The organism is Kribbella sp. NBC_00889, from assembly GCF_045207705.1.
Lineage (GTDB): Bacteria > Actinomycetota > Actinomycetes > Propionibacteriales > Kribbellaceae > Kribbella.
This window is the reverse complement of sequence record NZ_CP108783.1, coordinates 224,995-680,013: the sequence shown is the minus strand read 5'-3', so window position 1 is coordinate 680,013 and position 455,019 is coordinate 224,995. Positions and strand designations below refer to the sequence as shown.

The following is a 455,019-nucleotide window of genomic DNA, read 5'->3' as shown; positions in this document are numbered from 1 at the left end:
CGGAGTGGCCGACTCCCCCGGTCTTCAACGCTCGCGGCGTCCTGCACGTGCTGCTGAGCCAGCTCGCGATCGGTGTGAAGGGCTTCCCGATCCCCGGCGACGACGAGTTGTTCGGCCGCCCGATCGAGGCCCGCGCGGACATGCTGCTGATGCTGACCGAAGCGGTCCAGTCCTCCCAGCCCTACATCTACCGCCCGGCGGCCAACCCGCGGTCCTAGCCCGGCTTGGGTACAGCGACAGTCGCGACCACCGCGCGGTGGTCGGTCCCATCGATCTCGTACGTCGCGAAGCGGCCGGGCTGGATCGACCGGGTCACCACGACGTGGTCGATCTGCGTCCGGGCCACGGCCGGTTGGTCCGCCGGCCAGGTGCCCTGCAGGCCGCTGCCCACCGACGGCCCGACGCTCCGGCAGTTCGTGCCCAGGGCGTGCCGGAAGTCGGCGTGGTCGAGAGTCGCGTTGAAGTCGCCGGCCACGACGGTCGGCGGATCCTGTGTGCACCAACGCCGCAGTACGAGCAGGTCCTGTTTCCAGGTCGGCATCGAGTCCGGCAGCGGCGGGAAGCCGTGGTACGCGATCAGCCTGACGTCGCCCAGGTTCCCGCCGGTCACGATCACGTGCCCGAACGCCGTACCGAGTTCCGTCGCGAACCGCACCGCGCCGAGGTTCGCGGAGACCAGAACGCTGGTGGCGCTCTCCACCGCCTTCGACGGCTGCTGCGTGTATCCCTTGTACTGCAGGTCTTGCAGCTGCGCGCGGATCTCCTCGCGTACGTCGACCTGTGCCTCGGGCAACGACACCAGGTCGGGCCGGCGCTGCCGGATCAGCTCGGCCACCTCCCCCGCGTTGGCGCCCCCACCGAGCACGTTCGCGACCATGATGGTGAGCTCCCGCGTGCCCGCCGCCGGCGGATCCGCAGCGGACAGCCGGCGCGGCACCGTCAGCGCCCCGCCGGTCAACGCCAGCGCCACCACGAGTACGGCGGCTATGCGCCATCCCCGCCGTACCAGCATCAGCAGACCGAGCAGCAGGACCACGACCAGGCCCTGGGGACGGAACGCGACCAGCTGGGCGAACGGCGTGACCTCATCGAGGCCGAACAGTTCCGGATACAGCGGAACGGCAACCACCACGAGAAAGAGCACGGACAGCACGACCCGCCGTACCAACCATGCCTTTTCGTTATCCATGGACCACGCTGAAACTCTAGTCGGTGGTGCAGACGAGCGGTAGCGTGCTCCGTTGCGCCTGCCGTGTGTCCCGAGGAGGTTTGCTGTGTCCAGATTGTCCGCGGTCAGACCCGCGTACTGGATCTCCGGCGTTCTGCTGGCGGTCGCGGTCGTCGTACCGCTCCTGGTCTCCACCTACGCCAAGGATGAGCCCCGGCTGTGGGGCTTCCCGTTCTTCTACTGGTACCAGCTGATGTGGGTCTTCATCTCGGCGATCCTGGTCAGCATCTGCTTCCAGCTGGTGAGTCGGGAGGAACGCCGGCGGCGGGCCGCCCAAGGGCTCAAGAACCCGGACCAGCACGATGCGGACGAGGAGGCGGACCGATGAACAACGTCGACTGGGTGCAGTTGATCATCGTCATCGTGATCTTCGGCGCCGTCACCGTGATGGGCTTCATGGCAGCCCGCTGGCGCAGCGCCGGTCACATGGACAACCTCGACGAATGGGGACTGGGCGGCCGTGGCTTCGGCACGTTCATCACCTGGTTCCTCCTCGGCGGCGACCTCTACACCGCGTACACCTTCGTCGCCGTCCCGGCTGCGATGTTCGCGACCGGTGCGATCAGCGGCTTCTTCGCGGTGCCGTACACGATCGTGGTCTACCCGATCATCTTCATCTTCATGTCCCGGCTGTGGTCGGTGTCGCATCGCAACGGCTACGTGACCCCGGCCGACTTCGTCGGCGGCCGGTACGGCAGCAAGGCGCTGTCGCTGGCGGTGGCGGTCACCGGCATCCTGGCGACCATGCCGTACATCGCCTTGCAGCTGGTCGGTATGCAGGCCGTGTTCGAGACGATGGGCCTCGGCGGCGACAACACGCTGGCCAAGGACCTGCCGCTGCTGATCGCGTTCGCGGTGCTGGCGGCGTACACCTACTCGTCCGGTCTGCGGGCGCCGGCGATGATCGCGTTCGTCAAGGACGGACTGATCTACCTGGTGATCGGCGTCGCGATCATCTACCTGCCGCACGAGCTCGGCGGCTGGCACTCGATCTTCGGTGCCGCCGAGGACAAGCTGACCGCGACCAGCCCGGCGACGGGCAAGCCGGTGGGTGCGTTCATCCCGGGTGAGTCCGGGTTCTCGGCGTACTGGACGCTCGCGCTGGGTTCGGCCATGGCGCTGTTCATGTACCCGCACTCGGTGACCGCGGTGCTGTCGACGAAGAACCGCAACATCGTCCGGCGGAACGCGGCGATCCTGCCGGCGTACTCGCTGCTGCTCGGTCTGCTCGCCCTGCTCGGCTTCATGGCGATCAAGGCGAACGTCGACGTCAAGGGTCTGGACGGCCTGGCCAACCCGCAGCTGGCGATCCCGCGGCTGTTCGACCAGGAGTTCCCGTCCTGGTTCGCCGGCATCGCGTTCGCGGCGATCGCGGTCGGGGCACTGGTGCCGGCGGCGATCATGTCGATCGCGGCCGCGAACCTCTTCACCCGCAACATCTACCGCGACTTCATCAAGCCGGCCGCCACTCCGGCGCAGGAGGCCAAGGTCTCCAAGCTGGCGTCGCTGCTGGTGAAGCTGGGTGCGCTGGTGTTCGTGCTCGGGATGGACAAGACGATCGCGCTGAACCTGCAGCTCCTCGGCGGTATCTGGATCCTGCAGACGTTCCCGGCGATCGTGATCGGCCTGTTCACCAAGTGGTTCCACCGCTGGGCGCTGCTCACCGGCTGGGCGGTCGCGATGGTGTTCGGCACCCTCGAGGCCTACAACGTGGTGAACCCGGCGACCAAGAAGCACTTCGGTGGTTCGCTGGCCAACATCCCGTTCACCGACAAGCAGGCCTACATCGCGCTGACCGCGTTCGTGCTCAACCTGGTCATCGTGGTCGTCCTGACGCTCGTCCTGCGGGCGCTCAAGGTGCCGGAGGGCAACGACACCACGCACCCGACGGACTACGTCGCGGACCGCGGCGACCCGGGCGTGAAGGACCTGCCCGAGCTCCTGGACGAGGGCGGCGCGTCGTCGGCCAAGTCCTAGCGCGGACCACTCGACGGCGGTCTCATCGGCTCCGGCCGATGGGGCCGCCGTCACCATATGCCTCCATGTCGACACGCTGCGAGGTCAGCTTGCCCGGATTCGGGCCGCCGGGACGGCAGAATCGCGAGGGTGTTGCTGGTCCTCCTCGTCATGGTGCTCGGTGCTCTCGCGGCGCTCGCGACCGGCGGACGGTTCGGACGACTGGCGGACAACTCCCTGGCCGGCGTGCACTGGCTGGCCGCGGCCGCGATCGGCCAACTCCTCGGTTCGCTCTTCGGAGGTACGGCGTACCCGGTCGGGCTGATCGGGTCCGCGGTGTGCATCGCCGTGTTCCTGCGGCTCAACCTGAAGCATCCCGGCGTCGGCCTGCTGGCGTTGGGTTTCTTCGCGAACGCGGTGGTCGTCGCCCTGAACGGCGCGATGCCGGTGTCGCCGGCCGCCTTGGCCCGGGCGGGGATCGGCACCTCCGTGGTGACCGATGCACGCCACGAACTGTCCGATGCGGCGACCAGGTTGCCTTGGCTGGGCGACGTCGTACCCGTGGCCCTTCCGGGCCTGGGACAAGCTGTCAGCGCCGGAGACGTGCTGATCGCGGCCGGTGCCGGCTTGCTCCTGTACGCCGGAATGGGCGGATCCGGCCGGATTCCCACGGACGGTGCACCGATGTGGGACGACCTCGAGCCGTCTCCCGTCCATCCGGCCCTTCAGGTGCTGCGGACGCGCCTAGAAGCGGAAGCCCCGGCCGATGACGCGCCTGAGTGACTCGACCACGACCGGGTCGTACTCCGCCCCGATCCCGAGCCCGATCGACTCCATCGCCTTGGCCGGCGACTGTCCATTGCCCTCGCCCACCAGTTGTTCGTAGGCCAGGGAAACATTCACGATGCCGCTCTCCAACGGGATGTCGGCATTGCTCGCGCGACCGTGCCGGTACGGGTCGTTCGAGTGCCGGACGATCTCGGCGACGTGGTCCAGTACCCCGGACCGCTCGATCACCGAGGCTCCGATCTCTGCCGCCCGCTGGCGCTCCTCCCGCGTCCGCAGCAGGCTCGCGCCGCCCGGGCTGGGGTCTGCCAGCGCCAACTGCCCTACGCCCGACAACAGAGCGGCGTACTCCAAGGCCTCCATCCGCGCCGGGGTCAGACCCAGGTCGTTGCCGATGGCCACTGCCAGGGTCGCGGTCCGCGCGTTCTGCCCCGGACTGCTGAAGCCTGCGATCTCAGTACTGCGGGCCATCGACCGCACCGTGGTCCGGTACGTCCGCTGCGCCGACGCGAACCGCCGGAACGCGAACTGGGTCAGCAGCAACGGCACCACGACCAGCGGCACCGCCCACAGACCGATCAACGACGTACCCGCGGCGAGCAGCATGCCGCTGATCCCCATCGCCAGACCGATCCGTCCCATCACCGCGAGCTCGTCGCGAAGCGCCGCGGGGAACGGCCGGTTGTACCGCTCGGTGTCCTGCCCGGCTCCGACCAGAGCATCGGTGAGACCGGCCGAAAGCACCGCCAGCAGCATGGCACCGGTCAGCGGTACGGCGTGGGTCCACGACCCGTTCCAGTACAGGCTGTCCGGCGTGACGAGCTCGAAGGTGACCGCGGCGAACGCGACCGAGAGGACTCGGCGGCTGGAGACGACCAGATCCCACGGCAGGCCGGCGATCGCCCGCGGGAAGATCCCGGCCAGCGTCGCGAGGCCTGTGACTGCGACGATCTGCGCAACCTCTGGCGGGACCTCGACGGCCGGTCCGCGCAGCATCACGTAGGCCAGCGAGGCGCTGGTGGCGATCGGTGCCCGGTTCCGGCTGGTGTCCACGCGGAACTGCACCATCTCGCCGACCGCGATCAGCAGACCGAAGACGATGACGAACGGCCAGCCGGTCACGCCCTGCCTGGCCGTGATGATCAACGCGACCAGGCCGACCGCACCACCCGCGACGGACAGCACCACGCCGCTGCCCAGGCGCCGCGCTTCGAAAGCGTCGAACTCCTTGGCCTGGGTCATGCCGGTCCAGCCGCCGAGCCCGACGCACCGCCACCGGTGCCGAGACTCAGATCGTCGTGGTCGATGCTGACCTGCACGCTCTGGTCCGGAGCCGGCTGGTCCGCGGCCGCGGCGCTCCAGCCCTGGGTCTGGATCACCTGGACGAACGCGTCGACCAACTCGGGGTCGAAGTGGGTGGTCTTGTCCTGGACGAGGATCGCCAGAGTCTCGTCGACGCTGCGGGCGGGGCGGTAGGACCTGGTCGAGGTGAGGCAGTCGAACGCGTCGACGATGCCGATGATCCGTGCGAAGAACGGGATGTGCGTGCCGCTGAGGCCGGCTGGATAACCGGTCCCGTCGTACTTCTCGTGATGGTGCAGGACTGCCGACTTGACCTCTTCGAGGAACGGGATGTTGCCGATCAGCTCGACCCCGCGGGCCGGGTGCAGCCGGATCGCGTCCATCTCCGCGTCGTCCAGCTTGCCCGGTTTGCGGATGATGCTGGTCGGTACGCCGACCTTGCCGACGTCGTGCAGCAGTCCGGCGTGCTCGAGCGCGTTCTGGCGGTCGTCGGGCAACCCCAGCTGGCGCCCGAGCATGCCGACCCCGGCGCTGACCCGCTCGGAGTGTCCGCGGGTGTACAGGTCCTTGGTCTCGATGACCTGGATGAACGCTCGCATCGTCGCCGCCTGGGCAGCACGTTCGGCCTGGTACTGCGACAGCGCCCAGCGGACAACGAGTAATGGTCCGACTACCAGCAGGCACGAGGCGATGCCGAGACCACCGATCCAGGTCACCGCCAGCAGGACGCCGAGAGCGCTGTACCCGAGCATCGGCAGGAAGGTCGGCCCGATCACCGACTTGAGGAAGTCGACCACCCGCACCTGCCCCTCGAGCCAGAGGATCAGGCTGAGCAGCAGTGCGTTGGCCAACTGATGGCCGATCGTGCCGGCCATCGCCGCGACGACGGTCGTCGGGATGTGGTCGAGGGCCTCGGAGCCGACAGGGCCACCTAGCAGGGCATAGGCGGCACCACCCCCGGCGGCCGCGAGAACGCGGTACGACGGATTGAAGATGCGCTTGACCAAAGGCGACGGCTGCCGGAGCTGTGCGACGTACCCGAACACAGACACGGCGACCGCGGTCCATGGTCCAGCGATCACGAAGACGGCTACCAACGCCACGGAATCGAGGGCAGCCGGATGGTTGGGCAGGACCTTGAACCGCAAGGCCCCGCCAAGGAGCATGAGGAGTGCAAGTGCCAGAGTGGTGAGACTGAAGGTGATCTGAGTAAGAGACACGACGAGCACCGCCAGAGCGGACACGGCAACCACGGCCACCGCTGCTCGTAGCAGTGAAGCTCTCACTGGGGCGCCACCTCTAGTCTTCCACTACGACATAGTTCACCAGTCCCAGCTGTCGGTCGCCATGATAGTCACCTCCGACCAGCGGCGTAGTCTTGAATCCCGGCTGTTGCGGGGCTTCAGGGGGGCTAGACAGCGCATCGCTGACTCTTCCTTTAATTCTTGCTCAACCGACGTGCGCCGAAACACTGTAAGGCAGTGCGTGACTCGCCGCACCGTGCCACCGACCGCAGCGTGATATGAGAGACTGTGACTCTTTGCAGTTGTTTCAAGGAGGCTTAGGAATGGGCAAGACCGGACGCAAGCGCCGTGCACGCAAGAAAAAGGGCGCGAACCACGGCAAGCGCCCCAACGCCTGACTCAGGCGGCTACAGACAGCGAGGACCCCGGCCAAAACCGGGGTCTTTGCAATTTGGTCACAGCTCGGATCAGACCAGCTTTAACCGAGGTCTGTATTCGGAGCGTCCCCGGTCGCATACTGAATGCTACCGTCAAACGACTGTTGGGTTTTGCGATCACGTCGGGTCGGCGGATCCTCCTGGAGTTGGCTCCGGATGTTCGGCACCGACGGTGCCGGGTGGGCTGCGTCGAGTGAGGGGCGAATGAGGGGACGACTGAGGAGGTGGGTGGTCTGACCGCCGGGAGCCTGAGCGATCTGCTCCGCGGATTCCGGACCAGGGCCGGGCTGACCCAGGCCGCTCTCGCCACCAAGGCCGGGTTGAGCGAGCAGGCGATCAGCGTGCTCGAGCGCGGCACCCGGCAGCGACCCCGGATCGGAACCGTCCAGGCACTGACCGTGGCCCTGGACCTGACCGCCGGCGAAGCCGAGGAGTTCCTGGCCGTTGCCCGCGGCAAGGGCCGTACGGTGCGGGGGCCGACCGCGGCGCCGGTAGCGCCGGCACCGGCTGTGACCGACGCGTTACCGGTGCCATGGCAACTACCTCCGGCCGTGCCGGACTTCACCGGTCGTGCTGCTCAGATCGAAGCAGTCCAGGCCGCTTTGCGGGATCCCGCCAGGATCCGCACCGGCGCGGTCGGGCTGGTCGCGGTGACCGGCATGGGAGGTATCGGCAAGACCGCACTTGCGGTTCAGGCAGCGCACAAGTTGACCAGCAGCTATCCCGACGGCCATCTCTACCTCAACCTCCGCGGATACGGCCCGGGCCGGCCGATGACGACCGAGGATGCGCTTCGCCAGTTGCTGCGGTCCATCGGTCTCGACCTTCAGCTGATCCCTGACGACGTGGACGAAGCGGCCGCGCTGTTGCGCTCGCAGTTGGCGGGTCGCCGCGTGCTCGTGCTGATCGACAACGCGACCGACGTACGTCATGTCACGCCGCTGCTGCCGGCGAGTCCGGGATCGGCGGCGATCATCACCAGCCGCGGATCGATGGCCGCATTGCCCGGGGCGCGGCAGATCCGGCTCGATGCGTTGTCGGAGACCGAGTCGATCGAGCTGCTGTCCGGGGTCATCGGCCAGTCGCGGGTCGCGGCCGAACCGGACGCGGTCGAGCGGCTCGCGTCGTTCAGCGGCCGTTTGCCACTGGCCGTCAGGCTGATCGGCGGTCGGCTCGCGGCGCGGCCGAGCTGGCCGATCCAGCATCTCGTCGACCTTCTCCGGGATGCGGAGCGCCGGCTCGACAACCTCGGTTCCGACGAGACCGGCGTACGCGCGAGCATCGCCAGCTCGGTGGAGTTCCTCAGCACCAGCGACCGGGCGCTCGACCGCGAGGCCGCGCAGGCCCTTCCCCTGCTCAGCGTTCCGGACGGGTCGGATCTCCTCACCATCGTCGCCGCCCACCTGCTCGGCGTCCCGCTCCGCCGGGCCGACGCGATCCTGGAACGCCTCGTCGACCTCAACCTGCTCGAGTCCGTGGCCCCCGACCGCTACCGCCTGCACGACCTCATCCGGGCCTACGCCCGCGAACTGGCCGACGAATCCCTCACCTCGGCCGATCGCGACGCCGGTCTGGACCGCGTTCTTCGCTTCTACATCGCGGCGGCTTGGGCCTGCCAGCGGCTGACGCATCCGAAGAGTCCCAGGTTGTCGCTGGCCGTGGTCCAGGCCGAGCCACTTCCGGCGTTCACGGACATGGGCTCGGCGCTTCGGTGGTTCGACGACGAGCAGCGCAACCTGCTGGACAGAGTCGCTCAGGCGGCCGGTACGTCGATCGCCGGGACCGCCGTGTTCCCCGAGCTCGCGCTCGCGATGTTCGGCTACCTCGAGCCGCGCCGGCGCTGGGTGGAGATGCGCGAGCTCGGCCGGGGCGTGGTCGAGCTCGCCGAGCAGCTGAAGCTGCGGCTGACGGCCGCGTGGCTGCAGCACGACAGGGCGATCCCCGAGGTCGAGAACGGCGCCCTGGAAGCCGCCGTTCCGCATCTGTTCACAGCACTGGAGATGTTCCGGCAGGAGGCCGACATTCTCGGGCAGGCGCGGTGCTGTTCCTCGCTGACGTATGTGCTCGGCCATCTGGGCCGCATCGACGAGGCGCTGGAATTCGGCAATCAGTCGCTGCGCCTCAGCCAGGAAATCGGCGACGTCACGCTGGAAGGCGTCGCCTACACCGCGGTCGGCGGACTCTACGACCGCCTCGGCGACTACGAACGGGCCGACCAGGCGTTCGCGCAGGGCGTCGCCCTGGCACAGAAGTACGGCGACCAGCGCTCGGTGTTCAAGCGCTACGTCAACGCGGGGTTCTCCCATGTGCTCGTCGGCCGGTACGGCGACGCGGTCGACGCCGTGCAGCGCGCCGTCCTGCTGGCCGAACAAGCCCACGACGACGTGGGTCTCAACGAGAGCCATCACACGCTCGCCCTGGCGTTCGCCGGTCAAGGGCGGTTCGACACGGGTGAGTACCATGCCCACGAGGCTCTGCGGTTCTCCCGGCGGACCGAGAACCGGCTGCGGGAGGGCCGCATTCTTCTGGAACTGGCCAAAATCAATGCCGCGGCCGGTGACCGTTCCGCCGCGACGGCAAATGCCACCGCTGCGGCCGGCGCACTCGCGGGGCTTTCGCCTATTCACGAAACGCAGGCCGAGGAGCTGCTGGCTCACTTGGCGCGCGACGAGCCCTACACCTACGCACTCACAAATCACTCGATCTGATCGCCGGCCCCGCGGAAACCGGGCGAACAGCGATTCAGTCGGTGGTGGTGATGATGGTGGTTTCCACCTGGATTTGGGTCAGCCGGAGAAGGATTTTCTGGCGAAGGGCATCCGGGGCGTGGTCGGAGCCGCAGGAACGGTGCACGAGTTTCTTCACGCAGCGTTCCAGGTCGTATTCGTCCAGGCACGGGGCGCACTCTTCGAGGTGCTGCCGGATCTCGTCGGTGCTGGCGTCCTCGAGCTCGTTGTCGATGAACACGTACACCCGCTGCAGGATCTCGCTGCAGTCGACGTCGTGGTGCTCGCCGCAGCTCACGACTCCTCCTTCTCCGCGGTCGCGTCGGCGCTGTCGTCCGACGTGGGGATCAGGCCACGATCCCGAGCGTAGTCGCCGAGCAGCTCACGCAACTGGCGCCGGCCACGGTGCAGCCGGGACATCACGGTCCCGACCGGCGTACCCATGATGTCGGCGATCTCCTTGTAGGCAAAGCCCTCGACATCGGCCAGGTACACGGCCAGGCGGAAGTCCTCCGGGATGGACTGCAGCGCTTCCTTGACGTCCGAGTCGGGCAGATGCTCCAGAGCGACGGCCTCGGCCGACTTCAGTCCACCGGGAGTGTGGGACTCGGCGGCGGTGAGCTGCCAGTCCTCGATCTCCTCGGTCGGCGACTGCGTGGGCTGACGCTGTCGCTTGCGGTATCCGTTGATGAACGTGTTCGTCAGGATCCGGTACAGCCACGCCTTCAGGTTGGTGCCCGGCGTGAACTGGTGGAACGAGCTGTAGGCCTTCGCGAAGGTGTCCTGCACCAGGTCCTCGGCGTCGGACGGATTACGGGTCATCCGCATCGCCGCGGCGTACATCTGGTCCAGGAAGGGCAGCGCTTCGCGCTCGAACCGCGCGGTGCGCTGCTCGGGTGTCTCGGTGGTGGTGGGAGTCGGCATCGTGATCGAGAATACCGGGGTCTGCCCAGCGTCCCGCGCCGGAGCCACACTCGTCGCCATCATGTACGTCACAACACCCCCCGCCGCAGCGTCATTCCCGCCTGAGCGGGCGCGGCGGAGCGTTCAACCGCTGACCATCATCCGGACACTTCGCGGCTGACCCATTCGAACACAGCTTCGACCAGCAGGTCGAACGCCTCCTGCTGGCTCAGCTCGGCCCGCTTCGGCACCTTGAACGAGTGCTCCGCGTCCGGTACGACGGCCATCTCGGTCAGCGGCGGGAACTCCTCCGGCGACCCGAACGGGTCCCGCTCCCCCTGCACGACCAGCGTCGGCAGCCCGGCGCCCTGCAGCTCGTCGACGCGGGAGCTGCCCGGCTTGCCCGGCGGATGCAACGGAAACGCCAGCGCCAGTACGCCGGACGCACCCAGGCTGCTCGCGGTCCGGCAGGCCACCCGGGCCCCGGCGCTGCGGCCACCGATCACCAGCGGGGTGCGGACCCGGAGCTGGCCGATGATCGCGATCCATGCCTCGTCCAGGATCTTCGGCGCCGGCGCGAGCTTCTTCCCGGCCCGGCGCCAGGGCTGCTCGATCAGGAACACGTTGATGTCCTGCTTCGGCAGCCGGGCGGCCAGTGCGGCCAGGTCGCCGGACTCGATCCCCGCCCCGGCGCCGTGACCTAGGGCCAGCGTCGCCACCGGCCGCCGGGCCCGGTGCGCCACGATCCGGGCCTCACCGTGCGGCGTCCCCACAATCCGTTCGTCGGTCACGCGCCCATCCTGTCATCAGAAGGCGACGGATCGGCGCTGCTCGGGCGGTGGGTCAGAAGACAGCTGCTCCGAGGACGGGAAGGGAAGATGGTGGGTGGGTCAGAAGAGAGTGGTCTCCTCGGGCGCCGGTGGCTTGTCGATCGGGTCGGCGCCGTCGGGCGGCAGCGGGTCGACCAGGTGCGGTCCGTTGTTCTTCACCGAGCTGACCGCCTTGGACACGGCGTACGCCTCCAGCCGGCCGGGCGCGGCCGGGACCAGGAGGTCGAGCAGGTCGTCGGGATCCGACGACAGCGGGTCGAGCCAGGCGTCGTACCGCTCGCGCTCGACCAGGAGCGGCATCCGGTCGTGGATGCGGCCGAGGTCGTCGGTGGCCGAGGTGGTCAGGACCGTGCAGGTCCACAGCCAGGCCTCGTCGGAGTCCGCGTCCTGGACCGACTTGTCCCGCCAGATCTCGTACAGCCCGGCCATCGCCAGCACGCCGCCGTCGGCCGGGTGGATGAAATACGGCTGCTTGACCGGCTTGCCGTTCACCTTCTCCTCGGCCGTGTACCACTCGTAGTACCCGTCCGCGGGCAGAATGCAGCGCCGGGTGGCGAACGCCTTCTTGAAGGCCGGCTTCTCCGCCACCGTCTCCATCCGGGCATTGATCAGCCGGTTGCCGATCGAGGTGTCCTTGGCCCAGGACGGCACCAGTCCCCACTTGACCGTGGTCAGCTTGCGGACCGTGTCCTCGGGCTGCTCGCGGTTCTTCCGCTCGACCACGGCGATCACCTGGTCGGTCGGCGCGACGTTGTAGTTGTCTGCGAGCTCCTGCACGGACTCGCGCACGTTCCCGGCCTCGATCTCGAACTCGACGACGAGGTCCGACGGGTCCCGGCTGGACGCGTATCTTCCGCACATGGCACCAGCCTAGACAGGGCCACCGACAACGACCACGGGACGAGCGACGACGGATCGCTCACCCCGTGATGAGCGATCCGCCGCCGGTCTCATGCGTCCGGGCACCCCCCTGTTGGCGTCCGGACGCAGGTCCCTAGGGTCTGGCCAGTTCGTCGAGCACCCGGCCGGACATCTCGTCGCTGCTCGGTAGTCCTTCGATCCAGATCCGGGCCAGCTGGGGTACGTCGGTGTCCAGCCGCCACTGGGTGATCAGGGCTCGTACCGTCGCGACCTGCTCCGGCAGGTTCGGCTCGCGGCCGACGAGCGCCGCCGCACGGTGTGAGCCGACGCGGCCCAGTACGTCACCGCCGCAGAAGACGATCCGCAGGCACTCCGCCACGTCGACCAGCCGGAGTTCGCGGTCGAACGGCGTGGTGCCCGGGGGATTGAGCGGCTCGACAACCACCAGTGCGTGGGTCTGCGGTACGGAAGTTCCACGGAGTTCCGCCTCTCGGTAGAGCTCGCCGAGCCGGGACCGCAGGTGCGCCAGGCTGGACAGCCCGGTCAGCGGGTCCTCGCAGGACAGCGAGTGGAGGTAGACGAGGGAGGCCTCGGCCCAGCTGGAACTGAGTGCGCGTACCGCGGCGAAAGCCGGCTCGCCCCCGGCGATCGAGCGGTACAGCGCACTCAGCCCATCAAGTGCCTCGAGCAACGAGACTCCGTCGGACGCCAGTTGGCGGCCGACCTCGTCGCTCGCAGGCACGACATCGGCACCGTCCCGTAGCGCCTCGGCGATCGCGAGGTAGGCGCTGTGGTCGGTGCTGCTTTCGGGACAGCTCATCGCGTCGGGGCCAGCTGTGCCGTGCGGCTCCCTCCGCCCGCACGGTTGATCGGTTGGAGACGACGCTTCCGGCCGGTTCCGTGCGGGCGACCCCGCCAGGTTCAGGGACTTGGCCGGACGCAGGTCGAACCGTCTGCGGAGATCCGCGAACAGCGACATGGCCCTCCTCGAAAACAGCCCCGTCAGTCTCCCGACCGGGCGGCCGGAAGCGTCGTTCCGGAGGTGAGACAGCGGGCCGCGAAGTTCATGACGCGGATTCGGAGAACTTTTTTCGCGTAACTTCCGCGTGGGCGTCCTCGTCAGGAAAGGTGCGCCGGGAAGATGCGCACAGCCCGTCCCACGTGGGAGCCTTGTCCTCGGCAACTATGTGACAGACGGTGACGCCGTCGTACGGACAGTCGTGACCACAGACCACGGGGGAGACCGATGGAGACGCCGGAAGGACCGAGCGACGCCGAACTGATCACTCGCGTCCGCAACGGCGACCTCGAGGCGTACGGCGAGTTGTTCGGCCGGCACCACCACGCGGCCGAGCGGATGGCCCGCCAACTGGTCCCGGCCAACGATGCCGACGACCTGGCCAGCGACGCGTTCGCCAAGGTGCTCGACGCGCTCCGCTCCGGCGGCGGCCCGGACATCTCGTTCCGCGCCTACCTGCTGACGACGGTACGGCGGGTGCACGTCGACCGGATCCGGTCCGGCCGCAAGGTGCAGGCCACCGACGACATCGCGGCGTACGAGCGGGAGCCGGAGACCTTCGACGACCCGACCGTGACCGGCTTCGAGAGCGGCGCGGCGGCCAAGGCGTTCGCGAGTCTGCCCGAGCGGTGGCAGGCCGTGCTCTGGCACACCGAGGTCGAGGGTGAGAAGCCGGCCGCGATCGCTCCCCTGCTCGGCCTGACCGCGAACGGCGTGTCCGCGCTCGCCTACCGGGCCCGCGAGGGGCTGCGCCAGGCCTACCTGCAGCAGCACCTGGCCGACGTCGCCGGGGATCGCTGCCGCTGGACCACCGAGCGTCTGGGTGCGTACGTCCGCGGCGGCCTGACCAAGCGGGAGAACCGTAACGTCCGCGAGCACCTGGACGACTGCGCGAAGTGCACCGCGGTCTACCTCGAACTGGTCGAGGTCAACAGCGCGCTGCCGGCGCTGCTCGCCCCGGCCCTGCTGGGCACCGCGGGTCTCGGCTACCTGGCCGCCGCGTCCGGCGCCAAGGTCGGCTTCGTCGGCTTCCTGGCCACGGGCTGGAAGAAGGCCACCGAGAACAGCACGCGTACGGCGGTCGGCGCCGGAGCGGTCGTGGTCGTCGCGGTCGCGGCCGTGCTCGCGGCGATGGCGCTGACCGGCAACGACACTCCCCCGGCGGCGATCAGCAATCCGCCGAGCCAGCAACCCACCCAGCCACCGGGGACAGCTCCGACGGTGCCACCGGCCACGCCGCCGACGGTCAAGCCACCGACCGTGGAGCCGACGACGGCTCCGACCACCGCACCCCCGACGACCGCGCCGACGTCACCGGAGCCGACGCCCGGCGTCACTCCGACTCCGCCAGGGACCACACCGACTCCACCGTTGCCGACGACACCGATCCTGGACGAGGGCCTGCTGACCATCAGTGCGCCGCGCGGCGGTAGCAGCCCCACGACGCGGGCCGGTGGGGTGCAAAGCCAGGCCTCCGAGCAGTGGATCATCACCATCACGGCCCCGGCGCAGAACGCCGACCCGATCGTTGTCGGCCTGAAGTACGGCTCCGCACTCCACTGGCCGCTCAGCGGGGACCCTCGCGGCTGGACGTGTGACGAGGCCGCCGGCACGTGTACGGCGGACAACTCCTCCGCGCCGCAGCCACTGCCGGTCTCGTTCGCGACGCCGACCGGCGGCTCGGCGGCCGACCGGACCTTCACCGTCTCGGCCAAGACCGGCCGCCTGTACGACGACGACTCGGCCACGCTGACCGCACCGCCGCGGACCGACGAGAACCTGCTGAAGATCGTCGCAGGCAAGGCGGACCCGGACGTCCACCACCGCATCCTGACCGTTGCCCCGGGCACGGACCGGACCAGCGTGACGCTGAAGCTGAGCTACGGCTCGGCGCTGGAGTGGCCGATCACCGGCAACCCCGCGGGCTGGAAGTGCTCGGCCTCGACGAAGACCTGTACGTCGCTCACCCCCGCGAAGCCGGCTCCACTCCCCGCGAACTTCGACGTACCCGAGGACGGCCCGGCGGCGGCGCGGACGTTCACGGTGGCGGCGACGGCCGGGCTGGTGAGCGACACGGACTCCGACGTACTGCCGGGGATCCAGCCGGACGAGTCGCTGCTGCAGATCGTCACGCCGACACCTACCACCGACCCGAACCCGTTCCTCTACAACCGGTTCCTGCAGCTCAGCGGGGCCACGAACCGGCGGGTGACGCTGGACATCACCTGGGGCCGCAGCCTGCAGTTCGTGCCCGCGCTCAACGTCGGGTGGACCTGCTCGCGGTCGTCCGACGTGAACAGCATGACCTGCTGGACCGACAACTACCGCAAGCCGTTCAACTCCCAGTGGGCCGCATGGCTGCCCGGCACCGGCTCGAGCAACACGATCACCGTGCACGCCCAGGCCGGCGGCCGCGAGGACACCGACTCCGTCAAGATCCCACCCTCCACCACCCACCGCTGACCCTCCCCACCCCGACCTCCTCCGCCCACCCCGCCTCCCGTGCCGGTCTGATGGGTTGACCCATCAGACCGTGGGTTGGCCAAGCGCATGCGACTGGCCAACCCACACGCGGATGGGTCAGCCCACCAGACGGGGGCCGGGCGGGCCGGGGGGCCGGGGCGGCCCGGGGGGCCGGGGCGGCCCGGGGGGCCGGGGGGCCGGGCGGCCGGGGGCCGGGGGCGGGAGCCAGTCGGGGCGGTCGCTTCCTAGCTCGCGTTCCCATGGGTTGACCCATCAGACCGGGGGTTGGCCAACCGCGTGCGACTGGCCAACCCGCACGCGGATGGGTCAGCCCACCAGACGGGGGCCGGGGGCGGTTGGTGGTGGGGGCGGTCGGGGTCGGGTGGGGTGGAGGGGCGGGGGTGGGCGGGGTGGGTGGGAAGTCGGTTGGTGGTGGGGGGTGGGGGTCGGTACGCTGGTTGGGTTCGCGCTGACGGAACCGAGTAGCGCCGTACGCCACGTTCGAGAGAGTCGCCGGTAGCTGTGAAGGCGATGCGTGGAGCGGTGGCGAAGACACTCCCGAGCGGATGCACGGCAAGAGGCCGGACCCGGGCACGTGCCCGATCCGGTGAAGGTGTGGTGGCACCGCGAGATTCCCCTTCGCCCACACCTCCGGGGTACGAGAAACGACCTGGAGGTGAAACAGCGATGCGCATTCTCAGCCATGAGATCCCCTCAGCAGTAGGCCAGTCCGTCACGGTGGCCGGCTGGGTACACCGAAGACGACGGCTCGCCGCCGTCAGTTTCCTGATCCTGCGCGACCGATCCGGCCTGAGCCAGATCGTCGTGAAGGCACCGGAAACCCAAGCACAGCTGGACGAACTCGGTGAGGAGACCGTCGTCCAGGTGACCGGTACGGTCGCCGCCAACCCGCAGGCACCCGGCGGTGCGGAGATCGTCGACCCGGTGATCGAGGCGCTGACCGAGCCGGCCGCGACGCCGCCGATCGAGCTCTGGCGACCCACGATCGGCGCGGGGTTGCCCGTCGTACTGGACAACGCGCCGGTCGCGCTGCGGCACCCGGCGGTGCGGGCCGGCTGGGAGATCGCGGCCGCGGCGCTGCACGGGTTCCGCCGGACCATGGACGGTCTGGAGTTCACCGAGATCCAGACGCCGAAGATCGTCGGTACGGCGACCGAGTCCGGGGCCAACGTGTTCGCGCTGGACTACTTCGGTGGCCCGGCGTACCTGGCGCAGTCGCCGCAGTTCTACAAGCAAACGATGGTCGGGGTGTTCGAGCGGGTCTTCGAGGTCGGACCGGTGTTCCGGGCCGAGCCGCACGACACGGTCCGGCACTTGGCCGAGTACGTGTCGCTGGACGCGGAGTTCGGGTTCATCGAGGGCCATCGCGATGTGCTCGCCGTACTGCGCTCGGCCGTCGCCGGGATGTTGGCCGCAGTGGGCGAACGGGCGACGCCGGCGCTCGAGCGGCTCGGAGTTGCCTTGCCGGAGATCCCGGTCGAGGTGCCGGTGGTGCACTTCAGCGAGGCGCTGAAGATCGCCGGCGCGGACCCGGACGAGCCGGACCTGGCACCGAAGGACGAGCGGGCGATCGGCGAGTGGGCGTTGCGCGAGCACGGCAGCGAGTTCGTCGCGGTCGAGGGCTACCCGATGGTGAAGCGGCCGTTCTACACCCATCCGCAGCCGTCGGACCCGCGCTGGTCCAACTCGTTCGACCTGCTCTTCAAGGGCGTCGAGCTGGTCACCGGTGGCCAGCGTCTGCATCGCTACAGCGACTACGCCGCCGCCCTCGAGGCGCGTGGTGAGTCGCCGGACGACCCGGCGTACAGCTCGTTCCTGCAGGCGTTCAAGCACGGGATGCCACCGCACGGCGGCTTCGCGATCGGTCTCGAGCGCTTCGTCGCACGGCTGACCGGGGCGGAGAACGTCCGCGAGGTGACGCTGTTCCCGCGCGACCTGCACCGGCTAACGCCGTAGTGGACACCACCGCGTCAGTTGTCGCCGAGCTGAACGTTGCCCTAGGCACTAGTTACCAGCTCGTTCGGCAACTGACCGGTGGTCTCCAATCCAGCGCGTACGAGCTCACCGACGGCGACACCACGGTCGTCCTGAAGTGGACGGCCGACCCGGGCTGGGCGCCGCGAGTCCGGCGGGCGGCCGAACTGGTCGGCCGGGCACGAACGGTCGGCTACCCGACCCCGGCCTGGCTGGCTGTGGGCGAGACCGTGGCCGGATCGCCGTACCAGCTGCAGGAGTTCGTCACCGGTGAGCCGCTCCGCGACGCATCGGTGCTGGACGAGCGGCTGGCCCGGCAACTGATCGAGATCTGCGAACTGCAGCGCGAACTCGTCCCCGAGGACGGTGTGAGCTGGTCGGGGTGGTCGAGCGGCGTCGTCTTCGAGGACTGGGACGGCGTGTGGGGCCGGGTGCGTGCGTACGGCGGTGAGGTCGCCGAGCTGCTCGACCGCTACGCCGAGTTGTGCCGGCCGCACCGTGGCGAGGTCCTGCCCGACAACGATCTCGTGCACGGGGATCTCAACGTCGGCAACTTGATTGTCGACAATGGGAGGATCGCCGGGATTGTCGATATCGAGGCGGCGGGCGGTGGGTCGCGGGCGTATGACCTGGTCTCGCTGGCGACGTCGGCGGCACGCGATGGTGCGCAGGCCGGAGTCGACGAACTGTTCCTGGAAGCGGCATTGAAGGCCGGTGGGCGGGCGGCGGTCGCGGTGTGCGCGGCGGCGGCGTACGCGACGATCGCCGAGTTCGTCCACGAACGCTCGAAGTTCTCGCAGGATCTGGTCCGGGAGGGCGCGCAGCGAGTGTTCGAACTGCTGGATGCATGATGTGCGCATGCTGAGTGAGGTGGAGCGACGGGTGCTGGCCGCGGTCGACGACCCGCGGGTGATCGAGGGTCTGCGTGACCTGGTGCGCATCCCGAGTGTCGACGGTACTCCGGCCGAAGGCGACGTCCAGGCGTGGTGTGCGGAGCGGTTGGCGGCGCTCGGTCTTATTGTCGACAACTGGCCGATCGACCTGCCGACAATCACCGCCGATCCGGAGTTTCCCGGCATGGAGGTCGCGCGGGACGAGGCGTGGGGTTGTGTGGGGGTGCTCGGTGGAGACGGGGCGCCGGGACTGATTCTCAACGGGCATGTGGATGTGGTGCCGCCGGGCGAGCTCGGGTTGTGGCCGGACGGCGATCCGTTCTCGGCATGGGTCGAGGACGGGGTGATGTGGGGTCGCGGTACCTGTGACATGAAGGGTGGCGTGGCCGCGATTCTCGGCGCGGTCGCGGCCATCGTTGCCTCGGGCATCGAGCTGCGCAAGCCGCTCGCGGTGCACACCGTGATCGGTGAGGAGGACGGCGGCGCGGGCGCGTTCGCGACCCTGAAGCGCGGCCACACCGGCGAGGCGTGCCTGATCGCCGAACCGACCGCGAGCTGTGTCATCCCGGCCAACGCCGGGTCGCTCACCTTCCGGCTGGAGGTCCCCGGGCTCGCGACGCACGGCTCGACCCGGACCCGCGGGGTGAGCGCGGTCGAGAAGTTCGTGGTGATCCAGTCGGCGCTGCAGGCGCTGGAGGCCGAGCGAAACCGCGATCCGCATCCGTTGCTGGCGCATCTCGAGCTGGCGAACCCGGTGTCGGTCGGTCGGGTCGAGGCGGGCGACTGGGCCAGCACCGTCCCAGATCTACTCGTCGCCGAGGGTCGGTACGGCGTACGCCTCGGCGAATCGGTGGCCGCGGCGCGGCATGCCTTCGAGGCGGCGATCGCCGAAGCGTGCGCGAAGGATGACTGGCTGCGTGAGCATCCTGTCGCGGTGAGCTGGCCGGGAGGTGAGTTCGCCTCGGGGTTGCTGACCGAGGGAGATCCCCTGCTGGCGGACACGGTGCAGGCAGCCACTGACGCGGGTGGCATGACTCCTGAGGTGAAGGGAGCGCCGTACGGCTCGGATCTCCGGCTGTACGCGGCGGCGGGGATCCCGACACTCCAGTACGGTCCCGGCGACGTGCGGTACGCCCACGCCACCGACGAGCACGTGCGTCTGTCCGAGGTCCTCCACGCGGCCCGCGCCTACGCCCTGCTAGCCGTCCGCCGCTGCGGCTGAGTGGTACAAATCCACCATGGGGCCGTTGCGTGGGCGTTCCGCGGAGCTCGGGCGGCTGCTGGACGCGCTGCGCGCAGCCGCTGAGGGGCAGTCCTCGCTGGCTGTCGTCACCGGCGAGCCCGGGATCGGCAAGTCGGCGTTGCTGGCCGCCACAGTCGAGCAGGCCGAGCGGCATGGCTTCCTGGTCGCCGGCGCATCCGCACAACAGACCGACAACATCAGCCCGCTGTCCTCACTCGCACCCGCACTCCGCGCCGGCAAGGAGCCGCTGGTCGACACAGCGCAGTTCATGGAGCTGGCCACCCTCAACACCCAGCCGCTCTGGCTCGCCGAGCGCTTGGCCGACCTCATCGGTCACCGGTTGGACGGCACGCCGGCTGTCATCGTGCTGGACGATGCGCAGTGGTCCGACCCGCTGACCGCCTTCGTACTCCGCGTGGTCGCGGCCCGGCTGGCCGACTCCCAGCTGCTCTGGCTCGTGGCCACTCGCCCGTCCCCCGGTGGCGTGACCGACCAGCTGACCGACGCCGTCCGCGGCCAGGTACCGATCCATGCCATCGCCCTCGCACCGCTCGCCGCGGAGGCCATCCAGGACATCGCCGCCGATCTCCTGAACGGTCCGGTCGACCCGTCCCTGGCGATCCAGCTGGCCGGTGTCCAGGGCATCCCGTTCCTCGCCGAACAGCTGATCGCCGGGCTGTACCTCGGCACCGCCTCGGACACGACCGGTCCGCTCCCGACCGGTCTGGTCGAAGGCGTACGGCGCCGTACCAGCGGACTGTCGGAGCTCACTAGGACGCTGGTGCGGACGGCCGCGGTGTTCGGCAGCGAGTTCCGGCTCGAGGACGTCGCCGTACTCATGGCCGAGCCGGTGGCCAGACTGGCCGATCCGCTCGAGGAGGCGATCCAGTCCGGGCTGCTCACGGATGCCGGCTCGGTACTGCGCTTCCGCCACGAGCTACTGCGGTCGGCTGCGCTGGCCGACGTACCTCCCTCGGCTCAGAGAGCCCTGCACGGGGCCATAGCCAGTCAGCTCATGTCGGCCGGTCGAGGAGCGGCCGCTGCGGCTCCGCACGTCCTCGCAGTCGCGCAGCCCGGTGATGCCCCGGCGATCGCGACTCTGCGCGAGGCGGCCCGCGGCCTGCTGGCGACCATGTCGACTACGGCCGCCGAGGTCATCCAGGAGGCGTTCGACCTCACCTTGGTCGACGACCCGCTGCGCGCCGAGGTTGGTGAAGAGGTCGTGAGCATCATCCTCGCGGCCCGGCAGTACGAGCGCGCCAAGGCCTTCGCGGACGACCTCCTCAGCGGCACCGTGCTCTACCGGGGTCCGATCACCCCCAGGCTCCAAGCCACCGTCCGCCTGCACCTGGCGCCGTACCAATGGCCGACCAACCGCCTGGACGTCCGCGACCTCACCGGCTCGGGCGCGGAGCCTCCGCTCGCCGAGCGCCTCGCGGCCTTCCGCGTGCTGGCCGGTGCAGAAGCGCCTGGCACGCCGGAAGACCCGGTTGCTCAGGGAGTGCTGTTGGTGGCCGCGGCGGAGGAGGATCGGGCGGCCGGGCGGTATGCGAGTGCCCTTGAGTACTACGTGCAGGCTCGGCGAGTGCCCGCTGGGCTGGGGAGCTTGCCGGATGCGTTGGTCGAGGTCGGCGAGCTGTACTGCCGGGCTGAGGTTGACGAGTTGCCGGGTGGGTTGGAGCGGGTGCGGGAGCTGCTGAGCGGCGGCGACTCGTGGGTGGCGCCGCAGTTGGCTGTGCTGCAGGCGCGGCTCGAGTACGCGTCCGGCAACTTGGCCGAGGCGGAGCAGGCTGCCAACACCGGACTGCGGTGGATGAGCCAGTTGCACGACAGCACGTTGGCTCCGGTGGCGCATCAGGTGCTCGCGCTGATCGCTCTGCAGCGCGGCAAGCTCACCCACGCACGGGAGCTCGCGGGGCACGACCCGACGATCAACGCCTTGCTCGCGGTCGCGGATGGCGATACCAAGGCGGCCGCCCGGTTGCGCGACGTACCGCCGGAGTTCCCCGAGCGGACCGATGTACTCGTCGAGGCGGGCGCCGAGGACCGGCTGGCAGAACAGGCGGCCGCTACCCCGTCGACAGCGCACCGCGGGGCGCTCGAACTGGTGGCTGCGGGCGACGACTTGGAGCGGCTGGCGGCGGCGACCGAGATGCTGCGTACGGCGCACCGGCCGTTGCTGCTGGCAAAGGCCGAGGAGCTGTACGGCGGCGCCGTACTGGAGTCCGGCGACCGCTCGACCGGCATCGCCACCCTCGAACACGCCCTCGACACCCTGACCACACTCGGCGCCACCGCTCCGGCCGGTCGGATCCAGGCGGTGCTCCAGGCAGCCGGAGTACGACGCCGCCGGTGGTCCGCCGTACCGCCGCGGGCTCAGGAGGGTTGGGACGCGCTCACCCCGATGGAGCGCCGGGTCGCGCTCCTGGTCGCCGAGGGTCATACCAACCGGTCCGCGGCCGAGGAGCTGGTCGTCTCCGCAAGTACCGTCGGCACTCATCTGCGGTCCGCGTTCGGCAAGCTCGGGGTCAACTCGCGCGTCCAGCTGACCCGTCTGGTGCTGGAGCGATTCACTCCTCCCCCGAACGCATGAGTTTTGGGTGCACCGCAGTCGTCCACGGCTGAGTTCACCGCTGGCAAGTTCCGCTGTTCGGTCGATCCGGCCGAGCGGGCCTGCGCGGTTTCCTTCTACTACCAAGCCAAACCTGAAGGAGATCGAGAGCAATGACCGACAAGACCCCCACCGTCGTCCTGGTGCACGGCGCGTTCGCGGAGAACTCCAGCTGGGCCGGTGTGATCGCCGAACTCACGAGTCGCGGCATCAATGCCGTGGCGGTCAGCAACGAACTGCGCGGTCCCGCGCTGGACGGGAGCCGTGTCGCCGCCCAGGTCCGCGAGATCGACGGGCCCGTCGTCCTGGTCGGGCACTCGTACGGCGGAGCGGTGATCACAGCCGCTGCGAACGAGGCCGACAACGTGACCGGCCTGGTGTACGTGGCCGCGTTCCTCCCGGACGAGGGCGAGAGCCTGCAGGACCTGCTCGGCAGCTTCCCCGCCAACGACTTCCCGGCCGGACTGGTGCCGCACACCCTGCCGACCGCCGAGGGCGGCGAGGAGACCTACCTGAGCATCGCGCTGGACAAGTTCCCGGCGCTGTTCGCCGCCGATGTCGAGGACGCGGACGTCCTGGCCCGGACCCAGAAGGCGATCGCCGCATCGGCGTTCGACGAGAAGGCCGGCTCGGCGAGCTGGAAGCGGCTACCGGCGCACGTCCTGGTCGCGACCGGCGACGAAGCGATCCCGCCGGAGGGTGAGCGCATCATGGCCGCCCGCGCCAAGGCCACCACCATCGAGGTCGACGGCTCGCACGCCGTGGCCGTCTCGCAGCCGAAGGCTGTCGCCGACTTCATCGCGACCGCGGTCGAGGCAGGTGCGGCCCGATGAAGCTCCGTCGCTTGGGTGCACTCCTCGCCACCGCCGCAGTACTGCTGACCGGCGCGACCACCGCCACCGCTCAGACCGAGCACAAGCCGAAGCCGACCATCGTTCTCCTGCACGGCGCGTTCGCCGACGGGGCTAGCTGGTCGGAGGTGACCGGCAAGCTACAGCGCGACGGGTACACCGTGGTCGTCCCCGCCGTGCCGCTCCGGGGGATAGCCGCCGACACGTCGTACCTGAGCGGCGTCCTCGCCGCGGTCCCGGGTCCGAAGGTCCTCGTCGGTCACTCGTACGGCGGCGCGCTGGTCAGCGAGCTCGCCGGGACCAGTGGGGTCAAGTCGCTCGTGTATGTGGCCGCGTTCATCCCGCAAGCCGGTGAGACGATCGGCGCGCTGAACGCGAAGTACCCGGGCAGCGAGCTCGGACCGGACACCACGAATGCGATCAGCTACTCCGGTGGCGTCGACCTCGTGGTGAAGCCGGAGGCGTTCCACCGGGTGTTCTCGGCCGACCTGCCCGCTCGGCAGGCCGCCGTACTCGGGGCCTCCCAGCGTCCGATCAACGCCGCCGCGTTCGACGAGCCGGTCGCGACAACGGCTCCGGCCGGTCTGCCGAAGTACGCCGTGATCCCGACCGGAGATCACGCCATCGCGCCGGCGGCCGAACTGTTCATGGCCGAGCGCGCCCACGCCAAGACGGTTGAGATCCCAGACGCGTCCCACCTGGTCGCCCTGTCCCACTCGTCAGCCGTCACTCAGGTGATCGAGCAAGCCGCGCGGTGACGTCGCGCGGCCCGCACACCACTGTGGCGTGCGGGCCGCGTCGGGTCCGTCGTCAATCGCGATCAGAGACTGCGGGCGACGATGTCGCCGACGGTGGTGGTCGCGCGGATCGTGAGCGGGGCGGTGTCGCCTTCGGCGTTCTTCAGCGCGTTGCTGATCCTGCCGGTGGTAGTACCGGCGTCCAGGGAGGCCGAGACTCCGGCAGCGGCGCCGACCTCCACCTCGCCGACGTCGGTGCGCAGTACGACCGCACCGCTCACGGCCTCGGCGATCCGGATGTCACCCTGGCTGGTGCGAATCTCCGCGGGCCCGTTGAGGCGGCCGACGGAGACGTCACCGGCGACAGTGGTGAGGCGGGCGCTCGCGACGTCCTCCAGGTCGATCGAGCCGTGCGCGCTCTTGACCGCGACGTCGCCGAACCGTCCGACGGCTCGGAGTTCGGCACTGGCCGCGTTCACCTCGACCTGGGAACCCGCAGGCAGGTGGACGGTCACCGCGACGGAGCCGGAAGGGCCGAAGTACTGGTTCTTGGCCGAGACCTCGATCCGCAGAACGCCGTCGCCGTACTCGACCTTGGCCTCCTCCGCCGCCTTGACGTCGCGGCCCTTCGAGGGGTTCGCCGGCAGGATCTCGACGGCGGTGTCGGCCCGGTCGGCGGCGATGAACTGAATGCGTCCCGCGGGGATGTCGAGGACTGCGGAGATCGGCTCGGGGGTGTTGTAAGTCGGCATGGTCGTACCTTCCTGATTCGCTGGTGACGAGTTGTTGATGAGACCAGCCTCGAAGACCGCGCTGACACTGGACGGCCACCGTGCTGACATGACGGACGAGCCGCTGTCAGCAGCCGAGCCGGTCGACGGTCACAGCAGGCGATCGAGGGCAGCTACACCGGCTGGGCCCCAGTGTGGTTTGCCGCCTGGCAGGCCCTTGTCGCCGTTGATTCCCATCGCGATCAGGAACATCGCCCGGACCACGGCCCAGCCGCGAGCCCGGCGTACCGTTGCCTGGTCCGGCTGGTAGCGCTCGAAGAACCGGGCCGCGGCCCCGGCCGGGAGCAGGATCCAGACGGCTGCGAGATCGTTCGCCGGATCGCCGGCGCAGATCTCACCGAAGTCCAGGACGCCGGCAAGGGTGCCATCGGCAACGACCACGTTGGCCGGGTGCAGATCGCCGTGCAGCCACACCGGCGGTCCGTCCCACTCCGGCGCCGCGATCGCGTCCTCCCACACCGCACGGATCTCGTCGCCGCGGCCGGCGTACGCTCGGACCTCGTCGGAGTCCATCAGTCCCGCCGGCAGACCGGTTCGGTCAGTGGCCGGCGCCTCGGCCGGCGCATCGGTGTGCAGCGCCTGCAGGAAGTCGACCAGTACGTCGGCCGCCTTCGGATCCGTGATCGGTGCATGGTCCGCGGGTTCTCCGTGGACCCAGGTGGTGATCAGCCAGGTGCGGGAGAAGCGGTCGGACGGCTCGCCGAGGCGGACCGGGACGGGGACGGGAAGCGGAAGACGGGCGGCGAGGCCGGGCATCCAGCGGTGCTCCTTCAGCAGCAGCTCCGGCGCCCCCTCGGTCCGTGGCATCCGGACCGCCAGGTCGTCCCCCAGCCGCCACATCTGGTTGCCCCAGCCGCCGACCACCTCCCGGAGCTCCAGTTCGGCCAGATCTGGATGCTGATCCTGCAGCAGGGCACGCACCAGTTGTTCGTCCATGCAGCGTCGGACGCATCACACTCGGGTCTGGTTGGGAATAGACCGCCGATCACGGTGAGTTGCTCGGAGTATGCGTATCGATGTGTGGTCCGACGTCATCTGCCCGTGGTGCTACATCGGGAAGCGGCGGTTGGAGCAGGCCCTGGAGTCCAGCGGCGAGAAGGCCGAGATCGTCTGGCACAGCTTCCAGCTCGACCCGTCCGCGACGAGCGACGATCCACGCGACCTGCCGACCCGGCTGGGTGAGAAGTACGGTCGCGACCGCGCGTGGGGTGTGCAGGCCAATGCCCAGGTGACCGAGATCGCCGCCGAGCTCGGCCTCGAGTACAACCTCGACCGGGCCAAGTCCGCGAACACCGTCGACGCGCACCGCGTACTTCACCTGGCCCGCGACCTGATGGCCGCAGGCGAGGTGCCCGCCGATACGCAGGACCGCCTCAAGGAGCGGCTGCTCAAGGCGTACTTCACCGACGGGCTCCCGGTCGGCGACCACGCGACGCTCACGCAGCTCGCCGAGGAGGTCGGCCTCCCGTCCGATCGGGTCCGCGAGGTGCTCGCGAGTACGACGTACGCCCAGGACGTCGCCGACGACCAGGCCCAGGCGCTGGCGTACGGCGCGAACGGGGTGCCGTTCTTCGTGATCGACGAGAAGTACGGCGTCAGCGGCGCGCAGCCGGTCCAGGTGTTCCAGGAGGCGCTGCGCCGGGCGAACGCGGACCGCAAGCCGGTGACGCTGATCACCGCCCCGGGCGCCGGCACCGACGACGCCGCCTGTGGTCCGGATGGTTGCCCGATCTGAGGCTGAACCGCGCAGGCTTGGGTACCGGACGGCGTACAGGACGTGGTGTATGAAGGAGGCATGACTGTCGTGCGTGCACTGGCCAGGCCACTGCTCTCGATGATCTTCGTCGCGCAGGGTGTGAACTCGATCCGGAACCCGGAGCCGCTGGTGCCCAAGGCCCAGCCGGTGACGGACCGCTTGGTGCCGATGGTGAAGAACGTCGCACCGGCGCAGATCGCTGACCGCATCCCCGAGACCACGGTGAACCTGGTTCGGCTGAACGGCGCCGTCCAGGTGCTCGGCGGTCTCGCGCTGGCCAGCGGCAAGGGCCGGCGGACGGGCGCCGCGGTGCTGGCCGCCACGCTCATCCCCGTGACGGTCGCCGGGCACCCGTTCTGGCAGGTGAAGGACAAGGAGGCCCGGGGTGTGCAGCGGATCCAGTTCATGAAGAACCTGGGTCTGTTCGGCGGTCTGCTGCTCGCCGCGGTCGACACCGAGGGCAAGCCGGGCGTCGCCTGGCGGGCCACCCACGGCGCGCGGGCGGCGAAGCGGGAGACCAAACGCGGCGCGAAGGCCGCGAAGCGGGAGACGAAGCAGTTGGCCCGTGAGGCCAAGCATGCCGCCAAACTGGCGAAGGCAGAACTGAACCTCGGCTGACCTCCCGGAAGGCTGGAAGGCCGTATCACCGCGATGCCCTAGGCTCAGGGCAGGAGTTCCGAGCCGAGGGAGTGGGATGAGCACGCAGCAGGGCTGGCCGGCACCGAAGGCCCAGGGACCGGTCAGTGGCCGGGTCACGGTGCCCGGATCGAAGTCGATCAGCAACCGTGCCCTCATCCTGGCCGCGCTCGCCGACGGCCCGTCGCATCTCACCGGTCTGCTCGCCGCACGCGACACCGCGCTGATGCGCGCCGCGCTCGTCTCACTCGGTGTCGGCATCGCGGACAACGGCTCCGCCGTGACAGTGACTCCGGGCTCACTCAAGGGCCCGGCGTCCGTCGACTGCGGTCTCGCCGGCACCGTGATGCGCTTTGTGCCGCCGGTCGCCGCACTGGCCGACGGCGTGGTCGAGTTCGACGGCGACCCGTACGCGCGCGAGCGCCCGATGGGCGTCATCCTCGACGCCCTGCGCGCGCTCGGCGTCCGGATCGACGACCAGGGCACCGGCAGGATGCCGTACTCCGTGTCCGGCGCGGGCTCGGTCCGTGGCGGGAAGGTGACGCTGGACGCGTCCGGGTCGAGTCAGTTCGTTTCGGCCCTGCTGCTCGCCGGAGCCCGGTACGACGAGGGCGTCGACATCCGCCACGACGGGAAGCCGGTGCCGTCCCAGCCGCACCTGGACATGTCGGTGGCGATGCTGCGCGAGCGCGGCGTCCAGGTCGACGACAGCGAACCGAACCGCTGGGTCGTTGCCCCCGGCCCCATTCGGGCGATGGACACCACGATCGAGCCGGACCTGTCCAACGCCGCGCCGTTCCTGGCCGCGGCGGTCCTCACCGCCGGCGAGGTCACCGTGACCGGCTGGCCGGAGCGGACCACGCAACCCGGCGGTCAACTCGGCGACATCTTCACGCGCTTCGGCGCGGAGGTGACTCGGACCGACGACGGACTGACGATCCGCGGCACCGGCCGGGTGCAGGGCGTCGACCTCGACCTGAGTGAGGTCGGTGAGCTGAGCCCGGTCATCGCGGCGGTGGCTGCGTTTGCGGAAGGACCGTCGTACCTTCGGGGAATCGCGCATCTGCGCAACCACGAGACGGACCGGCTGGCGGCGCTCGAGCACGAGTTCAACGCGCTCGGTGGGGACGTGACGCAGACGGCCGACGGGCTGGAGATCCGGCCGCAGCGCTTGCACGGTGGGCTTTTCGGGACCTACAACGACCACCGGATGGCCCACGCCGCCGCCGTGGTCGGCCTGCTTGTGGACGGGCTGGAGATCGAGAACATCGGGACCACGGCGAAGACCCTGCCCGAGTTCCCCGACATGTGGTCGGGGCTCACGAGCTGATGTCGCGGTACGACGAGGAGGCCCGGTACGACCGGCCGAAGCGCCGGACCCGGCCGCGGACCAAGGACCGCCCCTCGTACGACGACGCCGTCACCGGCATCGTGATCACGCGCGACCGCGGCCGCTACACCTGCTGGGTCGACGACCGGCAGGTGACCGCGATGAAGGCGCGGCAGCTCGGCCGCACGGGCGTGATCGTCGGCGACCGGGTCAGGCTCGCCGGAGACGCGAGCGGTGACGAGGGCTCGCTGGCCCGGATCGTCGAGGTTCTCCCGCGGACGACGCTGCTGCGCCGGTCGGCCGATGACGACGACCCGGTGGAGCGGCCGCTGGTGGCGAACGCGGACCAGCTCGTCATCGTCGTCGCCGTCGCGAACCCGGAGCCGCGGACCGGCCTGATCGACCGCTTCCTGGTCGCGGCGTACGACGCGGGTATGCGGCCGTTGCTGTGCCTGACGAAGACCGACCTGGCCGACCCGGATCCGCTGCTGTCGATCTACCGTCCGCTGGGGGTCGAGTCGGTGGCCACGCAGCAAGGCGGCGATCTGTCCGGCCTCCAGGAGCAGCTCCAGGACCGGATCAGTGTCCTGGTCGGCCACTCCGGTGTCGGCAAGTCGACGCTGGTCAACGGGCTGATTCCCGGTGCCGACCGCGCGATCGGCGTCGTCAACGAGGTGACCGGCCGCGGGCGCCATACCTCGACGAACACGCTGGTCCTCCGGCTGCCTGACGGCGGCTGGCTGATCGATACGCCCGGTATCCGTTCCTTCGGGCTGGCCCACGTCGACCCGGACAAAGTGATCGATGCCTTCCCCGACCTGGCCGAGGTCACCGAGTCCTGTCCCCGAGGTTGCACCCACACCGAGTCCGCTCCCGACTGCGGCCTCGACGAAGCTGTCGCCGAAGGCCGCCTCGACCCCGACCGAGTAGCGTCCTTCCGCCGCCTCCTGGCCAGCCGCGAAGGCCGCACCCAGGCAGTACCGGAGCAGGACCTTACTTAGGCGGAAGCTGACCCGTCCAGACGGCCTTGGCGCCGGCGTCGCCGGTGCGGATGGTCTGGTAGATGACGAGTACGCCGATGACGACAACTGCCGCGCTGGTGATCAGCTCCAGCGGTCGGCTCTTGGTTGCCTTGGCACCCTTTCCGCTGGCCAGCGACGACGGCCCGCTCAGCACCAGCACAGCGATCACAGCGATCACCGCGAAGGCCAGGCAGAACCAGAACAGCAGATTTCCGCGCTGCTCGTGCAGTTTGACTGGCTGCTGCAGCGACGGGACCGCGGCGACGAACGCCTCCCCGCTCTTCTTCGCCACGAACGCGCAGACCAGCGCCCCGAGCCCCAGCACCAACGCCGGCCAGCGCAGGAACCACCGCCACCGCGGCACGAGCGCGAAGACGATCAGGGTCAGGGCTGCGATCGGTAGCGCCACCACGGCCAGATGGATCACGAGCACGTGTAGCGGCAGGTCCCCGAAGCGCTCGAACATTGACGCCTCCTGGCAGTCATAGAACGTGGTCCGACTCTAGTAGCCCGCACGGGCTACTTACTGCACGTTCAATCACCCGATTGGGTTCAATTCGCGTCGCAACCGATCCGCAACGTTTGCGGACAGCCCGCCCGCTGAGCGGGGGAACGGGCTAGCCTTCCGGCATGCCCTCGCACACGGATGACCTGCGGCTCGCCCACATCCTGGCCGACGACGCGGACTCGACCACGATGGACCGCTACAAGGCGCTCGACCTACACGTGGCCACCAAGCCGGATCTGTCTCCGGTGAGCGAGTCCGACAGCAGGGTCGAGGACGTGATGCGCAAGACGCTGGCCCGGGCCCGGCCGCGGGACGCGTTCGTGGGCGAGGAGGAAGGCACCACCGGCTGGGGCGTACGGCGCTGGGTCGTCGACCCGATCGACGGCACCAAGAACTACATCCGTGGCGTCCCGGTCTGGGCGACGCTGATCAGCCTGATGATCGAGGACCAGGTGGTCGTCGGAGTGGTGTCGGCCCCGGCGTTGGGCAAGCGCTGGTGGGCGTCGTACGGCGATGGCGCCTGGACCGGCCGCGCGCTGATGTCCGCGCACCCGTGCCGGGTCAGCGACGTGAGCCGGATCGAGGACGCGTCGCTGTCGTACGCCTCGCTCAAGGGCTGGGAGAAGCTCGGCAAGAAGAACCAGTGGGCCGAGCTGATGGAGTCCTGCTGGCGCACCCGCGCGTACGGCGACTTCTGGTCGTACATGCTGGTCGCCGAAGGTGCGGTCGACATCGCCGCCGAGCCCGAGCTCAACCTGTACGACATGGCCGCACTGGCGATCATCGTCGACGAGGCCGGCGGCACGTTCACCTCGGTCGACGGCACCCCTGGCCCGAACGGCGCCAACGCCGTCGCCACCAACGGCCGCCTGCACGACGAGGTCCTCAAGCGCCTCGAGTGATGCGCCGTTGCAGGAACTCCGCCTCCACGGCGTTGCTGGTGAACGCCAGCGCCTCCTCGTACGCCGCTCGCGCCTCCTCCCCCCGCCCGGTCCGCCATAACAGCTCCGCCCGCGTGGAGGCGAGATACGGGTACGTCGACAGCGCCGGATCGTCGGTCAACTCCACCAACGCCGCCTCGGGACCGGCGACATAGCTCAGCGCGACCACTCGGTTCAGCGCCACGACCGGAGACGGCCAGCGCGCCAGCAACACGTCGTACAACCCGAGGATCTCCGCCCAGTCGGTGTCCTCCCAGCGCTCGGCCTCGGCATGGACGGCAGCGATCGCCGCCATCAGCCCGAACCGGCCGACCGACCGGCTCAACGCCTCCCGCACCAGCGCCAGCCCCTCATCGATCAGCTCCCGGTCCCACAGCGAGCGATCCTGGTCCTCCATCAGCACCAACCGCCCGCCGTCGTCGACCCGCGCGGCCTGCCTGGCCTCCGTCAGCACAAGCAGCGCGAGCAGACCCGCCGCCTCCCCGCTGTCCGGCAGCAGCAACCGCATCATCCGAGCGAGATCAATCCCCCGCCGCGCGAGGTCCGGCCGCGTCAGCCCTTCCCCGTCCGCCGCCGTGTGGCCGGCCGTGTAGACGAGATGGACGACGTCCAGCACCGCGTCGATGCGCTCCGGCAGGTCCGGCCGCCGCGGGATGCGGTATGGGATTCCCGACCGCGAGATCTTGTGCTTGGCCCGGGTGATCCGGGCCTGCATCGTGGCTTCCTTCACCAGGAACGCCCTCGCGATCTCCGCCGACGACAACCCGCACACCAGCCGCAGCGTCAACGCGATCTGCGCCTCCTGAGCCAGCGCCGGGTGGCAGCAGGTGAACACGAGCCGCAACCGATCGTCCGGGAACACCCCGTTGGAGTCCTCGACCGGATCCGGCATCAGCAGCGGGAGCTTCCGCTGCGCGACGTCGGCCCGCCGCCGCAACTCGAGCGCGCGCCGCGTTGCGACGGTCGTCAGCCACGCCCCCGGCCGCCGCGGCACGCCCTGCTCGCGCCAATGCACCAACGCCTTGGCGTATGCGTCCTGCACGCAGTCCTCGGCCAGATCCAGATCGGCCGCGACGCGTGCGGTGGCAGCGAGGACGAAGGCCCACTCGCTCGAGTGGGCCTCCGCCACCGCCGCGGAGACCGAGTCAGCCACCGTTGATGATCGGGCGTACCTCGACGCCACCCATCGGGGACGGAACCTGCTTGGCGATCGCGAGCGCCTCGTCCAGGTCGGCCGCCTCGATGATGTAGTAGCCGCCCATCACCTCCTTGGTCTCCGCGAACGTCCCGTCGGTGACGACGTACCCACCGCTGCCGTCAGACCGGATCGACGTCGCCGTAGTGCTTCCGTCCAACTGCCCGCTGCCGCGCAGCGCCGGACCGTTGGCCTCCGCGAAGGCCTGGTGGTTCTTGTGGTTCTGCTCCGTCACCGACGGCTCCGCCGCGTCCCACTTGGCCTCGTCGTCGTAGATCATCACCAGGTACTTGCCCACTGATGTCACCTCTCTCATGGTCTGTCGGTTCCAGCATTCACCACTTCGATGCGCGACCCCGGCGCGGATCGACACCACCGGCGGAGAATTTCCGGACCACGTAGGGTGGCGGCATGCCCTTGACCTACCCCATCGCGGAGCAGACGCTGGACAACGGCTTACGCGTCGTCGTCAGCTCGGACCGCGCCGTCCCGATCGTCGCGGTGAACCTCTGGTACGACGTCGGATCGCGCCACGAGCCGACAGGGCTGACCGGGTTCGCGCACCTGTTCGAGCACCTGATGTTCCAGGGATCGCGCAACGTCGCCTCCGGTCAGCACTTCAGCCTGCTGGAGAACGCCGGCGCCAGTCTGAACGCGAGCACGTTCTTCGACCGGACGAACTACTTCGAGTCACTGCCGAGCGGCGGTCTGGACCTCGCGCTGTGGCTCGAGGCGGACCGGATGGGCTACCTGCTCGACGCGGTCAACCAGGAGAACCTGGACAACCAGCGCGACGTGGTCAAGGAGGAGAAGCGGCAGAGCTACGACAACCGCCCGTACGGCGACTCGTACGAGCGGCTGGTCCGGCTCCTTTTCCCGGCGGACCACCCGTACGCGCACATGACGATCGGCTCGATGGCCGACCTGGACGCGGCGTCGGTGGAGGACGTGCACGCGTTCTTCCGCAAGTACTACGGCCCGAACAACGCGGTCCTGACCATCGTCGGCGACGTCTCGGTGGAGGACGCCTTCGACGCCGCCAAGCGGTACTTCGGTCACCTGCCGGCGATCCCGCAGCCGCCGGCCGCCCCGGACGGCACGATCGGACCGCTCACCGAGGTCCACCGCGACGACGTGGTCTCCGACGTACCGTCCGACCTGATCACGATGATGTTCCGGCTGCCGATGGACGGGACGCCGGAGCTGGACGCGGCCGGGCTCGCGCTCGACGTCCTCGCCGCCGGGCAGAGCGGCCGGCTGAACCGGCGGCTCGTCCGCGACGAGCAGATCGCGCAGTCGGTCTCGGGCGGTGCGCTGCCGCTGATCGGCGGGGTGTCGTTCGGCACGCTGACCGGCATCGCCTCCGACGGCGTGGACCTGCAGAAGGTCGAGGACGCGCTGCTCGAGGAGGTCGAGAAGCTCGCCGAGAACGGCGTCACCGAGGACGAACTGGCGACCGTGCAGGCACAGGCGGAGCGGGACTGGCTGGAGCAGTTGTCCACCTGCGCCGGGCGGGCCGACGAGATCTCCCACCACGCGCTGCTGTTCGGCGATCCGAACCGGATCAACACCCGGATCGACCAGGTCCGTGCAGTGACCGTGGAGCAGGTGCAGGCGGCCGCGGCGCAATGGATCCGCGCCGCCGGACGTGTGCAGGTCGCCTACCGCCGGTCGGAGAACGCAGGAGAGCAGGCATGAACCAGGTTCTGACCACCCCACCGGCCGTCGGTGCGCCGCGCCCGTGGACATTCCCCGAGGCCACCACGACGACGACCAGCACCGGCTCGCCGGTCCACGTCTTCGATCGCCCCGGCCAGTACGTCGCCACGGTCCGCGTGACGATCGCGATGCCGCTGATCGCCGAACCGCGGGAGCTCGAGGGCGTCGCCACGATCATGTCCCGCACCCTCGACGAGGGCACCGAACTGCATTCGGCCAACGAGTTCGCGGCGGCCCTGGAGCGGCACGGAGCGGCGTACGGCGTCGATGTCAGCTCGGACGCCTTGCACGTGGAGATCTCGGTCCCGGTGTCGCACCTGGCGCCGGCGGTGCAACTGCTCGCGGAGGCGGTCACCCGGCCCGCGTTCAACCAGGCCGACGTCGGCCGGCACGTGACGATCCGGCTCGGCGAGATCAACCAGGAGCGCGCGAACGCCGCCTACCGGGCCCGCGAGGCCTTCTCGGGCTACCTGTTCGACCCGTCGACGCGGCGGTCCCGGCCGACGGCGGGCACCCCGGACACGATCCGCCCGCTGACCAACACGCAGGTCGCCGACTTCTACCGGCGCAACATCGGCCCCGAGCGCGCGCAGATGCTGTTCGCGGGAGACGCCACCGGCGTCGACGTGGCCGGCATCATCGACGAGGCCTTCGGTGGCTGGACGTCGACCGCCAGTACCGCGCTGGACACGCCGGAGCCGCTGTACCTCGTGGGCAACCGGGTCGTGCTGGTCGACCGGCCTGGATCGGTCCAGAGTCAGCTGCTGATCGGCTGCGCCGGACCGGACCGTCGCGACCCCGCGTGGGGTGCGGCCGCGGTCGCGAACCACGTCGTCGGCGGCACGATCACGTCCCGGGTGGACACCGTGCTGCGCGAGGAGAAGGGCTACACCTACGGCACGCGGACCAGCTTCGCGGCGCCGCGCAAGGGTGGGACCTTCAGCCTCGGTGGCGCCGTCCGCACCGAGGTGACCGGTGCCGCGATCGGTGACGCGCTGCGGATCCTGCGGCAGGCCCGCGACGGGCTGACCGAGCAGGAGGTCCAGGAGGCGAAGGACAGCCTGATCCGGACCGCCCCGCTGCGGTACGAGCAGGCCGATTCCGTCGCGCAGCAGGTCGGCAGCAACATCGCGAACGGCGTACCGATCGACTTCGCCGACACCTACCTGACCCAGATCGCGGCCACCACCGCGGCTGAGGCCACCGAGGCCTACCGGCGGTATGTGGGAACCGACGGGCTACTGGTCGTCGTCGTAGGGGAAGCCAAGGAGGTTCGTCCCCAGCTCACCGGGCTGGACCTGGGTGAACTGATCGACGTGAGCTGAGGACGGCCGTTGCTCCTCTGCTTGGCGCCTGGCCCTGAGTAGAGGAGCACGATGATGTCGTTCGCCGAACGTCCCACCGACGCGACGGACCGCACGCACACCTTCTGGCCGGCGTACCCGGTCCAGCCTGGCTTCCCGGACCGGCCGGCGTACGGCATCCTGCAGGACCACTCGCAGGCCACCGTCTCGCTGGTCCTCGGCGCGATCGCGCTCTGCACCGGCTTCGTGTTCCTCTCGCCGGTGGCCTGGTGGCTCGGCAACCAGGCCCTTGCCGAGATCGACGCCTCCCCTGGCGTCTACAACAACCGCGGCATGGCCCAGGCCGGCCAGATCTGCGGCATCATCGGCACCGCCCTCCTGGCCCTGGTCATCCTCTTCTTCGCGGCCATGCTCCTCATGCTCTTCGCGACCTGATCACTGCGGCACGACCAGGCACGTGACCGTCCGGTCGTCCTGTCGCCAAGCGTCCTCGCTCGGCCGGAGGACGTAGACGCGTGACGGCCGGTTGACCTGCTCCTTCGAGGCGACCCACCGATTCCAGCACCCCTGCTCCGCAGGTTTCCGCATCACCTCGTCGCCGAGCCACGGACCGTCCGGCACCGCGAACCGGGCGAACACCCTGCCGCCGTTGGGCTGATCGCACGGCTTGACCACCACGTCCCTGACCTCCCCCTGCGGCAGGTCCCCGACACAGTCACCGACCTCGAGGTTGCTCCCCGGCCCAACCGGCTCTCGCGCCGTGTGCGCCGCTGAGTCCGGATCGATCCGGTCCAGGAAATGATTGAGGATCCTCAGGTCGACAGAGATCCAGACGGCAGCGATCACGAACCCGGTGATCGCGATCCGCGCGCCCTGCTCGCCTCTCTTCTTCGCCTGGTCCATCGCCTTGATCCCGAGCGGGATGCTGACCGGGACAAGTCCGAGCACGGCCAGGACGAGCGACAGCACCGCCTTCCTGTTGGTCGGCCTGAGCCCCGCCGAGACCAGCGGCATGTTCGGGAACGGCGGTGGCGGGCCGGGTTCCGGTTCCGGGTTCCCGGCCGGCGGCCGGGCACTGTATTCCGGGAACTTCGGCTCTCGCGGATGATTCATGTCTCCCCCAGAAGTGTGTGTTTTTCCTACCTCGGTGTGAGCAGGCAGGTGACACCGCGGTCACCGAGCCGCCAGCTGTCCACGGTCGGCCCGAGGATGAAGATGTCCGACGGATCGGTCGCCTGCTTGTTCGACGCAGACCAACGCTCCCAGCAGCCGTCGTCCATCTTCTCGTCCACGGTCTCGCGTCCCGGCCAGCTGCCAGGCGGGAAGGTGAACACGGCGAACACCCTGCCGCCGTTCGGCTGCTCGCAGGGCGTCACGGTGACCTGCTTGACGGACCCTTCCTCCAGGTTCGCCACGCAGTCGCCGACCTTCAGGTCCTGCGGTCGCGTGGTCGTGGCCGCCGTCACCTGCCCTGACGCCACATCCCGATCCGGCGACTCGCCGTTGGTTTCGGCCCACACCACAATGCCCACGATCCACAGCCCGGACACCGCCAAGGCGGTGAACGCCTTTCCCTTGCCGGTCTGATTGCGGTCCGCGATCCGGACCAGCGCGGCGATCGCCATCGGGATGCTGAGCAGGACAGCGCCGAGGCATCCGAGGACCAGCGCCACCATCGCCAACGCGCTGCTTCCACCCGGTGGCAGGCCTTCGATCGGCCGCATGTTCGGGAGCGGCCCGTCGCCACCGCGCTTGCGTCGCGCGCCGCGCCGCGGTCCCCCTTCGCGCCGCTGGTCTCGGTCGGCGGGCGGGCGGCGTACTCGGGGAACTTCGGGTCTCGCGGATAACTCATGTCTCCCCCCAGGAGCGTGTTGTTGCTACTTCGGCGTGAGTAGGCAGGTGGTGCCGCGGTCTCCCAGGCTCCAGCCGTTCTCGGTCGGGTGCAGGTAGAAGATGCTGGAATCCGCGGAAGCCTGCTGCTTTGACGCCTTCCAGCGGTCGGTGCAGCCCTTCTCGGCCGACGTCTGGACCGCTGTCAGTCCCGGCCAGTCCCCCGCCGGCAGGTCGAAGACAGCGAACACCTTGCCGCCGTTCGGCTGATCGCACGGGACGACCTTGATGTTCGCGACCTCGCCCTCGTTGATCTCGCTCACGCAGTCGCCGACCCGGAGCTTGTCCGGCCGGGTGTTCTGCGTCGTGGTGACCTGTCCGGAGGCGTCCCGATCCGGTTCACCGTCACCGAACACGGCGATCGCGACCACGATGCCGACCAGCCAGAGACCGGAGACCGCCAGCCCGGCGATGGCCAGACCTTTGCCCTTCTGGCCCTTCTTCGGGATCTGGGTCAGCGCGACGATGCCGAGAATGATGCTGATCAGGATGCCGCCGAGCACCCCGAAGATCAGCGACAGGATCGCCGGCACGCTCGTCTTCTGCGGCTGCCCCGGGTACGGCCCGGGACCGGGCATTCCGGGGTACGGCGCCTGCCCGCCGTACTGCGGTCCGGGGTATTGCTGCCCCGGGTACGGCTGGCCCTGGTACTGCTGCCCCTGGTACTGCTGGCCCTGGTACGGCGGTTGTCCCGGGTACCCGGGTTGCCCGGGACCTGCTTGGCCCGGCCCCGGCTGCCCGGGCCGCTGCGGTGCGCCGTACGGGTTCTGCTGCGGTGATCCGCCGTACGGAGGTTGTTGCGGTGTGCCGCCGTACGGGGGCTGCCCGGAAGACGGCGTACCGGAGTCACCGTCCGTGGGATGTGTCGGATCCATGCACGGACTGTAGTCCCCCGCCAGGGGCTTCCGGGTCGATCAGCTGGAGATGTAGTTGGACAGCTGCTCCCGCTCGAACTCGAGCTCGCCGATCCGGGACTTCACCACGTCACCGATGCTGACCAGTCCGGACAGGGCCCCGTCGACCACGACCGGCACGTGCCGGATCCGGTGCTCGGTCATCAGCCGCATCAGGTTGTCGATCAGTTCGTCCGGCGTACAGGTGCGGACCTCGGCGGTCATGATCGCGCTGACCCGGACGTCGCCCGCCTCCGGGGTGCCGTTCCACAGCCGGACGATGTCGCGCTCGGAGACGATGCCGGCCACCGACGACCCGTCCGGGCTGACCACGACCGCGCCGATGTTGTGTTCGGCCAGCAGTGCGAGCAGTTCGGTGACAGTGGCTTCTGGGGAGATGGTGACGACCTGGTTGCCCTTGCCGCGCAGTACGTCGTTGATCTTCACGGAGCCTCCTGCAGATCGAAGGACCAATACACCAAGGTAGCGAAATCCACCCCAATCCGGCAGCCCTCGCCTGTCACCCCCCGTGACAACGATGGACAACCAGTCACAGGATTTCGTGGGGCATCGGACGGACTCAAACGTGCAAGGTTGGCCGGTAGACGAGCTCTTGGGTGTGACCGTCCAGCGTCCGGTGCTCGAGTAGCTCGAGGTCGAAGTCGGACGCCCCCTGGAAGATCGGGTCCGCTCCGGTCTGACCGGCGATCACCGGGAAGATCGTCACCTGCACGCGGTCGACGAGACCGGCGGCCATCAAGGCCCGGTTCAGCGACAGGCTGCCGTGCGAGCGCAGCGGTACGTCGGACTCCTCCTTGAGCCGGGCAACGATGTCGAGGGCGTCGCCGTTCGCGACCGTCGCGTCCGGCCAGTCGAGCGGTCCTCGGAGCGTGCTCGACACCACCGTTGCCGGGAGGTGCCTCATCCGGGTGACCCAGGCGTCACGTACTTCGGACTCCTCGGTGCTCGAGGCCAGCATCTCCGCGAAGGCCCGATACGTGGTGGCCCCGAACACCATCCGCTGTCCCCCGCCGTACGAGGCGAACCGGTGCTCGAGCAACTCCGGGCCTTGCTTGCCCCAGTAACCACCCCAGTCGCCACTGTGGGCGCCAAAGCCGTCAAGGCTGGCAAAGACGTCGAAGGTGTAAGTCGCGCTCATGATGCTCTCCTCGAGTACGGTGGGCGCCCCTGATAGGCAGCCGCTCACCCCTCCCACGAACACCCCGGCCCCCATCCGACATCACCTTCCGAGTTTCTCCATCCAGCTGACGAAGCGTGACCGGCGGTCGCACGTAAGGTTGGGGGGTGAGCTTCATCGTGCCGGGCCAGGGGAAGAGGAACGAAGAGGTAGCGCGCTCCGAGGCCGGTGCTCCGCCTTTTACTCCTGGGGCGACGGACTTGCCGGCGTTCGAGGAGCCGCCGGAGGTTGCGGTTGCCGGGTGGCCGGAGGAGCTGCAGCAGGTGGTGCAGGACGACTTCCGGCGTACGAGCGCACTCGCCAGCTACCGCTGGAAGACCGCGGACACCGCGCTGCAGGACGTCGTACGCGGGTTGGACGACCTGCTCGACCTCGTCGCCGAACGGGTCCAGGCCGGAGAGCCGAAGCGGTCCCGGCGTCAGACCAAGAAGTCCACTCAGGGGACGGCCGCGGCCGCGTTGCTGGCAGAGCTGCCGTTCGCGGACGTGGCGGATCTGCTCGGCATCCCGGCCGACGAGATCGACGACATCCTCGCGCTCGCCACCCGCCGGTCGCGCGCGGATCGCCGTACGGCGCTGCGAGCCATCAAACAGCTCCGCGCGCAGCTGCAGCACATCGAGATCACCAAGGACCACTCGCGCCTCAGCCGGCTGTTCAGCTTCATCGTCAGACTCTTCCTGGTGCTCGGCACCGCGGTCGGGTCGCAGTCGGTCTCCGAGTTGGTCGCGGGCGACTCGCAACTGGACGCGATGATTCAGACCGGGGTCGGCGCGCTGGTCGCGTTCGCGCTCGAACGCTCAACGGCGGCGCTCCGCGACGCGTGGCACGAACGCGAGCCCGCCACGGTCGCAGCCGAAGCCCACAAGGGTGTACTCAAGGCGCTCGCGGACGCGGCCCCCGCCGACGACAACGAGCGCACAGTCTGGGCCTTCCGGATCCTCGTGTGTTCGGCCCGCGCCTGGGTCGCGTGCTTCCAACTGGAATGGACCTTCACCGAGAAACTCGAGTACTGGCAGGTGCTCGACGAAATCCCGGAAGCGATCCGCACCGACTCCGCTGACACCCTCCGGACCCTCCACCAACGCCTGGCGGCACTCACACCGCCTAAGCCCTGATCGCAAGGTCTTCTTCGTAGGCGGTCTGGAGGTCTTCGTCCCAAGGCTCGGACTCGGCGGCGAGCGAATCGAGGACGGTCTCGGGGCGGGTTGCGCCCGAGATCACCGACAGGACGGGAGACGATGCGAGGAGGGCGCGCAGTTGCAGGCGCTGCCGGGAGACGCCGCGTGCGGCTGCCATCGCCGCCAGACGTGGCGCCTTCGACGAGGAGCGCAGCGGCGAGTAGGCGAAGAACGGGACCTGGCCGGCCTCGCACCACGCGAGAACCTCGGCTGACTCGCGTCCCATCGCACTGTGCAGATTCTGTACGGCGTCAACTCGAGCGATCGCGGTCGCGCGTTCGAGATCGGCCACGGTGACGTTCGACAAACCGATCCGGACCAGCTTGCCTTCGTCGCGAAGAGCCGCCAGGGCCGAGATGCCCTCTTCGACAGGTTGTTCGGCGAGGTCGACCCGGTGCAAGTAGTACAGCTCGAGACGCTCGCCTCCGAACACCCGCAGACTCGTCTCCACGTCCGCCCGGATCCGGCCGGCGCTGATGTCCGCGTCCCACGTGGTCGCGCCCGTCCGCGAATGGCCGCCCTTCGTCCCGACGATCACGCCCGTACCACGAGCCGCTTCCGCCGCAAGCTCCTCGCCGTACAACGGCGCATCGACCTGGGCATACGCCCGCGCAGTGTCGAGAATCGCCGTACCCGCAGCGATTCCGGCCCGGATCATCGCCAGATCAGCAGCCCGATCCCGAGACACCATCGACAGCCCAGCAACCCCAAGCCCAACCCGCCCAACAAGCTCCACCACCACGCCTCCAACCAACCACGTCCTCTGCCGAGAGCGACACTACGACGGATCGGCTACAGGTTGGTCTGGGCCTCGAGCTCGTCCGGGTAGCGGCCACCCTCGATCTCGATCTGCGCCGACGCCTCGGTGAGTTGAGCCACCTCGTCGGTGGACAGTGTGACGTCGGCTGCGGCGATGTTCTCCTCCATCCGGTGCAGCTTGGTCGTGCCGGGAATCGGGACGATCCACGGCTCCTGGGCGAGCAGCCACGCGAGCGCGATCTGCGCCGGCGTGACCTCCTTCGCGGTCGCGAAGGATTGCACCAGCTCGACCATGGCGATGTTGTGCTGCAGGGCGTCGGCGCCGAAGCGCGGAATGCGTGCCCGCAGGTCGTTGTCCTTGTCGAAACTGCTCGACGTACTGAGAGTTCCGGTGAGGAATCCCTTGCCGAGTGGGCTGTAAGGGACGAACCCGATGCCGAGTTCTTCGCAGGTGGCCAGGACCTCCTGCTCAGGACGTCGCCACCACAGTGAGTACTCGCTCTGGATCGCTGTCACCGGCTGTACGGCGTGGGCGCGACGGATCGTGCCGGCCGCTGCCTCGGACATCCCGTAGCGCTTGACCTTGCCGGCCTCGACCAGCTCCTTCACCGCCCCGGCGAACTCCTCGATCGCAACGTCCGGGTTGACCCGATGCTGGTAGTAGAGGTCGATCGCGTCGACTCCGAGCCGCCGCAGCGAGCCCTCGACGACGCCGGCGAGTTGGTCGGGGCGCAGCATCCGGCCTCGCGGCTTGCGTTCCACCGGATCGATCTCGGATGCGAACTTCGTCGCGATGGTCACGCGGTCCAGGTACGGCGCGAGCGCCTCGCCGACAAGCTCTTCGTTCGCGTGCGGGCCGTAGATCTCCGCGGTGTCGAAGAAGGTGACACCGCGATCCACGGCGGCGTGCAGCAGCCTGATCATCTCCGGCCGGTCGGGTCGACCGCCGTAGCCTCCGGTCATCGTCATACAACCGAGCCCAACGGCCGAGACCGTCAGGCCGCCACTGCCAAGGGTGCGTTCGTGCATGGTCTGTTCTCCTGATTCGCTGGTGGCTGCCCGGGACCTTCGCCGTACGGCGTCCAGTCAACGCGGATCGATCGATGCGCGGGAGGTCGGGCTGAACCGGGTTCTGACAGAACCCCCCTCGCCGGCAACCGGGTTCGTACGCTGGAAGGCATGGGTACCGAGAACCGGAAGCAGGTGCGCGACTTCCTCGTCAGCCGGCGGGGAAAGGTCACCCCGGAGCAGGCTGGGCTGCAGCACTACGGGGGTAATCGGCGCGTACCGGGCCTGCGCCGCGAGGAAGTCGCGATGCTGGCCGGACTCAGCGTCGACTACTACGCGCGGATCGAGAAGGGCAACATCTCCGGCGTCTCCGAGACCGTACTGCACGGCATCTCCGACGCTCTTCAGCTCGACGAGGCCGAGCGCACGTACCTGTTCGATCTCGCCCGCACCGCGAATTCCAGCAGCCGAACTCCTCGCCGGGAACCCGCACGGCGAGTCCGGCCCGCCGTTCAGCGGATCCTCGACGGAATGGCGGCCACACCCGCGCTCGTCCGCAACGGCCGCCTCGACATCCTCGCCGCCAACGCGCTCGGCCGGGCTCTGTTCGCACCGATCTTCGACAGCGCTGTCAGCGCTCCCGGCCGAGCACCGAACTTCGCCCGATTCGGCTTCCTCGACCCCAACGCCCGCGATTTCTACCCCGACTGGGCTCTGTCGGCCAACACCAACGTCGCCATCCTGCGCACCGAGGCCGGCCGCGATCCGTACAACCAGGACCTCACCGAGTTGATCGGCGAACTCAGCACCCGCAGCGACGACTTCCGCACCCGCTGGGCCGACCAGAACGTCCGCCTGCACCGCACCGGTACCAAGAGCTTCCGCCACCCCATCGTCGGCGAACTCACCCTGGACTTCGAAGCCCTGGAACTGTCCGCCGACGCCGGCCTCACCCTCACCGTCTACACCCCCGAACCAGCCTCACCATCTGCCGACGCCCTCAACCTCCTCGGCAGCTGGATTTCGAGTGCTACTGCAAGAGAGCAACCGACTTCCGGTACTGCGTGAAGCCTTCGATCGTTACCGGTCGATCAGTGGGAGGGCTGGGAAGGTGTGGTGCTGCCACAGGAGGCGGGAGGCTTCCTCTGGGTAGGTGGTGACGGTGGAGTGGGAGTCGAGGAGTTGGACGAGGCGTTGGTCGTCGTACGTCGGCCAGCCGGGGTCGCCGTTGGTGGCGAAGGACGTCCAGGCGGTGCGGATCCGTGCGGACAGCGCCTCCGCCTCCGCGGAAGGGGGATCGCCGATCAGTAAGGCGGGCTGGCCGCTGCTCAGGTTGCCGAAGACGAGGGGTACGTCGAGGCCGTGGCAGGCACCGAGTCCGCCGCCCAAGCCCGGGGCGGGCCAGGTCAGCTCGTAGAAGTGAGTGCGTCCGCCCGAGTTGGCGTGCGCCTGGGCGAGGTGGAGCGTCGGCATGCGGAACAGCCAGTCGGAGTTGACCAATTCATAGAGCTCCTCCGGGCCGGCGGCCGGGAACGCCTCGCGGTAGCTGCGGGCGCCGTCCGGGGCGAGGGTCCGCAACGCAGTCTCGGCCTGCTCCTCGGTCACCTGGCCCAGCACGCCCTCGATCAGGCTGAACAGCCGGTGCTCGTCACGGACATGCCCGATCAGTAGATCGACGTCCCGGCAGGCACCGTTGGCCAAAGCCTCCCACGGCGTCGCCGGGAGTACGTCGCCGTCGACCACGGGAGCGTACGGGATCCGCCGGTAGGTGATCGGGCCCCAACGGTCCTTCCACTCATCCATCTTCGCGAACACGGCGTCGCCCGCGGCGGACAACAGAGCCGGCTCCACGGCGGACAGATCGGCCATCGTTGGCCGCACCCCCAATTCGGCAGCGCAGGCGGCGGCGATGTCGGCGGCAAGCTCCGGCGAGAAGAACGTCCCCGGCACGCTTTGTGCGACGGCCCGACGGAACAGCCCGGCCGCCCGCGGCATGGCCAGTAGCGCGGCGACCGATCCGCCACCCGCCGACTGGCCGAAGACCGTCACCCGATCCGGGTCACCGCCGAAGCCCCGGATGTTGTCGCGCACCCACTCCAGCGCGGCGACCTGGTCGAGCAGACCCCGGTTGGCAGGGGCGCCGTCGATCTGCACGAACCCTTCCACGCCCAGCCGATAGTTGAGCGTCACCACGACCACACCGCCAGCAGCCAGCCGACCACCATCGAACTCCGGAAGACTGGATGTGCCGACCGCGTAGCCACCGCCCGGAATCCACACCAGCACAGGCAAACCGGCCCCCGGCGCAGGATCCGACGACCACACGTTCACCGAAAGCCAGTCGTCGCCCGCACCCTCCTCCGTGCGCGCACCCGTCGCAAGCACGCCGGCCTGCGGAGGCGGCGGCCCGTACGAATCCGCCGCCCGCACCCCCGTCCAACCACCCACAGCCCGCGGCGCCGCAAACCGCAGCTCACCGACCGGCGGCTCGGCATACGGCACACCCCGAAAGACCGCCACCCCCGCCGCCCACCCCCCACGCAACACCCCAGCCCCCGTACGAACCTCAGGCTCCGCGCTGACGGTCATGGCCGTCTCCCTCCACGAATCGGGCGAGAACAACCAACGCCCCGACCCGCGGATAATCCCACCGAGTCGCCCCACCAGCCAGCCATTTACAGCCGCAGGCAGCCGGAGGGCAGCCGCCGGGAGCGGTGTCCTTCGCGAGCGGTGTCCTTAGCCCTTGATGGCGCCGCCGAGGGCGAAGGCGCCGCCTAGTTTCTTGCTGAGGAGGAGGTAGAGGAGGAGGACGGGCATGGTGTAGATCAGGGAGTACGCCGCCAGCTGCCCGTAGTTCGGCTCGCCGTACTGCCCGAAGAACGTGAAGATGCTGACCGAGGCAGGCAAGCGTTCGGGCGACAGCAACAACATGAACGGGACGAAGAAGTTCCCCCACATGCCGATGAAGGTGAAGATCAGCACCACGGCGATCCCGGGCCACATCAGCGGCAGCACGATCCGTGCCAGCGCCTGCATGTTGCCGGCACCGTCCACCCAGGCCGCTTCCTCGAGCGAGATCGGTACGCCGTCCATGAACGTCTTGGTCAGCCAGATCGCAAACGGCAGCGAGGCGGTCGCCATGAACATGATCGTGCCGCCGAGCGTGTCCACCAGGTTCAGCTGCACGAACAGGCCGTAGACCGGCACCATGACGGCGGTGATCGGCAGCCCGGTGCAGAACAGGACGGTCAGCAGGAACGGCCGGTTGAACTTCGACTTGAAGCGGGACAGCGGGTACGCCGCCAGGACCGCACAGATCATCGTCAGCAGGGCCGCACCACCGCACAGCACGATGCCGTTGAGCACCGGCCGGTACGTCGTGTCGGTGTTCAGCACCGCCTTGAAGTTGCCGAGCGTCGGATGCGTCGGGAACTCGACCCGCAGACCCGCGGTCCGGTTGATCGACGCGAACAGCACCCACAGCAACGGCAGCACGAACAGCACGCCGATCGCCAGCAACACCAGGTTGCCGGCCACCTTGCTGATCCGGTCGCGGGCTATCACGCTGCCTCCGAGTTGAGTCCACGCAGGTAGATCAGCGAGAAGACCGCGCCGATCGCCAGCATCACCAGGGCGATCGCCGTGCCGTAGCCGATCTGGGAGAAGCTGAACGCCTGCTCGTACATGTACAGCGGCAACGTCTGGCTCTTCGTGCCAGGGCCGCCGCGGGTCATCGCGTAGATCAGGCCGAAGACGCTCAGCGTCTGCAGCGTGATCAGCATCAGGTTGGTCATGACCGCCCGGCTGATCATCGGCAGCGTGACGAACAGCAGCCGCCGCCAGCCGGAGGCGCCGTCCATCTCGGCCGACTCCTCGATCTCCTTGGGTACTTCGCTCAACGCGGCGGAGTACACGAGCATCGAGAACGCCGTACCGCGCCAGATGTTGGCCAGCGACACCGCGATGATCGGTGCCGCGTACAACCAGTCCTGGCCGGGCAGGCCGACCGCGTGCAGCATCACGTTCAGCGTGCCCTCGTCGTTGAAGAACGCGCTGAGCAGGTACGCCGCCACCACCTCGGGCAGCACCCACGCACCGATGACCGCGGTCCCGACGAAGTTCCGGACCACCTTCGTGGACCGGCGCATCAGCAGCGACAGGCCGAGCCCGAGAGTGTTCTGGCCGATGATCGCGGAGATCAGCGTGAACACCAGGGTCAGCCAGATCGCGTTGGTGAACGCGCCGCTGCCGAAGGCCTTACGGAAGTTGTCCAGGCCAACGAACTTCACGTTCGCCGCACCTGTGCCGGTCAACGCCATGTTGGTGAACGCGGCGTACAGGCAGTAGATGATCGGGCCGGCCAGGAAGACCAGCATCAACCCGATCGCCGGGCTCAACGGCAACATCCGGAACAGCTTCGCGGCCTTCGGCCGCCCGCTCTTCCCGGCGGACTTGCCGGGAGGAGCGGATGCGGCCGAAGTGGGAGCGACAGTCGTCGTCACGTGGGAGATTCCTTCGCCGGGCCGGGGTTACTGGCCCTGAGTGGTCTTGTCCTTGCCGACGATGCCTTCGACCGCTTCGTCGTACGTCTTCGCGGCATCATCCGGCGAGGACTGGCCGGTCATCACCGCCTCCATCGCGGTGATGATCTCGTTGGAGACCTTCGGGTACTCGGCGTACGCCGGCCGGTACACGGTGACGGAGACCAGGTCGGTGAAGAACTGGGTGCTCTTCGAGGAGCTCTTGTAGCCGGCGTCGCTGGCGACGTCCTTGCGGACCGCGATCTGCGCGCCGTCGGTGGCGTACTTGGCCGCGTTCTTCTGGGTCTGCAGGGTCTTGATGAGGTTCCAGGCCGCGTCGGGGTTCTTCGACTTGGCCGGGATCGCCCAGGTCCAGCCACCGGAGAGGCTGACCTTGCCCTTGCCGCTGCCGTCCTGGGTCGGCATCGCGGTCTGGCCCATTACGTCGGTCCACTGCGGCCACGGCTTCGCACCGGTCTTCTGCCAGTTGCCGTAGATCCAGGAGCCGTCCAGCGCGATCGCGAGCTTGCCGCCCGGCAGCAGTTCGGTGCCGACCTTGCTGCCCATGTTCGGGTCGAGCGCCTGCTTCGGCGACGGGCCGAGGCCCTCGGAGTAGACGGTCTTGACGAAGTTCAGCGCATCCTTGAAGCCCTGGCTGCCGACGACCCACTTCTGCTGGTCGTTGTTGTACAGCGTGTCCTTGGTGCCGTACAGCAGCATCTCGAAGCCCTGCATGGCCGAGGCTTCACCCATCGGCTTGCCGGAGTACACGTTCATCGGGATGACGCCGGGGACCTTCTGCTTGATGGTCCGAGCGGCGGACAGTACGTCGTCCCACGACTTCGGCTGCCAGTCGGCGGGGAGCCCGGCCTTCGCGAAGAGCTGTTTGTTGTACCACAGTGCGCGAGTGTCGGTGCCGTCCGGGATGCCGTACGTCTTGCCGTCCAGCGCCTTCGCCGCGCCCTTGGCGGTCTCCTCGAACTGGCCCCACTGGTCCCAGTTCTTGATGTAGTCGTCGAGCGGCCGCAGGTAGCCCGCGGTGATGTCGGAGTTGATCAGGAACGTGTCTTCGTACACCACGTCCGGGGCGGTGTTCGGCGACCGCATCATCAGCTGGAGCTTGGTGTAGTAGTCGTTCTCACTGGCGACGATCGGCAGGATCTCGACCTTCGACCCGGGGTTGGCCGCCTCGTACTCGGCCTTCACACCGGTCAGGAAGTTCTTCATCACGACGCCCGGGCCCCACTGCTGGTAGGCGATCTTGATGTTCGCCGGGCCGGCGCTCTGCGAGCTGCCCGCCTCCGGCTGCTTGGTCGTCGAACCCTGGCTGCAGGCCGAGACCGCCAGCAAAAGCAACGCGCTCACGGCGGCCGCTGCCTTGAAACGTTTCCTTGTCATCACGTCCACCTTCGGGCAATCGTTGTCATCCCGGTACCCCGACCGAAATCCAGCGGTCAATGTCGCGACGGTAGGAGGCCCGGGGCCGGGAAGTCAATGCTTGACAGACAACGTTGTCGCCGCCGGTACGCCTCGACGCGGCCACCGGAGCGTAACAATCCGATCACCGCGCCGGGACTTTGTTCAGACAGTAACGGGCTTCGCGTCGTGGCGGGCGTGTACGACGCGCTGCGACCTCATCGCGCCGAGTGAACAGAACAGCAGCCCGGCGACCAGCCAGCACCCGAGGACGAGCAGCGGACGCCCGACTCCCGCGCCGTCGAAGAAGCTTACCGAACGTAGCGCCGTACCCGCGGCGCCTGGCGGCAACAGCTGGCCCAGAGCACCCCAACCGCTCGGCAGCATTTCTGGTGCACTCGTCAGACCTGACAGCGGGTTGCCGAGCAACATCATCACTGCGGCTCCGAGCGCGAGCCCCGCCGTACCGAGCAGCCACTCCAGACCGAGCAGCGTCAGGCTCACGGCCGCGATCGACAACGCGATCACGCCGGAGTTGGCCAGGTAGCTGCCCGCGAACGAGCCGAGCCAGTACTGCAGTACGGCGGCCAGCGCAAGACCGCCCGTGATCGAGAACACGATGGCACCGACCATGCGCCGCCGACCCGACCGCACCAACTGGGTCAGCGCGCCGGCCGCGATGATCCCACCGAGCACGAGCGGCAATGCACCCGCGGCCAGACCGGCACCCCGCGGATCGTCTTTCGGCAGTGGTACGACGTCGGTGAGCTTTGGCGGATTGTCCGGCGACAACCGGCTCGACAGCTGTGTGAGGATCTGCGCGACCGCGGGAGCGCCGGCCGACGCGGTCAGCAGCTCGGGCTGCTGCGGGTCGAGCACGATCGCGCCGTACACGTCCCGATCCTGGATCTTCTGCACCGCGGTGGCCCGATCCGGTACGGCGGTGACCTCGAAACCACCGGGCATCGCCTGCTCGAGACCGCTCTCGACCTGGGCGACGGCCGGCGCGGGACCGGCCACGGCGAGCGGGACGTTGCGCGGTTCGGACCGTGCGGCCGGCCAGGCGAACGCGATCAGCAGGACAGTGAGCAGTGCGGTCAGCATGAGTACGACCGCGACCACAGGCGGCCGACGGCGGTCGCCCTGCACCTCAGCGGACATGAGGAGGACTCCTTCGTTAAAACCGAATGATCGTTCTTTATTGATTCGAGCCTGGAACATCGAAGGGCAACTTGTCAAGAACGGACATTCGTTTTATGTTCGCGCTATGCCGAAGGTCACGGAGGAACACCGCGTGGCGCGCCGGGCGCAGATCGTCGCCGCGGCCCGTACCTGCGTGGTCGAGCAGGGTTTCCACAAGACGACGATGGCCGACGTGATCCGTGCGTCCGGCCTGTCCGCCGGCGCGGTCTACGGCTACTTCAAGAGCAAGGAGGAGATCGTCGCGGCCATCGCCGAGGAAGCCCTCGGCACCGTCGACGAACTTTTCGAGAAGATCCTCACGACCGAGCAACCACTGACGCCGCTGGCCGCACTGGAGGCGGCGCTCAACCACGCGGTCTCCATCGCCGAACGGCCCGGCGGCGACGTCACCAGGGTCGCGGTCCAGGCGTGGGCCGAGGCGCTGCACAACCCCGCCATCCTGGACATCGCCGGCGGGAAGTACCTGCTGCTCCGGGAGCACTTCGAGGACGTCGTACGCCGGGCCCAGGCCGACGGCACCGTCGACCCGGACACCGACCCCAAGTACATCGCCCAGGTCATGTTCGGCATGCTGCCGGGCTTCGTGCTCCAGCGCCTGCTCATCGGCGACGTCACCCCGGACACCTACACCGCCGGACTGAAGGCCCTGTTCCGCCCCTGACGGGGGTGGACTTTCACCCACCCTGAGCGGCGGTCCAGCACCCTGGGGGGACCGGTCCCGGCTCCGTAGCGTCAACGGCATGACGAAGACGACGCGACGGATGAGGCGCGCGCAGGAAGCGGCCGCCACGAGCGACCACTCGGTGCTCCTGCAGGACGTACGACGGGTCTACGGTCGCGGCGGCAACGCGGTCACCGCCCTCAACGGCATCTCCATCGGTTTCGCCCGCGGCACTTTCACCGCGGTGATGGGACCGTCCGGCTCCGGCAAGAGCACGTTCCTGCACTGCGCCGCCGGTCTCGACCGGCCGACGTCGGGCAGCGTGCTGATCGACGGCCAGCCGTTGGCCGACCTGAACGAGCGCAAGCTCACCGAGCTGCGCCGCGACCGGATCGGCTTCGTGTTCCAGTCGTTCAACCTGCTGCCCGCGCTGACGGTCTGGCAGAACGTCTGCCTGCCGCTGGAACTGGACGGCCGCCGCCCGAACCGCGCCGCGGTCCGTCAGGTCCTCGACCGCGTCGGCCTCGGTGATCGCCACAAGCACCGCCCCGGCGAGCTGTCCGGCGGTCAGCAGCAGCGCGTCGCGATCGCGCGCGCACTGGTCGCCCGGCCGGCGGTGATCTTCGCCGACGAGCCGACCGGCGCCCTGGACACCCAGACCGCTGCCGACGTCCTTCAGTTGCTGCGTGAGCCGGTCCGCACGCAGGGCCAGACGGTGGTGATGGTCACCCACGACCCGGTCGCCGCCTCGTACGCCGACCAGGTCGTGTTCCTGGCCGACGGCGTACTGGCCGGCAGTCTGTTCGCGCCGACGGCCGAGGCCGTGGCGGACCGGATGACCCACCTCGGCGCGCGGTCCAACCTGCAGGTCGTGGCCCGATGATGCGCCTGGCCGTCCGCACTCTGCGATTCCGCAAGGGCGGCTTCATCGCCACTTTCGTGGCGGTCGTGTTCGGTACCGCGATCGTGATGGCCTGCGGCGGTCTGATGGAGACCGGGATCCGCTCCAACGTCTCCCCCGAACGCCTCGCCGCCGCCCCTATCGTTGTCACCGGCAAGCAGTCGCACCTGCGGCCGGGCGCCGAGGACGCGACAGCGCTGCCCGAGCGTGTCGGCGTTCCGACCGACCTTGCTTCCAGGATTCGTTCTGTCGAAGGGGTTTCGGACGCGATCGGCGACCTGACCTTCCCCGCTTCGGTCCTCGGCTCCAGTGGTCTCACGGTTGCTGAAGGCCACAACTGGTCGTCCGCCACACTGGCGCCGTACAAACTGACCTCCGGTCGTGCGCCGACCGCTGGTCAGGTCGTCAGCACGACAGCGGGCACGAAGGTCGGTGACCGGGTCACCTATGTCATCGACGGCAATCCTGAGACTTTCACGGTCAGCGGCATCGCGCAGGGCCCTGCCGGGCATGCGTTCTTCTCCGACCATGAGGCCCGCCAGCTGGCCGGCAATCCCGCGCGGTTCGCGGACGTCGGCGTACTGCTTGATCCTGGCACCGATGTCGACAAGGTGAAGGACCGGATCAAGGCGATCGACGGTGGCATCACCGTCAGCACCGGCATCGACCGTGGTCTGGCCGAGCACCCTGGCACCGAGGCGCAGCGTGTCGCGCTGATCTCCATCGCCGGCTCCTTCGGCGGCATCGCGGCGATGACGATGATGTTCGTGGTCGCGTCCACGCTGGCGCTGTCGGCACAGCACCGCGAGCGCGAGTTCGCCCTGCTGCGCGGTATCGGTACGACGCCCGGCCAGGTTCGCCGGATGATCCTTGGCGAGTCCATGCTGGTGTCGATCCCGGCGGTCTTGGTCGGCGTGGTGCCTGGCGTCTTCCTGGGCCGGTTCCTGTTCGAGGAGTTGGGCTCGCACGGCGTCGCGTCGCCGGTGGTCGAGTTCTCCCAGGGCATGATCCCGTTCGCGGCCGGCGCGGGCGCCGCTGTTCTCGCGGCCATCGGTGCGGCCCTGATCACGGCCCGCAAGTCGGCGAAGATCAAGCCGGTCGAGGCGCTGGTCGAGGCGTCGTTGCAACGGAAGTGGTTCGGCTGGATCCGTCTGCTCTTCGGCCTGCTGGCCCTCGGCGGTGGACTGGCGCTGCTCATCGTCACCGCAACCGTGATGACAGGTCCGCTCGCCGGTGCCACCGCCGGCCCGTCCGTACTCTGCTGGGCAATCGGCGTCGCTCTGCTCGGCCCGTTCTGGACCAAGGCTGTGCTTGCGATCTGGCGGTGGCCCGTGCAACTGCTGACCCGGGTGAACGGGCGGCTGGCGATCCGCAACGTCACAGCACGATCGGTCGCGATGTCGGCCGCGGTCATGCCGGTGATGCTTGCCGTCGGCATCTCGACCGCCAACCTCTATATGCAGACCACTCAGATGGATGCGGCGTCCGAGGCCTTCACCCGTGATCTGAAAGCCGACACCGTGCTGGTCTCCGAGGCCGGTATGTCGCCCGCGCTGGTCGACCAGGTCCGTGCGGTTCCCGGTGTGGCGAGTGCCTCGGCGTTCGTCCGCAGTACCGGCGTGATCGACGAGCCTCGCAACGCTCCGTTCGACGAGGACGGCGCGCCTCTGCTCGGCGTGGATGCCCAAGGCAAGGACGGTACGGCTCCGGTGCAGGTGACCAGTGGATCGCTTGCCGGCCTGACCGGATCGACCGTGGCGCTGCCCGACTACGTCGCGGGGAAGATGGACCGTGGAGTCGGTTCGGACATCACCATGACGCTCGGCGACGGGACCTCGGTGAAGCTGCGGGTGGTCGCCACATTCGCGGCCGAGCGCGGCTACGAGAGCATCATCCTGCCGGCCACGCTGGTCGCCGCGCACACCACCGACGGTCTGACCAAGCAGATCCTGGTTCGCTCCGCACCAGGTGCCGACGTACGGCCGGCGCTCGCGAAGGTAGCTGCCACGCATCCCGGCGTACAGGTCGCCGATCGGGACACTCTGGTCGCCGCGAACGCCGAGGACCTGCAGACACAGGCGTGGGTCAACTACATGCTGGTCGGCATGCTGATCGCCTACACCGCGGTCTCGGTCGTCAACACGCTGGTCTCCACCACGTTGCGGCGCCGCCGCGAGTTCGCTCTGCAGCGGCTCACCGGTTCGACCCGCATGCAGGTCCTGCGCATGCTCACCACCGAGAGCACGCTGGTCACCCTGGCCGGCATCACTCTCGGCACCCTGGTCGCCCTGGCCTGCCTGCTCCCGTTCTCGGCCGCCGTCTCCACCAGCGCCATCCCCACCGGACCGCTGTGGATCTTCCTGGTGATCGTCGGCGCCGCCGCCGTACTCACCTTTGGCTCAACGCTGCTCCCGGCCACCGCCGCCCTCCGCCACTCCCCCACCCAACCCACCCACGCCGACTGATCGAGCCAGACAGGTCAGCAGGAGAGGAATCGGATCGCCCGGCAGTCGCCACAGACCGTCGTCGCCCAGCGCCATCCGCGGATGGCGCTGGCGCAGGTCCACCGGCAGTTCGTCCAACCGCTCGATCCGCAACCCAGCACCGGCGAGCGCCGTCACCAGCCCACCCACCGTCCACGGCCAGGTGCTCTGCACGTGCGCCGGAAGCTCTTGCCCGGTATAGCTCGCCGCCACTTCCCGATCGGCCGCCCCGGTCCGGAAGTACGACGTACTGATCCGCAACTCGCCGTCGACGAGACTCTGCATCGGATGGAACTCGGCGACGAACAACACGCCGCCGGGACGCAGCAGCCGCGCCACCACCCGAGCCCACTCGGCGAGATCCGGCAGCCAGATCAACACCCCGGTACGTCGCCACCACCACGTCGTACGACTCGGCCTCGAGTATGCCGGCCACGTCGTACACATCACGTCCAGGGTCGGCCACCGGGGCCGCGCACAGGATCTGGGAACCACGGACACGACATGACCTGTACGCAGTCACCAGAAGGTGTTCACGGTCGCGCCCGCCGACCGCAGCTAGTGGGCAGGTGTGGGCTCTGCGATTGGTTGGAGGGCGATCGTGGTGGCCTGGATGATGCCGGCGTTGTCGCGGATCCAGCCCGACAGCACCACCTGGAGATCCTCGAGATCGCGCTCCTCCAGGATCACGCCAGGTACCGGCACACTCGCCGCCAACTCGGCCAGCACCGGCCGCAAGTGCTGATCCGCCAGCAACTTGTGGCTGGGCGCAGCGGACACCGTGACCGGCACCACCACCGCGCCCGCCAGCGCCTGTGGCCGCAACACATCCAGGAAGCTCTTCAGCAGTCCGGTGTAACTGCCCTTGTAGACCGGGGTCGCGATCACGATCACGGACGCCGAAGACACGAGGTCGATCGCGCTCTCCAACGCAGCCCGCTGCTGCTCGCCGGCGTTCTCCCCCTGGAAGATCGCCGGCGCGAACGTCACCAGGTCGACCAGTTCGTCGATCCGGTACGGCGTACCGAGCTCGGAGGCGAGCAACTCCGCAACCGACGCCGCGGCCGCGGCCGTCCGCGAGCCCGGTCTCGGGTTGCCGACCACGGTGACGACTGACTGCGGCCAGACCGGTGGATCCGGAACGACCTGCGGTTCGAACGCGACTGAAGGCATCTGATCCAGCTCCTGAACTCGGTGGTGATGGATCGAGCCTAATCAAAGTCGAGCGCTCTACTCGACTTTCTCAGATACCGAACGCCGGCCGCGGAGCTTCACCACCACGAACCAGACCACCGCCGCGACCGCAGCAGCGATCACGACCCACTGGAAGACACCCACCGACGACTCCACGACCTGCCACCGCTCACCGAGTTGGTAGCCGGCGACGATCAGCAACGAGTTCCAGATCAGGCTTCCCAGTGCGGTCAGCACCAGGAACAACGACACCGGCATCCGCTCCACGCCGGCCGGCACCGAGATCAGGCTGCGCACCACCGGCACCAATCGACCGATCAGCACCGCCTGCGGCCCGTGCCGGGTGAACCAGGTCTCGGCCTTGTCCACGTCCTCGAGCTTCACCAGCGGCAACTTCCGCGCCACCGCTCTGGTGCGATCACGGCCGAGCCCCGCACCCACTCCGTACAGAGCAAGTGCGCCAACGATCGAGCCGAGCGTGGTGAACACGATCGCGCTCACCAGCCCGAGATCGCCGCGGCTGGCCGCGAACCCCGCCAGCGGCAGGATGACCTCACTCGGCAACGGTGGAAAGAGATTCTCCAGCGCCACCGCAAGTCCGGCACCTGGTGCACCGAGCCGCTCCATCATGTCGATGGCCCAGCCGGCCACTCCTCCGGTCGGCTCCTGCGTCGCCTGCAGCGCGGTCATCATCACCTGATTCGTCGTGAACATGCGGACGACGGTAGGTGCGCGAACACCTCCCCACACTGGGGCCAACCACCGTCCCGGGCCGGGTTTTCCACCGTACCGACCGGGGGAAAACCCCACCCCGCTCAGCCGAATCGCGGCCCGAGGAACAGCCCGCCGCTGGCGTCCACGGTCTGCCCGGTGATCCAGCGAGCATCGTCGGAGGCGAGGAACGCGACCACCTCGGCGACGTCCTCGCCGCGACCGAGCCGGCCGAGCGACGTGTTCTGAGTGACGAAGTCGACGAGCCCCGGCGTCTCGAAGAACGCGCCGTTCGCCTCGGTCCGGGTCGCGCCCGGCGACACCGCGTTGACAGTGATGTTCCGGGGACCGAGCGCATGCGCGAGCGTCATGGTCATCGTCTCCACCGCACCCTTCGTCATCGCGAACGACGTCTGGATCGGGTTCGCGAAGCGAGTGGCACTCGACGAGAGCGAGATGATCCGGCCACCATCACGCAGTACCGGAAGCAGCCGCTGGATCAGGAAGTACGGCGCTCTGACGTTGACAGCGAAGAGCGCATCGAACCCAGCCTCGGTGTCGGTCTCGATCGGACCGGCCGGAGGCGCCGCCGCGTTGTTGACCAGCACATCCAGGGACCGGCCGGCCAGGCCGTCCGAGAGCTGCCCGAACACCTCGTCGGCATCACCGGGGACGCCGAGCTCAGCCCCGATCAGAAAGCCACGACCCCCGATCCGTTCAAGCGTTTCCTCGGCGCCCGCCTTGTCGCGGTGATAGTGCACCGCCACCTCGGTACCCACCGCAGCCAGCCGCTCCGCGATCGCACGACCGATCCCGCGCGAGGCGCCGGTCACCAACGCCACCCTCTGGTTCATGTTAGAAACTATCATGTTGTTAGTATCTACCACATGAGTCTGAGGGACCGCCAGCGAGCCGAGACCAGGCACCGGATCCAGCGGCAGGCGATCAGGTTGTTCGTCGACCGCGGGTACGACGCGACCACGGTGAACGACGTCGCCGCCGCGGCCGGCGTCTCCGCGATGACGGTCTACCGGCATTTCCCCACCAAGGAAGACCTCGTCCTGTACGACGACTTCGACCAACTGGCCGCGGCGACGATCAGCGAACTTCCCGCGACCGGCTCACTGGCGGACCGGATCGGCCGCACGGTGCTGGCGACGTTCGACCTGGCCGACACGCACGATCGGGAGATCCTGCTCGACCGGCTCCGGCTGATGATCTCGACACCAGCCCTCCAGGCCCGCCACCTGGACAGCCAGTACCGCCTCCAGGAGGCCTTCGTCACCGGGATCGGCGCCGGCGCTGACGACCCCACCGCGGAGTTCCAGACCCGCGCGGCCGCCGGAGCCGTCCTCGGCGTCGCCTACACCGCCCTGCTCCGCTGGGCGGCCGAGGACGGCGAGAGCAGCCTGCCCGAACTCTTCCGCGAGGCCTTCACCAGCACCTTCGGGCAATCGCTCTGAGCGGACGTATATTCCTCATATGGCAACTACCTTCGAGGTGCTGGCGGAGCCGCGGCGGCGGGAGATCCTCGACCTGTTGCGGACCGGAGAGCGACCGGTCGGGGAACTCGTGGAGCAACTGGAGCTGAGCCAACCCGCGGTGTCGAAGCATCTGAAAGTCCTGCGCGACGCCGGGCTGGTGGAGGTCCGCCAGGACGCGCAACGCCGCTGGTACCGCCTCCGCCCCGCGCCGCTCGCCGAGATCGACGCCTGGCTCGAGCCGTACCGCGACCTGTGGCACCACCGCCTCGACGCCCTCGAAGCCCACCTCGACCGGATGGACTGAGTCAGGTCAGCTCGGGGACGCGCAGGTGGGCGATCACAAGCTCGAACTCACCGGTGTCGAGGACCTGTGCGCCGGCGTCCTTGCTGGTGGCGGCGCGCATCGAGGCGGCGGCCTCGCCGTTGGCGTCCATCGCCTCCCGGCTGTCATAGGTCACCGACGAGACGGCCCGGCCGGACGCGCGGTCGACCAGCAGGCTGGCGCTGCAGAATCCGGCCAGGTCCTCGAGCCGCGGCAGTGAGGCCAAGCGGTAGACGTCGATCGCCCGCTCCAGCGTCGCCGGGTCGACCTTCACCCATGTCGCCCGGATGCACGCACCGGCGACCGAGCGGTGATCCCGATGCAGTACGGCGATCTCCCACTCCTGAACCTGCGGACTGCCACCGAGTGTCCGCGCGAGCCGCTCCCGGACCGGCCGTAACTCTTCGTCGGTCGCACGCATCGCCTGCTCCGACCGCCAAGCGGTGGTGGTGATGCACTGACCGGACTCCCGGTCCGCCATCATCGACAGGCCGATGCAGCCCTCCATCTCCATGAGAGTGGGCATCACGTCGTCGCGCACCTGTGCGACACCTGCGTCGATCGACATCAGCATCGCGTTGATCGTGGTGGAACGCGCGTACATGCTCCACCCCCTTACCGTCAGGGCGGCACCCCCGGGCAGTGCCACCGGTCTGATCCCACAGTCCTCCGCCTGCACCACCAGCACAAGGGAGGGATGGTTGACTGGCCCGATGGGAATCCCCGGCACCTCCGACGCCGAGCTCGGCCAGGCGCGCGCCACCCGCTGGTGGGTCCGCGGACGACGGATCGGATCGATCGAGCGGGCCGCGAAGTTCGTCGACGACGTCGGTTTCGCGCTGCTCTTCCCTGCGCCGCGCACCGTCGTACCCTCCTTGTGGGAGGCGGTCGCCGGGGAGGACGAGGAGCCTTTCGGCAGCGGCATGGGCACGAACGAGCAACGCGTCTGGACCTGGAAGGACGAACTCCCCCGGCGCGGCCTCGCCTGGTACGGCGCCTACCTCGGCAGCCGCGGGTCCTTCCTGTCGCCGGAGCTGCTGAGGGCGCTCTACCCAGCGCCGGGCGACCCCAGCGACCACCTGTTCCTGGAACTGTCGCCGACGGCACATGAGATCGCCGACGCGATCGCGGCCGAGCCGTTGCCGAGTGCCACCCTGCGGGCCCTGATCGGCAACAAGAGCCGCTATCAACGGGCGATCACCGAGCTGCAGCGCAATCTGCTGGTGACCACCGCAGGTGTTCACGAGACCGGATCCGGCTGGCCGGCGGCGCTGATCGCGCTCACCTGTCATCAGTTCGACGTCGGTGGCGCCACCGATCACACGCTCGCCACCGGACGATTCCTCGACACCATGGTCGCCACCACACCAGGCGAGCTCGCCCGCGCCTTCCGGTGGCCGGTGGCGCAGGCGCGAGCCCGCCTGGAGGAGCAGGTCGACGCCGACCGGGCGACCTTCGACGGCGTCCGCTACGTGGCCGGTTAGCGGACCTCGGCCAGGTCGAAGACGTTGCCCTCGGGGTCGGCGAGCGTGATCCAGTGGGCGCCGTACTCGTCGTGTTCGTCGTGACGCTTCGCGCCGAGTGCGATCAGGCGGTCGACCTCGGCGGACCAGTCGGCAGTGGCCAGGTCGAGGTGCAGCCGGTTCTTGCCGACGCGCGGCTCGGGGACCTGGAGGAACATCAGCGTCGGGCCGTCCGCGGCTTTGTTCACGGTGGCGAAGAACTCGTTGCCACCGGCATCGACCTCCGACGACAGCACGCCGGCCCAGAAGGTGGCGAGCGCGGTGGCGTCGGAGCTGTCGAAGACGACGTTCTCGAGAGCGATGGACATGGATCAGCCTTTCGTGACAGGGGATGTGGGGATCTGGCGGATCGGCCAGCAGATCTCGGTGCGGTAGCTCGCCGGGTCGGGGCCGTCCCCCGGGCCGACGGCGTACAACTCACGGATCGGGCCCGGCGCGACCTCGCAGTGCTCCGCGACATGGCTGCCGAGCGCTCCGTAGCTGAGGTCGAAGTCGGTGAGCGGCCCGCTGTGGACGGCGATCGCGAAGAACCCGCCGGGAAGGTCGACCAGTTCGACACCTTCGGCCGGCGCCTGGTCCGGCGCAACCGGCAGGAACGCGACCACCTGACCAGAATCCTCGGTGAAGAACTCATCGCTGTACGTCGCTCCGGACGTCGCGAGGATGCCGTCGCGGGCGGCGATCGCGCCGAGCCGCCCGAACGCGAACTCGCACCACTCCCCGATCCCCTCCCGCTCGACGTGACCGGAGACGCCGTACGCGCGGAACGCGGGGATGAACCGATACTCGACGGCGAGCTCGGCCGGCTCGAGGGTCAGCATCTCGCGTAGCGACGTGACCACGTCACGGGTGTGGGCGAGCTCCCGCTCCATCCGGTCCAGGTGCGCGCGGAGCGTCTCCTCCCGGGTGCCACCGCCGGCCGCGTCGACGACCGCCCGGACCTCCGGCAGCGGCATCCGCAGCTCGCGCAGTCGCCGGATCAGCTGGGCGACCTCGACCTGAGTCGTCTCGTACCGCCGGTAGCCGGACGACGGGTCGACCGACGCCGGCGCGAGCAGGCCGATCTCGTGGTAGTGATGCAGGGTCTTCACACTCAGATGGGTCAAGCGGGAGAACTCGCCGACCGTCACCGTTGCCGTCATGAACCCACCATCCACCCTCCGGTAACCGGAGAGTCAAACCGAAGCCGGCGCCGCCCGGGAACAAGGCGACGCCGGCTCAGGGTTGGTGCGGATCAGCCGCGGTAGCGACCGATCACCTTGGTGTAGTCCCAGGCCTGCTGCGGTACGCCGGAGCAGGTGTCCGCGCCACCGCCGTTGCACGGCCGGTCGCGGTTGACCGACCAGAACGTGAACCGGGCCAGGTGGTGCTCGCTCGCGTACGACAGCATCGACTCGAAGTCGGACAGGTTGACCCGCTCACCGGCAACATCGGTGATCCCGTTCATCGACGAGATGCCGATCTTCCGGTACGCCGCGTCGTCGCTCAGGCCGTACGCCGACTTGACCTGGTTCTTCAGCCCGTCAGCCGCTTGCCGGGTCAACGTGCCCATGTTGCTCGAGCCACCGCCGAAGTCGAACGGCATGATCACCCAGCCGTCGAGGTTCAGCCCGGAGGCCGCACCACGCCGGATCAGGTCCTGACCGTTGCCGTCCGGCCCGGAGGTCGTCGTACCGAAGGTCAGGTACGTCGCGATGCCGGGGTTGTTCTGCTCGACGATCTTCAGCGCGTCGATCACCTTCTGCCGCACCGCGGCGCCGGCGATCTCCTGGTCCTCGATGTCGATGTCGATCGCCTTCAGCGACAGCGCGTTGATCACCTTCTGGTACGCGCCCGCCAGCTCACTCGCCGACCCACAGCTCTGCCCGAGCTTGTTGCCGGACCAGCCACCGATCGACACGACAGCATCGCCACCGTTGGACCGGATCGCGGTGAGCGCCTGCTGGTCGACTCCGCCCGTCAGCGGCCGGTTCCCGTCCCACTGAGGGTTGCAGTAGCCGTTGGACAGGATGAACGCCATCGTGAACCACTTGACGCCGGTCGCGTTCATCACGGTCGCCGGGCTGGGCGGACTGCCCCAGCCCTGGTAGAGGTACGGCGCTGCCGCCATCGGAGCACCATCCGCCGGTGGCGGACCATCGTCTGCCGCCGGGACGTTCCATTTCTGGTTCGCCGCACCGGTGCACGTCCACAGCTGCAGCGGAGTGCCGTTGGCAGAGTTGTTGCCCGTGACATCGAGGCACTTGTTCGCCTGCGGGTTCACCAGGTCCCGGCCAGACGTGTACGACCACTGCTGGGCGGCACTGCCGTTGCAGGTCCACAGCTGCACCTTGGCACCGTTGACAACCGACCCACCGCTGACATCCAGACACTTACCCAGTGCCGTCAGCGTCCCGTTCGAGTTCCGGCTCCAGCTCTGCGCGCTGGTCCCGTTGCAGTCGTAGAGCTGGACCTGAGTGCCGTCCGCGCTGCTCGCCGCAGCGATGTCCGCGCACTTGCCGGCCAGGCCGGTGATCGTCCCGGTCGCCGCCTGTGCAGGCGCGGCCGACATCAGTAGACCGGCACCCAGCACTAGACTCGCGGCGACCGCCGCCAGCCGGCGCATCAGACGTTCCACTTCTGATTTGCGGCGCCGGTGCAGCTCCACAGCTGCAGCGGTGTGGCGTTCGCCGAATTGTTGCCAGTGACATCAAGACACTTGTTCGCCTGGGGATTCACCAGATCTCTCCCGCTTGTGTAGGTCCATTGCTGGGCGGCACTTCCGTTGCACGAATAGAGCTGAACCTTCGCTCCGTTGGCGACCGAGCCGGCGTTCACGTCGAGGCACTTGCCGAGGGCACGGATCGTCCCGTCACCCGGGCGCTCCCACTGCTGCGCCGCCGATCCGTTGCAGTCGTAGAGCTGCACCGCCGTACCGTCCGCCGAGTTGGCACCGGCGACGTCGATGCACTTGCCGGCCAGGCCGGTGATCGCGGAACCGGTGCCGCCACCGCCACCCTGTGTGCCGGACCAGGTGAAGGTCGCGGAGGTCTTGGTCGGCAGCGTGTAGACGAAGGACTGGCTGCCCCAGTTCACCCGCACCGACTGCGAGCTACCGGTGGTGTTGAACGCGATCAGCGCCTTCGAGCCGTCCGGGTTCTTCCACGCCACGTTCTTCACCGAGTTGTTGGCACTCGAGTCGATCCGCAGCGCACCCGGCTTCACGAACTTGGTCAGGTGACCCATCGTGTAGTACTCGACGGTCTTGGTGACCTGACCGCGCTGGCTGTCGTTGCGGTGCACGGTGACGAGGCCGGTGCAGACGTTGCACCCGGCACCGACGTACGGAAGCATGTTCTCGTCCTGCGCGAGGCTCCACTTCACCCACGACTTGTCCCAGTTGCGGGTGTAGTCGATCAGGTTGTTCATGTCCTCGACCTGCTGGTTCGGGATCCAGGTTCCGCCGGAGTGCTCGGTCATGTACGCGTTCACGGTCGGGTACTGGTTGTGGATCTGCGTCTGCAGGTTCACGTCACCGCCGTACCCATGCCAGGCGATGCCACCGAACAGCGGGTCGTTGCGCAGGCCGGCGTCGGCCAGCGGGACCGAACCGAGGTCGTTGTAGTTGCCCCAGTTGTAGTCCAGGACCAACACTTTCGTGGTGATCCCGGCCGCCCGGAACGCCGGGAACAGGTGGTTCTTGGTGAAGTTCAGCAGACCGGCTCCGTTCCAGTTCATCGACGCGTAGCCGGTGTCGTCGGTGCCGCAGCAGGTCGGCTCGTTCTGCACCGAGACGTAGTCGATGTGGTTGCCCTGGGCCTCGTTCTGCTGGATGTACTTGACGAAGTACTGCGCGTACAGCGGGTAGTACTCGGCCTTCAGCCAGCCGCGGTTGGTGAACTTGTTGTTGTCCTTCATCCAGGCCGGCGCGCTCCACGGCGCACCCTTCACCTTCAGCGCCGGGTTCAGCTGCTTGGCCTGCTTGGTCAGCGGTACGACGTCCGCGAGGTCGTGCTGGATGCTGAAGTCGTTGAGATCGCAGCAGGTGTCGTCGTACGAATAGTTGAAGCGGGCCAGGTCCGAGGCGCCCATCGGGTTGCGGGTGAAGGCCAGGCCGATCCCGTTGACCGGGTCGAACAGGTCCTTCATCACCTGGTCACGGGTGGCCGCGCTGATCGTGTTGCTGCTGTTCAGCAGCCAGGCGGCGCTGTCGGTGAACGACGCACCACCACCTTCGAACGACTGGTACGTCGTGTTCTCGTTGACCGTGATCGTCTGGTTGGCCGAGCCGCCGGCCGGGCCGAAGTTCACCGGTGTCTGCTGCTGCAGACCGCGGGTGACGTTGCGGCCGGCCGAGTCATTCGTGGTGGTCAGCCAGATGTTGACCTGCTCACCGGCGGCCTGGGCGGGTGGGGCGGTGCCGAATCCGAGTCCGGTCGCGGCCACGTACACCACGGCCACGGCCAGTGGCAGCAGGCGAAGGGCGCGACGAGGTTTCCCGTTCGCGGGCATGGGGCGGTTCTCCCTTGTTCAGAAGGGTTCTGGAGACATCGGGGAGTTGTCGGCGTCTGCCCGCGCCGCAACAGGTGGTCACCACGAGGTAACCATCGGTGCATGCCGGTGTCAACGGGATGCCGGGACTTTTTTCAGGTCTTTTATTTAGTCCCGGCCTTGACGTGAGAGCGTTCCCACACCAAGCTGCGGCCATCTCTTCTCCGACCGCCCCCGCGAGAAATGAGGCGTCCATGAAGCGTTCCCGCATGGCTGCGTTCGTCGCGATCGGTGCCGCTCTGGTCGGCACCACACTGCTCCAAGCACCTGCCGAGGCCCGTCCGCAGGCCGCCGCCGCGCCCACGGCGACGATCTGGGAGGACAACTTCGACGGCCCGGCCGGCCAGGCCCCCGATCCCGGCAAGTGGCGCTACGACATCGGTGGCTCCGGCTGGGGCAACGACGAACGGCAGTACTACACCAACAGCACGCGGAACTCCGCGCTCGACGGCCAGGGCAACCTGGTGATCACGGCCCGCCAGGAGAACGGCGGCTTCCAGTGTCACTACGGCCCGTGCCAGTACACGTCGGCCCGGTTGCTCACCGCCCAGACCTTCACCCAGACGTACGGCCGCTTCGAGGCCAGGATCAAGATCCCTGGCACACAAGGGGTTTGGCCCGCGTTCTGGATGCTGGGTGGCGGCAACTGGCCGAACGACGGTGAGATCGACATCATGGAGAACATCGGCCGCGAGCCGAACATCGTGCACGGCACGATCCACGGCCCGGGCTACTCCGGTGCCGACGGCATCGGCGCGGCGTACAACTCTCCGGACGGACAGCCGTTCCGCAACGGGTTCCACACCTACCGGGTCGACTGGGAGCCGAACTCGATCACCTGGTACGTCGACGGCGTCCAGTACCAACGCCGTACACCGGCCGACCTGAACGGTAAGACCTGGGTCTACAACCACCCGTTCTTCATGATCATGAACGTCGCGGTCGGCGGCTACTGGCCGGGCTACCCCGACGGTTCGACCGTGATGCCGCAGACGATGACGGTCGACTACGTCCGCGTCTCCGACGTCGGCAGCAGCTCCGGCGGTTCGCGGATCACCGGCCTGGCCGGCAAGTGCCTGGACGTCGCCGCCGCCAACTCCGCCGACGGTACGCCGGTTCAGCTCTACGACTGCAACGGGACCGGGGCGCAGCAGTGGACCCGTCCCGGCGACGGCACGATCCGCGCCCTGGGCAAGTGCCTCGACGTCAACGCCGGATCGGTTGCCGACGGCGCCAGAGTCCAGCTCTGGACCTGCAACGGCTCCGGCGCCCAGCAATGGACGTACTCCGCTGCGCACGACCTGGTGAACCCGCAGGCCAACAAGTGCCTCGATGTCACCGGCAACAACTCGGCCAACGCCACCCCGGTCCAGACCTGGACCTGCACCGGCGCCGCCAACCAGAAGTGGACGGTCTAGCGACGCGGAGGTATGACGCCCCCGTCGCGGAGTAACCGCAGTACGGGAAGGGTCGCGGCGCCGAGAGCTACGGCGTCGCGGCCCAACTCGCACAGGACGATCGAGACCTGCGAGTACGGCTGTTGCAACGCGTGCCGGCCGACCTCCTCCCGCAGTTGCGGCAGATAGCGCTCCCCCAGCAGCAATCCGGCCCAGCCCCCGAGGACGATGCGCTCGGGGTTGACCAGGTTGACCAGGTTGGCGAACCCAGCGGCGAGGTAGCCGATGGTGTCCGTCACGACCGTTGCCGCGGCCTCCGAAGTACTCACGGCATCGAGGAGGCCGACGAAGGCCGCTTCCTCGTCGCCGGACAGGCCCCGCCCGCCGAGCTCACGGTAGCGGCCGAGCACGCCCTCCGCGCCGACGTACGCCTCCAGGCATCCGTCCGCACCACAGCGGCACCTGCGACCGCCGTACGCGATCGTCATGTGGCCCCATTCGCCCGCGCTGCTGCGCGTTCCGCGGTAGCTCGAACCGTCCGCGACCAGGGCCGCACCGACGCCGGATCCGACCAGCGCCACCACGGCGTCCGTCGCGCCCCGGCCGGCCCCGAACCACATCTCCGCCTGGCCGAGCGTGTTCGCGCCGTTGTCCACCTGGATCGGAATATCGGTGCCCTCGGCAAGCATCTGGCCAAGCGGTACGGCGTCCCACCCGAGCGTCTGCGCATGGACGACGGCGTCACCCTCGACGATCCCGGCCGCCGCGACACCGAGACCGAGCACCTGCTCCGGCCGGACACCGGCCTCGGCAAGCACCGCACCGAGGCCCGCCAGCACGTGTTTCACGACCATCGCCGGTGTCGGCGAGTGGATCGGGTGGTCGGCGCGGGCGAGTACCCGCATCGCGAGGTCGAACAGCTCGACCCGTACGCGGGTCTCGCCGACCTCGGCGCCGACGACGTACCGGAACGTCGGTGACACCCGCAGCAGGACGCGTGGCCGACCGCCTTCGGACTCGACCGAGCCGGCCTCCTCGACGACGCCTTCGGCGATCAGTTCGGAGACCAGGTTGCTGACACTGGCCGCGCTCAACGACGTTCGGGTACTCAGCTCCTGACGGCTGAGCGGGCCGTCGCGGAAGATGCCGGTGAGGATCACCGACCGGTTGGACCGGCGCATGTCGCGCACAGTGGTCCGCCGAACGTCCATGCCCTGCCCCTACGTGGTCCGGCCCCAGGCAGGCCGCTCGCCCCGAGTCCATCACGTCGTACGGCGGCCCGGAAGAGGTACCTTCCTCCAAGTTGTGAATTAAGCCGCGATTCGTTACCACCCTGTGATTGACGACCCCTCGTCGTCTCCGCTTCACTCTACGGAACCGCTTCCGAAACCGGTTCCGACACCGGTCCCGGACTGGACCCCGACCGCCCGAGGGGAGTCAGCATGTCGATCACCATCGCCGATGTCGCGGCGCGTGCCGGTGTCAGCAAGACCACCGTGTCGCGCGTGCTCAACGGCAAGGGCGAGCTCGATCTGCGGACCGCGGAGCGGGTCCGCCAGGTGATCGCCGAGCTCGGCTACGTGCCGAGCGCCCGCGCGGTCGGCCTGGCCCGCGGCCGGACCCGGATCGTCGGCATGCTGGTCCCGTCGCTCACCTGGCCCTGGATGGGCGAGGTGCTGCAGGGCGCCGTCGACGTGGTCGAGAGCGAGGGCTACGGACTGCTGCTGTTCACCTTCAACCGGGGTGAGGAGTCGATGCACCAGTTCGCCTCGCAGGTCTCGGCCCAGTCGTTCGACGGCCTGCTGGTGATCGAGCCCGAAGGCACCCTCACCTACATCGAGCAGTTGCACGCGCGCGGCCTCCCGGTGATCCTGATCGACGACCGTGCCAAGCGCCCACAGTTCCCGTCCGTCGCCACCACCAACTACGCCGGCGGTGAGTGCGCCGCGCAGCACCTGCTGGAGCTCGGCCGCCACCGGCCGCTGGTGATCACCGGTGTCGAGCGGTTCGGCTGCACCCACGAACGCCTGGACGGTTTCCGCGACACCTACGCCGAAGCCGGTATCGAGCTCGATCCGGGACTCGTGTTCGAAGGCGATTTCACCCACGAGAGCGGACGCCGCGGCATCCAGCACGCGTTCGACCAGCGCCTCGAGTTCGACGCCGTCTTCGCCCACAACGACCTGTCCGCCGGCGGCGCCATCCAGGCCGTCCGCGAGACCGGGCGGAACGTGCCGAACGACGTGTCGGTGATCGGCTTCGACGACATCCCGTACGCCGAACACACCGAACCGCCGTTGACCACGGTGCATCAGCCGATGCGCCAGATGGGCCAGGCGGCCGCCCGGATGCTGATGGGCTACTTCGGCGGCACCCCGCTGCCGGACGAACCCCAAGTGCTGCCGACGACGCTGATCGTCCGCAGTTCAACCGCCCCGAAGAGGGCATCTGGGGACCCGATGCCCTCAACCGCCCAGAGGACCAGCCCCGCCCCGAAAGCCCGGTCCCACTAGAAGCTCCGGTGGCGGGGCAGCTGCCCCTGTCCCGCCGCCGGCGTACTCCCCACACATCGAACGACAGGGCGTGAGCTCTTCCCATGAGAGCGCTTTCACGCCACCATGCACTGGCCCACCGGCTCAGGGTGGGCCATCCGCCAACAGATGCACAGGAGGAACCGATGCGAGCACGACGCACTGTCGCGCTGGCCCTGTCGGGCTTGCTCGCGGCAGCCGTACTGGCTGCCTGTAGTAACGGGGACGGGAAGACCAACAGCAGCGCTTCCGGCAGTACCGCCACCGTCCTGAATGTCGGTATGCCGAACGGCCCGCAGACCGAGAACCACAACCCGTTCCTCGGCTCCTCCTCGGGCGCCTCGCTGGGCTACCGCTGGATGATCTTCGAGCCGCTGGTGATGATCAACGGCATCAAGCCGACCGAGGCGGGCAAACCCTGGCTGGCCACCGAGTGGAAGTTCGACGCGAACTACACCAAGTTGTCGCTGACCGTCCGCGACGGCGTGAAGTGGTCCGACGGCCAGCCGATGACCGCCGAGGACGTCGCGTACTCCTTCCAGATCCGCAAGGACAACGAGGCCCTGAACCCGGAGGCGATCCCGTACGGGACCATCACCACCTCCGGCAACAAGGTCGACCTGACCTTCACCCGGTCCCAGTTCGTCAACCAGAACAAGATCCTGACCGCTTTCGTGGTCCCGAAGCACCAGTGGTCCACGCTCAAGGACCCGACCCAGGACACGCTGAAGAGCCCCATCGGCACCGGCCCGTACACGGTCAAGTCGTTCACCCCGCAGACCACGACGCTGGTGCTGCGTGACTCGTACTGGCAGGACCTGCCGAAGGTCAAGGAGTTGCGGTACACGTCGTACAACGACAACAACGCGCAGACCACCGCGCTGGCCAACGGCGCGTCGGAGTGGAGCTTCGTCTTCGTCCCGAACGTGAAGGCCGTCTACCAGGCCAAGGACGAGAAGAACCACAAGCTCTGGTTCCCGGCGAACCTCGGCATCCACGGCCTGTGGATCAACACCACCCGCAAGCCCTTCGACAACCCGGCGCTGCGGCGGGCGATGGACAAGGTGATCAACCGCGACGACATCTTCCTGCAGGGCGAGGCCGGCTACTTCTACCCGAAGGTCGAGTCCGTCACCGGCATCCCGACGCCGGCCGGTGAGTCGTTCATCGCCCCCGACTTCAAGGACAAGAAGCACTCGGTCGATGTCGAGGCCGCGAAGAAGGAGCTGACCGACGCCGGCTTCAAGCTCGAGGGCGACGTCCTCAAGGACCCGACCGGCAAGCCGGTGACGATCACGCTGACCGACCCGGCCGGCTGGTCGGACTACATCACCGACCTGGAGATCATCAAGGACAACCTGTCCACGATCGGGATCAAGGCAACCGTCGACAAGGCCAACCAGGACGCCTGGTTCAAGAACATCGACGAGGGCAACTTCGACGCCGCGATGCACTGGACCAACGGCGGCGCGACGCCGTACGACATCTACCAGAACATCATGGACGGCAAGATCCTGAAGCCGGTCGGCAAGGGCGGCGTCAGCGGCAACTACGGGCGGTTCAACAGCCCGGAGGCGACCACGGCGCTGGACCAGTACGCCAACGCGACCGACGACGCCACCAGGACCACCGCGCTGAACACGCTGCAGAAGATCATGGTCGAGCAGATGCCGGTGATCCCCACCTCTGCCTCGAACGTCGGCGGTCTCTACAGCACGAAGAACTGGGTCGGCTGGCCCGACGAGCAGAACCAGTACGGGCCGGCGCAGCCGACCCAGCAGAACGCTCTGCAGATCGTCCTGAACCTGAAGCCCGCCGGCGCCCAGTGAGGCGCGGCCCGCGGCGCCAGGCCTGACCGCCTGGCGCCGCGGTGCCATGAACCGAGGAGTCCCGATTCCATGACGGTGACCGACACCGAGGTGGTCCTCGAGGCCGAGGGCCTCACCAAGCACTTCCCGGTACGGCGGCGGATCCGCGACCTGCTCACCCGGGATCGCCAGGCAGTCCATGCCGTGGACGACATCAGGCTCACGTTGCGCCGGGGACGGGTCACCGCACTCGTCGGCGAGTCCGGCTCGGGCAAGTCGACCGTTGCCCGGCTGCTCGCCCAGCTGTACGGCCGTACGTCGGGTGACATCCGGCTGCACGGCGAGTCCGTCACGGTGAAGGGCGGCCGCAAGTTCCGCGCGTACTGCCGCCAGGTCCAGATGATCTTCCAGGACCCGTTCGCCTCGCTGAATCCGACGCACACCGTGCGGTACCACCTGACCCGCGCGCTGCGGATCCACGGCCGGGCCGGCACCACCGCGACCGAGCTCGAGGAGAACCTGCGCGACCTGCTGCTCCGGGTCCAGCTCACTCCCCCGGAGCGCTACCTGGACAAGTTTCCGCACGAGCTGTCCGGCGGTCAGCGCCAGCGCGTCTCGATCGCCCGTGCCCTCGGTGCCGACCCGGAGGCGCTGCTCGCGGACGAGCCGGTGTCGATGCTCGACGTGTCGATCCGGCTCGGCGTACTGAATCTCCTGCGTGACCTGAAGGAACGGCTCAACCTCGCCATCCTCTACATCACCCACGACATCGCCTCGGCCCGGTACTTCGCCGACGAGACCCTGGTGATGTACGCCGGACGCATGGTCGAGGGCGGCGACTCCGAAACCGTCACCCAGAACCCGGCCCACCCGTACACGCGGCTGCTGATCGAGAGCGCGCCGGACCCTGATCGCCTCGACCGCGTCGGCGATCCGCGCGCCCCGGAGGACCAGGGCAGCGGTGAGCCGCCGAGCCTGATCGCACCACCCAGCGGCTGCCGGTTCCACCCGCGCTGCGTGCACGCGATGCCGAAGTGCTCGACCGATCTTCCGCCCCGCTTCGAACTGCCTGCCAACGACGGGCATTGGGCGGCGTGCTGGCTCTATGAGGAGGGGGTCGCGAAGTGAAGTACCTGCTGCAGCGGATCGCCTTCTACCTGTTCACCGCGTGGGCCGCGCTCACCATCAACTTCTTCATCCCCCGGCTGATCCCGGGCGATCCGGTCACCTCGCTGATCAACAAGTACCAGGGCCAGCTGAGCACGGACGCGATCCAGTCGCTGTACGTGCTGTTCGGCCTGGACAAGAACGCCAGTCTGTGGAGTCAGTACGTCGACTACTGGGGCCAGATCTTCCACGGCGACCTCGGGTTGTCGTTCACCTTCTTCCCGACGCCGGTCTCGGAGATCCTGCGGCAGAGCCTGCCGTGGACGATCGCGCTGGTCGGCATCACGACGTTCGCCAGCTTCATGATCGGTACGTCGCTCGGCGTACTGGCCGGCTGGCGACGCGGTTCGTGGCTGGACGGACTGTTGCCAGTGACAACGTTCCTGTCGTCGATCCCGTACTTCTGGCTCGGCCTGCTGGCCATCACCCTGCTGGCCGGACCGGACAGTATCTTCCCGTCGTCGGGCGGTTACGAACCCGGCCTGGTGCCGTCCTGGAACAGCGAGTTCATCGGCAGCGCGATCCAGCACAGCCTGCTGCCGGCCCTCACCATCCTGATCTCGTCGGTCAGCGGCTGGATCCTCAGCATGCGCAACATGATGGTCACGGTCGCGTCCGAGGACTACATCACCGTCGCGCATGCCAAGGGCCTGACCGAGCGCCGGGTGATGGTCAGCTACGCGGCCCGCAACGCCCTGCTGCCGAACGTGTCCGGCTTCGCGCTGGCGCTCGGCTTCATCGTCGGTGGCACGCTGCTGGTCGAGATCGTCTTCTCCTACCCAGGCATCGGCTACAACCTGTTCCAGGCCGTCGGTTCCAAGGACTATCCGCTGATGCAAGGCGTGTTCCTGGTGATCACGCTGTCGGTGCTGGTCGCGAACCTGATGGCCGACATCGCCTACCTGCTCCTCGACCCGCGTACCCGGAAGGAAGGCTGACCCGTGTCCGCACCAGCCACCACCATCACCGCGGTCACGCCCGGGGGCCCGGAGGTCGCGGCCACGCCGGCCAAGCGCCGCCGGCTGCGGTTCGTCGCCAATCCGAAGGCCGCGACCGGTCTGATCGTGCTCGGGTTCTTCTGCCTGATCGCGATCATCGGACCGTGGATCGCGCCGTACGATCCGTCCGCCCGCAGCAGTGACCTGATCCAGGCGCCGTCCGGCAAGCACTGGTTCGGTACGACGCATCTCGGGCAGGACATCTTCAGCCAGGTCCTGGTCGGCACCCGCGGCGTGATGTTCGTCGGCCTGCTGGCCGGCATCGTCGCGACCGCGCTGTCGATCCTGATCGGCGTCAGCGCCGGCTTCCTCGGCGGCGCCGCGGACGAGAGCCTGTCCGCGCTGTCGAACGTGTTCCTGGTCATCCCCGCACTGCCGCTGATCATCATCGTCGCCTCGACCATCCCCGCCGCGGGCGACCTGATGGTTGCCCTGGTCATCGGTTTGACGTCGTGGGCCTGGGGCGCCCGGGTACTGCGGGCGCAGACCCTGTCGCTGCGTCGGCGCGACTACGTCGAGGCGGCCCGGGCGACCGGTGAGAGCACCTGGCGGATCATCACCGCCGAGATCATGCCGAACCTGACCGCGATCATCGCCTCCGGCTTCGTCGGCACGGTGATCTTCGCGGTGATGTCGGAGATCACCCTCGCGTTCATCGGCATCTCGACGATCTCCGAGTGGAACTGGGGCACCATCCTGTTCTGGGCGCAGAGCCAACAGGCGTTGGCCCAGGGCGCGTGGTGGTGGTTCGTCCCCGCGGGTCTGGCGATCGCCATCCTCGGTACGGCGCTGTCGCTGATCAACTTCGGCATCGACGAGTTCGTCAGTCCGCGCTTGCGCAGCAGCGGCCACACCAAGGTGAAGACCAAGGACGGTCACTCGGTCAGGATGCGGGTCGGCTTCACGCCGGTCCTGGGTGCCAAGGACGCCCCCGCGACTCCCGTCGTACGGCGTAAGGAGGAGGCCGCATGAAAGAGCCGGTGCTGGAGATCAAGAACTTCCACGTCGACTACGGCCTCGGCGACGAGGCGGTCCAGGCGGTTCGCGACGTCACGCTGACGTTGCACCGCGGCGAAGTACTCGGACTGGCCGGCGAGAGCGGGAGCGGCAAGTCGACCCTCGCGTACGGCGTGACGCGGCTGCTGCCACCACCCGGCGTGATCAGCGGCGGCTCGGTCGTCTACCACCCGCCGAACGGCGATGCGTACGACGTGATGGCGCTGACCGACCCGGAGTTGCGGGCCTTCCGCTGGGCCGAGACGTCGATCGTGTTCCAGGGCGCGATGAACTCGCTCAACCCGGTGCACAAGGTCTCGATCCAGATGCTCGACGTGATCAGGGCGCACGAGCCCGGCTTATCGCCGTCCGCGCGGACCAGCCGGGCACACGAGATGCTGAAGCTGGTCGGCATCTCCGCCGACCGGATGGACGCGTACCCGCACCAACTGTCCGGCGGTATGCGGCAGCGGGTGATGATCGGGATGGCGCTCGTGCTCGAACCGCAGATCGTCATCATGGACGAGCCGACCACCGCTCTCGACGTGGTGATGCAGCGGCAGATCCTGGCCCAGTTGGTCGAACTGCGCGAGCGGCTCGGGTTCTCGGTGCTGTTCATCACCCACGACCTGTCGCTGCTGGTCGAGTTCTCGGACCGGATCGCGATCATGTACGGCGGCCGGATCGTCGAGGAGGCCCGCTCCGCCGACCTGTACACCGACTCCCTGCACCCGTACAGCGAGGGACTGCTGAAGTCGTTCCCGGCGCTGCGCGGCCCGCGCCGGGAACTCGCCGGGATCCCGGGCTCACCACCCGACCTGCGCGGGATGCCGTCGGGTTGTTCGTTCCATCCGCGCTGTCCGCACGCGTTCGACCGTTGCTCGGTGGAGATCCCGATCCTCGGTGTCCCGTCGTCGCGCAACGATCCCAGCCGTTCCGTTGCCTGCTGGCTCCCCGGCCGCGTGCCGGTCGCCTGATCTCTCCGACATCCGAAAGGCCACTATGAGCACAACTTCTGTCTCGGGGGACGCCGGCCTGATCGCGGGACTTCCGGCCGGCTTCCGGTGGGGTGTCGCGACGTCGGCGTACCAGATCGAGGGTGCGGTGAACGTCGACGGCCGGACCCCGTCGATCTGGGACACGTACTGCCGGGTGCCCGGTGCCATCGACAACGACGACACCGGTGACATCGCCTGCGACCACTACCACCGGATGCCGGCGGACGTTGCCCTGATCAAGGATCTCGGTCTGGACACCTACCGGTTCTCGGTGGCGTGGCCGCGGGTCCAGCCGCGCGGCAAGGGCCCGGTGAACCGGGCCGGGCTCGCGTTCTACGACCGGCTCGTCGACGAGCTGCTGACGCAGGGCATCGATCCGTGGGTGACCTTGTACCACTGGGATCTCCCGCAGGAGCTCGAAGACGCGGGCGGCTGGCCGGTGCGCGACACGGCGTACCGGTTCGCCGACTACGCGATGCTGGTGTTCGAGGCCTTGAGCGACCGGGTGAACACGTGGACCACGCTCAACGAGCCGTGGTGTTCGGCGATGCTGGGCTACGCGTACGGCGCACATGCTCCGGGGCGGCGTGAATACCCGGCCGCATTGGCTGCTGTGCATCATTTGCTGCTCGCGCATGGTCTCGCAACGGGCCGGATGCGTGAGGCGTCACCACGCAAGCTCGACATCGGCATCACGCTGAACGTTGCTACGGCGTACCCGGCCTCGGACGCCCAGCCGGACGTCGACGCGGCCCGGCGGGCGGACGGAATGGGCCGGCGGATCTACCTCGATCCTCTGGTGCACGGTCACTACCCGGCGGACGTGGTGGCTGACCTGGCTGCTGAGGGTGTCGAGCTGCCGGTCGAGGATGGTGACCTCGAGATCATCGCGGCGCCGATCGACGTGCTGGGGGTGAACTACTACTTCAGCCAGAAGTTCACCGGGTACGCCGAGGACGGCAGCACGGTCGACTCCAGCCGCCTGCCGGTCAGCCGGACGCTTCCGTTGAACAAACCGCGCACGGCGATGGACTGGGAGATCGTGCCCGAGGGCTTCACTGATCTGCTGGTCGGCATCAGCCGCGACTACCCGGGTATGCCGATGGTCGTCACCGAGAACGGCTCCGCCTTCGACGACGTACCCGACTCCACCGGCTTCGTCGCCGATGCGGACCGGACGGCGTACTTCACGTCCCACCTGGCCGCCGTTGCTGCCGCGATCAACCAGGGCGCCGACATCCGCGGCTACCTGGCCTGGTCCCTGATGGACAACTTCGAATGGGCCTACGGTTACGCCAAACGCTTCGGCATCGTCCGGGTCGACTACGAGACCCAGTCCCGCATCCCCAAAGCCAGCGCCCTCTACCTGAAGGACCTCGCGGAGCGGCACCGCTCCCGCTGACGCGCGCCCCGCCGCGACCCGGGCAATTGTGGAGGATTCGTGACGATCGGATCCTCCACCTGGTCTCCAAGTTCCGGCGGCGTACCTCGCGCAGAGTCGTCTCATCGGAGATGGGGGCGCGAGATGTACGACGTTGTGGTGGTTGGGGCTCGATGTGCGGGGGCGGCGACTGCTCGGTTGGTGGCGGGGATGGGGCACGACGTCCTCATGGTCGACAAAACCCGGCTGCCGAGTGACACGTTGTCGACGCACGGACTCATTCGCGGCGGCGTTGTCCAGCTCGCCCGGTGGGGGCTTCTCGATCGCGTTCTGGCCGGCGGCGCGCCGGCGATCACACACGTTCTGTTCGGCATCGACGGGGAGCCGAAGGTACGGCGGATCAAGGAGCGCGCCGGCGTCGACGTCCTGGTCGCGCCACGTCGCCGGATCCTCGACGGCCTGCTGGTCGACGCAGCGATGGAAGCGGGTGCAGAGCTCCGGACCGAGGTGACCGCGACCGGCCTGCTGCGATCGGACGACGGCCGGGTCGCCGGCATCGTCGGTCGGTCCGCGGACGGCGACCGCGTCGAGCTGCCGGCCCGCATGGTCGTCGGCGCGGACGGCCGTGGCTCTCGGATGGCCGGGTACTTCGGCGCCGAGACCTACGAGCAGTCCAGTTCGCCGTGCGCGGTCTTCTACACCTACGTGACCGGGCTCAGATCGGACACGTACGAGTTCCACATCGCGCCGGACACGTTCGCCGGCGTGTTCCCGACGCATGACGGCGCGGCATGTGTCTGGTTGATCCGGCCGACTCCGCTGCTCGAACCGATCCGTACGGCGGGCTCCACACGGACCGCCGCGTTCGTCCAGCAGCTCGAACTGCTGGTGCCCGACCTCGGCCACCGAGTCCGCGCCGGACGTGTCACCGCACGGCTGCGTGGAATCGCGAATCTCCCGAACTACCTTCGCCAGTCCCACGGCCCGGGGTGGGCGCTCGTCGGCGACGCCGGGTACCACCGGGATCCGATCACCGGGCACGGCATCACCGATGCGTTCCGTGACGCGGAGCTGCTGGCGACCGCGATCGACCGCAGCCTCGACGACCCCACGCTCGAACGGGCCGCGATGACGTCGTACCAGCGGACGCGGGACGCCATGCTGCGTGAGGTGTTCGACCTGACCCGCGCCCTGACCGCCTTCCCACCACCGGACCGCTTCGTCGAGCTGCAACTCCAACTCAGTGAGGCGCTCGAACGCGAGGCCGACGAGCTCGCCTCGTTTCCCGGATCCACAGCGCATCTGGCCGCTTGAAAGGAACAGCATCATGACCGCAGCCACGACCGACAGCCGCCGCAACGGTGTCGACACCGCCACGTTGTTCGCGACGCTCGACGCCGTCAAGGCACAGCCCGAGATCGCCCGCTTCCAGTTCCGCGCCACCAATCGGTGGATCAGCGGCACGCACAACCGCGGCACGATCAACGCGTTCTACGGCGCCGGGCAGGAGAACACCCGGCCCGCGGACTTCACGTTCGACGCGGACCACCCGCCGGTGCTGGTCGGCAACGACAACGGCCCCACACCGGCCGAGCACCTGCTGCACGCACTGGCCGCCTGCCTCACGTCCGGCCTGGCGAACATCGCCGCGGCCCGCGGCATCGACCTCGAGGAGGTCACCTCGACGGTCGAGGGCGACATCAACCTGCTCGGCATCCTCGGACTCGACCCCGAGGTACGCAACGGCTACGAGGCGATCCGCGTCGTCTTCCACGTCAAGGGCGACGCCGAGGCCGAGAAGCTGCGGGCACTGGTCGAGCAGTCGAAGAACCGCTCGGCGGTGTACGACGTGATCACGCACGGAGTCCCGGTGTCGATCGACGTCGCCACTGCCTAGTGTCCTGAATCGGAAGGACACTAGTTGCATCGGGCCGCGCGGTAGATCCCGTCCTCGACCGGCTCGGTCGCGATACCCGAACCAGCGAGCAGATCACGCACCCCGGGAGTCAGCCACACCGACCCCGGAGGTGCCTGGTCGGCGAGTTCGATGGCGACCTGTACGCCGTACGCGTCGAGCTCGGTCTCGTCCCGCGGTACCTCGGCGATCGCGACACCGAGCTTGCCGCCGTCATGCAGGTTGGCCAGTCCGGCACGCACCGCGGTGGCGGGACCGTCGAACAGCACCACCGCCCGGCCGCCCGGACCCGCGCACCGACGGCCGCCCGCGCCCGCCAGGCTCGCGGCCAGATCATCGGCACCCGATCCGGCCGGCGCGATCACCGCCGCCAACGCCGGCGCGTGCCCCGCCGGATCCGGGAGCTCCCGCAGGAACCGCTCGATCGGGTCGAGGATCTGGTCGGGGTTCCCGGAGACGAAGTGGTCGGCGCCGTCGAGCAGTTCCAGCCGCGCGGCGGGAATGCGCTCGGCGATGTACCGCGAGCCGCCGACATCGACGAGCGCGTCGCCGACTCGATGGAGCACCAGCGTCGGTACCCGTACCGCAGGCAACGCGTCTCGCACGTCCACGAGCGAGTTCATGTCCAGCAGCGCCCGCACGGTGGACGGTGTCGCGGACGCTCGCATGCGCTCTGCCCACCACCGCTGCATCGGTACGTCGGCCGACGGGCACCGCAACCGCATGTCCGCCTCCCAGTCCCACCTGTTCACCAACTGATCGGTGTAGAGGCTCCACTCTTCCTTGGTCTGCGCCCATGGATAGCCCGTTGCCGAGATCCGCTTGGCGTAGGCGCCGTACAGGACCAGGCCCACGACCCGCTCCGGGTGAGTGGCAGCGCCCAGAATCGCCATCGGCCCGCCTTCGGAGTACCCCATCAGCACAGCTCGCTCCGAGCCGACCGCATCCATCACGGCGAGGACGTCGTGCATCCGCGTCTCGACGTCCGGCAGACCTGACGGCCGGTCCGACATCCCGGTGCCACGCTTGTCGAACCGGATCAGCCGGCCGAACGACCCCAGCCGATGCAGGAAGTGGGCGTGCCGGGGATCGCCCCAGTCCTGCTCGAGGTGCGAGACGAACCCGGAGATCAGCACGATGTCGAGGTCTCCGCCGCCGGTCACCTGATACGCGATGTGGAGACCATCGCTGACGGTGTAGCGGACCGGCTCGATCGGCCGCGGCTCGGTCCGGGTCTCGGCCGGCGCGACGAAACGGTAGCCCCGGCCGTGCAGGGTCCGGATCATCCGCTGACTGTGACCGTCGTCGCCGAGCGCGCGCCGTACCTGCTTGATCCGGCTGGTCACGGCCGCCTCGGTGACGAAGCGGCCGCCCCAGACCCTGTCCATCAACTCCTCTTTCGCAACCACCCGGTCACGGTGCGAGACGAGATAGGAGAGAACATCGAACGCTTGCGGCTCCAGTGGCACCGGCACTCCGGCCCGGCGAATCTCGAACAACGCCGGGTCGAACTCCAGATCCCCATCGAACGTGAGCACCACATACCGACTATGGCACCGGAAACCGCACGCGTCGTCGGGCGGGCTAGTTCTTCTGGGTCATTCGTGTCAGTGGCGCCGGAGTCAAAGTCTTGTGGGCCTTGAGGTAGGCGGCGAAGGTTTCGTGGTCGGTGTTGTTGCGGACCGGGTCGGTGTAGCTCTTGAACGCTGCGTACCCGTCGGCGCCGATCACGGTGTAGGCGAGTGCCGCCACCCGGTAGGTCTTGGCCGGGTCGAGTGCGGCGCCGTCGATCTTCACGTCGGCGGGATCGACACGGTCACCGACCGGCCGGCTCGCGTCGAACGAGTAGATGACGTTGCCCGACACCGCGAGCGGCGCGAACTTCACCGTGCCGTCGGTCTGCGTCTGCCACTGCTGCTCGAGTACGGCGTCCAACTGCGCACCGGTGAGGCTCACGGTCAGGACCGGGTTGCCGTACCCGTACGCGTCCCACGACTCACCGAGCATCACCCGGCCGTCGGCATCGCCCGGCTTGTTGCTGTTGGCAACCAGGAGATCGGCGCGCAACGCCGTACTGCCGATGGCGGGCTTAGCGGCGATCATGCCGAGGTCGGCACGGCCGTTCTGCCGGGCGGTCCACAGGTGGACGTCGGCGGCCAGATCGGCCAGGGTGCTCTCGCCGGCGGAGTTCGCGGTGCGGGTGAAGTCGCCGGTGATGGTCGCGACCGGTTCGGCGTACTTGCGATCACCGGCGGCGGCCCAGTAGTCGACGATCTTCTGGATCTTCGGGTCGGGCGTGACGTCGCGGGTGACGGCGTGGTTGGCCGACGTAGTCTTGTCGCGGAGTACCTCACCGGTGCGGCCGTCCAGCTGGAGGTTGATCTCGTTGATCAGCCGGCCGTGGTTCGCGGCCTCGACGACCGGGCGCGGGTTGCCGTCCGGGTCCGGGATGCTGCAGTTGAACGCGGCGTGCCAGTGACCGGTGACGATCGCGTCGATCTGCGGCGTCACCGTGCGCGCGAGTTCGACCGCCGGACCGGTCGGATTCACGCAGTCGTCGTACGTCGCGGACGCGTCGGTACCGCCGTCGTGCATGTTGAGCACGATCGCCTTCACGCCCTGGCGGGTCAGCTCGGCGGCCGCACGGTTCGCCGACTCGACCGGGTCGAGTGCGGTCAGATCCGGCTGGTACGACGTGGAGCCGACAGGAGTGTCGGGGACCGTCATCCCGATGAAGCCGATCGGGTAGCTGCGGCCGTGGTCACGCACCCAGCGGATCGTGTACGGCGCGACGATCGTGCGGCCCTTGGCGTCGACGATGTTGGCCGACTGGAACTCGAAGTCCGCGCCGTGGAACCGGCGGCCGGTGGAGTCGGTGAAGCAACTGTCGACACCGACCTTGCCGAAGCACGTGCCCTTGGTCATGTGGTCGACCAGGAAGCTCTTCGAGATGTCGAGTTCGTGGTTGCCGACGCTGGAGAACTCGACGCCGAGCGCGTTCAGCACCTCGATCGTCGGCTCGTCCGCGTGCGCGTCCACCTCGAACGGCCAGCCGGAGAAGTTGTCCCCGTCGGCGAAGAAGATCGAGTTCGGGTGGCCGGCCTGGATGCTGTTCAGATGCGTGGCCAGGTACGCCGCTCCGCCGACGACCTGGGTCGTCCCGCCGGGGCCGGCGATGGTCCCGCCGTCGGCCGGCGACGGAGGCCGCAGGTAGCCGTGGAAATCGGTGACCGAGACCAGTTGCACCGGTACCGATGTGGTAACGGCCTGGGCGGCCGGCGGGGCGAGGCCGGCGGTCAGCAGGACCGCGAGTCCGGCGGCGAGGGCGCGTGGGCGGCGTACTCTGCGCACAATTGTCTCCTCAAATGTCGAAACGAGCACTTCCCGACAGAAGGAGACTGCCTCACCATGAACGGAATGTCACCATCAAACGGCGAGTCTCCGAACCCCGAAGGAATCCACCCGCCCGCCCGACACCCCCTGCCCGCCACCCACAAGATCTGATCCAATACCAAGGTGGTGGCCGGTGGTCCCGCGAAGCCTCCGGCCACCACCCTGCCTGTCCATAGCGCATCGAGTCGTGGATTTGCGCAGTCATCTGGACGATTCCCGAGCAACGATCCACGACTCGATGGACGAGCCTCAGCAGATTGCGGTGGGAGCGGCCCAGTCGGCGCGGTCGTTGTAGCCGCCGTCTCCGGCGTCGCCGACGAAGAGGTCGAGGACGCGGACTCCGGTGAGGTCGACGTCGACCGGCTTCGGGTGGTCCCGGTCCACCACTCCGCTGTCGTACAGCACCTTGCCGTCGCCGATGATCTGGAAGGTCGCGGTGCCGCCTTCCGGCCCGACGTTGCGGACCGCGTCGTCGATGCCGACCGTCGCAGTCAGGTGGGAGCACGCCTTGCCCAGGTAGTAGCGAACCGTCGAAGGCGAAGCCACACCAAGGCCGGTCGGGTACGTCGTACCGACCAGGCTGATCGGGGATCCGCCACCGACGCTCTCGTCGACGGTCGGCGACATCCAGCCGCTGGTCGCGCTGATCCACTCGTGATGCGAGAGCGGCACGGTGCCCGTTGGCGGAGCCGGAGCCACCACCACCGGCGACACAGTCGACTGCCGCTGTACGCCGTACCCGATCGTGTCGTACGACGTCGACGCGGTGAGGCTCGCGGATCCGGGGGCGGCGCCGACGGGCAGTTTCACGGTGAAGCGGTACGTCGCCTGCTGTCCACCGGCAAGGAGGTCCGGAGCCTTGGTCAACGACTTGACGGTCCACCCGGTGCCACCGGCAACCGTCACGGCCGGCTTGAGCACCGGGAGCAGACCGTCGTTGCGGACGGCAACCTGCACCGTCAGTTCGTCGCCACCGGCAACAACCGGAGCGACTCCGTCGGGCTGCACGTCGGTGCCGACGTTCGTCACCTGCGGAAAACCGGCAGTCACATGCGGGATCCCCGGTACGCCAAGAGCCGGCTCGACCCGGAAGAGCGCCGTACCGTGCGCCGGAACCGCCGCGCTGATCGTGCCTGCGCTCTCGGTGACCTTGTTGGTCCACGCGTTCTTCAGGGTGAACCGCGCACCCTGCAGACCGACCGCCGAAGCCGTCGTCGTGATCGTCTTCGCACTGTCGCCGCGGTTGAGCAGCACCACGGCACGGCTGCCGTCAGCGAGTCGCTTGACCCATGTCTCCGTCGTTCCTGCGGCACCGACCCGGACGGCCTGAACCGCCGCCCGGTCCTGGTTGATCGCGAGTACGTCGGGATCGGTCAGCATCGAGATCGTCGTCGCGCTCAGCTTGCGGATGTCGCTGCCGACCACGAGCGGCGCCGCGGCCACGGCCCACAACGTGAGCTGGGAGCGGAACTCCTCATCCGTCATGCCGAGCTCGGGCGCGAGGTAGTCGGGGTCGCTGAACGCACCCGGCTTGACCACCTCAGGGTGCCGCGCGTTCGCGTCGTAGTTGCGCAGTACGTCCTTGAACTTGATGTCGCCCTGGAAGCCGACGTCGGTGTACGTCCGCCACGACTGGGCGATCCCTGGTGCGTACGACCAGGAGAAGATCGACTGCTGCGACTCGGGATAGTTGCCCCAGTCCGGTGAGGTGACCGGGTTGCAGAGGTTGAAGATCATCGGCCGGTGGCTGGCGTTGTTGCGCAACGCCTGGGCGAACTCGGTGAAGACCGTCTTCGGGTCCAGGTCCGCCGCAATGCCGCACAGGTAGTCGACCTTGACCGCGTCGAAGCCCCATGCGGCGAACTGATCCGCGTCGCGCTGGTAGTAGCCGCCGCTACCGAGCCCACACCTGCCTGGAATGTAAGGTCCGGCGTCGGTGTAGATGCCGGCCTTCAGGCCCTTGCTGTGGATGTAGTCGACGAGCGGCTTCAGTCCGTTCGGGAACTTGGCCGGGTTCGGGACCAGGTCGCCGGCGTCGCTGCGCGACTGATCGGCCTGCCAGCCACCGTCCAGCCAGACGATGTCGTAGCCGGCCTTGGCCAGCCCACGACTCACCAGCGAGTCGGCGACCGACTTGATCGTGTCCTCGGTGAAGTCACCGCCGAGTCCGTAGTAGGTGTTCCAGCCCATGTATGGCGTCGGGCTGAGCACCGGCGCCGCGGCCTGGGCTGTGGCCTGAGCCGCCACAGCCTGGGTTGTCGTGGTGATCGCGAACGCTCCGGCCACCAGGGCCGCAGCGATCACCCCACCAAGCAGTCGCTTCATCTGTTGTCCTTTGCTGCCGTTGAGCGGAACGGTCAGTCGAGGGCTTCGACGACCAGGCAGTTCGAGTCGGTCGGGCCGTCCCACCGGACGCCGACCTGCAGCAGATAGCTGCCCGGGTGGACCTCGTCGCCCACCCGGTAGTTCTTCGTGGGATCCAGGCCGGCGAGCGGCACTCGCCGCGGCCGGGTCGGCAAGGTGCCTCGCACGCTGCCGTCGCCGGTCTCCCACAGAAACACAACGGACCGGGTGGCGCCGACGTACTGCACGCCGACGGACAGTCCGTAGACCTTGCTGTCGGCAACCAGCTCGCGGATGCCCTTGTATTGCTCGATGTACTGCGCCGCGGTGGCCAGTTGCTCGCCGTTCCATCGCGACAGGTCGGCGCCGATCCCGAGTACGCCGGCCATGGCGACACGGAACCGGAAGTCGAGGGATCGTTCGCGTCCGTCATGGGTGCCGACGGCATCGGTCACCCACGAGCTCATCAGGTGCGGCGCGAAACCGGTGCGGAAGCCTTGCTGGATCCTGAGCCGATCCAGCGGGGCCGTGTTGTCACTCGGCCAGAGCGTGTCGACGCGCGCGGCCATCCCGAGGTCGACGCGGGCGCCGCCGCCCGCGCATCCCTCGACGTACACCTCGGGGTGTTCGACGCGAAGGCGGTCGAGGATCGCATAGAGGTTGGTGACGACGCGACCGTCGAGGTCTCGCCGCTGGTCGCCGGAGTCGAGCCGGGGGCGGTTGGCGTCCCACTTCAGATACTTGATCTGGTACGTCGACAGCAGGCGGTCGAGCGTGGTCCAGATGAAGTCGGCGACGTCGTCGCGACTCAGATCGAGGAGGAGCTGGTTGCGGATCAGGACCGGGTCGCGGCCGGGAGTGCGGAGGATCCATTCGGGGTGTTTCGCCGCGAGCTCGGACTTCGGGCTGACCGATTCGGGTTCGACCCACAGACCGAAGTCGAGGCCGATGTCGTTCAGGCCGGCGATGAATCCGTCGAGGCCGTTCGGGAACTTGGCCGGGTCGACCTCCCAGTCGCCGAGGCCGCCGGTGTCGTCGGAACGTCCGACGAACCAGCCGTCGTCGACCACGAACGTCTCGACGCCGATGCTCTTGGCGCGTCGGGCGAGCTCGAGCTGGTGGTCGGCGCGGATGTCGAACTCGGTCGCGAACCAGGAGTTGTACAGCACCTTCGGCGTGCGCTTCCTCGACAGCGACCGCTCGTACGCATGGAAAACGCGAGCGAGTCCGTCGGCACCTTCCGCACTACACGCCCCGACGGCCTTCGGCGAAACCCACGTCTCCCCCGGCCTCAGTGTGATCCCGAGGCTCGATGACACTCGTCCGGCCTGGATCCGCAGCTGCCCGGTGGTGTCTACGTCGGCGCTCATCTCCCACGACCCACTCCACGCGAGCTGGACGCCGTACGCCGTACCTCCGTCCTCGACGGACAGGAACGGTGAGTAGGAGTGCCCGGTGATCCCCTGCGCACTGCCGATCGTGAACCGGCCGCGCTCGAGCGTGACCTCGGCCTGCTGGAACTCGCTGTTCCACTCACCCCACAAGTACTTCACCGTCGCGCCGCCGGTCGTAGGCACGGTGAAACCCGCCGAATCGTGCCGATGCAACCGCAGCTCGTCGTTGCCGTCGTTGTGCACGGCAACCCACCGCTCCACCGCGTCCGCGACCACTTTGTAGTGCAGCACCACGCGCACCGCTCGCAGCTCATCGCGGAACGTGAGCTCCAACTGCTCCCCCGCCGCGGGGTGGAGGGGGTCGCCAGTCGTTGCACCCGAGAAGACCAGGCGGAGTTCGTCGGAACCGTCCGGGCCGGAGATCACCAGATCCACCGGGGATGCGTAGCGCACACCTCGGACGGCGTACTCCAGAGGTTCTATGTCGGCTCGTGGAAGGAAGTGCTCGGTGCCTACCGGGGCTACGACCGACGGGCCTTCGGTGACCGCGTGGGGGCCCCAGGCAATCAACTGGGCCCACTGGTTGTGGTCGGGGACGCCGACGACGTACGACGTGGTTGCGCCGCGCAACGTCCACGTCTTCACTTGACGGCTCCGATGGCGAGCCCGCCGACGAAGTGCTTCTGGAACCGGAGGAAGACCGCGACCGTGGGAACCGCGGCGATCACGGTGCCGGCGGCGATCACGTTCCAGGACGAGACGAACAAGCCTTGGAGCCCGAGCAACGCCGGAGTGACCGGCATCTTCTCGCCGGACCGGATGACGGTGATCGACCACAACAGGTCGTTGAAGATCCAGGTGAACGACAGAGCGCCAAGTGCAGCCAGCGCGGGCCGGGTCAGTGGCAGGATCACGCTCGAGTAGATCTTGCCCGGCCCGGCACCGTCGATCGTCGCCGCCTCCTGGATCTCCCGCGGCAGATCCCGCATGAACCCGTGCAGCACGAACGTGTAGAACCCGAGCCCGAACCCGACATGAACGGCGATCAGCGCGATCAGCGTGTCGTAGTACCCGATCAGTTCGACGAACCGCGAGATCGGGATCAGCAGGATCTGCGGCGGCAGCAGGTTGCCCATCAACATGAGCAACAGGATCGTCCGCCGGAACGGGATGTTGTACCGCGCCAGCCCGTACGCCGCGATCGACGCCAGCCCAAGACTCAGGAGCACCGCCGGAATCGTCACCAGCAGGCTGTTGATCAAGGCCCGGAACTCGTCCGCGTCCTCCCACGCCGACTTGTACGTCGAAAACGTGAACGAATGCGGCAACGACCCCAGCCCGTTCGCCGCTACATCGTCGAAGCTGCGGAACGAGATCACAATCACCCAGAGAATCGGCGCAACCCACAGAATGGAAACAAGCCCCATCGCCACGTGGTAGCCCGACGTCTTCAGGCGGTTCATGCTTCCTCCCGGAAGGCACGGATCAGGTAGCCGAGGATCACGGCCAGGGCGAGCAGGAAGATCACCACGGCCAGCGCGGAGGCATAGCCGAGTTGGGTGGACTGGAAGGCGGTCGAGTACATGTAGGTGCTGAGCAGCTCGGACGAGTGGTACGGGCCGCCCTTCGTCATCGACCAGACGATGTCGAACGATCTCAGCGAGTCGATCACGATGACCGACAGCACGACCGAGTTCACACCCTTGAGCTGTGGGATCGTCACGAATCGGGTCCGCTGCCAGGCCGAGGCACCGTCCACCTTCGCCGCCTCGTACAGCGCGGGGTCGACGGCCTTCAGGCCGGCCAGGTACAGCACCATCACGTACCCGATCTGCCGCCACAGTGCTGGGACGATCACGGCGTACAGGGCGGTGTCCGGGTCAGCCAGCCACGGCCGGACGAAGTTGCCCAGGCCAACAGTCCGGAAGACGGTGTCGACCAAGCCATCGGGTTGGTAGAAGACCCGCCAGATCAGTGCGGTGACGACCAGTGAGAAGACCACCGGGGTGAACAGCGCGGCCCGGTAGATGCCGACGCCACGGCGTTCGCGCTGCAGCAGCAACGCCATCCCGAAGCCACCGATCACGCTGAGCCCACCGAACAGCACCAGCCAGATCGCAGTGTTCTTCAGCGCGGTTCGGAAGATCGGGTCCGACACCATGTCGCCGAAGTTGCCGAACCCGACGAACGACGGCGCCGACAACCCGTCCCAGTTCGTCAGCGCCAACCAGAACCCTTGCAGCGCGGGCCAGAACACCCACACCGCCTCGATCGCGAACGGCACCAGCACGAACGCGAGGATCAACGGCGACACCCGGCGCGGGCCAGAGCGCTTGGTACGGCGGGACGCGCCCCCGCCGGCCCGTGGTGCGGACCGGCCGGGAGCCGTCTCTGCCAGGGTGGAAGTCACGCTTTGAAGACCTTCTCGGCGGCGGTCTGCCAGGTCTTGAGGATCTGGTCGATCTGGTCCGGCTTGTCCAGGAACTTGGTCAGGGCGGCGTCGGCCGTCGGCTGGAGTGCGTCACTGGAGTCGCGGTTGAAGAACTGGGTCAGCTCCGCCGCGCCCTCGATCATCGCCTTGCCCTTCTTCACCAGCGGCGTGTCCGCGGACTTGCCGTCCGGGTTCGCGGGGATCGCCGTACCGGACGAGCTCTGCACGTAGATCTCCTGCGCCTCCGCGGTCGCGAGCCAGGTCATGAGCTTCTTCACGCCCTCGGGATCCTTCGCCTTCTTCGAGGCGAAGTACCCGTCCGTCGGCGCCTCTTCGGCCACCGGTACGGCGGGATCGATGATCGGGAACTGGAAGAAGTCGATGTCGTCCAGCGCGTCCTTCGGCGCGGAGTCCGCGAAGAAGGTGCCGATCAGGAACATCCCGGTCTTGCCGGCCAGCAGTGCCGACGTCGCCTCCTGGAACGGGAAGGACTTGCCCTTGGGATCGAAGTACGGCAGGACCTCGCGCCACTTGGTGAAGACCGCCTTCACCTTCGGGTCGGTGAAGTCGCCCTGGCCGGCCAGCAACCGGCGGTGGAACGGCGCGCCGTTGATCCGGATGTTCAGGTAGTCGAACCAGGCCGACGCGACCCACGGGGTGTCGCCGAGGCCGATGCCGATCGGCGGGATGCCCTTGCTCTGGATCGTCTTGCAGACCGCGATGAACTCGGCCCAGTTCGTCGGCGGCGTGACGCCCCACTTGGCGAAGTTCGACTTGCGGTAGAACATGCCCCACCAGTAGTAGCTGGTCGGCACGAAGATCTTCTGCCCGGCGCTGCTGGTGGACAGCGTCTGCATCGACTTCGGGTAGTTCGTCATGCTGTCCCACACGCTCGACACGTCGAGCAGCAGGTCCTTCTTCGCGTACGAGTCCGCGACCGACCCGGCGTACCAGGTGTAGACGTCCGGCGGGTTGGCCGAGGTCAGGTACGTCGGCAACTGGGTCCGGAAGATCTCCGCCGCGACCGTGTTCAGCTTGACCTGGGACCCACCAGTCTTGTTGGCTGCACCCATTTTGTTGTAGGTGGCAACGAGCTTCTCCATCGCGGCCTTGGCCTGCTCGCTGGAGAGGTTCGACTGCAGCGAAAGCTCACCAGTGGCCGCGCTGCCGCTGCCCGGACTGTTCGTCGAGGTCGCGCACCCGGGCACCAGGGCAGCTGCCCCGAGCAGTCCGAGTCCCTTGAGGAAAGTCCGTCGATCTGCTGCCAGACCCGTCATACCCAAACTCCTGAGATCTGCTCGACCAGCGTGCCAGTCGAGTGAGTGGTGTGTTGCGGACGATCTTGCGGCGGACGGTCGCAGGTGTCAATATTAATTCGTAAATTACGAGCAAATCGCTTGACCTGGCATCGCCGTCACGGTCAACTGGTGCCTCGTTCATCGTTGGAAAGCTCTGCCCGGCGTGCTTGGGTGGAGCTGGGCTGTGGAGGAGGCGCACGTGCGGCTGGGTGGGCGGGTGATCGTGGTGACCGGTGCCGCGTCCGGGATCGGTGCGGCCTGCGTGGAACGCTTCCTCGCCGAAGGCGCGTCCGTGGTCCAGGTCGACGTACAACCGTGCAAAGAGGTGCCCGGCCAGGCGATCGCCGTGATCGGTGATGTCTCGTCGCCGGACACGTGGGCCGAGGCCCGGTCCCGCGGCCGCGACGAGCTCGGTCCGATCGACGGCCTCGTCAGCAACGCCGTCTTCGTCGACGTGAAGCCCGCCCACGAACTGTCGCCGCCGTCCTGGCAACGGCAACTCGATGTGAACCTGACAGCAGCGTTCCTCGGCTTCCGAACCTTGTACGACGACCTCGCGGCCGGCCGCGGATCCGTCGTACTGATGTCTTCGGTGCACGCACTCGCCGGCCTCCCCGGCCATCCCGCGTACGCGGCGACGAAGGGTGCCCTGGTCGCACTCGGACGGCAGCTCGCGGTCGAGTACGGCGGTTCGATCCGGGTGAACACCGTGCTTCCGGGCCCGGTCGAGACAGCGATGTGGGACCGTGTCGACGCCGAGAGCCGCGAACGCAGCGCGAAGGCGACGGCGGTCGGCCGGCTCGGGCAACCGGACGAAGTAGCTCAGGCAGTCGCGTTCCTGCTGTCGTCGGAGGCGTCGTACGTGACTGCCACCACGCTGGTGGTCGACGGCGGCTGGTCCGCGGTGAAGGACTCGGCGTGAGGGAGAACGGTGTGACGGGGATTCAGCGCGGCGTGACGCGGGGACTGCACGGCCAGATCGTCGAGGTGATGGCGCAGCGCATCCTGTCCGGGCAGATCCCGGAGGGCTCGACCATCAACGTGCCGGACCTACAGGCCGACCTCGGTGTCAGCCTGACCGCGGTCCGCGAAGCGCTGAAGGTGCTGACCGCCAAGGGTCTCGTCGACGCGCGGCAGAAGCGCGGCACGTTCGTCCGGCCGCGGTCGGACTGGAACCTGCTCGACGCGGACATGATCCGCTGGCACTTCGACGACGACGTACGGCCCGAACTGCTCGAAGAACTGCACGAGGTTCGCGGCATCGTGGAACCGGCCGCCGCCCGGCTGGCCGCGCTGCGGGCCGACGACTCACACCTGATCGCCCTGGACGCCGCGCTCGAGGAGATGGCGTCGGCCACCGACGACCTCGCGGCGGCGATCGCCGACCTCGCGTTCCACCGGGCGCTGCTGGCGGCTACGGGGAACGAACTGCTGACCAAGATGGAAGTGATCATGGAGACCGGCCTGGCTGACCGCGACCGGTTGGTGCACAAGGTGAAACCGTCCGACGATCCATTGCCGAGCCACCGCCGCGTGGTCGACGCCGTCCGTGCGCACGACCCGGTCGCCGCCGAGCAGGCGATGCGCGAACTGCTGGCGAAGGCGGCCGAGGACCTCACCGAGGTCCGCGGATCCTCCCCGCGTGGGTCGAAGCCGCGTGGGCGGCGCGCGTGAAGATCGAGAGGATCGAGACGTTCCTGGTCCCCCCGCGCTGGCTGTTCTGCCGGATCGAGACGAGCGACGGCGTGGTCGGCTGGGGCGAACCCGTGGTCGAGGGACGCGCCGAGGTCGTCCGGACCGCGATCGAGACACTGTCGGAGTACCTGATCGGCCAGGACCCGCTGCAGATCGAGCGGCATTGGCAGGTGCTGACCAAGGGCGGCTTCTACCGCGGCGGTCCGGTGCTGAGCAGCGCGGTTGCCGGCATCGACCACGCCCTGTGGGACATCGCCGGCAAGGTGTACGGCGCTCCGGTCGCATCGCTGCTCGGTGGACGGGTGCGCGATCGGGTCCGGGTGTACGCCTGGGTCGGTGGCGATGAGCCGTCCGCGATCGCCGATCAGATCGGCGAGCAGGTCGCGGCCGGCATGACCGCGGTGAAGATGAACGGCAGTGGACAGATCCAGCCGTCGCCGTCGGTTGCCGAGATCAACGGCATTGTCACTCGACTGACCGCTGCCCGGGAGGCCCTGGGCGACTCGCGCGATGTCGCGATCGACCTGCACGGCCGGGTCGGGGTGGCCGGGGCCCGGCGGATCCTGCACGCGGTCGAGGGACTGCAGCCGATGTTCGTCGAGGAGCCGGTGCTGCCGGAGCACATGGTGCATCTGGCGGAGGTCGTCGGCAGCTCGACGGTCCCGGTGGCGTTGGGCGAGCGGCTGTATCACCGGTCCGAATTCGTCGCGCCGTTGAACGCTGGGATCGCGGTCGTGCAGCCGGACGTCTCCCACGCGGGTGGGATCTCCGAACTGCGCCGGATCGCGGTGCTGGCCGACGCGCATGGCGCCCTGTTGGCGCCGCATTGTCCGCTCGGGCCGATCTCGCTTGCGGCGAGTCTGCAGGTGTCGTTCGCGACTCCGAACTTCCTGATCCAGGAGCAGAGCCGGGGCATCCATTACAACGTTGCTAGCGACCTCACCTCGTACGTCACGGACCCGACTCCGTTCACGTGGGTCAACGGTCATGCGGAGTGGAATCCCTTGCCTGGCTTGGGAATCACGGTCGACGAAGCCGCCGTCCGCGCCGCTGACCAGACTGGTCACGCCTGGCGTAACCCCGTCTGGACCCACCCAGACGGCTCCTTCGCCGAATGGTGAGCGAGCACACCGACTCCGTCGGTGCGGTGTCGGTCGACGGCGCCGACGGCGGCCGTTGGACGTCGCTCCGGCTCGCCGGGCGCGAGTGGCTCTGGTCCGGCCCCGGCCTCCTGACCGGTCCCCGGACAGGACACCAGGCCTTCACCGACGCCGGCGGGCTGGACGAGTGCTTCCCCACCGTCCGTGGAAACCCTGACCACGGCGGCCTGTGGAACCAGCCCTGGGAAACCTCCGTCACCTACGCCGGCACCATCCTGACTCGAACGTTCACGGGTGACGCGGAGACTGTTGCCGTCGGCTACAGGTTGCAAGCCCCACCTGGCTTCCGCTTCATCTGGGCGGCTCACGCCCTTCTCGACTGCGCTGTCGGCGCCACCATCTCAGCGCCGCCCGGCTCCGACTGTCGCCTGTACCCGGAAGCAGCCGGGCTGCTGCCAACCCCTTGGCCGGCCAACGCGCCGTGGATCACCGCAACCTGGCCGCGGCCAGGCGGGATCGACCTCGGCACCTACGGACCATCCGACTCAACGGCTGTCGGGGCCATCCTTGTCGACTGTCCGACCGTGAGCATCAGGGACCGGGGCGCCGAGCTCACCTGGACATTGAGTTGCCCGGGGCAACCGGTCTCGACCGCGTTGTGGCGCAACCTGGGCGGCTTCCCGGACGAAGCGCCGTACCGGAGTCTGGGGGTGGAGCCGATGCTGGGTCGCGTCTTCGACCTGGGCGAGGCTGGACCGGACGACGCTGCCGTCGTCCCCGCGAGCGGTGCGCTGGCCTGGCGGTTGACCGCCTCCGCCAGGCCGGTCTGATGTCACCCGAGCGGCAGATCGAGTACGGCGTTCGGAACCGTGGTGCTGTTGGTTGTGCGGATGCTGTTGAGCTCGGTCGTGGTGAGGGCTCGCTTGTAGATACGAACCTCGTCCAGCGAGCCGTCGAAGTGATGCGCGCCGTCGAGCCGCTGGCCGACGTACATCTTGAACGGCCGACCCGGACTGACCGACCCGGTGGGCGCAGCGACGGACGCGACCTGGGTTCCATCGACCCAGATGGACAGCGTGCCGGCCTTGCGTTGCAGGGCGACGTGGTGCCACGTGTTGTCGTTGTAGGACTTGGTCGTCGCGACCGACGCGGTCCGGCCGCCGGTGGTGATCAAACCACGGATCCGGTTGTCCCCCGGCTCGGCGCGCAACCAGAACTGGGAGAACTCGTTGATCCCGTAGCCCCAGAAGATCGCCTGGTTCGCCGTACTGGCGCCGTACCTGATCCACGCCATCGCGGTGAAGTCGCCGGCGCCGACCGCGAGCGATTCGGCGAACGGGAGCTGGATGGCGTCGTCGACGCCGTCGAGGTCACGGGCCTGGCCGAACTTGCCGGCGACCGAGATGGTGCCGCCGCGCAGGTAGCTGTTGTTGCCGAGACCCGAGACGTCCGGGGTGGTCGTGCCGAGCGGCGCGTCCGGGTTACCGATGTCGTTCTCGGTGAAGCGTGCGAAGCGGATCTGATCACGCGCGTCGACCGTACCGCCCTCGTACAGCAGGCCGATCTCGCCGGTGTCGAGGATCGCCAGGTCGGAGTACCCGGACCAGTCGCTGGTGATCCTGGTGCCGTCGGCAACGGACTGCCAGGTCTTCCCTTCGTCGAAGCTGGACCGGATCGTCATGTACCGGCGGCGCTCCGGATCAGCCGGTGCGGCGAACAGGATCCGGTTGTACTTGTCACCGCGATCGACCGCCCGCAACCGTTGCAGCGAGCCCTGCACGGTCGGCGTGGTCAGCCCGGTGATCGTCGCGTACGGCGCCGCGTAGGTCTGGCCACCGTCGTTGCTCACCGCGAACATTCGGCTGGCTCCCGCACTGCCGGCATTGTTCCGGGCACCGGCATAGATGCCGCCGTCGACCTTCTCGACGACGCTGATCTCCTGCGGCGTCGCGTCGGAGCGCAGGTCGGTCGCGCCCTTGTGCCAGGTGTCGCCGTGGTCGTCGCTGTAGACCAACTGGCCAGCGTTCTTGCCGGCTCCGTTGTCGTAGTTCGTACCGGCAACCAGACGTCCGGCGTGCGCACCGCGGGTCAACTGGATCCCGTGCACCGGCCCGGTGGCGTACCAGCCCCAGGCCGGATCGTCGATTTGATCACCGATATTTCTGGCCTTGCTCCACGTCCTCCCGTCGTCGTCACTGAACTGCACGTACGGCGTCCGCGGGCGCGTCGTCGTACCGGGGTCCATCGTGGTGAGCAGGACGATGCGGCCGGTCTCGTAGTCGACGATCGGCGCCGGGTTGCCCCGGGTGGCGACCGCGTTCGGGTCGGAGTCGGTGCCGGCCAGTACGGTCTGGGCCGCCGACCAGGTGCGGCCGTCGTCCTCGGACCGGCGCAGGACCAGGTCGATCTCCTGGGAGTCGGCACAGTAGGTCCGGCGGGCCTCGGCGAACGCGAGCAGTGTGCCCGCCTTGGTCTTCACGATCGCGGGGATGCGGTAGCAGCCGTAGCCGGCGTCGCCTTTGTCGAAGAGCACGGTCTGGGTGATGGCCGCCTGCGCGGGCGCGGCGGGTACGGTCAACCCGGCGGCGGCGAAGCCGATCGCCGCGGCGGAACTGATCAGGGCTCGGAGTCTGGGCATGGGCGGATGCCTCCACATGAGCTGAAACAGGACGTTGCTTGTCACTTCACGATGCGGTGTTCCGAGGATATAGGACGTCCTATGTCCAGAGCGATCCCCTAGCGTGGACTTTCGAGGAGGACTCATGGATCTGCTGACCGAACTCCGGCACCGCAAGGTGCTGGCCATCATCCGCGCCGACGGGCCGGATCGCGCCCTGGACTGCGTCCGCACGCTGGTCGACGCCGGGATCACCGCTCTGGAGGTCTCCCTGACCACCCCGGGCGGCGTCGACGCGATCGCGAAGGCGCGCTCGGAGTACGACCCGAACATCCTCATCGGGGCCGGCACCGTTGTCACGGCCGCTCAGGCCGACGAGGTCGCAGCCGCCGGGGCGGGCTTCGTCGTCACCCCCGCGATCACCCGCGGCGCTCATCGGAGCGTGGACCTCGGTCTGCCCCTCCTGTGCGGAGCTCTCACCCCGACCGAGGTTGTCGCCGCGCTGGATCTCGGCGCCACCGCGGTCAAGATCTTCCCCGCCAAGGTCTACGGGCCTTCGTACTTCCGCGAGCTCCGAGCACCGTTGCCCGAGGCTCCACTCCTCGCCGTCGGCGGGGTCGATGCGCAGACCGCACCGGAGTACCTGGCTGCCGGCGCGCTTGCTGTCGGTGTCGGCTCGCCGCTGCTGGGGGACGCGGGCACCGGCGGATCCCTCTCCGCTCTCGCCGACCGCGCCGCCGGGTTCCGCGCCACCCTCGGCGTTTGACCTTCCGCACCGCCCTCGACGTCTGAACCACTTCGGAGTTGTGAGATGACCGACCTCCTGACGATCGGCGAGACCATGGTCTCGTTGCGGACCGCTCGCCCGATGCGGCTGGGTGGCGACGCGCACCTGTCGATTGCCGGCTCGGAAAGCAATGTGGCGATCGGAGTGTCCCGGCTCGGGCACCAGGCTGCCTGGGTAGGTGCTGTGGGCAACGATGAACCAGGGCGGCTGATCTTGCGCACGCTCCGGGCCGAAGGTGTCGACACGCGTCGGGTGCGATTCTCGCACGAGTCGTTCACCGGGTTCATCGCCTTCGATCAGCCGTCGCACGACATCACCCGGGTCAGCTACCACCGTCGCGGCTCGGCTGGTTCGACGGTCACTGCCGACGAGTGCATCGCCGCTCTCGAGGCGACCCGACCGCGCCTGCTCCACGTCACCGGCATCACCCCGGCGCTGTCCGCGACCACTCGCGCCGCGACGCTGGCCGTCGTACGGAACGCATTCGCCGCAGGCGTGCAGGTCTCACTCGACGTCAACTACCGCGCGCGGCTCTGGTCCCGCTCGGACGCGGCGACCGCACTCCGCGAGCTTCTCCCCCATGTCCACACTGTCTTCTCCTCGGACGACGAACTCGACATCCTGACCGATGCACCCGATGCGGTCGCCGACCTCCTCGGTTCGAGCAGCGTCGACCAGGTGATCGTGACGGCCGGCGGCAAGGGCGCCTGGGCTCACACCGCCTCCGGCACCATCCACCGCCCAGCACTCCCGGTCACCGTCGTCGACAGCATCGGCGCCGGCGACGCCTTCGTCTCCGGCTACCTCTCCGCCACCCTCGACGACCTCTCCCCCGACTCTCGCCTCGACCGAGCCACCACCTCCGGCGCCTTCTGCGTCACCGCCACCGGCGACTGGGAGTCCCTCCCCACCCGCCCCGACCTGACCCTCCTCACCCATACCCAAGGCACCGCGCTCCGCTGACCAAGAGCCGGCGCCGTACCGACGAACGGGTAGTGGTCGGGTTCAGCACCGGTGGCTGCACCGTGGGACTGGGTTTCTGAGGCACCTCTACCCGTTCGTCGGTACGGAGAGCTGTGGGCAACGCGGCGGGTGTGGGACGCTCGAAGTGGTGGGAGGGGGAGCTGTGGACGACGCGGCCGAGAGGTATGGGACGAACAGTGAGTTGTACGCCGACACGTCGTTGACCGAAGGCGCCGACTACGGTCGACGGTACCGGCGGCACGAGTGGTTCGACGACGACCTGGCCGGGCGGGTCGAGGTCCAGCGGACGACGATCCTGGCGCCGCATGGTGGAGGGATCGAGGCCGGTACGTCGGAGCTGTGCCTGGGGATCGCCGGCTACCACCCGGCCGACCTCGAACCGACACCGACGGACGGGCCGGTCCACGACTACTGGATGTTCGAGGGTCTGCGCTCGACCGGCAACGCCGACCTGCACGTCACCTCGACCGGCTGTGATGACCACGTTGCGTTGTCCTTGACCGGCGGTTCGCTGAACGCCGTTGGTCTGCACGGATGCACGACGGCTCAAGCCGAACTGCCCGACGACACCAAGGCAGTTCTCGTCGGCGGTCGCAGTGCTGCCTTCAAGTCAGCTCTCCTCGAGCGCCTGATCGAGAGCGGAGTCCTGGCGATCGACGCCGCCGCCGTCCCGGCCCTCAACGGCGACGAGCCGACCAACATCGCCAACCGCACACTGCTCGGCGCCGGTGCTCAGCTCGAACTGACCACTCCGCTGCGCCGGGCCATGTTCCGCATCAACACCCGCGAAGACCGTAAGAACACCACCCGGCGGCTCTTCTGGACTTTCACCACAGCCGTCCGCACGGCCATCGCGGACCTCGAATCCATCCAGCCCATCCCCTGACCTTGTGCACCTCACCGCTCGTCGACGAGTTCGCCGTTCAGGGCGGAGGACGTGGAGGCCAGGGCCCAAGCCGCGGCGGCTTCCGGTGACTGGGCCATCGGAAAGGCGGCGGCCATGGCCTGCATCGAGGTCCATTGCCACGTGTCGGAGTAGGTGCCGTCTTCGAGGTGGACGAGGCGGGTCGCGACCAGTCCGGGGTGGGCAGCGTGGATCGTGTCGATCACCGTGGCGCGGGCCTTCAGGAACTCGGCGACGTTCTCCGGATCGACGCTGTAATTGTGCACTCGTACGACGGCCTGCTCAGTGGCTGACATCAGTCTCTCCTTCTTGGGGTACGTCGTTCTGACGTTCCCCGGCAAAGGAATGTGACTGCTCTTCGACCGGGAAGAGGATCGGGCTGAGCAGGTAGCGGGCGCGGCCCGGCTCGGCCTCGTTGGACAGCACCGGGAGGATCGCCGCACGCATGCCGTCGATCAACTGCACCAGTTCCTCGCGGCTCAGCCACACCGCATGCTGCCGATAACCGACCAAGTCCGAGATCGGATCGGCGCCTTGACGATCGAGATAGGCGTTGAACTCGGCCACCAAGGCAGCCACCGCCACCCCGAACCCCTGGCGATGATCGTCGACCGTCACCTGCTCGGCCAGCTCCGGCGTGATCGATGCACGGTCGAGGCGAAGCCGATACCGCCGCTCGACCGCGCCACGCACCCGCCGCTCCTCGGCGACCTCGAGAATCCCGCCGCCGGCCAGCAGGTCGACGTGGCGGTACAGCGTCGCCTTCGAGATGTCTGGGACGCGCTCGCCGAGCTCCGCCGTGGTCAGCATCCGGCCGCCGCGCAGTGCGTGCACGATGCGCAACCGGACGGGGTGACCGAGCAGTTCCAGCGGACCCATCCCGCAACGATCTCATGTCATGCTACCTTTCTCAAAGACTGAGAAAGGTGAGCAGATGACCGAGTGGACCACCCCGCCGTACGCCGACCCGACGCGCTTCGAGGAGCACGACGTCACCCTCGGGAGCGGCGACCGCACCGTCCCGGGGACGCTGTCGCTCCCACGGATCACGAGCAGGGTCGGCGTCGTCCTGCTGTCCGGAAGCGGCCCGTTCGACCGCGACGAGAGCAGCGGACCGAACAAGCCGCTCAAGGATCTCGCTTGGGGACTCGCCAGCGCCGGTGTCGCCGTACTGCGCTTCGACAAGATCACCCACACTCGCCCGGACGTAATGAACGAACCGGGCTTCACCCCGTACGACGAATACGTGCCGCACGCGATCGCCGCCGCGCAGGTGCTTCGTGAGCAGGTGGACGAGGTGTTCGTGGTCGGTCACAGCATGGGCGGGAAGGCCGCGCCGAGGATCGCGGCCGAGGACCCGTCGATCGCCGGTCTGGTGATCATGGCCGCCGACACTCAGCCCATGCACGAAGCCGCCGTACGGGTCATGAGCTACCTCGCGACAACGAACCCGGAGGCCATCCCGCCCGGCACCGTCGAGCTGTTCCAGCGCCAGGCGGCCGCCGTCGCCGGCCCGGACCTGTCAGCCGACACACCCGCGACGGACCTGCCGTTCGGGATGCCCGGCGCCTACTGGCTCGACCTCCGCGACTACGACCCCGTCGTCACCGCAGCGAAACTCGACGTACCCATCCTCGTTGTCCAAGGCGGCCGCGACTACCAGGTCACCGTTGCCGACGACCTCCCGGGCTGGCGAGAAGGACTCTCCGACGCCACCATCAAGGTCATCGACGCCGACAACCACCTGTTCTTCTCCGGCACCGGACCCTCCACGCTGAACGACTACGCGATCGCGCAGCACGTGGACCCGGCGGCCCTTGCCGCCATCCTCGACTGGTTGCCCTGAGCAAGGGCTAGGACAGCAGCGAGGCCTCGGTCTCGACCTCCTCCTCGGGATCGAGCGGCAGGATGATCTTGAAGCGGGTGTTGCCCGGCTCGGACTCGACGCGGAGGTCGCCGTGGTGCTTCTTCACCACGATGCGCCAGGAGATGTCGAGCCCCAGGCCGGTGCCCTCGCCGATGGGCTTGGTCGTGAAGAACGGCTCGAAGATGCGGCGGCGGATCTCCGGCGGGATGCCGGGGCCGGTGTCGCCGATCTCGACGAGCGCGTACGCGCCGTCCCGCTTGGTCCGGATCGTCAGCGTGCCGTGCCCGCCCATCGCGCTGACCGCGTTGTCGATGATGTTCGTCCACACCTGGTTCAGCTCGGCGGCGTACGCCGGGATCGGTGGCAGCTCCGGGTCGAAGTCCTTCACGACGTCGTACCCCTGCAGCTTGCCCGACATCATCACCAGCGTGCTCTTCAGCAGTTCGCGAAGATCAACGGTCTGGTACGGCGCTCTGTCGATCTGGGAGTACTGCTTCGCTGCCCCGACCAACGTCGAGATGCGGGTGACGGAGTCGTCGATCTCGTTCATCAGCGACTCGGTGTCGATCGTGTACATCAGCCAGCGGACCGCGCCCTCGAGGTACGTCGGCCCGACCGCGGTCAGCACCTCCTCCATCCACGGCACGTCCAGCCCGGCCGCGGCGAGCACCGGCGCGACGTCCCAACTGGCCTGCACGTCGTGGTCGTCGAGCCAGTCGGTCAGCGCGTCCTCGGCGTCGGACAGGTCCATCGGCGAGATGTCCTTGTCCTTGTTCTTCTCCAGCCGCTCGACCGCATCGTCCTGCAGCGCGACGATCTGGTGCAGCTTGGTCGCGTCCAGGGTGCCGTCGGCGAGCATCGCCAGCTTGGATCGCATCCCGGAGACTCGCTGCCGCAGTGTCGCCGCAGCCCGGACCGCCGCGGCGGCCGGGTTGTTCAGCTCGTGGGTGAGACCGGCCGACAAGGAGCCGAGGGCAAGCAACCGCTCGCGCTCCCCCAGCGTCTCGTTGGTCCGGCGCATGCCCATCACGAAGCCCTCGATCAGGTGCACCGCCATCGGGAACCAGGTGTTCATCATCGTCGCCATCGTGTCGGCACCGATGACGAAGAACTCCGACGTCTCGGTCACCCGCATGGTCGCGGTGTAGGCCTTGCGGTCGGCGGCACCGAAGAACGCGTTGAACGCACCGGCGTAGACGCCACGCTGTGCGGTCCGGTTGATCTCCACCTCTTCGCCGTGCGACAGCTTGCACAGCCGGATCTCACCGGAGAGCAGGACGTAGCAGCAGGTCGCCGGGTCGCCCTCGTTGAACACGAGGCCCTCGGGGTAGGTCTCGACGTACCCGATGTCGGAAAGCCACTGCAACTGCTCGTCGGTGAGGCTCTCGAACAGGAAGAGCGTGCGCAGTTCGTCCGGGCTCAGCCGGCGCGCCTCGGTCTCGGCAGTCATCAGAGCATCTCCAGGTATCGGTGCACCAGTGTCACGGCCATCGCTCCGTCGCCGACCGCGGAGGCGACCCGCTTGACCGACTCCGCCCGTACGTCGCCGGCGGCGAACACGCCAGGCATGCTCGTCTCCAGGTGGTACGGCTCCCGGTCCAGCGCCCAGCCCGGCGGCTTGCCGCGCAGGTCAGGACCGGTGAGTACGAAACCGCGCTCGTCGCGGAGCAGGTCGCCGGGCAGCCAGTCCGTCCGTGGGGCCGCGCCGATGAACACGAACATCCACTCCGTGTCCACCTCGCGGCTCTCGCCGGTCGCACTGTTCTGCAGGATGACGCGCTCGAGATGCTCCGAGCCCTTGCAGGACACCACCTGCGTACAGGTGTGGACCTCGATGTTGTCGATGTCGTCGATCTGATTGATCAGGTACGACGACATCGTCGCCGTGAGCGATGGTCCTCTCACCAGCATATGCACGGTCTTGGCGTGTTTCGAGAAATACACCGCGGCCTGGCCGGCGGAGTTCGCCCCGCCGATGATGTAGACCTCCTGGCCGGTGCAGCTCGGGCCCTCGGTCGTGGCGGACCCGTAGTAGATCCCGCGGCCGCACAGGTCGTCGACGCCGGGCGCGTCCAGGTGCCGGTAGGCCACCCCGGTCGCCAGGATCACCGAGTGGGACGAGATCTCGCTGCCGTCGGAGAACATCAGCTTGCGGGCCGACCCGAGCGTCTCGAGGCCGACCACCTGACGGGCGGTCAGCAACTCCGCGCCGAACCGGACCGCCTGCCGCCGGGCCCGATCGGTCAACTGCGCCCCGGACACACCGTCCGGGAAGCCCAGGTAGTTCTCGATCCGGCTCGACTGGCCGGCCTGACCGCCGGTCGCCAACTGCTCGACGAGGACGGTCCGCAGTCCCTCACTGGCGCCGTACACAGCAGCGCCGAGGCCGGCCGGTCCGCCACCGACCACGACCAGGTCGTAGAAGTCCTTCGTCGGCGAGGTGGAGAGCCCCACCTTGTCGGCGAGCTCCGCCTCGCTCGGGGCGACCATCACCGTGCCGTCCGGGGTGATCACCACGGGCAGGGTCGAACCGTCGATCCCGGCCGCGTCGAGGAGGCGCTTGCTCTCCTCATCGTCGACGCTCAGCCAGCGGTACGGCACCGCGTTGCGGGCGAGGAAGTCGCGGGCCGTGAACGACGGCGCCGACCAGCGGTGACCGATCACCCGGGTCTCGTCGCTGGACGGCTCCGGGGTCGTCTTCCACAGGTCGAGCATCGCGTCGACGACCGGGTAGAGCTTCTCCTCCGGTGGGTTCCACGGTTTGAGCAGGTAGTGGTCGAGGTCGACCACGTTGATCGCCTGGATCGCGGCGTCGGTGTCGGCGTACGCCGTCAGCAGGACCCGGCGGGCGAGCGGGAACAGGTCCATCGCGGCCTCGAGGAACTCGATGCCGGACATCTGGGGCATCCGGTAGTCGGCGAGCAGCAGGGCGACCGGTTCGCCGCGCAGCTTGAGCTCGCGCAGGGCCTCCAGCGCCTGGGACGGGTGCTCGGCCCGGACGATGCGATTCTCCTCGCCGTACCGACGGCGAAGGTCACGGGCGATAGACCGGGAAACACCCGGATCGTCGTCCACGGTGAGGATCACCGGGCGGGTCGTCGACGCTGTCATGCCTCCTTCATACCAGCGCAACACCACAAAGCGGGATCGGTAATCCACAGGCACTGGCCCGGTTCGCGGGGCTGGTCACGAACCGGGCCGCCCGGGCGGGTCTCAGGGCAGGGCCGCGAGGTACGGCGCGTGGCTGTTCCGGAACTCCCAGTTGTTATAGCGGTCCCAGTTGATCGACCACGCCATCAGCCCGCGGAAGGCCGGTGAGGCACCTCCGCGAAGGCTGTAACCGCCGCAGTTCTGGCCCTTCACCAGGCAGTCGAGCGCTTGATGAACGGCTGCCGGGGCGGTGTAGCCGTTGCCCGCGCTGACCGCCGCCGGAAGCCCGAACCCGACCTGGTCCTCGCGCAGTCCGGGGAAGGTCTGACCGGTGTTGGCGACCGGGAACCCGGCCTTGACCATGTCGGTCATCGCGATGTGGAAATCGGCCCCACCCATGGTGTGGTACTGGTTGTCGAGCCCCATCACCGGACCGGCGTACCAGGAGCACTCGGAGCGCCCGGAGCACCGCCCGGACCATCCAGACTGATGTCGTCAGCCTGGTACGCCGGTTGGCCGTACCAGCCATGCACGTAGATCTGAGCCGACGTCTGACTGGCGCCAGTAGTAAAGGACAGCGTCAGCTGCGTGTAGCTGGCGGCAGACGGCGTCCAGGTCGACGTGCCGCCGGTGACGCCGAGGTAGACGTACGACCCCCGCACCCAGCCCGACAACGTGTACGACGTACTCGGCTGCACGGACACGGTCTGGCTGCACTGCGCGAAGTCGGAACTCGACACCGCTCCGTTCAGCGCGTGGCTGCCGCTGCGGACCGGATTGGTGACGACCGATCCGCCGGAGCAGGTCCAGCCACTCAGTGAGCCGGTCTCGAAGCCGGGATTGGACAGGATGTTCGCGGCCTGGGCCGGCACCGTGATGCCGGTCAGCAGGACCCCGACGACAACAACAAGCCATCGTGCGCGCATCGGACCTCCTCGAAGGTCCATTTAGTAGAGACGCTCCATAACTAGAGGTCAATGCGTCACCGGATCGGCTTCCCGACGTTGTCGGGAAGCCGCCTACGGTTGGGCCATGAGTCAGATCGACTGGGGCCTGGGTTCCTACGAGGCGACCGGGGCGGACCTGCTGCCTGCCGCGCGCGAGCTCGTCGACGCGGCTGCGATCCGGCCCGGCGAGCATGTGGTCGACATCGGTGCCGGGACCGGGAACGTCGCTCTGCTCGCCGCCGACCTCGGCGCGCGGGTCACCGCGGTGGAGTCGGCCGCGCGGCTGCGCGAGGTCATCCGGGAAGTGTCCGGGGAGCGCGACGTGACGGTCGTCGACGGCACCGCCGCGTCGATTCCACTCGCCGACGGCTCGGCCGACGTCCTGCTGTCCAACTTCGCCGTCATCTTCGCGCCCGACCCAGCCGCGGCAATGGCCGAGATGGCCCGGGTGGCCGGACCGCAGGGCCGGATCCTCCTCACCAGTTGGCTGCCCGGCGACATCGAGGAGGTGATCGGGCTCCTCGTTCGCGCCGTGCGCGACCTGACCGGCGATGGTGGCTCGGCGCAGGGCCGCGTGGGCTGGCATGGCCCGGACGTCCTGAACGACCTGCTGGGCGAGCACGGCTTCGAGGTCTCCGCCACCACGAACGACCTGATCATCACGACCTCGTCCCCGCAGGAGTACTGGCAGACCCGGATCGCCGACCATCCACTCGGCGTCACCACGTTCCCGATGCTCGAGCAGGCGGGCCGGCTGGACGAGGTCCGTGCCCGGACGATCGACGTACTCACCGAGCGCTGGACCGGCACGTCCGGTGAGGTGCGGCTGCCGGCGCAGTACCTGCTCGCGGTAGCCACGCGCTGATCCCCTGCTGTTTGGCAGGTTTTCGCCAGCGGCTAGTTGAAGCCAAAACAGTGTGGTCGGCGCCGTGGGTTGGCAGGCTCTTCCGCGTCCGGGCTCGGGGGCGGGCGGCCGGGGCGACAGCCGCGGTCAGGACCTGAGGGACGCACATCCGCCCGTCCCTCCAGCACTGGAGGAATCGCGTGAACCACCTGTCCTTGCGTCGACGGACCGCGCTGATCGCGGCCGCCGTCCTCAGCACCGCCGCCTTCGCGGCGCCGGCCGGGAACGCCGTCACCACGACTCCCGCGCCCGGCTCGCCGCCACCGGACGATCTCGCCACCTCGATGCGACTGCCCCACTTCGCCCCCGGCCGGTACGTCGTGACGCTGGCCGACCAGCCACTGGCGACGTACTCCGGTGGTGTGGCCGGGCTGAAGGCCACCAAGCCGGCCAAGGGCCACAAGGTCGACACCGCGAACCCCGACTCGAAGCGCTACAGCAACTGGCTCGACAGCCGCCACAACACGGTCGCCGCGACGGTCGGCGCGAAGGCGACCCGGCACTACTCGACCGCGGTCAACGCATTCGCCGCCAACCTGAGCAGCCGGCAGGTCAGCGAGCTCAGCAAGACACCGGGCGTCATCGCGGTCACTCCGGACCAGTTGCACCAGGCCCTGGACGACAAGACGCCCACCGACTTCCTCAAACTGTCCGGCGAGAACGGCGTCTGGTCCGCGCTCGGCGGCAACGCCGAAGCCGGCAAGGGCGTCGTGGTCGGCGTCGTCGACACCGGCATCTGGCCGGAGAGCGCCTCACTGTCCGGACCGGAGCTGGACACCAAGCCCGCCACTGCGGCCGACCCGTACCGGCCGTACCGCTCCGGCGACAACATCGTCATGCACAAGGCCGACGGCAACGACTTCACCGGTTCCTGCGAGGCCGGCGAGGACTTCACCGCCGACCTGTGCAACACCAAGCTCATCAGCGCCAAGTACTTCGGCGACGCCTGGCTCGGCGCCACTCCGCCCGAGGCCCGCGCCGACTACGCCTCCCCGCGCGACGGTGAAGGACACGGCACGCACACCGCGACCACTGCGGCCGGCCGCGCCGGTGTGGACGTTGCGGAGAGCGGCATCAACTTCGGCACGATCTCCGGCGTCGCACCGGCCGCCAAGATCGCCGTCTACAAGGCGTTGTGGACCGGCAAGGGCGGTGTCGGCTCGGGCGGCTACACGTCCGACATCCTCGCCGCGATCGACCAGGCTGTCGCCGACGGCGTCGACGTGATCAACTACTCGGTCGGCTCGATCTTCGAGTCCGCACACACGGACCCGGTACAGCTCGCCTTCCTGTCCGCGGCCTCCGCCGGCATCTTCGTCTCCGCAGCGGGCGGCAACTCCGGTCCGGAGCCGTCATCGCTCGACAACACCTCTCCGTGGGTGACCACGGTCGGCGCGAGCACAGTGGCGCCGTACGACGCGACTGTGGTCCTCGGCAACGGCGAGAAGTACGCCGGGCTGAGCACCTCCATCGCCGCGACGGTCGGCCCCAAGTCGCTCGTCACTGGTGCTGCCTCCCGTGTGGAGTCGGCGACCGAGTACGACGGTTCGCAGTGTCTGCCGAACACGCTCGACTCGGCCAAGGCCGCCGGGAACATCGTGGTGTGCGACAGAGGCGTCGGAGCCCGGGTCGACAAGTCGGCCGAGGTCAAGCGCGCAGGTGGCGTCGGCATGGTGCTGCTGAACCTGACCGACCAGGACATGGTGGCTGACTCGCACGCGGTACCGACCGTGCACCTCAACACCCCGGGCTCGCTGTCTGTGAAGGCGTACGCCGGTACTGCCGGAGCCACCGCGCAGCTTGTGCCCGGCAACCTGACGGCACAGACCACGCCGTACCCACAGATGGCGGACTTCTCCTCGCGCGGCCCGTCGCTGTCGAGCCATGGCGACCTGCTGAAGCCGGACCTTGCCGCGCCGGGTGTGAACGTCCTGGCCGCGGTGGCACCGCCCAGCAACGGCGGACACAGCTACGCCTTCCTCTCCGGTACGTCGATGGCCGCACCGCACATCGCCGGCCTGGCTGCTCTCTACCTGGCCAAGCACCCTGACTGGACTCCGATGATGGTCAAGTCGGCGCTCATGACGACCACCAGCGACGTCAAGACCGCCAGCGGCGCCGTCGACAACGATCCGTTCGCGCGAGGCGCCGGTGAGGTCCAGCCGTCGCGCATGCTCGACCCGGGTCTCGTCTACGACTCCGGTGACGTCGACTGGCTCGGCTATCTGGAGGGCAGCGGTGTCAACACCGGCACCGGCGTACCCGCGATCGACCCCAGCAACTACAACGCACCGTCGATCGCCGTCGGCGAGCTGGTCGGCACGCAGACTGTCACCCGCCGCGTCACCGCGGTGAAGGGCGGTCTGTACCGCGCGACCGTGTCCGTCCCCGGCATGAAGGCTGTCGTCACTCCGTCGATCCTGAACCTGCAGGCCGGCCAGACGAAGTCCTTCACCGTCAAGCTGACCCAGGACACGGCCCCGTCGCACGACACAACCAGCGGCTGGCTGACCTGGCAGGGTGCCGGTACGTCGGTCCGCAGCCCGATCGCGGTCGTCCCGACCTCGGTCATCGCACCGACCAACGTCACCGGCTCCGGCGCGGCCGGCTCGGTCTCCTTCGACGTCACGGCCGGCACAGCCGGTACGCCGATCCGCGCGTACGGCTTCGCGTCGGCCCCCCAGGTCCCGGGCGAGGTACCGGCGGGAGCTGCTGACGCGGACCTGCCGAACTACCCGGTCACCGTGACCGCCGGCACCAAGGCTGTGCAGTGGAACATCAAGACGGTCGACCCGGCCGGCAGCATCTGGATGGTGCTCTACAAGGTCGTGAACGGCCAGATGCAACTGCTCTCTTTCGAAGGCACCGGGGCGAACCAGGCCTCCGCGACGGTGGCAGCTCCCTCGCCCGGCGTCTGGGGTGTGCTCGCTATCACCCTGTCGAACCCGCCGGGTGCCGACACCACGAAGTACACAATGCAGACCAACGTCGTGACCGGTGGCAACGCCCTCAGGGTGACGCCGTCGGTGGCACCGGCCGCCGGCAAGCCGTTCCAGGTCACGGCGTCCTGGTCGGGAGTCCGCACTGATCAGCGCTCCACCGGGTTCGTCGAGTTCCCGAACCGCGCCGGGACGGTGGTGACGGTGAACTAGATCCAGCGGCGGCGGGCGGCTTGAACGCCCGCCTGGAACCGGGTCTGCGCGCCGAGCGACTCCATCAGCGCGCGGACCCGGCGCTGGGTCGTCCGCGGACTGATCCGCAACCGCCGGCTGATCATGTCGTCGGTCGCGCCACCCGCGAGCAACAGCAGGATGTCCCGGTCCGGCGCCCGCAGCGCCGGCACCTCGCCGTTCGCCAGGAGCGCCGGCATCGGGATCGCCAGGGCCCACAGCATCTCGAACGTCGCGATCAACCCGTCCAGCAGTCCGGACGACCGGATCAGCAGGTTGGACTCGGCCGGCGCCCGCTTGGTCAGCCCGATCAGCGCGGTGTCGTCGTCGCCGACCGCCATCTTCATCGGGACCTGCGCCAGCACCCGGCCGACCTCGCCCGCCGCCTGTAACTCCGGCAGCACGCCCATGATGTCCTCGGACTCGAACACCTCGGTGCCGTAGATCGCCCGGTACTCGATCCCGTCGGCGAGCCGCTCCAGCTCCAGCCTCTGCTGGGTGGACGGCGGCGTCGCGTACGGCGGCCGGTCCAGCACCCGGACCTGGCGGGTGGAGTTCCTCTGCAGGTCCTCGTACGCCCGCAGGAGCGTCGGACCGTCCTCGATCAGCTCGATCTGATTGCCCTCCAGCACCGGAGTCCCGCGGGCACCACGCAGTTCGTCGGCGACACCCCGCAGCCGCGCCAACTGGGCATCCAACTCGTCCAGCGGATCAACAACCTCGTCCGCCACCATCGCCATCCCTCCACCCGGCCGAACCCAAACGAACTCACACTAAACCGGATCAGCGCAGGGGCACCCGGTCAGGGACCGCAGCTGAGACAAGGCCACAGCTGGCCGCAGCGCGAACACAGGCCGTCCAGCCCCGGCGCCGGCAACCACACGGTCTCCACCGAGTCCTCGCGCCAGACCGCTTGACCCGTGGCCGGCGCGGCACTGGCCCGTGTCGTCGCCGTGGCCGACGTGGTCCGGGCCGGTGTCGTGGCCGTGGCCCGGGCCGGCTTGGCCGGGAACCAGTGGACCTGGGTGCGTCCACCGGCACCGTGAACCGCCAGCAGAGCCTCGATCCCACCGTCCCAGGTGGACGTTCCGGACAAGCGGCCGCGCCACCGGAGGGCGACGGTGCCGTCGGACCACTCCACACCTTCGGCCAGGGTGCCTGTGCCGCGCACGCCGGAGACGTCGGTGTGGCGTACCAACCGGAAGAGGCGAGCCTGCCGCTGCATCGTGTTCACCTCTGCAGAATCGCCCAGCACGCGCTGCCCACAACAGGTGTGGTCTGTGGGCTGTGAGAACAGCCCACACCCCCTCACAACCGGCCGAACTGCTGGGACTGGTTTTGTCGGTGGGGGCTTGTAGTTTCTGGACACGCACCGCAACCACCAGGTGTGGCAGTGAGCGGACGGGGGTGATCCTGTGGCTGAGGCAGCGCCTGTATCAGGGTTCGGCCGGGAGTTGCGGCAGTGCAGGCAGGCGGCCGGCTTGAGTCTGCGGCAGCTGGCAGCGCGGGTCGGCTACGACCACAGCTACTTGTCGCAGGTGGAGCGTGGCCGGAGACCAGGCTCTGCCGACCTGGCCCGTTTCTGCGATCGCGAGCTCGGCACCGGCAGCCGGCTGACCGGGACCTACCTGCGGGCACACCCCGAGCGGCCTGCAGCAGTGCGTCCGGTCGTCTCCGGTCCACCGGCCGCTTCGTTGGCGGCGGTGTGGGACGGGCTGACCAGCGCTCTCGCCGGCGTGGACCGCGTGGAGGCGACTGGCGACGTTCGCACTGTTCCGCCGGCACGGCTGCTGCCGGAGCTCCTGGCAGACCTTCAGCTACTGCAGGCACAGGGACAGGACGGATTCGGAGTACGGGCGGCCGAGCTGAGCGTCCTGGTCGCCGAGACACTGACCGGGCTTGGCGAGCTGCGCGCGGCGAGGCGTTGGTGGTCGGCGGGCCGAGCGTTCGCGGACAGCTCCGGCGAGGTTTCGATGCGGAGCCTGGTGCGCGCGAGGGAGGGCATCAGCGGGCTCGCGGAGCGGCGACCGCTGCCGCAGCTGCTGGAGCTGGCGGAGGAGTCCTTGGCGCTCGCACAGCAGATCCCGGCCAGCGGCGTACAGGCCCATGCTGTGCGGGCGCGGGTGCTGGCCCAGCTGGGCCGACGGTCCGAAGCACACCGTGCCCTGCAGGAGCTGCTGAACTGTTCCGATGTGTTGCCCCCGGCAACCACGAGTCCTCTGGGCGACCTCGCGGCGTACGAGGTGCATGCCGCGGAGGGCAGAGTCTGCGCGAGCCTGGGGTACGGGACTGCGGGCTGCTTGATGCTGGGGCGCGCACTGGAGCTGTGCCCCGAGCAGAGAGTCGCAGAGCGGGCGCAGTTGGAGTTGGCGCTGGCCGAGTGCCTGGCCTTGGAAGGTGAGGTCGCGGCTGGTCTGGCGCTGGCCATGCGGGAGCTGGTCGAGCTCCCGGATGAGTGGCACACCTATTACCTGTACGACGAGGCCCGCCGAGTGCTGGCCGCTGCGAGGGACCGGGAGCCGGGGCTGGCGGCAGTGCGGGATCTGGAGGTTCTGGTGGAGCGGCGTACGTACGCGACCGGCCGCAGTGTGGGCAGCGGGTCGTGGTGAGGCAGGACCCGGGAGTAGCGTGCAGCGGGTGACGAGTGAAACGCAGAGCACGACGGTGACCAGCGGGTGGGACTTCGCGGTCGAGTTGCGGAGTGATCCGGCGAGTGCGGAGGCGCGCTCGGCGATCCTGGCCAAGCCTGCCTTCGGGCAGTCGTTCACGGACCACATGGTGGTAGCCAACTGGACGGACGACCGGGGCTGGCACGACCCGAAGGTCACGGCGTTCGCACCGCTCAGTGTGAGCCCGGCTGCCGCCGTACTGCACTACACACAGGAGATCTTCGAGGGTCTGAAGGCGTACCGGCATGCCGACGGGTCGGTGTGGGCGTTCCGCCCGGATCGCAACGCGACTCGGTTCCTCAAGAGCGCTGAGCGCCTCGCACTGCCGCAGGTGCCGGAGGAGGCGTTCATCTCCGCCCTGCGTGCGCTGGTGACGGTCGACGAGCCGTGGGTGCCGTCCGCCGAGGACGGCGAGACCAGCCTGTACTTGCGCCCGTACATGATCGCCACCGAGGCGGCGCTGAGCGTGCGACCGGCACGCGAGGTGCTGTTCGGAGTCATCGCATCGCCGGCGGGCCCGTACTTCGACACCGGTCCCAAGCCGGTCTCCATCTGGCTGACCACCTCGACCATCCGCGCGACGCCCGGTGGCACCGGCGCGGCCAAGTGCGGCGGCAACTACGCGGCCAGCCTGGCCGGTCTGGCCGAGGCTGTGGCCAACGGTTGCGAGCAGGTCGCCTTCGTCGATGCCGCCGAGCACAAGTGGCTCGAGGAGATCGGCAGCATGAACATGTTCTTCGTGTACGCCGACGGCCGCATCGCGACCCCGGAGCTGAACGGATCGATCCTCGAAGGAGTCACCCGCGCCTCGGTGCTGGAGCTGGCCGCCGATCTCGGGCACGCGGTCGAGGAGCGCCGGATCTCCGCGGACGAGTGGAAGGACGGCGTACGCAGCGGTGAGATCACCGAGGTGTTCGCCTCCGGCACCGCCGCGGTGATCACCCCGATCGGCCGCGTCGCCTGGCCCGACGGCGACCTGACCATCGGCGACCACACCGTCGACCTCGGCGTAGGCCCAGTCACCAAGTCCATCCGCACCACTCTCCTCGACCTGCAGTACGGCCGCACCCCCGACCCCCGAGCCTGGCTCACGCGTCTGGCCTAGATACCTGCCGTTTGTCCCCGGTGGCGGTTAGGTTGACGTCATGGCTGAGTCCAAGGGGAAGGCGACGTCTCCGGCGGTTGAGTTGGAGGTGGGCGAGCGGACGGTGCGGATCTCGAATCCGGATCGGGTGTACTTTCCTGCCCGCGGGGAGACGAAGCTCGATCTGGTGAAGTACTACCTGTCGGTGGGTGACGGGATCGTCCGCGCGCTGCGGGAGCGGCCGTGCATGCTGCACCGGTTCCCGGAGGGCGTCGCCGGCGAGAAGGTGCACCAGAAGCGGCTGCCGCACGGCGCGCCGCCGTGGATGGAGACCGTCCGGGTGAAGTTCCCGCGGTACAACCGGACCGCCGACGAGCTGTGCGTGACCGAGATCGCGCACGTGGCCTGGGCGGTGCAGATGTCCACCGTCGAGTTCCACCCGTGGAACTCCCGCCGCGCCGACACCGAGAAGCCGGACGAGTGGCGGATCGACCTCGACCCGATGCCGGACTGCCCCTTCGACCGGGTACGCCGGGTCGCCCACGTCGCGCACGAGGTCCTCGACGACCTCGGTGCGGTCGGTTATCCGAAAACGTCAGGCGGGTCGGGGATCCACATCTACGTCCGGGTCGAGCCGGCGTACGGATTCTCCGACGTACGCCGGGCCGCCCTGGCGTTCGCGCGGGAGGTCGAGCGACGCGCACCGGACGATGTGACGACGACGTGGTGGCGCAAGGACCGCGACCCGAAGAAGCTGTTCGTCGACTTCAACCAGAACGCGCGCGACCACACGATCGCGGCCGCGTACTCGGTCCGCGGTAACCCTGAGGGCACAGTCTCGACCCCGATCCGCTGGGACGAGGTGGACGACGTGGAGCCGCGCGAGTTCACCATCGAGACAGTGCCGGCCCGCTTCGCCGAGCTCGGCGACCTGCACGAGACGATCGACGACAACGTCTACTCCCTCGACACCCTGCTCGAGTGGGCCGCCCGCGACGAACGCGAAGGCGCCGAGGAGCCACCTCCGCCGGAGGACTAGCCACCGGCTCGCCGCGTGGAGCGACCCGGACCTGCCCCACTCACCAACGTCCTCGGTTCTGCCGCGTCAGCTCACGCCCCAGCCTGACCGACGAGGAGCTGACGTACTTGGTGAGTGCCACAGGTCCGCCGCGGCTACTGCCTCCCGGCCAGGCCGTGGTGGAGGAGGTTCGTGAGGGTGTCGATGGCGGTTTCGTCCGGGATGGTCTGGCCGTTGGCGGCATTGACGACCAGCCAGGTGTAGGCGAAGCCTTCCATCAGCGCGTTCATCGCGGAGATCTGCACGAGCAGTTCGGCCGGTGGATTCGGCAGATGGGCGAAGTGCTCGATCATGTGGGTGTCGTCGTCGGCCATGATCTGCTGCAGCCGCCGGCCGAGCTCCGGGTCGACCATCGCGGCCTGTTTCACCGCGATCATCTCCGGCAGATGCTGCTGATAGAACTGCCAGAACGCGGCCACGTGCCAGCGGATCGCTGAGATCTTGCTGAAGTCCGCGTCATGGCCGGCGACGTCGACGATCGTTTCGTCGGCCTCCGCGAGCATGTCCCTGAGCAGCGCCTCGAGCAGTTCCTCCTTGCCCGCGAAGTGGTTGTAGAAGGATCCCGTCGCCCGGCCCGCGGCCGCGGTGATGTCGGTGATCTTCGTGTTCAGGTACCCGCGCTCGGCGAACACCTCCCGGGCCGCCTGCTTCAGCGCTGCCCCGGTCCCGGCCGCCCGTTCCCGGCGGCTCACCGTGTCGGTCACGACAACCTCCTTGACACCGAACCCTAGTCACGTTCATAGTGAATCTAAATTCAGTGAATCATAATTCAGTCAAGGAGACCAGATCATGACAGTTCTGATCGCAGGGGCGGGCCCGACCGGATTGACGGTGGCGATCGACCTGGCCCGGCGTGGCATCGCCGTCCGGCTGATCGACAAGGCGACCGAGTTCTTCAACGGCTCGCGCGGCGACGGTCTGCAGCCACGGACCCTCGAGGTGTTCGACGACCTCGGGGTCATCGACGAGATCCTGCGGCAGGGCCGGTCGCTTCCGACCATGAAGATCTATCTGGACGGCACGCCGGTCGACGAGCGCCGGATGGCACCGATCCTCGAGCCCACCCCGGACATCCCGTACCCGAACGCCTGGATGCTCGGCCAGTCGCGCACCGAGAAGATCCTGCGCGACAAGCTCGCCGAGTACGGCGTTCAGGTCGAACTGGACACCGCGATCGTCGGGTTCACCCAGGACTCCGACTCGGTGACCGCCGAACTCTCCACCGGCGAGATGGTCGAGGCGCAGTACCTGGTCGGTGCCGACGGCGGCCGGAGCTTCGTCCGCAAGCACCTCGGGATCGCCTTCGAGGGCACCACCGACGAGTCGATCCGCACCCTCCTGGGGGACGTCGCGGCCGACGGCCTGAACCACGACTCCGGCTACTGGTTCGCCGGTAAGGACAACCCGATGTCGGGGATCGCCCTGACACCGCTGGCGGGCGGGGACCAGTTCCAGTTCGGCGCCCCGCTCGACTCCGACGACGCCGACACCTCGCTGGAGGGCCTGCAGGCGCTGGTCGATCGGTACGCCGGTCCGGGCGTGGCGAAGCTGCGGGATCTGACCTGGTCGACCGTCTGGCGGCCGAACGTCCGGTTGGCCGAGCGATTCCGGGTCGGCCGGGTCTTCATCGCCGGCGACGCCGCGCACGTGCACCCGCCGACCGGTGGTCAGGGCCTCAACACCGGCGTCCAGGACGCGTACAACCTCGGCTGGAAGCTGGCCGACGGACGCGAAGAAGTGCTGGCGACGTACGAGACCGAGCGCCGGACCAACGCGGCTCGCGTGCTCGGGATCAGCGGAGATCTGATGCAGAAGCATGTCGACGGCGACGAGTCGGCGATGGAGCGCGGCGAGAACACTCGCCAGCTCGACGTCTCCTGCCGCGACCTCTCGGACACTCGCGCCATCACCTCCGGCGACCGCGCACCGGACGCGCCGCTGGTAGATGCCTCGGGCAACAAGCTGCGCCTGTTCGACCTCTTCCGCGGCCCGCACACCACCCTGCTCCGGTTCTCCCCCACCACCCCGTCGACCGACGAGCACACCGTCGACATCGGTCGCGACGGCAGCGCGGCGTACACCAGCCCCGCGGCCTTCACCCACTACCACGCCCAGGACGGCGGCGAGATCCTCGTCCGCTCGGACGGCTACCTCGCCTAGGATCGCTGGGATGGAGACCCTGGACTCGGCCGCCGCCTACGACCGCGCCGTCGGCCTCGCGACTCGGGGGCGGCGGCAGATCCTGGGGATCACCGGAGCTCCCGCGGCCGGCAAGTCGACGTACGCCGAGCAGCTGACCGCGAAGCTGGTCGGTGACGGGCACCGGGTCGCGCTGGTGCCGATGGACGGCTACCACCTCGCGCAATCGGTCCTGGACGAGCTCGGACTGACCGAAGTGAAAGGTGCGCCGCACACTTTCGACGGGTACGGGTTCGTTGCCTTGCTCAAGAGGTTGAAGGAGTCACCGGACGAGCAGATCTGGGCGCCGCGCTTCGACCGCGGGCTGGAGGATTCGATTGCCGCCAGCATCGGAGTCGGACCCGACGTCACCCTGGTCGTGACCGAAGGCAACTACCTGCTCTTCGACCAGCAACCCTGGGCAACCCTCCGCACACTGCTCGACCAGTGCTGGTACGTCGAGGTGCCCGAACAACTGCGGCACGAACGGCTCGAGGCGCGGCACCGGCGGTACGGCAGGTCGGCCCAGGAAGCGCACGAGCGCACCTTCGGCACCGACGAACGCAACGCTCGCCTGATCGCAGCGACCGCGCCGGCGGCGGACGCGGCCATTCACTTGTCCTGACAGACCCGGTCGATGAAGGCCGCCACACCATCCAGGTAGAGCTGCAGACCGAAATCGAAGTCCTGGTCGCTCTCGTCCTCGAAATTGCCCACCTCGTCGAAGACGCCGGCCTCGACCAGGCGGGCGACGGCCGGGTACTGCCGCGGGTCGGCCACCTGCCTGAGGGTGGCACCGAACTGCTGGAACGCCGCCGGATTCTCGTCGTACCCCGCGGCCAGGTCGAAGGCGACCCGGACCTGACCCTGCACGTAGGTGATCAGGCCCATCACCACACCGACCTTCGCCTCCTCCGGCAAGCCGGTGCCGTTCAGTACGCCGAGCGCGGCGTCGAACCAGGCGAGGTTGTTCGGGCCGGCCGGCGGACCGGAGATCGGGATCTTCGCGTACCACCGGTGTTTGCGGATGGCGGCCAGCACGTTGTCCGCCCAGAACGTCAGCCCGGTCCGCCAGTCGACCCCCTCGGGCATCGGGTCCGGGCGCTCGATCGCCGCGTCCGACATCAGCACGAGCAGGTCGTCCTTGCTCTTCACATGCCGGTAGAGCGCCATGGTCGAGTTGCCGAGTCGCTCGGCGACACGTGCCATCGAGACCGCACCCAGATCGTTCTCCGCATCAGCGATCTCGATCGCGGCCCGGACGATGTCGTCGAGGGACAGCGACGGCTTCGGTCCCCGCCGCGGCGCCTCCCGCAACCGCCACATCAGTGCCACGTCCGGGGGCAACTCGTTCTTCTCCACCGCCTCAGTTTAGGGCTTGCGGAGCGATATAGCGTACCTGCTACGCTATTTAGCGTATTCGATACGCAGTAAGGGGGGGACGATGATCGTCGAGGCAGCCGGACTGCGGAAGTCCTTCGGCGTTACCGAGGTGCTCAGCGGGGTCGACCTGCGGGTGCCGGAGGGGTCCGTGCACGCTCTGCTCGGGCCGAACGGCGCCGGCAAGACCACCATCGTGCGGATCCTGACCACGCTGACCAGACCGGACGACGGCGGAGCGACCATCGGCGGGTACGACGTCCTGCGCGAGCCGGCCCTGGTTCGCGGGGTGATCAGCCTGACCGGGCAGTACGCCGCGGTGGACGAGAACCAGACCGGCCGGGAGAACCTGGTCATGGTGGGACGGTTGATGCATCTGGGCCGGCCCGCCGCACGTCGACGTACCGGCGAACTGCTGGAGCGGTTCGGGCTGACCGACGCGATGGACCGGCGGGTGAAGACGTACTCCGGCGGGATGCGGCGGCGGCTCGATCTGGCCATGAGCCTGATCGCACGGCCGCGGGTGATCTTCCTGGACGAGCCGACCACCGGACTCGACCCGGCCAGCCGGTCGACGATGTGGGACGTGATCGGTGAACTGGTCCGGGACGGGACCACGATCCTGCTCACCACGCAGTACCTCGAGGAGGCGGACCGGCTGGCCGACCGGATCGTGCTGCTCGACCATGGCCGGATCGTCGCCACCGGCACCGCCGACGAACTCAAGACCCAGATCGGCGGCGAACGCATCGAGCTCCGCTTCGCCGACGAGGTGCAGTTGCTCAAGGCAACCGGAGTACTGGACGGCGTCGCCGACGATCTCGTGCTGAACATTCCGTCCGACGGTACGGCGGCCCATCTGCACCACGTGCTCGACGTACTGCGCGACAACGGTCTGCAGCCGGAGCGCGTCTCGTCGCACCGGCCGACCCTCGACGACGTCTTCCTCGCCCTCACCGCCTAGGAGTTCGCCATGTCTCACCACGGAGTCGCCGCCGCGTTCTCGGACACGGTGACGATGATCGACCGCAGTGTCCGGCTGTCCCGGCGCAACGTCGAGACGTTGTTCGTCTCGATCCTGCTCCCACTGCTGATGATGTGCCTGTTCGTGTATGTCTTCGGTGGCGCGATCAGCACCGGCACGGAGTACATCAACTATGTCGTGCCGGGCATCCTCCTGCTGACCACCGGGTACGGCGCTTCGTCGACGGCGATGGTGGTCGCGGACGACATGCACAGCGGAATGATCGACCGCCTGCGCTCGTTGCCGATCCGCAGTTTCGCCGTGCTGACCGGACACGTCACCGCGAGTGTCGCCCGTAACTCCGTGTCGACGGCGATCGTCGTACTCGCGTCACTGGCGATGGGGTTCCGGCCTTCGGCGAACGCCGGCGAATGGCTGGCCGCGATCGGCTTGCTCCTTCTCTACGTGCTCGCGCTGTCGTGGCTGGCGGCCGGTCTCGGCGTGATCGCCAAGTCGGTGGAGTCGGCCAGCACGTTGAGCTTCTTCATGTTGTTCCTGCCCTACCTGAGCAGTGCGTTCGTCCAGCCGGAGACGATGCCGTCATGGTTGCGGCCGATCAGTGAACACCAGCCGATCACGCCGGTGATCGAGACCGTGCGCAGCTTTCTGATCGGCGCACCACTGGGGAACAACGGCTGGATCGCGCTCGCGTGGTGTTGTGGTCTACTCCTGTTCTCGTTCATGTTGGCGACGTCTTTGTACCGGCGCCGGACGAGCCGCTGATCGCAAGTTCCACTCCGTTGACCGAAACGTGTTCGAAAGGATTCGGACCTGACCCCTCGCTCGGGTTAGTGTCGAAGTCCCCCCCAACGTGTGGTGGTCCCACTCCCCCCGGGACCCACACGGACAAGCGCCCCGGTCATTGACCGGGGCGCTTCGTTTTGTCAGAAGACGAGCAGCGTTTTCAGCACATGACCGGCAGCGCGTGCAGGCCGCGTGTGCGGATCGAGTCCCGCCAGCGCAGGTCACTCCGCGGCACGCCGAGGTGCAGACCGGGCACGTGATCCAGCAGCGCCTCCAGCGCGATCGCGATCTCCAACCGCGCCAACGGCGCACCGAGGCAGTAGTGAATCCCGTGCCCCAGAGCGAGGTGTCCGCCGACCGCGCGATCGAAGTCGACCCGGTCCGGATCAGGAAAGCGTTCCGCGTCCCGGTTCGCCGACGAGATCCCGAGCAGGACCGTCTCCCCCGCCGGAATCACCACGCCATCGATCTCCACGTCCTCGACCGGAAACCGCCTGATCGCCAGCGGCGCCGGGCCGTCGTACCGCATCAACTCGTCGACCGCGGCCGGGAGCTGCGACCGGTCGGACCGCAGCCGCTCCCACAAGGCCGGCTCGTCGAGCAGTGCGAGCGTCGCGTTCCCGATCAGGTGGACGACGTTCTCGTACCCGGCGAACAGGATCAGGAAGATCAGCGAGGTCAGCTCGTCGTCGCTGAGCCGGTCGTCGTCGTCCCGGGCGGCGATCAGGTCACTGACCAGGTCGTCACCCGGGACCGACCGCTTGCCCTCGATCAGTCCGGCGAAGAACCGCAGCATCGCCCCGATCGCGGCGCGCGCCTCGTCCGGTCCTGGCGGCGCGAGCATCGTGTCCGTCCACGCGCGGAAGTCGGTGCGCGCATCCTCGGGTACGCCGAGCAGGTCGCAGATCACCGTGATCGGCAGCGGCGCCGCGTACTCCGCGACCAGGTCGGCCTGCCCGCGACGTACGACGGGAGCCAGCAGTTCGTCCGCGGTACGGCGGATGGGCGCGGCAAGCGACTCGATCCGGCCTGGCGTGAAGGCGCGGGTGACGAGGGAGCGGATCCGGGTGTGGTCCGGCGGGTCCATGTTGAGCAGGTTGGCGTCGAGGGCGGGCGGCAGGTTGAGGCCGCGGTAGTTGCCGGGGACGGCGTTGCACTTGTCGACGGACAGCCGCGGATCCGCGAGTGCCCGGCGGACGTCGTCGTACCGGGTGACGAGCCAGGAAGGGCTGCCGTCGGGGCCGGCGACACGGTGCACGGGTCCGGATCGGCGGAGGGCGGAGTAGGCGGCGTACGGATCGCTCGGAGTGATCGTCACCGGCCCAAAATACCGGCAGAAAAGTTTGTCGACGTGTGTCGAATCCGGGCCCTCTTCTCCGACGTATCAGTGAGAGCGACCAAAGGAGAGGGTCAGAATGAACACCACCGCCACCACCGACAGCACCGTCCGCACCATGATCGTCACCATGCTCGCCGAGGGCAGCCCGGTCTGGTACGTCGCCGGCATGGTCAACATGCGAAGCCACGACGTCTACGTGATCGGCCGCGCGGCCGGCTACCCGGACAAGGCCCAACTGCGCCGGGCCGTGTGGGCCGCCAAGAACCGCACCCGCGTCCCGCAAGCTGCCTGACACCCGCTCAGGTCGCTCCACAAACACCGTCGGCCGCTGCTGTCCCCGGACAGCAGCGGCCGACGTCTGTTCTCACCGGGCGAAGCCGGCGCGCAGGGCCGGACCGTTCACGACGACGGCTACCGGCACCATGGCGAGCGCGCAGACGGCCTGCATCGCCGCGAACCACCCCGGGCACAGCCCCGGGATCAGGTCGACCCCGATGATCGCGATCGGCATCACGATCGAGATGACCCGGATGCGGACGTACGCCCACCGCGCCCCGCGGGCGGCCCTGGTGAGAAGCCAGTAGGCCACGACGGACGTCACGAGCACTGTGCAGGACCGGCCCCACAGGAAGCCAGGCACCACCTGATGTCTGGCCGCGCGGTCCACGATCGTGGCGACGACGACCCCGGCGAGCAGGCCGTACAGGATGACGAACCCTTTGGCCCGGTTGAAGGCTTCGAGCTGCTTCTGACTGGTAAGAGTTGGCATGTCCTAGACGCTAGAAACCGCAGGTGGGGCACGGTATGTGGCTGACCGCACGGTTGGGTGGGGCTAGCCCTACTTCCACTCGGATTGCGCCGATTTCACGCTTTCGGTGGTGCACAGTGGCAGGACCAAGCCGTAGTGAGAAGGAGATTTCCGATGTCGTGGGTTGCGAGTGCCTGCGTAGGGTTCGTCCGGTCGTGCATCGTCCTGGTCGTCAGCATGCTGGTGCCTGCCGTCTGGGCTGCCGGGGTGGCGGTGGCGATCTGGTGGCGGAGCCCCTGGACGTGGATCGTGCCGTTCGTCTGGGCCGGCCTCGGCACTCTCCTGCTGATCCGGCCGGTCGCCGGGATGGTCCGGTCGTTGCTGGCGCGGTGGACTGGCACGGTGATCCCGGACGGGTACCGGGAGCTGGGGCCGGTGACGCAACTGTCCACCGGCTTCTGGTGGAACGGTCACTCGTACGAGAAGACGCGCCGGGATGCCGAGAAGGACCTGCGGCTGCGTGTGCGGTGGACCGACCCGGCGAACTGGCGTGATCTGAGGTGCTTGGCGATCCTCGCGGTCACCGCCGGCCTGACCGCGGCGGTTCCGCCGGCTGGGATCGTCGCCGCCGTCCTCGGATTCACCCAGTCGATGCCTGTGCTCGGAGTGGCCGGACTGGTCGTGGCGGTCGCCAGTGCGCCGTACGCCTGGCGCCCGTTCGCGCCGATCGCCGTACGCTTCCTGCGTCCGACGCCGTCGATGGCTCTGGCGAACCGGGTCGACGAGCTGACCGCGCAGCGGGCCGACGCGACGGTTGCCCAAGCTGCGGAGATCCGCCGGATCGAGCGAGACCTGCACGACGGAGCGCAGGCGCGCCTGGTGTCGCTCGGGCTCTCGCTGGCGACCGCGGAGAAGCTGATGGAGACCGACCCCCGTGCGGCGAAGGCACTGCTGAAGGACGCCCGGGTCGGCGCGGCCACGTCGCTGTCCGAGCTCCGCGAACTGGTCCGCGGCATCAACCCACCGGTGCTGAACGAGCGCGGACTGGTCGACGCCGTACGGGCCCTGGCGCTGGACACCCCTCTGGAGACGACCGTCAACGCAGGCGGCGAACTGCGGCTGGATCCGCCGATCGAGTCCGCTCTGTACTTCGGGATCGCCGAACTGCTGACCAACGCGGTCAAGCACGCGCAGGCGGATCACGCGGAGATCGCGATCTCCCATGACGGCACCGGCATCGTCGTACTGATCGAGGACGACGGCCGTGGCGGTGCCCGGATCGAGGACGCGGGCGGCCTCGCGGGACTGCGCCGGCGGCTCGCGGCGTTCGACGGCACCCTGGAGCTGACCAGCCCGAACGGCGGCCCGACTCGTGCGAGGATGACTGTGCCATGCGAATCCTTGTAGCCGAAGACCTCTACCTGCTGCGGGACGGCATGGTCCGTCTGCTCGAGGCCTACGGGCACGAGGTGGTGGCGACCGCGACCACCGGTCCCGAGACCCTCGATGGACTGCGGAAGTGGCGGCCGGATGTCTCCGTGATCGACGTACGGATGCCACCGACGCAGACGGACGAGGGTCTGAAGGCCGCGCTGGCCGCCCGCCGCGAGGTCCCAGGGCTACCGGTCCTGATCCTGTCGCAGCATGTCGAGCAGCTCTATGCGCGTGAGCTCCTGACCGACGACTCTAGCGGTGTCGGGTACCTGCTCAAGGAGAGCGTGTTCGAGGCCGATCAGTTCATCGACGCCCTCGAACGGGTCGCGGCCGGCGGGACGGCCCTGGATCCGGCCGTCGTCGCCAAGCTGCTGTCCAGCGGTACGTCGAGCAAGCGCCTCGACCGGCTCACCGAGCGCGAGCTGTCCGTGCTCGGTCTGATGGCCGAGGGGCTTTCCAACCAGGCGATCTGTCAACGCCTGTTCATCAGCGAGAGCGCCGTCAGCAAGTACACGACGTCACTGTTCGGCAAGCTGGGCCTCGCCGACGACGACACCAGCAACCGCCGGGTGATGGCCGTACTCGCCTACCTCGGACTCACCGGCTCCTGAGCCCGGATCTTCAGCTGATCCGCGAAGAAGCGTTCGACGGTGGGCAGGATCTTGCGGCCGGAGTGGGCGGCGCCCTCGACCAGGTCGAACGTGATGTCGAGGCCGTGCGACCGGTAGTTCCGCTCCAGGGTGCGCAGGCGCTCGATCCGTGTGGTGCCGGTGAGCTCGGCGCCGTCCATCCAGTTGGACTCGCCAGGGTTCATGATCTCCCAGCTCTCCACGTCCTCGGAGCCGACGACGAGCTGGATCGGCACCCGGCGGAGCGCGTCGAAGTCGATCGGATGACCGAACTTCTCCTCGAACCCTTTCGTCCCGAGCCACCACGGCAGCGTGTCGTCCAGCTGGGTGATCCGGCCGGGCGCACCGATCGACGCGGCGGCCAGACGCTCCGGGTGCAGGTAGAGGAACCGGTGCGTGAACTGCCCGCCACCGGAGAAGCCGTGCAGGTAGAAGTGCTCGGCCGCCACCGGGAACCGGTCCGCCACTTCGTCCACGATCGCCAGCAGCATCCGGTCGAACCGGATCCCCTGGTACTCGATGAACTTGAAGTTGTGCAGGTCGTTCGGGTCGACCAGACCGGCCGGGAAGATCGGCGTCAGCACCACGACGCCCTGCGCTTCGGCGAACTCCTCCAGCTGGTTGCGGTACGTCGCCGCCGACCGAGCGGTCCCGTGCTGGACCACCATGAGCGGCGCGCGGTCGTCGTTGGTCAGCCGCTGCGGCACGTACAGGCAGTAGTGCAGCCGCGGGTCCACCTGGGACGCGAAGATCGGGGTCTTGCCCCGCTGGTAGACGGTCGAGGTGTTCGCCATGGACTTCCTTCGGTGGGTCTACGATGTGTTACCGAACTCAGAGTCTTGGATGATTCGTTACAGCCGCCACGGGATCGGATAATACACAGATGGCCGATGATGTAACAGGGGTTACACGGAATCCGGCGCTGGCCGACCTGCGTCGCCGGATCCGGGACCACTGGGACGAGTTCACGCCCGCGTCCCGCGCGGTCTGCCGGTCGCTGTCGGAGATCTCGCCGGAGCGACTGCTCTACCTGTCCGCGCAGGAACTCGGCCAGGCGAGCAAGACCAGCAACGCCACGGTGATCCGCACCCTGCAGTCCCTCGGGTACGCCGGTCTGGCCGAGCTGAAGGACCGGGTGGCGACGCCGTTCCGATCGACGACCCGGCGGGAGGAACGGCTGCGGGACCGGATGGAGGCCACCGGCGGCGACCCCAAGCACGTGTGGGACCGGGTCATCACGGAGTCGATCGAGCGGATCGAGTTCCTGAACCAGCACATGGCGATGGACAAGTACCAGGAAGCGGTCCGCCTGATGCTGGACGCGCGCGAGTTGGCGATCTACGGGTTCGGCGCGAACTACGTGGCGGCGGAGTACCTGATGCTGAAGCTGCGGCGGTTCGGCCTGCGCAGCCGGTGCATCCGGACAGCCGGGTTCCAGCTCGCCGACGACCTGCTCGGCATCGGGTCCGCGGACGTGGTGATCGTGATCGCGCCGGGCCGGCTCATCATCGACGGCGAGGTCGTGATCGACCGGGCCAGGGCGGTCGGCGCCGGGATCATCCTGCTCAGCGAGGAGCACGTGGCCGAGCGGCTGGCGAACGACGTGACGGTGGCGATCCACGTGCCGAACACGGTCACTGGGATCACCGCGGAGATGCTGACGACGATCGTCACCGCGGACGCCCTGGCGCAGGCGGTGGCCGCAGCGGATGCGGAGCGCACGCTGGAGACGTCGCACACGCTGGAGTCCCTGCGGCAGCAACTAGGTTTCTGACCGGGCTGTTCCTTTTTTTGCGACTCTTCAGCGATCTCAGATTGCGACGACCGGGCGGGTGCGGTCACCGATAGCATCGACCCGGACCCATTCGACCCTGCGGAGGATTACCTGATGATCTTCATCACCGCGAAGTTCCGGGTGAAGCCGGAGCACGCCGAGAACTGGCCTTCGATCACCGCCGACTTCACCGCGGCGACGCGCGCCGAGCCCGGCTGTCTCTGGTTCGACTGGTCCCGCTCACTGGACGACGCGAACGAATACGTCCTGGTCGAAGCCTTCGCCGACGACGACGGCGCCACCGCCCACGTCACCTCCGACCACTTCAAGGCAGCCCAGCAACACCTCCCGCCCCACCTGGTCGAAACCCCCCGCATCGTCAACTTCAAGCTCCCCCAGTCCGACTGGTCCGAACTCGGCGAACTCGCCGTCAAGTAGCTCAGACAACGCTGGTGTTCTGGGCGGCGGCGATCTCCCAATCGCTGCCGTCCTTGGCCAGGAAGTACACCGGGCTCCCGTGCGCACCCGTCGTACCGCCATGTTCGACGTAGGTCTGGTTCACGTTCACCACAGCGATGTCCGGCCGCAGGAACAACAGATGGTCGGGCTCGTACGTCGCGGAGGAGTCCTTCATCGCTCCGGGGAGCACCTTCCGGGTGAACGCCTCGATCGTGTCGCGCCCGTACAGCCGCTTCCCGTGCCCGGTCACCCACACCGCATCCTTGCGGAACAACGAGATGAAACCGTCCACGTCCTCGTTGCCTTGCACCTCCTGCACCTTGGCCACCAGCGCCGCGATCGCGTCGACATCGGCCTGACTGGGAACCGCACCCTCGATCCTCATGCGACGATCCTGCAAGCTGAAGGGGACTTGAGGTCAAGCGAGGCCGGCGTCGCGGGCTTTGACGATGGCTTGGGCTCGGTCGGTCACGCCGAGTTTGGCGAACACGTTCGTGATGTGGTTGCGGACGGTCTTGTCCGAAACGACCAGGTGGCGGGCGATCTCCGTGTTGGATCGGCCGAGCGCGATCCCCCACGGCCACGGCCCGCACGGCCTTCAGGATGCGATCTCAGGTCCCAACTCCGCTCTGGGACCGGTCGCAAATGTGGTTCGCACCGTGGGCTGGCCCTCACATACCGTGCGCTGGTTGGCGAGGCGGAGAGGCGTGACCATGGCACCGAGGGTCGTCCTCGAGTTCGCGCTGCGCTGCGTCGCACAGGCGGCCGCGCGTGATCCGAGGGTGGCCAACGCCCGCAACCGCCTGGAGGAACGGCTCCGCGAGCTCGCCGCGGCAGTGCAGCCCCGTGCCGAGTACTCCGTGGTGCACGGCGAACTGGGGCTGGACCACGTGCTGGTGGACCGCGACGGAAACCCTGTCCTGATCGACGTCGAGGAGATGCTGTACTTCGACGTCGAATGGGAGCACGCGTTCATGCTCAACCGTCTCGGCGACGACTATCCGCAGGTGGCGGTCCCCGACCTGGACGAGGACCGCCTCGCGCTCTACACGCTGGCCGAGCACATCTCGCTGACTGCAGGCCCGCTACGCCTGCTCGACGGGGACTACCCCAACCGCGCCTTCATGCAACGGATCATCGAGTACAACCTCAGCCAAGCCCGGCTGCTGTCCTCGGCGCAACTATGAGCCGTACAGGGTGTTGAAGTTGTCGCGCAGAACCAAGTCAGCCAGTTCGCCGTCGCCGGCAGCCTCGCGGAGGCGAGCGACCTCGCCGACGTAGTCGCCCCACGGCTCGTCGCTGGCGAACAGCACCCGGTCCTGGCCGATCCCACGCCGCTCGATCTCCCGGACCAGCCAACGCGGCGCGAAGCCGATCGCCCAACTGGTGTCGGTGTAGACCTGCTTGCCGGCCTCGATCCAGTTGAAGAACCGCTCGTTGATCAACTTGATGTGCCCGCTCATGCCGCCGCCGAAGTGCACGAGGTGGATCTTGACGTCATCTCCGTAGCGGTCGACCAACTTGCCGATCTGGTCGATGTCGGACGCCGCACCAGGCGAGGTGTGAACGTGTACGACGAGGCCGCGCTCGCGTGCGGTGCTGAAGATCTGCTCGAGCTGCGGCGCGCACTCCGGATCCTCGACAGCCCCGCCCAGCAGGAAGCTGGTCTTCAGGGCGACCACGCCCGGCTCCCCGGCCAGAGCGAGCGCCGCGGTGGTGAGCTCGGCGTCCTGCGGCCGCGGCGAGACCCACAACCCGCAGCGGATCCGATCGTCCTTGGCCGCCGCCTCGATCACCAGGGGATTGAACCCGAAGGACACTGACGCGTCGGGCACCCCGTAGTTGGGCAACACGAGCGCCCGCTCGGCGCCCTCCCGATCGAGGTCCTCGATCAGCTCGGCAACCGTAGCCCGAGCCAGGATGTCCGGATTGGCCGGCGGCCCGCCGTAGAACGGGAACGCAGGCATGATGCCCAGGTGGCGATGCGCGTCATTCGTCAGCTTCTCGGTCATCCTCAGACGGTAACCGCAGAAGATTTCCTATGCAAGAGTAATGTCTACTATCCGACACAAATCGTCCGGCTGCACCTACAGGCTGAAGGCGATCGAGCGCAGGATCAGCGCCGCGACGAATACCACGGTGAACGCGAGGTCGATCGCCAGACCGCCCGCCCGCAACGGCGGCAGCCTCCGCCGTACCGGCGCGATCACCGGCTCCGTCCAGGCGTGAGTCACTGAACGCACCCGGCCGGCCCGCTGTCCGCCACTCGCCAACGCACCCGTCCAGTCCAGCACCATCCGGACGATCAACAGCACAACGAACGCCGTCAAGGCGTAACCGACCAGGTCTCCGATGATGCTCATGACCAATCTCCTCCGTGAGGGCCGCACCGGCCATCTCACCAGTATCAACGTCGCCGGCGACGTCGAAGTGTCCTCGCGCCCATCTTCTTAGCCGACTATCAGGCAAAGAAGGCCCGGACCACCACGTCCGGGCCTTCTTCCGCAGCGGGGGCCGTGCTCGCCAGGTTCGGCCCGTTACTGCTGGGGTTCTGAGGGTGCGTTGCGGGGCATCAGGGCAACGATCGGGAGGCTGAGGGCCGTAATGGCCAGAACGACGATCAGAGTGACCTTCATCGCGTGGGCCAGTCCGGAGGTTGCGGCGTGGAAGAAGACCGACGTGACCGCGGCCGAGCCGATCGCTGAGGCGAGTTGCTGGATCGAGCTGAGCGAGCCGCTGGCGCTGCCGGCTTCGTCAGGCTTCGCGTCGCCGAGAGCAACGTTGGGGATCGTGGTGAAGGTGAGGCCGGTGCCGATACCGACGACGACGAACGCCGGGGCCAGCGCCCAGATGCTGACGTTCGTGCCGAAGTGATCGACGAGGACGAGGACCCAGCCGCAACCGACGAGGGCGACGGCGAGGCCGATGACGACGAGCCTGCGACCGAGCTTGGTGACCAGGCCACCCATGGCGGCGAACGCGGCGGCGATGAGCCCCACGGTGAGCGGCACCAGGCCGAGCGAGGCGTCCCGAGCACTGGCGTGCAGTCCCTCCTGCAGGAACAGCGACAGTACGAAGATCAGGCCGGTGCCGGCGGCGAAGGCGGCCAGGCCCACGAGCATTGCGGACGTGAAACCCCGGTTCTTCAGCAGCGAGGGCATGATGAGCGGGTGCGCTGCGGTGCGCTGACGATAGGCGAAGGCTGCGAAGAACAGGACGCCGACGGTGATCGCGGTGACGGGGACGACGCTCCAGCCATTGGTCGAGCCCTCGATCAGACCGTACAGCAGCCCGATCATGGCGACCGCAAGGAGGCCGGAGCCCCAACCGTCGACGACGGTGGAGCGGTCGCCGTCGTCACGCGGCAGGATCTTGGCGGCCATGACCAGCCCGATGCTGCCGAGGATCAGGTTGATGAGGAAGATCGGGCGCCAGGACAGACCGAACAGGTCGGCGCTGATGATGAATCCGGCCAGGACCGGGCCGCCGACACTGGACAGACCGAGAACCGGCCCGAACAGCCCGAATGCCTTGGCGAGCATGTCGCGGCTGAACGCTTTCGTCATGATCGCCATGCCTTGCGGGATGAGTAAGGCCCCGAACGCTCCCTGGGCAACCCGGGCGGCGATGAGCAGGGCCGGGTCAGGTGAGAACCCGGCGACGGCCGAGGCCACGGTGAACCCGCCCATGCCGATCAGGAAGAGCCTGCGTTGGCCGAACTTGTCACCCAGCCGTCCGCCGACCAGGAGCAGGACACCCACGGCGAGCATGTACGCCGGTCCCAACCACTTGATCAGACTCACACCACCGTGGAGCTCGCCGGCGATCGTGGGGGCCGCGATGTTCGTGACGGTCGCATCGATGACATCGACGGCGTCGGCAAGCAAAACCAGCCCCAGGATTGCCCACAGCCGGCGACTGGAGCGGTGTGTGACGACTGTTCGCGGCTCCGTCAACGTAGTCATGAGGAACGTCCTTCCCTTACCCCGGCGCCCCTCGTGGGCGGCCTCTCACCCCCACTACGAACGCCCCTGACCGGATCCGACACCGCCACAAAATTCGTAGCGATCTTCCGGCGCGTGTGTCGTCAGCGGCGGTGGTGTCGATGCACAAAGGCACGCTTCTCAGCCGCGCGAGAGCCAGACACGTCGCGGCCAACACGCCACCGAGAAGCGCCGAACGACTTCGTCGCCTTGGCCAGTCGCGTACCGCGCGAGTCGCGGCCGATCGACAACAGGCCGCGTCTCTACGGCCGCCGCAACCCGGCGCCGCCGGATCCTGCGCCGTTGCTCGGCCGGCGCCCGTCGCTCACTGGAACGGCCGTACCTCGATCTTCCGATCGCAGACCTTCGACGCCTCGGCGGCGAGCTTGAGCACCACATCCAGGTCGGGGGCCTCCCACACCCAGACGCCGGCGAGGTACTCCTTCGACTCCACGAAAGGCCCGTCGCTGAACACCGCCCGCTCGCCCCGGTTGTCGATGACCGTGGCCTCATCGGCGTCCGCGAGTCCGCCCGAGAAGACCCAGTAGCCCTCGGCGATCAGTCGTTCGTTGAACGCGCTGATGGCAGGCCGCCGGTCCGTGCTGCCGGGATTGCTCTTGTCATCGATCACGGAAACCAGGTAACGCATCTGAAGATCATCTCCTGTGGTGTCAAGACAGCATGGTTCGGCAGTCAGGGACGTCAGTCCGTTGCCCACCAGTCTCGCGCCCTGTCCGAGGCGCCCTTACCCCTGCAACGAACAGCACCAACCCGATCCGACACCCCTCCGGACTGCGCTGGAGGATTTCGTGCGCCTCGGGATCGATACGACGGCATGTGGGTGCTCGCAGCAACCACCGGAACGCGACGTTCCGACCTCGCCGGAGTGCAGGTCGTTGGGGCAACTAGTGAAGAACAGGATGGGCGAGCAACACTCAACGACGGCCCGCGTCGCTATCCTGCTATTACTGCAGTCGTAGATCGTTATGTGCCCTAATCTTGGGGCTGTCTGCCGCTGGCGGAAACTCAGGGGCCCTCAGCGCACCATCTGGGTAGAGTCGGGCGATGCCCGAGTTGAAACGCCTGCATGCTGGCCATGCCTCGGCGGTCTTGGCCTTCGAGCTGGCGAACCGCGCGTACTTCGCTGCCTCGATCTCCGACCGCGGCGACGAGTTCTACGAGCAGTTCACCGACCGGCACAGCGCCTTGCTGGCTGAGCAAGAGGCCGGCGTCTGCGCCTTCTACGTGCTCGTCGCCGAGGATGGCTCGGTTCTGGGCCGGTTCAACCTGTACGACCTCGAAGACGGCACTGCCAACCTCGGCTATCGGGTTGCGCAGCACGTCGCCGGCCGCGGTGTGGCGACCGAGACCGTCCGGGAGCTGTGCCGGCTGGCGGCGGCGCGGCACGGGCTGCGCACACTGCGCGCGGCCACCTCCCGCGAGAATGTCGCTTCCCAGAAGGTGCTGGTCAAGGCCGGGTTCGTCCCAGTTGGCCCGGCCGGCCCAGCCGACCTCGGCGGTAAGCGAGGCACCTGGTATCAGCGTGACCTAGGAGTCCAGCCGTAGGGCAAGGGGCCACGCACAAAACCCAGGTCAGACCCATGACAAAGCGAAGGCCCGGACCTGATGGTCCGGGCCTTCTTCCGTAGCGGGGGCAGGATTTGAACCTGCGACCTCTGGGTTATGAGCCCAGCGAGCTACCGAGCTGCTCCACCCCGCGTCGTTGTGTCTTTAGTTTAGGGGATCGGAGCTGAGCAACCAAATCGGCTCCCGGTGTGACTCGTGGCGGCCGAAAATCCGTGTCAGGGGCGGGGGGTGCGGCGTACCGTCCGGGTATGTCCCGACACCTCATCCGCCCGTTCCGGGAGGCGGACCTGCCTGCGTCCGCCGGACTGCTCGCGGAGCGGCACCAGGAGCATCGTAAGCGTCACCCTTTGCTGCCTGCGGACTACGAGAGCGAGCGGCTCGCGCTGGTCGAGGTGACTGCGCTGTGGGAGAGCGAGAGCGCGTCCGGCGCCGTCATCCTCGAGGACGGCGAGCTGACCGGCTACCTGCTAGGCGCACCCAAGCCGTCCACCATGTGGGGCCCGAACATCTGGGTCGAGGCAGCCGGCCACGCCGTACGTGAGCCCGAACACATCCGCGACCTGTTCGCCGCCGCGGCCACCAAGTGGGTGGACGACGGCCGCATCGCCCAGTACGCGCTGGTGCCGGACGATCCGGAGCTGCTGGATGCGTGGTTCCGGCTGGCGTTCGGCTCTCAACACGCGCATGCGATCCGTCCGGCGCCGACGACTCCGCCACCGGAGTACCCGCGCCTCACCGTACGACGTGCTGTTCGGGACGACATCGCCGTACTCGCGCAACTGGACCTGGTGCTGCCGCAGCACCAGGCACTCTCGCCGGTGTTCTCCGCCGGGGAGATGCCCACGATGCAGGAAGCGCTGGACGATTGGGAGGAGTCGATCGACGATCCGGACTACGCGACCTTCGTGGCCGAGTACGGCGGGCGCGTGATCGGCTCGTCGATCGGATGTTCCCTGGACAAGTCGAGCTCGCACAGCGGGTTGGCCCGGCCCGACAACGCCGGCTTTCTTGGGTTCGCCGCCGTGCTGCCCGAGGCCCGCGGTCACGGCGCCGGCCGGGCGCTCGGTGAGGCCGTCCTGCAGTGGTCGGCGGACACCGGGTACACGTCGGTGGTGACCGACTGGCGGGTCACGAACCTGCTGTCGTCACGGGCCTGGCCGAAGCTCGGGTTCGAGCAGACGTTCCATCGGCTGCACCGGCTGATCGGGTACTGACTTCGCGTTGTCCACAGGTACGAAATCGCGTGTCGGGGAGGGCCGCGATCGCTGCATCTTCTTGGGCAGGAACGCCTTGCAGCAAGCGAGGCGTCGAGGTCCAGGAGGTAGTCATGTCGTGTTCGTCCCGTCGTTCCCGATTCGTGCCGTCGACCCGTCGTATCGTGATCGGGAGCGCCGTCGTCCTCGCCTCATTCGGCGCCTGGACCACAACGGCCACGGCGAGCAACGTCGAGCCGCGCCCCGGGTATTGCGTGACTCCCCCATCGACCGAGCAGAGGGCGGACATCTTGGACGGCTTCGTGATCGAGAACCTCCCCGACGGTCTTGGGACGCCGAGCGACTTCGAGTACGAGTGGGAGGACGTGAGATTCCACAGCCGGGTCTGGGAGACCGGCCCGGATCCCGAGGGTGCGTACCGGGTCGACCTGACCGCGAAGACGCTGCGCGGTGAGAAACTCACGGACCTCGAGGCCCTGAAGACCTTCCTGATCGAGTACGAGGAGAAGGATCCGGACAGCTGGGAGCTCCGCGCGGTCAAGGTCGGCGAGTACGACGGTCTGGCCGCTGGGGACGAGGTGTTCTACTTCGTCTCGCCGGGTGTCGCGGCCGAGGTGTCCATCGACAACGAGCGATTCACCGACGACGACCTTTTCAACACCGCCACCGGCTTCCACCCGGAGACCACGACCTGAGTCAGTAGCCTCGGGCAACGAAACGGGGCGGCGACCCCGACGGTTGTCGGTGTCGCCGCCCCGGTCACAGCCCGTGGATCAGCCTGTCGGTGACGTCGGTGGACTCGATGGAGTCGGCGTCGACGGTGTCCCACTCGGTGTGGGCGTGGGCGGTGTGACTACTGCACCGGCCGCTACGGCCTTGTCGATCGCCTGCTTCATCTTGGTGACCTGAGCCTGGTAGCCGGCCAGGTCGCCCTTCGTCAGGGCAGCCTGCGCAGCCGTGTACGCGGCCTGCGCTTCGGCGAGCGCTTGCTTGACCGTCTGGTTCTGCGTCGACGCTGGTGGCGGCTTGGAGCCTGGCGGCTCTTCACCGGTATCGACGCTGGTGTTGAAGACCTTGGTCAGCGCCTCTTGCAACGTCCCGCCGTAGGCGACCCGATCTCCGAAGGAGACCAGCACGTACCGCAGCACTGGATAACTACCTGCTCCGCTCGTCCGGACCGAGTAGACGGGCTGGACGTAGAGCAGACCACCGCCGAGTGGAAGCGTCAGCAGGTTGCCGAACTGCGCTCTCGCGCCACTGCTCGGTTGGTTGATCGGGAGCAGCGCCTGTCTGATCCCTTCGTCGGTCTGGAACTTGTTGAAGACCTGTCCCGGACCGGGGATCTGCACGTTGCCGGGCAATCGGAGTATTCGGAACTTGCCGTAGTCCGGCGAGGTCGCCTCCGAATCGACGGCCATGAATGCGGTCAGGTTCTCCCGCTCCGCGTTCGGCACGTACACCGACGTCAGGGAGAACTTGGGCTCGGTCTGACCGGGCATCCGCAGGGAGAGATAGAAGGGAGGCTGGTTGCTTTGCACCGACGAGTCACTTCCGGACGACACCGCGGTCGGGTCGGCCGGAACGCGCCACAGGTCGCTGTTCTGGTACCAGGTGCCCGCGTCCGTCACGTGGTACTTGGCCAGCAGATCGCGCTGGACCTTGAACATGTCCTCCGGGTAGCGCAGGTGGGACATCAGCGACGGCGAGATGTCGGAGCGCGGCTTGACCGTGTTCGGGAAAGCCTTCATCCACGTCTTCAGCACCGGGTCGTTCTCGTCCCAGGCGTACAGCTCGACCGAGCCGTCGTACGCGTTGACGACCGCCTTGACCGAGTTGCGGATGTAGTTGATCTCCTCGCTCGGCTGCTGCGCGATGGTGCCGCGGCCGGTCGTGGTGTCCCGGGTGCTGTCGTCCAGTGCGACCTTCTCCGCGTACGGGTAGTTCGCCGAGGTCGTGTAGCCGTCGACGATCCAGACCACCTGGTTGTCGACGATGGCCGGGTACGGGTCGCCGTCCGGCGTCAGCCAGGGCGCGGCCTTCTCCACCCGCTCGCGCGGGTTGCGGTCGTAGAGGATCTTCGAGTCGGGGTTCACCCGGCTGGACAGCAGGAGGTTCGCGTCCCGGAACTTGGTTGCGTACAGCAACCGGTTGAAGAAGGTGCCGACCGCGACGCCGCCCTTGCCCTGGTAGGTGTTCAGCGTCGGGTCCCCGCCGCTCTTGCCTTCGGGAGTGTCGAGCTCGACCGGCGAGCCGCCCTGCGGGCCGCCGACGATCGAGTAGTCCGGGGACTGCTCACCGAAGTAGATCCGGGGCTCGTAGTCGCCGAGCTGACCGGTCGGCGGCAGGTCCTTCTCCGACCAGACCGGCGTACCGTCTTCGGCGCGCTGGTTGCCGTTCGCGGCGACCACGCCGTAGCCGTGGGTGTAGACAGTGTGGTCGTTGTTCCAGTTGCGCTGGCCGGCCGGCAACCGGTCGACCTGCACCTCGCGGACCGCGATGACGGTGTCGCTGACCTTGTCGCCGATCTTGTACCGGTCGACGTCGAGGTCGGTCGGGAACGAGTAGAAGCCACGCACCTGCTGCAACTGCTCGAACGTCGGGCCGACCACGCTCGGGTCGATCAGCCGGATACCGGGGAGCACCTCGGCGTCCTGCGTCAACTCCGACGGCGTCGCGGTCTGCTTGGCCTGGTAGTTGACCACCTCGGCGCCCTCGAGGCCGTAGGCCTGGCGCGTCGACTCGATGTTCTTGGTGATGTACGGCGCCTCACGCACCGGCTCGCTCGGGCGTACCCGCAACTGCTGCAGTGCTGCCGGCCACAACGCGCCGAGCAGGATCGCCGACAGAATCAGTACGACGGTGCCGACACCCGGCAGCAGCCAGGTCCGCCGCACCACGTTGGCGAAGAACAGACCGGCGCACAGAACTGCGATGACCGCCAGGATCTCTTTGCTGGGCAGAACCGCATGGTCACCGGTATAGGAGATACCGGTGAACAGTTTGGCGTCCGACGTCGTCAGGCCGAAACGGTCCAGCCAGTAGCTGAAGGCCTTCAGCAGGACGAGCAGGCCCAGCAGCACAGAGAACTGCACCTGCGCGGCCCCGGAAGCCTTCTGCCCCTTCGCGGACGGCCGGAATCCGCCGTACAGGTAATGCGTGATGATCGCCGCGACGAGCGACAGCAGCACGATCGAGTAGCCGAAGCCGAGCAGGACGCGCAGCCATGGGTAGTCGAAGACGAAGAACGCGATGTCCTTGTTGAAATGCTTGTCGGTGACGCCGAAGGGGGTCCGGTTCCGCCAGGCCAGGAAGACCTTCCACTCGCCCGACGCGGCCGAGCCGCCGAAGACCAGCATCAGGGTGGCGACCACGCCGATGGCGATCTTGCCGCGCTGCTGGAGCAGATCGCCGTACCGCTCGAAGCCCGGGCTGGGCGACGGCGCGAGCGCGACCCGCGGCCGCGTGCGGAAGGCGATGACGATGTTCGCTACAACGGCGGCCGCCATCAGCAGACCGACCACGAAGAAGAGCAGTACCCGGGTCCCGAGCACCGTGCCGAACACGGAACCGAGGTCCACCGAGCGGTACCACAACCGCTGGGTCCAGATGTCGGTGAAGACGCTGAAGAGGATCAGCAGCACGATCAGTGTCGCGATCGTCGGCAGCAGGGCCCGAGGCCGACCACCACCTGTTCGCCGCGGCCGTCGCGGCTCCTCCGGCATGTCGTAGACGCCGTCGCTCATGGTCGATTCTCCTCATTGTCATTCATGCCATCGACCCCAGGACCTCGGCCAGGCCGGCTGCCGACCGAAGGCTCGAATGTCAACGACAGTACTTCGCACAGCGTGGGGACCAAGTCCGCGCCGGTCAGTACGGCGCTGTCCTCGTCGTGGGAGCGGAGCCGGACCGCACCGAAGCGGCTGCCTTCACGCAGGACCGCCGCGACCATCCGCACCTCGTGGCGGCGGGGGTCACTGCCGGCCATCCGGGCGAGCTCGGCGTCCGAGTCGGCGCTGGACAGACCTGCTTCGGCCGTGGCCGGCAGCACGATCCGCTCGATCGACAGCGCGCAGCCGCTGACCCCGTCGGGCCACTCGATCCGGCCTAGCGCGTCGGCCAGATGCTCGTCCTCGAGGCTGCCGGGCAGCTCTCCCTGCGCGACCGGGGTCAGCGGCTGGGAGGCGTCGTCGGTGCCGAGTTCCGCGGCCAGTTGTGGTTCGGCGCGCAGTAGTTCGTCAGTGGGGACCAGCGCGAACAGTTGCGCGGGCTGGTCCCAGCCCGCGCTGCTCACGTGCTTCTCGATCTCGATCACCGCGCGACTGAGCGCGTCGGGAGGCAGAGTGCCTACGGAATCCATGCCGTCAGCTCTCCCCTTCGGCCGGCCGGTACGTTCACGGTGCTCACGGTGCGCACGAGGGGACCTTCCCCTGTCCGCTGACTGCTGCGTTGATGGCGGCGATCGCCTCGGTCAGTGTGGTGATCTTCACCAGTTGGATGCCCTTCACGCCGGCGTGCATCGCCGCCTCACAGTTGTCGGCGGGCACCAGGAAGATGGAGGCGCCGTCGTTCTTGGCACCGGCGATCTTCTGCTGGATGCCGCCGATCGGACCGACCTGGCCGAGCGCGTCGATCGTGCCGGTGCCCGCGATGTGCTTACCGTCCAGCAGCGGACCCGGTGTGAGCTTGTCGTAGATGGCCAGCGCGAACGCCGTGCCCGCGCTCGGGCCGCCGATGTCCTGGCCGAGGTTGACCGTCACCTTGACCGGGGAGTCGACCCCGATGGTGATGCCGACCATCGGCCGGGTCTCGTCGCCAGGGGTGGCAGCGGTCTTCACCTGAATGGTCTGCTCCGCCCCGTTGCGCCGGATCAGGAACGCGACGTTCTCGCCGACCTTGTGCTTGCGGACGTACTCGCCGACCTGCGGGACCTGCGACATCGCGACACCGTCGACGGCCAGGACGACGTCACCCGGCTTCAGCTTGCCGTCGGCCGGGGTGTCCTTGGCGACCGTCGAGACCTTGGGGTGGTACGGGACCTCGGCTGCCTGCAGGGCGGCGGCGACCGCACTGTCCTGCGAGCCGGTCATCTCGGCGGTGTTCTGCTCCTCGACCTGGTCGGCGCTCTGGTCCGGCGGGTAGATGATGTCGCGCGGGAACAGGTCGTTGTGCGGGTCGAGCCAGTTCCGCATCGCCTGCGGGAGCGTGAGTTCACGCCCGGGCGAGGTGACAGACACGGTGGTCAGGTCCAGTTGGCCGGTGGTCGGGAACGTGTCGTGCCCGGTGATCTCGATGACCGGCTTGTTGTTGCTCGACGTACCGAGGGTGTCCTTCACCGGCCCAGGGCTGAACGAGACGAAGGGCACCGAGAAGACGGTGACCAGCCCGAGCGAAACGACCAGCACGATGATCGAAGTGACCAGTGTTGCGGTACGACGTGTCACGAACCCTGCCCTGCGATCTTGGTGGAACCGAACATCTCGGTCGTACCGAGCTTCTCGATGGCGTGTGTCTTTGCTGAACCCAACGTCCCACCGGCCCGAAGTGTCCCCGCCGGCCTGAGTCGGTCCGCCGTACGCGACTCGCTGGCTGAGTCCGGCGCGTCAGGAGAGGAGGGGTTGGCGACGTGATCGGACTTGTCAGCCTTGTTTACGTCCGGCTCGTCAGCGCCGGTCTTGTGCGCGCGGTTCAGGCCGCGGCGGCGGCGTTCCGGGGTGGCGCGGGGACCGGGAGCGGCGAGTGCGTCGTTGAAGCGACGGAAGTCCTCGACCGAGTCGAAGGCGCCACCGGACCGGCGTGGACCGCGGCTCCGCGCGCGCCAAGCCGCCCAGCACATCGCCAGCAGCGTGGCGACCACCGGGAACGCCAGCCACGCCAAAACCTTCATCCGGCCACCTTCATGCGCCCAGCGTACGTGTCAGTGAGCGCCGACCCACTCGCTGGCACCGTCGGTGAAGTGCTGGTGTTTCCAAATCGGGACCTCCGCCTTGAGGTCGTCGATCAACTGCCGGCAAGCGGCGAACGCGACATCCCGGTGCGCAGCGGCCACCGCGACGATCACGGCGGCGTCCCCGATCTTGAGGTCCCCGGTCCGGTGTACGGCGGCCAGCGCGGTCACTGCGGAGTCGGCACAGACACGCTCCGCCACTGTCCGCAGGTGGTCCAGGGCGTCCGGGTGCGCCTCGTAACTGAGCTGGTCAACCGGCTTCTCGTGATCATGGTTCCGCACGGTGCCGATGAACAGAGCCGTCCCGCCGGCGGTCGGATCAGCCACAGCGGCCAGCACCTCGTCGGTGGACAGGACGTCCTCCCGGATGTCCAGCAGCCTGATCGCGTCGCTCATCCATTCCTCATTCCCGCTGGGAAACCACCCCGAACACGTACCACGAACCAACCCCCACACCCCCGATTCTCCCCCACCCAGCCCCCAACTCCCACCACCGCACCTCTGAGGCCTCCGGCTGGACGCCGAGATCACCGCGCTGAGCCATCTCCCGCGCACGCTCCGCACATGGACTCGCCGCAGGTCCCGGCGGCGAGGCCAGCCTGGCCGACTGTTGCCTCCACCCCCACAATCGGGGCCGTTGGCGCGGCCCCACGGCGGGGTGCCGGTCTGCCGGCGGCGAACAGGAGCAGTAATGCGTTCGCCGGGGGAGGAACGGGTCGGTGGAACCAGTACGTTGGAGTAGTACGCCCCACCCGCACAGGAAGGCCCACTCCGATGAGCGACGAACCGGACAACCCGTTCAAGGGAACTCCGTTCGAGGCCATGTTCCAGCAGTTCTCCGGTGCGGCCGGCGCGGGCGGCGCTCCCGACCTGAATGCGATCTTCGCGCAGGTCCAGCAGCTGCTCAGCGGTTCCGGCGACGGCAGGCCGGTGAACTGGGATCTGGCCAAGGACATCGCACGCAAGACGGTTTCCGCCGCCGGAGACCGCTCCGTCACCCCCACGGATACCGACCGAGTAGCGGACGCGGTCCGGCTGGCCGAGCACTGGCTGGACGAGGCAACAACGCTGCCCGAAGCATCCACCACCTCTGCGGCCTGGAGCCGGGCGGAGTGGGTCGAGAACACGCTTCCCGTGTGGCAGACCGTGGTCGACCCCGTCGCCGAGCACGTCGCCGGCGCGATGGGCAACGCCCTTCCCGCCGAAGCACAGCAACTCGCCGGGCCGATGGCCGGCATGCTGCGCCAGCTGGGCGGCTCGATCTTCGGCGCCCAGGTCGGCCAGGCACTGGGCGAGCTGGCCGGCGAGGTCGTGAGCTCGTCCGATATCGGACTGCCGCTCGGACCGACCGGCCAGGCTGTATTACTACCGGACAACGTCGCCAAGTTCGCTGAGGGCCTCGGACTGACCGACGAGGACGTCCGGCTGTACCTGGCGCTCCGCGAGGTCGCGCACCAGCGGCTGTACGCCGGCGTCCCGTGGCTGCGGCAGCATCTGCTGGCTGCGGTGGCGGATTACGCCGCGGGCATCGAGGTCGACACCGGCAAGATCGAGCGAGCCATGGCGGACATCGACCCGCAGAACCCCGAGGCCATGCAGGAAGCGCTCGCGGGCGGCCTGTTCGAGCCGGAAGACTCGGAGCAGCAGAAGGCCGCGCTCGTCCGGCTCGAGACCGCCCTCGCGCTCGTCGAAGGCTGGGTCGACGACGTCGTACGGCAGGCGACCAAGGAGCGGATGCCGGCCGCGGTTCAGCTCTCGGAGACGGTACGCCGGCGTCGGGCGGCCGGTGGACCGGCAGAGCAGACGTTCGCCACGCTGGTCGGTCTCCAGCTTCGCCCACGACGACTTCGCGACGCGGCGAACCTGTGGGCGGCCGTCCGTGACGCTCGCGGCGTCGACGGCCGTGACGAGCTCTGGTCGCACCCGGACCTGCTTCCGAGTGCCGGCGACCTGGACGACCCGATCGGGTTCGCTCAGCACGCAGGCGAGCTGGCCGACATCGACATCACCGATTTCCTCCCCGATGACGACTCGTCGGACACGCCGAAGCAAGAAGGTGACGAGGGCAACGACCCCGGCACCACCAAGTAGTCCGCACCGAACGGCGTACGACAGCACGACCCCGCGGGACGAAGCCATTCGGCAGGTTCCAGTGGGGTCGCGTTGGGTCTGCCTGTCCGAGTACGGCGCTTGCGGGCTGATGATCTGGAGGCGCGCGATGAGTTTTGGGGTGGCGTCATGGAGACTGACCGGGTGCTTCATGACGATGCGGTGATGACGTTGAACGGGTGGCGTGCGCCCGACGGTACGCAAGCAGGGCTCCGGGAGCACTACCTGCGATGGCTGGCAGAGCACCCGGACGCGATGTGGCGCAGTTGCCGGCCGGAGCATCTGACGGCGAGCGCGCTGGTGGTGGACGCGACGGGCAGCCGGGCGCTGCTCACGCTGCACAAGACTGTCGGGCGATGGCTGCAACTCGGCGGACACTGCGAGAACGGCGACAGCACGCTGGCCGGAGCTGCACTGCGCGAGGCTACGGAAGAGTCTGGGCTGACGGACCTGTCGATCGATCCGTCACCGCTTCAACTGTCCCGTCACGAGATCCTCGCCGGCGGGTGTGCGGGGACATTCCATCTGGACGTGCAGTTCCTTGTGACCGCGACTGTTGGTACTGACTACGTGGTCAGCGAGGAGTCTCACGACCTCGCTTGGTTCCCGATCAACGCGCTTCCCGAGAGCGCGGATCACGTGGTCGAGGAACTCGCAGCGAGAGCTACTCGGCGACTTGCTCACAGCGCCGGGAGCGTTTCTTCCGGGTGACTTCTCCAACTGCTCGGGAGGGCGCGAATCAGGCGTCTCCGACGAGTGGCGTGAATGGCAGGACGCTGTCGGGCAACTTGATGGCTAACTGTCGGGCGGAGGTCGTACGCTCGTTGTCATTCGTCGGATCGCGGCCATCCGGTCGCCCGAGTGTGCCGAAGGATGTCCGTGAGCTTCGACATCGATCACTACGCCCAGACTTCGACCCGCATCCGCTGGGACGACCTCGACATGTCCACGTTCGAGACCCAGCCGCTGTCCGATGACGCGCTGCGTTGCCTCAGCTATATGAGCGATGTGGAGACGCACACCGTCTGCTACCTGCGCGACCTGCTCGTTACACCGTCGCACGCCGATCCCGAGGTCACCGTCTTCCTGACGATGTGGAACCTCGAGGAGTACTGGCACGGCGAAGTACTGGACGAGGTGCTCGAGCGGCACGGCGTCCCGACCGGGCCCGAGCACACCCGCGCGGTCCGTTCCGGGCTCGGTTGGCGTGACCGGCTCGCGCCGATTCGGCAGTCATTGCTGGCGAACATCATCGGCGAGGACTTCATCGCCACGCACATGGCGTGGGGCGCGATCAACGAGTGGTGCGCACATTCGGCGTACACACGGCTGATCCAGTCCGAGGATCACCCGGTCCTGACCGAGATCCTCAAGCGGATCGCGAAGCAGGAGACCCGGCACGTCGCGTTCTACAACAGCCAGGCACGCGACCGCCTGCTCCGCAGCAAGAAGGCTCAGAAGATCGCCCGCTTCGCACTCTCCAAGGGATGGGGCATCGTCGGCTCGACGATCATGCCGCCGGCCGAGGTGAAGCACATGCTCACCTACCTGTACGGCGGCGAACACGGCCTGGCCGAAGTCCGCAAAATAGACGCCAAAATCGACGCCCTCCCCGGCCAGCAGTCCCTCCACCTAGTGGAAAAAGAACTAACCAAGTACAACGTCCACCTCAGCTAACCCCGCGCCACCTTCCCCGTTCCCGCAACCTGCGGCCCCCGTGGAGCCCCCGTTCCCCGCTCCGCCACGCGATCTCCCGTCCTTTCACCCACGTGCGTGCAGTTCTCGCCGTCGCACCTCCGCGGTGAATCCCCCGCAGCCGTACATCCACGTGGAGCCCCGTTCCCCGCTGCCCGGTCCCCGCGACCCCCGTTTATCTCAACCGCGGACAGCCTCACAGTCGTACTTCGCCCGTGCATCCCCACAGCCGTGCAACCCCGTGGCCCCTCTCCCGCAAGATCCCCCGTCGTCTCACCCGCGTGCGTGTAGTTCTCGCCGTCGTCTTCCCCGTGCATCCCCCACAGCCGTACATCCCCCGTGGCCCCCGTATTCCCGCTACCCCGGGCGCTCCCGTCGTGAACAGCCCCACCCGCCGACCTTCGCTCGTGCACGTCCACGCCTTGGTACTTCCCCGCCCTGCATTCACCGTGGAACCCCCGTTCCCCGGTACCCCTGCGATCCCCCTTGCCATCGCCCGGGTACAGGTCCCTCGCACAGCCCCCGCTGTCGTGCCTCCGTGCAATCCCCCGCTGTTGGAGCGCCCCGCTTCAGCCCTGCCCCCGTGCAGGACCTACGTCCCCCGTGATCCCCGTGGTTGTGCGCCGCCAGTTGCCTCCCGAGTGGAGGGTTGGCGGTTGCGTGAGGACCTTGGCGCCTGGTCCCCGGTTCCCCGATGTGTTGGCCGCACCCCCGGTGCGGTGTCGCGATGTTGCGCCACTTGCTGGTGGTCGATCACCGCCCCTGAACGGCATCGACGGGGCCAGCGGGTGACGGCTGGGCTTCCCCCAGAAGCCCTGCTGCATGGTGAACGAGCCGGGAGCAAGAAGGTGACGGGTCAGGCGTGACGAAGTAGGGAACGAGTTGCATCCCAGCCCTCGAGGCCCGGATCCAGTCGCGCAATGTCAGCACTCGATCGCAGACGGTGCCATCCAGGGCCAATCCCGACAGCATGCCGGCGAGGCTTCACCGCCTCGAGCTCAGTAAGAGGCGTGTCGAACGTCGGAGCGGCAGTCGAGACCCAATCAGCAGTTGGCAGACGTATGCCGATGGCCGCGAGCGTGCCGTCCTCGGAGGGAGTGACGGCGATGTCCGCGGTGCTCAGCGAGCGGAAGAGCTTGCCGATCAGCAGACCGGGCAGATCAGGTACGTCGTAGCTCACCGCGACAACCGCGGCAGCCGGACCGGCGAGTTCCACCGCATCGAGTACGGGTCGCGCGGCGTCGACGGCGTACACCGGTGTGCCGGGCCAGGTCAGCGCACTCACCGACTCCAGCGCGGACTCGTCAGCGCCGACGACCGCCACGGCAACGTCCACCCGGTCCAGCGCGGCCAGGACCTCGTAGGTGTCCTCAGCCAACGCCAAGCGCCACGCCTCGGCGTCACGACCGGGCGGGGCCCAACTACCAGTGGCAGGTACGACGAGAACCACCACACGCCGGTCGGTCATGCGGATGCGCTCACGTCGTCGAACCGGGACCGGGCGGCGTTGACCTCGGTCATGTGGGTCTCGGCCCAGCCCTTGATCGAGGCGATGAGCGGCATCAGCGTCTCGCCGAGCGTCGTGAGTTCGTAGTCGACGCGGACCGGTACAGACGGAGTCACCGAGCGGCTGAGCAGACCGTCACGTTCGAGCGAGCGGAGCGTCTGCGTGAGCATCTTCTGACTGACGCCGGCGATGCGACGGGACAGGTCCGAGTACCGCAGCGGGCCGTCAGCCAGAGCGGACAGGATGAGCGTGACCCACTTGTCGCTGATGCGGTCCAGCAGTTGCCGCGCCGGGCAGGTCGCCAGGAACGCGTCGTACTCGCGGGCGGCTTCTTCGCGGAGCTGAGCGGCGGTGCGGGTCGGCATGGCTCTCCTCGTCGTGCGATACGCACTACGAAGTGCGTACTTCCCGGCAGAGAGTAACTCTCCGAATGTGGTGTTCGCCAACGAAAAACGCAGCACCACAAGGAGAGAGACGATATGCGCGCATTGGTCGCCCGCCGGCTCGACGGGCCGGACGCACTCGAGCTGATCGAGACCCCGGTACCGGAACCGGGCCACGGTCAGGTCCGGATCAAAGTGGCCGCCGCCGCGATCAACCCGGTCGATGTCGCGGTCAGCGGCGGCGGAGCGGTTGAGTACGGCGTCACCGCGGCCCGGGAACAGTTCGGCCTCGGGTGGGACGTCGCCGGCACGATCGACGCGGCGGGACCGGGGGTCGACCTGGCTGTCGGTACGCCGGTGATCGGGCTGGCTGACCTGCTCGGGCGGCCGCTCAAGACACACGCGGAGTACGTCGTACTCAACGCCGATGCGGTCGCGGCGGCTCCGAGGAATCTGGATCTGACGGCGGCATCGACGATCGCGTTGAACGCGCTGACCGCGTTGCAGGCCTTGAAAGCCGTTCAACTTACTCTCGGTCAGTTCGTGCTCATCACCGGCGCGGCGGGCGGGGTCGGTGGGTACGCCGTCGAGATCGCAAAGCACGTTGGGCTGACGGTTGTCGCCAGCGCTGCTGCGGAGGACGAGGATCTGGTACGCCGCCTTGGCGCGGATCACTTTGTGTCGCGAACGGAGGATCTGACTGCCTCGGTGCATGCGATCGTTCCGGCCGGTGTTGACGGTCTGGTGGATGCGGCGGTCATTGGCGTCGGGGCGCAGGAGGCGGTTCGCAACGGTGGTCAGCATGCGCACGTCCAAGCTGGCCCGACGCCGCCGCATCTCCGCAACATCACGGTGCATCAGATCTTTGTCCACGCGAATCGCGCAGAGCTGACGGAGCTCGTGGTGTTGGCCGAAGCCGGGGCCATCAGGACCCGGGTAGCGGACACCTATCCTCTGCAAGAGGCGGCACAGGCTTACAAGCGGCTCGCCAACGGAGGCGTCCGAGGCAGGCTCGTCCTCATCCCCTGAGGAGCGGGGCGTCCCCTAAGGCAACGAGGCGTTCCCCAAGGCGGCGAACCGTTCAGCCCTTGATGGCTTGGTGGAGTCGGAGTGCGACCTGGATGTCCAGGGCGCGCTCCGGCGCCTGCCAACCATCGGCCAGCAAGGCCCCGATCCGGTCCAGGCGCTGCTGCACTGTGTTCGGGTGGATGTGCAACGCGGTGGCGGCTCGCGTCGGGCTCTGGCCTGCCGCGAAGTACGCCCGGAGCGTCCCGATCAGGTCGGTACCGCGCTGGGCGTCGTACTCGAGTACGGCGCCCAGGACGTGCTGCACATGGGCCTGTACGTCGACGTCCGCCGCACCGACCAAGCCGGCGACACCAAGGTCGTCCGGAGTCGCAGACTCACCAATGCGGCCGAGCCGCAGCATCGTGCCCACCAGACGTACCGCCTGGCGATGCGAGTCGACCAAGGGCTCGCCCCAAGCCGCCGGACCAGTCACTCCGATCGTGGCGCCGGTGCGCTTCGCGACCTCAGCCAACTCCCGCGCAGCAGCCGCAGCGTCCGCACGGGAGAACAGCAGCACCAAGTCACCACCGTAAGGACCAGACAGCACGAGCTTGTCCTCCAGCGGCGCCGACAGCCGAGCACGTACGGCGGCCTGGTCGCCACGACAGACAGCCACCACCAGACGGTCGTGCCGGCGATTCGGCGCAAGCAACCGGAGTCGGTCCGTCAGCGTCCTCGGGTCGGCGGCACCACTGAGTACATCAGCCAGCAGATCAGCTTGAGCCCGCTGCGACTGCTCCGCAGCCTGCCGACGGAACAACAGAACGAGTGCAGTGACAACGGCGGCCCGCTCCACGATCCGCTGGTCCGCACCTGAGAGCTCATCGACGCCGCCGATCACCAGCGCACCGAGCCGCTCCCCTTTCGCCGTTGCCGCAACAACCCAGCAGTCACCGACCCTGGTCAACCGCCCGGACTCGGACTCCTGCCACCGCACCACAGCACCACGCGTGTCCCCGGCCACGGCCAACTCATTGCCCACGGCATCGACCAGCACGACCCACACGTCCAGCAGCTCGGCCAGCGCAGCGGCGATCGCATCCACATCGCCACCAGACAACACGATCCCGGCGAACCGGTCGTGCGCCGCGGCAGCATGCTCGGTGCCGGCGTGCGCCGCAGACAGTTGGTCGAGTGCGGCCGCCGTCTCAGCCGCCGCCCGCACCTGCACGATGGTCACAGCCGCCAGCGCCGCCAGCGATCCCAGCAACGACACCTCGTCCTGGCTGAACGGTCGCCGCGTCCGGTTGGAAGCGAACAGCACCCCGACGAACGCTCCGTCGACGACGAGCGGCGTACCGCAGATGGCTATCAGTCCCTCCTCTCCGACCGCATGATCGATCGAAGAGGTGTGCCGGAAGCGCCGGTCCGACGGGTAGTCGGCAGTCCAGTAGGGCTTGTACGTCTTGGCGACCAGACCGCCGAGTCCGGCGCCCAGAGGAAGCCGGACCTGCTGGAAGGCCGCCGACACGGACCCGTCGGTCGCCCGCATGTACGTGTCGCCGCGGGCGTCGTCGTACAAGGTCAGATAGGCGACGTCCGCACCGAGGAGGGTGCGCGCACGGTGCACGATGGTGTCGAGTACGCCACCCGGGTCGCGGGCCGACGCGAGTTCGCGGGCGACGTCGACCAGGGCGGACAGTTCGGCCTCACGCTTCTTGCTGGCGTCGATGCCGGCCCGGATCCGCAGGGCGAGGTCGCGTGCCACCGCGTCCTCGCCCGCAGCCCGGGCCAACTCGCTCCCGGACGCATCCTCGGCCAACAGCCGCAGAAGCTCCTCCATCTTCGCGATCATGCCACCTCCGGCTGCCGCCCGGGTCCCGTCGAGGATGGTCCCGAAGGAAGGGAAGAGTTGGAGTGGGGATCAGAGGGCGGTCAGGTCCCGACGACGGGTTTCGGAGTACGACGTGACCGCGACGATCGAGATGACCGCGCACACTGCGACGTACACGGCGATCGCGTAGCCGGAGTCGTACGCCTTCAGCAGTGCCACCGCGATGAACGGCGCCAGACCGCCCGCGATGATCGACGCCAACTGATAGCCGACCGACACACCGGAGTACCGGACCCGAGTGCCGAACAGCTCAGTGAAGAAGGATGCCTGCGGCCCGTACATCGCACCGTGCAACACCAGCCCGACAGTCACCGCCAGCGTCGCCAGAGCGAAGTTCTTGGTGTCAACCATCGCCACGAACAAGAAGCCCCAGACGCCGACCCCAACCGCACCGATCAGATACACCGGCTTGCGGCCGACACGGTCGGACAGCGCACCCCACATCGGGATGGCGAAGAAGTGCACGGCGGCACCGATCAGTACGGCGTTCAGCGCGAACGACTTGTCCATCCCCAGGTGTTCCTTGGCGTACGTCGCGATCACGATCGTGAAGATGTAGTAGCTGACGTTCTCCGCCATCCGGGCGCCCATCGCGGTCAGCACCTCACGCGGGTAGCGGGTGAGCACCTCGATCAGCGGCAGCTTGTCCTCCGGCTGCTGCTTGGCCTGCGCCTCCTTGAACACCGGCGACTCCTCGATCCGCAGCCGCACCCACAGTCCGACGAGCACCAGTACGGCGGACAGCAGGAACGGAATGCGCCAGCCCCAGGAGTCAAAGGCAGCGTCCGACTGGAACGCCGCCAGTCCGGCCAGTACGCCGTTCGCGATCAACTGACCCGCCGGCGCACCCGCCTGCGGCCAGGAGGCCCAGAAGCCACGTCGCGCGGGGTCACCGTGCTCGGAGACGATCAGTACGGCGCCGCCCCACTCACCACCGAGTGCGAAGCCCTGGATGAGCCGCAGCACGGTCAGCAGGACCGGAGCGAGCGCACCGACCTGTGCGTACGTCGGCAGCAGGCCGATGGCAAAGGTGGCGAGGCCCATCAGCAACAGCGACAGCACCAGCAGGTTCTTGCGGCCCAAGCGGTCGCCGTAGTGGCCGAACACCACTCCGCCGATCGGACGGGCGAAGAACCCGACGGCGAAGGTGGCGAAGCTCAGCAGGGTGCCGGTGAGTTCCTCACCCTTGGGGAAGAACAGATCGCCGAACACCACCGACGCGGCCACTCCGTAGAGAAAGAAGTCGTACCACTCGACGGTGGTGCCGACGAGACTCGCGCCGACCACCCGGGCGATCGGCGTCCGGGTGCGGACCGGTTCTGTTGCTGTCATGGCGGGCTCCAACACTGCTAGTGGGCGGTCCAGAACACTGCTAGTGGGCGGTCCAGCCGCCGTCGAGTACGAACGAACTCCCCGTGATGGAGGCGGAGGCCGGACCGCACAGCAGCGCGACCAGCTCCGCCACTTCGGCCGGCTCGATCAGGCGCTTCACCGCGACCGGCTCGAGCATGACCTTCTCCAGCACCTCTGCCTCGGACAGTCCGTGGGTCGCCGCCTGGTCCGCGAGCTGCGCGGTGACGAGCGGCGTACGCACGTAGGCCGGGTTCACACAGTTGCTGGTGACCCCGTGGGCCGCACCTTCCAATGCGACGACCTTGCTGAGTCCTTCCAGTCCGTGCTTGGCAGCGACGTACGCCGCCTTGAACGGGCTGGCCCGGAGTCCGTGCACCGAGCTGATGTTGACGACCCGTCCCCAGCCGGCGCCGTACATGTGCGGGAGGGTCTGGCGGATCAGACGGAACGGCGACTCGAGCATGAGCCGCAGGATGTAGCTGAACCGCTCCGGCGGGAACTGCTCGACCGGAGCGACCTGCTGGACCCCGGCGTTGTTGACCAGGATGTCCACGTCCGTCGGAAGATCGGCCAGACGGTCCAGGTCGGCCAGATCGGCCACCACCGGCTCCACACCGTCAAGGGCATCGAGCCCATCCGGGTCGTGGTCGACAGCGATAACGTGTACGCCGTCGGCCGCGAGCCGCCGTGCACAGGCGGCGCCGATGCCGGACGCGGCTCCGGTGATCAGGGCTCGACGGGTCTCCATGGCCGATGACTGTAGGAATCCGCCCCCGGCCGCACTATGGGATCGCGCCACACAACATTGCGGAGCGATGTGGATTCAGGCGCTACTTGTCCACAGTCACATCTATCAAACCTGCCGACGGTGATAGATCGAACTATCGTGGAAGCATGGTCGACATCGAACAGCCGAAGAAGAAGGCCGCCGGCGTTCCCGCGGTGCTGTCCTCGTTCAAGTTCGGCTTCCGCGAGATGGGCCCGGCCCGGACCGGCAAGGTCTTCCTGAAGATGAACCAGGACGGCGGCTTCGACTGTCCGTCCTGCGCCTGGCCGGATCCCGACCACAAACGCAAGCACGCGGCCGAATTCTGCGAGAACGGCGCCAAGGCGGTCGCATGGGAGGCGACCCGCAAGCGGGTGTCGCGCAGCTTCTTCGCCGAGCACTCGATCGAGGCGCTGAACGAGATCTCCGAGTTCGATCTCGGCAAGCTCGGCCGGATCACCGAGCCGATGCTGCTGCGGGCCGGCGCCACGCACTACGAGCCGATCGGCTGGGACGAGGCGTTCCAGGTCGTCGCACGGCATCTGAAGGCTCTCGTCGACCCGAACGACGCCGTCTTCTACACCTCCGGCCGGACCAGCAACGAGGCCGCGTTCCTCTACCAGCTTCTGGTCCGTGCCTACGGCACCAACAACCTCCCCGACTGCTCGAACATGTGCCACGAGTCGTCCGGTACCGCGCTGTCCCGGGTGATCGGCAGCGGCAAGGGCGCGGTCACGCTCGAGATGCTCGAAGAGGCCGAGCTGATCGTCGTCGTCGGCCAGAACCCGGGCACCAACGCGCCGCGGATGCTCAACCACCTGGAGATCGCCAAGCGCAACGGCGGGTCGATCGTCTCGGTGAACCCGCTGCCCGAGCCCGGGCTGATGAACTTCAAGAACCCGCAGCGTCCCCGCGGCTGGGTCGGCAAGGGTACGACGCTGGCCGACCAGCACCTGCAGATCCGCCTCGGCGGCGACCAGGCACTGTTCCTTGCCGTCGGCCACCTTCTCGTCGAGGCCGAGGCGGCCAACCCCGGCACGGTGCTGGACAAGTCCTTCATCGACAGCCACACCAGCGGCTTCGAGCTGTACGCCAAGCACAACGCCGAGCTCGACTGGGCCGCGGTCGAGCAGGCCACCGGCCTGCGTCGCGCCGAGATCGAGGAGTTCACCCAGCGGTTCATCGCCTCCAAGGCGACGGTGATCTGCTGGGCGATGGGCCTGACCCAGCAGCGTGAGGCGGTCGCCACGATCAGCGAGATCGTCAACGTGCTGCTCCTGCAGGGAAACATCGGCAAGCCCGGTGCGGGACCGTGCCCGGTGCGCGGGCACTCGAACGTCCAGGGCGACCGCAGCATGGGCATCTGGGAGAAGATGCCGGACACGTTCCTGGACAAGCTCGACGCCGAGTTCTCGTTCACCTCGCCGCGCGAGCACGGCATCGACGCGGCCGACACAGTGAAGCGGCTGCGGGAGGGCACGGTTCGCGTCTTCTTCGGGATGGGCGGCAACTTCGCGTCCGCGACACCTGACACCGAGGTCGTCCACCGCGGCCTGCGGCACTGCGATCTGACCGTGCACGTGTCCACGAAGCTGAACCGGTCCCACACCGTCACCGGGCGCGAGGCGCTGATCCTGCCCACGCTCGGCCGGACCGACCACGACCACACCGCGGCCGGCCCGCAGTCGGTGACCGTGGAGGACTCGCAAGGCGCCGTACACCTGTCCACCGGGAACCTGATCCCGCCAGGTCCGGAACTGAAGTCGGAGATCGGCATCGTCGCCGGGCTGGGGCAAGCCCTGGTTCCTGAGGTCGGGGAGATCCCGTGGCGGGACTTCGCCGACGACTACAGCCTGATCCGGCAACGGATCGGACGCGTCGCGGACGGTTACGAGGACTTCGAGACGCGATTGCGAGCCAACGAGGGCGGCTTCCTGCTGGCCCATGCCGCGCGCGACCGGCGAGAGTTCCATACCTCCGACGCGAAGGCGCAGTTCACCGCGAACGACCTGAGTTGGTTGCCGACCGCACCGGGTCGGCTGCTGCTGCAGACGCTGCGCAGCCACGACCAGTTCAACACCACGATCTACGGGCTGGAGGACCGCTACCGCGGCGTGGACGGCACTCGCGAGGTGGTCTTCGTGAACCCGGACGACCTGGCCGAGCTGGGCCTGGAGGACGGCGCGTACGTCGACATCATCAGCGAGTTCCAGGGGGTCGAGCGGCGGGCCAACGGGTTCCGTCTCGTCTCCTACCCAACCGCGCGAGGCTGCGTGGCGGCGTACTACCCGGAGACCAATGTGCTGATGGCCGCCGACGACGTGGCCAAGGGCAGCAACACCCCGGTCGCCAAGGGCCTCACGGTGCGGCTGGAGCCAGCCTCCTCCTGAACCAAGGCTGCAGCACAGCCAGTACGGCGGCCACCGCGGCGCTGGACAGCCACAGCCCCTCGGGACCGGCGGACTCGAGAAGCTGCGTCACCGTCAGCGGCGCGATGGCGGTCGCGATGCCCCAGCTCAGGCCGAACACGGCCAGATACCGGCCGCGGGCGTGGTCAGGCGCGAGCCCGGACGCCTGCGTGAGGTAGCGGGTGAGCAGGAACAGGTCACCCACGCTCCAGAGCACCGTGGCGAGCAGGAAGACGGTGAGAGTCTGCGCGAAGGCGCAGACGACGAGTCCAGCACCGAGCAGGACGTAGCCGACCGCGATCGACCGGAAATCGTCGAGCTTCTGCACGCGAAGCAGGCGCTGGGCAACGATCAGGGTCACCGCCGACACGGCGAGGATGAAGCCGGTGCCGGACTCCGGCAGGCCTTGCTCGAGCAGGGTCAGCGGCACTCCGATCACCAACTGCATGTAGATCGTGGCGAAGACCGTGCCGCTGACGAGCAGCAACACCAGCCGGCGATCCCGCCACACCGCCACCGCAGTCGCCGACACGTGTTCCCGCCGTACGTCGGCCGGAAGCGCAAGCGCGACGAGTACGGCGCACGACAGGCAGGTGATCGCGTCGGCGACGAACAACCACCGCAGATCCCAGTGACTGACCGCCGCGGCAAGCAGACCGGCGAGAACTCCGGCCGCGGCCATCGCCGCGCCCAGCAGCCCGTACGCCGCTGGTCGGTCGGACGGATCAGTCACGTCGGCGATCGTCGCCTGACTGGGTGGTTCATAGATCTCGAAGGCCAGGCCCAGCAGGATCGCGGCCAGTACTGCGGACCAGAGCGTGCTGCTGAGCGCGATCCACAGCTGAGCGACCGCGCATCCGGTCAGGCCGAGCACGATCGTGCGACGGCGACCGAGGCGGTCTGCCAACTGCCCGCCGAGCAACCGGGACGGGATGGTGGCGACGCCGAAGACGGCCAGGATCAGCCCGGTCTCGCCGAGCGACGCACCGAACTCGACCGTGAGCACCACGCCCAGAAACGGCAGCGTGAACGCGCCGATCCGGTTGACCGCCCGAGCCACCACAAGGATCCAGACCGCGCGGGACAACCCACGCCAGGGCGCGGTCAGGGTCGCAGCAGCACTCATCGCGGGCTCCATGACTATCTAAGTGGATATGATCGGTCACGCAACCCCGAGCCTACGGAGCGATCTCGTGACTGGTCAAGTGTCCTTTGATAGTCATACCCGGAACGTGCTGGCGGCGTCCGTCGAATACGTGAACCGGCTGACGCCCGGGTTCTCCGGCGGTACGGCGTTCCCCGGGCCGGCCGATGCCGCGCAGGCAGTCGCCGACGCGTTGGTCGCGATCGGCTATCCGCAGCCTTCCGTCCGGCAGGACGATGCGCGCCGGCTCACGGAGCTGGCCGCGCGGATGCGGATCGTCTTCGAGTCGGCGCACTCGGGCGATCTCGACGGGGCCGCTGACGAGGTGAACGCGCTGCTGCTGGACACCAACGCGCGACCGCAACTGGACAGACGAGAGAAGGGCTGGAGCCTGCACTTCCACGGTCTGGACGACGGTCTGGTCAACGGCTGGGCAGCCGGCTGCGCCGCCGGCCTCGCACTCGCGCTGGGCAGCGACCTGGCCGGCCGCCTCGGAGTCTGCGCGGCCCCACAGTGCGATCGCGTCTTCGTCGACGTCTCCCGCAACGGCCAACGCCGCTTCTGCTCACCGCAGTGCCAGAGCCGGGTGAAAGCCGCCGCCCACCGAGCCCGCCAAGGCGCGCCTAGTTGACGGTGAGCGTCGGGTTGGGCCGGATCCTCGTTGTCCACGACGATCTGTGCACGGGACCGCGGCTGGACCTGGTCGACGTACATCCGCTCGCCCGGGATGTACCTGGTGCGGTAGCGCTCCTGATCCCAGTGACGTACCGGCGGCCGCCACCCGGACCGAGCGGGACCAGGAGCTGGCTGCGGGCGCGCAGGACGTCGGCCAACTCGTCCGCGAGCGTCGTCTTCCCCGCCGCGGAGCATCCGTCGATCGCGACGCGCACCGGATGCGGGCGCTCGACGGTCAGGACGATCTCGGCCAGTTCGGTCAGAGCCACAGTGCGCACGACGCCATCCTCGCGCACCAACGGACGACGCCCCACCCACTTTCCGGGTGGGGCGTCGTACCGCCTGGATCAGCCGACCGGGGTCAGTTCGCGCTCCTCCTCCGGGGCCGCAGGCGGCTGGCTCGCGTGCTTGGAGGGCTTGCGGCGCAGCCACTTCGGCGCCCACCAGTTCGCGTCGCCGAGCAGGATCATCACGCTCGGCAGGACGACCGCCCGGATGATCGTGGCGTCGAGCAGGATCGCGACGGCCAGGCCGACGCCGAGCTGCTTCATGTCGAGCGTGCTCAGCGTCGCGAAGACCGCGAACACCCCGATCATCACGGCCGCCGCGCTGGTGACCACACCGGCCGATCCGGTGATGCCGTCGGCCACAGCCTTCTTCGTCGGTACGCCGCGCAGTACCGCCTCACGAATCCGGCTGACGACGAACACGTGGTAGTCCATCGACAGACCGAACAGCACCACGAAGAGGAACAGCGGCAACCAGGACACGACCGCACCGTTCGAGCGGAAGTCGAGGATCCCCTCGGCCCAGGTGTTCTGGAAGACCGCGGTCACCACGCCGTACGCCGCGGCCGCACTCAGCAGGTTCAGCCCGATCGCGGTGACCGCGACCACCACGGACCGGAACGTCACCATCATCACGATCATCGTCAGCAACAGCACGAACCCGATCACGAGCGGCAGCTTGGCCCGGGTGTGTGCCGCGTAGTCGACGTCCGCGGCGACGAACCCGCCGACGGCGTACTCGGCTCCCGGCACCTTGCCGACCGTCTCCGGCATCAGTTCCTTGCGCAGCTTGGTCAGCGAGTCACGCGCCTCCTGGCTACCACCCTCGTACGGCGTGGCGACCTCGAGCGTGGTCACGGTCCCGTCCTTCGAGGCCCGCGGCTCCTCCAGACCGTCCTGCGCGAACAGCTTGTCGTCCTGCGTGCGCTTCACCAGGTCGGCCAGTGCGGCCTTGACCGCGGGCGCCTGGTTGGCCGGCGCACGGACGGCGACCTCGTGGCTCGTCCCGGTGCTCGGGAAGGCCGCGGTGAGCCGGTCGTACGCCTTCATCACCGCGGTGTCGCGCGGCAGATCCTCGGTGCCGGGGAACTTCAGCGTCATCCCCAGCGCCGGCGACGCGACCGCGAGCAGTGCGACGACAGCGATCATCAGCGTGGCGACCGGGTGCTTCAGCGCCGGCTTCAGCACGGCCCGCCAGAACCGCGGCTTGGCCTTGCTCGCGGTCAACCGCCACACGAGTGGGATCCGCGGCCGGTCCACCCAGCGACCGAGCTTCGCCAGTACGGCGGGCAGCACGGTCAGCGAACCGACGACGGCCACCGCGACGACCAGGATCGAGCCGACCGCGAACGACGAGAACACCGCGTCCCGGGCCAGGAACAACCCGGCCATCGAGATGATGACCGCCGTACCGGAGACGACGACGGCGTGGCCTGACGTCGCTGCCGCGATCTCGACCGCGTCGACGTGCCCGCGGCCCTTCGCGCGTTCCTCACGTTCGCGACGCAGGTAGAAGAGTGAGTAGTCGACGCCGACCGCCATACCGATCAGCAGGATGACGCTGTTCACCGCGTCGACGGCCGGGATCAGCTGGGATGCGGCCGCGGACAGGCCGATCGCCGCCGCGACAGCTGACAGCGCGAGCAGAAGCGGTACGGACGCCGCGATCAGTGCGCCGAACGCGATCAAGAGGATCGCGAGTGTCACCGGCAGGCTGAAGATCTCGGCGCGCTTGAAGTCCTTGCCGAGCGTCTCGTTCAGCGCCTTGTCGATCGACAGTCCGCCGACCTCTTCGATCCGCAGCGTCGGGTACTGCTGCTGGATCTGGGCGGTGGTGTCCTGCAGCGGCTGGACCCGGTTGTCCCCGTCGCCGTCCTTCAGGGTCACCTGGACGATCAGCGCGTCCTTCTTCGGCGACGGCATCGGCTGAGCGACCTCCGCGACCCCACCGAGGGCGCGCATCCGCTGGATCACCACGCCGGCGGCCTTGGTCGCCTCCGCCTGGTCGAGCGTTCCGGACGGCGAGGTGATCAGCACGCTCTCCACGTCCGGGTCGGCGAAGTTGCCGGACTTGACGATGTTGTCGGCCCGGGTCACCTCGCCGATGTCGCCCTCGTTCTCGGACTCCTTGGTCCCGGTCATCGAGCCGACGGCGAAACAGGCGATCACGACGACCACCCACATCGCCATCGCCCGCCACGGATGGGTGGCGCTCCATCGCGCCGCCCGGACCGTGATCTGTCCCCTGGCCATAACTTCCCTGCCCCTCTGCGCCCCCTCAGGCGCCCCGCACCAGCGCTCCCTGGCGTGGGCACTGGCTACAGGTCAAAAGCCTGGCTGGGACAGGGGGGTCACCACTATGGAGGAAGCCACCGAGTGCACCCTGAAGCCAGCCCCACCCCGGTCCCTGAGTGGCTCTCAGGGGGCTGTCGGGGCGTGATCGGACGGGTGCGGGCCGCAGTCAGAATTCGTCGAGATTGAGCGAGGAAGCGGCCGAAACACCCTCCAGATACCCCTCCGCACGCTCAGCCTTGGGGTAGCGGTGGACGAGCTCCCAGAAGGCCGCGTTGTGGGCCGGTTCGACCAGATGGGCGAGCTCGTGGATGAGGACGTAGTCGACCACCCAGGCGGGCATCGCCTGCAGCCGGGTGGACAAACGGATCGATCTGTCCGCCGGAGTGCAGGATCCCCACCGTCTGTTTTGGTTCGAAACCCACCTCACAGACGCAGGTTCGGGCACTTCTGGAAGATGCCGACACGCGAGTTCGTGTGCTCTGGACAACAATTTTTCGTCCGACACGCGAGATCGGCTGCGCTGCTTCTCCAGCCGCGCCAGCATGGTCTCGACCCAGCGTGCCTCCTCCGCGGCGGAGAGCCGGTCGGGCATCAGCACGACCACACGCTCCCCGTCCCGGTAGGCGCTGACGGTCCGCTTGCGCCGCTTGCTGCGGCGGATGTCGACGTACGGCGGGATCGGGCCAGGGGTCGAGCGCGGTGGAGAGTCGGCCATGGGTCAAAACGTACCCCCAGAATCCGACAACTTTCTTCTGTCCACATCCTGTGCATCAGCGTTTCCGCAGGTCAGACGCCAGATCTTGGGCCGGCCGATTCCGGTTGTTCACACCCTGTTCCCCCGCCCGTCCACAGCACCTGGCGGCGCGTCCCACAGGTTGCACACAGAGTTATCCACAGGCGTGGACAACCGGGGCTTGCCTGCGCGGCGCCCGCCTCCTAGCGTCATGGTCAACAGGCTCCCGGACCGCCTCCGGGGCCGTTCGGAGGGGAAGCCGAGCGGTTCCGAAGGCGGACCACCGGGAGCCTGTTCTGGTGCTGCCACACGGCTTGGAAAAGGCTTTCCTCGGCTCTTCCGAGCGGCACGCGGGCCGGCCGGTGCGCTTGAGCCTGCTCCCGCCTGCCGTAGGGTGAATCCCGACTGGGCCGAACGGCCTACGGCAGGACGGTCTGCCGTTAGCATCCACGACGGCCTGGGGCGAGAGCCCCGGCTGGTATTCAGAGCAAGGAGAGGGCCCTCATGGCAGAGACCTGGAGCGGCGAGTTCTACTGCGTCAAGTGCAAGGCCAAGCGCACCGCCGACGGCGAGGTCAAGGTCAACGACAAGGGCACGCGCATGGCCAAGGCCAAGTGCCCCGAGTGCGGTACGAACCTGAACCGGATCCTCGGCAAGGCCTGACGCACCAAGTCGTAGGGGCGGTGGACGACACGCAACGTGTCGTCCACCGCCCCTCCGTCGTCCCGGCTTGGGCGACCCGACAGAATGGGTACGTGTCGGACCTCCCCCGCAAGGCGCTGAGCCGGACCGCGAAGCTCGCCAGCCTGCCGCTCGGTGCCGCCGGCCGGGCCACGGTCGGACTCGGCAAGCGGATCGGCGGTGCGCCGGCCGAGGCCGTGTACGCCGAGTTCCAGCGCCGGACCGCCGACCAGTTGTTCTCCGTCCTGGGTGAGCTCAAGGGCGGCGCGATGAAGTTCGGGCAGATGCTGAGCCTGATGGAGTCGGCGATGCCGGAGGAGCTGGCCGCGCCGTACCGGGCCACCCTGACCAAGCTGCAGGACTCCGCCCCGCCGATGCCGGCCTCGACCGTGCAGACGATCCTGTCGCGCGAGCTGGGCAGGCGCTGGCGGGACCGGTTCGAGGAGTTCGACGACCTGCCCGCGGCGGCCGCCTCGATCGGCCAGGTGCATCGCGGCATCCTGAAGGACGGCCGCGAGGTCGCGGTCAAGCTGCAGTACCCGGGCGCCGCCGAGGCGCTGCGCGCGGACCTGCGCCAGCTCGGCCGGTTCGCCCGCACCTTCGGCACGCTGGTCCCCGGGCTGGACATGAAGCCGCTCGTCACCGAGCTGCAGGAGCGGATCGGCGAGGAGCTGGACTACGACCGCGAGGCCCAGGCCCAGCAGCAGTACGCCGACGCGTTCAAGGACCACGACGAGTTCGTCGTTCCCCGGGTCATCAAGCACTCCCCGTCGGTCATCGTGTCCGAGTGGCTCGAGGGCCGGCCGCTGTCGTCGATCATCAGCGACGGCACCAAGAAGGAGCGCAACGCGATCGGGCTGAAGTACGTCCGGTTCATGTTCAGCGGCCCCAAGTACGCCGGCCTGCTGCACTCCGACCCGCATCCGGGGAACTTCCGGGTGATGCCGGACGGACGGCTCGGCGTGGTCGACTTCGGGCTGTGCGCACGGCTGCCGGACGGTCTCCCGCCGGCGATCGGGCGGCTGCTGCGGATCTCGCTCGACGGCGACGGGATCGCCGTACGGGACGGGCTGCGGGCCGAGGGGTTCATCAAGCCGCGAATGGAGATCGACCCGGACCAGCTGATGGACTACCTGGCGCCGTTCGCGGAGCCGGCCCGGGAGGAGACGTTCCAGTTCAGCCGGGCGTGGATGCGCGCGCAGGCGAACCGGACCGGGGACTTCCGGTCGCCCAACGCGGGGCTGGCCCTCCGGCTGAACATGCCGCCGTCGTACCTGCTCATCCACCGGGTCTGGATCGGCGGCATGGCCGTCCTGTCCCAGCTCGAGGCGAAAGCCCCGTTTCGCGCCGTCCTGGAGGAGCTCCTCCCCGGCTTCACCGACGACTGACTCAGTGCTCGTCGTGGCCCAGGACCGGCACCGACCGCAGGGTGATCGCCAGCGCGGTGGCGACCAGGGTCAGGACCACAGCGGTGATGCCGGCGGCCAGGTGCAGTCCTCCGGTGAACGCGTCCTGCGCCTGGGCCAGTACGTCGCCAGGCACACCCTGAGCGATCGCCTCGGCCAATGAGTTGCCGCCGCGGCCGTTCATCTGACTCCGGTACGCCGCGGTGACCACGCTGCCCAGAATCGCGATGCCCAGCGCATAGCCGAACTCGTTACCAGTCTGCGTCAGCGCGCCGGCGGATCCGGCCTTCTCCGGCGGGACGGAGCCGATCACCAGGTTCGTGCCCAGCGTGACCAGCGGAGCGGGGCCGACGCATTGGACCGCGAAGGCGATGACCAGGACGGCGGTCGACGTCGCCTGGGTCATCACGGCCATTCCGACCACCGTGAAGGCGATCCCGGCCGGGATCAGCACGCCCGGGCGGATCCGCTGCGCCAGCCGCGGCGCCACCTGGAAGGCGACGGTCGTGGTGATCATGCCCGGGACCAGCGCGACCCCGGCGGCGAGCGGGGTCATGCCCTGGACCAGCTGGAAGTACTGCGCGACGAACACCATCACGCCCCCGGACAGCATCGAGAAGCACAACATGCTGCCGAGCGTGACCGTGAAGGTCTTCCGGGTGAACAGGCGTACGTCGACCAGCGGGTCGGCCAGCCGCTGCTGGCGTCGTACGAAGATCCAGCCGAAGACTCCGCCGGCCACCAGCGCGCCGGCCGCCGTCGCGCTCGCACCGTGGGCGGCGAGCTGCTTCAAGCCGTGGATCGCCGGCAGGATCGCGGCCAGCGACAGCAGCACGCTCGGGAGATCGATCCGGCCCGCCTTCTCGTCGCGGTACTCCGGCAGCAGGAACGGCCCGACGGCGACCAGCACCGCCATCGCCGGTACGCCGATCAGGAACGCGGAGCCCCACCAGAAGTGGTTCAGCAGGACGCCGCCGACGATCGGGCCGATCACAGCGCCGACGGTGAAGCAGCCGGCCCAGATCCCCAGTGCCTTGGCCCGCTGCTGCGCGTTCGGGAACAGGGTGCTGATCAGCGACAGCGTGCACGGAGCGATCGCCGCACCCGCGATACCGAGTACCGCGCGGGTCACGATCAGCATCTCCGGGCTCGTCGAGTACGCCGCTGCCACCGAGGCGACACCGAACAGCGCGGCGGACGCGAGCAGCAGCCGGCGGCGGCCGATCCGGTCACCGATGTTGCCCATCGTGATCATCAGGCCGGCCACCATGAACCCGTACACGTCCAGGATCCACAGCTGCTGGCTGCTGGTGGCGCCCAGCGCCTCGGTCACCGCAGGCACGGCCAGGAGCATGACGAACAGGTCCAGTGACACCAGTAGCGTCGCGAGCGACAGAACTCCCAGGCCGATCCACTGCCGCCGGCTGGTCGTCGCTGGCACGCTCTCGGTGAGGGGCATGATCCGGTTCCTTCCGCTGGAGTGCTTTCACCCCTGCGTCGGGCGGATCAGGCCGGATTCGACACCCGGTTCAGAACTTTTTCACCAGTAGACGATGTCCAGCTTCCCCTCGATGCTGCGGACGTTCTCCCGGGCGCACCGGTCGCAGTACACCAGCTTGCGACCGTCCTCCACCGAGGTCATCCAGGTCAGCGGCACGTCCTCCGACTCCGCCTGCTGACCACACAACGCACAACTCACTCTCACCATGCGCTCAGTCTGCACCTTCCCAGGACGACGCCCCCTCGGCCCCACCTCCACCCCGAGGAAGAGGCACGCACCGGCCCGTACTCCAGGAGCTGCGGACCCCCAGCACTACACAACCGCCACCCAACGCCATCCGCTGAGCGTGGAAGCCGATGGCGGTAAGCGGTTGATGAGTGCTGGCGATCCGCTGCCCGAGTTCAGCACGGCGAGGCCGAGGAACGGCGAGCGGCGGCGTAGGCGAGGAGCGGCTGCGGACCGCCAGCACTCATCAACCACCACCGAGGGACCCCACCTGAGCGTGGAGCCTGCCGGCACGGGGCAGTTGATGAGTGCTGGCGGTCCGGTACGAGGGTGCGGCGAGCGGGAGGAGGACAGCGCCGACGTGGCCGAGGAGCGGCGAGCCCGGGCGCGCGAGCAGCAGCGCGCGAGGAGCGGCGCGCGAGGAGCGGCGGCGGACCGCCAGCACTACACAACCGCTAGCTACGCCGCGCGCTGAGCGTGGAACCTGCCGGCAAACCCCAGTTGTGTAGTGCTGGCGGTCCGGGGCGCGGCGACGGGGCGGCGGGGCGGGGCGTGGCCGAGGGGCGGCATCCGGTGGATGCCGCCCCTCGGTGATTCAGCTGGTCAGGCTTGGGTGCCTGCCGGCCGGTCCTCCCTTTCGGACCGGCCCGCGGGCGATGTGTTCTTTCTGGTGGTCAGACCAGACGGGCGAGTGCGAGGCGCGCGCGTGCGCTGGCCCTCTCAGCTCGCCGGGCGGCCCGCTCGGCCCGCTTCTCGGCTCGCTCGATCTGACGAGCAAGGTGGAAGCGCCGGTTCTGCTCTGCGTCGGTCAATGTAGATCGACAATGAGCACGAGCAAGATCTTCGTTCATTAGATGCATTTCCATTCTCCTGCGTGAAGTCTGTGTCGTCATGGCTCGGTTTCTCGATTCCGGTTGGTTCGTCAGGCTGCGGTTACGGTGTCACTCTTGCGGGGACGCCCACGGGGCCGCTTGCGCGGAACCACCACTCCCTGGACGAACAGTTCGCCGCCCCACACTCCCCACGGCTCGGAACGCTCGAGCGCTCCGGCCAGGCACTCGGCCTTCAGCGGGCAGGTGGTGCACAGCGACTTTGCGTACTCGACGTCCGCCGGCGATTCGGCGAAGAAGAGTTCTGGCGCGTAGGACCGACAGGGCAGGTCCTGCGACGTTGCCACCTCGGTGAAGACATCGAGGAAGCTCACGCTCATTCCGGTCACCTCCCAGTGACTTGATGCTGATCTCTTGTCGTCGGTGACGACCTCCGGTCGAAGGCCGCCAAATCTGTGGACAAACACTGGCTGATCAAACAGAAAGGCCGCGGGACCCTTTTCGGGTTCCGCGGCCTTGGAGGTGCCGGGCTGACGTCTGTCAGACCGGTGGACTCCATGCTCGAGAACCCGAACCGCCGTACTTCGCATCGCCGACAGCTCCGCCCCGGATCTGGGCAGCGCCGGAAGCCATGAGCACAACGGCCGCGAGATGCGTGCGCGGGAAGGCACCCAGGATCTGGGCGCACGGCAGCGCTACAGCGTCGCTGAACGGCTTCTTGACGATGTTGATCGTGATCATTTCCAGGGCACCTCCTCTCGTTGTGGCGAAGCGGGCGGTTAGCTCGATCGCTATGGTTGTTTGAAGTTTTCGGCCAGGCTTCGACCGCAGAAAGAACAGTACGCCGTCCCCATCGGAGCCCGCAAACTATTTATCGCCAGTTCGCGAAGTTGGCCGGAAGTTGCCGTCTCGGCGTCCGAATCTGGCTGCCTCGACGGTCTTCCGGCACGCTCCGGGACGTCATCCGCACGCTCCGGGATCGTTGCCTGTGTCACCTAATTGCCACGTCTGCCAGGAGCAGAACACGGCCTGTCCTCCAGGGTGCGCCCCACTCCCCCTGCCTGGCAACACATTTCCGGCCAGTAGCCATGGTCTGCCCGGAGGGGCAGGTCATCGGGCGGGACGAGATCAGCGCGTGCAGAGGGTCAGGATGTGGGCGCCGTACTTGGAGAGTTTGGTGTGGCCGATACCCGGGATCCGGCGGAGGGCCTGCTCGTCGGCGGGACGAGTCTCGGCGATCGCGGTCAGGGTGGCGTCGGTGAGGATGACGAAGGCCGGCATGCTTTCGGACGCCGCCTGCTCCGTGCGCCAGGCGACCAGAGCGTCGTACAGGTCCTGGTCGATCGTGGAGGGGCAGTCCTCGCAGCGGCCGAGCTTGCGGGCACCGGGATCGAGCAGGCCGCGACCGCAGACGCGGCACTTCGGGATCGGCCGGCCGGACCGGGCGGCGCGCTCGGAGCGGTCCGTAGACGGCTCCCGCGCTGTTGGTGGCCGGGACGTCCGGACGCCGATCGGGTCGAGGAACCGGGTCGGACCCCGCTGACCGCGCCCACCTGGGGAACGTGACGTCGACCAACTGATGAAGAGCTGGTCCTTCGCCCGCGTCACCCCGACGTAGAACAGCCGCCGCTCCTCCTCCACCTGCGCCGGCGTCTGGGCGTAGCTGATCGGCAGCGTCCCCTCGTGCGCTCCCACGATGAAGACGCAGTTCCACTCCAGGCCCTTGGCCGCGTGCAGCGTGGCCAGCGTGACCCCCTCGGCCAGCGGCGCGTGCTGGATCGTGGCCCGCCGGTCGAGCTCCGCCATCAGATCCAGCAACTTCGCCGACGGATTCTCGGCGGCGAAGTCCGAAGTCATCGTCACCAGCGCGCTGAGCGACTCCCACCGGTCCCGGACGGCACCGGTCCCGGTCGGTGGCTCCGGCGTCCACCCCGCTCCGCCGAGCACCCCGGTCACCACCTCGACCAGATCGTCCGAGACATCCCCGGCCTTGGCCTGGCCCCGCAGCAGTACGGCGGCCTGCCGAATCTCGGCGCGCTCGAAGAACCGCTCGGCACCCTTCAGCACTGCCGGGATCTTCCGCTCGGCCAGCGCCTGCTCGAAGTTCTCCGACTGGGCGTTGGTCCGGAACAGTACGGCGATGTCCCGCAGCTGAGTCCCCTCGTCACGGAGCCGGGCGACAGCCCGAGCCACCGCATCGGCCTCGGCGACCTCGTCGGAGTACTCACGGTAGACCGGCACCGGACCGGCGTCGCGCTGGGAGCGCAGTGTCACCCGGCCGGGCAGTCCGGACGGTCCGGCCGCGTCGAGGATCTTGTTCGCGACGTCGACGATCTGCGGAGTGGATCGGTAGTCGCGGACCAGCTTGATCACGTTCGCCGACGGGTGCCGGGAGGCGAAGCGCACCAGGTTCTCCGGCTCGGCGCCGGCCCAGGAGTAGATCGTCTGCGCCGGGTCGCCGACCACGCAGACGTCCTCACGGCCGCCGAGCCACAGGTCGAGCAGGCTCTGCTGCAGCGGGCTGACGTCCTGGTACTCGTCGACCACGAACGTCCGGTACTGCCGGCGGATCTCCGCCGCCACCCGCTCGTCCTCCGCGAGCAGCGCGACCGCACAGAGCAGCACGTCCTCCAGATCGATCCGGCCGCGCTCCAGCTTCACGTCCTCGTACGCCGCGAAGATCCGCGCGATGGTCGCCGGGTCGAAGGCGGCCAGCGTCCGGCCCGAGCGGGGCGCCAGCTTCGCGTAGTCGTCCGGCCGGACGTTGCTCACCTTGGCCCACTCGACCTCACCGGCCAGGTCGCGCAGCGCGGGCGTGTCCACCCGGACCCGGCAGCGCGATGCCGCCTCGGTGAGCAGCGGGAACTTGCGATCCACGATCATCGGCAGCTCACCGCCGTACACCTTGGGCCAGAACCATCTGGCCTGCCGCAGCGCGGCGGAGTGGAATGTGCGCGCCTGCACACCCTCGACGCCGAGCTGAGCGAGCCGACCGCGCATCTCCCCCGCGGCGCGCTGGGTGAACGTCACCGCGAGCACCCGCAGCGGGTCGAACGTCCCGGTCCGCACGCCGTACGCGATCCGGTGGGTGATCGCCCGCGTCTTCCCGGTGCCCGCACCCGCCATCACCACAACCGGCCCGTGCAGGGAGGTCGCGACCGCCCGCTGCTCGGGATCGAGCGCCTCGAGCAGAGCATCCGCGGAACCCACGGCAACGGATTGTGTGAGATCGCTCACGGGCTGGGACATGCGGGAAGAGCACCACCTGCGGCGTGGTTCGGGTAGGACGAGAGCAACCCTAGACGGGCCGCCGGACAGAATCCGCGCCCACTTGCAGAAGGAGACAGCCGATGGCGGCTTTCACGATGTACTCGACCCCTTGGTGTGGCTACTGCCACCGCCTCAAGGGCCAACTGACGCGGGCCGGGATCGAGTTCACCGAGGTCGACATCGAGCAGGTCCCGGAGGCCGCGCAGATCGTCGAGAAGGTCAACAACGGCAACCAGACGGTGCCGACGGTGGTCTTCCCGGACGGGACCGCGATGACGAACCCGTCGCTGGCCCAGGTCGCCGAGAAGCTGGCCGCCTGACCCGGCACCCCGCAGTACGACGCCCGCGGCGCCGGCCCCCTCAAGGGCCGGCGCCGCGAGTCATAGTGCGCGAGTTATGGACTTTACGGTCATGACCGTTATACCGTCGCGGGAACCACGTCGCAGGGAGCCCGCCCATGATCCCGCGCAGTTCAGTTCGCCATGCCCTCTTCCGCATCGCTCTGGTCCTGGCTGTCGTGCTAGGACTGCTCGTCACCGGTGGCCCGGCCGCCACTGCCGGTCCGGACCCCCACCGGCCACCGCCTGATCTCTTCCCCTCCGAGAACGGTCCGCTCACCCCCGACCGCAACCGGACCAGCAAGGCCGCCGACGTCATCCAGGATCTCGGCGCACCGATCAGCTCCCTCACGATCATGGAGGGTGCCATCGGCCGCACACCGGACGGCCGCGACGTCGTGTACGCCGTACCCGCCGGTGAGAACGCACTCCTGAACGTCGTCGACCTGCACTCCCGCCAGCTGCTCAACACCGTGTCGCTCAACGGGGCCGCCGGCGCGTGGGCGATCGTGGTGGCCGCGGACGGCCGTGTGTACGTCGGCACCTACCCGAACGCGCACCTCTATCGCTACGACCCGGCGGACGGCACGGTCAGCGACCTCGGCCAGCCGATCCCTGGCGAGTCACAGATCTACGGCCTCACCGCCGACCAGAACGGCAACGTGTACGCGGGCACCTACCCGACCGCACACGCCTTCAAGTACGACGGCAGTACCGGACAGGTCACCGACTACGGCTCGCTCGACCCGGTGCAGCAGTACGCACGGTCGACGGTGTACGACCCCGACCACAACGCGCTGTTCGTGGGCATCTCCACTCCGAACGCGAGACTGCTCCGCATCGACCTGGCGACCAGTGCGGTCGAGGACATCACCCCACCGGGTCTGCCGGCCAAGGACTTCATCGACCTCGACTACGCAGGCGGTCGGGTCTTCGCGAACGCCAGCAGCCGTCTGATCGTGGTCGACGCAGTCACAGGTGAGCAGCTCAAGTTCACCGACTCCGAGACCGGCAGTCAGGTCATGGACTACGCGATCGCCGCCCGCGGTGTGTCCGCAGCCGGTCCAGGTGGCGTGTACTTCACCACCAGCACGCTCGCCCTGACCCACTACGACCTCGACACCAACACGATAGGCCCGGTGTCGCCAACGGTCCGGCTGACCCGTGGCGCTTCGATCGGCTACGGCTGGGTCACCGAGAACGGCGTACCGGTGCTCTACGGTCTGGCCGGCAACTACTCCGGTGGGACGTTCCGGTACGACCCCCAGGCCGGGACGCTCGCGCAGTGGAGCTCACCGTTCCAGTACGTCCCGGTGCCACTCATGCACGCGCTCTCGGACCCGTCCGACGGCAAGGTCTTCGTCAACGCGTACCTGAACGGGTCGACGTCGGTCTACGACCCACCAACCGGCAAGTCCACGGTCACCACGCGACTGGGCCAGGTCGAAGGCTGGGGGTGGGACACCACCGGCAAGATGTACGTCGGCATCTACCCGTACGGCCGCCTGTCGCTCTGGGATCCGCACGCACCGGAGAGCCCGACGAACCCCCGTGAGCTGTTCAGTCTGGTCGACAGCCACCACCAGAACAGGCCCCTCGCGGTGGTCCCGTCCGGCGACCATGTGTACGTCGGCACCACGCCCGGGTACGGCGAGTACGGCGGAGCCATCACGGTGTACGACGTACCGACCGGTGCGTTCACGGTGTACCGCGATGTGGTGGTGGACCAGACGATCGCCTCGATCCTGCCGATGGGAACAACCCTCTGGGCGGGCTCCGGCATCGAAGGCGGCCAGGGCACCGAGCCGCGCGCGACCGAGGCCCACCTGGTCAAGGTCGATCCGGCGGCCGGCTCCGTCAGCACAGACGTCGTCCCCGTGCCCGGCGCAGCCAGCATCAACGAACTCAGCATCGGACCGGACGGCAACCTGTGGGGCCTCGCGGACGGCACTGTGTTCGTCGCCAACCCCACCACAGGCCAGGTACTGCGGACCATCCCGGTGTTCACCGGCAGGACCGGCGCCAACGACGGAGCACTGTCCTGGCGCGACGGATACCTGTACGGCGTGACCGGCGGCCGCCTGTTCGTCGTCGACAGCCTCAACGGCGAGGCGACCGTATTGCGCGACCACGGCCTCAACCGGCTCACGCAGACAACGGATGGCACCTACTACACGTTGCTGCGCCCGGACGGCTGGACCAACCCGACCAATCTGGCTTCCTACACCCCACCGGCGGACCCGTGTCCCCAGTCGGACCTCCGGACCACGGTGTGGACCGGGAACGTCAACAGCTACGTGATCAACCGCAACGTCCGCTACGGCTGCACGCTGACCGACGAGCTACCCGACGCGTCAGCCGACTGGCCGAACCACGCCGCCTACGTCCGCGCCGTGGACACGACAGTCGGGCAACTGGAGTCCGACGGCACGGTGGAGCGCTGGGAAGGAGTCCTCATCCGTGTCGCCGCGACCCGCTCCGACGTTGGCCGGTGATCACCAACTACCGGTGAGGTCCTCTCCGTACCAGCCCTCGATCAGGCGGCGGGAGATGGAGATGCTGCCGGGGAGGGCCATCGTGCCGGCTTCGACCAATGCACGAACGTCCTCCCTGGTGAACCACCTGGCCTCAGCGATCTCGTCAGCGTCCACCTCGATGTCGGTGCTCGCCGCCTTCGCGTAGAACCCGAGCATCAGGCTGGACGGCAGCGGCCACGGCTGACTGCCGGCGTACTCGATCTCGGCCCCCACGACCACTCCGGTCTCCTCGAGGACCTCACGCCGTACGGCGGCCTCCAGCGACTCGCCGGGCTCGACGAAGCCGGCCAGGGTCGAGTACCGGCCCTCGGGCCAGGCGGCGTTGCGGCCGAGGAGCGCGCGGTCCTGGTCGTCGGTGACCAGCACGATGATCGCCGGATCGCTCCGCGGGAAGTGGTGCGCGCCGCACGCCGGGCAGTCCCGCACGTGGCCGGCCTCGACCACGACGGTGTGCTCACCGCAGTTCGCACAGTGCGTGTGGACGGCGTGCCAGTTGGCCAGACCGATCACATGCACCGCGATGCCAGCCTCACGGTTGTCCAGGACCACGCCCATCTCGCGCAGACCGGCGTACGACTCGTCCGGTTGACCGTCGGCCAGGACCGCGAACACAGCGCGGCCGTCGGCGGTCTGACCGGCACCCGACTCGCGGTCGATGCCCAGGAAGATCCGGGCGCCCTCCGGCGCCTCGGCGGGAGCGAGCAACCGCAGTCCGGTCCGTTCGGGGTTCACCAGCATCTTGTCGCCGATCACCACCGCCACCTGCGTGTCCGGAGCGGCCCAGGCCTTGTCCAGCCAGTCGGCGTCTCGTCTGCGATCGGCCGCACGGTCCAGCACGGAGCGGGACAGGGCTAGGGAACCAGGAGCGATGGAGTAGGCCACGTGACTCAACATATCCCGGCACCGTGAGAGCATCCCTCGCATGAGTATTCACATCGCCGCCGAGAAGGGGCAGATCGCGCCGCGGGTGCTGTTCCCCGGCGACCCGCTGCGGGCCAAGTGGATCGCGGAGACCTACCTGTCCGACGTGACCTGCTACACCGAGATCCGGAACATGTTCGGGTTCACCGGCACCTACAAGGGTGAGCGCGTCTCTGTGCAGGGCTCCGGCATGGGCCAGCCGTCCGCGGCCATCTACGCCAACGAGCTGTTCGCGGAGTACGACGTCCAGACCCTGATCCGGGTCGGGACCTGCGGTGCGCTGACCGAGGCCGTCCGGGTCCGGGACGTCATCGTGGCGATGTCCGCGAGCACCGACTCGCAGATGAACCGGCTGCGCTTCCACGGCATCGAGTACGCACCGACCGCGGACTACAAACTGCTCCGCGCCGCGGTGGACGCGGCCGAGGCGGCCGGCCTGAACGTGCACGTCGGTCAGGTGTTCTCCGGCGACCTGTTCTACAACGACCGCCCCGATCTGGTGGCCCGGACCGCGGAGTACGGCGTACTGGGGATCGAGATGGAGGCTGCCGCGCTCTACACGCTGGCGGCGAAGTTCGGCCGCCGGGCGCTCGGCATCATGACGGTGTCGGACCACCTGATCACCAAGGAGGAGACGACCGCCGAGGAGCGGCAGACCACGTTCTCCGAGATGATCACGATCGCCCTCGACGCGGCGATCGAGGTGCCGGTCTGAACCGGGTCGCCACCGCCCTGGCCGCCCTGCTCCTGCTGACCGCCTGCTCGTCCGGCACCTCCAGCACAACACCAGAGGCAGACAAGCCCGAGGCGAGTGGCACAACCAGTACGACGCCGACCGCGGCAGCGACCGTGATGGCGCCCATCAAGGCGACCGCGGTCGTCGCAGGCCTGTCCGACGCCGGCTACAAGTGCGGCAGCGACGGTGCCTACAGCATCTGTACGTCGGGAGCCGCGTCGGTCTGGGTGCTCTCGGGTAGCCACCCACGCCCACCAGTGGTGTCACTGCACTCCGCCGGACCGGCGGACGTCGCGTCGGCCGAGATCGCCAAGGTCCTGCCGAAGGCGCTCGAGATCGCCCACATCAACCAGGGTCAGCAGATCGTGGACTGGTTCGGGCAGCAGGAAGGCAAGACCACCGCCCAACTGACCGTCGGCGACTGGCTGGTGGAGTACTCGGTCGAGGTCGACACCGAAGAGCCCGGTGCACACCTCACCCTCACCGACAAGCTCTGCAAGTCGAACTGCCAAGCAGAGTAGGGCGCGGCTATGCCGCGATCAGCTTCGGCAGGACCTGACGGACGCGGTCGGCCAGCAGGTCCGGGACCTTGTCCGGGGCCGCGGCGTACCCGACCACTGCCTGCTCGAAGAGGCCGTCGACGAGCGCGTACGCGGTGGGTGAGTCGACAGTCGGCGAGCCACCGCCCAGATCGGCGTACCGGGTGAGGATGCGCCAGATCATCTGCTCCAGCAGCTCGTCGATCGCGGTGACGTCCGCGCGCAGCTGTTCCTCGAACATGCTCTGGGCACGCAGGTCGTACCAGAGCCGGTGCATCGCGGTCTCCTCGACCAGCGTCTGCGTCATCTTGCCGAGGAAGCCGACTGCCAGCTCGTCCGCCGACTCCGCTGTCTCCACGACCTCGTCGTACCGCTGTGCGCACTTGGTCTTGTAGTACCGCACGCAGTAGCTGATCAGGTCGATCTTGTCCCGGAAGTAGTAGTGCACGACGCCGTGCGTGAACTCGGAGTTGTTCGCGATCTCCCGCAGGCTGGTCCGGGCGTACCCGAGCTCGCCGAGCGTCTTCAGCGCCGACTCCGCCAGCGCGATCCGGCGCCGCTCGACCTTGTCGATCCCGGACACACGGGCGGACCGGGCCGGCTCCGCGGCATCCGCCGTCACACTCATCGCCACTCCCTTCCGCAGCCGGGATCGTCGGCGTCAGAGTACCCCGCCACGGGCCAGGCGCGTCCCGTGGCGGGGAGATTTCTTGACAAGTGTCAAACAAAGTCTTGACGACTGTCAAAAGGCTGGCCAGAGTGTGAATCGACCATGGTGCGCTTCGAGCAAAGGAGCTTCAGATGGGCGGACTCGATCTCTCCGGCCGCAAGGCCCTCGTGACCGGCGGGGCCCAGGGGCTCGGCGAAGGGATGGCGAAGGCCCTTGCGGCGGCCGGCGCCAAGGTCGTGATCAGCGATCTGCAGAAGGACCTCGGCGAGTCCGTCGCCGACGCGCTCGACAGCGAGTACGGCGGTGGCCACGGCTTCGTCGCGCACGACATCACCGACGAGGGCGACTGGGAGAACGCGGTCGTCGCGGCCAACGACATTCTCGGCGGCCTGGACATCCTGGTGAACAACGCGGGGATCGAGATCACCAGCCTGCTCACCGAGGTGACCGCGGATCAGATCCGAAAGATGCTCGACGTGAACGTGCTCGGCACCACGCTCGGGATCAAGTGGGGCCTGCGGACGATGCGGCCGGAAGGCCTGGCCGGTAACGGCGGCGCGATCATCAACGTCGCGTCGGTCGCCGCCACGATCGCCTTCCCCGGCATCGCGGTCTACTCCGCGACCAAGTCCGCGGTCGACCGGCTCACCCGGGTGGCCGCGATGGAGTCCGGCAAGCTCGGGTACGGCGTTCGCGTCAACTGCATCTACCCCGGTCTGGTGCCGACTGCGATGGGCGCGGGCCTGGCCAACGACTGCGCGGAGCTCGGACTGTTCGAGTCCCCTGAGGCCGCGGTCGCGGCAGTGATCGGCCTGACCCCGGCCGGCCGGCTCGGTGAGGTCGCCGACATCGCCGATGCGGTCGTCTTCCTCGCGTCGGACGAGTCGAGGTTCATCACCGGCATCGGCCTGCCCGTCGACGGCGGAATGGGGATGTGACCATGACCAGCAAGCCCGTCGTCGTGTACGGCGCCTCCGGCTACACCGGCCGGCTGGTGTGTGAGTACCTGCGCCAGTACCACGTCCCGTTCGTGGCCGCGGGCCGTGACGAGGGCAAGCTCAAGAAGTCGATGGACTCCCACGTGGCCGGCATTGAGACCGCCGACTACGAGATCGCCGTGGTCGAGCACGACGTCACCGCACTGACCGACCTGTTCAAGGGCGCCTCCGTGGTGCTCAACACGGTCGGACCGTTCAGTGAGCTCGGACCGGCAGCGGTCGAAGCGGCTCTCGCGGCCGGTGCGCACTACACCGACACCACCGGTGAGCAGAACTGGCTGATGACCTGCGACGAGACGTACGGCCGCAAGTTCGCCGACGCCGGTCTGGTGCTGGCTCCCGGGATCGCGCAGATGTACACCACCAGCGAGATCGCCGCACAGTTGTGCCTCGAGGAGCCCGGCCTGGACACCCTGGACGTCGCGGTGTTCTGGGGCGGCAGTCCGACGATCGCGTCCACCCGCAGCATCCTGGTCAACGCAGCCACGTCCAAGCCGCACTACCTGGAGCGGAACGAGTACGTCGAGTTCCCCGAGCAAGGCGTCGTGCCGCTGGTGGTGCCAGGGCAGCACGAGCTGGCGCTGTCACTGCCTTGGGGTGGCATGTCGCACCCGGTCTGGTTCAAGCGCGATCCGCGGGTCGCCAACTGCAAGGCGCAGGGCGGTGTCTTCAACGTCGCACTGATGAACGGCGTACCGCAGATCGTTGCCGGCGCACTCGAAGCCACCAAGGACATGGCTCCGGACGAGCGCAGCGCCGCGCTGGGCGAGACCGCGCGCCAGGTGATGAACCAGATGCCGCCCCGGGAGAACCCGCGGGTGAACAAGACCCTGGACTCCGTGCACGCCTCCGGTCCGCTCGGCCGGGCGCACTGTGTCATCCACGGCAACAGCAACTACCAGCAGACCGGTCTGCTGCAGGCGTACGCGGCGTACTCGCTGCTGCAGATGCCGCCGAAGCGGGTCGGGTTCGCCAGTGGTTGCCAGGCGTTCGGTCACCGCGAGCTGCTCGGCGTACTGCGCAGCTTCGGGCTGGTGTCCGAGCCACAGCTCACGGTGCTGCGCTAGGGCCCAGGACACCAAGGAGATTGCAGTGCGACTGGTCGACTACCTCGACAAGGGCGCCTCGCTCGGTCCGGACGCACCCTGCCTGACCACGGACGGCGAGACACTCTCGTACGCCGACGTCCAGCAGCTGTCCTACCGGATCGCGGCCGGCCTCGCGGCGAGTGGTGTCGAGCCGGGCGGCAAGGTGGCGATCCTGGCGGCGAACGATCCGATCGCGTTCAGCTGCGTGTTCGGGATCAGCCGCGCCGGCGCCGTCTGGTGCCCGATCAACCCGCGCAACGAAGCGGCGGAGAACCGCGAGTTGCTCGACCAGTTCGACTGTGAAGTGCTGATCTACCAGGCCGCGTTCGCGCCGCTGGTGGATCGGATCCGGGACGCGCTGCCGAAGATCCGTACCTTCGTCTGCGTGGACCAGGATCCAGGCTCCGGTCAAGATCCCCACCTCATCGGCCGGAGCCGAACCGTCGGCTGGGACGCGTTCTGCGGGGGCGTGTCCCAGCCGGCACCTGATCTCACCGGTCCCGACGATCTGGCGTTGATCGTCGGTACCGGTGGGACCACAGGTCGTCCGAAGGGTGTGATGCTGAGCAACGGCAACCTCGAGACGATGACGGCGCTGACCCTGATGGGATATCCGTTCGGCGACCGGCCTGTGTACCTCGCACTGGCGCCGTTGACCCACGCGGCCGGCGTACTGTGCTTCCCCGTCCTGGCGTCCGGCGGCGAGATCGTCATCATGCGGACGCCCGACGTCCATGCCTTCCTCCGGCTGATCCAGCAGCATCGCGTCACCCACACGTTCCTGCCGCCGACGCTGATCTACATGGTGCTCGCCGCGGCGGAGCTCGACAGCACGGACCTCTCGTCGCTGCGCTGCTTCTGGTACGGCGCCGCGCCGATGTCAGTGGCGCGACTCGAGGAAGCTCTGTGGCGGATCGGCCCGGTGATGGCGCAGCTGTTCGGCCAGACCGAGGCGCCGATGATGATCTCGGTCATGCCGCCGTCCGCGCACTTCGATGCCGACGGCAACATCCTGCGATCCCGGCTGTCGTCGGCCGGGCAGCCGTCGCCGCTGGTGACCACCGCGATCATGGCCGCGGACGGGACGCTGGTCCCGCGCGGCGAACGCGGTGAGATCGTGGTCCGCGGCTCGCTGGTGATGAAGGGGTACTACCGCAATCCCGAGGCGACCGCGGCCGCGTCGCAGTACGGCTGGCACCACACCGGCGACATCGGCTACCTGGACGAGGACAACTACCTCTACATCGTCGACCGGGCCAAGGACATGATCATCACCGGCGGCTTCAACGTGTACTCGACCGAGGTCGAACAGGCGTTGATGGCGCACCCCGCCGTCCAGGACTGCGCCGTGATCGGCCGTCCGGACGACAAGTGGGGCGAGCGCGTCGTGGCTGTGGTCCAACTCCAGTCCGGCACCACGGTCGACCCCGGCGAACTGATGGCCTTCGCCAAGCAACGCATCGGCAGCGTCAAGGCGCCGAAAGAGGTTCTGCTCTGGCCCGATCTGCCGCGATCGAAGGTCGGCAAGGTCCTCAAGCCCGACATCAAGGCCCGCCTCGCCGCCGAGGTCGGCTAGCCGGCGGTCGCCGCGGTCGAGGCGACGATGATCGCGGCGGTGACCGCGGCCTGCATCTCGGTGACCGCCTTCTTCACCGCGTCCGCGGCCCAGTCCGAGTCGGCCAGCTGCTTCGCCCGCTCCTTCAGCGCCTTCTTGTCCACCGCATCGGCGACGACCTTCGGTACGACGTTCAGCGCGCTCAGTAAGGCGATCAGGGCACCGGTGCGCTCGTTCGGAGTCGTACCCACCTTCAGTGCGCTGTCCAGAGCCGCCCGCACCTCAGCCTCGTGCCGCGCGTCCTTGGCCGGCCAGCGCGTGACCGGGAACAGACCGAGCACCTTGCCCGCGTCCGCCTGCAACACGCCGCGCCCTGCGAGCTGCATGAGCAACTGATCTCGCAGTTTCTTCGACAGCCGGCCGATCTGGTCCTTCGGCCGCTTGCCAGGCTTGTCGGCGATGAAGGCGAGCCGCTCGTCCAGGATCGCGTCACCGGTCGGACGCGGGTCGAGCACTTTCAGGCGACCGGGCTTCACCCCGTCGCCAGCGGTGGTGATGTCGATCTTCCCGAGCAGCGTCAGTTCGATCAGGACCGCGCCCGCCAGCGAGTAGTCCAGACCCGGTGACCCGGCGATCGGCTTCCCGGTCTCGTCGTCGTACAGCAGCAACAAGAGATCCTCGGCAATCAACATGCCTCCAACGTAGGCAGGCCGATCGGCCATCCGCATCCGCCGCGCGGGTTACCCGCGGTATCCGCCTTTAGTAGTGGTGGCCGTTGAGCACCACCGGCTCGCCCAGTTCGGCGGCGAGCTCGGTGAGGAAGTCGGGCGAGAAGTAGTACCAGTGGATCGAGCGCACCTTGCCGTCTTCGGTGCTGACACGCATGAGGTCGTTCACGGCGGTGCTGCTGTCGCGGACGATGCGGATGACCACCACGGTCTCGCCCCACAGGTCCCGGACCTCCGCGGTGTAGCGGTACGGCTTGGACAGGTCGAGCGTGTGCTCGATGGACCCGTCGCGCATCTGGTCGGCGCCGTACTCGGTGAGGACGCCCATGATCTCGCTGTGCGCGTCGGCCAGCAGCAAAGCAGTCAGCCGGGGTACGTCGTACGCGTTGAACGCTGCGGCGACAGCGTCGAGCAGGCGGCGGTCCGGCGCCTCACGCACCTTGAGGGATTGCTCCCGCTCCGGTGAGTCCAGTCGGCCGCGTCCACGGTGCAGCGCGGCCTTGACAGCGCCCACGGACGTCCGCAGTACGTCGGCCACCTCGGCGAGCGTGAAGCCGAACAGGTCCTTCAGCGCGAGTGCCGCCCGCTCCTGCGGCGGCAGCAGCGTCACGAGCTCAGCCCAGGCGTCCCGGACCTCAGCGGGATCCGCTGTGGTCGGTGCGACCTGCTCCACGGCGTCCACCAGGACCGGCTTCTGCCGGCGGTAGCTGTCGACGTACGCGTTGGTCGCCACGCGAAACAGCCAAGCCCGCGGGTTCGCGATCGGGCTGTGCGCCTGCGCAGCCTGGGTGAACGCTCGCGCCAGCGACTCCTGGACCAGGTCCTCGGCGTCGAAGGCGTTGCCGGTCAGGCGGCGGCAGTAGGCGTACAGGTCGGAGCGCAGCAGCTCCAGCCGGTCGAGGAAGTCTCTCCGCGCCTGCCGCGCGGCTCGGAGCTCGGGCAGGTCGAGTGCGTCAGTCATGGTCATACCAGTCTGGACGGCTGCGGGCGCCGCCAGGATACGGGCCGGTTTCGATGCAGGGTCAGTTCTCAAGTAAGGTAAGCCTTAGCTAAGCAGGTTCGCCACCTCGAAAGCAGATCCGCCATGACCAGAGCACTGCCCGAGCCGACGTACCGGCGCTTCGTCGCCGGCATCGGCACCCTCAGCCTCCGGCCGTTCGACCTGATCGAGGACGTCACCACCCTGCACGGCTGGGTCACCCAGCCCTACGCCCGCTACTGGGGTCTGCTGACCGCGTCCCGTGCGGACGTGCACGCGGAGTACCTCCGGATCGAACAGTCCGGCCACCACCGCGCGTTCCTCGGCGAGCACGACGGCCGGCCCGCGTTCCTGATGGAGCGCTACGAGCCGTCGTACGACGCGGTCGGCGGAATGTACGACGTGGCGCCGGGCGACATCGGTATGCACGTGCTGGTCGCACCGCCGGTCGCACGCATCCCAGGCTTCACGGGCGCCGTCTTCGAGACGATCCTGGACAGCCTGTTCAGTGACCCTCTGGTGGACCGGATCGTGGTCGAACCGGACGTGCGCAACACCAAGATCCCTGCGCTCAACGAGCGGATGGGATTCCGCAAGCACAGCATCGTGGACCTGCCGGACAAGCAGGCCTGGCTGAGCTTCTGCACCCGCGACCAGTACGCCGAGGCGACGCGGATGAACGAGGCGGGCTGACATGACCGATCACCTGAACCCTGAGGCGTGGGCCGTCGTCAACCGTGCGCTGGTGCGTAAGGCGCTCGCGGAGTTCATCCACGAGCGGATCCTCGAACCCGTTGCCGCGGACAACGGTTACGCGGTCGGCGCGTATGAGTTCTCGGCGCAGCTGTATCCCTTGAACCATTGGGAGATCGACGCCATCTCGCGTGACGACGGCGGATCGATCGACGCGTTGGACTTCATCACCGAGTTCCACCAGCAGCTCGGCATCGGCTCCGACATGTTGCCGGTGTATCTCGAAGAGATCAGCAGCACGCTGGCGAGTGCGGCGTACAAGCTGTCCAAGCCGGATCTGACCGCAGCCGACCTGGTCACCGCGGACTTCCAGACGATCGAGGCCGCGATGACGGAGGGGCACCCTTGCTTCGTCGCGAACAATGGGCGCCTCGGGTTCGGCGTGACCGACTACCTCGCGTTCGCTCCGGAGACTGGTGCGGCGGTGCGGCTCACGTGGATCGCCATACGCAAGGATCGGGCCACGGTCTCGCACAGCAGTTCCATCACGTACGACGATCTGCTGCGGGACGAACTGGGAGACGACGTACTGCTCTCGTTTGCCCAGCGGATCGTGGCTGCGGGGTGTGCGCCGGCAGACTATGTCTACCTGCCGGTGCATCCGTGGCAGTGGGAGAACAAGACGTCGATCACGTTCGCCGCCGACATCGCGCAGCGGCACATCATCCTGGTCGGGTCGAGTGCCGACGAATACCAGCCACAGCAGTCGATCCGGACGTTCTTCAACCGGTCGCAGCCGTCGCGGCACTACGTGAAGACGGCGTTGTCGGTGCTGAACATGGGCTTCATGCGCGGGCTGTCCCCGACGTACATGGCCGCGACGCCGGCGATCAACGACTGGGTGTTCGACCTGGTCGAGAACGACCCTGTCCTGAAGCGGTACGGCTTCTCGGTACTGCGGGAGATCGCGGCTGCCGGATGTCACAACCGGTACTACGAGGCCGCGACGCAGAGGACGTCGCCGTACCGGAAGATGCTGTCGGCGTTGTGGCGCGAGAGTCCGGTGCCGGCGCTGGAATCGGGCGAACGGCTGGCCACGATGGCGAGCCTGCTGCATGTCGACCGGCATGGTTCGTCGCTGGCGGCGGCTCTGATCCGCGCGTCGGGGCTGGCGCCGGCGGACTGGCTGCGGGCGTACGTCGACGCCTACCTGATCCCGCTCGTGCACAGCTTCTACGCGTACGAACTGGTGTTCATGCCGCACGGCGAGAACCTGATCCTGGTACTGCGGGACGCGGTGCCGATCCGGGGCATCATGAAGGACATCGCCGAGGAGATCGCGGTGATGGACCCGGCCACCCCGCTGCCGGCCGACGCCGAACGTGTCCGCGCCGAGGTCCCCGACGACGAGAAGCTCCTGTCGATCTTCACCGATATCTTCGACTGCATCTTCCGCTTCCTGTCCCCGCTCCTGGACCGCGAAGATCTGCTGACGCCCGCCGAGTTCTGGTCCGTCGTCGGCGACTCCATCCGCGACTACCAGTCCGCGACCCCCGAGTTGGCGGCGGCCTTCGCGAAGTACGACATCTTCGCCCCGACCTTTGCCCTGTCCTGCCTGAACCGCCTCCAACTCCGCAACAACCAGCAGATGGTCGACCTCACCGACGTCGCCGGCTCCCTCCAGTTCGCCGGCTCCCTGGACAACCCGATCAGCTGATCCGGACCCCAGCCACTCACCAACCGAAGCCAGCGCCGCGAGTCCACGCTCGCACGGACGATGTCTGCACGTCCCGGCGCACCTTGGTGAGTGCCAGCGGTCCGCATGCTGTGGATAAGTTCCGCGGCGGTACGGCGGAATCCGTCACGCTGGTGGGGTGATCAGCCAACAGCCAGCCGAGACGCCTCGCGACGGGAGGCGCTACGAGATAGTCGCTGGGCGCCTGCTGACAACCGGCGCCCAACCGCCCGCGCACCACGCCGCCGTCATGGGCCTGATGGTCCACCTCAAGACGTCCTGTCCGCCCGACCTGATGGTCGCCGTCGGCTCACTCGCCTTCCGCCCCACCCCGACCACCACCCTCCGCCCCGACCTCATCGTCTGCCCCCGCGGCTACACCGGCGTCCATCCACCACTCCTGGCCGTCGAGGTCCTCTCCCCCTCCACCCGAACCACCGACGTCGTCCTCAAACGCGCCCTCTACGAGACCCACCACATCCCGTCGTACTGGCTCCTGGACCCCACCCACCAAGAACTCACCATCCTCACCCTCACCCCCACCGGCTACACCTGCCAATCAGTCCTCCAATCCGAAGAAACCTTCCACACCACCCACCCCTTCCCCATCACCCTGACCCCGTCCCAACTCCTGGGATGACAGGGCAATCCGGGGCAGATACTCATCTGCCCTTACACAACCGGGATCCCGTCGTCAGTGTGCTCGCATGAGAGACATCGATGTCGTGAGTGCCCTACGTCCCTCGCAGCCGGGTGCATTTAGTCCGTCCGACCTCGCCGAGGTTCCCGAGGACGTTGTCCGTTGTGAGCTGGTCGACGGCGCGCTGGTGGCGCGTCGTCCGCCGTCGCCGTCTCATCAGGCCGTGCTGCTCGAGCTGGCATGCGCTCTGCGGTGCGTTTGCCCTGAGCAACTGCGAGTCCTCCCTGCGCCGGTCCGCTTCGAACCTGCCGCCGGGCTGTCGTTGCTTCCGGACGTCGTCGTGTGTCGTCGCGAAGACGTCGGTGACAGGCGGATCGAGAGACCGTTGCTTGCGGTTGCGATTCTGGCGCGCAGCACTCAAGCGCTGGACACGGGCTTCAGGCAGGCCCTGTACGAGCTGTCGAAGGTGCCGTCGTACTGGATGTTCGACCCGGCCGAGCCCTCGCTGACTGTCCGGGAGTTGGTGGACGGTGAGTACGCCGAGAGAACGGTCGTCGGTGACGAGGTGTTCGAGGCGACGGTGCCGTTCGCGGTGCGGATCGTGCCGAGCGAGTTGGTTCGCTAGCCGTTCAGGAGGTTGATCAGTTGTTGTTTGGTGGGGAGGTTCGGGGGGCGGACTATGTCGGCTTGGCGTACGTAGTAGAAGGCGGCGGTGACCTGGTCGAGGGGGATGTTCATGAGTTCGGACCAGGCGACTCGATAGATGGCGAGTTGGAGCGGGTCGGCGGACTCGTTGCGGGTGGTCTTCCAGTCGATGACGTCGTAGCCGCGGGATCCGTCCGGGCGGACGACCTGGTAGACGGCGTCGATGCGGCCGCGGACGACCCGGCCGCCGATGGCCAGTGCGAACGGCGCCTCGATCTCGTACGGCGTGGTCTCGCCGTACGGCCCGATGCGGAACGCGTCCATCAGTTCGGTGAGATCGGTGTCGTCGACGATGTCCTCGTCCGCGGCGCCGGGCAGGTCGTCGGGGTCAAGGAGAAGTTGCTGCCCGAAGTAGCTCTCCACCCAGGCGTGGAAGCGAGTGCCGAAACGCGCCGCCCGGTTGGGCTTGCGCGGCATCGGCCGGGCCAGCTCCGACGCCAGACCGTCCGGGTCCTTCGCCAGCCGCATCACCTGGGTCGCCGACAGCGCGGCCGGCAGCTCGACGTCGTACGCCTTCCGGCTCCGGCTCTCCCTTGCCTCTGACAACAATCGCTCGATCTCGGAGTCCCAGCGTGCGACCGTCGCCTGCTCGTCCAGCAGCAGCGACTCCTCCGCCTCGATCGACGGTCCCTCCGCGCGCGAACGCTGCACCAACTCCACCGCATCCAGGCGGCGCTGGTACGACTCCGTGTCGTACGGCGTGGGCCACGGTGCCTGCGTCTGCTCGGCGAGCTCCGGGTTCTCCTCGGTCAGCTCTGGCTGCTCGGCCCACGCGATCACCCGCTCACCCGCATGCTTCTTCAGAGTCTCGAGGTACGACGACGGGCCGCGCGGACGCTTCTGCGTCGGACCCCACCAATGCCCGGTGGCGACCAGGATCTCCTTCGCGCGCGTGAAAGCGACGTACCCGAGACGCCGTTCCTCCAGCGCATTCACGCCCTTGCACTCGTCGGTGAACGCCTTCAGGCCGGCGTTGGAAAGGTCGTGGATGTCGGGCAACGTGTCGGCGTCACCGCGCAGCGGCCACGGCAGCACCTTCGCGTTCGTCGTCCACTTGTCCCGGCCACGGTCCGACGGGAACACCTTCTGCACCAGCGTCGGCACGAACACGATCGGCCACTCCAGGCCCTTCGACCGGTGCGTGGTGAGCAGCTTCACCGAGTCCGCCTCACTCGGCACGGCGAGGTCCAGGCCCGCGGCGTACTCCTCCTCGGCGGCGAGATAGGCCAGCAGGCCGTCCAGTGATCCGTCCGACTCGGTCGACACGAAGTTGCCGACGGCATCCAAGAACGCGGCGAGATGGTCGCGACGGCCCGAGTCGACGTGGTCGGGGGTCGCAGTCAACTCGACGTCAAGGCCGATGGTGCTGATCACGCGTCGTACCAGGTCTAGCAGCGGCTCCCCGGCGTGGGCGCGCAGCTCGCGCAACTCGACGGAGAGTTCCTTGAAGCGGACCATCGCCTCCGGCGAGTACCCCCAGGCATCCGGACCTGGATCGTCGACTGCCTCGGCCAGCGAGATCACTTCGGTCGAGTCCATCCCGGCGACGGCCGCGTCGAGTGCGGCGAGCAGGTCGTCGGCGTCCGGGCGGTCGCCGGTGTCGGCGAGGGCGCGCGAGCGATTCGCGAGCAGGGCGAGGTCGCGGTGCCCGATCCGGTAGCGCGGACCCGTCAGGATGCGGAGCATCGCGGCGTTCGCGGTCAGGTCGTTGACCGCCTGCAGCGTGGCCACGACGTCAACGACCTCGGGCAGCGCGAGAAGTCCACCGAGGCCGACGACCTCGACCGGGACCTTGCGTGCGATCAGCGCTTCGTGCACCGCGCTGAGGTCGACGTTCGTCCGCATCAGGATGCCGATGTCCTTCCATCGGCGGTTCGGAGTGCGGTGCGCGGCGACGATCGCGTCGGCGACCCACTCGATCTCCTGCGAGCGCGTCTCGAACAGGCCGACGGTGATCGCGCCCTCGGGTGCGTTCTCCGGGGCTTCGAGCGGGATCACGCCGGGGTGCTGTTCGTACAGCTCGGTGGCGTGCTGGTTCGCGGCGGCCAGGATGCGGCTGCCGCAGCGGCGGTTGACGCTCAGCACATACCGCTGGGCAGGCGTGCCGTCCGCGTTCGGGAAGTGCTCGGGGAACTCGTCCAGGTTGGCAACGGACGCGCCACGCCAGCCGTAGATCGCCTGGCACGGGTCGCCGACCGCGGTGACAGGGTGGCCACGACCGTGCTCGACATCCGGGCCGGCGAACAACGCGGTCAGCATCCGGCGCTGCGAGACCGAGGTGTCCTGGTACTCGTCGAGCAGGACGACCTTGTACCGCGAGCGCTCGGCGACCGCGACCTCCGGGCACTCCTCGGCCAGCCGCGCGCCGAGCGCCATCTGATCGGCGAAGTCGACGACGCCTCGCTCTGCCTTGTAGGCTTGGTACTCCTCGACCAACTGCAGGATCTCGCCACGCTTCAGCGCGGTCTCCGCGAGCTTGCGAACCTCGACCGTCTGCTTCCGCGCCGCCGCGACCTCCTGTCGTACCGCGTCGTCATGCTCGCGTACGTCGTCCGCCCGGAGCAGGTGGTCCGCGAGTTCACCGTCGAGCGCGAGCAGACTGTTGACGAGCGTGGGCACGTGGTGCGATGCGAACCGGATCGGCCCGGCAGATCGTCGTACGACGCGGCCCGCGAGCTGGAACCGGGTCGCGTCGGCGAGGACCCGGGCGTCGGGCTCGAGACCGAGACGGAGCCCGTGCTCGGCGATCAGCGTGCCCGCGAAGGCATGGTAGGTCGAGACGACCGGCTCGCCAGGCTCCTCGGGCTCCCAGTTCGGGATGTTGCTGCGGAGGTGGGCGGCCAGGATCGGGGGCTGGTCCTTCGGCAGGGTCGATCCGAGCACACCGGCCTTGGTCAGGTCGTCGCGGATCTTCACGTCGAGCTCGTTCGCCGCCTTCTTCGTGAACGTCAGCCCGAGCACTTCCTCCGGCAGCACCTGCCCGGTGCAGATCAACCACACCACGCGAGCCGCCATCGCCGTCGTCTTCCCGGACCCGGCGCCCGCCACAATCACCCCAGGCGCCAACGGCGCCGTGATAGCCGCCAACTGCTGATCACTGAACGGAATCCCCAGCAGCTCACACAACTCACCAGTGGACCTGAGCTGCGCAGCCATCAGCACTCCCCCTTCCACCCGGCAGCACGCCCGGCAGCCCGCCCGGCAGCCCGCCCGGCAGCGAGGCCTTGAACAAGAACTCGGGGCTTGCGACAGGCTATTTCCTGTCCACCGCCCCCAGAACCTGTCGACACCACCCGCTCCTGCCACGGCGCTGCGCACCGGATGGCGCTCTCCCTGGGTGGGCGCATCAGACGATCTCCCGGCCTTCGGGTTGGATGGGGCAGAGCGGGCGGGCTTCGCAGCGGCTGCAGCCGTCGTTGCGTTTGGCAATGAATTCTTCGGAGCGGACCATCGCCTCGGCGTCTTCGACCGCCTCGTCGAGCCAGGTCTTGCCGTCGTCGCCGGCCTCGAGCGGACCCTGGTGCTGCACCTTCGGGAAGCCGCTGTCGTCGTGGCGGAGCTGGACGAGCTCAGCGCCGCCCGCGACCGGGTCCTCGCCGAGATCCTTCAGCTGCCGGGACGCGATCGCGCGCTGGTAGATCGCGAGCTGCACGTGCCGCGCCAGCGCAGGCTTGGTCGGCATCGAACGGCCGGTCTTCAGGTCGACCACCCGGATCGTCCCCTCACCGTCCTGCTCGATCCGGTCCATCCGCCCCTTCACCCGCACCGCCGGCTTGTCCGTGTCCGGCAGCAGTACGTCGAAGTCCACCTCGGTGCCCACCAGCGTCCGATCCGGCCGCCCCTGGTGCCAGGCGACGAACCGCCGCAGCGCGTCCTCCGCCTCGACCCGCTCCCGGTCCGAGATCCAGGTCGACTCGAAGTCGAGCTGCGTCCACACTTTGTCGAGCCAGCCGGTCAGCTCGTCCACCGACGGCGGCAGCGTCCCGGTCGCGACCGCATCCGCCAGCGTGTGCAACACCATGCCGAACCCGATCGCCGACGTACTGGGTGTCTCTCCACCCGCACGCCGCTGCAGGAACCACCGCAGCGGACAGTCGACGATCGTCGTCAGCGCACTCCCCGACAACGGCACCGGCAGATCCGGATCCGCGATCGGCCGCTCTGACCGGGTCCGCTCCCGCACTCCCCACCACCGGGACGGATCAGCCGTCGGCACCAACGAGTACTCCCGTTCGTCCACGGCGTCGGCCAGCAACGCCAGCCGATCCGCCGCGACCCGCTTCAGCGCCGGCGACGAGGAGGGATCCGACAGCACGCAGCGCAGATCGGCGACCAGACCGTGGAGCGACAGCGGCCGCCGCGGCCGTCCCGCGACCAGTTTCAAAGGAATGTCGAGCTCGGCAAGAAATCTGGAGGGCTGGTCCCCGTCCGCCTCGGGTGCCTGGACCGCCGTCACGATCAACCGCTCCCGAGCCCGCGTGATCGCGACGTAGAACAACCGTCTCTCCTCGGCCAGCAACGCACCGGCCGACAACGGATCGATGAGCCCATCAGGGCCGAGCCGATCCGGCTCCAGCAATGAACCGCGCCGCCGCAGATCCGGCCACTGTCCTTCCTGCACACTCGCAACAACGACGAGCCGCCACTGCAGGCCCTTCGACCGGTGCGCAGTCATCAGCTGTACGCCGGCCTCGCGGTACGTCGCGTCGAATCGGTTGTCGCCCGCGATGTCCAGGGATTCGAGCTCCGACAGGAACGCCGACACGCCCTTGAACCCGACCTGCTCCTCGGCCCGGCTCGCCGCGTCGAACAAGGCACACAGGGAATCCAGATCCCGGTTCGCCGCGCGCGCCGGCTCCCCACCTGAGTTGGCCTGACCGCGCAGCCGCCGCAACCACGGTGACTCCGACCACAGCGACCACATCACCTCGTCCGGCGCGGCGCCGGCGGTCACGATGTTTCTTGCCTTGAGCAACCTCTCCCCCAGCGCGACGAACCGGGCCTCGGCCGGCGACGCCTCCTGGTCGAGGAGCAGCGGGTTCATCAGGGCCTCGCGCAGCAACTCGTCCGACGACTGCGGCAACCGCTGGCCGCCCGCGGCCTCCCGGTCCCGCCGCCGCAACACCCGCGCCAGCCGCCGCAACTGCCCCGCATCCATCGCGCCCAGCGGCGACAACGCCAACGCCCGTACGACGTCGACCGTCAACGTCGACGGGTCCGCGACCGCACGCAACGCCAGCAGCATCGGACGTACGGCGGGCTCCCGGGACAACGGGAGCTCGTCACCGGCCACGTCGACCGGGATCCCCGCGGCCGCGAGCGCGCGACGCAGCGGTGGGATCGACCGACTGCCGGACCGGACCAGCACCGCCATCTCGTGCCAGCCGACTCCGTCCTGGACATGCGCCCGCCGCAGCAGGTCGGCGATGTGCTCGAGCTCGGCGCCGCTGGTCGAGTACAGGTTCGCCTCGACTTTGCCGGCACCGTAGACACAGGCGCTCGCATCCGGGTTCCGGAAGCGATCGAACGTGTCGCGGTCCAGGGTCCCCGGAACGCCGAGCCGGCTGACGACATTGCGAGACACGCGCTGCAGCGTCGTACCGAACCGGCGCGTCGTGCCGAGCGCGATCTGGGCCGCCTCAGCGCCCTCCGCCGTACGGAACTCGTCCGTGAAGCGCAGCAGACCGCGAACGTCGGCGCCGCGGAAGGTGTAGATGGACTGATCCGGGTCGCCGACAACGACCAGGTCGCGGCCATCGCCGGCGATCGCCTGGAGCAGCTTGGTCTGGCCGGGGTCGGTGTCCTGGTACTCGTCGACGAACACGGCCTTGAACTCGGTGCGGAGCTTGGCCTGGACCTGCGGCTGCTGGGCCAGGATCACCGCGCGGTGGATGAGCTCGGAGTAGTCCAGCACCTGCTCGTGGTCGAGGATCTGCAGGTACTCCTCGAAGAAGTCGCCGACCGCGACCCACTCGGCCCGCTCCGCCGACTGGCCGATCGCGGACAGGTCCTCCGGGTCCAGTCCGAGCTGCCGTGCCTTGCCGATCACGGCCTGCACCTCGTCGGTGAACCCGCGGGTCTTCAGCGCCGGATGCAGACTGCTCGGCCACCGCACCGCGCCGACCTCACGACTGCCGGACAGTGCCTCGGTCAGCCGCAGCGACTGCTCCGGTCCGGAAGGAAGCCGCAGTGGTACGTCGAACGCGTCGGCCGGGGTGAAGCGTCGCAGCAACGCGTAGCAGAAGGAATGGAACGTCATCGACGGCATCACTCGCGTGGTCCGCCCGAGCCGTCCGGTGATCCTGTCTCTCAGCTCGGTCGCGGCCTTGCGGCCGAACGTGAGCACGAGCACTTCGTCCGGTCTCAGGCCGCGATTGCGGACCCGGTCGACGACGGCCTCGACGAGAGTCGTCGTCTTCCCGGTCCCCGGGCCGGCCAGCACCAGCAGAGGTCCGCTGGGGTGGTCCACCACCGCCTGCTGATCAGCATCCAGAACAGGGGCTTCAGCACTCCGGCCCGCGGCCCGGATCAACCGATACCGGGACCCCTGTCTCCTGACCATCGCACCATCCCAGCAGACCCCGCCGACAAATCCTCACGCCCACCCCGAGCGCTCGTCGAATAGCCGGAAAGCGGACGCGCCAACTTTCCGCGCACCCCAGGCATCAACAAGACACCGGCGGCGCGAAGGCTCGGGGCGGAGCAGTCGCGCCGCCGGCATCTAGTGCCCTGCGTCGGAGGGCACTAGTGCTCGGGATCCCAGCGAACGTCGCGCAGGTTCACCCGGCCGTTGGTCACCCGGACGCCGTCGGACCGCAGGTTGTGCAATTGCTCGTCGCCGACCTCATCAGCAGGCACACCGGAAGCACGAATCACCCGCCACCACGGCACACTCCCGCCGTACTCCCGCATGATCGCCCCGACCTGCCGAGGCCCACCCTGCCCGACGTACTCCGCGATGTCCCCGTACGTCGCAACGCTGCCGGGCGGAATCGACTCCACTGCCCGCAACACCGCCTCGACGTACTCCTCCCTGTCCACGAAGCCCAACCTAGCGGGCAGAGCGGACAGTTCAGGCCAGCGGGGCGACCGCCTTCGCGAGCGGCTCGAGGACGGACGGCGGCGCGTCCAGCGGGAGGTTCAGGACGACCATGTCGACGCCCGCCTCGCCGTACGCCGCCGCGGCCGCGACCGCGCTGTCGAGAGGCTCGTCGGGATCGATCCGGACGTTGACCGAGCAGGTGATTTCGTTGACGTCGCGACCGACGTCCTCGCAGTGCTTGACGAGGATGTCCTTGAGGGGCTTCCACTCCTCCGGGTTCGCGACGATGACGTTCCAGTGCTGGGCCCAGCGGGCGACCGCGCGCAGGGTGCGCTTCGGGCCCTTGCCACCGATGGCGATCGGCGGGTGCGGGGTCTGCACGGCCTTCGGCTCGCAGTACGCGTCGGTGAGCTTCACGTACTTGCCGTCGAAGTTCGCGACCTTCTCGGTGAGCAGTGCGACGATCGCCTGCATGCCCTCGTCGAACCGGTCGAAGCGCTCCTTCAACCCGTAGAGCTCGATGCCGTACGCCGTGGTCTCCATCTCGTTCCAGCCCGCACCGAGGCCGAGTTCGAGCCGGCCGCCGGAGATGATGTCGGTGGTCGCGGCCATGTTCGCCGTGACGGCGGGATGCCGGTAGATCATGCCGTTCACCTGGCAACCGATCCGGATCCGCTTCGTCGCCTGTGCCAGTGCGGCGAGCGTGGTCCAGGCCTCGAGGTTCGGGCCCGCCATGTCACCGGTCAGCGGGTAGAAGTGGTCCCAGTGCCAGGCCGACTCGAAGATCTCGAACTCGTCCGCGGCGATCCACACGTCCCGCAGCTGCTGCCACGTGGTGTGCTCCGGCCTGGTCTTGATCGCAAACCGCATTCCCGGCCTCCCTAGGTAACCGTTTCCCAGATGGGACACTACCCCGCGATCGCACCGGCCAGCACGCGCCGAAGCCGCACGGTGGGGCTAGTCGAGACCGAGTCTCGCGCGCACCTCGGGCCGGCGCAGTGGCGGCACGGTCTGCGGTGGGTTGCGGCGCTCGGGCATCTCCGCCAGCAACTGCTGGGTGATCTTGGCGACCTCGGTCGCGGCCCGCTCGATCGGACCACGGGTGGTCGAGCTCAGCGAGCCGACGCCGGACACCTTGCGCGCGTACTGGAGTGCCGCCGCGTAGATCTCCTCAGAGGTCGCGGCCGGCTCGAGTCCCCGGAGGACGGTGATGTTTCTGCACATGCCAAGACAGTAGTCGGCCGCAGGGACAAACCAACGGAATTCCTATGGGGCATTGACTTCCCTAATGGTCGTAGGTTTTCCTCAGCATATGAGCACAGCTGGTCTGGACCGCCGTACCCGCCGCCGTCAGGCGACCATCGAGGAGATCCTGGACGTCGCCATCGAACTGATGGAGGCGGAGGGTGTCGCGGCGCTCAGCCTGTCCGCGGTGGCCCGCCGGCTCGGCATGCAACCGCCGTCGCTCTACCAGTACTTCCCGTCCAAGATGGCGATCTACGACGCCCTCTACCAGCGCGGCAACGAGTTGCTGCGCGACGCCTACCGGTCCGCGCGGCTGACCGCGGACAGCGATGACCAACTCGAGCTCAACCTGATCGTGGCGACCGCGTTCTGCCGCTGGTGCTTGGAGCACCAGGTGTACGCGCAGCTGATGTTCTGGCGCACGATCCCCGGCTTCGAGCCGAGCCCGGAGGCCTACGCGCCGGCCCTGGAATCGATCCAGGACCTCCGCGGCCATCTGCAGGCCACGGTCGACGCCGGGCACCTGCACCCGGACGCGGCGAGCGAGGAGGGGATCGCTCTCCAGACGTCGATGATGGCCGGCCTGATCTCGCAGCAGATCGCGAACGAGCCGCACGCCTCGTTCGAGGACGGACGCTTCATCCGGCTGCTGCCGACCGTCCTCGAGATGTTCTACCAACACTATTCACCAGCCCGGGGGAAAGCATGAGCGCACTACTCGCGGAGCAGATCGGACGCGCCGATCGGCCGCGGTGCAAGGTCCACCGGGACGCCGAGATCCAGGTGTGGCACGACCTGCTGGCGTCGATCGAGGGGAGCGACTGGCAGCGCCGTACGGTGTGCGACAAGTGGGACGTCGCGGACATCGCCGGGCACCTGATCGGCTATGTGCACGACATCCTGCTGGCGCGGGATCTGTGGATGGATCGCGACGACGTGTGCCAGGCGCTCGGGCGGTCCTTCGACGCCGGACCGTATGCCGAGGAGATCGTCGGACAGGTGATGTACGACGTGGTCGACGGACCGTTCTGGGGTCACCGGCCGACCGTCGTACTGGAATTCACGGGCCAGGGAGGTGGGACGTACCGGCTCGGGAGGGATGAGCCGGTCGGCCGCGCCGCCGTGGACGCCGTCGGCTACATGCGAACGCTGTCGGGCCGCGGCGACGCACCTGTGGTCTCAGGTGACGCCGCCGCGGTCGACGCGGTCAGTTCGTGCCGGGTGCCGTTCTAGTCCCCTGCACTTAGTACGACGGCTGGCTCGGGTCGATCTGGTCGACCCAGGCAACCACTCCGCCACCGACGTGGACGGCGTCGGAGAAGCCGGCGCCCTTCGCGATCGCGAGCACCTCGGCGGACCGGACGCCGGATTTGCAGTGGAACACCAACTGCTTGTCCTGCGGCAGCTTCTCCAGCGCCACACCGGTCTGGAAGTCCGCCTTCGGGATCAGCACCGAGCCCGGGATCTTGTTGATCTCGTACTCGTTCGGCTCGCGGACGTCGATCAGGACGAAGTCCTTCTCGCCGTTGTCCTTGAGCTTGATCCACTCGCTCAACTGCTTCACCGAGATGGTCGAGCCGACGGCCGCGTCGGCCGCCTCCTCGGTCAGGGCGCCGCAGAAGCTCTCGTAGTCGATCAGCTCGGTGACGGTCGGGTTCTCACCGCAGATGGCGCAGTTCGGGTCCTTGCGGACCTTCAGCGAACGCCAGTTGAGGTCGAGCGCCTCGTAGATGTTCAGCCGGCCGAGCGACGGGTCGCCGATACCGGTGAGCAGCTTGATCGCCTCGGTGACCTGGGCCGCGCCGACGGACGCGCAGAGCACGCCGAGTACGCCGCCTTCCGCGCAGGACGGGACCATGCCGGGGGGCGGCGGCTCCGGGTACAGGCAGCGGTAGCACGGGCCGTGCTCGGCCCAGAACACGCTGATCTGGCCGTCGAAGCGGAAGATCGAACCCCAGACGTACGGCTTGCCGAGCAGCACCGCGGCGTCGTTCACCAGGTAGCGGGTGGCGAAGTTGTCGGTGCCGTCGACGATCAGGTCGTACTGCTCGAAGATCTCGAAGACGTTGTCGTTGTCCAGCCGGGTCTCGTGCAGGACGACGTTCGTGTTCGGGTTGGTCTCGAGAATCGACTCCTTGGCCGACTGGGCCTTGGACCTGCCGACGTCGGACTGGCCGTGGATGATCTGGCGCTGCAGGTTCGACTCGTCGACGGTGTCGAACTCGACGATGCCGAGGGTGCCGACGCCGGCCGCGGCCAGGTAGAGCAGCGCCGGGCTGCCCAGGCCGCCGGCGCCGATGACCAGCACCTTGGAGTTCTTCAGCCGCTTCTGTCCGGCCATCCCGACCTCGGGGATGATCAGGTGCCGCGAATACCGGCGCACCTCGTCGATGGTCAGCTCGTCGGCCGGTTCGACCAGCGGTGGCAGTGACACGTGTCGGCTCCTCGTGAAGATGTCGGACGGGATCTCCGGTTTTCAACCATCCGTCCCACCTCCATGTTCCCGCACAACCAAACCCACCCCCGCCCAAGTCCGAATCCCGGACCCTCCGTCTCGCTCTGACGACTACGAGCCACGGGTCCGGCAATCACCGGTAGAGGGCCTGAGATGAGTTCGCCGGTCCGGGCGCCCCCAGGGCGCCCGGACCGGCTGCTCTCCTAGTCGTTGTCGGTGATCGTGGCCTGCAGCGTCTTCGGGAGCTTGACCTCAGCCCCGTCGACCGCCCCGACGACAACGGAGAACATCTCGCCCGGCTCCTTCACTGTGTCGTCGACGAGGGTCACCGAGACCTCACCGGCCGTCTTCCCAGGCTCCACATACCCGTCCAGCGAGCGGTTCGCCGGGTCGGACCCGTCGTCGTACGCCCCCTTGTAGTCCTTCCGGAGTACCGCCGTCCCGTCCTTCAGTTCACCGAAGATGTTGACGATCTTGTCGCTCGGCGCGGACAGCTTGACCGGGAACTTCACCTCCCCGGCCTTCTCGGACGCCTGCGCGTTCCCGAGCGTGAGCGTCGGCGTCGGGTCGTCGTCGATCACCAGACCGTGGCCGAACGACTGGTCCAGCAGCCCGTCCCGCGGCACCGACAGCACCAGGTCGAACGGCAGGTCGTAGCTGTCCCAGGCGTTCGAGCGGATCGGCACGCTCACCTTCTGCCGGACCTGCCCCGGCTTGAACACCAGCTTCCGCGTCGCATCCCCCACGGTCTCGCCCAGCTCACCGCTCGTCTCGGCGTACACGGTCACGGGCCGGGTGCTCGGCCGCGACATCGTCACCCAGAAGTCCGCCGAGTTGGTGCCCTTGTCCCCCTCCTTGACCTTCACGTTCGACGCCGACAGCTTCGGCAGCAGGACAGCCGGCGCCGACAACCCCACACCGGGTGACGCGAACGCCAGATCGCTCACGTACGCCGACCCACGCGCCACCCGGTCCGTCCGCAACTCCACGGCCCGTACGTCGCGCAGGTCCACACCCTTGAGCGACCCGACCGGGATACGCACGGTCCGCAGCAGGTTCTTCGGCAGTCCGTTCGCGTTACTCCCCGGCATCCGCACCAGCGCGTCGCTCACAGTGGACACCGGTACGACGGCCGCCCGTCCGTGCCCGTCGACGACCCGGACAGTCAGATCAGTCTTCGGCGTACCAGCCGGGTCTGGTGCTGCCCGGAACGACAACGCGGCAAAGCGCCGTACGTCGCGCTGCCAGGCGGGCAGGTTGAGCCGCAGCACGCCGTCGGTCCCGGTCCACGTCAGTTTGGTGACCGCAGTGCTCGGTGTCCTGGCCGCAAACCACGCAGTACTCCAATGCGGCGTGTTGCCGAAGTCAGCAGTGGACATGCAGGTCGGAATCGCCGCGCCGGCAGCAGCCCGAGCAAGACCGGTGTTCAACTCCTCAACACCCGCACACACTGTCGCGGACGCCTTCCCACTGACCGCTCCGGCAGGCAGCGGCTGGTCCAACCGATTCACATCGCGCCGCGACGCCAGTGGCGCCTGAGCCACAACCCGTACGACGGCCCTCCCTGCCGAGGCAGCCCGGGAGTCGGACCCATCCAGGAGCGGCAAGAACTGCGTCTCATGCCCCAGTTGCAACCGGAAGAACCCCGCGATGTACGCCGTACCGACCGCCTGCTGCTCCTTGGCCGTCAGCCGACCGGCGTACTTCGCACCGCACGGCGACTCCTTCTCCTCACCGAACCAGTCGTCGCCCGACGGCGCCTCGGACTGGTCCGGAGTCCACTCGGTGTTGAAGAAGTTGTGGTTCGCACCGAGCACCGTGATCGTCGACCGCGGCGCGGTGTCGCCGGTGACGGAGTAACGCGTGTCGTCGTAGAACTTCTGCCCTTGCAGGTCGGACACATCGCCGTCGCAGTACGGCAGCACCACACTCATCGCGACGCCCGGCACGGTTGTCCGGGCGAAGTCGGTCGGTGCGAGCGGCAGGACCGCGCGGATCCCGTACTGGCCGCCGCGGTCGGCGTTCAGGACCGCGGCCCGCGCGACGCCGTCGCCGCCACGGGAGTGACCCATCAGGCCGACGTTGCGCAGGTCGATCCTGCCGACGAACTTGCGGCCGAACGGTCCGCCGCCGAGCGTCGACCACTTCTTCCACAGCGCCAGATGATCAAGTATCAACTCGGCCCGCGCCTGCGCACCGGCGTCGTAGGCCGCACCGTCCCACGCGTTGATCGCGTTCGCGCTGATCGACACGACCTGGTAGCCGTTGCCGGCCAGCGCCGTCGCGGGACCGTCGTACCCGCGGTAACTCGGCACCGGCTTCAGGCCTGCGGAGCACGGCCAGGGCTTGGCCTCAGGCTCCTCGCCGTCGCCGTAGCAGACCTGGTGCCGACCGTGCAGGAAGATCACCAACGGCCGCGGTCCGACGGCACCGCGCGGCGTGTAGACCTTGCCGCGAATCTCCGATCGTTGCCCGAGGCCCGGAAGGAACACCGCCTCGTCACCGAGGTCGTACTCCGACGTCTCGACCTGATACTTGCCGACGGCACCGGGATCGTCCGTCAGCTCGGGCCCGCGCCGCGCCTTCAGCCAGTCGGCGTCGGTCGGGCCGGCGGCCTGGCTCCGCTCCTGGCCCTTGCCGGCTTCCTTGCCGAGGTCACCCGACCAGATCAGCCGTACGTCGTGTGCCTTCAGCACAGCCGGGTTCGTGGTGATCAACGTCAGAGTGCGCTGATCCGGCGACTGCTTCGCCGCCCCCAGCGGCACGCCGTTGACGGCCAGCAACGGCAGCGACGCGCGCATCGGCGCCGGCGCGTCCAGCCGGAGCGTGAGCTGATAGCCGGACGCGACCGGCTTCACTTCCCAGTTGTTGCCTTGAGCAAGCGACGGCGGCGCTTGCGGTGTGGCGGATGCCGGCAGTGCCGGCAGGACCCCCACCCCCAGTAGTGCGACCATCCCCAGCGACAGGCTCTTTCTGAATCTGCCGACAACCCGCACAGTGGTCCTCTCGTTCGACGAACCTTCGATGTCGGTCCGACTTCGTGGGCGAGAGGAAAGTTGACCTGACCGGGTGCTCAGCCGCGTCTCAGTCCTGCGACAGCTTCGACTCGATCAGCCGCACCCCGCCCAGGCTCGACGGCTGAGGATCAGGCGATCAGTTGGCGGAACGCCCGGGCGACCTGGTCCGGGTGCTCCATCTGCGCGACGTGGCCGGACTTCGGCAGGTAGAGCAGCCGGGCGTTGCGGAACGCGCGCTGGGCCTTGGTCCGGATCCGCGCGTCGACCAGCCTGTCCTTCCCGCCGTAGATCAGCAGCACCGGGCAGTCCAGCTTCGCCGCGTCCGCCCACAGCGACCGGCGCGGCATCGCTACCGACGACCGCAGGATGCTCCGGGCGCCGTCGACCGTTGCCTGCCGCACCCACGGGTCCCCGTCGCGCCGCCGCAGTTCCGCCTCGTACGCCGCCCGTACCTCGGGCGCGAGCGACCGCGGATCGCCGAACACCAGCGCCATCGACGCCTCGAACCGCCGGTCGAACGGCAACCGCCGGGTCCGTTCCAGTACGGCGGGACCCAGCCGGGGAGTAGCGATCGCGGCGAACCACAGCGCGCTCGCCGACATCCGCGGATGCGGGAGCGCGGGCGAGATCAGGGTGAGTGACGCGACCAGGTCGGGTCGCCGCCCGGCCATGGCGACCGCCGTCGCGCCACCCATCGAGTTCCCGAACAGGTGCAGCGGCCGGTCGAAGTCACGCTCCACCAGCTCGATCATCAGGTCGGCCTGCTCGTAGATCCCGGCGGCGCCGGACAGCGGCGTACGTCCGAAGCCGGGGAGGTCGGGTGCGACGCCGCGGACGGTGTCGTTGAGCATCAGGCCCAGAGCGGTCCAGTTCAGCGAGGAGCCGTTCAGACCGTGCACGAACAGCGCGGGCGGCAGATCCGGCGCCGTGTCCGGCACGTCCCGCACAAGCAGATCCGCGCCTCCGACCGACACCTGCCGCGTCGGCCACTCCCGTACTTCCAGCGGGCCCTCAGCCCCGGTTACTCCCGCGTAACTCTCCACCTGACCCATGGTAGGACCCTTCAGCCGAGAGACTCTCCCGCATGACGCAGTACCAGCCCGGGCCGCCTGCCCCACCCCGCAAGAAGCACACGGTCCGTAACACGGTCCTGATCGCGCTCGGCGTACCCGTCGCGGCGTACCTGGCCCTGCAGTTGGTCCTGGTCGGCGCGGTCGTCGTGGCCGAGACCGACGCCGATCGCCTGGTCCCGTTCAAGCAGCACGAGGTCCAGTACAAGGTGTCGGGCGAGAGCCGATCGGCGTTCGTCGTCTACAAGAAGCCGGGCGATCCACCCGGAACGCTCAGCACCACCGAGATCAGGTCGGCCTGGAGCAGCGAGACGTACACCTATCGGGTCGATCCGCCGCTCCTGACGATGAGTGCGAGCAACCGGGACGGGGAGACCGGTGAGATCTCGTGTGAGATCTGGCTGGACGGCGAGCAGGTCGCGTCCGGGAGCGCGTCCGGCCCGGAGGCCCACACCGACTGCTCCCTGAATCAGTAGAGCGGTTCGCCCGTTAGGACGCCGCAGAGGTGGAGACTGGGAGGCATGGCAGCCGCGCCGCAGCAACTGACGACCGAGGTCGACGGGCAGACGATGAAGCTCACCAACCTCGGCAAGGTGCTCTACCCGCAGACCGGCTTCACCAAGGCCGAGGTGATCGACTACTACCACCAGGTCGCCGAGCTGCTGCTCCCGCACCTGTCCGACCGTCCACTCACCCGCAAGCGCTGGCCCGACGGCACAGGGGCGCAGTACTTCTTCGAGAAGAACGCACCGCGCGGTACGCCGGCCTGGGTGCGGACAGTGACCCTGCCGACGCCCGGCAGCTCGACCGGCCGGGACGAGGCCGACTTCGTGGTCGCCGACGACATCCAGACCGTGGTGTGGCTGGCGAACCTGGCCGCGCTCGAGCTGCACATCCCGCAGTGGCGGATCGGTCTGTCTGACGTCGGCAAGGACCCGCAGGCCGACCTGATCGTGTTCGACCTCGACCCGGGGCCGGGAGCGAGCATCGTCGAGTGCTGCGACGTGGCGCTGGCGCTGCGCGAACTGCTGGGCCACTACGGGCTGGAGGGGTGGCCGAAGACGTCCGGCAACAAGGGCATGCATCTGTACGTCCCGATCGAGCCGGCGTCGTCCCGGAGTACGAGCGCCTTCGCCAAGCTCCTGGCCGAGCAACTGGCCGAGGCGCTCCCGGAGAACGTCACCGCGAACATGACCAAGGCACTGCGTCCTGGCAAGGTCTTCATCGACTGGAGCCAGAACGCCAGCGCCAAAACCACACTGGCGCCGTACTCCCTGCGCGGAGCCGAAGAGCCGCGGGTGTCCACCCCGATCGACTGGGACGAGGTGGCCTCGGCAACCGACGCGGAGGAGCTCCGCTTCCTGCCGCACGAGGTACTGGCCCGGATCGAGGAGTACGGCGACGTCCTCGAGGGCCTGTACGACGACCCGCGGCCGCTACCGTCGATCCCGTCGTAACTGTCCGTCACCGCGCGAAGAGGAGCAGTCGCATGACCAGTGAGACCGAATACGAGGGTCCCGGCTTCGGCAGCGTCCCCGACGACGCTCCGGAGGCCGATGTCCTCGAGCAGCGGGAGGACTCCACCGAGGTGGACGACTTCACTCCGGACGACGACGTACCCAGCGAGGCCGACCCCGTCGACGTGGAGGAGCAGCGCCGCGAGGTGGGCGACTCCGGCGAGGACGACTATCGGTGACCGCTACCACGATGGAACGCAGACCGGCGGGGAAGCTACTGGCCGGGAGGACTGCTGGGTAGGATTCGGAGAACGACCCGGCGGTCGAGCCCGTGCTGCCGGTGCCGCACCATCGAAGGAGCCGACGTGTCGACGACACCCGAGACCGCGCCGAAGCGTGGCAGCCGCCTGCCGCGGCTGGCCCGCCGCGCGCAACTGCTCGAGGCGGCGCAGGAGGTCTTCGTCGCGAACGGCTACCACGCCGCCGCGATGGACGACATCGCCGACCGCGCCGGCGTCTCCAAGCCGGTCCTCTACCAGCACTTCCCCGGCAAGCTCGAGCTGTACCTGGCCCTGCTGGACAGCTCCTGCGACGCGATCATCGCCTCCGTCCGGGACGCGCTGAAGTCGACCGAGGACAACAAGCTACGAGTGGCCGCCACCATGCACGCGTTCTACGAGTACGTGGCGAACGCGCAGGGTGCCTTCCGGCTGGTGTTCGAGTCGGACCTGACCAACGAGACAGCGGTCCGGGAGCGGGTCGACCGGGTCACGCACACGTGCGCCGAGGCGGTGTCCGAGGTGATCAGCGCCGACGCCGGCCTGAACCGCGAACAGTCGATGGTGCTGGCCGTCAGCCTGGTCGGCATGGCCCAGGTCAGTGCCCGCTACTGGCTGGCCTCCGACGACCCGACACTGGCCCAGCAGCAGGCGGCCGACCTGGTCGCCTCACTGGCCTGGCGCGGCATCCGCGGTTTCCCCCGCACCGACTCCTGACCAGCGCCGCCGCGGTACGACGTACCAAGGTTCTGCTCTGGGCGGACGGGTGAGAGCTGGCGGTCGGTAGCGGATAGGCTCGAACCGTCACCGGCGAGAGCCGCCGGTCGGATCGTGCCCGGAGGGTTTCGTGGAGGTCAAGATCGGCGTACAGCACGCCAATCGTGAGTTGGTGCTCGAGAGCGAGCAGAGCCCGGACGAGGTCCAGGAGGCGGTCGCGGCGGCGCTCAGCGGCAAGGCCAACCTGCTGCAGCTCACAGACGACAAGGGCCGCCGGGTGATCATCCCGGCCGACCGGCTGGCGTACGTCGAGATCGGCGAGGTGTCGATTCGCAAGGTCGGGTTCGGCGCGATCTGATCGCGGTCCGGACACAGTCGCGCGTGTCCCGGTTGCGGACTGCGACCCAGGGGGCACGATGGCAGTAAGACCTGCGTTGCAGTGGTCTGGTAGCACGGGGCGCCAGGCCGGAGCGCGGGTCAGCCATCCCTCATAAGGAGGAACCGTGTACTGGGTCTGGATGCTCATCGTCAGTCTCATCGCGGGCATCATCTTCGGGCCGCTGGCCCGGCTGGTGCTCCCCGGCAAGCAGAACATCAGCCTCGGCTGGACCATTCTGGGAGGCGGCATCGGCGCCTTCATCGGCGGTCTGATCGCGAAAGCGTTCGGAGTCAAGGACACCCCCGGCCTGGACTGGACGCAGTACCTGATCCAGATCATCTGCGCCATGATCGTCGTCGGCGCCATCGCCGGCTACCAGAGCAGATCGAAAACCTCAGCCTGACGACCTCACCTCAGCGGCCGCCACCCCGACCCGGGGCAGGCGGCCGCTCTGCGTTCACCCTCGCCCACCGTCTCGTGGGTAGACCCACGAGACGGTGGGTTCGCCAACCGCCTGCGCCGTGCCAACCCACCATCTGATGGGTCAGCCCATCAGAGGCGACGGCGACGCGGGCAGGCAGAGGGTGGTGGTGGCAGAGGGTCAGGCCTGGAGGCCGAGTGCGGTCATGCGGGCGGTGTGCGCCTCGGTGAGGCGGGTGAACATCCGGCCGATCGCGGCCAGGTCCAGTCCGGGCCGGTCGACGCTGCCGGCCAGCAGTGCGGCCAGCGAGTCCCGGTCAGCGGCGATCCGCTGCGCCTGGCTGAGCGCCTCACCGACGAGCCGGCGGCCCCACAGCGCCAGCCGGCCACCCAGCTTCGGGTCCTCCTCGATCGCGGCCCGGACCCGGTCCACCACGAACTCGGCCTGCCCGGAGTCGGCGAACACCTCGAGCACCAGGGCCCGCGTCTCCGCATCCACGAACGACGCGATCTCGCGGTAGAAGTCGTTGGCCAGACCGTCCCCGACGTACGCCTTGACCAGGCCCTCCAGCCAGTCCGACGGCGCGGTGTGGTCGTGGAACGCGTCCAGCGGCGTCACGAACGGCCGCATCGCTTCCATCGGGTCCACGCCGAGCGCGACCAGCCGGTCCCGCAACTGCCGGAAGTGCCCGAACTCGGTCGTCGCCAGCGCCGCCAGCTCCGCCTTGTCGTTCAGGGTCGGTGCCAGTTTCGCGTCCTCGGCGATCCGCTCGAACGCGGTCAGCTCGCCGTACGCGAGAACTCCCAGCAGATCCACCGCCGCGGCCCGGTAGGCGGGATCATCAAAGGCCGTCTGCTCCATGCCCGGCACCCTATCTGTCCACCGGCGGGAGTGGCGCAAACCACACGAAGCGGCGTTGACAGCTCATGCGGTTACACTGGTGGGCGATTCGCCGGTGACGCGCCCAGATGGGCGAGCTGGTGCGAGGTGCTTGCACAGTGTCCCCGCGCCTCACAGACGAGGTTGACAAACCTCTGGCGCCCGGCCACAGAGCACCTGTCCGTATCAAGCATGTTGAGAGGCGATCAGCCTGACCACCTTCCGAGAGCTCGGGGTCTTACCCGAGATCTGTGACGCGCTCGATCGCGTCAACATCGTCGAGCCGTTTCCGATCCAGGAAATGACGCTCCCGGTAGCCCTGATGGGTACTGACCTGATCGGTCAGGCCCGGACCGGCACCGGCAAGACGCTGGGTTTCGGCATTCCGTTGCTGCAGCGCACCATCTCCCCCGGCGAAGCCGACTACGAGGAACTGGCCGCCCCCGGGAAGCCGCAGGCACTGGTCGTCACCCCGACCCGTGAGCTGACCATCCAGGTCGCCAAGGACCTCACGACCGCGTCCACCGTGCGTACGGTGCGGGTCCTGACCATCTACGGCGGAGTCGCGTACGAGCCGCAGCTGGACGCACTGAAGAAGGGCGTCGACGTCGTCGTCGGTACGCCGGGACGCCTGCTGGACCTGGCGAACCGCGGCGTGCTCGACCTCGGCCACATCAAGGTCCTGGTCCTCGACGAGGCCGACGAGATGCTCGACCTCGGCTTCCTGCCCGATGTGGAACGCATTCTGCGCAAGACTCCCGAGCTGCGGCAGACGATGTTGTTCTCGGCAACGATGCCGTCGGCCGTGATCGCGCTGGCCCGCACCCACATGCGGCACCCGCTGAACATCCGCGCCGAGTCGCACGAAGACACCGAGATGGTGCCGACGACCGCGCAGTTCGTCTACCGGGCGCACGACCTGGACAAGCCCGAGGTGGTGGCGCGGATCCTGCAGGCCGAGGACCGCGGCCGGGTGATGATCTTCTGCCGGACCAAGCGGGAGGCGTCCCGCCTCACCGACGATCTGCAGGACCGCGGGTTCAAGGCGGCCGCGATCCACGGCGACCTGAACCAGCAGGCCCGCGAACGAGCGCTGACCCGGTTCCGCGGCGACAAGATCGACGTACTGATCTGCACCGACGTCGCGGCCCGTGGCATCGACGTCGAGGGCGTCACGCACGTCATCAACAACACCTGCCCCGAGGACGAGAAGGCCTACATCCACCGGATCGGCCGGACCGGCCGGGCGGGTGCGAGCGGTATCGCGGTGACGTTCGTCGACTGGCCGGACGTGACCCGCTGGAAGACCATCAACAAGGCGCTCGACCTGCCGTACGACGAGCCGCAGGAGATCTACTCGACGTCGCCGGAGCTGTACCACGACCTGGGCATCCCGACCGATGCGAAGGGCCGGATCAAGCCGGCCAAGGAGCAGCGCGACGAGAAGCCGGCCCGGGAGCCGCGCCGCAGCGAGGACCGCACCGAGGAAGGCGAGCGTCCGGCAGCCCGGAAGCGGAACCGGACCCGCAAGCGCACTCGCTCCGGGCAGCCGCTCGAGGAGGGCGCCGACGTCACCGCCAAGACCGAGGTCCCGCCCTCCACGGAATCCGCGACGGAGGCCACCGAGGCTCCGGCCGAGCGGAAGCCGCGCAAGCGGGCCCGCACTCGCAAGACCGCGGAGAAGCCTGCCGAGAAGTCCGTTCAGACGGCTGCTCCCGAGCCTGCCGCCGCCGAGCCTGCCGCTGCCGAGCCTGCCGAGCCTGCCGCGCCTGCCGAGAAGGCTGCGCCGGAGCCGGGCACGAGCCCGACCGTCCCCCTGTTCACCGCTCCGGAGTGACCTGCCCGTCGCCCGACCGTGGCTGAACAGTGACCTCACCCTGCAACACCCGGCCTCTCGTGGACCGTCCTAGGACGGAAACCACGAGAGAGGGGCTGGGTGATGAGGCGGATCAGGGGTGCCGTGGTCGGAATGGCGGCGCTGGGGGTCGTGTTGCTGGCGGGTTGCGGGGGCAACAGCAACGAAAGCACCGCTGAAGGGGTGTCCGGTCCCGCGCAGCGGCAGGATGGCGGCAGCGGCGCATCCGCGGGCGACAGCGGCAAAGTCGCGGAGGGCGAGTCCAGCAACGTCGCGCCCAAGGCCCAGGGGCAGCCGCAGGCGCAGCCGAGCGTGACCCGGGCGATCATCAAGACGGGCTCGCTCACGGTCGAGGCCGACGACGTGAACGGTCAACGGCAGAAGGCGATCACCGTGGTCACCGCACTGCGTGGCCAGGTCGCGTCCGAGGACACCGGCAGCAATGCCGACGGCAAGATCACCCAGGCGAACCTGGTGCTCAAGGTTCCTACCGCGTCGTACGAGACCGCGATCCAGCGCCTGTCCGACCTCGGCAAGCGGGTGCAGATCCACCAGGAGTCCGCCGACGTCACCGAGCAGGTGGTCGACGTGGAGAGCCGCATCAACTCCCAGCGCGCGAGCCTCGATCGGATGCGAACCCTGCTCGCGAAGGCGAACACGATCGGCGAGATCGTCTCGGTCGAGACCGAGCTGACCCGGCGTGAGGCCGACCTGGAGTCCCTGCTGGCCAAGCAGAAGAATCTCTCCCTCCAGACCGAGCTCGCCACGCTCACGCTGACCCTGACCGAGAAGGGCAAGCCTCCCGTCGCGGAGGACCCGGATCGCGGCTTCCTGGCCGGGCTGAAGGGCGGCTGGAACGCGTTCGTCGCGACCTTCTCCGCACTGGCGACCGCACTCGGCGCGGTTCTCCCGTTCGTGGTGCTGTTCGCGCTGATCGGCGTACCGCTGTGGCGGAACCGGCACCGTCTGCGCCGTCAGCCTGCCCTTCCGCAGACTCCGGACGGCGGGCAGTAGGTCAGAGCAGCGCGCCGGCCAGAGCCCGGTAGGCCTTGGCACCGGCCGAGGCCGGCGCGGTGCTGAGCACGGTCTCCCCGATCGCCGGCGCCTCCGCGAACCGGATCGACTTCGGGATCGACGGCTGCAGCACGTCCAGCGAGTACGTGTCCGCGATCGTCTCCAGCACCGCCCGGGCATGCGTCGTGCGGCCGTCGTACAGCGTCGGCAGCACGCCGAGCACGTGCAGGCCCGGGTTGGTCAACCGCTGTACGTCGTGAATCGTGTCAAGTAGTTGCCCTACGCCACGATGCGCCAGAGTCTCGCACTGCAAGGGAATCAGGACCTCGGACGCCGCCGACAACCCGTTCACGGTCAGCAGCCCCAGGGTCGGCGGGCAGTCGACAATGATCCAGTCGTACGACGCCCGCAGTGGGCGCAAGGCGGTCCGCAGCATCTGCTCCGGGCTGGTCTCCTGCGCAATCCGCACCTCCGCGGTGGCCAGCTCGATCGTGGCGGGCAGCAGGTCCGCTCCGTCCCCGAGCTTGACCAACACGTCCCGCGCTCTCACGCCGCCGAGCAGGACCTGGTAGATCGACGTGTCCAGGTCCTCGGGGTCGATACCGACCGAGAACGTCAGGCACGCCTGCGGGTCCAGATCCACGAGCAGCACCCGTTGACCCAGCTCCGTCAGGGCAGCGCCGAGCGTCGCGACGGTGGTCGTCTTGGCCACGCCGCCTTTCTGGTTGGCAACAGCCATGGTGCGAGGCACCCGGCCATTGTGCCGTACCGGCGACTACCCTCTTGACTTGTGAGTACGCCGCGCACGTTGACGCTGCCCGACGGGGTCCACCCCGCGACCCTCGACACCGACCGGGGTTCCTTCGCCACGCTCATGGCAGTGCCGAAGTACGGTACACCGCTCGGCACCGTGCTGCTCGTGCCAGGGTGGACCGGCAGCAAGGAGGACTTCACTCCACTGGTCGACCACCTGTGCCGGTACGGATGGCGCACGGTGGCGGTCGACCAGCGTGGTCAGTACGAGACCCCGGGGCCTACCGAGCGGTCGGCGTACACGCTGGAGGAATTCGGCGCCGACGTGGTGGCGATGAGCAAGGCGCTCGGCGGGTACAGCCAGTTGGTCGGGCATTCGTTCGGCGGACTGGTTGCGCGGGAGGCCGTGCTGACCGATCCGTCGGTGTTCTCGACCATCACGCTGCTGTGCTCGGGTCCGGCGGCGTTCACGGACGAGTCGAAGGTTCAGGGCCTGCAGATGCTCGCGTTCGGGCTGGACAACCTGCCGATCGAGCAGGTGTACGACCTGAAGCTGGAGCACGACAGCTTGGTGCCCGGGTACGTGACGCCGCCGGACGAGATCGCGGCGTTCCTCCGCAAGCGGTTCACCAGCAACAACCCGGCCGGCCTCGCCGAGATCACTCGCCGCCTGATGGACGCCGACGACAAGACCGACCGGCTGGCCAAGACCGGCGTCCGCACGCAGGTCGCGTACGGCGCCTCCGACGACGGCTGGCCGATCACGGTCCAGGCCGACGTGGCGGAGCGGCTCGGCATTCAAGCCCAGATCATCCCCGACGCCGGCCACTCTCCGGCCATCGAGCAGCCCGCCGCGACGGCCCGGCTCCTGGTCGACTTCTTCCACGACCAGACCTTCATCGACTGACGCCGGTCGTTCCTGGCTGCGCGGTCACGCGACTGGTTGCACCGCCGGCTTGACCGTCAGCAGGTTGAGGCCGACCGGCGTGAGCGCGGTCTTCACTGCCTCGGTGTAGACCAGGACCTCGACCTCGGCGCGGCCACCGCCCGGAGACGATGCGGACGCGGTCTGGATGCCGAGCTCCTGCTTCGCCGTGAGGTTGGTCAGGGTCTGGTAGATGCGGTTGACGTCGCCGCGGCTGAGCAGGGCCCTGGACACGCAGAGGTTGCCGTCGAACACCTTGTCCAGGGAGGTCCGGAACGCCCCCAGATCCCCGTGCGCGACGCCGACCTGCACGACGACCGGCTTGCTCCGGCCGTGACCGGCCGGGTACTGGATGAGCGGCTCAGAGATCTGGGAGCTGTGCGCGTCGAGGAAGGCCAGGACCGCGGGCGCGTTGAGGTTGTTCGGCTTCGACACCCAGCCGCCCTGCGGGGCCTTGCACGGCAGCGGCGGGATCTGCGGTGCGGGCGGTGCGACGAACGCCTTCTGCTCCTGGACGTCGATGGATCGGTTGCCCCAGATCCCGATCAGGGTCGCGGTCCCCTGGCGTACGTTCTTGACCGTCCGCGCATCGCCGAGCCGGTCGAGGTCGACACCTTTGAGCTTGACGGCGATGGTGGCCGGGCAGCTGGGAGCGGGCTCCTGACCGGGCGGATAACCCACCAGATCCGTCGGGTGCGACGGGCAGAACACAGGCTCCTGACCTGGTACGGCGATCACCTCGCCGCTGACCTGGACCTTGTCACCGGCGCGGACCAGCAGCTTGTCGTTCACCGGATCCGGTTGGGTGGCACCGGGCATCGGCGTGGCCGCCTGGTTGCCTTGGGCAAAGGCTTGCTGGGTGTCACCGGTTGCGGGCGGGACGGCGGCCGGGTCCTGGCCGCCGTCCGGGAGGACGGTGAGCGCGGCAGCGGCGATCGCCGCGACGCTCGCGGCGGCCAGCGCCGGTACCCAGCGACGGGGACGGCGGCGACCGCCGAGAATATGGTCCAAGTCTGGTTCGGGGGCCGACGGCTGGTCCGCGCGCCACCGCGCACCGGCCCGCGTCAGCAGGTCGTCGACCTCGTCGGTCGGGTTCATTCGCTGACCTCCAGCAGGGCGCGCAGGCGGGACCGCGCATCGGACAGGGTGGACTTGACGGTGCCTTCGGAGCAGCCCATCACCGCGGCCGTGTCGACGATCGACAGGTCGGCGAAGTAGTAGCAGTCCACTGCGAGGCGCTGTCGTGCCGACAACGAGGTGAGCGCGTGGTCCACGTCCACCCGGGCATCCAGGTCCGGCCGCGACACCGGCCGGTCGTGCTCGTCGAACTCCCCGGCCGGCCGCAACCGCCGCGCCGCCTTCCGGGCCTGGTCCGCGGTGATCGCGAGCAGCCACGCCGACGGCGTACCCCGGCTCGCGTCGTACAGACTCCGCTTCGCCCACGCCCGCGCCAGTGCGTCCTGCACGATGTCGTCCCGGTCGGCCCCCACCGCGAGCCGCCCCGCCAGCCGGGCCATCGCAGGCAGATGCGGGCGCACCCACTCGACGAACCCAGCCCCGTCCGCCGGCGGACCCACCACCACAGCAGGCTCATCCGTCATCGTCGGCATACCCTGTCTACCCCCGAATCCCACTTCCGGTTGGGTCCCTACCCGCAGTTCAACGACCCCACTACCCCCAAGTCACACCCCACCCCACTTCGTAACCTCCCCGAGTTATCCACAAGTCTCCCGAACCCACCCCACGATCGCTCCCCGCCCGACTACGGTCAACGAACCATCAACCTGGGCACAGAGGACGGGATCGCGGGATGAAGCTTTACCTGGTGAAGGAGGAGGAGCGTCTGGTCTGGGTCGCCGCACTCGCTCACGAGAAGATGTATGCCTACGTCCGCACTGGCACGGCTTTCGACCAGCTGCCGCTCGATGACGTCGTCCGCTACACAGTCCTGACCCCTGAACCCGACGACCTGGTCCGGACAACGACAGACGCCTGCGATTCGCTCGCCGGCCGGGGCTGGGAGATGAGCGGCGCGATCCACTCGTACGTCGAGGGAAGCAGATACAAGGGACTGCACCTGTTCCTGTACAGCAAAGCCGTACGCGTCGAGGTGCAAGTGCATTCGCAGGAGTCGATCGACGTCAAGACCTGGACGACCCCGCTCTATGTGGTGGAACGTGACCACAGGCAACCGCGAGACAAGCGCACACAAGCACGCAACGAAGCCATCGCCTTGTCGGGACAGATGCGGCAACCAACTGGGATCGACGACCTCAAGACCCTCGGCGGCGTACCGGTCGCGATCCGCTTCTACGGTAGGAGAAGCAGCCAAGCACCCGGACGCGAGGAGGGCGATGCCTCGTCGCAGGGCCAGCAGGGCGCCACGCAGCGATTGGCACAACGGACTTCGACGAAGGAGAGGTCGCTATGACGCGGCTGTTGTTGGTCAAGCAGGGAGAACGGCGGGTTTGGGTGGCCGCGTTGGTGGATGAGGATGTTTGGACTTATGTCGGGAACACGGGGAAGTTCCATCGGAACGAAGGGGTTCGGGACGACTACTTCGGGGGCAACGAGGCGGAGTACGGCGAAGTTGGGGTTGCCGAGGCCAGGCGGTTGATGGCGGAAGGCGTTGGGACTGTTGACGAGGGGCGGTTTGCCGACTCGCTCGCGCGGTGGCGGCAGGATGCGGACGCGATGGACCCCGAGGTCGTCTTCGCGTCGATGGTGGCTGACCTGGCGTGAGGGTCAGTGGTGGGTGGGGGTGTAGAGCTGGGTTATGACGGATTCGATGGTGGGTTCGGCCACGGAGAGGTCTACGAGGGGGTAGTTGGCGGCGATTTGGGACAGGAGTGGGGCGGCGCTGGTGGTGGTGGGGAAGGTGAGGTGCTGGCGGGGGCCGTCGACCTTGACGACGGTGGCGCCTTGAATCTCGATGGGTGGGAGGGAGGTGGCCAGGTCCACGACCAGGGTGCGCGGGGCCGACTGGCTGGCGCGGAGGCCGGTCAGGGTGCCGTCGTAGATCTGGTGGCCGTGATCGATGACCATGACACGGCTGCACAGGGCCTCGATGTCGTCGAGGTCGTGGGTGGTGAGGATGACGGTGGTACGGCGTTCCGCGTTGACCTGGGCAAGGAACTCGCGTAGCCGGGCCTTGCTGATCACGTCCAGCCCGATCGTCGGCTCGTCGAGGTAGACGATCTCCGGGTCGTGCAGCAACGCGGCCGCGATGTCGCCGCGCATCCGTTGACCCAGCGACAGTTGACGAACAGGTACGGCGAGCAGTTCGCCCAGGTCCAGCAGTTCGACGAACGTCGCGAGGTTCTCGCGGTGCCTCGCGATCGGAACGTCGTACATCTTCTGCAGTACGGCGAACGAGTCCTTCAGCGGCAGGTCCCACCACAGCGTGGTGCGCTGCCCGAAGACGACGCCGATCCGCTTGGCCAGCTTGAGCCGGTGGCGGGACGGGTCCACCCCGGCGACGCGGATCGTGCCGCTGCTCGGGACCAGGATGCCGGTCAGCATCTTGATCGTTGTGGACTTCCCGGCGCCGTTCGGCCCGATGTAGCCCATCACCTCGCCTGGTTCGACGGTGAACGACATCCCGTCCACGGCGCGCACTTCCCGGCGGGTACGGCGGAATCCGTTCCGCGACGTGACGGTGAACGTGCGGGACACGTTCGACAACTCGATGACTGCCACTGCTCAGCTCCCTGTACTGCGGTAACGACGGAGACCGCCCCGCCACGCCAGTGACGCCAGCGCAACCATCGCGACGGCGACCAGCGGAGACAGCAGACCGATCCAGGACGGCAGGCCCAGCGGGGCCGGCTTACCCAGCACGAACAGCACCGGGTAGTAGTTGACGAAGGCAAGCGGTACGAGGAACGTGACGGCCCAGACGATCTCCTTGCCGAAGACCGACAACGGGTACTGCGTCAGCGTCTGACCGCCGTACGTGAACGAGTTGGCCAGCTCGGCGGAGTCGATCGCGAGGAACTGGAACGCGGCGCCGAGCACGAAGATCGCCGCGAAGATGATCGAGCCGGTGATCACAGACAGCACCAGCATGACGATCCTGGCCGCCGTCCAATCGACGTGAATGTTACTGAGGGCAAATGCAAGCACGAGGCCGGCCTGCAGCGGCCGGCCGATCCGGCGCAGCGCGAACCCGTCCGCGGCGGTCTGCAGGAACGTCGGCATGGGCCGGATCAGGTAGACGTCGAGCGACCCGGTACGGATCCGCTCGCCGACGCGCTCGATCGATCCGGTGAACAAGTCGGCTATCCCGAGCGTCATCGAGGCCGTTGCGTAGAGCAACGCCATCTCCCCGATGGTGAACCCGCCGAACGTGTCGATGTGGCTGAACATCAGCACGATCGCGACGAAGTCGGTCACGGTGAGCAGCATCGAACTGAACAGCATCAGCACGAACGACGCCGGATAGGCCAGCGACGACCGGATCCACATCACGACGAGCATCCAGTACTGCGCGGGTGCCCGGCGGAGTCGCTCAACCACCCTGGATCACCACCTTCCGGGTCGCCACCGACGTGGTGAGCTGCCCGGCCAGCAGCAGCACCAGGAGCCAGCCGAGCTGGAACATCAGCGCCGAGGCGATCCCGCCGGGGTTGCGGCCGAGCCAGATGTCGATCGGCACCTGCAGCGTCGCGGCCCACGGCGTCGCCCGCGCGAACTCGCCGAGCCATCCGGGGAACACGACCAGCGGCAGGATCGTCCCGGAGAAGAAGCACGACAGCAACAACGCGAGCTGTTCCATGCCCCGCGTATCGGTGATCCAGAACCCGGACAACGCGACCAGGTAGCGGATGGTGAAGCTCACCAGGATCCCCAGCACCAGCCCGACCGCGACGGCGAGCCACGTGATCGGGTCGCTCGGGAACTTCAGGTCGAACACCAGCGCACCGACCACCAGCGGCGCACCACCGCGGACCAGCAGCTGGAACATCGCGCGCCCGAGGTCGACGGACAGCCACCACAGCAACAGATGCGTCGGCCGGTACAGGTCGACGGCGATCTCCCCGCTGCGGACACGCTCGCCGAGCTCGACCGTGGTGGTGGCACCGAAGATCCCGATCGGCATCAGCAGCCCCTGCTGCAACCACACGAACGTCAGCGCATCGGCGACGTCGTACCCGCCGAGCCCGGGCCGCTCGTGCCACAGGGTCAGATAGATACCGCACAGGATGAACCCGAACACGGTATTGGTGAACGCGCCGGACGCGGTCGCGATCCGGTACGTCGAGAAGCGCCGGAACGACCGTACGCCGATCGCCCAATAGACGCCCAAGGCAACCTCCTCTCCGAACTTCGAGGTGGTGTCCGGATCCAGCGGCACGCAGAACTACCCCGAATCCGACAGGACCGGGGGGTTCGGACACCACTGTGACAGGCATGGCTGAACCACACCGTTTTCAAGGCAAGGATCGGACAGTACGCCGCACTCCAGGCAGCCGTCAACCGGATTCTTCGGTGGTGCTCCCACGACGGGTGCTCTGCGTAGGACTACCGGTCCGGGCGGGGACCCCTCAGACCTCGCCCGGACCGGGACTGGGAGGGATCAGCTGATTTCGGCCTCGAGGACTCGGTTCAGGAGGGTGGCGAACGGGGCCGGGTGGCTCGAGTAGCCGGCGTGGCCGCCGGGGAAGGTCACGACGGGCCAGCCGAGGTGTTCTGCGATCAGTTGGATCGGGCGGCCGGGGAGGAGTTCGATCGACTGTAGGCCGGCGGCCGGGACGATTCGGTCGGCGACGGTCTTCAGCGCGTCCAGGTCCGGCTGGTAGCGGGTGAACGGCAGCAGTTTGTGCTGGTAGAAGGTGCCCGCGTTGGCTTGCATCCGCTCGGCCAGCTCGCGGTACTCCGGCAGCAGGTCCTCCAGCGGCGGCATCGCGTCGTCGTCCATCCCGGTGCCCATCATGAACAGTACGTCGGCTGCCGCGACCCCGTCGGTCTTGTGGGTGTCGTGCACGTCCTCGAAGAACGCGCGCGCGTCCTCGACGTCCGGCAGCACCTCGACGCACGGCGGTTCGTGCGCGACCAGCATCCGCACCCGGTCCGGGTGGCGGGTGATCAGCTCGAGTCCGGTGATCGCGCCGGAGCTGCTGCCGAAGACGAACGCCGGTTCGTCGCCGGCGACCGCGTCGATCAACGCCAGCGCGTCCTCGGCCGACTGGTCGACGCACTCGTCGGCCGGCTGACCGTCGTACGGGCTGCGCGAGTTGCCGCGCGGGTCGTACGCCACCACGGTGTAGTCGGCCGCGAGCTGCCCGACCATCCCGTCGAACACCCCCGCATCCGTCCCGCCCCCGGCGATCAGCAGCAGCACCGGCCCGGCCCCCGTCACCTCGTAGTGCAGCGTCGCCCCCGGTACCGCCAGCTTGTTCACAGTCTTCGCACCCATCAGGCACCCCTCTCTCGTGCCTCCACCTTCGCCTCCCCCGCTGGCACCCCACGCACATACCGCTGATACGGCGCCCTCAGCCAACCTCAGCCAGCTCAGACGGCGTCCGCCAAGTCAGAGGGCGTCAGCTGAGGGACTCGTCCGTGGACGGGATCGGAGACGTGTCGTCGAGGCCCGCCCAGGAGTCGCGGGGTGGGGCGGTGCGGCGACCTTCGGGGCAGATGCGGACGAAGTCGCACCAGCCGCACAGGGGTGACGGCTCAGGTGGGAACGCCTCGTCGGCTTCGGCGGGGGTCAGCCCTTCGCGCCAGCGGACCTCGGTGGCGGCCGCATCATCCGCGATCGACTCCGCCCGGCGCTGGTGGCGGGCGAGCGACGCGTCGTCGTGCTCGGCCGCAGCCACCGTGTTCGTCGGCAGGTGGTGGAGCTCGACCCGCGTGCACGGCTTGTGCAAGACCCGCCGCGCGCCGAGTACGTACAGCGCCATCGCCAACGACGACCGCGCATCCACCGGTGTCAGCGGACGCCGGCCGGTCTTGTAGTCGACGATCGCCAGCTCGGTCCCGCCGCTGCCGTCCCGCCTCGGACGCTCGTCGATCCGGTCGACGCGCCCGCGCAGCGACGCCCGCTCGGTGGTGAAGGCGACGGTGCGCTCCACCCCGCGCGGTTGGTAGTACGGATCCGAGTCGCGCAGGTACCCGAGCACCATCTCGGTCGACCGCTCGCGCCAGTCCAGCGACTGCTGGTCGTCCCGGAAGCCCTCGCTCCGCCAGCTCGACCGCATCTTCGCGACCACCTCGTCCGGCGTACGGCGGGCGGCCGGCCAGCGACCGAAGAAGTCGGCGAGCACCTCGTGCACGATGGCCCCGACCGTGTTGTGCGCCCACGGTGGTCCCTTCGGCGGCCGCGGCGTCTCCAGATACGTGTACCGGTACTTCCGCTTGCAGTCCGTGAACGTGAGCAGCTTGGTCGGCGTCGCGACGAACAGCCGCGTCGGCATCCCGGGCAGCATGTCGCTCACATCAGCCCGCCTTGATGAAGTCGGTGACGGCATCGGCCACCAGCTGTACGGCGATCGCACTCAGGAGCAGACCGGCGATCCGGGTGACGAGGAGTACGCCGTTCTCCCCCAGCAACCGCATGATGATCCCGGAGAACCTCAGCGTCAGCCACATCACCACGTGGATCAGGATGATGCCGACAGAGATCGCCATCACGTCCGGGAGTGCGCCGTTCGCCCGCTGCACGAACACCATGGTCGCGACGATCGCACCCGGCCCGGCCAGCAACGGCGTACCCAGCGGGACGAACGCGATGTTGACGTTCTTGGTCTGGACCGGGTCCTCGGCAGTGTCGGTCAGCAATTGCAGCGCGATCAGCAGAAGCAGCAGACCGCCGGCGGCCTGCAGGGCAGGCAGCGTGATGCCGAGGTGGTGCAGGATCTGCTGCCCGAACGCCGCGAACACGACGATCACACCGAACGCGACCAGCACCGCCTGCCAGGCGGCCTTCTTCCGGACCGCGCGGGACTGGCCCGCGGTCAGCGAGATGAACACGGGCACGGTGCCGGGCGGATCCATGATCACGAACAGCGTGACCACGACCTCGCTCAGCAGCCCGAGGTTGATGACACTGTTCACGGCAGATAGGCCTCGGGGACCTGGGCGTCGGTGGCGGCCGCGTTCGCCTTGGCGACCTCGAGCAGCCGCTCGAACTGCTCGGGCTCGGTCGAGTTCACCCCCAGCTCGTGGTCGATCTTGCCCACGCCGTGGTGGTCGCTGGAGCCGGTGGCGATGATGCCGAGCTCGTCGGCGATCCGGTGCAGCGCGGCCCGGGATTCGGCCGAGTGGTCCTGGTGATCGACCTCGATCCCGGCCAGGCCGTGGTCCGCGACGAGCGCGGCGATGGCGTCCTGGGTCATCACCTTGTAGCTGGACCGGCCCCACGGGTGCGCGATCACCGGTACGCCGCCGGCCGCGCGGACCAGGTCGATCGCGCGACCGGGCTCGATCGCGTAGTGCGAGACGTGGCCGGCCCGGCCGTCGGCGAGATACCGGTCGAACGCCTCGCCCCGGTTCGCGACCGTGCCGTTGGCGACCAGCGCGTCGGCCACGTGCGGCCGCCCGACGGACGGCGTACCGGTGGCCTGGGCCAGCACCTCGTCGACGGTCAGCGGCACGCCGATGCTGTTCAGCCGGGCCACGATCGAGGGGATCCGGTCGGTGCGGCCGTCGCGGACGATCCGCAGCTCCTCGGCGAGCTCAGGCTGGGACGGGTCGAGAAGGTAGCCGAGCAGGTGGACGCTGATGCCGCGAAGCTTGCAGGAGATCTCGATCCCCGGCACGAACCCGATCTCCAGCTCCTCCGCGGCCCGGCGGCCGTCGGTCCACCCGTCGGCGGTGTCGTGATCGGTGAGCGCGATCACATCGAGGCCGGCCTGCTGCGCGTGCGCGATCAGGACGTCCACCGGATCGGTGCCGTCCGAGCGGTTCGAATGGGTGTGCAGATCGATGCGCACGAGCGGTGAGGATCCCTTCGGTGTCCGTGACCATGTCCGTGATCATGTCGGTGGTCATGTCCGTGATCAGGACATCTGTCACCGCAGATGCTAGCCGCGTTCACACGCCGGACCTGTCAGTTGTCCCCAGGCGAGCACTATCCTGCCGTCGCATGGATGCCGAGCGGGTCGACTGTGTGGGTGCTCTCGTGTACGACGAGCAGCGCCGGCTGCTCGTGGTACGCCGGGCCAACGAACCCGGCCGCGGGCTGTGGTCCATCCCCGGCGGGCGAGTCGAGCCCGGCGAGAACGATCCGGCGGCAGTGGCGCGCGAGGTCGCCGAGGAAACCGGCCTGACCGTGCAGGTCGGGGCCATGGTCGGCGAGGTCGAACGCGACGGACCGAAGGGGCGGCTCTACGTGATCCGCGACTATGAAGCGACCGCGGTGGGCGGCACGCTCACTCCCGGTGACGACGCGACCGACGCGAAGTTCGTCAGCCGTACCGAGTTCCTCGCCCTGTCGACCACGACCCTGCTCGTTTCCACGTTGGAACAGTGGAACGCCCTGCCCGGCTGATCAGCAGGTGGTGACTGATGTCGAGCGGGTGCTCGGGCGCCCGGCCGGGACCTTCCGCGAGTGGGTGGAAAGCAATCGCGCTGCGTTCGGGTGATCGGCCAGACTGTCCCCGTGGAGAGCGTGGTGCGGGCGATCGAGGAGAACGCGGCCGAACTGCTGATGGCGATGGGGGCCGCCGGGGGTGGTGTGCAGCGCGACGACGCCGCAGCACGGTGGACGATCGGGGGGTCGCCGATCGATTACCACAACGCGGTGGTTGGGGCGGCCGGCGAGCAGGTGATCGCGGAATCCCTTGCTGAGTTCAGGAATCACGGCGTACCGGGGAGCTGGCATGTCGGGCCGTCGATGCGGTCGGACGGTCTGGCTGAGCGGTTGGTCGCGGGCGGGTTCACGTTCGGCGGGAGTGAGCCCGGGATGGCGGTGCGGCTGGACGAGTTGCGTACGCCGGCCGTCGTACCAGGGCTGGAGATCACGCGCGTACGGGACGACGAGGATCTCGCGACGTGGGAGGCGACGCTCGGACGTGGATTCGGGGAGGGTGTGAAGGAGGCTCGGTGGGTCGCCGAGGTCTACCGGAAGCTCGGGTACGGGGATCCGTGGCGTCACTACCTCGGACGGCTCGACGGCGAGCCCGTCGCGACGACCACGATCTTCCTCGGCGCCGGCGTCGCCGGGGTGTACTTCGTGATGACGGTCCCCGAGGCGCGACGGCGCGGGATCGGTGCGGCGATCACGTACGCCGCCCTCCGCGAGGCCGCCGGCGTTGCGGAGTACGGCGTACTGGGGTCGTCGCCGGCTGGGCGGTCTGTGTACGCCGGGCTCGGGTTCCGCGAGTACTGCACGATCGATCTCTACGAATGGGCCCCGACCGGCTGAGCGGCCGCGAGAGTCTGGCGCTGGCGCAGCAGCAGCCAGGCGTCGACGAGGACCACCACTGCGGTCAGGCCGTGGACGCCGAGCGCGGTGGCGACCGAGCCGTCGTGGGTGAGTACGACGATCATGTCCGTGACCGGGATGAGTGTGGCGAGCGCCATCACGATGCCGGTGGCACGGCGCTGGCCGAGAGCGAACAGGACCAGGATGTTCAGGCCGCAGACGATGTCGCGGATCCCCTTCACGGCGAAGTAGCCGGCCGCGGTGCCGGTCGGCCAGGGATCGATGCCGAAACCGGCGGCGGCTCCGTGCCCGTCGAACAGGAACCGCAGGCCGAACGAGATCGGGAACAGACCGAGCAGGACGGTGAGCACAGTGACGAAACGACGCATGACTGACTCCTTGATGATCTAGCAGCGCTAATTTCCCTAGCGACGCTAGCACTGCCGTTGCTAGATTGTCTAGCAATGCTAAGATCCGGTCTATGCCGAGTCAGACACGCAGGGAACGGGCGCGGGAGGAGCGGCGGGAGCTGATCGTCCGGACCGCCCGCGAGCTCGCCGAGGCCGAAGGGTGGGAGGCCGTCACCACCCGCCGCCTGGCCGAGGCCGTCGACTACAGCCAGCCCGTCCTCTACGGCCACTTCAAGAACATGGACGCCATCTCCACCGCCGTGGCACTCGAAGGCTTCGAAGAACTCGCCGCCGGACTTCGCGCGGGCCGGGAACGCGACGGCCTACGCGGGTTGGCCGAGGCCTACCTGCGGTACGCCGAGGAACATCCGGCCGTCTACGACGCGATGTTCGTACGGCGCACGGACCTGGTGTTCGGCGACGCCGGCACCCCCGCGATCCTGCGGACGACATTCGGCGAGATCCTGGCCGTCGTCACCCCCTTCGCCCCTGACGACCCCGAAACCCTCACCGAGGTCTTCTGGAGCTCCCTCCACGGCCTGGCCACCCTCGCCAACGGATCCCGCCTCCGCCCCACCCACCATCAACAACGCCTCGACCACCTGATAACGATCATCAGCCACCCCTGAACCTCGGAAACCAATCGCCACCCAGCGGCGATTTGTTTCCGGACAGCGGCGGTACGAGGCGGTTGTCCACAGCCGCCTCGGCGAGCGCCGGCGAAATCCGTCACGCTTGAGCGGATGGACTGGTGGTGGCGGCGACAGCTCGCAGACGAGGGCATCGATGCGCTGATCCATGACCAGAATCGGATCGTGTCGCGCGTCCAGCTGTCCGCCGCCGGCTGGTCCAAGGCGCGGATCCGGCGGCCGTTGCGGGCTCGACGCTGCAAACCGTTCACCCAGGCGTCTACGCCACCCACACCGGCCCCATCGGGTACGACGAGCAGTTGCTGGCAGCCCTGCTCTACTCCGGACCCGAAGCGGCTTGGAGCCATTACACCGCGGCGGAGCAGCTCGGTCTGATCACCCCGGACAGCAACCGCCCGGTGCACGTGACGATCCCGGAACACCGCCGGGTCAGGCGGCAGCCGAATCTCGTCGTACATCGCGACCAGCACTGGGCGGCTCGCCTCGCGGCCGTCGTACCGCCTCGACGGACTCCGGCGCACGCCGTCCTCGACATCGTGGGCAGCACACGATCACTTGACCGGGCGGCGGCGGTGATCGCCGAGGCCTGTCAGAGCGGCCGAGTCGCTCCCGCGGAGATCGCGACGGCACTGGCCGTCCGTCCGCGGTTGCGGCATCGCCGGTCGCTACGGCCGATCATCGAGGATGTCGCTGCCGGGTCGCATTCTCTGCTCGAGCTGCGTTATCTGCGCGACGTCGAACGCCGGCACGCATTGCCGACCGGGCAGCGGCAACGCGCGGTGGACCGCGAATTCACCGACGTGTTCTATGCCGGGTTCGAGCTCGTGGTCGAGCTTGACGGGCGCCTCCACCTCGTCCCGCGGCAGCGCTGGCGCGACCTCGATCGGGACAACCGTGCCACGCTGCGGACCGAGTCGACGCTGCGCTACGGCTGGTTCGACGTCACCGGCCGGCCGTGTCAGGCCGCCGTACAGGTGCTGCAGGTACTGCGTCGGCGAGCGCCGGCCCTGGCGGCGAAGCGGTGCGGGCCCGCCTGCCCGGTCCGCTGACGATCTTCGGAAACAAGGAGTCTCTCACCGGCGACTTGTTTCCGGAGAGCGGTTAGTTGTTCCAGTGGTGGATTGCTGGGGAGCCTCGTTCCCAGCCCAGGACTGAGATGGTGGCGGTGTTGAGGACGAAGTGGCGGCCTTCGGTGACGTCTAGTTCGAGCCAGCGGGCGGTGAGGGCGCGGAGGGCGTGGGAGTGGCCGAAGACGAGTACGTCGCCGTCGACGGCGGCGATGCGGGCGTTGACGCGGTCGAGGCGGGCCGCCACCTGGACCGGGGTTTCGCCGTTGGGTACGGGATCGTCCCAGACCGTCCAGCCGGGCACGGTCTCGCGGATCTCCGCGGTGGTGATGCCTTCGTAGTCCCCGTAGTCCCACTCGACCAGGTCGTCGTCGACCTCGGCGTCCGGGTAGCCGGCCAACTCCGCCGTACGCCGGGCACGCTGCCGCGGTGAGGTGAGGACCAGGTCGAAGTTCTCGGCCGCCAGGCGCTGCTTCAGTGACGCCGCGACCTTCTCGCCGTCCGCGGTCAGCGGAAGGTCGGTGACGGACGTGTGCCGGCCGGACCGGCTCCACTCGGTCTCGCCGTGCCGGACCAGGAAGAGCTGGTCGATTCGTTCCGGTGTGGTCACGCTTTCATCGTCGCAGATCGGGGCCGAGGTCTTGACCGATGCACCTGGGGCAGGGCAGGGTCAGAAACTGTAAGCGCTTCCACTCTGACCCTCAGGAGCGAGCACGTGGCATCCGGAACCAGCGGGAGGCCGGCGACGATCTACGACGTCGCGGCCCGCGCGAAGCTGTCGATCGCGACGGTTTCGCGCGTCCTGCAAGGGACCGGACCGGTGTCGGAGAAGGCGCGGGCCCGGGTCGACCAGGCGGCGCAGGAGCTCAACTACGTACCGCTGCGCGCCGCCCGAAGCCTGGCGGTACAACGGCATGAGGCGCATGGGCTCGTGCTGCCCGACCTGGCCGGCCCGTTCTACGGCGACCTACTGATGGGGTACGAACGCTGGGCCGGCGAGCATGGCCAGAGCGTGGTGATCACGGTGACACACGGCCACCCCGATCCCCGCCGCAGCGTCCGTGACCTGGCCGGCCGGGTCGACGGGATAGTTGTCCACGGCAACGCTCTGGATCTGCCGACGATCCAGGACCTACGCAAGACCGGCGCCCCGCTGGTGCTGGTCGCCCATCCGCCGATGACCGGCTGCGACTCGGTCCGCAGCGAGAGTGCGGCCAGCGCCGAGCAGCTGACGAACCGGTTGCTCGATCACGGCCACACGAACCTGTTGTTCGTCGGCGATCCGGCCAGTTCGTACGACGTCTCCGAGCGGTACGCCGGGTTCGCCCGGGCCTACGCCGGTCGCGGGCTGGAGCCGCCGGAGCCCGAGCGGGTCCCGCTCACCGAGGAGGCCGGCGCCGAGGTCGGCGAGAGGGTGCTTCGGGCAACGAACCCGCCGGACGGACTGGTCTGCGCGAACGACGAGCTCGCGCTGGCGGCGATGAACAGCCTGAGTGCGCAGGGGATCGGCGTACCGGACGAGATCGTGGTGACCGGGTGGGACGACGTGATGGCGGCGCGGTACGTGTCGCCGGGGCTCACGACGGTGCGGCAGCCGATGATCGAGCTCGGCCGGCTCGCGGCGCAACGACTGCACGAACGCGTGACCGGGAAACGGACCCGGGCGCGGAACGACGTACTGGCGACACAACTCGTGCTACGGGACAGCTGTGGCACGGTGCAACCGGGGGATGCAGCAGGAACCGAGTGAGGAGACAACACATGTTCACCCACAGCATCCGCCGCCGATTGGTGATCGGCAGCGCTGCGCTCACCGCCACCGCTCTCGCACTCGCGGGATGTGGCCGGTCCGAGGACACCCCGAGCGGGGGTTCACAGGCGACGACGACGGTCAGCGAAGGACCCGCCACCGGCAATCTGACCGTGTGGGCGATGGGGACCGAGGGCGAGAACCTGCCCAAGCTGATGCAGCAGTTCCAGCAGGCCAACCCGGGCGTGAAGGTGACCGTCACGCCGATCCCGTGGGACGCCGCACACAGCAAGTTCACCACCGCGATCACCGCGCAGTCGCTGCCGGACGCCGCGATGGTCGGCACCACCTGGATGGGCGAGTTCGCCGACCTCGGCGCACTCGACCCGACCCCGCAGGGCTTCGACACCGACGGCTTCTACCCCGGCGCGCTGGACACCACCAAGGTGGGCGACACCCAGTACGGCGTTCCGTGGTACGTCGAGACGCGGTTGGTCTACTACCGCAAGGACCTGGCCGCGAAGGCCGGGATCACCACGCCGCCGACCGACTGGGACGGCCTGAAGGCGATGGCCAAGGCGATGAAGGACAAGGCCGGCGCGAAGTACGGGATCAACCTGCAGCCGGGCGGTACCGGCTCCTGGCAGACCGTGATGCCGTTCGCCTGGTCCGCCGGCGCGAACCTCACCACGGACGACCAGAAGGAGTTCACCTTCGACACCCCGGAGATGCAGGAGGGGCTGAAGTACTACCAGAGCTTCTTCACCGAGAAGCTGGCCGGGACCGACCTGCCGCCGAACCAGACCGAGGCGCAGTTCGTCAACGGCCAGGTACCGATGTTCGTCTCCGGGCCGTGGATGGCCGGGTCGGTGGCCAAGCTCGGCGGCGACGCGATCAAGCCGAACATCGGTGTGTTCGAGATCCCGAAGAACAAGACCTCGACGTCGTTCGTGGGTGGCTCCAACTTCGTCGTGTTCAAGACGTCGAAGAACAAGGACAGCGCGTGGAAGCTGGTCAAGTTCCTGTCCGATCCGAAGACGCAGGCGGCATGGTTCAAGATGTCGTCCGACCTGCCGGCGGTGAAGAGCGCGTGGCAGGACCCGAGCATCGCCTCCGACCCGCTGCTGCCGGTGTTCGGCAAGCAGTTGGAGAGCGCGAAGGCGCCGCCCGCGGTGGTGAACTGGGAGCAGGTCGCGAACGCGTTCGACACCGAGATCGAGAAGATGGCGAAGTCGGGCCAGTCCCCCGCCGACACCGCCAAAGCCACCCAGACCAAGGCATCGTCGATCGGCACCGGTAGCTGATCCCGATGGTTCATGACACGGCTCCCGACGAGGCGCTGCGGACCTCGTCGGGAGGACCGCCATCGGGTGGAGGAGCGAGCACGGTACGTCCGCGCCCCCGCACCAGGCGGCTGGATCGGCAGACCTTCGCGGCGTGGGTGCTCGTCCTTCCGTTCGTGCTGCTGTTCCTCGCGTTCACGGCCGGGCCGGTGCTGGGGTCGTTGGGGATGAGCTTCACCGACATGCGGCAGCGGGATCTGCGGACGCCGTTCGCGGTGAACGGGGTCGGGTTCGGCAACTACGTGAAGGCGTTGTCGGACGAGACCTTCCGCAAGGCCGCGTTCAACACGGCGTACTTCGTGATCCTCGGCGTACCGCTGACACTGGTGGTCGCGCTGGCGGCCGCGGTGCTGCTGGACCGTGGTGTGAAGCGGTTCCAGAGCCTGTTCAAGGTCGGCTACTACCTGCCGGTGGTGACGTCGATCGTCGCGATCGCGGTGATCTGGCGGTTCGTGCTGGCGCCCGACTCCGGCCTGGTGAACACCGTGCTCGGCTGGTTCGGCATCGACGGGCCGAACTGGCTGGCGTCGAAGACGCTGGCGATGCCGTCGCTGATCGCGATGGCGATCTGGCGCAACTTCGGCTCCGCGATGATCATCTTCCTGGCCGGTCTGCAAGGCATCCCGCAGACCGTCGAGGAGGCCGGTCAGATCGACGGTGCGAGCTCGTGGCAACGATTCCGCTACCTGATCCTGCCGTTGCTGCGTCCGACCGTGCTGTTCACCAGCGTCACCACCGGCATCGGCTACCTGCAGTTCTTCGAGGAGCCGCTGGTGATGACCCAGGGCGGTCCGCTGAACAGCACGCTGTCGGTGTCGATGTACACCTACCAGCAGTTCGGGTTCGGCAACTACGGCCTGGCCACGTCGATGGCCTACATCCTGTTCGTCGTCATCGCCGTCGTCACGTTCATCCAGTTCCGGCTGCTGAGGGAGAAGTGATGCGCCGTACCTGGTGGATCTACCTGATCGGGGTGCTCGGACTGGTGGCCGTCGCGGCGCCGTTCCTGTGGATGGTGCTCGGCAGCTTCAAGACACAGGGCGAACTGCTCCGCGTCCCACCGACCTGGTGGCCGGACAATCCGACCACACAGAACTACGGCGACCTGTTCCGCAAGGCGAGCTTCCCGCGCTACTTCCTCAACTCGACCGTGGTCGCGCTGGTCGTGACGGCCGGGAACCTGACGTTCTGCTCGATGATCGGCTATGCGCTGGCCAAGCTGCGGTTCAAGGGCCGCGACACTCTCTTTGTAGTGGTCCTGGCGACGCTGATGATCCCCGGCATGGTCACGTTCGTGCCGCTGTTCGTGCTCGTCACCAACGCCGGGCTGGCGAACACCTACCCCGGCCTGATCCTGCCGTTCCTGGTGTCGCCGTTCGGTGTCTTCCTGATGCGGCAGTTCTTCTCCGGACTGCCGGACGATCTGATGGACGCCGGCCGGGTGGACGGCACCAGTGAACTGGGCATCTTCGGCCGGATCATGCTGCCGTTGACGCGGCCGGCCCTGGCCACGCTCGGCATCCTGACCTTCCTCGGTTCCTGGAACAACTTCCTCTGGCCGCTGGTGATCGCCCAGACCGAGGACAAATACACCCTTCCCGTCGCCCTGGCGCTGTACTCGACCGGCCAGAACGCGCAGAACTACGGCCTGCTGATGGCCGGCGCGGTCGTGGTCGTCCTGCCGGTGCTGGTGATGTTCCTCGTCTTCCAGCGGCATGTCACCAAGGGCATAGCCATCACCGGACTCAAATAACCTTCTGGAGACTTAGATGACCGCCAACATCAGTCGCCGTACCCTGCTCGCCGCCGGCACCGCCGCCACTCTGATCGGAACCGCTGCCCCCGCCTTCGGTGGAACGCGCTCACCTGCGGAACTGTTGATGGGTGGGTGGAAGCCGAGCAAGGCCGACCGCGCACTCGTCGGGCGGTGGGCGCGAGACACCTGGCGCAGCCTGGTCGCGATGACCGACGAGAAGACCGGCCTCCCGGCCGACAACATCGGCTCCTCGGTGACGAACCCGGTCCGCAGCCAGTACACCTCCCCCACCAACATCGGCGGCTACCTGTGGAGCACCGTCGTCGCGCGCCACCTCGGCATCATCTCGCCGAAGGAGTCGCTGCGCCGGATCACCCAGACCCTGACCACGATGTCGAAGGTCGACCACCACGAGCCGAGCGGCATGTACTTCAACTGGTACGACGAATCGACCGGTGAGGTCCGGTACGTCGACCCGGACGGGACGAAGCCGATCACGCCGTTCGTCTCGAGTGTCGACAACGGCTGGCTCGCCTGCGCGTTGATGGTGGTCCGCAACGCCGAGCCAGGGGCCCGCGCGCTGGCGGATTCGCTGCTCAGCAAGATGAACTTCGCCTACTACTACAACCCCGCGGCCCGGCCCGGCGGTCTGATGCGTGGTGGCTTCTTCGAGACCCCACCGCCGGACGAGGAGACCGACAAGGGCAACCACGCCGGCACCGGCCCGGACGTGTACTACCGCAAGTTCCACTACGACACCTGCAACACCGAGGCTCGGATCGCCGGCTACATCGGATTCGCGCTCGACCAGGTCCCGCACACGCAGTACTTCGCGACGTACCGGACGTTCCCGGACTCGTGCGACTGGTCCTGGGTCGAGCAGAAGCCGAAGGGCGTGCACCGGACGTACCTCGGTCTCGACGTCTTCGAGGGCACCTACTCGTACCGCGGGATGCGGCTCGTGCCGTCCTGGGGCGGCGACATGTTCGAGTCGCTGATGCCCGATCTGTTCATCCCGGAGACGACCTGGGCACCGCGCAGTTGGGGTATCAACCACCCGCTGACCGTCCGCGCGCAGATCGAGCACGGACTGGACGACGCGAAGTACGGCTACTGGGGCTTCTCGCCGGCCTCGAACCCGAAGGGCGGGTACTCCGTCTACGGCGTCGAGGCGATCGGGATGGACCCCGGCGGCTATCCGTCCGACCTGGAGGCGACGAACTTCGACGCCGGCTTCGAGGGCTGCCGCGAGGGCGTCAACCCGAATCCCACCTTCGGCGACGGTGTGGTCACCCCGCACGCCGCGTTCCTGGCGATGCAGTACGCGCCGGGGCAGGCGATCGAGAACCTGCGCCGGATCGAGACGAACCTGCACGCGTACGGCGCCGGTGGCTTCTACGACTCGGTCGCGGTCCGGTCCGGGCTGATCGCCCAGCGGTACCTGGCCCTGGACCAGGCGATGGTGATGGGTGCCATCGGCAACGTCTTCGCCGACGACGTGGTCCGGCGGAACTTCAGCACCACGACGGTCGAGCGCCGGATCCGGCCGCTGATCGCGATGGAGCAGTTCGAGTCCGGGCTCGAGTGACACGACGACAGGAGTCAGCTTGATGCACGACGACGCCTCGGTGGAGGCCAAGACCGACTGGGACGCGCGGATCGCGCTCCGCAGTGACGAGGAGCGCGCGTTCACCTTCCCGGACCTGGATCCGCCGAAGGAGGTCACCGCGACCGGCGGAGCCGGCCAGGTGACGATCGACTGGACGCCGGTGGACGGAGCCGCGGGCTACCTGATCCTGCGGTCCACCGGCGACCACGGCCCGCTCGAGCCTGTCGATCACCACAGTGGAGACATCCTCTCGGTCCCGGCGCCGCCGTACGTCGACACCACCTGCACCCCGGGGACGCCGTACCGGTATGCGGTCGCGAGCGTCCCCGAGGTGACCGCGAGCGGCCGTCCGAGCAGCACGGTGAGCGCCGTACCACTGGTTGCCGACGGCACCGTCCCGGTGGTTTCGGTGACCATCGACACGACTGCCGAGGGCACCGAACTGGCGAAGCCGTGGGTTCCGATGGTCGGCAGCGAACGGCTCAGCCAGCTGCTCTGCACGGATCTCACCGGTGGTCACGAGATCGGCGCGGAGCTGGAGCAGGCGCTGCGCCGGATGCACGACGAGATCGGGGTACGCACGGTCCGGGCGCATGCGATCTTCCATGACGACACTCGGGTGTACGCCGAGGTCGACGGCGAACCGGCGTACGACTTCTCGGTCGTCGACGCGATCTACGACAAGGTGCTGGCGATCGGGCTGCGGCCGGTGGTCGAGCTCGGGTTCATGCCGCGGGACCTGGCCAGTGATCCGGCCAAGACCGTGTTCGCGTACGGCGCGATCATCTCCCCACCGAAGTCGTACGAGCGCTGGTACGACCTGGTCCGCGCACTGGTGCGGCACCTGGTCGAGAGGTACGGCCTCGACGAGGTGCTGACCTGGGACTTCGAGGTGTGGAACGAGGCCAACCTGGAGGTCTTCTGGTCCGGCACGAAGACCGAGTACCTGCATCTGTACGACGTGAGCGCAGCAGCGGTGAAGTCGGTGGACCCGCGGCTGGCAATCGGCGGACCGTCGTCGGCCGCAGCGGGCTGGGTGGACGATCTGCTCGCGCATGCGGCGGCAGAGGGTACGCCGGTGGACTTCGTGTCGACGCACACCTACGGCAGTCCGCCGCTCGATGTGCAGGCGTCGCTGGATCGGCACGGGTTCGGCGACGCGCGGATCCTGTGGACCGAGTGGGGCGTGACCCCGACGCACTTCAACCCAATCAACGATTCGGTGTTCTCCGGAGTGTTCCTGCTGCGCGGGATGAAGTCGGCGGCCGGGCGGGTCGACGCGCTCGCGTACTGGGTCGCGTCGGACCACTTCGAGGAGCTCGGCCGTCCGCCGCGGTTCCTGCATGGTGGCTTCGGCTTGCAGACCGTTGGTGGACTGGCGAAGCCCCGGTACCACGCGATGAGCCTGCTGAGCCGGCTCGGGCCGGTCGAGCTGCCGGTGACGTGGAGCGGCGACGGTGGCGGCAGCCTGGTGGAGGCGTGGGCCTCCCGGGATGACGATCGGATCGCCGTACTGCTGTGGAATCTGACCCTCGACCAGACCAAGTCGGCGGGGGCACCGGAACTGTCCAGGACGGTCCACGTGCAGCTGCCCGGCGTGGATCCGTCCTGGCAGGCCACCGTCACCACACTCGGCATCGGCGTCGGCGATCTCGTCGCAGTCGCCGCCGACTTGGGAATCGGCGATTGGCCCACCGACGAGCAGCTGACCGAGCTGGCCGACCGGAGCCAGATGGTCAGTACTCCGCTGGAGTGGAACGGCTCAGCACTCGAGCTGACCCTGCCGATGCCGTCCGCTGTCCTGGTGGAGCTTCGCCCGAGTCAAGGTTGACCGCGTCCTGGATCCAGCGCTCGACGCCGGCGATGTGGACCGTCGCCCAGGCCCGCGCGACCTCGGGTTCGCGGGCGGCGATGGCGTCGAGGATGGAGCGGTGTTCGGCCACCGATCGGGCGACCGCGCCGGTCTGGGTCAGGCCGCGCCAGATCCGGGCCCGGTACGTCGGCTGACGCAGACTCTCGATGATCGAGGCCAGCGCCCGGTTGCCGCTGCCGATCGCGAGCTGCCGGTGGAACTCCACGTCACAGGCGAGCTGATCGTCCGCCGACGGTTCCTCGCCGAGATCGTCCAGCAGCTTGCGTAATGCGGCGACGTCCTCGTCCGGCATCCGGAGCGCGGCCCGCGCGGCCGCGGCCGGCTCCAGGATCCGGCGTACCTCGAAGAACTCGAGCACCGACGCGTCCTGATGCAGGTCGAGGACGAACCCCATCGTCTCCATCAGCAGGGACGGGTCGAGGCTCGTCACGAACGTCCCGTCGCCCTGGCGGACCTCGAGGATCCGGATCAGCGCCAGCGCCTTGACCGCCTCGCGCAGCGAGTTCCGGGACAGGCCGAGGCGCGCGGCCAGGTCGGCTTCGCGCGGCAGCCGGTCGCCGGGCTGCAGTTCGCCGGACACGATCATCTGCTTGATCCGGTCGATCGCCTCGTCGGTGACCCGCATGCCAGCCTCCCTGCTCGGCCCGGAAACCTCCGATGTCTTGGGACAATACATCGGAGGTCTACTCGGCGCATCTACGCTCAACGCCGAGTTTCTGCCTTGAAATAAGGCCACGAACTGTTGACTCTCGTCAAGACTTCGGCATATTGATCGGATGAATCACAGCTTTCCATGGAGGTCAGGATGAGAGGAACACCAGCGCGGGCTCGCCGCTGGGCCACCGCCGCCCTGTCGGTGCTGGCTCTGACGGCGGTGGCGGCCTGTGGCGGCGGCAACGACGGCAGTGGCGGCGGATCCGGTTCGGCCGACAAGGCCGATCTCACCTGGTCGTTCTGGGTCGCGGGGACCGAGGACCAGGCCGCGTGGCAGAAGGTCGCGGATCAGGCCCACACGGACCATCCCGGCATCACCGTCAAGCTCCAGGGCACCACCTGGGACAACTACTGGGCGAAGGTCGGGACCCTGCTGGCGAGCGGCAAGGCTCCGTGCATCATGGGCATGCAGAGCCTGCGACTGGCGTCGTACGCGAGCGCCCTGCTCCCGCTCGACGATCTGATCAAGAAGTACGGCCTGAAGACCGAGGACTTCGACAAGCCGATCATGGACGGCCTGAAGGCGGACGGGAAGCAGATCGCGATCCCGTACGACTCCGGCCCGATGGTGATCTTCTACAACCGCGATCTGTTCAAGGCCGCCGGCGTGGCCGAGCCGAAGCCGGGCTGGACGATGGACGAGTTCACCGCGGCCGCCAAGAAGCTCACCTCCGCCGGGCGGACCGGATTCGTGACGAGTCCCGGCGATCTGGGCGTGACGTCCTGGGTTCGCACCCAGACCGGCGCCGAGCCGCTCGCCGACGGCAAGCTCGCCCTCACCGACCCGAAGTTCGAAGAGGGCTTCACGACGTACGCGGACTTCGTCAAGACCGACAAGATCGCCCCGCAGGTGCCGTCCGGCAACCCCGACTTCGAGACCCAGCAGTTCACCTCGGGCAAGGCGGCGATGCAGCTGAACGGGCCGTGGTCGCTGATCGACGTCAAGGGCAAGGTCAAGTTCAACCTCGGCATCGCACCGATCCCGGCGGGTCCGGACGGCTCGAAGACATACACGGCCGGCTCGGGGTTCGGCATCTCGCGGTCCTGCAAGACGCCGGACGCGGCCTTCCAGGCGATCATGTCGATGACGAGTGAGAAGCCGCTGACCACGCTGGCCGTGGCCGGCCGGGCGTACCCGGCTCGCACCGTCGCGCACCCGGCCTGGTTCACCGCGGTGAAGGTCGAGGGTGCCAAGGAGACGATCGACTACGCGTCCGAGAACTCGGTCCCGCTGGTGACCTCGAAGAACTGGGTCCAGGTGGCCGACCTGCTCAACCGGTTCGGGACGCAGGCGCTGAACGGCGAGATCCCGCCGGACCAGGCGCTGAAGACCATCCAGGACCAGGCGGGCGCCGGTTCCTGATGGCCACCGACACCACGACCGTCGCTCCGCCTGGCCTGCCCTCCGGGGCCGACCGGGTGGGGCGCCGGCCCGCGCTGCGACGGGACGGCCGGTTCGCCGGGATCTTCCTCGCCCCGAGCCTCGGCGGGCTGGCCCTGTTCACGCTGTTCCCCACCGCGATGGCGCTGGCGATCAGCCTGTTCGACTGGCCGGTGTTCGGCGAGCGCAAGTTCCTCGGCATCGACAACTACACCCAGCTGCTGAACGATCCGGTGTTCCGCCGGGTGGTGCTGAACACGGCCCTGTTCGTGGTGCTGTACGTGCCGCTGAACCTGGTCGTGTCGCTGGGTCTCGCGGTCTGGGTCGGGCCGAAGATCAGGGGCCGGCAGGCGTTCCGGGTGCTGTTCTTCATCCCGGTGATGACGCCGATGGTGGCCAACGTGATGGTCTGGCGGCTGTTGTTCCAGCCCGGCGGTCTGATCGACACCACGTTGGAGAGCTGGTTCGGCATCAACGCGCCGAACTTCCTCGGTTCGTCGACCTGGGCGATGCCGGCCGTCGTCGCGATGTCGATCTGGCAGGGCTTCGGCTACAACTTCCTGGTCTTCTCCGCCGCCCTCGACCAGGTGCCGCAGTCGCAACTCGAGTCGGCCCAGATCGACGGCGCCGGGCCGTTCCAGCGGTTCCGGTACGTGACCTGGCCGATGATCACACCGTCGATCTTCTTCGCCACCACGATGACGCTGATCACGTCGTTCCAGGTGTTCGTGCAACCGTTCATCCTGACCCAGGGCGGTCCGGGCGTGGCCACCCAGACGATCGTGATGTTCGTCTACAACCAGGGCTGGCAGTTCCTCACCATGGGGCTGGCGTCCGCGGCGGGCTGGGTGCTGTTCGTGATCATCATGGCGGTCACCGCGATCCAGTTCGCCGGGCAGCGGAGGTGGGTGCAGTATGACGTCTGAAACCGTTGGCCGCCGGGTCCGCAGCGGGGTCTCGCACACGCTACTGATCATCGTCGCGATCGCCTTCCTCGGACCGCTGGTGTACGCCGTGTCCACCTCGCTGAAACCCGCGGACGAGGTGTTCACGCCGACGCCGGAGCTGTTCGGCTCCGAGATCCGCTGGCAGAACTACGCCGACGCGTTCACGTTCGCGCCGTTCGGCCGCTATTTCCTGAACAGTCTGTTCGTCGCGATCGCCGGTACCGCGGTCGTGGTGATCGCCTCGAGCCTGTCGGCGTACGCCTTCGCCCGGCTGCAATTCAGGGGCCGTGAGCAACTGTTCGTCCTGTTCCTGGGCACGCTGATGGTGCCGCAGGAGGTACTGATCGTGCCGATGTACTGGCTGATGCAGTCGCTCGGCTGGGTGGACAGCTACTGGGCGCTGATCCTGCCCTGGGCGTTCACCGCGTTCGGCACCTTCCTGCTGCGGCAGTTCTTCCTGACCGTCCCGGCCGAGCTGGAGGAGGCGGCGCGGGTCGACGGGTGCGGGCCGTTCCGCTCGTTCCTGCGGATCATGCTGCCGTTGGCGCGGCCGGCCATCGCCGTACTGACCGTCTTCACCTTCATCAGTTTCTGGGGCAGTTTCCTGTGGCCGCTGATCATCGTGAACAGCATCGCGGACAAGGGCACGGTGCCGCTCGGCCTGGCTCAGTTCGTCGGCCAGCAAGGCACTCAGTGGAACCTGATGATGGCGGCCTCGATCATGGCGATGGCACCGACCGTCCTGCTCGTCATCCTGCTCCAGAAGCATCTCGTCCGCGGCCTGCTCGTCACCGGTCTGGGCGGCCGTTAACTACTCCGAGGAGATCTGAGATGACCGACGCGCCTCCTGCGCATTCCGTCGAGAAGTTCCGTGACTGGCGGTTCGGCCTGTTCGTCCACTGGGGGCTGTACTCGCTGCCGGCCCGGCACGAGTGGGTGAAGAACCTCGAGCGGCTGACCGACGAGGACTACCAGCCGTACTTCGACCACTTCGAGCCGGACCTGTACGACCCGGGCAAGTGGGCTCGCGCCGCCCGTGAGGCCGGCATGAAGTACGCCGTACTCACGACCAAGCACCACGAAGGCTTCTGCCTGTGGGACTCCGAGGTCTCGGACTACACGGTCGCGAAGACCGCGTGGGGCAAGGACCTGGTCGGCCCGTTCGTCGAGGCCTGCCGGGCCGAAGGGCTCGGCGTCGGGTTCTACCACTCGCTGATCGACTGGCATCATCCCGAGTTCCCGATCGACCTGGTGCATCCGCAGCGGGACGACGAGGAGGCGATCGCGAAGGCAGCCGGCCGCGACATCCAGGTGTACGCCGACTACCTGCACGCGCAGACGCGCGAACTGCTGACGAACTACGGCCCGATCGACATCATGTGGTTCGACTTCTCCTACCCGGGCCGGAAGTACCCGGACGGCCGCGACGGGCACGGCAAGGGCCGCGACGACTGGCGGTCCGAGGAACTGATGGCGATGGTCCGGGAGTTGCAGCCGGACATCCTGATCAACGACCGCCTCGACATCCCGGGCGACTTCGTCACGCCGGAGCAGTACCAGCCGGACGGCCCGATGGAACGCGACGGGCAGCCGGTGCTGTGGGAGGCCTGCCAGACACTGAACGGCAGCTGGGGCTACGACCGGGACAACCTGGACTGGAAGTCACCCGAGCTGCTGGTGAAGATGCTGGTCGACTCGGTCTCCAAGGACGGCAACCTGCTGCTGAACGTGGGCCCGACCGGGCGGGGCGAGTTCGACCCGCGCGCACTGGCTACGTTGGCATCGATCGGCGAATGGATGCGGCTGCACGAGCGGTCGATCCGTGGAGCCCGGCCGGCCTCGGGGTACACCGCTCCGGCCGACTGCCGCTTCACCCAGAGAGGCAACCGGCTCTACCTGCATCTGTTCTCGTGGCCGATGGGCCACGTCCACCTGCCCGGCCTGGCCGGCAAGGTGAAGTACGCCCAACTCCTGAACGACGCGTCCGAGATCAAGCGCATCGTCAACGACCCCCACCAGACCGCCCAGAACACCACCATGGGCGGCACTTCCGCCGACACCCTCACCCTCAAACTCCCGATCCAGAAACCCAACACCCTGGTCCCCGTGATCGAACTCTTCCTGGCCTGAAACCCCGCCACCCCGCCTGCTGCTGACCACCCGCTGATGGGTTGACCCACCAGACAGTGGGTCGACCCACCGCGTGCGGTTGGCCAACCCCCAAACGCGTGGGTCGACCCACCGCACACGAACGAGCACCCGGCACCGCGACGTACGCGGGACAGCGCGAAGGCGGCTGCACGAAGAGCCGACGGCGACGCGGGGTCCGGGCTCGTGGGTCGACCCACCAGACAGTGGGTCGACCCACCGCACACGAACGAGCACCCGGCACCGCGACGTACGCGGGACAGCGCGAAGGCGGCTGCACGAAGAGCCGACGGCGACGCGGGGTCCGGGCTCGTGGGTCGACCCACCAGACAGTGGGTCGACCCACCGCCTGCGGTTGGCCAACCCCCAAACGCGTGGGTCGACCCACCACACACGAACAAGCACCCGGCACCGCGACGTACGCCGGACGGCCCGAAGGCGGCTGCACGAAGAGCCGACGGCGACGCGGGGTCCGGGCTCGTGGGTCGACCCACCAGACAGTGGGTTGACCCACCGCGTGCGGTTGGCCGACCCACTACGGCGTGGGTCAGCCCATCAGATGGGTGCGGGGCCGGGCGCGCATGGGTGGTCGGGGGGTCGGTGCGGGGCGGGGGGTCGGTGCGGGGCGGGGGTGGTCGGGGCTAGGACGTGGGGGTGGGGCGGGCGGGCTGGTCTCCGCCCCGGGCTTCCAGGTAGGTGTTCTTGGGGACCATGACCTTGCGGCGGAAGAGGCAGACGACGGTGCCGTCCTGCTTGTAGCCCTTGGTCTCGACGTACACGACGCCGCGGTCGTCCTTCGACTTCGACTCCCACTTGTCCAGTACGACGGTCTCGCCGTAGATCGTGTCGCCGTGGAAGGTCGGGGCGACGTGCCGCAGCGACTCGACCTCCAGGTTCGCGATCGCCTTGCCGCTGACGTCCGGCACCGACATGCCGAGCAGGATCGAGTAGATGTAATTGCCCACCACAACGTTCTTGCCGAACTGGGTGGTTTCGCCGGCGTAGTGCGCGTCGAGGTGCAGCGGGTGGTGGTTCATCGTCAGCAGGCAGAACAGATGATCGTCGTACTCCGTCACCGTCTTGCCCGGCCAGTGCTTGTAGACGGCACCGACCTCGAACTCCTCATAGCTACGCCCGAACTGCATGCCGGCTCCTCCTGAACCCGATGGACCCCCCATGCTGCCGAATCCGGGCGTCCCCGGTCCGTGGTGTGGCTCTCACCGGCAGGAGAGATAGGTCACCTCCCACCGCGGAGCCTCAGTCGTGCGGCCGCTGCCCTGGCTCGACCGGCTGCTGCGTGGCCGCCTGCTGCGTGGCCTGGTGCTCCGGCAGGCGCGGGTTGACCTCGCCCTTCAGAGCAAGCTTGGCCAGGTGGTTCCGCGCCTCTTCAGCGAACTTGAAGTCGCACAGTACGTCGTACGTCGTCGCGACCACCGCGTTCCGCGAGGTGAAGTCGCGCCGGCCGGCGGACTGGGCGTAGCCGAGGCCGCCGAACACCAGACCGAAGAAGGCACCCAGCACCACACCGGTGAGCAGCGCGGCGAGCCAGTTGCCCGTCGTGAACAGGCCCAGCAGCAGGCCGACGAACAGACCGAACCAGGCACCGCTGGCCAGTCCCGCGGTGAGCGCCCGGCCCCAGGTGAGCCGGCCGGTGATCTTCTCCACCTGGCGGAGGTTGTTGCCGACGATGGTCGTGTGCTCGACCGGGAACTTCTCGTCCGAGAGGTAGTCGACAGCTCGCTGCGCCTCCCGGTAGGTGTCGTACGTCCCGATCGTCAGGCCACTCGGCCGGGGGTCCATCGAGGGCATGCCCTGCGGGGTCATCGTCGTTCCTCTCCACGTTCGTCACCCCCATCATTGCCGACGGCTGGTTACCGCGCCTTGATAGCCTCGCCGGTGATGGCCGGGCGACGGTGGGACACAGGCGCAACACGCCGGATGGGACGAGTCTTCGCCCGGCGTTCGGGCGGTGACGGCCCGGGACCGGTGGACCTGGTCGCCAGCGGGAAGCTGGACGGCGCACTGGTCGATTGGGCGTTCTACCGCGACGGCCGGCGCGACTCCAAGATCAACTCCTATACGGAAGCTCTGAGCCGGGCCAAGCGGGGTCAGGGATTCGTCTGGATCGGTCTGTTCCAGCCCGATGACCGCCAGTTGGCCATCATCGGCGCGGAGTTCGGGTTGCACGCGCTGGCCATCGAGGACGCCACCGAGGCCCACCAGCGCCCGAAGCTCGAGCGGTACGACGACACGTTGTTCGCCGTACTGAAGACAGTCAGGTATGTCCCGCACGGGGACCTGACCGCTACCAGCGAAGTGGTGGAGTCGGGTGAGGTGATGGTGTTCTGCGGACCCGGCTTCGTCGTGACGGTCCGGCACGGGGAGCACAGTGAGCTGACCGGACTCCGGCAGTCCCTGGAGGAGCAGCCGGATCGCCTCGCCCTCGGTCCTGGCGCCGTACTGCATGCCATCGCGGACCTTGTCGTCGACAGGTACCTCGAGGTGACGGACGCCGTACAGGCGGACATCGACATGATCGAGACGGAGATGTTCAGCCCGCGCGGCTGGCGGAACATCGACCGGGTCTACCAACTCAAGCGCGAGGTGCTGGAGCTGAAGCGGGCGGTGGCTCCGCTGACCGGTCCGATGCGGGCGCTGTCGACGCTGCGCCACCCGCTGATCGCCGACGAGACCCGGAACTACTTCCGCGACGTCGACGACCACCTGCTCCGGGTGAAGGAGCAGGTGATCTCGTTCGACGAGCTGCTCAGCTCGATCCTGCAGGCCGGGCTGGCCCAGGTTCAGGTCGCCGAGAACGAGGACATGCGCCGAATCTCTTCGTGGGTGGCGATTATCGCCGTCCCGACGATGATCGCCGGCATCTACGGGATGAACTTCGACAACATGCCCGAGCTGCACCTGAAGTACGCGTACTTCGTGGTCCTCGGCATCATGTTCGCCGCGTGCACGGTCCTTTACCGATTGTTCAAGCGAAACCACTGGCTCTGAGGCCGCAGTTCCAATACAACGTCACGCACGAGTTGGCAACCTTCTGCCATGGCCACGAGTACCACTCGTTTGGAATGTTCCAACAGTTGTGGACGGCTCGGCGCCCTTGATTGAATGCGGCCATCGCGTTCGGTCAGCAGGCCGCCACATTCTGCGACCGGCGGCATCGGGGGATGTCGTGATGGGTTCGGCGTCTCGGTAGGCAGGGAGGGCTGTGCCGTGCTTCGTATTCATTTCACACCGCGTGATCTGACCCGGGTCACGGTCGCCACCAACCCCGCGCCGCTGTGGGAGGTGCTGCTGAGCCTCCACATGCTGCAGCACTCCGACGGGCGGCTGATCTTCGAGGACTGGCGCCGGCAGGTGCGGGCGAAGGTCGCTCCGGAGCAGATGCGGCTCCTGCTCGAGCTGACCCCGCTGCGCGGCTACTCCCCGGACTTCCTCACCCCGGACGAGCCCGCACCGGACTTCGAGACCGCGCTGGAGCTGACGCTGGCCACGCCGCGGCAGCAGATCCGCAGCCAGCTCGACCTGCTCAGCAAGTACCGTCCGGTCTCCCCGTGGACGCGGGAGCTGGCCCAAGGCGAGCGTTCCTCGCTGCAGAAGCTCGGCCGGGCGATCCGCACGTATCACGCGGCCGCCATCGCGCCGTACTGGAAGTCGATCGGGACACATGTGTCGGCCGATCACGCACACCGCGGGGAGGCACTGGCCCGTCACGGGGTGGACCGGCTGCTCTCGTCGCTGCATCCGCGGGTCCGGTGGGTGGCGCCGGTCCTGCAGGTGCTGGACATGAACGACCGCGACCTCTACCTGGACGGGCGCGGCATCGAACTGCAGCCGTCGGCGTTCTGCTGGCAGGTGCCGACCAAGCTGCGCGACCCGGAGCTGAAGCCGATCCTGGTGTACCCGATCCAGCACGCGCCGGGCATCCTGCGGCAGGGGCCCGCGGAGCCGGATCCGTCGACCGACGCGCTGGGCTCGCTGCTCGGCTCGACCCGTGCCGCCGCGCTGGAGGCCGCCGTCTCCGGCTGTACGACGACGGAGCTCGCGAAGCGGTGCAAGATCTCCCCTGCCGCGGCCAGCCACCAGGCCACGGTCCTGCGGGAGGCCGGCCTGATCACCACCCGCCGGGACGGCGCGTCCGTGCATCACGAGATCACCCAGCTGGGGATCTGGCTGCTGTCCGGCCACGGCTCGGGTAAGGCCCGGCAGCCGCCCTCGGAGCTTCGGGTGACCGTCTAGCCACCCTCCGCGGCACGCTGGACGCCGACCGGCACCGCCCCGCCTGTCGGCCCAGCGTGCCGGCCTGTCCGGTCAGAGCTTGTAGTCCTCCAGCAGCCGGCGACCGATGATCATCCGCTGGATGTCCGCCGTACCCTCGCCGATCAGGAGCATCGGGGCCTCACGGTAGAGGCGCTCGATCTCGTACTCCTTGGAGAAGCCGTAGCCGCCGTGGATGCGGAACGAGTCCTCCACCACCTGTGAGCAGTACTCGCTCGCCAGATACTTCGCCACTCCGGCCTCGAAGTCGTTGCGCGAACCACTGTCCTTCTTCCGCGCCGCCTTCACCATCAGCTCGTGCGCGGCCTCGACCTTGACCGCCATGTCGGCCAGCCGGAACAGCACCGCCTGATGCTCGGCGATCTTCTTGCCGAACGTCTCCCGCTGCTGCGCGTAGGAGATGCCGAGCTCGAACGCCCGTCGCGCCACCCCACAGCCGCGGGCGGCGACGTTCACCCGGCCGACCTCGACGCCGTCCATCATCTGGTAGAAACCCTTGCCCGGTACGCCGCCGAGGATCTGGCCCGCGTCGATCCGGTAGCCGTCGAAGATCAGCTCGGTCGTGTCGACGCCCTTGTAGCCCATCTTCTCGATCTTGCCCGGCACGGTGAGGCCCTTGTCCACCTCGCCGAACCCGGGCTCCTTCTCGACCAGGAACGTGGTCATGTTCTTGTAGACCGAGTCCTGACCTTCGTCGGTCTTCACGAGTACGGCGACCAGGTTGCTGGACCCGCCGTTCGTCAGCCACATCTTCTGGCCGTTGATCGTGTAGGCGTCGCCGTCCTTGACCGCCTTGGTCTTGATCGCGGCGACGTCGGAACCGCAGCCCGGCTCGGACATCGAGAACGCGCCACGGACCTCGCCGGTCGCCATCCGCGGCAGGTACTTCCGCTTCTGCTCGTCGGTGCCGTGCTGGAGCAGCATGTAGGCCACGATGAAGTGGGTGTTGATGATGCCGGACACGCTCATCCAGCCGCGGGCGATCTCCTCGACACACAGTGCGTAGGTGAGCAGCGATTCGCCGAGGCCGCCGTACTCCTCCGGGATCATCAGGCCGAACAGGCCGAGCTCCTTGAGACCCTCGACGATCTCTGCCGGGTACTCGTCGCGGTGCTCCAGTTCGGTCGCGACCGGGAGGATCTCCGACTCGACGAACGCGCGGACCGTCTTGAGGATCTCCTCCTGGATGTCGGTCAGCCCGTCGGTCTGCTGCAACCTGCTCATCGTCGGCTCCTTCGGTCGAGATCGCCTACCCGCGAGTATCGCGGCTCCCAGCATCCCGGCACGAGGACGACACCCGCTGTGACACCGGCCACGCGCTCACCGTCGCGTGGCTCACTCGTCGCGTGAACCGTCCGAATTGGGGTTGGGCAGCGCCCGGCTAATCGTGGCGAACAACGCCGCGATCTGCGGAGTCGCCCGCCAGCGGTGTTGCTGCTGCGCCTCGAACAGCCGCTTCCTGGCGTCGTAGAAGTGCTGCGCGGCGGACTCCGTGTCGCCGTGGTCCAGCGCTTCCGCGGCCCGGTCCAGGTCGCGCGCCGCCTCCCGCGGAGCCTTGCTCCGGCTCCCTTCCTGGGTGGCGCGTACCTGCGCGGCCAGGGTCCGCAAGCTCTGTACCAGCGCCGCCTGCGGGTTCTGCGTCTCTTTCGGAGTCGGCTTCGGCGTCTTCGACGGCGTCGGAGTCGGCGTCGGAGTCGGCTTCGACGTGGTCTTGGGTGCGACCGAGACCTTCTGCACCGGTGCGGACGGTGTCCCACCCGCCTGCGCCGGCGGCTCGTTCGTCACGCTCTCGCGGAGCATCAGCCCACCAGTGATCGCAGCCAGCACCACCGCGGCTGCCACACCCACCTTCGCGAGTGGGAACGCCTTGCGAGGTGCCCGGTGAGTACCCGTTTCGGCGGACTCGTCCTCCCAGTGGCCAACGCCGACCACATCCTCGGCCGCGTCTGTGTGCTCATCTGGCTCGTCGGTCGCCGGTGCGGGGAGGGACAGCACCTGCGTCGCGTTGTGCAATGGAGATGGCGTCAGAAGGGCAGCGACCTGAGCAGCCGACGACGGTCGGTCAGCGGGGTCCTTGGCCAGCAGGTGCGTGACAAGGCTGGCAAGCTCGACCGGTACGTCGGTCCGCACGATGGGCGGCGGCGGTGTCTCGAGGTGCTGGCGCATGACCACGTCCACCGTCTGGCCGGTGAAGGGCGGCGTACCGCTGAGGAGCTCGTAGAGGACGCAGCCGAAGGAGTACCAGTCGCTGGCCGGGGTGGCCGACTTGCCGCGGACCTGCTCCGGCGACACGTACGACGCCGTACCGAGCAGGACACCCAGACCGGTCGTCTCGTTGCCCGCGTGCTTGGCGATGCCGAAGTCGGTGATCTTGAGCGTGCCGTCCGCGGCCAGCATCAAGTTGGCCGGCTTCACGTCGCGGTGCACGATCCCGGCGGCGTGGGCCGCATCCAGACCGCGTGCACCCTGGGTCGCGATGTCGGCGACCAGCTCCCCGCTCGGCAGGCCCGCCGTACGCATCAGTTGGGCCAGATCCGGGCCGGAAACGAGTTCCATCACCAGGAACACATGTTCGCCCTCGGTGCCGACGTCGTACGTCGCGACGACGTTCGGATGGGTCAGCCGCGCGGCCGCCTGCGCCTCCGCCCGGAACCGCTCGGCCGCGTCCATCGGGTCGCCCTCGAGCCGGCGGAGCAGCTTGACGGCCACCTGGCGGGCCAGGACGGTGTCCTCGGCCTTCCACACCTCACCCGCGCCACCCGTGCCCAGCAGGGTGAGCAACCGGTAACGCCCTGCGAGTACCTCGCCGTTCACACACAACACCTTCCGCAGCGGACCGCAACACCTTAGGCGGCCAAGGCGACGAGATCGAGTCCACGGCGAAAAGCTTGAAGAACCTCTGCACAGAGCGATGAACGTACTACCGTGAGCGAATGAAGCGATCAATCACCGCCCTGATCGCGGCCGCTCTGGTTGCCGCGACGCTGACCACGACGACCGCGTCGGCTGCGCCGGCGCACCGGCCGAAGCCGGTGGTGAAGTGTGAGTTCACGCCGACGCCGGAGAATCCGGCGGCGAAACCGGTGCGGATCCCGTCGGCCACCGCGAAGGCCAAGGGCACGGTCGACGTGTTCTTCGTGACGAACTACGGACCGTTCGTCGTACGGATGGATCGGGCCAACGCGCCGTGCGGGGTGCACAACTTCGTGCATCTGGTGAAGAGCCGGTTCTACGACTTCACCCAGTGCTTCCGGCTGACCAACTCGGCCCGGCTCGGGGTCCTGCAGTGCGGGGACATCTACCGGCAGGAGGAGGGTGGCCCGGGGTACAAGTTCCCCGACGAGGTCACCGGGCAGGAGACGTACCCCCGCGGTACCGTTGCCTACGGCAACCAGGGTCCCGGGACGAACGGCAGTGAGTTCTTCGTGGTCCACTCGTTCGCGAACATCGACCCGAACTACACCGTCCTCGGCCACGTGATCGCGGGCATGTCCACGTTCGACCGCATGGTCGCCGCCGGCATCGCCGACCCCGACCAGGACGGCCCGCCGGTCAAGCCCATCCGCATCTACAAGGTCTGGTCGCACTGACCTTTCGGGGGAGGGTAATTCCACAGCCTGCAGGGCTACCTTGAGCTCGTGGGCACTCGCGGACGACCGAGGCATCCCGACGTACTGACGCCGGCGGAGTGGCAGGTGGTGCACGCGGTCCGGCACGGCATGTCGAACCGGGAGATCGCCCGGCGCCGCGGGGTGAGCCTCGACGCGGTGAAGTTCCACGTCGCGAACGCCTTGCTGAAGCTCGGCCTGGAACGCCGGGCCGAGCTTCGCACCTGGCGCGGCGTGCCCGCCGACAGCGCTCTGCGTGGACAAGGAGGCTCGGACATGGTTCTGCAGTTGGGCACGATCGGACAGATCGCACGACCGGTCAGCAACATCCAGACCGCGGTCGACTTCTACGGCGGGACGCTCGGGTTGCCGCATCTCTACACGTTCGGAGACCTGGCGTTCTTCGACTGCGGCGGAACCCGGTTGTTCCTCAGCGCGAACGACGGGCCTGTGGGTGAGCCGTCGGTGCTGTACTTCCGCGTCGACAACATCCAGTCCGCGTACGACGACCTGCTGGCGCGCGGCGTCGAGTTCGAGACCGCGCCGCACCTGATCCACAAACACGACAACGGCACCGAGGAGTGGATGGCCTTCTTCCCAGACCCGGACGGCCACCTCCTCGCAATCATGGCCCAGGTCGGGGGCTGAGTCGGGAACTACTCAGCCGGTTGCCAGATGTCAGTGCGGGTCATCCCGGCAGCGCGACCTTTGGCCGAGACCACCAGCGCCATCTTGCGGGACGCCTCGTCGATCATTTCGTCGCCGAGCATGACTGCTCCACGGGCGCCGCCGGCCGCGGAGGTGTAGTGGTCGTAGGCGTCGAGGATGTTCTCGGCGTGGTCGTAGTCCTCCTGCCGCGGCGAGTACACCTCATTCGCCGCAGCGATCTGATCCGGGTGCAGCACCCACTTGCCGTCGAAGCCCAGCGCGGCGGACCGGCCGGCGACGCGGCGGAAGCCGTCCACGTCCTTGATCTGCAGGTACGGACCGTCGATCGCCTGCTTCCCGTGAGCCCGCGCGGCCATCAGGATCTGCATGAGGATGTAGTGGTACGCGTCCCCGACGTCGTACCCGGGCGGCTGCTCGCCCACCACCAGCGACTTCATGTTGATCGACGCCATGAAGTCGGCCGGGCCGAAGATGATCGTCTCGACGCGGGGTGACGCGGTGGCGATCGCGTTCACGTTGGTGAGGCCGAGTGCGTTCTCGATCTGCGCCTCGATGCCGATCCGGCCGGGCTCGTAGCCGTGCACCTTCTCGAGTTGGGTGAGCAGCAGGTCGAGCGCGACCACCTGCTCGGCGGTCTGGACCTTCGGCAGCATGATGCAGTCGAGGTTCGCGCCGGCGCCGGCGACGACCTCGATCACGTCGGCGTACGTCCATTCGGTGGTCCAGTCGTTCACCCGGACGACGCGGATCTTGGTCCCCCAGCCGCCTTCGTTCAGCGCGGCGACGATGTTCTTGCGCGCGTCCACCTTGGCGATCGGCGCGACCGAGTCCTCCAGGTCGAGGAAGACCTGGTCGGCGTCCAGCCCCTTCGCCTTGGCCAGGAACCGCGGGTTCGACCCGGGCGTCGCCAGGCAGGACCGCCTGCTGCGCAAGGTAGTTGTCTGATCAGCCATCGCCGTCGTCCTCCAACTCGGGTTACCCGCCGGTCACGGGCAGCGTACGGCGAACCCGCGGCGAGCTCCGGTGATCGGGCTCACTTCGCCATCGAGTGTGTCCGGTTTCACCGTGCCCCGGAGGACGCGCCGGTGTGACAACCTTGGGTCCGTGACCATCGAGGACGCTGCCGCCGAGATCGCCGGTGTCATGAAGAAGGCCGGCCTCGTCTGGCTGTCCTGGAACGGCGGACGCCCCGCGCCGGCCTGGTTCGCCACAGTCGACGGCCAGTACGTCGTACTGGCGGATGCGGCCGAGAGCGCGGAGCAGCCGCTGCCCGGACTGGCCACGGCCGGCTCGGCGGACGTCGTCGTACCGGCCAAGCCCGCCACCAACCGGCTGGCGAGTTGGACGGCGACAGTACGACGGCTGGAGCCGGGCAGCGACGAGTGGACGACGGCAGCCCAGGTACTGCGCACCGAGCGGCTCAACGCGGCCGGACTGGACACGCAACTCGAGCGCTGGAAGACCGAAGCGGACCTCCTCGTGCTCGAGCCCACCGGTGAAATCACCGAGGCTGCCGGGCGGTACGACGCCACTCCGCGGGCCGAAGCACCGATCGGCACCAAGGCAACCACCCGAGGCAAGCCACCGGTCACCTTGCACCGCCGCATCCCGCGCCGCCCGCGCCTGAGCTGAGACTCCACTCCGGCGGGTTAGCCTTCGATCATGAGTGGCTCACCGTCGCGCGTGTACGTGGCTCGGCTGGCCGGTCTCCCCGTGTACGACCCGAACGGGGATCAGGTCGGCAAGGTCCGCGACGTCGTGGCGATGATGCGGCAGGGTACGCAACCGCCGCGGGTGCTCGGTCTGGTGGTGGAGGTCTTCACCCGGCGCCGCATCTTCCTGCCGATGACCCGGGTGACCAACGTCGACGTCGGACACGTCACCACCACCGGACTGGTAAACATGCGCCGGTTCGAGCAGCGGCCGACCGAGGTGCTGGTGCTCGGCGAGATGCTGGACCGCACTGTCACCGTCCTCGAGACCGGCGCGACCGCAGTGGTGTTCGACATGGCCATGGAGCAGTGGCGGACCCGGGACTGGGTGCTGTCGAAGGTGGCGGTGCGCGAGGGCGGCAAGCGGTTCCGGCGGCGCGGGCAGTCGCATGTGTTCGACTGGGCCGACGTGAGTGGCTTCGCCCAGGTCGAGGAAGGTCAGGGCGCGACCCACATCCTGGCCGCGTTCGAGTCGATGAAGGCCGCGGACCTGGCCGCCGTACTGCATGATCTGTCGCCCAAGCGACGCAAGGAGATCGCGTCCGCGCTGGAAGACGAGCGGCTGGCCGACGTATTGGAGGAGCTGCCCGAGGACGACCAGGTGGAGATCCTTGCCGGCCTGGACACCGAGCGCGCCGCGGACGTGCTCGAGGAGATGTCACCGGACGACGCGGCCGACCTGATCGCCGAGCTGCCCACCGAGACTGCCGAGGCCCTGCTCACGCTGATGGAGCCGGACGAGGCCGAGGACGTACGCCGTCTGCTCACCTACGAAGAGCGCACCGCCGGTGGACTGATGACGTCCGAGCCGGTGATCCTGCCGGCGGATGCGACCGTCGCGGACGCCTTGGCCCAGGTCCGCAACGCCGATCTGAGTCCCGCACTGGCCGCGATGATCTATGTCTGCCGGCCGCCGCTGGAGACTCCCACCGGTCGGTTCATCGGCATCGGCCACATCCAGCGGCTGCTCCGCGAACGACCATCCGAGCTGGTGTCCGTAGTAGTGGACACCGATCTGGACGGGCTGCGGCCGGACGACAGCCTGACCACGGTCAGCAAGTACCTGGCGACCTACAACCTCGTCGCGGCACCGGTGCTCGACGACGAAGGCCGGCTGCTCGGTGCGGTCACGGTCGACGACGTGCTCGACCACCTGCTCCCCGACGACTGGCGTGAATCCGATCAGCCCGGCGACAACGACTCGCAGGAGGTGGACCACGATGCCTCGTGACGACCGCAGCACCGACGACCGCCGCCTGCGCAGTACGGCGCGGCTCGACGTACCACGGGACTGGCGGCGGACGTTCGTGCCGCGGCCGTCCTACGACGCCGACGCGTTCGGGCGGCTGTCGGAGCGGATCGCCCGTTTCCTCGGCACCGGGCGGTTCCTCGTCTACATGACCGCGACGATCCTGTTCTGGGTCGCCTGGAACATCTTCGCGCCGCAGAGCCTGCGGTTCGACCAGTACCCGTTCATCTTCCTGACGCTGGCACTCAGCCTGCAAGCGTCGTACGCCGCTCCGCTCATCCTGCTGGCGCAGAACCGGCAGGAGGCGCGCGACCGGGTGCAGTACGAACGCGACCGTGACGTGGACGCCCGGACCCGTGCGGACATGGAGTTCCTGGCCCGCGAGATCGCCTCGCTGCGGATGGCCGTCGGCGAGGTCGCGACCCGCGACTTCCTCCGCTCCGAACTGCGCACGCTGCTCGCGGATCTGGACCTGAAGAGCCGCGAGGACGACCGCGTTTGACCTCTTTGGAGCCGAGATACTCTCGCTATCAGGTGAGGAAGGACGTGGAATGAAGACTCGATTCGCGCCTGATCGCGGCCTCAGCCGCCGGATGGTGATGACCAGTTTCCTGCTCGGTCTGCTGTACGTCGCCTTCGTCGCGCTGCTGATCGCGCTGACCGGGAGCGCCGTACTGGCCGTCGTGATCGCGGCCGGGGCGTTGTTCGTGCAGTACTGGTTCTCGGACCGGATCGCGTTGTACGCGATGCGCGGGCGGATCGTCAGCCCGGAGGAGGCGCCGCAACTGCACGGCGCGATCGACCGGCTGTGTGCCCTGGCCGACATGCCGAAGCCGAGGGTCGCCGTCGCCGACGTCGATCTCCCGAACGCCTTCGCGACCGGGCGCAACCCGAAGAACGCGGTCGTCTGCGTGACCACCGGGATCATGCGCCGGCTGGACGCGGACGAGCTCGAGGGCGTCCTCTCGCATGAGCTGTCCCACGTCGCCCATCGTGACGTCGCGGTGATGACCATCGCGTCGTTCCTCGGCGTACTCGCCGGCCTCATCACGCGCTTCGGCCTGTACGGCGGACTGAGCCGCAACCGCGACCAGAACGCGGCGGTGATCGTGCTGACCGTGGTCCTGGTGTCCGTCGTCGTCTACGCGATCTCGTTCCTGCTGACGCGGGCGCTGTCGCGCTACCGCGAGCTCGCCGCGGACCGGGCCGGCGCCATGCTGACCGGCAGACCATCGGCACTGGCCTCGGCGCTGACCAAGATCAGTGGGGACATCGCCCGGATACCGTCGCGCGATCTGCGCCAGGCGGAGGCGTTCAACGCGTTCTTCTTCGCCCCGGCGATCTCGGGCCAGGGAAAGAGCCTGTCCTCGCTGCTGTCCACTCACCCGCCGCTGGAGACACGCCTCGACCGCCTCGGTGTGCTGTCGCGCGAGCTGGGCGAGCAAGCTTAGGTCATGGGCCTTCTCGACATCCTGCTCGGCCGGAGCAAAGCCGTCCCGCCGAACCTCGACCAGCTGTTCTCGCTTCCGTCGGCCGCGATCACGCTCGACACAGCGGCCGGTTACCGGCCGACCGGAAGTGGATCGGTCTGTTTCAAGGCGGCCGAGGGCGGTGGATTCTCGACCCTGCGCGAGGAGGTGGACAACCTGCTCGCGCTCGACAACGGGAAGTTCACCAGCCACACCGACTCGTACGGCTTCACCTGGCTGGTCCGGCAGACCACTCCGGACGATGTCGAGGGACTGGTCACCGACCTGCACGCGGTGAACACCTCACTGGTCGACGCGGGCTTCGGATCGGCGCTGCTGTGCACACTCGTCGCCTTCACCAACGGCAGCAAGTCGCTGGGGCTCGTCTACCTCTACAAGCGCGGTACCTGGTACCCGTTCGTCCCCGCTGGGCAGGACCGCCGCGACAACGCCACCGAACTCCAGATCAAGTCGGTCATCGGCACCGACCTCCGCTTCGAGCAAGACCTCTCGCGCTGGTTCCCCATCTACGGCGCCCCCGGCCTCTGACCCCACCTCGCAGATCCCGCGACTTCGACCATCGCCGTCCCAGCGACTTTGAGCACCCATCGCCCATCGCCGAGCCGATTTCGTGGCTGACCGGTGCACAAAGTCGTGCCTCCACTACGAGCGGTGCTCAAGGTGGCGGTTGAGGTGAGGGTTGCCTTGGCGGACCTACGTCACATGGACCGTGGTCGGGGCGGCTCGGGTGAGCACGTAGCCTGGGGGTATGGCTCCCACTGCTGATCAAGTGACCACGGCGCTCGGTGGTGTACTGGATCCGGAGATCAAAAAGCCGATCACGGACCTGGGCATGGTCGAGTCGGTCGTCGTCCGGGACGACGGCGTCGTCACGGTCCGGATTCTGCTGACCGTCGCAGGCTGTCCGATGAAGGACACGCTGCGCCGCGACACGACCGCCGCGGTCAGCAAACTCGACGGCGTGACCGGGGTCGAGGTGGACCTGGGCGTAATGTCGGCCGAGCAGCGGGCGGCCTTGCAGACCCAACTGCGCGGGGGCGTGGCGGAGAAGGAGATTCCGTTCTCCCGGCCGGACTCGCTGACCAAGGTGTTCGCGATCGCGTCCGGCAAGGGCGGCGTGGGCAAGTCCTCGGTGACGGTCAACCTCGCGGCCGCGATGGCGCTGCAGGGGCTGCAGGTCGGCGTACTGGACGCGGACATCTACGGGCACTCGGTGCCGGCGATGCTCGGCGTCGCGGACCAGCGGCCGACGGCCGTGGACGACATGATCATGCCGGTGCCCGCGCACGGCGTGAAGGTGATCTCGATCGGCATGCTGAAGCCGAAGCGCGACCAGGTGGTCGCCTGGCGCGGCCCGATCCTGGACCGCGCGCTGGTGCAGATGCTGGCCGACGTGTACTGGGGCGATCTCGACGTCCTGCTGCTCGACCTGCCGCCCGGTACCGGTGACATCGCGATCTCGGTCGGCCAGCGGCTGACCAGCGCCGAGGTCATCGTGGTGACGACCCCGCAGGAAGCCGCCGCCGAGGTGGCCGAGCGGGCCGGCACGATGGCGCAGATGGTGCACCAGCGGGTCGCGGGCGTGGTCGAGAACATGTCCTTCCTGCCCTGCCCGCACTGCGGCCCCGAGCATCGGATCGAGATCTTCGGCTCCGGCGGCGGGACGCGAGTCGCAGAGACCCTGTCCGCACGCCTGGGCTACAAGATCCCGCTCCTCGGTGAGATCCCCCTGGACGAGCGCCTCCGCAGCGGCGGCGACCTGGGCAACCCCTTGGCCGTCACCGACCCGGAAACTCCCGCAGCGCAGGTCCTCACGCAGATCGCGGCCACCCTGGGCGGCCGACCCCGAGGCCTGGCCGGCCGGCAACTCGGCCTCTCCCCCGCGGGCCGCTGACCACCCGAAGCTGACGCCACCCTGGTGTTGACTTGGGCGGGTGCCGATTCCTGAGAAGCATCCGGTTCTGACCGACGGCGTAGTGACCCTGCGCGCCCCGCGGCCGGACGACGTACAAGGCCAGATCGACCGCAACCGCGAGGACCCCGCCCGCGACGACGAGGACGCGCGGCGGTGGATCACCTTCGGCATCACCGAGGCGTGGGCGGCCGGCTGGCGGCTCGCGTTCGTCGTCGAGTATCAGGGCCGGTACGCCGGTACTGCCTCGCTGAAGCCGGATGCAGACGGCAACGCCCGGGTGACCTACGGGCTGTCCGAGTGGGCGCGTGGCGCCGGGGTGGCGAGTCGCGCCGTACGGCTCCTGCTGGAGTTCGGCTTCGGCACGTGCGGATTCCGCGTCGTCCACTGGTGGGCGCGGGTCGGCAACTGGCCGTCACGCCGGGTCGCGTGGGCCACCGGCTTCCGGCTGGGTGACACCATCCCCGGCCTGGCGAAGGAAGGCGGCCGACCCATCGACGCCTGGACCGGCTGGATCGGCCCGATGGACCCTCGCACACCGCGTCGGCCCTGGTACGTCGCCCCGGTGCTCGAGACTCCGCGGCTACGCCTGCGTGCCTGGCGCGAGGACGAGATCCCCCGCATCACCGCGGCCAGGACCAACGAGGCGACGGCCCACTTCCTCCCGTTCATCCCTCAGCCCTTCACCGCCGAGGACGCGCGCTACTGGCTCAAGAGCCTCGACGAACAAGCCGCCTCCGGTCACCGCTACAACTGGTGCCTGGCCGATGCCGGGACCGACCTGGGCCTCGGCAACCTCACGCTCTTCAATCTCAACGACCACGGCGCCGGCGAGCTGGGCTTCTGGGCGCACGCCGACGCCCAAGGCCGCGGCTTGACGGCAGAGGCGATCCATCGCGTCGCCGGATGGTTCTTCTCCCCCGACGGCCACAACGGCCACCGCCTGCTGATCCGGACCGCCGCCACCAACACTCCCGCCCGCCGGGTCGCCGAGTCAGCCGGCTTCCGCCACGCCGGCACCGAACGCGAAGGCTTCCGCGTCGCGACCCGCCAGGACGACCTGGTCAGCTACGACCTGATGGCCGGTGATCTGGCCGGGTGAAGGTCAGGTCGACTCGGGGTCGAAGGGGGCCTTCTGACCGGCCGGGAGACGGTCAGGAGTGGAGTCCATGAAGTCCGGAGTGCTGGTCGGCTTCTCGTCGTCGAGGTCGTCGGAGCCTTCGAGCAGGTGCTTGCGGACGAAGTTCTTCGGGTTCAGATCCTGGAGCTCGAGGTCGGCGAACTCCGGGCCGAGCTCGTTGCGCAGATCGTTCTGGGCGTTGTTGACCATCTGGCGGACCTGACGCAGCAACCGGCCCGCGGTGCGGGCGAACTCCGGCAGCCGATCCGGGCCGAAGACGAGCACGGCGACGATCGCGATCACCACCAGCTCGAGTGGCCCGATGCCGAACATGTCCCCACCTCTCTGTACGTCGTTTCCGACGGCGTCCAGGGTAGCCGCCGTACGGTGACACCGCCTGCCGGGTCAGCCGATCTGGCCGGCCAACGCGACCGTCGCCTGCCGCTCCCGCCCACTGCGCTCGTACGCCAGCTTCACGCTCTCACCGGGCTGGTGGGTGCGAATCGCGACAATCAGTGCTTCGGCGGTGTCGACGACCTGGTTGTTGATCGAGGTGATCACGTCACCGACGCGTAATCCTGCCCGCGCAGCCGGAGACCCCGGGTTGACCAGGCTCACCCGCGCGCCACCCTCGAACTGCATGTCCACCTGCGCGCCGATCACCGGGTACGACGCCCTGCCGTTGGCGATCAACTGCTGAGCGGTCCGCCGGGCCTGGTCGATCGGGATCGCGAACCCGAGCCCGATGTTGCCGCTCTGGCCCTCCTGCGTGCCGCGCACGGTGGCGATCGCGGAGTTCACGCCGATCACCCGCGCGTTCATGTCGACCAGCGGGCCGCCGGAGTTGCCCGGGTTGATCGCCGCATCGGTCTGCAGCGCGTTGATGTACGACTCCGGGTCGGCGGCCTCCCCGGAGGTGGTGACCGGGCGGTTCTTGGCCGAGATGATGCCCGAGGTGACCGTGCCGGCCAGCCCGAGCGGCGAGCCGATCGCGACCACGTCCTGACCGACGATGGCCAGATCGGAGCGGCCGAACTGCACCGATGGCGCCTTCAGACCGGCCACCTGGACGATGGCGAGGTCGTACGCCGGGGAGCGGCCGACCAGCCGCGCGGTCGCAGGCTTCCCGTTCTCGGCGACGACCTGGATCGAGCCGCCGTTGGCCGCCGCGGCGACGACATGGTTGTTGGTCAGGATGTGGCCGACGTTGTCGATCACGAAGCCCGACCCGGTCGCGTTCGAGTCGTCCGCACCCTCGACCCGCAACTGCACGACGCTCGGCAGCAGCGTCGAGGCGACGGCGGAAACCGATCCGCTGCGGATCTTCGGGTCCGCGCCGGTGCCGACCGGCGGTGTGGGCTGCTCGGCGACCGGACTGGTGTTCCCATCCAGGGCGACGACGGTGACGGCAGCGCCGGCGCCTGCGATCACGCCGATGACCAGGGCGACGGCCGCGGCGATCGCGACGACCCGGTTGGTCTTGGGCGGCGGCGCCGGGGTGTACGCGCGGGCCTGCTGCTGATGCCAGTCGATCGGCGGGGGCGGCGTGTACGTCGGCTGGTACGCCGGCCGCTGGGTCGGCCAGGCCTGCCCCTGGTACACCGGCCTGAAGTTGGGCTCGTCAGCGGCGGGCTGCCCGAAGCTGCGTTGTGTCACCGACCGACCACCGTTCTGCCGGTACGACGCATCGCTCCCGGGAGGCGGCAACGGCATGCTGCCCGGCCCGGCCGCAGGCGGCACCAGCGCCGACAACGGCGGACCGTCGGCGGTCGGCTCTGCCGAAGCAGGCGCGGCCGTCGGGATGATCCGGGTGGGTTCCGGCGTCGCTGGATCGCGGGGGGTCGGAACTGTCGGTTCGGCGTCGTCGCTGGTCACGGTGGCCGCCTCACGTGTCGTGGTCGTCGGTCGGAGGCCCTCTCCCGGGGTTGCCGGAAGACCCCTCCAGATTCGATTATCCCAGCTTCGGCGAAAGGGCACCCATCGGAGTTAGCCAGGTAGCGATTTTCGCCAGCCCGGCACCCATCCGCTGGATCGCGGTCAGCTTCACCGGGACGTCGTGCGGGAAGGCCCGGACCACCTGACCGAGCATGTCCGGCGGCAGGTCGCCGATCAGCGTGTAGACGATCCCGCCGGAGGACCAGACGACGTACGACGGCATCCCGTAGCGCTGGTAGACGCCGGGGGTGTCAGTGGCGCCGAAACCGGCCACAGCCGCCGGATCGAGCGCGCCGCGTTGCTCGAAGAGCGAGATGTTGAACAGCCCGTCGGAGTACGAGAACTGCAGCGACCCGTTGCCGGTGTCCTGGTGGACGTCGTACAGCTTGAGCGACGCGGGGAGCTCGGGCGCGCAGACCCAGCCTTCGGAGCGCAGGTTGTCGACCGTTCCCAGGCCCATCGACTCGACTCCGCCGGGCGCCATCGGCGGCAGGTGCCCGAGGAACTCCGAGTCCTCGATCTCCAGCTCGGTGAACACCGTGGCCCGGACCATCGTCTTCCCGTCCACGCTGAACAGCTGCCGCTGCAGCAGCAGTCCGGTCGCCTTGTCGATCCAGAACCGCGCAGCGAGAGTTTCGTCATCCCGCAGCGCCTCGACCAGGACAGCTGCCCGGCCGATCGTGGCTGTGCAGCACTTGTAGACGAGCGCGTACGTCGCCTCCAGCAACGCCAGCGGTCCACCGTCGACCGCACCGGCGTTCGTGGTGCGCTGGACGAAGGCCTTGGCGCCGGGAGACGCCTCGGAGCCGACCACAGTGATCTCGGAGCCCTGTGAGGCCGCGTGCACGATGTCGAGCATCGCGGAGCTGGCGCCCTGCGGTCCCCACGAGGTGATGATCTGGGTGCCGTGGAACGAGACCCGGTTCGGCGCCGCGGCGGCACGCTCGAGCCAGCTGACGGCCGTCGGTGAGTCCTCACGGGACGCGACAGTCACCGCAGCAGCGGGCATGGGCAGGCCGAAGCCGATCAGTGCGGTGCTGACCAGTACGGCGAGCCGGGAGAGGCTCACAGGTCAACGTCCTGCCAGGGCCACCGGCTGCAGCGTCGGGCTCAGCCCCGCGTACCCAGCCCCGTTGTAGGAGTTCAGCAGCGCGACCGGGTCCGCGAACGGCGCTTCGCTAGTCGTGCTGGCGTGGTCGGCGGAGAAGCTCGCGACCGGCGGCTGCAGCGCGGGTGGCTGCTCCGACCGGGCCGGGTCTCCGACGACGAACGCCGTACCGAGTAGTGAGGCCACTGCGGCGGCAGAGCTCGCAGCAGTCAGTACGCCGGTACGCCGCCGGGAGCGAGTGGTCCGGGGCGCGGGGCCGGTGGATCCACCGCGACCCGCCGGGAACGCGGACCGCTGCGGGAAGAGCGACACGGCCGGTGTGAGGACCGGGCGGACCTCCTCGCGCGGCTCCATCGAGAACGACGAGACGCCCATCAAGCGCTGCATCAGGTCGGTGGACGGCTCCGGCAACTCCTGAGCCGCCATCCGGGCCTTGAGCCGGCGCTGCGCGTCCACCTCCGCACGGCAGGTGTCACAGCTGACCAGGTGGCTCAGCACCTTGTCACGGGAGTCGTGGTCGAGTTCACCGTCGACGACGGCAGTCAGCTTGTCCATCGGGTGCTGCAGCGTCACCGGTGCTCACCTCCGGTGCTGAACGGGGCGTCTGCGGGCGGACCACCGATCCGGGACTGACCAGAGCGCGGGGCGCGGTGCTCCAGGTGCTTGCGCAGCATCGAGCGTCCCCGGTGGATCCGGCTACGGACCGTCCCGAGCTTCACATCCAGCACGTCGGCGATCTCGTCGTACGTCATGCCCTCGATGTCGCACAGCACCACGGCCGCACGGAAGTCCTCCGGCAGCGCGTCGAGTGCGTCCTGCACGTCGTGGTCGAACAGGTCCGAGTCGAGCTTCTCGGCCGGGCCCTCGCCCTTGGCCGGGAGCCGGTCGTGCGCATCCTCCGGCAGGCCGTCGAAGCGGATCCGCTGCTTGCGGCGGGCGCCGTCCAGGAACAGGTTCGTGGTGATCCGGTACAGCCAGCCCTCGAAGGTGCCCGGCGTGTACGACGACAGCGAGCGGAAGACCCGGACGAAGACCTCCTGGGTCAGGTCCTCGGCGTCGTGCTTGTTGCCGGTCAGCCGGTACGCCAGCCGGTAGACCCGGGCCGAATGCGCACGGACGATCTCGTCCCACGACGGCAGCGCGTCCGCAACCGCCTCCGGGACAGGCACCACAGAGGTGTCAGCCGGCTTCACCGCAACGCCTCCCAGGGTCCTCTCGGCAATAAGCGTGAAGGCCATGGTGCCGCGTTCACCGTCCTCTGCGCACGTGGGGAACACCCGGGTTGGACCCTGAGTTGCTCGTACGACGGCTCAACGCGGTGCCCCAGCCGGAAGTTCCCGGCCGGTGCCCTCACCAAACAAGACGTATCAGCGGCCATTTCGGTTGAATCAGTTCTCCTCGATCACAGCGATCGGGTCCCCGTCGCGGACGACTTCGCCCTCGGCGACCTTCAGCTCGACGATGGTCCCGGCCACCTCGGCCAGCACCGGAATCTCCATCTTCATCGACTCCAGGATGACGAGGGTGTCCTCCGGCCCCACCGTGTCCCCGGCCCGGGCGGTGACTTTCAGCACATTGGCCACCAGTTCCGCCACCACGGTATGACTCAATTCGCACTCCTCCGGTCCGGATCTCTGCCTCGATCCTAGGCCTCCCCGACTGCGGCCTGGCGGGCCCGGTACGACGCGACGCGGGTGCGGCTGGAGCAGGTCGGCGAGCAGAACCGGCGCGGTCTGCGCTCGGCCGGGTTCACGAAGACGCGCTCGCAGTCCGGGGCCGCGCACGCGTCGATCGCGGCGAACCCGTGCCCGGCCGCGAACCCGGCCAGCCCCAGCGCGGTCGAGGCGGCGAGCCACTCGGCCCACGTCGCCTCCGGCTTGGCCACATGCAGGTGCCACGGCGACCCTTCATGGTCGGAGAGATACGGGCGTACGGCGTACTCCGCGAGCAACTCGTTGAGGACTCGGGCCGCCTCGGCCGGGTCGGCGTGGAACACCGGCCGGATCCGCTCGCGGACAGCCCGGACCGCCGCCAGATCACCGTCGTCCAGCGTGATCGGGTCCGCCTCGCCGTGGTCCAGCAGGAAGTCGCGGACATCGTCAGGCTCATTGAGCCGCTCCGGGTCGCGGGTGCGCGTGTTGACCAGATCGACCGCGAGCCGGATCAGCCGGTCCGGTGTCTGAATCTCCACCACTTCTCCTTCTCGTAACGTATTTGCTAGCGTAACCCGTAACGGCAGATATATCGTTACAGGAGGTCGGCGTGCCCAGCTACTACGTCGCCGCGACCCTCGCCAGGCTCGCTGACGAGATGGTCGCGTTCACGCTGGTGCTGCTCGTGCTGGAGCGCACCGACAGTCCAGCGCTCGCAGGTCTCACCGGGGCCGCCTACGCCTTGCCGGCCGTTGTCACCGGCCCGCTGCTCGGTGCCTGGCTCGACCGGACGCCGTACCGTCGCTCCGCACTGGCGCTCAACCAGGCGGTGCTCGGTGTGGTGATGCTGAGCCTTCTCGGCGTGGTCGGCCACAGTTCGCACTGGGTCACTCCGGTGCTGGCGGCAGTCGCCGGGGCCACGCTGCCGATGGTGAGTGGCGGGTTCACGAGCATGCTGCCGAGCCTCGTCCCGCAGGAGCGGTTGGCTCGCGCCAACTCGTTGGAGGCCGCGAGCTTCGGAGCGGCCACGATCACCGGCCCGGCGACCGCAGCGACCATCTCGGCGGTGTTCTCGGTGGAGACCGCCGTACTGGTCATCGCACTGGCTGCGACGCTGAGCATCGTCGCCATCACCCGACTGCCCGCACTCCCCCAGGCTGTGACCGGTGGCGAGCCGTTCATGGCCTCGGTCATTGGCGGACTCGCCCATCTGGCGCGCACACCGCGGCTGCGGGCATCCACGGTCACGACCACGTTGCTTCTGGGTGTGATGGGCATCCTGCTGATCACACTGCCCCTGCACATGGAGTCACTCGGCATGCCGACGTCGGCTGCGGGCTACCTGTGGACCGCACTGGAGGTCGGCAGCGTCACCACTGCTCTGGCGTTAGGCCGACTCCAGACGCGCTGGCGTCCGGAGTACGTCGTGATGGTGTCCGTTGCGGCGTACGGGCTGGCCATGCTGACGTGGCCGCTGGCCGGGTCCTTCGGCGTACTCCTGCTGCTGGCGGCTGTCGCCGGACTGCTGCAAGGGCCGACCATGCCGGCCATGTTCGCGGCGCGTCAGCAATACAGCCCCCAGTCACTGCAGGGCAGGGTCAGCACGACCGCAGCCAGCCTGCGCGTGGGCACTGCCGCGCTCGGGCAGGCTGCGGGCGGCCTCCTGGTACCGGCGATCGGCACTCACAAGGCCCTGCTCGTCGTGGCCATCGGACTGGTCGCCGCCGCGGTCTTGGGTCGCGTGGCAGGCGTCCAGACCAGGGAGCCTGTGCTCAGTGGAGGATGACGGAACGGGTCAGACTGCGCGGCTGGTCCGGGTTAAGGCCCAGAGCCAGTGCCTTGGCGACTGCGACGCGCTGCGCCACGACCAGCGACGCCATCGGGTCCAGGTCCGCGTGGTGTACGACGGTCGCACCGGTGGCAGTGACGTCATCGAGCAGACCGGCCGGCGACTCCCCGAAGATCCAGACGCCACGGCCCGGCTGCGCGATTGCGATCGGGCCGTGCCGGTAGTCCATCGCCGGGTACGCCTCGGTCCACGCGGACGCGGCCTCACGCTGCTTCAGCGCCGCCTCGTGCGCCAGGCCGACAGTCCACCGGGTGCCGACGTACGTGAGCTGCTCCAGCTTGGCCAAGTCGTCCACGTTCACGGCCAGCGCCGTCTCCGCGTCCGCGGCCGCCTGCTCGAGGTCCTGGCCCAGTGACGCCCGCAGCAGCGCCAGCGTGGTGGTCGCGAAGCGGGTCTGGACGACGGACTGCTCGTCGGCGAAGTCCAGCATGATGGTGTGGTCGGCCAGCTCGACGATCGGCGAGTCCGGAGTGGCGGTGATCGCGATCGTGGGGAGGTCGGTCGCCCGGATCAGGTCGAGCACCTCGGTCGTCGTACCGGACCGGCTGATCACGACCACGGCGTCGTACGTCCGGCCGGCCGGGAACTCCGAACCGGCGAACGCGTCGGTCTCCCCCTGGCCGAGGTCCTCGCGCAGGGCGGCGTACGCCATCGCCATGAACCAGGACGTGCCGCAACCGACCGCGGCGACCCGCTGACCGGCCTTCGGCAACGCGCCGCCGTACTGCGCGAAACCGGTCGAAACCTGCCGCCAGAGGTCAGGTTGAGTGGCGAGCTCAGTGCTCACACATGGCGTCGAAGTCATCATGTCTCCCTAGATGTCATGGTCGAAACTGCTCGAACGTGATCGAATGGTGCCAACCAGCCGCCACCCGGCTGACCGATTGTGTGAAGGAGGAGCCCCGGGTGAAGCGTTATGAACGCCTCAACACCTTGCTCGAGTCGCTCGCCGAGAAGGGCGCCATCGACGTCGACGAGCTCGCCGAGCAGTTGCACGTCTCGGCAGCCACGATCAGGCGCGATTTGGACCACCTCGGCAAGCAGCAGCTCCTCACCCGGACCCGCGGTGGCGCGGTGGCCAACGCGGTGTCGTACGACCTGCCGCTGCGCTACAAGACTGCGCGTTTCGCGTCCGAGAAGCAGCGGATCGCGCAAGCCGCGGCCACTTTGGTCCGCCGCGGCATGGTGATCGGGATGAACGGCGGCACCACGATCTCCGAGGTGGCCCGCACGCTGGCGACCCGGCCGGAGCTGTCCGCCGAGCATGGCGAGCCCGCGTTCACCCTCGTCACCAACGCGCTGAACATCGCCAACGAGCTGATCGTCCGGCCGCACGTCAAGATGGTGCTCACCGGCGGCGTGGCCCGGCCGCAGTCGTACGAGATGATCGGGCCGCTGTCGCACCGGATCCTGGCCGACCTGTCCCTGGACATCGCCTTCATCGGCGTCGACGGGATCGACGAGACCGGCGCCACCGCCCACCACGAGGGCGAGGCGAACATCAACCAGCTGATCGTCAGCCGGGCCGCCAAGGTCGTCGTGGTCGCCGACTCCTCCAAGCTCGGCCAGCGCGCGTTCGCGCGGATCTGCGAGCTGAGCGAGATCGACACCCTCGTCACCGATGCGCAGGCCGACGAGAGCCAGCTGGCCGTGTTCAAGGAAGCCGGCATCGACGTCATCCGCTCCTAGGACCCTCAACACGCCGTACCTCCCTCCCGTGGGTGGCTCAGGTCTGCCGAGGTCGATCATATCTGACTCAAGTGGCAGAGTTATGAGCAAGAGTACGCAGTCCCAGCGCGGGAGACACGGAATGCGGCCCTCGTGCCGCTAGGCTTCTGACTCAGCATGAGTAGCGCAGCGGCAGAACCTTGGGAGGGCATCATCGCCACCGGCATCGACCCGACGTCCTGGGCATACGCCGAGGACTACACCGGTGAGGACGAAGTCGTCACCGGTGCGCGGGCGAGTGCCGAGGACAGCGGCATCGCCGCGATCGGTCCCGGCGCATCGGCCGCACTGAGCATGCTCGCGGCCGGCGTGAGCGCCAAAGCCGTGGTCGAGATCGGCACCGGCACCGGCGTCTCCGGGCTGGCCCTGCTGCGCGGGATGCGCGCGGACGGCACGCTCACCACGGTCGACATCGACGCCGAGAACCAGCGGCTCGCCCGCAAGACGTTCCTGGACGCCGGCGTCCCGTCGAACCGGTTCCGCCTGATCGCGGGCTCCGGGCTCGACGTGGTCACCCGGCTCACCGACGGGCACTACGACCTGGTCTTCTGCGATGCGGACCGGCGCGAGAACACGGCGTACCTGCACGAGGCACTGCGCCTGCTCCGTCCCGGCGGCCTGGTCGTCTTCGCCGGCATCCTCACCGGCGGCCGAGTCGCCGACCCCGCTCACCGCGACCCCGACACCAACGCCCTCCGCGACCTGCTCCGAGCAGTCCGCGACGACGACAACCTGGTCTCAGCCCTCCTCCCCACCTCCGAAGGCCTCCTCACCGCCGCCAAACGCCTCAACTGAGCGCCACACAGAGCTGACCCGCCGAACGTTGGGCTGCTGCGTCTCGACAGGCTGATGTGGTCGCAGACGGCGTACCCCTCCGCCGACATGCCAGCAAACCGGCAGTGATGCGCACCCGCTGGCAGGTTATCCAGCCGATAGCGCACTGTAACCCGCCAGCCGGCAAAGACCGCGCTACCGGTGCCCTCGGCAACCAACTGCTGTCCACGTGCGGCTGGACAGGAGGTATCTCGCCGACAGGTAGTGCGGCTGAGCGCACATGGCGGCCTGTGTACGGTGTCTCGCAGGTGCACTACCTGTCGAGCTGTACACCGCCTCGGTCAGAAAGGCCGGCTGGGGCCTTCAAGCCGTCAGGCGGGTTAGTTCTGCGGTTACTTCGTGCCAGTGGGGGCTTTGGGGGTCTATCAGGTCGTAGTGGCCGGCGCCTTCGACGCGGTTGAGGCGGGCGGTGGGGTGCGCGGTGAAGTAGGACTCGGTGACGGAGAGCGGGACGTGGCTGTCGACCGTGCCGTGGATGATGCTGATCGGGGCGATCGCGGCGGGCAGGTGCACCGGGTCGAGGTCGTTGCGTACGCCGTCGCCGATGAAGTCCTGTACGGCGCCCTTGTCCAGGCCGAGCCGGTCGGCCATCACGAGGTCCGCGACCGGGGCCAGCGCGACCAGACCGCGGAGCCGGACCGGGTTCAGCGTCGAGGCTGCCCACAACGCCAGCTGTCCCCCTGCCGAGTGACCGACCAGCACGTAGCCGGCGTGGACGTCGACCAGGTCCGGCAGCGACTCGATCGCCGCACGGACGTCCGACGTACTCGCGTCGGGGTCGCCGGGCTCGCGACGGTACTCCAGGGACACCACCGGCCAGCCGAGGTCGGAGATGGCCTCACCGAGGGGGCGGGCGTGTTTCCGGTCGTACTCCGGCCGCCAGAAGCCACCGTGCACGAACACGATCAGCGGCCGGTACTCCTTGGCATGCCAGTAGTCGATCACCTGGTCCGCGTGGTCGCCGTACCGGAGCTCCTCGTCGGGCTCACGGGCCGCGCGGGTCAGAACCGATCGGTCTTCACTCATCAGACCTCCCGAGGCTGCTCTGACCTCCCGAGAAAGTGCAGAGCGTTCGTGGACAGCAGCTTGTGCCGCTGGTCCGCGGACAGGAAACCGGCTTTCCGTACCACCTCCCCGACCGGCCGCTCGCCCAGTGGATACGGATAGTCACTGCCGACCAGTACCCGATCATCTCCCAAGGTATCGACAAGTAGCCGCAAAGGCGCTGATTCGAACACGACCGTGTCGACCACGAACCGATCCAGGTAGTGAGAGGGTGGGTGCTCGGAGCAACCACGCACGATGTCGCCGCGCCGGTGCCAGGCGTTCTCCAGCCGCCCCAGCCAGAACGCGAAACTCCCGCCGCCGTGGGCGAAACAGATCCGCAGCGACGGCGGCAACGCGTCGAAGGCCCCGCCGAGGATCATCGCCAGGACGGACAGATGCGTCTCGGCCGGCATCCCGGTCAGCCAGCGGGCCATCCAGCGATCCAGCCGCGGACCGGCCGGCATGTCCCACGGATGCACCAGGACCGGCATCCCGGTCTCCGCGCAGTGCTTGAGAAAGGCAACGATCCCGGCGTCGTCGAGGTCCTTGTCGCCGACATGGTTGCCGATCTCGACACCGGCGTGACCGGCGGCCCGGCACCGGTCGACCTCGGCGCAGGCGGCGTCCGGATCCTGCAACGGCACCTGGCAGAACGCGACGAAGCGGCTGTCCCCGGCGAGCGTCTCCAGGGTCAGGTCGTTGAAGATCCGGGCCAGCTTGACGGCCTGGCCGGCAGGCCGGTCATAGCCGAAGAACACCGGCGTCGGCGAGACCACCTGCAGATCGATGCCGTCGGCATCCATGTCGGTACGGCGTACGGCGGGATCCCACGCCTGGGGACCGATCGGGCGGAACTCCGTCGAGCCGACCATGATCATCGCGGCCCGCTCGGAGTCGATCCGCAGCCACGGCCAGCCGTCGCCGCCGCACGCTACCGAGAGATCCGGCCAGCCCTTCGGCACCAGGTGCGTGTGGACATCAACAGCCATCAGGCCTTACCCGGGTGCAGCGTGCCGCAGTCCGGGCAGGTGCGCGCGTCCTCGCTGTCGTAGAAGGCCTTGAACACCGGTGGCAGGTCGGCCACGATGTCGGTCACCTGGAGCTCGACCTCGTGCACGATCCCGTTGCAGTTGGCGCAGTACCAGCGGAACTTCTCCAGCGTGCCCGGCTCGCGGACCCGCTCGATCACCAGTCCGATCGAGTCCGGCCCGCGCTGCGGCGAATGCGGCATGTTCCGCGGCAGCACCCACATCTCTCCCGCGTTCACCTCAACGGTGGCGGGGCCGTCGTCGGTGACGACGTCGACCCGGAGCTCGCCCTTGATCTGGTAGAAGAACTCCTCGTACGGGTCCACGTGGAAGTCGGTGCGCTGGTTCGGACCGCCGACCACCATCGTGATGAAGTCGTCCCCGGTCGGGAACATCTGCTTGTTGCCGACCGGCGGCTTCAGCAGATGCTTGTTCTCCTCGATCCACTGCGGGAAGTTCGTCGACTCCAGATTCGCCATGCCCTACTCCTTTGCACCTTGCGGGATCGCCGCTACGGCCTGGATCTCGATCAGCAGCTGGGGATGCGGCAGCTGATGGACTGCGACGGTCGTCCGGGCCGGCCCGGACTCGTCGAAGAATTCGCCGTACACCTCGTTGTAACCCCCGAAGTCGTTCATCGACACCAGGTACGTCGTCACGCTCACCAGGTCATCGAGTCCGGCGCCGACCGCCGCCAGGATGTCCCGGATGTTGTCCAGCACCGCCCGGGTCTGCACCTTGATGTCCAGCGACACCGTGCCGAGTTCGTCGACCGAGGCACCCGCGATGGTGTTGTCCGGCAATCGGCTGGAAGTCCCCGACACGAAGGCGAACCCACCGCTCACCTTCACGTGCGGAAACCGCCCCCGCGGCACCGCCTTCCCCGCCACCACCGTCGCGTCGGCCATGTCAGCATCCTTGCCCACCACCCACCATCCGCCAAGTACCTGCCGCACCGGCGTCGCGTGGCCACTCACCCCGCCCTCCACTACGATCGAACGGGTGACCGACGAGGACTTCTCGCTGCAAGACATCCTGGAGTCCCGGGACGCCGGCACGTTCGTCGGGCGCACCGAGCCGCTGCAGCTGTTCGAGCAGAACCTGGCGCTGCGGCCCAACGATCCCCGCCGCCGCTTCGTCGTCAGCCTGTACGGCGACGCCGGCGTCGGCAAGACGTCGCTGGTCCAGCGCTGGCAGGCCGCCGCGACCAAGAGGAAATGTGCCACCGCGTACGTCGACGAGGCGTTCGACGTACTGTCTGGGATCGAACAGCTCGCCCGCGGTCTGGCCGCCTCCGGGTCCGCCTGCCGCGGTTTCGACAGCAGGCTGAGGCAGTACCGCAAACTGCGTCTCAGCGTCGACTCCGATCCTGGCGCCCCGTCCGGGATCTCGTCGGTGCTGACCCGGGCGGCGGTCCGGCTCGGGATCCGTGCGGCCGGCGAGATCCCCATCGCCGGCGTGCTGGCCGGTGCGATCGACGAGAACGAGGTCGCGTCGCGGGTCGACCAGTACCGTGCCTACCTGGCCGGCAAGATCACTCGGCACGACGATCTCGAGCTGCTGCTGTCACCGGTCGAGGCGCTCAGTACGGCGTTCGTCACCGATCTCCGCAAGATCGGCCAGCGCCGGCAGATCGCGCTGTTCATCGACACCTTCGAGCGGACCGGCCCCGCCCTCAACGGCTGGTTGCTGGCCCTTCTGCGCGGCACCTGCGGCAAGTTGCCGGCCGACATCGTGGTGACGGTGTCCGGTCAGCATCCACTCGACCCGAACCAGTGGGCCGGCCTGCGGAACCTCCGCGTCGACATCGAGCTGCAGGTGTTCACGGAGGCGGAAGCGCGCGAGCTCCTCGCCACCCAGCAGATCGTCGATCCCGGCACCGTGGACGTGATCCTCCGGCTCTCCGGCTGTCTGCCGATTCTCGTCGCCCTGCTGGCGGAATCGGCGGCTCGCGGCACCGCCGGATCGACGGATCACGCCGAGACCGCCGTCGATCGCTTTCTCCGGGAGGTGCGGGACAAGGACCGGCAGGCGGCCATCCTGGCCGGCGCGATCCCCCGCCGGCTCGACCGCGACATCCTCGAGGTGGCCGCCGGGACGACCGTCGACCTCGATTCGCTCCGTCGCCTCCCCTTCGTCTCCGCCCATGCCGACGGCTACCGCTACCACGACGTCGTCCGTACGCCGATGCTCCGCTCGCTGCGGCGCGCCTCCCTCCCCGACTGGACCGAACGCCAGCGGGCTCTGGCCGACCACTACCGCGAGCGGCTGGCAGAGCTCGATCTCGGTCCCACCAAGCGCTGGCGGGACGCCCGCTGGCGCGAGCTGAAGCTCGAGTCCACGTACCACGAGCTGTGCGCGGGCGGCGTGCCCGAGCTGCCGAACGCACTGGAAGGGCTGATCGACGCCTACGGCCGGACCAGCGACAGCACGGCCAAGTGGGCCCAGATGATCGCCCAGGCCGGCGATGACTCCGACACCGACGAGATCCGGTCCCGCGGCGAGCAGCTGACCACCCTGCTCCAGGGATCGACGAGCGACGAGCTGCTCCTCCTCGACGGCCTCGCCCTGGATCCGCTGCTGAGCACCTACCACCGAGCGGGCGCACTCACCGAACGCAGCCGGCTGCACGAGCGCCTGAAGGACTACGAGGCTGCGCTGCGAGACCTCGACCGTGCGGACGCCCTGCTGCCCGACCGCAGCTGGATCGTCGGCCCGCGCGGACGGATCCACGCCGATCTCGGCGACTACGACAAGGCCTTCGAGGACCTCGCCGAGGCCATCCGGATCGCCCCCGACTACGCGGGTGCCTACTCCTCCCGGAGCTCGATCAGCCGGCGTCTTCGCAAGTACGACGCCGCCCTCGAGGACATCGGTCGCGTGATCGAACTACGCCCGCGCGATGCCTACTACCTCACGGTCAGGAGCTCGATCTACCGGGACCTGCGACGCTTCGCCGAGGCGAAGACGGATCTGGATCATGCGCACGCCCTGGCACCGACAGACACCTGGGTCCTGCTGTCCCGGGCCCGGCTCTGGCGCGATCAGCGGATGGAGCGCGAGGCGCTGGCCGACCTCGACAAGGCCGTCGAACTCGACCCGCAGTACACCGCGGCACTCGACGACCGGGCCGATATCCTCCTGTCCCTGGGGCAGTACGCCGACGCACTGGCAGATCTCGACCGAGCGATCGCGGCGGATCCGGGCGATCGGTGGTCGTTCACGATCAGGGCCCGGGTCTACGAGCGCTCCGGCGAGTTGTCGCGCGGGGTGGCCGACTTCACCGCGAGGATCCGGACCGATCCGGACAACCCGGTCCTGCTGCGCGCGCGAGCCGACCTGCATCTGAGCGCGCGCCGGTACGACGGTGCGCTGCGGGATCTCGACCGCGCCCTCGAGTTGAGCCCCGACGATCTGTCGGCGCTCACGACGCGGGCGCTGGTGTACGACCGGTCGGGCCGTCGCTCCCGGGGACTCGCCGACCTCGACCGGGTGCTCGAGCTCGATCCGACCCGTGGTCCGACGTTCGGGATCCGGGCCGGGATGAGAGCCGCCGCGGGCCAGTACGACGGCGCGGTCGCGGACGCCGAGCGCTCCCTCGAACTCGACCCGTTGTCGGCACTGGCGTTCGACCAGCGTGGGTCCATCCGGCTGGATCACGGTGATCTCGACGGGGCCTTGGACGACCTCGATCGAGCCATCGAGCTCGATCCCGCTCTCGGTTCGGCGCTGGTTTCACGGGCGCAGATCGCAGAACTGGAAGGCCGGTACACGCAGGCGCTGGCGGACCTGGATCGTGCCGTCGACGTCGCCCGGCGGAGTGCCGGGGCGCTCTCGCGGCGCGCCAGAGTGCACGAGCGGCTCGGAAACCTCGACGCGGCCCGCGCCGACCACGACCGCGGGGTGACGATCCCCCGCAACCAAGGCTGGGCCTTGATCTACCGCGGCCAGTACTTCCTCCGCGTGGTCGGCGACCACTCGGCGGCCTTGCACGACTTCACCCAGGCGATCGACCGGCTCCCGCGGACAGCGACCGCCTGGATCGGGCGGGGCGAGACCTACCAGGCGATGGGCAAGACGGCCGCCGCACTGGCGGACTTCGAGCGTGGCGCCGAGCTCAATCCGAAGAACGGCTGGGGGCTGTACCGGCAGGCGCTGATCCGTCTCGGCCAGGGCCGCGACGACGACGCGGCGGCGTTGCTCGAGTCGGCGCTGTCGTCACTGGACGATGAGGCGGACCTGCCGCGCCCGGATCTGCGCCGGCTGGTCCGCCAACCCACTTTCCTGACCGCGCTCGGAGCGCAGCGCGACGCGATCAACTACGTCGAAGGCGCGTTGGCGGAGGACCTGCCGGCGGATCTGCTGCGCCAGATCGGGGAGGAGCTGACCGAGTTGGGGGAGTTCATCGGCGCGGACAAGGTCGCGCCGGTCCTCGACGTAGTGAGGTCAGGTCAGCTCGATGCAGACGTTGGTGGGCTCGGAGTAGAAGGCCAATGAGTGCGTGCCGCCTTCGCGGCCGACGCCGGACAGCTTCATGCCGCCGAACGGCGTACGGAGGTCGCGGAGGAACCACGTGTTGATCCAGACGATGCCGACGTCGAGCGCCGGGCCGGCACGGTGCGCGCGGCCGACGTCGCGGGTCCAGACGGTGGCCGCCAGGCCGTAGTCGCTGTCGTTGGCCAGCGCGTAGGCCTCGTCCTCGGTGTCGAACGGGGCGATGTGGCAGATCGGGCCGAAGATCTCCTCGGTGGTGGCGCGGGCGTCCTGCGGCAGGCCGGTCACCACGGTCGGTTGCACGTAGCAACCACCGTCGCGGGCGTCGCCGAACGACGGTACGCCGCCACCGGTCAGCACCTCAGCACCTTCGGATCGGGCCAGGTCGTAGTACGAGAGGACCTTGTCGCGGTGCTGTTTCGAGATCAGCGGCATGTTCATGGTGGCCTCGTCGGCCGGCCAGCCGTAGGTCAGCTCGGATGCTCGTTGCGCCAGCCGAGAGCAGAACTCGGTGAAGATCGGGCGCTCGACGTACAGCCGTTCGGTGCACAGGCAGACCTGGCCGCCGTTGGTGAACACGGACCGCACCGATCCCTCGACCGCGGCGTCCAGGTCAGCGTCCGCGAAGACCAGGCCGGCGTTCTTGCCACCGAGCTCGAAGGACACCGACTTCACCCGGTCCGCGGCGACCTTGGCGATCGCCGTACCGGTCGCCGACTCGCCGGTGAAGGTGATCGCGTCCACACCGGGATGCCGGGTCAGGTACTCCCCCGCCGACAACGGGCCGAAGCCGTGGACGAGATTGAACACCCCAGGCGGTACGCCGGCCTCCGCCATCACCTCGGCCAGCACGGTCGCCGAGGCCGGTGTCTCCTCGGACGGCTTCACCACCACAGCGTTGCCGCAGGCAAGCGCCGGCGCGACCTTCCAGGTGAGCAGGAGCAGAGGCAGGTTCCACGGTACGACGATCGCCACCACGCCGACGGGTTTGCGGACGGCGTAGTTCAGCGCCCGCCGGCCGTCCGGCAGCACGGTCGTGTACGACTCGGTGGCAGCCGTGGTCGCGAAGTCGGCGAACGCACGGAAGTTCGCCGCACCGCGCGGAATGTCGAGCGTGCGGGCCTGGCTGATCGACTTCCCGGTATCACCCACCTCGGCCGCGACGAGGTCCTCGAACCGGCGCTCGAGTCCGTCGGCGACACGGCGCAGTACCACCGCCCGTTCCTGCTCGCTGAGACGTCCCCATGGTCCCTTCAGCGCCGCACGGGCCGCCTGCACCGCCGTGTCCACAGCCGACTCGTCCGCCTCGCAGACGTCGAAGATCTGCTCACCCGTCACCGGGCTCACCTTCGCGAACGTCGAGCCGTTCTCCACGAACTCGCCGTCGACGAAGTTCCGCAGCAACCCCACCGACTTGGGCTGCCCGGTCAGCAGCTCCGGCGTCCACAGACTCATCGCCGTCTCCTCCGTGCGATCCCGAGCAGTACGCCGGCAGCAGCCACGGCACCCAGCCCGAGCACCTGGTGCTGCCGATGGACGCGTTGACGGACTTCGGCGTACGGCGTGGTGGAGAACGAGACGAGCTCGTAGCGGGAGACATACGTGCCGGGGAGCAGGCGTTCCAGGGCGTGCTCGATGCGCTTGGTGAGGCGGAAGACGGGCGACGCGACCTTGTCCCGCATCTCGACGAAGTTGCCGAGCGCCATCTCCGCGATCGCCTCGGAGTTCTCCCGGCGCCGCGCCTCGAACAGCGGCAACGCCCGAGCCCACGACCCGGCGGTGTCGTCGAGGCAGCGGTCCAGCTCGACCACGTCCTCGAAGGCACAGTTCGCGCCCTGGCCGTAGAACGGCACGATCGCGTGCGCCGCGTCGCCGATCAGCGCGGTCCGCCCGTGCGCCTGCCAGGGCAGCGTGTGCACGGTCCCGAGCACACCGACCGGGTTGTGCAGGTAGTCGCCCACCAGATCCGGTGCCAACGGCAACAGATCCGGGTACGACGTCCTGAAGTGGTCCTCGATGTCCACCTCGGAGGTCAGCGCGTCGAACGATCCGGCCGGCCAGAACAGCGTGCAGGTGAAGGACCGATCCGGATTCGGCAGCGCGATCATCATCGACGTACCTCGCGGCCAGATGTGCAGCGCACCAGGGTCAAGCGCGAACTCACCGTCGGCCGCCGGGATGGACAGCTCCTTGTACCCGTAGTCGAGGAAGTCGACGTCCTCGGCAACGATGCCCTCGGCAAGCAACTGCTCGCGCACCGCGGACCCGGCGCCGTCCGCGCCGAGCACCACGTCGGCCTCGGCCGAAACCTTCCCCGACGGCGTCGCGAACACCATCCGCCCGGCCTGCGACTCGAGCTCGACCAGCCGATGCTCGAACTCGACCGACACGCCCGGAGCCTCCGCGGCTGCCGTCAGCAGCGCATTGTTCAGTGCACCACGGCTGATCGAGTTGATCGCGCGGTCACCGCCGGCCGAGTACGCCTGGAAGTCCAGCGGTCCGGAGACCGGGTGGATCATCCGGCCCTTCATCGGCAACGCGTCGGCCATCACCTGGTCGACCAGCCCGATCCGCCGCAGCGCATCCAGCCCGCGCTCGGAGATCGCGAGGTTGATGGACCGGCCGCGCTCGGCCTGTCCGACGCGCGGGTCCGGCCGCCGCTCGTACAGCGTCACCGACAACCCGCGCCGGGCCAGGAAACAGGCCAGGAGACTCCCGGTCAGCCCGGCTCCGACGATCGCGACCTTCATGCCGGCACCGCCTCAGCCAGAGCCGTCGCCGCCCGCCAGCAGTCGTGGTACGTCGAGTACAGCGGCACCGGCGCCAGGCGCAGTACGTCGGGCTCCCGTGAGTCCGCGATCACGCCGTACTCGAACCGCAACCGCTTCGCCAGCGCACCCGCGCCGTGCGCACCACCGATCCGCACCGATAACTGCGCCCCACGCCGCTGTGGATCCGTCGGCGTGATGACCTGCAACGGCCGCTCGATCATGACCTCGCTCAATTGCCTCTCCAGGTACGACGTCAACCGCAGACTGCGTTCGCGCAACACACCGATACCGATCTTGTCGAAGATCTCCAGCGACGTACGCACCGGGCTCATCGAGAAGATCGGCGGATTCGACACCTGCCACGCATCCGCGGACGCGGGTGGTCGCGACTCCGGCGTCATCTCGAAGCGGGTCGACGCCTCGGTGCTCCACCAGCCCTCGAACCGCGGCCGGTCGCCGCCCAGGTGGCGCTCGTGCACGAAGGCACCGGCGAGCGCACCCGGCCCGGAGTTGAGGTACTTGTACGAACACCAGGCGGCGAAGTCCACGCCCCACTCGTGCAGCGCCAGCGGGACGTTCCCCGCCGCGTGCGCAAGGTCCCAGCCGACGATCGCACCGGCCGCGTGTCCGGCCTTGGTGATCGTCGGGATGTCCATCAGCTCGCCGGTCAGGTAGTTCACCCCACCCAGCAGCACCAGGGCCACGTCGCCGCCCAGCTGCTCGACGACGTCCGCCGTACGCAGGCACTCCTCGCCCGGGCGTGGCCGCAGGCGGATGATCGCGTCGTCGGCGTCGTACCCGTGGAAGCGGGCCTGGGAGCGTACGGCGTAGCTGTCGGAGGGGAAGGCGGAGTCCTCGATCACGATCCGGTGCCGCGAGCGGGTCGGGCGGTAGAACGAAACCATCAGCAGGTGCAGGTTGACCGTGAGTGAGTTCATCACCACGGTCTCGTTCGGCAGCGCACCCACCAGCCGTGACGCCGGTCCGGTCAGGAGCTCGTGGTACGGCAGCCACGGCCGGCCGGCGTCGAGGTGTCCCTCAACGCCCAGCGACGCCCACGCGTCGAGATCCTCGAGCAGCTCGGCCCGGGTCGCGCGCGGCCGGAGCCCGAGCGAGTTCCCGGCGAAGTACGCCACGTCCGGGTACTCGCCACCCTGGGCCGGCGGTACGTCGAACAGATCGCGGTGCCCGGGGTCCGCGGCATCGAGTTCCAGCGCCTCAGCCTCCGCGCTCACGCCTCGGCGACCTGATCCGTCGCGGGCTCCGCCAAGTCGTCCACCACGTCGTCCGCCTTGGCGGGCTTGTCGGCCGGCGGGTCGATCAGCTGGCCCTTGCCGAGCACGGTGATGCCGCCCGTGGAGACGGTGAAGCCGCGTTCGCGGTCATGATCCGGGTCGACACCGATCTCGACGCCGTCCGGGACGACCACGTTCTTGTCCAGGATCACGTTGACCAGCCGGGCCCCGGCGCCGATCTTGCAGTTGTCCATGATCACCGCGCGCTCGATGTAGGCGCCGGCACTGACGATCACGTTGGCGCCGAGCACCGAGGTCTCCACGGTCGCGCCGGTCACGATCGAGCCCTGGCAGACGATCGACTCGCCGACGGTCGCGTCGTCGGTGAACTTCGCGCCCGGCAGTTGCGGGTGCGAGGTGAAGATCGGCCAGTCGGAGTTGTAGAGGTTGAACACCGGCTGGATCGAGACCAGGTCCATGTGGGCCTCGTGGTAGGAGTCCAGCGATCCGACGTCACGCCAGTACGAGCGGTCCCGGTCGAGCGCGCCGGGTACGTCGTTGTCGCGGAAGTCGTAGACTCCGGCCTTGCCCTCGGCAACCATCATCGGGACGATGTCGCCGCCCATGTCGTGCCGGGAGGCCGGGTTCGCGGCGTCCTTGCGGAGCGCCTCGACCAGGACGTCGGCGCTGAACACGTAGTTGCCCATCGAGGCGAACGTCTCGTCCGGCGAGTCGGGCAGTCCGGGCGGGTCGGCCGGCTTCTCCAGGAACTCCTCGATGCTCTGTCCGTCCGCACCGGTCTTGATCACGCCGAACTCGCTCGCCCCGGCCCGCGGCACCCGGATCCCGGCCACGGTGACGCCGTTCCCACGCTCCAGATGCGCGGCGACCATCTGGGCCGCATCCATCCGGTACACGTGATCGGCGCCGAACACCACGATGACCTCGGGCTTGAAGTCGTCGATCAGGTTCATCGACTGGTAGATCGCGTCCGCGCTGCCCTGGTACCACTGCGGGCCGAGCCGCTGCTGGGCAGGTACGCAGCTGACGAAGTTCCCCAACAGGGTGGACATCCGCCAGGTGACCGTCACGTGCCGGTCCAGCGAGTGCGACTTGTACTGCGTCAGCACGAACAGGTTCCGGATCCCGGCGTTGACCAGGTTGGACAGCACGAAGTCGATCAGGCGATAACTGCCCCCGAACGGCACGGCCGGTTTGGCCCGGTCCGCCGTCAGCGGCATCAACCGCTTGCCCTCGCCACCGGCCAGCACGATTCCGAGAACTCTGGGCGCCTTTGCCATGTCCGCACCTTAGCTCTGGGAGGCGGCGTGCATAAGCGCTTGCGAGTGTCGCGACACTGGGGGGATGCCAACGCTCATCGAACCTACGGTCGCCGTTCACCGCTCGTTCCTCGCTGCCTGGGACGAGTTCGGGCCGGACGACGAGCGGTGGATGGGTGCACGGGCGATCAGCGGCGACGAGGAGGAGTGGAGCCGCGAGCAGGCCGCGGATCCGGACGAGTTCGCCCGGATGGTCGAGCTGATCCGGATCGAGGCGGATCCCGCCACCGAACTGCGGCCGGACCTGGTCCACCAGAGCGTGCTCTGGTTCGTCGACGGCCAGGAGTGGCTCGGCCGGCTGTCGATCCGCCACGACCTGACCCCGGTCCTGATCGAGCTCGGCGGCCACATCACCTACGGCGTACGGCCGTCGGCGCGGCGCCACGGTCACGCGACCCGGATGCTGACCCAGTCCCTGCCGATCGCCGCCGGGCTCGGCATCGACCCGGTGCTGGTCACCTGCGACCTGGACAACGTCGGCTCACGCAAGGTGATCCAGGCGGCCGGGGGCGAATTGGAAGACGAACGACACGGAAAGCTGCGGTTCTGGGTACCGACACACGTCGCGTGATGACCTAGCCTCGGACGCATGAAGGTCGCCATCCTGACGCGTGAGTATCCTCCGGATGTGTACGGCGGGGCGGGGGTGCACGTGGACTTCCTGGTTCGCGAGCTGCGCCGGCTCCTCGACGTGGACGTGCACTGCATGGGCGAGCCACGCCTCGGCGCGACCGCGCACTCCGAGGACGACGCACGCATCCCGCAGGCGAACGCGGCGCTGCGCATCCTGTCCACCGACCTGACCATGACGGCCGCGGTCGGCGACTCCCAGCTCGTCCACTCCCACACCTGGTACGCGAACATGGCCGGCCACTGGGCCAAGCTCCTGTACGGCGTACCGCATGTCGTGACCGCTCACTCGCTGGAGCCGCGCCGCCCGTGGAAGGCCGAGCAGCTCGGTGGCGGCTACCGCCTGTCCAGCTGGGCCGAGCGGACGGCGTACGAGGCGGCCGACGCCGTGGTCGCGGTGAGCAACGGCATGCGGGACGACGTACTGGACTGCTACCCGGCGATCGACCCGGACAAGGTGCACGTGATCTCGAACGGGATCGACGCCGACTTCTACCGGCCGGATCCGGCGACCAACGTGCTCGAGCGGCTCGGGGTCGACCTGAGCCGGCCGTACGTGACGTTCGTCGGCCGGATCACCCGGCAGAAGGGCGTCCCGCACCTGCTCCGGGCCGGGCTGCGGCTGGACCCGTCGGTGCAGCTGGTGCTGCTCGCCGGCGCTGCCGACACGGTCGAGCTGAAGGTCGAGACCGATGCCCTGATCGACGACCTCAAGGCGGCCCGGGACGGCGTGTTCGTGGTCTCCGAGATGCTCCCGCGCGACGAGGTCCGGCAGGTGCTGACGCACGCGCTCGCGTTCTGCTGCCCGTCGGTCTACGAGCCGCTCGGCATCGTCAACCTGGAGGCGATGGCGTGTGAGACCGCCGTCGTGGCCAGCGCGGTCGGCGGCATCCCCGAGGTGGTCGACGACGGCGTCACTGGCACCCTGGTCCGGTACGACGAGAACGACATCGACGCGTTCGAGCGCGACCTGGCCGCGGGGATCAACGACCTGGTCGACAATCCGGCCAAGGCGGCCACGATGGGCAAGGCCGGCCGCGAGCGGGCCGTCTCCGAGTTCGGCTGGGACGCTGTGGCGGACCGGACTGTGCAGCTGTACACCAGCCTGCTCGGGTAGGCGAAAGTCCACCTCCAGCCGGGGGCCGAGCACCCTCGTCGCACGCTCGGCCCAGCGGTTGGCTGGAGGCATGACTCCACGGATCACCAAGACCGTTGCCGCCACTCTCGCCACGGCCGCGCTGCTCGCGGCCCCGATCTCGGCGTACGCCGCTGTCACCCAGCCGACGCTCTCGGAAGCCGCCGTCACCAGCGTCCATGCCCCGCGTGGTGCGCTCGTCTCAGCCGTCCCGATCGCCCGACTGACCGCAGCCCAGCTGGACGGAGCCGCGGCCGGGACGGGCTTCGTCGGTACGCCGGCGGCCAAGCACGACGTCACGGCGTACCGGTTGATCTATCGGACCGTTGACCCCAACGGCCGGCCCACCACCGCGAGCGGTCTCGTCGTCCTGCCCGACGGCCGCCACGGCGCGCTGACCGTCGCGGAGTACCTGCACGGCACGACCGCGACGAAGGCCTACGCCGCCTCCGTGTCCGAAGAGTCGACCGACCGGCTCGTCACCGCGCTCTTCGCCGGCCAGGGCCTGGTCGGGGTCGCGCCCGACTACCTCGGTCTCGGGCTCGGACCGGGCGAGCATCCGTACATCGACACCAAGACCGAGACGAGCGCGTCCGCTGATCTGCTGCTCGCGGCTCGCACGTTCGCGCTCAGGCATGGAGTCCTCCTCAAGCGCGACGTGCTCGTCACCGGCTTCTCCCAGGGCGGCCGGGCCTCTGTCGCCCTGGGACGGGCGCTCAGCCGGGGTGAGGTCTCGACGTTCCGCCTCGGCGCTCTGCAGGCCGTGGCCGGGCCGTACGACCTGCAAGGGACCGAGCTGCCGGCCGCCTTCAATGGTGGTCTGGCGCCCGCGACCGCCGCGTTCTACCTGGCCTACTTCACCACTGCGTGGAACCGGACCGTCGGTCTGTACGACGACCCGCGGGAGGCGTTCCAGGAGCCGTACGCGAGCACGGTCGAGGGCCTGTTCGACGGGACGCATCCGGACGAGGAGATCGTTGCCGGACTCCCCGATTCCCCGGAGAAGCTGTTCACGCCGGCGTTCATCGAGCGGCTGAAGCACCCGACCGGTCGCTACCTGCGCGCGCTGCAGGCAGCCGACCAGATCTGCCACGACTGGACCCCGCGCGTACCCGTGCATCTGTACAACGGCACGAAGGACACCGACGTGGTGGCCGCCAACGCGGATGCCTGTGCCACCTCGCTGCGGACTCGCGGCGCGAACGTCACCGTCCACTCGATGGGCGCGGTCGACCACGTGGGTACGGCGCTGGCGGCGTACCCACAGATCGTCGGCGCCTTCAGTCGCTGGGCCTAGGTGTCTGATCCCGCTGCTCGGTGGTCTCATCGGTCTGGTCGCTGGATGCGACGAGGCTGCCGAGCAGGGCGAGCGACTCGACGCTCCGGCTTCCGGGTACGGCGTGGAAGACGACCAGCGTCATGCCGTCGGTGCCACCGATGGTGAGCTTGTCGGACTTCAGCTCCAGGTCTCCGACGTCCGGATGAGTCAGGAGACTCAGCCGGCCGCGGCGCGGGCGGACGTCGTGCCGCGCCCACAGCTGGCGGAACCGCTCGCTGCGCACCGACAGTTCGCCGACGAGCTCGACCAGCCGGGGATCGTCGACCGCCGACCCGAGCTCGGACCGGAGTACGGCGACGCCCTCCTCGGTGAGCTCGTCCCAGTCGCGCCGCAGTGCCTGCTCCGCGGGGTCGAGCAGGACTGCGGTGAGCAGGTTGACCCCGACCGCGTAGTTCGGCGTCAGCGCCGCGCCCAGAGCATTGACCGCGACCACGTCTGTGTACTTGTTCTGCACGTACGCCGGGTTGTTCGGCCAGCCGTCGATCAGTTCGCGGATGCTCTCCGGCACAGGCTCGGTCCTGGGACGTTGCCGCTTCGGGACAGCCCGCGGCTGCTCCTGGACGAGCCCGACCAGGTACGCCGTGGCGTCGGCGTCCAATCGCAGTACGTCGGCCAAGGCCTCGAGCACCTGCACCGACGGGTGCCGGTCGCGGCCCTGCTCCAGCCGCAGGTAGTAGTCCGAGCTGATGCCGGCCAGCATCGCGACCTCCTCGCGCCGCAACCCCGGCACTCGCCGTACGCCGACCCGTCGGAGCCCGACGTCCTCCGGCCGGACCTGTTCGCGCCGGGCTCGGAGATACTCACCCAGCGCGTTGGAGCTGTCCATGTCGTCCACGGTAGTCGGACCCGACGCGCGGAGACTGGGTCCTGTCACTCCCAGGAACAGCGGGACACTCCCTCCTTGGCCGACCCCGAGGAACAGTGGAAGACATGACGAACTCAACCATCACCCTCGCCGACGACCTCACCATCACCCGGATGGGGTACGGCGCCATGCAGCTCGCCGGTCCCGGGGTCTTCGGGCCGCCGAAGAACCGCGACCAGTCGATCGCCGTACTGCGGGAAGCCGTCGACCTGGGCGTCACGCACATCGACACCAGCGACTTCTACGGCCCGGTCGTGGTCAACGAGATCATCAAGGAAGCCCTGCACCCGTACCCGGCCGGCCTGCACCTCGTCACCAAGGTGGGCGCCCGCCGCGGCGACGACGGCAGCTGGATCCCCGCCCGGGAGCCGGACGACCTGAAGGCCGCGGTCCACGAGAACCTCGAGCACCTCGGCCTGGACGTCCTCGACGTGGTCAACCTCCGCACCCCCGCGCACGACGGCGGCAGCGAGGAGTCGATCGCCACCGAGTTCACCGCCCTCGCCGAACTGCAGCAGGAGGGCCTGATCCGGCACCTCGGGCTGAGCGGCGTCACCGTCACGCAGATCCGCGAGGCGCAGACCATCGCCCCGGTCGTCACCGTGCAGAACCTCTACAACCTGGTCCGGCGCGACGACGACGACGTGGTCGACTTCTGCGCCGACGAGAACATCGCGTTCGCGTCGTTCTTCCCGCTCGGCGGCTTCAGCCCGCTGCAGTCCGAGACCCTCGCAAAGGTCGCCGCCCGCCTGAACGCCTCACCTCAGCAGGTCGCCCTGGCCTGGCTCCTGCAGCGCTCCACCACCAGCATCGTCATCCCCGGCACGTCCTCACTCACCCACCTCCGCGAAAACATCGCCGCCCGAGACCTCGTCCTCCCCACCGACGCAATCACCGACCTCGACGCAATCGGGAGGCCCTAGCGACCCCACCCTCCCCACCCTCCCGGCCCTGCCTGCCGTGCCTGCCGTGCCTGCCGTCTCCCGTCTGCCGTCTGATGGGCTGACCTATCAGAACGCGGGTCGGCCAACCGCACACCGCTAGCCAACCCACCCTCCGATGGGCTCACCCACCAGAACCCGCGCCGGCCAACCGCACACCGCTAGCCAACCCACCCTCCGATGGGCTCACCCACCAGAACCCGCGCCGGCCAACCGCACACCGCTAGCCAACCCACCCTCCGATGGGCTCACCCACCAGAACCCGCGCCGGCCAACCGCACACCGCTAGCCAACCCACCCTCCGATGGGTCAACCAGCGAGCGCAGTACGACGGGAGCGGGCGAAGGCACCGCGGATGCGGGCTGCGAGGCGATGGGGAGGGTCGAGCTCGGGCCACGTCACACGGACGAGCTCCAGTCCCAACGCCCGAAGGCGATCCTCCCTGAGCTTCTCCTGGATCAACGTGTCCCGTGATCCGTCGGCGTACTTCGCCAGCCCGTCGAACTCGACGACGGCGCCGTGGTCGGCGAAGTGGAAGTCGACCCGCGCGACGAAACCATCGCCGTCGTCGAACACCACCTGAAGCTCGGGCTCCGGTAGACCCTGGTTGTGCATCAACACCCTGAGCCGTGACTCTCCCGCGGACTCGGACAATGGGGTGGCGAATGCGAGCGCGGAACGGATCGTCGGGCCGCCCGGCCAGCACTCGGTCACGTCCACGAGCCGCCGGAGGTCGTCGGCGTTCATGGCCGGGTGTCGCAACGCCGCGTCCAGACTCACCACCGCTGCCTCGAACGACGTACGCGCGGCGGCTTCGACGACCGCACGGGCCAGCGAGGTCGTTGCCAGACCGTCGACCTGCATCACGTCGGCCCGTCCGAGCAGTCCGCGATGGTGGCGAACACCAGCCTTGACCCCACTCCGCCCCGTCGTACGGGTCAACTGGACCTCGCTGAGATCTGCGCGCCAGACCGGTACGCCGTACTGGACAAGGGCAGAGTGATGACTCACTACGGCCGACCCGGGTTTCATCGAGTTCATCGCCGCGTGAACGAGGAGTCGATGGCGCGCGAGCTGCCGCTCCCATGGCGCCAGGCCGACCAGCTCCTGACGCTCGGCGTACTGCCCGTAGCGCACACGCTCCCAGCGTCCGTCAGCGAGCCGTTCGCGGATCTGTTCCTGGGTATACCCAGCCACGCATGCCTGCCGCGTACTGACCACGCCACCTTGGCCGGCCGCGATTTCCTTCAACTCCGGATTCACGCAATTCAGCATGCCCGCGTTCCACCGCCCGCCGCTCCCCATTCCCTCCCCTTGTGGATAACCCTGATGGGTCAGCCCACGCGACTGTGGGTTGGCCATCCGCGTGCCGTGGGCGAACCCACACTCTGATGGGTCAACCCACCAGACGCCGCGAAGCGCGGGTCGGGGGCGAAGCGCGGGGGCCGGGGGCGAAGCGCGGGGCGGGGGTGGGTGGGTGGGATGGGGGTGGGGTCAGCCGATGCCGGAGGTTGGGGTTTCGGAGGTTAGCCAGGTGGTGAGGAGGCGGGCGCCGGCTCCGGTTGCGCCGAGGGAGTACTCGAAGCGGTCGGCCGGGGACTCCGCGATCGACGACAGGTCCAGGTGGGCCCACGGGATGTCGCCCGCGAACGCCTTCAGGAACAGGGCCGCGGTGATCGAGCCCGGGCCCTTCGAGCTGTTCACCGAGTCGGCGATCGGCGTCGAGATGAGCTCCTGGTACTGCTCGGCCAGCGGCATCCGCCACAGCTCCTCACCCGACACGCGGCCGGCGTCAGCGAGGTTGTCCGCGAGCGCGTCGTCGGTCGCGAACAGACCGCCGTACAGCATCGAGCCGAGGGACACCTTGATCGCGCCGGTCAGCGTGGCGATGTCGACGATCGCGTCCGGCTTCAGTTCCTTGACCGCGTAGGCGAGGCCGTCGGCCATCACCAGCCGGCCCTCGGCGTCGGTGTTCTTCACCTCGGTGGTGCGGCCGCCGTAGTGCCGGATCACGTCGTCCGGGCGGTACGCCGTACCGGACGGCATGTTCTCCGCGGAGCAGATCAGGCCGGTGACGCGGACGTTCGCGCCGAGCTCGCGCAGCGCCGACATCGTTGCCATCACCGAACCGCCGCCGGTCATGTCCCGCTTCATCGACACCATGCCCTCGCGCGGCTTCAGCGACAGGCCGCCGGTGTCGTAGGTGATGCCCTTGCCGACCAGGACGACGTACGGCGTCTTCTTGGTCGCGCCGGCCGGCACGTAGTCGAGCCGGATGAACCGCGGCGGCCGGGTCGAGCCCTTGCCGACCGCGAGGATGCCGCCGAACCCGTCGGCGGCCAGCTTCTTCTCGTCCCAGACGGTGACCTCGAGACCGGACGACTCCGCCAGTTCGGTGGCGCGGGCGGCCATCCAGGCCGGGTCCTTCTCGTTCGACGGGGTGATCGCGAACTGCCGCGCCACCCAACCGGTCCGCCCGAGCACGATGCCGCGGTCGAGCACCGCCTGCCGCTCCGACGCGGATCCGTCGGTCAGTGTCACCCGGCCGACCACCGGCTTGCCCGTGTCGACCGTCTTCTGGGTGTAGGCGAACGATCCGAGTACGACGCCCTCCGCGACGGCCCGCAGCGTCGCATCGTCGATGCCCTCGGCAACGACCGCGGTGAGCTCGTCCTTGCCGCGGCCGAATCTCGCGATCGCGGCCCCGGCGTGTCGCAGGTCCTTGGCGCTGCCGTCACCGGCGCCCACCAGCAGCACCTCGGTCACCTCGCCGGTCAGCAGCGGATAGCTCGCGGTGGCCCCGGCGGTCGGGCTGAAGCCGGTCGCCTGCTGTACCTCGTACAGGCGGTCGAGATCGACTCCGAGCCGCTCGCCCGCCTCTTTGGCGGCAGCGGGCAGACCGCCCTCGCCGACCACGATCACCCAGGTCGGGGCGCCGTGCACCGGCAGACCGGGCTGCCAGGACACGGCGGGAAGAGTCGGGAAGGTGAACGTGTTGCTGCGGCGAGCCACTAGGAGGACCTCACTGGTTTGATCAAATATGGGGACTGCATTGTCCGGGGCCAACCGTAACGACCCCGGCCGGTGCCCGAAAAGGCACCCACCGGGGTCGATGAATTGGCAGAGGTACGGAAGGCACCTCGAGGGATCCGCTCAGCCGACGACGGCCTTGAGCGCGTTGCCGAGTTCGGTCGCTTCGTCGGCGTTCAGCTCGACGACTAGCCGGCCGCCGCCCTCGAGCGGAACCCGCATCACGATCCCGCGGCCCTCCTTGGTGACCTCGAGCGGACCATCGCCCGTCCGCGGCTTCATCGCCGCCATGCGCGCACCCCTTCCCAGTGTCGGTGTTGAGCGACGACACCGCGCGGGGAACCGTCGCCGGCGCCGTTGCGGTGATGCGCCGTCGGCGCGTATCGCAGTGTGTATCGCAACCATTATCCCCGATCTCAGGCCAGAGCCGTGCACCATACGGCAGACTCAACTCTTGTGCACGCCCGTTCAGCCCTCTTCGACCTGTACGGCGACCATCTGCGCGCCCGCGGCGCACGGGCCCCGGTCGCCGCGCTGGTCCGGCTGCTCGCGCCGCTGGGCGTCCATCCGCCGGCGGTGCGTACCGCCGTGTCGCGGATGGTCCGGCAGGGCTGGCTGGAGCCGGTCCGGCTCGACGGACAACCTGGCTACGCGTTGACCTCCCGGGCGCGTCGCCGCCTCGACGATGCGGCCGCCCGGATCTACCGCACCAGCCCTGACGGCAGCGGTCCGGCCGGTACGAACGGCTCCTCCGGCTGGGATCAGCACTGGCATCTCGGCATCCTCCGCGAGGTCCCGAACGCGCGCCGCCGCGACCAGCTCGCGAGCCAACTCGCCTTCCTGGGTTGGGCTCCGCTGTCCGACGGCGCCTGGGTCGGCCTGCGCAACGACGCCGAGGTGGACCAGATCCTCGGTGTGGAAGGGATCGCCGCGGATCGGTTCCGCGCACCCGTCGACGCCGGTGCCGTCGAGTTCGCCCGCCGGGTCTGGAAACTGGACGAGCTCGGCGCGTCGTACGACGCCTGGCTGATCGAGGCGAAGGCCCTGGTGGACGGTGCGGGCGACGACACCACCGACGAGCAGGCGTTCGCCGTACGGTCGGAACTGGTGCACGAATGGCGCAAGTTCCTGTTCCTCGACCCGGGCCTGCCGGGCGAACTGTTGCCCGACGACTGGGCCGGAACGCGGGCCGCAGCGTACTTCGATTTCCACGCCGAACGACTGAGCCCCGCGGCCGGGCGTTTCGTCGACGACTGCCTGACACTGCACTGAAAATTCCTCACCGATTGTCAAGGAGCTGACCACGATGAGTGACTCCGTCACCTACGCCGTCGCCGACGGCGTAGCCACCATCACCCTGAACCGGCCCGACGCGATGAACTCGCTCGACACGCCGACCAAGGTCCTGCTCCGCGACACCGTCCAGGCCGCCGCCGAGGACAACGCCGTACGCGTCGTCGTGCTCACCGGCACCGGGCGGGCGTTCTGCGTCGGCCAGGACCTGAAGGAACACATCGGCCTCCTCGAGGCGAACGACACGGCCGCACTGTGGAGCACGGTGCCGGACCACTACGCCCCGATCGCCCTCGCCCTCGCCGAGATGCCGAAGCCGGTGATCGCGTCCGTGAACGGGGTCGCGGCCGGTGCCGGCGCGTCGATGGCGTTCGCGTGCGACTTCCGGGTTGTTGCCGACACGGCCGGCTTCAACCTCGCCTTTACCGGCATCGCCCTGTCTTGCGACACCGGCATCTCGTGGACCCTCCCTCGTTTGATCGGGCACGCCAAGGCTGTGGAGTTGCTGTACTTCCCTCGGACGATCCCCGCCGCCGAAGCCCTCGACCTCGGGTTGGCCACGTCGGTCGTGCCCGCCGCCGACCTCTCATCCGCCACCGCCGAGTTGGCCACCAAGCTCGCTCATGGACCGACCGTTGCGTACGGCGCTGTGCGGCAGTCGCTCGGCTATTCGGCCACTCACACACTGGCCGAGTCCTTGGTGTACGAAGCGAGCAAGATGCAACAAACCGGCGACACCGAAGACCACCACAACGCCGTCGCCTCCTTCGTCGCCAAACAAAAACCAACCTTCACCGGCCGCTAGGCCCCCCTTCGGCCCCACCTGGTTGCCGAGTCGTGGATCGCTGCGCACACGGCGGGCGATTCGCTGCGAACATCCACGACTCGACGGCCTTCCGGCGGCGGTTTGTTGGTGCACCCAACGCGATCGCGCGGGGGCTGAGAAGTTTGGTGGGCTCCCCGGCCGCGTTCCGGCCGGGCGAGTCACGGCCGGACAACCACCTGACAGTCGGGGAGCCCGGAGTCACCTCATCACGTTCGGTGCCCGGAGCACAACTCGTTCAGCCGTTTGTGTTCCAAATTGGCCCAGATCCCTTCCACCACAGGCGTTTCCGGGCAATCGTGCCCTTGCACGCGCCACCTGCAAGCCGCAAAGTACGCATGCAGCTGCACGTGCACCGAGGCATGCGACCACCAGTCAGCGCCCACACCGAAGCTGCTGCGCTCTGCCTGGTTCAGCGCCCACACCAAAGCCGCTGTGCCCTGCTTGGAACAGCTCGCGCCACAAACGGCTGCACTCGATCTGGTTTCGGGCCGCCGTACCAGGGCAGGATCAACGGGCGATGCAGGTCGACAGGTGGTCGTTCACGATGCCGCCGGCCTGCATCAGTGCGTACGCCGTGGTCGGGCCGACGAACACGAATCCCTTCTTCTTCAGGGCCTTCGACATCGCGACGGACTCCGGCGTCGTGGCCGGCACATCGCCCAACGTCTTCGGCACCGGCCGATCGACAGGCTGGAACGACCACAGCAGTTCAGTGAACTCGCCGTCGTCCAACTCCAGCAACGCACGTGCGTTGGAGATCGTCGCGTTGATCTTCAGGCGATTCCGGACTATCCCGGGATCGGCCATCAACCGATCGAAGTCGTCGGTGCCGTACTTCGCGATCACCTCTGGATCGAAGTGCGCGAACGCGGCCCGGAAGTTCTCCCGCTTGCGCAGGATGGTGATCCACGACAGGCCGGACTGGAACCCTTCCAGCGTCATCCGCTCGAACAGTCCCCGGTCGTCGCGGATCTCCTTGCCCCACTCGTTGTCGTGGTACTCGATGTACTCCGGCGCGGAGGTCGCCCACCCGCACCGCGGCTGGCCGTCCGGCCCGATCACCGTCATCGCGCAACCTCCCGCACCAACCGCCGCAACGAGATCCGCATCAGTACTTCGAACGCCGGCCGCACCACCGGCCACCCCATCCGACCGACCTTCCCCCATGGCGGGACGACGTCCTCTGCCCATGTGAAGGTGCTCCCGACGCCGGTAGGAACGATCGAGAAGGTCCCGGTGCCGGCGACGACCGTACCGAGATGTTTCACCGTGCACTCGCGCGGCGGATCCCAATGTGTGATCACCATGTCGTCAGTGAATCCCAAGCCACCGACAGAAGTGCGCGCTGCGATCCCACCGCCTACACCAACGCCGTCGTGCTCGGTCGCCCAGACATGGGTCAGCAGCATCCATCGCGACTGCCGCTCCCAGTCGATCGCGGCATCCCAGGCTGCCTGCGGACTCAACGACAGATAGACCGACGCTTCCGCATGACAGTTCCCGTCTGGGTTCATCAGCTCGGCCGCTGGTAAGCACCCTGCTCAGGCGGCGCCGGCTCCTCGTGCTGAGGCGCCGGATCGGGCAGCATCCAGTGTGGCGTCGGGGCGGGCTGCGGCCCGGCCGCCGGCACCGACCGCTGCTGGCCCGGCTGTGAGCCGTCAGCCGCGGGCGGCTGCTCGGGGGCGGGCCGCTGGTACCACGCCTCACCCTCGGGCTCGTACGAGGCCGACTCGGGCTCGGGCGCCGGTGTGTCCGACTGCCGAGGCGGTGTCGACTGCTGAGGGGCAGGCTGACGGTCGGCCGGAGTACGCCGGGGTGGTCCGGGCTGGGACTGGGCTTCGAGGAGTGCGCGGGCCTCGGCCTGCAGACGCTCGTACTCGTCCGCCGCAGCCGCGTGGGAAGCGGCGGACCGCTCTGCAGCCGTCTCCTCGGTGGTGACAGGCTGCTCGGCAGTCTCAGGCTCATCGGCAGCGACAGGCTGCTGCAGAGTCAGGGGCGGCCGGAATGCGGCCGGCGACACCTCCTGAGCCGCAGCAGGCTGCACCTCAGCGGCGGTCTGCGCACCGCCCGCGGTCTGAGCGCCGCCGGCGGTCTGAGCGCCACCAGGCGTAGGCGAGGCGGATCCCGTCTGCTGGCCTCCGGCGGCCGCCTGCTCCGGCGACACGCTGGGCTGCCCGGGCGACGGGGCGGCCTCCTCGGACGTCACGACAGGCTGCTCCGAGGTGTCCGACTCCGGGAAGTCGCCACCGACCATGATCGGCTCCTGCGCCCCGGTGTCGTCGAAGTCGGTCGCGCTGTACCGGGACCGGGACGTGAATCCCGCCCCGTCCGGCGCCTCCACGATCGGCGCGACGGCACGCTCGAGGTCGGCGATCCGGCGGTCGCGCTCGGCGACCTCCTTCGCGACCCGCTCGAGCAGCGTGTCCACCTCGTCCATCCGGTAGCCGCGCAGTCCGACCGCGAACCGGGCCGACTCGATGTCCGCCGAGCTCAGCGCCTGCCGCGCCGGCACGGTCATGTCAGGCCGATCGTCGTACGCCGTACTCATGGCACCCCAACGACCCGAGGCCACCACTGCGACAGCCCCGATCAACAGCACCACGATCAGCCCGAAGAACCACATCACGGGTCCGATCGTGCCATGCCGCTCCAGTCACCCGCACAGTCGGCAGGGTTTCGGCCGTGCTTCACGGGCCGGTTCAGCTCCCGTCCGAGCCGAGCCGGTGCGCCTCGCGACGCTCGCGGGCCTCCGGGTTGTTCGCCTCAGCCACGTCCCGAGCAGCGGCGGCCGCGGCCTCCTCAGCGGCGGCGTCGGCCCCTTCACCGGCCTTGACGATGTAGCTGATCGCCTCGTCCACGTCGTCGGTGATGGTGAACATCTCCAGGTCGGCCGCGGAAATCTTCCCGTCCACGAGCATCGTGTCCCGCAGCCAGTCCGCCAGCCCACCCCAGTACGACGTACCGAACAGGACGACCGGGAACGACGTGACCTTCCGGGTCTGGGCCAGCGTGAGCGCCTCGAACAGCTCGTCGAGCGTGCCGAACCCGCCCGGCATCACCACGAACCCCTGCGCGTACTTCACGAACATGGTCTTGCGGGTGAAGAAGTAGCGGAAGTTCATCCCGACGTCGACCCACTCGTTCAGGCCGTTCTCGAAGGGCAGTTCGATGCCGAGCCCGACCGACACGCCGCCGGCCTCGGAGGCGCCCTTGTTCGCCGCCTCCATCACACCGGGTCCACCGCCGGTGATCACCGCGTAACCGGAGCCGACCAGCTTCCGCCCGAACTCCTCGGCGGCGGCGTACATCGGCTCGTTCGGCTTGGTCCGGGCCGAACCGAACACGCTGATCGCGGCACCGAGCTCGGCGAGCATGCCGAAGCCCTCGATGAACTCCGACTGGATCCGCAGTACCCGCCACGGGTCGGTGTGCACCCAGTCGCTCGGGCCGCGGCTGTCCAGCAGGCGCTGCTCCGACGTGGATTGCTGCACCTGGTTGCGGCGCATCACCACCGGCCCGCGCTGCTGGTGGCCGGGCGGGCGGTCGGGGTGGATCGACGGTTCTGCCATACCCCCAGGTTAGGTCGTCAGGTATTTACCAGCCTGGCGACGCGGGCGCCGTCAACCAAGTCCTCAACCTTCGTTCACACAGCTCGATCTCGGCCTCCGGCACGAACTCGTCCTGCTTGTGCGCGTACAGCGGGTCGCCGGGCCCGTAGTTCACCGCCGGTACGCCGAGCAGCGTGAACCGGGCCACGTCGGTCCACCCGAACTTCGGCTTCGGCTCACCCCCGACCACCTGCAGGAACGCCGCCGCGGCCGGCCGCTCCAGCCCGGGCAGCCCGCCGGGCGCGGAGTCGGTGACGGCGATCTCGAACCCGTCGAACACCTCCCGGAGGTGCGCCTCCGCCTCCACCTCCGACCGGCTCGGCGCGAACCGGTAGTTGATCTCCACCGTGCACAGATCCGGTACGACGTTGCCCGCGACGCCACCGCGGATCGCGACCGCGTTCAGGCCCTCGCGGTACTCCAGGCCGTCGATCGGCACCCGCCGCGGCTCGTACGCCGCCAGTCGCGCGAGGACCTCGCCCGCGGCGTGGATCGCGTTCTTCCCCATCCAGGACCGGGCCGAGTGCGCCCGCTCGCCGCGGGTGGTGACGTCGATCCGCATCGTGCCCTGGCAGCCGGCCTCGACGACCGCGTTCGACGGCTCCATCACGACCGCGAACACGCCCTCGAGGAGCTCCGGGTTCGACCGGGTCAGCTTGAACAGGCCGTTCCGCTCGGCCTCGACCTCTTCACAGTCGTAGAAGACGTACGTGACGTCGCGGTTCGGCTCGGCCAGCGTCGCGGCGAGCCGGAGCCCGACCGCGACCCCGCCCTTCATGTCGCAGGCGCCGAGCCCGTGGATCAGGCCGTCGGCGCGCCGGGCCGGGAGGTTGTCGTTCAGCGGCACGGTGTCGAGGTGCCCGGCGATGACGATCCGCTCGTCCCGGCCGAGATCGGTGCGCGCGACCACGGTGTTGCCGTGCCGGAACACCTTCAGATGGGCGCACGCCGACAGCGCCGCCTCGACCTCGTCCGCGAGCGTTTCCTCCGTCCCACTGACCGAGGAGATGTTGACCAGCGCCTCGGTCAGATCCGGGCCGGGCATGGTCAGGTCGAGCTTGTTCATCAAGCGTCCTCCGCCGGGGGTACGAATACGCAGAACTCGTTGCCCTCAGGGTCGGCGCAGACGGTCCAGCCGATCGCGCCGTCCTTGGGTCGCAGCAGTGTCGCACCCGCCTCGAGCACCGGCTGCAACGCGGGCGCGGTGACATCCCAGTGCACCCTGTTCTTCACCGTCTTCGGCTCCGGCACCGGCACGAAGACCCAGTACTGGAACGGCAGCCCCGGCACGTTCTCCAGCCAGTTGTACGGCGTACCCGGCCGACTGCCGAAGTCACCGCCGACCACGCCATGCCACCAGCGCGCCTGCGCCTCGGGATCGGCTGCGTCGACGATGAGCTCCAGCACCTTGTACGCCGGGACGGTGGTGCGCACGAACCCGCAGAACTCGCCGCCCTCCGGGTCCTCCATCACGGTCCACAGCTGCTCGTCATTGGCCGGCACCTGGATCGTCGCGCCCTGCCGCTCGAGGTCCGCGATCGCGGCAGTGGCGACGTCCAGGTGGACGCGCTGCTTGACCGTCCGCGGCTCGTCCACCTTGTTGATCCAGATGGTCTTCTCCGGTACGTCGCCGACCAGCACGTTCGGGTTGTCGGCCGGCGAGGTCAGCCCCAGGATGTTCCCCCAGAACGCCGTCATCGCGCTCGGGCACGTCACATCGATACACAAGTCTTTGAAACGTGCGACGGTCATAGCCCACAGGCTATCGGCCGTGCCGCCGGCGGTAATGGCGGTTCACGCGCTCGCGGTTCCCGCAGGACGGGGAGCACCAGGTCTGGCGTGGATCGTCCTGGAGGAAGTACTTCACGCAGCGCGCCGCCGGGCAGGCGCGGAGCCGGACGCGGTCCGGACCGGCCAGGAAATCGATCGCGGAACGGCCGACCGCGCCGACCAGCAGCGTGACCGGATCGTCGGTCCGCCCAGCCCACTTGGTGACCGGTACGCCGTCTTCGGGCCAGTCCAACTGGGTGGTCCCGAGCCGGTCGGCAGCGCGGTTCACCATTCGCAGTGCCGCCCCGGCATCGATCAGCCGATCCGCATCCGCCGTACTCGCGGGGCGCGGCGCGACCGCGCGGGCGAACAGTGCTCGTACGGCGCCGCGGACGCGCACGAGTTCGTCTCGCGCGTCGTCGGTGCCCTCGAACGGGCGGCCAAGCACCTCCGCGACGAGATCCCCGTGCTGCTCGACCCAGGTGGCGGCGTCGGCGGGCGTCGCGAGAAGGTCCGCGACACCGCCGTTGCCATCGTGCCGAATCGTCGCCGCGAGAGCGAAAGCCAGCGTGCTCACAGTCGCAGTCTAATGGGATACCGGGTTGCTGCCATGTGAGTCGCTGCTCTAGGGTCACTAACGCGACAGGCCGCACCTACCGTTAGGCACTCGATGACCGACCTCCGCACCAGACTGCGCGCAGTCCCGACGTTGACCGGGACTCCGCCGGCGTTCGATCCGGCGCGTACGCCGGAGACACCGCATCCGCTGTTCGTCGAATGGCTGCTGGCCGCGGTCGACCAGCAGATCCCGGAGCCGTGTGCCGCGACGCTGTCGACGGTGCGCGCCGACGGGCGTCCGAACGCGCGGGTCCTGATCCTGAAGGACGTCACCGAGGACGGATGGCAGTTCGCCTCGTCGTCGACCAGCCGGAAGGGCGAGGAGCTCGCCGCCACGCCGTACGCCGCTCTGACGTTCTACTGGATCCCGCTCGGGCGCCAGGTGCGCGTGCTGGGGACGGTCGAGGCCGCGGATCCGCAGGACTCGGCGCGGGACTTCCTGTCTCGTCCGGCGCCTGCCCGGGCCGAGACGCTGGCTGGGCGGCAGAGCGCCGTACTGGAGGATCCAGCCGACATCGAGGCGGCGGTCGCAGAGCAGGTCGAGCGGTTGAACGCCGAGCCTGGTGTGGTCGCGTCGAACTGGACTCTCTACACGCTTCGAGCCGACGAGGTGGAGTTCTGGCAGGCGGATCCGGACCGTCGCCACCTCCGCCTTCACTACCGGCTCGACGACCCGACTCTTCGCTGGACCAAGGAGCGCTTGTGGCCCTGAACGACGTCAAGACAGCAGTCGCGCAACTGACCGCGTTGGTGACGGACCTCGACGACGAAACCGCCCGCGGCGCGTCGGTCCTGCCCGGCTGGTCCCGCGGTCACGTCATCACCCACATCGCGAACTTCTCCGAGGCGATGACGCGGCAGGTGGAGGAAGCCCTCCAGGGTCGGCTCGTCGAGTTCTACGACGGCGGCCGCCCAGCCCGGGACACCGCCATCGAGGCCGGCGCCAACCGCCCCGCCGCCGAGCTCGAGTCCCACCTCAACTCGGCCACCACCGGCCTGCTCACCGCCTTCGGCAAACTCACGCCCGACGACTGGCAGCGGCCCATCACCCACCGCACCAGCAACCTGGCCGCCGCCCTCAACACCACCTGGCGCGAGCTCCTCATCCACATCACAGACCTAGGCCTGGCCATCACCCCAGGCGACTGGCCTCCCGCCTTCTGCCTGCACCTCCTGGAGTTCCTCCGCCCCCGCACTCCCGAAGACATCACCCTCATCCTGGTCCCCACCGAAGGCCCCACCTGGCAGTCCGGCGCCGGCGAACCCCGAACCCTCACCGGCGAACTCCAAGCCCTGACCGCCTGGTACGCGGGCCGCACCCCCGCCACCCCGCTCCGCGGCCAGCTGCCCGATCTGCTGCCTTGGCCCTGAGCCGCGGACCTGCAGCACTCATCAACTGCCGGGTCACCGGCGCCGTACGCGGGGAATGAGCGTGCCGGCGGCGATTTTCGGCACTTGGTGAGTGCTGGGCGTCCGCCTACCCCACCGTGAAGTCGTCGACCTGGATGAAGGTGTCGACGTTGGGGGCGTTGAAGCCGGCGTAGACGGTCAGTTCGTGGGTGTTGGCTGGTACCTTCACCGTGACTTCGTGGTGGACGTAGCCGGTGGAGGCTCCGAAGGTGGTGGAGGCCAGGTCCTGAGTGCCGTTGCGGACGCCGAAGCGGCCTTGGTCGGCGGGCAGGTTGGCGGAGGCGTTGATCCAGGAGCCGAAGGTGTAGGTGGCGCCTGGGGTGACGGGGATGGTTTGGTACAGGGCGCTCCACCCGGTGCAGGTGCAGCGGATCCAGCCGTTGTTCGCGCCGGAGTGGGCGAAGCCGAGTCCACGGTCGACACCGTTGGCCGCCGTACCCTCGAACAGCCACGCCGGCTTCCCGCCGCCGGTCCCCTCGAAGCCACCATCCGCGAGTTGAGCGACGTACCTGACCGCCAACTCTGACACGGAGGTGAAGCTCCGCGTCCCGCCCGGCAGTCCGATCACCCGCACACCATCGGTCTCCTGGACCGGGAACGTGATCGTGTACGTCGTGTTCGCACCGGCCGAGACATCACCCGGGTACGCCGGTGACACGGTCTGCGCGCCGACCTCGACCCACTCACCGTTCTGACGAACCTGCACCCGCGGCCGACCCGTGAAGAACCCGCCCTGTGCCGATACCGCACCCGAGGTGAACGACACGTTGTTCACCTTGTGGCGAGACGGCCACTGGTAGCCCCACCACGACGCACCCTTCACCTCGTCGTCGAAGTCGGTCTCGCTCCCGGTCGTCGCACCGTCGTTCATCAGCGCCAGACTCCCCGACTGCGTCGACTTGGAGATCGCGACGGCACCCGAAGACGGCGCCGCCAGGTTCTCAGGTCCGGGCAGATTGTCAGCCGGCGCATCGGACGACGGCGTCAAGACGAGCTTGCGCAGGTTGAAGTTGTAGACCGACGTCCCGATCCCGCCACCACCGCACGGGCAGACGTTCGCCTGGATGTACATCGTCTTGCCGTCCGGCTGCACGAACTTCGACGGGATGGTCACGCCGTACCCGCCGTACTTCGAGGTCGACCACGGGTACCCGCCGAAGTCCTTGCTCATGAAGTGCTTCCACGGACCCCACGGCGTCGGCGACTCGTAGAACTCGAAGGTGTACTCCGTCCAGGACGTGTACACGTACCGCTTCTGCTGAGCCAGGTACGTGACCCCGCCCTGACTGATCACACTCAGGTTCGAGGCGTTCGTCCCGTACGTCTGTGCGTACAGCCGGCGCTGGTCGGTCAGGACCGGCTTCCGGTCCGCGATCTTCGCCGACCACCCGGACCCGGTGTAGAAGTTCCACGCCCCGCGATCCTGGACCTTCCCGCGAGGCACCCGCGCCAGGAACACGCTCTGCGGATCCGCCACCGTGTCGTCGAACGAATCCCGCCAGTTCCCGTCCAGCCCATAGGCATAGACGTACCCGTCCGGCGCAAGCGCCCCGCCCTTCCCGAAGTCCGCGAACCAGATCGTCGTGAACACATGGTCGGAGAACATCGGCTTGCTCTTGTCCCAGGTCCAGGTCCGCCCGTGGTCGGTGGACTTCAGGATCGTCGCGGCCGGTACGTCGTTGAAGTCCAGCGCGAGGTCCTGGACAGCCAGGTACATCGTGTCGCCGACGCACACCATCCCGGTGGGTTTGCGGTTGTACCCGGGCCCGCTCCAGATCGATCCGACCTGGTCGCCCTTCGAGATCGTTGCCCCGGACAAGTTCCCCGGCGTTCCGTTGATCTCGCTGACCGCGATGTCCGCGAAGTCCTGGTCCAGGCTGAAGCCCTTGCCGTCACCGTTCGCGGCGTACAGCTTGTCGTTGCCGGCCCAGCAGGACGGCCACAGGTCGCCGTCGCTCGGGCTGGGTGTCCCCTTCGACTCCACCTGTGCCGTGCCGACGGCGGTCGACGTGGCGGCAACCGGCGGCGAGTCGGAGGATTGGGTGAGCAGTGTCGCCGTTCCGAAGACCAGCGGCAGGACAGCAAGCAGAGCCCCACGCTTCATGAGCGTTCCTTTACTTGAGGCCGGTCGTCTTCATCGCGTCGACCAGACGTTTCTGGCCCGCGACGAACACCACGACCGTCGGGATGGCCGCGATCACCGCGGCCGCGAGAATGAGGTTCCAGGCCGAGGCGTACTGCCCCTGCATCCCGGACACACCGAGCTGGATCACCCGCAGGTCCGGGTTCCTGGTGATGGTCAGCGGCCACAGGAACGCATTCCAGTTGGCCAGGAAGAACAGCACCGACAGCGACGCGAGCACCGGCCGGCTGAGCGGCAGGATGACGCTCCAGTACCGCCGCCAGTACCCGCAGCCGTCCAGGTCGGCCGCCTCCTCCAGCTCCCGCGGGATGTTCAGGTAGTACTGCCGGAGCAGGAAGATGCCGAAGGCATGGAAAATGCTGGGCACGATCAGGCCGGCGTAGCTGTCCAGCAGCCCGAGTTGCTTGGCCACCAGGAACAGCGGCACCAGGATCACCGGCAGCGACACCAGCAGCGTCGACATGATGCCGGAGAAGATGATCCCGCGCCCCGGGAACCGCAGCCGGGCCAGCGCGTACGCCGCCATCGAGTGGAAGAACAACGCGACCACAGTGACGACCACCGACACGATCGCACTGTTCAGCATGAACCGCGGCATCGGGATCTTCAGCAGGACGTACTGCAGATTGTCCAGCGTCCAGGTGGTCGGCCAGCCGAAGTTGAAGACGTCCTCGGCCGGCTTGAGCGCGCTGATCGCGATCCACAGCAACGGCAGTACGGCGATGATCGCCAGTACGTGCGCCAGGATGGGCAGGAATCTAATCCTCATCGAAGCGGCCTCCTCGGGTGAAGCCGAACATCAGGCCGGTGCAGATCACCAGGATCGCGACGACCACGGTGGTCAGCGCAGCGGCGTACCCCATGTTGTTGAAGGTGAACGCCTGCTCGTAGATGTAGAGCACGACCGTGCTGGTGGCGCGGGCCGGTCCGCCCTTGGTGAGAACGAAGACCAGGTCGAACGCCTGCAGACCGGTGACTGCGCCGATCGTCGAGTTGACCACGACGAAGAAGCTGGTCGGGCGGAGCAGCGGCCAGATCACGTAGCGGAATCGTTGCCACGAGCTCGCGCCGTCGATCTGCGCGGCGTCCTCGAGCTCCTTCGGTACGTCTTTCAGCCCGGCCAGGAAGACCAGCATCTGATACCCCATCAGGAACCAGACACTGATCACCACATAGGTGCCGAGCGCGAGGGACGGCGTACCGAGGAAGGACACGTCGCCGAGGCCGAACGGCGCGAGGAGCTTGGACAGCGCACCGCGCTTGTCGACCAGCAGGAACTGCCAGATCAGGCCGACCACGACCAGGCTGACCACGTTCGGCAGGAAGAACGCCGAGCGGACCCAGCCGATGCCCTTGAAGTGGTTGCGGACCAGCATGGCCAGCGCGAAGCTCACGACGAACGCGATCGGTACGAAGGTGACGACGTAGATCGCGGTGACCTTCAGCGACGCCCAGAGCTGGTCGTCGCCGGCCATCAACTTGTAGTTGGCCAGACCGACGTACTGGTAGTTGCCGAAGCCGTCGACCTTGAAGAACGCGACGCCGAAGGCGAGCACCATCGGCAGTGCGACGAAGATCAGCAGGCCGATGGTGTCCGGCGCGAGGAAGGCGTACGCCGCCAGTGCCTCGCGACGTTTCCGCGTCATCCCGGCCTTGGCTCTGGGAGCCTGGGCCTTCTTCCGTGCGGTGGTGGGAGGGGCTGTCGTGGTCACCATCAGCTGATCGGCGCGCCCTGATAAGTCTTCAGGAAGGTGTCGATCTTGGCCGCCGCGTCAGCCGCCGCCTTGGCGGGGTCGGACGCGTTCAGCTGGCAGGCCTGGATCGCGTCCGCGATCGGCTGGTACACCTCCGGTGGGAACCGCGGCTCCGGCTTGCCGGTCGGCGCGATCTCGCTGACGAACTTCTTCAGCGCGCCGTCGGCGAACGCACCCTTGGCGTCCGCGGCCTGCTGCACCGACTTGCGCGGCGGCAGGTTGGTCTTCACCACGGTGTTCCACTGCCGCTGGCGTTCGATGCCGGCGGCATCGGTCGAGCCGAGCGCCCAGGTGATGAACTTCGCCGCGGCCTCCGGGTTCGCGCCCTTGGAGTTGGCCACGAACGCCCAGCCGCCGAGGTCGGTGGCCGGCTTGCCGCCGTCCGGGGTCGGGTGCGGGATGATGCCGTACTTGAAGGTCTTGGCCTTCGCGCGCAGGTCCGCGACCGCCCAGATGCCGCTCTGCTGCATCGCGGCCGCGCCGGAGCCGAGGTTCGACACGACGTCACCGCCGCCGTCGCCGAGCGCCTTGCGCGGGGCCACCTTGTGCTGGATGGAGTCCTGCCAGAACTTCAGTGCCTGGACGGCGGCCGGCGAGTCGAACGCGACCTTGCCGTCCTTGATCGGCGTACCGTCGCCCTGCCAGAGGAACGGGTACCAGGTGAAGTTCTGGTAGTAGCCGGGCAGCGTCTCGAACATCACGCCGTACCGGTCCTTGCCGGTCAGCTTCTCCGCGACCGCGATGGTCTGGTCCCAGGTCTTCGGCAGGTCCGCCTCGGACAGGCCGGCCTTCTCGAACGCGATCTCGCTGTAGTACATCGCCAGCGGCTCGATCTCCATCGGCAGGCCGTAGACCTTGCCGTCGACGCTGCGCGCCTCGAGCAGGCCGGGCAGGTAGTCGGCCTTCGACTCGTCGGACAACGCCGAGCCGAGGTCCTGCAGTACGCCGCCGTTGTAGTAGCGCAGGAAGTCGCCGGGGCTGATCAGGAAGATGTCCGGACCCTGCCCCGACTGGAACGCGGTCTGCAGGGTGGTCCCGTTCAGGTAGTCCTTGCCGGGGATGTAGCGCAGCTTGACCTTGACGTCGTTGTTCTTGTTCCACTCCGCGACGGTGTCGACGAACCACTTGCTCTGTGGGCCTTGGTCGTCGGACGGTCCGTAGAAGTTCCAGAACGACATCTCCTTGGCGTTGCCGCCGGAGTCGTCGCCACCACAGGCGGACAGCAGCGGTACGCCGGCCGCCGACGCGGCGACGGCGCCGAGTCCGCCGCGCAGGATCGAGCGGCGGCTGAGCTGCCTGGCAGAGAAGGGTGTTGCGGCCATCAGGTGCTCCAGGGGTGTGCTCTCGAACGACCGAGTATTGGCAATCGATTTCTCGCAATCTACGAGTGACGACCTGGCCGGTCAAGGCCCGAACCGGTGACGATGTGATCAACCCGGCCGATTTCCTCGTACACGTGAGGGTTTCGACCTGGATGCAGACGTTGACACTGCCGGATCCGGCTGCCTACTCTTCGGAAATCGATTTCTGAGATGAAAGGCGCTGGGATGCCAGTTGTGCCGAACCGTGCGTCCGCCCACCGCACGGCCGACGAGCTGTCCAGGGACCTGGTGGCACGGGGATTGGAGGCGGCGCGGAACGCGATCGAGACCGAGGCCGCGGCGGTGTCCGCGTTGGCGGACCGGCTGGACGGAGTCTTCCTCGACGTACTGACCGCCGTCGCCGGCTGCGAAGGTCACCTGGTGGTGACGGGCCTGGGCAAGTCCGGGCTGGTCGGCCGCAAGATCGCCGCCACACTCGCCAGCACTGGCACGCCGGCCACCTTCATCCACTCCGGCGACGCGCTCCACGGCGATTCCGGTGCGGTGACGACCCGCGATCTGGTCCTCGCCCTGTCCGCCTCCGGTGAGACCGCCGAGGTCTGCGCGTTCGCCCGGATGCTGCGCGACCGGGAGATCCCGGTGATCGCGATGACCGGCAACGAGGAGTCGACGCTGGCCCGGCTGGCGACGTACACGCTGGACACGATGGTGCTGAAGGAGGCGGACCCGCTGAACCTCGCCCCGACAGCGTCGACCACAGCTTCGCTCGCGATGGGTGATGCACTCGCCTGTGCCCTCGTCGTACTGCGGGAGTTCAGTCACCACGACTTCGCCCGGTTTCATCCATCAGGTGCCCTCGGCAAGCGTCTGCTGGGGGACGAGGCATGAGTTCGTACGACGTCTGTGTACTCGGCTCGTTCATGAAGGATCTGGTCGCTTCGGCCGAGCGGCGACCGTTGCCAGGGGAAACCCTGCACGGGACCGGCTTCGCGGAGTTCCTCGGCGGCAAGGGCGTGAACCAGGCCATCGCGGCCGCGCGGATGGGCGCCCGGACGGCGATCGTCGGCACCATCGGCGAGGACCGGTACGGCGAGGAGTTCCTCGAACTTCTCGAGTCCGACGGCGTCGACACCGCGTGGGTGGTCCGTCATCCGTCACTCGGTACGGGCGTCGGTCTGCCGCTCGTACTGCCGGACGGTGGCAACTCGATCATCATCGTGTCCCGTGCCAACGCCGCGATCACCGCGGACGATGTCGAGGCGGCAGCCGGCGTACTTACCGCCAGTAGGGTCCTCAGCGTCCAACTCGAGCTCCCGGTCGAGGCGAGCCACGCTGCCCTCCGGCTCGCCTCGACCGCGGACGCCACCACGATCCTCACCCCGGCACCCGTCGGCCCGGTCGATCCGACGCTGGCGTCGTACGTCGACATCCTGGTACCGAACGAGGTGGAGGCGGCCGCGCTGACCGGGCTGAACTGCGACGACGAGTCGCAGGTGCCCGCGATCGCGCGGAAGCTGGCCGAGGAGTGGGACCTGCGTGGGTGTGTCGTGACGCTGGGGTCGCGCGGGGCCTACGTCCTGGATCGGGCGCGGGATTTCGAGGAACGAGTCGAAGCGCACCGGGTCGCGACCGTCGACACAGTCGGCGCTGGGGACGCCTTCTGCGGTTCGCTGGCCGCGTCTCTGGCCGGCGGTGCCGAGCTGATCGACGCCGCACGGCTGGCCAACGCTGCCGGTGCCCTCTCCACCACCGTGAACGGCGCCGCAGACTCCGCTCCGGACCGCGCAGCCGCGGTGGCGCTCCTCGACGGCGCGACATCTGGCGTCGGGCCGCCGCCCACATGAGATCCTTTCTGCTGGATCGGGGTTAGAGTGCGATCCAGACGACCATTGGATCTCCAGCGGGGAGCGGGCATGACGACGATCTACGACGTCGCGCGTAGATCAGGCGTGTCCCCGGCCACGGTCTCGCGAGTGCTGAGCGGCCGTCGCAACGTGGATCCGCAGTTGTCCGAGAAGGTCCGGGCCGCGGTGGCCGAGCTCGGCTACCGCCCGAACGGCGTCGCCCGCAACCTGCGCAAGTCCAGTACGAACCTGTGGGCCGTCGTCATCTCCGACATCGAGAACCCGTTCTTCACGTCACTCGTCCGTGGTCTGGAGGACGTCGCGCAGACCGAGGGGTACCACGTCGTACTGTGCAACTCCGACGAGGACCCGGCCAAGGAGGCGGCGTACGCCTCGGCGGTGCTGACCGACCAGATGGCCGGTGTCGTGATCTCCCCGACGTCGACGGCCGAGGGTGTGCAGCAACTCGCGGAAGCGAAGATCCCGCTGGTGCTGATCGACCGCCGCGTCGACGGCGTCGAGGCGGACACCGTGCTGGTCGACAACGAGCACGGTGCGCACGAGGGCGTCAAACACTTGATCGACGGTGGGTACCAACGGATCGCGTGTATCACCGGTCCGCGGAAGGTCAGCACGGCAATGGACCGGCTGGCCGGGTATCGGTCGGCGTTGCGGGCCGGTGGGATCCGCTACAACAAGGACCTCGTCCGGCACGCGGATTTCCGCGAGGCCGGTGGGTATGCGGCGATGGAGAGTCTGCTCGAACTTGCCGAGCCGCCTGAGGCGCTGTTCGTCACCAACAACCTGATGACGGTCGGTGCGCTGGAATGCCTGGCAAAGAAGGGCCTCCGCGCTCCGGCCGACATCGCGGTGGTCGGCTTCGACGACATCCCGTGGGCGGACCTCGTCGTACCCAGCCTGACCACGGTCGCCCAGCCGACGTACGAGCTGGGCCGAACCGCGGGCCTCCTGCTGAAGGACCGCACCGCCTCCCCCGGCCGCCCACCCTCCACCGTCACCCTCCGCACCGAACTCCACATCCGAGCCACCTCAGCCCCCCGAACCAAGAAACGCTGAGAAGAACACCCGCTCGGACACCGCTTCGCGGCGGCTGATCTGTCGGCCGCGTCCGGCGGTGCGGGGAGCTGTCCACCAACCACCGTCCTCCCGCCAGCGGTGGCTGTCCTGCTGCCTCCGACGGCTGGCGCTGATCGCGACACGAGCTAGGTGATCGGCGGGGCGGGGAACTGTCGGGGGTGTACCGGACCCTGCTCGATCCCGCCGATCATGTGTGTCGCGTCGGATCGTCCGGGTGCAGACGGAGAGGGATCGAGCGGAGGCCGGATCGATCAGGTCTGGACCAACTGCTGCTGGTGTACCGAAGGACAGGAGGTAGTCGCCTCCGGCCAGCTCGCGCAGGCGGCACGAGGCGGCGCCGGGGCGCCAGACGACGACTACCTCCTGTCCTTCGGTACGGGTAGACCGGGCGGAGGCCCGGCCTAGACGAGGCGATGACCCACCCCGCCGATCATGTGTCTCCGGTCAATGGCTGCTGGCGTACCTAAGGACGGGTAGTACTCGCCTGCAGCCGGCTCGCGCAGGCGGCGCTAGATCGCGCCGGGGTGCCAGGCGGGGACTACTACCCGTCCTTCGGTACGGGTAGACGCTGGTGGGTCCAGCGCGGACGGTCCGGGCGGAGGCCGGCGTGGGCGGGCGAGTCCGGCAGGACCGGGCGAGATTCGATCGCGGACGGGCGACGTCGATGAGTTGTCGCGCCGATCACGTGGAGGGCGCGGTCCCGGCGGCGCGCGTCGCCGGAGGCGGCCAATCGTCAGTCGCTGCGAAGGGGTGTCCTTTACGTGTGGTGCGCGGGTGCCGCGCGGGCGGCTGAATGGTCAGCCGCCCGGCGGGTCCGGTCTGCAATTACTGGAGGAGTTCGAGTTGGCTGAGGATTGTCTGGCCGGGGGCGGCGGTGATGGTTAGGCGGTAGTGCTGGTAGGCGCCTGGGGTGGGGATCTTGAAGGGGCGGGTTTGGCGGGGCCAGGGGAAGGATTCGTTGGTTCGGGTGTCCAGGCCGGTCCAGGTGGTGTTGTCGGTGGAGGCTTCCAGGTGCCAGGCGGTGGGGGTGCCGCCGGTGCCGGAGGTGAGGGTGTAGAAGGACGCCGTGGCTGGGGAGGGGAGGGACCAGTGGATGGTGGGGGTTGGGGTGTCGAAGGTGACCTCGGTGGTGGAGGTGTTGTCGAAGAGGGGGTTGCCGGCGTCGTGCGGGATCAGGTCGACGAGCGGGGTGGGGATGGCGTCGTCCTGGGTGACGGAGGGTGGCGTGGCCAGGGTCGCCCAGTCGGAGGGGGTGGGGCCGAGGACGAAGTCGATCTGGGTGGCCGAGCGGAGGTCGGCGGCCGTGATTGATGCGGTGGGCAATTGTTTGCCGTCGACCAGGAGCTCTTGGACGTAAGGGTGTTGCACACCCGATGCCGTGATGACGATGGGCTTGCCGCCGAGAGGCGTGACGGCAGTGCGGGAGAAGAGCGGCGAGCCGATCGCGTATTCGGGGGCGCCGACGCGGAGCGGATAGATGCCTAGGGCAGCGAACAGGTACCACGCGGACATCTCGCCGTTGTCCTCGTCGCCGGGGTATCCCTGGCCGATCTGTTCGCCGACGTACAGGCGGTCGAGGACCTCGCGGACGATGGCCTGCGTCTTGTGCGGTGCGCCGGCGTAGTTGTACATCCAGGCGATGTGGTGGGCCGGCTGGTTGCTGAAGCCGAACTGGCCCATCCGGACGGCTTGGGCCTCGAGCATCTCGTGGATGACGATCGAGTAGGTGCCTTTCTTCACCGCGAGTTCGGGGGTGGTGAAGAACTCGTCGAGCTTCGCCTCCAGGCCACGCGGGCCGCCGTACAGGTTGGCGAGGCCGCGTGGGTCGTGGGCGACGTGGAAGGCGAAGTTCCACCCGTCGGTCTCGGTGAAGTCACCGCCCCACTCGCACGGGTCGAACTCTTCGGGCGTCTTCGCGAACGTACCGTCCGGCCGCCGGCCCTGGAAGAAGTTGACGGCGTCGTCGAAGAGCAGAACGTAGTTCAGCGATCGACGGCGCAGGTACTCCGCTTCCTCCGCGAGCTGAGCGCGGCGAGCGGCAGGAACTGCGGGATCGTCGGCGAGACGGGCGGCCATCTCGGCGAGGCCGAAGTCGTTCAGGTACGCCTCGAGCGACCAGGACACGCTCTCCTCGGTGTCGGTGCTCACGTACCCGGTGAAGAACCCGGTCTCCACGCCCTTCCGCCCGACCTCGGTCGCCTCCGGCCCGACGGTGGCGTTGCGGAGACCGGCGTCGTACGTCGCCAACGGATCAGGCAGCTCGACGCCCTTCAGATAGGCATCCGCGAACGACACGTCGGAGCTTGTCCCGGTCATGCAGTCCGCGTAGCCCGGCGACGACCAGCGCGCGATCCAGCCACCGTCGCGGTACTGCTGCACGAACCCGTCGACGAACTCCGCCGCCAACGACGGGTAGAGGAACGCGTACGCCGGCCACGCGGTCCGGTAGGTGTCCCAGAACCCACTGTTGACGTAGATCTTCCCGGACTTCACCACCGCACGACCGGCCTCGGGCGCGGTGACCGGGCTGGCGTAGCGGTAGTCCGGTTCGTCGACGCTGCCGGCGTTCTCGAACTGGCTGTTCGGGTAGAGGCTGAGTCGGTAGAGGTTGCCGTAGACCGTGCGCAGCTGCGGCTCGGTCGCGTCGTCCGGCCGGATCACCGCGAGTCGCTCGTTCCAGGCCTGGTTCGCGGCCTGCTGGACGTTCTCGAAGGATCGGCCCTCGAGCTCGAGCGACAGGTTGTGGCGCGCCTGGTCGACGCCGATGAACGACGTGGCGATCCGCAGCGTGACCTCCTCCACCCCTGAGAACGTCACCGCGCGAGCGTTGTCCCGGCCACCGACAGCCGGCCCGAAACCCACAGGCGCTGACGAGAAGACCCCGTAGCAGTACATCCGGGTCCGGCCGAACTCCGACCCGTTCTCGACCCAGCCGGTCAGCGCGGTCCCGTCGAAGCTGAAGGCGCCGTTCTCGTCGATGGTGTCGAACACCAGATGCCGGCCGGCCGCGTCGCCCGGGAAGCCGAACCGGAAGATCGCCCCGTGATCGGTCGGCGCCAGCTCGGCCAGTACGCCGTTCGCAAGACGGACCGAGTACAGGTCCGGCCGAGCGATCTCGTCGTCGTGGCTGAAGGCGGCGGCGCGTTCGGCCGGATCGCCGAGCGGCTCGGCCGCGGCCACAGGCATGATCGTCAGCTGGTCCCGGTCGCCCATCCACGGGCTGGGCTGGTGAGAGAACGACAGGCCCTGCAGCTCCGGCCGGTTGTCGGCGTTGTTCGCGCGGTGGTACTCGTACGGCCAGCGGTGGGTCGAAGCGTCGGTCACCGGCGTGAGGAAGTTGAAGCCATTCGGCCAGGCGGTGATCGGCAGCGTGTTGCCGCGGGAGAAGTCGTGGCTGGCGTTGGTGCCGCGCCGGGTGTCGACGTACGCGACCAGGTCCGTGCCGTCCAGCCGGGCCGGCGCCGGCCCGATCTCGACGTCGTCGACCCAGCCCTCGAAAGGCCCTGAAGGAGCGTCGACCACGAGCAGCACCCGGTCGACGGTCTTCCCGGCCGCCGGCGAGAGGTCGACCTGTACGTCGTTCCACTGGTTCGCGTAGAGGATCTTGGCCGCGCCCTGGCCGGCCGCATCGAGCGGCATCCCGTACTGGTCCGTGGCGCCGAGCCCAGACAGCCGAGTGCCGTCGGTGAAGACCAGGTCCACCGCCGCGTACGTCGCCGAGTAGCTGAGCAGCTCGTCGAGCTCGGGATAGATCTTGTAGCGCAGCCGGTCTCCGACCTGCAGTAGGCCACCCACCGTCTGAAGCGCCGCTTCCTGACGGCCTCCCGTCGTACCGGAGTAGCGGGTCGCGTCGACACTGCTGAAGCCAGCGCCGCTCGGGCTGGTCGGGCCGACCGGCCCTCCACCTGTCTCGATGATCACGGGAGGCAATGCTACGGATCAGTGCGGCGGCGGAGGCGGGACGTTCCCATCGTGGACCCACGTCACGTAGTCGCGCGCGATGTCCTCGTCCGCCCGCAACCGCAGTCCAGCCGCCAACGCCCGGCTGTTGTCGAGCCGGAACGTCCCGTCGTTGCTCCCGTCGTGCGGTAGGTGGAAGCGGTCCACCGCCGGCGACCAGTCCACCGGAGCAGCATCGGGTACGACGGAACGCCAGGCGTCGGCCAGCTCCGTCATCGTCCGAGTCGGCCCGACCGCGTTGAACGGACCACTCACGCGCTCGGTCGTGAGTCGGAGCAGGAAGTCAGCGAGGTCGCGGGCGTCGACGTACTGCACCGGCTGCGAGGGTCGGGCGGCGCACTCCATCCGGGTGCCATGGGCGAGCGCGGAGCCCCAGTTGCCGAAGTCCGGGTTGTATGGACCGACCACGAAACCGGACCGAACTGCCGCGGTCCGCGCGCCGAAGGTGGCCGACAGCAACGACTCACAGCGCACCTTCGACGGGCCGTAGATGTCCATCGTGAACTCGTCCTCGGGCGCACCGTGCGGCCAATCCAGCAGCGGAGCAAACTCGTCCATCCCCGGCGTCACCTTGCTGGCGTAGACGGCGATCGACGACATGTAGGTGTAGTGGCCGACGCGATCCCGAAGCAGCTCCGCACTCAGACGGACCTGTGGAACGAGGAAGCCGGACATGTCGATGACGCCGTCCCACTCCCCCGTCGCCAGCACGTCCGGCGCGGCCCGCTCACCGACCAAGCGTCGCACCTCAGGAAACAGCTCAGGGTTGGTCACGCCACGGTTGAACAGCGTCACGTCGTGACCGTCGCGCAAGGCGGCCTCGACGACATGACGGCCGAGGTTCTTCGTGCCGCCGAGGACGAGCAGCCTCACGACAGCTGGTCCATCAGATCCTCGAGCTCGGCCAGGAGCGGGGCGATCCAGGCGCCGGAATCCGGGATCGTGCGCCGGCCTTCGGTGACGATGAAGTCCAGTGCGAGAAGGCAGAAGCAGGCGCCGCCGGCGAGGAGTTGGCGGTCGACCAGGAAAGGATCCGCGCCGGCCGTCTCGACGTAGTGGGCGACGATCGGTCCGCGGTCGTGGCCGAGTGCGGTCGCGTCGCGGACCAGGGTGTACAGGTCGCTGAGGTACGGCGCGACGAACGCCAGCGGCCAGTCGACCGCAGTCCACCGGGTGCCGTCGGAGACAAGGTTCTTCGGCACGAAATCACCGTGGACGACGGCCAACGGCGCATCCCGGTGCAATGCTGCGAGAGCCTCGGTCAACAGCCCTACGTCGAACGAGATCCGGTCGATGCGGTCGGCCAACTCCTTGACCCGCTCCGGCGGGAACCCGCTCGGCCCAGAGACAGCCCGGGAGCGAATCTCGGCCACCAACTCGGCCGCAGCCAGGAATCCCTCCGCCGACGGCTCCTGCTCCAGCGTCACCCGGCCCACGTCCGCGAGCACGAGCATGCCGTCCTCGGCGTGGATCAGCTCAGGCGCCGGCAGCCCCAAGGGGATGACGAACCGCTCGTACGCCGTTCCCTCACCGGACTGACTGTCCGTACCCCGCTTCACGATCACGCTGCGCAGTCCGTACGACAACCGCCAGACTTCCGACGATCCCCACTGCCGCAGCAACTCCCCGTGCAACGCTCCGACCGACGGAGCCTCCGTAGCCCGCAGTACCGGTCCGTCAACATGCGAGAGCCACGCCGGAAGCATCACGCCAGTAGATCACGGCCGCTCGATCAGTCGCCGCCGAATTTCCCAGCCGAGGCCGGGCTCAGGTCGGGCTGCCCGCACAAGCGACGAGGATCCGGTCCACGATGCGCCGGGCGACCGCCTCGGCGTCGAGATCGGCGACGATCCGGTGCGGCCCGTCGCCGGGCGTGAAGGGGGTGATCCCGGCCACGTCGACCTCGATCCGGCCGGTGGCGAAGGTGAACAGGTCCGGATCGGTCAGCGTCACCACCGCGGCCGGGTCGTGCGGGACGTTGGAGTCGGACGCGGAGAAACTCCAGAACTGCCGCATCTCCGCACCAAGCAACTGCCCGAGCGGTCCGGCTGCTTCGAACTCGGCGACGACAGCGCCACCCAGCCGCAGCCGCGACGTCTGGTCGATCCCGATGACCGTCGCCGGCACTCCGCTGCCGAACACGACCGCGGCCGCGTCGACGTCGCACTTGATGTTGTGCTCGGCATCGGCCGACAAGAAGTTGCCGCCCATCACGCACAACTGCTCGATCTGGTGCCCGGGCCGCTCGACGGCCTCCGCCACATTGGTCAACGGCCCGACCGCGACGACGGTCGGCGAGGCGGCGAGCACCGCGATCGGGTCGGTGCCGGTGGCGACGGTCTCACGGGCCAGGTCCGGAAGGAGCGCGCCTTCGTGACCGGCCCACCAGGCCGGCCGGCCGGAGCGGGTTTCGGTACGGCCGGGCACGATCGGGTCGATCGCACGACCCGCAACCGTGGCCACCCGTGCGGCCATCCGGGCCCGGACCAGAGTGTCGCCGTACACGGTGGTGACGGCGGTGAGATCGAGTTCGGGTGAGCCGAGGATCGTCGCCAGGGCGAGGACGTCGTCGACGTCGGAGCCGAGATCGGTGTCGAACGTCAGCGAGGATGCCGTCTGCATCCGTCCATGTGACCACAGCCACCGGTGCACCGGCCTCCACTGCGGCGCGGGCCGTCTGGCAGGCTTGTGGGCATGACCGAGAACGCCACGCACGCCTGGGGCTTCGGCCTCGCCACCGTTTTCGCCGACGGGACCGTCCTCGACGTCTGGTACCCGGCGCCCGAGCTCGGCTCACGGCCGGACGACGCCAAGGCGCCGGCCGAGCTGATCGCTGCCGAGGGCAACGACGAGATCCGGCAGGTACGGCGTGAGGTCGTGTCGGCCGAGATCGCCCTGGACCAGGCGCCTGCGGGCACCGCGGACGCGTACCTGCGGCTGCACTTGCTGTCGCACCGGCTGGTCCGCCCGCACGGCCTCAACCTCGACGGCATCTTCGCCGCGCTGCCGAACAACGCGTGGACGTCGCTCGGCCCGGTCCCGGTCGAGAACATCGAGCAGGTGCGGCTGCGGGCCCGCGCGGCCGGCCAGCACCTGAGTGTGGCGAGCGTCGACAAGTTCCCGCGGATGACGGACTACGTCGTACCGAGCGGCGTTCGGATCGGCGACGCCGACCGGGTCCGGCTCGGTGCGCACCTGGCCTCCGGGACCACAGTGATGCACGAGGGCTTCGTGAACTTCAACGCCGGCACGCTCGGTACGTCGATGGTCGAGGGCCGGATCGTGGCCGGTGTGGTGGTCGACGACGGCAGCGACATCGGCGCCGGCTCGTCGATCATGGGCACGCTGTCCGGTGGCGGTACCCAGGTGGTGTCGATCGGCAAGCGCTGCCTGCTCGGTGCGAACGGCGGCACCGGCATCTCGCTCGGCGACGACTGTGTGGTCGAGGCGGGGCTCTACGTGACCGCCGGCACCAAGGTCACCCTCCCCGACGGCAGCGTGGTGAAGGCGCGCGACCTGTCCGGGCAGCCCGGGCTGCTGTACCTCCGCAACTCGGTCACCGGTGCCGTCGAGGCGCGGCCGCGCCAGGGTGAGGGCATCACGCTCAACGAAGCCCTGCACGCCAACGCGTGACAGGTGAGCACCAACGCGTGCGGAACGCCAACCAACCGCACGCGCCGCACGTCAACCACATCGTGACCGACATCCCGGAACCCGACCACCGCCCCCACACGTTGGGACCCGTATGCCGATGAAGCGTCGTGCCCTGGTGGCCGTGGGCGCTGTCGGTGTGCTTGCGCTGGCCATTGGGTTGACGGTCAAGTGGGTCGGGGACAAGGGAATCGGGCCGTTGCTGCCGCCCAAAGAGCAGTGCACGGCCACGGTCAACGGGACCACCGTCGAGCTGGACCTCGAGCAGGCTGAGTCGGCCGCGATCATCGCGGGTGTCGCCGTACGCCGGGGACTGCCGGCTCGGGCGGCGACGATCGCGCTGGCGACGGCGTACCAGGAGTCCGGCCTGCGGAACCTGGCGCATGGGGACCGGGACTCGCTGGGGTTGTTCCAGCAGCGGCCGTCACAGGGCTGGGGTACGGCGAAGCAGGTGCGGGACCCGCACTACGCGGCCGGGAAGTTCTACGACGCGCTGGTGAAGGTGAAGAACTACCAGACGCTCGCGGTGACGGTGGCGGCCGACCGGGTCCAGCGCAGCGCGTTCCCGAACGCCTATGCGGATCACGAAGCGGACGCCCGGGTGCTCGCCTCGGCGCTGACCGGGCAGTCGAAGAGCGTGCTCGCCTGCACGGTGAACACCGACTCGGTGAAGCAGGAGGTGGTCGGCCGCAACGGGCTGACGCCGCGGGCGGACGCCGTACGCACGGATCTGCTCGAGACGTTCGGGACCCTGTCGACCGGTGGGTATGCGCCGGGTGGGGTGCAGTCCGGGCACATGGTGGGGTCGGCGCACTACGAGGGCCGGGCGGTGGATGTGTTCGTGCGGCCGATCTCGCAGACCAACACGACCAAGGGCTGGGCGATGGCGCAGTACCTGGTGGCGCGGGCGGACCTGCTGAAGATCAAGACGGTCATCTTCAGCGACAAGATCTGGACGGCAGGCGGCCGGTCGGACAGTGGGTGGCGCGACTACACCCCGCCCGAACGCTCCGGCGACCCAGCCATCCTCCGCCACCTGGACCACGTCCACGTCGACGTCCAGGAGCAGTAGTCAAGCGTGTGGCGGGCACCCCGTTGGAGCGCTCGCCACAATAGGTAGCTGGTTAGTTACTCGTCGTGCTCCTGCGGCGGCAGGGCCTCGATGAAGGGGTGATCTTTGTCGATCTTGCCCATCTTGGAGGCGCCGCCGGGGGAACCGAGGTCGTTGAAGAAGTCGACGTTCGCGGTGTAGTAGTCCTTCCACTGCTCCGGAGTGTCGTCCTCGTAGTAGATCGCCTCCACCGGGCAGACCGGCTCGCACGCTCCGCAGTCGACGCACTCGTCGGGGTGGATGTACAGCATCCGGTTGCCCTCGTAGATGCAGTCGACGGGGCATTCCTCGACGCAGGCGAGGTCCTTCAGGTCAACACACGGCTGCGCGATGACGTAGGTCACTGCTACTCCTCCTATGGCAGGCAAGCGCAGCGCTGATCTGGGGTGCTGCGATGCGGTGATGCTGTGCTCGATGCAAAGTGTGGTGCAAGGTCTCTAGTATCACGGTAGTCCTTCGCCCACTCTGCCAGGAGTCCGCATCGTGTCAGGCCTCAGTCTCCGTGATATCGGCCACCGTGTCGTGGTCCGGCACCGGATTCCGGGCGGACTGACCGACGTGATCGGCGTTCTGCAGTCCTGGGACCCCTCCGGCCTGGTCGTACGGCACGCGGACAGCAGTCTGCACCAGGTCGGCAGCGCCGACGTGGCGGCGGCCAAACGGATCCCGGAGATGCCGCTGCGGCCGGTGGACGTCGAACAACTCTTCCTGACCACGGCCCTGGGCCGGCCGGCGGCCGAGACGGCGTACGTCGGCCAGTGGTTGCTGCGGGCATCTTCTGGCTGGACCGGCCGGGGCAACTCGCTGCTCCCGGCCGGGAACCCCGGCATGCCGGTCGCCGACGCGCTCAAGCACGCTGAAGCTTTCTACGACGAGCGCGGCCTGCCCCCGCTGGCGCTGGTCCGCGTCGGCAGCCCGGAAGCGGCCGAACTCCTTGCCCAGGAGTGGATCGACGCCCGCCCGGAGCAGTCCGACACCTTCGTCCTGCACACCACCCTGGACCACGTGAACGCCTCCCCGCAGTACGACGTACTGATCGCGGACCACCCCAGCAACGCGTGGTACGCCGCCGCGTTCGACGGACCGGTGCCCGAGGCTGCCCCGGCCGTGATGGAGGGTGCGCCGAAGGCCGTGTTCGCCTCGATCACCCTGGACGGCCGCACGGTGGCCGTCGGACGGGGGTCCATGACGGGGCACTGGCTCGGTGTCGATGCCGTCCGGGTGGACCCGTCGTACCGCCGCCGAGGCCTGGGTACGGCGCTCGTCCAGGGCCTGGCTAGGTGGTCCGGGCCGCTGGGCGGCCGCCGTACCTATCTGGAGGTCGTGGAGGAGAACACGGCCGCCATGGTCACCTACCGCAGGCTCGGCTACGCGGAGGCGTACCGCTACCGCTATCTGACCAAGCGCTGAGCCGCAGCCGCCCCGACCAGCGTCACCACGATGAACCCGGCCAGTACGACGCTCAGAGCGCTACTGGGGTTCGAGGCGAGCGCTGCGTAGCTGGAACCGGCCAGAGCGACCCCGAGAGCGCCGGACAGCTGTGCGTTGGTGGCGACCACGCCGGACAGGTCAGCGGCGTACTGCGAGGAAATGCTCGAGGTGACTGCGCCGATCAGGGTGTTGGCGCTGATGCCGAGCCCGAGGCCGCCGACGCCGAGCAGGGCGAACAGGAGCGGCCCGGTGCGGCCGCCGAGCAGCAGATAGCCCAGGACCGACACGTATCCAGCCGCGAGGACCAGACAGCCGATGACGGGCATCCACCGCACTCCCCTGCGCAGCCGCGGGATGATCGGCCCGGCCAGCCCGAACGCCGCGACCCAGACGACCATGGCGAACCCCGAGTACGCCGGCCCCTTGTGCAGACCGCCCTGGAGGTAGAGGGCGAGGACGAAGAGCAGAGCGAAGTACGTGCCTGTCGTGCAGGCATGGGCGAGCAGGCCGGCCCGGACAGACGGGTTGCGGAGCACTTGCCTCGCGATCAGGGGACGACCACCGCGTGCGGCGGCCCGGCGTTCGCCGTACTCGAAGAAGGCCAGGGCGGGCAGGCTCAGCAGGAGGCACAGCCAGGACCACGCCGGCCAGCCGCGCTCAGAACCCAGCAGGAGCGGGACGATCACGAGCAGAACCGCGGCGGACAGGGTGAGTACGCCGACCAGGTCGACGGGATCGCGATCGGTCGTCCGGTCAGCGGGGAGCAGGCGGCGGCCGGCGACCAGGAGAGCCAGGCCGATGGGGATGTTGACGAGGAAGATCGGGCGCCAACTGGTGCCGAACAGGTCGGCCGCGATGAGTACGCCGCCGAGGATCTGTCCGAGGACAGCCCCACCGGACAAGGCGATCGAGAAGTAGCCCAGCGCCTTCAGCCGGTCCCGGCCGTGGAAGTGCAACTGGATGCCGCTGAGGACCTGCGGGACCATCAGCGCGGCGCCTGCGCCCTGGACGAAGCGGGCGACGACGAGGGAGACGATCTCGGGCGCGAGACCGCAGGCCAGCGAGGCAGCCGTGAACACCAGCAGACCGAGCAGGAACGTCCGCCGGTAGCCGAGGGACGAGCCGAGCCGGGCGCCGGTGATGAGCAGGACCGCGAACGCGACGACGTACCCGGTCACGACCAGTCCGACCGCGCCCTCCGAGGCCTGCAGATCGGCGCCGATCGACGGGCCGGCGATGTTCGCGACCGCGGTGTCGATGTTCGCCATGAACTGCCCGGTGAGCAGGACCGCCAGGATCGGGGCCCGATTGACCGTCTTCGTGTCTTGAATGGTGTTTTCCACGCCGTTGGAACGGTGTGAGGCCGGTGTGATGTGAGGGGGTTACCCTCGGGTGCCATGGCGGATCACAGGGCGGATCACGTGGCGGAGCGGCCGGAGTACGCGGGGGACTTCGAGGGAACCGTGCACGTCGAGTACACGCCGCACCCGGACGACGGAGTGGCGGACCCGGGCGAGATCGTCTGGACCTGGGTGCCGTTCGAGGAGGACCACCACCGCGGCAAGGACCGGCCGGTGCTGGTGGTCGGCTCGGACGGGCCGTGGCTGCTGGCGCTGATCCTGACCAGCAAGGACCACGACCGGGACGCCGCCGACGAGGCACGCTGGGGCCGGATCTGGCTGGACATCGGCAGCGGCGCCTGGGACAAGGAAGGCCGCAACAGCGAGGTCCGTCTGGACCGTGTCCTGCGCATCGACCCCGGTCAGGTCCGCCGCGAAGGCGCCGTCATCGGCGAGGACCTCTTCAACCAGGTAGCCGCCGAACTCCACAAGATCCACCGGGGCTGACAGCAGCCCCGGCCCGGATCAGTTCGGCGGGCGGGTGGGCTTGTTCACGCCTGGTGGCGTGCTGGTGCCGGGAGGCGGCGGCGTGGTGCCGGGCTTGGGCCCACAGCGGATGTCGTCGGCCGCGTTGTACTTCGTGACGAACGACTCGGTCTTCTGCCGTACTCCGTTCTTCGCGAAGTACCGGTAGACCGTGATGTCGAACCCGGGGGTCGGCGCCTGCGGCCGGCACTTGGGATCGGGGTTGTAGACCACCTTCGGTGCGCGCGGGTTCCGCTTGCCGGACTGGCCGGCGGTGATGTCCCAGACCTTGGTGCCCCAGATCTTCACCGTGATGCTGCCCGCACTGCCCGGCGTCGACGCCTTGAAGATCGTCTGCACCAGCACCCCGTGCCCGGAGTCGTTGAGGAACTTCATGTCGACCGCCGGCCAGGCCACGGTCGCTTCGCGGCCGATCGGGTAGCGGCTGATGTAGACGCTGTGCGCCTTGTGCTCGACATCCTTCAGCCCGGCGAAGAACGCCGCGTTGAAGGTGGTCGTGGCCGACTGCGAGACACCGCCCCCGAGGTCGAGCACGAACTTGCCGCCGCTGATGATGTTGCCCTCGGTGAAGCCGTTCTCCTTGGTCCGCTCGCCGACGATCTTGTTCAGGCTGAACGTGTCGCCGGGCTTCACCAGCGTGCCGTTGATCTTGGCCGCCGCGGTGCCGATGTTCACGTTCCGGTACGGCGCGTGCGGGAAGCTGGTGGTGAACTCCCCCATCACTTCCTTGATCCCGAGCGCGGCAGCAGCCTCGGTGGTCACCTTCGCCTTGGTGTGGGTCAGCCCGACCGCGGCCCGCCGCTCCCCTGGCGGCTTCGGCAGCGCGGCGAGGATCGCGGGTCCGACCTTGGCCCGGTCGACCACCATGCCGTCGACGGCCGGGACGACCTTCGGCGCGGTCCCGACGATCTGGACCGTGGCGTCCTTGGGCAGCGTCTCCAGCGTCTTGAACCGCTCCTGGAACAGCGGCTCGAGCATCTTCGTGTTCAACGCCGGGGTGGCGTTACCGTCCTTCACGGTCACCGTCAGCGCGGGTCCGAACTCCTTCGGCCGAAGCTCGGCCGACTTGTCGCCGACCGTCAGCCGGACCGGGCCGGACATGGCCGGTTCAGCGAAGTCCTTCAGGGCCTTGTCCATCGCGTCCGTGCCGGCCTGCGGCCTGGTCACGTTGACCGGCAGGTCGGCGGGGGTATCACCGGCCGGGTAGGCGGCGACGAGCGCGTCCGCTGCCTTCGCGTTGTCCAACTGGAGGCCCTCGGCGGGCGCGTGCTGGACCGGCGTGGCTTCCTTGAAGGTGATGCTGCCTTCGGTGGCCGAACGGTTCACCTGGGTGGCGAGCTTGTCGACAGCCGCTTTCAGCTTCGCGTCGTCCGCGGTGACCACCGGGTCGACCGCGTCACCGCCGGTCAGGGCCTGCCAGATGTGGCCGGGGGCGAGGCTGCGGCCCGCACCCGCGGCGTCGACGGTGGCGTCCAGGTTCAGGCTGAGGCCGGCATCGGCCGGCTGCACCTCGAACTTGGACTGGCCTGCCTTGAGGGGCATCGGCTGGGCCAGGCGGTCCTTCAGCCCGGCCTCGAGCTTGGCCTTGGCATCGCCCTCGGACATCCCGCCGACCGGGATGCCGAGCACCGTGGTGTCACCGGGAATCTTGTCGCCCGCGAACGCGAACGCCGCGCCGTAGCCCACTATGAGCACGCCAAGCCCAGCAGCGGCGATGATCCCCGCTAGCTGCTTCTTCCCCACCGGACAGAGTCCTCCACTCAAACCGTGTACAGGCCGCGTCCGCTCGGGACACGAGGGCACATCTTACGGGACGAATCAGGCCTCTTCTGCCGCCGGGGCGGGCCCGCCCTGGCCCGGGGTGCCCCGACATGCCCCGGCTTGCCCGTAGCCGCGCGACATGCGCGGTAACGCTCAGGCTCCGGGCAGTTTCCGGTAGTGACTCGCGTGGTAGATCAGCGCGCTCGGATCGGCCGGCTCGCCCAGGCCGAGGCTCAGCACCTCACCGACCACGATGGTGTGGTCGCCGCCGTCGTACGTCGCCCAGGTCCGGCACTCGAGCCAGGACAGAGCCCCCTCCAGCAGCGCGCAGCCGGTCTTCGGGCCGGCCGACGTCGTGATCCCGTCGAACTGGCTGTACAGATCCCGGCCGGAGCGGGCGAACCGGTCCGCGATCGGCTGCTGATCGCCGGCAAGCACCGAGGCGGCCCAGTAGCCACAGTCGAGTACGGCGGCGTGCATCCGGACACCCTTGTCGACACAGACCAGCACCAGTGGCGGGTCGAGCGAGAGTGACGTGAACGCGTTCGCCGTCATCGCGTGCGCGACGCCGTCCTGGAGCGTGCTCATGATCGTGATGCCGGAGGCGAACCGGCCGAGCGCAGCACGGAAGTCGGCGGGCGCGACACTCCCACTGGGCTCCGACGAGGACACCATTGCAGACTATGCCCGCCGGAAGGTTGATGCCTCAACCGAGCGTGTGGGAACGGTCACGCCCGCGCGGTCCGTCCTACAGCCCCGCGAACAGGTCGTGCTCGAGGCCGTCCGGGCCGGGCGCCGCGGTGCCCTTGACCAAGCGGTACGACTCCGAGGCCCAGACCTGATTGCCGTTGTTGTTGGACAGCGCGAAGAACGGCCCGTCGACGGTGATCTGGGTGGCGTGCGCCTTCATCGCGTTCATCTTGCGATCCAGGAACTCGTCGCCGTCGATCACGCAGTTGATCAGCCGGTCCGGCGTGATCGGCGGGCCCATCGGACCGTCCGGATCCATGCCCTCGAACGTCGTCGTGTCACCGGCCTCGCGCAGCCGGCGCAGGCTCTCCCGCATCCGCGACTCCGCCATCGCGATCCAGTAGATCTTCGCGATGTCCCACGCCTCGCCGAGGTCCTCCCGGTACGACGGGGCGGCCGCCAGGGCAGCGGCGTACGTCGCGACGCGATGGGCCTTGATGTGGTCGGGGTGGCCGTAGTTCCCGTACTCGTCGTACGTCACCAGGACCTGCGGGCGGACCTCGCGGATGACCGGGACCAGATCGTCGGCCGCGGCGAGCAGGTCGGCCTGCCAGAAGCTGTCCTTGCGGGTCTCCAGCGGGACGGCGGCGTTGCCCTCGTCGTTGTAGATCATCCCGGTGTCGCGGTACTTCCCGGCGCTGCCGAGCCAGCGGTGGTCGGTGACGCCGAGCTCGGCCATCGCGGCGGCGAGCTCGCCGATCCGGTGCTCACCGAGCTGATCGGCCTGATCGGCGGCCAGGTGTTCGAGGTCCGGGACGAGCACCTCACCCTCTTCACCGAGCGTGCAGGTGATCAGCGTGACGGCGGCTCCCTCGGCCACATAGCGCGCCATCGTCACGCCGTTGTTGATGGTCTCGTCGTCCGGGTGGGCGTGCACCAGCAGCAGCCGGCGGTCAGGTAGCTCACTCATGCCGAAAGCCTACGTCGGCCCGCCGACAGCTTTCGCGCGCTTTTCATGGCTCGCCGCCGAGGGCCGTCGCGGCCCGGCGACGACCCGGGTCGCGGCCCGGGCGGTGCGCCTGGTTGAGGCCCGGGCATCGCCGGGCCGCGACGGGTCCGGCGCTGCACACAGGGGGGTCAGCGGCTGAATGGGTGGTCAGCCGGGTCCGCAGCGCCGGTCTTCCCCGGACCCGAAGCCCGGGGAAGAGATCAGCCGAACCGGCGGACGAGCAGACAGCCGGCCTGGAAGCGGGACCTGGCACCGAGACCGGCGATCAGCGCGCTGATCTCGGACCGGACGGTCCGCAGCGAGAGGCCGAGTTCGCGGGCGATCGCCGCGTCCTTGGCACCGGTGGACATCATCCGGCCGATCGCCACCTGGCGACTGGTCAGCTCCTTCGCCGCCGCGGGGGTACGACGCCGCGATCCCAGCTCGTACACCTCGCAGACCAGCTCCGGCGCGATGTCTTCCCGCCGTACCGCGGGAACGGCCTGGTACACCGACATGCCTGTACTCCTCCCCGGAAAGTAACGGTCACGATTCTCCGGCTGGTCCAGACCGCTCACCAGGTACAACCCATACAGTTGACCCATACAAACCGCGACCGTCGCGACCGCCAGGCCCGAGCGGGCCGGTGAGGGTGTGATGTCTGCCACTCAGAGCAGGTCGCGGAGCCGCCGGACGAACGGCCGGTCCGGGATCAGCCAGTCCGCCTCGTCCAGTTCGGCCGGGGCGAACCACCGGAGCTCGTCGTGTTCCCGCAGTACCGGGTCGCCGGCAACGATCGACGCCCGGTAGACGCGCAGGCGGTAGCGCTCGGAGATGTCCACCGCCGGCCCGAGCGACTCGCCGACCTTGATCTCCAGGTCGAGCTCCTCGCGGATCTCCCGGACCGCCGCCTGCTCCTCGGTCTCCCCCGGCTCGACCTTGCCGCCCGGGAACTCCCAGCCACCGTCGGGATCGGGCCGGTACGCCGCCAGCACCCGGCCGTCCCTGACGACGGCGACTCCTACCACGATCTGCACGGGGCGACTCTGCCAGATATACAAGGAGAACTGTCCCCGGCCTCGGGCAGGATGACCTGCATGCCGTTGCAGAACAGGGTTTTGCCGACGCAGGAGATCGTGGCCGACGCCGGCCGCGGCCTGCTGATGGGCAACCGCGGCTCGCTGCACAGCCCCGACCGCCGCCTCGGGACGACGCGCTGGCGCTCCAAGGCCTGGATCTGCTGCGTCCTTGACTGGAAGGGGGTTCGGCGCGATCCGATGCCGCCGGGGCGCTGGACAGCACTGTTCTTCTTCGACGAGGCGGTCGCGCTCGCGGCCGGCCATCGGCCCTGTCATTACTGCCGCCGCAGGGACTTCCTGCTGTACGCCGGCGCCTGGGCGACCGGCCGCGGTCTCGACGAGCGCCCGCGCGCCGCGGCGATGGACGCCCAACTGCATCTCGAACGTGTCGAGCCACGCACCCGGCGACAACGCACCACCGTCCAGAACCTCGGCGAACTCCCTGACGGAGCGATGATCCGGTACGACGGCCGCCCGGCGCTCGTGCTCGGCCACCAGGTGCTGCCCTGGTCCTGGGACGGGTACGGCGAGGCCCGCCGGCCGCCCGGACTGCGTGAGGTGGAGGTGCTCACCCCACCGGCGAATCTCGTTGTACTGAAGGCCGGATTCGCTCCATTACTCCACCCGACGGCGGTCGGCAACTGAGGTAACCCTAACTGGAAACACGCCGTACCGAGGGGTCTTCCGTTGGGCGCCCCGCAGAGGCAAAGTGTGCCCATACTGACAGCCACAAGACAACTACTGGAGTCGGCATGGGTGAAGGCAACAGCGGCGTTGCCGCAGTCGTCCGCGCGCTCGAGGCACTACACACGTCCGTCGGCAAACTCAGTCAGGAGTACGGTGACACTCTCGGCATCCGCCGGTTGGTGTCGGATGTGGCCCGGCTGAACGACGACTTGGCTGAGCTCGGCCCTCCCGACCCCCGTCACAGACCCGGACCCGTTCCGGAGGAACTCGAGGAGATTCCCGACGTGGAGTATGACGCGTCCATGTGGACAGACGCGGAGCACGAAGGCTTCGGCGCGCCCGACAGGCACGCTCCCTGATGGCGACGGGAGTAGACGCACCCGGTCGCGCACAGATCGGCCTCAAGACCGCAAGAACCGACCGGTGGTGGCTGGCACCGCTGCGGATCGGTGTGATCCTTCTCTTCTTCATCGCCTATGCGACGGTCCGCATCTTCATGGGCAAGTGGTACTGGGTCGACGATTTCCACTACCTCACCCCGCTGTACTCGCCCTGCCTGAGCAGCTCGTGTGTCGAAGGCTCCAGCCACCTCGGCACCTGGTTCGGCGGATTCCCGCGCTGGCTGCCGTTGAGCCTGATCACCTTCGTGGTGCTGGCCGGCTTCCGCGGCACCTGTTACTACTACCGCAAGGCGGGCTACCGGTCGCTGTTCTTCGCGCCGGCCGCCTGCGCGGTCCCGGAGCCGCACAAGAGCTACACCGGTGAGACCAAGTTCCCGCTGGTCGCGCTGAACCTGCACCGCTACTTCTTCTACGGCGCACTGGTCTTCGGTCTGCTCAACGTCTACGACGGTATCCAGGCCTTCCACGGCAAGGACGGTGGTTTCGGCATCGGCCTTGGCACGCTGATCATCTGGGTCAACCTGGTGATGCTGTGGCTGTACACGTTGTCCTGCCACGCCTGCCGGCACATCGTCGGCGGCCGGCTGAAGAACTTCTCCAAGCATCCGCTGCGCTACCGGTACTGGACCTTCGTGTCCAAGCTGAACCCGAAGCACGGCACGTTCGCGATGGCGTCGCTGTTCACCGTGATCCTCACCGACGCCTACATCATGGGACTGTCGGCCGACTGGTTCTCCGACCTGCGCTTCATCAACTGACCCACGGGATCTGAAGACTTCATGACTGAGCTGGAACGACACACCTACGACGTCGTCGTGATCGGGGCCGGCGGCGCCGGTCTGCGCGCGGCGATCGAGGCCCGCGAGCAGGGCAAGCGCACCGCGATCGTGTGCAAGTCGCTGTTCGGCAAGGCGCACACCGTGATGGCCGAGGGCGGCTGCGCGGCGGCGATGGGCAACGCGAACTCCAACGACAACTGGCAGGTCCACTACCGCGACACGATGCGCGGCGGCAAGTTCCTGAACAACTGGCGGATGGCCGAACTGCACGCGCAGGAAGCCCCCGACCGGGTCTGGGAACTGGAGACGTACGGCGCGCTGTTCGACCGCACGCCGGACGGCCGGATCAGCCAGCGCAACTTCGGCGGCCACACCTACCCGCGGCTCGCGCACGTCGGCGACCGCACCGGCCTGGAGCTGATCCGCACCCTGCAGCAGAAGATCGTCTCGCTGCAGCAGGAGGACTTCGAGGCCACCGGCGACTACGAGGCCAACCTCAAGGTGTACGCCGAGTGCACCGTCACCGAGTTGCTGAAGGACGGGGACGCGATCTCCGGTGCCTTCGGCTACTGGCGCGAGTCCGGCCGGTTCATCCTGTTCGACGCGCCCGCGGTGGTGCTGGCGACCGGCGGTGTCGGCAAGTCCTTCAAGGTCACCTCGAACTCCTGGGAGTACACCGGTGACGGGCACGCGCTGGCGATGCGGGCCGGCGCGACGCTGATCAACATGGAGTTCATCCAGTTCCACCCGACCGGCATGGTCTGGCCGCCGTCGGTGAAGGGGATCCTGGTCACCGAGTCGGTGCGCGGTGACGGCGGCGTACTGAAGAACTCCGAGGGCAAGCGGTTCATGTTCGAGTACGTGCCCGACGTGTTCCGGGCGCAGTACGCGGAGACCGAGGACGAGGCGGACCGCTGGTACAAGGACCCGGACAACAACCGGCGTCCACCGGAGCTGCTGCCTCGCGACGAGGTCGCCCGGGCGATCAACTCCGAGGTCAAGGCCGGCCGCGGTACGCCGCACGGCGGTGTCTTCCTGGACGTGTCGTCGCGGCTCCCGGCCGAGGAGATCACTCGCCGGCTGCCGTCGATGCACCACCAGTTCAAGGAGCTGGCCGACGTCGACATCACCGCCGAGCCGATGGAGGTCGGCCCGACCTGTCACTACGTGATGGGTGGCGTCGAGGTCGACCCGGACACCGCGTCCTCGAAGGTCCCCGGTCTGTTCGCGGCCGGTGAGGTCGCGGGCGGCATGCACGGGTCGAACCGGCTGGGCGGCAACTCGCTGTCCGACCTGCTCGTCTTCGGGCGGCGCGCGGGCATGGGTGCGGCGGTGTACGTCGACTCGCTGCAGGAGCGGCCGAAGATCGACGAGGCGGACATCGACGCCGCGGCGATCGAGGCGCTGGCACCGTTCGAGCTCGAGGGCGGCGAGAACCCGTACTCGATCCACCAGGAACTGCAGCAGTCGATGAACGACCTGGTCGGCATCATCCGCAAGGAAGAGGAGATGGAGCAGGCGCTCGGCCGGCTGGCCGAGTTCCGCGGCCGGATCGCGAAGATGACGGTGGAGGGCCACCGCCAGTTCAACCCCGGATGGCACCTGGCGCTCGACCTGCGCAACATGCTGACCGTGTCCGAGTGCGTGGCCAAGGCCGCGTTGCGGCGGCAGGAGTCCCGCGGCGGTCACACCCGCGACGACTACCCGGGCATGAACGCCGAGTGGCGCAAGAAGCTGCTGGTCTGCGCACTCGATGCCGACGGCGGCGTGAACGTGACCGAAGAGCAGCAGATCCCGATGCGCGAGGACCTGCTCGAACTGTTCGAGCTCGACGAGCTGACGAAGTACCTGACGGATGAGGAGCTGCCGGCCAAATGAGTTACAAGGGCAAATTCCGCGTCTGGCGGGGTGACTCCGACGGCGGCGAGCTGAAGGACTACGAGGTCGAGGTGAACGAGGGCGAGGTCGTCCTCGACGTCATCCACCGGCTGCAGGCGACCCAGACGCCGGACATGGCGGTGCGGTGGAACTGCAAGGCCGGCAAGTGCGGCTCCTGCAGCGCCGAGATCAACGGCATGCCGAAGCTGATGTGCATGTGCCGGATGAACACGTTCGCCGAGGACGAGGTCGTCACGGTGACGCCGATGCGCACCTTCCCGGTGATCCGCGACCTCGTCACCGACGTGTCGTTCAACTACCAGAAGGCCCGCGAGATCCCGGCCTTCAAGCCGCCGGCGGACGTGAAGCCGGGCGACTACCGGATGCAGCAGGTCGATGTGGAGCGCTCGCAGGAGTTCCGCAAGTGCATCGAGTGCTTCCTGTGCCAGGACACCTGTCACGTGATCCGCGACCACGAGGAGAACAAGGAGAGCTTCTCCGGTCCGCGGTTCCTGATGCGGATCGCCGAGCTGGACATGCACCCGCTCGACGCGGCCGACCGGCAGCACGCGGCCCAGGAGCAGCACGGCCTGGGCTTCTGCAACATCACCAAGTGCTGCACGGAGGTGTGCCCCGAGCACATCAAGATCACCGACAACGCGCTGATCCCGATGAAGGAGCGCGTCGCCGACCGCAAGTACGACCCGATCGTCTGGCTCGGCAACAAGATCCGCCGCCGCCCCGCCTGATCGACACCTCCGAGAGCCCCGGCCCACCCGGCCGGGGCTCTCGTCTCGTCCGCGTGCCCCTGGGGGTGGTGGCCCGTTCGGGGGAGGCGGTGGGGGGACAAGTCAGGGCGCCGGTCGCTCGTGTGGGGGAGTTGGGTGGGCCTGTCGAGCCCCTAGGGTGCCTGGCATGGACGTGGTGATCTTCGGCCTGATCAGCATCGGCATCTTCATGGCGATCTTCGTGCCGGTGTCGCAGCGGCTGCTCGGGGTTCGGTTCGGGCTGGTGCGGATGGTGCTCGGCGCCGCGCTCACCCTCACCGTCTTCAGCCCGCTGATGAACGCGCTGGCCGGCCCGCCGCCCGTCGACATCTCCACCGGCGCAGCGATGTCCTTCCTCGCCCTCACAGCGGTCTGCTCCGTCCTCAGCGGGCTGGTGTTCCTGGTCTTGTCCGAGGCCCTGGTGCCGACCGGGTCGTTGCCCCGGGCCCGGGATCTGCGGCGTGATCTGGCCGGCCGGGTCGCCCGCACCCGCCGCTACCTGCAGATCCTCCGGATCGCGATCCGGCACGGCCTCGGGCCGTACCTGCGTGGCCGGCGCCGCCCCGGCCGGGAGAACGCCGCCGGCCAGGCCGAGCTGGCCCGATCGCTGCGGCTCGCCCTGGACGAGGCCGGCGTCACCTTCGTCAAGCTCGGCCAGGTACTGTCCACCCGCAGCGACGTCATCCCGCCCTCGGTCGCCACCGAGCTGAGTCGCCTGCAGGACCAGGCCTCCCCCACGCCCTGGCCGCAGATCGAGCAGGTCATCATCGAAGAGCTCGGCGCCCCACCGCACCAGGTGTACGCCGACTTCGACACCGAACCACTGGCGGCCGCCTCGGTCGCCCAGGTCCACACCGCCCGGCTGCGCACGCCCGACGGTCCTCGGGTGGTCGTGAAGGTCCAGCGGCCCGGCATCACCTCGATCGTCGAGCGGGACCTGGACATCGTCCGCCGGCTCGCCCGGTTGCTCGAGCGGAACACCGACTGGGGCCGGTCGATGGGCGTCCGCGCCCTCGCCGACGGGTTCGCCGAGGCGATGCGCGAGGAGCTCGACTTCACCGTCGAGGCCGGCAACATGACCGCGGTCGCGGCCGGCCAATCAGTTGCCTCCACCAACGAACTGGTCGTGCCCGAGCTCTACCCGCAGCAGTCGACCCATCGGGTTCTGACCATGCAGCGGCTCGACGGCATCGGCCTGGGCGGTGCGGCGACGGCGATCGCCGAGCGCGGCCTGGACGCGGCCCGGCTGGGCCGGGTGCTGTTCGACTGCCTGCTCGGCCAGGTCGCGATCGACGGGGTCTTCCACGCCGACCCGCACCCGGGCAACTTCCTGCTCCTGACCGACGGCCGGATCGGCATGCTCGACCTCGGCTCGGTCGGCCGGCTGGATCCGGCCACCCGCGAGGCGCTGCAGCGGTTCCTGCTCGCGATCGACCACGGTGACCCGGTCGCCGCGACCGACGCACTGCTGGAGATCGTCTACCGCCCGGACGTGATCGACGAGCGCAGCCTGGAGCGCGCCGTCGGCCAGTTCATGACCCGCCACCTCGCTGCCGGGGTATCGCTCGGGCCTGCCATGTTCAACGACCTGTTCGCGATCATCACCACGCACGAACTCGGCGTGCCGCCGGAGGTGGCCGCGGTGTTCCGGGCGCTGGCGACGATCGAGGGCACCATCTCGCGGATCTCCCCCGGCTTCGACCTGGTCTCCTCGTCCCGCCAGTTCGCCGCCGCCCATGTCACCGATCGCCTTGCGCCCGAGGCGTTGCGTCGTACGGCGACCGAGGAACTCGCCACGTTGCTGCCGATGTTGCGCCGGTTGCCGCGGCGGATCGACCGGATCGCGGCGGCAGCGGAGAGCGGGCGGCTGGGGCTCAACGTACGGCTGTTCGCCGATGACCGGGACCGGCGGCACATCACCGGCCTGCTGCATCAGGCCCTGCTCGCGATCCTCGGCGCTACCGCGGGCCTGATGGCGGTGCTGTTGCTGGGTACGCCGGGCGGACCGAAGGTGACCGCGTCGATGAGCCTGTTCCAGCTGTTCGGCTACAACCTGCTGGTGATCTCCGCGGTGCTCGTACTGCGCGTCCTGGTGCTGGTCTTCCGGCTCCCGGACGGCCGTCGTACCTGAATCCGCTTGACCTCGAGTGCGCTTGAACCTTGAGCATTGCGGTCATGACTGCGACCGCCTCCACCGGCAGCGACCCCATGACCCGTGAGCGCCTCTTCAGCGGCCGCCACCTGCCGCTCGTGCTGGGCGTGATCGGACTCGTCACCCTCGGCGCGTTCGAGAACCGCGCGGTCGGTACGGCGTTGCCCACGATGGTCCGGGAGTTCGACGCACTCGGCAGCTTCGGCCTGGCGAACGCAGCCCCGAATGCGAGCTACCTGATCTCGCTCGCGATCGCCGGGCTGTGGTCCGATCGGCGCGGCCCGATCCCGACACTGCGGGCGGGCGCGGTCGCTTTCGCGGTCGCGCAGTTGCTCGTCGGTACTGCGACGGGGATGCCGATGGTCGTCGCCGGCCGGCTCCTCAGTGGCCTGGCCGAGGGACTGCTGGATGTCTCGCTGATGGTGCTGGTCGCCCGCGCGCTGCCCGCCGTACTGCGGCCGCGGATGTTCTCGTTGTTCGCGGCGATGTGGATCCTGCCGTCGGTCCTCGGTCCGGTGCTGACCGGTCTGGTGACCGAGCAGTTCGGGTGGCGGTGGGTCTTCCTGGGGGCCGTCGTACTGCTGGTGCCGAGCTGGATGCTGCTGGGTCCGGCCATGCGGCTGTCGCTCAAGACCCCGGCGCCGGAGCGCAGTGCCGAGGACGTGGCTGAACTCGAAGCCTGGCGGGCCGCACTTCCGTGGGCGCTCGCCGCGTCGGTCGCACTGTTCTCGATGACGCTGGCCGGTGACCACCTGGAGGCGCACCCGGTGATCTGCGGCGTCGCGATCCTGGTCGCGTTGGCGGTGCTCGGGCTGGCCGCCGTACGGGTGATGCCGAAGGGGACGTTCGTCGCACGCCGCGGCTTCCCGGCGGTGGTAGCGGTCCGAGCTCTCGGCGGGGCGGGGTTCACCGTAGTGAGCGCGTACCTGCCGCTGCTGCTCACGCTGCTACACAACTTCAGCCCGTCGAAGGCCGGTGTGACGCTGTCGATCACCGGGGTAAGCTGGGCGTTCGGGTCGTGGCTGCAGGGTCGGGAGCATGGCATCCAGCGGGTGAACGTACTGCGGGCCGGCCTCGCGTTCATGACGATCGGACTGGGGATCACGTCCCTGCTGGCCTGGACCGACGCGACAACCTGGATCGGCCTCATCGGCTGGACGGCGGCCGGGATCGGGATGGGCCTGAGTACGTCGAGCCTGTCGGTGCTCACGCTGGACCTGTCGGATCAGAACAACTCGGGTCGCAACAGCAGCGCCGCCCAGATGGCGAGCACGATGAGCATCGCGGCCGGCCTGGCCGTCAGCGGCACCCTGCTCGCTCTGAACTCCTCCGATCCGCAACCCTGGGTCTTCGGCGCCATCATCACCGCCGGCGCGGTCCTCGCCCTCCTCGCCTTCTCCACCGCCACCCGCGTCCGCACCTAGTGCCCTGCGTCGGAGCGTGCTGAGAGGACTAGAGTGACGGCATGGCTGAGCTGCTGACCGATGATCAGATCGACCTTGCGATCCGCGACCACCTGCCGCAGTGGAAGGTCGTGGACAGCGAACTGGTCCGCAGCGTGACGAAGGAAGCGTTCCTGGACGGCATCCGGCTGGTCGCGACGGTCGCGCAGCTGGCCGAGTCGATGAACCACCACCCGGACATCGACATCCGCTACACGACGGTCACCTTCCGGGTCAGCAGCCACGAGGCCGGCGGCATCACCGAGGACGACCTGGTGCTGGCCCGGCACATCGACACCGCGGCGGGCTGACCGCTTTACGTCATGGCGGTTCTCGGTCAGCGGGAAGCCTGGCTCAGCACCGCAGCAGGCACTTACACATGAGGGCATGACCTCACGCCGCCTCGCCCTCGGAACCGCCGCCCTCCTCCTGACCTCCCTCGGATCGGCCCTGCCCGCCGACGCCTCCTTCACCACGCCGGGGTGGTCCTGGAACCGCCCACACTGCGACACCGTGTACGGCGACGGGTCGGTGACGATCACCGAGTCCGACGGCGAGGTGCTCGCGCCGACAACGGGCAAACTACGCCCGGTCACGTACGCGAAGGTCGCCGCGCTGCAGGAACCGAACACCCTGATCACCATCGGCCAGCACCTCATCCAACGGTCCAGCGACGCTGGTTGCAGCTGGCAACTACTCGACAAGACACCCGGCGATCTCAGTACGTACGACGTCCAGCCGGGACCGGGCGACACGGCGTACATCTACAGCGTGAACGACCAGCCGATCCACCGGGTCAAAGGCGGCACGGTCACCACGGTCCAGGGACCGGTGAACGGCGACGGACTGGCCGCGTTGTCCTCCGAGCCCGGCCGACTGCGCGTCGTCGCGGGCGACGGCCAGCTCTACGACTCGTACGACGACGGCGTCACCTGGGCGCGGACCGGCGTACTGCCGGCGCGGAATCTCTTCGCGTACGACGCGGTGATCGATCCGCGGAACCCTGACCACGTCGTCGTCGGTGTGATGTCGGACGGCGTCTACGTCACGTTCGACGGCGGCCTCGGCTGGACCCGATCGCGGCCGGTGGAGCGCGTGAACGCGTTCAGTCTGGCGATGTCGCCGGCCGACCCGTCGAAGGTCTGGGTCGAGGGGTACGACCGGGACCGTGCAACGCGGTTCATCTGGGAGTCGTCGGACGGCGGGCTGAAGTTCCGCGAGGTGCTGGACCAGAGTCGGGCGACGCTGATCAACGGCAACCGGATGTGGGGAAGCCCGGCCGACCCGGATCTGCTCTACTTCAGCTACGGCACGTCGTTCGCCGGCTTCGGCGCCGACCTGTACCGCTTCCGCCCGTCCACCGGCGAGCTGTCCAAACAGCACAACCGCAACGACGGCATCCCGTCGGTGGCCTTCAACCCGTCCGACCCGAACATCCTCTACCTGGGGCTGGCCGAAGAACGCTGACGCAGGCCGACCAGGACTCCCTCGGTGTCGCGCAGGTAGCAGAGCCGGCCGACACCGGGCAGTTCCTGGATCTCGCCTTCCGGGCTGCCGCCCGCACCGCGGGCGGCGTCCAGCGTCGCCTCGAGGTCGTCGACCTCGATCCACGCGATCGTGGGCTGCTGCTGGTAGCGGCTGCTCATGATCGCGCCGTCGATCCCCTCCCCCGCGCCGGTCTGCGCGAGCAGATAGCCCTCGGGCACCGGCGCCGGCGTCACCTGCCAGCCGAACACCTTGGTGTAGAACTCGGCGGCCCGTTCGTGGTCGGTGGCGACGAGTTCGACGTGGACGATGCGTCCCATAGCGGATCCTCTCCGGTCGGTTCGGATCCGATCCTCACCCGCCGGGCCGCGCGCTGTCTTGGACGGATCTTCCATGCATCAGCGCGGCGATCCCGTTCTGCACCGCGCGGAACGCGCTCGCGCTGACGCCCGTGTACCGCTTGAAGTCGCGAGCCGCGTGCGCCTGGTCGTAATACCCGTGCAGCGCCGAGAGCGTCGCGGCCGCGTCTCCTCCGATCAACCCGCCGGCGAAGTGGTAGTACCGGACGATCTCGGCGTACTGCTTCGGCCCGATCCCGAGGCTGCGCGTGAACACCCGATAGAGCGTGCTGTACGACGTACCTGTGGCAGCGGCGACGTCGGCGACTGTAGTCCGGCCATGAGCCTCGTCGATCACGCCGACCGCCTGCTCAACCAGCGGCAGCGAAGGCACCTCGGTCAACCGGGGCTTCAGGAAAGCAGCCAGCCGGTCCGCGCGGGACGGGCCGAACGGCTCTCCACGCAGCTCCTCGACCAAAGCAGCCGTCGTACTGTCGCCGACCCAGTCGGAGAACGGCAGTACGCCGTCCACGAGCCGGTCGTCACGGCCGAGCGCAGCCATCCCCCACGGCTTGAACTCCACCCCGGCATAGCTCGACGTACCGGTCTGGCCGATCACCTGCGGGCGGGTCATGATCCCGAACACCGACGCGGTGTTGGGCCACTCGGTGAGCGTGAGCGGGTCGTGCCGGGTCCCTGGTTCGGCGAGGGCGATCGCGAGGCCGGGACGACCGTTCGGGATCAGGATGTCCTGCCGCAGCGAGGCCAGCGGCGGTGACTCGACCAGCCAGACATGCTCGACCAGATCGCGCAGGTCGTCCGGCGGTGCGAACCGCTGATAGGTGACCACGGGTTAGATCGTAAGTCTCTGGCTCCATCGGAATCGGATACGGTTGCCGAGTGACGACAGTCGACGAGTACCGCCTGCTCGGATTCAGCGACGAGGACCGCGAGGCCACCGAAGCGTTCGTTCCGGACCGCGAGGCGGTCGACACATTGGCCCGGCAACTGCGCACCGCGATCGGCAAGTTCGAGGACGAGCCGGAGCTGCAGATGCCCGAGGATCCGCGGAACTCGGTCCAGGCGTTGCTCCAGACGGTGCCGGACATCCGGCGCTTCCACTCCGAGCTGGGGATCAGCGACGAGATCAGCTGGGCGACCCTCTCGGATCTCGGTCAGCAGCTCAAGGTCCATCGCCGGACCTTCGGCAGCTACGGCATGGAGACGCACTGGTGGCTGCGGATCCACTGGGCCGGGCAGATCTACGCGCTCGGGCGGCTGCAGTTCCAGCTGTACCAGGTCCCGGCGGACAACCCGGTCCCGGGCACCGAGCCCGGTGAGTGGGTGCTCAACGTGCACATCCCGGAGTGGGGTCCGCTGACACCGGAGGCGGTCGACGACAGCTTCGCGCAGGCGCGTGAGTTCTTCCCGCGGTACTTCCCGCAGTACCCGGTGAAGACGGCGATCCTGTGGTCGTGGCTGATCGATCCGTACCTGCTGGACAACCTGGCGCCGGACTCGAACATGGTCCGGTTCGGCCGCCGGTTCACGCCGTACGGCAAACCGACAGAGGCCCAGGACAGCGCGATCTTCTTCACCTTCCGCCACCACGGCACCGACACCCTGGACGAGCTGCCGCAGGACACCTCGCTGCAGCGGCTGGTGGTCAGCCGGATCAAGGCCGGTGGCACCTGGCAGAGCGCGTTCGGCTATCTCCGTCTCTGAGCCGCCTCAGGAGGCCTTCGGTACGCCGTACCTCGTCAGCCAGCCGACCAGCTCGCGGTTGCTGACACAGCGGACGTCGGGCTGGGTGCAGGTCTCCTGGACGAAGGTGGTCAGCGCATCGGAGTAGACGCTGTTGTTCCACCGGTTGAAGTGGTTGCCGAGGAACAGCGGCGGGTTGCCGTTCGCACGTGACTGCGCCAGCGCCTGGCGGTAGGTGGCGAGCACCTGTGCCCTGTAGACGGGCGCCTGGGCGACGGGCGCCTTCTTCGCGCCGGTCTGGCTGTACCAGAGGTTGTAGTCCATCGTCAGCGTCGTCTTGCTGGTCCCGGCCAGCGTGACCGACTCCAGCGGGAAGTCCCAGACGCCGTCCACCTTCTTCGGCCAGGCGATGTACCCGGGCGCGGAGGCGTCGTACAGCATGCCGCGCTGCGCCATCGCGAGCCGGTACGCCGACCGGTTGCCTTCGAGACACGGTGTCCGCATCCCCTTGACCGTGGCCGGGTCGAACGGCGGTACGACGGGCTTGCCGGCGGCCAGCGACGGTCCGGTCCGCACCATCCGGTCGAACGCGCTCAGCTCGGCGGTCCACTGGGCCGTCGTCCAGCGACCGACCCCGGTCGCGCCGCAGAAGTGACCGTTCCCGTGCGTCCCGATCTCGTGCCCCTCGGCGATCGCCTGCCGCAGCACCGTCGCCCGGCCGAGCACAGCGGCCGTATCACCCCAGCCGATGTCGGAAGCGCCGGGCTTGCGGTACGGCGGCTTGTAGTCGGTGCGATGTGATCCCGGGTAGAGGTACGGGCCGGACAGGAAGAACGTCATCCGGGCGTTGACCTGCTTGGCCACCGCCTGCCAGTGCGACCAGAGCGCGAGATCTCCGGCGCCGTCGAACGAGACCACGACGAACAGCGGCGGCTTGCCGTCACGGAGCCGGGCCGGGAACAACCTGGTCACCGGGGCCGCGTCCGCGAGATTGCGCCCGGCCGTCCGCGTCGGCTTGGGCGTGGGCTTCGGCTGGGGCTTCGCAGTTGGCTTCGGAGTGGCCGACGGTGTCTTCGTCGGCGCGGTAGGGCTCTGGGTGGGGTCGCTCGGCGACGGCGCGCCCTCGAGGGGAACATCCGCACATCCGGCGAGCAACGCCGCCACGACCGCTGCGGCGCCGAGGAGGTTCACCCCAGGCCTCACCACCCCCCAACTGACGCACGCGGGGGCGGGAAGGTTGGCCCGGGACACGCACTCGCGCGGAAACCCGAGGGCGGATCGTTAGCCGGCTGTGACCTTGGCAGCGCGGCGCTTGACCGCGATCCGGCGCGAAGTCTCGATCACCAGGCCGATCACGAACGCGAGGCTGAGGCTGAATGCGAGCGCCTTCAGCGAGTCGTGCGCGAACGCGTCGCCACCGAGGTAGCCGAGGAGAGCGACGTACGTGTAGGCGACCGTCACGCCGGCGATGGTGAAGATGATGAACTTGCGGAACGAGTACCGGGTCGCGCCCGCGGTGAGGGTCGCGACCATCCGCGCTCCGGGGATGTAGCGCACCGTCATCAGGATCAGCCCGCCGCGGGAGTGCAGCGCGGCCGAGACTTTCTCGTACAGCGCCTGTCTGCGGGCCTGGCGCTTCATCCAGCGGTGCAGCATCGGCCCGGAGCCGCGGCCCATGAAGTAGCAGGCGGACTCACCGATGACCGATCCGAGCATCGCCAGCACGATCACGAGCAGCAGGTTCTGATGCCCTGCCGCGGCGGCCATACCGGCCGTCACCACGAGGCCCTCGCTGGGTACCACCGGGAAAACCGCGTCGACCGCGGCGGCCACGAACAAGATCAGCAGAAGCCAATGTGAGGCCATTGCAACGCCGAGCAGGTGCCGCACGACCTCCATCAACTCTGTCACCCGGGTAAGGATGCCATCTCTGGCCAAACCCACCACAATCCCAAGCGTGTGATTCAGGCGTGGTTCACCCGATGTTCAGCGTCGGCGCCCGGGTGTGGTCAGAGCAGTACGGGCAGTTCGCGAATGCCGTTCATCAGCAGGCTGGCGGCACGGTCCGGATCCTGTTGCGGTGCGGCCAGGCGCAGGTTCGGGAAGCGGTCGAACAGCATTCCGAGCGCGATCCGGCCCTCCAGCCGCGCCAGCGGTGCACCGAGGCAGTGGTGGATGCCGTGCCCGAACGCGAGATGGGCATTCTCCGGCCGGGTGATGTCCAACTCGTCCGGCCGGTCCGTCTTCCGGCCGTCGCGGTTCGCGGGCAGCAGGGCGAACACGATCACCTCGCCCGCCTCGATCCGTGATCCGGCGATCTCGATCGGCGCCTGCGCGACGTACGGGATCGCGGCCTGCAGCGGGCCGTCGTACCGCAGGATCTCCTCGACGGCGGCCGGCAGACGCTCGGGCTCCGCCTTCAGCAGGGCGAGTTGGTCCGGGTACCGCAGCAGCGCGTGCACCCCGTTGGTGATCAGGTTCACCGTCGTCTCGTGGCCTGCTGCCAGGAGCAGGAAGATCATCGAGGTGAGCTCGTCCTCGGTGAGCCGATCGCTGCCGTCTCGGGCCTCGATCAGCGCCGACAGCAGGTCGTCGGCCGGCGCCCCGCGCTTCTCCTCGATCAGGTCGCGGATGAAGCCGACCATGGCTCCGGCCGCCTCGATGTACTCGTCCGGTGTGTGCACCGTCGCGTTCACCGCGACCGATGACCAGCGGCGGAACTCCTCGCGGTCGCGCATCGGGATGCCGATCAGCTCGCAGATCACGGTGATCGGCAGCGGGTAGCTGTACGCGTCGACCAGGTCCACTCCGTCACCGGCCGCGGCCATCTCGTCGAGCAGGCCGGCCGCGATCTCGCGGATCCGCGGCTCCAGGCCCTCGATCCGCCGGCGAGTGAACGCCGCGGTGACGAGCTTGCGCAACCGGGTGTGGTCCGGCGGGTTGACGACCAGCATGTGCTGCTCGGTCGCGTTCACCAGTCCGGCCGTGATCTGGTCGCGGTGCGGACCGTCCATCGGCGATCGCACGACGTCCGGGTGCGCGAGCAGCGACCGGGTCTCGGCGTACCCGGTCACCAGCCAGACGGGAACGCCGGTGAAGAGCGTCAGATGCGTCAACGGGCCCTTGGCCGCCAGTTCGGCGAAACCTTGGTGGCGGGCGATTCCACTGCTCACGATGAACGGCTGCGTCACAGCCGCCAGCCTACGTTCGGAACGGACCGGACTTCAGCTGCTCCGCGAGCTCGGTCCGGGAATGGATGCCGAGCTTCGCGTAGACCTTGCGGAGGTGGTACTCGACGGTCTTGGGGCTGAGGAACAGCCTGGCCGCCGCCTCCCTGATGCTCTGCCCGTCGGCCAGTAGCAACGCGATCTGCCGCTCCTGCGGCGTCAACTCGTCCGCAGTGCTCGGCACTCTGCGTCGCGCGGTCTCCCCTGTCGCCTTCAGCTCCGTTGCGGCCTGGTCAGCCCACCCCGCTGCACCCAGTGCGTCGAAGGCCTCCACGGCGAGCCTGAGCTGCGCCCGCGCATCCACTCGCCGTCTCGCACGCCGCAGCCACGCGCCGTACGCCAGCCGCGTCCGAGCCGCTTCGAACACATCGAGGGTCTCCGCGTGCCAAGCGAGCGCTTGCCTGAAGTCCTGCTCGTTGTCTCCGACCACACCGCGCGCCCTGGCCGCCCGCGCCAGCGACCACGGCTGTCCCTTCGCCTCGGCCAGAACGGTGTGCTCCTGCGCCACGCGCTCCGCATCCTCGGTCCGGCCCAGCCGTCGATAGACCTCCGCCAGCTCCGGTGCCGGAGACAGGTCAGGGTCCTTGAGGCCGTTTGCAGCCAGTACGTCGACCAGCCGCTCGTACTGCGGCAGCGCCAGAGCTGGAGCACCACGGCCCAACTCCAGGTCGCCGAGCGCGAACAGCGACCACAGCGTGCCGAGATGGATCTCCCGCTCCGCACAGATCCGCAGGCACTCGGTGGCGAGGTCCTGACCCTCGGCACGACCTTGGTGCGACGACAACCAGGCCAGTCCGGCCAGGTTCATCGCCAGCTCCGTCATCTGGCCGGTCTCGCGGGACAGCCGGATCCCCTCGTCGTACGCCGCCATCGCGTCGGTCCAACGGTCGGTCGTCGCATCGTCACGGGCCAGCACGAACAGCAGCCCGGGTAGCGTGCCGAGAGCGACCTGCTCCCGCCGTTCCAGCATGGCCTGCTGCAGCAGCCCCCGACCGGTGCCACTCTCCCGGAGGAACAGGGCGGCGAGGACCATCCACACCTGCCGGCGTCGGTCCCGATCCAGCTCGACCGACGGCGCCATCGCGACCGCAGCCCGGATCTGGCTCGTTCCTCCTTGCCCAGCGAGGACCTTGGCGACACCACTGGCGAGCATGCCCATGATGCGTGGACCGGGCCGCTCGACGCCGGGGAGCAAGCGGTCGATGTGGTGCGCCAGCTCCAGGCCTGCCGCCGCGTCGCACATCCGGAGGCAGGCACCGACCGCGTCGGCGAGCAGTCCGGTCGCCACAGCCGGGTCCTCGCACTCGGCGGCCGCGGCGGCGAGGATGTCGCGGGCCCGGCTCGGGGATCCACACTTGACCGCGATGTCGCCGCGGACCTCCTGCGCCCCTATCCGGACCTGCAACGGTGGTTGGAGTGCCAACGCGTCGTCGAGCAAGGAGTCTGCGCGGTCTGCCTGTCCGGCCGACCAGGCCGCCTCTCCCGCCGCGACGAGTCTGACTGCCCGGTCGTGCAGTCCCTCGGACAGGCGTGCTGCGCGCTCGTAGGCCGTCGCTGCGACGGCATGGGCACCACGAACGGCGGCATGCTCCGCCGCGGCATCCAACCCGGCTGCTACTTCGTCATCGGTGCCCAGCACAGCTTCGGACAGGTGCCAGGCCCGTTTGTCCGCATCCACCGTGACCCGAGCGACCGCCCGGTGCGCAGTACGACGCTCTGCCGGCGCGGCACTGGCATAGATCGCCGAACGCACCAGTGGATGCCGGAACTGGACCTCGCCGTCGCGGATGGCGACCAGCGCAGCCGTCTCGGCCTCCTGCAACGTTGCGACGTCCACACCGAGCTCCTGGCACGCTCTCGCGACCGCACCGAGTTCACTGTCGTCCAGGGCGGCCACCAGCAGCGCAGTACGTGCGTCTGAGCTGAGCCGGTTTGCCCTTGTGGTAAAGGCTTCTGCGATCAGCTCCGGCACCGGGAGAGGCGCACCTGGCGGCATGCGGTGGAGGTGGTCCTGGTCGGCGGCGAGCTCGAGCAGTGCCAACGGGTTGCCCGCCACCGTGCTGTGCAGTTGCTCGACCAGCTCGCTCGGCAGGCCGCGCAAGATCGCCTGCGCGGCCTCGAGCGGAACGCCGGCAAGGTGGAGCACCGGAAGATCCGCCTCGGCGAGTGGATGCTGCTCCTGCGCGCGGGCGGCGATCAGCAGCACGATCGGATCGGCGACCAACCGCCGTGCCGCGAACAGCAGCGCCTCCGCGGACGGCCGGTCCAGCAGATGCGCGTCGTCGACGATCAGTGCCAGCGGCGCCTCTTCGGCGTACCGGCAGATCAGGCTGAGTGTTGCCGCTCCGACGGCGAACCGGTCAGCTGTGGTGGCCGGCCCGAGTGCCAGCGCGGAGGTCAGCGCCGACTGCTGCGGGCCGGGGATGCGATCGAGGCCCGCGAGTGCGGGCCGGAGCAGTTGGAGCAGGGCGCCGAACGGGAGTTCGCGTTCGGCCTCGGTACCTCGGGCCCGCAGGATCCGCAGTCCCCGGGCCGTCGCGGCGGCTTCGTCCAGGAGGGTTGTCTTGCCGATGCCGGGTTCGCCGGTGACGAGCAGCACTCCGGCGGTGCCGACCCGCGCCCCCGCGACCAGTTGCTCGATCACCCGGCGCTCCGCCTCCCGCCCGATGAGCATGTTTGGCAGTGTGCACCAGGTGCCCCACCTGATGCGATGACCGGGACGCGCTACCTAGGTTCGCCGTACAACCTAAAGGGGGGCGCAAGCAAATGACTGTTGCAATCGACGGCGACAAGCTGATGGGGTTCGTCTTCCGTGCGGTGGACGAGGTGGGGGCGACGCTGAACGCGGCGCTGGTCGTGATGGGCGACCGGCTCGGCTACTACCAGGCACTCGCCGACCACGGTCCGACGACGCCGAGCGAGCTGGCCGAGCGAACCAGCACCAGCGAGCGGTACGCGCGGGAGTGGCTCAACGCGCAGGCAGCCGGCGACTTCGTCGAGTACGACCCGGACAGCGGCCGGTACACACTGCCGCCGGAGCAGGCCGTGGCGATGACGGACCCGGAGAGTCCGGCGTACCTGCCGGGCTTCTTCCAGATCGCGCTGGGCACGGTGCAGCACACCACGGAGATGATCGAGGCGGCCCGCAGCGGCGCCGGCATCGGCTGGCACGAGCGCACCTCGGACGTCCATGTCGGCTGCGAGCGGTTCTTCCGGCCGTCGTACAACGCGAACCTGCTGACCAGTTGGCTACCGGCGCTGGATGGCGTGGTGGCGAAGCTGGAGAGCGGGGCGACGGTGGCCGACATCGGCTGCGGACATGGCGCGTCCACGATCCTGATGGCGAACGCGTTCCCGCGATCGACGTTCGCCGGTTCGGACTACCACCAGGAGTCGATCGAAACCGCCCGGCTGCGCGCGGCCGGGGCCGGCCTCGGCGAGCGGGTGTCCTTCGAGGTGGCTCCCGCCGCCGGATTCAGCGGGTCCGGCTACGACCTCGTCACGACCTTCGACGCGTTGCACGACATGGGCGACCCGGTCGGTGCGGCCCGTCACGTGCGCGAGGCGCTGGCACCCGACGGCACCTGGATGTTGGTGGAGCCAATGGCAGGTGACAGGGTCGAAGACAACCTGAACCCGGTGGGACGTGCGTACTACGGCTTTTCCACGCTGCTCTGTACTCCGGCATCCCTGTCGCAACCGGTCGGACTGGCCCTCGGCACCCAGGCCGGGCCGGCCCGGATCCAGGACGTCACCACCGCGGCCGGGTTCACCAGGTTCCGCACGGTCGCGCAGACGCCGTTCAACCTGGTCTTCGAGGTTCGCCCCTGACAGCTCACCCTTGACAAACAGTTCACCAGTTGGTGAAGTATTTGCGTGCTGACGACGACCTTCAGTGCGCTCGCGGACCCGACTCGGCTGGCGATCGTGAGCCGGCTGAGCCGGGGCGACGCGACCATGGGGGAGCTCGCGGAGCCGCACCGGATCACCTTGCCCGCGATGACCAAGCACGTCGGAGTGCTGGTCGACGCTGGCCTGGTGACCCGGCGCAAGGTCGGCCGGACCGTGGTGTGCACGATCCGGCCGGAGGCGTTCACGGAGGTCGAGCAGTGGCTCGGCGATCTGACGGCGTACTGGCACAGCACGGTCGACCGACTGGAAGAACTGCTGCGAGGAGGCGGGGATGGGACCTGACATCCGGATCGACAGGGTGCTACCGGCAACAATCGGGAGGGTGTACGACGCCTGGACCCGGGCGGAACTGCTGACGCAGTGGTACTGCCCCAACCCTGACCTGGAGCTGAAGGTGCAGGCCGACGTACGGGTCGGGGGTGACTACGTGGTCGAGATGGGACCGCATGTCGTCCGGGGCACGTACCTCGAGGTCGAGCCGCCGCACCGGCTGGCGTTCAGCTGGAAGTGGGACGGCACCGAGGACGAGCCGACCCGGGTGGAGGTCGAGCTGACCGAGGTCGCCGACGGCACCCGGATGCTGCTCATCCACAGCGGGTTCGCCACCGACGAGGACGCGGCGAACCACCGGCTGGGCTGGGAGCCCGAGCTGAGCCGGCTGGCCGGGTTGCTCACCGCTCGACCGGCCGCCACCGGCCGGTAAAAGGTCGAGCCCCGGGCGGCAACCCGGGGCTCAGGCGGATGGATGGACAGTTGGCGTATCAGCTGCCGGACTTGCGCCGGAATTGGCGCCTCTGCTTGTCGTTGTGGGCCTCGCCGACGCCCTCACGCCGCGTCCCGGACCCCGGGTGCGCGTTGTTGTGGGCGTTCTTCTTCTCGAGCGCCTCCCGGAACTTCTTCTGCAGATCGTCCGCCGGCTCGCTGGACTTGTCGCTCATACCGTCTCCTTCACAAACCGTCAGGCGTACACACCCCACGCTAACCAACTGTGACGACACCCGCGAGGGGATTACCGTCACAGCGCTCCCGCCGGGCCTGTCGCACGCGTCACGTCACCCTTCGCTCACCGCGGACGGACAGCCAGGCTGGCCGCAGTCCTCGGACTCGGGGACCTCACCGTTGAGGTCGTGTTCGTAGGCGTAGTGGAAGCAGTCCCAGTGCATCCGCTCGAACACCTCGTAGTCGTCGCGGCTGGACTCCACCTGCTCGTCGCAGCGCATGCACGTCTGGTCGCCCACCCGCGCAAGGTACCCCGCGGTCTCACTCTGAGGAAAACCCCCGCGGACTGTCGTCGCTCGCTGTTAGCTTCGTGAACGAGACGACCGGACTCCCCGGCCGATGAAAGGGGACGCACGTGCTGGTCAGTAGTGAGGCGATGCTCGGGATCGCGTTGGTCGAGCTGGGCCTGGTCATCACGCCGGGGCCGAACATGATCTACCTGATCTCGCGATCGATCGCACAGAGCCGCCTCGCCGGGCTGATCTCGCTGGCCGGGGTGGGCGTCGGCTTCGGGGTGTATTTGCTGGCGGCAAGCGCCGGCCTGGCCACCCTGTTCGCCCTGGTCCCGGAGATCTACGTGACCCTGAAGCTCGCGGGCGCGGCGTACCTGCTCTGGCTCGCCTGGAACGCGTTCCGCCCCGGTGGCAACTCCGTCTTCGCGACCCAGGAGTTGGAGCCCGACCGGCCGCGGAAGCTGTTCGGCATGGGTCTGCTCACCTGCCTGCTGAACCCGAAGATCGCGATCCTCTACATCTCCGTGCTCCCACAGTTCCTCGACCCCGCGCGCGGCCATGTCGGCACCCAGAGCATGATCCTCGGCCTGATCCAGACCGCGGTCGGCGTCGGGGTGAACGCGATCTTCGTCATCACTGCCAGTTCGGTCGCCGTCTTCCTCACCCGCCGCCCCACCTGGATGCGCATCCACCGCTACCTCACCGGCACCGCCCTCGCCGCCTTCGCCATCCGCCTGGCCACCGACAAAGCCCGCCCTTTAGCTACGCACTAAATGGAGTGCGGTCCGGCGACGGCTTTCCGGATACTGCTGGGCGTGGCGATGCATGAGGGACAACTTCACGTGACGACCGAACTGGTGGGTCGGCTGGTCGTTTCGCAGCACCCTGAGTGGAGCGGGTTGCAGATCCGCGCGGTTCCCTCGCACGGCACGGTCAACGCGTTGTTCCGGATCGGCGAGGGGCTGGTCGCGCGCTTCCCGATCCAGCCGGGCGACCCCGTCGAGACGCGCAAGGAACTCGACGACGAGGCCGACGCCGCCCGTCGCCTGCACGCCATCTCGCCGTACCCGACGCCGGAACCGGTCGCGATCGGCGAACCCGGCGAGGGCTACCCGCTGCCGTGGGCGATCTACACCTGGCTCAACGGTACGATCGCGTACGACGCCGACGTCGCCGGCTCGGCCCCGTTCGCCGAGGATCTGGCGCGGTTCGTGCTCGCGCTGCGCGCCGTCCCGACCGAGGGGCGTGAGTTCACCGGCACGTGGCGCGGCGGCGTACTGACCAGCCAGGACGAGTACGTCGCCGATGGGCTGCAGCGCTCTCGCGGGATGATCGACGTGGACGCGCTCGGCCGGCTGTGGGCCGATCTCCGCACCGCGGCCCGCACCGAACCCGACGTCTGGGCACACCGTGACCTGATGCCGGGCAACCTGCTGGCGACCGACGGGCGCCTGGCCGGGGTGATCGACGTCGGCACCTTCACCGTTGCCGATCCCGCCATCGACCTGCAGCCCGCCTGGAACCTGCTGGATGCGCCAGCCCGGGCCGCGTTCCGGACTGCCCTCGGCAGTGATGACGACGAGTGGCGTCGCGGAATGGGCTGGTCGTTCGCCCAGGCCATCGGGTGTCTCTGGTACTACGTCGAGACCAACCCGGTCATGTCCCGCACCGCCCACCACACACTCACGGCGTTGCTGACCGCTTGGTAGTCACGAACACAAACTCTTTCCCGGGGCGGTCCGGCGCCTCCCGCACCTCGTCAACCGTGAACCCCGCGGCCGTCAGCGACGCCTCGATCTCGTCCCGCTGCCGGAACCACAAGGTCGAATCCGACGTGAGCACCGCACCGTCGGACTCGAACACATAGGTGCCCCGGAACGAAACGTACGGCAGCTCGACCGCGAGGAGATCGGACCAGCTCTCCACCGTGTCCACGCCCTCGACCGTCACCACCTGGTGCGTGTGCTCCCGGGTCCACTCCTCCCACGCCCGCCGCGCCGGATCCCGCGTCTCGAACACGAACCGCCCACCGGGCCGCAGAGCTTGGCGCACGCCGCCTAGCGTCGCCGCCCACTCCTCATCGGTCAGAAACACCTGCGCCACGTTCCCGGTCATCACCGCGAGGTCAATCTCCAGCGGCGGCAACGTCGTCGCGTCCCCATGGATCCAGCGCACCCGATCGGCGAATTTCTTGCCCTTAGCAACTTCCAGCGAGGCCTCGGCCGGGTCGACCCCGACCACCTCAACCCCCTGCCCCGCCAGCAAACAGGTCAGTTCCCCCGTCCCACAGCCCACATCCAGCACCCGCCGTACCCCGAACTCGCCCACCATCGCGGCGTAATGCCCGAGATCCTCCCGCCCCGCATCCAGCGCGTCATACACAGCCACCAACCGAGGCACCCCGAACAAGGCATCAACCATCCCGCGACGCTAACCCGCCCCGCGCCTCCCCCGCGACCACATTTCCGCGGTCAGTCCTGCGCAGTCGCAATCATGAAGTTGTACCCCGCGAGCCTAGGTGTCACGGCTCAATTCTCGAACACCCGTCAAATGGGAGACTCACACGTTGAAGCGGAACTCGACGACGTCGCCGTCTTGCATGGTGTAGTCCTTGCCTTCCATGCGGACCTTGCCGGCGGCTCGGGCCGCGGTCATGGTGCCGGCTTCCATCAGGTCGTCGTACGAGACGATCTCGGCCTTGATGAAGCCGCGCTGGAAGTCGGTGTGGATGACGCCGGCGGCCTCGGGGGCGGTGGCGCCGCGCTTGATGGTCCAGGCGCGGGCTTCCTTCGGACCGGCGGTGAGGTACGTCTGCAGGCCGAGGGTGTCGAACCCGACCCGGGCCAGCACGTCCAGACCCGGTTCGTCGATGCCCATCTCCGCGAGCATCTCCCGCGCCTCGTCCTCGTCGCCGAGCTCGACCAGCTCCGCCTCGAACTTCGCGTCCAGGAAGATCGCCTCCGCCGGCGTGACCAGGTCACGCATCTGCTGCTTCAGCGCCTCGTCGGCCAGCTCATCCGCGTCGCAGTTGAAGACGAACAGGTACGGCTTGGCCGTCATCAGCATCAGTTCGCGGATCGCGTCGCGATCCACGTCGGACGCGATGATCGGCGTACCCGCCTCGAGGTGCTTCTGGGCGGCGCGGACCGCCTCGAGCACGATCGCGCTCTCCTTCTTCAGCCGCGCTTCCTTCTCCAGCCGCGGGATCGCCTTCTCGACGGTCTGCAGGTCGGCCAGGATCAGCTCGGTCTGGATGGTGGAGATGTCGTCGGCCGGCGAGACCTTGCCGTCGACGTGGGTGACGTCGTCGTCGCGGAACACCCGGGTGACCTGGCAGATCGCGTCCGACTCGCGGATGTGGCTGAGGAACTTGTTGCCCAGCCCCTCACCCTCCGACGCGCCGCGGACGATGCCGGCGATGTCGACGAACTGCACGGTGGCGGGGATCACCTTGGCGGAGTTGTACAGCTCGGCCAGCTTGCCGAGCCGCGCGTCCGGTACGCCGACCACGCCAACGTTCGGCTCGATGGTCGCGAACGGGTAGTTCGCGGCGAGCACGTTGTTCTTGGTCAGCGCGTTGAACAGGGTGGACTTGCCCGCATTGGGGAGCCCGACGATTCCGATGGTGAGTGCCACGGGCGTCAAGGGTACGCGGGGAACCCCGTCGTACCCCAATTCAGATCAGGAAGGCCTCGAGCTCAGCGGCGTACCAGCGGCTGGTGTGGCCGATCGAACGCATGCCCAGGCGGCGGCACACTGCCAGCGACGCCGTGTTGTCCGGGCGAACAACCGCGTGGATCTGATCGAGGCCCGCCTTGAAGCCGCGCGCGATCGCACCGCCCGCCGACTCCGTCGCGAGACCGCGCCCCCACGCGTCCGGATGGAAGTGCCAGCCGACCTCGACCTCCCCCTTGCCCGCGGTCCCGTCGGACGGATCGGGCAGCGGCACGAGTAGGACAGTCCCCGCAACTGTGCCCGTCGACCGCTCCTCCACCGCCCACACGCCGTACACCGGGTCCTGGTTGCGCTCGTTCCAGCGCTTGATCACCCGGGCGGCCGCGTCGCGGTCCGTCATCACCCGCGGCTCGGCGCCGAGCCAGCGCGACACCTCCCAGCGCCGGTAGATGTCGAACACCCGCTCCTCATCCGTGTCCGCCCAGTCACGCACCACGAGCCGGTCTGTCTCGTAAGCCACCTTCGGATCCATCGCGGCACCTCCCTGCCCTTCCGATTCATGTAGCCGTCCGAACCGGCCGGGGGCAAGCGGCGTCTCCACTCTGTGACCAGTTGGAGAGATCGCAGCGGCCATCGATCACGCTTCGTGTCCGGATGCCTGCAATTCCTGCACTTCGGGTGGCTCGAGGTCGTCTCCTGCCTGTTCCCGATCTGCCTGTTCGGAGGCCTGGCCGTCTCGAAGTACGTCGATCTCCCGATCGACCGGTACGACGCCCTGCTCGCGTACTGCCTTGGTCTCACCCTCCTGTTCTGGGTGGTCGGGCTGGAGACGTGGCGCGAGGTCGCTGTGATCTTCGCGTTCCACCTGGTCGGGCTCGGTCTCGAACTGTTCAAGGTGCAGGTCGGGTCGTGGCAGTACCCGGGCGACGCTGTCACGAAGTTCGCCGGGGTACCGCTGTTCGCCGGTTTCATGTACGCCGCCGTCGGCAGCTACATCTGTCAGGCGTGGCGCCGGTTCGACCTCCGGGTCAGCAGCTACCGCCCGTGGCCCACGACCGTCCTCGCCATACTGATCTACGCGAACTTCTTCACCCACCACTGGATCGTCGATCTCCGTCTCCCGATCGCGCTCGCCCTCCTCGTCGTCCTGCGTCGGACCTGGGTCTTCTTCACGGTCGGCTCACGTCGCTATCGCATGCCGCTGGCGCTGTCGTTCGGCCTGATCGGCTTCTTCCTCTGGATCGCGGAGAATTTCGGCACCTTCCTGGACGCGTGGAACTACCCCGACCAGGTCGACGTGTGGCGCCTCGTCCACCCAGCCAAGTTCGGTGCGTGGGCTCTCCTCGTCAGCATGAGCTTCGTCCTCGTCGCCAGCGTCAAGTCGCTCGAAGGCCGCCTCTACCACCGCGGCACCCCTGCCACCGTCTCGACGCCGGAGGCAACGAACGTCGAACCGGCCGACCTCACGGCGGACATCACGGCGGCTGAGATCGCACCGCAACATGGGGATGCCAACCAGAGCACACGGTAGGGCGTCTTCCCCGGTGTGAGGCTCCTTCGGTGGAGCAACTGGGGAAATCCGCCTGATCTGTGAGGGAGCATCATGTCCCGAAAGTTCGCCGCTTTCGTCGCGACCGGTGTGGCGTTGGCTGTCGTCGTCGGATCGTTGCTGGCCTTGGCGCTGGGACATTCGCGAGCGCCTGAGCCCGCTGTCGCGACCACACAGACCTCGGCCACACCGACCGTGACTCCGACACAGACACCGATCGTCAACGCTCCGCCGACCACGCGCCACACGCCGGCCCCGGACCCGACCGCAGCGATTGCCGCAGGCAACAAGAAGGTCCTGTTCCTGAGCTTCGACGACGGGCCCGACCCGCTCTGGACGCCGCGGATCCTGCAGATCCTGGCCAAGCACGGCGCGCACGCAACCTTCTTCGAGCTCGGCTCCATGCAGACCGCGCACCCTGGTCTGCGCGAGCAGGTACTTGCCGCAGGCAACACCATCGGCAGCCACTCGATCACTCATCCGCAACTCACCGCTCTCCCCGCCGCCAAGCGCCGGCACGAGATCTTCGACGGACCGAAGTCCACCTGCTACCGGCCGCCGTTCGGCGCGTCGAACCCGAAGGTCCGCGCGGACATCAAGGCGGCCGGCATGATCCAGGTGATGTGGGACGTCGACCCCCGCGACTGGGCCCGCCCAGGCATGAACACGATCGTCCACCACATCCTCAACCACGCCCACCGCCGCAACATCATCCTCCTCCACGACGGCGGCGGCGACCGCGCCGAAACAGCCGCCGCCCTCGACAAAGTCCTCCCAATCCTCAAATCCCAGGGCTACACCTTCCCCGCCATGAACTGCTGACCTCCGCGTTGAGTGCCCCGCTCAGCGACGAATCCACCGTTCTGAGCGGGACTGAGCCGCAGGTCCGGGTCGTGCACGGCCCGGCAGTAGGCGCAGACATGCCCGTCGTGCCTGCCTTCCGCCCGACAGATGTGCCCGCTCTTGCCGTCGAACCACCCGAACGTGCAGAGGTCGCGCTTCATCGCGGCATCTCCGGGTCGTCGTGTCGTTCCCACGGCGTACCGAGCAGCGGCCAGCCCTTCGGGTCGCGGTCGATCGGTATGGCCAGCGGAGCGGAATGCAGGGCCAACTCGACTGCACGCAGCTTCTCGAACGGCGGCCGGTCCGAGGCCAAGACCACCTGGATCTTCTGCCGTACCGCGCACGATTCGCAGTCGTCTGGGTGGTTCAACCACGTGCTCCCGTCCAGTTGGTACGGGCCGGTCGGCAAAGCGGGGATCTCACGAACTTACATGCCGACCGGCCCGGGCTCCGTCGCTCCAGACTGACCGGCCGGCGCTCGGAAGTCGCTCACTCCCGTGTATCCCTGGGCATGAGGAGACAGGGATACAGCCGGTGGGTGACACTTGGGGGGTGTTGTTCGGGAGCCGGCTGCGGGAGTATCGGGACCATCGTGGGTGGTCGCTGGGTGAGCTGGCTCGGGCGACGCACTACAGCCGGGGGTATCTGAGCAACGTCGAGAACGGGCGGAAGGCTCCGTCGGACGAACTCGCTGGTGCTTGTGATCGAGCGCTGCGAGCCAAGGGTGAGTTGATCGCAGCAGCCCGGCACGACGCCGCAGCCAAATTGCGCGACACACCGTGGGAGACGGCCGAGCTCGTTCAGAAGATGCAGGCGTCGGACACGACAGCGACGACGATCGAGACGCTGCACTCGACCATCGAAGAGTTGTGCTGCCGGTACAACCGACGGGACGCTGTGGAGCTTCGGCGAGAGGCGCACGAGTGGCTCCAGCACGTTGGCGCCCTGCTGCGCCGACCGGTTGGCCTGAAGGCTCACAGCGAGCTCCTGGTGGCGGGCGGCTGGCTCGCACTGCTGGCAGGCTGCGTGGAGTACGACCTCGGTATGGCGACCGCGGCAGAGTCGACGCGTGTCGCGGCACTCCAACTCGGGCTGGAGGCCGGACACCCGGAGATCGTCGGCTGGGGCCACGAGATGACCGCCTGGTTCGCGTTGACCCAAGGCCAGTTCCATCGGGCCGTTCAGGCATCACTCAAAGGCCAGGCCGCCGCGCCGAACTCCAGCGTCACTGTGCAGTTGATGGCACAGGAAGCGAAGGCCAAGGCTCGACTCGGAAAGTCCGGTTTGGAAACTCTGCTGGAGTCCGGCCGTGGTCTGCTGCACCGGCTGCCGTACCCCGACCGCCCGGACAACCACTTCAAGGTGGATCCGTCGAAGTGGGACTACTACTCGATGGACATCCACCGCATGGCGGGTGACAACGAGCGGGCGACGCAGTACGCCGAAGCCGTGATCCTGGACAACACCGCACCAGATGGCGCGGAGCTGAGTCCGATGCGCATCGCCGAGTGCCGGATCACCCTCGGATTCGTTGCCGGGCGGGCGGGTGATCTCGAGGAAGCGGTCGGGCTTGGCTTGAACGGTCTGAAGGACGGCCGCCAGAGCAAGGTTCACCTGCGGATGGTCGCGGCAGAGCTCGACCAGGAGCTCCGCCAACTCTTCCCCGGCGAGGACCTGGTGGGCGAATTCGAGGACGCTCTCCGAGGAGTGTGAGCCGCGGCACCGAGTCGGCACTGTTTCGGCATTTTCCAGGCACTCGGCCGCGCGTTGGCGGAAAGTGTCGGTGGGGTTGGGCACTATCGGTGACATGACGGGTACGACGGTGTTGCTGGTGTTGCTGTTCCTGGCGGTGGGGTTGCTGCTGGGGGCTGTGTTCGGCGTGCTCTGGGTGCGGGGGCGGGATGGGGCCCAGCTTGCGCGGGTGACTGCTGAGCGTGATGCGGCGGAGGATCGGGTTGTCGAGCTGACGCAGGAGCGGACCACGGTCGGGCAGCAGATGGGTGGCCAGGCTGTGGTGAAGGAGGCGCTGGATCGCCTGCACGTGCAGCTGAATCAGCTCGAGCAAGGCCGGGCCGCGTGGCAGAGCCAGCTGCATCAACAGGTCAACGAAGTGCGGATGAGCGGCGAGGCGTTGCGGCGCGAGACGGCCTCGTTGTCGACAGCGTTGCGCAAGCCGCAGGTGCGTGGGCGCTGGGGTGAGCTGCATCTGCGCCGGACCGTCGAGCTGGCCGGCATGGTGGCGCACTGCGACTTCACCGAGCAGACCACGACAGTCAGCGAGGACGGCGTACTGCGGCCAGACCTCGTCGTACGGCTTGCCGAAGGCAAGAATCTGGTCGTCGACTCGAAGGTGCCGCTGGCCGGGTTCCTGGAGGCGGCCGAGTCGGACGACGCCGAGTTCCGCGAGGAACGGTTGCGCGCACATGCCCGGCACCTGCGGACGCATGTCGACCAACTGGCGTCGAAGGCATACTGGACGCGGCTGTCGCCGTCACCGGAGTTCGTCATCCTCTTCGTTCCCGGCGAGTCGTTCCTCTCGGCGGCGCTCGACGTCGAGCCGTCCTTGCTGGAGTACGCCGCTGAGCGCCGGGTGATTCTGGCGACGCCGACCACGCTGATCGCGACGTTGCGGGCTGCGGCGTACGCCTGGAATCAGTCGGCTCTGACCGAGTCGGCGCAACAGGTCTTCGAGCTCGGCCGCGAGCTGTACGAGCGCCTCAGCACGATGGGCGAGCACTTCGGACGGGTCGGGCGGTCCCTCACCTCCGCAGTCGAGGCCTACAACGGGACCGTCGGGTCGTTCGAACGCCGGGTCTTCATCACCGCCCGCAAACTCCGCGACCTCCACGTCACCGAAGCCGAACTCACGGCGATGGAGTCCATCGAGGCCTCGGTCCGTCCACTCACCGCCCCCGAGTTCCTCGCCCTGGAAGACCGAGACCCCACCCGCCACTGGCCACCCACCCAAGCCGGCTGACCGCACCGCGACCCAAGGCCGGACCGGCGGTGGGTGCAGTCACGGGGTCAGGGGTTTGCGGTCGCCGGGCAGGGCGACTGGGTTGAGCGATTGGCGGGGGCCTGGGCGGGAGACAGGTGCGGGGTGGCTGCGGTGCGGACGGGAGACGGGTGAGGGGCGGTGGCCGGGGTACCGGCGGGAGACGGGTGAGGGGCGGTGGCCGAGGTCCGGGTGCGGAGGCCGATCCAGATCAGCAGCGCGCTGACGAGAGTGAAGGCGACGTCCGCACTGATTGCCAACCGGTGCCCACTCACCAGCGTCGCCTGAGTGGAGGCAATCGCGAACAACGCCGGCGTACCCATCGTGACGGCGACCTCGCCGGTCATCGAGCTCAGCCCGGTAGCCAGCCCCTGGTCCTCATCGCTCACATCGGACGTCGCGGTCACGGTGAACGCGACGATCGCACCCACATGCCCGAAGAAGCCGATGAACAACGCCGGGACCAGAATCACCAGCGCGACCCAGGTCTGCGTCCCGAGGAACACGATCGGAAGCGTCGCCAACCCCTGGACGGCCAGACCCACCGTCAGAACCTTCCGATAGCCGAGGCGTCCGATGACGCGACCGGCGACCACACCCGCAGCCACCGAGGCGACGCCCGGGATGCCGAAGACCAGGCCAGTCTGGAACGGCGACAACCCCAGTACGTGCTGCACGTACAGGGTGGTCAGCACGATCATCGCCGGCTCCATCGCCCCGATCACCAGCCCGGCATAGTTGCCCCAGGCCACCGAAGGCAGGGTCAGGATACGGATCGGGACGAGCGGCGCGGCCGACCGCCGTTCGATCAGCCCGAACGCGATCAGCAGCAGTACGCCGACCAGTCCCGCCGGCAGGCTCCGCTCGATCACTGCATAGACGACGGCCAGCAGACCACCGGTCACCGTCATCGCCCCAGGGACATCCAGCTTCAGCCGCTCCGGCGCCTTGCTCTCCTCGATCACGAACGGTGCGACCACCAGGACGATCACGACGGCCGGCACGTTGATGAAGAACGCCGCGCGCCAACCGAGCAGGCTGACCAGCGCACCCCCGACCAACGCGCCGACGGCGAAGCCGGCTGAGAGCAGCGCGCCCCGCAGGCCGAGGACCCGCGCCCGGACGGAAGCCTCCGAGAACGTCGTCGTGAGCAGAGCCATCGTCGCGGGCATCGCCATCGCGGTCGCCACCCCCTGCAGCGCCCGAGCCGTCAGCATGACCTCGGCCTGATTCGCCAGACCTCCGAGAACGGACGCCGCAGCCAGCAGCGCCATCCCGGACAGGAACAGCCTGCGGCGGCCGAAGAAGTCCGCCAGCCGACCGAACAGCAGCATGCACCCGGCCGCGGGCAGCGCGAACGCCGAGGTGATCCACGGCAGACCCTCCGCACCGAGGCCGACGCCCGCACCGGCCTGCGGCAGAGCCACATTGAGGATCGAGAAGTCGACCGACAGCATGAAACCAGCCCCGAGCAGAACGAGCAGGATCACGCGTTGCCGGGCGCTGAACCGGTGCGGCGAGGTGGTGTCCATAGGGAAGCTCCATTCAATAGCAATTGATCGGTTGCTACTTTATAGCAACCATCGAGTTGCATCAACCCTGTCGGAAAGCCGACAGGAATGGGCTGTTGACAGCCGGGGGTGGGGATACGCAACGATGAGAGCGCTCTCACCTGGTCCTTCGGCGATCTACCGTCCCTCGCCGTCCGGACCTGAGCGCCGGTTCGGGCGCTGTTGCGGCCTGGTAGCGCGACAGCTCGGCCGGCCGGTGCCTCGCCTTCTCGAACGGGACTGACCTGAGGAGGATCTGTGCGCATCAGACACCGACTGCTGGCGCTCGCCGCGGCCGCGGCGACCGTGGCCGGCGTGCTGACGGCCGTCATCGACCAGCCCGCCCAAGCGGTTCCGGCCACCATCCCACTGACGATCACCAACAACTCGGGCCGCGGTGACGCGGTCTACATCTACAACCTGGGCACGAACCTGGCCACCGGGCAGCAGGGCTGGGCCGATGCCTCCGGCAACTTCCACGCCTGGCCGGCCGGCGGCAACCCGCCGACGCCGGCGCCGGACGCGTCGATCGTTGGCCCATCCAACGGCCAGTCGACGACCATCCAGATGCCGAAGTTCTCCGGCCGGGTGTACTTCTCCTACAGCCAGAAGCTGGTCTTCAAACTGACCACCGGCGGCCTGGTCCAGCCCGCCGTACAGAATCCGAGCGATCCGAACCGGAACATCCTGTTCAACTGGTCGGAGTACACGCTCAACGACTCGGGCCTGTGGATCAACAGCACGCAGGTCGACATGTTCTCGGCCCCGTACGCCGTCGCCGTACAACTCCCCGACGGCAGCACCAAGACCACAGGGCACCTGAAATCCAGCGGATACAACGGCTTCTACAACACACTCCGCGGCCAGTCCGGCGGGTGGGGCAACCTGATCCAGACAGCCCCGGACGGGTCGGTACTGCGAGCGCTCTCACCCCTGTATGGCGTCGAGACCGGCGCCCTCCCGGCGAACGCGATGGACGACTACGTGAACCGGGTCTGGGCGAAGTACACCAACGAGACCCTGACGGTCACACCGTTCGGCGACCAGCCGAACCTCAAGTACTTCGGTCGCGTGTCGGGCAACGTCATGAACTTCACCAACAGTTCGGGCGCGGTCGTCACGTCGTTCCAGAAACCCGACTCGGCCAGCATCTTCGGTTGCTTCAAGTTGCTCGACGCACCCAACGACCAGGTCCGCGGCCCGATCTCACGGACGCTGTGCGCCGGCTACAACCGCTCGACCCTGCTGGTGAACCCGAACCAGCCGGACCCGAACAACAGCGGTTTCTACCTGGACTCCGTCACCAACCAGTACGCCCGGAACATCCACGCGCAGATGGTGGACGGGAAGGCGTACGGCTTCGCCTTCGACGACGTCGGCAACCACGAGGCGCTCGTCCACGACGGCGACCCGCGGCAGGCGAGCCTGATCCTCGACCCCTTCAACTGATCCCCGAGGGCTTGACTCCGCCGTTGGTTAGTGGCAACTTACCGTTCGTGGGGACTTACGGATCACTCGAGGCGGCGGGGCCGGTGCTGGATGCACTCGGCGACCCAACCCGACGAGTGATCCTGGAGACACTGCGACGCGGCGGGCCCTGCTCGGTCAGCACCCTGGCCGGGCAGGTGCCCGTCAGCCGGCCGGCGATCTCGCAGCACCTGAAGGTGCTGGGGGCGGTCGGGCTGGTGCGCCACGAATCGCGCGGGACACGCAACATCTACCGCATCCACCGCGCAGGTCTCGACGAGCTCCGGGACTGGCTCGACCAGTTCTGGGACGACGCACTGGAGGCGTACGCCGACCACATCCGGCGGACCGAGGAGGAGCGGGATGAACATTGACCAAGGCCTGGCGCCGTTGGTGAAGAAGATCGTTGTGCCGGTCGGCACCGAGCGCGCGTTCGAGGTGTTCACCGCCGAGATCTCCGCGTGGTGGCCGATGGGGTCGCACTCGGTCGGTGAAGGAGATGCCCGCGCCATCCGGGTCGAGAGCTTCGCCGGCGGCCGGATCATCGAGTACGGCGACGACGGCGAGCTCGCGACCTGGGGCACGATCTCGGACTGGGATCCGCCCACCTCCCTCAGCTTCAGCTGGCATCCGGGCAGCGATCCGGAGCAGGCCGGCCAGGTGACCATCACCTTCACTCCGGTTGACGACGGCACCGAGCTCGCGCTGGTGCACTCCGGCTGGGAGCGCCGCGCCGACGGCGTCCGCGCCCGCGCCGGCTACGACACCGGCTGGGACTACGTCCTCGGCCAGTACGTCGCCGCCACGCGGTAGCACTCGACTTCCGGCCCACCGTCACCGGATAGTGGGCGAATGGCGAATGCTCCCGTCGATCTCCGCGCGCTGGAAGCCTCGCTGCGACCGCATGGCGAGTCGGTCATGCTGCCGCGCGAGGCCTACACGGATCCCGCTGTCCTGGCCTGGGAACGCCGGCACTTCTTCGCCGGCAGCTGGAGCTGTCTCGGCCGGGTCGACGAGCTGTCCACCAATACGACGCACTGCGCGACCACCGTCGGTGACATCCCGGTAGTGCTGACCTTCGGCGAACGACCGCGCGCATTCGCCAACACCTGCAGGCATCGCGGGCACGAACTGCTACAGAACGACGAGACCAGCGAACGGCGGTCCGTGGTCTGCCCGTACCACGGCTGGTCGTACGAACTCGACGGCGCCGTCAAGGCCGCACCCCGGATGGGCGCCGCCTTCGACCCCACGCCGTACAACCTCGTTGAGCTGCCCGCGAAGGTGTGGCACGGCTGGCTGTTCGTGAACGCGACCGCCACGGCCGAACCGTTCGGCGAGCACCTCGGCGGACTCACGGACCTCGTCGCGCCGTACGCGCCCGAGTCCCTCCAGTTGAAGGCACGGCACCAGTACGACGTCGCGTCGAACTGGAAGACGATCGTCGAGAACTACCACGAGTGCTACCACTGCCCGCTGATCCACCCCGAGCTGTGCAAGGTGTCACCGCCGAACTCCGGCGACAACTGGAACCTCCCCGGTGCCTGGGTCGGCGGACTGATGGATCTGCGGCCGGGGGTCGAGACCATGTCGCTCGACGGACTCTCACAAGGGATCGCCTTGCCCGGCGTGGATCCACGCCGGGTGAATTACTTGGGGCTGTTCCCCAACCTGCTGATCTCGCTCCACCCGGACTACGTGATGACGCACCGCCTCGAGCCACGCGCCCCGGGCCTGACCGCGATCGAGTGCTCGTGGTACTTCCCGGCCGAGGTGCAGGATCCGTCGTACGCCGTGCAGTTCTGGGACGTCACAAATCGCGAGGACTGGGCCGCCTGCGAGTCGGTGCAGCGCGGAGCCGAGTCGCCGCACTTCCGGCCCGGCCCGCTGGCACCCGCGGAGGACGCCGTCTACGCGTGGGTGACGATGATCGCCCGCGGCTACCTGGGCAAACCCCTCGGCAATCAGTAGCCGAGGGTGAAGCGCCGGCGATTGTGGGCCGGACGCTCGAGCTCGTCGACCGCCGCGACCGCGAAGTCCTCGGCCGAGATGTGGTCACCGACCGGCTCGTCGAGACCGAGCCGGAAGCTACCGGTGCGCTCGCCGGGCGCGATCACGAAGGCCGGGGCCAGCATCGCCCAGTTGACGTCCTCGCTGGTGGCGCGCAACGCCTCGAGCGCCTGGGCGACCGTGAGCGACTCCCCCTTGTACTCGGCCGGGAAGTCCGGACCGTCGACGACCCGGCTGCCGTTGATCTCCAGACCGCCCGCGCCGCCGATCGTCAGCAGGCGCGTCTTCGTACCGCTGACGGCCGCGATCAGGTTGTCGATGGCATCCAAGTAGTCCTGGTGGTCCCCGCCCGTGCGGCTCGGGCCCAGCGCGGCAACCAGCACGTCGGCGTCGGCCGTGAACTCCTTCGCCAGGGCCACATCGTTGGCGCTCCCCTGCACCGCCTGGACGCCGGCCGGAAGCTCACCGCCGGAGCGGGTGATGCCGGTGACCTCGTGGCCGCGACTGACCGCCTCGGCGGCGATCCGGCTGCCGACCATGCCACTCGCACCGTAGACCGCGATCTTCATACTGGCGATTCCCTTCGATCTGGATGAAAACTCAACTTGTTCTCCAATAGTATCGATTGGTTACTGAGCACTTCAACGTGCTATAAGTACCTGATGGTTACTAATGGCCGGACCTGGGAGCGGGGCGATCTCTTCGACCCGAACTGCGCGACCCGGGTGATCCTGGACCGGATCGGCGACAAGTGGACGGCGCTCGTCGTCCTGCGGCTGAAGGACGGGCCGCGCCGGTTCACCGAACTGCGCGACGGGATCGGCCAGGTCGCGCCCAAGGTGCTGACGCAGACCCTGCGCCGGCTGGAGCGCGACGGCCTGGTCACCCGCGAGGTCTTCGCCGAGGTCCCGCCCCGCGTCGTCTACGCCCTGACCCCGATGGGCGAGTCCCTGATCGAGCCGATCACGGTGGTCAGCAACTGGGCCGAGGAGCACGTGCCCGCCATCACCCAGGCCCAGGAGAAGTACGACGCTTCGGCGTGACAGATCACAACTTCACACCCGGCCGATCGCGACTCAACCTTTTGATCCCACCCGGTCATCACACTTCTGACCGATACGGGAGCACTGGGGGTTGGGATGGATCCAGGACGGGACACGGAGTTCGCCGAGTTCGTCGACGGGCGCTTCATCGCGCTGCAACGGTTCGGGTACCTGCTGACGGGTGAGTGGGGGCGAGACGCCGACCGATCGGCTACCCGAGACGCACGCTCCGTCGGAGTACGGCACGGTCGACAACCGCGACCTGCTGCTCCGCGCGCTGGCGACCCTGCCGCGCCGGACCCGAGCCACCTTGGTACTGCGCTACTTCGAGGACCTGCCGGAGTCCGAGATCGCCCAGATCATGGGCTGCTCGATCCGCACCGTGAAATCCAACGTCTCCCGCGGACTCGCCAGGCTCCGCGAACACCACCTGGTCGCCGCCGTTGCCGCTCCGGCCCAGAAGGAGGGCTGATCCCATGACCGACGATCTCAAGGACAAGTTCGAGCAACTGGTGGCCGATCCGCCCCCGCCGACCGCGGTGCCGAGTCAAGCGGTGGCCGCGAGGGTCCGGACGGTACGGCGTCGTCGTACCGCCGGCGTGGTCACGCTGGCCGCGGCCGCGGTGGTCGCGATTGCCGTTGCCGCAGGCAACCTCACCGACATCGACAGCGCCCCACCGGTGACCAACACCCCGAGCGCGCCGACCACGATCGTCACCGGCCCGCCGACCACGTCACCGACGACGATCCCACCACCGCCGGTCGTGGCGCACACGGTGGAGGCAAGGACCTGCCGGCCGACACGTCGTTCCTCAACCTGTCCGGCGGAACGCAGTACTTCTGGGGCGATGGCGAACAGGGCGGTTCGGACGGCAGCTCGATGAGCTGCGACGGGGCGACGACGCGGAAGACCGGACAGGAGACGTACACGGCCGAAACGCACAGCTACACCAAGCCGGGGACGTACACCTTCCGCTACACCGTGCGGTACTGCAGCATCAAGGACACCGTCAGGACCATCACGCTGGTGATCAAATAGTCCAGGCGTGGTCCGACGTACCGGTCGTGGGAAGGCCGGCAGCCTTGAGGTCACTGCGGAGCTCACGAGGCAGAGCGAAAGTCAGGCTCTCCTCGGCCGTGGTGACCTCTTGGACGTCGGCGTACCCGCGCTCCGCCAGCCAGCGCAGGACATCGCGGACCAGCACCTCCGGCACACTCGCGCCGCTGCTGACGCCGACCGAGTCGACACCCTCGAGCCATGCCTCGTCGATCTCGTCGGCGTAGTCGACCAGGTAGCCGGCCTTGGCACCGTGCTCGACAGCCACCTCGACCAGGCGCACCGAGTTCGACGAGTTGCGGGAGCCGACCACGATCATCAGGTCGGCCTCCGCGGCGAGTTTCTTCACCGCGGCCTGGCGGTTCTGGGTCGCGTAGCAGATGTCGTCGCTCGGCGGGTCCTGCAGCTTCGGGAACCGCTCGCGCAGCCGGCGGACCGTCTCCATGGTCTCGTCGACGGACAGCGTGGTCTGGGACAGCCAGACGACCTTCTCAGGGTCGCGGACAGTCACATTCGGTACGTCGCCCGGGCCGTCGACGAGGTGGACGTGCTCCGGCGCCTCACCGCTGGTGCCGACGACCTCCTCGTGGCCTTCGTGGCCGATGAGCAGGATGTCGTAGTCGGTGGCGGCGAAACGCTTGGCCTCGTGGTGCACCTTGGTGACCAGCGGGCAGGTGGCGTCGATCGTCTTCAGTTGCCGCGCGGCCGCTTCCTGGTGCACCACCGGGGCGACGCCGTGTGCGGAGAAGATCACCGTCTCGCCCTCGGGCACCTCGTCGGTCTCGTCGACGAAGATCGCACCGCGCGACTGCAGGGTGTGCACGACGTGCTTGTTGTGCACGATCTCCTTGCGCACGTAGACCGGCGGCCCGTAGAGGTCGAGCGCCTTCTCCACCGCCACGACCGCCCGATCCACACCGGCGCAGTACCCGCGCGGGGCAGCGAGCAGCACCCGCTTCGTCCGCACCGCGGTCGTCGGTTGAGTGTTGTCAGGCTGGGCAGTCACGTCCCCCATGGTACGGGCCGCCGTCACGGCAGCCCGAGCCGACCGGATTTGTGTGAACAGTGTCACGAAGACAAGTCGAGGAGCCGTCCGCCCTGTCCGGACGGCTCCCCCGTGGGAGGTGTTCCAATGCCTCAAGGATGCGGGGGAATCGCGTTGTCCGCAAAGGATTTTCCGTCGGCCCAGGTCCGGATCGCTGCGAAATCCGTTGCCGTCAGCCCGGTTCGCGGGTCCACCTGATGCACCAACTGGTGGTCGTGGTGGAAGAACCTCTCGTCGTCGGAGTCCACATCGTCGTCGATCCAGACGAACGGGCGATCCCCCACCCAGTCCGCGACGTACGGCGTCTTCCACGATCCGCGGCGTACCGGCGTACGGTCCGGCCAGAGGATCGTCGGGAGATCTCTTGGCAGGCCGAGCAACGGGGACAGCAGGCGGTTGGCGCCGTGTTCCCAGCTGGTGGCCCAGACGAGGTCGAAGGTGCCGGCGAGCGCGTTCAACTCCACCCCGTGCTGCGGGTTGATGCGCACCACCCAGGTCCTCTCCCCCTCGACGATTTCGTGCCGCACGTATCCAGGCGGAGTCCCCGGCGCACGGTACGGATTCAGCGGACCGTCGAAATCGAGCAGCAGTAACGGACGCATCAGGCAACGCTAAGTGATCTGCGTGCGTCGCGCGGGGTTTGTCGGCGCGGGGTCGTAGGGTCTGGGGGTGGCTTTGGAGACCTCACCGGATGCGCCTGCGGCCGTTCGCACGATTGCGAACGGGATCGCCAGCTGGATCAACCAGCTCGGTGCGGTGTGGGTCGAGGGCCAGCTGACCGACGTGTCGATCGGGCGCGGTACGACGACGGTGTTCGGCACACTGCGCGACACCGACGCGGATATCTCGCTGCGGTTCACCTGCAACCGGCGGGTGTTCGAGGCGGTCGATCCGCCGGTGACGGACGGGTCTCGCGTGGTGGTGAACGCGAAGCCGAACTTCTTCGCCCGCCGCGGCACGCTCGCGCTGGCGGTCAACGAGATCCGGCACGTCGGCATCGGCGAACTGCTGGCCCGGATCGAGCGGCTCAAACAGCTGCTCGCGGCCGAGGGACTGTTCGCGGCGTACCGGAAGAAGAAGCTGCCGTTCCTGCCGCACACGATCGGGCTGATCTGTGGTCGCGATTCCGCGGCGGAGCGCGACGTACTGGAGAACGCGAAGCGGCGGTGGCCGGCGGTGGCGTTCCGGATCGAGTACGCGTCGGTGCAGGGGCCGTCGGCGGCCGGTGAGGTGATGACCGCGCTGCGGAAGCTGGACGCGGACGAGTCGGTCGAGGTGATCGTGATCGCGCGCGGCGGCGGATCGCTGGAGGATCTGCTGCCGTTCTCGGATGAGGGACTGATCCGGGCCGTGTCGCAGGCGCGGACGCCGATCGTGAGCGCGATCGGGCACGAACCGGACTCGCCGCTGCTCGACCTGGTCGCCGATCTGCGCGCCTCGACTCCGACTGACGCGGCGAAGCGGATCGTTCCCGACGTACGCGAGGAGCTCGACGGTGTTCGGCAGTTGCGCGAGCGCGGGCTGCGGGCAGTCACTTCGTGGCTCGATCGGGAGATGCACGCGCTGGCGGCGATTCGGAGCCGACCGTCGCTCGCGGCGCCGGTGACGGACCTGCAACGGCGGTCCGACGAGGTCGCGGCGCTGATCGAGCGGAGCCGGCGGACTCTGACGCACCGGCTGGATCGGGCGAGCGACGACATCACCCACCGGCTGGCGAGCGTACGGGCGTTGTCCCCGAAGGCGACGCTGGAGCGCGGGTACTCGGTGCTCCAACTGGCCGACGGGACCGCGGTCCGGGAAGTGGCGCAAGTGGCGCCAGGAGATCTGTTGCAGGCGCGGGTGACCGACGGCCGATTCGCAGTCGAAGTCAAGTCCGAGGAGAACACGTGAGCGGCGACCGTCCCGACATGACGTACGAGCAGGCCCGGGAAGAGCTGGTCGAGGTGGTCCGCAAGCTCGAAGCCGGCGGCACCACTCTCGAGGAGTCCCTCGCGCTGTGGGAACGCGGCGAAGAACTGGCCGCCACCTGCCAACGCTGGCTGGACGGCGCCCGCGAACGCCTGGCCAAAGCCCAAGCCGCCCACGAGGAGAAATCCAACTGAGCAGACCGAGCGTCCGAGCGGCACAAGAAGAAGACCTGCTGCCGGCCGCAAAGGCCCGGGTTGCCAGCTGGCGCGCCGCCTTCACCGGCCTCGTCCCCCAGGACTTCCTCGACGCGATGGATCCTGCGGCCATCGCCGCATCCTGGTCCGAGAGCATCGCCGCCGGCCGCTCCCGCCTGTACGTCGCCTCGATCGGCGACCAGATCGCCGGGTACGCGGGAGTCGGTCCCGAACGCGATTGCGAAGCCCCGCCTGGCACCGGCGAGCTCTACGCGCTGTTCGTCCACCCGGATCACTGGGGCACCGGCGCCGGGCGAGCCCTGACTGATGCAGCAGTGGCCGATCTGCGCGACCACGGCTGCACGGAGGTTTGGCTGTGGGTGCTTGAGGCAAATACTCGGGCACGGCGGTTCTATGCGCGCTATGGATTCACCGAGAGGGCCGACCGGACGTACTCGTCGTTGAACGACCTGCCGGAGATCAGGCTGTCGCTCGCCCACCGGTGACCTGGCGGGCTACTACGGTAAACCCTTCCCCGGATTCGGGCGGACGTTGGCAAATACTGCCCTCGCGCCCCGTTTCCCTTGCAGGCAACGCAATTCATCCGCCGGAGGTTTGTCGTAGATGGTGATCGCGCTCATCGTGGTCGGAGTACTGGTGCTCGGCCTGGCCGGGTTCGTGGTGTGGTTCCTGAAGATCCGTGATCCGCTCAAGGGCGAGGACTTCTACAAGTTCCACGTCGAGCAGAAGTGGCTGTGGGAGCTGACACTGACACCTGAGCAGGAGAAGGCGTTCATGGCCGGCCTGGAGGCGTACGACGACGATCGCGGTTGCTACCCGATGCGGTCGGAGGGTCTCCTGCGGGTCTACAGCCCGATGATGCTCATCTCCCTGTACTCCCTGACCGAGCAGTTCGCCGCGATGGGACCCGCGGCGGTGCAGGATCCCGCCCGCGCCGTCCACGACCTGGTGATGCGGGCCGCCGAGGGCGAGGTCGACGGCGTTCTCTACTACAACGACGAGTGGATGGGCGAGGACGTCACCGAGGTCGACGGCATGGACAAGTACGCCTTCACCGACGCGATGATGTCCGCGACGTTCGCCCAGGGGGTGGACCACGAGTTCGCCGGCGGTTATGCCGATGAGAACAAGGGCTACCTGACCATGGGCGTTCTCACCAAGAATCCCCAGCACGTGGAGCGGATGTACCAGGAGGCGTCCGCCCTCGCGGGTGAGCCGACGGAGTACCGCAACCGGCTGGACGTCATGAAGGACGTGATGACACCGGAGAGTCCGGAGTACGTCGCCGCCTTCGACCGGGCCGAGGCGGAGAAGAGCAAGTACATCAACACGCTGGTCTTCTGCTTCGAGCGAGTTGTCGAGCACTACCGCGACCTGAGGCCGCAGATGGAGTACGCCGAGCCCAAGGACGTACTGTCCGTCGTGATGGCACGCATGCTCGAGGACGACCTGCGCGGATACACGTGGACGCGGCCACCATCGGACGAGCAGCAGAACCTGGCCCTTGCGCTCTTGAGCAACCGAAGCTGAGCAGCAGTGGACAAGGATCGTGAAGGTGCTCTGTCGGCTGTGCTCACACAGCTGGCCGAGGAGATCGCCGAGGCCGCTCCCCGGGGCTGGAAGCGTGCGGAGCTGCATGGGTACGCGGTCGGCCAGGGCGGAACCGGACACCGCGGCTTCTGGTTCGAGCCGAAGGAGCTGAACGAGTACGGCGCGAACGACATCGACGTGCACGGCGGCATGACAGCCGTCCACACGTTGATGGAGGCGGCAGAACACCTCACGATCGATCTGGAGCTGGAATCCCGCGGTCGCTACCGCGCTGTCCTGAGCGAGCGACTCGATCGCGCCGATGACCGCGGGTTCCGCTACCTGGTGGACAAGGAGTCCGAGCCGCCCGAGCCCCTGGCAGCTCCCAGCGACGCCGCCGAGGCCGGAGATCCCGTCGAGGCTGTTGCCTTGTTCAACGAATACCGCCGGCGGCTCGAGGATCTGCTCGGCCCGTCGTCCAACGAACTGCCGCCACCCCTGCCCGCAACAAGTGTCCCACTACCACGGGATCTCAGCGCTCTGTACGCCGTAGTCGACGGTGACGGCGGACGGGGCATGCTCCATGGTTTCGGCTGGTTCGGCCTCGAGACGCTGGAACATTTCGCCGATCAGGACGAACGGTGGTGGATCACCCGCGGATGGCAGCGCTACGTCGACTCCTACTCGTTCGTCAAGGACTACGGGCCGCCGGGCGCCGTCCGTCGGCTCGCGGACCATCCGGCGTGGATCCCCTTCGCCACCGACACGTTCGGGAACTATCTCGCAGTCGACCTGGCGCCCGGTCCCAACGGTCGGCCCGGTCAGGTCATCCTGATCGGGCGGTCGTACTACCGCGGCCCGGTCTATGTCGCCGACTCGGTGACCGAGCTGCTGCGCCGGCACGTGGACGCGTTGGTCTCCGATCGCGTCGAGCGCGATGACGACGAAGGGCTGTGGATCAACGCCGGCGACGTCAGTCAGTACGAACGCCAGTACGACGAGAACTGCACGCTCGAGCTGACCGGAAGGGACGCGGCACCGGTGACCGGCCTTACCGCGGAGCTTCGCGAACTGTCGGTGCACAACGCGCCGTGGGTCGACCTGCGGCCGGTGGGTACGGCGCCGGCGCTGCAGAAGTTCTCGGTCCGCAATGTCGCCGGTGTCGACCTCTCACCGTTGCTCGCGACGCCTGTCGAGGTACTCGACCTCGGCACTGACACCATCGACCTGTCCGGGCTGCGGGGTCACCCGACAGTGAGTCAGGTCGTTCTGCGCAGTGAGAAGCCGATCGATCTCCTGCCGCTGGCGTCCTGCCCTTCCTTGTATGCGCTCGATCTGACCGACGCGCCCGCCGCGGAGCTGTCCTCGCTCGGACAGCTCACCGGACTGCGGCACCTCAGGATGCAACGCCTGCAGTGGAAGGAATTCCTGGCCCACCAGACGATTCCGCCGAGATTGGCGGTCGCGGAACTCGCCGAGGAACCGCTCGAGGAACGCAAGCACTACTGGTCGTTCGCCAACGCCTACAAACCCCGCCGGCCGACGCTGGACGACGCCCTCGAATGGGCCGGACAGCTCACCCGGAACGCCACCGGCATCGTGACGATCACGGGCAGATTCACACGCCGCTGACCGCGCCCAGCAGGCTGGTCGTTGCGGTGTGAAGCCCGGACTTGATGCGTGCGAGGTCGAAGCCCTGGTCGCGGAGGGATTTGTGCAGGTCGGCGGCCAGCGGAGCCAGGACCAGGTGTGCGGTGTAGTCGGCGTCGAGATCCGGGCGGGCTTCCTCGATCAGCAGGGCCAGGTGCCGGCGCCAGAGGTTGTAGGAGCCGATTCGGTAGCGAGCGCCGTCTGAGGCGTTCTCGCTGTCCATGAAGAGCTCGACGTGACGGTCCAGCAGGTCGAGGTACGCGTCGAGGAAGGCGATCACCCGGAGGACCGGCGCCGCACCCGGGCCGAGCGGCGGTGGGCCGCTCAGGATCTTCGCCTGCAACTCCTGCTCGCGTTCGTCGAGCAGCGCGACCGCCAGCCCGGCGCGGTCGCCGAAGCGGCGAAAGACCGTCCCCTTGCCGACACCTGCCGCCGCCGCGATCGCATCCAGCGACACGTTCTTCACGCCCTGCTCGGTGAACAGCCGATCGGCCGCCTCGAGCACCCGGAGCCGGTTCCGGCGGGCGTCGGCGCGTTCCGGGCGCGGCTCCCCGACGACCGGTAGCTTCCGTTGTAAAGCGGACCGCGGTCCGGTACTGTCGTTCATAAGACGGACTGTAGTCCGCTAAAGTCTCTGGAGGAAGAACATGAACGAGCGAAGCGAGTTCATCATCAAGCACAGTGCATCTCGTGTCTCATCGGCGCCCGGAGCGAAGCGAGGACGTCGATGAGCAACACATCCGCCCGGATCGCGATCGCGTATCACTCCGGGTTCGGCCATACCGCGAAGCAGGCCGAGGCGGTCGCCGCCGGCGCCGCCTCGGTGCCTGGCACCGTGACAGACCTGGTTCTGCTGGATGAGCTGACCGACGACATCTGGGACCGGCTCGCCGCCGCGGATGCGATCATCTTCGGCGCTCCGACGTACTTCGGCAGCCCAAGCGCTGTCTTCAAGGCGTTCGCGGAGGCCAGCGTGAAGATCTGGGCCGCCGACCTGGGCTGGCGGGACAAGATCGCCGCCGGGTTCACCAACTCGAAGGCGATGTCCGGCGACAAGCTGAACAGCCTGGTCGACCTGGCCGTGTTCGCCGCGCAGCACGGGATGATCTGGGTCGGACTCGATCTCTACCCCGGCTGGGCGGAGTCGACCGCGAGCATCGAGGATCTCAATCGGCTCGGCAGCTGGCTGGGGGCGATGGCACAGTCCGACGCGGATCTCTCGGCCGAGAAGGCGCCGCCGGCGACCGATCTGCGGACTGCGGCGGCTCTCGGCGCGCGAGTCGCGACCGTGACGCAGCGGCATCTGCGCGGAGGAGCGCTGGCGGCCTGATGGCGTGGTTGGTACTCCTCGCGGCCGCCGCGTTCGAGATCGCGTTCGCGCTCAGCCTGAAACCGAGCGACGGATTCAGCCGGCTGTGGCCGACGGTCGGCGTACTCGTCTTCGGCGTGATCTCCGTCGTTCTGCTGGCCAGGACGCTCGACCGCCTCCCGGTCGGTACGGCGTACGCGGTGTGGACCGGGCTCGGCTCGATCGGCGTGGTCACATTGGGCATCGTGCTGTTTGACGAGCCGGTCACCCCCGCTCGCCTGGCCTGCATCGCCCTGATCGTCGCGGGCGTGGTGGGACTGCGGCTGGTCGGGGCGGACTAGGTCGGCGTCAGGACGCGGTACGACGGCGGCGGCGGGGACGCGTGGGGAGTGGGACGGGGTGCGCGTCGTCGATCGGGGCGTCCTCGAAGGCGCCGGGAGTGAACGCGCCGAGGGCCGGCGTGTGGCCGGAGACCAGGCGGCGGTAGTCGTCCCAGGTCCCGGCCCGCGCCGGAATGTTGCCGATGGCATCGACCTGGGTGAGGGGGTAGCGGCCGCCCTCGATCAGGTCCCACAGGTCGTCGTCGCTGCGCAGTTGCCGCAGCTGTCCGAACAACTCCCGGCCGAACCAGCACGGGTGCCCGTGGCCGTCGTCGTACCGGCAGACGCCGATCGGGGTGGCCGGCCCGGCGACCTCGGCGACCAGCGACCACACGGTGGCCGAGGTCACGCCCGGCTGGTCCCCGAGCATCACCACGATGCCGTCGGTCCGGCGATCGACCGCGTCCAGGGCGGGCACGATCGACGAACTGCCGGTGTCCGCGTGCGGTGAGTCCACCACCCGCACACCGTCCAGGTCGACCCGGTCGCGGATCTGGTCCGCGGCACTGCCCAGCGTCACGATCAGCTGGTCGAAACCGCAGGTCCGGGCGACATCCAGAGTCGCGCCGAGCAGCGTGTCGCCGTGATAAGCGAGTAATTGCCTGGGTACGCCGAGGTGCGGGGAACTGTCGGCGGCAAGAAGGAGCCCCGTGACGAACATCGGCGCATCAACTCCCCGCCCGGGAGAGCGCAACCACGTGAGGCTCCTTCGCACTCTTCCCCGAGCGTGTAAACAGCCGAAAAACGATGGAAACCCGAACCCGGCAGATGTGTCAACGACCGTCCGGAACGCGGTCAGGAAAACGCGCGAAAACGGTCAGCGCAACGCCGAAGCAAACGCTTCAAGGGCGGGATATCCGGCATTCCCGGTCACGATCGTGGTGGCGCCGGACCCCACCAGGACCAAGGCGTTCTCCTGTTTGCGGTCGAGCAGCACCTTGCGTTGCCAGGTGACGCCGCTGAGGGTCGACGTACCGTCGTCGGAGGTCCGGCCGAGTTTGTCGGACTGGAATTTCCCGCCGGTGACATTGGACTGCTCGAGGCCGACGTACTTCTTCTCGTTCGTGACGGTGCCGAGGTGCCAGGTGATCGGAGCCTGCTCCGGGGTGCGGAATTCCACGCTGGTCGCTGTCCAGCCGGACGGCATCGGCTCCGGTCCGCGGACCCAGGGGGCGACCTTCTTCGCGTCCTCCAGCTGGGCCGTGTACTCGACCGCCTTGACCTGCTCGTGCTTCGGCCGCCAGGTGACGATCATCAGGAACGCGACCACGATGAAGCACGCCAGCAGCGCCCAGACCATGTTCGTCAGCGTGCGCGCCTTGGCCCGGTCCTTCTGGTTCTGCTCCCGGTAAGCGATCGCCTCGGCCCGCGCACGGGCCTTCTCCCGCGCCTCCGCCTCGCTGGAAGCACCCTGACCTGTCGAACTCATGGCATGAGTGTCCCATCTCGCCGAAACGGCCGGAGACCGCGTTGGCTACCATCCGTTGGCATGAGTGACCCGACCACGCCACCTGCCCATCTGGAGGTCGAGGCGCACGCGCCTGACCGCAACCTCGCCCTCGAGCTGGTCCGGGTCACCGAGGCCGCGGCGATGGCGGCGGGCCGCTGGGTCGGGCGCGGCGACAAGAACGGCGCCGACGGCGCGGCGGTGAACGCGATGCGCACCCTGATCGGCACGGTCGGGATGAACGGCGTGGTGGTGATCGGCGAGGGCGAGAAGGACAACGCCCCGATGCTCTACAACGGCGAGCAGGTCGGTTCCGGCGACGGCCCGGAGTGCGATGTCGCGGTCGATCCGGTCGACGGTACGACGCTCGTTGCGAAGGGCATGGCCAACGGCATCGCGGTGATGGCGGTGTCGGCGCGGAACTCGATGTACGACCCGTCCGCGGTGTTCTACATGGAGAAGCTCGTGGTCGGCCCGGAGGCGGCCGACGTGGTCGACATCCGGCTGCCGGTCGGGGAGAACATCCGCCGGGTGGCGAAGGCGAAGGGCTCCACCGTCGACGACGTGACGGTCGTCGTTCTGGACCGGCCGCGGCATGAGGAACTGGCGGCGCAGATCCGGGCGGCCGGTGCGCGGATCAAGTTCATCAGCGACGGCGATGTGGCGGGCGCGGTCGAGGCGGCTCGGCCCGACACCGGTCTGGACATGCTGATCGGCATCGGCGGTACGCCGGAGGGCATCATCGCCGCGTGTGCGATGAAGTGCCTGGGCGGGCTGATCCAAGGCAGGCTCTGGCCGAAGGACGACGACGAACGGCAGAAGGCGATCGACGCCGGCCATGACCTCGATCGGGTGCTCGACACCGACGACCTGGTCAGCGGCGACGACTGCTTCTTCGTCGCCACCGGAATCACGGAAGGCGAACTGCTGCGCGGCGTACGGTACGGCCGGTCCACCGCCCGCACCCACTCGCTGGTGATGCGCTCCCGCAGCGGCACCATCCGCAGCATCGAGAGCGTCCACCAACTCTCCAAGCTCCGCGCATACTCAGCCATCGACTTCGACCACGCCCGATGACGGCACCAATCCTCGTCATCGGTGAGGCTCTCGTGGACATTGTCGTGCCGGCGGCGCGGGCTCCCCGCAACGGCAACGGCAAGAGCACTGCGACGCCGGGGGGCTTTGCGGCGAATGTGGCGGTTGGGCTGGCTCGGCTCGGGGTGCCGACCGAGTTGGTGGCGCGGTTCGGGACCGATCCGTACGGCGACCAGCTCGGGGCGCACCTGTTCGGGAACGGCGTCCAGCTCGCACCCGGCTCGGTGGACCCGAGTTTCCGGACGAGTACTGCGACCGCCACCCTCGATCCGGCCGGAGTCGCGTCGTACCAGTTCGACATCACCTGGGATCCGCCGGCGCTGTCGCGGCCGCGGGGGTGCCCGGCGATCCACACCGGTTCGATCGCGACCATGCTCGAGCCGGGCGCCGCAGCGATCCGCGAGTTCCTGCAGTCGGTCGCCGATCAGCCGGTCACGGTGACGCTGGACCCGAACGCGCGGCCGACGATCACCCCGGATCCGGTGCCGGCGTGGGCCGCCATCCGGAAGCTGGCCGCGTGGTCCGATCTGGTCAAGCTGAGCGACGAGGACTGCAGGTTCTTCCGGCCCGGAGCGTCTCCGGACGAGATCGCCGCCGAGTTGCTGAGCGCCGAGCGGACCCAGTGCGTGGTGATCACCCTCGGCGGGGACGGCGCAATCGGGATCAGCCGGGACGGGCGCGTCGAGGTGCCGGCGCCGGCGATCGAGGTGGTCGACACGGTCGGCGCGGGCGACTCGCTCATGTCTGCGCTCATCGCCGGGCTGAACGCGCGCGGGCTGCTCGGCGCGACGCGGCTGTCCGGGCTGACGGCCGAGGATCTGCGCGAGGTCGTCGACTACGCGGTGAAGGCGGCCGCGATCACCTGCACCCGGCACGGCGCCGACCCACCGACCGCCGCGGAACACGCGGCGAAGTGGGGATCCTGACGTGTCCGCCGAGACCTGGACCTCCGAACTGGAGTCCAAAGGCAGCGTGGTCTTCCCGCCACGCCGCGGTCGGCTCACGATCCGGCTGGCCGGATTCGGTCTGCTGATGGTGCTGTCCGCGTGGACGAACGTCGACCACATCCGCGCGGGCGAGATGTCCGGGACGCTCGGCGTACTGCGGCTGACGGCGCTGGCCGCGTTCGTCTACGGCACCGGGCTCACGCTGTGGCAACTGATCACGAACCGCCCAGTCGTCAAGGTCGACGCCGACGGCATCAGCCGTGGCCGCAGCCTGCGCTGGTCCGGGATCACGAGCATCGACGATCCGGCCGGTCTGCCGGGAGTCCGGACGGTGCAGATCCGCCCGGCTGACCGGCGTACTCGACCGATCAGCATCCCGCAGGACAACGTCGAGGATCTCGACGCCCTCACGCCCTGGCTGCGATCACTCCACGACCAGCACCGGTCCTAGGAGACGGAGCTCCGGACCGCGCTGAGGTGTTCGCGGGACCGGGCGGCCGCAAGGTCCGGGTCGCGGTCGCGGATCGCGTCGGCGATCGCCACGTGGGCCGCCTGGTCATGCCGGTGCCGATGCTGCTCGTCCATCCGCAGCATGTCGATCATCGCTCGCCGGATCCGCGGCACGAACGTGTCGAACAGCTCCGTCAGTACGGCGTTGTGCGCGGCCGTGATCACGGCACGATGGAACGCCAGGTCGGCCTCGACGTACCAGTCGTCCGGTGAGTTCTCCGACGCCCGCCTCCGGTCGGCGAGCGTGTAGCGGAACGCCTTGAGGTCGGCCGGCGTACGACGGGATGCCGCCAGCCTCGCCGCCTCGGTCTCGATCGCGAGCCGGCCCTCCAGTACGTCGGTGATGTCGGCGCGGCGGAGGACCTTGTCCCAGTCCTCCGTGGCCTGGTGCGCGATCACGAACACGCCGGCGCCCTGCCGGCTCTCCAGCACCCGGCGGCCGGCCAACTCCCGGACCGCCTCACGGATCGTCGACCGGCCCACGCCGAGTTGCGCGGCCAATGTGGTCTCGCCCGGCAGCTTCTGGCCGAGCGCCCACTCGCCGCTGCCGATCCGGCGGAGCAGCTCCTCGGCGGCCTGCTCGGCCAGTGGATGACGGCGGATCATGCCGCTCAGTGTAGGCCCGCCGGGGTCCGAGAGTTCTCAGCTTGTCTGAGGAGTTGGTTTCGGGTTAGCGTGTCCACATGTCCTCGAACCTCCTGCTTGCGGGCCGCCTCCTTCTTGGCCGCCACGGCGGGAGCTGATTCGACCGGCACCCCCACCGTGGAGTGCTCTCGCCTGCCGGTCCCGTCTCCCGCACGAGCCGAAGGACCCACCATGGACTGGAACCGCCAGCAGCACTCACCCATGCCCAGCCACCGCTATCGCGACATCTTCGCCAAGGTCCCGGTCGCCCCGATCGACCGCGAATGGCCGGACCGCCGGATCACCGCCGCACCGCTGTGGGTGCCGGTCGACCTGCGCGACGGCAACCAGGCACTGGCCGATCCGATGGACCCCGAGCGCAAGCGCCGCTTCTTCGAGCTGATGGTTGCCATGGGCTACAAAGAGATCGAGGTCGGCTACCCGTCCGCCTCGCAGACCGACTTCGACTTCGTCCGGCTGCTGGCCACGAGCGACCTCGTCCCGCCGGACGTCACGATCGTCGTCTTCACTCCGGCCCGGCCCGAGCTGATCGAGCGGACCGTCGAGTCGATCGCCGGGATGCGCGGCCAGGTCGTCATCCACATGTACGCCGCGACCGCGCCGGTGTGGCGGGACGTCGTGCTGCGTCGTACCCGGGACGAACTGGCGTCGCTCATCTACGCCGGGGCCGAGGACATCCTCAGGCTCGCGGGAGGGCAGGAGAACGTGCGCTTCCAGTTCTCCCCGGAGGTGTACAACCTGACCGAGCCGGACTACATCCTCGAGCTGTCCGACCAGCTCACCAAGCGATGGGACGCGACGCCGCAGCGGCCGGTGATCCTCAACCTGCCGGCCACGGTCGAGGTCGCGACGCCGAACGTATACGCCGACCAGATCGAGTACATGGACAAGAACCTGCCGCGGCGCGACAGCGTGATCCTCTCCGTGCACCCGCACAACGACCGCGGTACCGGCATCGCCTGCGCGGAGCTCGCCGTCCTCGCCGGTGCGCAGCGGGTCGAGGGCTGCATCTTCGGCAACGGCGAACGCACCGGGAACGTCGACATCGCGACGCTCGCGCTGAACCTGCACGCGCAGGGCGTCGACCCGATGGTCGACTTCTCCGCCATCGACCGGATCCGGGAGACGGTCGAGTACTGCACCCGGATGCCGATCCACCCGCGGCATCCGTATGTCGGTGAGCTGGTTTACACGGCGTTCTCCGGGACCCATCAGGATGCGATCCGGAAGGGGTTCGCGGACCATCACCGGCGGGCCGCGGAAGTCGGCGTACCGGCGTCGCAGCTGGCGTGGGAGGTGCCGTATCTGCCGATCGACCCGGCGGACGTCGGGCGCGGGTACGAGGCCGTCGTCCGGGTGAACAGCCAGTCGGGGAAGGGTGGGATCGCGCATGTACTGGAGTCGTCGTACGGCGTGCGGATGAGCGCGACGGAAGAGGTCGACTTCGCCCGGCACGTGCAGCGGCACACCGACGAGACCGGCCGGGAAGCGAGTGCGGTGGAGTTGAAGGCGCTTTACGAGGAGGTTTTCGGGTGCTCGAACTGAAGGACGTCGACTTCGTCCGGGACGGCAAACTGCTGCTCGGCGGGGTGTCCTTGACCGTCGGCGAGGGGGAACGCTGGGCGCTGCTCGGGCCGAACGGCGCGGGCAAGAGCACCCTGCTGAACCTCTGCGGCGCCATCACCCACCCGACCCGGGGCACGGTCGAGATCCTCGGCCGTCGCCTCGGCGCCGTCGACATCCGGACCCTGCGCGAGTCGACCGGGCACGTGAACCCACGCCATCCGCTGCGGTCGCCGCTGACGATCCGGCAGGTGGTCCTCACCGGTCTGACCGGGACGATCGAACTGATGCCGCGCTGGGAGCCGACGCCCGACCAGGATGCCCGGGCCGCGGAACTGGTCGAGCTGCTCGGGATCGGCACGCACCTCGACGCGTCCTGGACCAACCTGTCCCAGGGTGAACGCGGTCGCGCACTGATCGCCCGTGCGCTGATCTCCGACCCGCGCCTACTGCTCCTGGACGAACCGACCACGGGGCTAGATGTCGCCGCCCGCGAACAACTCCTCGAAACCCTCGACCAGGTCCACGCCTCGCATCCCCACCTGGCGTCGATCCTCGTCACCCATCACCTCGAGGAGCTCCCGACCTCGACCACCCACGCAGCCCTCCTCCGTGAAGGCCGCCTCCTCACCGCCGGCCCCGCCGAAGACGTCCTCACCACCGCCCTGATCACCCGAACCTTCGCCCACCCCATCACCATCCACCGAACGCAAGGCCGCTGGCGCGCAACCGCCTAGGCCGCGGAGTGGCCCTCGTCGAAGCGGACAACCAGGCGCGCCTGGAATGCCTGGGCGATCCGTTCGAGGAGCGCGAGAGTGGGCACAGTCCCGCCGGCTTCGAAGCGCGCGAGTGCCGACTGCGTCATACCGGCCGCATCCGCCAGCCGGGTCTGCGTCCAGCCGCGCTGCTCACGCATCTGCCGGACCGCTGCTCCGAGTTCGTAAGCACGCCGCGTCGCGTCATACGCCTCCTCAGCACCACGCTCTGCCATCCGGGGCCCGCGAACCTCGTCCCATCCCGTCCGGCTCGTCACCTGTCCTCCTCCGTCACCGGCACGATGTGCGCTTCCGCGACACACCTGCGATACGCCTTCACCGCTCGGTCTGTCTCCCGCGTCTCCCGCATTCGGGTCTTCCTGAACACCGTTAGCAGAATGATCCGACGGTCGGTGGCGATCCAGTAGCTGATCCGAATCGCGTCCCGATCGAGCCAGAAACGCAACTCTCGAAGCTTGCCGTCGAGCTGCTTCGTGTAGGGCTCGCCCAGCAACGGACCCTGCTCAGCAAGCAGGTCCACGTAGAAGGCAGCTCGTGCGAACAGATCGGTTGACAAGCTTTCGAGCCAGGTGCGCACCTCGGCTTCGAGTTCAACGGTACCCCAGGCCATAGCACAGATGCTATAGCAAGTTGGTTACCCTCCGTTGCGGATGATTCCGTGCAGCTGGTCAGTTCAGGCCGAGGCGTTTGCTGAGGCGGGGGCCTCGTTTGATCTTGATCTCGCCGAGGATGGCGGTGCCGCGGATGTGGAACGTGGTGGGAGTGGCGGGCGTGGTGGGGTCGGCGGCGGAGAGGGCGGATTCCTGTTCGGAGATCGAGCCGAGGATGGGGTTGCTGTCCAGGTGGACGATCGCGTTGCGCGGGACGCGGATCTTCACGTCGGCCAGGATCGACTTCACCTCGACGAAGACCTCGGTGGACGGGAGCTGGGCTTCGGTGTAGTCCAGGGTGACGTCGCCGAGGACGGCGTTGATCTCCTGGCGCTGCGGGACCAGCCAGTTGCCGGTGCGCTTCGTCTCCGACATGAACACGTTGATCACCGGGCCGGCCTCGACCATGGCCCCGCCGTAGTGCGGGCTCACGGCCGGCACACTCGACGCAGCCGGGACGCGCGGGCCGTTCGGCAGGTCCGCGGTGATCTCGACCAGTTCGCCGTACGTCTTGGAGGCGTACAGCTGCTCCAGCCGCTCCTCGAGCTCGGCGTACGACAGCCGGCCCTCGCCCGCGGCATCGCGCAGTACGTCGGCGACCTCCTCCCGCTCGAGGTCGGAGACCCGGCGGCGAAGCGCCAGCTCGTCACCCGTCGCCGGCGCGGGCTGCGCGGGCACCGAGTCCTGCGGTCGGTTGTCCTGGGGAACCTCATCCTGGGCCACGTCAGCACGATACGCGCGGACAGCACCACCCGCCGACGGGAATCATCCCCGATTCACCCCTGATCCCGCCCCTGAGCCCGCCGGATAAAGTTGGCTCATCCAGACCACATGCCATGGAGGTACGCCGGTGTCCGCCGACTTCAACTACTCCGATCTGTTGCCCCTGGGTGCCGACGACACGGAGTACCGGCTGCTGACGACCGAAGGTGTCAGCACGTTCACGGCTGGCGACCGGACGTTCCTGCAGATCGAGCCCGACGTACTGCGGGCGCTGACCGCGGAGGCGATGCACGACATCTCGCACTATCTGCGGACCGCGCACCTGGAGCAGTTGCGCCGGATCATCGACGACCCGGAGGCGTCCGGGAACGACCGGTTCGTCGCACTCGACCTGCTGAAGAACGCGAACATCTCGGCCGGCGGCGTACTGCCGATGTGCCAGGACACCGGGACCGCGATCGTGATGGGCAAGAAGTCCGAGGGCGTGCTCACCGGCGCGGCCGACGAGGAGTGGATCAGCCGCGGGGTGTACGACGCGTACACCAAGCTGAACCTGCGCTACTCGCAGATGGCCCCGCTGACCATGTGGGAGGAGAAGAACACCGGCTCCAACCTGCCGGCCCAGGTCGAGCTGTACTCGACCCCGGACCACGGCGACCCGGCGTACAAGTTCCTGTTCATGGCCAAGGGTGGCGGCTCGGCGAACAAGTCGTTCCTGTTCCAGGAGACCAAGGCGGTGCTCAACCCGGACGGGATGATGAAGTTCCTGGACGAGAAGATCCGCTCCCTCGGTACGGCGGCCTGCCCGCCGTACCACCTGGCGATCGTGGTCGGCGGCACCTCGGCGGAGTACGCGCTGAAGACCGCGAAGTACGCCTCCGCGCACTACCTCGACTCGTTGCCGACCTCGGGATCGCCGGTGGGGCACGGGTTCCGCGATCTGGAGCTCGAGGAGGAGGTCTTCAAGCTCACGCAGGAGTTCGGGATCGGCGCGCAATTCGGCGGCAAGTACTTCTGCCACGACGTGCGGGTGATCCGGCTGCCGCGGCACGGCGCGTCCTGCCCGGTCGCGATCGCTGTGTCGTGCTCGGCGGACCGGCAGGCGCTGGCGAAGATCACGCCGGAGGGTGTGTTCCTGGAGCAACTCGAGCGGGACCCGGCGCGGTTCCTGCCGGACACCACCGACGAGCACCTCGCCGACGAGACCGAGGTGGTCCGGATCGACCTGAACCGGCCGATGAGTGAGATCCGCGCGGAGCTGACCAAGCTGCCCGTGAAGACCAGGCTGTCGCTGAGCGGCCCGTTGGTCGTCGCGCGGGACATCGCGCACGCGAAGATCAAGGAGCGGCTGGACGCGGGCGAGCCGATGCCGCAGTACCTGCGCGACCACGCCGTGTACTACGCGGGTCCGGCGAAGACTCCGGAGGGGTACGCCTCCGGGTCCTTCGGGCCGACGACGGCCGGGCGGATGGATGCGTACGTCGATCAGTTCCAGGCGGCCGGTGGATCGTTCGTGATGCTTGCCAAGGGCAACCGCTCGGCCAAGGTGACGCAGGCGTGCAAGGAGCACGGCGGCTTCTATCTCGGCTCGATCGGCGGTCCGGCGGCCCGTCTCGCGCAGGACTGCATCAAGTCGGTGGACGTGGTCGAGTACGCCGAGCTCGGGATGGAAGCTGTCTGGAAGATCGAGGTCGAGGACTTCCCGGCGTTCGTCGTGGTGGACGACAAGGGCAACGACTTCTTCACCGACACCCGCAAACCAGTCCCCCTGACAGTCCGCCCCAGAAGCTAACCCCGCGGGGGAAGTGAGCAGAGCACACCCGCAAGCCGGTCCGTCGGAGGTGCTGAACCCGCGGGCCATCACGATCAGCACTCGTCGGCGCCGCTGAGCGTGGGTGCCAGGTGGTGACGGCTGTTGTGATGGCCTGGCGGTCCGCACCTGCGACTGAGCCGAGTGGTTGACGTCGGCGGGTGATCGCCGGACGCTCGGGAGCGGGGGTGGTTGTGATGGGCCGGCGGATGCTGCGGATGGGGAATCGGATCGGGGTGTGGATGTATCGCACGCTCGATGGGCGGTTTGCGAGTGGCAGCAAGGACGTGCACGTCCTGATGCTGACCACGCCCGGCCGGCGGACCGGAGTACCGCACTCGACCTGCGTGCGCTACCTGGAGGCGCCGGACGGGCTACTGGTGTGGGGAACCGGGTCGGGTTCCCGGCGGGATCCGGACTGGTTCTGCAACCTGCGCGCGGTCGAGGTGACCGACGTGCAGCTCGGCGCGAAGCACGTCCGGATGCGTCCGCGGGAGTTGACCGGGGTGGAGCGGCAGACCGCGTGGACTGATGTCATCCTGCGCGAGGACCCGGGCATCGGTCGGTTCGCGACCAAGGCCAAGCGCACGATTCCGGTCGCCGTACTGGAACCTGAGCAGCGCTGATCTCAGCTGGCCTGGCTTTGGACCGGCTCGGGCAGTTTGACCAGGACGGCCCTGGCGGCTCGCACGAGGTCGGCTTCGTTGTGGCCGAAGGCCTGGAGGTAGCTCCCGAGGGCGGATCGCAGTAGTTGCAGTTCCTCGGCTTCCAGCTCGATGGTGTACATGATTCCAAGGTAAGTCCGAACCGGGCAGAAGGAACCGCTCGTGATGCACCCGTTGTGAGCGGTCAGCCGATGGGCCAGCCGGCCTTGCCGAGGATCTGGGCCGCGGTCTCCGCCGGGGAGCCGCCGTTGGTGACCGCGAAGTCCTCGATCGGCTGGTGAGCGGCGGCCTCGGCCAGTGCCGCCTGCAGGTCCCAGTCAGGTCCGCGGGTCAACCGGGTCCGCGCTGCAACGAGGTCCGGCGGGGTCAGCACCCTGACTATCCGTACGTCGCAGTCGGCGAGCGCCTCCGTGTACGCCGCTTTGAGCTCGGCGGTCTCGACATGCCCGCTCACGATCAGGAAGCGGGCGCCCGCGTCGCGGTAGGTGGGCCAGACAGCCGCAAGGTTGCGCGCCTTGAGCCGGTCATGAAACCGGAGCCCAGAATCCGACGCCGCATCCGGTGCCGCATCCAGCGCCGCGGCCGGTGCCGATGGCGGCGGGCCGAACTGGCCCACGGCGTCCAGGTCGACGACGGCGGTCGGGTGACGATCGGCCGTCAGGAGGCGGGCGATCGCCTGAGCGACCGTGGTCTTGCCAACTCCCCCACCGCCGGAGAGGAGCAGCGCCTGCGCGCTCAACTGTGCAGCTCCTCGGCGATCAGGACCGGCTGATGCGACGTCGGCGCCGTCGGCAACCGCCAGTCCGGTGGCGCGGTCCACGTCTGCCAGCCGTCCGAGAACGGCGACCTCCAGGCCTCGATGTCACGGACGGCCGCGTGGGCATCGGCGATGATCCGCTCAGCCTCGGCCGCCGTGAAGCGCCCCGCGGTGACCGCACCCTCCAGTTCGTCCTCGTCCTTCCACTCGATCATGCGATCCGGCCGGATCCACAGGTCAAGGACGTGGTCGACGGTGCTGGTCCGGAGTGCCGCCGCGTCGCGCACGTGCGGGGCCTCGAGGTTCACGTACCAACCGCGGAAGCTGCCGTCCTCGGCCCAGAAGTGCCAGACCGACCATGGCTTGCCCGGCGGCAGCACCTTGAGGATCCCCGTCCCGCGCCAGACATCGAGCTTCAGCACCCGGTCCTCGGTGAACATCGCGACCGGACCGGCGGACCTGGTCTCCCGGCCGTCCACCAGCACGGGCTTGATCAGCGGCGTACCCGGAGCGAGCCAGGCAACCAGCCCGTCCTCATCGTCACGCACCACGGTCATCGGCCGGACGTTCGGCTTGTCCGCGTGCCGTCCGGTCCCCTCGTATACCCACTCGATCGTGGTCCCCGGCTGCCAGAAGCGCGCCTGCGCCGCGGCTGCCGTCACGGCTGGGCCGGCCGGGTCATGGACAGTACGTCGAGGGCCGCGTCCAACTGCTCCTCGGTCAGATCACCCTTCTCGACGTGCCCGTTCTCGATCACGACCTCGCGGATGGTCTTGCCCTGTTTGAGCGCGCTCTTCGCGACCGCGGCGGCGTTCTCGTAGCCGATGTAGCGGTTCAGCGGTGTCACGATCGACGGCGACGACTCGGCCAGCGCACGGGCGTGGTCGACGTTCGCGGTGATGCCGTCGACGCAACGGTCGGCCAGCAGCCGGGAACTGTTCGCCAGCAGGGTGATCGACTCGAGCAGGTTGCGGGCGATCACCGGCAGCATCACGTTCAGCTCGAAGTTGCCGCCGGCACCGGCCACGGTGATCGTGGTGTCGTTGCCGATGACCTGGGCGGCGACCATCAGCGTCGCCTCGCAGATCACCGGGTTCACCTTGCCCGGCATGATGCTCGAGCCCGGTTGCAGGTCCGGCAGGGCGATCTCGCCGAGCCCGGCGCGCGGCCCGGATCCCATCCAGCGCAGGTCGTTGCAGATCTTGGTCAGGCTGACCGCGATCGTCTTCAGCTGCCCCGACAACTCGACCAGACCGTCGCGCGCACCCTGCGCCTCGAAGTGGTCGTCGGCCTCGCTCAACTCCAGACCGGTACGCCGGTTCAGCTCCGTGATCACCTTGGCCGCGAACCCTGGTGGTGTGTTGATCCCGGTCCCGACCGCCGTGCCGCCCAGTGGAAGCTCGGCGACCCGCGGCAGCGTCGCACGCACCCGCTCCGCACCGCGCCGCACCTGCTGCGCGTACCCGTTGAACTCCTGCCCGAGCGTCACCGGCGTCGCGTCCATCAGGTGGGTGCGCCCGGACTTGACCACCTCACCGAACTCGGATCCCTTACGAGACAGGGATTCCGCCAGGTGCTCGAGCGCCGGCAGCAGTTCCTGGACGACGCCCGCGGTGGCGGCGACGTGGATCGAGGACGGGAACGTGTCGTTGCTCGACTGCGACGCGTTCACGTGGTCGTTCGGATGCACGTCGCTGCCGAGGGCACGGGTCGCGAGCGTGGCCAGCACCTCGTTGACGTTCATGTTCGTCGACGTGCCGGAGCCGGTCTGGAACACGTCGATCGGGAACTCAGCGTCGTACTCACCGCCGGTCACCTGGTCCGCGGCGGCCGCGATCGCGGCCGATCGCTCGCCGTCCAGCACGCCGAGCTCGGCGTTCACCACCGCCGCCGAGGCCTTGATCTGGGCGAGCGCGTGGATGAGCGCCGGCGCCAGCGGCCGGCCGGAGATCGGGAAGTTCTCCACCGCACGCTGGGTCTGCGCCCGCCACAACGCGTCCCGAGGCACCTTGACCTCGCCCATCGTGTCGTGCTCAATCCTGAATTCCGCATTGTCACCCATACCAGCAGAGTACGTCGCTCCACGCAGTCGCCGACGACCGATTGTCAAACTGTGGATAACGAACCCTGGTACACGAAGTACGTCTCCGCCCGCCCCTGCAAAGTCACCGGGACGGGCGTGACCGCACACGCCCCGAAGACCGCTGTGACCGCGGTCTCCAAAGCATCCGACGCCGACGAGGACCAGACGGTCAGTACGCCGCCAGTCCGCAGCTTCGACCGGCAGACAGTCAGGAACGGCGACGCGTAGATGGCCGAGTTCTCGTTGTAGACAAGGAAGTCCGGGCCGTTGTCCACATCCAGCAGGATCCCGTCGAGCGACGTATCGGACGACGCGGCAACGACCGCACGTACGTCGCCGACGACCACGGACACCCGCGGATCGTCCAGCACCGACGGCACCAGTCCTGACCGCATCCACGCGACCAGGTCCGGCTCGATCTCCGCGACCACGACCTCGCCGAGCCGGCCGTCGGTCAGCAACGCACGGACGGTGTAGCCGAGCCCGAGACCACCGACCAGGACGCGATCAGGACGTCGTACCGAGGCCAGGGCGGCGGACGCGAGCAGCTCCTCGCTGGAGGTCTCACGGTCGTCCATCACGAAGACGCCGTTCACCCGCAGCTCGAGGGCTCCGTCGTCGTCACGCCGCCGCAGGACCAGCTCGCCCCGTTCAGTGCTCCCCCGCGCGATCTCCGGCACGCCGACATCCTGCCAGGCCTCAGTAGTGCACCTTGAACCGCAGGTGCGTGGCGTTGCCCGACGGTACGACGTCGGTCCGCTCCAGCTGGTACTGCCGGCCGCCGACGTTCTCGAACAGCGGGGTCCCCGACTGCAGCAGAACCGGCACCAGATGAATCTGGATCTCGTCGAGCAGTCCGGCGGCCAGGCACTGCTGCGCCGCGCTCGCGCCGTGCACCCCGACGACCCGGTCGCCGGCCGCATCCTTGGCCGCCTTGACCGCCGCCTCGATGCCCTCACTGACGAACGTGAACACCTTCGGCGCCCGCACGGTCTCAGCAGCGGGTGGGTTGTGGGTGAGCACGAAGCACGGAAGCTGCCCGGCCGGACCGCCGTCGCCCCAGCCTCCGTCGCCCTCAGCCAGGTCGTAGGACCGGCGGCCCATCAGGATCGCTCCGGCCGAGGCGACCATGCCGTCGAGAACCGCGGTGTCCTCCGGGAACGGCTCCCAGAGCCAGCGGTGCAGGATGTCACCGCCGACGCCGAGCTGGTGTTCCCTGGTCACGTCCGGACCGGTGATGTAGCCGTCCAGCGACATCGAGATGCCCGAGATGACGAGTGCCATGATGACTCCTTCGAAGAGGTGATTCCTACTCCTCGAAGCTTGCCGGTCAGACGCCCGTACGCGCCTCCGCGATCAGCACGGAAACACCACGGAACGGGCTCAGTACCAGCCCTTGGCCTGCGAGTGGCCCCAGGCCGAGCACGGGGAGCCGTACGCGTCCTCGATGTAGTCCAGGCCCCACTTGATCTGGGTGACCGGGTTGGTCCGCCAGTCCGAGCCGTACGCCGCCATCCGGTAGCCGGGCAGTGCCTGCGGGATGCCGTACGCAGAGGAGGTCGGGTTGTCGGCGTCGACCTGCCAGCGAGACTCCTTGTTCCACAGCTTCTCGAGGCAGCTGAACTGGCTCTCGCCCCAGCCGTGGTCGGGCAGGAGGTTCATCGCGACCTCCTTGGGCGTGCCCTCGAGCTTCTTCCGCTCGGCGTCGCGGCTGGCCCGCTCCTCGCGCGAGTCGTTGTCCTTCTCCTGCAGCGCCTTGTACCGCTTCAGGGCCGCGTTCTTGGCCGCGCGAACCATGGCGGCCTTGTCCTGGGTCGCCTTGCGCTGCGCCTCGACGGCCTCGATCTGGTTGCGCAGCCGGATGACCTCCTGGGCCTGCTCCTCGGGGGACAGTCCCTTGGGCGAGGGCGTCTTCACCGCGCGGGCCTTCTCGCTGTTCAGCACGGCCATCTCGGCCCGGCCGGACACCTGTTCCGAGGCGACGCTGCTCCCGGGGGAGCTGAAGAGGTCGATACCGGCGACAACGGAGACGACGACGATTCCAGTCACTGAGAGAACCGCGACGGAGCGCTTCGCTTTCATCTGTCCTTCCGAGGAAACCCGACCCCCGTCGGCTGGCAACAGGAACATACTCTGGCGTAAACCGACCGTGATCACAAGCAGGTCACAGACAACGGTGCGGCCGCCCGACGGGCGACCGCACCGTGCACGCGGAAGTCTTACGCGTGCTTTACAGACAGAGATTACCTAAGGGTATAAACGCTCCTTACAGCTGCAGATCGTCCAGCATCTCGGTGACCAGCGCGGCGATCGGCGACCGCTCCGAGCGGGTCAGGGTGACGTGGGCGAACAGCGGGTGTCCCTTCAGTTGCTCGACCACCGCGACCACTCCGTCGTGCCGGCCGACCCGCAGGTTGTCCCGCTGAGCGACATCGTGGGTGAGCACCACCCGCGAGTTCGCACCGACCCGCGAGAGCACCGTCAGCAGCACGTTGCGCTCCAGCGACTGGGCCTCGTCGACGATCACGAATGCGTCATGCAGCGAGCGGCCGCGGATGTGGGTCAGCGGCAGCACCTCGAGCATGCCGCGGTCGATCACCTCGTCGATCACGTCACTGCTGGTCAGCGCGCCGAGCGTGTCGTACACGGCCTGCGCCCACGGCTGCATCTTCTCCGACTCCGAGCCGGGCAGGTAACCGAGCTCCTGGCCGCCGACCGCGAACAGCGGCCGGAAGACGACCACCTTCTTGTGCTGCCGCCGTTCCATCACCGCCTCGAGACCGGCGCAGAGCGCGAGCGCGGACTTGCCGGTGCCGGCCCGACCGCCGAGCGAGATGATCCCGACGTCGGGGTCCAGCAGGAGATCGAGCGCGACCCGCTGCTCGGCCGACCGGCCGCGAATCCCGAACGCCTCCCGGTCACCCCGGACCAGCCGGACCCGCTTGTCCGGCATCACCCGGCCGAGCGCGCTGCCCCGCTCGGACAGCAGCACCAACCCGGTATGGGTCGGGAACTCGCCGGCCTGCGGCAGTTCCAGTACGCCGTTCTCGTACAGGTCGTCGACCACGTGGGTCTCGACCTCGAGCTCGCTCATCCCGGTCCAGCCGGACTCCAGCGTCAGCTCGGCCCGGTACTCCTCGGCCATCAGGCCACAGGCCGACGCCTTGACCCGCATCGGCAGGTCCTTCGAGACCAGCGTGACGTCCCTGCCCTCGGACTTGAAGTTGCAGGCCACGGCCAGGATGCGGCTGTCGTTGTCGCCGAGCCGGAAACCGGCCGGCAGGCTCTCCGGATCGGTGTGGTTCAGTTCGACCCGGAGGGTTCCACCCTTCTCCCCCACTGGCAGGGGCGCGTCCAGACGTCCGTACTGGATCCGGAGCTCGTCGAGCAGCCGCAGCGCGGTGCGAGCGAAGTAGCCGAGTTCCGGGTGATGCCGTTTGGCCTCCAATTCGGTGACGACGACCACCGGGACGACCACCTCGTGCTCGTCGAACCGCAGCATCGCGTGCGGGTCGGACAGCAGCACCGAGGTGTCCAGCACAAAGGTGCGCTGGGCCGGTGTGGATGAGGTACTTGACGCCTTGGCGTGGGTGGCAGCCATGTCGCACGTCCTCTCGGGCCGCGACGTGCACCACGCCCGGCCCACCAGTGGTTAGGTGATGGACCGGGAGCTGGCCCGGGGATCTGGTGCAGATCCCCTCCGGACCGCCGCACGGGCAGATCCGGGAACCAGTGAGATCGAGACGCGAGGTCTCGGGCACTCCGTTCTGCCCCTCATGGGGCAACCGGCTGGCGAACGATTCTCAAGCTGATCGGGCCTCCCGGACAGCCGGCTTCCCCTCCGACCGTCACTAAGGAGCGTAGGTCGGCGGCGCAAACCCCGCATTCCGACACGCCCGGCCACGGGGTTAACGGCGTGTTACTTCTTCCCCCCACGCGGGGGAGGTCGTTCACCCTGCGGAGTGATCCGGTCCGCGACGCTGCGCGACAGTCTCGTCACATGCGGAAGAACTGGCCGGTGTGGACCGGGTACGCGACGGCTCTGTGGTCCCTGACGTACGGCGTTCTGGGCGTCTACTGGGCCTTCGGCGGAGCCGGCTACCCGTTCGCGAAAGTGACCGATGATCGTGCAACCGCCTCGATCCTGGAGGGCACGCCCGCGCATGTCGTGGCCCCGGTCATGGCGGCCGTCGGGCTCGGTGGCGCTGTGCTGGCGATCGTGATGACCAGACGCCGGGCCCGGGGTTGGGTGCTGGAGGCAATCTCCGCCGTGCTGGCCGTCGGGCTCGCGGTGGTGATCCCTGACTACACACTGATCGCGATGGTTGCCCTCGCCCCCGCACTGGTCGTCTTCGCGTTCACCGGCGTACCGGGTGAACAGGGCGGCGTGGGCGACATCCTCTATTGGCACCGGGTGAACCTGATCATCGTGTTCGTCGGTGGTCTGCTGTGGGCGGCCACCGCGATCGCGTACCACCGCCGCAGCCGGGACGCCTGTGTTTCCTGCGGTCGCAGCGACCGCCCCGATCCGGCCTGGACGACACCGCGGGAAGCCGTTCGCTGGGGTCGCATCGCGGTCATCGTCGCGGTGGCAGCCAACCTGCCGTACGAGTTCACCCGGGTGGCGTGGTTCTTCGGCTGGCCTGTCGGGATCAGCGACGAGTTCCACCAGATGATGGCCGACACGCCCGGCATGCTGGCGATGGGCCTCGGGCTGGCCGTGATGGGCGTCGGCGGCGGCATCCTGACCCACGGCCTGGTGCACCGCTGGGGCGAGGTCTATCCGCGCTGGATCTGGTTCAAGGCGGGCAAGCGCGTCCCACCACTCCTCGCGATTATCCCGGCCTCGGTGGTGGCCGTCGTACTCGTCCCGGCCGGTTTGATGAACACCCAGCTCCCCTTGGACGGCGACGACTGGGCCCTCAACGGTCCCGGGATCCTCTGGGTGGTCTGGGGAGCCGCCCTGGGTACGGCGACGTACGCCTACTACCTGCGACGACGTACGACGTGTGCCCGCTGCGGACGCGGGGTCACGTCCCGAAGCGGCGCTCCCGTTGTGCGTAGCTCCGGATCGCCCGCAGGAAGTCGACGTGCCGGAAATCCGGCCACAGGGCTTCACAGAAGTAGAACTCGCTCAGCGCGCTCTGCCAGAGCAGGAAGCCGCCGAGTCGCTGCTCGCCCGACGTCCGGATGACCAGGTCCGGGTCCGGCTGGCCCTTCGTGTACAGGTGCCTCGCGATGTGCTCGACGTCGACGCGCTCGGCCAGCTCCTCGATGGAGATGCCCTGCGCGGCTTCCTCGAGCAGGAGCGACCGGACCGCATCGGCCAACTCGCGGCGGCCGCCGTACCCGACCGCGACGTTGACCAGCATCCCGTCGACTTCATGCGTGGCCGTCTCGGCCGACTTGAGCGTCTCGGCGGTGGCGCCGGGCAACAGGTCGAGCGCACCGACCGGGTGGATCCGCCAACGGCCGATCGCGGTCAGCTCGTCGACGGTCTGCTCGATGATCCGCAGCAGTGGCTCCAGCTCGTCGCTCGGCCGGCTCAGGTTGTCGGTCGAGAGCATCCAGACGGTGACCACCTTGACGCCGACGTCGTCGCACCAGTCGAGGAACTCGACGATCTTGTTCGCCCCGGCCTCGTGACCGCGCGACACCGGGTCGCCGACGGCCCGGGCCCAGCGCCGGTTGCCGTCGATGATGACGCCGATGTGCCGCGGGATCCGGTCCGGCGACAGCGATCGGACCAGCCGGCGTTCGTACAGGCCGTACACCGCGTCGCGCAGCTTTTGCTTGCCAGGTGTCCGCATGGGCAGGTGCTCTCCTCGAAGACTCTCGGTCACGAGGCTAGCCCAGATCGGCCGCTGTTGAGAGGGCGCGGAGCGGCTCGGAGAAAGCTGCCGGGGACTTCGAACTTTCGCCGAAGTTCGTGCGTCGGACACGCGGGTGGCGGTGTGCCAACGGGTGATGTCGCCTACATTTCATGCTTATGGACGATCGAACCTACGGTCCCGTAGGTTACGGTTGCGTAGGTACTGAACCGCCCGGCACCCCTCGAAAGGACGGCGATGACCACTACCAGCGCCCAGCCCCAGGAAGTCGGTCACCGGCTGTCCGGAAGACTCGCGCCGCTGAAGCCCAAGCTTCGCGGCTGGCTGCACGCCGGCACCTTCCCGTTCGCGACCGCTGCCGGCATCGTGCTGATCTGTCTCGCCCCCGGCGCCGAGGCCCGCTGGGCCGCCGCGGTCTACACCATGGGCGCGATGCTGCTGTTCGGCATCTCCGCGCTGTACCACCGGTTCTACTGGGGGCCGACCGGTGAGGCGATCCTGCGCCGGCTCGACCACAGCAACATCTTCCTGCTGATCGCCGGCACCTATACGCCGCTCGGGATGGTCCTGCTGCACGGCGACAACCGGCTGCTGATGCTCGGCCTGGTCTGGGGCGGGGCGCTGCTCGGCATCCTGTTCCGGATCTTCTGGGTGAGCGCACCGCGCTGGCTCTACACGCCGATCTACCTCGCCCTCGGCTGGGTGGCGATCTTCTGGATGGGCGACATCTACCACGAGGGCGGCGCGGCGGTGGTCACGCTGATCGCGGTCGGCGGCGGGCTCTACTCGATCGGCGCGGTCGTCTACGGCACCAAGCGGCCGAACCCGTCACCGCTGTGGTTCGGCTTCCACGAGATCTTCCACGCCTTCACCGTGGCCGCGTTCGTCTGCCACTACATCGCCGTCAGCATCGCGACGTACCAGGTCGGCTAACTTCCCAGATCCTTCAGGGTTTCGCGCAGTACGTCGTACCTTTCGCGGCCCAACCGCTGTTCCCACAACTCTTCCACGCGGGCGATCGCGGCCCGGCTGAACTCGACCGCCTCGTCACCTCGCGGCGTACGGCGTACCAGCCGGACCCGGCGGTCGCCACGCAGCCGGTCCGACTCGGTGAACCCCAGCCGCTGCAGGTAGTCGACGTGCTGCCCGAGGCCCTGCTTCGTCATCCCGGCGGCCTCGGCCAGGTCGGTGATCCGGCCGCCCTCCGGCGGGATCATCTCGAGCAGCCGGTAGTGCGACACCCGTAGCCCCGGGAACGCCTGCTCGGAGTCGGCCAGGATCTCTGCCCGTAATCGCGCCATCACGAGTCCGAGCAACCCGGCGATGTGATCGGACCTGACCGGGTCGGCGGGTGCGCCCGAAAGGCCGTTGACGGAAGTCATAAGGCAACTTTACTATCTCGGTAGTAAGGCTGCTTTACTTCTTTCCGTGCTGCCTCTGAAGACTGGCAGAAGGCGCGGGCGGACGATGGGGTGCAGACTGCTTTGGGGGGACGCATGATCACCACTCTGGAACCACTGGGCCGCGACGCCCTGCGCGACGACGATCTGACCGATCTGGTCCGGACCATCACCGGGGACCCGGCTGCCCGGACCGGCGCGGTCCGGGTCGAGCCGGTCGACTACCCGATCGGCACTCCAAGCACCGAGGCCCTGTTCCGGCTCTTCGGTACGGCGACCACGGCCGGCGGCGACACGGTCGACTGGTCCTGCTTCATCAAGAAGCTCCAGTCGGTCCGGCACTGGGCGTACATCGACTCGGTACCCGAACAGTTCCGCGCCGCGTTCATCCAGAACCTGCCGTGGCAGCTGGAGATCGCAGTCCACCGCAGTGGCATCGCGGACGTACTCCCGGACGGCCTGCGGCTGGCCACGGCGTACCGCATTGATCTGTACGACGACGATCGCGGCACTCTCTGGATGGAGAATGTCATCCAGGAGCCGGGTCCATGGCCGATGGAGCGGTTCGAGCGGGCGGCGTACCTGCTCGGGCGCCTCTCCGCCCGTCGTCAGCCGCATCTGGTCGAGCCACTGCTCCCCCGCGGCAACATCACCACCCCCGGCGTCGGGCTGCGGTACTACACCGGCGGCCGCGTGATGATGACCGCCCTGCCGACCATCGCCGACCCGCAGACGTGGCGGCAGCCGCTGCTGGCCGCGGCGGTCTGCCATCTGGGCGACCACCGCCTGCGTGACGACCTGCTCGACCTGGGTGAGCGCTTGCCCGCCGTACTGGACGCGCTCGACGCGCTGCCGCAGTGCTACCAGCACGGGGACGCGAGTCCGCAGAATCTGCTGGTTCCGGAGGGGAATCCGGACGAGTTCGTGGTCATCGACTGGGGGTTCGACTGCCCGCAGGCGGTCGGGTTCGACCTGGGGCAGTTGCTCGTCGGACTGGCGCATGCCGGTGAGCTGGCGCCCGACGCGCTGCCGGCGGTGCACAACGTGATCTTCAAGGCGTTCCTGAAGGGCCTGGCCGAGGATGGGATGCAGGTGACCGAGGAGCAGGTGCTGTACGGCTATCTCGGCTCACTGTGCGCCCGTGCGACGTTCACCGCGCTGCCGCTGGAGCAGATCACCAAGACCACCAACGACGCGACGCTCGCGATGTTCGAGGACCGCGTCCGGCTCACCCGCGTGCTGGTCGACCTGGTGTCGCGGGTGGTCTAACAAGAACATTTCGGTCGTGTCACAGCTGCAACGAACCGGCCGGCTAGAGGTATCCATGGTGCGTGAGGAACCTCAGCAGATACGCAGTGGTCGCCACGATCAGCACCGTCGCCGGACTGGTCCTGGTCGGCTGTGGTGCCGAGTCCGGCGATGGTGCGGGCGGTACGCCGTCCGCGCCCCCCACGCTGCCCAGCAGCACACCCACGGTGACCCAGTCGACTCCGGTCGGCACGGCTCTGCCGATCACGGTCAGCCGGACCGGTGGTTTCGCGGGCTTCGACGACAAGGTGGTGATCGGCGCCGACGGCGTCGCGACGGTGACCTCGCGCGGCAAGGACACGGTCCGGTGCAAGCTGGACCCCACCCTGCTGACAACCATCCAGACCGCCGCACAACAGGTCGACTGGGCCAGTCTCACTCCAACCAAGCCGAGCACCCGGCACCCCGACGACATGATCCTCGCGGTCACCGCGAACGGGAAGACGGCCCGCATCGAGGACCCGCAGCTCAAGCCGATGTCGGAGTCTGTGAACCAACTGCTCGCCCAAGCCACCATCCCACCGGGCAAACTCTGCAAGCCGGTCTAACGAGGAGTCCGGGGCGCGCGAGCCTGGGCGGAGGCCACGCGCCCCGGACGGGGGTTGTCAGTTCGCGGTGTAGTCCTTCTGGGTGAGGGTCCAGATCATGTGGCCGATGGCGTCGATCTGGTGGTCCAGCGAGGTCAGGTCCAGGTTGCTGATGGTGTCGCAGGATCGGTGGTAGCAGCGGTCGAACGCCTGCCCTGCCGTACCACCCCACTTCGCTGCCTGGGCTGACGTCTTGGTCTCCTCGGCGCCGGCGAACGTACCGGCGGTCGGGATGCCGAGCGACCGGAACGCCGCGTGATCGGATCGGCCCTGGACGTCGATGAACTCGGTCTGGACATTCTGTTGGGTGAAGTACGCGACGAGATCGTCGCGGGCGCCGTTGCCCGCGGGATTGTCGTCGTACACGAAGTAGCCCGGGTTCGGCGACGCGATCATGTCGAAGTTCAGGTACAGCTCGATCCTGTCGCGTTCCGCGGCGGGCAGGTTGTTCACGTAGTACCTCGAGCCGACCAGCCCGAGTTCCTCGGCACCCCAGAACCCGAACCTCAAACGGTTCCTGGGGGTCTGGCCGCCGGCAGCGTAGGCGAGGGCGGTTTCGAGTACGCCGGCGCTGCCTGAACCGTTGTCGTTGATACCGGGACCGGCGCTGACGCTGTCCAGGTGTGAGCCGGCCGCGTCGAGCTTGGCCTTCACCCAGTCGGCCGACGCCTTGTAGCCGGGGCGGCCGGCGGCGCGGTTGCCGCCGTTGCCGGTCGCAATCGACTGGAACTGGTCGAGATGGGCCTTGGTGTTGGTGACGGAGATGTCCGGCGACGCGGCCGCGGTGGCGATGTTGCCTGGAGCAAACACTGCGGCGGCCACGAGGACGGTGCCGAGTCCGGAGTACAGGAAGGTACGCATGGTGGATCTCCTTCAGCCGGGGCGAGCGAAAGGAAATCCGGGGCGCGCGAGCCTGGGCGGAAGGCCGCGCGCCCCGGACGGGATCACCGCGAGACGGTCAGCTCGCGGTCAGCGACGTGTCGTCGATGACGAAGCTGGTCTGCAGGGAGGAGTCCTCCTGGCCGACGAACTTCACCGTGACGGTCTTTCCCTTGTACTGCGTCACATTGAACGTCTTCTGCACGTACGACGTGTTCTTGTTCAGGTTCGAGTACGTCGCCAGCGTGGTGGTCGTACCACCGTCGACGATCTGTACCTTCGCCGTGTCGTACACCGTCGAGGACGTCGTCTCCGCGGTGTCGATCCGGATCCAGAACGAGAGCGACGCCGCCGTCGCCGAAGCCGGGATCGCGACCGACTGGCCGACGTTCTCGGTGGTGGCGCGGCCGTTGCCCTGCAGCCAGAGCTTCCAGGTGCCGGTGCGAGCCGGACGCCCGGTGTTGTTGGTGATCGGGCCGGCGGTGCCGGTCCAGTTCACCGCACCGGACTCGAAGCCCGGGTTCAGCAGCAGGTTGTCGCCGGTGGGCGGCGGCTCGGTGCCACCACCACAGGCGGCCGCGCCGGCCGGGACGGAGATGCCGCTGAAGGCTGCCTCGATGCCCTTGCACTGCGCCGAGTCGGCGCCGTACAGCTCCTTGGCCGAGGTGATCGCACCCTCACGAGCATCCTTGTAGGTGCTGCCCGAGCTGAGCTTGGTGCTCAGCGTGCGGTACCAGACCTTGGAGGCCACGTCGCGGCCGACACCGGCGATGGTCGCGCCGTTGCAGGCGGTGCTGCTGTGCGTCACGCCACCGATGACCTTGCTGCCGGTGCCCTCGGAGGCCAGGTAGAACCAGTGGTTCAGCGGGCCGGACGAGTAGTGCGGGTCGGCGTTGCCGACCGAGCTGCTCCAGCAGTCGTAGCTGCCCCCGTCCTTCGACGGCTTGTCCATGTAGCGCAGCGGCGTGCCGTTGCCGTTGATGTTGATCTTCTCGCCGATCAGGTAGTCACCCGGGTCGGAGGAGTTGTTGGCGGAGAATTCGACCATGGTGCCGAAGATGTCCGAGGTGGACTCGTTCAGGCCCCCCGCGTCACCGAAGTAGTTCAGGTTGGCGGTCGCCTCGGTGACACCGTGGCTCATCTCGTGGCCGGCCACGTCGATCGCGGTCAGCGGACGGGCGTTGCTCTGACCGTCGCCGTACGTCATCTGGGTGCCGTCCCAGAACGCGTTCACGTACGCGTTGCCGTAGTGCACCCGGGACCGGGCGCCCTGGCCGTTGTTGAAGATGCCGTTGCGGCCGTGGACGTTCTTGTAGTAATCCCACGTCAGCTGCGCACCGTAGTGCGCGTCGACACCGGCGGTCTGGCGGCTGGACGTCGTGCCGTTGCCCCAGGTGTCGTCGGCGTCGGTGAACGTCGTGCCGTTGCCGGAGGTCGCACCGTTGAGGTCGGTGGTGAAGTTGCCACCGCGGCTCGGGTCGCTCATCGTGAAGCTGCCCGACGTACCGATGCTGACGGTGCCGGAGTACATCGAGTTGCCGGTACCTGTCTTGATCTCGTCGTCCTGGGCCAGCAGGGCGCCGGACTTGGCGTCGATGAACGAGTGCAGCACCGACGGGGTCTGGTCCGGCTTCACACCGGTGGTGACGACCTCGTAGGCGAGCACGGGCTTGGCCGGCGTGACGAACACGACCAGCGCGCCCTTGTTGCCGGTGGCCTTGAACTTGGCCGCCTGGGCGCCCTTGGTGAGCGCGGCCGACTGGGACAGAGTCGGCTTGGTCGCGACACCGACGGACTTCGCGCCGAGGTTGTAGGTGACGGTGATGACATCGCCGATCGCCTCGCCCTTGCGCTTGACGATCAGGTCACCGCCGACGACCTTCAGGCCGTTGAAGGTGCGGTCGTAACGGACGTACTCGGTGCCGTCGGCGTCCTTGACCACGTCGCGGACCTTGAGCACCTCGCCACCGGCGAGTCCGAGGGCTGCGGCCGTCTGCGCGGTCTGCGCCTGTTCGGCTTGGACGGCGGCCGGCTGGTTGAAGCCGGACGCCGGGAGCGGAGCCGCGCGATTCGCGGCACCCGCTGTCGAGCCGGTGAACGCCGTCGCAAGACCCGCTGTCGCGACGATGGCCACCGCCCCTGCTGATGTCAGTCGTTTCAAGACAACATCTCCTCACGGTGTGGTCGCTGTTTGGGCGCAGCGACCGAATTCAGTTGGGGACGCCGGATGCGTTGGCGCAGCAGTGCCACTGCCTCAGTTGTGACACTGTGTGTCAAGACGTGCGAGTTCTGTTACATCCGACTGAGGGAGGACTCTCGTCCCCAGCGGGCCCGGAGTCAAGGGATTCTTCCGAAACGACAGGGAAAACCCGCACTGCCGTCGTTGTCAGTTCACCGGGCGGAACTCGCGGCGAAGGTCTTCCGGCAACACGACCGGGAGCCGGCAGGTGAATTTCTGACAGACGTACGCCGCGGGCTGGTCCTGGATCAACGTGCGACCGTCCATCAGCGGTACGGCGAGCCCCGGGTCGCCGTGGACGATCGCCGTACCCCACGGCGCGGCCGCGAACGCGGTCCGGAGCAACTCGGGCGAGCGGCCCGCGATGGCGATCTCGAGCGGACCGGCGGCAGTCGTCTCGGCCACCGCAAGGGCACGGCCGGCGAACCGCGGTGCGCGGGCGGCGATGGTGGCCGAGGCCTTCAGAGCCTCGGCGGCCGCAGTCTCATACCGGACCGATCCGGTCATGCTGGCCATCGTCGTGAACGCCTCGGCTGCCAGACTCACGCCGGCCGGGCTGGCGTTGTCGGTCGGGTCCTGCGGGCGCCAGACCAACTGCTCGGCATCGGCCGCCGTGTCGAAATAGGAGCTGTCCGCAACGAACTGCTCGATCGTCCTGTCCAGCAGGCGTTGCGCGGTGTCGTACCACTCGATGTTGCCGCTGGCACCGAACAGCACCAGACAAGCCTGCGCGTACGCCGTGTAGTCCTCGAGGACACCGTGGGCCGTCCCGACAACGCCGTCCCGGGAGGCGCGGTGGAGGCGTCCGGTCGCATCGTCGAGGTGCACGTCCCGGACCAATCTGGCCGCCTGGGTGGCGGCTTCGACGTACTCGGGGCGGTCCAGGATCACACCGGCTCTGGTCAGGGCCGTGATGGCGAGACCGTTCCACGCGGCAACTACTTTGTCGTCGCGGCCGGGGTAGGTGCGTCGCGCGCGGACCTCGCGCAGGATCGCCCGGATCCGCTGCCACCGGTCGGAGTCGTCGGGGTCCTGGCGAAGCTGGAGGACCGAAGCCCCGTGCTCGAAGGTCCCGCTGACATCGCAGAGTTCGATGACCCAGCGAGCGTCGTCCTCGGTCAGTGCCTCGTGCAACTGCTCCGGCGTCCAGACGTAGTACTTGCCCTCCACACCTTCGGTGTCGGCATCGAGAGCGGAGGCGAAGCCACCCTCCTCGGTCCGGAGCTCGGCGAGGAGGAAGTCGGCAGTCTCCTCGGCGATCCGCCGGGCGAGCGGGTCGGAGCTCACCGCCCACCAATGGGTGTAGACGTCGAGCAGCAATGCGTTGTCGTAGAGCATCTTCTCGAAGTGCGGAACGATCCACTGGCGGTCGACCGAGTAGCGCGCGAACCCGCCGGACAACTGGTCGTACATGCCGCCCCGGGCCATCCGGTCGCACGTCTTCGCGACCATCTCGAGCGCGTCGGCCGAGCCGGTGCGGCGATGGTGGCGGAGCAGGAAGTCGAGGACCATCGACGGCGGGAACTTCGGCGCGCCGCCGAAGCCGGCGTCGGCCGGGTCGAAGTCGGTCTTCAGCAGTTCGGCGGCGTGGTCCAGCGTCGCGGTGTCGATCGCACCCTCGGCCGCGTGCTGCTGGGCGCCCAGTTGCCCGACCACTCGGCGGCCGATGTCGTCGATCTGATCGCGCTTGGTCCGCCACGCGTCGACCAGCGACTCGAGCACCTGACGGAACGACGCCATCCCACCGCGAGGGTCCTTCGGGAAGTACGTGCCGCAGAAGAACGGCTCGCCGTCCGGGGTCAGGAACACCGACATCGGCCAGCCGCCCTGCCCGACCATCGCCACCGTCGCCGACATGTAGATCGCGTCCACGTCGGGGCGTTCCTCGCGATCCACCTTGATGCTGACGAAGTGCTCGTTCAGGTACGCCGCCGTCGCCTCGTCCTCGAACGACTCGTGCGCCATCACATGACACCAATGGCAGGCGGAGTACCCGACCGACAGGAAAACAGGTTTGTCCGAGCGCCGTGCTTCTGCGAACGCTTCGGGGCTCCATTCCCACCAGTCCACCGGATTCTCTGCGTGCTGGAGCAGATAGGGGCTGGTGGTATGCGCCAACCGGTTCGTCATCTCGACGCCTCCTGTCCGGGACTGACCTGACGATGCACGGGGTTGGCAGAACCCTGGAACGCCACGCTACCTCCGTGCCCGGCCGAAGCCGCAGCGCGGGTGGTGACCAAGCGTTCCCGCAGTTGCCCGCCCGGCAGGGTTGTCTTCTGGGCAGAATCGGACCGGCAGCTGGGCAATGGACGAAATCGATTGCCCGGGTTCCACCGGAATGATCAGATGCGCCTACCTGAGGACCTCCGGAGGAAACGTGCGACGCCCTTCTGCCAAACCGCACCTGCTGTCGGTCGCAGCATTTCTACTTCTCGTCACCGGCGTGACGGCGCCTTCGGCGGCCGGCGCCGAGCCCCCACCACCCGCCGCGGACGCCCCGGCGGCATCCCGCGGCGCGCCAGTCGAGGTGACCTTGATCACGGGCGACAAGGTGATCGCCGGACGGGGACCGGACGGAGCGGTCTCGGTGCAGGCTGTCGAGCGTGCGCCGCGGTCGACCGGAGCGGTTCGGGTCACCGTCGAGACGGGCGACACCTTCGTCCTGCCCGACGAGGCCATGCCGTACGTGGCGACCGGCCGGCTCGACAAGCAACTCTTCAACATCACCGATTTGGTGGCACAGGGCTACGACGACGCCCGGACCGACGCCCTGCCGCTGATCGTCACCGGCCGGTCCGACGGTTCCGCCCGGGGGCTGCAGTCCGCCGCCGGAGCACTGCCTGGGGCGAGCGTCACGCAGAATCTCCCGTCCGTCGGAGGCTCTGCCGTTCACGCTCGGCGGTCGGAGGCCACCGCTTTCTGGTCGGCCGTCACCCGCGGAACGAACGCCCGCCGGTCCCAGCCCGGGGTCGGCGCCACCGCGGGCGAACCGTCGTTCGCAGTCGGTATCGACAAGATCTGGCTGGACGCGAAGGCGAAGGCACAGCTCGCCGACACCACGGCGCAGATCGGCGCCCCGAAGGCCTGGCAGGCAGGGGCGTCCGGCGCCGGTGTCCGCGTCGCGGTGCTGGACACCGGTATTGACACCGGCCATCCAGACCTGGCTCCGCGCATCGTGGCGACCCGCAGTTTCATCCCCGGCGTGGACGTGGTCGACCGCGACGGCCATGGAACGCACACCGCGTCCACCGTCGCCGGCACCGGCGCCGCTTCGGACGGGAAAGAGCGCGGGGTCGCCCCCAGCGCCGACCTGGTGGTCGGCAAGGTGCTCGACGACCACGGGTCCGGCCCGATCTCGGGCGTCATCGCCGGGATGGAGTGGGCGGCGCGGACCGAGCACGCCAAGGTGATCAGCATGAGCCTGGGTACGTCGACCTGGCACACGCAGGACGATCCAGTCAGTCAGGCGGTCAACCGGCTCAGCGCCGAGACGGGCGCGCTGTTCGTCGTTGCGGCAGGCAACGAGGGGAACAGCCCGTACACCGTCACCGCGCCCGGTACGGCGGACGCCGCGCTGACCGTCGGCGCGGTGGACACGTCCGACCAGCTCGCCTCGTTCTCCAGCACCGGCCCCAGGATGATCGACGACGGCCTCAAGCCTGATCTGACCGCACCCGGAGTGGACGTCCTGGCCGCGCGTTCCCAGTACATGGACGACGGGGCCGAGGGCTACTACCGACTGGAAAGCGGTACGTCGATGGCGACGCCGCATGTGGCCGGTGCGGCCGTCCTGCTGGCGCAGAAGCACCCCGAATGGACTGGACAGCAACTCAAGGACGCGCTGATGGGGACCAGCGCGATGACGCCCGCGTACACCCCCTACCAAGCCGGCACCGGGCGGTTGGACGTCGGCGCCGCCTACCTCCAGGATCAGGTCGTCGCCACCGGATCGGTGGATGCCGGGCGGATTGCCTGGACGCCGCGGCCCGACCGCACCCCGGTCAACCGTCAGGTGACTTACCGCAACACCACCGGCAGCCCGATCACGCTGAGATTGTCGATCGACCACGGCACCTCACCCGCCGGCGTGTTCTCTGTGGCGACCGACGAGGTCGTGGTCCCGGCGCACGGCACGGCCACGATCGGAGTCACGGCGGACCCGCAGGGTCTGCCGCCCGGCCAGTACGGAGCTCAGGTGACGGCGAGTTCAGCGACCGGCACGGTGCACACGGCCCTGGGCCTGTCCGTAGAGCCGGAGAAGTACGACCTGACTGTCCACCTGAAAGACCAGTCCGGCAAACCGGTCAGCGGCGAGGTCGAGATCACCGGCGCCGACGGCAAGACCACAGTGTTGTGGGTGCCTGACGGCAAGCTCACGAGCCGCTGGGCGCCTGGTTCCTACACGATCGTCTCCACGCTGGACGTCGTCGGCCGGCACGGCCCGCACTCGATCGGTCTGGCGGTCCTGACCGCCCCGGAAGTCATCCTGACGAAGGCTCGCGACGTCGTGCTGGACGCGTCCCGTAGCCGGGAGATCAAGGTGGCGACTCCCCTGCCGACGGCGGTCAGCACCAGCAGAATCGACATCTTCCGCTCGTTCACGTCGGCACAGCCGACACCCGACGACAGGCAGGCTCTGCACCAGATCCTGATGCCGCCGCCTGAGTACGACAGTCTGTGGGCGCTCCCGACCGGGAACAAGGTCCAGCAGGGCAGCTTCGTCTTCACCACCCGGTTCCGGTCCGAGCAGACTCCGCTGAAGATCGCGTACGGGGGCGGCAGTCTCGACGACACGCCGCTGGTGCAACCCGGGTCTGCCTCGTTCCAGGACGGCAAGACCCGCGTCCCGGCCGTGTTCGCCGGTACGGGGACGCCGGCCGAGTACAAGGGCCTGACCGTCCAGGGCAAGGCCGCGGTCGTCCGGAGCAGCTCCGAGGTCGCCGCCACCGACCAGGCCGCCGCCGCGCACGCGGCCGGTGCCGCGATGCTCCTGGTGGTCAACGACGGCGACGGCCGCAAGAGCGACTGGTACGGCGCTCCGGACGGCCGAACGACCGGACCGATCCCGACCGCCGCGCTCACCCTGGACGACGGCGAAGCACTGATCAGGAGGATCGCGGCCGCGGGCCGGACCGAGCTCACCGTCGAAGCCCATCCGAAGCCGGCGTACCTGTACGACCTGGCCGACTGCCACGACGGATTCGTACCGAACGATCCGTCCGCGGCCACCGATCCGGGCAGCCTCGCCCGGATCGAGAACGACTTCGTGGCTCCGGGCGGACGCCCGGTCATGGAGAGCCGTGAGGACAGTCCCGCGTACGAATACTGGCCGGCCGACTATCCGTACGCCGGTTTCGGGATGATCCGTGTTCCGAGGTTCCCTCGTAAACCGGTCACGGGGCACCGGACGGACTGGGTGTCCGCCGGCGTCAAGTGGCAGCAGTACGGGTCCGTCGACGGCTGGCAGACCTTCACCGACGTGGTGAGCTACCAGCCGCGCAGCGTGCGGAACGAGCGGTGGTTCGGCCCGATCGTCCGCCCCCGGATACTCGACTTCGAGGTCCCGCACCGGGTCGGCAGCGGGATGGGCGGCATGATCGCCGGGTTCGGCGACGGAGGATCCGCGCACAGCGGAGACGCCAGGATGACCCGCAGCTTCGCGCTCTACCAGGGAGACCGGCTGCTGGCGCAGAACGGGCCGAAACCGGAGTTCGGCGTGGGCGGCCTGGCGCCGGAAGAACTCCCGTACCGGCTCGTGGCCGACACGGCGGGAAACCCCGACCTGACGCCGTACTCGACCACCACCCATACCGAGTGGACGTTCACGTCCGGCGAGGTCGAGAACCAGGCGCTTCCGCTCGCGCAGCTCGACTACGTCGCGGAGGTGGACGCCGCAGGCCGGGCGAAGCGCACCTCGGCCTTCTCCGTCAAGCCCGTCGTCGTCGGCAGCAGCGCGCGTGCGGACGCGGTCACCGCCGTACAACTGGAGGTCTCCTACGACGACGGTGCGTCCTGGCGACGCCAGGATCTGAAGGAGCGTGATGGGACCTGGCAGGCGCGGTTGTCGGCGCCGGCCCAGGCGAGCCAGGTATCGATTCGGGTGACCGCTCGGCAACGCAACGGCGGCGGTATCAGCCAGACCGTCATCCGGGCGTTCGGCCTGAAGTGAAAGGTGCGCGGGCGGCCGGTGTGGACCGGCCGCCCGTCGGACGGAATGGACCGGGCCGGGTGGGACTTGAACCTGGCATGGCCGTTCATCCGCTGCTCGCGTCCCGGTTCAGCCCACTCCGGTTCGACTCCGAGGCGCCAGTGACGGATGACGATGTGGATCTGCTGCTGGAGGCGGCCCGCTGGGCACCTTCGGCCGGCAACTCACAGCCCTGGGCCTACTTCACCGCGCGGCGCGACGAGCCGGAGCACAAGCGGATCGTGCGCTATCTCGCGGCCAGTTCGGGCCGATGGGCGCCGAGTGCGGGTCTTCTCGTCGTGACGATGGCGCACCGGTTCGTCGAGGACACGGACTGGGCGTACTCCGACTTCGCGGACTACGACCTGGGCCAGTCAGTGGCCCATCTGACCCTTCAGGCCCACGCGATGGGTCTCGCCTGCCGCCAGTTCCGCGCCTTCGACCTCGACGCGCTGACCGCGGACCTGTCCCCCGGCGCCGGCTGGCACATCGTCTCGATGATCGCCATCGGCCGTGCCGCCGAAGACCGGCCTCAGGACCGCGAACGCCGTACCACCGCGGACCTGCGCACCGCGCCGTGGTCAGGCGGTCTGTGACAGGGCGACGGACAGGCCCAGGGTGACGGCCATGACGAAGAGTTCGGTGCCAACGATCCGCCAGAACGGGTTGCCCCCGTCAACCAAGTCACCGATCGCCCGGCGACGGTGCAGCCAGGCCGCGACGATCAGGATCACGAACGCGGCGATCTTCGCCAGCAGGAGTACGCCGTACGCGTCCGAAGTGAGCGCGTCGGGGATCGAACCCCAGCCGCCACCCTTCGCGGCCAGCCGGCCGGCGGCGCTCAGCAGGCCGCTCAGCAGGACGGCGATCGACGAGATCGACGCGACCTCGTTGAACCGCTCGAGCACGATCGGGAGGCCAGTGCGACTGGCCCGTCCGTAGCGAACCAGGCCGGCCAGTCCGCCGACCCAGGTGGTCGCGGCAATGACGTGGACGACAAGGGCCGCGCCGGCGACGACGACGTACGACTCGTTCCGCGGGTACGCCGTCAGGGCGGTCGGGACCAGGGCCGCGATCGCAACAAGTACGCCAAGACTGGCGGCCGACGAAGTCTGGACGCGGCGGATGCCGATCGCCAGCGCGACGACCAGGATGCCGGTGATCAGCAGCGCCTTGACCTCCGGTACGCCGAGGGCGTCGTCCAGCCGGAGGCGGAGCAGGTTCACCGGGGTGTCGAGCAGAATGGACGCGGTGACGATCGCGCCGGCGAACGCACAGACCGCCCAGATGATCGCCGCATTGCTGGCGTCGCGCACGGCCCGGCGCCCTTGCACTCCGAGCGGACCGCCCTCGATCCGTAGCAGCACCACCGCGGCAAGCAGTGCGCCCGCGCAGCCGACGGTCGCGAAGATCGAGATCAGCCGGATCAGCGGCAGCAGCCAGCCGACGAACACCGACGGTCCGCCGATGCCACCCGTGTCCTGCGGTTCACTGCCGGCCGCGAACAGACCGATGGCGAGCGCCACCGAGGCGACGATCACGGCCGTCAGACCACCCGCGACCAGACGTCCGGGCATTCGGTGCCGGGCGGCGCGGGTCGCGGTCACAGAGCGAACTCGGCAGCGGCACGATTGAACACGCGCTCACTATAGGGGCGACATCAGTGGGCGGCCCGCGCACGACACCATCTCGTGATAACGGTGTCACGAGATAGCGCGGGATCAGTGCGTTGTGTGTTCCTTGGCGTCACTCTGGGTCGGCGTCGTACCCGTCGTACCCGTCGTACCCGTCGGCTCGGCATCGCCAGCCGGGGCCGCTGAGCTGTCCGGACTCGCTGGGCCGTCGGACGGTGCTGGGGCGTCCGCACCATCGCCGTCGAAGTCGATCTTCTTCAATTGCTTGCCCATGTTGCGCCACAGCAGCACCGTGGCGGCACCGAGAGCGAGCACGATCAGCAGCGCGACCCAGCCGGGGCGCACCGAGTTCGGGTCGACCTCGGCCGCCGGAAGGAAGGTCATCACTGTCACGCCACCAGTCTCTCACTGTCCGCGCCCCGCCGTCAGCGCAGCCCCGCGAACAGATCGTCCTCGGGGAGTTCGGCCTCGACCACGCTCCGCGCCAGCTCGAAGTCCTCGGTCGGCCAGGCCGCCTGGTGCACCTCCAGCGGCACGGTGAACCAGCCGCCGTCCGGGTCGATCTGGGTGGCGTGCGCGAGCAACGCCCTGTCCCGGACCTCGAAGTACTCGGCGCACTCCACCCGGGTGGTGATCCGGCGCTCGTTCTCCGGGTCCGGTTTCCAGTCCTTCAGCCGCTCGGCGTACGGCGACTCCAGGCCGCGGGCCACCATCGCGTCGTGCAGGGCCTTCATCCGCTCGCGGTGGAACGTGTGGTGGTAGTACAGCTTCAGTGGCTGCCACGGCTCGCCGAGCTCCGGGTACGCGTCCTTGTCCCCCGCCGCCTCGAACGCGGCCACCGCGATCTGGTGGCACATCACGTGGTCCGGGTGCGGGTAGCCGCCGTTCTCGTCGTACGTCGTAACGACCTGCGGACGGAACTCGCGGATCAGCTTCACCAGCGGGGCTGCGGCGTCCTCGACCTTGAGCGCGGCGAAGCAGCCCTCCGGCAGTGGCGGCGGCGGGTCGCCCTCCGGGAATCCGGAGTCCACCCAGCCGAGCCAGGTCTGCTCGATGCCGAGGATCTCGCGGGCCGTGTCCATTTCCTTGCGGCGGATCTCGGTGATGTTGGCCAGCACCTCCGGCCGGTCCATCTTCGGGTTCAGGATCGACCCGCGTTCCCCACCGGTGCACGTGGCCACCATGACCTCGACACCCTCGGCCACGTACCGGGCGGTCGAAGCGGCCCCCTTGCTGGACTCGTCATCTGGGTGCGCGTGCACATGCAACAACCGAAGATCTTCACTCACAAGACACAATGGTCCTCCAACCCCGGACCAAACCCACGACCGACCCCCTCTGGACATCCCTTGACGGACCCCACGCCGACCACCCCCTCCACGCCACCGGAAGCCACCGAGGCGCTGGATGACAGGGCTCTGGACAACAGCACCTCGGCCGCAGCGGCGAGCAACCAGGCAGTGACCGGGCCGACCGCGTTCGCGCCGAGCTCAGGCGGGAGCGGGGATGGAGGAGGACATGGGAGTTCGGCAGCCGACCTTGATGCGCGGTACGGGCGGGGGCGGCGGTCTCGGCGGCCGTTGATCATCGGGGTGGTGGCCGTGGTGGCCGCGGCCGGGCTGGCGTGGTTGGCGTGGGCGGCGATCGTCGGGTCGAATCCGCCGGTGACGTCGCGGTTGCTGCGGTTCGAGGTGACGTCGGCGACCAGCGCGACGGCGACCATCCAGGTGGACCGGACCAAGTCGGTGGAGGCGAACTGCCGGCTGCAGGCCAAGTCGGCCGACTTCTCCATCGTCGGCGAACTCACGCTGACGATCCCGGCCGACTCCCCCAGGCACCAGACCCTGCCCGCGACGCTGACGACGCAACGCTCCGCAACCTCGGTGGTACTGATCGGTTGCACGACCGCGGACTCGCACCGGCCGCACTGACCTCCGGACGGCCGTCCGGCAACCGATTACCGGTCAGTTCGCCGGGATGTGGGAAGAACCACCAAGCAAACGGTTTCCCCGCGTTTGAGGCCTCGCAGAACTGTGGGGTTCTCCGCCGGATCTTGCTACGCTCAGTGGATTGGTCGCCGTCGACGACGGCGGCCAGCAGCTTTTCCTGCCCATCCCACCGACACAAGGAGCAGCCCGTGACGCAGAGGATCGATGAGGACAGCGTTGTCTGGCTGACGCAGGAGGGTTACGACCAGCTGAAGGCCGAGCTCGAGCACCTCAAGGGCCCCGCCCGTGCCGAGATCACGCAGCGCATCAGCGACGCCCGCGACGAGGGCGACCTGAAGGAGAACGGCGGGTACCACGCCGCCAAGGACGAGCAGGGCAAGATCGAGGCCCGGATCCGGCAGCTCGAGGACATGCTCCGCCGTGCCCGGGTCGGCGAGACCCCGAAGGCCGGCGGCAAGGTCGAGCCCGGGATGAAGGTGTCAATCAAGTTCGCCGGTGACGACGACGTCGAGACGTTCCTGCTCGGCTCCCGCGAACTGCTTGCCCTGGACGCGTCGGTCGACATCGACGTGTACTCGCCACAGTCCCCGCTGGGCTCGGCGATCCTGGGCAAGAAGAAGGGCGACAAGGCCAGCTACGAGGCCCCGAACGGCAAGGACGTCACCGTCGAGATCGTCGCCGCCGAACCCTTCACCGGCTGACCCACCCGCCTCGAGCGCCCCGGTGGACTCCACCGGGGCGCTCGCCATTTCCGGCGCTCAGTGCACGGCTGGGGCGAAGAGCTCCAGCTGGATGTTGTCCTGGTCGCGGAAGACGAGGACCGAGGCATAGGGTTCGTCCACGATCGGGGACTGGGTGAGTGGCTTGTCGGCGGTGTCCGCACGGACCACGCCATGGGCCTCGAGATGGTCCTGCCACTGGGTGAGGTCGTCGCGGGAGCCGACCGCGAAGCCGGCGTGGTCGAGACCGGTCGTCGTCTCCTTGCACAGGCCGCCGTCGTTGGTGTCGTGGCGGTGCAGGGCGATCATCAGCTGATGATCCGCATCGGCGAGGATGCGGCCGACGCCGCCTTGATGCGGTACGTCGAGCACCGGGTGGACGCCGAACACTTCGCCGTACCACTGGACGCTCGACTCCAGGTCGGTCACGGTCAGGGCCAGATGATGCAGTCTGGGCTGGGTGACTGTGGACATGATTCCCCCTCGGGATTACACGGACTCCCCGCTCGAGTACTGAGCCAGGAACATCCGGGTGACGTCGTCGACGAGGCCGCTCCATCGGTCGCCGCCAGGGTCGTTGGAGACCTGCTGGTCGACCAGGCCGGTGGTGATGGCGGTCCAGATGTCGAGCTGACGTTGATCGTGCACGCCGTTGCGTGCGAGGAGCTCACGGGTCCGCTCAAGGGCGGCGACGGCGAGCTCGTACGACTCGGGCGACGGCGTGAAGCCGGGCACCGAGTGCTGGAACAGCAGCTGATACCGGGGGATGTCGGACACGCAGAACGTGATGAAGGCGCGTGCCTCGGTCAGCAGGTCCTCGGCCGGCTGGTCCGTCACCGGCAGCGTGGCCTTCAGGTCGAGGAAGGCCTGCGCGGCCTGCGCGAACATCGCGTCCAGGATCGCGTTCTTGGACTCGAAGTACGCATAGACGGTGGGTGTGGTGATCCCAGCCCGGCGCGCCAGCTCGCGCAGCGACAACGCGGCCAGCCCTTCCTCGCGAACCAGCTCCCACGCGGCCGCGAGCACCGAGGCGCGGGCGTTCTCCCGCCGCGCCTCCCGCCAGTTCCCCCGTTCCTTTAACACAGTTCGAATTATTTGCACGCCGTATAAGTCTTGTCAATGACTCAACGGCTCAACGACTGGTGGCGCTGCGGTATTTGCGGACGGCCAGGGGGGCGAAGACGGCGATGATCGCGGCGCACCAGATGAGGGACAGCCAAACCGGGTGCTGGGCGGGGAAGCCGTCGGGGCTGGCGAAGGGTGACGGGTTGCCGAACAGGTGGCGGCAAGCGGCGACGATGGAGGAGATCGGGTTCCACTCGGCGACCGGTTGCAGACCGCTGGGCAGGTTCGGCGTCGGAACGAAGGCGTTGGACAGGAAGGTCAGCGGGAACAGCCAGATCAGTCCTGCCGACGCCGCCACCTCGGGACTGCCGACGGACAGACCGATGAGCGCACCGACCCAGAGCATCGCGAACGCGAACAACAGCAGGATCCCGAACGCCGCCAGCGCCTGACCGAAACCGTGGTGCCAGCGCCAGCCGACGATGAAGCCGCAGATCACCATCACCAGCATCACGAACGCGTTGAACACGACGTCGCCGACCACCCGCCCCGCGATCACACCGGACCGCGCCATCGGCAGCGACCGGAACCGGTCGATCAGGCCTTTCGACATGTCGTCGGCCAGCCCGACACTCGCCGAGGCGACCGCGAACGCCATCGTCTGCGCGAAGATCCCGGCCATCAGGAACTCCCGGTACGCTCGCGGACCCGGGAAGCCGGGGATCGGGATCGCGTTGCCGAACACGTACGCGAACAACAGCACGAACATGATCGGCTGGATCGTCGCGTAGATCAGCATGTCCGGCGTCCGCGGGATCCGCTTGAGCGTCCGCCACGCCAGGATGCCGGCATCGGAGAACGCCCGGCCGAGCGGATTCACCTTGCCCGGCTCGTCGATGTCCGCCGCACTCATGAGTCCTTCTCCTTCTTCTGCTCGGCCTCATGCCCGGTCAGGGTGAGAAACACGTCGTCCAGGGTCGGCCGCCGCAGCCCGATGTCGGCGATCCGGATGCCACCCGCATCGAGGGTCCGGATCACCTCGACCAGCGCGCTCGATCCGCCGGGCGCCGGCATGGTGATCCGGCGCGCGTGCTCATCCTTCGTGGTGGAGTCGGGCTCGGTGATGTCGAGCGAGGCGATGAGCAACTCGAGCGCCCGGGTGGTCTCCGCCGGGTCGTGAACGACGACCTCGATCCGCTCACCGCCCACCTTCGCCTTGAGCTCGTCCGCCGTACCGCGGGCGATCACCGAACCGTGGTCGACGACCACGATGCTGTCCGCGAGCTCGTCGGCCTCTTCCAGGTACTGCGTCGTGAGCAGGATCGTGACGCCTTCACGGACCCGGTCGCGGATGATCTGCCACAGGTCGAGCCGGCTGCGCGGGTCGAGCCCGGTGGTCGGCTCGTCGAGGAACAGCACCCGCGGGTGGGCGATCAGCGAACCGGCCAGGTCGAGCCGGCGGCGCATGCCACCCGAGTAAGTCTTCAGCGTCCGGTCCGCGGCGTCGATGAGGTCGAAGATGTCGAGCAGCTCCTCGGCCCGTTGCTTCGCCTGCTGACTGCTCAGCTGGTACAGCCGGCCGAACATCCACAGGTTCTCCCGGCCGGTCAGCAGTTCGTCGACGGCGGCGTACTGTCCGGAGAGTCCGACCAGTGAGCGGACGCGGTCTGCCTCCTTCACCACGTCGTGGCCGAGCACGCGGGCGGTGCCCTGGTCGGGCTTCAGCAGCGTGGTCAGCACGCGGACCGCCGTGGTCTTGCCCGCCCCGTTCGGCCCGAGCAGGCCGAGCACTGTCCCTTCGGGAACCTCGAGGTCGATCCCGTCGAGCGCCTTGACGGTGTCCTTCCTGGTCCTGAATGTCTTCACGAGGCCGGTCGCCTCGACAGCAGCCATTCCGTCGATCCCCCTTCTGGATGTGACGCAAGCCACCATCCTGACCGACCCCACCGACACTTTCGACACTTTTCTTGGCGATCTATTTTCAGGCTCAGATTGAGTCGACCAGACTCAATTTTGTTGATAGTTGAGTCGACACGACTCAAGTCTCGGCCTAGCGTCGCGCCGTGACCTCCCAGAGCATCCTCAGACACCCCGACTTCCGCCGGTTGTGGATCGCTGATCTGCTCAGTCAGCTCGGTAGCCGCCTGAGCATGATCGCGATCCCGCTGCTCGCCGTGCTGACCCTCGACGCGTCGACCCTCCAGGTCTCGCTCCTCAGGACATGCGAGACGGCCGCCTGGCTGCTACTCGGACTGTTCGCCGGTGCCTGGGTCGACCGGATCCGGTGTCTCCCGGTGCTCGTGTACGCCGATCTGGGCCGGGCACTGCTCTTCGCGACGATTCCCGTCGCCGCCTGGTTCGGCGTACTGAGTCTCACGCAGCTGTACGTCGTACTGGCGCTGACCGGCGTCCTCACAGTGCTCTTCGACGTGGCACACAGCACCTACCCGCCTCGGCTGCTGGATCCTGACCAGTTGCTGCCCGGCAACGCCAAGCTAGCGGCCAACCACTCCGTCGGCGCAGTGATCGGCGCGGGCGCGGGCGGCGTACTCGTGCAGTGGCTCGGTGCGGCTGTCACGATTGGCGTGGACGCACTGAGCTTCCTGTGGTCCGCACTATGGCTTCGCTCGATCCGTACGCCGGAAGCACAGCCGGCCAAGGCGGACCGGCCGAACCTCAAGCGGGAGATCGCGGAGGGGATGCGGTACGTCTTCAGTCACCCGCTGCTGCGGCCGATGGCGCTCAACACGGCGACGACCATGCTGTTCCAGGCAGCCGCCGGCGCGATCATGATCGTCTACCTGGTCCGCGAGGTTCACCTGCAGCCGGGCACCATCGGCGTACTGAGCATGATCGGCCTCGGCGGAGCGATAGTGGCGTCAGGCGTGACCGAGAAGATCAGCAACAGGTACGGCGACGCCCGCACGTTGCTCCTGTCGTCGACAGGCATCGGCGTCGCGTTCACCCTCCAGGCGCTGACCGCACCGGGCTGGCAGGTGAGCTGGTACGTCGTCTCGATGCTGCTCGCCGGCTTCTGCATCATCGTCTGCTACATCCTGCAGGTGAGCACCCGGCAGCGCGTGTGCCCACCGGAACTGCAGGGCCGGGTCAGCGCCACCATGAGCTTCGTCAGCTGGGGCGCTGCTCCGCTCGGCAGTCTGCTGGGCGGTGCGCTCGGTACGGCGTTCGGATTGCACGCGACCTTGTGGATCGCCGGTCTGGCGGCCCTGGCCGGCAACGCGTTCCTCTATTTCTCACCGTTCCGCACCTTGCGCACCGTCCCGGCCACGCAACAGGTCGATCAGTCGGAGGCGATCTGAGCGGTGCCGACGAGGACCTCGACGTCGAGGGCGGCGCGGCCGCGGCCGATCTCCACGTCCTTGGACTGGCCGGAGACCGCGCCGGTCCAGGTGACCCGACCGAGCTGGGCCTCGGTGTGGACGCGGACGTCGGAACCGCGGCGCAGCACAACGTTCGCAGTACCGGACTCGACCCGGACGCGGGACCGGCCCTTGGTGAGCTGGGCGTCCAGATTGGCCGAGCCGGCCTGGACGAGCAGGTCGATCGGGCCGTCCACGTCGGAGACCTTCGCCGTACCGGCGGTGACGCGGACCCGGCTCAGCCCGGGCAGGCGCTCGGCGTGCACGCTGCCGCCCGTCACCTCGACCTCGACCTGCAGGCCGGGGTTGACCCGGATGGACAGTTCCTTGGCGAGGCCGTTCACGTGCGACTTCAGGTCGGTCGGGTTGCGCAGCATGCTGAACCCGTCGATCGAGACGCCCATGTCGCCTTCGCTGCTGATCGCGAGGGTGTCGCCGTCCCGCTTGATCACGTGCGGTCCGTCCACCGCGACGCCGTTGACGGCCGGCTCGCCGATCAACCGCACCCGGCGACCGATCGCCCGCACCGTCACCCGCTGCACCCCCGCCGGCATCGGCACGTTGCTGTGCTCCTCCTCGACCTCTTCAACCTCTTCGATTTCGTCGGTAGCGGAGTTCTCAGAAGTCGCGGGGCTCTCTGCGGGAGCTTCGTCGACCACGCTGTCCTGCACGCCGTTTCCGGCGGCAGCGTGCCGCCCGCCCGGCGTCGAGCCGGCCTCGCCACCATTCGCGGCGCCCTCAGGTACCGCCGTGTCGGCGGCGTCCGGGGCGTCCACCACATCGGCCCAGACCGAGGTGGACGGGAGGTCCTCCGCGGCCGGCCAATCCGTGGACGGCGCGTCCTTGGTCGAGTCCTCGGCAACCGGAGGCGTCGGCGCCGGCTCGTCGGCCTCGGTGGTCGTCGGGGCCTGAATGGCGGCGATCAGGGTGGTGGCTTCCTCAGGTGAGAGGTGGCCCTTGGCGACCCGGTCGAGGACGTCCTTGACCCGCCGGTCGTAATCGCTCTGGTTGCTCATGCGCCCAGTCCAGCATCCCCGCGGGTCGAAACCAATCCGGGATCGCCCGGAATCCCGCCGGACGCAGCGGTGCGGATCCCGGGGAGTAGCCCGCGACCCGCACCAGCTGGGTTTCTCATATGTGCACAGCCCGGACCGGGCTGGTTGTTGTCACGCGGCCGGCGTCATCTCCTCCGCGGCCAGTTCGTCCTGTACGGCGGCCAGCTCGGCGGCCTCGGCCTCCTCAGCGGCACGCCGACTGCGCAGACCACGCAGACCGGTCAAGGCCACCACCAGTCCGAGCGCCGCGATCCCGGTCACCACAGCCAGACCCGGCTTGTACGCCGACAGCATCCCGGCCGAGGTGGTCACGCCGTCCGACCTGCTGCTGATCACCGCGGTCACGATCGCGAGGACCACCGCGCCACCGACCTGGTTGGAGGTGTTGAACAGCCCGGACGCCAGCCCCTGCTCGTGATCCGGGACCCCGGACACGGCCTGGATGTTCAGTGCCGGGAACCCGATCGCGAACCCGAGACCGAGCAGGATGATCGTCGGGAACACAGTCGAGAAGTACGCCGACTCCGGACCGATCCGCAGCGACAGGGCGTACCCGACGACGAACAGCGCCATCGACGCGATGATCATCGTCTCGGTGCCGAGCCGGTCGGCCAGCTTGCCCGCGTTCGGCGACAGGGTGGCGACCAGCAGACCGGCGGGCAGGAAGGCCAGCGCAGTCTGGAACGACGACCAGCCGAGCAGGTTCTGCAGGTACATGGTGCCGATCAACTGGAAGGCGACGTACGCACCGAAGACGGTCAGGATGGCCAGGTTCGCCCGGCGGAGCGAGGCGTTGCGGAGGATGCCGAGCCGGACCAGCGGGTGCTTCGACCGGAGTTCGATCGCGACGAAGCCGGCCAGCAGGACGATCGCGAGCGCGAACATCCCGAAGGTCTGCACCGACACCCAACCTGCTTGCTCGGCACCGACCACGGCGTACACCAAGGACAGCATGCCGCCGGTGACAGTGATCGCTCCGGGGACGTCGTACCCGCCGGAAGCGTTGTCGCGCGGGCTGTTCGGGATCAGCTTGATCGCGAACAGCAGCACGATCAGGGCGACCGGGCCGGGCATCAGGAAGGTCCAGCGCCAGCCGACCTCGGTCAGCGCGCCGCCGAGGATCAGGCCCATCGAGAAGCCGCTGGCGGCGCAGGTGGTGAAGATGCTGAGGGCACGGTTACGGTCCGGGCCCTCGTGGAAGGTCGTGGTGATGATGGAGAGCGCGGCCGGCGCGGTGAACGCGGCGGCGACGCCCTTGACGAACCGCGCGGCGATGAGCAGTTCGGGGTTCGTGGCCAGCGAGCTCAGCATCGAGACCGCGGCGAACACGGCCAGCGCGATCAGGAAGACGCGGCGCCTGCCGAGCAGGTCGGCGGTCCGGCCGCCGAGCAGCAGCAGGCCGCCGTACCCGAGCACGTAGCCGGTCACGACCCATTGCAGAGAAGAGAGGGAGACGTTCAGGTCTGCGCCGATGGACGGCAGGGACATACCGACCATGGACACGTCCAGGCCGTCGAGGAAGATCACGCCGCAGACCACCAGGAGGGCGCCCCACAGGCGCGCGTCCCAAGTCATCCGGGCCGGTGATGTGGTGTGCGTTGTCTGTGTCACGAGGGGAGACTATTCCATGCGTGTGCATCTAATGTCTAGGCATTAAATGCGTTTGCATTGAATGCGCGTGCATGCTATGGTCGCCTCCATGGCCGCCACGAAGGTCAGCGCCGGTCCTGGTGAGACCGCCGCCGATGTCAGTGCAGATGTGAGGGAATGGCGCGAGCTGCTGGCTCGCCACGCCGACCTGACCTGCGCCCTCGATCGGGCTCTGCAGGCCGGCCATTCGCTGGGCATGAGTGAGTACGAGGTGCTCGAGCGTCTCGCCGAGCTGCCCGAACACTCCGCCAAGGTGCAGACGATCGCGAAGTCGGTCCATCTCAGCCAGAGCGCGCTGTCCCGGGTGATCGGCCGGCTGGAGACCGCCGGTCTGGTCGAGCGGCACATGTGCCCCGAGGATCGGCGCGCGGTCAACGTCCGGCTCACCGACGACGGTCTGCACCTTCAGGCAGAGGCCGAGCCGACCCAGCGCCGGGTGCTCGCCGAGCGGCTGCACGCACCCCTGGTGAAGAGCTGTCAGCCTCCTACCATCGGTGAATGACTGACGAACCGCTCCTGACCGCCGAGGAAGCTCGGGAAGTCATCGAGGACCTGAACCGCATCGTCGCGCCCGACGGCATCCAGGAGACGTACCAACTCCGGGCCGGAGGCGTCGACCACTGGGTCTACGCCCGTGGTCAGGACCGGTCGAACCCGGTCATCCTGTTCGTGCACGGTGGTCCCGCGTCGCCGCTGTCGCCGGTGATGTGGCAGTTCCAGCGGCCGATCGAGGAGTACTTCACGGTCGTCACCTACGACCAGCGCGGCGCCGGCCGGACCTTTCGTACGGTCGATCCGGACACCATCGCGGACACCCTGAAGATCGAGCAGTACGTCGCCGACGCGATCGAGCTCACCGAGCAGATCCGGGAGCGGTACGGCGTCGGCAAAGTGATCCTGATGGGTCACAGCTGGGGCACCGTGATCGCAACGCACGCCGCCCTCGCCCGGCCCGACCTGTTCCACGCGTACGTCGGGATCGGCCAGTTCATCAACTCCCGGACGAACGAACGACTCTCGTTCGAATACGCCCTCGAGCAGGCCCGCGAACACAACCACACCGAGGCCCTCGAGCAGCTCGCGTCGATCGCGCCGTACCCCGGCGACGAGCCTGTGACCCGGGACCGGATCATCATCGCGCGTGAATGGGCGCAGTACCGCGGCGGCCTGACGGCGTACCGGACCGACTCGACCTACTTCTTCCAGGCGCCACTGCTGTCGCCGGAGTACACCCTCGACGAGGGTGAAACCATTGGCGAGGGCAACATGTTCACCCTCGGCCGGGTGCTGGACGAGTTGTTGGAGGTCGACTTCACCGGGGTGACCGAGTTCCCGATCCCGGTTGTCATGTTCCTCGGGCGGCACGACTACACGACGCCGAGTGCCCCGACCGCCGAGTGGATCGAGGCGGTCAAGGCGCCGTACAAGCAGGCCGTCTGGTTCGAGCGCTCGTCACACATGTTGCCCTGGGAGGAGCCCGGCAAGATGCTGGTCAGCCTGCTCGCCCACGTCCGGCCGCAGGTCAGTTGAGCGTGTAGGTGTAGCCGTTGCCGGTCAGACCGGCCAGGACGCGGTCGCGGTGGTCCTCACCCCGCAGTTCGAGTTGCAGCGCCACCTCGACCTCATCCAGGTTCAGCGTCTCCGAGATGCGCTCGTGCAGTACCTCGATGAGGTTGGCGTCCATCCCGGCCAGCTGGGTCAGCAGTGTGGCGAGCCCTCCGGGCGTGTCCGGGATCCGCACTCGCAGCGACAGGTACCGCGCGGCCGCGGCCATGCCGTGCCGGATGACGCGCATCAGCAGCAGCGGGTCGATGTTGCCGCCGGACAGCACCACCACGACCGGCGGCTTGAACCGCTCCGGCTCGTCCAGTACGGCGGCCACCGCGGCGGCACCGGCCGGTTCGACCACGAGCTTCGCCCGCTCCAGCAGCAACAAAAGGGCCTTGGACAACGAATCCTCGCCGACCGTGCGCATCTCCCCGACGTACTGCTGGACCGCCTCGAACGGGACCTTGCCCGGCAGTCCGACCGCGATCCCGTCCGCCATCGTCGCCATCTCCGCCAGCTGGACCGGTTCGCCGGCCGCCAGTGAGGCCGGGTACGCCGCCGCACCCGCGGCCTGCACGCCGACGACCTCGATCGGCGCCCCGTCGCGTTGCATCGCCGCCGCGATCCCGGCGATCAGGCCGCCGCCACCGGTCGGTACGACGACCGTCCGGACCTGCGGGCACTGCTCGACGATCTCCAGCCCGGCGGTGGCCTGACCGGCGACGATGTCAGGGTGGTCGAACGGGTGGATCAGCACCGCTCCTGTCTCGGCCTCGAACGCGTGCGCCGCCCGCAGGCAGTCGTCGATCGACGTGCCGACGAAGCGAATCTCCGCGCCGTACGCGCGGGTCGCCTTCTCCTTCGGGATCGGTGCGCCGTGCGGCATGAACACGGTCGCCTTGATGCCGAGCAGTTGGGCCGCGAGCGCGACGCCCTGGGCGTGGTTTCCGGCGCTCGCCGCGACCACGCCGCGCGACCGCTCGGCCTTGGACAGCCGCGCCATCCGCACGTACGCGCCGCGCAGCTTGAACGACCCGGTGCGCTGCAGGTTCTCGCACTTCAGGAACACGTCGCCGCCGACCAGTTCGCTCAGCCAGCGCGAGTACTCCAGCGGCGTCGGCGCCACCACGTCATGCAACAGGTCCGCCGCTCGCACGATGTCCTTGGCATCGATCACGTCCTTACCCTACGCATCAAAACCAGTTGCACCCGCCACATACGCTGCGGCTCATGAAGGTCACGGCTGTCGTGGTTCGCCACTCCGACGAGGCGGTCCTCGTGCTGCCTTCCGGCCTGCCGCAGGTGGACGTCGCCGAGAAGCTCTGGTTCCCGAACGTGGAGGCCGCGGTCGGCCGGCTCCGCGAGCAGCTGTCGATCGAGGCCGTCGTCCTCACCTGCCTTGACGAAGAGCCGACCACCTATCTCATGCTCTCGACCGGCACGGTTCCAGCGGATGCCCGGTGGGTGCATGACCTCGACGATCCGGCGGTCGTGGCCGCGCGCGAGCACCTCGCCCTCCCGGCGGACTCCCCCGTGACGCCGGCGTGGACCAGGCCGGGCTGGTACGACGAAGCGCTGTCGTGGATCGACGAACAGGTCGCGAGGACGGGTCCGTGGTCCCAGGTGCGCTCGTGGGGGCTGTCGAACGTACTGCGTGTCCCGACGGCCCAGGGAGACGTGTACTTCAAGGCACTGGCGCACTCCAGCACCATCCGGCCGGCACGGGCGGATGCGTTGCCCCTGTTGTTCGCGCACGAGCCGATGTTGTTGAAGCAGCTCTCCGAGGAGCGGCCTGGTGAGGTGCCTGCGCCGCTGGCCGTGGACGAGAAGCGGGCTTGGATGTTGCTGCCCGACCTCGGACCCCCGTTGGCCGACTTTCCGGACGTTTCGCTGTGGATCGACGCACTGCGCGGGCACGCCAGGTTGCAGCGCAGCTTTGCGGATCAGCCGGATCGGCTGCTGGAGTTCAGCTGTGTCGACCGTCGGCTGGGCGTACTGGAGGGCGAGATCGACCGGCTGCTCGGGCCGACCCCCGCCACCGATCTGCTCGAACCCGCGGAGCGCGCGCTGCTGCCGAGGCGGGCCGAACAGTTGCGTGAGGCAATCACCGAGCTCGCGGCGATCGGCGTACCGGAGACTCTTCTGCACGGTGATCTGCATCCGCGGAACCTTGCTGTCCGGGACGGTCGGGTGTTGGCGTTCGACTGGACGGACGCCGCTGTGTCCCATCCGTTCCTGGACCTCGTGACGTTCTTCGAGCAACGGTCGCCGACGTCGACGGATCCGCGGCTGAAGGATGCCTATCTGGCCGAGTGGGAGTCGTACGCCTCGCCCGCGGACCTGCGTCGTGCGCTCGAGCTGGCCGAGGAGCTGGGAGCACTCCACCAGGTCATGACCTACGCGCACCTGCCGGACAACGTGTCCGGACCGAGCATGGAGTCCATGCTCCGCGGCGGCGTGTGGTGGCTGCGGCGGATCCTTGCGCAGTAGTCAGCGGTGCAGCACGGCCAACTGGTTGCGCATACCGCGGCGGACCGGCGGATCGAGGTGCCGGTCCCACGTCGGACGACGCTCTCCGCGCAGCGAGGCGTAGTACGCGAGCGCCTCGGACAACGCCGCTTCACGGAGGTACCCGCGCGCCAACGGCTGCTTGCCCCGCCCGTTCGGACGCGGCCGTCGCTCGTACGCCGCGTTGGCGGTGAAGATCCCGAGTCCGTAGAACACGGTGAGCAGATCGGTCAGTGGTTCGTGGTCGGGCCGGCGCGCCACCGAGATCCGGCTGCTGCCGAGCAGCAGTTCATGCCCGGCTTCATGGGCGAAGATCGCGATCAGCGCGACCGGGTCGGCGGCCAGCGTCGGCGACAGTTGGATCTGGTTGCGCTCGGCGCCGCGGATCCACCGGCCGGAAGGTTCCTTCACCACCGAGGCCGACCTGCGGTACGCCGGCCGCCGGATGCCGTCACCGACGAGTTCGAAGCTGAGGGCGCACTGATCCGGCCGAAGATCCATCCGCTCGCTGACCAGCCGGCACAACTCCTCCGCGGCCGGCCGGCTGCCGTCGTACCCGGCCGGGATGAGATCGGTGGGCAGCGCGATCGGCCGCAGCACCACGTCGCGGCCGAACTCGGTGATCATCCACTCCATCGACGACCGGATCCATCGGCGGCTGCCACCCGGCAAGCGCTCCCGTGGCGCCTTCAACTGAGACCGCACCTGCTGGCTCCGCCGCAACACCCCGATCGGATTCCTCACCCGCCGGATCATGCCAATCGGACGCCGATGTAAACCCAGTTGGTTCCACAGAGTTCCCGATCACGTACGCCGAGCTATGTCGGTCTGAGGGGTTGTCAGTCCTGTCGACGCCGGCGTCGACCTCCGACCCTCCGGATGCCACGTGCACGCCGTCCGGCTCCTTGAGCGCTCTTCGCCGCGCCGGTCAGGTCCGCGAGCAGCTCACCCCCGACGACGTACTGCTCGTACTGACCGACTTTGTCGAGCTCGCGACGAATGACCTTCTCGTCGATGCTCGGCGGAACAATCCAGACCCCCAGGTCACCCTTGAACTTCACGATTCCCCCTCAAATCACCGCGCGTACAGCACAACGTCGGAGCGCTAGCTGACTCGCTGTTTTGCCAACATAGCACTGTAAAGCACCGATCTGCGGAGCCATCCGTAGCAGATCCAGAGGCTGTTCAGCGCCGACACCCCAACCAATACTGCCCAGATTCCCTTGGCGCCGAGCAGCGAGTACGGACCATCGACCGCAGGCTTGCTGGCGACCGCGCCGAGATAGATCGACGCCGACGCCAGTGAGGCGATGAAGCTCACCAACGAACTCAGACGGCTCGCTGTGGTGCCGCCGAACGGTCCTTTTCCGCGCTCCAGGCCAATCCAGGCAGAACTGACGACCGGAAACGAGAGAAGGACGGCAGTCACATCCCCTGGTACGGCTAGAGCAGGATCGTGTGACGCGAGGCGTCCCGCGATGAGAATGAGGCAGAACGACGCGATGGCGGTCACCGCGGCGGCTCCGAACGAGCCTGGCGGTCGCTCGAAGAACGAGAGTCTCAGTCGCCAGTTGGCCGAGTCGATCGGCGCGTCGCGGACATAGAAATGGCTGTAGCGCTGGCCGAGACGGGGCCGCATTCGCAGATAGTACGAGGGCTCAGGAACATGATTCAGCAGATCCTGCCCAGCGAGATAGGTATCGGGCGGGCCGACAAACTCGAGGTGATAGCTCGGTGTCAGATGAGCCTTCTCGATCGGAACCTTGAACTGGTTGGATCGAACCCCGAGTCCTTTCCGGAACCTGTCGAAGAACCAGGCGATAGGGTCGTCCGAGAATTCTGGCGAGTCCAGCGGCAGCATCCGCCGCTCCGTTGCCGACAGCACCTCCCACTGCTCGTCCTCGCGCACCGGGCTGACTGGAACCTTCACGACGACCGCGTAGTGGACTACGAGGATCTTCGCCATCGACTTCATCAACTGCCGCGCCGGTGTGCGCGCGGGACGGCCATGCTCCATCGTCCTGAACAGTTCGTCCACCGCCGCGTCCGCATCGGTCGCCGGGGCACGATCGGCGATCATCCGCATCAACTTCTGCTCGATCAGCAAATATCGGCTGTGGGCCCGACGCCCATCGATTCGGGCGAGGTAGCGCATGATCACGCTGACCAGTTCCAGGTAGTCCGCATAGGACAACGAGGCGCGCGCGGAACCGTCGGCCGCGGTGATCTGAAGGTCATCGAACAGCCTTCCCTTCTTCACCACCATGAAGGGGACGAACAAGGCACCGTCCTGCACGTTTGATCCCGGCAACCTCAGCGTATAAACAGTGTGAAAGGACATCGCACGCGCAAGGGGCGACACCGTCTCCCGAATGCGTGAATACAACAACTTCGGAAACAGGATGCCTTGCATGAAGACGATCGCCTGACGCGGCTCGACGACGCCAGGACGCCACACCCAACTCGAGTCCGCCGCGACGTGAGGCTTGACGGTCCGTTGAATGTTCCGGTGCGCCAGAACCGCCGCGACAACTGCGCAGGCCACCGCGACAGAGCCGATCACGATCGCCCGGGCGACATGATCCCTCGCGGTGTTCACGAGCGCAGACACCGACAACCCAAAGGCGATCCCGACCAAGCCTGTGTGAACCCATCGGTAATATCTCCGGAGAAATCCTTCCTTGACCCCGGCAGACACCACTTTTGTACCGACTCCTGCCGTCGTCACGAATCGATCGTTTGCATCCGCGTCCCCCACCCCAGCGCGATTCGGCAAATCTCACTGGGAACATCGGGAGACAGACAGCACTGTTACAGCCGGTGAACTCTTCGCCGACCAGGCACTTATTTCAGCAGCAGCTTGCCGAGGCGTTGGGAGGCGATGTACATGCCGATCGTGCCCATGGCGGCGAGGTAGAAGGCGTGGACGAGGAGGAACCAGCCGACTGTGCCGGTGGTGAGAGCGCGCTCGATCACGACACCCTGGTAGAGCGGGGTGATCTCGACCAGCCAGCGGATGGCCTCCGGGTACGTCTCGACCGGGTAGAACGTGGCTGAGAACAGGAACATCGGCATCGCCGCGAGCTGGACGAACTCGAAGTCCTGCCAGCTGCGCATGAACGTCGTCAGCGCCATCCCCGCGCCGGCGAACGCGAACGCGATCAGGACCGAGGCGGGCAGCGCGAGCAGCGCCCACCACGACGTGATCAGGCCCATCCCGAGCATCACCGCGATGAACATCGCCGAATAGCAAGCTCCACGCAGCAGCGCCCAGGTCACCTCGCCGGTCGCGATGTCCCACGGTCGCAGCGGCGTCGCCAGCATCGAGTCGTAGAGCTTGGCGTACTTCATCCGGAAGAAGATGTTGTACGTCGAGTCGAAGATCGCACCGTTCATCGCCGAACTGGCCAGCATCGCCGGCGCAACGAAGGCGGCGTACCCGATCGTGGTGCCGTCGGACAACGTGAAGTCGCCGACCAGTTGCGCGACGCCGATGCCGATCGAGAGCAGGTAGAACAGCGGCTCGAAGAAGCCGGACAGGAAGACGATCCAGGACCGGCGGTAGAGCAGGAAGTTGCGCTCCACGATGTGCCGGCCGCCGCCGCGGCCGAGGACACGGGCCGGGATCGGGACGACCCGGGCGGTGAGGGTCGTCATCAGCCCACCAGCCTCTTGGTGAAGCCGCGGACGGCGAACCACGTGCCGACCACGAACCAGGCGAGCAGGTAGACGACGTTGAGTAGCGCGAGCGGCGGGTTGATCGTGCCCATCGCCAGATCACGGGACAGGGCCACGCCGTGCCACAGCGGGCTGAGGTACGCGAGCCACTCGATCCAGTTCGGCAACTGCGAGACCGGGAAGAACGCACCGGAGAACAGGAACGCCGGGATCACCCCGAAGCGGAAGATCATCGCGAAGCCGGAGTCGTTCTCCAGCGTCGACGCCACCGCCGCGACCGGCGCCGCGGCAGCCATCCCCACCAGCAACACCACCGGCAGCGCAAGCACACCGAGCGGTGACTCCAGTCCACCGAACACCGCAATCACCGCCAGGAAGACCGCACACGTGCTGCCCACCCGGAAGGCGATGAAGCCGAGCTGACCGCCGACCACGTCCACCGGCCGCAGCGGCGTCGCGATCATCGAGTGGAAGAACTTCTGCCACTTCAATCCACTCATCACCGGGTACGTCGCTTCGCCGACGGCCACCTGCAACGCGGTGGCGGCGAGCAACCCGGGTGCGATGAACTGCAGGTAGCTCACGCCACCGAGCGCTCCCGTCCCGTTCCGGTCGACGAAGGAGCCGAGACCGATCCCCATCGCGGCCAGATAGAGCAGTGGCAGCAGGAAGCTGCTGATCAGCGTGCCCTTCCAGGTCCGCTTGTAGACGGTCAGCCAGTAGTCGAACTGGCGACGGCCGTTCTCCAGTGCGAGCGCCATCGCCCTAATCCACCAACGTCCGGCCGGTGAGCCGGAGGAACACGTCCTCGAGGCTCGAGCGCCGGACCAGGACCGAGGCCGGCTGCAGGCCGCGCTCGTGGACCGCCGAAACCGCGTACTCACCGTCGTCGGTGTAGAGCAGCAGGCGGTCCGGCAGCACCTCGATGCGGTCGGCCAGGTCCTCGACCTTCTCTGCCAATGCGTCGTGGTCGGACGACATGACCTCAGGCCCGAACCGCAGCTCGGTCACCTCACGCGTCGAGTAGTCCCGGATCAGGTCGGCCGGCGACCCCTCGGCCGCGATCAGGCCGCCGTCCATCACGACCAGCCGGTCGCAGAGCTGCTCGGCCTCGTCCATGTAGTGCGTGGTGATGATCAGCGTCACGCCGGCCTGCTTCAGCCGGAACAACTTGTCCCACAACAGATGCCGGGCTTGTGGGTCCAGCCCGGTCGTCGGCTCGTCGAGCAGCAGGAGATCGGGGTTGCTCACCAGCGAGCGCGCGATCGTCAGCCGCCGCTTCATCCCGCCGGAGAGCTCGTCGACCTTGACCTCCGCCTTCTCGGTGAGCGAGACGAACTCGAGCAACTCGTCCGCGCGACTACGGCACTCCGCCCGGCTCAGGCCGAAGTACCGGCCGTAGATGGTCAGGTTCTCCCGGACGGACAGCTCGGTGTCGAGGGTGTCGTCCTGCGGGCACACGCCGAGCCGGGCCCGGATCGACGGGCCGTCGGTGGCCGGGTCCATGCCGAGGATCCGCAGCGTGCCGCCGCTGGTCGGGGAGACCGCGCCGATCATCCGCATCGTCGACGACTTGCCCGCGCCGTTCGGCCCGAGGAACCCGAACGCCTCCCCGCGCCACACATCCAGGTCGATGCCCTTGACCGCTTCGAAGTCGCCGTACGACTTCCGCAGTCCGCGGACATGGACCAGGGACTCCCGCTGCTCACTCACGGTCCCGACCCTAGACGGACCGGCCGACAGTTTCCTTGTCGTTTTGGGCGGTTCCATCCATCGACGCTAGAACCTCAACACGACTGGAAGTCAACCGCGGCCGACGTACGGCATGCCGGCGGCCATCACGGTCAGGTGCGGTACGGCGACCGACGTCGGGAGCTGGGCGATCCGGACCACGAAGTCCGCCACGATCTTCGGATCGAACGTCGGCTCGACCGCGATCGACCCGTCCGGCTGCAGCACGCCCTGCCCCATCCGCTCGGTCATCGGGGTCGCGGCGTTCCCGATGTCGATCTGGCAGGCCGTGATGCCGTGCGCCCGGCCTTCCAGCTCGAGGCCCTTCGTCAACCCGGTGACAGCGTGCTTGCTGGCCGTGTACGCGATCCCCTGCGGCCGCGGGACATGCGCCGAGATCGAGCCGTTGTTGATGATCCGTCCACCCTTCGGGTCCTGCCGCAGCATCAACGCGAACGCCGCCTGCGCACACAGGAAGGACCCGGTCAGGTTGGTGTCCACCACCCGCCGCCAGTCCTCCTCGGCCAGATCCTGCACCCCGGCCGCCGGCGCGCCGGTCCCCGCGTTGTTCACCAGTACGTCGATCCGCTCGAGCCCACCGAAGAGCGCACGCACCGCCCCGCCATCGGCAACATCCAGCACCGCGGTCCGCACTCGTCCCTCAGCCGACAGGGCAGCGGTCTCGCGCAGCTTCTCCTCGGTCCGCCCAGTGACGGTCACCTCGAACCCAGCCGCCGCGAGCGCCAGCGCCATCTCGCGCCCGAGCCCCGAACCACCACCGGTCACCACTGCTACCTGCGCCATCCTGGCACCCTTCTGTCGCTCGCCGAGTCGGCGTCCAGGATCGCAGGATCCTCAGTACGACGGCGCCGCGGGAGCGCGCGTCGCCAGTACCAGCCGACCGCGGCCGCCGTGGCGGTCATCATGAGGAGCTCCACCCACACACCGTTGCCGAGCGGAGGAATCAGCTCCTCGCTGAGGTTCCACGCCGCGTGCACGAGGATCGCCACCGGTACGCCGCCGCGGAGGCTTTCGGTGACGAACAGCATCACGTAGGTCAGCGGAAACAGCCCCAGGAAGAAGGTCAGCCCCTGCTGGGTGAACAGCCCGTCGTCATGCTGACCGGTGCCGCTCAGGAAGTACAGCGGGACGTGCCAGAGCCCCCACGCCGCGCCCAGGACCGCGGTGGTGGCCAACTGCCCGTAGTACCTGCGGAGACGGGGCTGCATATAGCCCCGCCAGCCGAACTCTTCCGCGACCGGTCCGGCCAGGAACGTGTAGGCCAGCGCCCCGAGTGGTCCACCGGCGCCGCCAATCACGTCGGCGGCGTGGTCGGGAAACGCTGCGAGGTGTCCGGTCAGCACTGACGCCGCCAGTGGCGGAACTGCACCGAGCAGTACGGCGGCGAGCGGCCACCTCCACGACCACTTCACCAGCCGCTGCTTCTCGCGCCGCCACAGCCACATCACCAAGGCGGCCAGCGACGGTCCGGACGCCGCCAGGGCGAAGACGAGCATCCCGCCGCCCTCGTCGAGGTTCGCGCCCAGCACGCCCAGGACCGCCCACGGCAACCAGGTCAGGACAACACAGACCGCTCCGAACTCCAGCAGCCGGCGCCTCGTCGTCGCCATGCTGTCCACCGACCGGCCGTCGATCGCCGTCACGGGTCCCCCAGTAGCTAGCAGGAATGTGTCCCGAGCCAGCCTCGTTGTGGCGAGAGGGGCGGGCCAGGGTGCCAGACCGACCAACCACCGGGGTCCTAGGTCCACCCCTGCGTCACAGAACGCAGCCCTCCGCCGTCACTAGATCGTGTACTGGTTCTCATCTTCCACGAACAGTGATCACCTGAAGACTGTGAGTAAGTGAGTGGCGGCTCACTCAAAAATCTTGGAAACTCATTTGCGTGTATCACGCAAGCATGTATATGCTTGCAGCATGCAAGTAAACGACGCGTACTCTCCGCAGACCCCGATCGAGGGCGTGCTGCACGCGTTTACCAGGATCGGCCGGCGGCTGAAGGCCAAGCAGCCCGGGGACACGATCGACCACAGCGTCCACCTGGTGCTGTTCGTTCTGCGGTGCAGCGGAGCGCTGCGCCTGTCCGACCTGGCCAACCGGATGGAGCTGGACGCCTCGACCGCGAGCCGCCACGTGCGGTCGCTGGAGCAGCTGGGCCTGGTCCGCCGCTCCCCCGACCCCGACGACGGCCGCGCCTTCCGGGTCGAGCTGACCGAGAAGGGCATCGAGGAGTGGGACGCCGGCGCCCGACGCCGGATGGAGCTGCTGAGCGCAGCGATGGACGGCTGGTCCGAAGACGACGTCCTGACCTTCGAGCGCCTGATGACACGGTTCGCCGACGGCGTCGCGAGCCTTACCGACCCGGCCATCGAGAAGAGCTGGGCAGACAAGGGCTGGGCCGCTGTCGCCCCGCGCCTACGCCCGACACCCGCGGCAGAGCGCCGTACCCAAGACTTCGCGGCCGGCGGCGACCCCGCCGATCGCGAGAACACCGACAAGAAGCTGGGGAGCACCACATGAGCACCACCGAGCCCGCCACCACCGGCGGCGCTGCGCCTGAAACTCCGGGATACCTGTCCCACAAACAGATCCTCGTCGTCCTCGGCGGCCTGATGGCCGGCATGTTCCTGGCGGCGCTCGACCAGAGCATCGTCGGAACCGCGCTGCCGCAGATCGTCAGCGAGTTCAACAGCCTGGACAAGCTGTCCTGGGTGGTCACGGCGTACCTGCTGACCTCGACCGCCTCCACGCCGCTGTGGGGCAAGATCTCCGACCTGTACGGCCGTCGCCCGCTGTTCATCGCGGCGATCGTCACCTTCCTGGCCGGCTCCGTGCTGGCCGCGCTGTCGCAGAACATCGAGATGCTGATCGGCTTCCGGGCCGTCCAGGGTCTTGGCGCCGGTGGCCTGATGTCACTGGCCTTCGCCACCATCGGCGACGTGATCCCGCCGCGCGAGCGCGGTAAGTACATGGGGTACTTCGGTGCCGTCTTCGGCCTGTCGTCCGTGGCCGGCCCGCTGCTCGGCGGTCTGCTCACCGACGGTCCCGGCTGGCGCTGGATCTTCTGGATCAACCTGCCGATCGGACTCGTTGCCCTGGGCATCGTCGGCGCCGTCCTCCGGCTGCCGCATGTGAAGCGTTCGCACAAGATCGACTACCTGGGTGCCGCAGTGGTCACCGGAGCCGTCACCTCGCTGCTGCTGGCCGTCTCCTGGAGCGGCCCGACCAACGGCTGGGGCACCGGCACCACGATCGCCCTGCTGGCCGCGGCCGTCGTACTGGCCGTCACCTTCGTGATCGTCGAACTGCGGGTGGCCGAGCCGATCATCCCGATGGACCTGTTCAAGGGCCGGATCTTCTCCGGATACGCTGGGTACGCGTTCCTGCTCGGGTTCGCGATGTTCGGTGCGCTGATCTTCCTGCCGCTGTACCTGCAGGCGGTCAAGGACATGTCGCCGACCCGCTCCGGCCTGGCGCTGCTGCCGATGATCGTCGGTATCTTCTCCGCGTCGATCCCGAGCGGTCAGCTGATGAGCAAGACCGGGCGCTACAAGGTCTACCCGATCATCTCCTCGGTCCTGGTCGGTGGCGCGATGCTGCTGCTGTCCACGCTGAGCCTGGGCACGCCGTACTGGCACCTGGCGATCTACATGTTCATCATGGGCGCCGGTCTGGGTCTGTCGATGCAGATCACCGTCACCGCCGCGCAGAACAGCGTGGACCGCAAGCACATGGGCAGCGCGACCTCGACGATGACCTTCTTCCGCTCGATGGGTGGCGCGATCGGTACGGCGGTGTACGGCGCGGTGCTGACCAGCCGGCTCAAGGAGCACCTGGGCGACATCGTTCCGAACGCAACCCAGACCGTGGTCGACGGGCTCGCCAAGGCGGCCAACAGCGTCCAGGCGCTGCACGGCCTGAAGGAGCCGATGAAGGGCTGGGCCCTGCACGGTCTGGTCGACTCGATGGGCGACGTGTTCCTGGTCTCGCTGCCGTTCCTGGCGATCGCACTGATCCTCGCGATCATCACCCCGGAGCAGCGGCTGGCCGGCCGCTCCGACGGACCCAAGCCGGAGGGCGAAGGCGAGGAGGACTCGATGGAGGCTTCCGCGGCCGCCGCGATGCACTGACCCTCCACACCAACCGAACGACCGGCCGTCCTCTCCCGAGGACGGCCGGTCGTCGCACGTTAGGCTTGCGGTGATGTCACGCCTGCAAGGATTCGGAAACCAGCTCGTCGCCTTCCACGATCAACTCCGCGAGCAGATCGACGTACTGCGGGAACAGGCCGCACCGGACGGCAGAGATCTACTGGCCCATTGTCTGGCGTTCTGCGGGGCGCTCACCCGTCACCACACCGGTGAGGACGGCGGCGCGTTCGTGGCGCTCGCGGAGGAGTACCCGGACCTTCGCCCGGTGCTCGAGGAGCTGGCCCGTGATCACCTGATCATCGCGGAAGCCCTGCAGCGGTTGGAGAAACTCGCCGAGCTCGATCCGGCCGAGCGGAAGCGGGAGCTCGACACCGTGGCCGCCTTGATGGAGACGCACTTCACCTACGAGGAACGCAAACTCGTCACCGCCCTGAACGCCCTCGATGACGACGGGACCGGGCGCTTAGCCCTCCCCTTCCGCTGACTCCGCCGCGGGTTTCTCCCGGAAGAGGTATCTACGGGGCAACGGTCGCGGTGGTTCCGGATCGACGTCGTTGCCCGCCAGGTGGTTGACGATCGCGTTCAGTACGGCGGCCGTCGGTACGGCGATCAGCGCGCCGACGATCCCGGCGATGATCACACCCGTGGCGATCGACAGGATGATGGCGAGCGGGTGGACGCTGACCGCGCGGCCGAGCAGGAACGGCTGCAACACATGCGCCTCGAGCTGCTGCACGCCGATCACCACAGCCAGCATGATGATCGCGACGATCGGTCCCTTGGCAACCAGCGCAACCAGTACGGCGACCCCGCCGCTGATCAGCGCGCCGACGACCGGGATGAACGCGCCGACGAACACCAGAATGCCGATCGCGCTCACCAGCGGCAGTCCGAGGATCGCCGCGCCCAGTGAGATCCCGATCGCGTCGACCGCCGCGACGATGATGGTGGCCCGGACGAACGCCGTGAGGGAGACCCACGCCTTCCGCCCGGACGAGTCGGCCTTCTCGCGCGCCTGCCGCGGGAACAGCCGGATCAGCCACGCCCAGATCCGATCGCCCTGGTAGAGGAAGAAGAACAGGCAGAACAGCGCGATGAACAGGCCGGCCACGACATGCGTCGCCGTCGTACCGACCTCGGCCGCGCGCTGACCGAGAGCACCACCGGACGTGATCTCGTCCTGCAGTCGCTTGAAGGCGGCGGTGATGTCCTTGTCACTCAGCCCGAAGTTGATCCGGCCCAGGTCGCGCAGTTTCTGCACACCTTCGCCGACCTGGGTGGACAGACTCTCGAACTGGCCCGCGATCTGCGTCCCGACCAGGGTCAGCAGACCGGCGACGAGGATGATGGTCGCCAGGACGGTGATGCCCGCCGCGGGACCGCGGGGAATGCGGAGCCGCTGCAGGCCGTCCGTCACCGGAACCAGCAGAGCCGTCAGCAGTACGCCGACCGTGACCGGGACGACCACCTCGGACAGATAACGCATCCCGTAGGCGATCACCAGCACGGCCGCGACGATCACCAGGAACCGCCAGGCCCAGGCACTGGCGATCTGCATCCCGGGTGTCACCCCGGTGTCCACGCGACCCCGGCTGGACGACGCGGTCAGGCGATCGTCGTCCACCACGGTTGCGCTGGCCTCGTCGAGCACCTCGTTGTCAGCCACCGGACTCTCGCGGTCCCGTCCGACGTCCGGCGCCTCGGTCTCGTCGCCCCGCCCCGACTCGCTCATCCCACCTCCGCAGCTCACGCGCTTGGTACTGAGGTTAGTGCCCGGTGCGGACCGTTCCATGAATGTGCGCCGCGAGCCCTTCGGCTGCGGCTGGGGCGAGGCCGGCGAGCAGGCCGACGCCGGCCAGGACGTAGTCCTTGTCGACGCAGACTTCCGCGCGCTCCGGGACGAGCCAGCCTTCCTCCTGTGCATTCACCCCGACGGAGCCCAGGATCCGCGCGGCGACGTCCGGCCCGTTGTGCCGCAGCACTCCTCCGGACCCGACCAGCAGGTCCACCTCGCGCAGGTCCTTGCCCGACCGCTCGATCACCCGACCGCCCGGCCCGAACACGATCCGCTGTCGACCCGCGTGCCGCCGCAACGCCACCGTCGCCGCGACCCTCGCGAGCAACTCGTCGTACGACGCCTCTTGCTCGCTGTCAGGAAGGTACGACGGATCGGCGTGCCGCCGAGCGGCCGCCGTACTGAGCAGGTCGCCGTCCGGGATGAGACCGGACTCGATGCCGGCGGCGACTACTGGGACCGCGCTCCAGCGCATGCCGAGGTCGCCCTCGACCGTGCGCGTCACGGGATGCGTCGCGACCACCTCGCGGCCGAGGTTCGCGTCCTCCGGGTCGAGCTCGATCACCGAGTGCACGTCCGTGGTCGCACCACCGATGTCCACGACCGCGACGTCACCGTGCAGCCCGGCCAGCACCTCGACTCCGCGCAGTACGACGTCCGGCGTGGCGGCTCGGACCATCCGCGTGAACGCCGGGTCCCGGGACAGGTTCTTCCCGCCGATCACATGGGCGAGGAACATCTCCCGGATCGCGGCCCGCGCACTGTCCGGCGCGAACACTCCGATCTCGGGTACGACATTGTCCGCCAGGACATGCGGTACGCCGGCCGCCGCAAGGGTCTCGCCGATCCCGGCCTGCGCATCAAGGTTGCCTGCGACAACGACCGGTCGACGCCACTTGTACCTGGCCAGCACCTCGGCAGCGTTGCGCAGTACTGCCGAATTGCCACCGTCCGTGCCGCCGAGCAGCAAGACCACGTCCGGCCGGTCCTTGCGCAGCTCCTTCAGGGAAGTTGCCGTGAGCCCGCCGTTGACCACGGCAACCACTCGGCCGCCGCTGGACAACGCGACCCGCCGGCCGGCTTCCGCGGTGACGAGCTCTTCGTTGCCGACGACACCGATCCGGAGACCGCCGCCCGCACTTGAACAGGCCAGCACCTCGGCGCGCTCGACGCCGCGATCGGCTTCCAGCAAGGCGTTGCGGCAGGCGTGCCAGCCGTCCATCACGTCCGTGTCGATCGTGGTCCGGTGTTCGGCTCGGGCGACCAGGTCGCCCGAGCCGGAGTCCACCGCGATCGCCTTCGTGAACGTCGACCCGAAGTCGACGGCCACCAACAGGCCCGCCAACTACGCCATCGCGCGGTCGAGGTCCAGCAGCAGGTCGTCGACCGTCTCGATCCCGACGCTGAGCCGGATCAGGTCGGCCGGCACCTCGAGCGGCGTACCGGCGACCGAGGCGTGGGTCATCTTGCCGGGGTGCTCGATCAGCGACTCGACACCGCCGAGCGACTCGCCCAGGGTGAAGACCTCGGCCTTGTTGCAGATGTCCAGCGCGTGCTGCTCTCCTCCGGTGACCCGGAAGGACACGATGCCGCCGTACCGCTTCATCTGCTTGGCGGCGGTCTCGTGGCCGGGGTGACCGTCGAGGCCCGGGTACAGCACCTGGCTGACGGCCTTGTGCCGCTGCAGGAACTCGACGACCTTCTCGGCGTTGTCGCTGTGCCGGTCCATCCGGACGCCGAGGGTCTTGATCCCGCGCAGCACCAGCCAGGAGTCGAACGGGCCGGCGACCGCGCCGATCGCGTTCTGGTGGAAGGCGATCTTGTCGGCCAGCCCGGCGTCGCGGACGATCAGCCCACCGCCGACAACGTCGGAGTGACCGCCCATGTACTTCGTGGTCGAGTGCACGACGACGTCCGCGCCGAGCTCCAGCGGCTGCTGCAGGTATGGCGTGGCAAAGGTGTTGTCGACCACCAGCAGGGCACCGGCGTCGTGCGCGATCTGGGCGACGATGGCGATGTCGGCGACGTTCAGCAGCGGGTTCGTCGGCGTCTCGAGCCAGACGATCTTGGTCTTGCCCGGGCGGATCGCGGCCCGGATCGCCTCGGGGTGGGTGACCGCGACCGGCGTCATCTCGACACCCCAGTTGCCCAGCACCTTGGAGAACAGCCGGAACGTGCCGCCGTACGCGTCGTCGGGGAACACCATGTGGTCGCCCGGGACGCAGAGCGAGCGGATCAGCGTGTCCTCCGCGGCCAGGCCGCTGGCGAACGCGAAGCCGCGGTTGCCCACCTCGATCGCGGCCAGACACTCCTCCAGCGCGGTCCGGGTCGGGTTCGCCGACCGGGAGTACTCGTAGCCGTTGCGCAGCCCGCCGACGCCGTCCTGCTTGTAGGTGCTGGTCGCGTAGATCGGCGGCACCACCGAACCGGTGGTGGGGTCGGGCTCGTTCCCGGCGTGGATGGCGAGCGTCTCGAAGCCGTAGTGGTGGTCCGTGTTCACCGGACCAGCCTACGGCCTGGTCTGCTCCGTCCCGCACCGGCCGTCCGGCACTGAGACTCTTGACGCAACCGACGGGTTGCCATATGTTGGATCGCAACCAGATAGTTGCTATTCACCAGGAGGATTGCGATGGGATTTCCTGACCAGATCGCGCGGACCGTCGAGCTCGCCCACCCGCCGGCGAAGGTGTGGGCGGCGCTGACCACGGCCGAGGGTCTCGGCACCTGGTTCGGCCACCAGGCGAAGATCGACCTGCGGCCGGGCGGATCCGCGGAGATGACGTGGACCAGCGGCGACCGGGCCGAGATGCGGATCGAGCGGGTCGACGAGCCGACCACGTTCGGCTTCACCTGGCACATCTACGGCCTGCCGGCCGAGGACGAACGCCGGACGTACGTCGAGTTCACCCTGGAGCCGGTCGACGCCGGCACCCGGCTGACCGTCATCGAGTCGGGCTTCGCGCAACTGCCGGACGGCGAGTACACCAAGGCGTTCGGCGCCAACACCGAAGGCTGGGCGTCCGAACTCGGCGAACTCGTCGACTACCTCGACGCCGCCTGACCTGCCATGCCCGCCACAGACCAGGTCGAGGCGGTGGCGGAGCAGGTGTTCCTGGCCTTGGCGGATCCGCGGCGGCGCGGCGTACTCGCCGTACTCGCGGCGAACGGGCCTTCGACCGCGACGGACCTGGCGGATCGCCTGCCGATCACCCGGCAGGCGATCGCCAAGCACCTCGCACTCCTGGCCGAGGCGGGCCTCGTCACCGCCGAGCACGGCGAACGCCGCCGTGTCCGCTACGGCCTCCGGCCCGCCCCGATGCAGCTCGCCCAGCAGTTCCTCGCCGCCCTCACCCGCGACTGGGACCACCGCCTCAACGCCCTCAAAACCCACCTGGAACGCTAAGCCCCAGCCCGCGCTCCCACTCCGCTCCGCCCCGCTCCGCATCCGCCCAGCGCCAGCCGCAGCCGCAGCCGCCGAGCTGCCCCGCCCGCACCCCCGCCGCACTGCCCTCTGCTGAGTCAGCCCACGAGAAGGTGGGTTGGCCAACCGCACGCAGTGGGCCAACCCACCGTTTGGTGGGCTAACCCAGCGGACGGCAGCCCGCCCCCACTGGCCCACCCCGCTCCCACCGCACCGCCTTCCACGGGTCCGCCCACGAGAAGGCGGGTTGGCCAACCGCACGCAGTGGGCCAACCCATCGTTTGGTGGGCTAACCCAGCGGACGGCAGCCTGCGCTGCGGGAGCGGCGAGCGCGAAGCCGCGGGCCAGGAGCCGCGAACGCGGACGCGGAGCCGCGAACGCGAAGGGGTGGGCGTGAAGCGGCGGAGGGCTGCTAGGGCAGGTCGGGCTTCAGGCGCACTGTGAAGATCGGTAGGAGGACGTGGACGAGTGGGCCGATCGACAGGGCGTAGACGACAGTGCCGACGCCGATCACGCCGCCGAGCAGGAAGCCGATGACGAGCACGGTCAGCTCGATCGCGGTCCGGACGAGGCGGACGCTGAGGCCGGTACGACGGACCAGGCCGGTCATCAGGCCGTCGCGGGGACCGGGGCCGAACTGCGCGCCGATGTAGAGCGCGCCGGCCAGCGCGTTCACCACGACGCCCGCGAGCATGAACACGATCCGGAGCCAGAGCGCGTCCGGCCGGTCGACCGTCGCCAGGGTCAGGTCCGTCACCAGGCCGATCACGATCGCGTTGCTGATCGTGCCGAGCCCGGGCCACTGCCGCAGCGGGATCCAGGCCAGCAGTACGACGAAGCTCATCGCGATCACCACGGTGCCGAAGCTCAGCGGCAGGTGCTTGGTGATGCCGGAGTGGAACACGTCCCACGGGTCCAGGCCGAGATTGCCCTTGATCATCAGGCCCATCGAGGCGCCGTACAGGGTGAGGCCGACGTACAACTGGACCAGGCGCCGGGGCAGGTGGCCTGCCTTCAGCTGCTGGATCGGGTTCAGGGGCGCCAGTTGGCGCGGCGGTGCGGGGGAAGTGACGGTCACTTCTCCAGTTTGCAGAGCAACTGGCCTGGTGATCGATAGCCAATTGCGCGATAGTGGACTGCATGCAGCGGCAATATCTCCCCGCCAGTACGCTCGCCGGCCTGCTCGGGTCCTGGGCCGACGACTCCGGCCCGGCGTACCGGGTGCTGGCCGACCGGCTCAGACTGCTGATCGCGGACGGCCGGATCATCCCTGGCTCGCGGCTCCCGAGCGAGCGCGAGTTGACCGAAGCCCTCGGGGTCAGCCGGACGACGGTCGCCTCGGCGTACCGCGAGTTGCGCGACAGCGGCTATCTGATGAGCCGCCGCGGGTCGGGCAGTGTCACCGCCCTCCCGTCCAAGGTCGCACCTGAACTCGGGCGGCACCACGCGCCTGGGATCGACATGGACGGGCTCTACGACTTCACCTGCGCGGCGCCGTCCGCCGTACCGGGGATCAGTACGGCGGTGGCGGAGGCTGCCGGGGACCTGCCGGTGCATCTGGCGACGCCCGGGTACCACCCGCAGGGCCTGCCGGTGCTGCGCTCGGAGATCGCGGCGGCCTATGCGGAGCGCGGGCTGCCGACGACGCCGGACCAGATCATCGTGACCGCCGGTGCGCTGGCGGCGACGTCGATCGCGATCCGCGCGATCACGCAGTTCGGCGACCGGGTGCTGACCGAGAGTCCGACGCACCCGAACTCCGTCGACGCGATCCGGCGCAGCGGCTGCCGGGTGGTGGCGGTGCCGATGAGCCCCGGCGGCTGGGACCTTCCCTTACTGGAGGCAACGATCAGGCAGACGGCACCGCGAGCCGCCTGGATGGTCGTGGACTTCCAGAACCCGACCGGCTGGTTGATGCCGGCCGCCGACCGGCAGCGGCTGGCGATCGCGTTCGCCCGCAGCCGGACGACGGCGATCGTGGACGAGACGCTGTTCGAGCTGTCGCTGGACGGCCAGGAGCTGCCGCCGCCGTTCGCGTCGTACGACCCCGACGGCGTGATCACCGTGGGGTCGGTGAGCAAGTCGTTCTGGGGTGGGCTGCGGATCGGGTGGATGCGGGTGCCGGAGGCGCTGGTCGCGCGGATCCTGGACGCGCGGGCGTCGATGGATCTGGGGGCGCCGGTGCTCGAGCAGTTGGTCGTCGCCGGATTGCTGCGGCAGCGGTCGACGATTCTGCCGGAGCGGCGGTCGGAGCTGGCGCGGCGGCGGGATGCGTTGGCGTCGGCGGTGGCCTCCGAATTGCCGTCGTGGCGGTTCCGGGTGCCGGGTGGTGGGTTGTCGCTGTGGTGTGAGTTGCCCGAGCCCGTTGGGTCGAGTCTGGTCGGGGTTGCGCAGCGGAACGGCGTACTACTGGTGTCCGGTTCGCGGTTCTCGCCGGATGGTGGGCTCGAGTCGTTCATCCGGTTGCCGTTCACGCTCGACCCGGATGCGTTGCGTGACGGGGTCGGTCAGTTGGCCGCGTCGTACGCGTCGCTGACCACGGGCGGGGCGCCGGCCCGGCGCTCGGCGGCCATGATCGCTTGACGTCATCTCGCCGTAAGGGGTGTGGGGAAGGTTCGCCTTACCCCTGGCGTTGAAGGATCATGACAGTACTTCTGCGAGAGGCGTGAGAATGTCGTTCTTCAAGCGCAACACAGCCCTGGTCGAGCCCGAGGCCGCACTGCCCGGCCGGCCGGAGCCCGGATTCGCCGTACCGGCGGACAACATCGTGCTCGGTACGCCGCAGACCGCTGCTGCCCCTGAGGGGTTCGAGGAGATCTGGTTCGGCACCGGGTGTTTCTGGGGCACCGAGGAGATCTTCTGGCAGCAGCCCGGGGTCTACACCACGGCCGTCGGCTACGCGGGTGGTTACACCCCGAACCCGACGTACGAGGAGGTCTGCACGGGCCGCACCGGCCACACCGAGGCCGTCCGAGTCGTCTACGACCCCACCAAGACCACCTTCACCGACCTGCTGAAGGTCTTCTGGGAGACCCACGACCCGACACAGGGCATGCGCCAGGGCAACGACCTCGGCTCCCAGTACCGTTCCGCGGTCTACTACACCACCGACGCCCAGCGTGCCGAGGCCGAGCGCACCCGCGACCTCTACGCCCCCGTCATCAAGCCCCTCGGCTACGGCGACATCACCACCGAGATCGCCCCCGCCACCACCTTCTACTACGCCGAGGGCTACCACCAGCAGTACCTGTCCGACTTCAAGAACCCCAACGGCTACAGGTGCCACAGCAACACCGGCGTACCGTTCCCGGCGGGCGCATAACAGCAGACTGAAGTCTGAGGGCACCACCTTCGCGGTGGTGCCCTCGGCCTTGGAGGCTGAGCTCCGTAGCTTGCCGGCGGCCATAAGGTTGGCCGGTGAGCATCTTTCGCCGCCCGACCGATCCCACCGAAGTCGTACTCCGACGCCTGTCCAAGAGCCTGCGGTGGTTCCGGCCGTCCCTGGCCGACGCTCCGACGCCGTACTCGCAACTCGGGCACCTCGCCCAGCATCGGCTGTGTCCAGCGATTGAGCAGGGTGACGCGGCTCCAGTGATGACCGCCCTCGCCATCACCGAAGCGGCCCTGGCGGGTGCCGATCTCGACCACGTGCCCGATGCCAACCTCGACGAGGCGCTCACGCTGGGCCTGGTCGAAGTGGTGAGTAACTGGTGCTCTTGGCCGGAGACACCACCGGAGGTGGTTGCGACGATCGAGGCAGGCATGGGCCCGATGACCTGCGGGCGGTGGAACTCCGTCCGGGACCAAGGCAACACCGTGGCCGACTGGATCCGTAACGGAGGTGCAGCCGACCGCACCGGCGAAACGCCGGCGGCGTACCGAGAGATCGAGAACGCCGACCTCCGATTCCTCACCCGGTCCGATCGGCAGTACATCGATGAGACGACAGCCGTGGGCACTGCCGACCGCCTGCGGTTCGAGATGGCCACCGGTCAGGGCGTGTAGCCGTGCCCCAGTTGCCTGATGTTCATCTACAAGGCGCAGTACCCCGACGCGTTCTATCGCCTCGCCAGCATCGCTACCACCAGCAGTATTTGCGCAAGGTCCCGAACGGCTACCGGTGCCACTCCAAGACGGGTGTTCCGTTCCCAGCCGACGACTGAGAACGGAACCGGCGCGCCGGTCAGCGAACGCCGGTCCAGATGACTCGGTCGGTGAAAGTCCCTCGCTCTGTGGCCTTGGCGGCGCGGGTTGTTTCGAGGTGGTCCTTGGTAGTCCCCAGGTCGGCCGCCAAGGCATAGACGACCTCGAGGATGTCCGCGAGTTCCTCGACGGCGGTCGCGCCGTCGGCAGTGAGGAATTCGTCGACCTCCTCCAGGAGCTTGTCGCGCAGCCGGCGACCGTACTCGGCAGACTCGGCCCGATAGGTGATCGGCTCAGCACCACTCGCGCGGATGATCTCCGGGATGCGGTCTCTCACAAGCTTGCCGCCAGCACTCATCTGTTCCTCCATCAACCCGTGAGACCGACCGCCCAATCGTAGTTCAGCCGAGCGACGGCACAGCTTCTATCGCCCAGGCGGCATCGCTACCACCAGCAGTACCTGTCCGACTTCAAGAACCCCAACGGCTACCGCTGCCACTCCAATACGGGAGTTCCGTTCCCGGAAGACGTGTAAGCCCTCGACCGACGCGGTCTTCTCATGGGTGCCGAGACCAGGCTTGGCCGGTGAGGGGGCCGCTGTTTCGAGCGTGTGCATGCGACCGCCCCCGCGTGTGCACGCTCAGTTGCCAACCCTTGCGCTTCACCACATCTGAGGTCTCAAATGGCTGGTGAAGCTTGGCGAACGGGCAACTCGGGGTGCGGTAGGCCGACCACTGCATCGCGTGTGCCGACATGCTGACGTTCGGTCGCCACTCCAGTGGCACGCGACCAGCATGGAGGGCAACCCATGAAGTTCACCTCTCACATGACCCGCCGTCGAGCGTTTGGTCTGGCAACTGCGTCCCTGGTCATCTCCGCCGGCCTGATCACCCCGACAACCTCGATGGGTGCGGCCGCCGGAGGTACCCGCGCGATTCCCAGCGGCGGCACGACGAGTATCCAGACACGTCCGCTCGGAGTCGACGGTCTCCAGCAGCCGGAGCTGCGGCCCGGAGGCCGGGACGAGGAGGAAGGCGACGGCGAGGCCGGTGAGTTCACGCGTCCGCGCCCGGGGTTCAAGAACGGCAAGTTCCCGAAGAAGCCGCTCGACGCACCGGTCGTCGCGTCCAGCGTCGTGGCCGGCTCCAACGCGGATGTCCAAGCCAGCGTGAACGGCCTTACCCACCGCGACCAACGCCTCGCCAACGGCGGCAACCAGTTCTCGCTCGAGCCGCCCGACCAGGCGCTGTGTGTCGGCAACGGGTTCGTCGTCGAGGCGGTCAACAGCGTGCTGCGGGTCCGCAGCTCGGCAGACGCCGCCGCGCTGAGCGGGGTACAGGATCTCAACACGTTCTTCGGCTACCCGCCCGCGATCGACCGAACGACCGGCGTGATCGGGCCGCAGGTCATCGACCCGGTGTGCCTGTACGACCCGGACCACCAGCGCTTCATGGTGGTTCTCACCACCTTGGGCAGCCTGCCGAGCGGCGACTTCACCGGCAAGAACACGATCGACCTGGCCGTGTCGAACACCGGCAACCCGCTCGGCACCTGGACCATCTACCACGTCCCGGCGCAGAACGACGGGACCGACGGAACACCCGACCACGGCTGCACCGTGGACGGGGTCGTCCACGGCCCGTGTTTCCAGGACTACCCGCACATCGGCCAGGACGCGAACGGCGTGTACGTGTCGACCAACGAGTACGACCTGTTCGGGCCGGGCTTCAACGCCGCGCAGATCTTCGCGTTCTCGAAGGCGCAGCTCGCCGGCCACCCGGCCAGCGTCAACATGACCCTGGTCGAGAACCTCGCCGTCGACGGCTCGCCGGGCTTCACCGTCTGGCCGGCCAACTCGCCGGCCGGGGAGTACTCCAGCGAACGGAACGGCACGGAGTACGCGTTGAGCACGATCGCCGGTGACGGCAGCGAGACCGGCAACCCGACCGGTACCGCGCGCCGGCTGGGCATCTGGGCGATCACCAACACGGCGTCGCTGAACTCCGCGGCACCGGCGTTGGGGATCACGAGCCGGCTGACGAACAGCCAGACGTATGTCGTCCCGCCGGAGTCGGACCAGAAGCCGGGCAACATCCCGCTGGGTGAGTGCATCAACGACACGACGATGCCGACACCGTTCGGTCCGGGGTGCTGGCAGGTGTTCTTCGAGCCCGAGGCCGAGCCCGCGCACGACGAGGTGGAGTCCACGCCGGACTCGCTGGATTCCCGGATGCAGCAGACCTGGTACGTCAACGGCACTCTGTGGGGTTCCTCCGGTACCGCGGTCAGGGTGAACGGCGAGCTCAAGGCGGGCATCGCCTGGTTCGCGGTGAGCCCGAAGATCAACGGCGCCGGCAAGATCGAAGGGCGGGTCACCAAGCAGGGTTACATCGCCCTCGCGAACAACAACCTCACCATGCCGGCCATCGCCTTCACCCCGGCCGGCAAGGGCGCGATCGCGTTCTCGGTCCTCGGCGAGACCAACTTCCCGAGCGCGGGTTACGTCCGCATCGACGAACGCGGGTCGGTGGGACCGATCCACCTCGCGGCCGCAGGCCTCGGGCCGGCTGACGGATTCACGTCGTACAAGGCGTTCGTCGGGGATCCTCCGCGGACCCGTTGGGGTGACTACGGTGCCGCCGTGACCGACGGCGGCAACATCTGGCTGGCGTCGGAGTACGTCGGCCAGACGTGCACACTGGCGGAGTATTTCCCCTCGCCGGACCTGGCCGATTTCGGAAGCTGCGGAGACACGCGCACCAGTCTCGGAAACTGGTACACCAGACTCACCAAGCTGAGTCAATGAACTCCGCCGTGAGCTGAACGACTGCGGACCGGGGGCCCCGTCCGGTCCGCAGCCAGCGCTTGGTGAACATCAGGATGGCAGGGTCGCCGTCCTGTCGAACGGCTCAGGCTGCTGGGGTTGCTGTAGCGCGGGGGATCGGCCTGATGTGGGCGAAGGCGCTGCGGGCGTTCCAGGTGGGGAAGGCTCGTACGAGCGACGAGGGGCCGTGGAGTTGGATGCGGCCGTTGCGGGTGGCCTCGGCCCAGCTGAGCTGGCCGGCGTGCCATTTGACGAAGGCTTCGGCCTCCGCCGTGATGTAGAGGTCCTCGTCGAGGCCGGGGTACGTCTTGCACAGCTCGGTGTCGCCGTGCTCGATCAGCAGCCAGTACCGCTCGGGGCGCTGGCGGCCGGTGAAGTCGAAGCGGACGACGACGCGCCGGCGCGGGAGCCGGTCTCGGCGGAGCAGGTTGCACATCGACCACAGGGCCACGAAGGGATCGAGGTGCTCGGGGGCGATCTCGAGCCAGGCGGCACCCCACTCGCCGAGCGACACGCAGACCTTGAACATGTCGTGACCCGCGGGTGCGAGCTCGTAGTGGCGCCCGCGCCCGTCAGGCTTGAGTGCCGAGCTGACGATGCCGAACCGTTCGAGCTGCTTCAGCCGCTGCGACAGCAGGGTGCGAGACAGGCCGGGCGCGCCCTCCAGGATCTCGGTGAAGCTGCCGCAGCCCAGATACAGGTTGCGGACGATCAGCGGCGTCCAGCGCTCGGCGAAGATCTCGGCGCCGCGAGAGATGGGGCAGTACTGGCCGTAAGTCCTCACGACGCCAGTGTCATGCCGCGGCCTTCGCGTGTGAAGTCCAGATTCTTGACTTCACGGCCGGGGTCGACCGCGATGCGATGGTGCCGTCGACAGCGGAGGGGCCGACGAGGCCGGCCCACGCGAGCGAGGAGGTAACCGCCATGGAGATCGACGGGTTCCTGGGCCGGCTGATCACTGCCGACCACACCGACTACGACGCCGCCAGAGCGGTGTGGAACGGCGTCATCGACCGGTGCCCCCAGCTGATCGCTCGCTGCGGTGGGACCGCCGACGTGGTCGCGGCGCTGCGCTTCGCCCACGACCACGACCTGGAGATCGCCGTCCGGGGCGGAGGGCACAACGTGGCCGGTACGGCGGTCTGCGACGACGGGATCGTCATCGATCTCTCGGCTATGCGGGCCGTGCGGATCGACTCCGCCGGCCGCACCGCCTGGGTGCAGGGAGGTGCCCTCTGGAGCGACGTCGACCATGAGACGCAGGCCCACGGTCTGGCCACTACCGGCGGCATCGTCAGCCACACCGGCGTCGCCGGGCTCACCCTCGGTGGCGGCCTCGGCTGGCTCATGCGCAAATACGGGCTCGCCGTCGACAATTTACTGGCGGCCGAGGTGGTCACCGCCGAGGGCAGCATCGTTCGGGCGTCCACCGACGAACACCCCGACCTGTTCTGGGCACTACGAGGCGGCGGCGGCAACTTCGGCGTCGTCACCTCGTTCCAGTTCGCGCTGCACCCCCTCGGCCCGGACGTCGTCGCCGGTCCGGTCTTCTGGGCGGCCGAGGACACAGCGGAGGTACTGCGCTTCTACCGGGACTTCGTTGCCGAAGCCCCCGACGAGCTCGGCAGCGTAGTCAGGCTCGGCACGGTCCCTCCTTGGCCGGACATCCCTGATCACCTGCACTGGCGGCCGGCGATCGCTGTCGCCTTCTGCTACGCCGGCGCCGTGGAAGACGGCGAGCGTGCGGTGCGGAGCCTCCGCCGGTTCGGTACGCCGCTCGCGGACCTGGTCGCAGCCACGCCGTACGTCGCGCACCAGAGCGCCATCGACGACACCGTTCCCCATGGCCGGAACTATTACTGGAAGTCCACGAACCTCGCCAGGCTCTCCGACGACGCCATCGATGTCATCGCCGAGCACGCCTACACCGCTGGTTCGCCCCTGTCGTACGCGGCGATGTTTCATCTGGGTGGCGCCGTCGCCCGGGTCCCCCACGACGCCACCGCATACACCGGTCGCGATGTGCCCCACAACATCGTCATCGAAGGAGTGTGGCTGCCAGACCAAGCCGCCGGGCTGGCCGCCGCCGAGACTGCGTGGGCGCGGCAGTTCCTGCAGGCCCTCGAGCCACACCGGGCCGCCGGCGTCTACATCAACTTCCTCGACGCCGACGACGACAGTCGTATCCGAGAGTCCTACGGCGATCACACCTACCGACGGCTCGCCGAGGTCAAATCGAAGTACGACCCCGACAACACCTTCCACCACAACAAGAACATCCGCCCCACCTGAGCAGCCCGCTCGGTGGCGCCGTCCTCAGACGTTCGGCGTCTGGGCGTAGTCGACCGTCATCGCGGGGTTCCCCACCGATGAAACAAGTGAACCGAGCGCCAGGACAGCCATGCCCAGATAGCAAGCGAGCGCAACAATTCGCCAGGTCAGAGAGCAATCCGCACCGAGTGTGACCCACGCAGTGAAGCCGCAGATCCCAATCCCCATCGTCGTGTAGCAGGCCCACAGAAGCGTGAGAAACAGCCAGCCGGCTTGTCTGGGCGCATGCACCTTTCGGGCCTTCGTAGGTGCGTCAATCCGGGCTTGCAAGGTAATGCCGACCGAGTCTTTCGCAGACAGCCGCAGACGTTCCACGAGGAGAGCCTCGAACGCCTTGCATGCCGACGACTTCAGGACTGCGATGTTGGCAGTCACCACAGCGAAGATGACGAGGGACCACAGTGGGAGCGGGAGGAACAGCACCAAGAACGACGGAATGTCGTCGGAGCTGGATTGGGTCAGGGCGAAGACGACCAGGCCGACATACGCGCTCGCAGCTGCGAAAAGTGCGCCGTTGACGGTGCTGAGCGCCTGCAGGTCCTGCCGATCAGCCTGATAGAGCGGCATCATCAAAGCCAACTCGTCGTCGTTCATCTGCCCCCACCCCTCGGCTGCGGCGACATCCCACCGAAATCGCCCCCGCCACCACCTTCTCCTACGCCGGGCCAGGTCAGCACCAGGTGAGTGCCTCAGTGGCCAGGGTTTCTGAGTCTCCGGCGCACCGATGGCCTTCAGATGTGCAGGTCTGTGGGGAAGCCGGTCCAGCGCAGGTCGGCGGGCAGATGGCGCATGTCGTTGTAGACCAGGACCGAGGAGGGGCGGCCGGGCGCGAAGCGGAGGACCGTCAGTGCCGCGTTGCAGTGGTTGAGAGCGAGCCACCGCCACTTCGGCGCGTCCAGGGTGTGTCGAACCAGCCAGCCGACCAGGAAGTTGTGGGTGATCAGCAGCTGGTGCTGTTCGTCATTGCCGTCCACCGGCCCGGTGAACCGCTCCAGGGCCACGCGCGCCAGCTCAGCTCCGCTTTCGAGCTCCGCGGCCGTGAACTGCTCGAGGAAGCGCAGCAGGAAGTCGGCCGAGTCCGCCGGCAGCTCGTCCTGCGTCGGCAGGTAGGGGACATAGTCTCCGGCTGCTTCCGAATCCTCCAGCAGGACTTCGCTCTGGAGTTCCTGCTGGACCAGGCGCGCGGTTTGGGCTGCCCGGGGAAGCGGACTGTGATGAAGAGACGAGAAAGGGACGTCCTGCAGTCGCTGACCGAGCAATACGGCCTGACGACGGCCCTTCTCTGACAACCCACTCTGATCCGGCAGTGCCTCGGCGTGCCTGACGACGTACAGATAACGGGTGGCCACTCCGTCAGCCTGGTGACTTGCCAGGATCGATCTGCTGGGCGAGGTATTGCTGGATGCCGACGCGTTCGATGGCGTCGAGTTGGGACTCGAACCAGTCCACGTGCGTCTCCTCGTCGCGGACCATCTCCTCGAACACCGCCGCGGTGCCGTGGTCGCCGAGGTCGTGGCACTCCTTCGCGGACGCGTTGAACTGCGCCACCGCGGCGAGCTCGCCCTCGAGGCCCAGCCGGAGCATCTCCTGGGCGTCCTCACCGACCGCCACAGCGCCGAGCTTCTGCAGATTCGGGTGGCCGTCGAACAACAGGATGCGGCTGATCAGCGCATCGGCGTCCTTCATCTCGTCGATCGACAGGTCGTAGAAGGCCTTGCCGAGCCGCCCGAATCCCCAGTTGTCGAGCATCCTGGCCTCGAGGAAGTACCCGTTGATGACCGTCAGCTCGAGGGTGAGCGCCTCGTTGAGCAGTACGACGACGCGTGGGTTAACCGGCTGCACCTGCCACCTCCGTGATTGAGGCTGCCGAGACCGACCTCCCATGCTGGCACAACAACCGCTTCAACGAGAAGACGCAGCCGCCACAGTTCCGTCCCGCCCCGGTCGTCCCGCACACCTGCGCGAGCGTCCGCGCGCCGCGGTCGATGCTCTCGACGACGTCGCGGTCGCTGACGACCTCACAGTGGCAGACAATCACACAGGTGAGGCTACCCTCACCGCCCAGCGCTCGTCACGGCCGTGTCCAAGAACCTGCCTTGTTCAGAAGCGGTAGTGCAGGACGATGGTTCCCTTCCGGGACCACGCGGTACTGCGGGCTTGGGCTCGGTAGTAGCGGCGGAGGACGGACGGGAACTGGGCGATCTCGGGTTCGCGGCTGATCAGGATCTCCTTGATCAGTTGCAGCTTCGGGTTCCAGCGTTCGAAGTCGCGCGGGTCGTCGACGCCGGGGAATTTGATCAGGTCCGCGACCGTCTTGGTGCCGCGCGAGTGCCGGGCCGCCCAGACGGCGAACTTGGTGTAGCTGTTGAAGACCAGGTTGCCGCTCGGGAAGTGCTCGACCAGCCGGTCCAGCAGTGCTGTCACCTGGTCCTGGCTGAGGAACCCGAACAGACCGTCGGCCACGATGATCGCCGGCTTGTCGGAGGGTACGGCGTCCAGCCAGCCCTTGCCGGTCACGTCGGCGGCGATGTTGTGGGAGTGCGGACGCTCCGGAATCAACTCCCGTCGTGCGGTGACGACCTCGGGGAAATCGACGTCGTACCACTCGACGGTGTCCGGCGGGCGAGCCGTTCCCGGCGGGTGTCGAGGCCGGCGCCCAGGTCGAGTCCGACGGCATCCGGGTGACGGTCGAGGAACCTCGACGCCACCTCGTCCAGCTTCTTCGCCCGGATGGTCGCGTTCAGGAGCAGGTTGGTGTCGATCTTGAGCCGCTCGTAGTCGTAGCCGGACGTACGGACGATCTGGTCGGCCATGGCATCGCCGAGGATCGGGATCGGTCTGCGGTTGTCGAGGGCGCGGCAGCACAGCGTCAACCACAGACTGTCCTCGAGCGGCGTGAAGGCCGGAAGTGTGGTCCCCATGGCGGATCCCTCCGGGTTGACTGCGGACTTCGCACCACCCTCGCCGCCGCCACGCCTGGCGACATCATCCGTATCGAGTGAATTCGGGCGCCGCTGCATGAGTTTGTAGTGCAGGTCGCCGGGTACCTGCGGTGTGGCTGGGGGCCTGATATGTGATTCAGGATCAGGGAGGCAGCGACATGGCCGGAACACGCACCGCAGGCAGGTTGGTGAAGGCCTGGGGCACCGGGGTCAAGGATTTACCGCAGAACGCGACCTGGCTGCTCTCGAAGGCGTTGACGCCGTTGGAAGCGACGAAGGATGCGGCCGGCAGCGCGACTCAGTCGGCTGGAAGCGGCCTGGCGGACATCGCTCGCCACGCAGGTGCATCTGTCATGGATGTACTTCCCGTGGGCGATTCGATCGAGCTGCGGCTCCAGCGAGCCAGGGCCGCGGCCGACGAGGCCAAGCAGGCCGAGGACGACGCGGTACGCGAGGCCGAGGAAGCGAAGGCGCGCAGCGACGAGGCGCGTCAGGTCGCCGAACGGTGCCGGGCGTACGTGCGTGACGTCGAGCGGGAGCAGACACAGGAGGTCAGCGACAAGGTCGCCGAGGCACGCCGCGAGGCCGATGCGCGAGTGGAGCGGGCTCGGGCCTCGGCGCAGGCAGACGCTGACCGCGTGGTGCAGCGGGCGAAGGCGGAGGCGGACGACCGGGTCGCGAAGGCCCGCGAAGAGGCGGAGGCGGCGCAGTCGAAGGCCAAGCAGGCGATGGCCGACGCGACCGCCAGCCTGGCAGAGGCCAGGCGGCTGGCGGACGAGGCCACCGAGGCGACGAAGGCTGCTGCCGAGGAGGCACACCGACAGGCCGCGCAGCTTGCCGCGGACGCGGATCGCGAGGCCAAGAACGCCGACGAACGGGTCCGCGAGGCCGAGCAGGTCCGATCTCGCGCCGCCACACAGCGCAAGGGCAACGGACGAAGTCGTGCCACTGCCGACCTCAACGAGATGACCAGGACGGACCTGCTGAACCTGGCCACGGCCGAGGAGGTCAAGGGCAGGTCGGCGATGAGCAAGACAGAACTGGTGACCGCCCTCAAACGCTCGACCAGTTCGAAGCGGCGATAGCCAAGAGTGGAGACGATCATGGGACTGTTGCACAGGAAAAGCCGGACGGAGCGGATTGTCGGGCAGATCGCGACCGGCACGACGAACGCGATGCGCCGTGGTGCTGTGCGCAACAGCGTCGCCGCCGCGGCTGCCGCGATCGGTGTGAGCGCGGCCAGCGCTGTGGTCTCCTCGCGGCGGCAGAAGGACAAGAAATGAAGCTGCGCAGCGTGGCGGTGTTCGGCGTGGGGTACGTGCTCGGGGCCAAGGCGGGACGTGAACGCTATGTTCAGATGGTCGAAGCGCTCCAGCGGGCGTCGCAGCGGCTCGACGAGGCTCGCCGTCAGCGCGGCAAGCCTTCCCGAACCGGGAGCAACGGGCTCGACAGCTATCTGGATGAGACCAGCCAGAACTAGCACCCTGGCCGGCGGGGCCGTCGTACGCACCTCGCTCGTCGCCCGGCTGCTCGGAGTGCGGCTCTTGACCGTCGAGGGGACCGTTCTGCTCTCACCGGTCTCGTTCGGCGACCCGCCCGCGGACAGTGCCCCCACTGCCCGCGTCGAGACCACGACATCCCCCGTGGACGCCAGGACCGGACCCAAAGGGATAGGCGCAAGGCTCGGTCCGTCGGCGCGCCTGATCGACGAAAGCATCAAGGACCTGCGCACGCTGGACCACTGAACGAGCGGACCAGCCCATGGTTTTCTGGCCGTCGATCGTTTCGCGGATGATGTCGGCGCGGCCGGGAGCTCGTAGGCGACGTCGAGGTCGAGAGTGCGCTTCCGGGGTGTACTCGGTCTCCTCGGGCGCTCGTCCGTGAGCCTGTCCGCTACTTGGGGGCTCCTCAGATCGGCCGTCGGGGGCTAGGGTGGCGTGGGGGTGGTGAGGTCACCAAACCCGTTGCTGACAAAGGGTTTCGGGCTGACGACGATTCGGTGCCGGGCTCCTGGTCCCGTGTGCCGTTCGAGGCCGGGGCTATTTCGTTACGCACTTGAGGGGGCACCACAGTGGGAATGATCACGACCAGCGACGGTACCGAGATCTTCTACAAGGACTGGGGCAGCGGTCAGCCGATCGTCTTCAGTCACGGTTGGCCGCTGTCGGCCGACGACTGGGACAACCAGATGCTCTTCTTCCTGCAGCAGGGGTACCGCGTCATCGCCCATGACCGCCGCGGTCACGGCCGGTCGACGCAGACCGGCGACGGCCACGACATGGACCACTACGCCGACGACCTCGCCGCGGTCGTGGAGCATCTCGACCTGCACGACTGCCTCCACGTCGGCCACTCGACCGGCGGCGGCGAAGTCACGCACTACCTCGCCCGGCACGGTGAGGCCCGGGCTGCCAGGGCCGCGCTGCTCTGCGCCGTACCGCCGCTGATGGTGAAGACCGACGCCAACCCCGACGGCCTGCCCAAGGAGGTCTTCGACGACCTGCAGGCCCAGCTGGCGGCGAACCGCTCGGAGTTCTACCGCGCGCTGCCGTCCGGACCGTTCTACGGGTACAACCGGCCCGGCGCGCAGGCTTCCGAGGCGGTCATCCAGAACTGGTGGCGCCAGGGCATGATGGGCGGGGCCAAGGCGCACTACGACGGCATCGTCGCGTTCTCCCAGACCGACTTCACCGCGGACCTGAAGCAGATCGGCATCCCGGTGCTGGTGGTCCACAGCGAGGACGACCAGATCGTTCCGTACGTCGCATCGGGCCCGCGGTCGGCGGAGCTGCTGAAGAACGGAGTCCTGAAGACGTACAAGGACCTCCCCCACGGCATGCCGACCACCCACGCCGACGTGGTCAACGCCGACCTGCTGGAGTTCTTCCAGTCCTAGCGGTCTGCCCCGCACCACGACACTCATCAACTGACTTCGTCAGCTCGCGCGCCCTCCCGGCGACAGTCGACTGACGAAAGGACCTGTCGATGAACAGGAATCGATCACCTCTCTTCCGTGTGCTGACCGTGCTCACGGCCGTCCTGGGTCTGGTGCTGACCGCGATAACCCCTGCGGCGGCGTCCCATCCCGGTGGCCCGAAACCCACCATCGTGCTCGTCCACGGCGCCTGGGCCGACGGGTCCAGCTGGTCCAAGATCACCAGCCGTCTCCTGAACGACGGCTACAACGTCCGCGTGCCACCGAACCCGTTGCGCAACCTCACCACCGACGCCGCAACCATCAGAAGCTTCCTGTCCACGTTGTCCGGACCCGTCGTACTGGTCGGTCACTCGTACGGCGGCGCCGTCATCACGAACGCGGCAACCGGCAACCCGAACGTCAAGGCGCTCGTGTACGTCGACGCGTTCGCACCCGCAGCGGGAGAAGCGATCTTCTCGCTGGCCGGCGAGGACTCCGCACTGAACGTCGACCCCGCTACCGTCTTCGACTTCGTCCCCTACCCGGGTGCGCCCGCCGGTGACGTCGACCTCTACCTCAAGCGCGACACCTTCCTGACGTCGTTCGCGTCCGGCGTCCCACGCCACGAGGCCGAGAACCTCTACCCGTCCCAGCGCCCGTTGACTCTCAGCGCCGGAAGCACAATTTCAGGTACGCCGGCGTACCTGACCATCCCGTCCTGGTACGTCCTCGGCACCGGCGACCGCATCATCACCCCCGACGCCCAACTCGCCATGGCCACCCGAGCCAACTCCAAGATCACCAAGATCAAGGCCGGCCATCTAGGCCTGGTCTCCAAACCCAGCCCCATCACCAAAGTCATCGAACAAGCGGCGCGCGCAACCCGCTGACGGGTCTCCGCCACCCGGTAGCTGGTTGTGCACGAAAACCCAGCGACCGGGTGGTGGTCCTGCGGCTACGCTCCCAGGCGTGCCGGCGGAAGAGGATGTCATGAGTGGCGGGTATGGGATTCGGGCTCTGCGGGACGGGGATCCGGTGGTTATTTCGGGGGCGTTCACGGCCATCGGGTGGGACAAGCCGGTTGAGCAGTACGAGAAGTATTTGGCCGAGCAGGCGGCTGGGGTGCGGGATGTGTTGGTGGCGACGGTTGACGAGGATTTCGTCGGTTACGTGACGGTGCGGTGGGAGTCGGCGTACTTCGACGGGTTGCCGGAGATCCAGGACTTCAACGTGCTGCCGCCGTACCGGCGCCGCGGGATCGGCAGCGGGCTGATGGACGCGGCAGAGGCGTTGGTGGCCCAACGATCCGAGATGGTCGGGATCGGCGTCGGTCTGTACGCCGACTATGGCCAAGCCCAGCGGATGTACGTCCGCCGCGGCTACCTGCCCGACGGCCGAGGCCTCATGTACGACAACCAACCAGTTGCCCCCGGCAACACAGTACGACTGGACGACGAAGCCACCCTGATGTTCACCAAGTCACTGGCCTGACCCCTTGAGGGGTGCGTCTCCACCCCGCATCGGGGGCGGGGTGGAGACGCGGCCGGGGGGTTAGTCGGGGATCGTGGCGACGTTGAAGGCGTAGCGGGCGGTGGAGTCGGCGATGGCGTCGGAGTTGACGTCCAGGGCGGTGGCGTTCACGTTGGCGAGGGTGTCGCAGGCCTGGTGGTAGCAGATGTCGTACGCGACTCCCGGCGTACCGCCGAACAGGGTTGCCTCCTCAGGTGTCTTCTCGCCTTCGGCGCCGGTGAAGATGCCGCCGGCGGGGATGCCTGCCGCGATGAACGGGCCGTAGTCGGAGCGACCGTCGAAGTCGGTGCCGACGTGACCGAGGCCGCGGCTGTTGAAGAACGTCTCCAGCCGATTCTCGATCTGGGCCGAGCCGGCCGGCCCGGCCGGCGCGCCGACCGCGTCGGAGTCGTCGCCGTCGTACAGCTTGTAGGCGAAGTTCGGCGAGGCGATCATGTCGAAGTTGAGGTACAGCCGGATCCGGTCCCGGTCCGGCGCCGACAGCTTCGCGACGTACTGGTCGGACCCGAGCAGCCCGAGCTCCTCGGCGGCCCAGAACGCGAACCGGACCTTGTTCTTCACCGGGACCTTCGCGAGTTGCAGCGCGGTCTCCAGGATCGCGGCCGCACCCGAGCCGTTGTCGTTGATCCCTGGGCCTTCCGGCACGCTGTCGAGGTGAGCGCCGACCATGACCACGTTGTTCGGATCGCCCTTCGTGGTTTCGGCGATCACGTTGTAGTCGGTGCTGAGTTGCAGGTTCGCGTCGACCTTCAGATGAACGACCGCGCCCGGGCTCGCGGCCAACTCGGTGCCGATGGAGAAGTCGGCGTACACCATCGGGATGCCGAGTCGCCACTCACCGAGGTCGAGCGGTTCCGCGTCCGTGCGGCCCGGCTGGCCCTCGTTGAAGACGATGATCGCCGCGGCCCCGGCATCGCGAGCGTTCTGCACCTTGGTGATGAACGGGCACGTGCCGCGCTGGACCAGCGCGATCCGGCCGGCCACAAAGCCGGCGAAGTCCGAAGTCTCGCATCCACTCGTCGATGTCGGGGTGGGTGTCGGCGGCAGGACCAGGTCCACGGCCTGGATCTGCGCCGTCACGTCACCGGACGGCGACGGCTGGAAGGTGAAGAACTGCTCGTTCGGTACGTACGTCTGACCGCCCGTCACCGCGAGCGTCGGCGGGCTGTTCTCCGTCCAGCTCTCGACGAAGTTGGCCGGATCGAGTGTGACCTTGTACCCCGCGGCCCGGAGCTGGAGTGCGACGTAGGCAACCGAGCGGTCGTACCCCGTGGTCCCGGCCGCACGGGTCCCGCCGGACGCGTTGGCGATCGCCTGCAACGCGTCGAGGTGTTTCTTGACGTTCTTGCCGTCGACTTTCTTGACCAACTGTTCGGCGTAGTGCTCGTCGTTCGGTACGGCGCTCGCCGGCGCCTGCTGCCCGGCGACCAGAGCGAGCACAACGGCAACGCCGATGGCGCCACGACGACGGTAGGAATGATGACGGAAAACACTCATAGCTCCCCCACGAAGCGGATGGACCAGTCCCCCAGGTCCGACGCTGCTCGCAATCTAACCCGGCCGATCAGACGCGACCAGAGCTCGCGAGTGGCTTGTTTTTCTTGGGGTTCCGGAAGAAGGGTGTCCGGAATGTCTTTTAGCTTGAAGATATGGAAAACGTGGATGCGATCGAGCGGGTTGATTTGCGCGGTGTGGTGGTTCGGGATGTTGATTTGCGCGGCGCACGGTTCGAGCGGGTGAAGCTGCGTGGTGCGGTGATGCGTGGGATGGATCTCGGGCAGGTGCGGATCGACGGTGACATCGAGGGTCTGGTGATCAACGGTGTCGAGGTTGAGGCCCATGTGTCCGCCGAGTTGGACCGGCGGTACCCCGATCGCGTGAAGATGCGGCCGACCGGCGTACCCGGGTTCCGGGAGGCGTGGGATGTGGTCGAGCGGCTGTGGGACGGGACGGACGAGCGGGCGCGGAAGCTGCCGTCCGAGTTGCTGCACGAGAGTGTGGACGGGGAGTGGTCGTTCATCCAGACGCTGCGGCACCTCGCGTTTGCCACGGATGCGTGGATCTGCCGCGTGATCCTGGGCGACCCCGCGCCGTGGCATCCGCTGGATCTGCCGTTCGACGAGATGAGCGAAACACCTGGCGTTCCGTGGGATCGCGACGTACGCCCGTCCCTCGAGGACGTCCTGCAGTTGCGCCGGGACCGGATGGCTGTCGTACGCCGGTACGTCGACGACCTCACCGAGGACGCCCTGAACGCCGACACCAGCCCCGTCCCCGGCCCCGGCTGGCCGCCGCCGGACAACTACTCGATCCGCGAGATCCTCCTGTTGCTCCTCAACGAGGAATGGCAACACCGCCTGTACGCCGAACGCGACCTCGCCGCCCTCGAGTCCACCTAGTGCCCTGCGTCGGTGATCCCTTGAGCGATTGCGGTGTCCAGGTGCGTGCATCGCAAGGCGGAGAAGCACTAGTACCTAGTTGCCGACCACAACCTCCGTGATCTCTCCTGAGCCGGGTTGAGGGGTTGCGTAGGTGGGGGTTGGGGGTCACCTTCGAGGTAGGGGGTGGGTTTGATGATGCTGGTGGTGGGTGGGACGGGTGAGTTGGGTGGGCGGGTTGTCCGGCTGTTGGTAGGGGCTGGGCAGGAGGTGGTGTGCCTGGTGCGGCCGCAGTCGGACGGGAGTCGGCTGGAAGAGGCTGGGGCGAAGGTGGTTCGGGGGGATCTGACGGACAGCGCGAGTCTGCAGAAGGCGTGTGAGGGGGTCAGCACGGTTGTCGCCACCGCGACTGCGATTGCTCGGCTGTTGGCGCGCGTACCTGGGCCGTCGTTGCACGAAGTTGACGAGGTGGGGATGGTTGCCCTCGTCGACGCGGCCCAAGCAGCCGGTGTGGAGCGATTTGTCTACATTTCGTACGCCGGGGTCGAGGCGGGCCTCGGTCTACCGCTCGAGCGCGCCAAGCTGGCTGTCGAACAGCGACTGAAGGCTTCGAGCATGCGGGCCGTCATCGTGCGGCCGGATGCCTTCCACGAGATTCATCTGGCACCACCGGGCCGCTTCGACATCGCCAACGGCAAGGTGTCGACCATCGGGAAGGGCGATGCCAAGCAGCGATGGGTGAGCACAGACGACGTCGCGGCTCTCGTCGCGGCCGTGGCGGTCGAGCCCGATCCTCCCGAGCTGATCGAATTCGGCGGACCGGAGGCGCTCAGCCGGAACGAAGCAGTCGCAATCGCCGAGCAGTTCACCGGCCGGCGCCTGAAGGTGCAGCACATGCCGCGGCCCGTCGTCCGCGTGATGGTCCGCATCCTCAGCCGCACCAACGACGGGATGGCGTCGGCGTTGGGTGTCGGCCTGCTCCAGGACCTGCACGACGCTCCCTGGGACGACGAACCGTTGCGCAGCCGGGGTATCACACCGCGCTCGACCACCGACTACCTCCGCGACTGCTCGACTTGAGCTAGGTCTCCAGCGCGTCCGCGTGCCGATGGAAGACCCTCCAGCCACCGGCCAACGCGCTCCGGCGAGCGTCAACCATTGCGGGCAGGATGAGAGGGTGGGCGCGTGCAGTGGCTGAGGCGTCAGGCGGGGTTGTTGTTGGGGTTGGGGCTCGTGTGCGGGCTGGGGTGGGCGATCGCGGTGTCGACGGCGATGCCGAGCTGGTTCGATCCGAGCGAGGCGTGTGAGAAGAAGCTCCACGGCGGCAGCACGACCGAGGTGCACACGTCATGGTTCCCGCCGTCGGCCAGCTGTGACTTCGGTGGCGGCGACGTACGCCAGTACATGTCGACGACTCGATCGACGGTGCTGTCGGTTGTCGGCGTACTGATCCTTGTCGTCCTGGTGACCGGTCTCGTGCTGACGATCAAGCGGTTGTCCGGCGATCCAGGACCGACCCGGCGTGCGGAGGGGGTCGATCTGCGCCGACGGAGGCGCAACCAGTTGACCTTCGGAGCGTTGGACGTTCTCGTCGCCGTCGCCGTGCTGGTGTTCTTCAACGCGGTCGCGATCGTGCTCGGCGAGATCGTCGGCGGGGTCCTTTTCGTCGTCACCACGATCGCCGGACTGAGCGCACTCTGCACCGCCCTCGATCGGCACATGGGTCCATTGCCCAGTACGGCGCTCGAGAGCCGGCGGCGCGGCACGATCACGGGCGCGACCCTGTTCGGCGTGATCTTCACCGCGACCGCGGTCACCGGCCAGCTACCGTTCTTCCGCCTGTGGGCAGCCCCGCTGGCCGCCATCACGTACTCCGCCGTCGTACACCTCCAGTGGTCCCGCCAGCGCGGTCCGGTGAAGGTCTAGTCCGGCCAGCCCGGCTCGATGTTCTGGTTCAGGTGGAAGACGTTCTCAGGGTCGTACTCGCACTTCACCCGGGACAGCCGCTGGTAGTTCGCCTCACCGAATCCGGCGATCACCCGGTTCTGGCCCTCGTTACCGATGAAGTTCAGGTACACGTACCCGGTCGACCACTCCTTCAGGTCGTTGCACAGATCCCGGGCCCAATGGATCCCACGCTCGTCGTCGGCCGGATCCGCCCACAGGCCGAACGGATGGACCACCCAGGCGGCCTGCCGATGCGGCAGCGGCCACTTGTCCGCGGCCCGCAGTACCTCACCACCCCACGGCACGCAGATCTGCTGCGACGGCGACGGGCACGGCATGTCCACGACCCGATCGCACAACGCCTGGATCGCCGGGTCGGGCAGCGACGACAGGTGCTCGGCCGACCAGTAGTTGCGGAACCCGGGCGGATCGTCGAGCGACGACTGCAGCACGTCGTACGGCATCTCCGCGACCATCTGCACTTCCGGTGCCAGCGCGAACATCGGCGCGAGCGCGTCCCGCAGCTCCGGCTCGCCGCCGGCGTAGACCCCGGCCACCGCCACGGTGAGCTTGCCCTGCAGGTGCTGCGGCACGAAGTCCTCGGGCGGCCCGGTCAGATAGATCGCACCGCCACCAAGCTCCTCCGGTGCCCCCTGCTCGATCAGGTCCCGATACGCGCGGAACACCGTCGGACCGGCGTCCGCGGGCCACATCAGCAGCCCGAGCGTGACCGCCGGCAACGGCTGCAGCTTGAACGTCATCGACGTCGCGACCCCGAAGTTCCCGCCGCCGCCGTGCAACGCCCAGAACAGCTCGGTGTTCTTCGTCTCGTCCGCGATGATCAACCGCCCATCGGCAGTGACCAGCTCGACCGACACCAGCGCGTCGCAGGCCAGACCGAACTTGCGTTCCAGCCATCCCGATCCGCCACCGAGGGTGAGCCCGGCGACACCGGTCGTCGAGACCCGGCCGCCCGTCGTCGCCAGCCAGTACGGCCGGCAGGCCCGGTCGAAGTCACCCCACGTCGCACCGCCGCCCACTCGCGCGAGCCGCGCCTCCGGGTCGATCTGTACGTCGTTCAGCCGGCGCAGGTCGACGACCAGACCGCCCTCGGTGACCCCCGTGCCGGCCACGCCGTGACCACCGCCGCGGACGGCGAGCTCGAGGTCCTGGGCGACGCCGTACCGGACCGCCGCCTGGACGTCGGCCGCGGACTCGCACTGCGCGATCATCGCCGGCCGCTTGTCGATCATCGTGTTGAACACCGTCCGGGCGTCGTCGTACGCCGCGTCCCCGGACCGCAGGACCACTCCCCCGAAGCCCTCGGGTCGCGCCCCCGACGGCCGTTCGATCGTGTCGGACATGCTGAATCCCCCTTGCACTTAGCTCCCGCTCCCCCAGGTGCCACCCCGATCGTGCAACGCCACCACCCAGCGGTCAACGGCTGGACCGGGCGTCAGGGCTCGGTAAGGTCGGGGTGTGAGCACAGCGGCGGTGATCGGTGGGGTGGACCAGGTCCTGACCGACGACGAGGTGATGAGCTTCGTCGGCGACTCGTTGGCCGGTGCCGGACTGGACGGGCGCAGTGTCTGCGTGATCGTCCCGGACGCCACCCGGAGCTGCCCGCTCCCGTTGCTGATGAAGGCGGTCCACCAGGCGCTCGACGGCCGGGTCAGCAAGCTCACCACCTTGGTTGCCCTGGGCACGCATGCGGAGATGACGCCGGAACAGCTCCGCGACCACCTCGGCGGTGAGTACGACGGCGTACTGAATCACGAGTGGTGGAAACCGGACACGTTCGTCGATCTCGGCTCGATCAGCGCGGACCGGGTCGGCGAGATCTCCGACGAGATGCTGCGCGACGAGGTTCCGGTCAAACTCAACCGGGCCGTGGTCGAGCACGACGTCGCGCTGGTCGTCGGCCCGGTGTTCCCGCACGAGGTGGTCGGCTTCTCGGGCGGCAACAAGTACTTCTTCCCCGGTGTGGCCGGCCAGGAAGTGATCGACCTGTCGCACTGGCTCGGCGCCCTGATCACCAGCGCGAACATCATCGGTACGCCGGGCATCACGCCGGTGCGGGCGCTGATCGACGAGGCCGCGTCGCTGATCCCGGCCGAGAAGCTCGCGCTGTCCGTGGTCGCGCAGTCCGGCACGGACTCCCTGCACGCGATCGCGTTCGGCGACACCGCCTCCTCGTGGCGCGCGGCCGCCGACATCTCCGCCCAGACCCACATCCGCTACCTGAACCAGCCGGTCCGGCGAGTGGTCTCGATGATGCCCGCGAAGTACGCCGACATCTGGACCGCGGCGAAGGGCTTCTACAAGGTCGAGCCGATCGTCGCCGACGGCGGCGAGGTCATCCTGTACGCGCCGCACGTGACCCGGCTGGCCGCGATGCACCCGGAGATCGAGGAGATCGGGTACCACTGCCGCGACTACTTCATCGGCCAGTGGGAGAAGTTCCGCGACCTGCACTGGGGGGTGCTCGCCCACTCGACCCACCTCCGCGGCGCCGGCACCTGGGACCCGGCGACCGGCGAGCACCTCCGCGTCCAGGTCACGCTGGCCACTGGCATCCCGGAGGACGTCGTCCGCGGCGCCAACCTCGGCTACCTGGATCCGGCGAGCGTCGACCTGGCCGCCCTCGAGAACGACCCCGGCACCCTGGTCATCCCGAACGCCGGCGAGATCCTGCACCGGTTGGCGGACGCCAAACACTCATCAACGTGACCGATCGGCCCGGCTCCACGCTTGAGCGCGCCCGCTGACGGCCTTTGATGAGTGCTGGAGGTCCGCATGACTCGCCGGTAACCTTCGTCGGTATGACTGAGGTCGTGATCATCGGGGCCGGGTTCGCCGGGCTGTGTATGGGGATCAAACTGCGGCAGGCCGGGTGCGAGGACTTCGTCATCCTCGAGAAGGCCGCCGAACTCGGTGGCACCTGGCGGGACAACACCTATCCGGGCTGCGCGTGCGACATCCCCTCGTACCTCTACTCGTTCTCGTTCGAGCAGAATCCGCACTGGACCCGCATGTTCGCGCCCTGGGACGAGATCCTCGGCTACCTCCGGCACTGCGCGGACAAGTACGGCATCACCCCGAAGATCCGGTACGGCGCCGAGGTGACCGAGGCCGCGTTCGACGAAGCCACCGGTCAGTGGACCGTGACCGTGAACGGCGACGAGACCATCCAGACCCAGGCCCTGGTGACCGGCGTCGGCAGCCTGCACGAACCCAAGCGGCCGGACCTCCCCGGCCTCGATTCCTTCGCCGGTACGACGTTCCACTCGGCGCAGTGGGATCACGGGCACGACCTGCGCGGCCGGAACGTCGCTGTGATCGGGACCGGCGCGTCCGCGATCCAGTTCGTCCCGCAGATCGCCGAGGAGGTCGCTCAGCTCGACGTGTACCAGCGGACCGCACCGTGGGTCATGTCCAAGCCGGACCGCGCGATCGGCCCCCGGGAACGCCGGCTGCACGAACGGTTCCCGGCCGGTCAGCGCGCGATCCGGAACGCCATCTACTGGGGTCTCGAGGGTCGCGGCGCCGGGTTCGCGGGCAACCCGAAGTTGATGAAAGGCCTTGAAATCCAGGCCAAGCGGCATCTCCGCAAGCAGGTGCCCGATCCGGACCTGCGGGCCAGGCTGACTCCGGCGTACCAGATCGGCTGCAAGCGGATCCTCTACTCCAACGACTACTACCCGGCCCTCCGCCGGTCGAACGTGGACCTCGTCACCACCCCGATCACCCGGGTCACTCCGACCGGCGTGGTCACCGCCGACGGGATCGAGCGGCCGTGCGACACGATCGTGCTCGGCACCGGGTTCGACGTGTCGGCGAACCTGATCCGGATGCCGATCCTGGGCAAGGACGGCGTCGACCTGGCCGACCACTGGAAGCGCGAGGGGATCGGCGCGCACCTCGGCATCACCGTCGCCGGCTACCCGAACCTGTTCCTGCTGGCCGGCCCGAACACGCTGCTCGGCCACTCCTCGATGGTGTTCATGATCGAGGCCCAGGTCCGCTACGTCATGCAGGCCCTGCACCTGCTCCGCCGCCGCGGAGCGTCGTACGTCGAGGTCCGCGAGGAGGCGCAGGAGCGGTTCGTCAGCGGGATCCAGGGTGAGCTCGGTGACACGGTCTGGCAGTCCGGCTGCAGCAGTTGGTACCTGGATGCGGCTGGGCGCAACTCCACCATCTGGCCGGAGTTCACCATCTCGTACTGGCGCCGCACCCGGCGGCTCGATCCGGCAGACTTCGTCCTGGTCCACTAGGGGTTTACCCGCACTCCCGAAGTAGGAGTAGGCAGGCTCCGGCGTACGACCTTGGGATGAAGGCAAGACTGGTCCGAGGGCCGATGTCCGAATGGCCCCGCTGAAGGATTCTTGAGGTATGGAAATTCTTCAGATTGCCGGAGCGGCGGCGATCGTGATCGGCATCGTGGTCACGGTCCTGCTCGCCATCGTGCCCTCGGTCGTGGACCGATAAGTCTCCCCCGCTGGGGAGTCAGCCCGCGCGGTCACACCGCGCGGAGGTCAGTCGGCGGACAGGTGGACCAGGAGGTCCTGACGGGTCAGGACGCCCACCGGTTTGCCGTCGTCCAGCACCATCAGAGCGTCGCGGTCCTCGAGCAGCTGGACCGCCCGGGTGACCGGTTCGCCGGCGCCCAGGGACGGGAGCGCGGGGTCCATGTGCAGCTCGACCATGTCGGCCAGCCGGGCCTTGCCGGAGTACAGGGCGTCCATCAGCGTCCGCTCCGACACCGACCCGGCGACCTCGGCCGCCATCACCGGTGGCTCCGCCCGGACCACCGGCATCTGCGAGACGCCGTACTCGCGCAGGATCTCGACCGCCTCGGCGATCGTCTCGTGCGGGTGCGTGTGCACCATCGGCGGCAGGCCGCCGTCCTTGCGGGCCAGGATCTCACCGAGCGTGACACCCTGCCGGGTGTGCGCGAGGAACCCGTACTGTGCCAGCCAGTCGTCGTTGAACACCTTCGTCAGGTAGCCGCGGCCGCCGTCCGGCAGCAGGACCACGACGACGGCTTCGGGATCGTCGAGTTCGTGCGCGAGCCGGATCGCGGCCGCCGCGGCCATGCCCGCGGAACCGCCGACCAGCATGGCTTCCTCGCGGGCCAGCCGCCGGGTCAGCGCGAACGAGTCCGCGTCCGAGACCTCGATCACCCGGTCGCAGATGTCCCGGTCGTACGTCTCCGGCCAGAAGTCCTCGCCGACACCCTCGACCAGGTACGGCCGGCCGGTGCCACCGGAGTACACCGAGCCCTCCGGGTCCGCGCCGATGATCTGCACCCGGCCGCCGGAGACCTCCTTCAGGTACTTGCCGGTGCCGCTGATCGTGCCGCCGGTGCCGACGCCCGCGACGAAGTGAGTGATCTTTCCCTCGGTCTGCTCCCACAACTCCGGACCGGTGGTCTCGTAATGGGAGCGGGGATTGTTCTGGTTGGCGTACTGGTTCGGCTTCCAGGCTCCGTCGATCTCGCGGACCAGGCGGTCGGAGACGTTGTAGTACGAGTCCGGGTGCTCTGGCGCCACCGCGGTCGGGCACACCACGACCTCGGCGCCGTACGCCTTCAGTACGTTGCGCTTGTCCTCACTCACCTTGTCCGGGCAGACGAAGACGCACTTGTAGCCCTTCTGCTGGGCGACCATGGCCAGCCCGACCCCGGTGTTGCCGGAGGTCGGCTCCACGATCGTGCCGCCCGGCTTCAGCTCGCCGGAGGCTTCCGCGGCCTCGATCATCCGGACCGCGATCCGGTCCTTCACCGAGCCGCCGGGGTTGAAGTATTCGACCTTCGCCAGCACCAGCGGCTTGGCGCCGTCGGTCGTCCTCCCCAGCTTCACGAGTGGGGTGTTGCCGACCAGGTCCAGGAGTGAGTTCGCGTAGCGCACGTCCTAACTGTAGTGCTCATCCGGCCGGACGAAGTTGGGCGCGTCTTTGCCGTATATCACTTGCTTGTCTGTCACAGCGTGTAATCCTGGAGGTATGACAAGAGCCCGGGCCGCGAAGCGACTGGCCCAGGCCGCAGCCTTCGGTGGCGGGGGACTCGGACTCATCGGTGCCACGTTGTACGGCGTACTGACCGCTGAGGCCGAGTACGCGAAGCGCGTGATCGGGCCGACGCGTTACTACCCCACTCCGGGCGACGGCCTGTATGGCTGGTTTCCAGGACGTCCGATCACCTTCGCCATACTCGGCGACTCCAGTGCTGCCGGGTACGGCACCGAGTCGCCGGACGAGACGCCCGGGGTGATGCTCGCCTCCGGACTCTCCGAACTGGCCAAACGGCCGGTGCGGCTGGTCGACGCGTCGAAGACCGGAGCGAAGTCGACCGACCTCGCCGGGCAGGTGGACACCGCCCTGCAGGCCGGGCCGCATGTCGCGGTCATCCTGATCGGCGTGAATGATGTGAAGGCGAAGATGCCGCCCTCGACGTCGGTCCGGCTGCTCTCGGCCGCGGTCCGCAGGTTGCGGGCCGCGAACTGTGAGGTGGTGGTGGGTACCTGCCCCGACCTGGGTGTGGTCCGGACGATCATGCCGCCGCTGCGGCAGGTCGCCCGGTCCTGGAGTCACCGGCTGGCCGCCGCTCAGACCATCGCAGTGGTCGAGGCAGGCGGCCGAACTGTGTCTTTGGGCTCTCTGCTCGGCGAGGTGTTCCGGACCAACCCGTCGATGTGGGGCCGGGACAACTTCCACCCCTCGGCCACCGGGTACGCCGCCGCGTCCGCAGCGCTGCTGCCATCAGTCGCAGCCGCGATGGGGGTCGGGCCGGAGTCGTTCGTGCATCCGGAGCCATTCCGGGGCGAGGCGATCCTGCCGATCGCGGAGGCCGCCGTCCAGGCCGCCCGTACGGCCGGCACCGAAGTCGCCGCGACCGAGGTCGCCGGGCGGGAGCGCGGCCCGCGGGGTCCCTGGGCCTCCTTGCGCCACCGCCGCCGCCACCCGAAGGCCGAGGTCGACCGGGTCGACGAGGACACCACCGAGACGACTGACGCCGTACCGGTCGGAAGCTAACCCTGGAAGGGGCCTGCGACGATTTCGTGCGTCCGCTGAGCGGGGACATTCATGGCGGAAGTCTTGCCTGTGGGTGGCCTCGTGGTGCACAGTCGATAACTACGCGGTACCCCGATGACGGGAGGCGAAGATGGGCTTGAGCCACTCCGAGGAGACGCATCAGCGTCTGGTGGAGAGGGTGCCCAGGTGCACCGGACGTGAGATGACCGAGTGGTTCCAGCTGATGAACGACGGACCGTCGTTCCTGCGCTTCGATGACCGAGTGAGATGGCTCTCCAGCGAGTACGCCCTCGCCCACGGGCACGCAACAGCCATCGTTCACGAGTACGACCTGGTCCGGGCGCACCGGCGAATGAGCTGACCCCGAAGGAGAACCTCACAAGACCTGCCCTTTCAGGTGGAAGGGCGGGTCTTCGCCGTTCCCGGGGTGTTCTGGGTCAGACGATGGCCACCTCGTTGCCGTCGGGGTCTGCTAGTCGGTGGTGGTTCGGGGTTCTGGAGATGAGGCGGCCTCCGGTCGAGAGGGCCGCGTCAATGCGGGATCGGGCTTGGTCCCGGGGGACGGCCAGCTCGAGGTGGAGGCGGTTGCGCTGGTGGTGGCGGGGCTTGTCGGCTGGGTCCAGTTGCTGGAAGAAGAGGACCGGGTTGAGTCGCCGCGGGTCGTAGATGTCGGTCAGGAACGGCCGGGGATCGTGCTGGTAGCCGAGCAGGGCTGTCCAGAACGCGCGGACTGCTGGTACGTCGACCGCGTCGAAACCGAGCTGGACGAAACGCAAGCGTGTGGGATCGGCGGAGAGTCCTAACTGGCCGGCCGCCTTCTGGATCCCAGCGGCCAGATCCACGAACGCGGGCCGAGGTGCACCCTCGTCGTCCTCCCACTGATCCTTCCCGCTGTCGATCGTGACGCCGTCCGGGCGTACGTCGACCAGGACCGGCACACCACCGTCGTCCGCCAACTGAGCGACCGCCGTCGCCAGACGCACCGCCTGCTCGGCCGACGTGGTCGGGTAGAACGTCATCCCGCCGAAGTTCGCCAGCCAGTCAGTGGTCTCGTTCGAGAGCTCACCACCGGGGACCAGGTCGGCCTCGTTGCCCTCTTCGTCGGCGAGCGTGAGCTCGTAGGCGCCGAACGCCTCCTGACCAAGAGCTGCCTTGACCGCATCCACCGCCGCGGGGTCCCGGCCGACGTCGACGTGGATCCGGTTGCGCAGCGGCCGCGGCTCATCCAGGCCGCGGAACGACACGGCCGGATCACGCCGCAGCGGATCCCGGAGACCGTCGGCACCGACCGGCTCATAAGCCAGCGTGGTCTGCCAGAAGGCCTTCACCGACGGTGTGTCTGCGGCATCGATCACCAGGCGCATGATCTGCAACGCCGCCGGATCCGCCACCAGGCCGAGCTCGCGAGCCGCCGCTGAAACCCCACCGGCCAACTCCACGTCGGCCCCGGTCAGATCCGCCGACGGCCTGCCGATCCGCACCCGCACACCACTGGCGCGCAGATCCACCTCCGGGAGACCGCCACCGCCCGCCAGGGCCGCGATCCGGGCGAGCAGCGCCGCACCCACGCTCAGCGATGGCGCGTCGTACCAAGCACTCGCCCCACCATCAACCACCCGCCAGTCGGCCTGCTCGAACTCGGCGGCGGTCACTTGCTCCTCGGTCATGGCCCAAGGCTAGAACCACATCCGGACGCTTCCTGTCCGGATTCCCGAACTGCTCGAGAAAGGCCGAAGGGCCGGTCCACCTGGGCCGGCCCTTCGGATGTCGTGGTGAGCGTGGGGTCAGTCACCGCCGCGCAGGATCGCGAGGATGCGGAGCAGGTTCCAGTACAGCCAGACCAGGGTGACGGTCAGGCCGAACGCGGCCCGCCAGGCCTCGCTCTGCGGGGCGCCGTGACGGACACCCTGCTCGATCATGTCGAAGTCGAGGATCAGGTTGAAGACCGCCAGCCCGGCACCGAGCGCGGCGAACACCAGGCCCATCACGCCGAAGCCGCCGATCCCGGAGTTGAAGCCGAACAGGCTCGCGATCAGGTTGATGACCAGTACGCCGGCGAAGCCCATCGTCGCCAGGATCACCATCTTGGTGAATCGCGGCGTGACCTTGATCTGGAAGTACTTGTACGTCGCCAACGTCAGCGCGGCCGTCACGAGCGTGGCCAGCACCGCCTGCACGATGATGCCGGAGTCGCCGACCCAGTTCGCGATGAACTTGCTGCCGATCCCGAGGAACACACCCTCGGCCGCGGCGTACAGCATCACCAGCACCGGGTTGACCCGGCGCGAGAAGGACAGCACCATGGCCAGCGCGAACGCGACCAGGGCACCGGCCAGGAACGCCGGGGTGACCACGCTGACCGGGATGACGTTCCAGGAAATCGCGGCGACGACCGAGACGACACCCAAGGTGGCGGCGGTCCGGACGATCACGTCGTCCATCGTCATGGGGCGGCTGTCGGCCGGCGCGCCTTGGTACTGCTGGGGCGGCATACCGGGACCGCCGTACTGGCCCGGCTGCTGGTAGGGACCCGGCTGACCGTACGGAGCTGCCCCGGGATAGGCCTGGCCTTGGCCAGGCGCGAACGCACTCGACCGGTTCAGGACCGGGTTACTGCTCTGCATGTCTGTCAATCCTCCTGGTGACCCACATCCGGGGCCGTAGCGAGATACTACGGTCCCACCCTTAACAACATCTGAGAATCACTCGTCTGTTCCCCAACCGAAATCCCCGCTGGGCAAACGGTTGCACAACTCAATCGCTCCCCGATGCAACCCGCGGAAACGCCGCCTGCAACCTCAGGTCTGAGGCTCAGCACCGGACCGCCGACCCCTCGCTGGGTGAGGGCGACGTACGTCCCCCGCTTGCTCGTCCAGTTGATCGATGGCATCGGGTGTCCGACTGCTGTCGCCAGCTCCCCCACCCGGACGGTGATCTCCTGATCATTCACGTCCGGATCATGGCGGAAGTCGGGCGAATCGGCCAGACGCGGCTCGGCGTCGTACCTGTATGGGCAGGTACGACGCTTTGCCGGTGGCCACCCGGGACGTCGTGCTCCCGCAGGCCGATCAGAGGTGCGGGTGGAGGGGTTCCTGGGTGGAGAGGGCGGCGCCGACCTGTTCGGCCAGGGCCACTGCGACGAGGCGCTGCTCGAGATCGGGGCGGGCGATCCGGGCGGCGGCGGTGAGCAGGAAGCGGCCGCGGGTCGCGCCGGCGTGGTGGACGGAGAGCTCGATCTCAGAGTTGGTCGGCAGGCCGTCACGCTCCACCTTGAGCACATGCCCGCCGCGCGTCACGGTCCCGTCGGCGTTCAGCTGCGGCGCCGACGTTTGCTTGTCCCCGGCAACGAACTTCGCTCCGTCGATCCCCAGTACCGCGGTCAGCTCCGCCCGCACGTGGTCGATCAAGTCGTCGGCGGACCCACCACTCGCAACGGCCTGGGACGTCGTGATCACACCGTCGAGGTACCCGCGGTGCCGCGACGCCCGGGCCTGTTGCCGACGGCCCCAGATCGCGATCTCGCTGACGACGATACCGATCAGGACCAGCAGGATCGTGGTCTCGATGTCATCGCGGCTGTCGATGGTGAACGTGTTATAAGGCACGGTCAGGAAGAAGTCGAACCACACCGCGCTCGACACCGCCGCGAGTACGCCGGCCAGCCGGATTCCGAAGGCGGCGACCGCCACGATCACCACAGCCAGCAACAGTGCGGCGTTGGCGTTGTCGAAGCTGTCGCGGAACGGCGTCAGAAGTGCGCAGACAGCCGGTGGCGCGAGCAGCGAGGCCGCCAGCACGGGATTGCGGTAACTCTCCACACCTCTATTGATGCTCGTCGTACCCGCCCGATCAACACTTCTCACAGACGTCTATCAGAGTCGGATGAAATCCGGTGGCCGATCGGAGGCGCCGGACCTAGGTTGGTTTGCCATGGCGTATCGGATCCGGCCGGCCACACCGGCAGATTTTGAGTTCCTGACCGACGTGGTGCTCGAGGCGACTCGGGCGCAGGGGCGGTTGCCTGCGGATTTCGACGAGGCTGCGTGGCGGGCAGGATTCGCCGGGTGGTCCGTCGAGCAGGCCGACGGACCGTCGGCTTTGTGCGTGGTCGAGGTCGATGGGCGTTCCGCGGGCCGGCTGCGGGTGAGCCGGACGCCGGAAGCCGTTGAGTTGAACGGGATCCAGCTCCATCCGTCGGTGCAGAACCGCGGCATCGGTACGTCGATCATCGCGGAACTGCAGTCCGAGGCGGGGGCTCGCGGCGTACCGCTGGAGCTGCATGTCGAGCGGAACAACCCGGACGCTCGGCGCCTGTACGACCGGCTCGGCTTCACGAAGGTCGGGGAGGCCGGCGATGAGGACGTGATGCGGTGGTCGAAGGCCTCGCATCAGAACCAGCTGTGGAATGCGGATGTAGCGCAGCGGTACGACACCCCGGGGACGGGGATGTTCGCCGATTCGGTGCTGGGGCCGACGGTGGATCGGCTGGCCGAGCTCGCGGGTGATGGGCGGGCGCTGGAGTTGGCGATCGGCACCGGCCGGGTCGCCATCCCGCTGGCGGAGCGCGGCGTACCGGTGAGTGGGATCGAGTTGTCCACGGCGATGATCGCGCAGCTGCGGACCAAGGCCGATGAGGACACCATCCCGGTCGTCGCCGGCGACATGTCCGCCGTACGGGTGCCGGGTGAGTTCACGCTCGTCTACCTCGTCTTCAACACGATCGCGAATCTGCTGACGCAGGAGGAGCAGGTCGCCTGCTTCCGCAACGCCGCCCGCCACCTCACCCCTGGTGGTCACTTCGTGATCGAACTGTGGGTCCCCGAACTCCGCCGCCTCCCACCCGGCACGCCCGCCACCGTCGGCGTGGCCGAGTCCCGCTACATCCTCCTCGACACGTACGACGTACTGAAGCAGCACGTCGTATCCCACCACTTCCACTTCGCCGAAGGCAGCACCCAGGCCGAGCTCTTCCGGACCCCACACCGCTACATCTGGCCGGCCGAACTCGACCTGATGGCCCAACTCGCCGGCTTCACCCTCGAATCCCGCCACGCCGACTGGTCCGGCTCCGCCTTCACGGCCGACTCGCCCAGCCACGTGTCCGTCTACCGCCTGCTCAGTGGAGACTGAGCCCATGTCCGCCGACCCGCTGTTCACCCGACTGGCGCCCGTACTGAACGTGTCCGATCTCGCCGCCGAACGGGAGTTCTACGAGAAGCTCGGCCTGCCGGTCATCTACGAGGGCGAGGAGTACCCGGACTTCATCGCCTTCGGCACCGACACCATCCACTTCGGCATCCAGCAGGCGAGCAGCGACAACGACCCACCCAGCGTCCTCTCCTGGCAGATCGGGGTCTCCGACATCGACGCCGCCGCCGACCGCTGCACAGCAGCCGGCCTCCAGTACGAACTCGAAGTCAACGAACCCACCCCCACCTGGAAATACCGCCGTCTCCTCCTCCAAACCCCCAGCGGCTACCGCCTGGCCCTCGAAGGCGAGTCCGAGTAGCAGTCATCAACCGGTTCGTTGGCCGCCGCCTGCAAGTAGGAGCCAAGATCAACGACAACGACTACGCAATCTTCCTGAACGGTGGATTTGGAGCCGGCAAATCATCAACCCTTGACCATGTCGGGGATCTGCTCGCGAAAGTAGGTAGGCCCTTCAGCCTGATGGACGTTGACTGGTTCCACCGCTCCTGGCCGCCCGCCGATCCGGACAATGCTCTGGTTGAGGCTCACAACATCGCCGCAGTCTGGAAGTGTTATCAGTCAGTCGGCCCGCGCCAGTTGGTCATGTGTGGGGTGATCTCGACCGTAGCTGATCGAGAGCGCTACGCAGCCGCGGTCGACCGCCGGATTCGCATGGTTCGTCTCACCGCCGATGCCGGCACCATCCGGAAACGACTGCGGGGCCGCTACAGCGCGAGCCAGCAAACGGCGCTGGACTGGCACCTGGAGCGCTGCGATGAGATCGCCGCCCGCCTCGAGGCCGCGGATCTGGACGAGTTGGTCATCGACACGAGCACGCTCGGGCCGCACGAGGTCGCTGAGCGCACCCTGCGCCACTTCGGTCTGCTCCCCTAGCGGCGTTGCGCTTGTTTCCAGAGCGCCGCGATCGCCGCAACCTGCTGGTTGATGTCGTGGTCGGTGACATCAAGGTGATGATCCGCGGGCGGAGGGTGCCGCGCGTCTTCCAGGTGAAGGGTCTCGAACTCCTCGCCTGTGAGGTACTGCGTGCGGCTCATCGCTCGTCGCTGGGCTTCATCCATCGTTACCTGGAGGCGGATGACGACGGCGTTCGGGAGCCACTGCCGATACAGCGGCATCGTGTCTGGAGTGATCACATCCGACATCACCGTCTCGATGTCCTGCGCCACGAAGTTGCGAGCCAGGCTGCAGGCGTTCTCCACACCCAGGCGCTGCTGGCGTCGTCCGTCCTCCCCGTCCCACGGGGCTGCGTGGCCACTGACGACCATGTGGCGTACGTCGTCGACGTCAATGACGGCCGCTCGCGGACGCGATTGAGCCAGGAGTCGCGCTGTCGAACTCTTCCCGACAGCCGGCCCGCCGGTGAGGACGAGGGGTGGTCGCATATCAGCAGTATCCCGGGTAGCGCAGCGGTTAGACTTTCCTCATATGAGTAAAGAAGCGGGGATATTCTGGATAGGCGGTCCGGCGGCGGCAGGCAAGACGACAGTGAGCCGCCTACTCGCGCGAAAACATGGATTTCTCTGGTACAGCGTAGATGCCCATACATTCACTCATGAGCAGCGCGCAGCCGCAGCCGGACGTCACGTCCTGGGCACCGGCCCAGGAGACTTCGACCGCGGGCCGATGATCCTGGAAGACATCCACGCACTGCCTGTGGATACATCGGTTGTTGTCGAAGGCGCATTCGTCACGCCCAAGATCGCCGGGGTCGCCGCGAACGCAGTGTGGCTCATGCCCTCCAGAGACGAACAACTCGCAAGACTGGAACACAGACATCCAGGCGGCGTGCACAAAGACTATGTCTGGGGATGGAACCTCGTGCAGAGCCAACTCGAGGGAACCAACGCAACCGTCGTCGTGGTCGACGGTCAGACTGTCGAGCAAACCCTCACCGCGGTCGAGCAGAGCTTCGGCACAACCCTGGAATCCTCCCCCGCAGCCCGCACCACCAAGGCCCGGCAGTCTCTGATTCGTATCAGCAACCACCAACTAGCCAAACAGGCAACCGAAAGACTCCGATTGGGACTCAACAAGCAGAACTGCGTCTTCGATTGTGAATGCGCACAGGCAAATTGCACTGAGGTGGTCGAGCTCGCCGTCAAGGAGATACCAACTTTGCTCGCTCAGGCACCCCCATCAATCGTCTCACCAGAACACTCCAAGTTAACCTGAAGATACTGGCCACCCGGCGAGGTACTACAGCCGTAGATCGTTACGCCCGGGGTTCGCGGGCCGCTTGCCACAGATGATCGCAGCGTGAACTGAGCTTGCCGTCGCCGACGCCAGGCGGCCGGGACCGGACCGACCTCGACGCCTCACGGGTTCGTGTCCGACGACGGTACGCTCTGCGGCTATGGCGATCGAGACGCACGCAGACGCGATCATGTTGCGGTGGACGCCGGAGAAGGAGGACCTGCGGGAGCTAGCGCGCCGGCCGGCCTATCGGCGGCAGATGGTCAAGCCGATGGCTGTTGCCACGATCCTGCTCGCCGTGGGCCTGATTCTGAAGCTGACCGTCCTCGCCGTCGTGGGCGGCGTACTGCTCCTGTTGCTTGGCCTGCTGTCAGGGCGAGCCCGGCAACTGCGGTGGAACAACGACCCGCTCGTGCAGGATCCAGTCGAGTATGTGGCCGACAAGCGGGGCCTGTCCCGCCGGCAGCAGGAATTCGAGTGCTGGTGGGGATGGTCCCGGATCCGCGACGTCGAGGAGAGCAGCCGTGCATTCATCCTCAGGCTGGGGATCGGGCGTCCATCCGACGGGCCCTTCCTGATCCTGCCCAAGCGTGGACTGGCCAGCGCGGCTGACGAGACCCGTCTGCGCGAGCTACTGGACGCCCAGGTACGGCGCCGCCAGACCTCCTAGTGGCACGTGTCGATCCATAACGATCGACGGCTGTACTAGCGGCATGTCCGGGCGCGTGGGTTGTCAGATTGGCTAGCTCAACAGGGCGGTCAGACGAGCATCGGCGTCGGTGGAAACCTCCAGGGCATAGAAGCGTTCATCTAGGGCGTCGAAGGCGTCGTAGAGATCGAGCTCCTCGATCAGCGTCTCCCGCTGGCTCTGCTCATTCGGGTAGTTGGGTCCAAGCAGATGCATGGCTTGGCGTAAGAGAGCGGCCCAGGCTTCACCGAGCGAGGTCGGCAAGGCGGCGAGTGCTTCGTCTGCAGTGTTTCCCGCCCCAGTGGGAGAAGTAGGAATCGAAACCACCGGAGTTGACCTCCTGACGGAGGTCACAAATCGCGGCCACGCCACGCTGAACCGGAGTCAGATCTTGCCGAGAGCCCTCGACAAGGGCCTCGTAGAACTCCCAGACACCGGCTGTTGTCACCAGCGCAAGATACTCCGGTCACCGGGCGTGCGAGCCGATCGGCGTCGAGGTCACGCAGGTCCGAAGCTTCGTGTCATCGGCAGTTGAGCGCATTGTCGGCGGCAGATCCGGTAGACCGAGTCCTGGCGCGCATGCGGCGGCTCGGAGATCAGCCGCCGCTGCCGTACGGACGGGTGATGATCTCGAGCCAGTGCCCGTCAGGACCCTCCCAGTAGAGGCCGCGGCCACCGTCCCCGTCGTTGATCTCTTGCGGTTGACGCTTGAAGGGGTCCGCCCACCACTGGCGGCCGTCGTCCCGCAAGCGACCGAGGATCAGGTCGAACTCCTCCTCACTCACAAGGAAGGCGTAGTGCTGGCCGTGGATCTCGCCCTCGGTGTCCATGAAGTCCAGGCTCGCCCCGTTGTCCAGCTTCAGCTCGGCGAACGGCCCGTACGCTCCTGCCTCCGGCAGACCGAGTACCTCGCCGACATCACGAGCAGCGGACCATCGGTCCTTCACGTGCACGATCGTGTGGTTCAGCTCGATACCCATCGGGCTCTCCTCGCGGTGGTCCTGTTCTCAGCCGGCGCGTAGTCACCACTCTGCACCCATGCCGACTGATCCGCGACCAGGTCCGCCAGACGATGTGCGATAGTCACGGCGTACGGCGTGCGGTGTCACCAGCCGGTGGCACTTCGCCGGGGCAAAATCAGCGGCATGGACGAAACTGTGACCGATGGTGTCGCGACCACAGCGCGCGTTGCATGGATGGCCGCCGGAGCGCTGGTCATGCTGGTAGTCATGGCCGCGGCCTCGATCGTTTCTCGAATCGTCACGCACGACACCTCCACAGCGTGCAGCACGGACGGAAGGATCTGCATCACACGCCTGCAGGCGCCTCGCGTGCTGCAGGTCCATCCTGTCGACCGCATCTGGGTATCTGTCGATCTGCACGATCAATGCGGCACGCTCTACGCCACTCCGTTCCAGCTCCCAGATGGCCCCCTCGATGCGAGGTTCCAATCCGGGTCGGTCGAGTTACACGGATTGGCCGACTCGCGCATCACGTACAACGCCAAGGGTTGTTGACGAAGACGTGCACGAGTACGCGATGCTGTGGTTCGCCGAGCAGATGCGCGCTCGCGATTGCCAGTGACGGCCGAACTGCCAGCGGGACCCCCGGGCCGCCGAGCACACCCCCTCGTGGCACCCGGCGCCGCTTGGGCTATGTGGCCGCGCTTGAGGTCAGGGCAGGTCGAGTCCATCCAGGATGAGATCGCCGGAGAACAGGTATGCCACCGCGAGGGCAAAGAACGCAGCAGGGACTATTGGCGACCTGCCCGCCCGCCTCGTACGCAGGATCACATAGACGGGGAGAAGCAAGATGCCCCACCACGCTGAGACCCGTACGCCGACTCGCCTTAGCCTCGATCCACCGATCGACTTGGCGTGGGGCGCTGATTCCGGATCGGCTTGATGCTGGGCTGTGTGGGCGTGGTGGGGTGTCCCGCCTCGCTGCGGGGGTGTTCCACTGGGGCGTGCGGTTGGTGCCGTGGTCGGCGTGGTGGTCAGGAGTTGGCGGTGGCTGGTGGCCCGCAGACTCGATCGAACAGCGTGGTCCAGTGGGGCTGCCAGGGCCAGCCGAGCGGCAGGTGGAGGGTGATGCGGCGGGCTGATGATGCGATCCGGGCGGCGACGTTGACGAGTTTGCGTCTGATCGTGGCGGTGGTTGCTCTGGCCAGTTCACCGCCGGCCAGGGTCGCGGCGGCACGGGTGAGGTTGAACGCCATCACCGCGAGCACCAGCCAGGCGGCGTTCGCGGTGAACACCCCGGACGGCAGGTGAGCGAGCGCTGAGTTCTTCAGGTCGGCGTTGACTTGTTCGATGATCGCGTGACCGCGGTGGGTCTTGTCGGCGGTCACGGTGTCCATCGCGTCGGTGCCGGTTGTGGTGAAGAAGGCGTGGAACCGCCAGATGTCGAACAAGGTGTCCTGTCCGGCCGCCTTCTTCTTGGTGTTGAGGTCGGGGATCCGGCGGACCACCAGCCGGCCTGGCACCCGGTCGGCTTTGCGGCGGGACGCGAACGCGGTGAACGGGATTTCGGCGACCTCCGCGCGGGAGACCCATTGACCGGTCTGCTCGTCGAAGATCGCGTCGGTGTATTCGATCGGAGTCCATGCATCCGCGTCGTCTGCGATGGCGGCGATCGCGGCCTTGACCCGTTTGTCGAGGCGGACGGTGACCGAGACCTCGGCACCGGCACGGACCGCGGCCAGCACCAGGCCGCAGCCGTAGAACGCCGAGTCGGCCCGCACCAGCGGCTTGCCGGACGACAGTCCATGCAGTCCGCGCACGGTCTTCAGCGCGTCGGTGATCAGGCGCTTGGCGCCGCGCGGCGAGCCGACCGATCCCTTCCGCAGCCGCTGCGCCACGATCACCGGCGCAGTGCCGGATCCCTGGGCGCCGCTGGTGGTGACGGTGGCCAGCAGCGCGTTCAGCCCACGGACACCGGAGTAGCCGAACCCCGCACCCTGCTTGGCGTATCCGTGCACCTCGATGATCGTGTCATCGACATCGACCAACACATGCTCCCCCTCTGTTCCGCGTGCGGGCTGACCGACCAGCGGCGCCCGATCGGCCAGCGCGGCCAGGAACCGGGAAGCGACCGCGTCGAGCTGGCGGACATGGCCGAAGGTGAACGTCCGCAGGAACGACCCCAGCGTCGACGGCGCATAAACACTCCCGAACACCCTCCGCATCCCGCCATGCCGAAGCAACGCCATGTCGTCGATCGAGTCCGCACCGGCCACCATCCCCGCGACCAGCGAGCAGACCTTCAGACCCGCGTTCGCGCCCTTGTCCGTCGGCACACTCAACCGCTGATCACCCAGCTCACGCAGACCCACCGACTCCGCCAGCGCCATCGCCGGCACCAGCCCACCCGACGACACCAGATTCGGATCATCGAACCTCGCCGACACCGACCGTGGCCTGTGAGACAGTTGCATCTGACGGATGCCCTTCGCGCTCGGTGATCTGGAACCCTAGACAAGTCCCAATCTCCCAGCCCGCAAGGGCATCCGTCCGTTACGCCACGCTCACCCCACCCAGATCATCGGTGAATCGAGGCTTAGCGCCACAGAGTCCGCGCCGACCACTACCCAGTTCGTGAGCATTGCGAAGAGGAGTGCCCCCATCGCGGCGTCGCTTGCGCCGAACAGTTCGAACGCAATTACGTCATACGCGACCCACGTCACCGGCAGTAGGGCGAGGCACCATGCCGTGGTTGGTGCACGCAACATTGGTCGAACTGGGGCCGTACGTGAACTCCCCGCGACGTCCTCGCCGTCTACAGCCATGGTCTGTCACCCTCCATCCGAGACACCTGGAGAGTTCTACCAGCCACAGGTCAGTGTGTGTCGGGCAGTTGCCTGTCGAACTCTCGCGATCGCCCGATGAACAGGTGATGGACGAGATCCACGACTGAATCGGCCAGCTTGCCGTAGAGATCGTCGAATCCGTCCCAGTGGCCACCGGGCGGCGGTGGTTGCCTTCGATCGGGCTGCAACAGGCTGACCGCGCACGGACAGCGGCTGGTCAGGTCACTCAGGCGGATCGAACGTGGCTTCAGCAGCGCGGTACGCCTCCGTTCCCGTCTCCGGAGCGATCTGCACCACGAGGTCCGGTAGGGCATCTTCTGTCGGACGCCCGTCGGGACCGACGCCTCCCGGTTCTTCGTCCCAAGCGATGATGGTTGCCCGCACGGAGTAGCGACCGTCTGGGATCGTGGTCCGAAACGGCGCTCGATCTGTGTCCCCGACTGCCTCGATCAGCTCAAGCACACTTCCTGGCCCGCTACCGCGAGCAGGTAGGGCTCACTTGTCACGACCCAGTAGGCACGCTCGCGCTCAGTCAGGTCAGGTGGATCGATCGCGACGCGGACGCCGAAGGCACCGTCCGACCCGACGTTGACAGGCAGCAGTTCGCCGGTGCTGATCGCATCACCAAGGCGCTCATTGACCCGCGTCTCCCAGACGTCGTACCGATCGACATCGCGGTAGTACGCCGGGCACCACAACGAGAGCATTCCGGCGTCAGTAGCCGCCGTGACCACGCCGCAATCTGTCATGGACGCAACGTACCGGAGCAGCCCGCTCCGGATGCCCTGACAGCGGCCGCCACCCCCCAACACTGCGTACTTCGTGACCATGGCGTCCTCCTACTGAGCTGTCAGCGCCCACCCGACCGCAACACCGCGGATAGCCGAGCACCCGTTGCGCGAGCAATTCGGAACAGACCCACAATCGGATCGCCCAGATCTGCCCTGTGCGGCAGATCCGAGCGGGCGCCGCCATGCACTCGGCGGCATGACAATGCGTTTCAGTCAGGGGTTCTCGGCCATCGCAGCACGGGTCTCTTCACAGTCTGCTTCCAGCGGCGATGGCCGTGAGCGTATCTTGAGAGCGTGGCATCGAGATCCTTGCCGCAACGCGCAGTCCGCGCGGTCGGCGACAGCCCACTCTCCGAGCGGATGGCCCGCGCTCAGGAGCTGGCTTACGGGCCGCTGATCGACTGGGCACGACGCAGCCCGCTGCACACCGACGTGCTCGGTCATTCGTTGCATCCGTCGCTTACCGACGTGACCACCGGGTGCTGGCTCGGCACGTCCCTTCTCGACCTCGCCGGCGGGTCCGAGTCGCGTCGCGGGGCGACACTCCTCGCCGGGTTCGGACTGCTGGCGTCCGTGCCGACGGCTCTCGCAGGCGCCGGCGACTGGGCGGAATTGTCGGGCGCTGAACGCAGGATCGGTGCGGTCCACGCGCTCGGCATGGACGCTGCAACGTTCTTGTTTGCCGGCTCGCTCGTCGCGCGTCTGCGCGGCGGGCACCGGCTCGGCACAGGGCTTGCCGTAGCCGGGAACCTGGTCATGGCGGGTGCGGGCTTCCTCGGCGGGCACCTGGCTCTGCACCGCGGAACTGCTCGCCGAACTTCCATGGCTGAGCCCGACTAGAGCTCTCAGCCCAGTGCACCGCCCATCATCGGCACGGGCGCTTTCGTAGGTCCGGGCCCACCCGAACGCGACGCTCGTCCGCCAGGTGATCTGCGACAGTCGAAAGCACGGATCGCGGCTGGGAGTGCGTTTCGCGCCACCGGCTCGTGCGATCATCGCGCCATGCTGCATGTGTCTGAGGACGGCACTGCCGTGGCTCTTCGGTGGGGTAGCGGGGATCGCGAGGCGCAGATCGAGTTCGCATCCCCGCACTGTCGCTACCGCGATGCCTCGGACCCGCACCTGGCCTCGGACGACATCGTCGAGTACACGGTTCGCCTTTCGGGCAACGGGCTGACAGCACAGGCATTGGTACTGAGTCTCGACACCGCCGGCAGCGGCCTGCCCGCGTTCCTTGAGCAACTGGGCGAGGACTTTCGAGGCTGGAACGGCACACGCAGGTGGGAGAACCAGGATCACGACCTCGGGGTTGAAGCCACTTGGTCGTCACGTGGGCACGTCGACCTCCGCTGGTGGATCACGTCCAGCATCTACGACAAGTGGAGCGCCGCAGTGGTCGTAGACGTCGAGGCGGGTGCCGAGATGTCAGCCTTCGCCCGAGAACTGTCGTCGTTCTTCGCCCTCTGATCCGCTCCCGGCGAGAGCATCGACATCGTGGGATGCTTCCTGCGTGAGCGATCTGGGCAGCCGGTTTGTGGAGTCGCGTGGTGAGCCGATCGAGTTGGATGGCCGGCTCGTACCCATGTCCCACGTGATGGCGCCGTTGCCTGCCGGCGTCTTGAAGGTACGAATGCGGGCTACTGGCGATCTCCAGCAGGGCGTCGGCATTAGCGCGGACGGTGGTTGTCTCACGGTCAACGGCGAGAAGTCCAAGAAGTTTGCACTCTGGACGGCCACAGCACCCGACTGCGTGGAGATCGATGTGAACCCGCTCCGCGGCCGTGAAGCGCTCTCTGTTCGGATCTGGAACATCTGGAAGCACGAGCGCTGGGGCTCGACGATGGCATGGGTATCGAACGCCGGTCTCCTCGTCGAACAAAGGAGCGACACGGCGGTCACTCTTCAGGCGAGCGCTGGCCCCGGCGGGCCGACGTTCGATGACCTAACCGCCGACGTGACATTCGAGCAGGCGTAGCAGGCGCGCGGGTGCGCTCCTTGGACCTGGCCGACGAGCGGCATGCCATGCCGTCCTGTCAGCGGCAAAACGCGATCGCACACGTCGGCCTCAGGTGCCACGATGACCGACATGGACCCTAGGACGCTGACTACCCGTGAACGGGAAGTACTAGCGGCGCTGCTGTCAGTTGACTTCCCGTGTGTCGACAACCTCCGCCGCCAGGCGAACGAGGTACTCGTCGTTGGTAAGTGCAGTTGCGGCTGTCCGTCCGTCGACTTCCAGCGTGCCCGTGGCCTGGGAATGACCATTCGCGTGAATGCTGGGCTCCCAGACTCCTACGACGGCCTGTTCCTCTCCACCATTAAGGACGCTGACCTCGGGGAGATCCTCGGCGGCATCGACTGGGTCGGCGCGAGTGAGACCAGCCCGGACGAGCTTCCAGAGCCTCACCTGCTCACCGTCGAGCCTGCTTGATCCGGGGTCTCGCTCGACACACACTCACCGGCATGAGCGCGCGGATCGCGCCATGTCCGGTTGGCCGTCACAGTGGTCGCCAGGTCCGACATGGGGGATCGGATTGGCGCAACCAGGGTTCGGCCGCACGGGAATCGAAGCACGGAGCCAGGGCTACTGGTCAGGTGTTCACCAGCCACTGTTGCCCGTCGATGAGTTCGCGAACCGCGTCGAGGTGTCCGGCGTGGCAGGCGGTCTCAGTGATCACATGGAGCAGGACATCCCGAACATTGTGCAGGCGCCACTCACCCTCGGGAAAGGGCCACCAGACCAGGTCGGCATCTGGGGATGAGGCGGCGATGACGGCATCCGCCAAGGAAGCCTCATGGCGATAGCGGTCAAGGACGTCGGCGGCCGACAGCAGCCCGGGATCCACCTGCCATGCGCTGCCTTGGCTACCGACCTGGTCGATGACCACCGGATCCCCAGCCACAACGGCACGGAAGTACAAACGCTCCACCGACAGCGTGAGGTGCTGCACCATCCCCAGGCAGCTCCACCCAGAGGGCAGCACGGGGCGCCGCAGCGCCTCATCGCTCAGCCCTTCCACGGCACCCAGCACGTGGTTTCGCTGCCTCTGGAGGCACTGCAGCAACGCGGTGATCTCGGCGTCGACTGCCACCGTCATTTCTGAACCTCCCGGACACAACACTTCTTCACAGGGCCGAATGTAACCTTGCGGGTACGTACCCATATGGTTACATTAGCACCATGGACGCCGTGTTGCACGCGCTGGCAGACGAGAGCCGGCGCACGGTTCTCGA

General features: G+C 68.3%; 461 protein-coding genes, 1 tRNA gene and 1 pseudogene (2 of these 463 cut by a window edge). 228 read left to right on the top strand and 235 right to left on the bottom strand.

What is annotated here, in order from left to right:
* On the top strand, positions 1-218 hold the 3' portion of the coding sequence (locus OG817_RS03470; RefSeq protein WP_131516197.1) for a DUF2785 domain-containing protein. Its footprint begins 691 nt before the window's first position; only the last 218 of its 909 coding nucleotides appear in the window; the start codon falls outside the window, past its left edge; it ends in the stop codon at positions 216-218.
* Here OG817_RS03470 and OG817_RS03465 read toward each other — a convergent pair.
* Positions 215-1,189 carry an endonuclease/exonuclease/phosphatase family protein gene (locus OG817_RS03465; RefSeq protein WP_406052078.1) on the bottom strand — a complete coding sequence of 325 codons (975 nt, stop codon included), beginning with the start codon at positions 1,187-1,189 and terminating at the stop codon, positions 215-217. The genes OG817_RS03470 and OG817_RS03465 overlap by 4 nt on opposite strands.
* Before the next feature lie 85 nt (positions 1,190-1,274).
* Here OG817_RS03465 and OG817_RS03460 point away from each other — a divergent pair, with 85 nt between their 5' ends.
* From OG817_RS03460 to OG817_RS03450, 3 genes are all read left to right on the top strand, one after another.
* A complete protein-coding gene (locus OG817_RS03460; RefSeq protein WP_406052076.1) occupies positions 1,275-1,556 on the top strand; it encodes a DUF3311 domain-containing protein in 282 nt (93 codons plus the stop codon).
* On the top strand, positions 1,553-3,205 hold the full coding sequence (gene mctP / locus OG817_RS03455; RefSeq protein WP_406052074.1) for a monocarboxylate uptake permease MctP: 1,653 nt from the start codon (positions 1,553-1,555) through the stop codon (positions 3,203-3,205). The genes OG817_RS03460 and mctP overlap by 4 nt, the downstream gene beginning before the upstream one ends.
* A 129-nt stretch (positions 3,206-3,334) precedes the next feature.
* Positions 3,335-3,967 (top strand): DUF5317 domain-containing protein, encoded by a 633-nt coding sequence (locus OG817_RS03450; RefSeq protein ID WP_406052073.1) that lies wholly within the window; start codon positions 3,335-3,337, stop codon positions 3,965-3,967.
* Here the strand turns inward: OG817_RS03450 and OG817_RS03445 are convergent.
* Both OG817_RS03445 and OG817_RS03440 read right to left on the bottom strand, forming a co-directional pair.
* Complete coding sequence (locus tag OG817_RS03445) at positions 3,929-5,212, bottom strand: HD-GYP domain-containing protein (protein ID WP_406052071.1); 1,284 nt, start codon at positions 5,210-5,212, stop codon at positions 3,929-3,931. The two genes, OG817_RS03450 and OG817_RS03445, sit on opposite strands and share 39 nt — an antisense overlap.
* Positions 5,209-6,558 (bottom strand): HD-GYP domain-containing protein, encoded by a 1,350-nt coding sequence (locus OG817_RS03440; RefSeq protein ID WP_396396596.1) that lies wholly within the window; start codon positions 6,556-6,558, stop codon positions 5,209-5,211. Before OG817_RS03440 ends, OG817_RS03445 begins: the two co-directional genes overlap by 4 nt.
* Positions 6,559-6,839: 281 nt before the next feature.
* Here OG817_RS03440 and OG817_RS03435 point away from each other — a divergent pair, with 281 nt between their 5' ends.
* Together OG817_RS03435 and OG817_RS03430 are read left to right on the top strand one after the other, a co-directional pair.
* Positions 6,840-6,914 (top strand): 50S ribosomal protein bL37, encoded by a 75-nt coding sequence (locus OG817_RS03435; protein ID WP_369759046.1) that lies wholly within the window; start codon positions 6,840-6,842, stop codon positions 6,912-6,914.
* Positions 6,915-7,177: 263 nt separating this feature from the next.
* Entirely contained in the window at positions 7,178-9,661 is a 2,484-nt protein-coding gene (locus tag OG817_RS03430; protein ID WP_406052069.1) for an NB-ARC domain-containing protein, read from the top strand.
* Between the two features lie 34 nt (positions 9,662-9,695).
* Here OG817_RS03430 and rsrA read toward each other — a convergent pair whose 3' ends face one another.
* From rsrA to OG817_RS03405, 5 genes are all read right to left on the bottom strand, one after another.
* Entirely contained in the window at positions 9,696-9,977 is a 282-nt protein-coding gene (gene rsrA, locus OG817_RS03425; RefSeq protein WP_131358479.1) for a mycothiol system anti-sigma-R factor, read from the bottom strand.
* Positions 9,974-10,603, bottom strand: coding sequence for a sigma-70 family RNA polymerase sigma factor (locus tag OG817_RS03420; protein WP_131358482.1), 630 nt, complete (start codon positions 10,601-10,603; stop codon positions 9,974-9,976). Before OG817_RS03420 ends, rsrA begins: the two co-directional genes overlap by 4 nt.
* Before the next feature lie 137 nt (positions 10,604-10,740).
* Positions 10,741-11,373, bottom strand: coding sequence for an alpha/beta family hydrolase (locus tag OG817_RS03415; protein WP_360444507.1), 633 nt, complete (start codon positions 11,371-11,373; stop codon positions 10,741-10,743).
* Between the two features lie 99 nt (positions 11,374-11,472).
* Positions 11,473-12,273, bottom strand: coding sequence for an SOS response-associated peptidase (locus OG817_RS03410; protein ID WP_406052067.1), 801 nt, complete (start codon positions 12,271-12,273; stop codon positions 11,473-11,475).
* Between the two features lie 133 nt (positions 12,274-12,406).
* A complete protein-coding gene (locus OG817_RS03405; RefSeq protein ID WP_406052066.1) occupies positions 12,407-13,093 on the bottom strand; it encodes a hypothetical protein in 687 nt (228 codons plus the stop codon).
* A gap of 426 nt (positions 13,094-13,519) precedes the next feature.
* Between OG817_RS03405 and OG817_RS03400 the strand changes: the two genes are divergently transcribed.
* The 7 genes from OG817_RS03400 (at position 13,520) to OG817_RS03370 (ending at position 24,105) form a co-directional block, all read left to right on the top strand.
* The gene (locus OG817_RS03400; RefSeq protein ID WP_406052065.1) at positions 13,520-15,754 is read left to right on the top strand and encodes a sigma-70 family RNA polymerase sigma factor; all 2,235 of its coding nucleotides are present in this window, start codon (positions 13,520-13,522) and stop codon (positions 15,752-15,754) included.
* 687 nt (positions 15,755-16,441) lie between these two features.
* Positions 16,442-17,731 carry an aspartate--tRNA(Asn) ligase gene (aspS, locus tag OG817_RS03395; RefSeq protein WP_406052063.1) on the top strand — a complete coding sequence of 430 codons (1,290 nt, stop codon included), beginning with the start codon at positions 16,442-16,444 and terminating at the stop codon, positions 17,729-17,731.
* The gene (locus OG817_RS03390; RefSeq protein WP_406052061.1) at positions 17,731-18,600 is read left to right on the top strand and encodes a phosphotransferase family protein; all 870 of its coding nucleotides are present in this window, start codon (positions 17,731-17,733) and stop codon (positions 18,598-18,600) included. Before aspS ends, OG817_RS03390 begins: the two co-directional genes overlap by 1 nt.
* Before the next feature lie 7 nt (positions 18,601-18,607).
* Complete coding sequence (locus OG817_RS03385; protein WP_406052059.1) at positions 18,608-19,864, top strand: ArgE/DapE family deacylase; 1,257 nt, start codon at positions 18,608-18,610, stop codon at positions 19,862-19,864.
* Between the two features lie 16 nt (positions 19,865-19,880).
* Positions 19,881-22,478 (top strand): ATP-binding protein, encoded by a 2,598-nt coding sequence (locus OG817_RS03380; protein ID WP_406052057.1) that lies wholly within the window; start codon positions 19,881-19,883, stop codon positions 22,476-22,478.
* A 131-nt stretch (positions 22,479-22,609) separates the two neighbouring features.
* Positions 22,610-23,329, top strand: a complete 720-nt coding sequence (locus OG817_RS03375) for an alpha/beta fold hydrolase (protein ID WP_396396611.1) — start codon at positions 22,610-22,612, stop codon at positions 23,327-23,329.
* Entirely contained in the window at positions 23,326-24,105 is a 780-nt protein-coding gene (locus OG817_RS03370; protein ID WP_406052055.1) for an alpha/beta fold hydrolase, read from the top strand. Before OG817_RS03375 ends, OG817_RS03370 begins: the two co-directional genes overlap by 4 nt.
* Before the next feature lie 62 nt (positions 24,106-24,167).
* On the opposite strand, the gene OG817_RS03365 is transcribed toward OG817_RS03370, so the two are convergent.
* Positions 24,168-24,836 carry a DUF4097 family beta strand repeat-containing protein gene (locus tag OG817_RS03365; RefSeq protein ID WP_406052053.1) on the bottom strand — a complete coding sequence of 223 codons (669 nt, stop codon included), beginning with the start codon at positions 24,834-24,836 and terminating at the stop codon, positions 24,168-24,170.
* Positions 24,837-24,965: 129 nt separating this feature from the next.
* Positions 24,966-25,811: an aminoglycoside phosphotransferase family protein gene (locus tag OG817_RS03360; protein ID WP_406052051.1), complete on the bottom strand. Its 846-nt coding sequence runs from the start codon at positions 25,809-25,811 to the stop codon at positions 24,966-24,968.
* 70 nt (positions 25,812-25,881) lie between these two features.
* On the opposite strand from OG817_RS03360, the gene OG817_RS03355 reads away from it, so the two are divergent.
* The 4 genes from OG817_RS03355 to rsgA all read left to right on the top strand — a co-directional run bounded on the left by OG817_RS03355 (position 25,882) and on the right by rsgA (position 29,598).
* Positions 25,882-26,610, top strand: a complete 729-nt coding sequence (locus OG817_RS03355; protein WP_406052049.1) for a DsbA family protein — start codon at positions 25,882-25,884, stop codon at positions 26,608-26,610.
* A 60-nt stretch (positions 26,611-26,670) separates the two neighbouring features.
* Positions 26,671-27,249 carry a DoxX family protein gene (locus tag OG817_RS03350; protein WP_406052048.1) on the top strand — a complete coding sequence of 193 codons (579 nt, stop codon included), beginning with the start codon at positions 26,671-26,673 and terminating at the stop codon, positions 27,247-27,249.
* A gap of 76 nt (positions 27,250-27,325) precedes the next feature.
* Positions 27,326-28,597, top strand: a complete 1,272-nt coding sequence (aroA, locus tag OG817_RS03345; RefSeq protein ID WP_406052047.1) for a 3-phosphoshikimate 1-carboxyvinyltransferase — start codon at positions 27,326-27,328, stop codon at positions 28,595-28,597.
* A complete protein-coding gene (gene rsgA / locus OG817_RS03340; RefSeq protein ID WP_360444555.1) occupies positions 28,597-29,598 on the top strand; it encodes a ribosome small subunit-dependent GTPase A in 1,002 nt (333 codons plus the stop codon). The genes aroA and rsgA overlap by 1 nt, the downstream gene beginning before the upstream one ends.
* Here the strand turns inward: rsgA and OG817_RS03335 are convergent.
* Positions 29,591-30,085 (bottom strand): DUF2231 domain-containing protein, encoded by a 495-nt coding sequence (locus OG817_RS03335; RefSeq protein WP_406052046.1) that lies wholly within the window; start codon positions 30,083-30,085, stop codon positions 29,591-29,593. The genes rsgA and OG817_RS03335 overlap by 8 nt on opposite strands.
* Before the next feature lie 164 nt (positions 30,086-30,249).
* On the opposite strand from OG817_RS03335, the gene hisN reads away from it, so the two are divergent.
* Positions 30,250-31,029: a histidinol-phosphatase gene (hisN, locus tag OG817_RS03330; protein ID WP_406052044.1), complete on the top strand. Its 780-nt coding sequence runs from the start codon at positions 30,250-30,252 to the stop codon at positions 31,027-31,029.
* Here hisN and OG817_RS03325 read toward each other — a convergent pair.
* Positions 31,013-32,221: an RNA polymerase sigma factor gene (locus tag OG817_RS03325; RefSeq protein ID WP_406052042.1), complete on the bottom strand. Its 1,209-nt coding sequence runs from the start codon at positions 32,219-32,221 to the stop codon at positions 31,013-31,015. The two genes, hisN and OG817_RS03325, sit on opposite strands and share 17 nt — an antisense overlap.
* Positions 32,214-32,561 (bottom strand): YciI family protein, encoded by a 348-nt coding sequence (locus tag OG817_RS03320; RefSeq protein ID WP_406052040.1) that lies wholly within the window; start codon positions 32,559-32,561, stop codon positions 32,214-32,216. The genes OG817_RS03325 and OG817_RS03320 overlap by 8 nt, the downstream gene beginning before the upstream one ends.
* A 113-nt stretch (positions 32,562-32,674) precedes the next feature.
* On the opposite strand from OG817_RS03320, the gene OG817_RS03315 reads away from it, so the two are divergent.
* The 3 genes from OG817_RS03315 to OG817_RS03305 are packed head-to-tail and all read left to right on the top strand — an operon-like array spanning position 32,675 to position 35,721.
* Positions 32,675-33,961 carry a pitrilysin family protein gene (locus tag OG817_RS03315; protein WP_360444570.1) on the top strand — a complete coding sequence of 429 codons (1,287 nt, stop codon included), beginning with the start codon at positions 32,675-32,677 and terminating at the stop codon, positions 33,959-33,961.
* Entirely contained in the window at positions 33,958-35,307 is a 1,350-nt protein-coding gene (locus tag OG817_RS03310; RefSeq protein ID WP_406052039.1) for a M16 family metallopeptidase, read from the top strand. The genes OG817_RS03315 and OG817_RS03310 overlap by 4 nt, the downstream gene beginning before the upstream one ends.
* Positions 35,308-35,361: 54 nt before the next feature.
* The gene (locus OG817_RS03305) at positions 35,362-35,721 is read left to right on the top strand and encodes a DUF4190 domain-containing protein (protein WP_396396630.1); all 360 of its coding nucleotides are present in this window, start codon (positions 35,362-35,364) and stop codon (positions 35,719-35,721) included.
* On the opposite strand, the gene OG817_RS03300 is transcribed toward OG817_RS03305, so the two are convergent.
* The 5 genes from OG817_RS03300 to OG817_RS03280 form a co-directional block, all read right to left on the bottom strand.
* Positions 35,722-36,399 carry a hypothetical protein gene (locus tag OG817_RS03300; protein WP_406052037.1) on the bottom strand — a complete coding sequence of 226 codons (678 nt, stop codon included), beginning with the start codon at positions 36,397-36,399 and terminating at the stop codon, positions 35,722-35,724.
* Positions 36,400-36,425: 26 nt separating this feature from the next.
* Positions 36,426-37,010 (bottom strand): septum formation family protein, encoded by a 585-nt coding sequence (locus OG817_RS03295; RefSeq protein WP_406052035.1) that lies wholly within the window; start codon positions 37,008-37,010, stop codon positions 36,426-36,428.
* A 153-nt stretch (positions 37,011-37,163) separates the two neighbouring features.
* Positions 37,164-38,051, bottom strand: coding sequence for a DUF4190 domain-containing protein (locus OG817_RS03290; RefSeq protein ID WP_406052034.1), 888 nt, complete (start codon positions 38,049-38,051; stop codon positions 37,164-37,166).
* Positions 38,052-38,090: 39 nt separating this feature from the next.
* On the bottom strand, positions 38,091-38,516 hold the full coding sequence (locus tag OG817_RS03285) for a CBS domain-containing protein (RefSeq protein WP_131516222.1): 426 nt from the start codon (positions 38,514-38,516) through the stop codon (positions 38,091-38,093).
* Between the two features lie 133 nt (positions 38,517-38,649).
* Positions 38,650-39,228 carry a dihydrofolate reductase family protein gene (locus OG817_RS03280; protein ID WP_406052033.1) on the bottom strand — a complete coding sequence of 193 codons (579 nt, stop codon included), beginning with the start codon at positions 39,226-39,228 and terminating at the stop codon, positions 38,650-38,652.
* Between the two features lie 146 nt (positions 39,229-39,374).
* Between OG817_RS03280 and OG817_RS03275 the strand changes: the two genes are divergently transcribed.
* Entirely contained in the window at positions 39,375-40,382 is a 1,008-nt protein-coding gene (locus OG817_RS03275) for a hypothetical protein (RefSeq protein WP_406052030.1), read from the top strand.
* Here OG817_RS03275 and OG817_RS03270 read toward each other — a convergent pair.
* Both OG817_RS03270 and OG817_RS03265 read right to left on the bottom strand, forming a co-directional pair.
* Complete coding sequence (locus tag OG817_RS03270; RefSeq protein ID WP_406057655.1) at positions 40,372-41,181, bottom strand: aldo/keto reductase; 810 nt, start codon at positions 41,179-41,181, stop codon at positions 40,372-40,374. The two genes, OG817_RS03275 and OG817_RS03270, sit on opposite strands and share 11 nt — an antisense overlap.
* Before the next feature lie 56 nt (positions 41,182-41,237).
* Positions 41,238-42,233 (bottom strand): aldo/keto reductase, encoded by a 996-nt coding sequence (locus OG817_RS03265; RefSeq protein WP_406052029.1) that lies wholly within the window; start codon positions 42,231-42,233, stop codon positions 41,238-41,240.
* Positions 42,234-42,383: 150 nt separating this feature from the next.
* On the opposite strand from OG817_RS03265, the gene OG817_RS03260 reads away from it, so the two are divergent.
* Positions 42,384-43,280, top strand: coding sequence for a helix-turn-helix domain-containing protein (locus OG817_RS03260; RefSeq protein ID WP_406052027.1), 897 nt, complete (start codon positions 42,384-42,386; stop codon positions 43,278-43,280).
* A 12-nt stretch (positions 43,281-43,292) separates the two neighbouring features.
* On the opposite strand, the gene OG817_RS03255 is transcribed toward OG817_RS03260, so the two are convergent.
* From OG817_RS03255 to OG817_RS03235, 5 genes are all read right to left on the bottom strand, one after another.
* Entirely contained in the window at positions 43,293-44,801 is a 1,509-nt protein-coding gene (locus OG817_RS03255; RefSeq protein ID WP_406052025.1) for a carboxylesterase/lipase family protein, read from the bottom strand.
* A gap of 147 nt (positions 44,802-44,948) precedes the next feature.
* Positions 44,949-45,776, bottom strand: a complete 828-nt coding sequence (locus OG817_RS03250) for a carbohydrate ABC transporter permease (protein WP_360444606.1) — start codon at positions 45,774-45,776, stop codon at positions 44,949-44,951.
* The gene (locus OG817_RS03245; protein ID WP_360444609.1) at positions 45,773-46,714 is read right to left on the bottom strand and encodes a sugar ABC transporter permease; all 942 of its coding nucleotides are present in this window, start codon (positions 46,712-46,714) and stop codon (positions 45,773-45,775) included. The genes OG817_RS03250 and OG817_RS03245 overlap by 4 nt, the downstream gene beginning before the upstream one ends.
* Before the next feature lie 27 nt (positions 46,715-46,741).
* Positions 46,742-48,130 carry an extracellular solute-binding protein gene (locus OG817_RS03240; RefSeq protein ID WP_406052023.1) on the bottom strand — a complete coding sequence of 463 codons (1,389 nt, stop codon included), beginning with the start codon at positions 48,128-48,130 and terminating at the stop codon, positions 46,742-46,744.
* 183 nt (positions 48,131-48,313) lie between these two features.
* On the bottom strand, positions 48,314-49,309 hold the full coding sequence (locus OG817_RS03235) for a hypothetical protein (protein WP_406052021.1): 996 nt from the start codon (positions 49,307-49,309) through the stop codon (positions 48,314-48,316).
* 106 nt (positions 49,310-49,415) lie between these two features.
* Between OG817_RS03235 and OG817_RS03230 the strand changes: the two genes are divergently transcribed.
* The 3 genes from OG817_RS03230 to OG817_RS03220 all read left to right on the top strand — a co-directional run bounded on the left by OG817_RS03230 (position 49,416) and on the right by OG817_RS03220 (position 53,378).
* A complete protein-coding gene (locus tag OG817_RS03230; protein WP_396396648.1) occupies positions 49,416-50,012 on the top strand; it encodes a TetR/AcrR family transcriptional regulator in 597 nt (198 codons plus the stop codon).
* Positions 50,013-50,112: 100 nt separating this feature from the next.
* Positions 50,113-50,895 carry an ABC transporter ATP-binding protein gene (locus OG817_RS03225; protein ID WP_406057653.1) on the top strand — a complete coding sequence of 261 codons (783 nt, stop codon included), beginning with the start codon at positions 50,113-50,115 and terminating at the stop codon, positions 50,893-50,895.
* A complete protein-coding gene (locus OG817_RS03220; RefSeq protein ID WP_406052019.1) occupies positions 50,892-53,378 on the top strand; it encodes an ABC transporter permease in 2,487 nt (828 codons plus the stop codon). The genes OG817_RS03225 and OG817_RS03220 overlap by 4 nt, the downstream gene beginning before the upstream one ends.
* Here OG817_RS03220 and OG817_RS03215 read toward each other — a convergent pair.
* From OG817_RS03215 to OG817_RS03200, 4 genes are all read right to left on the bottom strand, one after another.
* Positions 53,313-53,843: a hypothetical protein gene (locus OG817_RS03215; RefSeq protein WP_406052018.1), complete on the bottom strand. Its 531-nt coding sequence runs from the start codon at positions 53,841-53,843 to the stop codon at positions 53,313-53,315. The genes OG817_RS03220 and OG817_RS03215 overlap by 66 nt on opposite strands.
* A 111-nt stretch (positions 53,844-53,954) precedes the next feature.
* Positions 53,955-54,569 (bottom strand): NADPH-dependent FMN reductase, encoded by a 615-nt coding sequence (locus OG817_RS03210; protein WP_406052016.1) that lies wholly within the window; start codon positions 54,567-54,569, stop codon positions 53,955-53,957.
* A 57-nt stretch (positions 54,570-54,626) separates the two neighbouring features.
* The gene (locus tag OG817_RS03205; protein ID WP_406052015.1) at positions 54,627-55,304 is read right to left on the bottom strand and encodes a DedA family protein; all 678 of its coding nucleotides are present in this window, start codon (positions 55,302-55,304) and stop codon (positions 54,627-54,629) included.
* Positions 55,305-55,405: 101 nt separating this feature from the next.
* Positions 55,406-56,155, bottom strand: coding sequence for an SDR family oxidoreductase (locus OG817_RS03200; RefSeq protein ID WP_406052014.1), 750 nt, complete (start codon positions 56,153-56,155; stop codon positions 55,406-55,408).
* A 33-nt stretch (positions 56,156-56,188) separates the two neighbouring features.
* Between OG817_RS03200 and OG817_RS03195 the strand changes: the two genes are divergently transcribed.
* Complete coding sequence (locus OG817_RS03195; protein WP_406052013.1) at positions 56,189-56,764, top strand: TetR/AcrR family transcriptional regulator; 576 nt, start codon at positions 56,189-56,191, stop codon at positions 56,762-56,764.
* Positions 56,765-56,783: 19 nt separating this feature from the next.
* Entirely contained in the window at positions 56,784-57,089 is a 306-nt protein-coding gene (locus OG817_RS03190) for an ArsR/SmtB family transcription factor (protein ID WP_406052012.1), read from the top strand.
* Between the two features lies 1 nt (position 57,090).
* Here OG817_RS03190 and OG817_RS03185 read toward each other — a convergent pair whose 3' ends face one another.
* Positions 57,091-57,711: a hypothetical protein gene (locus OG817_RS03185; RefSeq protein ID WP_396396660.1), complete on the bottom strand. Its 621-nt coding sequence runs from the start codon at positions 57,709-57,711 to the stop codon at positions 57,091-57,093.
* Positions 57,712-57,808: 97 nt separating this feature from the next.
* Between OG817_RS03185 and OG817_RS03180 the strand changes: the two genes are divergently transcribed.
* The gene (locus tag OG817_RS03180) at positions 57,809-58,591 is read left to right on the top strand and encodes a hypothetical protein (protein WP_406052011.1); all 783 of its coding nucleotides are present in this window, start codon (positions 57,809-57,811) and stop codon (positions 58,589-58,591) included.
* Here the strand turns inward: OG817_RS03180 and OG817_RS03175 are convergent.
* The 4 genes from OG817_RS03175 to OG817_RS03160 all read right to left on the bottom strand — a co-directional run bounded on the left by OG817_RS03175 (position 58,588) and on the right by OG817_RS03160 (position 63,121).
* On the bottom strand, positions 58,588-58,938 hold the full coding sequence (locus OG817_RS03175) for a VOC family protein (RefSeq protein ID WP_360444649.1): 351 nt from the start codon (positions 58,936-58,938) through the stop codon (positions 58,588-58,590). The genes OG817_RS03180 and OG817_RS03175 overlap by 4 nt on opposite strands.
* Positions 58,939-58,941: 3 nt before the next feature.
* Entirely contained in the window at positions 58,942-59,772 is an 831-nt protein-coding gene (locus OG817_RS03170) for a MerR family transcriptional regulator (RefSeq protein WP_406052010.1), read from the bottom strand.
* A gap of 92 nt (positions 59,773-59,864) precedes the next feature.
* Positions 59,865-61,235, bottom strand: coding sequence for a ricin-type beta-trefoil lectin domain protein (locus tag OG817_RS03165; protein ID WP_406052009.1), 1,371 nt, complete (start codon positions 61,233-61,235; stop codon positions 59,865-59,867).
* Positions 61,235-63,121: a ricin-type beta-trefoil lectin domain protein gene (locus OG817_RS03160; protein ID WP_406052007.1), complete on the bottom strand. Its 1,887-nt coding sequence runs from the start codon at positions 63,119-63,121 to the stop codon at positions 61,235-61,237. The genes OG817_RS03165 and OG817_RS03160 overlap by 1 nt, the downstream gene beginning before the upstream one ends.
* 233 nt (positions 63,122-63,354) lie before the next feature.
* Here OG817_RS03160 and OG817_RS03155 point away from each other — a divergent pair, with 233 nt between their 5' ends.
* Entirely contained in the window at positions 63,355-64,578 is a 1,224-nt protein-coding gene (locus tag OG817_RS03155) for a ricin-type beta-trefoil lectin domain protein (RefSeq protein WP_406052006.1), read from the top strand.
* On the opposite strand, the gene OG817_RS03150 is transcribed toward OG817_RS03155, so the two are convergent.
* The gene (locus tag OG817_RS03150) at positions 64,575-65,768 is read right to left on the bottom strand and encodes an ROK family protein (RefSeq protein ID WP_406052004.1); all 1,194 of its coding nucleotides are present in this window, start codon (positions 65,766-65,768) and stop codon (positions 64,575-64,577) included. The genes OG817_RS03155 and OG817_RS03150 overlap by 4 nt on opposite strands.
* 231 nt (positions 65,769-65,999) lie before the next feature.
* Between OG817_RS03150 and OG817_RS03145 the strand changes: the two genes are divergently transcribed.
* From OG817_RS03145 to OG817_RS03105, 9 genes are all read left to right on the top strand, one after another.
* Complete coding sequence (locus OG817_RS03145) at positions 66,000-67,070, top strand: LacI family DNA-binding transcriptional regulator (RefSeq protein WP_406052003.1); 1,071 nt, start codon at positions 66,000-66,002, stop codon at positions 67,068-67,070.
* A 164-nt stretch (positions 67,071-67,234) separates the two neighbouring features.
* Positions 67,235-68,917 carry an ABC transporter substrate-binding protein gene (locus OG817_RS03140; RefSeq protein ID WP_406052001.1) on the top strand — a complete coding sequence of 561 codons (1,683 nt, stop codon included), beginning with the start codon at positions 67,235-67,237 and terminating at the stop codon, positions 68,915-68,917.
* 69 nt (positions 68,918-68,986) lie between these two features.
* Positions 68,987-70,024, top strand: coding sequence for an ABC transporter ATP-binding protein (locus tag OG817_RS03135; protein ID WP_406051999.1), 1,038 nt, complete (start codon positions 68,987-68,989; stop codon positions 70,022-70,024).
* Entirely contained in the window at positions 70,021-71,001 is a 981-nt protein-coding gene (locus tag OG817_RS03130; RefSeq protein WP_406051998.1) for an ABC transporter permease, read from the top strand. Before OG817_RS03135 ends, OG817_RS03130 begins: the two co-directional genes overlap by 4 nt.
* Positions 71,002-71,004: 3 nt before the next feature.
* On the top strand, positions 71,005-72,033 hold the full coding sequence (locus OG817_RS03125; RefSeq protein WP_406051996.1) for an ABC transporter permease: 1,029 nt from the start codon (positions 71,005-71,007) through the stop codon (positions 72,031-72,033).
* Entirely contained in the window at positions 72,030-73,034 is a 1,005-nt protein-coding gene (locus tag OG817_RS03120) for an ABC transporter ATP-binding protein (RefSeq protein WP_406051995.1), read from the top strand. Before OG817_RS03125 ends, OG817_RS03120 begins: the two co-directional genes overlap by 4 nt.
* Before the next feature lie 25 nt (positions 73,035-73,059).
* The gene (locus tag OG817_RS03115) at positions 73,060-74,457 is read left to right on the top strand and encodes a GH1 family beta-glucosidase (RefSeq protein ID WP_406051993.1); all 1,398 of its coding nucleotides are present in this window, start codon (positions 73,060-73,062) and stop codon (positions 74,455-74,457) included.
* Between the two features lie 123 nt (positions 74,458-74,580).
* On the top strand, positions 74,581-75,750 hold the full coding sequence (locus OG817_RS03110) for an NAD(P)/FAD-dependent oxidoreductase (protein WP_406051991.1): 1,170 nt from the start codon (positions 74,581-74,583) through the stop codon (positions 75,748-75,750).
* A 13-nt stretch (positions 75,751-75,763) separates the two neighbouring features.
* A complete protein-coding gene (locus OG817_RS03105; protein ID WP_406051989.1) occupies positions 75,764-76,333 on the top strand; it encodes an OsmC family protein in 570 nt (189 codons plus the stop codon).
* 20 nt (positions 76,334-76,353) lie between these two features.
* Here the strand turns inward: OG817_RS03105 and OG817_RS03100 are convergent, their stop codons facing one another.
* The 7 genes from OG817_RS03100 to OG817_RS03070 form a co-directional block, all read right to left on the bottom strand.
* Positions 76,354-77,892 (bottom strand): alpha/beta fold hydrolase, encoded by a 1,539-nt coding sequence (locus OG817_RS03100; protein ID WP_406051987.1) that lies wholly within the window; start codon positions 77,890-77,892, stop codon positions 76,354-76,356.
* A 43-nt stretch (positions 77,893-77,935) separates the two neighbouring features.
* Entirely contained in the window at positions 77,936-79,702 is a 1,767-nt protein-coding gene (locus tag OG817_RS03095) for a bifunctional metallophosphatase/5'-nucleotidase (RefSeq protein ID WP_406051985.1), read from the bottom strand.
* Between the two features lie 291 nt (positions 79,703-79,993).
* Positions 79,994-82,069 carry an NPCBM/NEW2 domain-containing protein gene (locus tag OG817_RS03090; RefSeq protein WP_406051983.1) on the bottom strand — a complete coding sequence of 692 codons (2,076 nt, stop codon included), beginning with the start codon at positions 82,067-82,069 and terminating at the stop codon, positions 79,994-79,996.
* Between the two features lie 32 nt (positions 82,070-82,101).
* Complete coding sequence (locus OG817_RS03085) at positions 82,102-84,126, bottom strand: alpha-galactosidase (RefSeq protein WP_406051982.1); 2,025 nt, start codon at positions 84,124-84,126, stop codon at positions 82,102-82,104.
* Positions 84,123-84,944 (bottom strand): carbohydrate ABC transporter permease, encoded by an 822-nt coding sequence (locus OG817_RS03080; RefSeq protein WP_396396689.1) that lies wholly within the window; start codon positions 84,942-84,944, stop codon positions 84,123-84,125. The genes OG817_RS03085 and OG817_RS03080 overlap by 4 nt, the downstream gene beginning before the upstream one ends.
* Complete coding sequence (locus OG817_RS03075; RefSeq protein WP_406051980.1) at positions 84,941-85,891, bottom strand: carbohydrate ABC transporter permease; 951 nt, start codon at positions 85,889-85,891, stop codon at positions 84,941-84,943. The genes OG817_RS03080 and OG817_RS03075 overlap by 4 nt, the downstream gene beginning before the upstream one ends.
* The gene (locus OG817_RS03070) at positions 85,888-87,189 is read right to left on the bottom strand and encodes an ABC transporter substrate-binding protein (RefSeq protein ID WP_406051978.1); all 1,302 of its coding nucleotides are present in this window, start codon (positions 87,187-87,189) and stop codon (positions 85,888-85,890) included. Before OG817_RS03070 ends, OG817_RS03075 begins: the two co-directional genes overlap by 4 nt.
* A 205-nt stretch (positions 87,190-87,394) precedes the next feature.
* Here OG817_RS03070 and OG817_RS03065 point away from each other — a divergent pair, with 205 nt between their 5' ends.
* From OG817_RS03065 to OG817_RS03050, 4 genes are read left to right on the top strand one after another with little or no spacing between them, the layout of a single operon-like run.
* Positions 87,395-88,132, top strand: a complete 738-nt coding sequence (locus tag OG817_RS03065) for an SDR family NAD(P)-dependent oxidoreductase (protein ID WP_406051977.1) — start codon at positions 87,395-87,397, stop codon at positions 88,130-88,132.
* A gap of 11 nt (positions 88,133-88,143) precedes the next feature.
* Positions 88,144-88,884, top strand: coding sequence for a FadR/GntR family transcriptional regulator (locus tag OG817_RS03060; RefSeq protein ID WP_406051976.1), 741 nt, complete (start codon positions 88,144-88,146; stop codon positions 88,882-88,884).
* Positions 88,881-90,026 (top strand): galactonate dehydratase, encoded by a 1,146-nt coding sequence (dgoD, locus tag OG817_RS03055; protein WP_360457488.1) that lies wholly within the window; start codon positions 88,881-88,883, stop codon positions 90,024-90,026. The genes OG817_RS03060 and dgoD overlap by 4 nt, the downstream gene beginning before the upstream one ends.
* Entirely contained in the window at positions 90,020-90,835 is an 816-nt protein-coding gene (locus OG817_RS03050) for a hypothetical protein (RefSeq protein ID WP_406051975.1), read from the top strand. Before dgoD ends, OG817_RS03050 begins: the two co-directional genes overlap by 7 nt.
* A gap of 2 nt (positions 90,836-90,837) precedes the next feature.
* Here OG817_RS03050 and OG817_RS03045 read toward each other — a convergent pair whose 3' ends face one another.
* Positions 90,838-92,643, bottom strand: a complete 1,806-nt coding sequence (locus OG817_RS03045) for an exo-alpha-sialidase (protein ID WP_406051974.1) — start codon at positions 92,641-92,643, stop codon at positions 90,838-90,840.
* Positions 92,644-92,767: 124 nt separating this feature from the next.
* Between OG817_RS03045 and OG817_RS03040 the strand changes: the two genes are divergently transcribed.
* The 3 genes from OG817_RS03040 to OG817_RS03030 all read left to right on the top strand — a co-directional run bounded on the left by OG817_RS03040 (position 92,768) and on the right by OG817_RS03030 (position 95,279).
* Positions 92,768-93,388, top strand: coding sequence for a bifunctional 4-hydroxy-2-oxoglutarate aldolase/2-dehydro-3-deoxy-phosphogluconate aldolase (locus OG817_RS03040; RefSeq protein ID WP_396396703.1), 621 nt, complete (start codon positions 92,768-92,770; stop codon positions 93,386-93,388).
* 45 nt (positions 93,389-93,433) lie between these two features.
* The gene (locus OG817_RS03035; protein WP_406051973.1) at positions 93,434-94,372 is read left to right on the top strand and encodes a sugar kinase; all 939 of its coding nucleotides are present in this window, start codon (positions 93,434-93,436) and stop codon (positions 94,370-94,372) included.
* Between the two features lie 148 nt (positions 94,373-94,520).
* Entirely contained in the window at positions 94,521-95,279 is a 759-nt protein-coding gene (locus OG817_RS03030) for a poly-gamma-glutamate hydrolase family protein (RefSeq protein ID WP_406051971.1), read from the top strand.
* A gap of 11 nt (positions 95,280-95,290) precedes the next feature.
* On the opposite strand, the gene OG817_RS03025 is transcribed toward OG817_RS03030, so the two are convergent.
* Positions 95,291-95,593, bottom strand: a complete 303-nt coding sequence (locus OG817_RS03025; protein WP_406051970.1) for a hypothetical protein — start codon at positions 95,591-95,593, stop codon at positions 95,291-95,293.
* On the bottom strand, positions 95,580-96,176 hold the full coding sequence (locus OG817_RS03020; RefSeq protein ID WP_406051969.1) for a helix-turn-helix domain-containing protein: 597 nt from the start codon (positions 96,174-96,176) through the stop codon (positions 95,580-95,582). The genes OG817_RS03025 and OG817_RS03020 overlap by 14 nt, the downstream gene beginning before the upstream one ends.
* A 55-nt stretch (positions 96,177-96,231) precedes the next feature.
* On the opposite strand from OG817_RS03020, the gene OG817_RS03015 reads away from it, so the two are divergent.
* Positions 96,232-97,143, top strand: coding sequence for an alpha/beta hydrolase (locus OG817_RS03015; RefSeq protein WP_406051967.1), 912 nt, complete (start codon positions 96,232-96,234; stop codon positions 97,141-97,143).
* Between the two features lie 7 nt (positions 97,144-97,150).
* On the opposite strand, the gene OG817_RS03010 is transcribed toward OG817_RS03015, so the two are convergent.
* From OG817_RS03010 to OG817_RS02995, 4 genes are all read right to left on the bottom strand, one after another.
* A complete protein-coding gene (locus tag OG817_RS03010; protein ID WP_406051966.1) occupies positions 97,151-98,614 on the bottom strand; it encodes an ATP-binding protein in 1,464 nt (487 codons plus the stop codon).
* The gene (locus tag OG817_RS03005; protein WP_406051965.1) at positions 98,614-100,275 is read right to left on the bottom strand and encodes an FAD-dependent oxidoreductase; all 1,662 of its coding nucleotides are present in this window, start codon (positions 100,273-100,275) and stop codon (positions 98,614-98,616) included. The genes OG817_RS03010 and OG817_RS03005 overlap by 1 nt, the downstream gene beginning before the upstream one ends.
* A 102-nt stretch (positions 100,276-100,377) precedes the next feature.
* Positions 100,378-100,740: a hypothetical protein gene (locus tag OG817_RS03000; protein WP_406051963.1), complete on the bottom strand. Its 363-nt coding sequence runs from the start codon at positions 100,738-100,740 to the stop codon at positions 100,378-100,380.
* Positions 100,740-101,240 (bottom strand): carbohydrate binding domain-containing protein, encoded by a 501-nt coding sequence (locus tag OG817_RS02995; protein WP_406051962.1) that lies wholly within the window; start codon positions 101,238-101,240, stop codon positions 100,740-100,742. The genes OG817_RS03000 and OG817_RS02995 overlap by 1 nt, the downstream gene beginning before the upstream one ends.
* A gap of 106 nt (positions 101,241-101,346) precedes the next feature.
* Between OG817_RS02995 and OG817_RS02990 the strand changes: the two genes are divergently transcribed.
* Together OG817_RS02990 and OG817_RS02985 are read left to right on the top strand one after the other, a co-directional pair.
* Positions 101,347-102,126, top strand: coding sequence for a class I SAM-dependent methyltransferase (locus tag OG817_RS02990; RefSeq protein ID WP_406051960.1), 780 nt, complete (start codon positions 101,347-101,349; stop codon positions 102,124-102,126).
* Between the two features lie 179 nt (positions 102,127-102,305).
* Positions 102,306-105,317 carry a S8 family serine peptidase gene (locus OG817_RS02985; protein WP_406051958.1) on the top strand — a complete coding sequence of 1,004 codons (3,012 nt, stop codon included), beginning with the start codon at positions 102,306-102,308 and terminating at the stop codon, positions 105,315-105,317.
* On the opposite strand, the gene OG817_RS02980 is transcribed toward OG817_RS02985, so the two are convergent.
* Both OG817_RS02980 and OG817_RS02975 read right to left on the bottom strand, forming a co-directional pair.
* Positions 105,314-106,075, bottom strand: a complete 762-nt coding sequence (locus OG817_RS02980; RefSeq protein WP_406051957.1) for a hypothetical protein — start codon at positions 106,073-106,075, stop codon at positions 105,314-105,316. The two genes, OG817_RS02985 and OG817_RS02980, sit on opposite strands and share 4 nt — an antisense overlap.
* Before the next feature lie 62 nt (positions 106,076-106,137).
* Positions 106,138-106,569: a hypothetical protein gene (locus OG817_RS02975; RefSeq protein ID WP_406051956.1), complete on the bottom strand. Its 432-nt coding sequence runs from the start codon at positions 106,567-106,569 to the stop codon at positions 106,138-106,140.
* A 181-nt stretch (positions 106,570-106,750) separates the two neighbouring features.
* On the opposite strand from OG817_RS02975, the gene OG817_RS02970 reads away from it, so the two are divergent.
* The 3 genes from OG817_RS02970 to ligD (OG817_RS02960) are packed head-to-tail and all read left to right on the top strand — an operon-like array spanning position 106,751 to position 110,127.
* The gene (locus OG817_RS02970; protein WP_406051955.1) at positions 106,751-107,944 is read left to right on the top strand and encodes a helix-turn-helix domain-containing protein; all 1,194 of its coding nucleotides are present in this window, start codon (positions 106,751-106,753) and stop codon (positions 107,942-107,944) included.
* A 19-nt stretch (positions 107,945-107,963) separates the two neighbouring features.
* Positions 107,964-109,109, top strand: coding sequence for a branched-chain amino acid aminotransferase (locus OG817_RS02965; RefSeq protein WP_406051954.1), 1,146 nt, complete (start codon positions 107,964-107,966; stop codon positions 109,107-109,109).
* Between the two features lie 40 nt (positions 109,110-109,149).
* On the top strand, positions 109,150-110,127 hold the full coding sequence (ligD, locus tag OG817_RS02960; protein WP_406051953.1) for a non-homologous end-joining DNA ligase: 978 nt from the start codon (positions 109,150-109,152) through the stop codon (positions 110,125-110,127).
* A gap of 134 nt (positions 110,128-110,261) precedes the next feature.
* Here ligD (OG817_RS02960) and OG817_RS02955 read toward each other — a convergent pair whose 3' ends face one another.
* Positions 110,262-110,870 (bottom strand): TetR/AcrR family transcriptional regulator, encoded by a 609-nt coding sequence (locus OG817_RS02955; protein ID WP_406051952.1) that lies wholly within the window; start codon positions 110,868-110,870, stop codon positions 110,262-110,264.
* 85 nt (positions 110,871-110,955) lie between these two features.
* Here OG817_RS02955 and OG817_RS02950 point away from each other — a divergent pair, with 85 nt between their 5' ends.
* Complete coding sequence (locus OG817_RS02950; protein ID WP_406051951.1) at positions 110,956-112,326, top strand: FAD-dependent monooxygenase; 1,371 nt, start codon at positions 110,956-110,958, stop codon at positions 112,324-112,326.
* A 10-nt stretch (positions 112,327-112,336) separates the two neighbouring features.
* Positions 112,337-112,969 (top strand): nucleoside/nucleotide kinase family protein, encoded by a 633-nt coding sequence (locus OG817_RS02945; protein ID WP_406051950.1) that lies wholly within the window; start codon positions 112,337-112,339, stop codon positions 112,967-112,969.
* Here the strand turns inward: OG817_RS02945 and OG817_RS02940 are convergent.
* Complete coding sequence (locus tag OG817_RS02940) at positions 112,957-113,706, bottom strand: TetR/AcrR family transcriptional regulator (RefSeq protein WP_406051949.1); 750 nt, start codon at positions 113,704-113,706, stop codon at positions 112,957-112,959. The genes OG817_RS02945 and OG817_RS02940 overlap by 13 nt on opposite strands.
* A gap of 82 nt (positions 113,707-113,788) precedes the next feature.
* On the opposite strand from OG817_RS02940, the gene OG817_RS02935 reads away from it, so the two are divergent.
* Positions 113,789-114,688, top strand: coding sequence for an ATP-binding cassette domain-containing protein (locus tag OG817_RS02935; RefSeq protein WP_406051947.1), 900 nt, complete (start codon positions 113,789-113,791; stop codon positions 114,686-114,688).
* 9 nt (positions 114,689-114,697) lie between these two features.
* The gene (locus OG817_RS02930; protein ID WP_406051946.1) at positions 114,698-115,471 is read left to right on the top strand and encodes an ABC transporter permease; all 774 of its coding nucleotides are present in this window, start codon (positions 114,698-114,700) and stop codon (positions 115,469-115,471) included.
* A gap of 181 nt (positions 115,472-115,652) precedes the next feature.
* Here OG817_RS02930 and OG817_RS02925 read toward each other — a convergent pair whose 3' ends face one another.
* Positions 115,653-116,810, bottom strand: coding sequence for a cytochrome P450 (locus OG817_RS02925; protein WP_406051944.1), 1,158 nt, complete (start codon positions 116,808-116,810; stop codon positions 115,653-115,655).
* A 97-nt stretch (positions 116,811-116,907) separates the two neighbouring features.
* Here OG817_RS02925 and OG817_RS02920 point away from each other — a divergent pair, with 97 nt between their 5' ends.
* Positions 116,908-117,123, top strand: a complete 216-nt coding sequence (locus tag OG817_RS02920; protein WP_360458253.1) for a hypothetical protein — start codon at positions 116,908-116,910, stop codon at positions 117,121-117,123.
* 72 nt (positions 117,124-117,195) lie between these two features.
* Here the strand turns inward: OG817_RS02920 and OG817_RS02915 are convergent, their stop codons facing one another.
* A complete protein-coding gene (locus OG817_RS02915; protein WP_406051942.1) occupies positions 117,196-117,600 on the bottom strand; it encodes a hypothetical protein in 405 nt (134 codons plus the stop codon).
* A gap of 153 nt (positions 117,601-117,753) precedes the next feature.
* Here OG817_RS02915 and OG817_RS02910 point away from each other — a divergent pair, with 153 nt between their 5' ends.
* Positions 117,754-118,986 (top strand): histidine kinase, encoded by a 1,233-nt coding sequence (locus OG817_RS02910; RefSeq protein WP_406051941.1) that lies wholly within the window; start codon positions 117,754-117,756, stop codon positions 118,984-118,986.
* Positions 118,971-119,624, top strand: coding sequence for a response regulator (locus tag OG817_RS02905; RefSeq protein WP_406051940.1), 654 nt, complete (start codon positions 118,971-118,973; stop codon positions 119,622-119,624). The genes OG817_RS02910 and OG817_RS02905 overlap by 16 nt, the downstream gene beginning before the upstream one ends.
* On the opposite strand, the gene OG817_RS02900 is transcribed toward OG817_RS02905, so the two are convergent.
* Positions 119,600-120,436: an alpha/beta hydrolase gene (locus OG817_RS02900; protein ID WP_406051938.1), complete on the bottom strand. Its 837-nt coding sequence runs from the start codon at positions 120,434-120,436 to the stop codon at positions 119,600-119,602. The two genes, OG817_RS02905 and OG817_RS02900, sit on opposite strands and share 25 nt — an antisense overlap.
* Positions 120,437-120,525: 89 nt before the next feature.
* Here OG817_RS02900 and OG817_RS02895 point away from each other — a divergent pair, with 89 nt between their 5' ends.
* Positions 120,526-121,416, top strand: a complete 891-nt coding sequence (locus tag OG817_RS02895; protein WP_406051937.1) for a MurR/RpiR family transcriptional regulator — start codon at positions 120,526-120,528, stop codon at positions 121,414-121,416.
* Between the two features lie 114 nt (positions 121,417-121,530).
* Positions 121,531-121,854, top strand: a complete 324-nt coding sequence (locus tag OG817_RS02890; RefSeq protein WP_131516284.1) for a putative quinol monooxygenase — start codon at positions 121,531-121,533, stop codon at positions 121,852-121,854.
* 1 nt (position 121,855) lies between these two features.
* Here the strand turns inward: OG817_RS02890 and OG817_RS02885 are convergent, their stop codons facing one another.
* Together OG817_RS02885 and OG817_RS02880 are read right to left on the bottom strand one after the other, a co-directional pair.
* On the bottom strand, positions 121,856-122,260 hold the full coding sequence (locus tag OG817_RS02885; protein WP_406051935.1) for an SgcJ/EcaC family oxidoreductase: 405 nt from the start codon (positions 122,258-122,260) through the stop codon (positions 121,856-121,858).
* A gap of 33 nt (positions 122,261-122,293) precedes the next feature.
* Positions 122,294-122,446, bottom strand: coding sequence for a response regulator transcription factor (locus OG817_RS02880; RefSeq protein WP_406057651.1), 153 nt, complete (start codon positions 122,444-122,446; stop codon positions 122,294-122,296).
* 142 nt (positions 122,447-122,588) lie between these two features.
* Between OG817_RS02880 and OG817_RS02875 the strand changes: the two genes are divergently transcribed.
* Positions 122,589-123,062 (top strand): phosphotransferase, encoded by a 474-nt coding sequence (locus OG817_RS02875; RefSeq protein WP_406051934.1) that lies wholly within the window; start codon positions 122,589-122,591, stop codon positions 123,060-123,062.
* On the opposite strand, the gene OG817_RS02870 is transcribed toward OG817_RS02875, so the two are convergent.
* The 4 genes from OG817_RS02870 to OG817_RS02855 all read right to left on the bottom strand — a co-directional run bounded on the left by OG817_RS02870 (position 123,057) and on the right by OG817_RS02855 (position 126,507).
* Entirely contained in the window at positions 123,057-123,887 is an 831-nt protein-coding gene (locus tag OG817_RS02870; RefSeq protein ID WP_406051933.1) for an amidohydrolase family protein, read from the bottom strand. The two genes, OG817_RS02875 and OG817_RS02870, sit on opposite strands and share 6 nt — an antisense overlap.
* Positions 123,888-123,962: 75 nt before the next feature.
* Positions 123,963-124,238 (bottom strand): YggT family protein, encoded by a 276-nt coding sequence (locus tag OG817_RS02865; protein WP_406051932.1) that lies wholly within the window; start codon positions 124,236-124,238, stop codon positions 123,963-123,965.
* 174 nt (positions 124,239-124,412) lie between these two features.
* Positions 124,413-125,840, bottom strand: coding sequence for an MFS transporter (locus OG817_RS02860; protein WP_406051931.1), 1,428 nt, complete (start codon positions 125,838-125,840; stop codon positions 124,413-124,415).
* A gap of 343 nt (positions 125,841-126,183) precedes the next feature.
* Complete coding sequence (locus OG817_RS02855; protein ID WP_406051930.1) at positions 126,184-126,507, bottom strand: YciI family protein; 324 nt, start codon at positions 126,505-126,507, stop codon at positions 126,184-126,186.
* 416 nt (positions 126,508-126,923) lie between these two features.
* On the opposite strand from OG817_RS02855, the gene OG817_RS02850 reads away from it, so the two are divergent.
* The gene (locus tag OG817_RS02850) at positions 126,924-127,424 is read left to right on the top strand and encodes a GNAT family N-acetyltransferase (protein ID WP_406051929.1); all 501 of its coding nucleotides are present in this window, start codon (positions 126,924-126,926) and stop codon (positions 127,422-127,424) included.
* Positions 127,425-127,504: 80 nt separating this feature from the next.
* Here the strand turns inward: OG817_RS02850 and OG817_RS02845 are convergent.
* Positions 127,505-127,578, bottom strand: a tRNA-Met gene (locus tag OG817_RS02845).
* A gap of 115 nt (positions 127,579-127,693) precedes the next feature.
* Between OG817_RS02845 and OG817_RS02840 the strand changes: the two genes are divergently transcribed.
* Both OG817_RS02840 and OG817_RS02835 read left to right on the top strand, forming a co-directional pair.
* Positions 127,694-128,659 carry a GNAT family N-acetyltransferase gene (locus tag OG817_RS02840; RefSeq protein ID WP_406051928.1) on the top strand — a complete coding sequence of 322 codons (966 nt, stop codon included), beginning with the start codon at positions 127,694-127,696 and terminating at the stop codon, positions 128,657-128,659.
* Between the two features lie 113 nt (positions 128,660-128,772).
* Positions 128,773-129,354 carry a hypothetical protein gene (locus OG817_RS02835; RefSeq protein ID WP_406051927.1) on the top strand — a complete coding sequence of 194 codons (582 nt, stop codon included), beginning with the start codon at positions 128,773-128,775 and terminating at the stop codon, positions 129,352-129,354.
* 78 nt (positions 129,355-129,432) lie between these two features.
* Here OG817_RS02835 and OG817_RS02830 read toward each other — a convergent pair whose 3' ends face one another.
* From OG817_RS02830 to OG817_RS02810, 5 genes are read right to left on the bottom strand one after another with little or no spacing between them, the layout of a single operon-like run.
* The gene (locus OG817_RS02830; protein WP_396397925.1) at positions 129,433-132,402 is read right to left on the bottom strand and encodes a UPF0182 family protein; all 2,970 of its coding nucleotides are present in this window, start codon (positions 132,400-132,402) and stop codon (positions 129,433-129,435) included.
* On the bottom strand, positions 132,399-133,016 hold the full coding sequence (locus OG817_RS02825) for a PPA1309 family protein (protein ID WP_406051926.1): 618 nt from the start codon (positions 133,014-133,016) through the stop codon (positions 132,399-132,401). The genes OG817_RS02830 and OG817_RS02825 overlap by 4 nt, the downstream gene beginning before the upstream one ends.
* A 43-nt stretch (positions 133,017-133,059) precedes the next feature.
* Positions 133,060-134,100 (bottom strand): PDZ domain-containing protein, encoded by a 1,041-nt coding sequence (locus OG817_RS02820; RefSeq protein ID WP_406051924.1) that lies wholly within the window; start codon positions 134,098-134,100, stop codon positions 133,060-133,062.
* Complete coding sequence (locus tag OG817_RS02815; RefSeq protein WP_406051923.1) at positions 134,097-134,543, bottom strand: hypothetical protein; 447 nt, start codon at positions 134,541-134,543, stop codon at positions 134,097-134,099. Before OG817_RS02815 ends, OG817_RS02820 begins: the two co-directional genes overlap by 4 nt.
* Before the next feature lie 30 nt (positions 134,544-134,573).
* Positions 134,574-134,999 (bottom strand): molybdenum cofactor biosynthesis protein MoaE, encoded by a 426-nt coding sequence (locus OG817_RS02810; RefSeq protein ID WP_406051921.1) that lies wholly within the window; start codon positions 134,997-134,999, stop codon positions 134,574-134,576.
* A 378-nt stretch (positions 135,000-135,377) separates the two neighbouring features.
* Here OG817_RS02810 and OG817_RS02805 point away from each other — a divergent pair, with 378 nt between their 5' ends.
* The 3 genes from OG817_RS02805 to OG817_RS02795 all read left to right on the top strand — a co-directional run bounded on the left by OG817_RS02805 (position 135,378) and on the right by OG817_RS02795 (position 138,389).
* On the top strand, positions 135,378-136,694 hold the full coding sequence (locus OG817_RS02805) for a zinc-dependent metalloprotease (RefSeq protein ID WP_406051919.1): 1,317 nt from the start codon (positions 135,378-135,380) through the stop codon (positions 136,692-136,694).
* A 147-nt stretch (positions 136,695-136,841) separates the two neighbouring features.
* The gene (locus tag OG817_RS02800; RefSeq protein ID WP_406051917.1) at positions 136,842-137,423 is read left to right on the top strand and encodes an NUDIX hydrolase; all 582 of its coding nucleotides are present in this window, start codon (positions 136,842-136,844) and stop codon (positions 137,421-137,423) included.
* 168 nt (positions 137,424-137,591) lie between these two features.
* The gene (locus tag OG817_RS02795; protein ID WP_406051916.1) at positions 137,592-138,389 is read left to right on the top strand and encodes a ferritin-like domain-containing protein; all 798 of its coding nucleotides are present in this window, start codon (positions 137,592-137,594) and stop codon (positions 138,387-138,389) included.
* An 874-nt stretch (positions 138,390-139,263) separates the two neighbouring features.
* Here OG817_RS02795 and OG817_RS02790 read toward each other — a convergent pair.
* Positions 139,264-139,875, bottom strand: a complete 612-nt coding sequence (locus tag OG817_RS02790; protein WP_406051914.1) for a hypothetical protein — start codon at positions 139,873-139,875, stop codon at positions 139,264-139,266.
* Positions 139,872-140,279, bottom strand: coding sequence for a winged helix-turn-helix transcriptional regulator (locus OG817_RS02785; protein ID WP_406051912.1), 408 nt, complete (start codon positions 140,277-140,279; stop codon positions 139,872-139,874). The genes OG817_RS02790 and OG817_RS02785 overlap by 4 nt, the downstream gene beginning before the upstream one ends.
* Before the next feature lie 114 nt (positions 140,280-140,393).
* On the opposite strand from OG817_RS02785, the gene OG817_RS02780 reads away from it, so the two are divergent.
* Positions 140,394-141,326, top strand: coding sequence for an NADP-dependent oxidoreductase (locus OG817_RS02780; RefSeq protein ID WP_406051911.1), 933 nt, complete (start codon positions 140,394-140,396; stop codon positions 141,324-141,326).
* 52 nt (positions 141,327-141,378) lie between these two features.
* On the opposite strand, the gene OG817_RS02775 is transcribed toward OG817_RS02780, so the two are convergent.
* From OG817_RS02775 to OG817_RS02765, 3 genes are all read right to left on the bottom strand, one after another.
* Positions 141,379-143,160 carry a helix-turn-helix domain-containing protein gene (locus tag OG817_RS02775; RefSeq protein ID WP_406051909.1) on the bottom strand — a complete coding sequence of 594 codons (1,782 nt, stop codon included), beginning with the start codon at positions 143,158-143,160 and terminating at the stop codon, positions 141,379-141,381.
* A gap of 69 nt (positions 143,161-143,229) precedes the next feature.
* On the bottom strand, positions 143,230-144,531 hold the full coding sequence (locus tag OG817_RS02770) for an MFS transporter (protein ID WP_406051907.1): 1,302 nt from the start codon (positions 144,529-144,531) through the stop codon (positions 143,230-143,232).
* A gap of 40 nt (positions 144,532-144,571) precedes the next feature.
* Entirely contained in the window at positions 144,572-145,300 is a 729-nt protein-coding gene (locus tag OG817_RS02765) for a 3-hydroxybutyrate dehydrogenase (RefSeq protein WP_406051906.1), read from the bottom strand.
* Positions 145,301-145,446: 146 nt separating this feature from the next.
* Between OG817_RS02765 and OG817_RS02760 the strand changes: the two genes are divergently transcribed.
* On the top strand, positions 145,447-147,708 hold the full coding sequence (locus OG817_RS02760; protein WP_406051905.1) for an FdhF/YdeP family oxidoreductase: 2,262 nt from the start codon (positions 145,447-145,449) through the stop codon (positions 147,706-147,708).
* On the opposite strand, the gene OG817_RS02755 is transcribed toward OG817_RS02760, so the two are convergent.
* A complete protein-coding gene (locus tag OG817_RS02755; RefSeq protein ID WP_406051904.1) occupies positions 147,677-148,852 on the bottom strand; it encodes an MFS transporter in 1,176 nt (391 codons plus the stop codon). The genes OG817_RS02760 and OG817_RS02755 overlap by 32 nt on opposite strands.
* Before the next feature lie 67 nt (positions 148,853-148,919).
* Between OG817_RS02755 and OG817_RS02750 the strand changes: the two genes are divergently transcribed.
* Entirely contained in the window at positions 148,920-149,501 is a 582-nt protein-coding gene (locus OG817_RS02750; protein ID WP_406051902.1) for a CGNR zinc finger domain-containing protein, read from the top strand.
* Here OG817_RS02750 and OG817_RS02745 read toward each other — a convergent pair.
* The 3 genes from OG817_RS02745 to OG817_RS02735 all read right to left on the bottom strand — a co-directional run bounded on the left by OG817_RS02745 (position 149,494) and on the right by OG817_RS02735 (position 152,842).
* A complete protein-coding gene (locus OG817_RS02745; RefSeq protein WP_406051901.1) occupies positions 149,494-149,823 on the bottom strand; it encodes a hypothetical protein in 330 nt (109 codons plus the stop codon). The genes OG817_RS02750 and OG817_RS02745 overlap by 8 nt on opposite strands.
* 69 nt (positions 149,824-149,892) lie before the next feature.
* Positions 149,893-152,085, bottom strand: a complete 2,193-nt coding sequence (locus OG817_RS02740) for an MMPL family transporter (RefSeq protein WP_406051899.1) — start codon at positions 152,083-152,085, stop codon at positions 149,893-149,895.
* Positions 152,086-152,293: 208 nt separating this feature from the next.
* The gene (locus tag OG817_RS02735; protein WP_406051898.1) at positions 152,294-152,842 is read right to left on the bottom strand and encodes a YgjP-like metallopeptidase domain-containing protein; all 549 of its coding nucleotides are present in this window, start codon (positions 152,840-152,842) and stop codon (positions 152,294-152,296) included.
* A 522-nt stretch (positions 152,843-153,364) separates the two neighbouring features.
* Here OG817_RS02735 and OG817_RS02730 point away from each other — a divergent pair.
* A complete protein-coding gene (locus tag OG817_RS02730; protein WP_012922897.1) occupies positions 153,365-153,523 on the top strand; it encodes a DUF5679 domain-containing protein in 159 nt (52 codons plus the stop codon).
* Between the two features lie 92 nt (positions 153,524-153,615).
* Positions 153,616-154,929, top strand: a complete 1,314-nt coding sequence (locus OG817_RS02725; protein ID WP_360458669.1) for an AarF/ABC1/UbiB kinase family protein — start codon at positions 153,616-153,618, stop codon at positions 154,927-154,929.
* Between the two features lies 1 nt (position 154,930).
* On the opposite strand, the gene OG817_RS02720 is transcribed toward OG817_RS02725, so the two are convergent.
* The 5 genes from OG817_RS02720 to OG817_RS02700 all read right to left on the bottom strand — a co-directional run bounded on the left by OG817_RS02720 (position 154,931) and on the right by OG817_RS02700 (position 160,752).
* Entirely contained in the window at positions 154,931-156,406 is a 1,476-nt protein-coding gene (locus OG817_RS02720) for an MFS transporter (RefSeq protein WP_406051896.1), read from the bottom strand.
* Between the two features lie 81 nt (positions 156,407-156,487).
* On the bottom strand, positions 156,488-156,655 hold the full coding sequence (locus OG817_RS02715) for a hypothetical protein (RefSeq protein ID WP_396397333.1): 168 nt from the start codon (positions 156,653-156,655) through the stop codon (positions 156,488-156,490).
* 940 nt (positions 156,656-157,595) lie between these two features.
* The gene (locus OG817_RS02710; RefSeq protein WP_131285495.1) at positions 157,596-157,883 is read right to left on the bottom strand and encodes a WhiB family transcriptional regulator; all 288 of its coding nucleotides are present in this window, start codon (positions 157,881-157,883) and stop codon (positions 157,596-157,598) included.
* 160 nt (positions 157,884-158,043) lie between these two features.
* Positions 158,044-158,244 (bottom strand): hypothetical protein, encoded by a 201-nt coding sequence (locus OG817_RS02705; RefSeq protein ID WP_396397331.1) that lies wholly within the window; start codon positions 158,242-158,244, stop codon positions 158,044-158,046.
* A gap of 387 nt (positions 158,245-158,631) precedes the next feature.
* On the bottom strand, positions 158,632-160,752 hold the full coding sequence (locus tag OG817_RS02700; RefSeq protein WP_406051894.1) for an ATP-dependent DNA helicase UvrD2: 2,121 nt from the start codon (positions 160,750-160,752) through the stop codon (positions 158,632-158,634).
* 101 nt (positions 160,753-160,853) lie between these two features.
* On the opposite strand from OG817_RS02700, the gene OG817_RS02695 reads away from it, so the two are divergent.
* Both OG817_RS02695 and OG817_RS02690 read left to right on the top strand, forming a co-directional pair.
* Positions 160,854-161,093, top strand: coding sequence for a mycoredoxin (locus OG817_RS02695; RefSeq protein ID WP_396397327.1), 240 nt, complete (start codon positions 160,854-160,856; stop codon positions 161,091-161,093).
* Between the two features lie 137 nt (positions 161,094-161,230).
* Entirely contained in the window at positions 161,231-163,606 is a 2,376-nt protein-coding gene (locus OG817_RS02690) for a PQQ-binding-like beta-propeller repeat protein (RefSeq protein WP_406051892.1), read from the top strand.
* Here OG817_RS02690 and nudC read toward each other — a convergent pair whose 3' ends face one another.
* A complete protein-coding gene (gene nudC, locus OG817_RS02685; protein ID WP_406051891.1) occupies positions 163,607-164,530 on the bottom strand; it encodes an NAD(+) diphosphatase in 924 nt (307 codons plus the stop codon).
* A 40-nt stretch (positions 164,531-164,570) separates the two neighbouring features.
* On the opposite strand from nudC, the gene deoD reads away from it, so the two are divergent.
* Together deoD and OG817_RS02675 are read left to right on the top strand one after the other, a co-directional pair.
* Positions 164,571-165,284, top strand: a complete 714-nt coding sequence (gene deoD / locus OG817_RS02680) for a purine-nucleoside phosphorylase (protein WP_360458037.1) — start codon at positions 164,571-164,573, stop codon at positions 165,282-165,284.
* A gap of 137 nt (positions 165,285-165,421) precedes the next feature.
* On the top strand, positions 165,422-165,826 hold the full coding sequence (locus tag OG817_RS02675) for a hypothetical protein (protein ID WP_406051889.1): 405 nt from the start codon (positions 165,422-165,424) through the stop codon (positions 165,824-165,826).
* Positions 165,827-165,833: 7 nt separating this feature from the next.
* Here OG817_RS02675 and OG817_RS02670 read toward each other — a convergent pair whose 3' ends face one another.
* Entirely contained in the window at positions 165,834-166,472 is a 639-nt protein-coding gene (locus OG817_RS02670) for a TetR/AcrR family transcriptional regulator (protein ID WP_406051887.1), read from the bottom strand.
* A 173-nt stretch (positions 166,473-166,645) separates the two neighbouring features.
* Here OG817_RS02670 and OG817_RS02665 point away from each other — a divergent pair, with 173 nt between their 5' ends.
* From OG817_RS02665 to OG817_RS02655, 3 genes are read left to right on the top strand one after another with little or no spacing between them, the layout of a single operon-like run.
* Entirely contained in the window at positions 166,646-167,452 is an 807-nt protein-coding gene (locus OG817_RS02665; RefSeq protein ID WP_406051886.1) for an SDR family NAD(P)-dependent oxidoreductase, read from the top strand.
* A gap of 2 nt (positions 167,453-167,454) precedes the next feature.
* Positions 167,455-168,579: a DUF5938 domain-containing protein gene (locus OG817_RS02660; protein WP_396397318.1), complete on the top strand. Its 1,125-nt coding sequence runs from the start codon at positions 167,455-167,457 to the stop codon at positions 168,577-168,579.
* Positions 168,580-168,604: 25 nt separating this feature from the next.
* Positions 168,605-170,176, top strand: a complete 1,572-nt coding sequence (locus OG817_RS02655; RefSeq protein WP_406051884.1) for an acyl-CoA synthetase — start codon at positions 168,605-168,607, stop codon at positions 170,174-170,176.
* Here the strand turns inward: OG817_RS02655 and OG817_RS02650 are convergent.
* Positions 170,173-170,847, bottom strand: coding sequence for a GPP34 family phosphoprotein (locus OG817_RS02650; protein ID WP_406051882.1), 675 nt, complete (start codon positions 170,845-170,847; stop codon positions 170,173-170,175). The genes OG817_RS02655 and OG817_RS02650 overlap by 4 nt on opposite strands.
* 67 nt (positions 170,848-170,914) lie before the next feature.
* Complete coding sequence (locus OG817_RS02645; RefSeq protein WP_406051880.1) at positions 170,915-171,844, bottom strand: sigma-70 family RNA polymerase sigma factor; 930 nt, start codon at positions 171,842-171,844, stop codon at positions 170,915-170,917.
* A gap of 123 nt (positions 171,845-171,967) precedes the next feature.
* On the opposite strand from OG817_RS02645, the gene OG817_RS02640 reads away from it, so the two are divergent.
* The 4 genes from OG817_RS02640 to OG817_RS02625 all read left to right on the top strand — a co-directional run bounded on the left by OG817_RS02640 (position 171,968) and on the right by OG817_RS02625 (position 175,555).
* Complete coding sequence (locus OG817_RS02640; RefSeq protein WP_406051879.1) at positions 171,968-172,555, top strand: GNAT family N-acetyltransferase; 588 nt, start codon at positions 171,968-171,970, stop codon at positions 172,553-172,555.
* A gap of 1 nt (position 172,556) precedes the next feature.
* Positions 172,557-174,272, top strand: a complete 1,716-nt coding sequence (locus OG817_RS02635; RefSeq protein WP_406051877.1) for an IucA/IucC family protein — start codon at positions 172,557-172,559, stop codon at positions 174,270-174,272.
* A gap of 157 nt (positions 174,273-174,429) precedes the next feature.
* Positions 174,430-174,930 carry a Uma2 family endonuclease gene (locus OG817_RS02630; protein ID WP_406051875.1) on the top strand — a complete coding sequence of 167 codons (501 nt, stop codon included), beginning with the start codon at positions 174,430-174,432 and terminating at the stop codon, positions 174,928-174,930.
* A gap of 67 nt (positions 174,931-174,997) precedes the next feature.
* Positions 174,998-175,555, top strand: a complete 558-nt coding sequence (locus OG817_RS02625; RefSeq protein WP_406051874.1) for a Uma2 family endonuclease — start codon at positions 174,998-175,000, stop codon at positions 175,553-175,555.
* Here OG817_RS02625 and OG817_RS02620 read toward each other — a convergent pair.
* The 5 genes from OG817_RS02620 to OG817_RS02600 form a co-directional block, all read right to left on the bottom strand.
* Complete coding sequence (locus OG817_RS02620) at positions 175,552-178,791, bottom strand: UvrD-helicase domain-containing protein (protein WP_406051872.1); 3,240 nt, start codon at positions 178,789-178,791, stop codon at positions 175,552-175,554. The genes OG817_RS02625 and OG817_RS02620 overlap by 4 nt on opposite strands.
* Before the next feature lie 190 nt (positions 178,792-178,981).
* Complete coding sequence (locus OG817_RS02615) at positions 178,982-182,104, bottom strand: ATP-dependent helicase (protein ID WP_406051871.1); 3,123 nt, start codon at positions 182,102-182,104, stop codon at positions 178,982-178,984.
* A gap of 275 nt (positions 182,105-182,379) precedes the next feature.
* Entirely contained in the window at positions 182,380-182,676 is a 297-nt protein-coding gene (locus OG817_RS02610; protein ID WP_396397305.1) for an MGMT family protein, read from the bottom strand.
* Positions 182,677-182,707: 31 nt separating this feature from the next.
* Entirely contained in the window at positions 182,708-183,547 is an 840-nt protein-coding gene (locus OG817_RS02605) for a TIGR03560 family F420-dependent LLM class oxidoreductase (RefSeq protein ID WP_406051870.1), read from the bottom strand.
* 87 nt (positions 183,548-183,634) lie between these two features.
* Positions 183,635-183,901: a DUF2277 domain-containing protein gene (locus tag OG817_RS02600; protein ID WP_131516337.1), complete on the bottom strand. Its 267-nt coding sequence runs from the start codon at positions 183,899-183,901 to the stop codon at positions 183,635-183,637.
* 88 nt (positions 183,902-183,989) lie between these two features.
* Here OG817_RS02600 and OG817_RS02595 point away from each other — a divergent pair, with 88 nt between their 5' ends.
* On the top strand, positions 183,990-184,631 hold the full coding sequence (locus tag OG817_RS02595) for a TetR/AcrR family transcriptional regulator (protein WP_406051869.1): 642 nt from the start codon (positions 183,990-183,992) through the stop codon (positions 184,629-184,631).
* Positions 184,628-185,155 (top strand): maleylpyruvate isomerase N-terminal domain-containing protein, encoded by a 528-nt coding sequence (locus OG817_RS02590; protein ID WP_406051868.1) that lies wholly within the window; start codon positions 184,628-184,630, stop codon positions 185,153-185,155. The genes OG817_RS02595 and OG817_RS02590 overlap by 4 nt, the downstream gene beginning before the upstream one ends.
* A 10-nt stretch (positions 185,156-185,165) precedes the next feature.
* Here OG817_RS02590 and moeZ read toward each other — a convergent pair whose 3' ends face one another.
* From moeZ to OG817_RS02575, 3 genes are all read right to left on the bottom strand, one after another.
* Positions 185,166-186,356 (bottom strand): adenylyltransferase/sulfurtransferase MoeZ, encoded by a 1,191-nt coding sequence (gene moeZ, locus OG817_RS02585; RefSeq protein ID WP_406051866.1) that lies wholly within the window; start codon positions 186,354-186,356, stop codon positions 185,166-185,168.
* Positions 186,357-186,580: 224 nt separating this feature from the next.
* On the bottom strand, positions 186,581-189,331 hold the full coding sequence (locus OG817_RS02580; protein WP_406051864.1) for a Calx-beta domain-containing protein: 2,751 nt from the start codon (positions 189,329-189,331) through the stop codon (positions 186,581-186,583).
* A 191-nt stretch (positions 189,332-189,522) separates the two neighbouring features.
* The gene (locus OG817_RS02575; protein ID WP_406051863.1) at positions 189,523-190,437 is read right to left on the bottom strand and encodes an alpha/beta fold hydrolase; all 915 of its coding nucleotides are present in this window, start codon (positions 190,435-190,437) and stop codon (positions 189,523-189,525) included.
* Positions 190,438-190,478: 41 nt separating this feature from the next.
* Here OG817_RS02575 and OG817_RS02570 point away from each other — a divergent pair, with 41 nt between their 5' ends.
* The 6 genes from OG817_RS02570 to OG817_RS02545 all read left to right on the top strand — a co-directional run bounded on the left by OG817_RS02570 (position 190,479) and on the right by OG817_RS02545 (position 193,698).
* Positions 190,479-190,940, top strand: a complete 462-nt coding sequence (locus tag OG817_RS02570) for a hypothetical protein (protein ID WP_406051862.1) — start codon at positions 190,479-190,481, stop codon at positions 190,938-190,940.
* 45 nt (positions 190,941-190,985) lie between these two features.
* A complete protein-coding gene (gene ligD, locus OG817_RS02565) occupies positions 190,986-191,921 on the top strand; it encodes a non-homologous end-joining DNA ligase (RefSeq protein WP_396397291.1) in 936 nt (311 codons plus the stop codon).
* A 32-nt stretch (positions 191,922-191,953) separates the two neighbouring features.
* Positions 191,954-192,160, top strand: coding sequence for a hypothetical protein (locus OG817_RS02560; protein WP_406051860.1), 207 nt, complete (start codon positions 191,954-191,956; stop codon positions 192,158-192,160).
* Positions 192,161-192,286: 126 nt separating this feature from the next.
* The gene (locus OG817_RS02555; protein WP_360451145.1) at positions 192,287-192,916 is read left to right on the top strand and encodes a TetR/AcrR family transcriptional regulator; all 630 of its coding nucleotides are present in this window, start codon (positions 192,287-192,289) and stop codon (positions 192,914-192,916) included.
* A 130-nt stretch (positions 192,917-193,046) separates the two neighbouring features.
* On the top strand, positions 193,047-193,274 hold the full coding sequence (locus tag OG817_RS02550) for a DUF3107 domain-containing protein (protein ID WP_360451142.1): 228 nt from the start codon (positions 193,047-193,049) through the stop codon (positions 193,272-193,274).
* A 145-nt stretch (positions 193,275-193,419) separates the two neighbouring features.
* Positions 193,420-193,698: a GlsB/YeaQ/YmgE family stress response membrane protein gene (locus tag OG817_RS02545; protein ID WP_406051859.1), complete on the top strand. Its 279-nt coding sequence runs from the start codon at positions 193,420-193,422 to the stop codon at positions 193,696-193,698.
* Between the two features lie 198 nt (positions 193,699-193,896).
* Here the strand turns inward: OG817_RS02545 and OG817_RS02540 are convergent, their stop codons facing one another.
* Positions 193,897-194,577 carry a ferritin-like fold-containing protein gene (locus tag OG817_RS02540; protein ID WP_131358941.1) on the bottom strand — a complete coding sequence of 227 codons (681 nt, stop codon included), beginning with the start codon at positions 194,575-194,577 and terminating at the stop codon, positions 193,897-193,899.
* A 319-nt stretch (positions 194,578-194,896) separates the two neighbouring features.
* On the opposite strand from OG817_RS02540, the gene OG817_RS02535 reads away from it, so the two are divergent.
* Together OG817_RS02535 and OG817_RS02530 are read left to right on the top strand one after the other, a co-directional pair.
* Complete coding sequence (locus OG817_RS02535) at positions 194,897-196,432, top strand: DEAD/DEAH box helicase (RefSeq protein ID WP_406051857.1); 1,536 nt, start codon at positions 194,897-194,899, stop codon at positions 196,430-196,432.
* A 102-nt stretch (positions 196,433-196,534) separates the two neighbouring features.
* The gene (locus OG817_RS02530; protein WP_406051855.1) at positions 196,535-197,464 is read left to right on the top strand and encodes a DUF4349 domain-containing protein; all 930 of its coding nucleotides are present in this window, start codon (positions 196,535-196,537) and stop codon (positions 197,462-197,464) included.
* 1 nt (position 197,465) lies between these two features.
* Here the strand turns inward: OG817_RS02530 and OG817_RS02525 are convergent, their stop codons facing one another.
* Entirely contained in the window at positions 197,466-198,215 is a 750-nt protein-coding gene (locus tag OG817_RS02525) for a ParA family protein (protein WP_396397284.1), read from the bottom strand.
* 39 nt (positions 198,216-198,254) lie between these two features.
* Here OG817_RS02525 and OG817_RS02520 point away from each other — a divergent pair, with 39 nt between their 5' ends.
* Positions 198,255-199,124, top strand: coding sequence for an alpha/beta fold hydrolase (locus OG817_RS02520; RefSeq protein ID WP_406051854.1), 870 nt, complete (start codon positions 198,255-198,257; stop codon positions 199,122-199,124).
* Between the two features lie 24 nt (positions 199,125-199,148).
* Here OG817_RS02520 and OG817_RS02515 read toward each other — a convergent pair whose 3' ends face one another.
* A complete protein-coding gene (locus OG817_RS02515; protein ID WP_406051853.1) occupies positions 199,149-200,240 on the bottom strand; it encodes a hypothetical protein in 1,092 nt (363 codons plus the stop codon).
* Positions 200,237-200,743 (bottom strand): RNA polymerase sigma factor, encoded by a 507-nt coding sequence (locus OG817_RS02510; RefSeq protein WP_406051852.1) that lies wholly within the window; start codon positions 200,741-200,743, stop codon positions 200,237-200,239. Before OG817_RS02510 ends, OG817_RS02515 begins: the two co-directional genes overlap by 4 nt.
* A 209-nt stretch (positions 200,744-200,952) precedes the next feature.
* Here OG817_RS02510 and OG817_RS02505 point away from each other — a divergent pair, with 209 nt between their 5' ends.
* Both OG817_RS02505 and OG817_RS02500 read left to right on the top strand, forming a co-directional pair.
* Positions 200,953-201,573: a hypothetical protein gene (locus OG817_RS02505; RefSeq protein ID WP_406051850.1), complete on the top strand. Its 621-nt coding sequence runs from the start codon at positions 200,953-200,955 to the stop codon at positions 201,571-201,573.
* On the top strand, positions 201,570-201,884 hold the full coding sequence (locus OG817_RS02500; protein ID WP_406051848.1) for a hypothetical protein: 315 nt from the start codon (positions 201,570-201,572) through the stop codon (positions 201,882-201,884). Before OG817_RS02505 ends, OG817_RS02500 begins: the two co-directional genes overlap by 4 nt.
* Before the next feature lie 3 nt (positions 201,885-201,887).
* Here the strand turns inward: OG817_RS02500 and OG817_RS02495 are convergent, their stop codons facing one another.
* The 7 genes from OG817_RS02495 to OG817_RS02465 form a co-directional block, all read right to left on the bottom strand.
* Positions 201,888-202,841, bottom strand: a complete 954-nt coding sequence (locus OG817_RS02495) for an ATP-binding cassette domain-containing protein (RefSeq protein ID WP_406051847.1) — start codon at positions 202,839-202,841, stop codon at positions 201,888-201,890.
* A gap of 3 nt (positions 202,842-202,844) precedes the next feature.
* Positions 202,845-203,660 carry an ABC transporter permease gene (locus tag OG817_RS02490; protein ID WP_406051846.1) on the bottom strand — a complete coding sequence of 272 codons (816 nt, stop codon included), beginning with the start codon at positions 203,658-203,660 and terminating at the stop codon, positions 202,845-202,847.
* A complete protein-coding gene (locus tag OG817_RS02485) occupies positions 203,653-204,498 on the bottom strand; it encodes an ABC transporter permease (RefSeq protein WP_406051845.1) in 846 nt (281 codons plus the stop codon). The genes OG817_RS02490 and OG817_RS02485 overlap by 8 nt, the downstream gene beginning before the upstream one ends.
* A 222-nt stretch (positions 204,499-204,720) precedes the next feature.
* Complete coding sequence (locus OG817_RS02480; protein ID WP_406051844.1) at positions 204,721-205,560, bottom strand: alpha/beta fold hydrolase; 840 nt, start codon at positions 205,558-205,560, stop codon at positions 204,721-204,723.
* 124 nt (positions 205,561-205,684) lie between these two features.
* The gene (locus OG817_RS02475; RefSeq protein WP_406057649.1) at positions 205,685-206,572 is read right to left on the bottom strand and encodes a RecB family exonuclease; all 888 of its coding nucleotides are present in this window, start codon (positions 206,570-206,572) and stop codon (positions 205,685-205,687) included.
* A gap of 10 nt (positions 206,573-206,582) precedes the next feature.
* Complete coding sequence (locus OG817_RS02470) at positions 206,583-207,200, bottom strand: MarC family protein (RefSeq protein ID WP_396397269.1); 618 nt, start codon at positions 207,198-207,200, stop codon at positions 206,583-206,585.
* Positions 207,197-208,078 (bottom strand): PHP domain-containing protein, encoded by an 882-nt coding sequence (locus tag OG817_RS02465; RefSeq protein WP_406051843.1) that lies wholly within the window; start codon positions 208,076-208,078, stop codon positions 207,197-207,199. Before OG817_RS02465 ends, OG817_RS02470 begins: the two co-directional genes overlap by 4 nt.
* A 152-nt stretch (positions 208,079-208,230) precedes the next feature.
* Here OG817_RS02465 and OG817_RS02460 point away from each other — a divergent pair, with 152 nt between their 5' ends.
* Both OG817_RS02460 and OG817_RS02455 read left to right on the top strand, forming a co-directional pair.
* Positions 208,231-208,635 (top strand): NUDIX hydrolase, encoded by a 405-nt coding sequence (locus tag OG817_RS02460; protein WP_406051842.1) that lies wholly within the window; start codon positions 208,231-208,233, stop codon positions 208,633-208,635.
* Between the two features lie 111 nt (positions 208,636-208,746).
* The gene (locus OG817_RS02455) at positions 208,747-209,511 is read left to right on the top strand and encodes a GNAT family N-acetyltransferase (RefSeq protein WP_406051840.1); all 765 of its coding nucleotides are present in this window, start codon (positions 208,747-208,749) and stop codon (positions 209,509-209,511) included.
* Here OG817_RS02455 and OG817_RS02450 read toward each other — a convergent pair.
* Positions 209,487-209,900, bottom strand: a complete 414-nt coding sequence (locus OG817_RS02450; RefSeq protein WP_406051838.1) for a DUF4267 domain-containing protein — start codon at positions 209,898-209,900, stop codon at positions 209,487-209,489. The genes OG817_RS02455 and OG817_RS02450 overlap by 25 nt on opposite strands.
* A gap of 92 nt (positions 209,901-209,992) precedes the next feature.
* Here OG817_RS02450 and OG817_RS02445 point away from each other — a divergent pair, with 92 nt between their 5' ends.
* Both OG817_RS02445 and OG817_RS02440 read left to right on the top strand, forming a co-directional pair.
* Positions 209,993-210,550, top strand: a complete 558-nt coding sequence (locus OG817_RS02445; protein ID WP_406051836.1) for a TetR/AcrR family transcriptional regulator — start codon at positions 209,993-209,995, stop codon at positions 210,548-210,550.
* A 320-nt stretch (positions 210,551-210,870) separates the two neighbouring features.
* Positions 210,871-211,620, top strand: a complete 750-nt coding sequence (locus tag OG817_RS02440; RefSeq protein ID WP_406051834.1) for a hypothetical protein — start codon at positions 210,871-210,873, stop codon at positions 211,618-211,620.
* Between the two features lie 52 nt (positions 211,621-211,672).
* Here the strand turns inward: OG817_RS02440 and OG817_RS02435 are convergent, their stop codons facing one another.
* On the bottom strand, positions 211,673-212,248 hold the full coding sequence (locus OG817_RS02435; protein ID WP_406051833.1) for a histidine phosphatase family protein: 576 nt from the start codon (positions 212,246-212,248) through the stop codon (positions 211,673-211,675).
* Positions 212,249-212,353: 105 nt separating this feature from the next.
* Here OG817_RS02435 and OG817_RS02430 point away from each other — a divergent pair, with 105 nt between their 5' ends.
* Genes OG817_RS02430 through OG817_RS02405 form a run of 6 tightly spaced genes read left to right on the top strand, consistent with a single transcriptional unit; the run spans position 212,354 to position 219,927 of the window.
* A complete protein-coding gene (locus OG817_RS02430) occupies positions 212,354-213,388 on the top strand; it encodes a LacI family DNA-binding transcriptional regulator (protein WP_406051831.1) in 1,035 nt (344 codons plus the stop codon).
* Positions 213,389-213,399: 11 nt separating this feature from the next.
* Positions 213,400-214,692: a sugar ABC transporter substrate-binding protein gene (locus OG817_RS02425; RefSeq protein ID WP_396397256.1), complete on the top strand. Its 1,293-nt coding sequence runs from the start codon at positions 213,400-213,402 to the stop codon at positions 214,690-214,692.
* Positions 214,693-214,697: 5 nt separating this feature from the next.
* The gene (locus OG817_RS02420) at positions 214,698-215,672 is read left to right on the top strand and encodes a carbohydrate ABC transporter permease (protein WP_406051829.1); all 975 of its coding nucleotides are present in this window, start codon (positions 214,698-214,700) and stop codon (positions 215,670-215,672) included.
* Positions 215,672-216,484 carry a carbohydrate ABC transporter permease gene (locus OG817_RS02415; RefSeq protein WP_396397253.1) on the top strand — a complete coding sequence of 271 codons (813 nt, stop codon included), beginning with the start codon at positions 215,672-215,674 and terminating at the stop codon, positions 216,482-216,484. Before OG817_RS02420 ends, OG817_RS02415 begins: the two co-directional genes overlap by 1 nt.
* A 16-nt stretch (positions 216,485-216,500) precedes the next feature.
* Positions 216,501-218,075, top strand: coding sequence for a glucoamylase family protein (locus tag OG817_RS02410; RefSeq protein ID WP_406051827.1), 1,575 nt, complete (start codon positions 216,501-216,503; stop codon positions 218,073-218,075).
* A gap of 22 nt (positions 218,076-218,097) precedes the next feature.
* Positions 218,098-219,927 carry a GH39 family glycosyl hydrolase gene (locus tag OG817_RS02405; protein WP_406051825.1) on the top strand — a complete coding sequence of 610 codons (1,830 nt, stop codon included), beginning with the start codon at positions 218,098-218,100 and terminating at the stop codon, positions 219,925-219,927.
* Here OG817_RS02405 and OG817_RS02400 read toward each other — a convergent pair.
* Complete coding sequence (locus OG817_RS02400; RefSeq protein ID WP_406051823.1) at positions 219,833-220,594, bottom strand: FadR/GntR family transcriptional regulator; 762 nt, start codon at positions 220,592-220,594, stop codon at positions 219,833-219,835. The two genes, OG817_RS02405 and OG817_RS02400, sit on opposite strands and share 95 nt — an antisense overlap.
* Before the next feature lie 180 nt (positions 220,595-220,774).
* Here OG817_RS02400 and OG817_RS02395 point away from each other — a divergent pair, with 180 nt between their 5' ends.
* From OG817_RS02395 to OG817_RS02380, 4 genes are read left to right on the top strand one after another with little or no spacing between them, the layout of a single operon-like run.
* Complete coding sequence (locus tag OG817_RS02395) at positions 220,775-222,046, top strand: ABC transporter substrate-binding protein (protein WP_406051822.1); 1,272 nt, start codon at positions 220,775-220,777, stop codon at positions 222,044-222,046.
* Positions 222,046-222,990, top strand: coding sequence for a carbohydrate ABC transporter permease (locus OG817_RS02390; protein WP_396397247.1), 945 nt, complete (start codon positions 222,046-222,048; stop codon positions 222,988-222,990). Before OG817_RS02395 ends, OG817_RS02390 begins: the two co-directional genes overlap by 1 nt.
* On the top strand, positions 222,980-223,822 hold the full coding sequence (locus OG817_RS02385) for a carbohydrate ABC transporter permease (RefSeq protein ID WP_396397245.1): 843 nt from the start codon (positions 222,980-222,982) through the stop codon (positions 223,820-223,822). The genes OG817_RS02390 and OG817_RS02385 overlap by 11 nt, the downstream gene beginning before the upstream one ends.
* Before the next feature lie 20 nt (positions 223,823-223,842).
* Complete coding sequence (locus tag OG817_RS02380; protein WP_406051821.1) at positions 223,843-225,141, top strand: alpha-L-fucosidase; 1,299 nt, start codon at positions 223,843-223,845, stop codon at positions 225,139-225,141.
* A gap of 659 nt (positions 225,142-225,800) precedes the next feature.
* Here OG817_RS02380 and OG817_RS02375 read toward each other — a convergent pair.
* Both OG817_RS02375 and OG817_RS02370 read right to left on the bottom strand, forming a co-directional pair.
* Complete coding sequence (locus OG817_RS02375) at positions 225,801-226,304, bottom strand: MaoC family dehydratase (protein WP_406051819.1); 504 nt, start codon at positions 226,302-226,304, stop codon at positions 225,801-225,803.
* A gap of 112 nt (positions 226,305-226,416) precedes the next feature.
* Positions 226,417-226,983: a general stress protein gene (locus OG817_RS02370; protein ID WP_406051818.1), complete on the bottom strand. Its 567-nt coding sequence runs from the start codon at positions 226,981-226,983 to the stop codon at positions 226,417-226,419.
* A 75-nt stretch (positions 226,984-227,058) separates the two neighbouring features.
* Between OG817_RS02370 and OG817_RS02365 the strand changes: the two genes are divergently transcribed.
* Together OG817_RS02365 and OG817_RS02360 are read left to right on the top strand one after the other, a co-directional pair.
* Complete coding sequence (locus OG817_RS02365; RefSeq protein WP_406051817.1) at positions 227,059-228,168, top strand: magnesium and cobalt transport protein CorA; 1,110 nt, start codon at positions 227,059-227,061, stop codon at positions 228,166-228,168.
* A 219-nt stretch (positions 228,169-228,387) separates the two neighbouring features.
* Positions 228,388-229,413: an ArsR/SmtB family transcription factor gene (locus OG817_RS02360; protein WP_406051816.1), complete on the top strand. Its 1,026-nt coding sequence runs from the start codon at positions 228,388-228,390 to the stop codon at positions 229,411-229,413.
* A 72-nt stretch (positions 229,414-229,485) separates the two neighbouring features.
* Here OG817_RS02360 and OG817_RS02355 read toward each other — a convergent pair whose 3' ends face one another.
* Both OG817_RS02355 and OG817_RS02350 read right to left on the bottom strand, forming a co-directional pair.
* On the bottom strand, positions 229,486-230,676 hold the full coding sequence (locus OG817_RS02355; RefSeq protein ID WP_406051814.1) for an acyl-CoA dehydrogenase family protein: 1,191 nt from the start codon (positions 230,674-230,676) through the stop codon (positions 229,486-229,488).
* A gap of 111 nt (positions 230,677-230,787) precedes the next feature.
* Positions 230,788-232,266: a serine/threonine-protein kinase gene (locus OG817_RS02350; RefSeq protein WP_406051813.1), complete on the bottom strand. Its 1,479-nt coding sequence runs from the start codon at positions 232,264-232,266 to the stop codon at positions 230,788-230,790.
* Positions 232,267-232,385: 119 nt separating this feature from the next.
* Between OG817_RS02350 and OG817_RS02345 the strand changes: the two genes are divergently transcribed.
* Both OG817_RS02345 and OG817_RS02340 read left to right on the top strand, forming a co-directional pair.
* Positions 232,386-233,042, top strand: a complete 657-nt coding sequence (locus OG817_RS02345; RefSeq protein ID WP_406051811.1) for a peptidylprolyl isomerase — start codon at positions 232,386-232,388, stop codon at positions 233,040-233,042.
* A 48-nt stretch (positions 233,043-233,090) separates the two neighbouring features.
* On the top strand, positions 233,091-233,708 hold the full coding sequence (locus tag OG817_RS02340) for a VOC family protein (RefSeq protein ID WP_396397230.1): 618 nt from the start codon (positions 233,091-233,093) through the stop codon (positions 233,706-233,708).
* 8 nt (positions 233,709-233,716) lie between these two features.
* Here the strand turns inward: OG817_RS02340 and OG817_RS02335 are convergent, their stop codons facing one another.
* Complete coding sequence (locus OG817_RS02335; protein ID WP_131359055.1) at positions 233,717-234,682, bottom strand: CoA ester lyase; 966 nt, start codon at positions 234,680-234,682, stop codon at positions 233,717-233,719.
* Between the two features lie 151 nt (positions 234,683-234,833).
* On the opposite strand from OG817_RS02335, the gene OG817_RS02330 reads away from it, so the two are divergent.
* The 7 genes from OG817_RS02330 (at position 234,834) to OG817_RS02300 (ending at position 241,194) form a co-directional block, all read left to right on the top strand.
* Positions 234,834-235,361, top strand: coding sequence for a hypothetical protein (locus OG817_RS02330; protein ID WP_406051810.1), 528 nt, complete (start codon positions 234,834-234,836; stop codon positions 235,359-235,361).
* 30 nt (positions 235,362-235,391) lie between these two features.
* Positions 235,392-236,672, top strand: a complete 1,281-nt coding sequence (locus OG817_RS02325; RefSeq protein ID WP_396397225.1) for a magnesium transporter MgtE N-terminal domain-containing protein — start codon at positions 235,392-235,394, stop codon at positions 236,670-236,672.
* On the top strand, positions 236,662-237,192 hold the full coding sequence (locus tag OG817_RS02320; protein WP_396397223.1) for a DUF1003 domain-containing protein: 531 nt from the start codon (positions 236,662-236,664) through the stop codon (positions 237,190-237,192). The genes OG817_RS02325 and OG817_RS02320 overlap by 11 nt, the downstream gene beginning before the upstream one ends.
* Positions 237,193-237,241: 49 nt before the next feature.
* Complete coding sequence (gene htpX, locus OG817_RS02315; protein WP_396397221.1) at positions 237,242-238,141, top strand: zinc metalloprotease HtpX; 900 nt, start codon at positions 237,242-237,244, stop codon at positions 238,139-238,141.
* A 3-nt stretch (positions 238,142-238,144) separates the two neighbouring features.
* On the top strand, positions 238,145-238,708 hold the full coding sequence (locus tag OG817_RS02310; protein WP_396397220.1) for a PspA-associated protein PspAB: 564 nt from the start codon (positions 238,145-238,147) through the stop codon (positions 238,706-238,708).
* Between the two features lie 220 nt (positions 238,709-238,928).
* A complete protein-coding gene (locus OG817_RS02305; RefSeq protein WP_396397218.1) occupies positions 238,929-240,074 on the top strand; it encodes an Mrp/NBP35 family ATP-binding protein in 1,146 nt (381 codons plus the stop codon).
* A gap of 40 nt (positions 240,075-240,114) precedes the next feature.
* A complete protein-coding gene (locus tag OG817_RS02300; protein ID WP_406051809.1) occupies positions 240,115-241,194 on the top strand; it encodes a GNAT family N-acetyltransferase in 1,080 nt (359 codons plus the stop codon).
* A gap of 3 nt (positions 241,195-241,197) precedes the next feature.
* Here the strand turns inward: OG817_RS02300 and OG817_RS02295 are convergent, their stop codons facing one another.
* The 7 genes from OG817_RS02295 to OG817_RS02265 form a co-directional block, all read right to left on the bottom strand.
* Entirely contained in the window at positions 241,198-241,545 is a 348-nt protein-coding gene (locus tag OG817_RS02295) for a sec-independent translocase (protein ID WP_406051807.1), read from the bottom strand.
* Between the two features lie 72 nt (positions 241,546-241,617).
* Positions 241,618-243,087: a trypsin-like peptidase domain-containing protein gene (locus tag OG817_RS02290; RefSeq protein WP_406051806.1), complete on the bottom strand. Its 1,470-nt coding sequence runs from the start codon at positions 243,085-243,087 to the stop codon at positions 241,618-241,620.
* Between the two features lie 76 nt (positions 243,088-243,163).
* Positions 243,164-244,216, bottom strand: coding sequence for a transcriptional regulator (locus OG817_RS02285; protein ID WP_396397212.1), 1,053 nt, complete (start codon positions 244,214-244,216; stop codon positions 243,164-243,166).
* A gap of 3 nt (positions 244,217-244,219) precedes the next feature.
* Positions 244,220-244,828, bottom strand: a complete 609-nt coding sequence (locus OG817_RS02280) for an anti-sigma factor family protein (RefSeq protein WP_396397210.1) — start codon at positions 244,826-244,828, stop codon at positions 244,220-244,222.
* Complete coding sequence (gene sigE / locus OG817_RS02275; RefSeq protein ID WP_396397208.1) at positions 244,825-245,493, bottom strand: RNA polymerase sigma factor SigE; 669 nt, start codon at positions 245,491-245,493, stop codon at positions 244,825-244,827. The genes OG817_RS02280 and sigE overlap by 4 nt, the downstream gene beginning before the upstream one ends.
* 150 nt (positions 245,494-245,643) lie before the next feature.
* Positions 245,644-245,865, bottom strand: coding sequence for a biotin/lipoyl-binding carrier protein (locus OG817_RS02270; RefSeq protein ID WP_131359088.1), 222 nt, complete (start codon positions 245,863-245,865; stop codon positions 245,644-245,646).
* Between the two features lie 35 nt (positions 245,866-245,900).
* Positions 245,901-246,446, bottom strand: coding sequence for a CGNR zinc finger domain-containing protein (locus tag OG817_RS02265; RefSeq protein WP_406051804.1), 546 nt, complete (start codon positions 246,444-246,446; stop codon positions 245,901-245,903).
* Positions 246,447-246,517: 71 nt separating this feature from the next.
* Between OG817_RS02265 and OG817_RS02260 the strand changes: the two genes are divergently transcribed.
* Positions 246,518-247,693, top strand: coding sequence for an MFS transporter (locus tag OG817_RS02260; protein WP_406051803.1), 1,176 nt, complete (start codon positions 246,518-246,520; stop codon positions 247,691-247,693).
* Here OG817_RS02260 and OG817_RS02255 read toward each other — a convergent pair.
* The gene (locus tag OG817_RS02255; RefSeq protein WP_406051802.1) at positions 247,680-248,561 is read right to left on the bottom strand and encodes an SIS domain-containing protein; all 882 of its coding nucleotides are present in this window, start codon (positions 248,559-248,561) and stop codon (positions 247,680-247,682) included. The genes OG817_RS02260 and OG817_RS02255 overlap by 14 nt on opposite strands.
* A 101-nt stretch (positions 248,562-248,662) precedes the next feature.
* On the opposite strand from OG817_RS02255, the gene OG817_RS02250 reads away from it, so the two are divergent.
* Together OG817_RS02250 and OG817_RS02245 are read left to right on the top strand one after the other, a co-directional pair.
* A complete protein-coding gene (locus OG817_RS02250; RefSeq protein ID WP_112244167.1) occupies positions 248,663-249,445 on the top strand; it encodes a DeoR/GlpR family DNA-binding transcription regulator in 783 nt (260 codons plus the stop codon).
* Between the two features lie 156 nt (positions 249,446-249,601).
* Complete coding sequence (locus OG817_RS02245; RefSeq protein WP_396397200.1) at positions 249,602-250,279, top strand: O-methyltransferase; 678 nt, start codon at positions 249,602-249,604, stop codon at positions 250,277-250,279.
* Between the two features lie 342 nt (positions 250,280-250,621).
* Here the strand turns inward: OG817_RS02245 and OG817_RS02240 are convergent, their stop codons facing one another.
* Genes OG817_RS02240 through OG817_RS02225 form a run of 4 tightly spaced genes read right to left on the bottom strand, consistent with a single transcriptional unit; the run spans position 250,622 to position 253,301 of the window.
* The gene (locus OG817_RS02240) at positions 250,622-251,344 is read right to left on the bottom strand and encodes an alpha/beta hydrolase family protein (RefSeq protein WP_406051800.1); all 723 of its coding nucleotides are present in this window, start codon (positions 251,342-251,344) and stop codon (positions 250,622-250,624) included.
* Positions 251,344-252,354 carry an amidohydrolase family protein gene (locus OG817_RS02235; RefSeq protein ID WP_396397198.1) on the bottom strand — a complete coding sequence of 337 codons (1,011 nt, stop codon included), beginning with the start codon at positions 252,352-252,354 and terminating at the stop codon, positions 251,344-251,346. Before OG817_RS02235 ends, OG817_RS02240 begins: the two co-directional genes overlap by 1 nt.
* Positions 252,354-252,872 carry a 3-hydroxyanthranilate 3,4-dioxygenase gene (locus OG817_RS02230; RefSeq protein WP_396397197.1) on the bottom strand — a complete coding sequence of 173 codons (519 nt, stop codon included), beginning with the start codon at positions 252,870-252,872 and terminating at the stop codon, positions 252,354-252,356. Before OG817_RS02230 ends, OG817_RS02235 begins: the two co-directional genes overlap by 1 nt.
* A gap of 3 nt (positions 252,873-252,875) precedes the next feature.
* Positions 252,876-253,301 (bottom strand): RidA family protein, encoded by a 426-nt coding sequence (locus OG817_RS02225; RefSeq protein WP_396397196.1) that lies wholly within the window; start codon positions 253,299-253,301, stop codon positions 252,876-252,878.
* Positions 253,302-253,395: 94 nt separating this feature from the next.
* Between OG817_RS02225 and OG817_RS02220 the strand changes: the two genes are divergently transcribed.
* Positions 253,396-256,890: a tetratricopeptide repeat protein gene (locus OG817_RS02220; RefSeq protein WP_406051799.1), complete on the top strand. Its 3,495-nt coding sequence runs from the start codon at positions 253,396-253,398 to the stop codon at positions 256,888-256,890.
* Here OG817_RS02220 and OG817_RS02215 read toward each other — a convergent pair.
* The 4 genes and pseudogenes from OG817_RS02215 to glgC all read right to left on the bottom strand — a co-directional run.
* Positions 256,840-258,342 carry a 2-hydroxymuconic semialdehyde dehydrogenase gene (locus tag OG817_RS02215; protein ID WP_406051798.1) on the bottom strand — a complete coding sequence of 501 codons (1,503 nt, stop codon included), beginning with the start codon at positions 258,340-258,342 and terminating at the stop codon, positions 256,840-256,842. The genes OG817_RS02220 and OG817_RS02215 overlap by 51 nt on opposite strands.
* Complete coding sequence (locus tag OG817_RS02210) at positions 258,339-259,637, bottom strand: FAD-dependent oxidoreductase (RefSeq protein ID WP_406051796.1); 1,299 nt, start codon at positions 259,635-259,637, stop codon at positions 258,339-258,341. The genes OG817_RS02215 and OG817_RS02210 overlap by 4 nt, the downstream gene beginning before the upstream one ends.
* Positions 259,634-260,893, bottom strand: a complete 1,260-nt coding sequence (gene kynU, locus OG817_RS02205) for a kynureninase (RefSeq protein WP_396397189.1) — start codon at positions 260,891-260,893, stop codon at positions 259,634-259,636. Before kynU ends, OG817_RS02210 begins: the two co-directional genes overlap by 4 nt.
* A 92-nt stretch (positions 260,894-260,985) precedes the next feature.
* A pseudogene (gene glgC / locus OG817_RS02200) lies at positions 260,986-262,194 on the bottom strand (glucose-1-phosphate adenylyltransferase); the annotation flags it as partial.
* A 64-nt stretch (positions 262,195-262,258) separates the two neighbouring features.
* Between glgC and OG817_RS02195 the strand changes: the two are divergent.
* From OG817_RS02195 to OG817_RS02185, 3 genes are all read left to right on the top strand, one after another.
* Positions 262,259-262,804, top strand: a complete 546-nt coding sequence (locus OG817_RS02195; RefSeq protein WP_396397187.1) for a GNAT family N-acetyltransferase — start codon at positions 262,259-262,261, stop codon at positions 262,802-262,804.
* 18 nt (positions 262,805-262,822) lie between these two features.
* Complete coding sequence (gene glgA, locus OG817_RS02190) at positions 262,823-263,980, top strand: glycogen synthase (protein WP_406051795.1); 1,158 nt, start codon at positions 262,823-262,825, stop codon at positions 263,978-263,980.
* Positions 263,981-264,050: 70 nt separating this feature from the next.
* Complete coding sequence (locus OG817_RS02185; RefSeq protein WP_406051794.1) at positions 264,051-265,295, top strand: hypothetical protein; 1,245 nt, start codon at positions 264,051-264,053, stop codon at positions 265,293-265,295.
* Here OG817_RS02185 and OG817_RS02180 read toward each other — a convergent pair.
* Complete coding sequence (locus tag OG817_RS02180) at positions 265,279-266,163, bottom strand: helix-turn-helix transcriptional regulator (RefSeq protein WP_406051793.1); 885 nt, start codon at positions 266,161-266,163, stop codon at positions 265,279-265,281. The genes OG817_RS02185 and OG817_RS02180 overlap by 17 nt on opposite strands.
* A gap of 104 nt (positions 266,164-266,267) precedes the next feature.
* Here OG817_RS02180 and OG817_RS02175 point away from each other — a divergent pair, with 104 nt between their 5' ends.
* Positions 266,268-267,125, top strand: coding sequence for an oxidoreductase (locus tag OG817_RS02175; protein WP_406051792.1), 858 nt, complete (start codon positions 266,268-266,270; stop codon positions 267,123-267,125).
* A 327-nt stretch (positions 267,126-267,452) separates the two neighbouring features.
* Here the strand turns inward: OG817_RS02175 and OG817_RS02170 are convergent, their stop codons facing one another.
* The 3 genes from OG817_RS02170 to OG817_RS02160 all read right to left on the bottom strand — a co-directional run bounded on the left by OG817_RS02170 (position 267,453) and on the right by OG817_RS02160 (position 270,464).
* Positions 267,453-268,406 carry a hypothetical protein gene (locus OG817_RS02170; RefSeq protein ID WP_406051791.1) on the bottom strand — a complete coding sequence of 318 codons (954 nt, stop codon included), beginning with the start codon at positions 268,404-268,406 and terminating at the stop codon, positions 267,453-267,455.
* A gap of 231 nt (positions 268,407-268,637) precedes the next feature.
* Positions 268,638-270,155: a leucyl aminopeptidase family protein gene (locus tag OG817_RS02165; protein ID WP_406051790.1), complete on the bottom strand. Its 1,518-nt coding sequence runs from the start codon at positions 270,153-270,155 to the stop codon at positions 268,638-268,640.
* 141 nt (positions 270,156-270,296) lie between these two features.
* Complete coding sequence (locus OG817_RS02160) at positions 270,297-270,464, bottom strand: DUF3117 domain-containing protein (RefSeq protein WP_012923066.1); 168 nt, start codon at positions 270,462-270,464, stop codon at positions 270,297-270,299.
* A 165-nt stretch (positions 270,465-270,629) separates the two neighbouring features.
* Here OG817_RS02160 and OG817_RS02155 point away from each other — a divergent pair, with 165 nt between their 5' ends.
* Together OG817_RS02155 and OG817_RS02150 are read left to right on the top strand one after the other, a co-directional pair.
* Positions 270,630-271,445 (top strand): PaaX family transcriptional regulator C-terminal domain-containing protein, encoded by an 816-nt coding sequence (locus tag OG817_RS02155; RefSeq protein WP_396396212.1) that lies wholly within the window; start codon positions 270,630-270,632, stop codon positions 271,443-271,445.
* 34 nt (positions 271,446-271,479) lie between these two features.
* Complete coding sequence (locus OG817_RS02150; protein WP_406051788.1) at positions 271,480-272,271, top strand: enoyl-CoA hydratase/isomerase family protein; 792 nt, start codon at positions 271,480-271,482, stop codon at positions 272,269-272,271.
* A 528-nt stretch (positions 272,272-272,799) separates the two neighbouring features.
* Here the strand turns inward: OG817_RS02150 and tag are convergent.
* From tag to OG817_RS02115, 7 genes are all read right to left on the bottom strand, one after another.
* The gene (tag, locus tag OG817_RS02145) at positions 272,800-273,360 is read right to left on the bottom strand and encodes a DNA-3-methyladenine glycosylase I (protein ID WP_396396216.1); all 561 of its coding nucleotides are present in this window, start codon (positions 273,358-273,360) and stop codon (positions 272,800-272,802) included.
* Positions 273,357-273,806: an SRPBCC family protein gene (locus OG817_RS02140; RefSeq protein ID WP_406051787.1), complete on the bottom strand. Its 450-nt coding sequence runs from the start codon at positions 273,804-273,806 to the stop codon at positions 273,357-273,359. Before OG817_RS02140 ends, tag begins: the two co-directional genes overlap by 4 nt.
* A complete protein-coding gene (locus OG817_RS02135) occupies positions 273,806-274,915 on the bottom strand; it encodes a DivIVA domain-containing protein (protein WP_406057647.1) in 1,110 nt (369 codons plus the stop codon). The genes OG817_RS02140 and OG817_RS02135 overlap by 1 nt, the downstream gene beginning before the upstream one ends.
* Positions 274,916-274,991: 76 nt before the next feature.
* On the bottom strand, positions 274,992-275,861 hold the full coding sequence (locus OG817_RS02130) for a TIGR00730 family Rossman fold protein (RefSeq protein ID WP_360450936.1): 870 nt from the start codon (positions 275,859-275,861) through the stop codon (positions 274,992-274,994).
* 25 nt (positions 275,862-275,886) lie between these two features.
* Entirely contained in the window at positions 275,887-276,966 is a 1,080-nt protein-coding gene (gene dapE, locus OG817_RS02125) for a succinyl-diaminopimelate desuccinylase (protein WP_406051786.1), read from the bottom strand.
* The gene (locus tag OG817_RS02120) at positions 276,966-277,652 is read right to left on the bottom strand and encodes a VOC family protein (protein ID WP_406051784.1); all 687 of its coding nucleotides are present in this window, start codon (positions 277,650-277,652) and stop codon (positions 276,966-276,968) included. Before OG817_RS02120 ends, dapE begins: the two co-directional genes overlap by 1 nt.
* Before the next feature lie 10 nt (positions 277,653-277,662).
* Positions 277,663-278,247, bottom strand: a complete 585-nt coding sequence (locus OG817_RS02115; RefSeq protein ID WP_406051783.1) for a CGNR zinc finger domain-containing protein — start codon at positions 278,245-278,247, stop codon at positions 277,663-277,665.
* Positions 278,248-278,340: 93 nt separating this feature from the next.
* On the opposite strand from OG817_RS02115, the gene OG817_RS02110 reads away from it, so the two are divergent.
* Together OG817_RS02110 and OG817_RS02105 are read left to right on the top strand one after the other, a co-directional pair.
* The gene (locus OG817_RS02110) at positions 278,341-279,000 is read left to right on the top strand and encodes a pyridoxal 5'-phosphate synthase (protein ID WP_406051781.1); all 660 of its coding nucleotides are present in this window, start codon (positions 278,341-278,343) and stop codon (positions 278,998-279,000) included.
* On the top strand, positions 278,991-279,659 hold the full coding sequence (locus OG817_RS02105; RefSeq protein ID WP_406051779.1) for a maleylpyruvate isomerase family mycothiol-dependent enzyme: 669 nt from the start codon (positions 278,991-278,993) through the stop codon (positions 279,657-279,659). Before OG817_RS02110 ends, OG817_RS02105 begins: the two co-directional genes overlap by 10 nt.
* 106 nt (positions 279,660-279,765) lie before the next feature.
* On the opposite strand, the gene OG817_RS02100 is transcribed toward OG817_RS02105, so the two are convergent.
* From OG817_RS02100 to OG817_RS02085, 4 genes are read right to left on the bottom strand one after another with little or no spacing between them, the layout of a single operon-like run.
* Positions 279,766-281,802, bottom strand: coding sequence for a DUF4185 domain-containing protein (locus tag OG817_RS02100; protein WP_406051777.1), 2,037 nt, complete (start codon positions 281,800-281,802; stop codon positions 279,766-279,768).
* Positions 281,803-281,812: 10 nt separating this feature from the next.
* Positions 281,813-282,610, bottom strand: coding sequence for a carbohydrate ABC transporter permease (locus tag OG817_RS02095; protein WP_131359222.1), 798 nt, complete (start codon positions 282,608-282,610; stop codon positions 281,813-281,815).
* Positions 282,600-283,556, bottom strand: a complete 957-nt coding sequence (locus tag OG817_RS02090; RefSeq protein WP_360450916.1) for a sugar ABC transporter permease — start codon at positions 283,554-283,556, stop codon at positions 282,600-282,602. Before OG817_RS02090 ends, OG817_RS02095 begins: the two co-directional genes overlap by 11 nt.
* Positions 283,556-284,917, bottom strand: coding sequence for an ABC transporter substrate-binding protein (locus tag OG817_RS02085; RefSeq protein WP_406051775.1), 1,362 nt, complete (start codon positions 284,915-284,917; stop codon positions 283,556-283,558). Before OG817_RS02085 ends, OG817_RS02090 begins: the two co-directional genes overlap by 1 nt.
* 225 nt (positions 284,918-285,142) lie before the next feature.
* Here OG817_RS02085 and OG817_RS02080 point away from each other — a divergent pair, with 225 nt between their 5' ends.
* The 3 genes from OG817_RS02080 (at position 285,143) to OG817_RS02070 (ending at position 287,838) form a co-directional block, all read left to right on the top strand.
* Positions 285,143-285,805, top strand: a complete 663-nt coding sequence (locus OG817_RS02080; RefSeq protein ID WP_406051774.1) for an SIS domain-containing protein — start codon at positions 285,143-285,145, stop codon at positions 285,803-285,805.
* Positions 285,802-286,761: a ribokinase gene (locus OG817_RS02075; protein WP_406051772.1), complete on the top strand. Its 960-nt coding sequence runs from the start codon at positions 285,802-285,804 to the stop codon at positions 286,759-286,761. The genes OG817_RS02080 and OG817_RS02075 overlap by 4 nt, the downstream gene beginning before the upstream one ends.
* Positions 286,762-286,830: 69 nt before the next feature.
* Positions 286,831-287,838, top strand: a complete 1,008-nt coding sequence (locus OG817_RS02070) for a LacI family DNA-binding transcriptional regulator (RefSeq protein WP_131359232.1) — start codon at positions 286,831-286,833, stop codon at positions 287,836-287,838.
* A gap of 846 nt (positions 287,839-288,684) precedes the next feature.
* Here OG817_RS02070 and OG817_RS02065 read toward each other — a convergent pair.
* The 4 genes from OG817_RS02065 to OG817_RS02050 form a co-directional block, all read right to left on the bottom strand.
* Positions 288,685-291,780 carry a GH92 family glycosyl hydrolase gene (locus tag OG817_RS02065; protein ID WP_406051771.1) on the bottom strand — a complete coding sequence of 1,032 codons (3,096 nt, stop codon included), beginning with the start codon at positions 291,778-291,780 and terminating at the stop codon, positions 288,685-288,687.
* Between the two features lie 18 nt (positions 291,781-291,798).
* Positions 291,799-292,692 carry an NAD-dependent dehydratase gene (locus OG817_RS02060; RefSeq protein ID WP_406051770.1) on the bottom strand — a complete coding sequence of 298 codons (894 nt, stop codon included), beginning with the start codon at positions 292,690-292,692 and terminating at the stop codon, positions 291,799-291,801.
* Positions 292,689-293,525, bottom strand: coding sequence for a phosphotransferase family protein (locus OG817_RS02055; protein ID WP_406051768.1), 837 nt, complete (start codon positions 293,523-293,525; stop codon positions 292,689-292,691). The genes OG817_RS02060 and OG817_RS02055 overlap by 4 nt, the downstream gene beginning before the upstream one ends.
* 61 nt (positions 293,526-293,586) lie before the next feature.
* Positions 293,587-294,441 carry a nucleoside hydrolase gene (locus OG817_RS02050; RefSeq protein WP_406051766.1) on the bottom strand — a complete coding sequence of 285 codons (855 nt, stop codon included), beginning with the start codon at positions 294,439-294,441 and terminating at the stop codon, positions 293,587-293,589.
* 72 nt (positions 294,442-294,513) lie between these two features.
* Between OG817_RS02050 and dapD the strand changes: the two genes are divergently transcribed.
* Both dapD and OG817_RS02040 read left to right on the top strand, forming a co-directional pair.
* Positions 294,514-295,452, top strand: coding sequence for a 2,3,4,5-tetrahydropyridine-2,6-dicarboxylate N-succinyltransferase (gene dapD / locus OG817_RS02045; protein ID WP_406051765.1), 939 nt, complete (start codon positions 294,514-294,516; stop codon positions 295,450-295,452).
* 118 nt (positions 295,453-295,570) lie between these two features.
* A complete protein-coding gene (locus OG817_RS02040) occupies positions 295,571-296,542 on the top strand; it encodes a hypothetical protein (RefSeq protein ID WP_406051763.1) in 972 nt (323 codons plus the stop codon).
* Between the two features lie 56 nt (positions 296,543-296,598).
* Here OG817_RS02040 and fdxA read toward each other — a convergent pair whose 3' ends face one another.
* Positions 296,599-296,925, bottom strand: a complete 327-nt coding sequence (gene fdxA, locus OG817_RS02035) for a ferredoxin (RefSeq protein WP_131359246.1) — start codon at positions 296,923-296,925, stop codon at positions 296,599-296,601.
* A gap of 139 nt (positions 296,926-297,064) precedes the next feature.
* On the opposite strand from fdxA, the gene OG817_RS02030 reads away from it, so the two are divergent.
* Positions 297,065-297,991, top strand: coding sequence for a GNAT family N-acetyltransferase (locus OG817_RS02030; protein WP_406051762.1), 927 nt, complete (start codon positions 297,065-297,067; stop codon positions 297,989-297,991).
* On the opposite strand, the gene OG817_RS02025 is transcribed toward OG817_RS02030, so the two are convergent.
* The gene (locus tag OG817_RS02025; RefSeq protein ID WP_406051760.1) at positions 297,973-299,355 is read right to left on the bottom strand and encodes an MFS transporter; all 1,383 of its coding nucleotides are present in this window, start codon (positions 299,353-299,355) and stop codon (positions 297,973-297,975) included. The two genes, OG817_RS02030 and OG817_RS02025, sit on opposite strands and share 19 nt — an antisense overlap.
* Before the next feature lie 54 nt (positions 299,356-299,409).
* On the opposite strand from OG817_RS02025, the gene OG817_RS02020 reads away from it, so the two are divergent.
* On the top strand, positions 299,410-299,859 hold the full coding sequence (locus OG817_RS02020) for a type II toxin-antitoxin system PemK/MazF family toxin (protein ID WP_406051759.1): 450 nt from the start codon (positions 299,410-299,412) through the stop codon (positions 299,857-299,859).
* 18 nt (positions 299,860-299,877) lie between these two features.
* Here the strand turns inward: OG817_RS02020 and OG817_RS02015 are convergent, their stop codons facing one another.
* The 5 genes from OG817_RS02015 to OG817_RS01995 form a co-directional block, all read right to left on the bottom strand.
* The gene (locus OG817_RS02015) at positions 299,878-301,641 is read right to left on the bottom strand and encodes a VanW family protein (RefSeq protein ID WP_406051758.1); all 1,764 of its coding nucleotides are present in this window, start codon (positions 301,639-301,641) and stop codon (positions 299,878-299,880) included.
* 171 nt (positions 301,642-301,812) lie between these two features.
* The gene (locus tag OG817_RS02010) at positions 301,813-302,331 is read right to left on the bottom strand and encodes a flavin reductase family protein (RefSeq protein ID WP_406051757.1); all 519 of its coding nucleotides are present in this window, start codon (positions 302,329-302,331) and stop codon (positions 301,813-301,815) included.
* 76 nt (positions 302,332-302,407) lie between these two features.
* Positions 302,408-303,319, bottom strand: a complete 912-nt coding sequence (gene mshB, locus OG817_RS02005; RefSeq protein WP_406051755.1) for an N-acetyl-1-D-myo-inositol-2-amino-2-deoxy-alpha-D-glucopyranoside deacetylase — start codon at positions 303,317-303,319, stop codon at positions 302,408-302,410.
* A 239-nt stretch (positions 303,320-303,558) separates the two neighbouring features.
* The gene (locus OG817_RS02000) at positions 303,559-303,855 is read right to left on the bottom strand and encodes a response regulator transcription factor (protein WP_396396251.1); all 297 of its coding nucleotides are present in this window, start codon (positions 303,853-303,855) and stop codon (positions 303,559-303,561) included.
* 150 nt (positions 303,856-304,005) lie between these two features.
* Positions 304,006-304,374, bottom strand: a complete 369-nt coding sequence (locus OG817_RS01995) for a (deoxy)nucleoside triphosphate pyrophosphohydrolase (RefSeq protein WP_406051753.1) — start codon at positions 304,372-304,374, stop codon at positions 304,006-304,008.
* Positions 304,375-304,434: 60 nt separating this feature from the next.
* Between OG817_RS01995 and OG817_RS01990 the strand changes: the two genes are divergently transcribed.
* From OG817_RS01990 to OG817_RS01950, 9 genes are all read left to right on the top strand, one after another.
* On the top strand, positions 304,435-305,061 hold the full coding sequence (locus OG817_RS01990; protein WP_406051752.1) for a hypothetical protein: 627 nt from the start codon (positions 304,435-304,437) through the stop codon (positions 305,059-305,061).
* Between the two features lie 107 nt (positions 305,062-305,168).
* Positions 305,169-305,462 (top strand): hypothetical protein, encoded by a 294-nt coding sequence (locus OG817_RS01985; RefSeq protein ID WP_131359262.1) that lies wholly within the window; start codon positions 305,169-305,171, stop codon positions 305,460-305,462.
* Positions 305,462-306,262, top strand: coding sequence for a hypothetical protein (locus tag OG817_RS01980; protein WP_396396256.1), 801 nt, complete (start codon positions 305,462-305,464; stop codon positions 306,260-306,262). Before OG817_RS01985 ends, OG817_RS01980 begins: the two co-directional genes overlap by 1 nt.
* 21 nt (positions 306,263-306,283) lie before the next feature.
* On the top strand, positions 306,284-308,161 hold the full coding sequence (locus OG817_RS01975) for a fumarate reductase/succinate dehydrogenase flavoprotein subunit (protein WP_360441501.1): 1,878 nt from the start codon (positions 306,284-306,286) through the stop codon (positions 308,159-308,161).
* Positions 308,158-308,910 (top strand): succinate dehydrogenase/fumarate reductase iron-sulfur subunit, encoded by a 753-nt coding sequence (locus tag OG817_RS01970; RefSeq protein WP_131359268.1) that lies wholly within the window; start codon positions 308,158-308,160, stop codon positions 308,908-308,910. The genes OG817_RS01975 and OG817_RS01970 overlap by 4 nt, the downstream gene beginning before the upstream one ends.
* A gap of 166 nt (positions 308,911-309,076) precedes the next feature.
* Positions 309,077-311,059, top strand: coding sequence for an ABC1 kinase family protein (locus OG817_RS01965; RefSeq protein ID WP_406051749.1), 1,983 nt, complete (start codon positions 309,077-309,079; stop codon positions 311,057-311,059).
* A gap of 44 nt (positions 311,060-311,103) precedes the next feature.
* Positions 311,104-312,504 carry an MFS transporter gene (locus tag OG817_RS01960; protein WP_406051748.1) on the top strand — a complete coding sequence of 467 codons (1,401 nt, stop codon included), beginning with the start codon at positions 311,104-311,106 and terminating at the stop codon, positions 312,502-312,504.
* 41 nt (positions 312,505-312,545) lie between these two features.
* A complete protein-coding gene (locus OG817_RS01955) occupies positions 312,546-312,833 on the top strand; it encodes a 4a-hydroxytetrahydrobiopterin dehydratase (protein ID WP_396396271.1) in 288 nt (95 codons plus the stop codon).
* Between the two features lie 76 nt (positions 312,834-312,909).
* Positions 312,910-313,989: a WD40/YVTN/BNR-like repeat-containing protein gene (locus OG817_RS01950; protein ID WP_406051746.1), complete on the top strand. Its 1,080-nt coding sequence runs from the start codon at positions 312,910-312,912 to the stop codon at positions 313,987-313,989.
* Here the strand turns inward: OG817_RS01950 and OG817_RS01945 are convergent.
* Both OG817_RS01945 and OG817_RS01940 read right to left on the bottom strand, forming a co-directional pair.
* On the bottom strand, positions 313,962-314,327 hold the full coding sequence (locus tag OG817_RS01945; RefSeq protein ID WP_406051744.1) for a VOC family protein: 366 nt from the start codon (positions 314,325-314,327) through the stop codon (positions 313,962-313,964). The genes OG817_RS01950 and OG817_RS01945 overlap by 28 nt on opposite strands.
* Positions 314,328-314,361: 34 nt before the next feature.
* Positions 314,362-315,195 (bottom strand): helix-turn-helix domain-containing protein, encoded by an 834-nt coding sequence (locus OG817_RS01940; RefSeq protein WP_406051743.1) that lies wholly within the window; start codon positions 315,193-315,195, stop codon positions 314,362-314,364.
* Positions 315,196-315,245: 50 nt separating this feature from the next.
* Between OG817_RS01940 and OG817_RS01935 the strand changes: the two genes are divergently transcribed.
* Positions 315,246-316,070 carry an acyltransferase domain-containing protein gene (locus tag OG817_RS01935; RefSeq protein ID WP_360441540.1) on the top strand — a complete coding sequence of 275 codons (825 nt, stop codon included), beginning with the start codon at positions 315,246-315,248 and terminating at the stop codon, positions 316,068-316,070.
* A 6-nt stretch (positions 316,071-316,076) separates the two neighbouring features.
* Here OG817_RS01935 and OG817_RS01930 read toward each other — a convergent pair whose 3' ends face one another.
* The 4 genes from OG817_RS01930 to OG817_RS01915 form a co-directional block, all read right to left on the bottom strand.
* A complete protein-coding gene (locus tag OG817_RS01930) occupies positions 316,077-317,252 on the bottom strand; it encodes a hypothetical protein (protein WP_406051741.1) in 1,176 nt (391 codons plus the stop codon).
* Positions 317,253-317,330: 78 nt separating this feature from the next.
* Positions 317,331-317,960 carry a DedA family protein gene (locus OG817_RS01925; protein ID WP_396396281.1) on the bottom strand — a complete coding sequence of 210 codons (630 nt, stop codon included), beginning with the start codon at positions 317,958-317,960 and terminating at the stop codon, positions 317,331-317,333.
* A 98-nt stretch (positions 317,961-318,058) separates the two neighbouring features.
* Positions 318,059-319,240, bottom strand: a complete 1,182-nt coding sequence (locus OG817_RS01920) for a cytochrome P450 (protein WP_406051740.1) — start codon at positions 319,238-319,240, stop codon at positions 318,059-318,061.
* A 10-nt stretch (positions 319,241-319,250) separates the two neighbouring features.
* Positions 319,251-321,950, bottom strand: coding sequence for an AAA family ATPase (locus OG817_RS01915; RefSeq protein WP_406051739.1), 2,700 nt, complete (start codon positions 321,948-321,950; stop codon positions 319,251-319,253).
* Positions 321,951-322,042: 92 nt separating this feature from the next.
* Here OG817_RS01915 and OG817_RS01910 point away from each other — a divergent pair, with 92 nt between their 5' ends.
* The 3 genes from OG817_RS01910 to OG817_RS01900 are packed head-to-tail and all read left to right on the top strand — an operon-like array spanning position 322,043 to position 323,891.
* On the top strand, positions 322,043-323,107 hold the full coding sequence (locus OG817_RS01910) for a methyltransferase (protein ID WP_406051737.1): 1,065 nt from the start codon (positions 322,043-322,045) through the stop codon (positions 323,105-323,107).
* 45 nt (positions 323,108-323,152) lie between these two features.
* Positions 323,153-323,470, top strand: coding sequence for an ArsR/SmtB family transcription factor (locus tag OG817_RS01905; protein ID WP_406051735.1), 318 nt, complete (start codon positions 323,153-323,155; stop codon positions 323,468-323,470).
* Positions 323,460-323,891, top strand: coding sequence for an SRPBCC domain-containing protein (locus tag OG817_RS01900; protein WP_406051733.1), 432 nt, complete (start codon positions 323,460-323,462; stop codon positions 323,889-323,891). Before OG817_RS01905 ends, OG817_RS01900 begins: the two co-directional genes overlap by 11 nt.
* 58 nt (positions 323,892-323,949) lie before the next feature.
* On the opposite strand, the gene OG817_RS01895 is transcribed toward OG817_RS01900, so the two are convergent.
* Positions 323,950-324,126 (bottom strand): DUF5302 domain-containing protein, encoded by a 177-nt coding sequence (locus tag OG817_RS01895; RefSeq protein ID WP_360441567.1) that lies wholly within the window; start codon positions 324,124-324,126, stop codon positions 323,950-323,952.
* 114 nt (positions 324,127-324,240) lie between these two features.
* Positions 324,241-324,426: a hypothetical protein gene (locus tag OG817_RS01890; RefSeq protein WP_396396292.1), complete on the bottom strand. Its 186-nt coding sequence runs from the start codon at positions 324,424-324,426 to the stop codon at positions 324,241-324,243.
* A 116-nt stretch (positions 324,427-324,542) separates the two neighbouring features.
* On the opposite strand from OG817_RS01890, the gene OG817_RS01885 reads away from it, so the two are divergent.
* Together OG817_RS01885 and OG817_RS01880 are read left to right on the top strand one after the other, a co-directional pair.
* Complete coding sequence (locus OG817_RS01885) at positions 324,543-325,193, top strand: LysE family translocator (protein ID WP_406051732.1); 651 nt, start codon at positions 324,543-324,545, stop codon at positions 325,191-325,193.
* A gap of 69 nt (positions 325,194-325,262) precedes the next feature.
* Positions 325,263-326,129 (top strand): aminoglycoside phosphotransferase family protein, encoded by an 867-nt coding sequence (locus OG817_RS01880; protein WP_406051730.1) that lies wholly within the window; start codon positions 325,263-325,265, stop codon positions 326,127-326,129.
* Here OG817_RS01880 and OG817_RS01875 read toward each other — a convergent pair.
* The 3 genes from OG817_RS01875 to OG817_RS01865 all read right to left on the bottom strand — a co-directional run bounded on the left by OG817_RS01875 (position 326,104) and on the right by OG817_RS01865 (position 328,627).
* Positions 326,104-326,841, bottom strand: a complete 738-nt coding sequence (locus OG817_RS01875) for a class I SAM-dependent methyltransferase (protein ID WP_406051729.1) — start codon at positions 326,839-326,841, stop codon at positions 326,104-326,106. The two genes, OG817_RS01880 and OG817_RS01875, sit on opposite strands and share 26 nt — an antisense overlap.
* 138 nt (positions 326,842-326,979) lie before the next feature.
* Entirely contained in the window at positions 326,980-328,056 is a 1,077-nt protein-coding gene (gene ychF, locus OG817_RS01870) for a redox-regulated ATPase YchF (protein ID WP_406051727.1), read from the bottom strand.
* A 40-nt stretch (positions 328,057-328,096) separates the two neighbouring features.
* Positions 328,097-328,627, bottom strand: a complete 531-nt coding sequence (locus OG817_RS01865; protein ID WP_406051726.1) for a GNAT family N-acetyltransferase — start codon at positions 328,625-328,627, stop codon at positions 328,097-328,099.
* A 72-nt stretch (positions 328,628-328,699) separates the two neighbouring features.
* Here OG817_RS01865 and OG817_RS01860 point away from each other — a divergent pair, with 72 nt between their 5' ends.
* Positions 328,700-329,626: a DUF817 domain-containing protein gene (locus tag OG817_RS01860; protein WP_406051724.1), complete on the top strand. Its 927-nt coding sequence runs from the start codon at positions 328,700-328,702 to the stop codon at positions 329,624-329,626.
* A gap of 72 nt (positions 329,627-329,698) precedes the next feature.
* Positions 329,699-330,466, top strand: coding sequence for a polysaccharide deacetylase family protein (locus tag OG817_RS01855; RefSeq protein WP_406051723.1), 768 nt, complete (start codon positions 329,699-329,701; stop codon positions 330,464-330,466).
* On the opposite strand, the gene OG817_RS01850 is transcribed toward OG817_RS01855, so the two are convergent.
* A complete protein-coding gene (locus OG817_RS01850) occupies positions 330,439-330,648 on the bottom strand; it encodes a hypothetical protein (protein ID WP_406051721.1) in 210 nt (69 codons plus the stop codon). The two genes, OG817_RS01855 and OG817_RS01850, sit on opposite strands and share 28 nt — an antisense overlap.
* On the bottom strand, positions 330,645-330,806 hold the full coding sequence (locus tag OG817_RS01845; protein WP_406051719.1) for a hypothetical protein: 162 nt from the start codon (positions 330,804-330,806) through the stop codon (positions 330,645-330,647). The genes OG817_RS01850 and OG817_RS01845 overlap by 4 nt, the downstream gene beginning before the upstream one ends.
* Before the next feature lie 215 nt (positions 330,807-331,021).
* Between OG817_RS01845 and OG817_RS01840 the strand changes: the two genes are divergently transcribed.
* Together OG817_RS01840 and OG817_RS01835 are read left to right on the top strand one after the other, a co-directional pair.
* Positions 331,022-332,200 (top strand): helix-turn-helix domain-containing protein, encoded by a 1,179-nt coding sequence (locus tag OG817_RS01840; protein WP_406051718.1) that lies wholly within the window; start codon positions 331,022-331,024, stop codon positions 332,198-332,200.
* Between the two features lie 94 nt (positions 332,201-332,294).
* Positions 332,295-333,464: a DNA recombination protein RmuC gene (locus OG817_RS01835; RefSeq protein WP_406051717.1), complete on the top strand. Its 1,170-nt coding sequence runs from the start codon at positions 332,295-332,297 to the stop codon at positions 333,462-333,464.
* A gap of 47 nt (positions 333,465-333,511) precedes the next feature.
* Here OG817_RS01835 and OG817_RS01830 read toward each other — a convergent pair whose 3' ends face one another.
* Positions 333,512-335,014, bottom strand: coding sequence for an MFS transporter (locus OG817_RS01830; protein WP_406051715.1), 1,503 nt, complete (start codon positions 335,012-335,014; stop codon positions 333,512-333,514).
* A gap of 276 nt (positions 335,015-335,290) precedes the next feature.
* On the opposite strand from OG817_RS01830, the gene OG817_RS01825 reads away from it, so the two are divergent.
* The 4 genes from OG817_RS01825 to OG817_RS01810 are packed head-to-tail and all read left to right on the top strand — an operon-like array spanning position 335,291 to position 338,470.
* Complete coding sequence (locus OG817_RS01825; RefSeq protein WP_406051713.1) at positions 335,291-336,481, top strand: glycoside hydrolase family 64 protein; 1,191 nt, start codon at positions 335,291-335,293, stop codon at positions 336,479-336,481.
* Positions 336,482-336,528: 47 nt separating this feature from the next.
* A complete protein-coding gene (locus OG817_RS01820; protein ID WP_406051711.1) occupies positions 336,529-336,873 on the top strand; it encodes an ArsR/SmtB family transcription factor in 345 nt (114 codons plus the stop codon).
* Positions 336,863-337,312 (top strand): SRPBCC domain-containing protein, encoded by a 450-nt coding sequence (locus OG817_RS01815; RefSeq protein WP_406051709.1) that lies wholly within the window; start codon positions 336,863-336,865, stop codon positions 337,310-337,312. The genes OG817_RS01820 and OG817_RS01815 overlap by 11 nt, the downstream gene beginning before the upstream one ends.
* Positions 337,313-337,351: 39 nt before the next feature.
* On the top strand, positions 337,352-338,470 hold the full coding sequence (locus tag OG817_RS01810) for an SRPBCC family protein (protein ID WP_406051707.1): 1,119 nt from the start codon (positions 337,352-337,354) through the stop codon (positions 338,468-338,470).
* Here OG817_RS01810 and OG817_RS01805 read toward each other — a convergent pair.
* Positions 338,464-339,078, bottom strand: coding sequence for an NAD(P)-dependent oxidoreductase (locus tag OG817_RS01805; protein ID WP_406051706.1), 615 nt, complete (start codon positions 339,076-339,078; stop codon positions 338,464-338,466). The two genes, OG817_RS01810 and OG817_RS01805, sit on opposite strands and share 7 nt — an antisense overlap.
* A 93-nt stretch (positions 339,079-339,171) precedes the next feature.
* On the opposite strand from OG817_RS01805, the gene OG817_RS01800 reads away from it, so the two are divergent.
* The 4 genes from OG817_RS01800 (at position 339,172) to OG817_RS01785 (ending at position 340,591) form a co-directional block, all read left to right on the top strand.
* The gene (locus OG817_RS01800; RefSeq protein WP_406051704.1) at positions 339,172-339,552 is read left to right on the top strand and encodes a winged helix-turn-helix transcriptional regulator; all 381 of its coding nucleotides are present in this window, start codon (positions 339,172-339,174) and stop codon (positions 339,550-339,552) included.
* A 181-nt stretch (positions 339,553-339,733) separates the two neighbouring features.
* Positions 339,734-340,024, top strand: coding sequence for a sigma-70 family RNA polymerase sigma factor (locus OG817_RS01795; protein WP_406051702.1), 291 nt, complete (start codon positions 339,734-339,736; stop codon positions 340,022-340,024).
* A 4-nt stretch (positions 340,025-340,028) separates the two neighbouring features.
* On the top strand, positions 340,029-340,436 hold the full coding sequence (locus OG817_RS01790) for a hypothetical protein (protein ID WP_406051701.1): 408 nt from the start codon (positions 340,029-340,031) through the stop codon (positions 340,434-340,436).
* Entirely contained in the window at positions 340,433-340,591 is a 159-nt protein-coding gene (locus tag OG817_RS01785; protein WP_406051700.1) for a hypothetical protein, read from the top strand. The genes OG817_RS01790 and OG817_RS01785 overlap by 4 nt, the downstream gene beginning before the upstream one ends.
* On the opposite strand, the gene OG817_RS01780 is transcribed toward OG817_RS01785, so the two are convergent.
* Both OG817_RS01780 and OG817_RS01775 read right to left on the bottom strand, forming a co-directional pair.
* Positions 340,584-341,624: a 4-hydroxy-3-methylbut-2-enyl diphosphate reductase gene (locus OG817_RS01780; protein WP_360441626.1), complete on the bottom strand. Its 1,041-nt coding sequence runs from the start codon at positions 341,622-341,624 to the stop codon at positions 340,584-340,586. The two genes, OG817_RS01785 and OG817_RS01780, sit on opposite strands and share 8 nt — an antisense overlap.
* A 122-nt stretch (positions 341,625-341,746) precedes the next feature.
* Positions 341,747-342,256: an HAD domain-containing protein gene (locus OG817_RS01775; protein WP_406051699.1), complete on the bottom strand. Its 510-nt coding sequence runs from the start codon at positions 342,254-342,256 to the stop codon at positions 341,747-341,749.
* Between the two features lie 67 nt (positions 342,257-342,323).
* On the opposite strand from OG817_RS01775, the gene xseA reads away from it, so the two are divergent.
* The 5 genes from xseA (at position 342,324) to OG817_RS01750 (ending at position 346,939) form a co-directional block, all read left to right on the top strand.
* Complete coding sequence (gene xseA / locus OG817_RS01770) at positions 342,324-343,544, top strand: exodeoxyribonuclease VII large subunit (protein ID WP_406051698.1); 1,221 nt, start codon at positions 342,324-342,326, stop codon at positions 343,542-343,544.
* Between the two features lie 17 nt (positions 343,545-343,561).
* Entirely contained in the window at positions 343,562-343,756 is a 195-nt protein-coding gene (locus tag OG817_RS01765; RefSeq protein WP_131516650.1) for an exodeoxyribonuclease VII small subunit, read from the top strand.
* A gap of 116 nt (positions 343,757-343,872) precedes the next feature.
* Positions 343,873-344,262, top strand: a complete 390-nt coding sequence (locus OG817_RS01760; RefSeq protein WP_406051696.1) for a GNAT family N-acetyltransferase — start codon at positions 343,873-343,875, stop codon at positions 344,260-344,262.
* 118 nt (positions 344,263-344,380) lie between these two features.
* Positions 344,381-345,307 (top strand): hypothetical protein, encoded by a 927-nt coding sequence (locus tag OG817_RS01755; RefSeq protein WP_406051694.1) that lies wholly within the window; start codon positions 344,381-344,383, stop codon positions 345,305-345,307.
* A gap of 39 nt (positions 345,308-345,346) precedes the next feature.
* Positions 345,347-346,939 (top strand): SMI1/KNR4 family protein, encoded by a 1,593-nt coding sequence (locus OG817_RS01750; protein WP_406051693.1) that lies wholly within the window; start codon positions 345,347-345,349, stop codon positions 346,937-346,939.
* Here the strand turns inward: OG817_RS01750 and OG817_RS01745 are convergent.
* Positions 346,926-347,564, bottom strand: coding sequence for a TetR/AcrR family transcriptional regulator (locus tag OG817_RS01745; protein WP_406051692.1), 639 nt, complete (start codon positions 347,562-347,564; stop codon positions 346,926-346,928). The two genes, OG817_RS01750 and OG817_RS01745, sit on opposite strands and share 14 nt — an antisense overlap.
* 120 nt (positions 347,565-347,684) lie before the next feature.
* On the opposite strand from OG817_RS01745, the gene OG817_RS01740 reads away from it, so the two are divergent.
* Together OG817_RS01740 and OG817_RS01735 are read left to right on the top strand one after the other, a co-directional pair.
* Positions 347,685-348,287 (top strand): flavodoxin family protein, encoded by a 603-nt coding sequence (locus tag OG817_RS01740; RefSeq protein WP_360441645.1) that lies wholly within the window; start codon positions 347,685-347,687, stop codon positions 348,285-348,287.
* Positions 348,287-348,607, top strand: a complete 321-nt coding sequence (locus OG817_RS01735) for a DMT family transporter (RefSeq protein ID WP_396396335.1) — start codon at positions 348,287-348,289, stop codon at positions 348,605-348,607. Before OG817_RS01740 ends, OG817_RS01735 begins: the two co-directional genes overlap by 1 nt.
* A 7-nt stretch (positions 348,608-348,614) precedes the next feature.
* Here OG817_RS01735 and OG817_RS01730 read toward each other — a convergent pair whose 3' ends face one another.
* Complete coding sequence (locus OG817_RS01730) at positions 348,615-349,307, bottom strand: NTP transferase domain-containing protein (RefSeq protein ID WP_406051691.1); 693 nt, start codon at positions 349,305-349,307, stop codon at positions 348,615-348,617.
* Between the two features lie 156 nt (positions 349,308-349,463).
* On the bottom strand, positions 349,464-350,075 hold the full coding sequence (locus tag OG817_RS01725; protein WP_406051690.1) for a DUF4245 domain-containing protein: 612 nt from the start codon (positions 350,073-350,075) through the stop codon (positions 349,464-349,466).
* Between the two features lie 60 nt (positions 350,076-350,135).
* On the opposite strand from OG817_RS01725, the gene glpX reads away from it, so the two are divergent.
* From glpX to OG817_RS01710, 3 genes are read left to right on the top strand one after another with little or no spacing between them, the layout of a single operon-like run.
* On the top strand, positions 350,136-351,170 hold the full coding sequence (gene glpX, locus OG817_RS01720; protein WP_406051689.1) for a class II fructose-bisphosphatase: 1,035 nt from the start codon (positions 350,136-350,138) through the stop codon (positions 351,168-351,170).
* Entirely contained in the window at positions 351,167-352,114 is a 948-nt protein-coding gene (locus tag OG817_RS01715; RefSeq protein ID WP_396396341.1) for a carbohydrate kinase, read from the top strand. Before glpX ends, OG817_RS01715 begins: the two co-directional genes overlap by 4 nt.
* Before the next feature lies 1 nt (position 352,115).
* Entirely contained in the window at positions 352,116-352,586 is a 471-nt protein-coding gene (locus tag OG817_RS01710) for a hypothetical protein (protein ID WP_360441663.1), read from the top strand.
* Here the strand turns inward: OG817_RS01710 and OG817_RS01705 are convergent.
* The gene (locus tag OG817_RS01705) at positions 352,583-353,251 is read right to left on the bottom strand and encodes a FadR/GntR family transcriptional regulator (protein ID WP_406051687.1); all 669 of its coding nucleotides are present in this window, start codon (positions 353,249-353,251) and stop codon (positions 352,583-352,585) included. The two genes, OG817_RS01710 and OG817_RS01705, sit on opposite strands and share 4 nt — an antisense overlap.
* A gap of 210 nt (positions 353,252-353,461) precedes the next feature.
* Between OG817_RS01705 and OG817_RS01700 the strand changes: the two genes are divergently transcribed.
* Entirely contained in the window at positions 353,462-354,835 is a 1,374-nt protein-coding gene (locus OG817_RS01700; RefSeq protein ID WP_406051686.1) for a 2-isopropylmalate synthase, read from the top strand.
* Positions 354,823-355,590, top strand: a complete 768-nt coding sequence (locus tag OG817_RS01695) for an ABC transporter ATP-binding protein (protein WP_406051684.1) — start codon at positions 354,823-354,825, stop codon at positions 355,588-355,590. The genes OG817_RS01700 and OG817_RS01695 overlap by 13 nt, the downstream gene beginning before the upstream one ends.
* On the opposite strand, the gene OG817_RS01690 is transcribed toward OG817_RS01695, so the two are convergent.
* The 3 genes from OG817_RS01690 to OG817_RS01680 are packed head-to-tail and all read right to left on the bottom strand — an operon-like array spanning position 355,587 to position 357,002.
* Positions 355,587-355,886, bottom strand: coding sequence for a helix-turn-helix domain-containing protein (locus tag OG817_RS01690; protein WP_406051683.1), 300 nt, complete (start codon positions 355,884-355,886; stop codon positions 355,587-355,589). The genes OG817_RS01695 and OG817_RS01690 overlap by 4 nt on opposite strands.
* On the bottom strand, positions 355,883-356,239 hold the full coding sequence (locus tag OG817_RS01685) for a type II toxin-antitoxin system RelE/ParE family toxin (RefSeq protein WP_406051682.1): 357 nt from the start codon (positions 356,237-356,239) through the stop codon (positions 355,883-355,885). The genes OG817_RS01690 and OG817_RS01685 overlap by 4 nt, the downstream gene beginning before the upstream one ends.
* 58 nt (positions 356,240-356,297) lie before the next feature.
* Positions 356,298-357,002 (bottom strand): DUF1707 domain-containing protein, encoded by a 705-nt coding sequence (locus OG817_RS01680; RefSeq protein WP_406051680.1) that lies wholly within the window; start codon positions 357,000-357,002, stop codon positions 356,298-356,300.
* Positions 357,003-357,129: 127 nt separating this feature from the next.
* Here OG817_RS01680 and OG817_RS01675 point away from each other — a divergent pair, with 127 nt between their 5' ends.
* Together OG817_RS01675 and OG817_RS01670 are read left to right on the top strand one after the other, a co-directional pair.
* The gene (locus OG817_RS01675) at positions 357,130-358,794 is read left to right on the top strand and encodes a fumarate hydratase (RefSeq protein WP_406051678.1); all 1,665 of its coding nucleotides are present in this window, start codon (positions 357,130-357,132) and stop codon (positions 358,792-358,794) included.
* Positions 358,795-359,009: 215 nt separating this feature from the next.
* A complete protein-coding gene (locus OG817_RS01670; RefSeq protein WP_406051677.1) occupies positions 359,010-359,438 on the top strand; it encodes a nitroreductase/quinone reductase family protein in 429 nt (142 codons plus the stop codon).
* 2 nt (positions 359,439-359,440) lie between these two features.
* Here OG817_RS01670 and OG817_RS01665 read toward each other — a convergent pair whose 3' ends face one another.
* The 9 genes from OG817_RS01665 to OG817_RS01625 all read right to left on the bottom strand — a co-directional run bounded on the left by OG817_RS01665 (position 359,441) and on the right by OG817_RS01625 (position 368,127).
* The gene (locus OG817_RS01665) at positions 359,441-359,599 is read right to left on the bottom strand and encodes a hypothetical protein (RefSeq protein WP_360441696.1); all 159 of its coding nucleotides are present in this window, start codon (positions 359,597-359,599) and stop codon (positions 359,441-359,443) included.
* 62 nt (positions 359,600-359,661) lie between these two features.
* Positions 359,662-360,216: a hypothetical protein gene (locus OG817_RS01660; RefSeq protein ID WP_406051675.1), complete on the bottom strand. Its 555-nt coding sequence runs from the start codon at positions 360,214-360,216 to the stop codon at positions 359,662-359,664.
* Complete coding sequence (locus OG817_RS01655) at positions 360,213-360,896, bottom strand: DUF402 domain-containing protein (protein WP_406051673.1); 684 nt, start codon at positions 360,894-360,896, stop codon at positions 360,213-360,215. The genes OG817_RS01660 and OG817_RS01655 overlap by 4 nt, the downstream gene beginning before the upstream one ends.
* Positions 360,893-362,296 carry a class II fumarate hydratase gene (locus OG817_RS01650; RefSeq protein ID WP_406051672.1) on the bottom strand — a complete coding sequence of 468 codons (1,404 nt, stop codon included), beginning with the start codon at positions 362,294-362,296 and terminating at the stop codon, positions 360,893-360,895. The genes OG817_RS01655 and OG817_RS01650 overlap by 4 nt, the downstream gene beginning before the upstream one ends.
* 44 nt (positions 362,297-362,340) lie before the next feature.
* Positions 362,341-362,997, bottom strand: coding sequence for a hypothetical protein (locus tag OG817_RS01645; RefSeq protein ID WP_406051671.1), 657 nt, complete (start codon positions 362,995-362,997; stop codon positions 362,341-362,343).
* 19 nt (positions 362,998-363,016) lie between these two features.
* The gene (locus tag OG817_RS01640) at positions 363,017-363,601 is read right to left on the bottom strand and encodes a dihydrofolate reductase family protein (RefSeq protein WP_406051669.1); all 585 of its coding nucleotides are present in this window, start codon (positions 363,599-363,601) and stop codon (positions 363,017-363,019) included.
* 99 nt (positions 363,602-363,700) lie between these two features.
* Complete coding sequence (locus tag OG817_RS01635; RefSeq protein ID WP_396396358.1) at positions 363,701-364,366, bottom strand: hypothetical protein; 666 nt, start codon at positions 364,364-364,366, stop codon at positions 363,701-363,703.
* A 217-nt stretch (positions 364,367-364,583) separates the two neighbouring features.
* On the bottom strand, positions 364,584-365,918 hold the full coding sequence (locus tag OG817_RS01630; protein WP_131516496.1) for a PhoH family protein: 1,335 nt from the start codon (positions 365,916-365,918) through the stop codon (positions 364,584-364,586).
* A gap of 1,429 nt (positions 365,919-367,347) precedes the next feature.
* Positions 367,348-368,127, bottom strand: a complete 780-nt coding sequence (locus tag OG817_RS01625; RefSeq protein ID WP_406051668.1) for an isoprenyl transferase — start codon at positions 368,125-368,127, stop codon at positions 367,348-367,350.
* Between the two features lie 258 nt (positions 368,128-368,385).
* On the opposite strand from OG817_RS01625, the gene OG817_RS01620 reads away from it, so the two are divergent.
* Entirely contained in the window at positions 368,386-369,081 is a 696-nt protein-coding gene (locus OG817_RS01620; RefSeq protein ID WP_406051666.1) for a hemolysin III family protein, read from the top strand.
* On the opposite strand, the gene OG817_RS01615 is transcribed toward OG817_RS01620, so the two are convergent.
* Entirely contained in the window at positions 369,078-369,530 is a 453-nt protein-coding gene (locus tag OG817_RS01615; protein WP_406051665.1) for a MarR family winged helix-turn-helix transcriptional regulator, read from the bottom strand. The two genes, OG817_RS01620 and OG817_RS01615, sit on opposite strands and share 4 nt — an antisense overlap.
* 114 nt (positions 369,531-369,644) lie before the next feature.
* On the opposite strand from OG817_RS01615, the gene OG817_RS01610 reads away from it, so the two are divergent.
* Both OG817_RS01610 and OG817_RS01605 read left to right on the top strand, forming a co-directional pair.
* Positions 369,645-370,817 carry a phosphotransferase gene (locus OG817_RS01610; RefSeq protein ID WP_406051664.1) on the top strand — a complete coding sequence of 391 codons (1,173 nt, stop codon included), beginning with the start codon at positions 369,645-369,647 and terminating at the stop codon, positions 370,815-370,817.
* A 62-nt stretch (positions 370,818-370,879) separates the two neighbouring features.
* Complete coding sequence (locus OG817_RS01605; RefSeq protein WP_406051662.1) at positions 370,880-371,404, top strand: hypothetical protein; 525 nt, start codon at positions 370,880-370,882, stop codon at positions 371,402-371,404.
* 57 nt (positions 371,405-371,461) lie between these two features.
* Here the strand turns inward: OG817_RS01605 and OG817_RS01600 are convergent, their stop codons facing one another.
* From OG817_RS01600 to OG817_RS01590, 3 genes are all read right to left on the bottom strand, one after another.
* On the bottom strand, positions 371,462-372,304 hold the full coding sequence (locus OG817_RS01600; protein WP_406051661.1) for a M28 family peptidase: 843 nt from the start codon (positions 372,302-372,304) through the stop codon (positions 371,462-371,464).
* A 97-nt stretch (positions 372,305-372,401) separates the two neighbouring features.
* Positions 372,402-374,456: a M4 family metallopeptidase gene (locus OG817_RS01595; RefSeq protein WP_406051659.1), complete on the bottom strand. Its 2,055-nt coding sequence runs from the start codon at positions 374,454-374,456 to the stop codon at positions 372,402-372,404.
* 252 nt (positions 374,457-374,708) lie between these two features.
* On the bottom strand, positions 374,709-376,691 hold the full coding sequence (locus OG817_RS01590) for a thioredoxin domain-containing protein (RefSeq protein WP_406051657.1): 1,983 nt from the start codon (positions 376,689-376,691) through the stop codon (positions 374,709-374,711).
* A 313-nt stretch (positions 376,692-377,004) separates the two neighbouring features.
* On the opposite strand from OG817_RS01590, the gene OG817_RS01585 reads away from it, so the two are divergent.
* Both OG817_RS01585 and OG817_RS01580 read left to right on the top strand, forming a co-directional pair.
* Positions 377,005-380,730, top strand: a complete 3,726-nt coding sequence (locus tag OG817_RS01585) for a S8 family serine peptidase (RefSeq protein WP_406051656.1) — start codon at positions 377,005-377,007, stop codon at positions 380,728-380,730.
* A 59-nt stretch (positions 380,731-380,789) separates the two neighbouring features.
* Positions 380,790-381,344, top strand: a complete 555-nt coding sequence (locus tag OG817_RS01580) for a nitroreductase family protein (protein ID WP_406051655.1) — start codon at positions 380,790-380,792, stop codon at positions 381,342-381,344.
* On the opposite strand, the gene OG817_RS01575 is transcribed toward OG817_RS01580, so the two are convergent.
* The 3 genes from OG817_RS01575 to mca form a co-directional block, all read right to left on the bottom strand.
* Positions 381,330-382,355: a CopD family protein gene (locus OG817_RS01575; protein ID WP_396396374.1), complete on the bottom strand. Its 1,026-nt coding sequence runs from the start codon at positions 382,353-382,355 to the stop codon at positions 381,330-381,332. The two genes, OG817_RS01580 and OG817_RS01575, sit on opposite strands and share 15 nt — an antisense overlap.
* Positions 382,356-382,469: 114 nt before the next feature.
* Positions 382,470-382,775 (bottom strand): hypothetical protein, encoded by a 306-nt coding sequence (locus OG817_RS01570; protein WP_406051653.1) that lies wholly within the window; start codon positions 382,773-382,775, stop codon positions 382,470-382,472.
* Positions 382,776-382,807: 32 nt separating this feature from the next.
* Positions 382,808-383,671 (bottom strand): mycothiol conjugate amidase Mca, encoded by an 864-nt coding sequence (mca, locus tag OG817_RS01565; RefSeq protein ID WP_406051652.1) that lies wholly within the window; start codon positions 383,669-383,671, stop codon positions 382,808-382,810.
* Between mca and OG817_RS01560 the strand changes: the two genes are divergently transcribed.
* Both OG817_RS01560 and greA read left to right on the top strand, forming a co-directional pair.
* On the top strand, positions 383,645-384,313 hold the full coding sequence (locus OG817_RS01560; protein ID WP_406051650.1) for a DUF4307 domain-containing protein: 669 nt from the start codon (positions 383,645-383,647) through the stop codon (positions 384,311-384,313). The genes mca and OG817_RS01560 overlap by 27 nt on opposite strands.
* A 206-nt stretch (positions 384,314-384,519) precedes the next feature.
* Complete coding sequence (greA, locus tag OG817_RS01555; RefSeq protein ID WP_360441755.1) at positions 384,520-385,032, top strand: transcription elongation factor GreA; 513 nt, start codon at positions 384,520-384,522, stop codon at positions 385,030-385,032.
* 57 nt (positions 385,033-385,089) lie between these two features.
* On the opposite strand, the gene OG817_RS01550 is transcribed toward greA, so the two are convergent.
* From OG817_RS01550 to OG817_RS01535, 4 genes are read right to left on the bottom strand one after another with little or no spacing between them, the layout of a single operon-like run.
* The gene (locus tag OG817_RS01550; RefSeq protein WP_396396379.1) at positions 385,090-385,524 is read right to left on the bottom strand and encodes a VOC family protein; all 435 of its coding nucleotides are present in this window, start codon (positions 385,522-385,524) and stop codon (positions 385,090-385,092) included.
* Positions 385,525-385,539: 15 nt separating this feature from the next.
* Positions 385,540-386,133: a TetR/AcrR family transcriptional regulator gene (locus OG817_RS01545; RefSeq protein WP_406051648.1), complete on the bottom strand. Its 594-nt coding sequence runs from the start codon at positions 386,131-386,133 to the stop codon at positions 385,540-385,542.
* A gap of 49 nt (positions 386,134-386,182) precedes the next feature.
* Positions 386,183-387,028, bottom strand: coding sequence for an ABC transporter permease (locus OG817_RS01540; protein ID WP_396396383.1), 846 nt, complete (start codon positions 387,026-387,028; stop codon positions 386,183-386,185).
* Positions 387,025-388,008, bottom strand: a complete 984-nt coding sequence (locus OG817_RS01535) for an ATP-binding cassette domain-containing protein (protein ID WP_396396385.1) — start codon at positions 388,006-388,008, stop codon at positions 387,025-387,027. Before OG817_RS01535 ends, OG817_RS01540 begins: the two co-directional genes overlap by 4 nt.
* 170 nt (positions 388,009-388,178) lie before the next feature.
* Here OG817_RS01535 and OG817_RS01530 point away from each other — a divergent pair, with 170 nt between their 5' ends.
* Positions 388,179-389,435, top strand: a complete 1,257-nt coding sequence (locus tag OG817_RS01530) for an MFS transporter (protein ID WP_406051647.1) — start codon at positions 388,179-388,181, stop codon at positions 389,433-389,435.
* On the opposite strand, the gene OG817_RS01525 is transcribed toward OG817_RS01530, so the two are convergent.
* Positions 389,417-390,511, bottom strand: coding sequence for a hypothetical protein (locus OG817_RS01525; protein WP_406051646.1), 1,095 nt, complete (start codon positions 390,509-390,511; stop codon positions 389,417-389,419). The two genes, OG817_RS01530 and OG817_RS01525, sit on opposite strands and share 19 nt — an antisense overlap.
* Positions 390,512-390,661: 150 nt before the next feature.
* Positions 390,662-392,161 (bottom strand): MFS transporter, encoded by a 1,500-nt coding sequence (locus OG817_RS01520; protein WP_396396390.1) that lies wholly within the window; start codon positions 392,159-392,161, stop codon positions 390,662-390,664.
* Between the two features lie 88 nt (positions 392,162-392,249).
* Between OG817_RS01520 and OG817_RS01515 the strand changes: the two genes are divergently transcribed.
* The gene (locus OG817_RS01515; RefSeq protein ID WP_360441773.1) at positions 392,250-392,702 is read left to right on the top strand and encodes a MarR family transcriptional regulator; all 453 of its coding nucleotides are present in this window, start codon (positions 392,250-392,252) and stop codon (positions 392,700-392,702) included.
* Positions 392,699-393,730, top strand: coding sequence for an alpha/beta fold hydrolase (locus tag OG817_RS01510; RefSeq protein ID WP_406051645.1), 1,032 nt, complete (start codon positions 392,699-392,701; stop codon positions 393,728-393,730). Before OG817_RS01515 ends, OG817_RS01510 begins: the two co-directional genes overlap by 4 nt.
* Here OG817_RS01510 and ilvA read toward each other — a convergent pair.
* Positions 393,723-394,925 carry a threonine ammonia-lyase gene (gene ilvA / locus OG817_RS01505; protein ID WP_406051644.1) on the bottom strand — a complete coding sequence of 401 codons (1,203 nt, stop codon included), beginning with the start codon at positions 394,923-394,925 and terminating at the stop codon, positions 393,723-393,725. The genes OG817_RS01510 and ilvA overlap by 8 nt on opposite strands.
* Before the next feature lie 53 nt (positions 394,926-394,978).
* Between ilvA and OG817_RS01500 the strand changes: the two genes are divergently transcribed.
* Positions 394,979-396,238, top strand: coding sequence for an aminoglycoside phosphotransferase family protein (locus OG817_RS01500; RefSeq protein WP_406051643.1), 1,260 nt, complete (start codon positions 394,979-394,981; stop codon positions 396,236-396,238).
* Here OG817_RS01500 and OG817_RS01495 read toward each other — a convergent pair whose 3' ends face one another.
* The 8 genes from OG817_RS01495 to OG817_RS01460 all read right to left on the bottom strand — a co-directional run bounded on the left by OG817_RS01495 (position 396,239) and on the right by OG817_RS01460 (position 403,296).
* A complete protein-coding gene (locus OG817_RS01495; RefSeq protein ID WP_406051642.1) occupies positions 396,239-397,000 on the bottom strand; it encodes a hypothetical protein in 762 nt (253 codons plus the stop codon).
* Between the two features lie 95 nt (positions 397,001-397,095).
* Positions 397,096-397,317 carry a hypothetical protein gene (locus OG817_RS01490; protein WP_406051640.1) on the bottom strand — a complete coding sequence of 74 codons (222 nt, stop codon included), beginning with the start codon at positions 397,315-397,317 and terminating at the stop codon, positions 397,096-397,098.
* 44 nt (positions 397,318-397,361) lie between these two features.
* On the bottom strand, positions 397,362-398,984 hold the full coding sequence (locus tag OG817_RS01485; RefSeq protein ID WP_406051639.1) for a hypothetical protein: 1,623 nt from the start codon (positions 398,982-398,984) through the stop codon (positions 397,362-397,364).
* 116 nt (positions 398,985-399,100) lie between these two features.
* On the bottom strand, positions 399,101-399,913 hold the full coding sequence (locus tag OG817_RS01480; RefSeq protein ID WP_396396399.1) for an ABC transporter permease: 813 nt from the start codon (positions 399,911-399,913) through the stop codon (positions 399,101-399,103).
* Complete coding sequence (locus OG817_RS01475) at positions 399,913-400,695, bottom strand: ABC transporter permease (RefSeq protein ID WP_396396400.1); 783 nt, start codon at positions 400,693-400,695, stop codon at positions 399,913-399,915. Before OG817_RS01475 ends, OG817_RS01480 begins: the two co-directional genes overlap by 1 nt.
* Positions 400,696-400,699: 4 nt before the next feature.
* On the bottom strand, positions 400,700-401,647 hold the full coding sequence (locus OG817_RS01470; RefSeq protein ID WP_406051637.1) for an ABC transporter ATP-binding protein: 948 nt from the start codon (positions 401,645-401,647) through the stop codon (positions 400,700-400,702).
* A 90-nt stretch (positions 401,648-401,737) separates the two neighbouring features.
* On the bottom strand, positions 401,738-402,469 hold the full coding sequence (locus tag OG817_RS01465) for an SDR family oxidoreductase (RefSeq protein ID WP_396396404.1): 732 nt from the start codon (positions 402,467-402,469) through the stop codon (positions 401,738-401,740).
* A complete protein-coding gene (locus OG817_RS01460; protein WP_406051636.1) occupies positions 402,457-403,296 on the bottom strand; it encodes a type II CAAX prenyl endopeptidase Rce1 family protein in 840 nt (279 codons plus the stop codon). Before OG817_RS01460 ends, OG817_RS01465 begins: the two co-directional genes overlap by 13 nt.
* A gap of 304 nt (positions 403,297-403,600) precedes the next feature.
* On the opposite strand from OG817_RS01460, the gene OG817_RS01455 reads away from it, so the two are divergent.
* The 3 genes from OG817_RS01455 to OG817_RS01445 all read left to right on the top strand — a co-directional run bounded on the left by OG817_RS01455 (position 403,601) and on the right by OG817_RS01445 (position 406,318).
* Positions 403,601-404,203: a MarR family transcriptional regulator gene (locus OG817_RS01455; RefSeq protein WP_360441803.1), complete on the top strand. Its 603-nt coding sequence runs from the start codon at positions 403,601-403,603 to the stop codon at positions 404,201-404,203.
* The gene (locus tag OG817_RS01450) at positions 404,200-405,813 is read left to right on the top strand and encodes an MDR family MFS transporter (protein WP_406051633.1); all 1,614 of its coding nucleotides are present in this window, start codon (positions 404,200-404,202) and stop codon (positions 405,811-405,813) included. Before OG817_RS01455 ends, OG817_RS01450 begins: the two co-directional genes overlap by 4 nt.
* A gap of 73 nt (positions 405,814-405,886) precedes the next feature.
* Positions 405,887-406,318, top strand: a complete 432-nt coding sequence (locus OG817_RS01445; RefSeq protein ID WP_406051632.1) for a hemerythrin domain-containing protein — start codon at positions 405,887-405,889, stop codon at positions 406,316-406,318.
* Here the strand turns inward: OG817_RS01445 and OG817_RS01440 are convergent.
* From OG817_RS01440 to OG817_RS01430, 3 genes are read right to left on the bottom strand one after another with little or no spacing between them, the layout of a single operon-like run.
* Positions 406,298-407,566 carry an AI-2E family transporter gene (locus OG817_RS01440; protein WP_406051631.1) on the bottom strand — a complete coding sequence of 423 codons (1,269 nt, stop codon included), beginning with the start codon at positions 407,564-407,566 and terminating at the stop codon, positions 406,298-406,300. The two genes, OG817_RS01445 and OG817_RS01440, sit on opposite strands and share 21 nt — an antisense overlap.
* A 34-nt stretch (positions 407,567-407,600) precedes the next feature.
* On the bottom strand, positions 407,601-408,974 hold the full coding sequence (locus tag OG817_RS01435; RefSeq protein ID WP_406051629.1) for a glutamate mutase L: 1,374 nt from the start codon (positions 408,972-408,974) through the stop codon (positions 407,601-407,603).
* Positions 408,975-410,129, bottom strand: coding sequence for a cystathionine gamma-synthase (locus tag OG817_RS01430; RefSeq protein ID WP_406051628.1), 1,155 nt, complete (start codon positions 410,127-410,129; stop codon positions 408,975-408,977).
* A gap of 129 nt (positions 410,130-410,258) precedes the next feature.
* Between OG817_RS01430 and OG817_RS01425 the strand changes: the two genes are divergently transcribed.
* Both OG817_RS01425 and OG817_RS01420 read left to right on the top strand, forming a co-directional pair.
* Positions 410,259-410,690, top strand: coding sequence for an SRPBCC domain-containing protein (locus OG817_RS01425; RefSeq protein WP_396396416.1), 432 nt, complete (start codon positions 410,259-410,261; stop codon positions 410,688-410,690).
* A gap of 6 nt (positions 410,691-410,696) precedes the next feature.
* Positions 410,697-411,032, top strand: a complete 336-nt coding sequence (locus tag OG817_RS01420; RefSeq protein WP_406051626.1) for an ArsR/SmtB family transcription factor — start codon at positions 410,697-410,699, stop codon at positions 411,030-411,032.
* Between the two features lie 430 nt (positions 411,033-411,462).
* Here OG817_RS01420 and OG817_RS01415 read toward each other — a convergent pair whose 3' ends face one another.
* The gene (locus OG817_RS01415; RefSeq protein ID WP_396396419.1) at positions 411,463-412,128 is read right to left on the bottom strand and encodes a YitT family protein; all 666 of its coding nucleotides are present in this window, start codon (positions 412,126-412,128) and stop codon (positions 411,463-411,465) included.
* 62 nt (positions 412,129-412,190) lie between these two features.
* Between OG817_RS01415 and OG817_RS01410 the strand changes: the two genes are divergently transcribed.
* The 3 genes from OG817_RS01410 to OG817_RS01400 all read left to right on the top strand — a co-directional run bounded on the left by OG817_RS01410 (position 412,191) and on the right by OG817_RS01400 (position 415,055).
* Complete coding sequence (locus tag OG817_RS01410) at positions 412,191-413,633, top strand: PLP-dependent aminotransferase family protein (RefSeq protein WP_406051625.1); 1,443 nt, start codon at positions 412,191-412,193, stop codon at positions 413,631-413,633.
* Between the two features lie 88 nt (positions 413,634-413,721).
* A complete protein-coding gene (gene msrA / locus OG817_RS01405) occupies positions 413,722-414,372 on the top strand; it encodes a peptide-methionine (S)-S-oxide reductase MsrA (protein WP_406051624.1) in 651 nt (216 codons plus the stop codon).
* A 95-nt stretch (positions 414,373-414,467) separates the two neighbouring features.
* Positions 414,468-415,055, top strand: a complete 588-nt coding sequence (locus tag OG817_RS01400; RefSeq protein ID WP_406051622.1) for a hypothetical protein — start codon at positions 414,468-414,470, stop codon at positions 415,053-415,055.
* Between the two features lie 178 nt (positions 415,056-415,233).
* Here OG817_RS01400 and OG817_RS01395 read toward each other — a convergent pair whose 3' ends face one another.
* On the bottom strand, positions 415,234-415,551 hold the full coding sequence (locus OG817_RS01395) for a nucleoside triphosphate pyrophosphohydrolase (RefSeq protein WP_396396438.1): 318 nt from the start codon (positions 415,549-415,551) through the stop codon (positions 415,234-415,236).
* Between the two features lie 450 nt (positions 415,552-416,001).
* On the opposite strand from OG817_RS01395, the gene OG817_RS01390 reads away from it, so the two are divergent.
* The gene (locus OG817_RS01390; protein ID WP_406051620.1) at positions 416,002-417,999 is read left to right on the top strand and encodes a hypothetical protein; all 1,998 of its coding nucleotides are present in this window, start codon (positions 416,002-416,004) and stop codon (positions 417,997-417,999) included.
* A 103-nt stretch (positions 418,000-418,102) separates the two neighbouring features.
* On the opposite strand, the gene OG817_RS01385 is transcribed toward OG817_RS01390, so the two are convergent.
* Positions 418,103-418,801 carry a winged helix-turn-helix transcriptional regulator gene (locus OG817_RS01385; RefSeq protein ID WP_406051619.1) on the bottom strand — a complete coding sequence of 233 codons (699 nt, stop codon included), beginning with the start codon at positions 418,799-418,801 and terminating at the stop codon, positions 418,103-418,105.
* A 140-nt stretch (positions 418,802-418,941) separates the two neighbouring features.
* On the opposite strand from OG817_RS01385, the gene OG817_RS01380 reads away from it, so the two are divergent.
* Positions 418,942-420,309 carry an FAD-binding oxidoreductase gene (locus OG817_RS01380; protein WP_406051618.1) on the top strand — a complete coding sequence of 456 codons (1,368 nt, stop codon included), beginning with the start codon at positions 418,942-418,944 and terminating at the stop codon, positions 420,307-420,309.
* Between the two features lie 24 nt (positions 420,310-420,333).
* Here the strand turns inward: OG817_RS01380 and OG817_RS01375 are convergent, their stop codons facing one another.
* The 6 genes from OG817_RS01375 to OG817_RS01350 all read right to left on the bottom strand — a co-directional run bounded on the left by OG817_RS01375 (position 420,334) and on the right by OG817_RS01350 (position 423,269).
* Positions 420,334-420,942 carry a hypothetical protein gene (locus OG817_RS01375; protein WP_406051617.1) on the bottom strand — a complete coding sequence of 203 codons (609 nt, stop codon included), beginning with the start codon at positions 420,940-420,942 and terminating at the stop codon, positions 420,334-420,336.
* A 137-nt stretch (positions 420,943-421,079) separates the two neighbouring features.
* Entirely contained in the window at positions 421,080-421,697 is a 618-nt protein-coding gene (locus tag OG817_RS01370; RefSeq protein WP_406051615.1) for a histidine phosphatase family protein, read from the bottom strand.
* A gap of 4 nt (positions 421,698-421,701) precedes the next feature.
* Entirely contained in the window at positions 421,702-422,190 is a 489-nt protein-coding gene (bfr, locus tag OG817_RS01365) for a bacterioferritin (RefSeq protein ID WP_406051614.1), read from the bottom strand.
* Positions 422,177-422,386 carry a bacterioferritin-associated ferredoxin gene (locus OG817_RS01360; RefSeq protein ID WP_406051613.1) on the bottom strand — a complete coding sequence of 70 codons (210 nt, stop codon included), beginning with the start codon at positions 422,384-422,386 and terminating at the stop codon, positions 422,177-422,179. Before OG817_RS01360 ends, bfr begins: the two co-directional genes overlap by 14 nt.
* A 62-nt stretch (positions 422,387-422,448) precedes the next feature.
* Complete coding sequence (locus OG817_RS01355; protein WP_406051612.1) at positions 422,449-422,907, bottom strand: hypothetical protein; 459 nt, start codon at positions 422,905-422,907, stop codon at positions 422,449-422,451.
* Complete coding sequence (locus tag OG817_RS01350) at positions 422,904-423,269, bottom strand: hypothetical protein (RefSeq protein WP_406051610.1); 366 nt, start codon at positions 423,267-423,269, stop codon at positions 422,904-422,906. The genes OG817_RS01355 and OG817_RS01350 overlap by 4 nt, the downstream gene beginning before the upstream one ends.
* Before the next feature lie 179 nt (positions 423,270-423,448).
* Between OG817_RS01350 and OG817_RS01345 the strand changes: the two genes are divergently transcribed.
* From OG817_RS01345 to OG817_RS01315, 7 genes are all read left to right on the top strand, one after another.
* Entirely contained in the window at positions 423,449-424,375 is a 927-nt protein-coding gene (locus OG817_RS01345) for a hypothetical protein (protein ID WP_406051609.1), read from the top strand.
* Positions 424,376-424,393: 18 nt separating this feature from the next.
* Positions 424,394-424,573, top strand: a complete 180-nt coding sequence (locus tag OG817_RS01340; protein WP_360441864.1) for a hypothetical protein — start codon at positions 424,394-424,396, stop codon at positions 424,571-424,573.
* Complete coding sequence (locus tag OG817_RS01335; RefSeq protein ID WP_406051607.1) at positions 424,570-424,770, top strand: hypothetical protein; 201 nt, start codon at positions 424,570-424,572, stop codon at positions 424,768-424,770. The genes OG817_RS01340 and OG817_RS01335 overlap by 4 nt, the downstream gene beginning before the upstream one ends.
* A complete protein-coding gene (locus OG817_RS01330) occupies positions 424,751-425,035 on the top strand; it encodes a hypothetical protein (RefSeq protein ID WP_406051606.1) in 285 nt (94 codons plus the stop codon). The genes OG817_RS01335 and OG817_RS01330 overlap by 20 nt, the downstream gene beginning before the upstream one ends.
* A gap of 326 nt (positions 425,036-425,361) precedes the next feature.
* Positions 425,362-426,186 carry an alpha/beta fold hydrolase gene (locus OG817_RS01325; RefSeq protein ID WP_406051604.1) on the top strand — a complete coding sequence of 275 codons (825 nt, stop codon included), beginning with the start codon at positions 425,362-425,364 and terminating at the stop codon, positions 426,184-426,186.
* Positions 426,187-426,275: 89 nt separating this feature from the next.
* Positions 426,276-427,097 (top strand): alpha/beta fold hydrolase, encoded by an 822-nt coding sequence (locus tag OG817_RS01320; RefSeq protein ID WP_406051602.1) that lies wholly within the window; start codon positions 426,276-426,278, stop codon positions 427,095-427,097.
* 100 nt (positions 427,098-427,197) lie between these two features.
* On the top strand, positions 427,198-427,698 hold the full coding sequence (locus tag OG817_RS01315; RefSeq protein ID WP_406051601.1) for a GNAT family N-acetyltransferase: 501 nt from the start codon (positions 427,198-427,200) through the stop codon (positions 427,696-427,698).
* 60 nt (positions 427,699-427,758) lie between these two features.
* Here OG817_RS01315 and OG817_RS01310 read toward each other — a convergent pair whose 3' ends face one another.
* The gene (locus tag OG817_RS01310; RefSeq protein WP_406051600.1) at positions 427,759-429,234 is read right to left on the bottom strand and encodes a M28 family metallopeptidase; all 1,476 of its coding nucleotides are present in this window, start codon (positions 429,232-429,234) and stop codon (positions 427,759-427,761) included.
* A gap of 152 nt (positions 429,235-429,386) precedes the next feature.
* On the opposite strand from OG817_RS01310, the gene OG817_RS01305 reads away from it, so the two are divergent.
* From OG817_RS01305 to OG817_RS01295, 3 genes are all read left to right on the top strand, one after another.
* Entirely contained in the window at positions 429,387-430,136 is a 750-nt protein-coding gene (locus OG817_RS01305) for a DinB family protein (RefSeq protein ID WP_406051599.1), read from the top strand.
* A 174-nt stretch (positions 430,137-430,310) separates the two neighbouring features.
* A complete protein-coding gene (locus OG817_RS01300; protein ID WP_406051597.1) occupies positions 430,311-431,195 on the top strand; it encodes an SDR family oxidoreductase in 885 nt (294 codons plus the stop codon).
* Between the two features lie 105 nt (positions 431,196-431,300).
* Positions 431,301-432,041 carry a hypothetical protein gene (locus OG817_RS01295; protein WP_406051595.1) on the top strand — a complete coding sequence of 247 codons (741 nt, stop codon included), beginning with the start codon at positions 431,301-431,303 and terminating at the stop codon, positions 432,039-432,041.
* Here OG817_RS01295 and OG817_RS01290 read toward each other — a convergent pair.
* Entirely contained in the window at positions 432,038-433,426 is a 1,389-nt protein-coding gene (locus tag OG817_RS01290) for an FAD-binding oxidoreductase (protein WP_396396468.1), read from the bottom strand. The genes OG817_RS01295 and OG817_RS01290 overlap by 4 nt on opposite strands.
* Before the next feature lie 115 nt (positions 433,427-433,541).
* Between OG817_RS01290 and OG817_RS01285 the strand changes: the two genes are divergently transcribed.
* A complete protein-coding gene (locus OG817_RS01285; RefSeq protein WP_406051593.1) occupies positions 433,542-434,792 on the top strand; it encodes a lactate racemase domain-containing protein in 1,251 nt (416 codons plus the stop codon).
* A 92-nt stretch (positions 434,793-434,884) separates the two neighbouring features.
* Positions 434,885-436,336, top strand: a complete 1,452-nt coding sequence (locus OG817_RS01280) for a flavin-containing monooxygenase (RefSeq protein ID WP_406051592.1) — start codon at positions 434,885-434,887, stop codon at positions 436,334-436,336.
* A 261-nt stretch (positions 436,337-436,597) separates the two neighbouring features.
* Here the strand turns inward: OG817_RS01280 and OG817_RS01275 are convergent, their stop codons facing one another.
* The gene (locus tag OG817_RS01275) at positions 436,598-437,971 is read right to left on the bottom strand and encodes a cystathionine beta-synthase (protein ID WP_396396473.1); all 1,374 of its coding nucleotides are present in this window, start codon (positions 437,969-437,971) and stop codon (positions 436,598-436,600) included.
* Positions 437,972-438,065: 94 nt separating this feature from the next.
* On the opposite strand from OG817_RS01275, the gene OG817_RS01270 reads away from it, so the two are divergent.
* On the top strand, positions 438,066-439,094 hold the full coding sequence (locus OG817_RS01270; RefSeq protein ID WP_360441911.1) for an SGNH/GDSL hydrolase family protein: 1,029 nt from the start codon (positions 438,066-438,068) through the stop codon (positions 439,092-439,094).
* A 130-nt stretch (positions 439,095-439,224) separates the two neighbouring features.
* Positions 439,225-439,455: a DUF4287 domain-containing protein gene (locus OG817_RS01265; RefSeq protein WP_131363087.1), complete on the top strand. Its 231-nt coding sequence runs from the start codon at positions 439,225-439,227 to the stop codon at positions 439,453-439,455.
* 76 nt (positions 439,456-439,531) lie between these two features.
* Here OG817_RS01265 and OG817_RS01260 read toward each other — a convergent pair whose 3' ends face one another.
* The 3 genes from OG817_RS01260 to OG817_RS01250 all read right to left on the bottom strand — a co-directional run bounded on the left by OG817_RS01260 (position 439,532) and on the right by OG817_RS01250 (position 442,912).
* A complete protein-coding gene (locus tag OG817_RS01260) occupies positions 439,532-440,761 on the bottom strand; it encodes a VOC family protein (protein ID WP_406051591.1) in 1,230 nt (409 codons plus the stop codon).
* 117 nt (positions 440,762-440,878) lie between these two features.
* Positions 440,879-441,718 carry a Bax inhibitor-1/YccA family protein gene (locus OG817_RS01255; protein WP_360441918.1) on the bottom strand — a complete coding sequence of 280 codons (840 nt, stop codon included), beginning with the start codon at positions 441,716-441,718 and terminating at the stop codon, positions 440,879-440,881.
* Positions 441,719-442,162: 444 nt separating this feature from the next.
* The gene (locus tag OG817_RS01250; protein ID WP_406051589.1) at positions 442,163-442,912 is read right to left on the bottom strand and encodes a DUF4118 domain-containing protein; all 750 of its coding nucleotides are present in this window, start codon (positions 442,910-442,912) and stop codon (positions 442,163-442,165) included.
* A 112-nt stretch (positions 442,913-443,024) separates the two neighbouring features.
* Here OG817_RS01250 and OG817_RS01245 point away from each other — a divergent pair, with 112 nt between their 5' ends.
* The 3 genes from OG817_RS01245 to OG817_RS01235 all read left to right on the top strand — a co-directional run bounded on the left by OG817_RS01245 (position 443,025) and on the right by OG817_RS01235 (position 445,178).
* Positions 443,025-444,224, top strand: a complete 1,200-nt coding sequence (locus OG817_RS01245) for a GNAT family N-acetyltransferase (protein ID WP_406051588.1) — start codon at positions 443,025-443,027, stop codon at positions 444,222-444,224.
* Between the two features lie 4 nt (positions 444,225-444,228).
* Entirely contained in the window at positions 444,229-444,603 is a 375-nt protein-coding gene (locus tag OG817_RS01240; RefSeq protein ID WP_406051587.1) for a VOC family protein, read from the top strand.
* A gap of 353 nt (positions 444,604-444,956) precedes the next feature.
* Positions 444,957-445,178 (top strand): hypothetical protein, encoded by a 222-nt coding sequence (locus OG817_RS01235; protein ID WP_406051586.1) that lies wholly within the window; start codon positions 444,957-444,959, stop codon positions 445,176-445,178.
* Here OG817_RS01235 and OG817_RS01230 read toward each other — a convergent pair.
* On the bottom strand, positions 445,175-445,570 hold the full coding sequence (locus tag OG817_RS01230) for a hypothetical protein (RefSeq protein WP_406051584.1): 396 nt from the start codon (positions 445,568-445,570) through the stop codon (positions 445,175-445,177). The genes OG817_RS01235 and OG817_RS01230 overlap by 4 nt on opposite strands.
* A gap of 160 nt (positions 445,571-445,730) precedes the next feature.
* Here OG817_RS01230 and OG817_RS01225 point away from each other — a divergent pair, with 160 nt between their 5' ends.
* The gene (locus OG817_RS01225; RefSeq protein ID WP_406051583.1) at positions 445,731-446,477 is read left to right on the top strand and encodes a hypothetical protein; all 747 of its coding nucleotides are present in this window, start codon (positions 445,731-445,733) and stop codon (positions 446,475-446,477) included.
* A gap of 181 nt (positions 446,478-446,658) precedes the next feature.
* On the top strand, positions 446,659-447,168 hold the full coding sequence (locus OG817_RS01220) for a YcxB family protein (RefSeq protein ID WP_406051582.1): 510 nt from the start codon (positions 446,659-446,661) through the stop codon (positions 447,166-447,168).
* A gap of 72 nt (positions 447,169-447,240) precedes the next feature.
* Here OG817_RS01220 and OG817_RS01215 read toward each other — a convergent pair whose 3' ends face one another.
* The 3 genes from OG817_RS01215 to OG817_RS01205 all read right to left on the bottom strand — a co-directional run bounded on the left by OG817_RS01215 (position 447,241) and on the right by OG817_RS01205 (position 448,166).
* On the bottom strand, positions 447,241-447,513 hold the full coding sequence (locus OG817_RS01215) for a hypothetical protein (protein WP_406057671.1): 273 nt from the start codon (positions 447,511-447,513) through the stop codon (positions 447,241-447,243).
* Positions 447,431-447,634, bottom strand: coding sequence for a DUF4375 domain-containing protein (locus OG817_RS01210; protein ID WP_406051581.1), 204 nt, complete (start codon positions 447,632-447,634; stop codon positions 447,431-447,433). The genes OG817_RS01215 and OG817_RS01210 overlap by 83 nt, the downstream gene beginning before the upstream one ends.
* A gap of 148 nt (positions 447,635-447,782) precedes the next feature.
* On the bottom strand, positions 447,783-448,166 hold the full coding sequence (locus OG817_RS01205; RefSeq protein ID WP_360441942.1) for a VOC family protein: 384 nt from the start codon (positions 448,164-448,166) through the stop codon (positions 447,783-447,785).
* A gap of 165 nt (positions 448,167-448,331) precedes the next feature.
* Between OG817_RS01205 and OG817_RS01200 the strand changes: the two genes are divergently transcribed.
* Complete coding sequence (locus OG817_RS01200; RefSeq protein ID WP_406051580.1) at positions 448,332-448,703, top strand: hypothetical protein; 372 nt, start codon at positions 448,332-448,334, stop codon at positions 448,701-448,703.
* A 479-nt stretch (positions 448,704-449,182) separates the two neighbouring features.
* Here the strand turns inward: OG817_RS01200 and OG817_RS01195 are convergent, their stop codons facing one another.
* Complete coding sequence (locus tag OG817_RS01195) at positions 449,183-450,622, bottom strand: IS1380 family transposase (RefSeq protein WP_406048654.1); 1,440 nt, start codon at positions 450,620-450,622, stop codon at positions 449,183-449,185.
* 821 nt (positions 450,623-451,443) lie between these two features.
* Positions 451,444-451,743, bottom strand: a complete 300-nt coding sequence (locus OG817_RS01190; RefSeq protein WP_406051579.1) for a hypothetical protein — start codon at positions 451,741-451,743, stop codon at positions 451,444-451,446.
* Positions 451,744-452,079: 336 nt separating this feature from the next.
* Here OG817_RS01190 and OG817_RS01185 point away from each other — a divergent pair, with 336 nt between their 5' ends.
* From OG817_RS01185 to OG817_RS01170, 4 genes are all read left to right on the top strand, one after another.
* Positions 452,080-452,625: a hypothetical protein gene (locus OG817_RS01185; protein WP_406051577.1), complete on the top strand. Its 546-nt coding sequence runs from the start codon at positions 452,080-452,082 to the stop codon at positions 452,623-452,625.
* A gap of 162 nt (positions 452,626-452,787) precedes the next feature.
* Positions 452,788-453,252, top strand: coding sequence for a DUF6228 family protein (locus tag OG817_RS01180; protein ID WP_406051576.1), 465 nt, complete (start codon positions 452,788-452,790; stop codon positions 453,250-453,252).
* Positions 453,253-453,295: 43 nt separating this feature from the next.
* Positions 453,296-453,760, top strand: a complete 465-nt coding sequence (locus OG817_RS01175) for a hypothetical protein (protein WP_406051574.1) — start codon at positions 453,296-453,298, stop codon at positions 453,758-453,760.
* A gap of 102 nt (positions 453,761-453,862) precedes the next feature.
* Positions 453,863-454,216, top strand: a complete 354-nt coding sequence (locus OG817_RS01170; RefSeq protein ID WP_406051572.1) for a hypothetical protein — start codon at positions 453,863-453,865, stop codon at positions 454,214-454,216.
* A gap of 160 nt (positions 454,217-454,376) precedes the next feature.
* Here OG817_RS01170 and OG817_RS01165 read toward each other — a convergent pair whose 3' ends face one another.
* Positions 454,377-454,883, bottom strand: coding sequence for a DinB family protein (locus OG817_RS01165; RefSeq protein WP_406051570.1), 507 nt, complete (start codon positions 454,881-454,883; stop codon positions 454,377-454,379).
* An 83-nt stretch (positions 454,884-454,966) separates the two neighbouring features.
* On the opposite strand from OG817_RS01165, the gene OG817_RS01160 reads away from it, so the two are divergent.
* Positions 454,967-455,019, top strand: the 5' end (the start) of a protein-coding gene (locus OG817_RS01160) for a metalloregulator ArsR/SmtB family transcription factor (RefSeq protein ID WP_346385528.1). 265 nt of this gene lie beyond the right edge of the window; 53 of the gene's 318 nt are visible here — the first part of the coding sequence; it begins with the start codon at positions 454,967-454,969; its stop codon lies off the right edge, out of view.

Coding starts and splice junctions, on each gene's coding strand:
- OG817_RS01255 (WP_360441918.1), bottom strand. CDS start 441,718: ATGCAGAGCAGTAACCCGGTCCTGAACCGGTCGAGTGCGTTCGCGCCT.
- OG817_RS03045 (WP_406051974.1), bottom strand. CDS start 92,643: ATGCCCAGACTCCGAGCCCTGATCAGTTCCGCCGCGGCGATCGGCTTC.
- OG817_RS01445 (WP_406051632.1), top strand. CDS start 405,887: ATGTCACGCCTGCAAGGATTCGGAAACCAGCTCGTCGCCTTCCACGAT.
- aroA (WP_406052047.1), top strand. CDS start 27,326: ATGAGCACGCAGCAGGGCTGGCCGGCACCGAAGGCCCAGGGACCGGTC.
- OG817_RS01480 (WP_396396399.1), bottom strand. CDS start 399,913: ATGACGACCCTCACCGCCCGGGTCGTCCCGATCCCGGCCCGTGTCCTC.
- OG817_RS02570 (WP_406051862.1), top strand. CDS start 190,479: ATGACGCAGTACCAGCCCGGGCCGCCTGCCCCACCCCGCAAGAAGCAC.
- OG817_RS03420 (WP_131358482.1), bottom strand. CDS start 10,603: ATGCCGACTCCCACCACCACCGAGACACCCGAGCAGCGCACCGCGCGG.
- sigE (WP_396397208.1), bottom strand. CDS start 245,493: ATGGCCTTCACGCTTATTGCCGAGAGGACCCTGGGAGGCGTTGCGGTG.
- OG817_RS02600 (WP_131516337.1), bottom strand. CDS start 183,901: ATGTGCAGAAACATCACCGTCCTCCGGGGACTCGAGCCGGCCGCGACC.
- OG817_RS02390 (WP_396397247.1), top strand. CDS start 222,046: ATGGCCACCGACACCACGACCGTCGCTCCGCCTGGCCTGCCCTCCGGG.
- OG817_RS02560 (WP_406051860.1), top strand. CDS start 191,954: ATGACCAGTGAGACCGAATACGAGGGTCCCGGCTTCGGCAGCGTCCCC.
- OG817_RS01965 (WP_406051749.1), top strand. CDS start 309,077: ATGGACGTGGTGATCTTCGGCCTGATCAGCATCGGCATCTTCATGGCG.
- OG817_RS03115 (WP_406051993.1), top strand. CDS start 73,060: ATGAGCACAACTTCTGTCTCGGGGGACGCCGGCCTGATCGCGGGACTT.
- OG817_RS03020 (WP_406051969.1), bottom strand. CDS start 96,176: ATGGGTCCGCTGGAACTGCTCGGTCACCCCGTCCGGTTGCGCATCGTG.
- OG817_RS03405 (WP_406052066.1), bottom strand. CDS start 13,093: ATGAGCTGTCCCGAAAGCAGCACCGACCACAGCGCCTACCTCGCGATC.
- OG817_RS01740 (WP_360441645.1), top strand. CDS start 347,685: ATGAGCAACACATCCGCCCGGATCGCGATCGCGTATCACTCCGGGTTC.
- OG817_RS02830 (WP_396397925.1), bottom strand. CDS start 132,402: ATGAGCGACGGCGTCTACGACATGCCGGAGGAGCCGCGACGGCCGCGG.
- OG817_RS02160 (WP_012923066.1), bottom strand. CDS start 270,464: ATGGCGGCGATGAAGCCGCGGACGGGCGATGGTCCGCTCGAGGTCACC.
- OG817_RS02310 (WP_396397220.1), top strand. CDS start 238,145: ATGGGCCTTCTCGACATCCTGCTCGGCCGGAGCAAAGCCGTCCCGCCG.
- OG817_RS02215 (WP_406051798.1), bottom strand. CDS start 258,342: ATGAGTCTGTGGACGCCGGAGCTGCTGACCGGGCAGCCCAAGTCGGTG.
- OG817_RS03265 (WP_406052029.1), bottom strand. CDS start 42,233: ATGCACGAACGCACCCTTGGCAGTGGCGGCCTGACGGTCTCGGCCGTT.
- ligD (WP_406051953.1), top strand. CDS start 109,150: ATGGCTGAGTCCAAGGGGAAGGCGACGTCTCCGGCGGTTGAGTTGGAG.
- OG817_RS02695 (WP_396397327.1), top strand. CDS start 160,854: ATGGCGGCTTTCACGATGTACTCGACCCCTTGGTGTGGCTACTGCCAC.
- OG817_RS01980 (WP_396396256.1), top strand. CDS start 305,462: ATGGCGACGGGAGTAGACGCACCCGGTCGCGCACAGATCGGCCTCAAG.
- OG817_RS02395 (WP_406051822.1), top strand. CDS start 220,775: ATGAGAGGAACACCAGCGCGGGCTCGCCGCTGGGCCACCGCCGCCCTG.
- OG817_RS02730 (WP_012922897.1), top strand. CDS start 153,365: ATGGCAGAGACCTGGAGCGGCGAGTTCTACTGCGTCAAGTGCAAGGCC.
- OG817_RS02370 (WP_406051818.1), bottom strand. CDS start 226,983: ATGACCCCGCAGGGCATGCCCTCGATGGACCCCCGGCCGAGTGGCCTG.
- OG817_RS02870 (WP_406051933.1), bottom strand. CDS start 123,887: ATGACCGAGAAGCTGACGAATGACGCGCATCGCCACCTGGGCATCATG.
- OG817_RS01875 (WP_406051729.1), bottom strand. CDS start 326,841: ATGGTTGATGCCTTGTTCGGGGTGCCTCGGTTGGTGGCTGTGTATGAC.
- OG817_RS03190 (WP_406052012.1), top strand. CDS start 56,784: ATGGCAACTACCTTCGAGGTGCTGGCGGAGCCGCGGCGGCGGGAGATC.
- OG817_RS01265 (WP_131363087.1), top strand. CDS start 439,225: ATGGGCTTGAGCCACTCCGAGGAGACGCATCAGCGTCTGGTGGAGAGG.
- OG817_RS01375 (WP_406051617.1), bottom strand. CDS start 420,942: ATGAACGACGACGAGTTGGCTTTGATGATGCCGCTCTATCAGGCTGAT.
- OG817_RS02980 (WP_406051957.1), bottom strand. CDS start 106,075: ATGGCGATGGTGGCGGACGAGGTTGTTGATCCGCTGGACGAGTTGGAT.
- OG817_RS02425 (WP_396397256.1), top strand. CDS start 213,400: ATGTTCACCCACAGCATCCGCCGCCGATTGGTGATCGGCAGCGCTGCG.
- OG817_RS03160 (WP_406052007.1), bottom strand. CDS start 63,121: ATGCCCGCGAACGGGAAACCTCGTCGCGCCCTTCGCCTGCTGCCACTG.
- OG817_RS02595 (WP_406051869.1), top strand. CDS start 183,990: ATGAGCACAGCTGGTCTGGACCGCCGTACCCGCCGCCGTCAGGCGACC.
- OG817_RS01240 (WP_406051587.1), top strand. CDS start 444,229: ATGTCCGCCGACCCGCTGTTCACCCGACTGGCGCCCGTACTGAACGTG.
- OG817_RS02070 (WP_131359232.1), top strand. CDS start 286,831: ATGACGACGATCTACGACGTCGCGCGTAGATCAGGCGTGTCCCCGGCC.
- OG817_RS02735 (WP_406051898.1), bottom strand. CDS start 152,842: ATGGCCGACTCTCCACCGCGCTCGACCCCTGGCCCGATCCCGCCGTAC.
- msrA (WP_406051624.1), top strand. CDS start 413,722: ATGTCGTTCTTCAAGCGCAACACAGCCCTGGTCGAGCCCGAGGCCGCA.
- OG817_RS01190 (WP_406051579.1), bottom strand. CDS start 451,743: ATGACAGATTGCGGCGTGGTCACGGCGGCTACTGACGCCGGAATGCTC.
- OG817_RS01540 (WP_396396383.1), bottom strand. CDS start 387,028: ATGAGTGCGGCGGACATCGACGAGCCGGGCAAGGTGAATCCGCTCGGC.
- OG817_RS01390 (WP_406051620.1), top strand. CDS start 416,002: ATGAAGTTCACCTCTCACATGACCCGCCGTCGAGCGTTTGGTCTGGCA.
- OG817_RS03305 (WP_396396630.1), top strand. CDS start 35,362: ATGTCGTTCGCCGAACGTCCCACCGACGCGACGGACCGCACGCACACC.
- OG817_RS02710 (WP_131285495.1), bottom strand. CDS start 157,883: ATGAGCGTGAGCTTCCTCGATGTCTTCACCGAGGTGGCAACGTCGCAG.
- OG817_RS02775 (WP_406051909.1), bottom strand. CDS start 143,160: ATGATCGCGAAGATGGAGGAGCTTCTGCGGCTGTTGGCCGAGGATGCG.
- OG817_RS01760 (WP_406051696.1), top strand. CDS start 343,873: ATGGATCCTGCGGCCATCGCCGCATCCTGGTCCGAGAGCATCGCCGCC.
- OG817_RS03465 (WP_406052078.1), bottom strand. CDS start 1,189: ATGGATAACGAAAAGGCATGGTTGGTACGGCGGGTCGTGCTGTCCGTG.
- OG817_RS02405 (WP_406051825.1), top strand. CDS start 218,098: ATGCACGACGACGCCTCGGTGGAGGCCAAGACCGACTGGGACGCGCGG.
- dapD (WP_406051765.1), top strand. CDS start 294,514: ATGACCGAGAACGCCACGCACGCCTGGGGCTTCGGCCTCGCCACCGTT.
- OG817_RS02645 (WP_406051880.1), bottom strand. CDS start 171,844: ATGACTGACGCACTCGACCTGCCCGAGCTCCGAGCCGCGCGGCAGGCG.
- OG817_RS02815 (WP_406051923.1), bottom strand. CDS start 134,543: ATGAAGGTTTTGGCGTGGCTGGCGTTCCCGGTGGTCGCCACGCTGCTG.
- OG817_RS02635 (WP_406051877.1), top strand. CDS start 172,557: ATGACCGATCACCTGAACCCTGAGGCGTGGGCCGTCGTCAACCGTGCG.
- OG817_RS02120 (WP_406051784.1), bottom strand. CDS start 277,652: ATGACCGTCGCACGTTTCAAAGACTTGTGTATCGATGTGACGTGCCCG.
- OG817_RS02515 (WP_406051853.1), bottom strand. CDS start 200,240: ATGAACCCGACCGACGAGGTCGACGACCTGCTGACGCGGGCCGGTGCG.
- OG817_RS02135 (WP_406057647.1), bottom strand. CDS start 274,915: ATGTGGTTCTTCGGGCTGATCGTGGTGCTGTTGATCGGGGCTGTCGCA.
- OG817_RS02865 (WP_406051932.1), bottom strand. CDS start 124,238: ATGAGCATCATCGGAGACCTGGTCGGTTACGCCTTGACGGCGTTCGTT.
- OG817_RS03260 (WP_406052027.1), top strand. CDS start 42,384: ATGGGTACCGAGAACCGGAAGCAGGTGCGCGACTTCCTCGTCAGCCGG.
- OG817_RS01220 (WP_406051582.1), top strand. CDS start 446,659: ATGGCGATCGAGACGCACGCAGACGCGATCATGTTGCGGTGGACGCCG.
- OG817_RS02050 (WP_406051766.1), bottom strand. CDS start 294,441: ATGCAGACGGCATCCTCGCTGACGTTCGACACCGATCTCGGCTCCGAC.
- OG817_RS01975 (WP_360441501.1), top strand. CDS start 306,284: ATGACTGAGCTGGAACGACACACCTACGACGTCGTCGTGATCGGGGCC.
- OG817_RS03000 (WP_406051963.1), bottom strand. CDS start 100,740: ATGGGGCTCGACAACCAGTACCACACCATGGGTGGGGCCGATTTCCAC.
- OG817_RS02915 (WP_406051942.1), bottom strand. CDS start 117,600: ATGCCAACTCTTACCAGTCAGAAGCAGCTCGAAGCCTTCAACCGGGCC.
- OG817_RS03385 (WP_406052059.1), top strand. CDS start 18,608: ATGCTGAGTGAGGTGGAGCGACGGGTGCTGGCCGCGGTCGACGACCCG.
- OG817_RS03360 (WP_406052051.1), bottom strand. CDS start 25,811: ATGGACGAACAACTGGTGCGTGCCCTGCTGCAGGATCAGCATCCAGAT.
- OG817_RS02810 (WP_406051921.1), bottom strand. CDS start 134,999: ATGAGCGACGCGATCAGGCTGCTGGACATCCGGGAGGACGTCCTGTCC.
- OG817_RS03010 (WP_406051966.1), bottom strand. CDS start 98,614: ATGACTGCCGAGACCGAGGCGCGCCGGCTGAGCCCGGACGAACTGCGC.
- OG817_RS03165 (WP_406052009.1), bottom strand. CDS start 61,235: ATGCGCCGGCTGGCGGCGGTCGCCGCGAGTCTAGTGCTGGGTGCCGGT.
- OG817_RS03290 (WP_406052034.1), bottom strand. CDS start 38,051: ATGGATCCGACACATCCCACGGACGGTGACTCCGGTACGCCGTCTTCC.
- OG817_RS03070 (WP_406051978.1), bottom strand. CDS start 87,189: ATGACGGGTCTGGCAGCAGATCGACGGACTTTCCTCAAGGGACTCGGA.
- OG817_RS02095 (WP_131359222.1), bottom strand. CDS start 282,610: ATGAGGATTAGATTCCTGCCCATCCTGGCGCACGTACTGGCGATCATC.
- OG817_RS03195 (WP_406052013.1), top strand. CDS start 56,189: ATGAGTCTGAGGGACCGCCAGCGAGCCGAGACCAGGCACCGGATCCAG.
- OG817_RS02910 (WP_406051941.1), top strand. CDS start 117,754: ATGTCGTGGGTTGCGAGTGCCTGCGTAGGGTTCGTCCGGTCGTGCATC.
- glpX (WP_406051689.1), top strand. CDS start 350,136: ATGAGTGACCCGACCACGCCACCTGCCCATCTGGAGGTCGAGGCGCAC.
- OG817_RS02375 (WP_406051819.1), bottom strand. CDS start 226,304: ATGCAGTTCGGGCGTAGCTATGAGGAGTTCGAGGTCGGTGCCGTCTAC.
- OG817_RS02720 (WP_406051896.1), bottom strand. CDS start 156,406: ATGCCCCTCACCGAGAGCGTGCCAGCGACGACCAGCCGGCGGCAGTGG.
- OG817_RS01510 (WP_406051645.1), top strand. CDS start 392,699: ATGACTGACGAACCGCTCCTGACCGCCGAGGAAGCTCGGGAAGTCATC.
- OG817_RS01515 (WP_360441773.1), top strand. CDS start 392,250: ATGGCCGCCACGAAGGTCAGCGCCGGTCCTGGTGAGACCGCCGCCGAT.
- OG817_RS02150 (WP_406051788.1), top strand. CDS start 271,480: ATGAGTGACTCCGTCACCTACGCCGTCGCCGACGGCGTAGCCACCATC.
- OG817_RS01785 (WP_406051700.1), top strand. CDS start 340,433: ATGAGCTGCGACGGGGCGACGACGCGGAAGACCGGACAGGAGACGTAC.
- OG817_RS02930 (WP_406051946.1), top strand. CDS start 114,698: ATGTCTCACCACGGAGTCGCCGCCGCGTTCTCGGACACGGTGACGATG.
- OG817_RS02415 (WP_396397253.1), top strand. CDS start 215,672: ATGCGCCGTACCTGGTGGATCTACCTGATCGGGGTGCTCGGACTGGTG.
- OG817_RS01305 (WP_406051599.1), top strand. CDS start 429,387: ATGGAAAACGTGGATGCGATCGAGCGGGTTGATTTGCGCGGTGTGGTG.
- OG817_RS02420 (WP_406051829.1), top strand. CDS start 214,698: ATGGTTCATGACACGGCTCCCGACGAGGCGCTGCGGACCTCGTCGGGA.
- OG817_RS02500 (WP_406051848.1), top strand. CDS start 201,570: ATGACGCGGCTGTTGTTGGTCAAGCAGGGAGAACGGCGGGTTTGGGTG.
- glgA (WP_406051795.1), top strand. CDS start 262,823: ATGAAGGTCGCCATCCTGACGCGTGAGTATCCTCCGGATGTGTACGGC.
- OG817_RS03110 (WP_406051991.1), top strand. CDS start 74,581: ATGTACGACGTTGTGGTGGTTGGGGCTCGATGTGCGGGGGCGGCGACT.
- OG817_RS01945 (WP_406051744.1), bottom strand. CDS start 314,327: ATGGGACGCATCGTCCACGTCGAACTCGTCGCCACCGACCACGAACGG.
- OG817_RS03140 (WP_406052001.1), top strand. CDS start 67,235: ATGCGAGCACGACGCACTGTCGCGCTGGCCCTGTCGGGCTTGCTCGCG.
- OG817_RS02365 (WP_406051817.1), top strand. CDS start 227,059: ATGGCCGGGCGACGGTGGGACACAGGCGCAACACGCCGGATGGGACGA.
- OG817_RS02320 (WP_396397223.1), top strand. CDS start 236,662: ATGCCTCGTGACGACCGCAGCACCGACGACCGCCGCCTGCGCAGTACG.
- OG817_RS02765 (WP_406051906.1), bottom strand. CDS start 145,300: ATGGAGACCCGTCGAGCCCTGATCACCGGAGCCGCGTCCGGCATCGGC.
- OG817_RS01455 (WP_360441803.1), top strand. CDS start 403,601: ATGCAAGTAAACGACGCGTACTCTCCGCAGACCCCGATCGAGGGCGTG.
- OG817_RS03105 (WP_406051989.1), top strand. CDS start 75,764: ATGACCGCAGCCACGACCGACAGCCGCCGCAACGGTGTCGACACCGCC.
- OG817_RS03005 (WP_406051965.1), bottom strand. CDS start 100,275: ATGACAGCGTCGACGACCCGCCCGGTGATCCTCACCGTGGACGACGAT.
- OG817_RS03035 (WP_406051973.1), top strand. CDS start 93,434: ATGACCGACCTCCTGACGATCGGCGAGACCATGGTCTCGTTGCGGACC.
- OG817_RS01775 (WP_406051699.1), bottom strand. CDS start 342,256: ATGCGTCCGTTACTGCTGCTCGATTTCGACGGTCCGCTGAATCCGTAC.
- OG817_RS02590 (WP_406051868.1), top strand. CDS start 184,628: ATGAGCGCACTACTCGCGGAGCAGATCGGACGCGCCGATCGGCCGCGG.
- OG817_RS01790 (WP_406051701.1), top strand. CDS start 340,029: ATGACCGACGATCTCAAGGACAAGTTCGAGCAACTGGTGGCCGATCCG.
- htpX (WP_396397221.1), top strand. CDS start 237,242: ATGAAGACTCGATTCGCGCCTGATCGCGGCCTCAGCCGCCGGATGGTG.
- OG817_RS02840 (WP_406051928.1), top strand. CDS start 127,694: ATGTCCCGACACCTCATCCGCCCGTTCCGGGAGGCGGACCTGCCTGCG.
- OG817_RS01755 (WP_406051694.1), top strand. CDS start 344,381: ATGGTGATCGCGCTCATCGTGGTCGGAGTACTGGTGCTCGGCCTGGCC.
- OG817_RS02100 (WP_406051777.1), bottom strand. CDS start 281,802: ATGAAGCGTGGGGCTCTGCTTGCTGTCCTGCCGCTGGTCTTCGGAACG.
- OG817_RS02705 (WP_396397331.1), bottom strand. CDS start 158,244: ATGATCACGATCAACATCGTCAAGAAGCCGTTCAGCGACGCTGTAGCG.
- OG817_RS01180 (WP_406051576.1), top strand. CDS start 452,788: ATGCTGCATGTGTCTGAGGACGGCACTGCCGTGGCTCTTCGGTGGGGT.
- OG817_RS01230 (WP_406051584.1), bottom strand. CDS start 445,570: ATGGTCGTCAGTGGCCACGCAGCCCCGTGGGACGGGGAGGACGGACGA.
- OG817_RS01805 (WP_406051706.1), bottom strand. CDS start 339,078: ATGAAGATCGCGGTCTACGGTGCGAGTGGCATGGTCGGCAGCCGGATC.
- OG817_RS02055 (WP_406051768.1), bottom strand. CDS start 293,525: ATGCTTCCGGCGTGGCTCTCGCATGTTGACGGACCGGTACTGCGGGCT.
- tag (WP_396396216.1), bottom strand. CDS start 273,360: ATGACGGTGATCGGGCCGGACGGCCAGCCGCGGTGCGGGTGGGCGACC.
- OG817_RS02210 (WP_406051796.1), bottom strand. CDS start 259,637: ATGAAGGTCGCGATCGTCGGAGCCGGGCTGACCGGGAGTCTCCTGGCC.
- OG817_RS02605 (WP_406051870.1), bottom strand. CDS start 183,547: ATGCGGTTTGCGATCAAGACCAGGCCGGAGCACACCACGTGGCAGCAG.
- OG817_RS02295 (WP_406051807.1), bottom strand. CDS start 241,545: ATGTTCGGCATCGGGCCACTCGAGCTGGTGGTGATCGCGATCGTCGCC.
- OG817_RS03400 (WP_406052065.1), top strand. CDS start 13,520: ATGGAGACGCCGGAAGGACCGAGCGACGCCGAACTGATCACTCGCGTC.
- OG817_RS02505 (WP_406051850.1), top strand. CDS start 200,953: ATGAAGCTTTACCTGGTGAAGGAGGAGGAGCGTCTGGTCTGGGTCGCC.
- OG817_RS03050 (WP_406051975.1), top strand. CDS start 90,020: ATGGTGAGCGAGCACACCGACTCCGTCGGTGCGGTGTCGGTCGACGGC.
- OG817_RS02990 (WP_406051960.1), top strand. CDS start 101,347: ATGAGTCAGATCGACTGGGGCCTGGGTTCCTACGAGGCGACCGGGGCG.
- OG817_RS02920 (WP_360458253.1), top strand. CDS start 116,908: ATGAACACCACCGCCACCACCGACAGCACCGTCCGCACCATGATCGTC.
- OG817_RS03120 (WP_406051995.1), top strand. CDS start 72,030: ATGAAAGAGCCGGTGCTGGAGATCAAGAACTTCCACGTCGACTACGGC.
- OG817_RS03025 (WP_406051970.1), bottom strand. CDS start 95,593: ATGTCAGCCACTGAGCAGGCCGTCGTACGAGTGCACAATTACAGCGTC.
- OG817_RS01915 (WP_406051739.1), bottom strand. CDS start 321,950: ATGCTCATCGGGCGGGAGGCGGAGCGCCGGGTGATCGAGCAACTGGTC.
- OG817_RS01685 (WP_406051682.1), bottom strand. CDS start 356,239: ATGGCCTGGGGTACCGTTGAACTCGAAGCCGAGGTGCGCACCTGGCTC.
- OG817_RS01970 (WP_131359268.1), top strand. CDS start 308,158: ATGAGTTACAAGGGCAAATTCCGCGTCTGGCGGGGTGACTCCGACGGC.
- OG817_RS02700 (WP_406051894.1), bottom strand. CDS start 160,752: ATGTCCCAGCCCGTGAGCGATCTCACACAATCCGTTGCCGTGGGTTCC.
- OG817_RS02445 (WP_406051836.1), top strand. CDS start 209,993: ATGCCGAGTCAGACACGCAGGGAACGGGCGCGGGAGGAGCGGCGGGAG.
- OG817_RS01425 (WP_396396416.1), top strand. CDS start 410,259: ATGGGATTTCCTGACCAGATCGCGCGGACCGTCGAGCTCGCCCACCCG.
- OG817_RS01745 (WP_406051692.1), bottom strand. CDS start 347,564: ATGAACGACAGTACCGGACCGCGGTCCGCTTTACAACGGAAGCTACCG.
- OG817_RS03235 (WP_406052021.1), bottom strand. CDS start 49,309: ATGTCCGCTGAGGTGCAGGGCGACCGCCGTCGGCCGCCTGTGGTCGCG.
- OG817_RS02825 (WP_406051926.1), bottom strand. CDS start 133,016: ATGGATTCCGTAGGCACTCTGCCTCCCGACGCGCTCAGTCGCGCGGTG.
- OG817_RS01235 (WP_406051586.1), top strand. CDS start 444,957: ATGGTTCGTCTCACCGCCGATGCCGGCACCATCCGGAAACGACTGCGG.
- OG817_RS01830 (WP_406051715.1), bottom strand. CDS start 335,014: ATGGACACCACCTCGCCGCACCGGTTCAGCGCCCGGCAACGCGTGATC.
- OG817_RS02890 (WP_131516284.1), top strand. CDS start 121,531: ATGATCTTCATCACCGCGAAGTTCCGGGTGAAGCCGGAGCACGCCGAG.
- OG817_RS01670 (WP_406051677.1), top strand. CDS start 359,010: ATGGGCCGGCGGATGCTGCGGATGGGGAATCGGATCGGGGTGTGGATG.
- OG817_RS01615 (WP_406051665.1), bottom strand. CDS start 369,530: ATGACTTCCGTCAACGGCCTTTCGGGCGCACCCGCCGACCCGGTCAGG.
- OG817_RS02225 (WP_396397196.1), bottom strand. CDS start 253,301: ATGGCCGACGCGACGGTGGTGGCGGGGAAGGCGGTGCCGCGGGGGCGG.
- OG817_RS02245 (WP_396397200.1), top strand. CDS start 249,602: ATGAGTAGCGCAGCGGCAGAACCTTGGGAGGGCATCATCGCCACCGGC.
- OG817_RS03205 (WP_406052015.1), bottom strand. CDS start 55,304: ATGTTCACGACGAATCAGGTGATGATGACCGCGCTGCAGGCGACGCAG.
- OG817_RS02620 (WP_406051872.1), bottom strand. CDS start 178,791: ATGGCTGCGCAGCTCAGGTCCACTGGTGAGTTGTGTGAGCTGCTGGGG.
- OG817_RS01395 (WP_396396438.1), bottom strand. CDS start 415,551: ATGAGTGCTGGCGGCAAGCTTGTGAGAGACCGCATCCCGGAGATCATC.
- OG817_RS01590 (WP_406051657.1), bottom strand. CDS start 376,691: ATGACGAACCGGTTGGCGCATACCACCAGCCCCTATCTGCTCCAGCAC.
- OG817_RS01290 (WP_396396468.1), bottom strand. CDS start 433,426: ATGTCCGACACGATCGAACGGCCGTCGGGGGCGCGACCCGAGGGCTTC.
- OG817_RS01950 (WP_406051746.1), top strand. CDS start 312,910: ATGACCTCACGCCGCCTCGCCCTCGGAACCGCCGCCCTCCTCCTGACC.
- mctP (WP_406052074.1), top strand. CDS start 1,553: ATGAACAACGTCGACTGGGTGCAGTTGATCATCGTCATCGTGATCTTC.
- OG817_RS02760 (WP_406051905.1), top strand. CDS start 145,447: ATGGTCGACATCGAACAGCCGAAGAAGAAGGCCGCCGGCGTTCCCGCG.
- OG817_RS01245 (WP_406051588.1), top strand. CDS start 443,025: ATGGCGTATCGGATCCGGCCGGCCACACCGGCAGATTTTGAGTTCCTG.
- OG817_RS02740 (WP_406051899.1), bottom strand. CDS start 152,085: ATGGCCAGGGGACAGATCACGGTCCGGGCGGCGCGATGGAGCGCCACC.
- OG817_RS01260 (WP_406051591.1), bottom strand. CDS start 440,761: ATGACCGAGGAGCAAGTGACCGCCGCCGAGTTCGAGCAGGCCGACTGG.
- OG817_RS01650 (WP_406051672.1), bottom strand. CDS start 362,296: ATGGGTGACAATGCGGAATTCAGGATTGAGCACGACACGATGGGCGAG.
- OG817_RS01630 (WP_131516496.1), bottom strand. CDS start 365,918: ATGGCTGCCACCCACGCCAAGGCGTCAAGTACCTCATCCACACCGGCC.
- OG817_RS03240 (WP_406052023.1), bottom strand. CDS start 48,130: ATGACAAGGAAACGTTTCAAGGCAGCGGCCGCCGTGAGCGCGTTGCTT.
- OG817_RS01320 (WP_406051602.1), top strand. CDS start 426,276: ATGAACAGGAATCGATCACCTCTCTTCCGTGTGCTGACCGTGCTCACG.
- OG817_RS02040 (WP_406051763.1), top strand. CDS start 295,571: ATGAAGCGTCGTGCCCTGGTGGCCGTGGGCGCTGTCGGTGTGCTTGCG.
- OG817_RS02475 (WP_406057649.1), bottom strand. CDS start 206,572: ATGCTGCCCGGGATGCCGACGCGGCTGTTCGTCGCGACGCCGACCAAG.
- OG817_RS02085 (WP_406051775.1), bottom strand. CDS start 284,917: ATGGCCGCAACACCCTTCTCTGCCAGGCAGCTCAGCCGCCGCTCGATC.
- OG817_RS01715 (WP_396396341.1), top strand. CDS start 351,167: ATGACGGCACCAATCCTCGTCATCGGTGAGGCTCTCGTGGACATTGTC.
- OG817_RS02895 (WP_406051937.1), top strand. CDS start 120,526: ATGGCCGATGATGTAACAGGGGTTACACGGAATCCGGCGCTGGCCGAC.
- OG817_RS01640 (WP_406051669.1), bottom strand. CDS start 363,601: ATGGCACTCGTCATCTCGGGCATCTCGATGTCGCTGGACGGCTACATC.
- OG817_RS01315 (WP_406051601.1), top strand. CDS start 427,198: ATGAGTGGCGGGTATGGGATTCGGGCTCTGCGGGACGGGGATCCGGTG.
- deoD (WP_360458037.1), top strand. CDS start 164,571: ATGAGTATTCACATCGCCGCCGAGAAGGGGCAGATCGCGCCGCGGGTG.
- ligD (WP_396397291.1), top strand. CDS start 190,986: ATGGCAGCCGCGCCGCAGCAACTGACGACCGAGGTCGACGGGCAGACG.
- OG817_RS02540 (WP_131358941.1), bottom strand. CDS start 194,577: ATGGAGCAGACGGCCTTTGATGATCCCGCCTACCGGGCCGCGGCGGTG.
- OG817_RS01835 (WP_406051717.1), top strand. CDS start 332,295: ATGACGGGTACGACGGTGTTGCTGGTGTTGCTGTTCCTGGCGGTGGGG.
- OG817_RS02995 (WP_406051962.1), bottom strand. CDS start 101,240: ATGCGCGCACGATGGCTTGTTGTTGTCGTCGGGGTCCTGCTGACCGGC.
- OG817_RS01560 (WP_406051650.1), top strand. CDS start 383,645: ATGCAACAACCGAAGATCTTCACTCACAAGACACAATGGTCCTCCAAC.
- OG817_RS01420 (WP_406051626.1), top strand. CDS start 410,697: ATGCCCGCCACAGACCAGGTCGAGGCGGTGGCGGAGCAGGTGTTCCTG.
- OG817_RS02950 (WP_406051951.1), top strand. CDS start 110,956: ATGACAGTTCTGATCGCAGGGGCGGGCCCGACCGGATTGACGGTGGCG.
- OG817_RS03225 (WP_406057653.1), top strand. CDS start 50,113: ATGAGGCGCGCGCAGGAAGCGGCCGCCACGAGCGACCACTCGGTGCTC.
- OG817_RS02905 (WP_406051940.1), top strand. CDS start 118,971: ATGCGAATCCTTGTAGCCGAAGACCTCTACCTGCTGCGGGACGGCATG.
- OG817_RS01165 (WP_406051570.1), bottom strand. CDS start 454,883: ATGACGGTGGCAGTCGACGCCGAGATCACCGCGTTGCTGCAGTGCCTC.
- OG817_RS02345 (WP_406051811.1), top strand. CDS start 232,386: ATGAAGCGATCAATCACCGCCCTGATCGCGGCCGCTCTGGTTGCCGCG.
- OG817_RS01705 (WP_406051687.1), bottom strand. CDS start 353,251: ATGATCCGCCGTCATCCACTGGCCGAGCAGGCCGCCGAGGAGCTGCTC.
- OG817_RS02230 (WP_396397197.1), bottom strand. CDS start 252,872: ATGGCGAATCTGGAGTCGACGAACTTCCCGCAGTGGATCGAGGAGAAC.
- OG817_RS02180 (WP_406051793.1), bottom strand. CDS start 266,163: ATGGACAGCTCCAACGCGCTGGGTGAGTATCTCCGAGCCCGGCGCGAA.
- OG817_RS01960 (WP_406051748.1), top strand. CDS start 311,104: ATGACTGCGACCGCCTCCACCGGCAGCGACCCCATGACCCGTGAGCGC.
- OG817_RS02860 (WP_406051931.1), bottom strand. CDS start 125,840: ATGACTACGTTGACGGAGCCGCGAACAGTCGTCACACACCGCTCCAGT.
- OG817_RS03200 (WP_406052014.1), bottom strand. CDS start 56,155: ATGAACCAGAGGGTGGCGTTGGTGACCGGCGCCTCGCGCGGGATCGGT.
- OG817_RS02175 (WP_406051792.1), top strand. CDS start 266,268: ATGACGAACTCAACCATCACCCTCGCCGACGACCTCACCATCACCCGG.
- OG817_RS01550 (WP_396396379.1), bottom strand. CDS start 385,524: ATGTCCACAGTCACCCAGCCCAGACTGCATCATCTGGCCCTGACCGTG.
- OG817_RS01465 (WP_396396404.1), bottom strand. CDS start 402,469: ATGGCGCAGGTAGCAGTGGTGACCGGTGGTGGTTCGGGGCTCGGGCGC.
- OG817_RS03210 (WP_406052016.1), bottom strand. CDS start 54,569: ATGCCTTCAGTCGCGTTCGAACCGCAGGTCGTTCCGGATCCACCGGTC.
- OG817_RS03040 (WP_396396703.1), top strand. CDS start 92,768: ATGGATCTGCTGACCGAACTCCGGCACCGCAAGGTGCTGGCCATCATC.
- OG817_RS01440 (WP_406051631.1), bottom strand. CDS start 407,566: ATGAGCGAGTCGGGGCGGGGCGACGAGACCGAGGCGCCGGACGTCGGA.
- OG817_RS03215 (WP_406052018.1), bottom strand. CDS start 53,843: ATGTGTACGACGTGGCCGGCATACTCGAGGCCGAGTCGTACGACGTGG.
- OG817_RS02715 (WP_396397333.1), bottom strand. CDS start 156,655: ATGGTGAGAGTGAGTTGTGCGTTGTGTGGTCAGCAGGCGGAGTCGGAG.
- OG817_RS01340 (WP_360441864.1), top strand. CDS start 424,394: ATGGGACTGTTGCACAGGAAAAGCCGGACGGAGCGGATTGTCGGGCAG.
- OG817_RS02855 (WP_406051930.1), bottom strand. CDS start 126,507: ATGCGTTACCTGGTTTCCGTGATCGATGACAAGAGCAATCCCGGCAGC.
- OG817_RS01900 (WP_406051733.1), top strand. CDS start 323,460: ATGGGACCTGACATCCGGATCGACAGGGTGCTACCGGCAACAATCGGG.
- OG817_RS02325 (WP_396397225.1), top strand. CDS start 235,392: ATGAGTGGCTCACCGTCGCGCGTGTACGTGGCTCGGCTGGCCGGTCTC.
- OG817_RS01345 (WP_406051609.1), top strand. CDS start 423,449: ATGGCCGGAACACGCACCGCAGGCAGGTTGGTGAAGGCCTGGGGCACC.
- OG817_RS02800 (WP_406051917.1), top strand. CDS start 136,842: ATGGAGACTGACCGGGTGCTTCATGACGATGCGGTGATGACGTTGAAC.
- OG817_RS03175 (WP_360444649.1), bottom strand. CDS start 58,938: ATGTCCATCGCTCTCGAGAACGTCGTCTTCGACAGCTCCGACGCCACC.
- OG817_RS01350 (WP_406051610.1), bottom strand. CDS start 423,269: ATGGGGACCACACTTCCGGCCTTCACGCCGCTCGAGGACAGTCTGTGG.
- aspS (WP_406052063.1), top strand. CDS start 16,442: ATGCGCATTCTCAGCCATGAGATCCCCTCAGCAGTAGGCCAGTCCGTC.
- OG817_RS03080 (WP_396396689.1), bottom strand. CDS start 84,944: ATGAACCGCCTGAAGACGTCGGGCTACCACGTGGCGATGGGGCTTGTT.
- OG817_RS02805 (WP_406051919.1), top strand. CDS start 135,378: ATGAGCGACGAACCGGACAACCCGTTCAAGGGAACTCCGTTCGAGGCC.
- OG817_RS02510 (WP_406051852.1), bottom strand. CDS start 200,743: ATGACGGATGAGCCTGCTGTGGTGGTGGGTCCGCCGGCGGACGGGGCT.
- OG817_RS03150 (WP_406052004.1), bottom strand. CDS start 65,768: ATGGACGTTCGGCGGACCACTGTGCGCGACATGCGCCGGTCCAACCGG.
- OG817_RS03015 (WP_406051967.1), top strand. CDS start 96,232: ATGACCGAGTGGACCACCCCGCCGTACGCCGACCCGACGCGCTTCGAG.
- OG817_RS01475 (WP_396396400.1), bottom strand. CDS start 400,695: ATGGCGCTCGCACTGGAGAACGGCCGTCGCCAGTTCGACTACTGGCTG.
- OG817_RS02020 (WP_406051759.1), top strand. CDS start 299,410: ATGGCGGATCACAGGGCGGATCACGTGGCGGAGCGGCCGGAGTACGCG.
- OG817_RS01380 (WP_406051618.1), top strand. CDS start 418,942: ATGGAGATCGACGGGTTCCTGGGCCGGCTGATCACTGCCGACCACACC.
- OG817_RS01410 (WP_406051625.1), top strand. CDS start 412,191: ATGCAGCGGCAATATCTCCCCGCCAGTACGCTCGCCGGCCTGCTCGGG.
- OG817_RS02305 (WP_396397218.1), top strand. CDS start 238,929: ATGGCTCCCACTGCTGATCAAGTGACCACGGCGCTCGGTGGTGTACTG.
- OG817_RS02660 (WP_396397318.1), top strand. CDS start 167,455: ATGACCAGCAAGCCCGTCGTCGTGTACGGCGCCTCCGGCTACACCGGC.
- OG817_RS01910 (WP_406051737.1), top strand. CDS start 322,043: ATGACTGTTGCAATCGACGGCGACAAGCTGATGGGGTTCGTCTTCCGT.
- OG817_RS03145 (WP_406052003.1), top strand. CDS start 66,000: ATGTCGATCACCATCGCCGATGTCGCGGCGCGTGCCGGTGTCAGCAAG.
- OG817_RS03300 (WP_406052037.1), bottom strand. CDS start 36,399: ATGAATCATCCGCGAGAGCCGAAGTTCCCGGAATACAGTGCCCGGCCG.
- OG817_RS01955 (WP_396396271.1), top strand. CDS start 312,546: ATGGCTGAGCTGCTGACCGATGATCAGATCGACCTTGCGATCCGCGAC.
- OG817_RS03375 (WP_396396611.1), top strand. CDS start 22,610: ATGACCGACAAGACCCCCACCGTCGTCCTGGTGCACGGCGCGTTCGCG.
- OG817_RS02625 (WP_406051874.1), top strand. CDS start 174,998: ATGAGAGACATCGATGTCGTGAGTGCCCTACGTCCCTCGCAGCCGGGT.
- OG817_RS02665 (WP_406051886.1), top strand. CDS start 166,646: ATGGGCGGACTCGATCTCTCCGGCCGCAAGGCCCTCGTGACCGGCGGG.
- OG817_RS02785 (WP_406051912.1), bottom strand. CDS start 140,279: ATGCCGACCCGCACCGCCGCTCAGCTCCGCGAAGAAGCCGCCCGCGAG.
- OG817_RS01450 (WP_406051633.1), top strand. CDS start 404,200: ATGAGCACCACCGAGCCCGCCACCACCGGCGGCGCTGCGCCTGAAACT.
- OG817_RS02255 (WP_406051802.1), bottom strand. CDS start 248,561: ATGACTTCGACGCCATGTGTGAGCACTGAGCTCGCCACTCAACCTGAC.
- OG817_RS02945 (WP_406051950.1), top strand. CDS start 112,337: ATGGAGACCCTGGACTCGGCCGCCGCCTACGACCGCGCCGTCGGCCTC.
- OG817_RS03350 (WP_406052048.1), top strand. CDS start 26,671: ATGACTGTCGTGCGTGCACTGGCCAGGCCACTGCTCTCGATGATCTTC.
- OG817_RS02185 (WP_406051794.1), top strand. CDS start 264,051: ATGACTCCACGGATCACCAAGACCGTTGCCGCCACTCTCGCCACGGCC.
- OG817_RS02355 (WP_406051814.1), bottom strand. CDS start 230,676: ATGAGCAGGTTGCAGCAGACCGACGGGCTGACCGACATCCAGGAGGAG.
- OG817_RS02935 (WP_406051947.1), top strand. CDS start 113,789: ATGATCGTCGAGGCAGCCGGACTGCGGAAGTCCTTCGGCGTTACCGAG.
- OG817_RS01195 (WP_406048654.1), bottom strand. CDS start 450,622: ATGCAACTGTCTCACAGGCCACGGTCGGTGTCGGCGAGGTTCGATGAT.
- rsgA (WP_360444555.1), top strand. CDS start 28,597: ATGTCGCGGTACGACGAGGAGGCCCGGTACGACCGGCCGAAGCGCCGG.
- OG817_RS01665 (WP_360441696.1), bottom strand. CDS start 359,599: ATGTACACCATCGAGCTGGAAGCCGAGGAACTGCAACTACTGCGATCC.
- OG817_RS01300 (WP_406051597.1), top strand. CDS start 430,311: ATGATGCTGGTGGTGGGTGGGACGGGTGAGTTGGGTGGGCGGGTTGTC.
- OG817_RS02675 (WP_406051889.1), top strand. CDS start 165,422: ATGGCGCCCATCAAGGCGACCGCGGTCGTCGCAGGCCTGTCCGACGCC.
- OG817_RS01725 (WP_406051690.1), bottom strand. CDS start 350,075: ATGAGTTCGACAGGTCAGGGTGCTTCCAGCGAGGCGGAGGCGCGGGAG.
- OG817_RS01460 (WP_406051636.1), bottom strand. CDS start 403,296: ATGGCGACGACGAGGCGCCGGCTGCTGGAGTTCGGAGCGGTCTGTGTT.
- OG817_RS01625 (WP_406051668.1), bottom strand. CDS start 368,127: ATGCGGACACCTGGCAAGCAAAAGCTGCGCGACGCGGTGTACGGCCTG.
- OG817_RS03445 (WP_406052071.1), bottom strand. CDS start 5,212: ATGACCCAGGCCAAGGAGTTCGACGCTTTCGAAGCGCGGCGCCTGGGC.
- OG817_RS01735 (WP_396396335.1), top strand. CDS start 348,287: ATGGCGTGGTTGGTACTCCTCGCGGCCGCCGCGTTCGAGATCGCGTTC.
- dapE (WP_406051786.1), bottom strand. CDS start 276,966: ATGAACAAGCTCGACCTGACCATGCCCGGCCCGGATCTGACCGAGGCG.
- OG817_RS01800 (WP_406051704.1), top strand. CDS start 339,172: ATGGTTACTAATGGCCGGACCTGGGAGCGGGGCGATCTCTTCGACCCG.
- OG817_RS03090 (WP_406051983.1), bottom strand. CDS start 82,069: ATGAAGCGACTGCTTGGTGGGGTGATCGCTGCGGCCCTGGTGGCCGGA.
- OG817_RS03295 (WP_406052035.1), bottom strand. CDS start 37,010: ATGCGGCCGATCGAAGGCCTGCCACCGGGTGGAAGCAGCGCGTTGGCG.
- OG817_RS03220 (WP_406052019.1), top strand. CDS start 50,892: ATGATGCGCCTGGCCGTCCGCACTCTGCGATTCCGCAAGGGCGGCTTC.
- OG817_RS03310 (WP_406052039.1), top strand. CDS start 33,958: ATGAACCAGGTTCTGACCACCCCACCGGCCGTCGGTGCGCCGCGCCCG.
- OG817_RS03365 (WP_406052053.1), bottom strand. CDS start 24,836: ATGCCGACTTACAACACCCCCGAGCCGATCTCCGCAGTCCTCGACATC.
- OG817_RS02535 (WP_406051857.1), top strand. CDS start 194,897: ATGACGCTCCCGGTAGCCCTGATGGGTACTGACCTGATCGGTCAGGCC.
- OG817_RS02000 (WP_396396251.1), bottom strand. CDS start 303,855: ATGTCGGTGTACCAGGCCGTTCCCGCGGTACGGCGGGAAGACATCGCG.
- OG817_RS01525 (WP_406051646.1), bottom strand. CDS start 390,511: ATGAGCAACCAGAGCGATTACGACCGGCGGGTCAAGGACGTCCTCGAC.
- OG817_RS02900 (WP_406051938.1), bottom strand. CDS start 120,436: ATGGCGAACACCTCGACCGTCTACCAGCGGGGCAAGACCCCGATCTTC.
- OG817_RS02240 (WP_406051800.1), bottom strand. CDS start 251,344: ATGAGTGAAGACCGATCGGTTCTGACCCGCGCGGCCCGTGAGCCCGAC.
- OG817_RS02075 (WP_406051772.1), top strand. CDS start 285,802: ATGAGTTCGTACGACGTCTGTGTACTCGGCTCGTTCATGAAGGATCTG.
- mshB (WP_406051755.1), bottom strand. CDS start 303,319: ATGAGTGAGCTACCTGACCGCCGGCTGCTGCTGGTGCACGCCCACCCG.
- OG817_RS02400 (WP_406051823.1), bottom strand. CDS start 220,594: ATGCGGGTCACCGACGAGGCGATCGACCGGATCAAGCAGATGATCGTG.
- OG817_RS02885 (WP_406051935.1), bottom strand. CDS start 122,260: ATGAGGATCGAGGGTGCGGTTCCCAGTCAGGCCGATGTCGACGCGATC.
- OG817_RS01810 (WP_406051707.1), top strand. CDS start 337,352: ATGGCGAATGCTCCCGTCGATCTCCGCGCGCTGGAAGCCTCGCTGCGA.
- OG817_RS01850 (WP_406051721.1), bottom strand. CDS start 330,648: ATGAAGCGCGACCTCTGCACGTTCGGGTGGTTCGACGGCAAGAGCGGG.
- OG817_RS01200 (WP_406051580.1), top strand. CDS start 448,332: ATGGACGAAACTGTGACCGATGGTGTCGCGACCACAGCGCGCGTTGCA.
- OG817_RS02235 (WP_396397198.1), bottom strand. CDS start 252,354: ATGGCTGTTGATGTCCACACGCACCTGGTGCCGAAGGGCTGGCCGGAT.
- OG817_RS02690 (WP_406051892.1), top strand. CDS start 161,231: ATGATCCCGCGCAGTTCAGTTCGCCATGCCCTCTTCCGCATCGCTCTG.
- OG817_RS02670 (WP_406051887.1), bottom strand. CDS start 166,472: ATGAGTGTGACGGCGGATGCCGCGGAGCCGGCCCGGTCCGCCCGTGTG.
- OG817_RS02130 (WP_360450936.1), bottom strand. CDS start 275,861: ATGGCAGAACCGTCGATCCACCCCGACCGCCCGCCCGGCCACCAGCAG.
- OG817_RS03230 (WP_396396648.1), top strand. CDS start 49,416: ATGCCGAAGGTCACGGAGGAACACCGCGTGGCGCGCCGGGCGCAGATC.
- OG817_RS03255 (WP_406052025.1), bottom strand. CDS start 44,801: ATGACCGTCAGCGCGGAGCCTGAGGTTCGTACGGGGGCTGGGGTGTTG.
- OG817_RS03315 (WP_360444570.1), top strand. CDS start 32,675: ATGCCCTTGACCTACCCCATCGCGGAGCAGACGCTGGACAACGGCTTA.
- OG817_RS02530 (WP_406051855.1), top strand. CDS start 196,535: ATGAGGCGGATCAGGGGTGCCGTGGTCGGAATGGCGGCGCTGGGGGTC.
- OG817_RS02770 (WP_406051907.1), bottom strand. CDS start 144,531: ATGACAGCAACAGAACCGGTCCGCACCCGGACGCCGATCGCCCGGGTG.
- OG817_RS03410 (WP_406052067.1), bottom strand. CDS start 12,273: ATGTGCGGAAGATACGCGTCCAGCCGGGACCCGTCGGACCTCGTCGTC.
- OG817_RS01205 (WP_360441942.1), bottom strand. CDS start 448,166: ATGGGTATCGAGCTGAACCACACGATCGTGCACGTGAAGGACCGATGG.
- OG817_RS02195 (WP_396397187.1), top strand. CDS start 262,259: ATGCCAACGCTCATCGAACCTACGGTCGCCGTTCACCGCTCGTTCCTC.
- OG817_RS01225 (WP_406051583.1), top strand. CDS start 445,731: ATGAGTAAAGAAGCGGGGATATTCTGGATAGGCGGTCCGGCGGCGGCA.
- OG817_RS01730 (WP_406051691.1), bottom strand. CDS start 349,307: ATGTTCGTCACGGGGCTCCTTCTTGCCGCCGACAGTTCCCCGCACCTC.
- OG817_RS01700 (WP_406051686.1), top strand. CDS start 353,462: ATGGACTGGAACCGCCAGCAGCACTCACCCATGCCCAGCCACCGCTAT.
- OG817_RS01765 (WP_131516650.1), top strand. CDS start 343,562: ATGACGTACGAGCAGGCCCGGGAAGAGCTGGTCGAGGTGGTCCGCAAG.
- OG817_RS01330 (WP_406051606.1), top strand. CDS start 424,751: ATGAGACCAGCCAGAACTAGCACCCTGGCCGGCGGGGCCGTCGTACGC.
- OG817_RS02140 (WP_406051787.1), bottom strand. CDS start 273,806: ATGAACCCAGACGGGAACTGTCATGCGGAAGCGTCGGTCTATCTGTCG.
- OG817_RS02755 (WP_406051904.1), bottom strand. CDS start 148,852: ATGAGTGCTGCTGCGACCCTGACCGCGCCCTGGCGTGGGTTGTCCCGC.
- hisN (WP_406052044.1), top strand. CDS start 30,250: ATGCCCTCGCACACGGATGACCTGCGGCTCGCCCACATCCTGGCCGAC.
- OG817_RS01610 (WP_406051664.1), top strand. CDS start 369,645: ATGATCACCACTCTGGAACCACTGGGCCGCGACGCCCTGCGCGACGAC.
- OG817_RS02480 (WP_406051844.1), bottom strand. CDS start 205,560: ATGGGTGCGAAGACTGTGAACAAGCTGGCGGTACCGGGGGCGACGCTG.
- OG817_RS02580 (WP_406051864.1), bottom strand. CDS start 189,331: ATGGTCGCACTACTGGGGGTGGGGGTCCTGCCGGCACTGCCGGCATCC.
- OG817_RS03155 (WP_406052006.1), top strand. CDS start 63,355: ATGAAGCGTTCCCGCATGGCTGCGTTCGTCGCGATCGGTGCCGCTCTG.
- OG817_RS03335 (WP_406052046.1), bottom strand. CDS start 30,085: ATGTTCGAGCGCTTCGGGGACCTGCCGCTACACGTGCTCGTGATCCAT.
- OG817_RS02850 (WP_406051929.1), top strand. CDS start 126,924: ATGCCCGAGTTGAAACGCCTGCATGCTGGCCATGCCTCGGCGGTCTTG.
- OG817_RS03380 (WP_406052057.1), top strand. CDS start 19,881: ATGGGGCCGTTGCGTGGGCGTTCCGCGGAGCTCGGGCGGCTGCTGGAC.
- OG817_RS01270 (WP_360441911.1), top strand. CDS start 438,066: ATGACAAGAGCCCGGGCCGCGAAGCGACTGGCCCAGGCCGCAGCCTTC.
- OG817_RS02790 (WP_406051914.1), bottom strand. CDS start 139,875: ATGACCGACCGGCGTGTGGTGGTTCTCGTCGTACCTGCCACTGGTAGT.
- OG817_RS01985 (WP_131359262.1), top strand. CDS start 305,169: ATGGGTGAAGGCAACAGCGGCGTTGCCGCAGTCGTCCGCGCGCTCGAG.
- OG817_RS02640 (WP_406051879.1), top strand. CDS start 171,968: ATGACCAGAGCACTGCCCGAGCCGACGTACCGGCGCTTCGTCGCCGGC.
- OG817_RS01990 (WP_406051752.1), top strand. CDS start 304,435: ATGCCGTTGCAGAACAGGGTTTTGCCGACGCAGGAGATCGTGGCCGAC.
- OG817_RS02460 (WP_406051842.1), top strand. CDS start 208,231: ATGGATGCCGAGCGGGTCGACTGTGTGGGTGCTCTCGTGTACGACGAG.
- OG817_RS02410 (WP_406051827.1), top strand. CDS start 216,501: ATGACCGCCAACATCAGTCGCCGTACCCTGCTCGCCGCCGGCACCGCC.
- OG817_RS02450 (WP_406051838.1), bottom strand. CDS start 209,900: ATGCGTCGTTTCGTCACTGTGCTCACCGTCCTGCTCGGTCTGTTCCCG.
- OG817_RS02875 (WP_406051934.1), top strand. CDS start 122,589: ATGGCACCGAGGGTCGTCCTCGAGTTCGCGCTGCGCTGCGTCGCACAG.
- OG817_RS01600 (WP_406051661.1), bottom strand. CDS start 372,304: ATGCGTACCTTCCTGTACTCCGGACTCGGCACCGTCCTCGTGGCCGCC.
- OG817_RS01815 (WP_406051709.1), top strand. CDS start 336,863: ATGAACATTGACCAAGGCCTGGCGCCGTTGGTGAAGAAGATCGTTGTG.
- OG817_RS02110 (WP_406051781.1), top strand. CDS start 278,341: ATGACCGACCTCCGCACCAGACTGCGCGCAGTCCCGACGTTGACCGGG.
- OG817_RS03355 (WP_406052049.1), top strand. CDS start 25,882: ATGCGTATCGATGTGTGGTCCGACGTCATCTGCCCGTGGTGCTACATC.
- OG817_RS01535 (WP_396396385.1), bottom strand. CDS start 388,008: ATGGCTGCTGTCGAGGCGACCGGCCTCGTGAAGACATTCAGGACCAGG.
- OG817_RS01620 (WP_406051666.1), top strand. CDS start 368,386: ATGACCACTACCAGCGCCCAGCCCCAGGAAGTCGGTCACCGGCTGTCC.
- OG817_RS01895 (WP_360441567.1), bottom strand. CDS start 324,126: ATGAGCGACAAGTCCAGCGAGCCGGCGGACGATCTGCAGAAGAAGTTC.
- OG817_RS03370 (WP_406052055.1), top strand. CDS start 23,326: ATGAAGCTCCGTCGCTTGGGTGCACTCCTCGCCACCGCCGCAGTACTG.
- OG817_RS03170 (WP_406052010.1), bottom strand. CDS start 59,772: ATGACGGCAACGGTGACGGTCGGCGAGTTCTCCCGCTTGACCCATCTG.
- OG817_RS01780 (WP_360441626.1), bottom strand. CDS start 341,624: ATGGGGGACGTGACTGCCCAGCCTGACAACACTCAACCGACGACCGCG.
- OG817_RS02385 (WP_396397245.1), top strand. CDS start 222,980: ATGACGTCTGAAACCGTTGGCCGCCGGGTCCGCAGCGGGGTCTCGCAC.
- OG817_RS02380 (WP_406051821.1), top strand. CDS start 223,843: ATGACCGACGCGCCTCCTGCGCATTCCGTCGAGAAGTTCCGTGACTGG.
- OG817_RS01855 (WP_406051723.1), top strand. CDS start 329,699: ATGTCCCGAAAGTTCGCCGCTTTCGTCGCGACCGGTGTGGCGTTGGCT.
- OG817_RS03135 (WP_406051999.1), top strand. CDS start 68,987: ATGACGGTGACCGACACCGAGGTGGTCCTCGAGGCCGAGGGCCTCACC.
- OG817_RS02090 (WP_360450916.1), bottom strand. CDS start 283,556: ATGGTGACCACGACAGCCCCTCCCACCACCGCACGGAAGAAGGCCCAG.
- OG817_RS03280 (WP_406052033.1), bottom strand. CDS start 39,228: ATGAGCGCGACTTACACCTTCGACGTCTTTGCCAGCCTTGACGGCTTT.
- OG817_RS01335 (WP_406051607.1), top strand. CDS start 424,570: ATGAAGCTGCGCAGCGTGGCGGTGTTCGGCGTGGGGTACGTGCTCGGG.
- OG817_RS01310 (WP_406051600.1), bottom strand. CDS start 429,234: ATGAGTGTTTTCCGTCATCATTCCTACCGTCGTCGTGGCGCCATCGGC.
- OG817_RS01170 (WP_406051572.1), top strand. CDS start 453,863: ATGACCGACATGGACCCTAGGACGCTGACTACCCGTGAACGGGAAGTA.
- OG817_RS02080 (WP_406051774.1), top strand. CDS start 285,143: ATGCCAGTTGTGCCGAACCGTGCGTCCGCCCACCGCACGGCCGACGAG.
- OG817_RS01865 (WP_406051726.1), bottom strand. CDS start 328,627: ATGGATCCGAAGGTGGCTTACGAGACAGACCGGCTCGTGGTGCGTGAC.
- OG817_RS02650 (WP_406051882.1), bottom strand. CDS start 170,847: ATGTTGATTGCCGAGGATCTCTTGTTGCTGCTGTACGACGACGAGACC.
- OG817_RS01280 (WP_406051592.1), top strand. CDS start 434,885: ATGACTGAGGTCGTGATCATCGGGGCCGGGTTCGCCGGGCTGTGTATG.
- OG817_RS02335 (WP_131359055.1), bottom strand. CDS start 234,682: ATGGCTGATCAGACAACTACCTTGCGCAGCAGGCGGTCCTGCCTGGCG.
- OG817_RS02780 (WP_406051911.1), top strand. CDS start 140,394: ATGCGCGCATTGGTCGCCCGCCGGCTCGACGGGCCGGACGCACTCGAG.
- OG817_RS02835 (WP_406051927.1), top strand. CDS start 128,773: ATGTCGTGTTCGTCCCGTCGTTCCCGATTCGTGCCGTCGACCCGTCGT.
- OG817_RS03185 (WP_396396660.1), bottom strand. CDS start 57,711: ATGTACGCGCGTTCCACCACGATCAACGCGATGCTGATGTCGATCGAC.
- OG817_RS01500 (WP_406051643.1), top strand. CDS start 394,979: ATGAAGGTCACGGCTGTCGTGGTTCGCCACTCCGACGAGGCGGTCCTC.